The sequence below is a fragment of the Enterocloster sp. OA13 genome, from assembly GCF_022440595.1.
In the GTDB taxonomy this organism is placed as follows: domain Bacteria; phylum Bacillota; class Clostridia; order Lachnospirales; family Lachnospiraceae; genus Enterocloster; species Enterocloster hominis.
Map to the genome: position 1 here is coordinate 1,730,146 of NZ_JAKNTF010000001.1, position 461,373 is coordinate 2,191,518.

The following is a 461,373-nucleotide window of genomic DNA, read 5'->3' on the forward strand; positions in this document are numbered from 1 at the left end:
ACAGCAATATCAAGGTTACGGATGATATGCTGGCACAGCTGGAGGAACTGAAACAGAAAGTAATTGCAGGGGAGATAGAGATACCATCTGAACTGAACTAGGAGACAGGAGGCAGGTATGGACGCAATCAAAATGGTTGGCATTGTAAAATGTTTCGGGCCGGTACGCGCCAACGACGGCATTGACTTTACTGTTAAACACCAGGAGATCCACTGTCTTCTGGGAGAGAACGGAACCGGTAAAAGCACCCTGATGAATATCCTTTTCGGGCTGTATCATCCGGACGCAGGAGAGATCCATATTAATGGAAAAAAGGCATCCATTGCCAATCCCAATGATGCCTATGGACTGGGAATCGGCATGGTGCACCAGCATTTCATGCTGGTAAACCAGCTGACGGTCCTGGAGAACATTATCCTGGGCAAGGAATCCGGAGGTTTCTTACTGGACAGGAAAGAGAGCCGCAGACGGGTGGAGGAACTGGTGGAGCGGTTCGGCTTCCGGATTGATCTGGATGAGAAAGTGGTGAATCTCTCCGTGGGCATGAAGCAGAGGGTGGAGATACTGAAAACCCTGTACAGGGGAGCGGATATCATTATCCTGGACGAACCCACCGCCGTGCTGACACCCCAGGAGGTAGATGAATTATTTAAAATCCTGCGTCAGCTCAAGGAGAACGGCAAGACCATCGTATTCATCACCCACAAGCTTAACGAGACCATGTCCCTGTCCGACCGGATAACCGTTATCCGCAAAGGTAAAGTGGTATTCTGCTGTGACACCGCAGACACCAACGAGAAGGAACTGGCCACACAGATGGTGGGCAGGCAGGTGGAATCCGTGGTGGCGGGAAGAGGAAAGGCCGGCCCCGTGGTCCTGGAAATCAGGGATGTCCGTCTTCATGAACGGGCCGGGAATACAGTGAGCCTGACCGTGCATGCAGGGGAGATACTTGGCATTGCGGGCGTGGACGGCAACGGACAGCAGGAACTGGAGGAAATGATAGTGGGTAACCGCAAGGTGACAGAGGGAAGCATCCTTTTGAACGGGACCCCCATCCATACCATGCCTGTAAAGGACAGGAAGGCCATGGGCCTTGGCTATATACCGTCCGACCGACACAAGAATGCCATGATTTCCAGCTTTTCCATCACTGAGAATTTCCTTCTGGGTTACCAGAAAAATCCTCAGTACTGCAAAAAGGGCTTTATTGACTATGATAAGCTGAAACAGGACGCCGGGAAGCAGGTGGAGGCATTTGAGATAAAAATCGCTGGTGTGGACCAGGAAATCGGCCAGCTGTCAGGGGGTAACCAGCAGAAGGTAATCCTCGGCAGGGAAATCAGCCATGACCCAGGTCTGGTACTGGTGGCCCAGCCCGTGCGGGGACTGGACATCGGAGCCATTGAAAAGGTACATAAGACCCTGCTTGAGCTAAAGGACCAGGGCAAGGCCATCCTTCTGATATCGGCGGAACTGTCGGAAATCATGAACCTCAGCGACCGCATCGCCGTGTTTTACGAAGGGGAGGCCAGCGCCCAGTTTACCAATGGGGAATATACAAAGGAAGAAATCGGCCTGTTCATGGCAGGAAAGAAGCAGGAGGTAAATGCTCATGAAGTGGATATGTAACAAGAAGACCGCAGAGATAGGCAAATCCCTGGCAGCCATTGGGCTGGCGCTTTTAATCGGAGCCCTGTTCATCCTTCTGGCAGGGGAGTCACCCATCAGGGCCTATGCCTCCCTGATACAGGGCGCGCTGGGAACGCCCCAGTCCATTGCCAACACAATCAGTAAAAGCATTCCCCTGGCATTTACCGGCCTGGCAGTGGCCATGGGCTCCCGGTGCGGCATGTTAAACATAGGAGCAGAGGGACAGCTTCACGCCGGGGCCATGGCAAGTGTCATAACAGCCCTGACCCTTAACTTCCTTCCTGCCCCCATACTGCTGGTTGTCAGCATCCTGGCAGGAATCCTTGCGGGGATGGCGGTGGGAAGCGTGCCAGGCATTTTCAAGGCCAGGTTCAGTACCAACGAGGTAATCGTGGCCATCATGCTCAACTATATCTGTACCCTGTTCACATCCTACCTGGTCAATGGTCCCTTTAAGACAGAAGGTTCCACGGCCCAGACAGAACTGATTGCAGAGGGAATCTGGTTTGGCAAGCTGCTTCCAAGGACCCAGCTGACATATGCCCTGTTCCTGTTAATCTTCATCGCTGTGGCCATGTACATTTTCCTGTGGAAGACATCGGTGGGATACCAGCTCCGCGCCGTGGGGGCCAATCCATCTGCTGCAGGGACAGCGGGCATCCGGGTGAACCTGTTCCTTATCATGTCCATGACACTCAGCGGCGGCATTGCGGCCATGGCCGGAATTACAGAAGTATTTGGAAAATATCACAGGTTCATAGAAGGCTTCTCCCCCTCCTTCGGGTTCACGGGAATCGCGGTGGCCATACTTGGCAGGAACCACCCCGCAGGAGTGCTTCTCACGGCCCTGCTCTTTGGAATCATGGACATGGGCTCCCTGCGCATGAGCAGGGAAACCATGGTCAGCACCAACATGGTAATTGTCATACAGAGCCTGGTAATCCTGTTAGTAGCGGCCCCGGAACTGATTAAATGGGGCAGAAAGAGAGGATGACATATGGAAATGATCAATAATTTTATCGGCCTGACCCTGCAGCTGTCCGTCCCCATTGTCCTGGGCGCCCTCTGCGGCACCATAGCGGAGCGCGGGGGAATCATACTGCTGGGTGTGGAAGGAATCATGCTGGTAGGCGCATTCGCAGGGGTCCTGGGTTCCTATGTCACCGGCTCGGCCCTGGCAGGCGTGGCGCTGTCCCTGATCCTTGGGGGCCTGATTGGATGGTTTTACGCCCTGTTCTGCCTGAAATGGAAAGCACACCAGTCCGTGGTTGGCGTGGGCATCAACCTGTTTGCCAGCGGCATCACGGCAGTGATGTTAAAAGCGGTCTGGCAGACAGAGGGTATGTCTGAATCCGTGGCATCCATCCCCAACCTGACCATACCGGGACTGTCCCGGATTCCCATCATAGGCGCCCTGTTTAAGGAACAGTCCCCCTACCTCTACGCCATGTTCCTGATTGTGGCAGGGGTCTGGGTGGTATTCTATAAGACAAAATTCGGCCTCAGGTACAGGGCCATGGGCGACCAGCCCTATGCGGTCCAGACAGCCGGGGTGCCGGTAAACCGCTACCGCTACACGGCCATGATACTGGCCGGCAGCATCGCTGGCCTGGCCGGTTCCTATCTGTCCATATCCCAGAACAACCTGTTCGTGGTGGACATGACGGCGGGAAGGGGCTTCATGGGCCTGGCCGCCAATATCTTCGGCGGATGGCAGCCCCTTGGCTCCATGGGCGCGGGCATGATATTTGCCATTGCCCAGGCAGCCAGGTTCTATCTCACGGATTTATCCATTCCGTCCCAGTTCGTGCAGATGCTGCCCTATGCAGTGACCCTGATTGTGCTGCTGTTTGTGGGAAAACGGGTAAAAGGTCCGGAAGCACTTGGCAAACTGGTGGATTAGTTCTATACTAGTATACAGGAAGCGCGGCATTGTTGAACAAGATATATGCTGTGCCGGACATGTATAAGAACTGACGCCAAGGCGCACGAAAGGAGCACGGGACCTGTGAAGGATACTGTTATTAATGAAAAGAATGTAAAGATACCGCTGTATGTGGCTGCATATGAGACCATCAGCCAATGGCTGAAGGATGGGAAATACAAAGCTGGGGACAAGCTGCCGGGAGAGAACATCCTGGCGGAACAGCTGCAGGTCAGCAGGGGTACGTTACGTCAGGCCATGCTGCTCCTGCAGGAAGACGGTTTAATCATCAACCACCAGGGAAAGGGCAATATCGTCCTTTCCAACCAGGATATGAGTAAAAGCGGGCTGGAGCGGATTGGGAATCCCATCGTGGATTTCTGCAGTGAGCCGGTGGACCGGGTGGTGACCACCATCGGCTTCCAGCCAGCCACACAAAAGCACCAGCAGGTCCTTAAGCTGCGGCCCTCCAGCGTGGTGGCTGTCATTGACATCACCTACTATTCCGGGGATACGCCGGCCGGGTTTTCCATGGTGTATATGCCCCATGAGGTGTTGGACAACAGCAATGTGGATCTGGAGGACACGGATACGGTTTACCGTTATTATACGGAACTGCTGGAAACAAGCGGACTGTACAGCGATACGAAAATCCGCCTGGGACAGGCCAGGGAGCGTCTGGCCAACATATTACACATCCAGGAAGGGGAACCGCTGCTTTTGTTAGAGGAGGTGCTCTACACGGAATATGACACGCCTGTGCTGTCACAGAAGCTGTTTTTCGGGCCGGACCAGCATGAACTCAGTATCCGAAGGAAGAATGACAGGAATATAATAAAGAAATCGGAGCAGTGAGATGAAGACATTCCATAATGAAGCAAGACCAGGGCAGATAGGAAGTACTGTCCTGATGCCAGGCGACCCCCTGCGCGCAAAATATATTGCAGACACATATCTCTCAGATGTGGTGTGCTATAACCGGGTAAGGGGAATGAACGGCTATACAGGTTATTATAAAGGAAAACGGGTTTCGGTCCAGGGAAGCGGGATGGGAATCCCGTCCATGGGCATCTATGCCTATGAGCTGTACCATGAATATGACGTGGATACCATCATCCGCATCGGGACAGCCGGGGCCGTGCACAGGGACGTGGGGATAGGGGAGCTGATCCTGGCCATGGGATGCTGTACCAATTCCAATTTTGCGGGCCAGTATCATTTGCCGGGAACCTTTGCCCCAATTGCGGACTTTGGCCTGTTAGAGGCGGCGGCGGCCCAGGCCAGCAGCAGCAGCATACCCTTCCGGGTGGGCAATGTATTCAGTTCGGACGTGTTTTACGAAGACCGGAAAGGGGAAAAGGGAGAGTGGGAGAAGATGGGCATCCTTGCCCAGGAAATGGAAACCCTGTCCCTTTACTGCACAGCCGCCCGCGCCGGTAAGCGGGCCCTGGCCATGCTGACCGTGGGGAGCAGCATCCACCATGACAGGGCTTTGAGCAATGAAGAGCGGGAAAAGAACCTGGATGCAATGATCCAGTGCGCGCTGGAAATTGCCGGGTGATTGCCGGAATATAGATAAGAAAAAGACGTGGGCGGACCCATGCATTCATTCATGCATTTGTCCCCACGTCTTTTTATTTGCCGGAACATTTCCCCAGCCTCTTTTTTGTATACTTCCTGGCCTTGCATTTACAATGCCCGCACCCGGCGGCCAGACGGGTGGCCTTCTTCACTTCCTTAAAGGAACCGGCGCCGTCCGCAATCGCTTTTTTGATATCTGCCTTTGTCACTTTAAAACAAGGGCATATGTACTTATCCTTTCCCATTACAGCACCAGGGAGGGAGCGGCATAGACCCTTGCGGCCAGTTCGGAATCCAGCATATAAAGCCCCTTGGGGTCGTGGCCGAACAGGTCATAGCGTTTTAGGAGCTCACTGGCATTTTTCTCCTCCTCGCCCTGTTCTTTTACGAACCAGTCCAAAAACTGCATGGTACGGAAATCCTTAACAGAATAAGCTGCATCATAAATCACATGGATAAGCCCGGTTACATACCTTTCATGTTCTAACCCGGCCTCCAGAGGGCCTCTGAAATCCTCAAATGATTTGTCCGGCTTATCAATGGCCTCCAATGTGACACCGGCATCGTTGTTCTGCAGGTATTGGATGAACAGCATGGCATGGTCCCGTTCTTCCTGGGCCTGTACCTGATACCAGTTATGAAATCCATTCAGCTCCGCATCCTTATAATAATTTGCAAAATCCAGATACAGGTAAGCGGAGTAGAATTCTTTGTTAATCTGTGTGTTTAATAACTCAGCAACTGTTTTGTCCAGCATGTCTGTTTCCTCCTTAGGTTTCTGTTTAAACGATAAATCTGACTGCCGTGCCGTAAGCAATTACCTCTGCGGCTCCCTGCATGACAGCGGAAGACGCATAACGTATATTGACGATTGCATCGGCGCCCAGTTCCTCGGCTTCCATGACCATGCGCTTGGTAGCCAGGGCCCGCGCCTCATTCATCATTTCATTGTAGGCCTTCAGCTCGCCGCCCACAATGGTCTTGAAGCTTTGGGTAATATCCTTACCGATATTCTTGGACTGGATTGTGCTTCCCTTTACAAGGCCCAGCATCTCCAGTTCCTTTCCTGTAATATAATCAGTATTTACTAAGATCATCTTCTTCACCGCTCCTTATCTCTAATATCCTGCATACCAGGTTGTAAATGGAAACGCCGATCAATCCCATGAAGATAAGACACAGTATCAGCTTAAGCAGCAGGGGAATGGGCGCTATGGTCCAGATACAGAGGTAAAATGCAAACCACAGTACCAGCAGTACCGTTATGACGACCGGGGCAATGATTTTTTTCCAATGCATGGGCTATGCACCTCCTTTCATCTGTAAGGCGTCCAGATACAACGGTTTCATATCCATCATACTTGGTTTACCGGACTTTGGCAAGAAAAACATGGCAGTCCCCAGGACTTTTTGATGTAACTTTTTCCAGATTATAGGAAAATGTATCTGATATCACATGATGTTGGTGATATTGTTTATATTATCATAAAAAACAGATTATTTAGACAATTAAAAACAAATAAACTAATAAGAATAAAAATATATTGAAAAAGTATTGACAAAACAGCCCTGATTGAGTATACTAAAACTAACAAAAGGAACGAAATAAAAACAAGGAGGTACAGTCCACCAGAAACAGATTTATCGTTTTCCATATGATTTCATATCATATGTGAAAACAGTGAATAACAAACCTGCCTGATGAAATGTTAAATAGGAAACCAGATACAATGGAAGTATTTATTTTCGAAAACCAAGTAGGTTATCAAGGAACGTGAACATTTGAATGATATGACGAGAAAGTATCATTTAAATGAACTTGATAATGAAAGGTGAAGATAAAACAACATATGTATATGGAACACCTGGAAAACAAAGTAAGGAGAGCAGAAGAAACAAAAAGACAGGTATCGAGGAAGAGAAATCTGAATCGATACCTGTTCTTTGTGCACACTCTAGTACTCCATCCAGCCATCATGCAGGGCCGGCAAAAGGGCCGGTGCCCATGCTTCAGCCAGGCGGTCCAGTGTGAATGCGGCGTTGGCCGGGCTGGTGGAAGGACACCTGACTGCGTCGCGTCCGGTCTGTTCCCGGCAGTATTTCATGTACAGTCCATGGGCGGTGCCGCCGTTGGTGATGATTTGGCGGATGCGGGCGGCTTTCAGTATCCTGTTTAAGTCCATGGGAACCACGTTGCGGATGCTCTGGTCACTGGAACCCTTGATATCGCAGGACTCTATCACATCCCAAAGCGCAATGCCCCTCAAGAGCAGGATGCCCTTCCTGGATTCATAATCAGGGGGAAAGGGTTCTTTTAGCAGGCGCTCCATCAGCTTCCAGAACCGGTTCTGGGGATGGCCGTAGTAGAAGTCCCGCTGCCTAGACCTGACAGATGGGAAGCTGCCAAGGATCAGTATCCGTGAGTTCCCGTCATAGACCGGTTCCAGGGTGTGGAAGACCCGGGTATATCCGGGAAGCAGTTCTGTTCCAGCAGGTTTTTCTTCACGTGAAGGTTGGATGTTCTTTTCCGTAGACATATGGTATGCTCCTTTTCGGTGTTTCTGGTCAGGCAGGTATCTGCATGATAGTATTGTACCACGATTCACGGAATTAGCAACTTTTGGAAACCCCTATTGACAATGGGGTGTGGATTTTACTATAATGATAGTAAGTATAAATAGGTTTGTTTAGTGCGATTGTTTTCGATGTGTTAGGTCTGCGCCCCGCGGCCAATAAGACAGTAAAGAACCCGGAACAGGACGGCGCGGTCAGCGTCTTTCTGTTCTGTTTTTATTTTCCATAAGAAAGAGAGGTAGCCATATGAACCAGGACCAGTTGAAACGTATGAGTGAAGGCAAGGGGTTTATTGCAGCATTGGACCAGAGCGGCGGGAGCACGCCGAAGGCCTTGAAGAACTATGGTATTAATGAGGACAGGTACAGCACGGATGAGGAGATGTTCAACCTGGTTCATGAGATGAGGACCAGGATCATTACCAGCCCTTCTTTTACATCACAGCATATCCTGGCGGCCATCCTGTTTGAGAATACCATGGAGCGCAGGATTGACGACAGGCTTACAGCCGATTACCTGTGGGAGGTAAAGGGAATCATCCCTATCCTGAAAGTGGATAAGGGGCTGGCAGAGGAGGAGGACGGGGTGCGTCCCATGAAGCCCATACCGGGCCTTGATGACCTTCTTGCCAGGGCAAAGGAACGCCATATTTTCGGTACAAAGATGCGTTCCGTGATTAAAAAAGCCAACCCGGAAGGAATTAAGAAGATCATCGGCCAGCAGTTTGAAATTGGCCTTAAGATTGCGCAGGCGGGCCTGGTTCCCATCCTGGAGCCGGAGATTGATATCTACAGCCCGGATAAGGCTGAGTGTGAGAGAACCATGAAAGAGGAGATGAAGAAACATCTGGCGGAGCTTCCCCAGGATACCAGAATCATGTTTAAGCTGTCCATTCCGGATAAACATGGTTTCTACAGCGATATCATGGAAGACCCTCATGTCATCCGGGTGGTGGCTTTGTCCGGCGGCTATTCAAGGCAGGAGGCCAATGAGCGGTTAAGCCGCAGCCCGGGCCTGATAGCAAGCTTTTCCAGGGCCTTGTCCGAGGGCCTTAATGTGGACCAGACAGCAGGTGAGTTTGACCGCATGCTGGCCCAGTCCATTAAGGAAATCTACGAGGCTTCCATTACCTGATGGCAGGGGATGTACCGGATAGGCAGAACCGGATAAACAGAACCAGATGGACGGATTCGGATAGGCAGAACCGGATAGGCAGAACCGGATAGGCAGAACCGGAAAAATAGAACCAGACGGACAGAACCGGCGGATAATCTGGCGGAATCAGCCGGAAGCAGCATATCCGGATCATAGATGTAAATGAGCGTGGGCCCCGCTGGAAACAGCGGGGCCTGTATTTGGTCCGGATGTATGTTCCTGTACCTACGAAACCCAGATTACCTGTTCATTGGTCAGTTCTGCCCTGTACCCATCATGGAAGCATACGTCATATGTAAAGCACCGGCCAAACCTTGGACCCATCTGGTAAATCAGATATGCCTCTGCTTTGTCCAGATGGAAGCTGATCCAAAATCCGGCTTCAGGATAATACATTCCGGATACCGGGCTTATCCGGTGCTTCACATCATTTCCGACCACAACAACAGGCAGGGGACCGCTCTCCTTGCCGGTCCGTGGGGAATCATCAGGCAGATGATCCAGTCTCCAGGTGCAGCATGGACTGTTCTTTAGGTAGCCTGCGATTTCGGTGGTCTGGTTTTGACAATATTGGATGATGGCCGATTGGGGCATTTCCCCGTAGTACGAAGCGTCCTGGCCCCTGGCATATCCTGCAAGTTCCCGGAAGATGCTGCAGCACTTATCCAGCAGGGCATATAACAGCCCGTCGGACCTTCCCATGTTAAGCGCATACATGACATCGGGCATCAGCTGGTCCTCAATACATGACAGATTCTGTTCCAATATGGGGAAGGGAGGATATCCGTAGCTGGTCAGGAGATTAAGGGCATCCTCCTTAAGGGACAGGGGATTATTGGATATGATCACGTGCTCCAGCAGTCCTGTGATTTCTTTCCCGTATGGCAGTGTGTTTTTATAGTATGGATCAAGATAATAATCCAGGCATAACAGGAGCCGTTCCTTGGCATTTACGTCATTTCCTTCCAGTACGTCCCCTATGGCGGCAACGCCGCTTTCCACAATCTTTTTTTCATCATCAGAATATGTAATGAATCCCATATACCCTCCCCTGAACGTGTTTACGTATTGTTTGAAGCAAATCCTTTTATATTCATATGTTACCACAAGAACACCTGCGTGCAAAGGCTGTCTTGTGCCATAAAATATTTCATGCTATACTGGAACATGAAAAATACAGGAAGTATCAGGATAAAATATGAAACAGGAATATTATTACCAGCATATGGATAAGGCGGAGCAGTCCGTATACCGCGCCATGCTGGATGGATTTGAGATGATATCGCCGGAATTCCCGGTGCTGCGGCTGGATGGAAGGGATTTGTCGGAGCTGTTCTTCAGGCTCCGCCTGGACCATCCGTCTGTGTTCTATGTGGAGGGGTTCCGTTACCGCTATGCGGAACATTCGGATTATGTCCAGCTCATACCCCAGTATATGTTTGAGAAGAAAAAGATTAAGGAAATGAAACAAGCCCTGGAGGCCAGGATGAACCGTCTGATCCAGCCGGCAAGGAACCTTTCACTGGAAGAAAAGGAACAGTATATCCATGATTTCATCTGCACCAATGTCACGTATGATAAGCTGAAGAAACAGTATTCCCATGAAATCATTGGCCCGCTCCAGCAGGGAGTCGGGGTCTGCGAAGGGATTGCAAAGACGGTGAAGATACTCTGTGACCGTCTGGGGCTTGAGTGCATCATCGCCATCAGCCAGGCCAATCCTGAAAAGGGTGTGCGCTACCGCCATGCCTGGAACGTGGTAAAGCTTAAGAATACATGGTACCACCTGGATGCCACCTTTGACAATTCCCTTGGAAGGTACGGACAGAAGCGGTTTGATTATTATAATCTGGATGACAGGATGATGTTCCGGGACCATGAGCCGCTGGTTTACCAGATACCACAGTGCACGGACGGGACGCATTTTTATTATAAAGAAAACCGGCTGTCCCTCACTAAGATGGAGGACGTGGCCGGACGCATGAAGGCTGTGCTGAGGAAGAAACAGCCATATTTCGTGTTTCACTGGCGGGGAGGCGCCCTTAACCGCGCTGTCCTGGAGCAGATTGCAGGGATTGCCTCTGAGGCTGCAAAGGAGAAGGGGAAATACATCCGGCTGTCCGTGAATTATCTTCAGGCAGTGATGGAAATAGCGGTACTGGAACACCAGATACAGGATAATATATGCAGGGAAGAAGCCAATGAAGGCGAACTGGACCATGGAGCGTTAACGAAAGGGGAGGGCAGTGATGGATAAAAGCTGGGGAAGCGTAATCCTGTCAGGCGGCAAGGGCCGCAGGATGGGAAATGAGGATAAAAGCGGGCTGTCATATAGAGGGGAGACATTCCTGGAAGCAATCAGCGGGCAGCTTGGCATGCTCGGGGGTACCTGTTACCTTTCCAGGGCCGCCTATAAGGCAGGGGAGGCCCATCATGGTTTTACTGTGATTGAGGACACGGTGAAGGGGAAGGATGGGGAATGGATCGGTCCCATGGGAGGAATCTGGTCCTGTTTTGAAAGGACAGGGGAAGACTGCCTGTTCTTTGTGTCCTGTGACATGCCGATGTTCCGGTCCGTGATGGCGGAGCGGCTTTTGGGATATATGAAGCCGGGGGTTGACGTGGTCCTGTGGAGGACCAGGCAGGGGCGTATCCAGCCCATGTGCGGTCTTTATTCCAGGTCCTGTGTGCCGGTCCTCAGACAGCTCATGGAACAGCAGGACTACAGGATGATGGGGTTACTGGACCATCTGGAGTGCGTGGTGGTGGAAACATCAAAGGAGCATATCCCGGACCAGTGGTTCATGAATGTGAACACGCCTGAAATATATGGAAAGCTCAAGCAGATAACGCCGTCCGTCCTGGCTGTCAGCGGAAGTAAGAATACAGGAAAGACATGGCTTCTGGAACATCTGGTGTCCATGCTTTCCCGGTCGGGTGTGCGCGTGGCTGTGATTAAGCATGACGGCCATGAGTTTGAGGCAGACGTGCCGGGCACGGACAGCCACCGGATGAAAAAAGCAGGGGCCTTTGGGACCGTGGTCTATTCCGGCAGCCAGTATGCCCTGGTCAAGAGCCAGGCGGGAATGGAGGCAGGGGATTTCTTTGGATTTTTTCCTGAAGCGGATCTGATTTTATTGGAAGGGCAGAAGTATTCTTCCTACCCCAAAATCGAAGTGCTGAGACAGGAAACCTCATGCAGCCCCGTGTGCCGGCCCCAGACCGTGCTGGCCTATGTGGCGGACTGCCAGGTGGACCAGGAGGGTGCCCGGGAACCCAGGAGGGTATTCACCTTTGACCAGATGGATGAGGTGGCGGAACTGGTCATAGGGCATATGGACGGAAGCCTGTAAATGAACCCGGACAGGAAACTGTATGCATGGCTTCCTGTCCGGTTAAGGCGGCATCTTAGTTAAGGCAGTTATTGATGTAGTTATTAATGCAGCATTTTCTTAAAATTAACCTGCTGCCGGCCCCCGCCATATCCGCAGCGATTATAGAACTCATGGGCCTGGGTCCGTGCCGCGCCTGAAACCAGCCGGACACCGTGGGCACCCGACTCCCTTGCCCATGTTTCGATTCCTTCCAGCAGGGCTTTTCCAACGCCGCGCTTCCTATATGAATCCGCGACCGCGATTCCCATGATATTTTTTATCACTGCCAAGGAGCAGCCTTAATTTATCCAGTGTCATCACGTAGTCATATTCATATCCCATCCCGTCCCGGTTCAATTCATGGATGGAAGGAGCATCATCCATCCTGGCCTCTCTTATCGTAAAATCCATCATCATAAAGTCCTTCATCATTTCCCTTTCCCCGATTCATTGTTTTGAAATATATGGGATTATATGGAATTCCGTATCATTGTACGGTTCACGATACGTATAATCTGAGTATAGCAGATAAATCCATGCCCTGGCAATACCCCTCCGGGGGAGAGGGGATTTTCCATCCTTTTTCTGCTTGACGAAACGCCCATCCCTTGCTATATTAATAATAACAGCAATTGTTATATTGCTTGTAGAACAAATATAACTTTTATGTCAGCATAAGACGAAAGATGGTGGATTTATGGTGTTAAAGATTGATTTCAACAGTGATGAAGCAATCTATATACAGCTGCGCAACCAGATTATCATGGGGATTGCCACGGATATGATACGGGAGGGGGATACACTTCCTTCTGTGCGCCAGATGGCTGATTATATCGGCATCAACATGCATACAGTTAATAAGGCCTATTCCGTGCTGAAGCAGGAGGGGTTTGTGAAGCTGGACCGCCGTAAGGGAGCCGTGGTGAGTTTGGATATTGATAAGATCCAGTCCATGGGCGAACTGCGCCGGAACCTGGATGTGGTGCTTGCCTGGGGTATCTGCAAGAATGTTACCAGGAATGAGGTTCACCAGGTGGTTGATGAGATTTACGATAAATACACCAGGGGGTGTATGGATACGGAAGAAGATGAGGCAGATGAAAATTAGGACGTTTTTACGCCCTGAATGACTAATGGAGGATTCGTATGTTATGTGAAAGATGCAAGATCCGGGAAGCCAATATCAAATACACAGAGATCATTAATGGGATTAAGACAGAACACAACCTCTGCTCCCACTGTGCAAGGGAGATGGATTTTGGTCAGTACGCCGCCATTCTGGACGGTGAATTTCCTCTGGGTAAACTCCTGTCCGGCCTTCTGGGACTGGAGGACGATGAGGAGGAGACAGATGTGCGCGGCAAGGTGGTGTGCCCTACCTGCGGCACCAGCTTTGACGATTTTGTGGAGAACAGCCGGTTCGGCTGTCCTGACTGCTATGGCGTGTTTGACCTGTTCATCAATGACAAGATGAAGCAGCTTCAGGGAAGCGAGAGCCATAAGGGTAAGCACCCCAAGTTCAGGAGCACGTTTGAAAAGGAACATCCTGATGTGTCCGCGGCAAAAGAAGAGGATGGCCAGGATGCGCCGGACGCCTCGGATGCCAGGCCGGTGGAGAATACCCGCCCTGCCGCCGTGAATAAGCAGATCCGGGAACTGGAGGGCAGGTTAAAGGAAGCGATTGAGCGGGAAGAATATGAACTGGCTGCACAGTGCCGGGACCAGATCCGGGAACTGAAGAAGGAGGCGTGAATCCATGAGCAGATGGTATGACAGCGTGGACAACAAAAGTTCCAACATTGTTTACAGCCGCATCCGCCTGGCGCGCAACTGGGATGAGTATACATTTCCTTCCAGGATGACCAGGGAACAGTGCGGGGAAATGCTGGAACGCATGAGGGATGGGCTTAAGGACATAGGCAGCCTGGACGGAATGGAATACCGTTACGGACAGCTGGACGAGATGCAGGATCTGGAGAAGCTGGCGCTTAGGGAGCGCAGGATACTGAACCTGTCCGCTGTGAATAAGAAGGAACCGGCCGGTCTGTTCCTGTCAGAGGACGAGGGCAGCAGCATCGTGCTGGGCGGAGACGACCATATCAGGATGCAGTTCCTGGCATCGGGCCTTAAGCTGGATGAACTGTGGCACAGGGCAGATGTGATGGATGACTATATGAATGAGCGCTTTTCCTATGCCTTTGACGAGAAGTACGGCTACCTTACTTCATTCCCAACCAATGTGGGAACCGGGCTAAGGGCATGTGTGGTGCTTCACCTCCCGACCCTGTCCCAGGTCAGGAAGTTCCAGAGCATCGTGGGCGACATGAGCCGTTTTGGGACTGCAATCCGCGGACTGTATGGGGAGGGCGGCGATAATTATGGCAGCCTCTATGAAATCTCCAACCAGAGGACCCTGGGACAGTCGGAGCGGGAGATTGTGGAGCTGGTGACCAAGGCGGCGGCCCAGCTTAACAACCAGGAGATGAGGGTGAGGAATGCTACCCTCAATACCCAGAGGCTGGAGCGGGAGGACGAGGTTTATAAGTCCTACGGCGTACTTAAGTATGCCAGGAAAATATCGGAAAAGGATGCGCGCATCTTCATTTCCCAGCTCATGGCAGGGGAGGAGGACGGCCTTATGAAGCTGGATAAAAAATGCTCCCTTTACAGCCTGATTATCGGAATCAAGCCTGCCAATTTAAATCTCTGGGCCAAACGGCCTTTGGATAAGGATGAGATGGATGCGGTAAGGGCAGCCTATGTGAGACAGAATTTACCTGAGATAGCAGATAAGTAATACTTGTAAGGAGGACACGGAATATATGATGGAACGATATACACCACAGGCCCAGGAAGCGCTGGGCCTTGCAGTGGAAGTGGCAGAGGGCCTGAACCATGGATATGTGGGAACCGAGCATCTGCTGATTGGACTTCTGCAGGAAGGCACCGGCGTTGCGGCAAAGGTACTGGATGACAACGGGGTGGAGGAGGACCGGGTGACCCAGCTGGTAAGCCAGCTGATTGCGCCCAACCCCACCATCCAGACCACGGGGCAGACCACCTATACCCCAAGGGCGCGCCGGGTCATAGAGAACAGTTACAGGGAAGCAGTGCGCTTTAAGGCGGCGCAGATAGGAACCGAGCACATACTGATTGCCATCCTGCGGGAAGGCGACTGTGTGGCAAGCCGGCTGCTGAATACCATCGGGGTCAGCATACAGAAGCTGTACATCGACCTGCTGGCAGCCATGGGCGAGGATGCGCCTGCGGTAAAGGACGAGATTGGCGCCAAGGGCGCAAGGAAGGGCAATGCAACCCCTACCCTGGACAGCTACAGCCGCAACCTGACCCAGCTGGCGGCAGAGGGCAGGCTGGATCCTGTCATCGGCCGTGAACAGGAGATTCAGAGGGTCATCCAGATCCTGAGCCGACGCACCAAGAATAACCCATGCCTTATCGGTGAACCAGGGGTGGGCAAAACCGCTGTTGTGGAAGGCCTGGCCCAGATGATTACGGCAGGCAATGTGCCGGATACCATTGCGGACAAGAGGGTCATGACGCTGGATTTATCCGGCATGGTGGCTGGCTCCAAGTACAGGGGCGAGTTTGAGGAGCGGATAAAGAAGGTGATTTCCGAGGTCATCGAGTCAGGGGATGTGCTTTTGTTCATCGATGAAATCCACACCATCATCGGCGCGGGCGGAGCAGAGGGCGCCCTGGATGCCTCCAATATCCTGAAGCCTTCCCTGGCCAGGGGCGAGTTGCAGCTGATCGGCGCCACCACCATCAATGAGTACCGCAAGTATATTGAGAAGGATTCCGCCCTGGAGCGGCGTTTCCAGCCGGTGACGGTGGATGAGCCCACGGAAGAGGAATCCGAGGCAATCCTTAAGGGCCTGCGCAGCCGCTATGAAGAACACCACAAGGTGGAAATCACGGACGATGCCCTGGCGGCGGCAGTGAAACTTAGCAGCCGCTATATCAATGACAGGTTCCTGCCGGATAAGGCCATTGACCTGATTGACGAGGCTTCATCCAGGGTAAGGCTGATGAATTATACAAAACCTGCCAAGATTAAGGATTATGAGGCGGAGATTGACGCCCTGGAGGAGGGCAAGGAAGAGGCCATCAAGAAAGAAGCCTACGAAAAGGCGGGGGAGATTAAGAAAAAGCAGGAAAAACTCAGGGAAAAGATTGCCCAGACCATGGAAAAGTGGCAGAAGGAAAAGGAAACCAGGAAACTGGTTGTAAGTGAGAACGAGATTGCGGATGTGGTATCAGGCTGGACCAAGATTCCGGTGAGGAAGCTGGCGGAGGAGGAGTCCGAGCGCCTGATGAACCTGGAAGGCATCCTCCACGAGCGCGTGGTGGGCCAGGAAGAAGCGGTGACCGCGATTTCCAAGGCCATCCGAAGAGGACGGGTAGGACTTAAGGACCCGGGCCGCCCCATTGGCTCCTTCCTGTTCTTAGGACCAACGGGCGTGGGCAAGACAGAGCTTTCAAAGGCATTGTCCGAGGCCATGTTCGGCACCGAGAATGCACTGATACGTGTTGATATGTCGGAATATATGGAGAAGCACAGCGTGTCCAAAATGATTGGATCACCGCCAGGATATGTGGGCTACGACGAAGGCGGACAGCTCAGCGAGAAGGTCAGGCGCAACCCCTATTCAGTGATTCTTTTTGATGAGATAGAGAAGGCCCATCCGGACGTATTCAATATCCTGCTCCAGGTGCTGGACGACGGTCATATCACGGATGCCCAGGGCCGTAAGATTGACTTTAAGAATACCATCATCATCATGACAAGCAATGCGGGAGCGGAAAACATCATATCCCCCAAGCGTCTTGGATTCGGCATGACAAGCGATGCCAAGGCAGATTACAATTTCATGAAGGACCGGGTGATGGATGAGGTGAAACGCCTCTTTAAGCCGGAGTTCCTCAACAGGATTGATGAAATCATCGTGTTCCACCAGCTGACCAAGGAGCATATCCGCGGAATTGCTGACATCATGCTGAGGACCATCGGGAAGCGCAGCAAGGAACAGCTGGGGATCCAGCTGGCTGTAACGGATGGGGCAAGGGAGTACCTGATTGACAAGGGGTACGACGACAAATATGGGGCAAGGCCCTTAAGACGTACCATCCAGAACCTGGTAGAGGATAAGATGGCAGAGGAAATGCTGGACGGCAGCATCAAGGCCGGAGACACGGTGACCGTGGATTTCGACGGTGAGAAGCTGACTTTTAAAGCCAGGTCAAAAGCAGCTCCCAGACGTAAGGCAGCGGGGAGCAAGGAGACAGGCGCCAGGACTGCGGGCAGTAAGACCGGCGTCAAGACCGGCACAAAGACTGGTACAAAGGGAGACACCGGGTCAGGCGCCAAGACCGGTGCCAGGCCAGGTCCGGCCAAGTCCGGTTCAGGCAAGGCCTCTGCGGGGAAATCAATTTAAGAATTATTTCACTGGTCATTTGGGATGGATTGATGTATAATTTTTATGAGGAAGTTACTTAAGCACAATTAGCAGGAGGATAAGAAGATGCCGGTCATTGAAGAATTAATCTGCACGGAGCAGGATGGCACCATTAGTTTTGGCAATTACAAGTTAGGGCAGAAGGCAAAGAAGTCCGATTTTGAATATCAGGGAGACATGTATAAGGTCAAGACCTACAACGAGATTACCAAGCTGGAGCGCAATGACATGTTTGTATATGAATCTGTTCCGGGAACCGCGGCAGAGCACTTCAGGGTTACGGATGAAGGCGTGGAATTCACTGTGGAAGGCAGCAAGGATGCGCAGATTACGGTGCAGCTGGAGAACGATACGGATTACGATATTTATGTGAATGACTCAGCGGTTGGAAACATGATGACCAATATGAGCGGCAAACTCAGCGTGAGTGTTGAACTGGAGGAAGGTATTTCCGTTCAGGTGAAGGCTATCAGGCGGGTGTAAGTTGGGAAAGTAAGTCAGGAATGTAAGTTAAAGGGCCGGAAGCAATTCCGGCCTTTTTCTGTGAACCGGGGTGTGTCTGGAACATGCCTCCGTGAACATGCGGACAGGAGGAAGAGATGGCAAAAGCAAAGACAACTGCATTTTTCTGTAAGGAATGCGGTTATGAATCATCAAAGTGGATGGGGCAGTGCCCGGGCTGCAGATCCTGGAATACCATGGTGGAGGAACCGCTGGCCCCATCTTCGGGCAGTTCGGGAACAAAAGGCCGGAGCAGCCTTATAAGCCAGTCAGGAAGCGGTGCAGGTCATGTAAAGCCCGCGCTGCTGTCGGAGATTAATATTGAGGAACAGGACAGGATATCCACTGGTTTTGGGGAGCTGGACCGTGTATTGGGGGACGGGATCGTATCCGGTTCCCTGGTGCTGGTGGGAGGCGACCCCGGCATCGGCAAATCCACCCTGCTGCTTCAGGTGTGCAGGCATCTGGCCGGGGCAGGCCGGAAGGTGCTGTACATATCAGGCGAGGAATCCCTGAAGCAGATTAAGATGAGGGCCAACCGGATTGGCCCGGTGACAGGGGAGCTGCGTTTTCTGTGTGAGACCAGCTTAGACCGGATTGAGCATGCCATTGAGACGGAAATGCCTCAGATTGCCGTCATAGACTCCATCCAGACCATGTACCGGGAAGAGATATCCTCTGCACCGGGAAGCGTAAGCCAGGTAAGGGAGTCCACCGCCATACTGATGCAGATAGCCAAAAGCCGGGGCATTGCCATCTTTGTGGTGGGCCATGTGACAAAAGAAGGCGTGGTTGCAGGCCCCCGGGTATTGGAACACATGGTGGACACGGTACTGTACTTTGAAGGGGACAGGAATGCCTCCTACCGCATCCTGCGCAGCGTCAAGAACCGCTTTGGGTCCACCAATGAAATCGGTGTGTTCGAGATGCAGGAGGAGGGGCTGGCGGAGGTTGAAAACCCCTCGGAATACATGCTGGACGGGCGCCCGGAGGAAGCGTCAGGCGCAGTGGTGTCCTGCTCATTGGAGGGGACAAGGCCCATCCTTTTGGAGGTCCAGGCCCTGGTTGCCGAGACCAGCTTCGGCATGGCCCGGCGTACGGCAGCCGGAACGGACTATAACCGTGTGAACCTGCTTATGGCTGTTCTTGAAAAACGCTGCCACTATGAGATGTCCCGCCTGGATGCTTATGTGAACATTGCAGGCGGCATGAAGATGAATGAACCCGCCCTGGACCTGGCCATTGTCATGGCCCTTATCTCCAGCTACAAGGACCGGCCCGTGGACCCGCGGATGATCATATTCGGCGAGGTAGGGCTTTCAGGCGAGGTCCGGGCCGTGTCCCAGGCCGACCAGCGGGTGAATGAAGCCGCCAAACTGGGCTTTACCTCCTGCATGCTGCCAAAGGTCTGCATGGATAAGATGAAGCCGGTGGAAGGCCTGAAACTCATAGGGGTTTCCAATGTCAGGGAGGCCATTAACGTTTTGTAGGAAGGAGGATGGGCCATGGAGGCGGAAAACGGCTGTGCGGCATTTACAAAGGCTGTCCTGGATAAAGGACTGCCAGATGATTCCCAGGCCCAGGAGTTTCTTTTTGCCATGGTTCCGGAGTTGAAAGCCATGGTTGGATTTGAACAGAATAACATCCATCACGTGTATGATGTGTGGCGGCATACCATGAAGGCGCTGTCCTCTGCAGGTGATGATGCAATTGTCCGCCTGGCTGTTTTATTCCATGATATCGGGAAGCCCCAGTGCTATACGGAAGATGAACGCGGTACCGGACATTTCTATGGACACGGGGCCGTATCCGCGGGAATGACAGGCAGGATAATGGACCGTCTGGGCTTTGATCACGATACAAGGGAAAAGGTGGTGGAGCTTGTAAAATATCATGACCTGGACCTGCATGGGAAGCATAAAAGCGTGAGGACCTGGCTGAACCGGCTGGGAAAAGAACAGTTTTACCGGCTTTTAGAGGTATTCCGGTGTGATGCGGCGGGACAGAATCCTGAATATCTTGAGGCGGACAATGCAAGGACAGACCGGGTTGAAGCTGTATTAGATGAAATACTTGCAACGGAAAACTGTTTCAGGATAAAAGATCTGGCAGTCACGGGTCATGACCTGATCCGGATGGGCTGCCCACAGGGAAGGCAGGTGGGGGAAATGCTGCAGCGGCTATGGGAGGCAGTATCTTCCGGCGCCGTATCCAATGAGCCGGAATTATTGCTGGACATGGCCAGGGAATGGTTGTGTGCATATTGCACAAAAACGGATGGAAAATATTGAGAAAAAAAGCCAATAGACTAAAAAACTTTTAGGGTATATAATTATTTTTGTATTCAATATTGGTGCTATTCACTATGTATATCCTGAGAATTGGCTCAGAGTTTCTACCAACTGCCGTAAAGAGTTGACTACATGGATGGGGTACGTTAGGACAATGCCCTGATGTAGTTGGCTCTTTTTTTGGTGCCAGAAAACGGTTGGCGGAAAGGAGTGGTGACAGAAAGCCTGTAAGGTCCAGCTACATGAATCACAGCCCTAGAAATCTGATGACATCATACAGATTAAAACAAAACATGGAGGACATAGCATTGGATCAGAAAAAAGGATTGATAGACCGCTATTTTGGAGTATCCCGGAATCACTCAACCATCCGGACGGAGGTACTCGCAGGAATCACCACATTCATAACCATTGCCTACATATTAATTTTAAACCCTCAGGTTTTATCTGACCCGTACATGATTATGGGCGATACCATAATGGCGGGCAAAATTGCAAACGGCGTATTTATCGGAACATGTATCGGGGCATTTGTGGGAACAGCCCTCTGCGCATTGTATGCCAAGGTTCCCTTTGCCCAGGCGCCGGGCATGGGCCTGAATGCATTTTTTGCCTACACGGTGGTGCTGGGGATGGGCTATACATATGGCCAGGCCCTGGTAGTCGTGTTCATATCAGGTATTTTCTTTATTGTCATCACTGCCATCGGACTCAGGGAGGCAATCATCCGGTCCATACCGGATGCGGTGAAGACAGCTATCACGCCGGGTATCGGATTGTTTATCACCATCATAGGACTTAAGAACGCAGGCATTGTCATTGCCAATCCGGCCACCCTTGTCAGTCTTGTGGACTTCTCACAGTGGAAGGCGGACGGCGCGGACATGGCCCTGATCAACGGGGCGCTGGTGGCACTGTTAGGCCTTGTCACCATGGGGATACTGCATGCAAGGAAAGTAAAAGGTTCCATCCTGCTGGGCATCGTGGCAGCCACCCTGATTGGGATTCCCCTGGGCATCACCCACATTTCCAATCTGGATATGAACATTGGGGTAAAATTCAGGGATTTTGCGGAAGTATCCTTTATGAAAATGGACTTTGCAGGGTTATTTGCAGGGGGGAACTTCATCGAGACCTTATTCACGGTCACCATGCTGGTAATCAGCTTCTCCCTGGTCAATATGTTTGATTCCATCGGCACCCTTCTTGGGGCCGCCAAACAGTCAGGCATGATTGACGAAAACGGGGAAGTCATCAACATGAAGCAGGCGCTGATGTCAGACGCGATATCCACGGCAGCAGGCGCAATGGTCGGAACCTCCACCGTCACGACCGTGGTGGAATCCAGCGCAGGAATCGCTGCAGGCGGAAGGACCGGGCTTACAAGCCTTGTCACGGCAGTCATGTTCCTGGCAGCTATTATCTTTGTTCCGGTGGTCAGCATCATCCCGGCGGCGGCAACAGCCCCGGCCCTGATTTTTGTAGGTATCCTGATGCTGGGTAATATCAGGGACGTGGACTTTGGCGACATGAGCAATGCGCTTCCGGCTTTCTGTACCATCGTGTTCATGCCCTTTACCTACTCCATTGCAAACGGGGTTGCATTCGGCCTGATCACATACTGCCTGATGAAGCTTACCACAGGCAGGAAGCAGGACGTCAAGGCGCTGACCTTGATGATTTCGGCTGTGTTTATCGTAAGATATGCATTTATGACATTGGGATAGATTGACCGGGATGGATTGACCAGGATGAATTGACCGGGATAGATTGACCGGGATGGATTGACCAGGATGAATTGACCGGGATAGATTGACCGGGATGGATTGACCAGGATGAATTGACCGGGATAGATTGACCAGGATGAATTGACCGAGATGGATTGACCTAGATGAATTAAACAGGATGAATTAAAGGGTATAAATGAATGGGATATAGTGGTGGATATCCGGAATATGGATATTCATCACTATATTTTTATGCATTTCTGTGTTATTATGGCATATAGAAAATTCCGTACAGATACTGGACCGTGCGCCGGATTGGCAGTAACGGTTTTAAATGCAGGGGGAGTGCAGGATGACATATATATCGACTCAGGAGCTGTTAAAGGCATTTTATACGGTTAAGAAACGTCCGGGGATGTTTCTGTATCCTTTAACCCTTTCCTCCCTTGGAAACTACATAGATGGATACCGGTTGTGCTGCACCTTAAATGCCATACATCAGGAAGAGGATGACTTCCTGGAAAATTTCCGCATCTGGCTGCTGGACTGTTATGGCATGGAGCATACGAACCGTTTTTCCTGGTGGGGGATTGTGCTGGAAAATGGATCCGGTGACGGGCCGGAGGCATTGGATGAATTCTATAGGATGCTGGGAAGGTATCTGGAAGAACTGCAGATAACGGTTCCTGATGTATAAAAGAATGCGGAAAAGGAACCGGATGATTGGAGGCGATGAAATTGTCTGGACTGGGTAACGGTGCTTTTCTTATGGTGCTGATCCTGCTGTTGGCAGGAATGGCCCTGTTCCTGCTCCATGGACAGAAAGAATCCGGGAAGAGGTTAAAGTCGAGGTGTACCGGGAAGACATCCGGCACACTGGAATATGTGGACCGCGGATGTTACTTTAACGGATTTAAACTATCCAAACACGGGTGGGGGAATTATATGTACGGCCCATCTTTTGTGATTACCAGTCATGCCGTTTATACATACAGTGTGGACGGAACCAGGTATTTAGGCATTGACGCCAGGAATCCCCTTACATTGTCCGGGGGAAGGAACCGTGGGGAAGAGGCGGAAATTTATTATAACCCCCATGATGTCACGGAATTCTATTGTCCAAGTGAAGACAGGAATATAATATATGCGGATTTAATCATGGCCGGTTTTGCGGCCGCGGTTATTGGAATCATCTATTATTTTATGTACGTTTGGAAATGATGACTGGAAATCGTATCCGGGCATTATATCCGGGAATGACGGGCAGCGGATTAATTAAGCAGCAGGAGGTATATAGATGGAAGAACATGGGACGGTTTCCGGGTTATACCAGAAAAATCTGGAGAAGTTGGAAAAAAACAAAAGGTGGAGGAATGCAGCTTCAATTGTCTGCATCCTGCTGGGAAGCTTTATCGTGGCAGTCAATATGAATACCTTTGTGGAACAGGGAAAACTGGTGCCGGGAGGTTTCTCAGGACTTGCCAAGCTGATACAGAGAGTGGGTCTGACTTATTATGATACCAGGATTTCATTTACCCTGCTCAACGTGGTGTTCAATGCAGTGCCTGCCGTGTTCGCTTACCGCCTGGTAGGAAAGAAGTTCACCATCCTTTCCTGCGTCAGCCTGTTTACGGTATCCATCCTGGTGGATGAACTGCCTGTCATCCCGATTACAGGGGACATCCTGCTGATTTCGGTTTTCGGCGGAATCATCAATGGCCTGGGGATGAGCCTTGTCCTGAACAGCAATGCCAGCGGCGGAGGAACGGACTTCATAGCCATGTCCCTTTCCGCTAAGTATAAGGTATCCACATTTAACTACATGCTTTTGTTCAGCGCTGTCATCATCCTGATTTCGGGCGCCATATTTGGAATGGATAAAGCATTGTATTCCATTATTTTCCAGTTCTGCAACACACAGGTCATCAATACGTTCTATAAGAAATATAAGAAAAAGACCCTGATGATTGTCACGGACAATCCGGCCGCTGTCTCAGCGGACCTGCTGGAACTTACCAACCACAGCAGTACCATACTGAAAGGCTTTGGCTCTTATACGGCCCATAAGAAATATCTGATATATACCGTGCTTTCGGATGGTGATGTGAGGAAAATGAAAAAACGTATCCGTGAGCAGTATCCGGATACGTTCGTGAACGTCATCAATTCCAGTGACGTGGTGGGGAATTTTTATATACAGCCATTTGAGTAAAGGGGCTGGTAAAATAAACATGTCCGGGCATGGAATACATGTTGTTGCGCAATCAGTGTGTATAGAATGGCATTGGCGATTGTGTAACTGGTGTGTATGATAAAGACGTAAGGAGGTATGATTTAATGAAGCAACGGGATTTGATGAATAAGTTTGAAGAGGGCCGATTTTGTCTTTGAGCGTCATGGAAACAATCATGATGTATATGTACGTGGAACTGAAGGAGAAGAGGTTCCAAGGCATAAAGAGATTAATGGGAAGTTAGCAAAAGCAATCGGAGAAGATACATTAAACGGTTGCTTTTATTATGCTTATAATTAGAAAATGAGGTTAAGTGCATTATACCGGCTGTCAATGAGTTTGACACAGTAAGGTAGATGTTATTGAGAGATAGATATAAGCATGACACTAAAATGTCATAAGAGAAGAAGAGGAAAAATTACAAATCTATCAGGGGAGGATATGATATGCCGAATGATATCCATACAACGTCTGCGATAAACAGGGATAGGTTATGATGTAGGCCATGGAATGAAAATCTGATGGCTTTTGAATTGTAAAAATAGTATAATAAGACAGAGTAAGGTAATTACATAGGAGGGGGATTTCTTATGAAGAGGTTAGGGTTTTATGTGGTAATGATACTGTTGACTTTTTCTCTGCAGATGCAGGTATTTGCTGCATATCGCTGTACCAAGCCGGAAGACCAGGGCAATGAACGGGAAAGCGGAGTATGGACCCAGGACGAAAAGGGTTGGAGATTCACAGGCAGTGACGGTCAGACCTATGTAAACCATTGGTTGTTAAACGATAGAGGGTTCTGGAACTATTTTGATGAAAATGGCTATGCGGTTACCGGCATGCAGACGTTGGAAGGAAAAAGGCGTTATTTTACAAACAGAGGCGATATGCGCACCAGTTATTTTGTATATGATGGACATCTTTATTGTGCATTTAAGGATGGAGAGATACGTACGAGCCGTAATGGGGGAAATAATGTCAAGACCAGCCGTAACGGTGTACCCTATAAATTTGATGCCGATGGGCATGCCTATAACGAAGAGGGAAAATGGGATCCGGTTACGGCAAAAGAACTGGGACAATCCACTCAGTCGTCAGATGGTGTAAAAGAAGGGTGGGCGCAGGAAGGAAAAATCTGGTGCTATTACTCCGGAGGGCAGAAACTTGTTAATTCCTGGCATCAGGACAGCGGTTTTTGGTATTATTTTGATGAAAATGGCAATATGCTTAAAAGCTGTGTCAGGGAAATCAATGGGGCAAAATATAAATTTGATGTGACAGGAGCCATGACTACGTCAGGCAGTGCAACAGATGAAAACGGAGTGCGTTACCTTGTACAGAAGGATGGTACGTTAACCCCAGTGGATGTGGAGGCAGAGAAGAGGAAAGAGCGGCTGGCAAACGATCCTGGTATTAATGAGCGCCAGCAGATGCTTAATGAGAAAACCAATCCTTATAACAATAACGACACCGTTCAGTGGTTTAATGCAACATACGCGATTCTGACAAAGAGCAATACGGGAAATATTCGTGCCGTAGGCGGTGCTACCAAAGTTGATGGCTACTATAATGATGGGAGCAGTACGGATCAGTGGTATTCTGATAAGATTCGCCAGGGGCAGGCCGAAAGCTGGGGGGTTACGGACAGGAGTTCCGCAGACCAGGTGCTGGAGCGGCTGATTGCGAGCGGAAACGCCACCGGTTCAGCCTGGGACTACAGCCGCGCCATGTCCAATCTGGGATTTTATTATATCGCAGGATACTATACCATTGAGGAAACCTTGGATAAATCACTTGAGACCGCTAAAATCATACAGACAAAATTCACCTCCTGGGATGATTTTGTGGAAAGTTACCTGGCAGGGTACGCGTCCTGGTCAGGAACCGATGCTTCTGAGCGCAGGAGTATCTATGAACAGTTGAAGACAAGCGCTTTCAATCCGTTCAGCCTGGACTGGAATATGACGCTGGAGAAGAACTGGTAGATGGTTGATTGGGAGAATGGGCCGGTTCATGGTATAATGTTTGTTGATCCGGGCAGTACCATGCCCATACTTCTTTAGGGAAATTGGATTCGTCTTATAAAATGATTAGAAGTGTATGTTCCTTCATCAAAGTTATTTTCTTGTATAAAAAGGCAGATAAAATATTTTTAGGTACATAATGTAAAATTATTAAAAGGCAGGTAAAACCATGGAATCAAAAGAATTTATCCGATTTCTACAAGAGAGATTTCAAATAGAGCGAAAGAAGTTTGATAGGTCAGGTGTCTATGGCTACACGCAACGGCTCCTGGCTTATAATTCAAATAAAATTGAGGGAAGCACCCTTACAGAAGAACAGACGGCTTCTTTGTTTGATAATGGTACACTGCCAAAGTCAGATGATTATTATCGGGCAAAAGATGTAGAGGAAATGAACGGACATTTCCTGATGTTCAATAAGATGTTGGATACGTTGGATGAGCCATTGACCCAGAAACTTATCAAGGCGTTTCACTATGAGCTGAAGAGCGGAGTATTCGAGGATCGGGCTAACGGATATGCAATAGGAGATTATAAACAGCGTCCTAACATGATTGGAATGTATCAGACTGCCAGACCGGATCAGGTCGAAGCGGAGATGACGAAACTGCTTGAATGGTATGGTAGCCAGAAAGTTTCTATAAGCGTTTTAGCGGAGTTTCATGCACGATATGAAAGCATTCACCCTTTTCAGGATGGAAATGGTAGGACGGGGCGTTTGGTGCTGTTTAGAGAGTGCTTGAGGAACGGAATTGTTCCGGTGGTGATTGAGGACAGTAATCGGAATGAATATCTGGAAGCATTAAAGGAATTTAGGGAGGATAATACACTGGATAAGATGGTAAGATTGTTTGAGAAAGAGCAGGAGTTTTTCTACCAGAAGGCAGGATATTTTATTTGACTGAGGTGTATGGAATGAATTTGGGATATGTATTGGTTTATGTTCATTGAATGTCAGAAAATAGAGATTTAAGAGGTTCTAAAATGAAGAAAGTAACAATCCATATTCTCCGCAAATAACTTATGGAGAACTGGCAAATCGAGTTGGATATGGTCTGACACCAAGGAATATAGACTCGTTTTTGGGGAATTTGTCAAGCATTTACAAGCATAATGATTTCCCTTATGTGTCTGCAATTGTAATCAATAAAGATAGTGGTATTCCAGGTCCGGGGTATTTTGACTATTTTTATGGAATTAATCGGTGTGACCTTGATTCACAAATAATATGTTATAAGAAGGATATAGAATCGATTTTAAAACAAGAGCGTTTTATGTAAGGAAAAATCACTAAGGGGATATGGATATGGATGGAAATCGCGCGAACTTAATTGTTGTATATAAGGATAAAGATGAACTTGCTTTAAATCTGTTACGCAAATTGATTGAAGGGAAAGATGATATCGAAGGTGAGGGTATAGTTGGGACTGAGGATGACAGTATTGCTCTTATTGCTTGGAACGAAAAGATATGGTTGGATAACAAAAAGGCAGGTAATATATGCTCTAAGATTTTGTTTATTGGAAATGTAAAAGGAGTGGAAAATTTAATACCTATCATTGATATTAAATATAATAAGTATGGAATTGTATATGGGTGGTCAGGGAGTCAGGCAGTGATTACAGTAGATTCAAAATCATTAAAGAAGAAGGAAGAGTATGATATATTCATCAATGATTTAAGAAATAAAACAAATATATCGATTGCAGCATCTGATAAAAAAGTCAGTAAAAATAAAAAAACAATATTAAAGCTTGGTGGTACCCTCACCTTGCCATTTATTTGGCCAGTTCTTGCAGGAAGACATATCAAAGGTGTTTTTGATGACAAAGCATTAGTTCGTAAACAGCAATTTTTATTAGGAATATCAGAATTGTATCTTAATCATTTAGATGCTTTTATGAAAGGATAAGAGGTTTTTCTATGTCGTCATCTTATGAGATGAAAGATGGATGGGACTTTGTAGTAAAATCCCAAAGTTCACATTGGGCAGGCCAAATGGGATTACAGTACGTAAGCAGGGTGGATTCAGCTATACAGCAGCTTGCCCAAGATATGAATTCGAAAATAGGGAATTTGCAAGATGTAGCTCAGTTAAAAGGATTTATTGCTGAGATTTGGCATGCAGATACTTTTAATATAGATGCTGCATTAAAAGGCTCCTCGAATAAAGCATTTATAGAAAACAGTAATGCTCAAGCTTCAGTTGATATTTCTACTAATTTTGATATGGCATACAGCCTGAAATATTATGCTACAGGTAAAGACAGTGTTATCAATCAATCTAAAAATGTAATTCAGGCATATAATGAATACTTAAATAAGTGTAAATCAGACAATCCATTATCTTTAGAAGAATACATAGAAAAGTATGGGTATTCAGCGGATATGTCTGAACTTTTGCAGTCTGTATATCGTGGCCAGGAAAGGATAATACCGAGTGATCAATTAGATGAAGCCATTAAATTTCTGGAACGTCAAATAGCAAAGGAGGCATCAAAGGAAGGACCAAATCGGGCGGCAGTTTTAGCTAATTATCAAGAAACATTAAAAATGTTATCAGACCGTATTAGGGATAACGATGGAGTGACTTCCACTCCGCTTACAAAAGAAGAGGCTGAAGCTATTGCAGCTTTATGTAAAATAGGTGAATTCAAACCGGAGGACTTTGGATTTTCCTTAAAAGATCTTATTACAACAGAGTATATTTTGCAACAGGCACTAAAAGCAGGCTATACTTCTGCGGTCATATCCCTAGTAATGCAAATTGGCCCCGAACTGTTTAAAGCAATAGATTACCTGATTAAAAATGGGGAAATAAATACAGAAGATTTAAAGAGGACTGGTATGAAATCCATTACTGCTAGCGCAGAAGGATTTTTAAGAGGAGCAATATCAGCGTCGATTACAATAGCATGTCATGCGGGAAAGTTAGGAGAACAGCTTATAAATATCTCTCCAGGGGCCATTGGTGCAGTTACAATGATTGTTTTGGATACGATGAAAAACAGTTGTATGGTAGCTTGTGGACGTATGAGTTCAAGGGAAATGGAGTTATATCTGACAAAAGAGTTGATTATATCATCAGTCTCCTTGGCAGGGGGAACTATCGGACAAACTTTGCTTGCGGAATTACCGGTGCTAGGATATATGATTGGAAGCTTTGTTGGAAGTATAGTTGCCTCTGTTACTATTAATGCAAGCGAAAAGACAATCCTATCATTTTGCGCAGATACTGGATTTTCTTTTTGGGGATTAGTGGATCAAGATTATCAGCTTCCAGATGGGATTAGTGAATCACTTGGTGTTGATGTGATGACTTTAAGTGTAGTAGATATAAAACAGACAGATGTTGAGCGTATTTCTATACCTACAGTCAATATCAAACGTGCAAAATATGATACTATTAAAATCAAAGTTTTACGGAGAGGCGTTGTATCTGTAAATAAAATTGGATATATTTTATAAATTATAGTCCCTTAATAAAGTGGCGATGATAAAGTAAGCAATATTTAATGGTTCTATGATAAGGGCACTTTTATGCATGGTTTTAAGTTTTACAATTTACAGATAACTATCGGCTGCCGTATTCAAAAACCTAAAAATCCAACCATTCAGCCCTCCCCGAAATAAACAAAATAAAAGCCAGAAAACCTTTAAGATAAAGGACTTCTGACCTCATTCGGGTTGGGCTATTCGTTAAAATAGTCAGCAGGGGAAGAGGGGCTCGAACCCCCATCTACGGTTTTGGAGACCGCTGCTCTACCATTGAACTATTCCCCTTTGTCGGCTGCATTTCTGAACCTCAATAAGGATACCATATGATTTGAAAAGTGTCAACCACTTTTTTTGATTTATTCCGTTTCTATTACAAATCCCTCTATTACAAGTCTCTATTACAAAAATTTCCGTTTTTTTACAACTTTTATAGTGCCGCTATTGTTTTGCTTAAGATTATGCTATGATATTAGAAATTGTTTTGATATAATATTATGAGGGCAAAATAGATAGTTCCAATCAGAATGTAACCTGAACCATCATTAGGGGGTTGATATTAATGAAAACAAAGATACAGACAGTGCTAGGCGATATAACAAAGATACAGGGGATGGATGCCATTGTCAATGCGGCTAATTCCTCCTTACTCGGAGGCGGGGGAGTGGATGGCGCCATTCACCGGGCAGCAGGCAAGGAGCTTTTGGCGGAATGCCGGCTTCTTGGGGGATGTAAGACCGGGCAGGCCAAGCTTACAAAGGGGTATGGCCTGCCCTGCACCTATATCATCCATACGGTTGGTCCGGTATGGAATGGGGGAACGCACAATGAAGCAGGGCTTCTGGCCTCCTGTTATCAGAATTCACTTGATATTGCAGTAAAGAAGGGTATTAAAAAGATAGCATTTCCTTCTATTTCAACGGGAATTTATCATTTTCCGGTGGAGCTGGCCGCAGAAAGCGCCGCGGCTGCGGTTAAGCAGTTCCTATTGGAGCATGACGGGGCTTTGGATGAGATTACATGGGTGCTATTTGACACCAGGACGAAGCTGATATATGATTCTGTAGTCAGCAGGGAGTTTGGCAGATGAAACTGGAACAATTAACCGATAGGATTTTCTATTATCCCCACCAGCCGGAGACAGACCGCCCCATGCTGGCATATATTAATGGCTCCCGCATAAGCCTTGCCATAGACGCCGGCAATTCGGCTGCCCATGTGGATGGATTCTATGGGGCGCTGGAAGCAGCGGGTTTGAAGCTGCCTGATATGACGGTCATTACCCACTGGCATTGGGACCATACGTTTGGGATGCATCATATCCACGGTTTATCAGCCGCCCATGTGAAAACCAATGAAATGCTTAAGCAGGAGCGGATAAGGCTGGCGGACAGCGCTTATGCGGACGCGCTTAAGGAAGAGGACCCGTGCCTGAAACAGGAATATGCGGACGGCAGGGAGATTGTGGCAATCCCGTCGGATATCGCGTTTACTGATAAAATGACACTTAAACTGGGTGGCCTGACAGCTGATATTTTCCATGCGGTTTCCCCGCATTCAGAGGACACGGTGCTGGTTTATGTTCCTGAAGAAAAGGTGCTGTTCCTGGGGGATTCCACCTGCGGGGATTTTTACAATGACGGCTATATGGATAAGGGAAGGCTTAAGACATTGGTACGGACCATCGAACGCATGGACTGCAGGTACTGCATATTAAGCCATGCAGGGCCACTGACCAAGAAAGAACTGCTGGATTATCTGGGCCTGGTCATGGCAGGAGATGAGGGCCATGGCCAGCAGGAGAAACCGGATGCCACCGAAACACTGCTATACAAGGTAGCGTATCTGGTGGAGGTAGAAGACAGGGAAGTTTCCACGAATCATGATAAAGAGGAATTGAGGAAGATGGTCTGGAAGGCGCTTCCAGACCAGGATATTGCCATAGATGATGTCCATACCGCGGAGTGGTATTCCACCCAGGAGCTTTTGCTGGATCCCGGAACCATGAACTGTGGACGGTGCCATAAATGTAATGCATGGACAACGGACAGGGAGAAACCGGACCCGGTCAGGGAACTGACCAACGGCGCGGTGGTGGATGGTGAGCTGCTTTGCGATGACTGCCTGCCAAAGGGGCATCCATGGGCATTCTGACCTGATATGGAATACGCCCAATCAGGCAGGGTTTAAGGAGGATAGCGGTGATTGAACTGAAAGGCAGATACAACGAGGCAAAAATCTTCACGGATGTGGTGGATGACACATCGGTTGAACAGGTCATGCTTTTACTTGATCAGGAATTTGCGGCCGGAAGCAGGATACGTCTGATGCCGGATATCCATGCAGGGGCAGGATGCACCATTGGCACCACCATGACAATCAAGGACAAGGCAGTGCCCAACCTGGTGGGGGTTGACATCGGCTGCGGCATGGAAGTGGTACGGCTGGAGGAGCGGCGTATTGACCTTCAGAAGCTGGACCGGTTTATCTATGACAGGATCCCGTCCGGTTTTAACATAAGGACACAGACACACAGATATTATGACCGGTGCAGGCTGGATGAACTGGCCTGTGCAAAAAACATTAACCTGGACCGTGCAGGAAAAAGCCTGGGGACACTGGGAGGCGGGAATCATTTTATCGAAGCTGACCAGGATGAGGAGGGACATATCTATCTGGTGGTGCATTCCGGAAGCAGGCACCTGGGACTGGAGGTTGCGGGGCATTATCAGGACGAGGGATACCGGGCCTTAAACGGCAGTTCCCGGGAGGACCAGCAGAAGCTGATCATGGAACTTAAGGCCCAGGGCAGGGAGAAGGAAATCCAGAAGGCATTGAAGGAATTAAAGACCGGGGTACGCACGGAGGTTCCCAGGCAGCTGGCCTATGTGGAGGGACCTCTGTTTGAGCAGTATATCCATGATATGAAGCTGGTGCAGGAATTTGCGGTTTATAACCGGCAGGCCATGATGGATGAACTGGTCAGTGGGATGGGGCTGCATGTGGTCAGTCAGTTTACGACCATCCATAATTATATTGATACGGAACACATGATACTCAGGAAAGGCGCTGTGTCCGCAAGGAAAGGCGAAAGGCTGATAATCCCCATTAACATGAGGGATGGAAGCCTGATCTGCATCGGAAAGGGCAATGATGACTGGAATCAGTCCGCTCCCCATGGGGCGGGGAGGCTTATGAGCCGTACCCAGGCAAAGAATTCATTTTCCGTATCTGAGTTTGAAGAGCAGATGAAGGGAATCTACACGACATCGGTCAGCATGGAGACACTGGATGAATGTCCCATGGCATACAAAGGCATGAAGGATATTGTGGACAATATCGGGGACACGGCTGATATAGAAAAAGTGATAAAACCTATTTATAATTTTAAAGCAGGGACATGAGGGGAGATTCATGGTTAAACCGGACGGGATACAGAGGATATCCAAAATCGACACATATCTGAACGTGGCTGAGACATTTGCTTACAGAAGCACCTGCATCAAACGCAAATACGGTGCAGTGATTGTCAAGGACGATGTGGTGGTCTCAACCGGATACAATGGTTCCCCCAGGGGCTATGACAATTGCTGCGACATCGGCTCCTGTCCAAGGATTAAGCTTGGACTGCACCAGGGGGAGGGCTATGGCATGTGCAGGGCCATCCATGCGGAACAGAACGCACTGTTAAACTGTTCAAGGGAGCAGACCATGGGGGCAGACCTGTATCTGGCAGGCGTAAACCCTGCCGATAACACGGTCCACAGGGCAAAGCCATGTCCGGTATGCGCCAGGATGATCATCCAGGCAGGCATACGCAATGTAATCATGCGGGTGGGGGAGAAGGCGGACGAATATGTGTCGGTGCCTTCGGACCAGCTTGTCTGGCATAATGACTAAGGGTATATTTGGAAGAATCATTGACGGGAGAGATGGAAATGGGTAAAAGTAAACAGGATAAGTTAAGCGTATTCCTGAGTCTGGTACTCCGCCACGACCCGGATGCGGCAGGGATTTCCCTGGACGGTCACGGATGGGCGTATACACAGGAACTGATTGCAGGCGTCAATGCCTCGGGACGGAGGCTTGACATGGAAATGCTGGAGGAGATTGTGCGCACGGATGAAAAGGGACGGTACAGCTTTAATGAGGATAAGACCCTGATTCGCGCAAACCAGGGGCACAGCATACCGGTGGATGTGGAACTGAAGCAGGTGGTTCCTCCGGAAAAGCTGTATCACGGGACGGCCAGCCGTTTTATGGACAGTATCAAGGGCCAGGGATTAAAGCCCATGAGCCGTCTGTACGTACATCTGTCAAAGGATTACAGCACGGCAGTTAAGGTGGGAAGCCGTCACGGACAGCCAATGGTGCTGGAGGTGGACGCCGGACGGATGGCACGGGACGGCGCGGTTTTTTATCTGTCTGAAAACGGTGTATGGCTGACCGGGTATGTTAAGCCGGAGTATTTAAGTATTGCAAAGGAAGGTTAGGAATTCATATGTCAGAGAATAAGTTTGTGATTGTGGACGGCTCATCACTGCTGTCCACCTGTTATTATGCTGTCCTGCCCAGGGAAATCATGTTTGCCAAAACAGATGAGGAAAAGCAGAAGCATTATGATAAGATACTGCACGCAGCGGATGGCACCTATACCAATGGGATATTTGGCGTGTTAAAGGCGGTGGTGTCCCTGCTCAAGAAGCAGCAGCCGGATCATGTGGCCTTCGTGTTCGACAAGACCAGGGACACGTTCCGCAGGGAACTGTACCCGGATTACAAGGGAACCAGGTCGGAAACCCCAAAACCTCTGAAGCAGCAGTTCGTGCTGCTGGAGCAGATCCTGGAGGATGCAGGGTTCAGGGTGCTTTACAGCAGCCGGTATGAGGCGGATGATTACGCAGGCAGCCTGGTGATGAAGTTCCGGGACCAGATTCCCATGGTTGTGATGACCAAGGACCATGACTATCTGCAGCTTGTAGATGATGGGCATAATGTAAGGGCCTGGATGGTGCAGTCCAGGCAGGAGAAGGCGGACGAACTGTATGATAAATATTACGCGCCTTATGGAATGGACAAAAAAAGCGTCAACCTTCCGGAAAAGACATTTGAGTTTACAGCGGAGCATGTCCTGGCGGAGGAAGGGGTATGGCCCCATCAGATAACGGATTTAAAGGGAATCCAGGGAGATACCTCTGACAATATACCGGGTGTAAAGGGCGTGGCAAGCGCTGCCCCCATCCTTTTGGGTGAATATGGCACCATTGAGGAAATCTATGCCGCCATCCACGAGGCTGAGAAGGATAAGGCCTCCTTAAAGGAGCTGCAGGACTTCTGGAAATTTGGCCTGGGAATCAGCCGTTCGCCCTATAAGGCCCTTACAAAGACAGGGGAAGAGGATGAACTTTGCGGCGAAGCAGCGGCATTGCTTTCAAAGCGGCTGGCAACCATTAAAACAGATATCGTAATCGAGGAGTCCCTGGATGATTTCCATGTTTCCGGCTATGATGAGGATAAGCTGAAGGCGTGGTGCAGGAAGCTGGATATAAAGGAAGAATCTGTTTTTGGAAAATAACAGGGAAAATAATATAGAAAGACAGAAATAGAAAAAGAAAACTGGTGGAACAGCCCGGGGGGCTATTTCACCAGTTTATTGTATTCCGGATGTTTTTCAAACCATTTTACGGCATAGGAGCATGTGGGCACAGCCTTCTTGCCCTGGGACTGGATCTGGTTCACGGCAGCTTCCATCAGTTTGCCGGCCATACCCTGGCCCCTGAGGGATTCGTCCACAAATGTATGGTTAATATCAACGGTATTCCCATCTAGGTCCGGGAATGTGATTTCAGCAATGGCCTGGCCGCTGCCGTCCAGCAGGGCAATCCGGTTTGGGTAATACGTAAAATCCATTTTATTCCTCCTGTTTTCCGGCGCATATCACGCCGTTTTGGTGTGATTATATCATTTCCAGCCTATATCCGCAAGGGGATTATCCTATTCCTGGCAGTTCCAGTCCGGATGGCCCTGGCCCCCGGTTTTCCAGCCCGGACAATCCCGGCCCAGGGTTTTACCATCCCAACAGTTCCGGTATGGGAGTGACGAAGTTCCTGGCTTCCGGCAGCCCGCAGTCAGCCAGGAAGTCCCGGACAAATTCCAGGACATGACAGTAACACAGGGACAGCTGGCCGGCAAAGGCCTCTTTATCCCCGCGAATCAGGTAATGGTAAGCAGTCATGCTTTTCCGGTCCAGGGGATTGTCTGCCTGGATTCCGGCGCTGAAGAAGGAATAATAGTAACCCCACCGCAGTGTGCCCGTAACCTCCTTCAGTATGGCCCTGAACGGGTGCAGGGGAAGGCATTCTATGACATACCGGATGAGAAGGTCAAGAGGGATTGCATAGGGGGCCTTAAGGGCAAGCTTCAGTTCCTCCAGCCGTCCGGCATCAATCTGTTCAAAGGCCAGCAGGGCAGCGGGACGGATTGCTATGGCCATGAACTGGAGTCCGCTTAAGTAGGTCAGGGTATCCCTTTTAAACACCTTGTTTTTCATGCAGCGCACGGTTGCATTATCGTTGAATAAGGTTACCTGTGTGCCCTTTACATTGTAAGTCTGGCAGAAACCGGTCTTGTTCAGCATGGCAATGGCCTTGCGGACCGTTGATACCGACACATTGTACTGCTCTGCCAGCGCTGCCTCGGGTGGCAGGAAATCGCCGTCCCCATAGACACCAAGGCCAATCTGGTCAATAAGGGACCGCGTGATCTGCATATAATAATGGTCGCGGCCCAGCTGGATATGCCATGGGAACATGTCTGTCTGCTCCTCGTCCACATTGGGATAGCGGGAGCATATATCCGCCAGATACATCTCAACCGCCTGGGTAAGTGAAGCGTACATCAAACGGAACTGCTGGTGGATTCCTGCCGGACTTCCTGCGCCGGCGGCATCCAGGATCCACATCGGGTTCCCGTATCTGCTGCAGGGAGTGGAAAAGCATACCTCCTGTCCCTGCTCCAGGAAAAATGGAACCCGGGCGCACAGTTCCAGGTTGGTAAGTACGTCCCTGAACAGCAGGTTGCCGGACGCATCCAGTAAATGATGCAGTGAAATGGATGCTGATTTCCACCTGGTCCGAAGGTCCTTCCTGCTGTCCTTGCGCAGCTGTGCAAAACACAGCCTCTGTATATCGCTGCTGCATACCGCCAATGAAAAGGAAAAGATGGAGGGAAGCAGTAACTCCATGGTCTGGTAAACCTGGAGTATGGATGTCCTTTTTTTGAGGACGGACTGTATCACATGTATGTCGGGGGAACACTGGGGCCTGCGGTATATCACATGGGAAGGTTTCCTCTCCTCAGTCTGGATCAGTCCTTCCTCCTTCAGGGCACGGATTACATCTTTTGCGGTCCGTATCCCCACATTGTATATTTCACAAAGCCCGTTTAAAGAGGGGAGCAGTTCGCCGTAGCCTAAGTATCCGGTCAGTATCTGCTCTTTTAAATTCCGGTACAGATAGTCAAATAAAGTTCTTTTTTCTTCCATCCATAAGTCCTCCGCTGTATCTGGTGGTTAACCGCATATAAGCGGTCCGGTATCATACGACATTATAACATGTTCTATGGATTCCGCCATAAAAATGTCCGGTACTATGTGCTATTGTACACAGATTCCGCCTTGATTAATCGCTGGCCGTAAACTAAAATGAAACTATATTCGAATGATGTGGAGATTATGCAATCATGCAACATAAGAGACATATCCTGCCGGAGGAATCAAGACCTCTCATCAGGAGGGTACAGGTGGGATTACTATCAGTAATCCTTATTTTTGTGTTTGGGGTTTCCATATGGAATGCATCAGAACTCCGGATGGCCATGAACCGCAGCACAAGGTCATATTTAAATGATGTCACGACGAATCTGTCAAGGGATATCCAGGAAGCAATCCATAATAAGATGAACAGCCTGATCATGGTTGCGGATTCCGTAATGCGGATGGGTATCCCTGAAAATGAAACATCCATCCGGGATTTTTTGGCCCGCAAGGCGGAAATCCTTGAATTCGACCCTCTTATCCTGTTGGACAGGAAAGGGGATTATGTCTGTTCAGAAGAAGTGTCCCGGGATATGGATCCCGAACGCTTTTTCGGGATATCCAGCGTCCGCTCCTCCTTTGATGGGGAGGTACGGGCCGGTTACATGGGAGGGGAGAGCATTTTCTACTCTGTTCCTGTATACGGTATGGATGGGACGGTAAGCGGGGTGCTGGTAGGGGTGCGCAGCAAGAAGAACATGCAGTCCATGATAGCGTCCAAAAGTTTTAATGGACAGATGCTCAGCTGCATTGTTGACAGCCGCGGGCAGGTGGTAATCTCGCCATCTGAACTGAAACCTTTCCTGCGTCTGGATGATATTTTCAGAAGTGATAAGGAGCAGAAGGTGGTGGGGGACATCAGGAAAATGCAGGATGATATGAGAATGGGGAAGGACGGCATCCTGGAGTTTTCCGCTGTAACGGGAGAGGAGCTGTTCCTGTCCTATAACAGTCTGGATTTAAATGACTGGTTCCTGCTGACCATCATTCCCGCAGGTATTATCTCAGGAGACGCAAACCGTTATATCCTGCAGACATTTTTTATCATCGGCATCCTGATTGTGATATTCTTTCTGTTCCTGAATGCCATGTACCGTTTTTACCATTCCCACAGGATGCAGCTGGAACGGCTGGCTTTTGTGGATCCGCTGACAGGCGGCGCCAACCAGGCTGCTTTTGGACTCAGGTACCGTGAACTGGCCGGAAGCATGAAGCCGGGCGGATATACCATTACGGTCATGGATGTGAGACATTTTAAAATGATTAATGAACGTTTTGGAATCCATGAAGGAAACCAGGTACTTGCATATCTTTATCATGTGATGGAGCGTCATATGAGGGCTGAAGACGGCGAATTCGTGGCAAGGAGTGAGTCAGACTGCTTCTTCCTGTGCCTGAAGGGAGGCGGACATCAGGAAATACGGGACAGGATGGATGATATGGTCCAGGATATCAATTCGTTTTGCAATCCGGATCTTCCCGGATACACCTTTTCATTCAGGCAGGGCGCCTGTGTGGTGGAGGAACCGGGTCTGAAGATTGCCATCCTCCAGGACAGGGCAAGGCTGGCCTCACAAAGCAGGAATCCGGATCTGGAGCCTGGATGTGTGTTCTATGATGACAGTCTGACCGTGGAACTGAAAATGGAGGAGGAGTTAAACGGCCTGTTCCAAGGTTCCATTGAAAACCATGATTTCCAGGTATACCTCCAGCCAAAGGTGGGTCTTGAAAGCCGCGCATTGGAAGGCGCTGAGGCCCTGGTCCGCTGGATACATCCAAAGAGGGGGGTCATATATCCCTCTGACTTCATTCCGCTGTTTGAACGGAATGGTAAAATATGTAAACTGGACATCTACGTGTTTACGGAGGTGTGCAGGATCATAAGCCGCTGGGAGAAGGAAGGGAAGGAAATAATCCCTGTTTCCGTCAATCTGTCCAGGCAGCATTTTACGGATGAGGATTTCCTGGACCGGTTTGCGGATATTGCCGGACAATATCATATTCCGGCAGGTATGATTGAGTTTGAACTGACAGAGTCCATTTTCTTTGACAGTCATCAGATCCAACGGGTCAGGGATGCCATACAAAGGATGCATGAGCTGGGCTTTGCCTGTTCCCTGGATGATTTTGGTTCCGGTTTTTCATCCCTGGGCCTTTTAAAGGAATTTGACGTGGATTCCATTAAAATGGACCGTTCCTTTTTCCTCAACATGTCAGGGCCAAAGGCAAGGGAGGTGATTGCCTGCCTGGTGGATCTGGCAAAGCGTCTGAAGGTAAAGACCGTGGCGGAAGGCATAGAGGATTGGGACACCGTGGAGTATCTTAAGTCCATCGGATGCAACATGGTGCAGGGTTATGTTTTCTCAAAACCCCTTCCAGCCGATGCATTTGAAAGGCTGCATATTTCCTGGACAGGCAGCATAGAATGTAATATCAACCCTTGAAAGGAGACAATACATATGACCATCCACCCACCCTGCCGGAGCCTGATGAAATTCGGCGTATTCCAGAATCTGATTGAAGCTTATTACCGGTTCATGATCAGGAGGCCATGCTTTGTCATGTGGCAGAATGGGAGATGGACCCTTGTGACCTTGGACTGTTAAAGGCTTGACTTATGCAAAAATATGTTCTAGTATAAAAACTGTCAATATAAGCAGCGGCCTAAGGGATTAATATGAATGACCGGACCGCGGCAAGGACGGGAGAGATACGGAATGAATAAGAAAGAAGCCAATGAAATAAAAAAGCTGTTTACACCGGCAAACTGCGCCATCACACGCATCTGCGGCTGTTATGTGGATGCGGAGAAGAACAAGAAGACGGAACTTAAGGAGGCGTTCCTATCGCTTCCGGAGGAAGAGGCGTTTAAGTATTTTACTATTTTCAGGAACGCGCTTTCAGGAACCGTTGGGAAGAACCTGATTAATATGGAATTCCCCTTACATACAGAGGCGGAGGGCGGCACCCACCACTTCCTCATGAAGCTGAGGGACAGCCAGTTAAAGGATGATGCCATCCTTGAGGAATTCTATGATAAAGTCATTGCCAATTATGACTATGGTGAGAATTATTATATCATCCTCATACACTGTGCCTATGACATTCCGGCCAAGGCCACGGACGGGACTGAGATGTTTGACGCCTCGGAATATGTGTACGAGTTCATCCAGTGTACCATCTGTCCGGTGAAGCTTGCCAAAGCAGGCCTGAGCTATAACCCGCTGACCAATTCCATTGAGAACCGCAGCCGGGACTGGCTGGTGGAAGCGCCTGAACAGGGCTTCCTGTTCCCTGCGTTTAATGACAGGAACACGGACCTTCACAGCCTTCTGTATTATGCAAAGAATCCGGAACAGATGCCGGAAACCCTGATTGATGAACTGCTAGGCTGCGTCATCCCCATGTCGGCCAAGAGCCAGAAGGAGACGTTCCAGGCCCTTGTGGAAGAAACCCTGGGGGAAAACTGTGATTTCGAGACAGTGAAGAACATCCATGAGAACCTGGCCGAACTGGTAGAGGAGACCAAGGATGAGCCGGTTCCCCTGACCCTGGACAAGTATCAGGTGAAAAAGCTTTTGGAGACAAACGGCGCGGCCCCTGAAAAGCTGGAGGAATTTGAACAGCGCTATGCGGAGGTGGAGGACGGGCCGGGAACCAGTTTTGTGGCGGCCAATGTGATCAACACCAGGAGCTTTGAAATCAAGACACCGGATGTCAGCATCAAGGTGGCCCCGGACAAGACCCATCTTGTGGAAAACCGTATGATTGAGGGCAGGCCGTGTATTGTCATAACCATCAGCGAGCATGTGGAAATCAACGGGATTTCCGTTCGGCCGGTGGCGGCCCAGGGACAGGATGAGGAGTCATGATGATTTCAGGATGTTCATAAGTAAAAATACCCATTAAAAACAGCCGGCCTGGGAATCCTGGATTCCCGGACCGGCTGTTTCCGGATTCGCCCTTGGGCGAATTTGAAAATTACTTTCCGTCAGATGCGCTCTGAATTGTCACGCATGAACTTGTACTCGGCAACCGAGCGGTCAAAGGTCTGGATATGGTAGTAGAGCCAGTCCCTTACCTTTTCCTGGACCGCGTTTACGAAGGCATCGGAAGGGCCTTCCTCCTCCACCAGCATGTCATGAAGCTCCTGCACGGTTTTCCGCAGCTCCTCATGCTTCTGCTTATGTTCCTTTATGCCGGGATAGCTGATGGATTCCTGCAGTCCTTCTTCCTCGTTAAAATGAAATTCTGTATAATCTGCCAGGTAATTCAACATCCTGGCCGCACCGCTTTGATTGGAGCGCTCCTCACAGCTTTTCAGCAGATCGTTAATCTTATCAATCAGCTCCTTATGCTGGGAATCAATTAAAGTGTTGCCTGTAACCAGGTCATCTGTAAATTCTGCATACATGGTCTGATACCTCCTGAATATTTGATATTTATAATTTATCACAATTAATTGTAAATTGCTATGACTTTTGCAACAAATATAACCACTTTTGAGAAAAGGCAGATATCGATTCCCTAAAAATATCTTCGAAAAAGCGAATACACTGTAAATAGGGGGTAATATATGGGTAAGAAGTTGTCTGGACAAAAAAGTCAATAGTTGATATAATGACCATGTGCATCAGGTAATCTAAAGATAATGGGAGGAAAAAACTAGAGATGAGTCGTACAATTAGTGCAGGTTATGTATATCGTCAATATTCTACTGAAGGTGTGTATCTGGCAGACTATAAAAGCTCCAGGGAAGCCCATGAGGCCACAGGGGTATCCATTGGCTCCATAGCCAGGGCGGCTCATGGTGAGCGCAGGAGCGGGGGCGGATTTGTGTGGAGGAAGGTTCTGGCAGAATCCCCCAAGGAAAACATTGAGATAGACCTGACCAGCAAAATAGGGAATCATGATAAACGTCCGCTGCTGCAGAAGACCCTGGACGGCGAGGTAGTTGGACAGTTCCTCTCAATTGCCCATGCCAGCCGTGCACTTAAAATCAGCCGGAGGAGCCTGTCCTGCGCCCTGAGCGGCGCCCAGAAGACAGCCGGAGGATTTGTGTGGGAAGAACAGCCGGTCCAGCCGGAAGGGCCGGAGGAAACAGCTGGTGAGCAGCAGGAATCAGCACAGGATGAGTAAGGCCTGGAATTGTATATTACATATAAGGGATATGCATCCATTATAATATAGAAGGAACAGGTATGACCGAACAGCCGCCCCAAGGGCGGCTGTAATTTTTTTGTATGGAAACCATACAGACAAAAGAGAAAAAACGCAGAAACCTGATTGAATTTGCGAGATTTCTGTGGATATTTGCGAGAATTTATAGTACAATAGATGAGAGAATACTGACCTGGATATTGCCGGAGGAGGAACAGGAAATGAAACGTGAAGATATGGTATGGAGTGACAGGAAGAGGAACTGGCTGGGACTTCCCTGGACATTTACAGTGTATGGCCTGACAGAGGACCGGCTTTTCATTAAGACAGGGATACTGAATATCCATGAAGACGAGGTGCGCTTATACAGGATACTGGATCTGTCCCTGCGTAAGACCTTCTGGCAGAGGATTGTGGGACTGGGAACCATCCATGTGGACAGCAGTGACAAGACCATGAAGGCATTTGACATACATAATATACGTGACTGTGAGAATGTAAAGGAGCAGCTTTCACAGCTGGTGGAGCAGGAGAGGGATAACAAGCGCGTATCCTCAAGGGAGTTCATAGGCGGCTATGAGGACGGGGACGATGGATTTGATGAGCCGGATGGCCATTATTAATAAAAGACACTACTAAGAAAGGGGATTTTGTATGGGTAAAAAACGCAATATAATTGTTGGACAGTCAGGGGGACCTACATCAGTTATTAACTCCAGTCTGGCAGGTGTGTATAAGACGGCGAAGGAGAGGGGATTTTACAAGGTGTACGGCATGCTCCACGGCATTGAAGGGCTGTTGGATGAAATGTATGTGGATTTATCCACCCAGATCCATTCGGATATGGATATTGAGCTTTTAAAGAGGACGCCCTCCGCATTCTTGGGCTCCTGCCGCTATAAGCTGCCGGACATCCATGAGAACCCGGATATCTATGAGAAGCTGTTCGCAATCCTGGATAAGCTGGAGATTGAGGTGTTCATCTATATCGGAGGCAATGACTCCATGGATACCATCAAGAAGCTGTCGGACTATGCCATTGTCAAGGGACACAGCCAGAAGTTCCTGGGCGTGCCTAAGACCATTGACAACGATTTGGCGCTGACCGACCACACCCCTGGTTTTGGAAGCGCAGCCAAGTACATAGCCACCTCCACCAAGGAGGTGATCCGGGATGCCATGGGGCTTTCCTATAGGCGCAAGACCATCACGATCATAGAGTGTATGGGAAGGAATGCCGGCTGGCTCACCGGGGCAACGGCCCTTGCAAAGACAGAGGACTGCTGCGGTCCCGACCTGATTTACCTGCCGGAAATCATATTTGATATTGATAAGTTCCTTAAAAAGTGCAAGGACCTTATTGTTAAGAAACCATCCAGCGTCATTGCGGTATCCGAGGGAATCAGGGTCCCGGACGGACGGTATGTATGCCAGCTGTCAGGGGGAAGCGATTATGTGGATGCATTCGGGCATAAACAGCTGGCCGGCACCGCTGATTACCTGGCCGGGTTCCTGGCCGCTGAGCTGGGCTGCAAGACCAGGTCCGTGGAGCTTTCAACCCTTCAGCGAAGCGCTTCCCATGTGGCTTCCCGGGTGGATATCAACGAAGCATTCATGGTGGGCGGCGCGGCTGTTAAGGCGGCGGATGAAGGCGACACAGGTAAGATGGTGGTCATTGACCGGGTATCCGATGACCCTTATATGAGCGCGGCAGGCATCTATGATGTCCATAAGATTGCCAACAATGAAAAGGTAGTCCCAAGGAACTGGGTAAACAAGGATGGCAGCTATGTGACGCAGGAATTTGTCAATTATGTGGAGCCGCTGATACAGGGGGATTACCAGCCGTTCATGGTAAACGGACTGCCCCAGCACCTGGTTTTGAAGCGGTAACATGCCTGTGAAGGCAGAATTTTCTATGAAAAGCTTAAATTTGCCCGGATGAAATCCCTGCAGGGCAGATAAGAATCAGGGGCGGTTTCCAGATTACTGGGGACCGCCCCTTAAAATATTATAATTCAATAAAGGAAAAACCGGAAAAATCAATCAACATGCACAATAAAAAACGGCCCCCTGGCAGGGATGGGGGGAGGAACGGAATTTGACAATTGAATATAATAGTGATATATATATGTCAACCTTTCCATTTGTCATTTATGGACACACCGGCTTTCCATGTGAAAGGCCGGGCGTCCCCAAAAAGGAGTTTTGATCATGAAAGAAAAGAAAATCATATTACCAACAATAGCTGAAGCAAGGAAGTTTGTAGAGGAAGCTACCAGGTGTGACTTTGATATTGATGTATTTTATAATAGGGTAACCATTGATGCCAAGTCCATCCTGGGAGTACTGAGCCTGGATCTGACCAGGGTGCTTACGGTCCAGTTCAACGGAACCGATGAAGTCTTTGAGGAGTATCTGGATACCCTTTCACCGGAATCAGCAATCACAGCTGCATAAAGAAGGACCTGCCGGCTAAATCAGGAGGACTGCGAACGTCTGTTTGCAATCCTCCTGTTTTTATGATATGATATCGTAAGATTATATGATGGGGCTGGCATTTTTGGCCAGCAGCAGGGAGGTAGCGGGATTTGGACGGGCAGACACAGGCACAGCCGCCAATTAAGATATCGGTACGTAATCTGGTGGAATTCGTGATGCGAAGTGGTGATTTGGACAACCGCAGGACCGCCGGGGCAAAGAAGGAGGCCATGCAGGCTGGCAGCAGGCTGCACCGGAAGATACAGAAACGGATGGGAAGCAGTTACCGCCCGGAAGTGGTTTTAAAGCACAGGGTACGGGAGGATATGTTTGAAATCCTGGTGGAGGGAAGGGCTGACGGGATCATCACGGAGCCGGCCGGTGTTGTGATTGATGAAATCAAATGCATCTACATGGATGTGGGACGGCTGGAGGAGCCGGACCCGGTGCATCTGGCCCAGGCCCTGTGCTATGGATATTTTTACAGCTGTGATAACGGACTTGACACCATTGGGATCCAGATTACCTATTGCAATATAGAGACAGAGGAAATCAGGCGCTTTAAGGAGGAGAGGGGCTTTGACGACCTGTCCGTCTGGTTTGAAGGTCTGATACATGAATATGTGAAGTGGGCCAGGTACATTCACCATCACGGCATGCGGCGCCAGGAATGCTTAAAGGAGCTTCCGTTTCCCTATCCCTACAGGGATGGGCAGAAGGAACTGGCAGTGGACGTATACCGGTCCATTGCAAGGAAGCGCAACCTCTTCATACAGGCGCCCACCGGTGTGGGCAAGACACTTTCCACCATCTATCCCAGCCTGAAGGCCATGGGGGAGGGCCATGGGGAGAAGCTGTTCTACCTGACGGCCAAGACCATTACCAGAAGCGTGGCAGAGGATGCATTTTCCATCCTCAGGAAGGAAAGCGGGCTGTACTTTAACACAGTGACCATCACTGCCAAGGAAAAGCTGTGCATCATGGAGAAGCCGGACTGCAATCCACAGGCCTGCATAAGGGCAAAGGGGCATTATGATAGGGTCAATGATGCGGTCTATGAGATTATCGGGGATGTGGATGGGATTACAAGGGAGAAGGTCCTGGAATATGCCAAGCGGTATCAGATATGCCCCTTTGAGTTCTGCCTGGATATCAGCAACTGGGTGGATGGGATTATATGTGATTACAATTATGTGTTTGATCCCAATGTAAGGCTGAAGCGGTATTTTGACCAGGGGGAGCCGGGACAGGGGTACCTGTTCCTGGTGGACGAGGCCCATAACCTGGTCCCCAGGGCCAGGGAGATGTACAGCGCCAGCCTGATAAAAGAAGACGTGCTCATGGTCAGGCGGATCCTCAAGTCCCAGACAGGCGCGGGAAAGGTGCTGACACAGCTTGACAGGTGCAACCAGAAGTTCCTGGACATCAAGCGGGCCTATGGTTCGGATAGCGGGGAGGGGGTCATCCACCGCCAGGTCCTTGGAAGCGATTATGAGCTGCTGCCGGATGTGAACCTGCTGGCCCTTCAGCTCATGACCATGTTCGGCGAACTGGAAAGCTTCATGAATGAGAATGTGGAGTTCGGGGACAGGGACCTGGTGCTGGATTTTTACTTTGCGGTCCGGGATTTCCTGTATGTCTATGACAGGCTGGACGATAACTACAGGATTTATGCCAGGCTTCTGCCGGACGGACACTTCATGGTCAGGCTTCTTTGCATGAATCCGGCTGTCAACCTGAAGGAATGCCTGGACCGGGGGAACAGCACCCTGTTCTTTTCCGCCACCCTGCTGCCAATCCAGTATTACAAGGAACTGCTCAGCGGCAGCCAGGAGGAATATGCGGTCTATGCGAAGTCACCGTTCCCTGAGGAAAACCGCCTGGTGCTGGCTGCCAGCGATGTGAGCAGCCGCTACAGCCGCAGAAGCGCCTATGAATATGAGAAGATTGCAGATTATATATGCAGGATCGTGGAGGGGAAAAGGGGGAATTACATGGTGTTCTGCCCGTCCTACCAGTATCTTTACGCCATTGAGGGGATTCTTGCCAGAAGGCAGGAGGAGGGCGGCCTGGCCTTTACGTGGCTGGCCCAGAAGAACCGCATGACTGAGGAGGAAAGGGAGGAATTCCTGAGAAGCTTTGACGGGGAGCGGGAACAGTCCATGGCGGCCCTGTGTGTGATGGGGGGAATCTTTTCCGAAGGGATTGACCTGAAGGAGGACCGCCTGATTGGCGCTGTGATAATCGGGACCGGCCTGCCCCAGGTGAATACGGAGCAGGAAATCCTCAAGGATTATTTTGATGAACACGGAGGCTGTGGGTTTGATTATGCCTACCAGTATCCGGGAATGAACAAGGTGATGCAGGCAGCCGGCCGGGTCATACGGACCATCCATGACAAGGGCGTGATTGCCCTTTTGGACGACCGGTTCCTGCGTCCGGAATGTGTGGCCCTGTTCCCAAGGGAATGGGGGTCCTACACAGTGGTCAACCGGTATAATGTGGGACAGGCAGTGGAAGGGTTCTGGAACCGTTTCTGACCATGTGCCCATAAAGGGCCATATGCTGTTTACAGGATATCCATGAACTGTCTGGCTGCCTGGGACACAGGCAGGCTTTCGTTGTAGGCAACCATCATCTGCCGGGAGGGAAGCTGTTCCTTTAAATCCAGGATGAACAGGTTCCTGTCCTTTGCAGGGATGCAGAAGTCCGGGACAAATGCAATCCCCAGCCCGATGCGGGCCAGGTCGATGAGAAGGTCGTTACTGGAAAGCTCAATCTCAGGAACCAGGTCAAGCTGGCTTTTCTGGAATATCTGATGCAGGAACTCACTGGTGGTGCTCTTGCGGTCCAGCATCATGATGGGGTAGTCCAGAAGCTCTTCCAGACCCAGCTTCCTTCCTTCCAAAGGAAACGCGGAACGGCTGGCCACGAATACGTCGTGGAACTCATTGATGACCCGGGTATTCATGTTGCCGGCCAGGGCTGAGTTGGGATAATTGGTCACAATGAAGTCGGCCTGTCCGTTTTCCAGGAAACGGGCGCACTCAATGGAAGTCTGGTTGGTGACCTTGATATGGATGTTGGGGAATTCCTTGTGGAAACGGTTCAGGTAGGGCACCAGATAATAGCGGCAGATGGTATCGCTGGCGCCGATGCGCAGCTGGCCCCCGTTTAATGTGTGGGCTTCCAGAAGCTGGTTCTCGCCCCGCTTGATCAGGTTCATGGCTGGCTCGATATGTTTTAACAGGATCTCGCCCTCGGGCGTGAGCTGTACTTTTTTTGTACTCCGTATGAAAAGAGGCTGGTTCAGCTTTTTCTCCAGGACTTTTATGGACTGGCTCACCGCTGACTGGGAGATGAACAGCTGCTTGGACGCCTCAGAAAAACTCAGTGTAATTGCAACATGGTAAAATACTTTATATAGTTCATAGTTGATATCCATTATTAAGTCCTCCTTATAAACTAAGCCTATCTTATCACGATGGACAAGTGTTTGTAAAGAGGTTTCTGTCTGATTGCTTGACTTATATAAGTGGATGGATTATCCTAATACATATCTTGAAAGGAATAAGGATTGATATGGCAGAGAATTTTTATGAAATGTACCTGGAAGAGATGGGCGGCATCGCACCTTTGACAGGCCAGGAGAAACCGGACCTTCTGAAGGAGACGGCAAAGGGGAATGCCGGGGCGCGCAACCGCTTGGTGGAAGGCAGTTTAAGGCATGTGCTTGATCTGGCGGCGGAGTATGAGGGCAGGGAACTTCCCATGTCTGATATTGTCCAGGAAGCGAACACGGCCCTGATGCTGGCAGCCATTGAATATGACGGAAGTGAGGAGTGGGACAGCCTTCTGGCGCGCAGGGTAAGGGAGGCCGTGGAGCTGGCCCTTGAGGAGCAGAAAGCAGAAGCTGAGATTGAGGAAACCATGGCCGCCAGGGTCAATGTACTCCAGACCGTATCCCAGATGCTGGCCAGGGAACTGGGCCGGGAGGCCACGCTCCAGGAACTGGCAGCCAAGATGAAGATGACGGAAGATGAAATCAAGGATATCATGAAGCTGGCCCTGGACGCCCTGACGGTCAATGGGGAAGGGCAGGCTTTTGTGGATACGGAAGATGACACGGATTCCTCCAATCCCATTAAGGATGGATGGAGCATGGAAGAACTGTAGGGGGAGCAGAGTCATGAAGTTATATATTATACGCCACGGACAGACGGACTGGAACGTGGAGGGGAAGATACAGGGAAGGCAGGATATCCCGCTGAATGAAACGGGCCGCAGGCAGGCCCTGGCATTGGCAAAAGGCATGAAGTCCCGCCCGGTGACCGCTGTCTATTCCAGCCCCCAGAAACGGGCCATGGAGACGGCAAAGGCCATAGCAGCACCCATGGGCCTGACGGTCAGGGCCGTGCCCCAGCTGATGGAGATTGGATATGGGGACTGGGAAGGCCGCAGCGCCGAGGATATCCTGACCACGGACAGGGATCTGTATGAGTCCTGGTGGCAGCATCCTGCAACGGTGGCGCCTCCGGGCGGCGAGACGCTGAACCAGGTGGACGGACGCTGCCGCCAGGCGTGGGACATGATACGCGCAGGGATGGATGGGGACACGGCGGTGGTGGCCCATGGGGGGACCCTGGCCCATTTTATCGTACATCTTCTGGAGGGACAGCCGGAAGCGAAGGAAATCGTGGTCAGCAATGCAAGCATTACCACCATGGATTATGACCCTGTATCCGGCGCCTGCCGCCTTGTGGACCTGAATGACTGCAGCCACCTGGACGGGTGCAATAAAATGGGATGAATCATAAAAAAGTACCGCGGATGTATTGTATTTCCTGGGGCTTTGTATTAGAATAGAGATAGTTTTGTAAGCGCTTACAATTAAATATGGGAGGTATTCTTATGACAGAGGTTAAAGGCAATGTAATCGTAGGACAGTCCGGAGGGCCGACCGCGGTAATCAACTCCAGCCTGGCGGGGGTCTATAAAACTGCCAAGGACAGAGGGGCAAGGAAGGTATACGGCATGCTTCACGGAATCCAGGGACTGCTGCAGGAGCGGTATGTGGACCTGTCCGACCACATCAAGACGGATCTGGACATCGAGCTTTTGATACGGACCCCTTCCGCCTATCTTGGCTCATGCCGTTTCAAGCTTCCGGAGATATGTGAGGACAGGGCTGTCTACGATAAGATATTTGAAATCCTTAACAAGCTGGAAGTGGAGTATTTCTTCTATATCGGCGGCAATGATTCCATGGATACCATCAAGAAGCTGTCCGACTACTCCTTGTTGAATGGCAGCAGGATCCGCTTCATGGGGGTGCCTAAAACCATTGACAATGACCTTGCGGCAACGGACCACACACCTGGATATGGAAGCGCGGCCAAATACATTGGCGCCATAACAAAAGAAGTGATCAGGGACGGCCTTGTCTATGACCAGCAGAACGTGACCATCCTGGAAATCATGGGACGGAATGCAGGATGGCTGACCGGGGCGGCAGCGCTTGCAAAGGGCGAGGACTGCGAGGGGCCGGACATGATTTTCCTTCCCGAGGTCACCTTTGACGTGGATTCCTTCATGAAGAAGGTGGAGGAGCTTCACCGGCGCAAGAAATCGGTGGTGGTTGCCGTGTCAGAGGGAGTGAAGCTGGCGGACGGCCGTTATGTCTGTGAACTGACAGAGGGGATTGAGTTTGTGGATGCCTTTGGGCATAAACAGCTGACAGGGACAGCCAGATACCTGGCGGAGAAAATCAACCGGGAGGTTGGCTGCAAGACAAGGGCCATTGAGTTCAACTCCCTTCAAAGATGCGCTTCCCATATTGTCTCCAGGGTGGATATCACGGAGGCGTTCCAGGTGGGAGGGGCGGCCGTGAAGGAGGCCTTTGACGGTGAGACTGGCAAGATGATCATCCTCAAGCGCGTTTCCGACGATCCCTATGTGTGCGTCACGGATATCTATGACGTACATAAGGTTGCCAATGTGGAGAAAAAGGTTCCCAGGGAGTGGATCAATAAGGATGGGGATTATGTGACGGAAGAATTTGTGAATTACATACGGCCTTTAATCCAGGCAGAGCTTACCCCAATCATGACGGACGGGCTTCCAAGACACCTGTATTACACGGATGTGGAGAAGAAGTAGCGGATGGTAAAATAAAAACAGGGCTTCGGCCACTGGCTTTCCAGTGGGGCCGGGGCCCTGTTTTAATCCATGCATCTCAATCCATATATTTTAATCCATGTATCGTAATCCATATACCTTAATGGTACAGCTTCTTATGTTCATAGACCGGTTCGGATGTAAGCTCCACGCCCAGCTTTTTAAACACCTTGATGTCCACGTCGGACAGCATGACCGAGGTGTGGACCTGGCAGCCCCGCAGTTTGGGGAGCTGTGACAGGGCCTTTTTGGCTGTGTCGTCCGTGGCCGCGCTCATGGACAGGGCAATCAGGACCTCGTCCGTGTGGAGGCGGGGGTTCTTGCTGCCCATGTACCGGGTCTTAAGGGTCTGGATAGGCTCAATCGCGGATGGGGCAATCAGGTGTACATTGTGCGGAATGCCGCCCAATACCTTGATGGCGTTCAGCAGCAGGGCGGCGGAAGCGCCTAAAAGGCTGCTGGTCTTGCCGGTTACCAGCTGTCCGTCATCCAGTTCCATGGCCGCCGCAGGAGCGCCCAGCTTCTGGGCACGTTCCAGGCAGGGGGCGATGACGCGGCGCATGGCAGTGGTGATCTTGGCCTGGTTCATGAGGAGGTTGATCTTGTAGACCTCATCCTGATCCCCTTCCTCCATGGCAAGACGGTTCAGCGCATGGTAGTGACGGCGGATGATTTCCTGGTTGGATGCCTCCCGGCAGGCGTCGTCGTCAATGATACAGAAGCCGGCCATGTTGACGCCCATGTCCGTTGGGGATTTGTAAGGGCTGGTGCCGTAAATCCCTTCGAAAATCGCATTGAGCACAGGGAAGATATCCACGTCCCTGTTATAATTGACCGTTGTCTTGCCGTAGGCTTCCAGATGGAAGGGGTCAATCATGTTCACATCGTTAAGGTCCGCCGTGGCAGCCTCATAGGCTAGGTTCACCGGATGCTTTAACGGAAGGTTCCAGATGGGAAATGTCTCAAACTTGGCATATCCGGCCTTAATCCCGCGCTTGTTCTCATGGTAGAGCTGGGAAAGGCAGGTGGCCATCTTGCCGCTGCCGGGTCCTGGAGCCGTGATGATGACCAACGGCCTGGTTGTCTCTATATAATCGTTCATGCCAAAGCCGGCATCGCTGACAATAAGGGGGATATTGCTGGGATAACCCTCAATGCAGTAGTGGCGGTATACCCGGATGCCCCTGTGCTCTAACTTGGCCTTGAACTGGTCAGCGCCGTTCTGTCCGCTGTACTGGGTAATCACCACGCTTCCCACATACAGTCCCTTGTCCCTGAATTCCTGGATCAGGCGGAGCACATCCTCGTCATAGGTAATGCCCAGGTCATGGCGCACCTTATTCTTCTCAATATCAGCCGCATTGATGACGATGACAATCTCGGACTGGTCGGCCAGCTGAAGGAGCATACGCAGCTTGCTGTCAGGGGCAAAGCCCGGAAGCACCCTGGAGGCGTGGAAATCGTCAAAGAGTTTGCCGCCGAATTCCAGATACAGCTTATCGCCAAATTCACCAATCCGCTTTTTGATGTGTTCTGACTGCATGGTCAGATATTTTTCGTTATCAAATCCGATTTTCATTTCTTCTGTATTCTCCCTGTCCTAAAATTAACCACATACCGTTTTAGTATAGCACAATTTAATTGTGTGCGCCATAATAGTTTCCACGGAATCTGAAGATGATATACGGATTCATGATATACGGATTCTCATGATATACGGATGATTGGCTGGATACATCCAGGATGCAGGGGATTGTTTATAAGAAAACACGCAATAAAAGATTAAATATATTAATTTTACTAATTTATACGGCGTGTGTTATGATAAGGACAGATAAAAAGGCGTCAGCCCTTTTTGGTTATATCAATAAAGAGGTCACGAAAAAAGCAGGAGGTTGCTAAATGAGCGTAAGGCGAATATTTGTGGAGAAGAAACCGGATTATGCAGTTAAGGCAGGTGAGCTGAGGGAAGAGCTGGAAAGCTACCTGGGCCTGGATGTGAGGAATGTGCGTGTCTTGATCCGTTACGATATTGAGAACCTGTCAGAGGAGACATATAAGAAGGCCCTGGGGACCATTTTCTCCGAGCCGCCCGTGGATGAGGTATATGAGGAGGAATTCCCGAAGAATCCTGGGGACCTTGTGTTTTCCGTGGAATACCTGCCGGGGCAGTTCGACCAGAGGGCGGATTCCGCCGAGCAGTGCGTCAAGCTCTTAAAGGAGGACGAGGAGCCTGTCATCCGGTCCGCAACCACCTATGTGATTACCGCGCCCCTGAGCGCGGACCAGGAAGCTGCCATCAAAAGCTTCTGTATCAACCCGGTGGACAGCCGTGAGGCAGGGGAAGGGAAACCGGAAACCCTGGTGACTGAGTTTGAGGTGCCGGAGGATATCAAGGACTTTGACGGCTTTACGGACTTTTCCCAGGAGGAGTTAAAGGCCCTTTATGACACGCTGAACCTGGCCATGACCTTTAAGGATTTCCTCCACATACAGGCATACTATAAAAAGGAAGAACACAGGGACCCGTCCGTCACGGAAATCCGGGTGCTGGACACATACTGGTCCGACCACTGCCGACACACCACATTTTCCACTGAACTTAAGAACGTAAGCTTCACGGACGGGGATTACAGGGAGCCCATTGAGAAGACCTATAACCAGTACCTGGCGGACAGGGAAGTGATATATAAGGGACGGGACGACAAGTATGTCTGCCTGATGGACCTGGCCCTGATGGCCATGAAGAAGCTGCGCAGTGACGGGAAGCTTACGGATATGGAGGTTTCCGATGAAATCAATGCCTGCTCCATCGTGGTGCCCGTTAAAATCGACGGGGTGACAGAGGAGTGGCTGGTCAACTTTAAGAATGAGACACACAACCATCCCACTGAGATTGAGCCTTTTGGCGGCGCGGCCACCTGTCTGGGCGGAGCCATCCGCGACCCGCTGTCAGGCCGTACCTATGTGTACCAGGCCATGCGTGTGACAGGAGCGGCAGACCCGACCCAGCCATTAAGCGGGACCCTGAAGGGCAAGCTGCCCCAGAGGAAGATTGTAAACAGCGCTGCCCAGGGATATTCCTCCTACGGCAACCAGATCGGACTTGCCACCGGATATGTAAAAGAGGTTTACCATCCCGGTTATGTGGCAAAAAGGATGGAAATCGGCGCGGTCATGGGCGCTGCCCCAAGAAAGGATGTGATCCGTGAGACTTCCGACCCAGGCGATATCATCATCCTTTTAGGCGGCCGCACGGGCCGCGACGGCATCGGCGGGGCCACCGGTTCCTCCAAGGTCCATACCACGGCTTCCATTGAAGTGTGCGGCGCGGAGGTGCAGAAGGGAAATGCCCCCACGGAGCGCAAGATACAGAGGATGTTCCGCCGTCCTGAGGTGAGCCGTCTTATCAAGAAGTGCAATGACTTTGGCGCAGGCGGTGTGTCGGTTGCCATCGGTGAACTGGCTGACGGGCTTAAGATCGATCTTGACAAGGTGCCGAAGAAATACGCAGGGTTAGATGGAACGGAAATCGCCATATCCGAGTCCCAGGAGCGGATGGCGGTTGTGGTTGACCCGGCGGATGTGGACCGTTTCCTGGCCTATGCTGCCGAGGAGAACCTGGAGGCAGTGACCGTGGCAGTGGTGACGGAAGATGCGCGTCTGGTGATGAGCTGGAGGGGGAAGACCATCGTGGATATCAGCCGCGCCTTCCTTGACACCAACGGCGCCCACCAGGAAGCAGACGTGACCCTGGAAGTGCCAAACCGTGAAGGCAATCTCTTTGAGCGCAGGGAGCCCGGGGATGTGAAGGCAAAATGGATGGAAATGCTGGCCGGACTGAATGTGTGTTCACAGAAGGGACTGGTAGAGCGTTTTGACGGTTCCATCGGGGCCGGATCCGTGTTCATGCCTTACGGTGGCAGATACCAGCTCACCGAGACACAGGCCATGGTTGCAAAGCTGCCTGTACTGAAGGGACACACGGACACGGTCACCATGATGAGCTATGGGTTTGACCCGTACCTTTCCAGCTGGAGCCCGTACCATGGAGCCGTATATGCGGTGCTGTCCTCGGTTGCCAAGATTGTGGCCGCAGGCGGTGACTACAGCAGAATCCATTTCACCTTCCAGGAGTATTTCCGCAGGATGAACTCAGACCCGGCCAGATGGAGCCAGCCTTTTGCAGCCCTTCTGGGCGCCTACGGCGCGCAGCTTGGACTGGGCCTTGCATCCATCGGCGGCAAGGACAGCATGTCCGGCACCTTTGACACGGAGGAAGGGGAAATCAACGTGCCACCCACCCTTGTGTCCTTTGCAGTGGATGTGGACAGCAGCAGGCATATCATTACGCCTGAGTTTAAGAAACCGGGCAGCAAGATCGTGGAATTCAGGATTGCGCGGGACCAGTATGACCTGCCGGATTACGCCCAGGTAATGGAGGGTTACAAAAAGCTGCGTGAGGATATACTGGCCGGCAGGATCATCTCCGCCTATGCAGTGGAAGGAAACGGCCTGGCGGAGGCAGTGAGCAAGATGGCATTCGGCAATAAGCTGGGTGTGAAGATAGAGCACAATGTGGACCCCAGGGACTTCTTCGGGGCCGGCTGGGGCAATATTGTCTGCGAGGTTGCGGACGGTAAGACAGGGGAGCTTTCCATCTCCTATACGGTTATCGGTGAGGTCACGGACAGCGGCGTGTTTGAGTACGGAGGCACGGTCATCACCATGGACGAGGCCCTCCATGCATGGACCCATACGCTGGAGGACGTATTCCCCACCGTTACGGGCAAGGCGGCCTGCGGCAGCGAAGCTGTCCTGGAAGAGAAGCTTTACCGCACGGATGCAGTATATGTGTGCGGTCATAAGCTGGGACAGCCCACCGTGTTCATCCCTGTGTTCCCGGGCACCAACTGCGAGTATGACAGCACGAAGGCATTTGAACGGGCAGGGGCAAAGGTGGTTACGAAGGTATTCAGGAACCTGGGCGCCGAGGACATCCGGCAGTCCGTGGACGAGTACAGGAAAGCCATAGCAGGTGCCCAGATCGTGATGTTCCCGGGCGGCTTCTCAGCGGGCGATGAGCCGGAAGGTTCAGCCAAGTTCTTTGCCACCGTATTCCGCAACGCAGTGATGAAGGAGGAACTGGAAAAGCTGTTAAATGAACGTGACGGGCTGATGCTTGGCATCTGTAACGGCTTCCAGGCCCTGATTAAGCTGGGCCTGGTGCCGGAGGGCAGGATTGTGGAGCAGGGACCGGATTCCCCCACCCTGGCCATGAACACCATCGGACGCCATGTCTCCAAGATGGTATACACCAAGGTGGTGACCAACAAGTCCCCATGGCTGGCTGGCGCAGAGCTTGGCGGTGTGTACTGCAACCCCGCATCCCACGGCGAGGGACGTTTCGTGGCCAATGGGTCATGGCTCCACAGGCTCATGGCCAACGGCCAGGTGGCAACCCAGTACGTGGACGACAAGGGCAATATCACCATGGACGAATACTGGAATCCCAATGGCTCCTACATGGCCATAGAGGGCATCACCAGCCCGGACGGACGTATCCTGGGCAAGATGGCCCACTCCGAGCGGCGCGGGGAGGCGGTTGCCATGAACATTTACGGGGAACAGGATATGAAGATATTCGAATCAGGAGTAAAATATTTCCAGCTGTAAATCAGCAGCTTATTCAGAGTGATTTTCAGACACGCTTCAGGACAGGATATGAAAACAGGGAATACCCGGCTGGCATGGTTCCAGCCGGGCATTCCCTGTCTGTCGTGGGGGAGTGCAGGAAAATCCTAAAGCACTTTATGGTATGCCAGCCTGGGGTCCCCTTTTTCCGTCCCTTCCTGCAGGATCAGGCTGCCGCAGAGGCGGTAACCGCTTTTCTCCAGCGCATGCTGCATGGAAAGGTTGTCCGGATGGGTGTCGATCCGCACATTGTGCAATCCCCTGGCCCTGACATGGTCTTCTGATTCTGCGAACAGCCTGGCGGCCAGCCCCTGGCCCTTTCGGCTTTCCTCCACACATACGCGGTGGAAGGCGGCGTATGGGCCATCATTGAGCCATGCGCCGTCTATGTCCTTATAGCTGGCTTCCGGCCCCCGGACCACGGTTATCATTCCGATGGCCTGTCCTTCTTCATCCAGCACATGGACGGTCTTTTGGCCAATGGCCGCAAGAAGCCCCGGCCCATCCGGGTCCCCCTTCTGCCATTGGTCGATGCCCCGTGCCCGGAAAGATTCCTTGGCCTGCTCCACCATGGAAAGAAGCCTGGGCAGGTCATTTTTGTCTGCTAAACGGTATATCATGTGCTACCTCCCTGATTCTGGGTTTGATTTAAGTTCCGGCCGGTCAGGATACCGGCGCGTATTCCATAAAGCCAGTATATAGAAAAACAGCAGCATCCGCAACCATAAGTTTGTCCGACGGACAAAGCGGGGAGCGCCAATAGCCAAAATTGAGAACGCCCGCAGCCAGGATGGAACCGCCCCAACACCGTCTTGATTTTTTGCATCAGGGTGCTATACTGGAAAGTAGCATTTTCCCGGATCCAGATTGGATTCAGAAACACGCTCCAGCAAGGACCGGGCAGGAAGGAGACTACGATATGGAAACAAAACTGACCAGAGAACAGGCACTGAAGGCCCTGAAGCAGTACAACAAGGAGCCGTTCCACATCCTTCATGCGCTGACCGTTGAGGGCGCCATGAGATGGTTTGCCCAGGACCAGGGCTTTGGGGATGAGGCGGACTTCTGGGGGCTTGTGGGGCTGCTTCATGACATTGACTTTGAGATGTATCCCCAGGAGCACTGCATCAAGGCGCCGGAACTGCTGAAGGAGGCAGGGGCAAAGGAGGACTTCATCCGTGCGGTCTGCTGCCATGGATACGGCATCATGGTGGATATTAAGCCGGAGCACCAGATGGAGAAGATCCTGTTCGCAGTGGACGAGCTTACGGGGCTGATTGGCGCGGCTGCCAGGATGCGCCCGTCCAAGAGCGTGATGGATATGGAGGTATCCAGCCTGAAGAAAAAGTTCAAGGATAAACGGTTCGCAGCCGGCTGTTCCAGGGACGTGATCCAGGATGGGGCGAAGGAACTGGGCTGGACCCTGGAGGAACTGATGGAAAAGGCCATCTTTGCCATGCGTTCCTGCGAGGCGTCCGTGAATGAGCAGATGGAACAGCTGGAAGCTTAAGGGATGGATGGACCCCATATTCCTTTGTGCAGATGAGGTTGGGACAATTTGCAAGAAAAAATAGGATACATATTGAAAAGTGTCAATGAATATCTTATAATTAGGGTGAATCGTTGGATAACTTGTTGCACATTGAGAAAGAAGGGGTGTTATGTATGCTATGTATTATGTGGCTATCGGTTCGCTGGCCGCACTGGCTTTTGCCGCCTGTATGTTTTTCAGGGTTAAGAAGGAACCCGGAGGCAGCAAAGAGATGCTGGGTATCTCCAGCGCGGTACAGAAAGGTGCTAATGCGTATCTGAGGCGTCAATACAAAGGCGTAGGAATATTTTTTGCCGTGGTATTTGTCATCCTTATGGGAATGGCAATCTGCGGCTTTTTGAGTTTTTTTACACCTTTTGCTTTCCTGACAGGAGGGTTTTTCTCCGGACTGTCCGGGTTCATCGGCATGAGGACGGCTACCATGGCCAACTGCCGTACCGCCCAGGGCGCTTCGGAAAGCCTGAACAAAGGCCTGAGGGTTGCGTTTTCAGCCGGTTCCGTCATGGGGTTTACCGTGGTCGGGCTGGGGCTCTTTGACCTGACTGTGTGGTATTTTATATTGAACATGGCCTTTGGCGCCCTGCCTGAGGGGGAACGGATTGCCCAGATAACAGCCAACATGCTTACCTTTGGGATGGGCGCGTCCAGTATGGCGCTTTTTGCAAGGGTAGGCGGAGGCATATTCACCAAGGCCGCGGACGTGGGGGCCGACCTGGTGGGCAAGGTGGAGGCGGGCATTCCTGAGGATGACCCCAGGAACCCGGCAGTGATTGCAGATAATGTGGGGGATAACGTGGGCGATGTGGCCGGAATGGGCGCTGACCTTTACGAGTCCTATGTGGGGTCCATTGTCTCCACGTCCGCCCTGGCGGTGGCCGCGGGTTACGGCGTCAAGGGGGTGGCTGTGCCCATGATGCTGGCTGCCCTGGGCGTGATTGCATCCATTGCAGGAACATTTTTTGTGAACACAAAGGAGGACGCGACCCAGAAAAACCTGCTGACAGCCCTGAGGACAGGGACCTATATCAGCGCCGTGCTGGTGGTGCTGGCAGCCTTTTTTGCCATCCGCATCCTGCTTCCGGGACATATGGGTGTGTATGCAGCCATCCTGTCCGGCCTGGCGGCAGGTGTGGCAATCGGCGCCATCACGGAATATTATACATCAGATTCCTATCCGCCAACAAGGAAGCTGGCTGCCTCCAGTGAGACAGGAGGGGCCACGGTAATCATAAGCGGACTGTCACTGGGGATGATGTCCACGGTGGCCCCTGTCATCATTGTTGGGATTTCCGTGCTGGTGAGCTATTTCTGCGCAGGCGGGAAGGGGGACTTTAACGCAGGGCTTTACGGGGTAGGCGTTTCCGCCGTGGGAATGCTGTCCACCCTGGGCATCACCCTTGCCACGGATGCCTACGGCCCGGTGGCGGACAATGCGGGCGGCATAGCTGAGATGACCCACATGCCCGGGGATGTCAGGCGCAAGACGGATGCCCTGGACTCCCTTGGCAACACCACGGCTGCCACCGGAAAGGGATTTGCCATCGGTTCCGCGGCCCTTACGGCCCTGGCCCTGATTGCATCCTACATTGACAAGGTAAGGCAGATCGCGCCGGGACTGGATCTGGACCTGTCCATCACCAATCCCCCGGTGCTGATCGGACTGTTCATCGGCGGCATGCTTCCCTTCCTGTTCGCATCCCTGACCATGGAGGCGGTGGGGGAGGCGGCCCAGTCCATTGTGGTGGAAGTGCGGCGGCAGTTCAAGGAGATTGCCGGGCTGATGGAAGGAAAGGCGGAGCCGGATTACAGCGCATGTGTGGATATGTGTACCAAATCAGCCCAAAGGCTTATGGTTGCGCCGGCCATGGTGGCTGTGGCGGTTCCCGTGGCCGTGGGGCTTTTGCTGGGGCCTCAGGGCGTGGCAGGGCTTCTGGCGGGCAACACGGTGACCGGCTTTGTCCTGGCCGTGATGATGTCCAATGCAGGCGGTGCCTGGGATAATGCCAAGAAGTACATTGAGGGCGGCGCTTACGGAGGAAAGGGAAGTCCGCAGCACAAGGCGGCGGTCATCGGCGATACGGTGGGCGACCCCTTTAAGGACACCTCCGGACCGTCCATCAACATCCTGATCAAACTGACATCCATGGTGTCCATTGTGTTTGCAGGGCTGGTGGTGGCGGTGCACCTTTTGTAGGATTGACTGGGGATGCATATAGGGCTGCGGGGTATGTCCGCGCTGGCTGTGCCTGTGGATATGCCCAAAACCGTGGCTGGATTCCTATGGCGGGCAGACATTTTTCATAAAGAAAGTCCGTCCTGTAAAAACAAATGTCCTCTGTACACAAATTTTTTCATCGAAACCTATTGACATCCTTGATAAAGTAAGGTATTATTTGCACTTGTAACGCAGTAAAGGCCAGAGCGTGTTTTATTTGTTAGGATTTGTTATGGATAGAGGCAGTGCAAAGTAAGAGCAAGGGAGACAGATACGATGAAAAAAGTGGTGAAGTTCGGCGGGAGTTCATTGGCCAGCGCAAGGCAGTTTAAGAAGGTTGCGGATATCATCAGGGCTGATAAGTCCAGGAGATATGTGGTTCCTTCCGCGCCAGGCAAGCGGAGTGATAAGGATGAGAAGGTCACGGATATGCTGTACGCCTGCTATGATGCAGTGGCAGAAGGCAGGTCCTACAAGAAAATCCTTGAGAAAATCAAAAGCAGGTACATGGATATCATTGACGGCCTGAACTTAAACCTGAACCTGGACCACGAATTTGAACGGATAGAGGAGAACTTCCTGGCAAAGGCAGGAAGGGATTATGCGGCTTCCAGAGGCGAGTACCTGAACGGTATTGTCGTTGCCAATTATCTGGGATTTGAATTCATTGATGCCGCGGAAGTGATTTTCTTTGACGATAACGGTAATTTTGAGGCCGACCTGACCAATAAGGAACTGTCCGAGCGCCTGGAGCACGTGGAGAAGGCTGTCATTCCCGGCTTCTACGGTTCCAGGCATGACGGCACGGTCAAGACATTTTCCAGGGGAGGTTCCGATGTCACCGGCTCCATCGTGGCAAAGGCCATCCATGCGGATATGTATGAGAACTGGACGGATGTGTCCGGCGTGCTGGTCACGGACCCCAGGATCGTGGATGACCCAGAGGTCATTGAGACCATTACATACAAGGAGCTGCGCGAGCTGTCCTACATGGGCGCCAGCGTGCTTCATGAGGACGCCATCTTCCCGGTGCGCAAGGAGGGCATCCCCATTAATATCAGGAACACCAACCGTCCCGAGGACAAAGGCACCCTGATCGTGGAGAGTACCTGCCGCAAGCCGCGCCATACCGTAACCGGTATTGCAGGCAAGAAGGGATTCTGCTCCATCAACATTGAAAAGGCCATGATGAATGCCGAGGTGGGATTTGGCAGGAAGGTCTTAAGCGTATTTGAACAGTACGGCATTTCCTTTGAACACATGCCTTCCGGTATTGATACCATGACCGTGTATGTGCACCAGTCCGAGTTTGAGGAATATGAGCAGTCCGTGATTGCAGGCATCCACAGGGCGGTGGAGCCGGATACGGTGGAGCTGGAGTCCGACCTGGCATTGATTGCAGTGGTTGGCCGGGGCATGAGGTCCAACCGGGGCACGGCCGGAAGGATATTCTCCGCCCTTGCCCACGCAAGGGTCAATGTGAAGATGATTGACCAGGGCTCCAGTGAGTGGAATATCATCATCGGCGTGAAGAATGATGATTTTGAGACAGCTATCCGCGCCATCTATGACATATTTGTGGTTACGGAGCTGTGATGTGAATGATACCTGCGGGAATGGGCGCAGGGTTAAAAGCCAGCTTGGCTGAGGAATGGAGTGGCACGGTGGGACACCGTGCCACTCTTTGCAGATGATCCTGCGGCATTGGCCTGTGGAACGTGCAGGCGGAGGGGATGGATCTTCAGGCAGGCCCTCTGCCCGGCGCCGGACGGGAAGATAAAAATGCAACGCCGGATTAAGAGGGGAAGGAACATGGGGATATGGACAGCAGATGTGATAAAAAAGCGGTAGTGAAATACGCGGGGGCGTTTATTGCCTGGGTGATTGGTTCCGGCTTTGCAACCGGACAGGAAATCCTCCAGTTCTTCACAAGCTACGGCTATTACAGCTATGGGGTGGTGATACTGAACCTGATTGGGTTCCTGTTTCTGGGGAACATCCTGCTGACCACGGGATATGACCATAAAAAGGACAGCGGGTTCAACCATTTCACCTACTATTGCGGAAAAAGGGCGGGGGACTTTTATTCCTGGCTGGTCCTGGCAACCTTATTGCTGCTTATCGCTGTCCTTGTCTCAGGGGCTGGGGCAACCCTGTATGAGTATTACGGACTGAACCGGTATATTGGTTCCCTGATCATGTCGGCGCTGGTTTTAGGGGCATATCTGGTCGGGTTTGAGCGTCTGATCCGGATTGTGTCTGCCATCGGCCCTGTAATCATCCTGTTTACCCTGTTGGTGGGGGTGGTTACCGTGATCCGTGATTTTGGGAATATTACCCAGGCAGGCATGTATGGGGCGGCGCTGGCAGGGCTGAGGCCGTCGCCCAGCTGGCTGGTCAGCTCCGTTTTATACCTGTCCCTTAACTTCCTCAGCGGCAGCACATATTTTACCGCCCTGGGGATGACGGCCAAAAGCAGGAAGGATGCAAAATGGGGTGCGGTCTGGGGCGCGGCCACCCTGGTCCTGTCAATTGCAATCATGAATACGGCCATCCTGCTCCATGGAGGGACAGCGGCATCCCTGTCCGTACCAACCCTTTACCTGGCAAAGGAAATCTCCTTTGTGCTGGGTGCCGTGTTCTCCATCGTACTGGTCCTGGGTATCTTTTCCTCCTGCTCCACCATGATGTGGACGGTCTGCAACCGGATTCCTTCTCCTCCCGGAGCCGGAAAACACGGGATGGCTGTTGTGATAGCTGCATTTACCTATGTCCTTGGCATGCTTCCTTTCAGTAAACTGGTGAACCTGTTCTATCCCCTGGTAGGATATCTGGGCCTTGTGTTCATTGCCTGCGTCATATACAGGGGCATAAAAGGATTATTTGTTCTCTAATGATAAAAAATATGGTATACTGGATAAAATAGTAAAGAGCCTATGGTGATGTGCTTCAAAACAAGGAGGAGCTGCATATGCTGGAAAAAATTGATTTAAATAAAACCGTGGATAAGAAATCGTACCGCAAGGTGATGGACGAGGCTTCCCAGAAGCTGGGGCTTTTGCAGCGGGAGTGTAAGGCGGCGGGGATTCCGGTCATGATTGTGTTTGAGGGCATGGGAGCGGCCGGCAAGGGGGTCCAGATCAACAGGCTGATCCAGTCCCTGGACCCAAGGGGATTTGACGTGTATGCCTGTGACAGGCCCACTGAGGACGAACAGATGCGTCCCTTCCTCTGGCGTTACTGGACCAAGACCCCGGCCAACGGCAGGATTGCCATATTTGACAGAAGCTGGTACCGCAGCGTGCAGGTGGACCGGTTTGACGGACTGACGCCGGAGGATAAGCTGGCTGACGCCTACCAGGACATCCTGTCCTTTGAAAAGCAGCTGAGCGATGACGGGATGGTCATCATCAAGTTTTTCCTGTATATCGATAAGGAAGAACAGAAAAAGCGGTTTAAAAAGCTGGACGCTTCCAAGGAGACCTCCTGGAGGGTCACAAAGGGGGACTGGGAGAGGAACAAACAGTTTGACCATTATCTCAGGATGAATGAGGAGATGCTTGAGAAGACGGACACGGATTATGCGCCCTGGGCCATCATTGAGTCGGTGGACAAGGATTACGCGGCCACCAAGATTGTGTCCGCTGTCATGGACAGGCTTCAGTACGAACTGGAAAAAAGGCAGGCTTTGGCAGATGATAAGGCAGTAAAGACAGCGCCGGCCACAACCAGGCAGCGCTTCAAGAACGGCGTGCTGTCCGGAATCGACATTTCTAAGAGCCTGACGGAAGAAGAATACAAGGAGCAGGTGAAAAAGCTTCAGAAGCGGTTATCGGAACTGCACAGTGAACTGTACCGGTTAAGGATTCCTGTAGTAATCGGGTTTGAGGGCTGGGATGCAGGCGGCAAGGGCGGCGCCATCAAACGTCTGACAAGCCAGCTGGATCCCAGGGGTTACAGGGTGAACCCCACGGCAGCGCCCAATGACATAGAGAAGGTACATCACTATCTGTGGCGTTTCTGGAATAATGTGCCGAAGGCAGGCCATATTGCCATCTTTGACCGCACCTGGTACGGCAGGGTCATGGTGGAACGGATTGAGGGCTTCTGCAGTGAGGCGGAGTGGAAACGGGCCTACCAGGAGATTAACGAGATGGAATCCCACATGGCCAACGCAGGCGCGGTGGTGCTTAAGTTCTGGCTCCATATTGACAAGGACGAACAGGAGCGCAGGTTCAAGGAGCGCCAGGCAGACCCCATGAAGCAGTGGAAGATAACGGACGAGGACTGGCGCAACCGTGAGAAGTGGGACGAGTATGAGGAAGCGGTCAACGAGATGCTGGTGCGCACTTCCACCACCTATGCGCCGTGGATCGTGGTTGAGGGCAATGATAAACGGTATGCCAGGGTGAAGGTCCTAAAGACGGTTGTGGATGCCCTGGAAAAGAAAATTAAGGAAGTAAAAGAAAAAAGATGAGTGATACAAAAGAGATAATAGTGGCAGGCGGCGGGGCGGCCGGCATGGTTGCTGCCATTGCCGCGGTAAGGGAAGGCGCACACGTGCACCTGTTTGAGAAAAATGAGAAGCTGGGCAAGAAAATCTTCATCACGGGCAAGGGGCGCTGCAACGTGACCAATGCCTGCGACATGGAGGAAATGCTGGCAGCGGTCGTGAGTAACTCCAAGTTCCTGTACAGCAGCTTTTACGGGTTTACAAACCAGGATATGATGCAGCTGCTGGAACAGGCCGGCCTCAGGCTGAAGGTGGAGCGGGGCAACCGCGTATTCCCTGAGTCGGATAAGTCATCTGATGTAATCGCAGCCCTTTCTTCTATTTTAAGGAAGGAGGGGGTGGAAATCCATCTGAACCATAAGGTGGAGGGCCTGGTGGTAAAAGACGGTATGTGCAGGGGAATCCGCGTGGGCGGCCGCGTGTGGGACGGGGACCGCGTGATCGTGACCACAGGCGGCCTGTCCTATCCGTCCACCGGATCCACGGGCGATGGCTATGGATGGGCCAGGGAAAGCGGCCATAAGATTACAGACCTGTCCCCGGCCCTGGTGGCCTTTGAGACAAAGGAAGTGGATACGGTAAAGGAACTGCAGGGACTTTCCCTTAAGAACGTGGAAGCAGCCGTATACGACGGCAGGAAAGAGCTGTACCGGGATTTTGGGGAAATGCTGTTCACCCATTTCGGGGTCAGCGGGCCCCTGCTCCTGAGCGCCAGCTCATATGCAGCCAAGGCCATCAGGAAGCAGCCCCTGCGGCTGGCCATCGACCTGAAGCCGGCGCTTTCAAGGGAACATCTGGATGACAGGATCCTGCGGGACTTTTCAGAGAGTAAGAACAGGCAGTTTAAAAATTCACTGACCCACCTGTATCCGGCCAAGCTGATTCCGGTCATCATCCGGCGCAGCGGCATTGACCCGGATAAAAAGGTCAACGAAATCACAAAGGAAGAGCGGGCCAGGCTGGTGCAGGCCACCAAGGAACTGGAGTTTACCCTCACAGGCCTCAGGGATTACAAAGAGGCAATCATTACCCAGGGCGGTATTTCGGTCCGGGATGTGAATCCCGGGACCATGGAATCCAAACATGTCCGCGGTCTGTACTTTGCAGGAGAGATACTGGACCTGGATGCGGTTACCGGCGGGTTTAACCTGCAGATTGCATGGTCCACAGGCTGGGCTGCCGGCAAAGGGGCTGCCAGGGAGGCTTAGCCGGCAGAAGCAGTTTCCGGACACGGCCCGGGAGATAAAAAGACAGGAGAGGAACTGGATACATGGGACATTTTAACATAGCAGTGGACGGTCCGGCAGGAGCCGGCAAAAGTACAATCGCCAGGATGGTGGCAAAGAAACTTGGATTCGTGTATGTGGATACAGGCGCCATGTACCGTACCATGGCATTACATTTTATCAGACTGGGAATCGGTTCAGGAGATGAGGAAGCCATTGCCCGGGCATGCCGGGATGTGGATGTGACCATCTGCTACGAGGATGGGGCGCAGCAGGTCATGCTGAATGGGGAAAATGTCTCCGGCCTTATCCGCACCGAGGAGGTGGGCAGCATGGCCTCGGCTACCTCCGTGTATGCGCCGGTGAGGAAGAAGCTGGTGGAACTTCAGCAGGAACTGGCAAAGAAGGCGGATGTAATCATGGATGGCAGGGATATCGGTACCTGCGTGCTTCCGGATGCACCTGCCAAGATATACCTGACCGCCTCGGTGGAGGTACGGGCAGGCCGCCGTTTCAAGGAGCTGACGGAAAAAGGCGTGGAGTGCAGCCTGAAGGAGATTGAGGAAGACATCAGGGAACGCGATTACCGGGATATGAACCGGGAACATTCCCCGTTAAAGCAGGCAGAGGATGCCGTTATGTTAGACAGTTCCGCGATGACCATTGACCAGGTGGTGGATGCCATTATCCGTATTGCCTGTGAGCGCGGCCTGGAGGTGGGCGCGTGAGCCGGGAAGGGACAGGGCGCCAGGTAGTGGTGGCGAAGAGCGCCGGGTTCTGTTTTGGCGTGGAACGGGCGGTGGACCGGGTATACCAGCAGATAGACGCCCTGAAGGCGGGGAAGGCCAAAGGGCCTATCTACACGTTCGGCCCCATCATACACAACGAAGAGGTGGTAAGGGACCTGGAGGAAAAGGGGGTCATGGTGCTGGAGGACGAGGCTGCCCTCCGGTCACTTCCAAAGGGACAGGGGACCGTGATCATCCGTTCCCACGGTGTCAGCCGTCACATTTATGATATCCTTGAAGAGCGGGGCGTGGAGATAGTGGACGCCACCTGTCCTTTCGTGAAGAAAATCCACCGCATTGTGTCGGAGCACTCGGAGGCAGGGGACGCGGTTGTGATCATAGGCAGCCCGGACCATCCGGAGGTGGAAGGAATCAGGGGCTGGGGAAATGAGTATACCACGGTCATAAATGATGGGGCGGGGGTGGATATCTATGTGCTTCCCCAGGGCAAAAAGCTTTGTATCGTGTCCCAAACGACATTTAATTACAACAAATTTAAAGAATTAGTTGAAAAATTTTTAAAAAAGGGTTATGATAGTAGTGTTTTAAATACGATTTGCAATGCAACACAGGAAAGACAAGTGGAGGCGGCGAAGATTGCTTCTCAGGTAGACGCCATGATTGTGATTGGCGGAAGGCATTCATCCAATACCCAGAAGCTATTTGAAATTTGCCTCAAGGAGTGTAAGAATACGTCTTACATTCAGACACTCGGCGATTTAGATCCTGATAGTGTATCTTCTGTGCGCAGCGTAGGTATTACAGCTGGGGCATCCACCCCAAAAAAGATTATTGAGGAGGTTCATACCAGAATGGCAGAGCAGAGTTTTGCAGAGTTATTAAAGGAAGAGGAAGAATCAACCAAACCAATACGTACAGGAGAGATAGTCACCGGTCAGGTCATCGAAGTCAGCAAAGATGAGATTATACTGAGTATTGCAGGGAATAAGTCGGAAGGCGTTATTACCCGTGATGAATACAGCAACGACAGTAATGTAGATTTGACCACCAAAGTACAGATTGGTGAGGAGATGGAAGCCAAAGTCATTAAGCTGAATGACGGTGTAGGCATGGTTTCATTATCCTATAAGCGTATGGCAGCAGACAGGGGCAACAAGCGCCTGGAGGAAGCATTTGAGAACCAGGAAGTCCTGACTGCAAAGGTAGCACAGGTATTGGACGGCGGCTTAAGCGTTGAGGTTGAGGGCGCAAGGGTATTCATTCCGGCCAGTCTCGTATCTGACAGCTACGAGAAGGACCTGTCCAAGTATGCAGGACAGGATATCGAGTTCGTTATTACCGAATTCAATCCTAAGAGAAGAAGGATTATTGGCGACAGGAAGCAGCTGCTGGTTGCACAGAAGGCACAGCTGAAGGAAGAACTGTTTTCCAGGATCCAGATTGGTGATGCAGTGGAAGGAACCGTTAAGAACGTAACTGACTTCGGCGCATTCATTGACCTGGGCGGCGCTGACGGACTGCTTCATATCTCTGAGATGAGCTGGGGCCGTGTTGAGAATCCTAAGAAGGTATTCAAGGCCGGCGACCAGGTAAGGGTCCTGATTAAGGACATCCAGGGCGAGAAGATTGCCCTGAGCCTGAAGTTCCCGGAGGCAAATCCATGGGTACAGGCAGCTGAGAAGTATGCGGTTGGCAACGTGGTGGTTGGCCGTGTGGCACGTATGACTGATTTCGGCGCATTTGTTGAATTAGAGCCAGGCGTGGACGCACTCCTTCATGTATCCCAGATTTCCAGGGAGCATGTGGAGAAGCCTTCTGATGTCCTGAGGATTGGCGAGGAGATTGAGGCAAGGGTCGTTGATTTCAACGAGGCAGACCACAAGATTAGCCTGAGCATCAAGGCCATGATGGCACCGGTACAGCAGGATGCGGATGTGGCTGATGTGGACATCACACAGTACACAGAAGAATAATGCAATCAGTCCGCGGTGAAAGCATCGTGGGAATGTGCAGGAGTATTAAGGGACTGGCTATGGACGCGGTAAGCGCCCATAGCCTTTTTTGAATTGTCAGGGGGAGATTGGTCAGGGGGAAATTGATGATTGTCAGGGGCGGATTGATACATGAAAAATCAGGAACAGGGTTATTTCATCAATGGATTCAGAAGCAGGGATGCCTCAAAAATCCCATTTTCATACGTGAATTTAAGGATGCCGTGATACCGCTCCACAAGATAACGCACAGAGGAGGTCCCGGTACCCAGGTCATCCCGTTTGGAGGACAGGAAACGTCCGTCCTTCAGGCGGATGGCGTGGGTATAGGTGTTGCGGATGGAAAGGGCAATCATGGATTTACCCGCCTGCCCGATATTGATGGCAATGGAGGGGATACCGGATGTCTGGCGTTCGCAGGCTTCTACTGCGTTGGAGAGAAGGTTGCCCAGGATTGTGCAGAAGTCGGTGTCGGGCATGGGGAGAGCCTCGGGCAGGGAGATGGAGGTTTCCACACCGATGCCCTGATTCCTGGCCAGGTGGATATAATAGTTTAAAATGGCGTTGGAGGAGATGTTGGAGCAATACTGGACCGTGGAAAGGGCCTCGAAGCTGCCCAGGTATTCATTGATGTATTCCAGGGCGCAATCCGGTTTCTGTTCCTCCAGAAGCCCTTTTATGGTTATCAGGTGATGGCGGTAGTCATGCCGTGTTTTTTTCAGCTGGTCCAGGTTATACTGGAGGGTAGCCATCTGGGAGGTCTGCACGCCGGCAAGGAGACGGGTGGTCCTGTACTGCTCACTGGCAGCATAGCTTTGGGCCAGCCTGGAAAGTATACGTAAAGTTACGTAGTGCACGGTGTAGATACATACCATCCAGCAGATAACGGAAAAGAAGGCGTTGGTATGGGTGGCCATGAACTGCTTTGGTGTGATATATCCCACATCAAAGTGATATACGACGAAGAACAGGACAGGGATCGAAACCAGGCGGCTCCACACCGGAAGGGGGCGTGTGTATTCCACGGCCTGGATCAGGTGTCCGTGCAGCAGATAATATGCGCTGGAAACAATAAGGGTGAGGAAGAGAAGCTGGTACGCAAAACCTGCGCTGGATATGGTGGCCGTATTTGCCGGGATATTCCATGAGATATCCAGCATGCCTGCAATGAACGTGGATATGTCCACAAAGTTCTTGAACAGGAACAGGGAATAGACGGTGACCTTCAGATCTGTTTTCACCATCCATCTGCAGACCAGGACATGTGACAGCATGATGATGCAGCTCCATGGAAGATAAATCCTTTCCCTGGAAAACTTCAATGCCGCACAGGTGAGGAGGCACACAAAAAAAAGGTATCCCAAGAGAATACCTGTAATTTTAGACGCAGAATACCTCCATTCTTTGCGGAACGTAAAGAGGAAGGGAAGGATGACATATAGTAACTCAGCCAGGATGGTGCATACCAGCAGGATATTGACAGGATACATCAGATACCTCCGTTTAACTTCTGGAACTGGTAATCAGCATAATGCTGATGGATCTGCGGCCTCAGTGTCCTTGTGATTGGCAGATGCTCTCCGGTATTCAGGACAAACTCAGCCTTTTCCAGGGATGTCACCTTGTCCATATTGATGATACAGTTCCTGTAACAGCATATGAACTGGGGATAGCAGAGCAGCAGGCTGGAAAAATCGTGAAAACGCATGTAAGTCTTCACAAGCCTGCCCGGCAGATGGATCTGGATGTAATGGTTGCTGTAATCCGTGTAGAGGATATCATCGATGGGCAGCTTGACCATGATCCGGCTTTCTTTTACTTCTATATAATGGCTGCGCTTCCTCTGGGACACGGAGCGGAAATAGTCCATGGTCTGGCAGAACTTTCCGAAGCGCAGTGGCTTTAGCATGTAATCCAGGGCACGCACCTCGTATCCCTTCAGGGCAAAGTCCGTACTGCTGGTGGTAAAGATGATGGTGCACTGGTCATCGTCACGCCGGATATGCTCGGCAATCCGGATTCCGGACGCCTCCCCCTTCAGGAAAATATCAATGAAAACAAGTTCATATACGCCGATGTGCCAGGCGTTAAGGAAGTCGGCTGCCGTATTAAAGATAGTGGTTTTCTGACTGATGTGGGCATCGGAAAAATAAGTGGACACGAATCCGGCCAGCTGTCGCGCATCATCTATGGAGTCATCAATTACTGCGATATTCACGTTGCGCTTCCTTTCTATCATTTAATCAGGGAATCCCATGACTTTTGTGAAAATTTAATCAAACAACTGTATATAATGGGACAACAGATACAAATTCAGTATAATATACAACAAGTTAAAAAGCAAGAGTAATTGGAATTAGTTGTAAGAGCCGTATAGGGTACCCCCTGCCTGGGCATAATCCTTTTGTACTTATATGAAAGGAGTTGTGGACAGCATGGGAAAAGCAAAAAAGGCAGAGCCTTTTGACCCTCATAAGTTAAGTCCCCAGGACCAACTGAAATTCGAGATTGCCCAGGAACTGGGCCTGGATTCAAAGGTGATGGAAAGCGGATGGAGAAGCCTTACGGCAAAGGAGAGCGGCCGGATCGGGGGCCTGATCACAAAGCGGAAGCGGGAAATGAAAAATGAGGCATTGCAACAGGAATAAATATCTATTATACTGAAATGTGTTCATTTCGATTCAGAGGATGCCCTGGAGGCGTGTGATTGGAAAACTCCAGGGAAGTCCTTATGGTTTGTCCGGCGGGGGATGGCTCTGGCTTGTTTGACGGGGGATGGTCCTGCCGGACTGGTACTTTTATGGTTATTGCGCGGATAAAAGAGTCCGGATAAAGGAGTACGGGATTGAAGATTGGTATAATCAGTTTTACAGCCAGGGGGACCAGGCTCTGCTGCCATCTGGCCAGCAGGTTAAGCGGCGGCGTGGACGAGTGTACTGCATTTGTGCCTGAGCGTTACAGCGATACATATGATAAGACGGGGGATATGGAAGGGGTTGTAAGATGCCAGGACATGCCCCTGGGCCAGTGGACAAAAACCATGTTCCTGGAACAGAGGGCCATGGTGTTTGTGGGGGCGGTGGGGATTGCGGTGCGGGCCATTGCACCGTTTGTGCGGGACAAGATGACAGACCCCCCGGTAGTTGTGGTGGATGAAGCGGGCCGCTTTTCAATCCCGATCCTGTCCGGCCATGTGGGCGGGGCCAATGCCCTTGCCAGCCGGATTGGGGAATGCATCGGTGCAGTACCTGTGATTACAACGGCCACAGATGTAAACGGACTGTTTGCAGTGGATGTATTTGCAGCTGAGAACGGACTGGTCCTAACGGACCGGGAGGCGGCTAAACAGGTGTCTGCCAGGATCTTGGACGGCGGGAATGTGGGATTCTTCAATGAGTTTGAGGGTGGGGAGCCGGGCGTGCCCAGGGGCTGCTGTAAAAATCCCAGTGAATATAATATATGGGTTACGGTAAAGGACAGCAGCCTGGAGTTTGAAAGGAGTGTGGGGGCTGTCGGTTCCCTCCATGTCCTAAGGCTCATTCCGCAGGCAGTTGTGGCGGGAGTGGGCTGCCGCAGGGGAGTGGAGCCCTTCATCCTGGAACGGCAGGTCCTGGAAGGCTTTAGGAAACATGGGATAGACCCAGCGTCAGTCAAGGCGCTGGCAACCATTGACATAAAGAAGGAGGAACCTGCCCTGCTTGCATTGGCGCAAAAGCGGGGCTGGACCCTGCGGTTTTACAGTGCGGCTGAGCTTGGGGATGTGGGCGGTACCTTCACGGAGTCCGCCTTTGTGGAACAGACGGTTGGAATCGGTAATGTCTGTGAGCGGGCATGTATGGCAGAAGGAGGAAGGCTGCTGTTTGGCAAGGAGGCTGGGGGAGGTGTTACGGTGGCCGCGGCCGTGGAGCCTTTCAAATTAGACATTGAGAAATACATATAGATATGTTATACTTTTAGTTTATAAGTCAGAGGATAGACAGCAGGTGATACGATGGGAGACTCATACATCTATAAGAATCAGAAAAAATTGAGATGGGGATATACCACGGGTACTTGTGCGGCAGCGGCTTCCTTGGCGGCTGCCGTTATGCTGCTTGGGAGGAACAGGACGGAGCAGGTGTCGGTTGAAACACCAAAGGGCATAAGGCTGGATTTGGAAGTGGAGGATATTTCCATGGGGCAGCGTGCTGTTTCCTGCGGCGTGAGGAAGGACGCGGGGGATGACCCGGATGTGACGGATGGCCTTGTAGTGTATTCCAGGGTCAGCTTTGGCAGGGAAGAAGATGGCCCGGATGATGTGGGGAAACATGCCGGTGGGTATTATGAACATAAAAATAATGATATTTGCCTCAAATTAACAGGTGGGGTGGGAGTGGGACGGGTTACAAAGGAAGGATTAAGCTGCGAAGTGGGAAAATCAGCCATCAATCCTGTGCCGCGCCAGATGATTTTCAGACAGGTGGAGGACATCTGTGCCAGATACCGGTACCGGGGTGTGCTGTGGATTGAAATCAGCGTACCGGGGGCATTGGAGGTGTCTGGGCGTACCTTTAACAGTAAGCTGGGAATCCTGGGAGGAATCTCTATCCTGGGAACCAGCGGCATGGTGGAACCCATGAGTGAAACAGCGCTTTTGGAAACCATCCGCCTGGAGCTGCGGCAGAACGTGCTGGCGGGACATTGCCGGCTGGTGGTGACACCCGGGAATTATGGGGAGGCATTCCTGAGGGATCATCTGAAGATTGGGCTTGAACAGGCTGTGAAATGCAGCAATTTCATCGGAAACACCATTGATATGGCTGTGGAAGAAGGGGCAGGGGGAATCCTGTTGGTGGGGCATGGAGGCAAACTTATTAAGCTGGCGGCAGGAATCATGAACACGCACTCGTCTGCGGCCGATGGGCGCATGGAGGTGCTGGCGGCTTATGGCGCGGCCTGCGGGGCTGACTCCTGTCTGGTAAACCGGATTCTGGAAGCCATTACGGTGGATGAAGGGCTGCGGCTGTTGGAAACCAGGGAAGGCCTCAGGGACCAGGTGATGGAGCGGGTGATGGAACGTATAGAGGGACATTTAAAAGGGCGTGCAGCAGGGCGGCTTGAGATTGAAGCAGTGGTATTTACCAATGAGAGAGGGATTCTCGGTGCTACCAGCGGGGCTGCCGTGATGCTGGAACGCATTGCAGATAACCTATGATCATGAAAGGCGGATATTCTATGGTACATATAGTAGGAGCAGGCCCGGGCAGCCCGGACCTGATAACGGTAAGGGGACAACGGCTTCTTGGGGAAGCTGACGTGGTTATTTATGCAGGTTCCCTGGTGAATCCTGAGCTTCTGGCCCTTGCAGGGAAAGGGGCGGCTGTGTATGACAGCGCAAGGATGACGCTGGAAGAGGTGATGGATGTTGTGGAGCAATCCCACCGGGCAGGCCTTGCTGTTGTGCGGCTGCATACAGGCGACCCATGTTTATATGGGGCCATCCGGGAGCAGATGGACTGGATGGACAGGAAAGGAATCCCATATGACATATGCCCTGGTGTAAGCTCTTTCTGCGGCGCTGCATCTGCCCTTGGGATGGAGTATACCCTTCCGGATGTGACCCAGAGCGTGGTAATCACCAGGATGGCCGGCAGGACGCCGGTGCCGGAGAAGGAATCCATACGCAGCTTTGCAGCCCATGGGGCTTCCATGGTGATATTCCTGAGCACGGGTATGCTGGAGGAATTGTCACAGGAACTGACGGCAGGCGGATACAGGGAGGATACGCCCGCTGCCATTGTTTACAAAGCCACGTGGCCCGGGGAAAAGGTGGTGCGCTGTACCGTGGGTACGCTTAAGGAGTCTGCGCAGCGGGAAGGGATAAGGAAGACGGCGCTGATTATCGTGGGGGATAGTGTGGCTCAAAGCGGATATGAACGGTCCAAGCTGTATGACCCTGTATTCACGACTGAGTTCAGGACAGGGCGGGAAGATGCTGGTATGGGCAATATCAGGCCAGGCACCATGTATGTGGTGGGAATGGGGCCGGGGAGCATGGACCAGATGACAGGCGCTGCCCTGGAAGCGTTAAAGCGCTGTCAGGTCATTGCCGGATATACGGTTTATGTGGATTTAATCCGTGAGCATTTTCCTCATAAACAGTTCCTGACAACGGCAATGACAAGGGAAGAGGAACGGTGCCGGAGGGCACTGGAATGCTGCATGGAGGGCAAGGACACGGCCATGATATGCAGCGGAGACGCGGGCATCTATGGCATGGCGGGTCTGATACTGGAGCTGGCGGGACAATATCCCGGAGTACAGGTGGAAATCGTGCCGGGGGTTACGGCTGCCAGCGCAGGCGCTGCGGTGTTGGGAGCGCCTTTGATGCATGACTTTGCGGTCATCAGCCTCAGTGACAGGCTGACTCCTTTGGATGCCATATGGAACCGGGTGGAGTCGGCTGCCCAGGCGGGCTTTGTCATCTGCATGTATAATCCGGCCAGCAAGGGAAGACCGGATTATTTCAGGCAGGCATGTGAGCGGATCCTTAAGTACCGGGGTGAGGATACGGTGTGCGGCCTTGTATCCAATATAGGCAGGGACGGACAGCACATGGAGGTGATGAGCCTGGGGGAAATGAAGGACAGGGCTGTGGATATGTTTACAACCGTCTATATAGGCAGCCCGCAGACAAGGAAAATCGGGCAGTATATGGTAACTCCCAGAGGCTACAGGTATGAGGGATGACAATGCATGGAATGATATGGCGGAAAAGGGCAGCCGGATAAGGCAGAAAAAGGCAGTCCTTTTTGCAGGAACAACGGAAGGGCGTCTGCTTGCAGCGTATCTGGCAGGCCTTGGCTGCCGGACGGTTGTGTGTGTGGCAACGAAGTATGGGCGGGATGTTCTGGAGGGGGGAAGCCCGGATAACAGCAACCCGGATAACAGCCTTCTGGATATCCGGCAGGGCCGCCTGGACCGGGAGTCCATGGAGGAACTGCTGGAAGAAGTCCGGCCGGGGATGGTGATTGACGCCACCCATCCATATGCAACGGAGGTGACGGAGAATATTAAACAGGCATGTAAGGCATTTCCTCAGATCCGGTTCATCCGTTGCCTGAGAAGGGAAAGCGGTCCCACAGGTGATGATGTCATCCATGTGCCGGATGTAAAATCCGCGGTTCAGTGGCTGGCAGGACGGGAGGGCAGCATACTGGTCACGACAGGCGTTAAGGAGCTTGCTGTTTTCTGCAGCCTTCCGGATTACCGGCAGAGGATATTCGCCAGGGTGCTGCCGTCCGTGGAATCCGTGGACATATGCAGGAAGCTGGGATATGAAGGACGGCATATCATTGCCATGCAGGGACCGTTTTCAACGGAAATGAACCTGGCCCTGTTAAGGGAGTTTCAGTGCCGGTTCCTGGTGACAAAAGACGGCGGAAGGGCCGGGGGGATGGATGGGAAGCTGGAGGCTTCCAGGGCGGCAGGGGCACAGGCCGTGCTGATTGACAGGCCGGAAAGCGCCGGGGGTATTTCCCTGGAGGATGTAAAAATACAGATAAAGGAGTGGATGGAACATGAGAGATGAGAACACATTTTCCCAGGAGCTTCGGCCGGTCGTGTATCTGGTCGGTATCGGTATGGGAGGGGAGGACCAGCTCACCGGACGTGCCATGGACTGCCTGGAAGCTGCCCAGGTCATAACCGGGGCTGACCGGATGCTTGAGAGTGTGCACCCTTACACCGAGGGAAAGCGTGTGTTTTCCGCCTACAAGCCCAGTGAGATGGTACAGTGGCTGGGAAGCTTTAAGTGGGAGGAGGCGGCGCTGGTGCTTTCCGGCGACACCGGATTCTACAGCGGTGCGGAAGCAGCAGCCAAGGCATTCATGAGGGAAGGATGGGATGTGGAATATGTTCCGGGTGTGTCCAGCCTGTCCTACTTTTGCGCCAGGCTGGGGAAGAGCTGGCAGAACGTCCATCCAATCAGCAGCCATGGGCGGGAGTGCGATGTGGTGGCCCATATAAGGAACCACAGGTCCTGCTTTATCCTGCTGGGCGGACCAGGAAGCGTGTCCTCCCTGTGCAGGCAGCTGGTGAGCAGCGATATGAGCCATGTGAATATATGGGCCGGAGAAAATCTCTCATATGAAGATGAACGTATTACCTGGGCGATGACGCCTGCTGAACTTATCATGGAGGATGAGCACCGGCCCTTTGGAAGCCTGGTATGTGTCCTGGTGGAAAATGACGAAGCGCTTGAGGGACAGCTTTATCCGGTAAAGGGGCCTGAGGACAGTGAGTTCATCCGGGGACAGGTTCCCATGACAAAGGCAGAGGTGCGCAGGCTGTCATTGGAAAAGCTCCGCATTGGGGATGGGGCTGTCTGCTATGATATCGGGGCAGGGACTGGTTCCGTGGCAGTGGAGATGGGGCTGGAAATCCGGCGCAGGGGAGGCAATGGGGAGGTTTATGCCATTGAGCGCAGCCTGGACGCCCTTCAGCTGATACAGTCCAACTGCCAGAAATTCCATGGAGGCTGGCAGGGCTTCCATATTGTGGAGGGCGAGGCGCCGGAGGCAATGGACGGACTGCCGATGCCGACCCATGCGTTTATCGGAGGAAGCGGCGGGAAGATGCCGGCAATCGTGGAGGCGCTTCTGGCAGCCAATCCACAGGTAAGGATTGTGGCAAATGCCATTACGCTGGAAACTGTTGGGGAGATTCTGGACTGCATGAGGAAGTTCGGATTCCAGGATACGGAACTGACCCAGGTACTGGCGGCAAAGGTGGAAGTGGTTGGCGCCTATCATATGCCAAAAGCACAGAATCCGGTTTATGTTGCAGTGATGCAGAACCCGTCTTTGGACAGTGAGGAGATCCAATGGCAGGAGTTATGATAGCTGCTCCTAAAAGCGGCAGCGGAAAGACCATGATTACCTGCGGCCTCCTTAAACTCCTTGACAGGAAAGGATGGAACCCGGCCCCCTTCAAATGCGGCCCTGATTATATTGACGGCCTGTTCCACAACAAGGTGCTGGGATTGGAAAGCGGGAACCTGGACAGCTTTTTTGAGGAACCGGACCATATGCGTGAGAAAATTTCTCACATATCTGCAGACCGTTTTGTGGTGGCCGAGGGAGTCATGGGTTACTTTGACGGTTTAGGAGGAATTTCCGCGAAGGGCAGTACGTGGGAAATCTCCCAGATCCTTGAACTGCCTGTCATCCTGGTGGTGGATGCCAAGGGAGCCAGCCTGTCTCTGGCGGCCCAGGTCAAGGGATTCCTGGAATATGTTCCCAGGGATGAGGAAGGAAAAGAAATCAAATGTGTCAACCGGATCGGAGGTATCCTGTTTAACCGCATATCCCCCATGATATATGGAAGGGTAAAGGCGCTCATAGAGGAACAGCTCCACGTTCCGGTCATCGGCTATGTGCCGGAGCTTGATTTCCTCCAGGTGGGAAGCAGGCACCTGGGCCTGGTCCTGCCGGATGAGATAGACGGGCTTAAGGGACAGATGGAGCGGCTGGCTGACTGCATGGAAAAGACAGTGGATCTGGATGTGCTCTCCATGATTAGCGGCGGTAAGGGAGAAGCAGCGGAATTAAATCCTGGGAGGGGGCATCGTGCCCGGCCGGGAAAAGCGGATTCAGGCAGGGAGCATCGTGCCCAGCAGGGGAATCCGGATTCTGACAGAAATCAATATCCGAATCCAGGGAAGGCGGATTCCGATGAGATGAATTGCCGTCAGATGTGGTGTGGAAAAAGTGGAACGGTACCTTTTGCCCATGGATGTGAAAAAAACTCAGACAGACAGTTTTACCTGGGCGTGGCCCTGGACGAGGCGTTCTGCTTTTACTACAGGGACAACCTGAACGCCCTGGAACATGCAGGGGCCAGGCTGGTATACTTCAGTCCCCTCCACGATGAAACGATACCGGATTATCTGGACGGCCTGCTTTTTGGAGGGGGATATCCCGAGAATTATGCAGGGGAACTGGCTGGCGGTATATCCATGCGTTCTTCGGTGGCTGATGCGGCGGGCCGGGGAATGCCCATATTGGGAGAATGCGGAGGTTATCTATACCTGCTTGAGACATTGCAGGGCATTGACGGGAAGGACTATCCGATGGCGGGCGTGCTGCCCGGCCGCGGCTTCAGGGGAGATAAAAAGGGACGTTTCGGTTACATCACCCTTAGCCCGGACGGAACCCTTCCGTACATACTGCCGGGCATGGAGATAAAGGGCCATGAGTTTCATTACTGGGACTGTGAATGCGGGGATGAGGAATACAGGATGACAGCCAGGAAACCGGTGGGCGGCAGGTCATGGCGCTGCATGCGGACCAGGGGGGATGTGCTGGCTGGCTTCCCCCATCTTTATTATCCCTCCTGTCCTGGATTTGCAGAGCGGTTTGCAGACAGATGCATCATATTTGGAAGGAAAATGGGACATGAATCTTGATGAAGTGATAAAGTCAGTAAAACAGGCTGATGAGGCAGCCGTGAAACAGGCCCTCAGGCGCTGGGACCAGGTGGCAAAACCCCTTAACAGCCTGGGTGTCCTGGAGGAGGACATTGTGCGGATTGCAGGGGCATCCGGCACAGCCGCAATCGACATCAGTAAGAAGGCCATTGTGGTGATGTGCGCTGACAATGGAATCGTGGAGGAGGGGGTGACCCAGACCGGACAGGAGGTCACTGCCATTGTGGCAGGAAACATGGCAAAGGGCTGTTCCTGTGTCTGCATCATGGCAGGGAAAGCCGGTGCGGATGTCATCCCCATTGATGTGGGGATAGCTGGTCATGACCCCATTCCAGGCGTGCTTCCAAGAAAGATTAAAGAGGGCACGCAGAATTTCCTGAAGGCCCCGTCCATGAGCCGCGGCCAGGCCCTAAGGGCCATGGAGGTGGGAATCAGGCTTGCGTATGAACTGAAGGAAAAGGGATATGGGCTGGCCGGCTCCGGGGAGATGGGGATTGGCAATACAACCACCAGCAGCGCAGTGCTGTCCGTGCTTCTTGACCAGGAGCCGGAGGCGGTAACCGGGCGCGGCGCAGGGCTTACCACGGATGGATACAGCCGGAAAATCCAGGTCATAAAAGATGGGATTGCCCTTCACCGGCCGGACCGGTCAGATCCGGTGGACGTGCTTGCCAAGGTGGGGGGATTTGATCTGGCGGCCCTGGCTGGTTTTTACATAGGATGCGGGATGGTACGTCTTCCTGTGGTGCTGGATGGCCTGATTACCGGTGCGGCAGCCCTGGCAGCAGTTGGAATCTGTCCCAGGGTCAGGGATTTTTTGCTGGCCTCCCATGTTTCGGCAGAGCCTGCAGGGGAAATGGTGCTGGACGCCCTGGGCCTTCGGCCTGCCATCCGGGCCGGGATGTGTCTGGGGGAAGGGACTGGGGCGGCTGCACTTTTTCCGCTTCTTGACATGGCGGCAGCCGTATACACGCAGATGAGCAGTTTTGAGGAAATCCAGGTGGGCCAGTATGAACACCTGGTCTGATACATATCTGACATCAACGGTACCGGAACAGTATTCCATGAAATCCGAAGGGAGGAGTGGCCTGTGATTTATCTCGTGACAGGCGGCAGCGGCAGCGGCAAATCAGAATACGCGGAGAACCTTGTGATGGCCTCAGGCTGCCCTGTGCGTTATTATGTGGCAACCATGACCGTGTATGGGGAAGAGGGAAAGGCGAAGGTCCTCCGCCACCAGGAACTGCGCAGGGGAAAGGGATTCATCACAGTGGAATGCCAGGCAGATGTGGGTACGGCCCTGTGCGGTATCAGGAACAGCAATCAGGAGAAGGCCATCCTGCTTCTGGAGTGCGTGTCCAACCTGGCTGCCAACGAGATGTTTGCAGATGGGGGGGAGGGACAGGGAAATGTCTCCATTGACAAGCTGGCAGACAAATTGCTCAAAGACATCCTCTGCCTGGCATCCCAGGTAAAGGATATGGTCATTGTGACCAATGAGGTGGCGTCCGACGGTATCATATATGATTCAGGGACGGCAGGGTACATACGCCTTATGGGACTTGTCAACAGTCGCCTTGGGGCATGTTCCCACCGGGTTGTGGAAGTGGTATATGGAATCCCTGTTGTATGGAAAGGGTAAGGTTAAAAATCCTGTTATACGCAAAAGGATAAAGGAGAGGAGCTGAGTAATGGTATGAATGGAATTTATTCCTGCATAATAGCTGTTTCCATGTATTCCAAGATCCCCATGCCTGCGGTGGAATGGACAGAGGAACGGATGCGCCATGTCATGTGCTTTTTTCCATTTGTGGGACTGGCCCAGGGGGGAGTACTGGGACTGTGGTTTTATCTGGGGCTGGATGTGTTTGCACTGAATCCCCTGACGGCTGCGCTGATAACGGCAGCCATTCCTCTTCTGGTTACAGGCGGAATCCACATGGACGGCTTCATGGATACCATGGATGCCATCCACTCCTATGGTGAACGGGAGAAAAAACTGGAAATCCTGAAAGACCCCCATCTGGGGGCATTTGCCGTCATATCACTGGCAGTCTATCTTCTCCTGTATCTGGGGGTGGTGAATGAGTACGTGCAGTATCTGTCCGGCTGCGAAGGGGATTTTAGGTTCCTGCTTTACGTGATGCCTGGAGTGGTATTTGTGATGGAGCGGGCATTCAGCGGACTCTCGGTGGTCACATTCCCATCTGCCAAAAAGGACGGGCTGGCTGCTGGGTTTGCACGGACCGCACAAAAGCGTACGGACAGGATTGTGCTGGCCGTCTGGCTGGTCATATGCCTGGCCGTTGCAGCTGCCCTGGGATGGAGGGCAGGCGGATTGGCCGGGGCGGCTGTTTTAAGCCTTGGCCTGGGATTGGGCCAGCTCCTTGTGTTCTGGTGGTATTACAGGATGTCATTAAAAGAATTTGGCGGAATCACAGGGGATCTGGCAGGCTGTTTCCTTCAGGTGTGTGAACTGGCCGGACTGGCTGTGCTGGCGGCGCTGTTAAAGACAGGGATACTGGGAGGTCATGTCATATGATTTTGGTTATCGGAGGAAGAAGCCAGGGCAAGAGGGAATTTGTCCAACAAAACCTTATACCGGAGGCGGATGCAGGGACGGTCCGGTGGGCGTCCGGCGGGGACGGGGGATGGGAATCCTATATGAACAGCAGGTACTGCTGTGATTTCCATCTGTTTATCAGACGTCTCATGAGCCATGAGCTTGGGGTTGGAGCCAACGGGGATCCCTGGAAGCCCGGGGATGAAAAACAGATGGAAGAAATCCTGAAAGCCTTGCTGGAAGATGCCCCGGACCGGATTCTGGTGACGGATGAGATTGGCTATGGGATTGTTCCGGCAGATGCCATGGAACGGCAGTACCGGGAGGAAACAGGACGTCTGTGCTGCCTGGCGGCAAAGGAGGCCGATGAGGTCTGGCGGGTCTTATGCGGGCTGGGACAGAGAATAAAGTGACTATGCTGGGACAGGGAGTAAAGTGACTATACTGGGACAGGGAATAAAGTGACCATATGGAGGACGGAATAGGAACATGGCTGGATGGTTTGGATTATGGAAATTACATGGGATGGCGCTGCTTGCAGGATGTGTCCTGGACTGGATCCTCGGCGATCCGTATCATTTCCCGCACCCGGTCCGCATGATGGGGCGGATGATTACATGGCTGGAAGGATACTTTAGGAAATGGATGGGCGGCAGGGAACTGGCAGCCGGTTTTTTCCTCACAGCCGCCATGTGCGTGGTGTGGTGCCTGGTTCCGTGGGGCGTACTGTATGCATTGCGGCAGATTTCATTTCCCTCCCTCTGGATCCTCCCCTTTTGCGTTGAGACAATCATCTGTTACCAGATGCTTGCAGCCAGAAGCCTGTGCACGGAGAGCATGAAGGTATGCCGCAGCCTGGAGGCCGGGGATGTGGAAGGGGCCAGGACCCACGTGTCCATGATTGTGGGAAGGGATACGGCGGTGCTGGACCAGTACGGTATTGCCAGGGCTGCCATTGAGACCGTGGCGGAGAATGCGTCCGACGGGGTAGTTGCCCCCTTTCTTTTCATGGCCCTGTTTGGACCGGTGGGAGGAATGTTTTATAAAGCAGTTAACACCATGGACTCCATGATAGGGTATAAGAATGAGAAATATATCCTCTTTGGAAGGGCGGCGGCAAAACTGGATGATATCTTAAATTTCATTCCGTCCCGCCTGACCGGAGGCCTTATGGTGCTGGCCGCCTTTCTCCTTCCGGGAATGGACGGAATCCATGGATGGCGCATCCTGATGCGGGACAGGCATAAACATGCAAGTCCTAATTCAGCCCAGGCCGAGGCTGCATGTGCAGGCGCCCTGCATCTGAGGCTGGCAGGGGATGCCTGGTATTTCGGGACACTGCACAGAAAGCCCTTTATCGGGGATGATGACCGCCCGGTGTGTCCGATGGATATTAAGAAGGCCAACCAGCTCATGTTTACAGTGGAGATGATCCTGATGGCCGCGCTGACAGCCATCCTGGTCCTGACATGACCTGTACACGATATAAAAGGTGATTATACGGAAAAAGTATTAGTGGAAATAGGATTTTACGGAAAACAGTGTTTGTGAAGATTCATGGAAAATAAAATGGACAAAAAGCAGTGTTTGTAAAGGTTTGTAAAGAATGGCTTGAGAGGAGAACCGATTCATGCAGTATCAGCACGGCGGGGATATTTACACCCGGGAAATCGATATGGACTATTCCGCCAATTTGAATCCCCTGGGGCTTCCGGACGGGGTAAGGAAGGTACTGGAATCCTGTATACATACGGATGTGTGCAGCGTATACCCGGACAGCCGCTGCGGGAAGCTGCGGGAGGCGCTGGGCCGGTTTCATGAAGTGCCGGAAGAATGGATTATCTGTGGAAATGGAGCGGCGGACCTGGTGTTCGGACTGGTCCATGCCTGTATGCCAAGGAGAGGACTGGTGACAGCCCCGGCTTTTTCCGAATATGAACAGGCAATGGTGACATGCGGATGCAGGGTGGACCACCTGTTCCTGGAGGAAAAGGAAGGATTTTCGCTGGATACGGAGGTCCTTCTCCAGCGGATTACAGGGGCGGCAGGGGAAGGCAGGCCATATGACATGGTATTCCTGTGCAATCCCAATAATCCAACAGGCATACCTGTACCGGCAGGGGAAATCAGACGGGCGGCACAGGTATGCCGTGGTTATGGCACGCGCCTTATCATGGATGAATGCTTCTGTGATTTCCTGGATGGACCGGAGGCATGCTCCGTGATTCCGTTCCTGGAGGAATACCCCAATCTTTTTGTGCTCAAGGCATTTACCAAGCTGTATTCCATGGCAGGACTGCGGCTGGGATACGGTCTTTGCAGTGATGGACACCTCCTTGAACGCCTGGGTGAGGTGAGGCAGCCTTGGTCCGTGTCGGGCCTTGCCCAAAAGGCAGGCGAGGCAGCCCTTAAAGAGCAGGATTTCGTCAGACGTACGAGGGAAGTGGTTGGGACGGAACGGGAATGGATGCGGGTAGAACTGGAAAAACTTGGGTTTACCGTATATGACTCCCAGGCCAACTATCTGTTTTTTAAGGTATTTCAAGGAAAAGGGGATGCCGGGCCGGACAGATGGGATACTGGGCCGGACAGAGGGGATACCGGGCCGGACAATGGAGATGCCGGACAAGGCGGCCCCGCAGGGCGGGACATGGAAATGCCCGCAAAAGGCTGGCTGTACCACCGGTTGTTGAAGCACAAGGTGCTCATACGGAGCTGCAGCAATTATCCAGGACTCAATTCCTCCTTTTACCGGGTCTGTGTAAAGACAAGGGAAGAGAACCAACGGCTGATGGAGTACATGACGAAAGCAGTAAAAGAAGAAACAGGGCAAGGCGGGATGGCTTAAAGTGAACAGCACAGCCCCCAAATGAACGAACAGAGGAGAACGATAATGGCGAGACCAATCATGATTCAGGGAACCATGTCCAATGCGGGAAAAAGCATCCTGGCAGCCGGACTTTGCCGTATATTCATGCAGGACGGATACAGGACCGCGCCCTTTAAATCCCAGAACATGGCATTGAATTCCTATATTACATCGGAGGGCCTGGAGATGGGACGGGCACAGGTGGTCCAGGCAGAGGCGGCAGGCATACGCCCCCACGTGGATATGAACCCAATCCTGCTGAAACCCACCACGGATGTGGGATCCCAGGTGATTGTCCATGGCATTTCCAGGGGCAACATGAAGGCCAGGGATTACTTTGCCATGAAACGCAGCCTGATTCCGGAAATCATGGCATCCTATGAACGGCTGTCCAATGCCTATGACATCCTTGTCATTGAGGGCGCGGGAAGCCCGGCGGAAATCAATCTCAAATCAGACGATATCGTGAACATGGGCCTTGCGAAGCTGGTGGACGCCCCGGTGCTGCTGGCAGGTGATATTGACAGGGGCGGTGTGTTTGCCCAGCTTTACGGCACCGTGGCCCTTCTGGAGCAGGAGGAACGGAAGCGGGTTAAAGGGCTTATCATCAACAAATTCCGGGGGGACAGGTCCATACTGGACCCCGGGACCGCGATGCTGGAACAGCTGTGCGGCATACCGGTCATGGGGGTGGTGCCCTACATGGATGTGGATATTGAGGATGAGGACAGTTTAAGCGCCCGTCTGGACAATGGTCAGGCCCCCGGTCTGGTGGACCTGGCGGTCATCCGTCTGCCCAGGATATCCAATTTCACGGATTTTAATGTGTTTTCCAGGATACCCGGGGTATCCTTGCGCTATGTTTCCAGGGTTTCAGAACTGGGGACGCCGGATCTGGTATTCCTTCCGGGTACGAAGAATACCATGGATGACCTGCTGTGGATGCGCCAGAACGGCCTGGAGGCCGCAGTGCTTAAGCTGGCCCATAAACAGGTACCCATATGGGGAATCTGCGGCGGATACCAGATGCTGGGAGAAGTGCTCAGGGATGTTTCCGGTGTAGAGTCCGCAGGCGGCAGGGAGGTTGCAGGTATGGGGCTGCTGCCGCTGAGGACTGAGTTCCAGGAGGAAAAGGTAAGGACCCAGGTGGAAGGTTCCCTGGGAGAACTGGACGGTGTCCTGGCGCCCTTATCAGGCAAATGCATCAGCGGCTATGAAATCCATATGGGCCGCACGTCCATTGACCGGGAACATGGGGCCATGGATACCGCAATGCTGGTGTCCTGGCGCCGGGAACCCGTCATCTGCCGCCCGGCCTCCTATGTGATGGAGGTACAGGATACGGATCAGCAGGGCTGTGAGAGGAAACGGGTGAAGGAGGACGGATGGAACCGGGGGAATATCTACGGGGCCTACATCCATGGTATGTTCGACCATCCGGGGATAGCGGAGACGATTGTATCCTCACTGGCGGCACGGAAAGGGATATCCATGGATGAGGTCAGGGAAGGGGATTATGAAGCCTACCGGCAGCAGCAGTATGATAAGCTGGCAGATGTACTGCGGTCCAGCCTGGATATGGATGCCATTTATAAGATGATGGGGTTATAGGGCGCGGAAAGACCGCTTTTTAAGGTAATGGCGGCAATGGACCCGTAACAGACCAATAGCAGACCGGCCATGGGATGTCAGACGAAATAGTAACAGACCGGCAGCAGGGGCTTTGGGATACCATGCTCCAGACTGCCATATAAGGAGACAAGACAGAATGTTAAATATACAATTGGAACAGGTGCTTCCCTCGGAGATAGAGCGCCGCAGTTTTGAACTGATTGACCAGGAGCTGCAATCCATGGGAATCCGCCTGGAGCCGGAACAGGAGCCGGTCATCAAGCGGGCCATCCATACAACGGCTGATTTTGAGTATGCCGGGAACCTGGTGTTCTCTGAACACGCGGTGCAAAAGGGGATTGACGCCCTCAGACAGGGGGCTGTGATCATCACGGACACCAATATGGGATGGTCCGGGGTGAATAAGAAGAAACTGTCTTCCCTGGGAGGGGAAGCGCTCTGCTTCATGGCAGATGAGGACGTGGCCAGGGAGGCGGCTGAAAAGGGGACCACCAGGGCAGTGGCCAGCATGGAGAAGGCGGCCCGGTTATTTGGAAGGAACCGTCCCTGTATCTTTGCCATCGGCAATGCCCCCACTGCCCTGATCCGTCTTTATGAACTGGTGAAGGAGGGGAGCATTACCCCGGCCCTGGTCATAGGGGCGCCGGTCGGTTTCGTGAACGTGGTCCAGTCCAAGGAACTGATCCTCACGCTTGGGGATACGCCCTACATCGTGGCAAAAGGAAGAAAGGGGGGCAGCAACGTGGCGGCCGCCATCTGCAATGCCCTCCTTTATCAGATTGGATGATTGGGTAAATGATTTATTTTTTTCCGTTCCAGCAGTAGGTGCAGAGCTTACATGGGGAAATGCCGATGGATTCCACCAGGTCGTCCAGCCTGTGGTAGCGGAGTGTGGTAAAGTTAAGGCGTTTCCTGATTTCCTCCATCATTTCCTTGTAATTACCACTGTCCGGGTTGGCATAGTCTGCCAGCAGTTCATCTGATACGCAGTCACCTTCCCGGTCCTTGATGATACGTCTGGTAATCAGGTCCAGCTCCGAGGAGGAGCGGGAGAAATTAAGATAGGGGCAGCCAAACATCAGGGGCGGGCAGGCGGGCCGGATATGGACTTCCTTTGCGCCGCTCTGGTATAGGAATTCAGAGGTTTCGCCCAACTGGGTCCCCCTGACAATGGAATCGTCAATCAGCAGCAGTTTTTTGCCTCGGATCAGCGCGTCCACGGGAATCAGCTTCATTTTCGCAATCAGGTTGCGCTGGCCCTGGTTCTGGGGCATGAAGGAACGGGGCCAGGTAGGTGTGTATTTGATGAAGGGGCGTGCAAAGGGGATGCCGGATTCATTGGCATAGCCGATGGCATGGGCGATTCCCGAATCAGGTACGCCGGCCACCACGTCAGGCCTTGCCTCGTCCCGTTTGGCCAGAAGCTTTCCGCATTCATAGCGCATGCTCTCCACGTTCACCCCCTCGTAGGTGGAGGTGGGATAGCCGTAGTAGACCCAGAGGAAGGAACAGATTTTCATCTCCTGTCTTGGGGGACTCATGGTTTCCACTGATTCCGGGGTCATGAAGACGATTTCCCCGGGGCCAAGCTCCTTGTAGTCGGAGTAGCCCAGGTTGATAAAGGCAAAACTCTCAAATGAGGCGCAGAAAGCGTCCTCCTTTTTTCCGATTACAACAGGTGTCCTGCCGTATCTGTCCCTGGAAGCGTAGATGCCTTTTGGGGTCAGCAGCAGTATGGTCATGGAGCCCTCAATCCGCTCCTGGGCATACAACAGCCCTTCCACCAGGGAAGACTTCTGGTTGATCAGGGCAGCCACCAGCTCCGTGGAATTGATGCGCCCGTGACTCATTTCCATAAAATGTATATGTCCGTTCCTGTATGCTTCCTGTATCAGCTCGTCCTGGTTGTTGATCTTGCCCACCGTGGTGATGGCAAAACTTCCCAGGTGTGACTGGATTAATAAGGGCTGGGGTTCGTTATCGGAAATACATCCAATCCCAAAATATCCCTCCAGCTCGTTTAAATCGCCGTCAAATTTTGTACGGAACGGGCTGTTTTCTATATTATGGATGGAGCGGGCAAAGCCCTGTTCCCCATACACGGCCATGCCGCCGCGCTTTGTACCAAGATGGGAGTGGTAATCGACTCCGAAAAAAAGATCCAATGTACAGCTGTTCTTAGATACAACACCAAATATTCCGCCCATGTATATTCCCTCTTTGATAGTAGTGGTCTGTCATTCTGCCTGTTACAGGACTTATCATAACATATATTAGCATTAAAGGACAATATGAATGATATATTATTTATACTTATAATGCCTCATAAGCAGTGCAGGACATCCGGGGAATTGCAAAATAATAGGACTCATTGTATAATTAATGGATATATTAACAGCCAGGATTTCAGAAAGATATTTTATCATAGAGGAGAAAAGGGGCATTCATATGGACTTATACAGGATTATTCTGGTGGATGACGAGGAAGAGGTCAGACAGAGCATCATCAGGAAGATTAACTGGACAGAAGCAGGGTTTCAGGTTGTGGGGGACGCGGAGAACGGGGAGGACGCCATGGAGAAGGTGGAGGCACTGGAGCCGGACCTGATCCTTACGGATATCCGTATGCCGTACATGGACGGGCTGACCCTGGCGGAGAAGGTGCGCCAGAAATATCCCTCCATCAAAATCGTCATATTTTCCGGATACGATGACTTTGAATACGCCAAGCAGGCCATCAAGCTGAATGTGACGGAGTATATATTAAAGCCCGTGAACGTGGAGGAGCTGACCGCCATCTTAAAGCGCATCAAATCCAACCTGGACGAGGAAATCGAACAGAAGCGGAATGTAAGCCTGCTGCGGGAGAACTATATCAAAAGCCTTCCCATCCTGCGCGAACAGTTCATCAACGAGCTGATCAGTTATCCAGTGCCGGAAGAAACCGTGGCCGACCGTCTGCAGGAATATGACATACCCCTTGCCGGGGCCAAGAAGTGGGTGGCTGCCGCCATCGATATCGAGCCGGAGGAAATCCGGGGCAGTGCCATGCTCCCCCTGCACAAGGAGAAGGACCTGATTCCCATCTCCGTGATGCAGATCGTGGAGGAGAAGTTAAGGAATTACTGCCGCTGCGCCCTGGCCACCTCGGCCAGGACGGCGGCGGCGGAGATTGCGGTCATTGCGGCCATTGACGGGGAGAACAGCCAGACCGGGCTGATTGATGTATTGGGTGATATCTGCAAGGAGACAAAGAAAATCCTGGAGGTCCCCATCACGGTGGGAATCGGCCACGGGTGCCAGGCATTGTCTGAAATCAGCAGTTCCTACAAGGCTGCGGTGGACGCCCTTGGATATAAGGCCATCGTGGGAAGCGGGAGCACCATCTACATCAATGACGTGGAGCCGGTCAGCGGCGGTAAGCTGCAGTTTGACGGCAAGGACGAGGCGGAGCTGATTGCGGCCATCAAGTTCGGCCCCAGGGAAAAGATAGAGGAAGCCGTGCGCAGCGTCATGGATAAGATGAGCGATGCAAAGGTGCATTTCCGCCAGTGCCAGGCTTATATGCTGAGCGTGTCCAGCAGCATCATACAGAGGATCCAGCAGCATGACCTGGATATGGCCCAGATCCTGGAGGAGGGGGAGGAGCACGAGGATACCTTTGCCCTGATTCCCAAGATGCAGAAAAAAGAGGATTTCAGCCAGTGGCTTCTGTCCGTGGCCCTGCGGATGAACCAGGTGATGAACCAGGAACGTGACAACACCATGAAGCAGGTAATCCAGGAGGCCAAGGAATATATCATGGACAATTACCAGGATCCGGACCTTTCCGTGGAGAAAATCTGCCGCCACCTGCATATGAGCCCGGCCTATTTCTCCACCATGTTCAAGAAGGAGACGGGACAGGCTTACATCGCCTACCTGACCGAGGTCCGGCTCAACAAGGCGGTGGAGCTGCTCAATAAGACCGATGACAAGACCTATGTGATTGCATCCAAGGTGGGGTATCAGGAACAGAACTATTTCAGCTATGTGTTCAAGAAACGCTTCGGGATTTCCCCCACTAAGTTCAGGGGAGCGAAAAGGTAAGGAGACGGACATGCTTTTTGAAAAGCAGAGGCAGGGGGTGCAGAAGGCCAGCATCCGCTACATCATATTCATTTATTTTACGCTGACCGCCCTGGCTGCCAGCGTATTCATCGGAATTTCCCTCTATACAAGGCTGTCGGGACAGATGGCGGACACCATACAGGAAGAGAACCAGATACTGATTAACCAGATTAACCGTTCCATGGATTCCTACCTGCAGACAGTGATGAAGCTGTCCGATTCCCTTTATTACGGCGTAATCAAGAACGCAGACCTTTCAGACGGTTCCATTGGCAGCGAGATTACCCTTCTCTATGACAATAACAAGGATAATATTGAAAATATCGCCCTGCTGTCCAAGACCGGGCAGATGCTGGAATCCGTGCCCGCGGCCAGGCTCAAATCCAATATAGACGTAATCGACGAGAACTGGTTCCAGAACACCCTTTTAAAGACGGAGAACCTTCATTTCTCCACACCCCATGTACAGACAATCTTCGATGGAAGCGAAAGCCAGTACCGCTGGGTCATTTCCATGTCAAGGGCAGTGGAAATCACCAACGGTCCCTATACGGACCAGGGCGTGCTGCTCATTGATATCCGCTACAACAGCCTGGAACGGCTGTTTGACGGCGTGAACCTGGGCAACGGCGGATATGCGTACCTGATTAGCAGCGATGGGGAAATCATCTACCACCCAAAGGCCCAGCTTATCGACTCCGGCATTGTCAGGGAGAACAACCTGGAGGCGGCCGGCCTTAAGGACGGCAATTACGAGGAGGTATTCGGCGGGGAAAAGCGGATTGTGTCCGTGAAGACCGTGGGATATACGGGATGGAAGATTGTGGGCGTGACGCCTCTTGACGGCATGTCCCTCAACAACATCAAGACAAAGCTTCTGATGGTGTTCATCATCGCCTTCGTGCTGTTCATCCTCTCCATCATCAACTCCTACATTTCCACCAGGATCACGGATCCCATCAAGGAGCTGGAGAAGGCGGTCAATGAGATTGAGGAAGGAAACCTGGAGGTGGAGGTGAAAAGCGCCGGTTCCTATGAGATACAGCATCTGGGCACTTCCATCCAGAGCATGGCCAGACGGATCCGGAAGCTGATGAACGATATTGTGGCGGAGCATGAATCCAAGCGGAGAAGTGAATTTGACACCCTCCAGTCCCAGATCAACCCCCATTTCCTCTACAATACCCTGGATATCATTGTGTGGATGATTGAAAATGAAAAGCAGTCCGAGGCCGTGAAGGTGGTGACGGCCCTTGCAAGATTCTTCCGCATCAGCTTAAGCAAGGGAAAGAGCATCATCCCGGTAAGGGACGAGCTGGAGCACGTGCGCAATTACCTGATGATCCAGCATATGCGCTATAAGAATAAATTCACCTATGCCATTGAGGCGGATGAGGATGTCCTGGAACTGGCAAGCTTAAAGCTCATGCTCCAGCCCCTGGTGGAAAATGCCATCTACCACGGCATGGAGTTCATGGACGGGGACGGGGAAATCCTGGTCAGGGCATGGCGCCGGGAGGATGACCTTTATATGAGCGTGTCCGACAATGGCTTAGGCATGACCCGGGAGCAGGTGGACCGCCTGTTCTCAGCCGCGGACCATATGCCCTCAGGCAGGGGGTCGGGTATCGGCGTGAAGAATGTGAATGAGCGGATCAAGCTCTATTTTGGAACTGGTTACGGCCTTGAAATCCAGTCGGAACCAGATGAGGGAACCACGGTGACGGCGCATCTGCCGGCCATTTCCTATCAGGAAGCAAAGAAAGAGGAAGCCTATGTCAAATAAAGGGAAGATTCTCTGGTGCATATGGGCCGGTATCCTGGTCCTGCTGTTTTTGATGTCCTCCACGGACCTTATCATCAAGGAAAAGGAAATCGAGGTATACCCGGTTTCCGTCATCATCGACGGGGACAATGATGACTACTATGTTAATTTAAAAAAGGGCATGGAACAGGCGGCGGTGGAGTTCCACGGGGACGTCAGCTTCATCACCCTTTACGCCGACCATGACCAGGCACAGCAGACGGAGCTGGTGAAACGGGAAATCAGGGATGGGGCGCGGGCTGTCATCCTGGCTCCGGTGAAGCCGGAGGAGGCGGTCAAGGAGCTGGAGACCATGAATCCGGGCTGCCCGGTCCTCTTTCTTGGCCGTCCCCAGTCCAGCGGCAGGGTGGCGGATACCATCGGTGTGGACAGCCAGGAGATTGGAAGGATGCTGGGGGAGGCCGCTGTATCCCAGGCCCCGAAGGACGTCCCGGTCTATCTCTTTTGCAAGGGGTTAGACTATGGGGACGGCGCCCTGGTCTATGAGGGGGTCAGTGGCGTGCTGGAGGAACATGGGTATGATTACCGGCTCATTGAGAAGAAGAACCAGGACACATATAGGCAGGCTGTCCAGGAAACGGATTCCCCCGGCAGCGGCAAGATCACCATCATAGCCCTGGATGTACAGTCCCTGGACCAGGCAGCCCAGATACTGGAGGAGGACACCATATACCAGGGCAGGGTGTCAGGGCTTTACGGAGTGGGGAGCACCACATCCTTACTCAGGGCGCTGGAAAAGGGGATTGTCACGGGGATGACGGCCTATAACCAGTTTGACGAGGGATATTTAAGCGTGAAGCAGGCGGTGGAAGCCATCCAGGGCACGCACCAGAAGCAGGAGACGCGGCTTACGGCCATCTACGTGGATAAGGACAGGCTGAGGGATAAGACATATGAGAAAATGTTCTATCCCATTGAGTAGCGGAAATCGGGAAAATGAAAGGGGTATGGGCCATGAAGCGGAATTGGATTTATTTACTGGCGGTTTGTTTAGGAATCGGCATCCTCATAGGGTTCTGGCAGTACAGGGAAAATGAAGGACAGCGGCAGACAAAGAAGAATTCCATCCGCATCGGGGTCCTTCTCTACCGCGGGGATGATACCTTCATCGGAACCCTGCGCGCAGGCCTGGAGGATAAGGCAAAGGAATATGAACAGAAAACAGGAATTAAGGTGAAGCTGGATATCCTGGACTCCAAGGGAAGCCAGAATACCCAGAACAGCCAGGTGGAGCGCCTGATTTCCCTGGGCTGTGACGCTTTGTGCATCAATAGCGTGGACCGTTCATCGGCTTCCATCATCATTGACAAAGCCATGGATGCGGGGACCCCTGTGGTGTTCTTTAACCGGGAACCGGTGGAGGAGGACATGAACCGCTGGGAAAAGCTGTACTATGTGGGCGCGGATGCAAAGGAATCGGCGGTGCTCCAGGGAGATGCCCTGGTGGATGCATACAGGAAGGATTCCCGCACCCTGGACGCCAACGGGAACGGTCTGGTGAGTTATGTGCTCCTGGAGGGGGAGACCAGCCACCAGGACTCCCTGATCCGCACGGAGTGGTCCATCCAGACATTAAAGGACGGAGGGGTTCCCCTGGAGAAGATTACAGGGGGGATTGCCAACTGGGACAGGAGCCAGGCTTCCGCCCTGATGGAACAGTGGCTGAAGGAATACCCGGGACAGATAGAACTGGTGGTCAGCAACAATGATGACATGGCCCTGGGCGCTATCGACGCCATGAACCGGGCCGGGATCGGGGCCAATTCCATCAAGGTGGTGGGCATTGACGGCACCCCGGTGGGCATAAAGGCCCTGGAGGAGGGAACCCTCTTCGCCACCGTGGAATCGGACAAGGAACGTTACGCCCAGGCCATATTCGACATTGCCTGGAGCCTGTCCCTGGACCAGGACCCTAAGTCCGTGGTACCGCTGGTCAATGGGAAATATTACTGGTGTCCCCAGCGGGTCCTGACCCAGGAGGAGGCAAAACTGCTTAAAAATAAGTAAGCTCCCATAAAAACCTGATAAAAAAATACAGAATCAAAGAAATTTTATAATCATTCTTTAAAAATCCTATGGAAAAATGCACAACCAGGCCGTATAATGGCCTTGTTGTTAAGCAAAAACAACCAAAGACAATCATAATATTTATAAGGGAGGAATTCAAAATGAAAAAAGCATTAAGTGTTGCCCTTGCGTGTTCCATGGCATTATCACTCGTTGCCTGCGGCGGCGGAAGCAAGCCAACGGAAGCACCAACAACAGCAGCCGCTGGTGGTGATACCACAACTGAGGCAGCAGCTGACACGACGACCGAGGCAGCAGCAGCTGACAGCGGCGCAGAAATGGCCAACAAGGACAAACCATTGGTATGGTTTAACCGCCAGCCATCCAGCAGTGCTACAGGACAGCTGGATATGACAGCCCTGAATTTCAATAAGGATACATACTATGTAGGTTTCGACGCCAACCAGGGCGCTGAGCTTCAGGGTACCATGGTTAAGGATTACATCGAGAAGAACATTGACACAATCGACCGCAACGGCGACGGAATCATCGGTTATGTCCTGGCAATCGGGGATATCGGACATAATGACTCCATTGCACGTACAAGAGGCGTCCGTAAGGCTCTTGGAACAGGCGTTGATAAAGACGGCAACATCAACAGCGATCCGGTTGGTACAAACGCAGATGGCACAGCCACTGTTGTACAGGACGGCTCCATTGAAGTGGGCGGCAAGACATACGTGGTCCGCGAGCTGGCTTCCCAGGAGATGAAGAACTCCGCAGGAGCTACATGGGATGCAGCTACCGCTGGTAACGGAATCGGCACATGGTCTTCCTCTTTCGGCGACCAGATTGATATCGTTGTATCCAATAACGACGGCATGGGCATGTCCATGTTTAACGCATGGTCCAAGGATAACAACGTTCCTACATTCGGCTATGATGCAAACAGCGACGCAGTTGCTGCCATCGCAGAAGGCTACGGCGGCACAATCAGCCAGCATGCAGACGTACAGGCATATCTGACACTTCGTGTGCTTCGTAATGCACTGGACGGAGTTGACATTAACACCGGTATTGCAACACCAGATCCAGCAGGTAATGTCCTGAGTGACGATGTATATGTATACAGGGCAGATGAGCGTTCCTACTACGCCCTGAACGTTGCTGTTACTTCTGACAACTACCAGGATTTCATGGATTCCACCATGGTTTATGCACCTGTATCCAACCAGCTGGATGCCAGCACAAGCCCTGAAAAGGCTGTATGGCTGAACATCTACAACTCAGCTGATAACTTCCTGGGTTCCACCTATCAGCCGCTGCTTCAGAAGTATGATAAGCTTCTCAACCTGAAGGTTGACTACATCGGCGGTGACGGACAGACTGAGTCCAACATCACAAACCGTCTTGGAAATCCAAGCCAGTATGACGCATTTGCCATTAACATGGTTAAGACAGATAACGCAGCTTCATACACATCTCTGCTTGAGCAGTAATAATCATTGAAATAAAAATGTACTGTTGACTGTTATTAGGGAGAAGAAATTCTCCCTAATAATCGATTTAGACTTAATACTGAAACCAATCAATCTATGTATACAGGAGTAAAATAATGGCAGATAAGAAAGATGATATCGTCTTATCAATACGCGGTATGAGCAAGTCCTTCGGCCGTAACAGGGTTCTGGACCATATCAACCTGGATGTGAAGCGTGGAACCGTTATGGGGCTTATGGGTGAGAATGGCGCCGGCAAGTCAACCATGATGAAGTGCCTTTTCGGCACTTACCAGAAAGACGAGGGAAATATCTTCCTGAATGGCAAGGAAGTAAGCTTTTCTGGACCAAAGGATGCTCTTGAAAACGGCATTGCAATGGTCCACCAGGAACTCAACCAGTGTCTGGAGCGGAATGTGATTGATAATCTGTTCCTTGGACGCTATCCGGTCAATTCCATGGGTGTAATTGATGAAGGCAGAATGAAAAAGGAAGCCGCTGAGCTTTTTAGGAAATTGGGCATGACCGTTAACCTTACCCAGCCCATGGGTCGCATGTCCGTATCACAGAGGCAGATGTGTGAAATCGCTAAGGCCATTTCCTATAATTCCAGAGTGATTGTTCTGGATGAGCCTACTTCCTCCCTGACCGTACAGGAGGTTGATAAGCTCTTCGAGATGATGAGGATGTTAAAAGAGCAGGGAATCGCCCTGATTTATATTTCCCACAAGATGGATGAGATTTTTGAAATCTGCGATGAGATATCAGTGCTTCGGGATGGCAACCTGGTCATGACAAAGAGCACCAAGGATGCAAACATGAATGAGCTGATTGCGGCAATGGTGGGCCGTTCCCTTGATAACCGGTTCCCTCCGGTTGACAATACCCCTGGGGATGTGATCCTGTCCATACAGAATTTATCCACGAAGTTTGAACCTCATCTGCAGGATGTCTCGTTTGACGTAAAAGAAGGCGAGATATTCGGGCTTTACGGCCTGGTGGGGGCAGGGCGGACAGAACTTTTGGAAACAATCTTTGGTGTCCGCACCAGAGCGGCAGGGCGGGTTTATTTCAATAACCGTCTTATGAATTTCAGCAGCGCAAAGGAAGCCATGGAGCATGGCTTTGCCATGATTACTGAGGAGCGGAAGGCAAACGGCCTGTTTTTAAAGGGTGACCTTACCTTTAATACCACCATTGCCAACCTGCAGCAGTACATGTCAGGAATGGCGCTTTCCGATGCAAAGATGGTAAAGGCCACGGCAAAGGAAATAAAAATCATGCATACCAAGTGTATGGGTCCTGATGACATGATTTCCAGCCTTTCCGGCGGCAACCAGCAGAAGGTCATCTTTGGAAAATGGCTGGAACGCAGTCCGCAGGTGTTTATGATGGACGAACCCACAAGAGGTATCGATGTGGGTGCAAAGTATGAAATATATGAGCTGATCATCAATATGGCGAAACAGGGGAAGACAATCATCGTTGTTTCTTCTGAGATGCCGGAGATACTGGGTATCACAAACCGTATTGGTGTTATGTCAAATGGACGTCTTTCAGGAATTGTCAATACAAAAGAGACGGATCAGGAAGAACTTTTGAGGCTCAGTGCAAAATACCTATAAGGGGGATTCATGGATATGGCGAAAGGAAACAATGAGACTCTTACGGCTGAACAGGAGATGCAGCTGCGTCAGCCAATTGAGGATTATGTTGGTGAAATTCAGAAAAAGATTGACAGCCTCAGGACCGATGGTACGAACAGGGTAGTAGCCCTGCAGAACAGTATCGATGCGGCAAAGAGGGACCGTTCCCTTACAAAAGAAGAAAGAGCGAACAGGATTGCTGCCAACAGCGCGGAGATGGAAAAGGCAAAGGCTGTTGAGGCAAAGAATAAAGATGAAATCGCAAAATTGATTTCCGATGCGGAGGGTTACCTCAAGGCGCATTTTGATAAGGACTATTATCAGCCCTTAAAGGCAAGCTGCGAACAGGAAAAGGCGCTGGCAAAGGAAAAATATGACACCAGGGTTGCTGAGCTTAACAAGGAGCATGAAAAGACACTGTCAAAGCTTACCGACCATCAGGAGATTAAGGATGAGAAGTACGTCCATAAGAACCGTCTGTTTGACGCGAAGATGGACTTAGACAAGGAACTTCAGCGCATTAAGGACAGAAGGCATGCTGCTTTTGCATGGCAGTACCACCTGATTGATATGCTCCGTCTGTCCAAATTCACCTTCATGGAGACCAGGGCGCAGAAATGGGAAAATTATAAATATACATTCAACCGCAGGACATTCTTACTGCAGAACGGTCTGTATATTGCCATCATCCTGATTTTCATCGGACTGTGTATCGCTGCTCCGGTGGTGAAGAATGTAAAACTGCTTACCTATAACAATATTTTGAATATCCTGCAGCAGGCTTCCCCAAGGATGTTCCTTGCGCTGGGCGTGGCAGGGCTTATCCTCCTTACTGGTACGGACCTTTCCATCGGACGTATGGTCGGTATGGGTATGACCACTGCAACCATCATCATGCACCAGGGTATTAATACAGGCGCTGTGTTCGGACACGTGTTTGACTTCACAGGGATGCCCATTGGCTTAAGGGTTGTATTTGCACTGTTTATGTGTATTGTCCTCTGTACGTGCTTTACGGCAATTGGAGGTTTCTTTACAGCCAAATTCAAGATGCATCCGTTCATATCAACCATGGCCAACATGCTGGTTATCTTTGGTCTTGTCACTTATGCCACAAAGGGCGTGTCCTTTGGTGCCATTGAACCGGCAATCCCGAAGATGATCATTCCAAAGGTAAACGGATTCCCAACCATCATCCTTTGGGCAGTGGCGGCAATTGTAATCGTATGGTTCATCTGGAATAAAACCACCTTCGGCAAGAACTTATACGCAGTGGGCGGCAACCCGGAAGCGGCTGCTGTTTCAGGTATCTCCGTATTCGGGGTAACCATGGGGGCATTCATCCTGGCAGGTATCCTTTATGGATTCGGATCATGGCTGGAATGCGCAAGAATGGTAGGTTCCGGCTCCGCTGCTTATGGCCAGGGCTGGGAGATGGATGCAATCGCAGCCTGCGTGGTGGGCGGCGTGTCCTTTACCGGTGGTATCGGTAAGATTTCCGGCGTGGTAGTCGGTGTGCTGATCTTCACCGTACTTATCTACTCCCTTACCATCCTTGGTATTGATACAAACCTTCAGTTCGTATTCGAAGGTATCATCATCATCACGGCAGTAACGCTTGACTGTCTGAAATATGTCCAGAAGAAGTAAGATTTAGTAAGATTTGTTTGATGCGGTGCCGGCAGCCTTGAGATGCCGGGGGCCGTCTGAAGACCGGCTGGAAACAGAAGGCTGGCTGCAAACCCGCAGCCAGCCTTTTTCTGCGCCCAATGGCTGCCAGGCCCGGACAAAGGCAGCCATTGGGTGAACGGTTACCGGCTTAAATCGCAGGCCAGCCTGCTGTTCTGGTATTCGCCGGAAAACGTTACATCTTTGCCGAACCATTGGGGCGGGATGAAGGTGAGCGCTTCCTCCTCAGTGGGGAATTCTACCTCGGCCAGTATAAGGCCTTTGTAGGTTCCTTCGAATACATCCAATTCTATGGTCAGATGACCGGAACCTTCCAGTGGGATCAGATAGCGCGTCTTGGTCAGGATGATGCCGTCCGCCTTTTTAAGCAGATGGGTGTAAGCCTGTTCATTGAGGGGAAGGTTATATTCTTCCCTGGCCATCAGGCCTTTTCCTTTGTAGGTGAGATAATAGCTGTCATCCTCCTTGCGGATGCGCACCACGGGGCTGGTGCACAGGTAAGCCTGCTCAATGGCATGGCAGGGGAATTCCATGTAGTCTGCGGGGACTTGATTCACCAGATATTTCCTTTCAATTTCCATCTTTCATACCTCCAAATACTGTATACATAATGCAATTAGTGGATTTTACTAAGGAATGTTATTTTTTCCATTTTACTATCATATCATTTATCACTTTTCAGAAAAAGACTAAAATGATAAAATAAAAATATTGTGCGTTGTTATGTTGTATTGTGTCAGTATGGCAGGAAAGGGAGAAAATCATGGCAAAGGTTTATGCATTTCTGGCGGAAGGGCTGGAAGAGGTTGAATGTCTTGCGGTAGTGGACGTGCTTCGCCGTTCCGGAGTTGAGGTGACAATGGTTTCCGTGTCCGGAAAGAAAGAGGTCACAGGATCCCATGGAATCCGGTTAATGGCGGATGCGCTGTTTGAGGAGGCGGATCCTGATCAGGCTGATGTGCTGTTTTTGCCGGGTGGGATGCCTGGTACCAATAACCTGAGGGAACACCGGGGGCTTAGGGAAGCCATTGAACGTGCGAATAAGCAGGGCCGGAGGGTGGCTGCCATCTGCGCGGCACCCAGTGTCCTTGGAGCCATGGGGCTGTTAAAGGGCAGGACAGCCACCTGTTATCCTGGATTTGAGGAGCAGCTTACCGGGGTATCCTACACAAGCCAGGGCGTTGTCACTGACGGCAATATCACCACTGGCAGGGGCCTGGGATATGCGCTGGATCTTGGCCTTGAACTGATACGTCTTCTTCAGGGACCCCAGCAGGCCCAGAAGATTGCGGCAGCCATCCAGTACAGCCGCGGTTGACTGCAGGAGTGATGGAACCTGCAGGAATAATGAAACTGCAGGAGTGATGGAATCCGCAGGAATAATGGAATTCCCCCGCTTGTGCCGCATCGATGGAAGATGCGGCACAAGCGGGGGAGTTTTTTTGATGTGATGCAAAGTATATCGTTTTAAACGTAAGGCATGACGGATTGCGCATGGGAACCTCAGGACCTGTCTGGCGGCTGCGTCCTGTTTCCTGTGCATCCTTCCTTGCGCACCCGCTTTTTCTCTGCATGGCCTACAATGGTAGTGCCTGCCAGGTCATCCAGACAGTTAATCATGGTCATTCCCCATGTCGTTGAAGGCGTGGACACCGGCTGCCAGGCCCACAATCTCCAGCGGGAATCCAAGTGACTCCGGGAGGATAGCCAGGATGACGTGCTCATGATCCGCAGTGGTCTTATTCGCGCAGCTTACGGCTATTTGAAAATCCGCGCCATGAGCAGGGTGTCGTAATACCGCCCATCGCTTAGCAGCTTGTCATCGCGCAAAATGCCCTCCTGTACAAACCCCTGACTTTCATACAGCTTGATGGCAGAAGTATTTGTCGCCATCACCCGCAGGGTTAGCTTGTGCAAGCGGGACCCCGTCTCGGCCCAGGTAATGCACCGCCGCAGCATCTCCCCTCCGATTCCCTGCCCCCAGTATTCTTTCAAGACGCATACACCAAACTCGGCCTGATGTCGCAGGCGGACCAGGCGGGAGCCGGCACAGCGGCAATAGGCCACCAGCCGTCCGCCATCCTCCGCCACCAAAAACAGGTGGTTATTTTCCGCCTTATCCCCGGCGATTATAGCGCGCCAGGCGGCTTCATCCAGGTGGGCTTCCCCCGGTTCGCGGTCCATGTTTTCTGTCTCTGCATCCAATATAGGCCGCAGCGCGGCCAGTTGTGCGGCGTCGTCTTCGATCGCCTGTCGAATGGTATACAAGTGCTTTTCCTCCTTACTATATAGAGTGGAGTATAAAGTATAGCACGGCGCCAAGGGAATGAAAAGCCCGAATCAGTCTCTTATATGACGAGTAACCCTGCCGTATATGTCATTGTAAACCGCGTAGCCAATCCGTTTGATGAAGCATGGGGCATGGGCGTTCCCGCGTGGCTGCGCCGCGCCTGTAATGGTGGTCTGCATCGTCTTGGCTCCCTTCAATATTAATAGGCATGGACTATCCGACCGAAAACTGTGTTTCTGACTGGGGCTGGATATACAGGGAAATATGTACAGGAAATTTATGAAAAAATGCTGGTATTTTCATTTTGAGCATGCTATAATGGTACATTGAAGTGTAGCGCCCTCATGGTTCATGGGCGAATCACATATATTTTAAGGAGGAACCCGTAAAAATGAGTGTACAAGTAGAAAAATTAGAAAAAAACATGGCCAAACTGACAATAGAAGTAGATGCAGCGCAGTTTGAGGATGCAATGAAGAAAGCCTTTAATAAGAATAAGAATAAATTCAATATTCCAGGCTTCCGTAAGGGCAAAGCACCGCGTGCCATGATTGAAAAGATGTATGGCGAAGGCATTTTTTATGAGGATGCTGCTGATGAAGCCATCAATGCAACCTGCATGCAGGCCATGGACGAGAGCGGACTGGAGATCGTGTCCAGACCGGAAGTTGCCGTGGAGCAGATAGGCAAGGACAAGCCATTCATTTATACCGCACTTGTAGCTGTAAGGCCAGAGGTAACCCTGGGCGAATACAAGGGCATTGAAGTTGAGAAGGCAGACGCGGCTGTGACAGCTGAGGATGTGGAAGCAGAACTTAAGAAGGTACAGGAGCAGAATGCAAGGCTTCTGAGCGTTGAGGACAGACCGGTTGCTGACGGTGACAAGACTGTCATTGACTTTGAAGGATTTGTTGACGGCAAGCCATTTGACGGCGGCAAGGCAACGGATTATGAGCTGACCATCGGCAGCCACTCTTTCATCGATACATTCGAGGAGCAGCTGGTTGGTAAGAATATCGGCGAAGAGTGCGAAGTAAACGTAACCTTCCCCGAAGAGTACCATGCGCCTGAACTGGCTGGGAAGCCGGCTACCTTCAAGGTAACCGTAAAGGAAATCAAAGTAAAGGAACTGCCTGCCCTGGATGATGAATTCGCAGGGGAAGTTTCCGAATTTGAGACCATGGATGAATACAAGAAGGATATTGAGGCAAAGATTCTTGAGAGGAAGCAGAAAGAAGCTGCCACTGAGAATGAGAACAGGGTGGTTGACCGGGTTGCTGCCAACGCAAGCCTGGAGATTCCTGATAAGATGGTGGAAAGCCAGATTGACAACATGGTCCAGGATACTGCCCGCCGTATGCAGGGACAGGGCCTGTCCATGGATATGTATATGAAGTATACAGGCATGACCATGGATACCATGAGGGACCAGATGAGGCCGCAGGCACTTAAGAGGATTCAGACCAGACTGGTGCTGGAGGAAGTGGTTAAGGCTGAGGACATTCAGGTTTCTGACGAGAGGCTGGATGAGGAGCTTGCCAAGATGGCTGCAGCTTACCAGATGGAAGTCGATAAGTTAAAAGAATACATGTCAGACCGCGACAAAGAGCAGATGAAGGAAGACCTTGCTGTTCAGGAAGCAGTCGATTTCCTGGTTGCTGAGGCAAAACTGGTATAATTCACACTGGAAAGTCCACGATGGAAAGAATCGTGGAAAGTTATGATACGGGGGGTTTACAGTGTGGGGGCCATACTGTGAATCTCCTGGGTTTTTGTAAGTGAGTATATAATATGACTGTGTGACAGGAGGATGATCATATGAGTTTAGTACCCTATGTCATTGAACAGACCAGCCGTGGGGAGCGTTCCTACGACATCTATTCAAGATTATTAAAAGAGAGGATCATATTCCTGGGAGAGGAAGTAAATGATGTATCCGCAAGCCTTGTGGTTGCACAGCTCCTGTTCCTGGAATCGGAAGACCCGGGCAAGGATATCCATCTGTATATCAACAGCCCAGGCGGTTCTGTTTCTGCAGGCTTTGCAATCTATGATACCATGAACTACATCAAGTGTGATGTGTCCACCATATGTATCGGCATGGCAGCCAGCATGGGTGCATTCCTTCTTGCAGGCGGTGCAAAGGGTAAGCGTTTCGCGCTTCCTAATTCCGAAATCATGATCCACCAGCCATCAGGCGGTGCAAAGGGCCAGGCCACTGAGATTAAGATTGTGGCCGAGAACATTTTAAAGACCAGGAAAAAGTTAAATGATATCCTGGCTGCCAACACCGGAAGGCCCATAGAAGTGATTGAACGCGACACGGAGCGCGACAATTACATGTCTGCCGAAGAGGCAAAGGAATACGGTCTTATTGATGAAATCATCGCTCATCATTAATTGGAAGGCCGGACAGAAGTAAGGATGATTCCCGGTTGGATAAATTGGGTAAAAGCATGAAAGGTTAGGTAACGTATGCCAATTAGACCAGATGACACGATCCGCTGTTCCTTCTGCGGAAGGACTCAGGATCAGGTACGGAAGATGATTGCCGGAGCAGGCAACAACAATGTGTATATCTGCGACGAGTGTATTGAGCTGTGCTCAGAAATCCTGGAGGAAGAGCTGGAGGGGCAGGAAGATTCAGCATCCCCGGCCCTGGCAGATATCCGCCTTCTGAAGCCGAAGGAAATCAAGACATTCCTGGATGAATATGTCATTGGGCAGGATGAGGCAAAGAAAGTGCTGTCCGTGGCTGTTTACAACCATTATAAACGTGTCACATCCTGCCAGAACATGGATGTGGATGTACAGAAGAGTAATATCCTCATGGTTGGTCCTACTGGTTCCGGTAAGACTTACCTGGCCCAGACCCTGGCAAAGATTTTGAATGTTCCATTTGCCATTGCGGATGCCACGGCTCTTACAGAGGCAGGGTATGTGGGCGAGGATGTGGAGAATATACTGTTAAAGCTGATCCAGTCGGCTGATTATGACATTTCCCGTGCTGAGTACGGTATCATATACATTGATGAGATTGATAAGATTACCAAGAAGTCTGAAAATGTTTCCATCACCAGGGATGTATCAGGTGAAGGCGTCCAGCAGGCCCTCTTAAAGATACTGGAGGGAACGGTTGCCAGTGTTCCTCCCCAGGGAGGCAGGAAGCACCCGCATCAGGAACTGCTTCAGATTGACACCACCAACATCCTGTTCATCTGCGGAGGCGCTTTTGACGGGCTGGAGAAGATTGTGGAACAGCGCATCAGCGCCGGCTCCATTGGATTTAACGCAGAGGTGGTTAATAAGAATGATAATGACATTGATGACCTGTTAAGGAAGGTGGAACCAAAGGATCTTACCAAGTTCGGGCTGATTCCTGAGTTCATTGGCCGTGTGCCGGTGATGGTGTCCCTCCAGTCCCTGACCAAGGACGCCATGGTACGCATCCTGTCCGAGCCGAAGAACGCCCTGACAAGGCAGTATCAGAAGCTGTTCGAATTGGACAATGTAAAGCTGGAGTTCACCAGGGAAGCCCTGGATGAGATTGCACAGCTGGCCGTGGACCGTAAAATCGGCGCCAGGGGACTGCGCTCCATCCTTGAGACGGTTATGATGGATCTGATGTATGAGATTCCATCAGATGATACAATCGGAATCTGCACCATTACCAAAGGGGTAGTGGATAAGACAGGACAGCCGGAACTGGTATACCGCGATATGCCTCCTGCGTCTGCCCGTAAGCCGCTGTCCGACAGGATGCGGGGAGAGGGAAAGACAGGCGAGATTGCGTAGGAGGATGATTCCTGATTAATGAAACCGGGAAAGATGCGGTTCGTTTCTGTGACAATTTAGACAAAGGGAAAGGGCCGCTGCAAACCAGATATGACCCGGATGAAAGCCGTCAAGGCTCTGTCCGGCACCTGTATTGCAGCGGCCCTTTGGATGTTTGACATACAAGAGGTGAAGTTTAAGAATGGCAGAACAAGTGATAATAATGCCCGTAGTGGCACTGAGAGGACTAACCATACTTCCGGGAATGGTGCTGCATTTTGATGTGAACAGGCCCAAGTCCGTAGCCGCTGTGGAAAAGGCCATGGTAGGGGACCAGAGGCTTTTCCTTGTGGCCCAGAGACATCCTGAGATTGTGGACCCTGAACTTGGAGAACTGTACCAGGTGGGCACGGTAGCTGTTGTGAAACAGCTGGTCAAGCTTCCTGGCAAGGTTGTCAGGGTGCTGGTGGAAGGCCTTGAGAGGGGTGAACTGCTGTGTCTGGACTCAGAGGAACCGGCCCTTATAGGGGAAATCGGCTCCATTGAGACGGACGGGGAAGAGCTGGATTATCTGACCCAGGAAGCAATGCTGCGCATTGTGAAGGACAAGCTGGAAGAATATGGAAGGGTAAACCCGAAGATTACGAAGGAAATCCTTCCAAACCTGCTGTCTGTCAGCGGATTGGATGAGATGCTGGACCAGATTGCAATCCAGCTTCCCTGGGATTACACAATCCGGCAGACCGTATTGGAGAACAGTTCCCTGTCAGCCAGGTATGAAGTAGTGATGCATACCCTTATGACAGAGATGGAAATATACAGGATCAAGAAGGAGTTCCAGGAGAAGGTAAAGTCTGATATTGACCAGAACCAGAAGGAATATATCCTCAGGGAGCAGATGAAGGTAATCCGTCAGGAGCTGGGGGAGGACAACCCCCTGTCAGATGCGGATGAATACCAGAAGAAACTGGACAGCATGAAGGCTGACAAGGAAGTAAAGGAAAAACTCCACAAGGAGATAGAGCGGTTCCGTACAATGCCTGCCGGAAGCCAGGAAGGCAATGTGCTCCGCACGTATATTGAGACGCTGCTGGAACTTCCCTGGAAAAAGGTGTCAAAGGATAATGACGATATCCGGCATGCGGAAAAAATCCTCAATGAAGACCACTATGGTCTGGAGCAGGTGAAGGAAAGGATACTGGAATATCTGGCCGTGCGCACACTGACGAAGAAGGGGACCAGCCCCATCATCTGTCTGGTTGGCCCGCCCGGAACAGGAAAGACATCCATTGCCCGCTCGGTGGCAAGGGCCCTGGGCAAGAAGTATGTCCGCATCAGCCTGGGCGGGGTCAGGGATGAGGCGGAGATCCGCGGCCACAGGAAGACATACGTGGGGGCCATGCCGGGCCGGATCGTGGAGGGCATGAGACAGGCCGGGTACAGCAATCCCCTGATGCTGCTGGATGAGATTGACAAGGTCAGCAGCGATTACAAGGGAGATACCTCCTCCGCCCTGCTGGAGGTGCTGGACGGGGAACAGAACGTAAAGTTCAGGGACCATTATGTGGAGGTGCCCATCGACCTTTCCCAGGTCCTGTTCATCGCAACCGCCAATACCACCCAGACCATACCGGGACCGTTATTAGACCGCATGGAACTGATTGAGGTCAACAGCTATACGGAAAATGAAAAATTCCATATTGCCAGGGATTATCTGGTGGCCAAACAGATGGGACGCAACGGGTTAAAGGACAGCCAGATCACATTTTCCGATAAAAGCCTGGAAAAAATCATACACAACTATACCCGGGAGGCAGGCGTCCGCAACCTGGAGCGCCGCATTGGGGATGTGTGCAGGAAGGCTGCAAGGCAGTTCCTGGAAAATAATAAGAAATCCATCAAGATAACTGAGTCCAACCTGGAGAAATACCTGGGCAAGGAAAAGGTCACGTTTGAGGATGCCAATGAGGAGGACCAGGTGGGAATCGTACGCGGCCTGGCCTGGACCAGCGTGGGCGGGGATACGCTTCAGATTGAGGTCAATGTGATGCCTGGAAAAGGGAATCTCCTTATGACAGGGCAATTGGGCGATGTGATGAAGGAATCAGCCCAGACAGCCCTGACCTATGTGCGCTCCGTGTGTCCGGATCATGGGATTGCGGATGATTATTTTGAGAAGCATGACCTGCATATCCATATTCCGGAAGGCGCAGTGCCAAAGGATGGTCCTTCGGCCGGCATCACCATGGCTACCGCCATGCTCTCGGCTGTTACTGAAAAGCCGGTGCTTGCCAAGGTTGCAATGACAGGGGAAATCACGCTGCGGGGAAGGGTGCTTCCCATCGGCGGCCTGAAGGAGAAAATCCTGGCAGCAAAGATGGCCCATATAACCAAGGTGCTGGTGCCTGACAAGAACCGGCCGGATATGGGAGAGTTGTCCAAGGAGATAACCAAGGGACTGGAAATCGTGTATGTGAAGTCCATGGTTGATGTGGCAAGGGAAGCATTCGTACCAGCTGTTACAGAGTAGGGAAATAAGGAGATATTTATGATTATAAGAGATGTGAATCTGGAGACCGTTTGCGGCGTTACCAGCAAGATGCCGGAAAATATCCTGCCGGAATTTGCCTTTTCAGGCAAGTCCAACGTGGGGAAATCCTCCCTGATTAATGCGCTGATGAACAGGAAGTCATATGCCAGGACCTCTTCCCAGCCAGGTAAGACCCAGACCATTAATTTTTATAATATTAATGGCGCGCTTTATTACGTGGACCTTCCGGGGTACGGCTATGCAAAGGTGGCCCTGGAGGCAAAAGAAAAATGGGGGAAGATGATTGAGCGTTACCTGAGGAATTCCGCCATGCTTAAGATGGTGTTCCTGCTCATTGACATCCGCCATGAACCTTCGGCCAATGACAGGATGATGTACGAGTGGATCATATATAATGGATACCATCCCGTTGTCATCGCCACCAAGCTGGATAAGATTAACCGCAGCCAGGTACAGAAGCATGTGAAGATGATCCGCGAGGGCCTGGGCATGGAAAAGGATGGAATCATCATCCCGTTTTCTGCCGAGACAAAACAGGGGCGGGATGAGATATGGGATCTGATTGAAGGTAATATGTAGGATGGGTGCCTGGGGATGTGAAACAGCGGTGAAGGATGCGCCCGCAGCACACCCCGGACCGGAGCCGGGGAGGGTTCCCCGGATTGGCGGCGGCAAGGAGGCCAGGCTATAAAAGAGCAGCCTCTAAAGCCATGATAACAGAAAAGACGGGGCGGTCATCACTGATTGGATGTGACCCCGTCTTTTTAGTACCTTGTTCCTATGCCATCCTGCAGGGGGACTTCTTATAAGTTGCCAGACTTACAATCACTAATAACAGGCCGCATACAACAGCGCCTGGAACGGTTTCTCCAAGGCCGAAGGGATTGCCCGCAAGCTTCCATCCCACACATACCGCAAAGCCGCCTATCATGGCGGACAGGATGCCCTGGTTGGTGGCTTTTTTCCAGTATAAGGCTGCAAGGGCCGGGAGGCCGGCTGCGGCTGCATAGAAGGACCAGGCAAACATGAGCACATTGTAGGCATTTTTTATGTACAGGGCAATGATGAGGGCGCCCATGGCCAGGACCACGGACATGATGCGGGACATGAGGATTTCATGTTTTTCTGTCATTTCAGGCATGAAGTTCTTGCCCAGGTCATGGACAAAGGTCTGGACGGATACAAGCAGGTAGCTGTCTGCCGTGGACATCATGACGGACAGGATTCCGGCCAGGGCCAGGCCTGTAAGCCCGGGTGGAAGGATGCTGATTGCAAGCGCGGGCACCACTGCATCGGAACTGCCGTATTGTGCCACCACGTTGGGCAGGATCTGCTGTGCAACCAGGCCCATGAAGAATACCAGGGCAATGGTCACCATGTAGATGGAAGTGCCCCAGAACATGCCCTGGGTTGCTGACTTTTTGTTTTTGGCTGCAAATGCCCGCTGCCACATCTCGGCGCCGGCCAGGGTGAATACCAGGTAGGTGACGATATCGCCCAGGATACTGCCGTTGATGTGGGGAACCAGATAGGATTTGTCCAGGTTCTGCCAGAACACGGAGAAATTGCCCAGGTAACGGACACTGGATACGGGGATAAGGATGTATACAAAGATGATCAGCATGAAAAACTGAAGTACATCCGTGTACACCACGCCGAATAATCCAGAGGCCGCCGTATAGATGATGAAGATGACGGTGGCCACCAGTGCGCCGGCCTCATAGCTGATCCCGAATTCACTGCCCAGCATCTTGATGATGGTTGCGGTGGCGGTTACCTGTGCAGCCACGGTGCCCATCATGGTGAAGACAATCATGAGGGCCAGGACACAGCGGGCGTTCCTGCTGAAACGGTAGTGGAAGAGTTCGGGAATGGAATTGATGTTGCGGGCCGCGCCCACCTCCTGGATCCTTCCTGCGATGGCGGAGAAGATGAACATGCCGATGAGATAGGGGATTGCTGTCATGATGGCCTTGAAGCCGGTGGTGTATGCGATGCCTGCCCGGCCCATCATGGCGCTTCCGCCGATGATGGACGCGCACACGGTGGCTGTCAGCACGAAGGGACCCAGGGTCCTTCCTGCCACGTAGAAATCGCCTGTATTCCTAATCCGTTTCACAAACCATACTCCTACCAGCAGCATACCAATCATATAAAGGACGATGATAGTCAGATCCAATACGGTTAGTTCATGCATAAAACAGGTCTCCTTTCTGAATGGCGCCGCTTGTGGGAGAAGGATTCAATTTTTAAGTTGGTAAGGAAAAAAGAATGGACTTTAATTAAGAAATCCGCCTGCAATGAATGCAGGCGGAAAAGTATGCGGCAATATAGCAATGCTGGACATATGGAATCATATATAATCCATATGAAACTACAATATACCAGAATGTCCGTGTCCCTCTTCCGCCTATGAGATTAGCTGCCGGGTTAGGGAAAAGAAGGTTCCCTGATGTCAGGATATCCCAAGGACATGCCTGGACAAATACACCCCAAAAAATTGGTTCTCCCACTGTTGCTGTGAGCAACATTAAGCGACTTTGTTATGTGTTAACGCTATCTTAACATTAAATATACCATAGATGGGGGATGGTGTAAAGAAGATTCAACTCGACATATCCTGCATTTAGCGTATAATATATACTGGAATACGGTATGGAAACAAAAGAAACTGATTATTATCTGGAGGTATGAGTAATGGAAGGGGGACCTATACGGGCAGCGGTCATGGCAGATACCCATGGCGTGCTGCGGCCTGAGGTTGAGAGGATTCTTGAAACCTGCGACGTGATTATCCATGCTGGCGATTTTGACAGCCAGATGCTGTATCATAAATTGGATGTGGACCAGCCCTTGTATGCGGTCAGGGGGAATAATGACAGGGGATGGTCCGGGGGGCTTGCCACGGTTAAGCGGTTTGAGATTGGCGGGGTTAAATTCATCATGGCCCATGAAAGGGTGGATATCCCCAGTTCGCTGAAGGATGTCCAGGTGGTCATATTCGGACATTCACACATGTATTACCAGCAGGAAATCAATGGAAGGCTTTGGCTGAATCCGGGAAGCTGCGGTTATAAACGGTTTACCCTGCCCCTGTCCCTGGCTGTGATGACCATTGAGGACGGTAACTATGAGGTGGAGACCATATGGCTGGAAAAAGGCTATGGAACCCCTGGAGCGGCCAAGGCACAGATGGAAACGTCCAAGATGGGCAAGTATGAAAAGCAGCAGCGGCGCTATAAGCAGAAGGCTGGAAAAGCGGCGGGCGGAAAGCAGGCAGCGGATAAGGAACAGCGTGATTCCCGGAGGAAAGAGGCGGAACGGGACAGCCTGTTCATGATAGCTAAAATCCAGCGGCTGAAAAAGGCAGGGGAAACAAGGGACTGGGTCATCCGGAATCTGGGAGATGAGTATAAGCTTGCCGGGACCGTGTATGATATCTGCGAAAAAAAGCCAGGCCTCAATGCCCGGCAGATATTGGAACTGATAAAGGAACAGATCATGTCTGTATGAAACAACAAGGATGGAACCGGGGCAATTGCCAGCCGTACCGACAGGCTCCGGGGCCAGCTTCAGGACAGGAGGGTGCGCATCACATGCGCATATATCTCCTGGCTTTTTGTTTTCCAGGCATTGCACATGGATTCGGCCTGCTCCTTATCTGGTACGGATAAATCCAGGCGGATCAAGGTGGTCTTGTTTTCACGGACCTCGCAGTGGACGATATAGTCCTGATTGGTCCCGCGGTAAAAGTCAGCGGTGGTGCCTACCTCTTCCCGGAGGCGGAACTTGTTCTCCTTAAGATACTGGTCCATGTCCTCAATGATGGCCGAGGATATGTTCTTCCCAAAGAAGTTCAGGGTTTCCTCGCCTTCCTTGGTGATATCATAGCGGGTACTGTTATGGCTGGCCTCCTTGTGGACCAGACCAGCGTCTTCCAGTTCATTTAAAGCCTGCTGGAGGGTGAAATATGTGGTGTACTCATGCTCTGTAAAGAAGTTGGTCAACTGGGCATTGGTGAGGGGGAAGTTCACCTGCTTTAACATATAGAGATTCATCAGTTTATACAAGGTCATAGGTTCAGTCAGCATATCATACACTCTCCATCAGGTTATTACATATTGTCAGATATAATCCTTTACAGCCCTGCTTACCACATCAGCCACCCTGGGGTCAAAGGCTTCCGGAAGTATATTATCTTCGTTCAGGTCCTTTTCATCCACAAGCCCTGCGATGGCATTGGCGGCAGCCAGCTTCATCTCTTCCGTAATGGCGGTGGCACGTCCTTCCAGGGCGCCCTTAAAGATTCCGGGAAATACAACCACGTTGTTGACCTGGTTGGGGAAATCGGAACGTCCGGTCCCGACCACCTTTGCACCGGCTGCTTTTGCCAGGTCCGGCATGATTTCGGGAACCGGGTTGGCCATGGCAAATATGATTGCGTCCTGATTCATGGATGCAACCATATCCTTTGTCACGATACCGGGGGCGGAAACCCCAATGAAGATATCGGCGCCCTTCATGGCATCCGACAGGGAACCGGTCCTGTGTTCCAGGTTGGTTAAGTCCATCATTTTTTCCTGCATCCAGTTAAGGCCTTCTGCGCCTTTACAGAGGATTCCTGATTTATCACACATGATGATATGGGGGAACCCATAGGTGAGGAGAAGCCTTGTGATGGCCACGCCTGCGGAACCCGCGCCGTTGACAACCACCTGGCAGTCCTCTTTCCTGCGGCCGGTTACCTTTAAGGCGTTGATGACGCCGGCCAGGACAACGATGGCGGTTCCGTGCTGGTCATCATGGAATACCGGTATGTTAAGGCGTTTCTTTAATGCTTCTTCTATCTCAAAACAGCGGGGGGCGGCAATGTCTTCCAGATTAATGCCTCCAAAAGCAGGTGCGATGCGGACCACTGTCTCGATGATTTCCTGTGTGTCCTGTGTGTCCAGGCAGATGGGGAACGCGTTGACCCCGCCGAATTCCTTAAACAGCACGGCCTTGCCTTCCATGACCGGCATGGCGGCCAGAGGCCCGATATTGCCCAGTCCCAGGACCGCGCTTCCGTCGGATACAACGGCAATGGTGTTGGACTTGATGGTATAAAGGTAAGCGGCCTCAGGGTCCTTTGCGATTACCTTACACGGTTCAGCCACGCCGGGCGTGTAGGCCAGGGCCAGGTCCTCCCTGGATGCCACGGTTGCTTTTGATACTGTTTCAAGTTTCCCTTTCCATTCTTCGTGGAGCATCAATGCTTTTTCATTGGTTGTCATGATGGATTCCGTCCTTTTCCTATGATATATAGAATTAAAAATGCATTTTCCTATATCATAACAATTTTAACAATCATAATCAAGTTCCTTTTCAGATTATGTTTTTCATGAGCTTTAAAGAATTATTCAATTAAAACTTTTAAATCAAAATAAAATGTGGTATCATGTTACATAAGTGTGAACAATATACACATAAGGATAAAGATACAGGTGGTACTATGAGGGAACGGATTAACCGTCTGGCCAGGGGAATTATTGACAGCGGGATTCCGGAACTGGTGCTGGCTCCGGATAAGGTAGAGGCAGTGGTTCCGGCGGGTGAGGTCATCCGTGGTGAGATTGTGGTGAGCAGCGGAAACAATCTGCATATCAAAGGGCTGGTGTATTCCAGCCATGCAAGGGTGCAGGTTGTGGACAACGCCTTTGGCGGCCTGCGCAACCGAATAATATACGAAGTCAACAGCCGGTATACTGAGCATGGGGACGTCATTAAGGGATCTTTTTATCTTGTCACCAATGGAGGTGAGAGGGAGATTCCTTATTCTTTGCGCGTTCAGGCCGGAAACGGGGGGGAAGTATTCGGCTCCCTTGCCACGCCAAGGGATTTTGCGGCCCTGGCAAAGAGGGATTTGGAGACAGCCCTGAGGGTGTTTGAATATCAGGATTTTACAGAAGCGCCCTTCATGCAGGATGCGCGCGTCCGTACCATCTATGAAGGATTAAAGGGCAGGGCGGGCAGACGGAACCTGCTTGAGGAATTCCTGGTGGCGCTCCATGTAAAGGAGCCTGTCAGGCTGTCCATGGACACAGGGAAAAGGACATACGGGAATCCGCAGGAACCGGTGGGGGATTCCATTGACATTGCAGCCGGCAGCTGGGGGTATGTGTCTGCGGATATTGAAACAGACGCCCCCTTTATTGAACTGGTGAAGACAAAGATAACGGATCAGGATTTCATCAACAGCAGGTGCCGCATCCACTACAGGATTGTGCCTGCGCGGCTTCACAGGGGACGGAATTTCGGACGGATCAGGGTACGGTCCCTGAGGGAAGAATTCATATTGGAGATTGAGGCCATGGGGGATGACGCGTCGGACATCACCGGACGCGGCCCCAAGAAGGATGGCAGGATGGACAGGGAAAGCCTGCTGCGTTATCTGTCCCTCAGGCTGAATTACGAGACAGGGATATATGAGCCGGCCCTTCTGCTGAACCAGATGACAAAGGAAGCAGAGCGCCTGCGGGCGGATTACCCGGATGACATGCGCACCAGGCTCCTTCAGGCGGAGCTTATGATCCTTAACGGCAAACAGGATAATGCATTCATGGTCCTGGAGGAAACAAGGGACAGCGTGCTGAGGAACAGGGAGAAGCAGGTGGAGATATACTGCTTTTACCAGTATCTGCGCCTGCAGGTAAAGCCTTCCACGGATCAGAAGGAATCCCTGATCCGCTATATCAGGAAGCTTCTGTGGGAGGACGGCATGGTCCGCCCTTATCTGTTCCTGCTCCTTGTAAGGCTGGATGGGACCATGGCGCAGAATCCGCTGAAGCTTTATGAGACAATGGCATCCTTGTTTGAAAACGGAAGCAACAGCCCATTCTTATACACGGCGGCCTGCAGGCTTATGGAGGAACATCCTGACCTGCTGGTCCGTCTGGGCGATTTTGAGATACAGGTCCTGTATCTGGGCATACAGAAGAATATGGTGAGTTCACGGCTGGCGCTTAAGGCGGCCGGGCTGGCCCTGGGAATCAAGCATTACAGAAAGCTGCTGGAACGTCTGGTGGTGAAGCTTTATGAGGCGTATCCGGATGTGGGCCTGCTGGAGGCATTGTGCAGCATCCTCATTAAGGGGGAGCGCAAGAACAGGGACGCATTTGAGTGGTATGAGAAGGCGCTGGAGCAGGGGGTTAACCTGACCAGGCTGTATGAGTATTTCCTGTATTCCCTGCCCGGGGATTACAGCCATCTGCTGCCGAGGGAGGTGCTGCTGTATTTTTCCTATGACAAGGACCTGGACAATCACAGCCGTTCCGTGCTCTACCGGAACATACTGCTTTATATGAATCCGTCATCCGAGCTGTATCAGGCATACACCCGGCATATGGAACAGTTTGCCATGGAACAGCTGTTCCGTTCCAAGATTAACAGCCGCATGGCCGTGATTTACGAGCACATGATATACAAGGACATGATTGACATGCGGGTTGCCCGGGTATTGCCGGGTATCTTAAGGTCCTGCCGGGTCCGCTGTGAGGATCCCAGGATGAAGTATGTGATTGTCCGTTACGAGGAACTGGAAGAGGAGGAGGCATACCTGCTGGAGGACCAGGCAGCCTATGTCCCGATTTTCTCTGACCGCAATGTGTTGCTGTTCCAGGATGCCTATGGCAACCGGTATCTGGACGTGAAACACTGGAAGGTGCCGGTGATGGACAGGCAGGAGCTTCTGGACCAGTGTTACCAGGTATATCCTGACCATCCCATGCTGCGCCTGCGTGAGTGCAGGGCCATACTGGAACAGGGCGTGGGGACGGACAGCCAGGTGGAGCTTCTGGAAGAGACCATGGTGGAAATGCACCTGTCCCCTGTGTTTGAAGCCTCTGTCCTGCAGGCAGTGACCGGATATTACTGTAAAAAGGCCTCAGAAGAAAAAGCCGGGACAGGAGGATTTAACTGCTCCTATCTGATCCAGCTGGATAAAAAGCGTCTTGGGGTAAAGCAGAGACAGCAGATCTGCGAGACCCTGATCAGCCAGAATTATATGCGGGAAGCATATGACATGATAAGGGAGTACGGAAGCCAGTACATCAATCCGCACAGACTGATGAAGCTTTGCGCCCGGACCATACTGATGCGGCTGTTTGACCAGGATGACCTGCTGCTTAATATGGCGTACAGGGTGTTCCAGGCCGGAGCCTATGACAGTGTCATCATGGATTATCTCTGCGAACATTTTAACGGGACCGGATCCCAGATGTATGAGGTTCTGATTCAGGGGGTGCGGGAGCATGTGGAGACATATGACCTGGAAGAACGCCTGCTGTGCCAGATGCTGTTTACGGGCTGCTGTGAGCAGATGGACTCTGTGTTCGAGCTTTATATGAAGCGGAAGCCTACCAGGGAAATCATTGTAAAGGCATACTTTACCCAGAAGTGCGTACAGTATTTCCTGGAAAACCAGGAGATGGACGAGAGGGTATTCGAATATCTGAAACAGGCAGTGGCGGGGAGCCTTGAAAAGGACAGGATGCCCACCATTTACCTGCTGGCCCTGACCAGGTACTGTTCCACCCTTGATAAACTTGACGCGGAAGATGTGGAACTGCTCAAGGGCGTGACTGCAGTGCTTCTGGAGGAAGGTCTGGTATTCCCCTACACAAGGGAGCTGTCCAGGCATATCCCGGTGCCGGAGGATATCATGGACAAGGCCATGGTGGAGTACAGGGGCAGCAGGGACGGGCATCCGGAGCTTCAGGTCAGGATACTTCCTGAGGAGGAAGACTGGCATAGTGAGGATTTCCGCAGGGTCTATCAGGGAATCTATGTAAAACAGAAGGTACTCTTTGAGGGTGAAACCATGGAGTACAGGATATATGACCATAAGGCAGCCGGGCTTTGCAATCCATCAGGGAAAGGCCCGGAGGTAAGCCGCGTGCTGGCGGCAGAAGGCCGGGTGGAGTGCGACCACAAGCTGGAGGGCAAGGAAAACAGCCGTTTTGCCTGCTTGAATGAGATGGGGACCGCACTGAACCATAAAGACAGCGAGGCACTGTTGAAGGCAATGGAAGATTACCTGAAAAAGTCCGCTGCCCTTGGCCGCCTGTTCCCCATTGAATAGGGCTGCCTGTGAAATTGTTGAGGTAAGTCCCCGGATAGATGAGCCGGGGAAACGTATGGAAGTTCCCAGGAAAAATGAACTGGGAAAGTATGGAAGTTCCCCGGATAGATGGGCTGGGGAACGTATGGAGGAGCTGTCTATGGACGGACTTGTGATCGGTCTGGATCTGAATGATGATTATACCCAGATCTGTTGTTATGATAAAGAAAAGTCCTGGACCATTCCTACGGTCATCTGCCGCAGGAAGGAAGAGGAAACCTGGCTTTCAGGGGAGGAGGCATATGCGGCTACCCTTCTGGGGGAAGGGATAATAGTAGATAAGCTTCTGAAACTGGCTGCAAAGGACGGGACGTCCACAATCGGAGGCATATGTTACAGCGGCAGCACGCTTTTAAAGCTGTTCATCCAGAAAATGCTGGAGTATCCGAAAAAGGAATTTGGAAAGGACACAATCCAGCAGCTGGTCATTACGCTTCAGAGCGTGGATGCCAGGCTGCTGGATACATTGATGTACTGTGCTGATTTCCTGGAAATCCCAAGGGAGCGCGTCCATGTCATCAGCCACACGGAAAGTTTCATCTATTATGTGCTGAGCCAGAAAAAGGAACTGTGGACCAACCAGGTGGGACTGTTTGAACTGTCCTCTGAGCGCCTGTGCTATTATGAGATGAAGGTCATAAGGGGCATGAGGCGGAACATGGTCCAGGCAGAAGCCCAGAACCAGGAGGAGGCATTTAACCTGGATATCCTGGATTCGCCTTCCGGAAGCAAGCTGGCGGACAAGATTCTCTGCTCCTGCGGGGAGAAGCTGCTTGGCAGGAAGCTGTTTTCCACCGTGTTCCTTACGGGAAAGGGATTTGAACGCCAGAACTGGGCAGGCGGTTTCATGCGGTTTGCATGCAACCGGAGAAAGGTTTTTGTAGAAGAATATCTATTTGCCAGGGGAGCTGCCTATAAAGGGGCGGATTATACCCATGATGCCACGTCCTACCCTTATATTTTTGTATGTGAGGGGCGGCTCCGGGCTGAGGTGGCCCTGCGCGTCATGAGACGGGGCAGGGAGAGCAGCCTGGTGGTGGCGTCCTATGGCGACAACTGGTATGAATCAAAAAGTTCACTGGACCTGATTGTGGATGGGCAGAACGAGATTGAATTTACCATCACACCCCTGGATTCCAAGAAACGCAAGCTGGTGCGCGTACCCTTAAGCGGTTTCCCGGAACGTCCCCCAAGAACCACCCGGGTGGGGCTGAAAGTGGGATTTACCAACGAGGAGACCATGATGATGGTAATTGAGGACAAGGGATTCGGGGAACTGTTTCCTGCCTCAGGCGCAGTGGTGAGACAAGAGGTAAGCTTATGAGTTTGATACTATGCAGGCATGAGCCGGTGAAACATCCTTATTATATCGATGTGCTGGGAATCCACATCCATTCTTCCCAGGAACTGTGCTATGTGATTTACAACCATCCCATCCTGGTGATGGATGATTTCATAGATGAGCTGCTGATTGAGTTCATACGCAGGGACCTGGATATGGACTATCTGGCAGGCCGTATGGAAAAGCTTCTGGAAACAGGCAGCCGGCATGAGGACGTATTGTTCCTGTTCCTGTCCGAGTGTGACTATTACAATGATAAGGAAATACAGAAATATAAGACCACGGTGGCGGCCCTGCGCGCCCTCCACCCCGCTGAATATGAAAAGGAGCGCGCGGACTATATGTTCCGGGCGCGCCAATATGGTAAAGCGGCGCAGAGATACGGCAGGGTGCTTGAATATCCCGCCGATAAACAGGTCAATGATGCGTTCCTTGCAAAGGTATACAATAATCTGGGCGCGTCCTACGCCATGATGTTCCAGTTCAGGAAGGCCCTTGGGGCCTACGATAAGGCGTACGGGCTGGGTAAGGACATGGATGTGCTGAAGCGGATTTATTTCCTTACGGTCTTTGCGCCGGAACTGGATGTGAAGGACCGCTACCAGGCCCTGTTCACAGAGGAACTGAAAAGCAAGTGGAAGATTGAGATTGACGGGGCCAGCTTGGATGCTGGCCAGGATGAGGATGTGCGCTCCCTGAGGGCCTTGTTTAAAAAAGACCCCATCAAACGCATGAACGGCGCCTCTGCCATGGTGCAGCGGTGGAAACAGGAATACAGGATGATGGTATGATGAAACGGAGGTAACTGACATGGCTTTTGACATTGCAAAGGAACATCTTGAGAAACTGGGATTGGGTGACAGGATCCATACCTTTGAGGTATCCAGCGCAACCGTGGAACTGGCTGCCCAGGCAGTCGGCTGTGAACCGGCCCGCATTGCCAAGACACTGTCTTTCATGGTTCAGGGCAGCCCGATACTGGTAGTGGCTGCAGGAGATGCCAAGGTGGACAATCATAAGTATAAGGACCAGTTTGGGGTTAAGGCCAAGATGCTCTCCCCGGACGAGGTGGCAGGTCTGGTGGGCCATGGCGTGGGCGGCGTGTGTCCCTTTGGGATAAAGGACGGGGTGAAGGTTTATCTGGATGAGTCCCTGAAGCGTTTCCACGAGGTATTCCCGGCCTGCGGCAGCGCCAGCAGCGCGGTGCGCCTGACCATCCCGGAACTGGAGCTGGCTTCGGGAAGCCCGGTATGGGTGGATGTGTGCAAGGCATGGCAGGAGGAAGGAAAACAGGGGACGGAACCGTCCGGCATGGCAGGCATGACAAAAACCGCTTGACAAACAGGATAATAATCTTTATCATAAATAATTATATAAAATTAATAAAAGGTGATGAGGAAGAGGAGTACACTGCTTCAGACCAGCAGAGATGGCTGCTCCGGGTGTGGGATGGATATCCAGACACAATCCGGGCTGGAAGGCGGCCTTGGCAGAGGAGGGTGGAAGGTAGCTTCTGAACCTGGATGGTGAAGGGACAGGGAAGATGCCTGTTCTGCGTAGCCGTCACACGGGCGGCTCCGTTACTGGCCAGAGAGATTGCCGGGCATTGGTCTGTTCCGGCAGAAGTAAAGGTGGTACCGCGGAATATCCGCCCTTTGCCCGGCCGGACGGCCATATGGGCAAGGGGCCTTTTTATTTTTCAGGACAAAACGTCTACTATAAAAGAAGTGTGGAAAGGTAAAGGAGAAAAAAGTTATGAAGGAACTGGAGAAAACCTATAATCCGGCGGACATAGAGGACCGTCTGTACGAGAAGTGGCTGAAGGGGAAGTATTTCCACGCTGAGGTGAACCGCAGTAAAAAGCCGTTCACAATCGTGATGCCCCCGCCTAATATCACAGGACAGCTCCATATGGGACACGCCCTGGACAACACCATGCAGGACATCCTGATCCGCTATAAGAGGATGCAGGGATATGAGGCCCTGTGGCAGCCAGGTACGGACCATGCGGCCATTGCCACCGAGGTCAAGGTAATTGACAAGCTGAAAAAGGAAGGCATTGACAAGGCTGACCTTGGACGCGACGGCTTTCTTAAGGAGTGCTGGAAGTGGAGGGATGAGTACGGTACCAGGATCGTGAAGCAGCTTCACAAGCTGGGATCCTCCGCTGACTGGGACAGGGAGCGCTTCACCATGGACGAGGGCTGCTCTGACGCCGTACTGGAAGTATTTGTAAAACTCTATGAAAAAGGCTATATTTATAAAGGCTCCAGGATTATTAACTGGTGTCCTGTGTGCCAGACCTCCATTTCGGATGCGGAAGTTGAGCATGTGGAGCAGGACGGATTCTTCTGGCATATTAATTATCCGGTGGCGGGCGAGCCGGGCCGGTTTGTGGAGATTGCCACGACCAGGCCTGAAACCATGCTGGGCGATACCGCGGTAGCCGTGAATCCGGAGGATGAGCGCTATCAGGACATCGTGGGCAAGATGCTTGAGCTTCCCCTTACGGACCGCCAGATTCCGGTGATTGCGGACGCGTATGTGGATAAGGAATTCGGCACCGGCTGCGTGAAGATCACACCGGCCCATGACCCCAATGACTTCGAGGTTGGAAAGCGCCATGACCTGGAGGAGATTGTTATCTTAAATGATGACGCCACGGTCAGCGCAGAGGGACCGTATAAAGGCATGGACCGTTATGAAGCCAGGAAGGCCATTGTGGCCGACCTTGAGAAGCAGGGACTGCTGGTGAAGGTGGTTCCACATTCCCACAATGTGGGCACCCATGACCGCTGCAAGACCACGGTTGAACCCATGGTAAAACAGCAGTGGTTCGTGCGGATGGAGGAGATGGCAAAGCCTGCCATTGAAGCCCTGAAGAACGGCACCCTGCGTTTTGTGCCTGAGAGCTTTGGCAAGACATACCTGCACTGGCTGGAGGGAATCCGTGACTGGTGCATCTCGCGCCAGCTGTGGTGGGGCCACAGGATTCCTGCCTATTACTGCCAGGACTGTGGTAAGATCGTGGTTTCCAGGGAAGAACCCCACACCTGCCCCCAGTGCGGCGGCGCCAGCTTTAAGCAGGATGAAGATACCCTGGACACATGGTTCTCCTCAGCCCTTTGGCCGTTCTCAACCCTGGGCTGGCCGGAACACACCGAGGATTTGGATTATTTCTATCCAACGGATGTGTTGGTGACCGGATATGATATCATCTTTTTCTGGGTCATCCGCATGGTATTCTCAGGCATTGAGCAGACCGGAAAAACACCCTTCCATACAGTGCTGATCCACGGACTGGTAAGGGACTCCCAGGGCCGCAAGATGAGTAAGTCCCTGGGCAACGGAATCGACCCCCTGGAGGTCATTGACAAGTACGGGGCAGATGCCCTCCGCATGACTCTGATTACGGGCAATGCGCCTGGCAATGATATGCGTTTTTACTGGGAACGTGTGGAGAACAGCCGTAATTTTGCCAACAAGGTATGGAACGCTTCCCGTTTCATCATGATGAATATCGGGAAGGCGCCGGATGTAACAACGGTTTCCCTGGACAGCCTTACCATGGCCGACCGCTGGATCCTGTCCAAGGTGAACACCCTGACAAAGGATGTAACGGAAAACCTGGACAAATATGAGCTGGGAATCGCCCTTCAGAAGGTTTATGACTTTATTTGGGAAGAATTTTGCGATTGGTATATTGAAATGGTGAAGCCAAGGCTGTACAATGAAGATGATACCACCAAGGCGGCCGCCATCTGGACCTTAAGGACCGTCCTGATCCAGGCGTTAAAGCTTCTCCACCCGTTCATGCCTTTCCTGACCGAGGAGATATTCTGCAACCTTCAGGAGGAAGAGGAGACAATCATGGTTTCCCAGTGGCCCCGGTACAGGGATGAGTGGGATTACAGCGTGGAGGAGACATCCACCGAGACCATCAAGGAAGCGGTACGGGCCATCCGCGGCGTGCGCACGTCCATGAATGTCCCGCCCAGCAAGAAGGCCACTGTATATGTCGTATCAGAGGACCAGGGCCTGTTAGGTATATTTGAACACAGCATCAGCTTCTTTGCCACGCTGGGATACGCGGGGGAGGTCGTGCTTCAGAAGGATAAGACAGGGATTGCAGGGGACGCGGTTTCAGCGGTCATCCCGGGCGCTGTCATCTATATGCCATTTGCGGACCTGGTGGATATTGAAAAGGAAATAGAGAGACTTCAGGGTGAAGAGAAGCGTCTGGCAGGGGAACTGGCCCGGTCCAACGGCATGCTGAACAATGAGAAGTTTGTCAGCCGTGCGCCTGAAGCCAAGATTGCAGAGGAGAAAGCCAAGCTTCAGAAGTATACCCAGATGATGGAACAGGTCAAGACACGTCTGGCACAGCTTCAGAAGTAAGCAGTTCCGGGAGTTCAGGGCGTCTTTGGAACGCCCTGCCGGGATGGGAAGTAATTCAGGATAGAGAGGGAGAGCAAAGCATGATTGATACATCAGGAAGCAAGCCGGTCATCCAGGTGAAGATGTTTGGCGGATTTACCATTACAATGGATGATAAGTCCATGAGCGACAGCGATAACCGTTCCAGGAAAGCATGGAACCTGCTCAGTTATCTGATCATCAACCGGCGTAAGGACGTCAGCATCAATGAGCTGTTTAATGCCATATGGCAGGAAGGGATGCAGGACAACCCTTACGGGGCGCTGAAGACCCTTGTTTTCCGTGTCAGGAAGATGATGGAGGCAGCAGGCTTTCCCTCCCAGGACCTGATACTCAACCAGAAGGGGGCCTATATGTGGAACCCTTCCTGGGAGCTGTCCATTGACACGGACCGTTTCGAGTTCCTTTGCAGACGCATACTGGCATCCCAGGATGACATAAAGGATATGGAAAATGAATGGCAGGAAGCCTTTGATCTGTATCAGGGCATGTTCCTCCCAAAGTCAGCGGATGACAGCTGGGTGGTGCCGCTGAACACATATTATCATTCCCTGTACCAGAAACTGGTGAAGGCTGCCTGCGAATACCTTCTGGAAAGGGAGGAATATGCACAGGTGGAGGATATCTGTTCCAGGGCGGCAGGGATTGACCGGTTTGCAGAGGATTTCTATTACTATATGATTTATGCTGTTTATAAGCAGGGGAACCAGAAAAAGGCACTGGAACAATATAAGTCCACCACGGAACTGTTTTACCGGGAACGTCTGATAACGCCTTCGGACCGTTTCAAGGAATTATATGAAACCATCAGTGACCGCCAGCAGGAAATCATCACGGACTTGGATGTCATCCAGGCATCCCTTGGCTGCCCGGGAACCATTGAGGAGGAAAGGGAGCATGGGGCTTACCAGTGCGAGTATGCTGTATTTAAGCGCCTTGTGCAGCTGGAACGCCGCGGTGTGGAGCGCAGCGGCGACTCCGTATACCTGTGCCTGCTTACGGTGGGGGACAGGAGAGGCCGCACCCTGAAACCTGAGATCCAGGCCAGGGCCATGGAACGGTTAAAGAGCGTGATCAACCTTTCCCTCCGCTCCAGTGATGCATTTTCCCGTTACAGTGTAAGCCAGTACATAATCCTTCTCCCATCAGCTACCTACGAGAATGGGGAGCAGGTCATGCGCCGTATCATGTCGGCGTTCAACAAGGCATATGTGCGCAAGGATGTTGCGGTCACCTACAGCCTGAATGTAGTACTTCCAAAGGAAGACACCATAGAAGCATGAATATTACAGCGAGGATAATACTACCATGAAGATAAAGAATGCAGTTCTGCTGCTTTTGACAGCCGCCATCTGGGGCGTTGCTTTTGTGGCCCAAAGCGTTGGGATGGACTATGTGGGTCCGCTGACCTTTAATTGTGTCAGAAGCCTGATTGGGGGAGTGGTCCTGCTGCCCTGTATCTGGTATTTTGATAAAAAGAGGAAACGGGAACGCCAGGTGCCTGTCATCCCCGGGGCCAGGAAGACACTTGTGGCCGGCGGCGTGTGCTGCGGCGTGGCCCTGTGCCTTGCCAGCAATTTCCAGCAGTTCGGCATCCAGTACACTACTGTGGGAAAGGCGGGCTTCATCACTGCCTGCTATATCATCATTGTCCCTATCCTGGGACTTTTCTTTAAGAAGAAGTGCAGCCCTGTGATTGTGGGAGCGGTTGCCCTGTCCGTGGTTGGCCTGTACCTGCTGTGCATGACCGGCGGGGACCTGGCTGTGAATAAGGGAGACCTGCTGATGCTGGTGTGCGCCCTGCTTTTTTCCGTCCATATCATGGTCATTGACTTTTTCTCACCGGTGGTGGATGGGGTCAAGATGTCATGCATCCAGTTTTTTGTGTGCGGGGCAATTTCGGGAATCGGCATGCTCCTATATGAGACGCCGGATATGGGACAGATCCTGGCGGCCTGGGCCCCGGTGCTCTATGCGGGCGTCATGTCCTGCGGTGTTGCATACACCCTTCAGATCATAGGACAGAAGGGCGTGAACCCGACCGTGGCGTCCCTGATACTGAGCCTGGAATCCAGTATATCCGTCCTGGCCGGCTGGGCCATCCTGGGACAGAAGCTCTCCGCCAAGGAACTGGCAGGCTGCGCCCTGATGTTTGGGGCCATCATACTGGCCCAGCTGCCTGTGGGAAGGAAAAGTCCTGCTGTGGCAGAGGAAGGATGATATCCGGCAGGTCCGGCAGGCGGCAGTATTTAGCCGTGCCTCCTGTGCAGGAGCGCAATTTGTCGTATCCGGGCGAAGCCTGGCGAGAATATCCGGTTGATAATTACAGGAAATTAGGTTAAGATTATAAAAGCCTGTCCAGAGGACAGGCTTTTAAGAAAGAATGGTACTGATATGGGCAGGGCAGAGGAATATTTAAATCAGATTCCTATGTGGACCAGGAAAAAGAATTCCCTGGAGGATGTCAGGGACGTATTGGACTCCATGGGGGCGCCGGACCAGGACATACCGGCCATCCATGTGGCGGGAACCAATGGAAAGGGATCTGTGTGTGCTTTCCTTACATCCATGCTTAAGGAAGCCGGGTATAAGACAGGAACCTTCATATCCCCCCATCTGATTGAGGTGAGGGAACGGTTCCTGATAAACGGTGTCATGGTGGATGAGGCAGATTTCGAGGATGGGTTTGAAACCGTGCTGGAGGCCGGCAGGAAGATGATGGAAAAGGGATATTGCCATCCCACCTTTTTTGAGTTCCTGTTTTATATGGCCATGGTCATATTTAAAAGACAGGATGTGGACGTAATGATCCTGGAGACAGGAATGGGAGGCAGGCTGGACACAACCAATGTCCTGAAGCACCCCTGCGCCTGCGTCATCACCTCCATCAGCCTGGACCACACCAAGTATCTGGGCGATACCCTGGAGGAGATAGCCGGTGAAAAAGCCGGAATCATCAAACCGGGGGTTCCGCTTATATTTGACAATAATGAGCCCCGGGTGTCCACCATACTGGAGGGATGTGCGTTCCGCAGGGGAGCTGCCCGCTATCCGGTGGGAATGGATGATTTCAGGGTGGTGCATGTTGGCGGCGATGGACTGGAAATCAGTGCCAGGATGAAGGATGAGGCAAGACTGAAGCTTCAGATTCCCTTTGAGGCGCTTTACCAGGCTGAGAATGCCATGCTTGCAGTCCGCACCCTGGATGTGCTCAGGCACGGCGGGGAATGCAGCAGGAAAGGCAGCCGGGTCCCGGGCCATGGGCCGGTGGGCGCGGCAAGGTGCATTACCTGGAACATTGGGGATGGGCAGATTGCCAGGGGTATCTTAAAGACGGTATGGCCGGGACGGATGGAACAGGTGGTTCCTGGCATCTATCTGGACGGAGCCCATAATCCCGGGGGAATCAAGGCCTTCATACAGACGGCAAGGGAGATTTCCGCACGTCTGGAAAAACAGCCCTTCCTCTTGTTCGCAGCTGTGTCAGATAAGGATTACAGGGATATGGAGGCCCGGCTTTCCGCAGGAATCCCGTGGAAATGCATCGGTGTGGTCCATATTAATAGTGACAGGGGGCTTTCATCCGAAACCCTGGCAAGGGAGTTTGAAGAAACAGCCGGCTGTCCCGTGGTTCCTTTTGAGGATACCAGGACGGCTGTAATGGATATGAGGAAGCGGAGCAGGGACGGTGTGCTGTTCTGCGTGGGATCCCTGTATCTGATTGGGGAGATTAAGGCAGTTTTAAACGAGATAGGAGTTGAGCATACATGATTGATTTTGAAGAGGAGATTGAGCGTTTTAAACCCAGCCTTGATGTGGAGCAGGTGGAGGACGCCATTGTAAAAAGCGATTTGACGGATATGACAGACATCATGATGGAACTGATAAAAGAAAGAGGCGAAAAATAGGCGGTGGATATGGACTATGCAAGAAGAAACCAGCAGATTGCCAACAGCTTCTATAACCTTGGCCTGGAGAAGTCCAGGATCAGGGATCTGTCCGGAGCAGCCCAGTGTCTGAAGAAAAGCCTTCATTTTAACAAATATCAGACAGACGCCCGCAACCTGCTGGGGCTTATATACTACGAGAACGGCGAGGTTGCCGATGCCCTGGTACAGTGGGTCATCAGCCTGAACCTGCAGCCGGAAGACAACCTGGCTGACCATTATCTGGACGAGATCCAGAGAAAGCCCGGCCAGCTGGAACGGGAAAGCCAGAATGTAAAGACCTTTAACCAGGCCCTGTGGCATGCCCAGGGCGGAAGCGATGACCTGGCCATCCTGCAGCTTGCCAGGGTGGTGGAATCCAACCCGCATTTTGTGAAGGCCCACCTTCTCCTGGCCCTGCTTTATATGGGACGGGAGGATTATAATAAGGCCGGGCGTTCCCTGTATAAGATTTTACAGATAGACAAGAGCAACCAGAAGGCCCTGTATTATATGTCCATTGTAAAGCAGAACACGGGCCGGGCGGACGCTGAGAAGCGCAAGATGGTAAAAGCATTTTCCCACAGGAAAATGGAGGATGACGATGTCATCATCCCCAATACTTATAAGGAGAGCACAGGGCTTTCCACCATACTGCACATCATCATCGGACTGGTTCTTGGCATAGCTGCATTTTACTTCCTCATCCTTCCTGCCAGGACCAAGGCGCTGAACAATGAGAGGAACCAGGAAGTCATTGCCTATAGCCAGAAGCTGAACAATGCAAACCAGCAGTATGATATCCTTAAAACGGATTATGACAGGCTGGATGCCCAGGCAAAAGAAGTACAGGCCAGGCTGGACGAGCTGACAACCGGCAATACCAGTATCATGGCCCAGTACCAGGGGCTTATCTGGATCCTGCAGAACTACAGGACAGGAGACCTGGTGGCTGCCGCCAAGGCATTTGCAGAAGCCAGCTTTGATCTGATTGAGGATGAGAATATAAAGGCTATCGTGGAAAGCATACGCCAGGATATGACGGCCAATATATACCAGAACCTGGTTGACCGGGGACTGACCCTGTGGAACGCAGGCAATAAGACAGAGGCCATGGATTATTTCCAGGCCAGCCTGACCATAAAGCCGGATAATCCCGAGGCCCTGTTCTATGTGGGGCGTCTGTACCAGGATGCGGGCGACATGGACAATGCCAATACCATGTTTGATAAGGTGGTCAATGAGTTTCCGGATTCCCCTTATGTGGAAAGGGCCAGGAACGCAAGAGGATATTAAACCAGACATTTAAAAATCAAGATACTACGGAAGATAAGCATGACGCGTCTTTTGTAGTATCTTTTTTTATACAAAAATCCAGACACAGCGCAGAAGAAAGGAGTATGAGGACATGGATCATACAATGTTTACCTATGAAGCCAGGGAGCAGACTCTTGTGATACACCTTCCTAAGGAACTGGACCATCACAACTGCAGGAACCTGAAAAGCGATACGGACCTGCTTCTGGAAGAAAATTATATTAACAGGATTGTATTTGATTTTACGCACACATCCTTTATGGATTCCTCTGGAATCGGCGTGCTGTTAAGCCGTTATAAGCAGATGGCGGCCAGCAGGGGGCATGTATCCTATTATGGGGCGGGCGCCCAGGTTAAGCGGATACTGGAAATGGGCGGGATCAACCGCCTGATAAAAGGATATGAGGACAGGGAATCAGCCCTTAAAGGATAAGAGGGGAGAAGAAAAAATGGAGGATAAGAAAATGGAGTCAATGATGGAAAGTCCCCGGTTTGACAAAGCGGGGAATGGTAAGGAACACTTAAGGCTTATGATGGACAGCCTTTCACAGAACGAGGAGTTTGCCAGGGTGGTGACAGCCGTGTTCATGAGCAGGTTGAATCCCACCCTGGAAGAAATTGATGATGTTAAGACGGCCGTGTCCGAGGCCGTGACCAATGCGGTCATCCATGGTTATGGGAACCAGGGAGGGGTTATCTGTATGGACATAACGGCAGATACAGCTGAGGGAATACTGACCGTATGCATAGAAGACCAGGGTGTGGGAATACCGGATGTGAAGACAGCAATGGAACCCATGTTTACCACGGATGAGTCAGGCGAGCGTTCCGGCATGGGCTTTTCTTTCATGGAGGCGTTTATGGATGAGGTAGAGGTACAGTCGGAGCCGGGCAAGGGAACCCTGGTATCAATGAAGAAATTCATCGGCAGGTGACGGCGATGGATGAGACCATGAAATTAATCAATATGGCTCACGAAGGGGATAAAGCGGCAAGGGACCAGCTGGTAATGGACAATGTAGGTCTTATATGGAGCATTGTGAGACGGTTTTCCGGCCGCGGATATGAGATGGAGGACCTGTTCCAGATAGGGAGCATCGGGCTTATCAAGGCAATCGATAAATTTGACACGGGATTCGAGGTGAAGTTCTCTACCTATGCAGTGCCCATGATTACAGGGGAAATCAAACGTTTCCTCAGGGATGACGGCATGATTAAGGTAAGCCGCTCCATCAAGGAACTGGGGTTTAAGGTAAGGGCTGCAAGGGAGGAGATGACATACAGCCTGGGACGGGAACCCACCATCGAGGAAATCGCGGCCAGGCTGGATACAAGCCGTGAGGAAGTGGCGGCATCCATGGAAGCGGGCGCCGAGGTGGAATCCCTGTACCGGCCCACAGGCAATGGGGATGATAATACCATGTTCCTCATGGACCGTCTGGAGGAAGAGAATAATGACCATGAGGAACTGCTTAACAGGATGGTTTTAAAAGAACTGATGGAGGACCTGGGCGAGGAGCAGAGGGAAATCATTGTCAGGCGGTATTTTTACAACCAGACCCAGACCCAGATTGCCAAGGAACTGGGCATCTCGCAGGTCCAGGTATCGCGTCTTGAAAAGCGGATTTTAAAAGAAATGCGAATGCGCTATGAAAAATAAAAAAGTATAAAATTAATTTTTCCATCCATACTAACACCAGAACCAATCAAACCAGTTTACGAAAAGGATGTGATTATATGGGTTTTGCTAAACGTGTATGTGAAATTCTGGCTGTAATCGGGGCAATTGTCCTGATTGGAATCCTGGTATGGTATCTCTCCTCCGGTATGAGGGACAGGGGATATGAAAAGGAAGGCACCCTGGTATGGGAAGAACAGAATCAGCTGGCTGGGGATAGCCCGAGGTTAGAAGAAGCGTGGAACGTTGAGGAGGCGGCATATCCTGCTTTTGTGACAGACCCTTCATCCATGATTTATGGGGAGCAGGAGATACAAAGGAGCGGTAAAGGACTATGAAGAACACCGTCTATGTGAAACTCAACCAGATTACGGAGCTGACCCACAAGGATGTGGTTTTAAAGGATGTGGCCCAGGTTTACTGTGATGACCAGAATATAATGAATAAGTGCAATGCCATGAAGGTCAAGACCATTAAACTGGATGAAAAGCGGCGTTACATCATGAGCGCCCTGGATGTCACACGGAAGCTGATTGAGATGGATTCCACCCTGGATGTGAACCATGTGGGGGAAGTGGATTTTATCATTGCGTATAAACCACCCTCTCCCCCGGCTTACATCTGGCAGTGGACTAAAACGGTTTTTGTCTGTGCTGTCTGTTTTTTTGGGGCGGCATTTGCCATCATGACCTTTAATAACGATGTCAGCGTGACGGATGTGTTCAGCGAGGTATACCGCCTTGTGATGGGGTATGAATCAGGAGGATTCACTGTGTTGGAAGTCAGCTATAGTGTGGGGCTGGCAGTGGGGATCATTGGGTTCTTTAACCATTTTGCCTCGGTCAAGCTGAACACGGACCCCACTCCCCTGGAAGTGGAAATGCGTCTTTATGAGGACAATATCAGTAAGACCCTGATTGCCGAGGACGGCAGGAAGGAGTCAAAAATTGATATTACTTAAAAAGGCATTGCTGGCATTCTTTGGTCTGTGCGCCGGCGGCGTCATCGCGGCCGGCGTATATGCTTTCCTGGCCATCATCGGCGTGTTCGTACGCCTGATGGGAAAGACAGGCACCAGAAAGCATATCATGCTGTATGAGACAGTCATCATACTGGGGGGAGTCCTGGGCAATATCCTGGATATCTATGAGTTCCCCATCTATATGGGCGCGCTGATAGGCCCTGTTTTCCTGATTGCGGCCGGGTTGTCCGTTGGAATCTTCGTGGGCTGCCTTGTCATGTCCCTGGCTGAAACCTTAAAGGCCCTGCCTGTCATCAGCAGGAGGATCCACCTGTCCGTGGGGCTGCAGTACCTGATACTTGGCCTGGCGGCCGGCAAGCTTACCGGTTCCCTGGTTTATTTCTGGTACCATATGGCGTCGCTGGGATAGGACAGTGATGCCATGGGCGCTGGTACTGATTGAAAAGGAGAAAAGTAATGGAAGTTGACAAGAAAAAATATGAAGAATATGTCAAGGAGATAACCCCGGTCCACAGCCTGCCCAAAAGCATGGCCTGCGCCTTCCTGGTAGGGGGCGTCATCTGCGTCATCGGACAGCTTATCACTAATTATCTGATGAACGGGATGGGGATGGAACAGGAGACAGCGGCGGCCTGGAACCTTCTGGCCCTGATCCTTATCAGTATTGTCCTGACCGGCCTTAACATTTACCCTAAGATTGTAAAATTCGGCGGCGCAGGCGCATTGGTGCCGATTACAGGATTCGCCAACTCCGTGGTGGCGCCAGCCATTGAGTTCCACGCAGAGGGCGAGGTGTTTGGCGTGGGATGTAAGATATTTACCATTGCTGGTCCGGTTATCCTGTACGGGGTCCTGACCAGCTGGGTCCTGGGACTGCTTTATTGGGTTGGGGGACTGATGGGTATATTCCAGATTTAAAACGGAATACGTGCCGGTTTTTGGCAGGTGATTGGGATGGGAAGACATTCCAATCACCTGCCTTTTGGCATTTTATTTTACTTCATTGAGCTGGTGTTCCGCTTCTTTTCCTATGTCCGGTAATCCGGGCAATTCACCCATGGTTCCGTCCTTTCCGTTGCTTTTTTCATTCTGTCTTTTTTATTATAGCAAAGTAAAAGGCAGCCGTACAGATCATGACGGCAACCCCGCCGCCTATAAGAAGGGTTTGGATCCTTATCACATCGGCCAGGGGGCCGAATACCATCATCCCCAGGGGAAGGGCACAGGAGGTGGAAATCTGCATGAAGCTGAATACCCGGCCCTGCATGGAAGCGGGGACCTGTTCCTGGATGGATACCGTGATGGGGGAATTGTAGCAGGGGGATGTGATTCCAATCATCATATTGCATGCCAGGTAAAACAGGAATACCGGGGCCATGCCAAGGCCCGCCATCAGCACGCCGTACAGCCATCCGGCCAGGACAGTTGTTTTTAACCGCTTCTTAAATCCGCCCCAGGATGTGATCAGGATGCCGCCCAGGACAGAGCCGATGCTGTAAGTCATTTCCGAGGCAGTGAGGCGCCATACCTGCGGTCCGAAGGTACGGCTGACCATCAGGGGCGTCAGGAAGGCGGAGGGGCTGATAAGGAACAGCACCGCTATCTGGAATAACAGGAGATGCCGTACAAAGGAATCTGTCTTCAGATAGAGGAAGCCCTGTTTCAGGCTGCTGATTCCGGATGATGTCCCGGCATGATCCTCCATCCTGTCCTTCCTGTATCCGGGTATGGCCAGGACAGAGGTAATCCCCACGCCTATGAGGGCGGTAAATACATCGATGAACAGTGTTGTTTCCAAGGTGGATACCGACAGTATGGCGCCGCTGACTGCCGGAGAGAGGAACATGATAAGGGCGGTTATGGTGCTTTGGATGCCATTTACGCGCATCAGATGCTCCTGCGGGACAATCTGGGGAATGACTGCATTGACTGCCGGTGTCTGGATTCCCGTCCCGGCAGAACGGATCATGAGCACGGCAAACAGCAGCCAGATATTCCTGTGCCCGGATAAAAAGGCAATGGCCAGTATCAGGGTGGAGAGTGCAATGACCGTGTCGGAGAGCATGATCAGCATCTTCCTGTCATAGCGGTCAATCCATACGCCTGCAAACAGGGATATGGCAATCTGCGGTGCAAATCCGCATACGGTGGATATGGTCAGCATACGTCCTGAGGAAGTGGAGAGCGTCACATACCAGACAATGGCATACTGCACCAGGGAGGAGCCAAAGAGCGATATGGTCTGGGCCGTCAGGAATCGTGCGGCTGTATTTTTCCAGGATTGGTTCATGATTTGTGTAACCTCATCTTTCTATGATTATTTTGGGATTTTGGCATAATAAAAGGGCCGTGGACAGACACTGTCCACAGCCCAATCCATAAGGACGTCCGCTGCTCCGGGAAAATGGTACAGAAACAAGGCGTATGCAATCGTTCAGACCATACGCGCAGGGCCGGCCATGTTTCCCGATGAATAAAAGCAGTTAAACGCCCAGTTTAAGCTCCGTACAATGCTTCACCGGATACAATTGTACAGAGCTGATTCGCCTTCTCATCCTGTCCGTAACATAGAACCATACCATAAGACAGGCCTCCTTCATATGTTTCATGTGAATTTACTCTAACAGAAATATTTTATCCTGTCAATTGCCTATTATGACTAATTTTCGGGAAATGAGAGATACTGATAATGAATATATCCTGTCAGAGGAAGGAGAATGCATAAGATGGGACAGATGAAAGGAAAGGCAAGTATAGAGTTTGAACACCCGCCAGTCATTATAAGCGCCGGGGCGGTGGTTGGTAAAAAAGAAGGGGACGGGCCTCTTGGACAGCTCTTTGACCAGGTGGAGCAGGATGACATGTTCGGCAAGGATAACTGGGAACAGGCGGAGAGCGCCATGCAGAAAAGAACCGCGGACCTTGTGATTGAAAAGGGCGGGATCAGGAAAAGCGACCTGCGCTACCTCTTCGCAGGGGACCTGCTGGGACAGCTGATTGCCACGTCCTTTGGGACCGTGGATCTGGAGATACCTCTCTTTGGCCTTTATGGGGCCTGTTCAACCATGGGGGAGGCCCTGAGCCTTGGCGCCATGGCTGTGAACGGGGGATATGCCAGCCAGGTCATGTCCATGGCATCCAGCCATTTTGCAACGGCTGAGAAACAGTTCCGTTTTCCGCTGGCCTATGGCAACCAAAGGCCCATGTCAGCCACCTGGACCGTAACCGGCTGCGGCGCTGTTGTCATTGCAGGGGACAGGAAGAGCGGCCTTGCAAGGATTGCAGGCATCACCACGGGCCGTATGGTGGATATGGGAGCCAAGGATTCCATGAACATGGGAGCTGCCATGGCGCCTGCCGCGTTCCATACCATAGAACAGAACCTGGAGGATTTCCAGGTCAATGAAACATGGTATGACAAGATCATCACCGGGGACCTGGGAGAAGTGGGCAGGACCATCCTTTTGGAGTTCATGAAGAACAAAGGAAGGGACCTGAGCCAGATCCACATGGACTGCGGAATTGAGATATATGATAAGGAACAGCAGGACACACATGCAGGCGGGAGCGGCTGCGGCTGCAGCGCGGTTACACTGTGCTCCTATATCCTGCCTAAAGTACAGGACGGTACATGGAAAAGGGTGCTGTTTGTCCCCACTGGCGCCCTTCTGTCTACGGTTAGCTTCAATGAAGGCCAGAGCATTCCCGGAATCGCCCACGCAGTCATCATTGAGCACATTGACGATTAAGGAGGTATCGACATCATGGACTATGTGAAAGCATTTTTAATTGGAGGACTTATCTGCGCTCTGGTGCAGATCCTGATGGAAAAAACAAAAATGATGCCTGGCCGGATCATGGTAACGCTGGTAGTAACCGGATGTATCCTTGGAGCCATCGGCATATATGAGCCGTTTGCAAAATGGGCCGGAGCAGGAGCAGGGGTACCCCTTCTGGGATTTGGCAATACCCTCTGGAAGGGGGTTAAGGAGGCCATCGGGAAAGACGGGGTGCTGGGGATTTTTAAAGGAGGCCTGACAGCCAGCTCGGCCGGTATATGCGGGGCGCTGGTATTCGGATATCTGGCATCTCTGGTGTTTAAGCCTAAGATGAAATAAGAGGCTGTCTGCCTGGAAATCCATGCAGGTAAAACTTTGTACTTTGCCAAGGCTTCTTTTTTATCATATTATGGGCCGCTCACGATTTCCTTACTATCAGATAGGGGAGGAAGCAGGATTAAAAAGCAGTGGAGGCAGAACAAAAATAAGCCCAGGAATGCCCCGGGCTTATTTTTGTTGTTCTTCATTATTGTTCTTAATTACTTATCCGCACATAAGCAATGGGCCTAATATGGTATATTCCCCGGTCCATAACCCTCTGTGGGCGGAGCTGACGTGGAAGGCTGGTAGCCAGGCCCGATAGGTGAAACAATGGGGCTGTCGCCTCCGGTTTCGTCCGGGTTTGGATTGATGATGGTGGAAACATCCGTGTGGATGTTGCAGTAGCCTGGGATGGAGAATGCTGAATCATCCGTGGCGCCTGTCTCTCCATCCGGAAGCACCATGCAGACCCTGGTGGTCTTGTTGGGGCAGTAGGGCGTTGGACGCATGCCTGAGTCAGCACATACAGTCACCGCCACATGCTTATCGCACACTTCCGTGGGAGCTGTTCCCTTTGCAAAATATTCCGTATAAACCGCGTTGCCTCTTGGGTCGGCCGTACATACGCCTGCAACGGCGCGCTTGCCGGACTTACGGCAGATTTCCGCGGTCTCTATGCTGTCCGGTATGGCAAAGCCGGGGTCGGACTTGCCTTCATGGATACGGTTCATGATGTTGCGCCATATATCCTTGTGGAAGGAGGTTCCGCCGTTATTGACATTACCGTGTTTCAGCTTCTGGTTGTTGTCACATCCACCCCAGATGCCTGCTGTGTAGTAAGGCGTATACCCCACGAACCAGATATCATTGTTAGCGGTAGTGGTACCGCTCTTGCCGGCAGCGGACATTCCGGTCAGCGCCGACCTGGTACTGGTGGAGTTGATGGATATCCCGGATCTTGCAAACAGGCGGTTGCTCTTCATGGATTCAGCCATGGCGTCCGTGAGGAGGAATGCAGTGGAATCCTTCAGGACCTGCTTGGTTTCCGGTTCATTGTCTATAAGCACCTTGCCGTTGTGGTCCAGTATCTTTGTGAAGAAACGCGGTTTGGTATACACGCCGCCATTGGCAATGGAAGCATAGGCAGCAGTCATCTCCAGGTTGGAAACTCCTTTTGTGATGCCGCCCAGGGCAGTGGCCGCGCCCAGGTCGTCCTTGACCAGGGAGGTGATGCCCATGTTCTCCGCATATTCAACGCCCAACTGTGGAGTGACTGTCTCCATCATGCAGCGGACCGCAATCACATTCATGGAATAGATGATACCGTCACGGATATTGTGATAGCCCACAAATCCATAACCGGAGTTCCACCAGTTCCTGAAGGTTTTGGTACCGATGGTATAAGTGGAATCGTAATAAACCGTTCCCAGGGTAGCGCCGCAGGCATCCAGCGCAGGTGCAAAGGAAGTGATGACCTTAAATGCGGAACCAGGCTGACGGTAGACATTGCTGGCACGGTTTAAGGTAAGGCTGGCCTTCTTCTCACCGCGGCCGCCGCAGAGCGCCTTGATTTCACCTGTGTGCTGGTCCATCAGCACAAAGGAAGCCTGTGGCTGGAGGATTGGATTCTGGCGTTCGCCTATGATTTCGTCCCCATCCTTTAACAGCCACTCCTTGTAGGAGTCGATATCGGACTGGATTGCGTCCTCACTTGCGTAAAGGCCCTCAAAGGAGGTGTCCCGCAGGATTGTCTTGCGGTAGCTCTTGAGGTTCTCCTCGGAATAATGCTCCGTGGTGCCGTCCGCATGGGTGACACTGAGCCTGTATTCCACGGAATACTTGGCAACGGAATAGTTGTCCGGATTGTTGATTTCCTCATCCACGATGGCCTGAAGTTCCGGGTCCTGGGTGGTGTAAATCTGAAGTCCGCCGGAATACAGAAGGTTGCTGGCCTGGCTTTCCGTGTAATCCAGCTTTTCCATCAGCGCTGTTATGACCTGCTCAATCAGCTCGTCCGTAAAATAACTGTAGTGGTTATTGGTCTCCTTGGTAGCGGTATCCACATTCTGGATCCTGTCATAGACATCATCTGCAAGCGCTTCCTCCTGCTCCTCCTTGGAAATGAAACCCTGGTCATACATGTACTGCAGTACGATCTGGCGCCGCTCCGCATTCTTCTCCCGTCCGGATATGGGGTTCAGTTTGGACGGATTCTTGGTAATGGAAGCCAGCACCGCGCATTCGGACAAGGTCAGGTCGGACAGGTTCTTGTTAAAATAACGTTTGGCAGCCACCTTCACACCAAGGGTGTTGTTGCCCAGGTTGATTGTGTTCAGGTAGTTGGTGATGATCAGGTTCTTGGTGTCTTCCTTGCTCATGCCGGAATTCTTCTCCAGCTGGACCGCAAGGTACTGTTCCTGCAGCTTCCGCTCAATCTTGGCGCCCCAGCCTGACTCCATGCCGCCGGAAAATACATTGTTCTTGATGAGCTGCTGGGTGATGGTGCTCCCGCCTCCTGCATAGTCATCGCTGATGACGCCCTTTACGGCACGGGCAATGGAACGGATATCAATGCCGTTGTGGCTCCTGAAACGGGAATCCTCAATGGCAATGAAGGCATTGACCAGGTTCTGAGGAAGTTCCTCATATGTGGCTGATTCACGGTTGGAACCGCTGGTGACCAGTGTGTCCGTCAGGTTGCCTGCAGCATCGTAAACCGTGGTGGCAAAGCGGTCAGGCTGGATGTTTAAGATATCTACGGAGGGGGCATTGTCAATAATACCCTTAACCATACCGAAACCGATGGACGCGCCCACTACTGCTAAGAAAAGAAACAGGACAAACAGGGCCTTAAATATATTAAGGAACAGCCGCGAGGCGTATTTGCCTGATTTGGAGTGGAGAGACTTGATCCTGCGTTCAGTCTCATACTTACCATAGTTCATATATTCTCCTTTATCGTTCCACGATTCCTTTTCGTGGACTTTCCTTAATCTTCCCACGATTCCTTTTTCGTGGGTTTTCCTTTACCTTTCCACGGTTCCCTAAACCGTGGCCTTTCCTACATAAAGATTACCTTCAAAGTCTATCCTGTAGATTATACACCAGTTTTGTAAAATTGAAAAGGTTTAAATATGCCCTTGCCATCGCCGTATTTCTATATTATGATAAAAAATAGGCAAAAACAGGTCGGAATGTGGGGAATGATACCCTTAAATTGGAACAAAGGAGTATGGAAAGTGGTAGAGCGTTACAAAATAGTATATCAGGGCGGAACCGGGGAGCTGATTGAGAAGAAGTCCAGGTTCATTGCGGATATAAAACCGGTGGCCAGTGAGGAAGAGGCGCTGGCCTTTGTGGAGGAGATGCGAAGGAAATACTGGGATGCAAGGCATCACTGCTTTGCCTATATCATAGGCGACAGGGGGCAGACGGCCAGGTGCAGCGATGACGGGGAACCCTCCCAGACAGCGGGCAAGCCCATGATGGACGTGCTGGCCGGAGAGGGGCTTCACGATGTGTGCGCCGTGGTGACCCGGTATTTTGGGGGAACCCTGCTCGGCACAGGAGGCCTGGTCAGGGCCTACTCCGGCGCGCTGAAGGAAGGTCTTAAGGCCTGCGTGGTGGTGGAGAAAAAGCTGGCCTCCTGCCTGGAGGTCAGGACGGATTACAACGGCGTTGGGAAAATCCAGTACATTGCAGCCCAGTCAGGCATTGATACCCTGGACAGCCAGTACACGGACCAGGTTCTGTTTACCTTCCTGGTGCCTGCTGCTGAGGAAGGCCGTTTTAAGGCCCAGCTGACGGAAGGGACCAATGGGCGGGCTTCCATTAAGAACGTGGATGAGGTCTATTATGGCGTTGTTGACGGAAAAGTCATTGTTTTTTAGAAGAAAATTCCGTAATCAGCGGCATTTTCCCGTAAAATCCCTTGCATTATGTAAATAGCAATGCTATACTATAAAACCGTGGCTGTAGACGTATATAATTAAGGAAGAGTAATCACTATGAAGATGAAAAGAGAAGATGTAAGAAATATTGCTATTATTGCCCATGTAGACCATGGCAAGACCACATTAGTAGACCAGCTGTTAAGGCAGAGCGGCGTATTCCGTGTGGGCCAGGAGGTCCAGGAACGCGTCATGGACTCCAATGACATTGAGCGCGAGCGCGGTATCACCATCCTGTCCAAGAATACGGCTGTATTTTATAAAGATACTAAAATCAACATTATCGACACTCCCGGACATGCCGACTTTGGCGGGGAAGTGGAGCGTGTGCTTAAGATGGTGAACGGAGTCGTGCTGGTGGTGGATGCCTATGAAGGCCCCATGCCGCAGACCAAGTTCGTGCTTCAGAAGGCGCTGGAACTGGATTTATCCGTGATTGTGTGCATCAATAAGGTTGACCGCCCGGAAGCGCGTCCTTCAGAGGTGATTGACGAGACGCTTGAGCTAATGATGGACCTTGACGCATCGGATGAGCAGCTTGACTGCCCGTTTATCTTTGCGTCCGCAAGGGGCGGATTTGCAAGGTATCACATGGAAGATGACAACATGGACATGGGTCCCCTGTTTGAGACCATCATCAGCCATACGCCCGCCCCGGAAGGTGACCCGGACGCGGACACCCAGGTGTTGATCAGCACCATTGATTACAATGAATTCGTGGGCCGTATCGGAATCGGAAAGGTTGACAACGGCGGCCTTAAGGTCAATCAGGAATGTGTCCTGGTCAACCATCATGACCCGGATAAATTCAAAAAGATTAAGATAGGAAAACTCTATGAGTTTGACGGTCTTAAGAGGGTGGAGGTTCAGCAGGCATCCGTTGGTTCCATCGTGGCGATTTCCGGTATTGCGGACATCCATATCGGCGATACCATCTGTTCACCGGACCATCCTGAGGCAATCCCGTTCCAGAAGATATCCGAGCCGACCATTGCCATGTACTTCATGGTAAATGACAGCCCCCTGGCTGGCCAGGAAGGAAAGTTCATCACCTCCCGCCACCTGCGTGACAGGCTGTTCAGGGAGCTGAACACCGACGTAAGCCTGCGTGTGGAGGAGACGGATTCCGCTGACTGCTTCAAGGTTTCGGGCCGCGGCGAGCTGCATCTGTCCGTACTCATCGAGAACATGCGCCGCGAAGGCTTTGAGTTCGCGGTGAGCAAGGCGGAAGTACTGTACAGGTATGATGAGAGGAACCGCAAGCTGGAGCCGATGGAACTGGCTTATGTGGATGTGCCGGAGGAATACACCGGCGTGGTCATCCAGAAGCTTACAAGCCGCAAGGGCGCGCTCCAGGGCATGAGCCAGGCAGCGGGAGGATATTCCAGGCTGGAATTCTCCATCCCTTCCAGGGGACTTATCGGATACCGCGGTGATTTCATGACAGATACAAAGGGAAATGGTATCCTCAATACTATTTTTGATGAATATGCAGAGTACAAGGGCGACCTGTTCTACCGCCAGACCGGCTCCCTGATTGCATTTGAGGCAGGAGAGGCCATTACCTACGGCCTGTTCAATGCCCAGGAAAGGGGAACCCTGTTCATCGGACCGGGAACCAGGGTATATTCAGGTATGGTCGTAGGCCAAAGCCCCAAGGCGGAGGACATTGAAATCAATGTCTGCAAGACCAAGAAGCTGACCAACACGCGTTCCTCCAGCGCGGACGAGGCGCTGAAGCTGACGCCGCCGAAGATCATGAGCCTGGAACAGGCCCTGGACTTCATTGACACGGATGAGCTTCTGGAGGTAACGCCGGAAAGCCTGAGGATCCGCAAGAAGATCCTGGACCCCACCATGCGTAAAAGGGCGTCCTTTAAGAAGTAAAAACGACATAATCAAACACAAAAAGGCGGATCCTGTCGAAATGTTCTGGCAGGATCCGCTTATTTTTTGGTCTATTATGGTAAATTTCCTCATAAACTATCAATGTGCCGTACGAAAGCAAGCTGAACAGAAAGAAAAAAATAAAAACGGCCAAGTGAGAATTTATTTAGAAGCGAAGAGGAGATGTACTATGTCAGAAAAAATGATTGAAAACAACAAGGTAAGTGTTATCGGTGAGATTGTATCGGGATTTACCTTTAGCCACGAGGTATTTGGAGAAGGCTTTTATATGGTGGATGTTGCTGTGAACCGGCTCAGCGAGCAGGCGGATATCATCCCGCTTATGGTGTCTGAGCGGCTGTTGGACGTACACCAGGACTATTCAGGAAGCACCATTGAGGCGCTGGGCCAGTTCCGTTCCTATAACCGCCACGAAGGGGTGAAGAACAGGCTGATGCTTTCCATCTTTGTCCGGGAGGTCCATTTCATGGAAGAATTTACGGACTATACAAAAACAAACCAGATATTCCTGGACGGCTATATCTGCAAGCCGCCGATTTACCGCAAAACTCCTCTGGGCCGTGAAATTGCAGATATCCTTCTGGCAGTCAACCGTCCATACGGCAAGTCTGATTACATACCATGCATCAGCTGGGGACGGAATGCCCGCTATGCATCCAGCTTTGAGGTGGGCGCCAGGGTGCGCATATGGGGCCGCGTGCAGAGCAGGGAGTACACCAAAAAACTCAGCGAGACCGAGTGTGAGAAGCGGATTGCCTATGAGGTTTCCATCAGCAAACTGGAATGTGACGAGGAATAATCTTTTAAGACTCTTTGGAATTTCTTTCGGAAAAAGTAAGAAATATTTGCAAAGTTGGTCAAACTATGCTATTATGAGCAAAGTCTATGAATGAAACATCATTCTTAAGAAAAAGCAAGTAAAGCATGAGGTGCATGATGATGAAAGAAAGCATGATACAGGTTATCTGCGGGCCGGGCAAGGGTAAATCAACAAGTGCAATGGGCAGGGGAATCAGTGCGCTGGCCAAGGGCAGCAATGTAATCATGGTACAATTTTTAAAAGGTTCCCTGGACATGGATAACATGGAAATCCTGAAACGCCTGGAACCGGAATTTAAAATTTTCAGATTTGAGAAGACTCCTGTTTTTTTTGACCAGCTGTCAGAGGAAGAAAAGGATGAGGCAAGGATCTGCATCCGCAACGGGCTGAATTTTGCTAAGAAGGTCCTGGTGACAGGTGAATGCGATATCCTTATCCTGGATGAGATACTTGGGATCCTGGATGAAGGCGTCATTACCCAGGATGAGCTGTGCGCCCTTATCGGCCAGGCAAGGCAGGCTGAAATCAGGCTCATACTCACCGGCAATGTGTATCCGGATTCACTGGATGCATATGTGGATGAGGTTACGAAGCTCCAGACCAGATATGAATGAGATTTCCTGTTGACATCCATATCATAGGATGATAATATAATACCAACAATCATAGAGTAGAGGTTGCGTCAATCAAGAGTAACCAGGCCCGATGTGGCAGGCACAGAGGACGGCTTGGGGAAAGGGAAAGACGCCGAAGGGGGAAGCATACCTGGAACATGTTTCTTTCTGGGCATATGGTGAACATCCATATGACTGTCATCCGGGTGGATGGAGAGCTACCGAAGAACGTGGATTCGTGAATGACGATATGATACGTACGTGAAGGGCTGACATTTACCTCAGCCCTTTTTTGCTATCCTGTGATTGAACCAAGAGAAAAGGAGAGAATAAATTATGGCTATTTTTGAAGGAGCAGGCGTTGCGCTGGTAACACCATTTAAGGAAAATGGGGAAGTTAACTATGAAAAGCTGGAAGAAATCGTGGAGGAGCAGATTGCCGGGGGTACGGACTCCATCATTGTCTGCGGAACCACAGGAGAAGCTTCCACCATGAGCCATGAGGAACACCTGGATGTGGTGGGATATGTGTGCAAGGTGACCGGAAAACGCATCCCCGTCATTGCGGGAACCGGATCCAACTGCACGGAGACAGCCGTTTATCTTTCCGTGGAGGCTGAGCGCCGCGGGGCCGACGGCCTTTTACTGGTATCCCCTTACTACAATAAGGCCACACAGAACGGGCTGAAGGCGCATTTTAAGGCGGTTGCCGATGCCGTAAAGATTCCAATCCTCCTTTATAACATTCCTGGAAGGACCGGTGTCACGATCCTTCCCCAGACCATAGCCGACCTTTGTAAGAATGTGGATAACATCGTGGGCGTAAAAGAAGCAAGCGGTAATTTCTCAGCCATTGCAACCTTGATGAGCCTGGCTGACGGCAAGGTGGACCTGTATTCCGGCAATGACGACCAGATCGTACCCCTGCTTTCCCTGGGGGGTAAGGGCGTGATTTCCGTGCTTTCCAACGTGGCTCCCAGACAGACCCATGACATCTGCGCCGCTTATTTTGCAGGGGATACGGCGAAAAGCGCCAAGCTGCAGCTGGATGCCATTCCGCTGATTACAGAGCTGTTTGCGGAAGTGAACCCCATTCCGGTAAAGGCGGCCATGAACCTGATGGGCAAGAATGTGGGACCGATGCGCCTTCCGCTGACCGAGATGGAACCACAGAACCAGGAGAAGTTGAAAGCAGCCATGACTGCATACGGCATCCTGTAAACTAAGGCTGGAAAGGATAAGACACAGATGGTAAAAATGATAATGCACGGCTGCGGCGGGGCCATGGGACAGGTAATCACAGGGCTGGCCGCAGAGGATGAGTCTATTGAGATTGTGGCGGGAATTGACTTACATCCCGCAAAGGACAGCGGTTATCCCGTATTTGAAAGCCTGGATCAATGTAACGTGAAGGCAGACGTGATTGTGGATTTCTCTTCGGCAAAAGCCGTGGACGGACTTTTAAAATACTGCTCCGAAACAGGTATGCCGGTGGTGCTGTGTACCACCGGGCTGTCGGAAGCACAGCTGGAGACACTCAAACGCGCCAGCGCCAGCGCTGCTGTGCTGCGCTCGGCCAATATGTCCCTGGGCGTCAACCTGCTCCTTAAGCTGGTGAAGGATGCGGCAAAGGTACTTGCCGGTTCCGGCTTTGACATCGAAATCGTGGAAAAACACCACAACCAGAAGATGGATGCGCCCAGCGGCACGGCCATTGCACTGGCGGATTCCATTAACCAGGCCATGGATGAGCCTTACGGGTATATCTATGACAGAAGCACCCGCCGTGAAAAAAGACACGCGTCGGAAATCGGCATAAGCGCTGTCAGGGGCGGGTCCATTGTTGGGGAACACGATGTGATTTTCGCCGGCAGGGATGAGGTGGTCACGTTCAGCCATACCGCTTATTCCAAAGCCATTTTCGCAAAAGGCGCCCTGGAGGCGGCAAAGTTCCTGGCAGGAAAAGGCCCGGGACTCTATACCATGGCTGACGTGGTTAAATTGTAGGAAATATTTTCCTGAGATAGCAGGATATACCACCATAATATATTCTCCAAACGCACATAATAAGGGTAGAAATAGAAAGGAGAATGTTATTATGAAAAAAATCAGACCTGCTATCTTAGCTATGTTACTATTCGTTATGGTTCTATCTGTGACGGCCTGCGGAAGCAATAATTCAGGTACCCAGTCCACCACAGGTTCCAGCCAGTCTTCTTCATCGGCAGCAACATCCACAACCGCTGCAGGGAGTAATGAGAGCAGCAGCAATACATCCGGTTCCGAAACCACCGGAGGCGTGCTTGACAATCTTGTAGATGACGTGGAAGACGGCGTGGATGATGTGGGCAACGGCATCAAGGACATGACCGGCGAATCAGGTAATACCAGTGAGACCAGCAACACTGCCACAACAGAGGCAACACACTAATCATTATTCTATGGTATTTATTGCAGGGCGGACCCTTTCTTGGCCGGTGAGGCAGGGAAAGGGTTCCTTTTGCATTGCTGGCGGGACAGGGAGTGGGGACTTTTAGCTTATCTGCTGGAGCTGGGGAAGAATCCCCTTTGCGTATCTGGCGGGGCAGGAAAAGAACGTTTTTAACTTGGTTCAGGGTCCTGAGGAATGGGTGTTCTGGTCTTGATATGGAACCGGGGATGAACTATAATGACCATATGCGGCCGGATTGGAGAGGATGCGGGAAAGGAGCCAGGAATGGGATTCCTGAACCGGAGGATATGTGGCTGGAATCATAAGAGGATATGTGGCTGGAATCATAGGATGGTATGGTGGAAGTCATATTGGCGCAGAAGATGGCTTCGCCTGTACAGAAGCCATATGATTAAGATGTGGAAGGGCAGGGGGAATGAGGGACACAGGCGGATTTATAGGCAAAAAACAAGGAAGAGAAAAAAACTCATAAGCAGGACGGTGAAGAGGAAAAAACACATTACGAGAAAAATCTTTATAATTGCCATAGGGATGGTTGTATATTGGAATGCATCCATTCGTGGAGGATTTTTCGCATCGTTAAAAGACATGGTCCGGATCCGTTATATGGAAGAACAGGATGCGGTACGGGATCATATGACCAGCAATGGGCGGGTGGAACCTGCACCGGATGGGGAAAGGATGGAAAAGGATGGCCGTCATGGGGGGAAGATTCAGAAGGAAGGCGTGACTATCATTCTGGACAAAGGGTCTGTGAGTATTTTCCGGTTGGAGGAACACATGGAACCAGGGAGTGATTAGAAGGGGATGGAAAATTCATTAGGAATTTTAATGATTGCACTTCTTGTATTCAACTGGATATTGTATTATAATTTCTTCTGAAATGGTATTCTTTTATAGCGCCAGCTTATAAATCTATATCTTATATCTATGTTACCATATGAATAAAAGAAAAGGACAGGTGGATACCCATGGAAAAGAAAGAGATGCTCTATGAAGGAAAGGCTAAGAAAGTCTATACAACTGAGGACCCGGATGTTTTAATCGTATCCTATAAGGATGATGCCACTGCATTTAACGGATTAAAGAAGGGGACCATTGTGGGCAAGGGGGCCATCAACAACCGTATGACCAACTTCATCTTTAAGAAGCTGGAAGAAAAGGGTGTGCCCACCCACCTGGTGGAAGAATTAAATGACAGGGAGACCGCTGTCAGGAAAGTGGAGATTGTGCCCCTTGAGGTAATCGTGCGCAACTATTCCGCTGGCAGCTTTGCCAAGAAAATGGGAATGGAGGAAGGCATCAGGTTCAAATGCCCGACCCTGGAATTCAGCTACAAGAATGATGACCTGGGCGATCCGTTCATCAACAGCTACTATGCGCTGGCACTTGGCCTTGCCACCCAGGAAGAGATTGATGACATTACCAAATATACTTTCAAGGTAAACGAAGTGCTTCAGGAGTATTTTGACGGCCTGAACATCGATTTGATTGACTTTAAGATTGAGTTTGGCCGTTACCACGGGAAGATAATCCTTGCTGACGAGATTTCCCCCGATACCTGCCGCCTGTGGGACAAGGACACCCATGAGAAGCTGGACAAAGACAGGTTCAGAAGGGATCTTGGCAATGTAGAGGATGCATATGAGGAAGTGTTCCGCAGACTGGGAATCCAGTAATGAACTTACATACAACGCCTGGGCATTGATTACCCAGGCGTTGCCTGATTCAATGCTTTTCCCCGATTAAATCAATCGGGGACTTTCCACATGACTTATAGAGAAAGGGACTTGACTGAATGGAGCAGAACCAGTTGGACTTTGACATTGGGGCAGATAAACTGCGCGAGGAGTGCGGGGTTTTTGGGATTTATGATTTTGATGGGAATGATGTGGCATCTACCATTTATTACGGGCTTTTTGCCCTGCAGCACAGGGGGCAGGAAAGCTGCGGTATTGCGGTCAGCGACACGGAGGGACCGAAGGGGAAGGTAAGCACCCACAAGGGCATGGGCCTTTGCAACGAGGTGTTTTCAACGGAACATCTGGAGCAGATGCACGGCAACATCGGGGTCGGGCATGTGCGTTACTCCACGGCCGGAAGCAGTACCAGGGAAAATGCACAGCCCCTGGTGCTCAACTATGTAAAAGGCACCCTTGCATTGGCACACAACGGCAACCTGGTCAATGCGCCGCAGCTGCGCCACGAACTGGAATACTCGGGAGCCATTTTCCAGACAACCATTGATTCCGAGGTGATTGCCTACCATATTGCAAGGGCCAGGGTGTCCGTGCCCAATGTTGAGAGTGCGGTGGCAAAAGCCATGGGCAAGCTGAAGGGCGCCTATTCCCTTGTCATCATGAGCCCGCGCAAGCTGATTGGGGCCAGGGACCCCTTTGGATTCAAGCCCCTGTGCATTGGAAAGAGGGATAATGCCTATATCCTTGCATCAGAGACCTGCGCCCTTGAGACAATCGGAGCGGAGTTTGTGAGGGACGTAAAGCCAGGGGAGATTGTCACTATTACCAGGGAAGGGATTGCGTCCAATACTGAAATGTGTTTCAGGGATACGGAAAAAGAGGCCAGGTGCATTTTCGAGTATATTTATTTTGCCAGGCCGGACAGTGTGTTTGACGGGGTAAGCGTGTATCACTCCAGAATCCAGGCAGGCCGTTTCCTGGCCCTGGATTCGCCGGTGGAGGCAGACCTGGTGGTGGGCGTGCCCGAATCCGGGAACGGGGCAGCCCTTGGTTATTCCATGGAATCCGGGATTCCCTATGGAACCGCATTCGTGAAGAATTCCTATGTGGGACGGACCTTCATAAAGCCCAAGCAGAGCAGCAGGGAGTCGGCGGTCCGGATTAAGCTGAACGTCCTGAAGGAAGCGGTTGCAGGCAAGCGCATCATCATGATTGACGATTCCATTGTGCGCGGCACCACCAGCGCCCTGATTGTGAACATGCTTCGGGACGCAGGGGCCAGGGAAGTCCATGTGCGGATCAGTGCGCCTCCATTCCTCCATCCCTGCTACTTTGGCACGGATATCCCGTCAGAGGACCAGCTGATTGCCCACGGGCATACGGTGGAGGAGATACGGGAGATGATTGGCGCGGATTCCCTTTCTTACCTGAAAATGGAACGGCTACAGGAGATGGCATGCAGCCGCTCCATATGCACGGCCTGCTTCAGCGGGAATTACCCCATAGATCCGCCGGCTGAGGATATAAGGGGAAGCTACGATAAATAAACAGCGGTTGAAGACATGCACCTGTTGTGGTAAGATAAAAACCATGAATTGAGGAAAAACCATGATGGACAATCAATGGTGGAAAAGTATGGAGGAAATGACATGAGTAACACAGACAGATATGTAAGCCCTCTTTCCGAGCGCTATGCCAGCAGTGAGATGCAGTATATCTTTTCGCCGGATATGAAATTTAAGACCTGGAGACGCCTGTGGATTGCCCTGGCCGAGACTGAGAAGGAACTGGGTCTTGGCATTACGGACGAACAGATTGAGGAACTGAAGGCCCATGCAGATGATATTAATTATGATGTGGCAAAGGCCCGTGAGAAGGAAGTGCGCCATGACGTGATGAGCCATGTGTATGCTTACGGGGTCCAGTGCCCTAAGGCAAAGGGAATCATCCATCTGGGAGCCACATCCTGCTATGTGGGGGACAATACGGATATCATCATCATGACAGAAGCCCTTAAGCTGGTAAGGAAGAAACTGCTCAACGTTTTGGCTGAACTGGCTAAGTTTGCCGACACCTATAAGGAACTTCCAACCCTTGCATTCACCCATTTCCAGCCCGCCCAGCCCACAACGGTTGGAAAGCGCGCCACCCTCTGGATGATGGAGCTGAAGCTGGATCTGGATGACCTGGATTATCTCATCGGATCCATGCGCCTTCTCGGCTCCAAGGGTACCACAGGCACCCAGGCCAGCTTCCTGGAACTGTTTGACGGCGACCATGACAGATGCCGCCGCCTGGATGAGCGGATAGCCGGGAAAATGGGATTCGAGGGCTGTTATCCTGTTTCAGGCCAGACCTATTCCAGGAAGATTGACAGCCGTGTGATCAGCGTCCTGGCAGGAATTGCCCAGAGCGCCCACAAATTCTCCAACGACATCCGCCTGCTTCAGCACCTGAAGGAGGTGGAGGAGCCATTTGAGAAAAAGCAGATTGGTTCATCCGCCATGGCTTATAAGCGCAACCCCATGCGGAGCGAGCGGATTGCCAGCCTTGCCAATTATGTGATGAGCGATATGATGAACCCCATGCTGGTGGCCTCCACCCAGTGGTTTGAGAGGACCCTGGACGACTCGGCCAACAAGAGGCTTTCCGTACCCGAGGGCTTCCTGGCCGTGGACGGTATCCTGGATTTATATCTGAACGTGGTGGACGGCCTTGTGGTGTATCCAAAGGTAATCGAAAAGCACCTGATGGCGGAACTGCCCTTCATGGCAACCGAGAACATCATGATGGATGCGGTGAAGGCCGGAGGCGACCGCCAGGAACTCCATGAGCGCATCCGGGAACTGTCCATGGAAGCAGGAAAGAACGTGAAAGAAAAAGGTCTGGATAACAATCTCCTTGAACTGATTGCAGCAGACCCTGCATTCAATCTTTCCCTGGATGACCTGAAGGCGGCCATGGACCCATCCCGCTATGTGGGACGGGCGCCCAGGCAGGTAGAAGAGTTCCTGGAAGAGGTAATCCGCCCGGTGCTTGCAGACAATGCAGGGGAACTGGGGATGACTGCGGAAATAAATGTGTAGGTTGGATTTGGTAATGTGAGGGGGTTGCGGATGCTACGTCCGCGAAGCGGGCCAGGACGGGCTTTGCCCTAAGGGGAACCGGCCGGGGCCGGGGGGATTCCTTAGGACGTCTGCGGGACGGACGCCAAGCTCCGGAGGGGCAGCTTCTAAGGCCCTGACAAGCGGAAAGACGGGGACCGGTGCTATTCGCTGAGAAATCCTGAAGGACTTTCTCAGCTCAGAGCACCTTGGATTCTTGCTTTGATGCAGGAATCCACCCCGTCTTTCCGCTTGCCAGAACCTAAGAAGCTGCTCCCTCCTCCACAATGCGCCCGCCCCTCAGCCGCCCTAAGGAATCCCCCCGTCCCCGCCCGCTCCCCCTCAGCCCAAAACCCGTCCTGGCCCGCTTCGCGGACTGTGTATTCCAGCCATGACATGCGCCAAACGCAGGAGTGGAAATAAAATCTCCGGCGCCAGCTGTTTCCAGAAGATATGGGATGGACTGGCGGGGGGATTTTTTTATTTTTCTAGTTGGATTCATGAGATGCAGGGATGGAGGAACGTGGCGGGTGAGCGGAAGGGGGATGGGGGTGTGGATGCATCTACAGGGACGTGTGGGTCTTAGGCTGAGGGAAGCGGTGCTAAGAGGCTGGCGCCTTTGTCTGAGCCCGATGACTGAATGGGTGGTAACACCTGAAGCGCGAGTTTGGCAGCCAGCCTCTTGTCCAGCGCCGTTTTCCTCAGCCTTAGAGCCACTAGTCCCGCAGCCGTATCCGCACCCCCATCCCCCTTCCGCTCACGGACGGATGCACCTCACCCCACACCTCATAAATCCACGTTCCCATATTGCGAACCTCGGCAAGGAATGGTATAGTTTTAATATAAGCAAGTATAAGGACAAGTCAACAAGAACAAAGGAAAGGGAGGTCATGAATGAATGTAAATCTGGAATATTACAGGGTGTTTTACTATGTGTGCGTTCATGGGAGCCTGACTGCGGCTGCCAGGGAGCTGTGTATCTCCCAGCCGGCAGTCAGCCAGGCCGTGCGCCAGCTGGAAAAGGAAGCGGGAATCAAGCTGTTCCTGCGGACATCCAAGGGCGTACAGCTTACCAAGGAGGGGGAACTGCTGTACCGCTATGTTAAAGTGGGGGTGGAGAGCCTTTTGGAAGGCGAGAAGATGGTGGAACGGGTCCTGGGCATGGATATGGGGGAGGTGCGGATTGGGGCCAGCGATATGACCCTTCAGTTTTTCCTGCTTCCTTACCTGGAACAGTTCCACAAGGAGTTTCCTAAAATTAAGGTTAATGTATCAAATGCGCCTACGCCGGAAACCATAAAGAGCCTGGAAGAGGGCAGGATTGATTTTGGCGTTGTCACCACTCCCTTTGAATGCAGGGGGACCATGAACCGGATTCCGGTCAAGGTCATACGTAATGTGTTCATTGCCGGCAACAGCTTTGAAAAGCTGAGGGACAGGGAGCTGGATTATTCGGAGCTTTCAGGCCTGCCCTGCATTTTCCTGGAAAAGAATACCAGCACCAGGACATTCATGGATGATTTCCTGTTAAAACAGGGGATTGAACTGAAGCCGGAGTTTGAACTGGCTATCAGCGACATGATCGTACAGTTTGCCAAGCGCAATATGGGGGTGGGCTGCGTGATGGAGGGATTTGCCCAGGACGCGGTGGAAGCAGGGGATGTATTTGAACTGAAATTTAAAATGGAGATGCCTGCCCGGCATATTTGCGTGGTTACCGGGGAATCTAACCTTATATCCATGCCTGGACGCAAGCTTCTGGAAATGATTACCGGCCAGAGGATTGATACGGATATGATATAAGTGCTCATTATGGGAAGCATAATAAAGAACGTCTTTACTTATGAAGGGTGTTGTAGTAAAGTAAGAACTGTCTTTTTTGAGTTTGTATCAGACTCAGAATAGGGCTTAAGGAAGATAATGAGCATGGACGGGAAGATACCCGAAGGAGGATTTATTGTATGGTCAGAGCAATTGTAGGTGCTAACTGGGGCGATGAAGGCAAGGGCAAGATTACGGATATGCTTGCCAAGGAGTCTGACATTATTGTACGCTTTCAGGGCGGAAGTAATGCGGGACATACCATTATTAACGATTATGGCAAATTTGCCCTTCATCTCCTTCCATCCGGCGTGTTTTATCAGCATACAACCAGCGTGATTGGCAATGGGGTGGCGCTTAATATCCCATATCTGATGGATGAGATACAGTCACTGGTGGACAGAGGGGTTCCAAAGCCCAGGGTCCTTGTTTCGGATAGGGCGCAGATCCTGATGCCTTATCATGTGCTGTTTGACACCTACGAGGAAGCGCGTCTGGCAGGCAAATCCTTTGGTTCCACCAAATCGGGTATTGCCCCGTTTTATTCTGATAAATATGCCAAAATCGGTTTCCAGGTCAGTGAGCTGTTCGACGAGGAGCTTCTGAAGGAGAAGGCATACAGGGTGTGTGAGCAGAAAAATGTGCTGCTTGAGCATCTGTACCATAAACCGCTGTTAGATCCGGAGGAGCTGCTCAGTGAGCTGCACGGTTACCGTGACATGATTGAGCCATATGTATGTGATACATCCGCGTATCTCTATGAGGCCATTAAGGAGGGCAGGAAAATCCTTCTGGAAGGCCAGCTTGGTTCCCTTAAGGACCCGGATCATGGAATCTATCCCATGGTGACTTCCTCATCCACCCTGGCTGCATACGGCGCAATCGGCGCAGGGATACCGCCATATGAGATTAAGGACATTACCACGGTTGTAAAGGCTTACTCCAGCGCTGTGGGCGCAGGCGCCTTTGTCAGCGAGATATTCGGGGATGAGGCGGAAGAGTTAAGGAACCGCGGAGGCGATGGGGGCGAATATGGCGCAACCACCGGACGCCCCAGACGTGTGGGCTGGTTCGACGCGGTAGCGACCAGATATGGCTGCCGTATCCAGGGAACCACGGAGGTGGCATTTACCGTGCTTGATGTCCTGGGGTATCTGGATGAGATTCCTGTGTGCGTGGGTTATGAGATTGACGGTCAGGTAACAAAGGAATTCCCCACCACTGCACGGCTTGAGAAGGCTAAACCTGTGCTTACCAGGCTCCCGGGATGGAAATGCGACATCCGCGGGATTAAGGATTATGAGGAACTGCCTGAGAACTGCCGCAAATATATAGAGTTCGTGGAAAAGGAGATTGAGGCTCCCATTGCAATGGTCTCCAATGGACCGGGACGGGATGACATCATCATGCGCAGCCGTTAAAAGGCGGTGATATAAAAGATTTTGTATTTAGGATACAAACTGTCGGGAAACCTGTAGGCTTTCTGGCAGTTGTGGGGCTGTCTGAGGTCAGATGGAAGGGGTGGAGAAAGGGAACCAAAGAAAGAGGGGGTTACGTTGAAAAAAGAGGAGAGACAAGGGGCAGGGAGACCGAATGTCTGTGATAGATGTCCATTTTGTGGGACAAAGTGACGGGGTTACCTGGCACAACAAATTAAAAATGCTTCATCCTGTTTTATATCGGAAACCTTGACTTTTCTAGGAAAAAATGGGTATGCAAGGTCAATTGGGAATCATCGTAACTTAGCATAAAAATATCATATGAAATTGCCGGGATTTGGGACCTTTTTGAGACTAAATTGGGATTGAAAATGGTCTTGACTGCTTAAGGGGATTTTGCCTGATGTTTAAATGTTAGCAAGAGTCAGCAAATAGGTATACGTAATAAGAATGCTGATGGCACACTATTGAGGAATTGGTAGTGTGCCGTTTTTGCGTTTTAGGGAAGGAATTACTAAAAAATGTAAATCTACCAAGCAAGTAAAATGTAAAGATACATATAATATTGAATGAGACTTTGCTTGTTCTAATTTATGAAGGCGATTATTTTTAGGATGATAGAGGGATTTAGGAATAAGATGTTTTATGAACAAACAGGAAACCATGGCAGTTTATTGCTAACTTTGGTTGGCATAATTTTATAAGGGAGAAAAAAGATATTGAAGAGTCAGTGTTACGAGGTTGTGGGAGTATGTCCGTTGATTGACAAAGTCACAAAACCAAGTATAATAATATTAATGACATTGTTGCAATTGTCAGGAGGACAAGCATGTAGGATGTCAATGAACTGTTGGAATTAGTATTTAAGGAAACTGTAAATCTTAATGACGACGAAGTTTTTCTTGTGAAAGAATTGTTCAGAAGTATGAATGGAATAGGATACCGTGTAAGGACAGATTATTACTTGGCACACTTTTTCTAAGCTTTATTAACAAGGATACTAACTCAATACGAGTGATTGAAAAAACGCTTTTGGACAGTAAAAATATAGGTATATCATGATGAATGACAATCATTTACAGTCTGATGTACAAAAGAGAAAAGTTACTATGTAACGGAGAGGATATTCAGCATGAAAAGTATATCGCTACCACCCTATGCTCCAACTCTTATAGAATCTACTCGTGCTATCGGTTATACATTAGAATCAGCAATTGCAGATATAGTTGACAATAGTGTATCAGCTTTTGCTTCTTCTGTAGATATTTTTTTCTATCCAATTGGTGATTCATATATTGCGATTTTAGATGATGGCAATGGAATGACTGCTGACGAACTTGAGACAGCTATGCGATATGGAAGCCAAAGTCCGAATGAAAAACGTGAGGTCAGTGATTTGGGGCGTTTTGGACTTGGATTAAAAACAGCTTCTCTTTCTCAATGTCGAATGCTGACTGTTGTTAGTAAACAAGGGGGGAATATTGTTGGGTGTCGTTGGGATATTGATCATGTAGCTGATACAAAAGACTGGTCATTATTGGTTCTTGATTCAGATGCAGAAATAGATGGTGTTCCGCGTATTGAAGAGCTGAAACAATTGAATTCGGGAACTCTTGTTATATGGCAGAACCTTGATAGGCTTAAGATTGGTGAACTTGATTTTGACCGTTCAATGGGCAAAAAGATGAACGATGTCCGGTTACATCTTTCATTGGTATTTCATCGCTATATTAGTGGTGAACAAGGGTTAAAGAAAATGCAGATTAGAATGAATAATAGTCCGATTGAGCCAGCAGATCCATTTCTGACACGGCGTAATACACAGGTAATGTCAGATGAAGTCATGAATATTGAAGGATCAGCAGTTGTTATTCGCCCGTACATACTTCCGCATATATCTAATCTGTCTTCGAGTGAAATATCTGCACTTGGCGGGAAGGAAGGACTTCGCAAAAGTCAAGGTTTTTATATATATAGAAATAAACGTCTATTGATATGGGGTACATGGTTTCGCATGATGCGCCAAGGCGAACTTTCTAAATTAGCGAGGGTTCAAGTGGACATCCCAAATGAATTAGATAATCTTTGGACATTAGACATAAAAAAATCGACTGCAATGCCGCCGGAAGCAGTGAGGAATAATCTTACAGCAGTGATAGAGCGGCTGGCAGAGAATAGTAAGCGGACATGGGTATACCGTGGAAAAAAAGAAACCCTGGATTCTGTTGTTCATGTTTGGAATCGATTTAAAGGCAAGCAAGGCGGTTTCTATTATAGCATAAACCGTGACCATCCTTTGGTTGAAATATTTTCAAATTCAAGCCCTCAAGTTAAGCGAAATGTTGAGAATTTGCTAAAAGCTATCGAAAACAGCATACCGTTAAATCAATTATATATCGACTTGACTTCTGAAAAACAGGTTGAAAATGAAACGCTGACTACCATGCAGGAAGTTGAAAGTTTTTTATTGGGATTGCTTGAACAAATCTCAACAGAAGCTGGTAAGGCGGAACTATTAGAAAGTCTTGCTGTTTCAGAACCGTTTATTCATTATCCTCAAATTATAAATAAGTATCGAACAGGAGGTACCTCACATGGCAGCAAGTAATATTGCACAATTAGAAGGTTTAATTTCTTCTAGTGTGAATAAAGAATATCCTGACTACCCGCCAACTGAAGCACAATTTGAAGAGATGGCGACGAAGATTCGTGATTTAATGCACCCTATGTATCCAGTTGACGACATAGAATTTGCGGAAATTAGGCGCAGACTTAGGGCTAAGGTTGCAGTTCGGATGGATTTAGGCATTGCTATCATTGATAACAAATGTTTGCATCAGTCTTGGCTTCCTGCACGCCGCGCTGATTTGGACTTTTTCTTCTGGAAAAGATACAAGATATATCTTGAGGAAGTAAAAGGCTGGAATGCACGTGTCTCTGGCAGCCTTGATCGTGTATCTGATGAAATTGTTGATTTGCTTGGAGATCCTAAAAGTGATGAACCATTCCAACGGCGCGGATTGGTGCTTGGTGATGTACAGTCTGGAAAAACGGCCAACTATACAGCTATTTGTAACAAAGCTGCAGATACTGGTTATAACGTTATCATTGTTCTTGCAGGCATGATGGAGAATCTGCGTCAGCAGACACAGGAACGTCTGGATGCGGAGTTTTCCGGAAGAAAGAGCGAATACCTTCTTGACCCTAAGCGTGACATCGAAAACATACCTGTTGGTGTAGGTAAGTATGGGCAGGAAAAAAGAATTGAGTCTTTTACGTCAGTTGTTAAAGATTTTGACAAGAATATTCTTCGTCAGCTAAGCCTTTCGCTGCAGAGTGTGAATACAACCGTAGTATTTGTTATTAAAAAGAATAAGAGTATACTGAATAATCTTATCCGCTGGCTTAAAAGTAACAATGCTGATACTAGAGGTGTAATCAGTAAGTCTCTTTTACTTATTGATGATGAAGCCGATAATGCATCTGTAAATACAAATGATTCGGAAAAAGATCCAACAGCTATCAATAAAGCAATTCGGGAATTGCTTAAGTTATTCCGTCAGGCATCTTATCTTGGAATTACTGCTACTCCATATGCGAATATATTCATAAATCCGGATAATGAGGATGAAATGAGGGGAGATGATCTTTTTCCGAGGGATTTTATTTATGCATTATCACCGCCAACCAATTATATTGGTGCGGAAGATATTTTTGGCGGCGATGAAGATAATCCTGCTAAATATAAGGATGTTCTCGAACCAATTTATCCAATAGAAATGGATGCTTTTTTCCCATTTAATCACCGCAAGGGGCATTCTGTGTCCGAACTTCCGCCGAGTATGAAAGAAGCTATGGCATATTTTTTACTTGTCAATGGCATTCGTGATATTAGAGGAGATGTAAATACACATCGATCTATGCTTATCCATGTCAGTCGTTTTACAGATGTTCAGAATGAAATTCGTGATTTAGTAACTGCTTGGGTAATACAGGTACGTTCAGATTTACAGAATTATGCCAGCCTATCTGAACAAGAGAGCGATGGTATTTCTAGTATTGCATACCTTAAAGCGGTTTGGGAAAAACATAAACTTGCTGAAAAGGCGGGTAAGTCTGGATTCCCAATGTTATGGCATGATTTTTTGTCAGGCTATCTTTTTAAGGCAGTATCTCCAATTGATGTTAGAGCTGTAAATCAGCAAAGCGGTGCAACAAGTCTTGATTATTTCAAACATAGAGAAGATGGGATGCGTGTCATTGCTGTTGGGGGAAATAGTCTTTCCAGAGGGTTGACATTAGAGGGATTATGTGTCAGTTACTTTTATCGCCGCTCCCTTATGTATGATACATTGCTGCAGATGGGGCGTTGGTTTGGATACCGCCCTGATTATGAAGACTTATTTAAAATTTGGATAAGCGTAGAGGCAATAGATTGGTATGGATACATAACAGGGGCTTCAGAAGAACTGAAACTTGAAATCGCACGGATGAAGAACGCTAACCTTACACCAATGGATTTTGGCCTCAAGGTTCGGCAAGATCCAGCCTCATTAATAGTTACAGCTAGAAATAAGATGAGATTGGCAACCTTTGTGAAACGACCCATAACTGTTTCAGGACGGTTGCTTGAAACGCCGCGTTTAAGAGCTGATAGAGAGTCTCTTAATACGAATGAGGAAGTTTTTAAGGAGTTTGTCGAGCGACTGCCAGAGATAGGTTTACGTGTCGAACGTGATGACACTCGTTTTTTCTGGAATGGTGTCAGCAAAGATGAAATTGAGCAGCTGCTGCGTGATTTTAAAACTCATCCTTGGCAGCTTAATTTCCAAGGTGCGGCATTGGCAGATTTTATTAAAAGTGATGTAGATATGGGAGATTGGGATGTATTTATTGCAGAGGGAAGCGATGAAGATACCTATGAGTTGAAGTGCGGAAATGAACTTTTGCAAATTAACCCTGAAAAACGTGCGGTCAAAGCAACAAACAGACAAATCAGTATTAGCGGTACAAAAGTTCGTGTTGGTGCTGGCGGTGCAGCAAAAATCGGTTTAACTGAAAATGAAAAGAAAATAGCAGAGGATAATTTCAGAATTGTAAAACCAAATGCAAGCAGTATCCCTGATAAAGCCTATTTAAATATACAGCGTAAACCAATTCTGGTGTTACATGTTGTTAGTGTTGATAAGGTTAAAACAGATGACAAAGGAAAGCTCCGCAGCCAAATTGATGAAGGGGTAGAGGTACCTGATTATTTATTTGCCCTGGGCATTGGAATTCCGGCAATTGGGGAGGAAAAAACAGCAAACTATATGGTTAATTTAGTTGAATTCCGCAATTACTATAACATCGATGAAGAGGAGGATGAATGAAATTAACACCTGAAAACCTTCAAAAGCAGTGGGATAGCATAAAATATAAGGATGGCGGTTTTTTACAGATTGATACAATGCATCCGCTGGAGTGGTATATCGGTTATCAGTCTGTAAGCCAAAAAACATTGTTACTCGTAAGTGATACAGAGATAGATATAATTGAATCTTCAAAATCTATGGCGGTAAACAGACGCAGACGTGAGGTTGATAATCGCTGGACTCTTTCATTCGAGTTGCTTCGAGACGAGCAGCAAGATGTGTTTGCTATACTTTGCTGTGACGTTATTGAGTATTCCAGAGTAGCCATAAGTGAAAAAGAGGCATTGACATTAGCAATAAGCCGTTACAGACAATGGGGGAAATTACTTGAGCAGCAGCGCGGCGGATTAATGAACGAGAATCTGCAAAAAGGATTGCTTGGTGAATTATTATTTTTAGAAGAGCGTATCAATTTACAGGATTTTGCATTGGATGCTATACAAGGATGGGTGGGGGCTGATGGTGCGGATCAAGATTTCGTGTATTCTGATGGGTGGTTTGAGGTTAAGTGTATTGGTGCATCAGCTATTGGCGTGACTATCTCTTCATTGGAGCAGCTTGATTGTTCGGATGCGGGAGAGTTAGTAATTAAGAGAGTTGACAAGACAGCTCCTCAACGGCCAGGTGCTGTATCTCTTAATGATATAGTTCACCGTATTAGCGGCCGGATTGATGGTGAAGCCTTAGATTTATTTTATGCCAAGTTATATTCATATGGATACATAGATTTGCAGGAATACTCCGAACAGAAGTATTATTGCTCTGCTACACAACGGTACAGAGTAGACGATTCTTTTCCGAGGATTACACGTAAGATGGCAGCAAAGCAAATAGCATCATTACGTTATGAGTTAAATTTGCCTTCGTTGGCAAAGTGGCTAAAGGAGTGAGATAAATGGATGCACAGGAGTTTAAGAAAGACTTCCTTGAAGATATAAAGGCGGATGCGGCCGCAACTGGCGAGGGCTCCTGTGCCTCTTTTGTGACTGCTTTTGCACGGTATTTGCAAGAAGCTGATTACCTGTTAGATTTTACGTCTTCCTACTTTGAAGGAATTGGAAAGCAAAATCGAAAACTGCGCGTTGACGGATATGTTTATGATGAGTTTGATAAGACTATGAGTCTTATTGTTGCTGATTATGATGTTTTGGATAATGAACGTGTTCTTGCAAAAACCCAGGCTAGACAATTGCAGAATAGGCTTATCTATTTTGTTGATAATGCCCTTAATACGCAGTTGCACAGAAATGTTGAAATGAGCCGGTCCTGCTCGGATTTGGTGGATTTACTTCGGGAGAAAAGGAGTGAGATACGCAAATATCAGCTGCTGATTTTTACAACAGCTGATATTAGTTCTACCATTAAAATTCTTGAATCGCCGGAAATAAATAATGTTCCGTCAGAATGCCAAATATGGAATGTGGAGCGTCTTTTTCAGCTGTGCGGATCAGATATAGGGCGGCAAGTTATTGAAATTGATTTCAAAGAGTACACAGAAAATGGGATACCTTGTTTGGAAGCGAGCGATACGGTAACAGAAGATTTTAAAAGTTATCTTTGTATTATATCAGGAACAGTGCTTGCTGATTTGTATGATAAATATGGAAGTTCCCTTCTGGAAGGAAATGTCCGCTCTTTTCTTTCAACTAAAGTAGCCGTAAATAAGAAAATCCGAACTACTATTCTGCAGCAGCCAGAGCGATTTTTTGCATATAATAATGGTATATCAGCAACAACCATGGGCGTGAAATTTGAATCTACATCACAAGGATTGTTCCTTGTTTCTGCAAGGGATTTTCAGATTATTAATGGCGGTCAGACTACGGCATCTTTGTCAAATGCCCGCTATAGGGACAAAGCAGACCTTAATACAATTTTTGTTCAAATGAAACTAACTGATATTGCGGGAACGCTTGAGAATGAGGATGCAACGACGCTGGTGCAAAATATATCACGTTCGTCTAATAGTCAAAATAAAGTCAGTGATGCAGACTTTTTCTCCACGCATCCATTTCATGTTCAAATGGAACGTTGTTCACAGCGGCTTGGAGCAAGAGGAACGGGAGGGCTGCAATTCGAGACGAAATGGTTTTATGAGAGAGCACGGGGGCAGTTTCTTCAAAAACAAATGCGCATGACGCCAAGCCAAAAGAAGAAATTCTTGCTTCAAAATCCGAAGAACCAGCTTATTACCAAAACTGATCTTGCCAAAGTCAGAAACACATGGGATGGATTACCGCATATAGTCAGCAAAGGTGCACAGACAAATTTTAATGATTTTGCGAAGAAAATCAATGATGCTTGGGAGAAGGATGACGGTTTGCTTTTTGGAGATAAATACTTTCAGGAAACCGTTGCTATGTGCTTGATTTTTAGGTATACTGAATCGATGATACCGCATCAATTGTGGTATCAGCAGGGATATAGAGCTAATATTGTAACGTATACTATTGCACTTATGCACAGACTTATTCAGATTAAGTATCCTAAACAAGATTTAGATTTGCTTGGCATTTGGACAAGACAAATGGTTCCGGTGATTGTACAAAATATTCTTAAAGAATTATCAGAACTCGTCTATAGCAAATTAACAGACCCGACACGAGAGGTTGAAAATGTTACGCAGTGGTGTAAACGAGAGGGATGCTGGAACAGTGTTCAAAGTATCGATTATAATTTACCGATTGACATCGAGAGTTGTTTAATTGGAAAAGATGAGTTGCGGAACGCTGTCAGGGATGCAAAGGCAGACATGCGTATTGAAAAAGATACTGATGTTATGACGAGAATTGTGGAAATACAAGCAGAACAATGGCAAAATGTGATGAGTTATGCAACGAGTAAACGTATGGTATCCCCAGAGGAATTGACAGCATTGAAAATTGCTTGTCAGCTTCCCCTGAAAGTACCTAACCCAGTACAGTGCAAGAAACTTATTGCTGTGCTGGATAGATTATATGAGGAGGGATTCAAGCTATGAGAAGCACGCCAAAATCTAAATATAGTGTTGTTGATTTATTTGCAGGTGCAGGCGGGCTTAGTTATGGGTTTCTTCAAACTGGACGATTTGATGTCAAGGCCGCGTTTGAAAATAATCGTAATGCACAAAAAACATATCAGCGCAATCATGGTACTGCTGAGGTTTATAATGATGTTGCAGATGCTCTTACTGTTGAAATAAAAGAAAAGATTGGACAGGTGGATATTGTTATTGGAGGTCCCCCATGCCAAGGTTTTTCAAATGCTAACCGACAAAAAAACCATGCAATAAGTCAGAATAATTCATTGGTGAAGAAATTTGTGCAGGCAGTATTACATCTAAATCCGACTGCTTTTGTAATGGAAAATGTAAGCATGCTGAAGTCAGAGGTTCACCGTTTTTATGTAGATGAGAATGATAGGGAAGTTATAAAAAAGTATAATATTAAAACGACCCCTGCAGAAATAGTATTGCTTGATGAGGCATTTATGTTTGATGGAGTAGCAGATATTGTCGCTGATGTTGATGTGCTAAATAATTATCTTTGGGATGAGAAGGATTATCTTGTACTGAATGTAATTTATAAAATGCGTAAAAATAAGGGGAAACTAAAAGAATCTTTAATAAAGCATAAAAAGAAACTGCAGACTTTATCTGAACGCATCTTGCTAGAAGAAGATATTGACGATTATATTTTAAGGCAAGCTAATAATGCAGGCCAAGCTATTCAGCAATACTTTTCAGCAACACACACTGATGAAGGAGCTGATGGTTTGTGTGAATCTATAGAGATAATAATAATGATTCAAAGAATGCTGTCCAAGGCAAAGGAAATTTATAATAATAAAATTGTAGTGTCCGAGTATGCGCATGAACGTAATCTTGTTGCAAAGGTTAGTTCAATGTCAGTGGTTGACTATATAGAGTCAATCCTTGGTGCACCAAGTAGTGGATATATTATGGACAAAGGTGTTCTGTCTGCAGCCGCTTTTGGAGCACCCCAAAAGCGTATGCGTTTTGTTGTTATAGGAATAAAAAAGGAAAAAGCTGATAAGATTGATTTGCCAAAAGGAATGTTAGGCGAGGAAGATTTTCAGACAGTGAAAGATGCTATTAAAGATTTAGAAGATATTGCAACTACATCAGATATAGCAACGGGAAATAAAGGCATACAGCTTTCAGAGGAACCAAAGGACATAAGTGACTTAGGGCGGCAGTTACGTGATTCAAAGGTATTATATAATCATGTTACGACCGCAACAACAAATAAAGCACTTGAGCGGTTCAGGGCCATCAAGCAAGGTGATAATTTTCATAGCCTTGAGGCAGAGTTGAAAACGAGCTATTCTGATCCGACACGAACTCAAAATACAATTTATTTAAGATTGAATTACAACGAGCCTTCGGGGACAGTGGTCAACGTGAGGAAGTCTATGTGGATTCATCCTGTTAATGATCGAGCTTTAAGTATTCGAGAAGCAGCACGATTACAAACTTTCCCTGATAGTTTTGTTTTTTGCGGTACAAAGGATTCGCAGTACCAACAAGTGGGTAATGCTGTGCCGCCGATTTTAGCAAAAGCTATTGCAGAGCATTTGTGCAAATATTTGGATGGAGAAAATTAACTATTCGATGATAATAAATTCTGTAAAAGTGTTTTTTCCAAGCAGATAAAATCCGCTTTTGATTATAAGGGGATTGGTGAAAGTATATGGCAGATAATCATTCAAAAGAAATTAGAAGCTATAATATGTCTCAAATTCGCAGTAAGAACACTAAACCGGAAGAAATTGTACGAAAATATTTGTTTTCAAAAGGATTTAGGTATAGAAAAAATGATAAAAGATATCCTGGACGACCAGATATCATATTGCCTAAATATAAAACAGCTATATTTGTAAATGGGTGTTTTTGGCATATGCATGATGGATGTCCCAAATTTATAATGCCCAAATCAAACATCGAATATTGGAAACCTAAATTGGAACGTAATAAACGCCATGATATAGAAAATAAAATTACTTTAGAAAAACAAGAGTGGAAGGTTATAGTTGTTTGGGAGTGCGAATTGAAAAAAGATAATAAAGAAGATAGATTGAGGCGTCTTGTTGAGGAAATTGTCCAAAATATACCTAACACGTAAACTTGATTTTTTATTGAATGGTAATATCTATTTTATATAAAAAGTGTTTTCCAAACCTGTTATTTTTCATAAAGAAAAATGGCTCTTTGTTAATAGTTGGGGTGGGATTTGGTAAAATCCTGCCCCAGCCCTATGATATTGGCACTTTTTAGAGACTATCCCAAAGATTGTGTAACTCTCCAAACTGATGTAAGATACAACTACACAGCTTGGAGGGTTTATTATGGTAAGGAAAAATGACACACCACAGAAAGCCGCTATGCGGGAGCTGATGAAGGGCTACTTGAAACAGAATGATGTGAAAATCAAAGGCGGTACCGATGTGAATGCAATCATGAGGGATACGATGCCGGCTATTCTGGAAGGTGTCCTGGATGAGGAGCTGAACGAGGAGCTGGACTATTCTAAATACGTTTACCGCAACAAGGAGACTGAAAACAGCAGGAACGGCCATTCTCAAAAGACCATGCATACAAGCTATGACGATATGGAACTTGATATCCCCAGAGACCGGACCGAGGATTTTGAACCACAAGTCATCAGGAAATATCAAAACATGGTCACCCAGGATATGGAGGAAAAAATCATCCCCATGTATGCAAAAGGGATGACTACCAATGACATCGAGAGTCATATGAGGGAACCCTACGGGATTGACATCCCTGACAGCACCACAAGCCGCATCACCGACAGGATACTACCTATCGTAAAAGAGTGGCAGGAACGCCCCCCCTGGATGGTATCTATGCCGTTGTGTTTTTGGATGCGGTCCATTACCGTGTCCGCAGCGAGGGACGCATGGTAAGGCAGGCTGTCTATATCGCCATAGGGATTGCATGAATGACAGGAAAGACGTCCTTGCCATGTACGTGGGACAGAATAAAAGTGCAAGGTTCTGTCTGTCCATCCTGAGCGGATTGAAAAACCGTGGTGTAAAGGATATCCTGATAGTATGCGTGGACGGCCTGACAGGATTTCCTCAGGCTATTGAAGCGGTATACCCTCAAACAGAGATTCAGCAGAGCATCATCCATCAGATTCGGAACACTACGTAATTTGTATCCTACAAAGAAATCAAGCCACTGATGTCTGATTTAAAGCGGGTATATGCTGCACCAACAGAGGACGCCGCATTGGGTGCGCTGAAAGACTTCGGGGAAAATAGGATAGAAGATATCCCAGGATATCAAAGTCCTGTAAGGAGGACTGGGCTAACCTGTCAACGTACTTCAAATATCCAGAAATGGTAAGACTCCTGATTTACACGACCAAAATAGAGGGGTTCAATTGCTAGCTGCGGAAAGTAACAAAGTCAAAGACGGTATTTCCCTCAAATAACAGCCTGATAAAAATGCTATATCTGGTGATGATGGATATCACGAAGAAATAGACCGGCCACTGTCAGTACTGGGGGCAGATTCATTGGCAACTGGAGATATATTTTGAGGAGAGTTTATCCTGATTATAAGCTGAAAGGGGCTACCGAGGCAGTTTTCCTGACATGACCTAAACCAGCCTTATGATACAAACAAAGGGCAGGATTTAAAAAACGGCATTGCTCTTTGGAAACGATTGACATATCTTATATCAGTTTCTTGAGTTTACACAAAACTTGAAACGGTCTCACTTTTATGTATAATTCCAAGTTTTACTGATTTTGGGTATATTAAATAAGCCTTCGCATGACCGACCATTTTATCCTATGATGTACAGGGAGTATCCGGATTCGAAAACGCTTGAAGTTCCTGATACCGTTGCTACTCCGTTATTCATACCTTTGTCTTGCTGCTAAATCCTTCTGTGGGACTATTTGTTAGCCCGTATTTAAAGGAATCCAGTATAGAACCAGAAAAATCCCCCATTGCCCCCTGTTTCCGGCATCCATCGGGGCCATGGCATCAGTCTATATGCTGTTAAAAAATTAAGGAGAAGAGCGAAAAAGGCCGATAACCCGCGAAAATGACATAGCTTTCCCTGCATTTACAATTCTTAAGGTCATTCTATTTCTCAAAATCATCCCAATCAGCCTATGGCCTGGATGTTTTATCACAGCCTTTGGTCTTTCCAACCCCTTTATCCTCCGCTTTGTCATGGGCTGTCCGTCCGCCGGCCTGTGTACCGGCCATACCGGCTTTTTCCGCCTCCGCCTTCAGCGCTTCCATATCCACTGGTTCGGAAGGCTTTAAGACACGTGTCATCAGTCCCATGGCAAACATGATGATGGGTATGAACACCATGGAGAAAATCACGGCCATCAGGTAATTCTTTGGGGCGCCTGTCACGGCCAGGATAATGGCCAGTACAAACAGCGCCACAAGAAGCAAGGCTCCGGCCAGGGCCAGGATCCGTTTTAATTTCATACATTGACTCCTTTCATCCGCTTATTGTTTTTTATCCGTTCTGACCATCGGTTCTGGTTATCCGTTCTGGCCACCGGTCCTGGCCATCAGGCCCAAACCATCCGTTCCAACCATCCGCTCAGAAACCATCAATCCTCAGCCAGTTCTTCCCATCGCTCATACAGTTCTTCCAGCTGCCGGGCAATTTCTTCCTTTTCCCTGTTCAGTTCCATCAGCCTGTCCACATCGGTGTAGACCTCTTCCAGGGAAAGCAGCCCGTCAATCTCACTGTCCCTGGTTTCCAGGGCATGGATGGAATCCTCTGTTTTCTTCAGTTCGTTCTGTCGCTTGCGTATGCGCGCCTGTTCTTCCTTCCGGGCCTTCCAGTCCAGCTTTATATCGCTGGCAGAAGAGGAGGCCAGATCCCTGTCCGGCGTTCCAGCAGGCGCCTGGCCCGCAGCATTCCTTGCTGCGAATGCTGCTTCCACGTCATCCTTCTTCTCAAGGTAATAATCGTAGTTGCCGATATAATTAATCAGGGACTGGCTGGTCAGGTCCAGTATCCTGGTGGCGGTGCGGTTGATGAAATAACGGTCATGGGACACATAAAGCACGGTGCCCGTATAGCGGCAGAGGGCGCTTTCCAGTATCTCCTTGGACGTGATGTCCAGATGGTTGGTAGGCTCGTCCAGTAAAAGGAAGTTGGCGTCGGAGAGCATGAGCTTGGCCAGGGACACGCGTCCGCGTTCCCCGCCGCTTAAGTCCCGGATCAGCTTGAACACATCATCGCCCGTGAACAGGAAGGAGGCCAGGGTATTGCGGATCTGGGTATTATTCATGTCAGGATAGGTATCCTGTATCTCCTCAAACAATGTCTTGTCCATGTGCAGGACCTGGTGTTCCTGGTCGTAATAACCGATGTGCACCTTGGAACCCAGGCGGATTTCGCCGCTGTCAGCCTCCAGGAGGCCGTTGATGATTTTTAACAGGGTGGTCTTGCCGGTTCCGTTGTTGCCTATGATAGCCACCCGTTCCCCGCGTTTGATATCAAAATCCACGTGGGAAAAAAGGGTCTGGGCGTCAAAGGATTTGCTTAATTCCCTGACCGTCAGCACATCATTGCCGCTGATTACATCCGGCTCCAGCCGTATATCCATGGAATCGTCAATTTCCACCGGTTTATCCAGCCGCTCAATCTTATCCAGCATCTTTTCACGGCTCTCGGCACGCCGGATGGACTTTTCACGGTTAAAGGATTTAAGCTTGGTGATGACTGCTTCCTGGTGTTTGATTTCCTGCTGCTGGTTTAGATATGCCCTGATTTTGGCATCCCGGAGCATGGCTTTCTTGTCGCTGTAGGCGGAATAATTGCCTGAGAACATGGTCCCGATGCCGTTATCCAGCTCCACAATCTTGGAAACCACACGGTCCAGGAAATAACGGTCATGGGCAACGATGATCACGCTGCCTGAATAACCCTTCAAATAGGTTTCCAGCCAGGCAATGGACTCCATGTCCAGGTGGTTGGTCGGCTCGTCAAGCAGCAGTACGTCCGGCTTGGTGAGCAGGAGCTTGCCCAGGGAGACACGGGTTTTCTGGCCGCCGGAAAGGGTGTTGATGGGCTTGGTAAATTCGTCCTCGCTGAATCCAAGGCCTTTTAATACGCCCGTGACCTCGCTTTTATAAGCATAGCCATTGGCCAGTTCAAAGGCATGGTTTAAGCGGCTGTATTCCGCCAGCATGGCTTCCAGGGCATCGCCTGAGGCGGAATGCATCTTAAGCTCCAGGCTGCGGATCCGCTCCTCCATCTGTATGACCGGGCGCTTTACCTCCAGAAGGGCTTCGTAAATCGTGCTTTCGCTGTCCAGGTCCTGGTGCTGCGCCAGATAACCTATGGTGGAGCCCTTGCTGAGGGCCACAACGCCCTCGTCTGCAGCCAGCTCGCCGATGATGATTTTCAGAAGGGTGGTCTTGCCTGCACCGTTAATGCCCACGATGGCCGCCTTTTCGTGGTCTTCCAGGTGGAAGGAAACCTGCTTTAAGATATGTTTGTCACCGAAGGACTTGGTTATATTGCTGCATGATAAAATCATGGTTAAACTCCTTTGCATTGTACACCGGCGCCCCATCCGGGCGGGGAACCGGGGCGCTGTCTTTACGCGCTTATATGGGAAGGAAACCCGCATATACCGCCTGTTTTTCAAGGCTCCAGACCGCCGGGATTTCCATATTATACTTTCACCAGTATAATATAATAGGAAAATTTTTTCAAGAACATACTGAAACGTGTTTGACATTTTTTTGACACTTGTTTATAATAGAACCATTAGGTATTTATAGAAACGCGTAAGGGGAAGGTGGAACACAATGGAACGCAAAGAGATATCAAAGGCGGTAATTTCAAGATTGCCCCGCTATTACCGCTACCTGGGTGAACTGATTGAGGAGGGTGTGGAACGCATCTCTTCCAATGAGCTTAGCGCCAGGATGAAAGTAACGGCATCACAGATCCGTCAGGACCTTAATAATTTTGGAGGATTCGGCCAGCAGGGATACGGTTATAACGTCAAGTACCTGTATGCCGAGATAGCAAAGATTTTAGGAATTGACCAGCAGCACAACCTGATCATCATCGGGGCTGGCAATCTGGGGCAGGCCATTGCAAACTATACGAATTTCGAAAGGCGTGGATTTGTCATCAAGGGCATGTTTGACATTAACCCCAAGCTGATTGGCCTGGTAATCCGCGGGATTGAGATCCGCTCCGTGGATGATCTGGAGCACTACATCAAGGAGAATGAGATTCAGATAGCGGCCCTGACCATTCCAAAGACAAAGGCGCCTGAGATTGCAGACCGTCTTGTCCAGGCCGGTATCAAGGCAATCTGGAACTTTGCCCATACCGATCTGGTGGTTCCGGATGATGTGGTAGTGGAGAATGTCCATCTGTCTGAAAGTCTGATGCGCCTATCATACAGGGTATGCAGCATGTACGACCAGAAGACGGAAGAGGGAAAAGCATCAAAGTAAGAATCAGCCGGCAAGCAAAGGAGCCATTCTTTATGCTTGCCGGCCTTTGCTTTTTACAGGAGGTAAATGCGGATGAGAACACTGGTAACGGCAAAACAGATGAAGGCGGTGGACGCCCATACCATCCATACCATAGGCATACCGTCCATGGTCCTGATGGAACGGGCGGCCCTTTGGGTGGCAGAAGAGGCAGAGGCCCTGGCCGGACAGAGGGATGCTGTCTGGGCGGTGTGCGGCACCGGTAACAACGGGGCGGACGGCGTGGCGGCGGCCAGGATGCTTTATCTGAAAGGATATCAGGCTTGTATTTACGTGGTGGGGAACCTGGAAAAGGGGACAGAGGAGTTTAAGGCCCAGGTATCCATTGCGCGCAGGCTGGGCATGGAGGTCAGGCCCTGGACCGGGGCAGCGGATGGGGAGTGCAGCCTTCTCATTGACGCGGTATTCGGCGTGGGCTTAAGCCGTCCCATCGAGGGGGAGTACAGACAGTGCATGGAAATGCTGTCTGGAAAGAGGATTCCCCATACCATCGCGGTGGATGTTCCCTCGGGAATCCATGGGGACACGGGGGCTGTCATGGGCATTGCGCTGAAGGCGGATGTCACTGTCACCTTTGGCTGGGAGAAGACCGGAACAGCCCTTTATCCGGGCAGGGAATACGCGGGCAGGGTAAAGGTATGCGATATCGGATTCCCGGAAACAGCCCTTGGGGCCGTGGCGGAGGCAGAGGAAGGGTGTGGATACGCCTTCACCTACGGGCCGGAGGATCTGGCTCTTATTCCAGGCCGGCCCGCCTATTCCAATAAGGGAACCTTTGGGAAGGTGCTGATTGCAGCAGGGTCGCGGAACATGTGCGGCGCCGCATACCTCAGCGCCCTGGCTGCCTACCGCACCGGCGCCGGGCTGGTTAAGCTCCTGACCGTGGAGGAAAACCGCCAGATCCTTCAGGAGCGCCTGCCGGAAGCCATCATCGTCACCTACACGGCGGACCAGCTGGTTTCGGGCAGGGAAGAGTTTAAGCGCATGATTGAGGAGCAGATGAACTGGGCGGATGTGGTGGTGCTGGGGCCGGGACTTGGCAGCGAACCATATGTGGAATACCTGGTGGAGGATATACTGACCAGCGCCTTTGTGCCTGTGATCATTGATGCGGACGGCCTCAATGCCATAGCCGGGCATCCGTATCTGACCACCTACTACACGGAAAACATCATAATCACCCCCCATCTTGGGGAGATGGCCAGGCTGACAGGGGAGGGCATTGATGCCATCAAGGAGAATCTGGCCGGGGCAGCGCTGGAATATGCGGGGCGGTACGGCATTACCTGCGTGCTTAAGGATGCTGCCACGGTGGCGGCAGGCAAGGACGGGACGCTCTACATTAATTCCAGCGGCAACAGCGCCATGGCCAAGGCCGGTTCCGGCGATGTCCTTACGGGTATCATCGCAGGCCTCGCGGCCATTGGCATGGAGGAAGAACAGGCCGCCCTGATGGGGGTCTACCTTCACGGCAGGGCAGGAGATGCGGCAGCCAGGCAGACAGGGCAGCACAGCCTTCTGGCATCGGATCTGGCACATGCAATCGGGAGGGCTATGGAGCCCGCGATGGAATGAGACAAAACAGGAGGCAGATAAAATGAAACCATACAGCAGGGTATATGCGGCCATCCATCTGGATGCGGTGGCTGCCAATATGGAGGCCATGAAGGCAAACCTCCCGGCTTCCACGTCCATGATCGGCGTGGTCAAGACAGACGGTTACGGACATGGCGCAGTGCCGGTTGCCAGGACCATTGACCCGTATGTGGACGGATATGCCGTGGCATCCGTGGACGAAGGCATGATCCTGCGCCGCCACGGCATACGCAAGATGATCCTTGTCCTGGGCGTGACCCATGAAAGCCGGTTTGAGGACCTGGTTCAGTACGATATCCGTCCGGCCATGTTCCGGTACGGGGAGGCCCAAAAGCTGTCGGCTGTTGCAGCCGCCATGGGGAAGAAGGCCAATATCCATCTGGCAGTGGACACGGGCATGAACCGCATCGGCATGAAACCGGACCAGGAATCCGCTGACATGGTATACAGGATCAACATGCTGGAGGGAATCCGCATTGAGGGCATGTTCACACATTTTGCAAGGGCAGACGAGGCGGATAAGACCACCTATGGACTGCAGTTTGGGAAATATAATGATTTTGTGGAAATGCTCGGCAGCAGAGGGATAACCATCCCAATCAGGCATTGCTCCAACAGCGCCGGTATCGTGGAGTCGCTGGGGGCCAACGGCCTTGACATGGTGCGGGCGGGCATTTCCATCTATGGCCTGTATCCGTCGGATGAGGTGGGAAAGGATGCGGTGAAGCTGACGCCGGCCATGGAGCTTAAGAGCTTCATCACCTACATAAAGACCATTGAACCCGGGGATGCGGTGAGCTACGGAGGCACCTTTGTGGCTGACAGGCAGATGCGCGTGGCCACCATCCCGGTGGGATACGGGGACGGCTATCCGCGCTCCCTTTCCGGCCTCGGTTCTGTCCTGATCCGCGGCCAGAGGGCCAGGATACTGGGCCGGATCTGCATGGACCAGTTCATGGTGGATGTGACCGGGATTGCGGGTGCGGCGGAAGACGACGAGGTGACACTGATCGGAAGGGACGGGGATGGATTCATTTCCGTGGAGGAACTGGCCGGGGCCGGAGGCGGTTTCCACTATGAAATCATCTGCGGCATCGGGAAACGGGTGCCCAGGGTATATATACGGCACGGCAGGGTGATTGGGAAAAAAGATTATTTTAATGATATTTACGAAGGCTTCGGATATATGTAAAAGCCTACCATGCTCCAAATAAGCGTCTGAAACATATGATACTATTAGGTTACAGGGCAATGTATACACAGGTCAGATATTGCCAATACTAAGGTTGAATAAATTGACGGAGTGTGGACGATGTGATTATCAGACGTGGAGACATTTATTATGCGGATTTACGGCCTGTGGTGGGCTCCGAGCAGGGAGGGGTCCGTCCTGTGCTGATCATCCAGAATGACGTGGGCAACAAACACAGCCCCACGGTCATATGCGCAGCCATTACATCAAGGATGAACAAAGCAAAGCTGCCGACCCATGTGGAACTGAATACAAGGCGGTGTGCCATGATCAAGGACTCCGTCATCCTTTTGGAGCAGCTGCGCACCATTGACAAGCAGCGGCTGAAGGAAAAGATATGCCATATAGACGAGGAGCTTCAGCAGAAGGTGGATGAAGCGCTGATGGTAAGCCTGGAACTGCATACATAGGCACAGGCACCATTGACGAAATATAAGAAAAATGTTATGATAAGCAGAGTTATGCCGTGATTTAAGGGGCGTTGCTCTGCTTTTTACATGACAAAAAGCAGGGCGGCATGAGTACGAAAGGAGTCTTTATAGTATTATGGACGATGGTTATTCGCCTGTCAGTATACTTGTATTGATTGGTTTTATCCTTCTGGAGGCTGTGTTTTATGGATTCGGTTCGGCGATTCAGAACGTGAATGAAGGGAAGCTGGAAGATGAGGCACGCCAGGGGAACAGGAAGGCTGCCAGGCTTCTTGAGATTGTCAACCGGCCGGGGCGGTTCGTGCACACCATTCAGATCACAACCCATCTGATTGGTATGATTACAGGCGCGGTCATACTTCCTGTGCTGGTCAACGGGCTGATGAGGCGCATCCATATCTTTAAGCCCATGGCTGGATGGTATGACGGGGCATCCAGGGTCCCATGGTACCTGGATTCCATGTGGTGGGAGCAGATCCTGTTCATGGTGGCCGTGGCCATCGTGCTGCTGCTTATCATCATCAGCTTCGGAATCATCATCCCCAAACGTCTGGCTGCCAAGGAACCGGAGAAGTGGGGATACCATATGCTGCCCGTGGTCCTGTTTGCCGCAGGTGTGTTCCTGCCCCTGACCAGGCTGATCACACTGGTGTCAGCCCTTGTACTCCGGCTTTTCGGGGTGGATATAGCGGACGATGACGACAATGTGACGGAAGAAGACATCATGTCCATGGTAAATGAAGGCCATGAGCAGGGAGTCCTGGAAGCAGACGAGACAGAGATGATAACCAATATTTTTGAACTGGGGGACAAGGAAGCTTCCGATATCATGACCCACCGTACCAACATGACGGCCCTGGACGGCTCCATGCTGCTGGGGGATGCGGTGCATTTTATCTTAAATGAAGGCATCAACACCCGTTACCCTGTGTACCGGGAGGATATAGACGACATTGTGGGGATCCTGCATATGAGGGACGCCATGGTGTATGTGGAAATGGAAGAATATAAGGACAGGCCTTTGCTTGAGGTCCCGGGACTTCTCAGGGAAGCCAACTTCATACCTGAGACGCGGAGCATCGACACCCTGTTTAAGGAGATGCAGTCCGGCAAGATCCACATGGAAATCGTGGTGGATGAATACGGACAGACGGCAGGACTCCTGACCATGGAGGACATACTGGAGGAAATCGTAGGAAACATCATGGATGAGTATGATGAGGAAGAGGATTTCATTTCCGTCAGGGAGGACGGCTCCTTTATCATGAGCGGCCTTACGCCCCTGGATGATGTGATGGATGTACTGGATATCGAGTTCCCGGAGGAGGACAGCGATACATATGATACCCTGAACGGATATCTGATATCGCGTCTGGACCGCATACCCCAGGAGGGGGAGAATCCCCGGGTGGGGTTCGGCGGCTATACCTTTGAGGTAATCAAGGCCGGCAATAAGATGATAGAGAGCATCCACGTGTTTAAGGACCAGGAGGAGGAAGGGGACAGCGGGAAGGACAGGGAAGGCCTGCGGACAGAACAGGGGAAGGACAGCGGCAATCCCCAATCAGATAAATCCAAAAAAGGCTTGGTGGAAGGAAAAGATGACAGGAATCATAGAGAGCACGAAGGAAATGTTCCGTGACAGCAGGTTTTTAAGAAAGGCCCTTATGATTGCCTGCCCGGTAGCGCTTCAGGGCATGTTGAACACAGTGGTGAACCTTGTGGACACATTGATGATTGGCACCCTGGGGGCAACGGCCATTGCGGCCGTGGGGCTGGCGAATAAGGTCTTTTTTGTGTTTTCCCTGCTGGTATTCGGGATTGTCAGCGGCGCAGGGATCCTGGCCGCCCAATTCTGGGGAAGCGGGGATGTAAAGAATATCAGGAAGGTCCTGGGGCTGTCCATCCTGCTTGCACTGGGAGGCGCCCTGTTTTTTGCGGTACCCGCAATCCTATGTCCACAGGCGGTGATGCGTATCTTCACCACCAGCCAGGACAGCATAGAGCTTGGGGCAAAGTATCTGAAGATAGCGGCCCTCACCTATCCCTTCATTGCGTTGACCAATGTGTATGTGGCCATGCTGAGGGCGGTAAACCGGGTGGTGTTCCCGGTCATTGGCAGCTGTATCGCCATTGCGATTAATATCTGCCTTAACTATGTGCTGATTTTCGGCAAGTTCGGCGCCCCGGCCCTGGGTGTGGCGGGCGCGGCCCTGGCAACCCTCATCGCGCGTGTGATTGAGGTATGTCTCATGCTTACCTATGTTTACACCAGGAAAATGCCCATTGCCTGCGGCTTTTCAGGGCTTTTCGGATGGCCGTCCGCATTTGTGAAGGCATTTGCGCTCACATCCGTCCCTGTCATTGCCAACGAGTTCATGTGGGGCCTTGGCACCACCATGTATTCCCTGGCTTACGGCCGGATGGGGGACGAGGCGGTGGCGGCCATAACCATTGCCACCACCATACAGGATATTGTGGTGGTGCTGTTCCAGGGACTCAGCGCAGCCACCGCGGTCATCCTGGGCAATGAGCTGGGGGCGGGCAAGATAAAGCGGGCCGAGAAATACGCCACCCAGTTCTTCATCCTGCAGTTCATTGTCACCATTGCATCGGCCTTTGTGGTAATCGGGATCAGAGGCCCGCTTATCGGGCTTTATAACATCACGGAAGCAGTTGGCCATGATGTGAACATGTGCATCCTGATATTTGCCTGCTATATGCCGGCCAAGATGTTCAACTATGTGAATGTGGTGGGTGTGTTAAGAAGCGGGGGCGACACGAAGATGTGCCTGTTCCTGGATACCAGCGGGGTCTGGTTCATCGGTGTGCCCCTGGCGTTCTTAGGCGCCCTTGTGTGGCATCTGCCCATCTATATGGTCTATGGCCTGGTCATGCTGGAGGAAGTCTATAAGGCCGTGCTGGGTTATATCCGTTACAGGCAGAAGAAGTGGCTGAGGAACCTGACCACGCAGGTGCAGCAGGGATAGGCGGACCGGTAAGGCGTGCAGGATTTTTTACTTGCCATATAAAAAAAATCGTGCTAAGATAGAAAAGATGTGTATAAAATACAGCATAAGCTGTATGAAGTATAGAAAAACAGATTAAGCAGAATAAAGGAAAGGGTGTTTTATCGATGTCAGGACATTCAAAGTTTGCCAATATTAAACATAAGAAGGAGCGCAATGACGCGGCAAAGGGCAAGGTTTTCACTGTAATCGGACGTGAGATTGCGGTGGCTGTAAAGGAAGGCGGCGCGGATCCGGCCAACAACAGCAAGCTGCGCGACGTAATTGCCAAGGCAAAAGCCAATAACATGCCGAATGATACCATTGACCGCGGCATTAAGAAAGCAGCAGGCGATGCTGCATCCGTGAACTACGAGATCCTTACATATGAAGGATACGGGCCAAGCGGGGTAGCCATTATCGTCGACACGCTGACGGATAACAAGAACCGCACGGCTGCTAATGTGAGAAGTGCATTTACCAAGGGCGGCGGCAACGTAGGGACCCCTGGAAGCGTGTCTTACATGTTCGACAAGAAGGGCCAGATCATCATTGACAAGGAAGAATGTGAGATGGATCCGGATGAGCTGATGATGATTGCCCTGGATGCAGGCGCAGAGGACTTTGCCGAGGAAGAGGACAGCTACGAGGTCATCACTGCCCCGGAGGATTTCAGCGCTGTGCGTGAGGCCCTGGAGGCCCAGGATATTCCCATGATGGAAGCGGATGTGACCATGATTCCCCAGACCTGGGTGGAGCTGACCGATGAGGAGGATATCAAGAAGCTGAACAAGACCCTGGACCTGCTGGATGAGGATGATGACGTCCAGGCCGTGTACCATAACTGGGATGAGTAATGCATTACCATTAGGAACATATATTGAAGAAATGACAGAAGGACCGGTCATGTGGCTGAATCATCAGCCGCATCCGGTCCTTTTTATGTTTTAGTTGGAGACCACCATGGTGCGCAGCCCGTCGGTTGCATTGGGGGCATTGAAAATATACAGGGTGTAGGAATTGTTGGCGCTCATATTGGCGGCGGCAGTTGCCAGATAGGTGGATGGGAATGCGCCGGTCCTGGCAATATAGAGCTGATACCATCCCGGATAAAAGCTGGTATACGGCGTCACTTCCCGGTAGCGTACATTGGTAAAGGCCACGTAGGAATTGTTCTGGTTCCCAATGGACACGTCGAAAGGCCCAAGGTTCTGTGACAGGTTGCAGGTGCGCAGGCAGCTGGTGCCGGAAGGCGCGTTGCAGGAAATGTCGGAGATTTCCATGATGTCCAGGCCGCTTGCCGTGTTGATGATGGCAATGGTCATGGAGGAGGAAGCCCTTACCTGGACCGGTTTCTGGATGTAGACATATCCGTTGGCGCCGGACACGGTAATGGTCTGCGTACCTGAGGCTGCCTGCACATAGCTTGTGATGTCCCCGTTTGCAAGCCCGCTTGCCACCATCCAGTTGCCGATGTACACATAGAATGGCTGGTAACCCGTGGACGCATTGAGGATGCGCACCCTGCCAAAGCTGGTGGCGGTGCAGTTGTAGCATGGGAAGGTGATGCCGGGAATGACGGTGACGGAACCGCCTGTGCCGCCTGGGAATACGGGACGGAAAATAGGCGGGAAGTTTGGACGTCCGCTGTCCACAGGACCGCCCTCGCCTGGGTTGGGAAGGGGGATGACAGGGACGCCGGCGCCATTGTCCATGTTGTTCCCGCTGTCCACAGGACCGCCTTCGCCTGGATTGGGAAGAGGGGTAATGGGCATATCCGCCTCACTGACCTCGGCGGCGCTGACCAACGTGTCCGGATACCCATTTGCTCTGTCCATATGATAGGATTGGTTATTCATAACGACCTCACTGATTGATTGATTCAGTATAGTCTATTCAGGTGCAGGGCCAAATGTGAGTGATTTTTCAAAAAAACATCTATGTCACGGAAATACCCGGGATGGTTGAAATGGAACTGCATTTTCCACCCATTTATGCATATAATAAAAAGAACCAGTGTATCAGGAGCGTGGATCGTATGTCATGGGAACCAAAGAAAACAGCTGTGTCTGCACTGGGTCTGCCCCGGGACGTGATCCTGGGCGATGTGCTTGTAAGCTTTGTGGGCCGCGGACAGGTGAATGTGGAAAATTACAGGAGCATCCTTATATATACAGATACCCTGGTAAAACTTCAGGCGAAAAACTGTAAGGTACTCATCCACGGAAACCGTTTGAGAATTGATTATTATACATCTGAGGAGATGAAGATAACCGGTCAGATTGGTTCGCTGGAATTCGAAACATAAGTGGGCGGCTGCCCGTAAGCGTCTGAGGGACGGACGCTAAATGCTCATAGCGAGGAGGGGCCTGTTTGATTGTTTGGCTGTTACATAACTGGAAAGGATATGTAAGACTCCGTCTTCACGGTTATTCGCCGGAACGTTTCCTCAACCTGTGCAATGCCAGGGGGCTGGAAGTCTGGGGGCTTATATGCAACCGGGACGGGGACTATGAATTTTATATGACAGTGGAAGGGTACCGCCGTGTAAAGCCCCTGGTACGCAAAGCCCAGGTAAGGCTGCATATCATCGGGCGTTTTGGTATTCCCTTTTTTATTTACAGATACAGAAAACGCTGGTATTTCGGGGCTGGCCTGGCTGCATTTTTCCTGGTGCTGTATGTGATGTCCCTGTTCATATGGGATATCCAGTTTGACGGCAATTACCGGTATACCTACGACACCCTCATACGTTACCTGGATTCCCAGGACATTGATTATGGGATGCTTAAATCCAGGATTAACTGTGAGGACCTGGAAGCGTCCATCCGCACCAGCTTTCCGGAGATTACCTGGGTGTCGGCCAGGGTATCGGGCACCAGGCTCCTGATCCATATCAAGGAAAATGAAGTGCTGTCCATTGTCCCTGAGAAGGACGAGACACCCTGTGACATTGTGGCTGACCGGGCGGGTACCATCACATCCATGGTGGTGCGCCAGGGGATTGCCCAGGTTTCCGTTGGGGATGAGGTGGAGGAAGGACAGGTACTGGTCAGCGGCCGCGTGCCCATTATCGGTGACAGCGAGGAGGAAATCAATGCCTATCTGGTCCATGCGGACGCGGATGTGGTGGCCAGGACATCCAGGGAGTATGAAAAGACATTTCCCATGCTCCACAGGGAACGGGCAGGGACAGGGCGCAGGCGCAGGGGATGGTATGTGAAGGCGGGCAGATGGTCCTTCACCTGCCTGCTTCCGGTCAGGGGACAGGGGGAATGGGATTATGCCATGGAAGAGCAGCAGCTGAGGCTGTTTTCCAATTTTTACCTGCCTGTCTACATAGGGGATATAAGGGGAAAGGAAATGGTTTCCTATGAAAGCAATTATACAAAGGAGGAACTGGAACACATATCAAAAGCCATAAATTACCAATTTGTCAAAAATTTAGAGGAAAAGGGGGTACAAATTCTTGAAAATAATGATAGAATAGAAACAAGTGTATCTGAATGCAGGCTGAAGGGGGAGTTAGTGACCCAGGAATCCATCGTAAGGACCCAGCCCATGTCAGAACCCATGACGGAACCGGATACACAGCCAACTACAGAGCCAGAGGAGACGAGATAAGCTTAGATGAGTGTGATTGAGACCATGATTGACATCCCCGCTGAACATGAGAAGAATGTCTGCGGGCAGTTTGACACATACCTTAAGAAGATAGAGCGCACCCTGCATGTGACCATGATTGCCAGGGACGGCGAGATTAAGATCATAGGGCCGGAACAGACCATAGGCCAGGCCAGGAGCGTGTTCAACAACCTGATTGAACTGTCCAAAAGGGGCAATACCATTACGGAGCAGAACGTGGACTATGCCCTGTCCCTTTCCTTTACGGAGAAGGACGGCCAAATCCTGGAGATTGACAAGGACATTATCTGCAGGACCATTACCGGCAAGCCGGTAAAGCCCAAGACCCTGGGACAGAAGAATTATGTGGATGCCATCCGCAAGAAGATGATTGTGTTCGGCATCGGACCGGCCGGTACCGGTAAGACCTACCTGGCCATGGCCATGGCCATCCAGGCCTTTAAGAACGGGGAAGTGGGGCGTATCATCCTGACGCGTCCTGCCATAGAGGCAGGGGAGAAGCTGGGATTCCTGCCAGGGGACCTTCAGAGCAAGATTGACCCGTATCTAAGGCCTTTATATGATGCCTTGTATCAGATTATGGGTGCTGAGTCGTACCTGCATAACTCTGAGAAGGGGCTGATTGAGGTGGCGCCCCTGGCGTACATGAGGGGACGTACACTGGACAATGCCTACATCATACTGGATGAGGCCCAGAACACCACGCCTGCCCAGATGAAGATGTTCCTTACAAGGATCGGTTTTGGTTCTAAGGTCATCATTACCGGCGACCAGACCCAGAAGGACCTTCCCTCGGGAGCCGTATCCGGCCTGGACACGGCCCTTAAGGTGCTGAGGAAGATAGACGATATCGGATTCTGTTACCTGACCAGTTCTGACGTGGTGCGTCATCCGCTGGTACAGAAAATCGTACAGGCATATGAATCCTATGAACAGAAGAATACGCCGCCTGTAAAGCGTGAGCGCCGCAGGGAGAGGTAGGCAGGAAAAGCCGGAGAGAGGTTACCCATGACAATATCCATTGAATACGAAGCAGAAAAAAAACTGGACCTGCCCTACGGGGATATCATCCGTGATATCGTCCTGGCGGCCCTGGATTATGAGGAATGCCCTTATGAGGCAGAGGTGAATGTAATCCTTACGGATAATGAGGCCATCCGGGAAATCAACCGGGAGTACCGGGAGATTGACTCACCCACGGACGTGCTCTCATTCCCCATGGTGGATTACGTTGCGCCCTCGGATTTTGACCATGTGGAGGAGGCTGTGGAGGATTATTTTAATCCTGAGACCGGGGAACTGATGCTGGGCGATATTGTGGTTTCCGTGGACAAGGTGGAGGAACAGGCGGAAAAGTATGGCCATTCTGAGACACGTGAGCTGGCATTTCTGGTGGCGCACAGCATGCTGCATCTGTTTGGCTACGACCATATGGAGGAAGGGGAGCGGGAACAGATGGAGGACAGGCAGAGGAAGATTCTGGAAACCAGGGGGTACACAAGATGAAGAAAAGGCTCAGATGGATGGCAGTGATGACGGCGGCAGCCTGCTTTATGGCCGGATGTGCCAGGGAGGCAGGCGTGGACGTTGCAAGTACGCCTGGGGTGGAGACGCCTGCCGTGACCACTGAGCCTGAAATCATCATACATTCTGAACGTGAAACAGACGGCGTGGAGCCGGATGGGGCGGGGGATTACTATCTCCCGGAGGAACGGGAAGAAAAGGACGGCATGATACGCAGCTACCTGACCGGGAAAATGGTTCCTGTGTCTCAGGGAAACCGGCGGCCCGCAGCCGTCATGATGAGCAACGACAAGGAGGCCCGTCCCCAGTATGGCATCAACCGGGCCGGGGTGGTCTATGAGGCCCCAGTGGAGGGCGGGATGAACCGCTATATGTCGCTGATTGAGGATTATGATGACCTGGAGCGGATTGGTTCCGTGCGCAGCTGCCGGACTTACTATACGTATTTTGCCAGGGAATTTGATGCTGTCTATGTACATTTCGGGCAGAGCACATTTGCCAAACCTTATCTGAACAATGTGGACAATATCAACGGCCTGGAAGGGATAGGGACCACTGCATTCTACCGCACAAAGGATAAAAAGTCCCCACACAACGCATATACCAGCGGCCAGCGTATCACGGAGTCCATTCAGAAGTTAGGCTATGCTCCTGATTATGATGCCTCCTATAAGGGCCATTACCTCTTTGCCAGGGATGGGAAGGAAGCGTCATTGGAAGGCCGTCCCGGGGTCATGGACGCGGGCACGGTAAAGCCGGGGTATGCCATGAATCAGGCGTATTTTGTATACGATTCCTCGGATGGGCTGTATCACCGGTATCAGTACGGCGGTGTGCACCAGGGGGATGAAGGCCCCGTCACGGCTAGGAACGTGATATTCCAGTATTGCCAGTCCGGCTTTTATGCCACCACGGATTATCTGAATATTAATGTACATACCTCTGACTGCGGGTATTTTATGACAGGCGGCAAGGCGATTCCCATCAGCTGGGAAAAGGATGGGGAGTTTGGCGTTACCCGGTATTATGACCAGGAACACAACGAAGTGGTGCTGAACCAGGGACAGACATGGATCTGCATCATTTCCACCAAGGATTTTGCCAAGTCAGAAATAATTGGGAAATGAGGACTCACAATAAAGAGATATGAATGTAAGCACATCTAAGAAAAGAACCAGAAAACAAAAGGCTGCCAACTTCGTCATACAGGGCAGCATCCTGGCAATGGCCGGTATCCTGGTACGCATCATCGGCATGCTGTACCGGATGCCCCTTAACGACATCATAGGAAAACAGGGCAATGGATATTATACATCGGCCTTCAATGTGTATAATATCCTGTTAATATTATCCTCCTACAGCATGCCGGTGGCGGTATCCAAGATGATATCCGCCAGGATTGCCAGGGGGGAGTACAGAAACTGCAGCCGCATCCTGAAGGCGGCTCTTATTTATGCCACCGTGATTGGGGGCGTGGCAGCTGTTGTGCTGTGGTTTGGGGCGGATGCATTTGCGGATTTAATTAAGATGCCCTCCAGCCGTTATGCGCTTAAGACTTTGGTACCTACTATTTGGATTATGGCTTATTTGGGGGTGCTCAGGGGATACTTCCAGGGAACGGGAACCATGGTGCCTACAGCAATATCCCAGATCCTGGAGCAGATTGTCAATGCTGTGGTAAGTGTGGTTGCAGCCGGGCTTCTGTTTAATGTTGGGGCCTCTATGAATGCGGCACAAGGGGCTAAGGATTACTCCTATGCCTTGGGGGCGGCAGGCGGTACGATAGGTACTGGGGCGGGAGCGCTGACAGCTCTTGTCTATTTTATTATCCTTACACTTTCAAAGGGAAGGGATATGAGGACGCGGACCAGGGAAGATGTGTCGGGCAGAGTTGAAAGTTACCGGCATTTGGTTAGGATACTGACCATTACGGTTCTGCCCATCGTAATCAGCAGCGGAATCTATAATTGTTCTAACGTGGTGGATAACTATCTCTTTGGGCAGGGGATGTCTAAATTGGGATATATGGAGGATGCAATTGCCACCAGCCTGGGTGCTTTGGGCCAATACCAGATTCTGTTTAATATTCCAGTAGCGGTGTCTAATGCCCTGTCAACCTCCCTGATACCTTCTCTTACCAGGGCGGTGGAGTGCAGAAAGAGAAAGGAAAAGCTGGAGCGCATTGCGGCATCAATCCGTTTCTCACTTCTCGTTGCCATTCCCGCCGCAGTGGGGATTACGGTGCTGGCCAAACCGGTATGTAACCTACTGTTTGCCAGCGAGGATAATACCATGCTGATTCGTCTTTCCATGGTGGGATCCCTGGCCGTGGTATTTTATTCCCTGTCCACGGTGACCAATGCCATCCTACAGGGACTGAACCGTTTGGATGTGCCTATCCGCCATGCGATGGTAGCGCTAGTTATCCATGTGGCGGTGCTGGAGGTATTCCTGATGGTGTTCAAGATAGGAATCTACAGCGTCGTCTTTGCCAATATTGTCTTTGCCCTTGTGATGTGCCTGCTGAACGGACATGCCATTGCACGATTTGTGAGATACCGGCAGGAGTACAAAAAGACGGTGTTCCTACCCACATTGTGTTCGATTATCATGGGCGCAGCGGCCTATGGGGTGTACCGCGGCGTATATGCCCTGCTTCCGTCCTCCATGTTGCGCGGAAGGCTTGGCATGGCAATTGTTGTGATGCCATCCGTAGCCGTGGCCGTTATCGTATATGCGTTGCTTCTAGTAAAACTGAAGGCGGTGGGCGAAGAGGAACTGAAGGGGATGCCGGGGGGCCGCCGGCTTGTAATGCTGTTAGGCCGTCTGCATCTTATATAGGGACTGTCTGAAAATGGTTTCCCGTGATTTGTGCGTCTGGGTACTGAATCCCTCATTGTCCGGCTAAATAACAGGAAAAATTTGTGAAAACATGATTAAAACAGCATAGAAAGCAGATACTAACCTCAGAGCGTGTTCCAGAGCATGTCTGAGAAATGCTCCAGCATGTTAGGAGGTTAGCCTGATGAAAAAAGTATTATACTGTGTCCTGCTGTTTATTGCCACATCGATTGTATGCCTTATCGTGGGTTATGGGGTTACCAGATATAATGTGAGACAGGAGCAGGCGGTTCCCAATACGGTGATTGAGACTGAGACTGTCAATGATATGGATGACAAGGCAGCCATGAACCAGGAACAGATAAAGCCCATCCTGGAGAGCCAGTCCCCGGCAGAGGAGTACTACCTGGTGGCTGAGTCCGGTTTCCTGCTGGTATTCTGCAGCGACAGAAGTACAATCTGCCTTTACACCCATATTCCGGTGACGGATTTTCCGGAGAAGGAGAGGTCCAGGCTCATGGAGGGAATCTGGTTCCCTTCCATGATGGATGTGTATCACTACCTGGAGTCGTTCACCAGCTGAACGGGGATGGGTTTCTGCTTTGATGCAGGAATCCACCCCGTCTTTTATGTTACATGGATACATAAGGCGCTGACCGGGAATCCGGATAAAATCCCCGGCTTTCCATCCATTCCTTTTCTAATGGATTATTTAGTAGTTGAAATATGACAGAAAAGCGGATAAAATGAGTTGTAAACTTTTATCGGACAGTAAGGAGCCTGACATAGATATGGAAAAAAGGGTTGTGATTATAGGCGGCGGCGCATCCGGGCTGGTGGCGGCCATTGAGGCGGCCAGACGGGGCGCCCGTGTGACGGTTGTGGAACATATGGACCGGGTGGGGAAGAAGATACTCTCCACGGGCAATGGAAGATGTAACATGACAAACCTTTACATGGAGCCGGAATGCTACCGCAGCGGCGACGGGAGCTTTCCCATGAAGGTCATAAGCGGTTTTTCGGTGGAGGATACCCTGCGCTTTTTCAGGGGGCTGGGGATTGAAACCAGGGACAGGAACGGATATATCTATCCCAATTCCGACCAGGCATCCGCTGTGCTGGATGTCCTGCGCCAGGAATTGGGGCACCTTGGCGTACAGGTGCTTCTCTCCTGTGAGGCGGACCGGATAGAGCAGCTTCATGACGGCACATATAGGATTTCGTCCAGCCAGGGGATGCTGGAGGCGGATGCCCTGATTCTGGCTGCTGGGTCTAAGGCCGCGCCCTCCACCGGCTCTGACGGCAGCGGGTATGAACTGGCCAAACGCCTGGGACACCGTGTGATAAAGCCGCTTCCGGCCCTGGTGCAGCTCAGATGCCAGGGGAACATGTATAAGCAGATGGCAGGTATCCGCACCGAAGCAAGGGTGGGCCTGTACATGGAAAGTCCCCGATTCAGTAAATCGGGGAAAGGTGCAGAAAGTCCCCGATTAGATAAATCGGGGAAAGGAGTGGAAAATCCCCAGTCCAATAAATCGGGGAAAGGTGCAGGCAGGATCCTTCTGGCAGAGGATAAAGGAGAGCTGCAGCTGACGGATTACGGTCTGTCAGGGATTCCCGTGTTCCAGGTCAGCCGTTTTGCGGCCAGGGCATTGGATGAGGGCAGGAGGGTGGTTGTGAAGGTGGATTTCATGCCGTCCTGGAAGGAAGAGGAGGCATTGGGCCTTTTGAGGAAACGCGCGGCCCGCATGGATTATAAGACAGTGGAGGAAATGTTCACCGGTCTTCTGAATAAGAAACTGGCCCTGGTCCTGATTCGGCTGGCAGGGGTGGACCCTTCCATGAAATCGGGGGAATTATCCGCCAGGCAGGCAGGCCGCCTTCTGGAACAGATTAAATCCTATGAGGCCATTGTCATGTCCGTGAACCCCTTTGCCAATGCGCAGGTCTGCTGCGGAGGCGTGGATGTGCATGAGGTGGACGGGACAACCATGGAATCCAAGGTCAAAAAGGGCCTATACCTGGCAGGGGAACTGCTGGACGTGGACGGTATCTGCGGCGGCTATAACCTGCAGTTTGCATGGTCCAGCGGGGCCATAGCTGGGAGAAGTGCCGCAGGGGAAAGAAAAAACATGGCAGGGAAGAAGCCTGCGGGAAGGAGCCGCTGATGATCCGCATAAACCAGATTAAGCTTCCGCTGGGACATGACAGGCAGGACATGCTTGCAAAGGTTTCCTCGGTCCTGGGGGTGCCGGCAGGGGAAATCCATACATTGGACATCATGAAGCAGTCCGTGGACGCAAGGAAGAAGCCGGATATTTCCTACAGCTATTCGGTGGATGTGACGGTGAGGGGCATTGCCGGGAAAAAGGAAGAAAAGCTGGTGAACCGGCTGAGGAACCGGAATGTGCTGGTACAGGACGGCGGGGGATACTGCCTGCCCAGGCCGGGTACAGCAGGCCTTTCCCATCCGCCCGTCATCATCGGTACAGGTCCCGCAGGGCTGTTCTGCGGGCTTTTGCTGGCAAGGCAGGGCTACCGCCCAATCCTCCTGGAACGGGGCGAGGACGTGGATACCAGGACAAAGCGGGTGGCTGGGTTCTGGGAAACCGGAAAGCTGTGCCCTGATTCCAATGTGCAGTTCGGGGAAGGCGGGGCAGGGACATTTTCAGATGGAAAGCTGAATACCCTGGTAAAGGATGCGTCGGGAAGGAACAGGGAAGTGCTCCGGCTTCTTGTGGAGTTTGGGGCCGACCCATCCATCCTGTATGTGAATAAGCCGCACATCGGCACGGATGTGCTGAGCCGGATCGTAAAGGCCATGGGCAGGGAGATAGCGGACCTGGGAGGACAGGTGCGGTTCTCAAGCCGGGTCACTGATTTCATCGTGGAACAGGGACGCCTTAAGGCGGTGATGGTCAATGGAAGCGAACGGATTGACACGGAGGCCCTGGTGCCTGCGATCGGGCACAGCGCCAGGGATACCTTTGAGGTCCTTCTGGACCGGGGGATTCCCATGGAGGCCAAGGCGTTTGCAGTGGGACTGCGGGTACAGCACCCGCAGAAGCTCATCAACCAGAGCCAGTACGGCATGGAAGAGTGCAGGGAGCTGGGGCCTGCAAGTTATAAGGTGACAAGGCAGACCGCAGAAGGCAGGGGCGTGTATTCCTTCTGCATGTGTCCGGGCGGATATGTTGTCAATGCATCCTCGGAACCGGGACGTCTTGCAGTCAACGGCATGAGCTACCATGACAGGGCCGGGGACAATGCCAACAGCGCCCTTATCGTAACGGTCACCCCGGAGGATTTCCCCGTGGCGGAGGCGGGAAGGGAGGCCCTTGCAGGGGTTGCGTTCCAGCGGAAACTGGAGGAGGACGCCTTTGGCCTGGGAGGCGGGATGATTCCTGTCCAGCTCTACGGGGATTTTAAGGAAAACAGGATATCCGCTTCGTTTGGGGAAGTGAAGCCAGCCTTTAAGGGGCAGTACTGTTTTGCTAATTTAAGGGAAATGCTCCCGGAATCCATTACCAAGGCCCTGTTGGAGGGAATGGAGGGCTTCGGGCATATGATAAAAGGCTTTGACCGCCCGGACGCCATATTTGCGGGAATTGAGAGCAGGACCTCGTCCCCGGTGCGCATTCCCAGGGATGGAAACCTGGAAAGCGGAGTCAGGGGAATCTTTCCCTGCGGCGAGGGCGCGGGTTATGCGGGAGGCATTACCTCGGCGGCCATGGACGGTATCCGGATTGCGGAGGAAATCATCCGCAGGTACAGGCCGTTTACAGATTCTTAACAATGTGTGAAGACCGCGATAAAATCAATGGTGGAAAGGAATAGAAATTGACGTGACCTGTAAATTGGTGTAAGATAAACAGGAATCAATATAAGAATCATAAGGAGCATACCATGGAAATCCAGGAACGCCAAAGCCTTAAGGAAAAGCAGAGGATTGTGATTAAGATCGGTTCCTCCTCCCTGACCCATCCGCAGACAGGGGAGATGAACCTTATGAAGATAGAGAAGCTGATACGGGTCATCAGTGACCTGCGTGGGGAGGGACGGGACGTGGTCCTGGTGTCCTCAGGAGCCATCGCGGCAGGGCGCCAGGCCCTGGGACACCACAGGCGTCCGGATACCCTGGCTGAGAAGCAGGCATTTGCAGCAGTGGGGCAGGCCCGCCTCATGATGGTCTACCAGAAGCTGTTTGCGGAGTATAACCAGACAGCGGCCCAGATCCTTCTCACAAAAGATACCATGATCAATGATTCATCCAGGTACAATGCCCAGAACACCTTTGATGAGCTTTTGAATCTGGGAGCCATTCCCATTGTCAATGAAAATGATACCGTGTCCACCTCGGAGATTCCCTATGTGGACAGCTTTGGGGATAATGACAGACTGTCAGCCATCGTGGCGGCGCTGATTGGGGCAGACCTTTTAATCCTGCTTTCCGATATCGACGGCCTGTATTCCGATGATCCCAGAAGTAATCCTGAGGCGCGGTTTGTAAGCCTGGTGCCGGAGATTACCCCGGAATTCCTGAACATGGGCAAGTCCACCTCCAGCAGCGATGTGGGCACGGGCGGCATGTCGGCCAAGCTGGCGGCGGCCAGGATTGCCACGGACAGCGGGGCGGACATGGTGATTGCCAACGGCGACCAGGTGGAGGTCATCCTGGATATCATGGCGGGTCAGGAAAAGGGCACCTTGTTCTTAGCCCATCCCAACCTGGATTTTGATTTGATGCATTATCTGAACAATGAATATTAAAAGAGGTGATTGACATGGACGCATCCAGAATTGACCGCATCAACGAATTGTACCATAAGTCCCAGTCCGTGGGGCTTACGGATGAGGAAAAGGAAGAGCAGGCAAGGCTGCGGCGGGAATACATTGCCGCCATACGCGGGAGCCTGAGAAGCAACCTGAATAACATTTCCATACAGGAACAGGATGGTTCCGTCACGGATCTGGGTAAGAAGTACGGCGGGATTAAGGAAGTTTAGAGGGTTTTCCGCCATGTGCAGAAGGGAGAGGAGAGCAGGATGACATTAACTGAGATGGGCAGACGTGCCAAGGATGTATCAAGGGTACTTAACACCCTGGGTTCCAGGGAGAAGAATATGGGTCTTGAGGAAGCTGCCAGGGCTCTTTTGGACAGCGAGGAGGAAATCCTCGCAGGCAACAGGGAAGATTATGAACGGGCCGAGGCAGGCGGCATGGGCCAGGGGCTTTTGGACCGTCTGAAACTGACGCCCGCAAGAATCCAGTCCATGGCCGACGGCCTGCTTAAGGTGGCTGCCCTGGATGACCCGGTGGGCGAGGTCCTTTCCATGAAGCTGCGCCCCAACGGGCTGCAGATCGGGCAAAAGCGGGTGCCCATAGGAGTGATTGGAATGATATACGAAGCGCGCCCCAATGTGACCGCAGATGCCTTCGGCCTTTGTTTCAAGTCGGGCAACGCAGTCATATTAAAGGGCGGAAGCGACGCCCTCCAGTCCAATAAGGCCATCGCACAGGCCCTGAGGACCGGGCTTTCAAGGGCAGGGCTTCCGGAGGATTCCCTGCAGCTTATAGAGGATACCAGCCGGGAGACCACCAGGAAACTGATGCGCCTGAACCGTTATATTGACGTATTGATCCCCAGGGGCGGGGCGGGGCTTATAAAGACAGTGGTGGAGAACAGCACCATTCCTGTGATTGAGACAGGAACCGGCAACTGCCATGTGTATGTGGATGCGTCTGCCGACCTTATGATGGCCCTGGATATTGTCTTTAATTCCAAGACACAGAGGATTGGCGTGTGCAATGCATGCGAGTCCCTTCTGGTGCACAGGAAGATTGCAGAGGAATTCCTTCCCATGTTAAAGAAACGCCTGGATGAAAAAAATGTGGAGATTCGGGCCGATGAGGACGCATGCGGTATTGTTCCGGAATTTGTCCCTGCCACGGAGGAGGACTGGGGAAAGGAATACCTGGATTATATCCTGTCCCTTAAGATCGTGGATTCCGTGGATGAGGCAATTTCCCATATCAATACTTATAATACAGGCCATTCGGAGTCCATCGTGACATCGGATTATTTCAATGCGCAGAAATTCCTGAACGAGGTGGACGCTGCGGCTGTGTATGTCAATGCCTCCACCCGTTTTACGGACGGCGACGAGTTTGGGTTTGGCGCTGAAATCGGCATCAGCACCCAGAAGCTCCACGCCAGGGGCCCCATGGGCTTAAAGGAACTGACCACCACCAAATACATTATTTACGGGGACGGCCAGATCCGGTAAAACCATAGAAAAGAGGTAACAACATGTCCATAGAGGAAATGGAAGAGACAGAAGACCAAAAGGAACGGGGAAGGAGCCGCAGGCAGAAGGAGGAGGAACCCTTCAGCTGGAAAAAGGAAATCATCAGCTGGATCCAGATCATCATAGCAGCCGTGGTGATTGCCCTGGTCCTTAACAACTTCATCATTGCCAACAGCCGTGTGCCAACCGGCTCCATGGAGAACACGATTATGTCCAAAAGCAGGGTGATTGGCTCCAGGCTGTCCTATATAAACAGTGACCCTGAGCGTGGAGACGTGATTATTTTCAAGTTCCCGGACAACAGGGAGCTTTATTATGTGAAAAGGGTAATCGGGCTTCCGGGCGAGACCGTGAACATCATTGACGGAAAGGTCTATATCAATGATTCCGACACGCCCCTGGATGAACCTTATCTGCCAGAACCCATGGAAGGCTCCTACGGTCCCTACACGGTGCCGGAGGGCTGCTATTTCATGATGGGCGACAACCGGAACAATTCACTGGACGCCAGGTTCTGGAAGAACCAGTTCGTACCAAAGAAGGATATCATGGCAAAAGTACTGTTCTGCTATTATCCAAGAATCGGGAAAGTGGAGTAGATGACAGGATGAACATAATCATATCACCTGCCAAGAAGATGAATGTCAGGGAAGATGAGCTGGATCCGGTCAATCTTCCCTGTTTCCTTTCAAAGGCAGAAACATTAAAAGAATACATAAGAAGCCTGAGCCTGGAACAGGCAAGGACCCTCTGGGCGTGCAATGAAGCGATTGCCGGGCTTAACTATGAGCGTTTTCAGACCATGGACCTGACCGGACGGCTGTCACCGGCCCTTCTGTCCTATGAGGGAATCCAGTACCAGTACATGGCGCCGGGGGTGTTTGAGACAAGGCACTGGGACTATGTACAGAAGCATTTAAGGATATTGTCGGGATTTTACGGGATTTTGCGGCCGCTGGACGGAATCGTGCCGTACCGCCTGGAAATGCAGGCAAAGGTAAAGCTGCCGCCGGAACGCGCAGGGCAGGAGGAAATCACAAGCCTGTATGGATACTGGGGGGATCTTCTGTACCGGGAACTGGTAAGGGAGGACAAGGTGGTGGTTAACCTTGCTTCGAAGGAATACAGCAAGGCCATAGAACCTTTCCTGACGCCGGACATCACATACCTGACCTGTGTGTTCGGTGTACTGGAGACGGATAAGGAGGGCCGGCCCAAAGTAAAGGTAAAGGCCACGGAGGCTAAAATGGCCCGTGGCGAGATGGTGCGTTTCATGGCGGAACACCAGGTGGAAAGCCCGGAGGAGCTGAAAGGCTTTGACGGGCTGGGGTATTGCTATCACGGGGAACTGTCCGGTGAAACGGAGTATGTGTTCCTGAAAGGGAAACTTTGAAAATGAATGGGCCGGATAAGGCGCGGACGGGAAATGTCTGCATCTTATCCGGTTTTTTACATGAAACAATGCTACTGCTGTCCAAGAATCTGCCTGATATCCTCCTCGGGCGTTGAAACCGGATGGATGTCAAACTGTTCCACCAGGTAGTTTAACACGCCCGGGGATACAAAGGCCGGCAGCGTAGGCCCGAGATAGATGTTCCGGATTCCCAGGTGCAGGAGGCTTAAGAGGATACACACAGCCTTCTGCTCATACCAGGAGAGCACCAGGGTCAGAGGGAGGTCATTGACACTGCAGTCAAAGGCCTTGGCCAATGCCACAGCCACCTTTACGGCGCCGTAAGCGTCATTGCACTGTCCCATGTCCAAAAGCCTTGGCAGTCCTGCCACGGTTCCCAGGTCCAGGTCGTTGAAGCGGTATTTGCCGCAGGCCAGGGTCAGGATGATGGAATCCTTTGGCGCCTGTTTTACGAATTCAGTGTAGTAGTTCCTGCCCGGACGGGCGCCGTCACATCCTCCTACAAGGAAGAACCGGCTGATATCCCCGTTTTTAACGCCCTCAATCACGGTCCCGGCAGCGGCAAGGATGGCTTCGTGGCCAAAGCCCGTGGTAAGGCTGGTCCCGCCGTTGATGCCGGTCATGGCCACATCCCTGTCATAGCCGCCTAATTCCAGGGCCTTTTCAATGACAGGGGTGAAGTCCTTCCCATCCCCGATATGGACCATCCCGGGGTAGGCCACGACCGAGGTGGTGAAGACGCGGTCCTGGTAGGACGGTTTTACCGGCATCAGGCAGTTGGTGGTAAAGAGCACAGGGGCCGGGATATGGTCAAATTCCTTTTGCTGGTTCTGCCATGCGGTCCCAAAGTTCCCTTTCAGATGAGGATACTTCCTGAGGTTCGGATATGCATGGGCGGGAAGCATTTCCCCGTGGGTGTATATGTTGATCCCGGTTCCCTGGGTCTGCTTTAAGAGCTGTTCCAGGTCATGGAGGTCGTGGCCGGAGATGACAATGAACGGTCCCTTTTCAATGGCCATGGAAACCCGGGCCGGAGCCGGGATGCCATAAGTCTCCCTGTTGGCCCTGTCAAGCAGCTCCATGCACTCCAGGTTCACCTTGCCGGACTCCATCACAAGAGGAAGCAGGTCTTCCATGGCATAGCCGTCATAGCCCACTGCAAAAAGCCCTTTGTAGAAAAAGGAAGTGACGGACGGATCCTCATAGCCAAGGACGCGGGCGTGGAAGGCATAGGCGGCCATGCCCCTCATGCCAAAGAGGAGAAGGGATTTAAGGGAACGGATATCCTCGTTTTCCGTCCACAGGGAATCCAGGTCATAGCCGTCATTTTTTGCACACTGGGAAGTGCATCCATGGCAGAGCGGTGAAAGGCTGTTTTTCACCTCCCGGACTTGTTGTGTCAGCTGTCTCAGGGAAGCATCATCAAAGTTTACATTGGTCAGGGTTGCAAAAAGCCCTTCCAGGATCAGCTGGTCCGCTTCTTTGGGCGGGGCGGTGTTATCAGCCGCCCTGGCAAGACCGATTAAGGCTCCGGTCAGTTCATCCTGCAGTTTTGCGGTGTTTGCGGTTTTTCCGCAGACACCGGCCTTTCCTGTACATCCGCTGCATCCGGCGGTCTGTTCGCATTGAAAACAAAACATTTCATGGCTCATATATGGTTTCCTCCTTGTTATGGGTGATGATCCGGATATGTCCGGCTTGACTGTTATGGGTGGAGTATACTATAATCTTGACAACATGTATGTTGTTCTGACAACGGAAAGGAGAAAATATGAATATCCGTATTTTATCGGGTACCCCGCTGTTCCAGGGAATCAAGGAGCAGGAGATAGAGGCCATGCTGCAGTGCCTCTCTGCGGAGGAAAAGGAGTTTGAAAAGGATGCCTATATATACAGGACAGGGGATATCACGGGCCGTCTGGGAATCGTGATGGAAGGTTCCGTCAATATCATAAAGGATGATGTGTGGGGGAACCGGAAAATCATTGAGAATATCGGGCAGGGCCAGATTTTTGCGGAGACGTACGCGTGCCTTAAGGGGGAGGCCATGATGGTGGACGTGCAGGCTTTAGGACCCGCCAGGGTGCTGTTCGTGGACGTTAAGCGCATCCTGACCACATGTCCTTCTGCCTGTGATTTCCATGCCAGGCTGATACGCAGCCTGATGTATGTGCTGGCCCATAAGAACCTGGTCCTCACAAAGAAGATGGATGTGATCACACCCAAGTCCCTCAGGGAGCGGGTCCTGGTATACCTGTCCCAGGAATCGGTGAAGCAGGGGAACCGGATGGTCACGGTTCCCTTTAACAGGCAGCAGATGGCGGATTATCTTTCCGTGGACAGAAGCGCGCTGTCCGGGGAGCTTTCTAGAATGCAGAAGGAAGGCGTGATTGCCTATGAGAAGAACCGCTTTCAGATTTTGTGACGGTTCCGTAATTAGCTTGTCATCAGCCTGTCATCAGGCATTGGCAGTAATTACCACTTGAAAACGAACATATGTTCCTGTATAGTGAAAACAGGAGGTGAGGGTAATGGCTGCTTTGAACATACCCATACAGCTGGTTGGGGCGTGCAGCACGCTGGGCGACATGACGCCGTTGTGGTTCCGGTATGAGAATGAAGAGCACGCCGTTGTTACGGTTAAAGTGGAGGAAGTTGTTTCGTCAAAGGAAGAAAGATACTGCGGGATGGATTATATCAGCTTTGTGTGCTGGGCTGCGGCAGAAGGGCAGAGGCGGCTCATTGAACTGCGCTACCGGGTGTCCACCCACAAGTGGTCATTGTTCAGGACCTTATCATAGGAGGACGGACAGGAAGGGAAGATGGAAGAGTTGTGGTATCACGTGGATGTCAACAGCGCGTTCCTCAGCTGGAGCGCTGCCCATGAGATCTGGATTAAAGGCGGGGACCTGGACCTGCGCACCGTGCCGTCCGTGATAGGCGGAAGTGAGAAGGACCGCCACGGCATTGTGCTGGCCAAGTCAGGACCGGCGGCGCGGTTTGGCATCAGGACAGGGGAGACACTGGTGGAGGCCAGGAACCGGTGTCCGGGGCTTATCATAGCGCCGCCTGATTATGACCTGTATGTACAATGTTCCAAGGCCCTCATGGAATTGCTGGGCCGGTATTCCCACCATATCCACCAGTACAGCATCGATGAAGCCTTCTGCGCCATGGACGGCACGAAGAACCTGTGGGGGAATCCGGTGGCCTTTGCACAGCAGATAGGGGCGGAAATCCGCCGTACCCTTGGATTTACGGTTAATATCGGGGTCTCGGATAACAAACTGCTGGCCAAGATGGCATCGGGATTCCAGAAGCCCGACAAGGTCCACACCCTGTTTAAGGGCGAAATCCCAAAGAAAATGTGGCCCCTGCCGGTGGAGGACCTGTTCTGGGTGGGGCGCGCCGCCAGCCGGAAGCTGAGAACCCTTGGAATCCGCACCATCGGGGATTTGGCGGCAGCGGACCGTGGACTGATGAAACAGCATTTGAAAAAACACGGGGAATTTATCTGGGACCACGCCAACGGCAGGGATACCTCCCCCTTTTTGCAGGAACTGCCGGAGAATAAGGGATATGGGAATTCCATGACGGTTCCCATGGATGTGACGGATGCAGATACAGCCCGCCAGGTCATCCTTTCCCTTACGGAGACAGTGTGCGCCAGGCTGCGGGCGGATGGGATGAAGGCGGGCTGTGTGGGCATATCCATTACGGACCGGGATTTCAGGCATGCCTCGCGCCAGAGGACCCTGGTCTCGGCCACCCATACAACCCTTGAGATGTACCGGGCGGCCTGTCTCATATTTGAAGAACTGTGGGACCTGGCCCCCATCCGCCAGATGGGGGTCCATACCAGCCGGGTTACCCATGATACGGCCTATCAGTACAATCTGTTCGATATGGACCGTTATGAGAAATACGCCAGGCTGGACGAGGCCATTGACGGGATACGCAGCCGGCACGGCGAGGATTCTGTCATGCGGGCCGTATTTCTTGGCGGGAACCTGCCCCATATGGGCGGCGGGATTGACAAGGCCAAACGGACCGGGATGACCAAGCCCCTGCCTTACTGTCCTTGGGAATAAACCCCATGTCCAACCCATCCCCGTCCCTTATTCTTCAATGTCTCCGTTTTTCCAGCGCTGGCGGTATTCCCTGGGCGTCATTCCCGTTTTTTTCTTAAAGACCTTGGTAAAATAATTGGCATCGGAAAACCCGGTTTCCTGCGCTATGTCTGAAATGAATCCGGAGGTGGTGCGGATCAGGAAGCAGGCCGCGGATACACGGCGTTCCTGGATATAATCCGTGATATTCCGTCCGGTGACATTTTTGTATGTGGTGCTTAAGTAGGCGGAACTCATAAACACATGCTGGGCAATGTCTTTCAGGGGAAGGGGGCCGGAGATATTCTGGTTGATATAGTTTTCCACCTTTTTTATGACTTCATGGTACTCCAGGGAAAAGACCTTTTCATCCAGGAGACGGCTGTTGATCATCCCGGCGATTAGCTTTATCCCTTCCACTGCCTCTGTACCGATCATTGGCTGGGAGTGGTATTTTTTATATAATGCATCCGGCTCTGTTTCGCATAGCAGGGCCAGCTTCCTGGCATATTCCTTGTCCAGTCCGGCATCCCTGGTGCGGAACTGCCCGATGATTAGGAAACCGATATAGATATTGTCAATATATACAGGATATGCAACCTCAATCAGGCCGGCATGGCAATGATAGGCATAGGCGTGCTTCTGCCGGGCGCACTGCTGGTCCGCCTGCTGGTCACAATGCGCACAGAAGGCGTTGGTGGCAGGACAGCGCTCCATGGCATAGCAGAAGGGGAGGTTCCGCTTCGACGCCCCAAACCACTGCTTGGATTCCGTTGCATAAAAAAGCACTGGAGTTTTTAAAAGTTTTGATATGGGATTTAAAATGGAAACCATTTTTGCCGTATTGATATGGACCCTGTATGTCTGCACGAAAACCACCCCTCCCTGAATGCCGTTATCAGTTCTATTATTGTATCACGGTTAAAAGGGAAAAAGTAGTAAAATTTTACGTTTCTAATAAATGGTAAAATTAATCTCAGGATATGGGAAACCTGTTAAGGATGATACTTTTTCCGTATTTGTAATAGTAATTTATTTTTAGGATTTTACACGCCCATTGATATGGGGAGACAGAATACATGATTTTATTTCCATCATAGGACGGGAACAGGCCCTCCTGACAGAAAAATATTACTATTTTTACGCCATTGCCCCCAGTCCGGATCCGCGATTTGCAGGCGCCCTTTTATCTTGCTATAATACCCTTGTACACTGAGGGTAAGTGTGTATAATTATACCAATTCACAACAAAGGAGAATGGGAGATTATGTTAAAAAAATCAATGGCAGCCCTTTTGGCGGCAGCGATGGTAATGTCCGCGCTGACCGGGTGCTCCGGTTCCAAAGACAGCGCGGATCCGGGAAAAGAACCTCAGGCATCCCAGGAAGCATCAAAAGATGCAGGGGATGGATCGGATGAAGTAGTGTTAACCATGTGGTATTGGAAGAACAGCATACGGGAGGACCTGATTGCACAGGTATCGGAACAGTTCCCGGGAGTCACCATCCGGGCAGAGCTGTTTTCCGCCGACGATATAGAAGAGAAGATCAACACCACCATTGCAAGCGGCGGGGAACTGCCGGACCTGCTTCCCATGGATGACTGGATTGCCAACCTTCTCCAGTATCCGGATATGTTTGTGGACCTCTATGAGGCTCCCTGCAATGCAAAGGAGATAGAAGACCAGTATGTGGAGTGGAAGTGGAAACGTGGGGAGACCGTTGACGGCAGGCTGATTGCCCTTCCCATGGACATCGGACCCACCTGCATGTTCTATAACGCCAGCCTGTTTGAGGCGGCGGGGCTTCCCACGGAGCCGGCGGATGTGGCGGCAGCCATGTCCACCTGGGAGGATGCATATGCGGCGGCCAGGAAGCTGCAGGAAGCAACCCCGGATGTAAAGATGTTTGATTTCATGGGCCACCTGTTTGTGGCGGCATTGGGACAGCAGCCCCAGCACATGATTGATGAAGAGGGTAACTTCATTGCGGACCAGGATCATATCAGGCAGGCATTCATGACCGCAGTGGAAGGAAAGCCCTATGTGTACGGCGGTGACACCGAATGGTCCTCGGAGTGGGCTGCATCGCTGAACAACGGGGACGTGGCTGCCTTTGTGGGCGCTGTGTGGATGAAGCCGGAGCTTCAGGACGCTGCGCCGGATACGGCCGGACAGTGGAGGGTGACCACCGCACCGGGCGGGGCCGGCAATGTGGGCGGTTCTTCCATCGGCATCACTAAGAACTGTAAAAATGTAGAGACGGCATACAAGGTGCTGACCTGGATGACCAACACGGAAAACCAGGTGGAATCCCTGGAACAGCTGGGCCTGTTCCCGTCCCTGATTTCCGCCCTGGATGACCCTGCGCTGATGTACGAGGAGGAATTTTTCGGCAATCAGGTTGCCAATGAGTATTTTGTGAAGGCTGCAAAGGAAATCAAGGATTATTACTATCCTCCCAACTACAGTTCCTACCAGTCTGCGTTTGAGCAGCAGCTCCTGCTGGTCCAGGACCAGGATAAGGATCCTGAGGAGGCATTGGCGGATGCGGTAAAAGAGGCAAAACAGATTTATGATTTGGAATACATGAAATAAACTTGATGGTATGGGCCGCTGCCAAGTGGCCCATCATTTGATTCTGACCTGGATGATCGTATGATTTTCATGAAAGGGCAGGCCGTGGAGGGAAACAGTCAATGAAGCAAAGGATGAAACCACAGGAAAAAAATGGGAAAAGGCTCCGGGGATTACTCCATGACATCTATAAGAACAGGATGATATACCTGCTGATCAGCCCGTTCTTTTTCATATACGGGATATTCTGGATATTTCCCATTTTCTATTCTTTTTTTCTCTCATTCCATAAATGGGGAGGCGTGGGGGAGAAGAAGTTTGTAGGACTTTTTTATTTCCAGCATCTCTTACAGGACAGCACGTTCCTGCTGTCAATCAAGAACACGCTGATCATATGGGTGCTGTCGACCATTCCCATGGTCATTATCGCAGTCATACTGGCATTCCTGCTGAACGGCGCATTTTTAAAGGGAAAGAACTTTTTCCGCACCGTGTACTATCTGCCAAATATCACCTCGACCGTGGCCGTTGCCATTGTGTTTGCCAATATATTCGGCAACAAATATGGAATACTCAACTTCCTGATCAGCCGTCTGGGGTTTGACCCGGTTCAGTGGATGTCCCTTACCTGGGGCGTGCATGTGGCCATTGCGGCCATTGTCATATGGAGGTGGACCGGTTATAACGCCATCATCCTGTTAGCCGGGCTGCAGAAGATATCCAGCTCGCTTTATGAGGCGGCCAGCCTGGACGGGGCATCCACGTTCCAGATATTCCGTTACATCACGGTGCCCCTGCTGAATCCGGTCATCCAGTTTGTGGTAATCACCTCCACCATCGGAGGATGGCAGCTGTTTGCGGAAGCCCAGATGCTGGTGGGGACAGCAGGCGGGATTGGCAAGAGCGGCATGACGGTGGTGCTGTATCTTTATAACCAGGCCTTCGGCAACCGGCAGTTCGGCTACGGTTCAGCCATCTCCTGGGCGCTGGTGGTGATCATCGGCTTCTGTTCCCTGGTTAACTGGCTTCTTACCAAACGGGAGGTGGACTGATATGACGGTGAATAAAGCGGTATCCAAAATCCTTTTGTACGGATTCATTATCCTGGGGGCGCTTATATCCCTGTTCCCCTTTTACTGGCTGGCTGTCATGGCTACCAACAGTTCAGCGGCATTCATGCGGTTCCCGCCGGTCATGGTGTTCGGCGGACAGTTCATGACCAACATGACCAATCTTTTGAACTCCATCCAGTTTGGAAGGGCTATGTTCAACACCTTTGTGGTGGCTGTATGCAAGACAGTGGGCGGTGTGTTTTTCTGTTCCCTGGCATCCTTTTACTTTGCAAAGTTTAAATTCCCCGGCAGGAGGTTTTTATTTGCACTGTGCCTGGTGACCATGATGATCCCGCCCCAGCTCAACCTGATACCACAGCTGATCATCATGAATAAGTTTGGCTGGCTCTCCACCTTCAAGGCGCTAATCCTTCCCGGACTGATTCCGGCCTTTGGCATCTACTGGATGAACCAGTACTGTATTGGGTCCATACACGACGACCTGATCCATTCTGCCAGGATTGACGGCTGCGGCACCTTCGGCCTGTTCCTCCATGTGGGACTGCCCATCATGGTTCCGGGCTGTGCCTTCTTATGTATTTATATATTCATGGACAGCTGGAATGATTATCTGTGGCCGTTGATTGTGACCAACGATTCCAGTAGGAATACCCTTCAGGTGGCCCTGGCCCAGCTCCAGGGGGCATACAACAGTACGGATTACGGCATGGTCATGTGCGGCGTCCTTCTGGCTACCTTGCCGCTGTTCATTATATTCCTGCTGTTCAGCCGCCAGTTCACGGCAGATATCACGGCAGGCGCAATCAAATCATAAAATGGGAAAGATGAGGGAAAGATGGAATGCAGAAATACTGCAATTTAAACCTGGGATGGAGATTTAAAGAGGGATTTAAGGAAGAATACATAACAGGCGGCAATGATGAGGAGGGCAGGCTGGTTAATGTGCCCCATACGGTGAAGGAGATTCCCTATGACTGCTTTGACCAGACCATGACCTGCATGGTATCCACCTATATACGCAGCTTCCGGCTCCCGGACATGGAGGGGAAACGTGCGCTGGTTTCATTTGAAGGGGTTTCCGCCTGCTATGATTTATATATAAATGGCCATAAGGCAGGCAGCCACAAAGGGGCTTACTCCATGGCACTGTTTGATATTACGGAGTATGTCACCGCGGGTGGGAACCGGATGGTCCTTTGCGTGGACTCCCATGAGAGAAGCGATATACCGCCCAACGGTTCAACCGTGGACTTCCTGATTTATGGAGGGATATACAGGGATGTGACCCTGTATATCCAGGAAGGGACATATGTGAAGCAGGCCCTGTTCCGCTACAGCCTGGACCATGAAACGGCGGTCATGGAGCCGGAACTCCTGATAGGAAGCCATGGGCCAAAACGGGAACTGTGGGCAGTGACATTCCTGCAGAAGGATGGGGTCCCTGTCTGGGAAAACAGGCAGAAGATACAGGTTTCACCGGGCACCGGAAGCATTTCCCTGGAACCCGGGCATGTGGGACAGGTAGCGCTGTGGCAGCCGGAGGATCCCCAGCTGTACCAGGCCAGCGTTGAACTGCAGGATGAAGATGGCCGGTGCGTGGATCGGTATCAGACCAGGATTGGGTTCAGGACAATACGGGTGGAGCCGGACGGATTCTATCTGAATGGGAAACGGACAAAACTGATCGGGCTGAACCGCCACCAGTCTTATCCGTATGTGGGATATGCCATGGGAAGGCGGGCACAGGAAAAGGATGCCCTGCTGCTGAAGGAATTCATGGGGCTTAACATGGTGCGCTGCTCCCATTATATGCAGTCACGGTACTTCCTGGATAAGTGCGATGAGCTGGGGCTTATGGTCTTTGAGGAAATCCCGGGCTGGGGATATATCGGGGATGAGGAATTTAAAAAGATTGTATTCCAGGATTTGGAAAATATGGTACTGGGACATTTTAACCATCCGGGTATTGTGATATGGGGAACGCGTCTGAATGAGACAACGGACCATGACGGGCTTTACCAGGAAACCAACCGGCGCTGCAAGGCCATGGATCCTTCCAGGCCCACCACGGGCGTGCGCTGGGAGACCGGCAGCCACCTGATTGAGGACATATACAGCTATAATGATTACAGTGAGGACGATAAGGGGGAGCATATGCTGCTGACCGCCCATCAGGCCACGGGCAGCACGAAACGGATGCCGTATCTGGTGAGTGAGCATACCGGGGCTGTCCTTCCCACGAAGCCGGTGGACTCAGAGGAACGGCAGGAAGAGTTCGCGATCCGCCATGCAAGGGCCATGAGTAAGATCATGACATCCGACCAGTATCTGGGGGGCCTTGGGTGGTGCATGTTTGACTACAACACCCACAATGACCACAATTCCGTTAACAAGGTATGTTACCATGGGGTGCTGGATATGTTCCGCGTGCCCAAGTGGGCAGCATATCTGTATGCAAGCCAGAAATCCCCGGATAAAGGGGCTGTCCTGGTTCCCTGTTCCATGGTAGGAAGGGGGGAACGCTGTGAGCCGGTTCCCTTTTATGTGCTGACAAACTGTGACTATATTGAGGTCACCCTGTCAAATGACATAACAAGGACCTATTATCCCAGCGTTAAATTTCCGGGGCTTGCCCATCCTCCGGTGCTTGTGACTGAGAACGGCGAGTTCTGGCAGCACAGATGGACCGGGGCCAGGATTGTGGGATATGTTGGGGGCCAGGCAGTGGCGGAGAAGCGGTATTCAGATAATCCGAGACTGTCGCAGCTGCTGGTCCAGCCGGATGACACGGTCCTTTATAACGACCAGGTGGATGAGACACGGGTGGTCTGTACCTTTATGGATGAGTTCGGCAACCGTCTGTACCATCACATGGAAGCGGTCAGCGTGTCTGTAAGCGGGGATATCGAACTGATCGGGCCGTCCCTGATCCCGTCCATGGGAGGCTGCGCGGCCTTCTGGGTACGGACGTGCGCAAGCGGTACAAGGGGGACAGCCGGCATACATATCCACACCTCCAGGCCGGAGATTGACGGCCAGACAGTCACCATACGTCTGGAACTGTCCGGCCAGGAAGGCTGACGGGATTCCTTTTGAAACAATGCAGGGGAAACGTTTTTTGAAAAACCTGGATTGACTTCTGGGATATTTTAATATAAAATTCATACTGTTAATGATTATAATTGGCTGGACCATGCGGTCCAGCCAGCTTGCGTGTTACAGCATGCCCGAAACCGCCGGTTTCCGGCTGCATAAAGGAAGAAACAGTAAGGAGCAGATGAATGGAAGGATCCAGGACTACAATAGAAGAAAGAGACATGACACCGCCGGCCATGGAGCCGGAACGCCAGCAGTACTTCATGGAACGGGCCAGATTACAGGTAAAGGAGCTCTCAGACCGTCTGGGACGGCCCCTGACCTGCTGTATCAACACCTTCGGGTGCCAGATGAACGCCAGGGATTCGGAGAAGCTTCTGGGCATTCTGGAAACCATCGGCTACAGGGCCGTGGAATCTGAGGAGGCTGACTTTGTCCTTTACAATACCTGCACGGTGCGTGAAAATGCCAACCTGCGCGTATACGGGCGCCTGGGCCAGCTGGGCGCCTATAAGAAGAAGCATCCACAGATGATGATTGCGCTCTGCGGGTGCATGATGCAGGAAAAGGAAGTGGTGGACAAGATTAAGAAGAGTTACCGCTATGTGGATTTAATATTCGGGACCCACAACATCTTCAAGCTGGCGGAACTGGTATCCCTTTGCCTGGACAGCCGCAAAAAGGAGGATGAAAGCAGGAAGGCAGCCGAAGGGACCCCTGTCAAGGGCCATAAGCATAAGATGGTCATAGACGTGTGGGAGGACACGGACCAGATTGTGGAGGACCTGCCTGTGGAGCGCAAGTACCCCTTTAAGTCCGGGGTCAACATCATGTTCGGGTGCAATAATTTCTGCAGCTACTGCATTGTGCCCTATGTGCGCGGGCGGGAGAGAAGCAGGAAGCCGGAGGAAATCATAAAGGAAATCCGCAGGCTGGCGTCCGACGGCGTGGTGGAAGTCATGCTGTTAGGCCAGAATGTGAATTCCTACGGTAAGAACCTGGAAACGCCCATGACCTTTGCCGGGCTTTTAAGGGAGGTGGAGAAGGTGGAGGGAATCCGCCGCATCCGCTTCATGACATCCCATCCAAAGGATCTGTCCGATGAACTGATTGAGGTGATGGCCGGGTCCGGAAAAATCTGCCGCCACCTGCACCTTCCCCTCCAGTCGGGAAGCAGCCGCATCCTAAAAGAGATGAACCGCCATTACACCAAGGAACAGTTCCTCGACCTGGCGGCGCGGATAAAGGCAGCGGTTCCGGGCATTTCCCTGACAACCGATATCATAGTCGGATTCCCGGGGGAGACAGAGGAAGATTTCCTTGAGACACTGGACGTGGTGCGCAGGGTGGGATTTGACAGCGCGTTTACCTTCATCTATTCCAAGCGCACGGGAACGCCTGCGGCCGCCATGGAGGACCAGGTACCGGAGGACGTGGTGAAGGAGCGGTTTGACCGCCTGTTAAAAGAGGTACAGGATATCTCCGCAGAGGTCTGCTGCCGTGATGAACATACCGTACAGGAGGTGCTGGTGGAGGAGGTCAATGACCATTCCCCTGAGCTTATGACAGGACGCCTGTCCAATAATACCGTGGTGCATTTCCCGGGCGATGCCTCCCTGATTGGGAAGCTGGTTCCTGTTTACCTGGAGGAGAGCAGGGGATTCTACTACATGGGAAAACAGGTGGACGGGGCGCTATAAGGTTCCGGTATGGAAAGACAGCAAAGATAAAAGCAGTCCGTGCGCCGGGCTTTGGTGCGGGGACTGATAGAGAAGAGAGGTCAGCATTTTGATACAGGCACAATTATCACCCATGATGCAGCATTACATGGAGACAAAAAAGGAATACCCGGACTGCATCCTGTTTTACAGGCTGGGGGATTTTTACGAGATGTTTTTTGACGACGCCCTTACGGTTTCCAAGGAGCTGGAGATAACCCTTACGGGAAAGGACTGCGGCCTTGCGGAGCGCGCCCCCATGTGCGGCGTCCCCTATCATGCCTTGGACGCCTACCTGTACCGCCTGGTGCAGAAGGGATATAAGGTTGCCATCGCAGAGCAGGTGGAGGACCCGAAGCTGGCAAAGGGACTTGTGAAGCGGGAGGTCATCCGGGTGGTGACGCCGGGAACCATTACAAGCGTCCAGGCCCTGGATGAGACAAAGAACAACTACCTGATGGGCATTGTCTATGAGGTGGGCCAGCGGACGAACCAGACGGGCAAAGGCAGGGATGGGATATACGGCATCGCCACCGCGGACATCACCACAGGGGATTTCATGGTCACGGAGGTGGATTCGGACCGGGAATTGTTTGATGAAATCAACAAGTTTTCCCCGTCGGAAATCATCTGCAACAATGCCTTTTATATGTCAGGGGTGGACATTGACGGGTTAAAGAACCGCTATAATGTAATCATATCAGCCCTGGACAGCCATTTCTTCGGGGAAGAGTCCTGCCGGAAGGTGCTGCGGGAGCATTTCCGAGTTGGCTCCTTAAGCGGGCTGGGCCTTACGGATTACGGGACCGGGATCATTTCCGCGGGCGCCGTGATGCAGTACATGTATGAAACACAGAAAAGCACCCTGGAGCATATCACCACCATCACCCCCTATTCCACCGGACAGTTCATGGTCATTGACACGTCCACCAGAAGGAACCTGGAGCTGGTGGAGACTATGCGGGAAAAACAGAAGAGGGGGACCCTTCTGTGGGTGCTTGACAAGACCAAGACAGCCATGGGCGCCCGTCTGCTGCGCACGTACATCGAACAGCCCCTGATCCATAAGGAAGAGATCGTAAAGCGCCAGACAGCCGTGGAAGAGCTGAACATGAATTATATTTCCAGGGAGGAAATCTGCGAATACCTGAATCCCATCTATGACCTGGAACGTCTGATTGGGCGCATCAGCTATAAGACAGCCAATCCAAGGGACCTGATTGCATTTAAGAACTCCCTGGAAATGCTTCCGCATATTAAGCAGATCCTGGGGGAGTTTTCCGGGGAGCTGTTAAGAGGACTGGCGCAGGAAATGGACCCGCTCCAGGATATCTATGGACTGATTGACCAGGCCATCCTGGAGGACCCGCCCGTGACCGTGCGGGAGGGAGGCATCATCAAGGACGGATACCATGAGGAGGCGGACCGGCTGCGCCAGGCCAAGACAGAAGGCAAGGACTGGCTGGCGGAGTTGGAGGCAAGGGAAAAAGAAAAAACAGGCATCAAGACGCTGAAAATCAAGTTCAACAAGGTGTTCGGATACTATTTTGAAGTGACCAATTCCTTTAAGGACCAGGTGCCGGATTACTTTGTGCGCAAGCAGACCCTGACCAATGCGGAGCGTTTTACCACGGATGAGTTAAAGCATCTGGAGGATATCATCATGGGGGCTGAGGAGAAGCTGGTTTCCCTGGAATACGACCTGTTCTGCCAGGTCAGGGACAGCATTGCGGCCCAGGTGGTCCGCATCCAGAAAACAGCCAAGGCCATTGCGGGCGTGGATGTGTTCTGTTCCCTGTCAGTGGTGGCGACCCGGAGGAACTATGTGAAGCCCATGATGAATGAAAAGGGTGTGATCCAGATTAAGAACGGCCGCCATCCCGTGGTGGAGCAGATGATGCGGGACGACCTGTTTGTGGCCAACGATACGTTCCTCGACAACGGGAAGAACCGCCTGTCCGTCATCACAGGACCCAACATGGCGGGTAAATCCACCTACATGCGCCAGGTGGCCCTGATTGTGCTCATGGCCCAGTTAGGAAGCTTTGTCCCGGCCCAGGAAGCGGATATCGGGATCTGCGACCGCATCTTCACCAGGGTGGGGGCTTCCGACGACCTGGCCAGCGGTCAGAGCACCTTCATGGTGGAAATGACCGAGGTGGCCAACATCCTGCGCAATGCCACCAGGAACAGCCTTCTGGTCCTGGACGAGATTGGAAGGGGAACCAGTACCTTTGACGGCCTGTCCATTGCGTGGGCCGTGATTGAACATATCAGCAGCACGAAGCTTCTGGGGGCGAAGACCCTTTTTGCCACCCACTACCATGAACTGACCGAGTTGGAGGGCACCATCGCAGGGGTGAAAAACTACTGCATTGCGGTAAAGGAGCAGGGGGACGACATCGTGTTCCTGCGCAAGATCGTGCGGGGCGGGGCGGATAAGAGCTACGGCATCCAGGTTGCCAAGCTGGCAGGGGTGCCGGATTCCGTCATTGCCAGGGCCAAGGAGATTGCAGAGGAACTGAGCGATGCGGACATCACGGCCAGGGCCAAGGAGATAGCGGAGATCAGCTCCAACATTACACAGCACAAGGCGGTCCCCAAGCCGGATGAAGTGGACATGCAGCAGCTCACCTTCTTTGATACGGTGAAGGATGATGATATTGTAAGGGAGCTTGACGGGCTGGAGCTGTCAACCATGACGCCCATCGACGCCCTCAACACCCTGTACCGGCTCCAGACAAAGCTTAAGAACCGGTGGAAGGAGACACAATGAAGTTCCATATACTGACACTTTTCCCTGAAATGGTCATGAACGGGCTGGGCACCAGTATTACGGGCCGGGCCATGGCAAGCGGCGCCATCTCGGTGGATGCCATTGATATCAGGGATTATTCAAAGGATAAACACAGGCATGTGGATGATGCGCCTTACGGCGGCGGCGCCGGAATGGTGATGCAGCCCGGGCCTGTGTGCGATGCATATGAGGACTTGTGTAACAGGACGGGGAAAAAGCCCAGGGTCATCTACATGACGCCCCAGGGCAGGGTGTTCAACCAGTCCATTGCAGAGGAACTGGCACAGGAGGAGGAACTTGTATTCCTGTGCGGCCACTATGAGGGGATAGATGAAAGGGCGTTGGAGCTGATTGTGACGGATTACCTGTCGGTGGGGGATTTTGTCCTGACCGGAGGGGAGCTTCCGGCCATGGTCATGATTGACTGTATCTCCAGGCTGGTGCCCGGGGTCCTGAACAATGAGGTGTCCGCAGAGGTGGAATCCTTCCATGACAATCTGCTGGAATACCCCCAGTACACCAGGCCGGAGGTGTTCCGCGGAAAGGAAGTGCCCGAGGTGCTTTTAAGCGGACACCATAAGAACATTGAGGAATGGCGCAGGAAGGAGTCCATCAAACGGACCCTGGAGCGCAGGCCCGACCTTCTGCCCGGCGCCAGCCTGACCCTTAAGGAGCACCGGTACCTGGATTCGCTTAAAGGGGGAGAGGACGGCCTTGTGGAGCTGGAGGAAATCCTGGACGGCTATGCGGCTGAGGCGGAGCGGTTGTTCTGTAAGAGGGACGGGATCCGCGGTCAGGAGGACCGGGCTGCCGTTCAAGAGGACCGGGCTGCCGTTCAAGAGGACCGGGCGGCCGTACAGGAAGACCGGCAGTCCGCCCGGGAGGACAGGAAAGTTACCGGCCTGACCGGCCCGCTTCCCGGACTGGGGGAACCCGCGCCGAGAATCAAGCGCAGGGCCATGTCCGAGGTGAAGAAACTGCTGGCTTTGGGCGGCTGTACCCTGAACGATGTAAAAAGTTATTATAAAGTATGTAAAGTACAGTTTACAAGGGACTACACAGGGTAACGGTCTGACGGGAGGATTACCGCCCGTCAGATTTTCCATGTAATGTTCAAGCTGTCGCTTGTGGCGGCAACGGTGGTAATCATCAAATCCACCACCCGCCGCTTGTCGTCAAAGGATACATCGTCCCATGTGTCGAGGTAGCCGGAAATCTGGTTGACCTGTCCCGGGCTGATGGTTTCCACCGTCAGCTCGGCTATCTGCTTCACAAGTTCCTGCTTGCGCCCGTCCAGTTCCGCTATCTTCACATTCACATAGGAGAGCAGGACATTGTTCGCGCCCGTCAGACTGTCCACCAGCTTTTCAATCTCGCTGTCCACATGGAGAAGCTCTACTTGCAGGGCGGCGATTTTGGGATTGGCCTTTGCCGCTTTCTTCCTGCCCGTCAGCGTCTTGTGCTTTTCCAGCTTCTTCACCATCTGCTGGTAAACCACCGCTTCCAGTTCGGAAGTGATGATTTTCCCACAGCCCGGACAGCTTTTATTGTCCAGCCGTTTCGTACAGCGGAGATATTGCCTGCCGGACGGATTGAAGATACTCATAAGCGCATATCCGCAGTTCCCGCACTTGATTTTCCCCGCCAGCCATGTGTGGGTGGCTTTTCGGGCGGACTGGATTTTCATGTTGTTCATCAGCTTCTTGCGGCAAGCCAGCCATATATCCGCCGGAACAATGCCCTCATGGGGAGCCAGCACCAGCATTTGGTCTTTCAAGTCGTTTTTCTTGCTGGGCTTCACATCCCGCCCCTGATACAGATAACAGCCGTTTGTCCCCGTAAAGTCGGCGGCGTCATTGACGATAACCGTACCCTGGCTTTTGAAAAATTCGTACACATCCAAGTCCGCCTGCACATAGACGGGATTGCGTAACATCTGCGCCAGTGTGGGGCGTATCAGTTCCTTGCCGTAGAACAAAATCCCCTGTTCGGCAAAGTACCGGGTAATGTCCCCGTAAGAGGTTGTGGGCTGGGCGTACATCTCAAATATCAGCCGGATATTGGCCGCTTCGTCCGGGTTTACCACCAGCTTCTTTGTGTTGATACCGTCCATTTTGATAGGCTCGGTGTGGAAGCCGTAAGGGGCTTTCCCGCCCATCTTGAAGCCCCGCTGACTGCGGGAGTAGTAAGCGTCTGTCACCCGCTTCTGTATCGTTTCCCGTTCAAGCTGGGCGAACACGATACAGATATTCAGCATAGCCCGCCCCATCGGGGTGGAGGTATCAAACTTCTCCGTAGAGGACACAAACTCCACATCGTACTGCTGGAACAGTTCCATCATGTTGGCAAAGTCCAGAATGGAACGGCTGATACGGTCAAGTTTGTAAACAATGACCTTTGCAATCAAGCCCCGCTTAATATCCCGCACCAGTTCCTGAAACTTCGGGCGGTCTGTGTTCTTGCCGCTGTACCCTTTGTCTGTGTATTCCTTACAGTTCCCGCCTTTCAATTCGTATTTGCAAAACTCAATCTGGCTTTCAATGGAAATGCTGTCCTTTTTGTCTACCGATTGCCTTGCATAGATCGCGTCTATCCTGTTATTCATTTTGTCGCTCCTTTTCTTAAAAAGAAACGGAGCTGCTGACAGTTCTATTATACCGCCAGCAGCCCCGCAAATCAACGATGGCTTCGGGATTTATGCCCCGGCTTCCTCTTTCTGCCGCTTATCGGCATATTTGCGGAACACCTCATAAAGCTGCTGCTCCAGTTCCCGGCGTTTGGTCGCTTCCTGCTCCGGCGTGAACACCGGGGAGAGGTTTTCCAGCGTGATTTCCTTTCCCTGAAAAGTCACGACTTCTGTTTCCTTTTTGTATCTGATATTGTTACTTATAAAATCACCTTTCCTTTCCATACTGCCGCTGCTGCCGTTTCAGTTCCGCCAGTATATCCGGCGGGATACGGTCAACCAGCCTTTGCATATCGTGCAGTTCGCTTTCCAGCTTTGCCCGCTCCATGCGGTCTTTGATTTTGCCGCTCTCGCTGGCTCTGGCTCGTGCTTCCAGCTTCTCATTTTCTGCCAGCAGGTCATTGATTGTGACCTTGTACTTTTTCAACTGCCCGGAGAAATTCTCCATCTGCGGGAACCACTTTTTCAGCATGGAGAGGGCTTCCTCTTTTTTCTTTCCGGCGTTCAGCGGGTTAATGCCGTCCAGTGTGGCTTCAATGGCTCTTGCCTGCCGGGAGAGGGAAACCGCCTGTTTGAAAAGCCGGGTGGGGATATGCTTCCGGCCTGTCTTGCTGGCGCTTTCCCCACGCTCCAAGTCGGGATATTTCTCCACCATGTAGGCGTGAAAATCATCCTGCCACTTCGTCAGGTTTGCCCGGTTGCCGATAATCTCCTTAGCGCACAGGCGGTTGTCCTTTGTCAGCGGAACAAAGGTCAAATGCAGGTGGGGCGTTTTCTCGTCCATGTGTACCACCGCCGACACGATATTTTCCCGCCCTACCCGGTGGGTGAGGAAATCCGCCGCCCTCTGGAAAAACGCCTGTATCTCCTTTGGGGATTTCCCCTTGAAAAACTCCGGGCTGGCGGTTATCAGCGTATCGACAAACCGTGTGCTGTCCTTGCGGGTTCGGCACCCGGCCTGCTCAATCCGGCTCTGAATGAAGTGGTAATAGCGTCCCTCCGGCTTGACGATATGGAAGTTGTATTTGCTCCGGCTGGTGTCAATATCAGGGTTGCTGGCGTATTGGTCTTTCTGCCGTTCGTGATGGGCTTCCAGCGGCCTTGCCGGGTTGCCCTTGTGCTTCTCAAAACGCAAAATTGCGTGCTGTGCCATTCTGCTCCTTTCCCCATTCCTTTCCTATCCGGGGTTTTCCACAGGGAAAATCCCGCAGAAAATAGCTCGGATAGGATTGGAATGGATAGAATATAAATCAATCTTTTTAATCTTTGTATTTCTATATACCGTCCGGTTTTCGTACTTCTCAGGAGTGATTTCCGTACTTCATGGGTACGGTTTTCAGCCCTCCGGCGTACCAGAACGGGATTTCTTGAAGTCGGTGTTCGGAACCGCTTCATAGGATTTTGGGAAAATGCGGTTGGGTTTTCCACAGCCCTGCTTCTGGATCTCCACCAGTCCGGCATATTGCAGTTCCCGCATGGTATTTACCGCTTTCTGCCGCCCACAGCGGAGCAGGTCAACTACCTCGCAGATGGGATAGTACAGGTAAATCCGCCCGTACTCGTCCGCCCACCCATTCTTGCGGGATAACTCTGTCCGGCGCAGGATAAAGGCGTACAACACCTTTGCCTCGTTGGACAGGGGCTTGAATGTAGGGGCTTCAAAGAGAAAATTCGGGAGCCGGGTGAAGCTGAACGCCTGTTCCGGCTGGTGAATGTAAATCGTGTTTGTCATATCGTGTTTTGTGGACGGTTAGAAGCCCGTTTTCCGGGGCGGGCGATACTTTATACCACCTGCCCCGGTTTGGGGCCTGCGAAGCCTTATAAATCAAGGCTTTTCCGCTCCTAACTGTCCACAGCAGACCTCCTTTTCCGTTCACTTTCTGTTTTCTGCCGCCTGTGAACTCTGGCGGCGCAGTCCGGGCAGTATTTAGCCCGGTTGGATTTGGGGACGAACACGCCGCCGCAAACCGCACAGCGTTTCATGTCCTTATCCCGGAAAATCTCCGCTTTCAGCGTCCCGTCCAGCGGCAAGACCGCCCAGCGGAACCACTTACAGCAGACCGAGAAAGAAACCGTCTGCGGGCAGGTGCAGGCGTCCCCATCGTCAAGGACAATGCAGTTGCCGTCCTCACAGCAACAGCACTCCCGGCGTATCAGGCTGGCCGCCTGTTTCTTCTGCGCCGGTGTCATGCGGTAAAGGGAACCGTCCGGCCTGCGTTCCAGCGGCGGCAAGTCTTTATAGGGGTTATCTCTCATGCGTTCCCTCCATTTTGCTTTCCATTGCCGTTCTCCCCGAAAAGGTTTCCTGCCTCGTCGTCGCAAGCTGCGTATCGCTCGTTTCGCCGCAAGCGGCAAAACTCACTCGCTCCGCTGCTCCTCCTCTCCCCACAAAGCCATGCGGCTTTGCGGGGGCCCCGACAATAGCGGCGTATTCCGGCGTTGGCACGCTCCCCGCAGCTTCGGGACGTTTTGTCCCGAAGTGACCTCTGGACAAAGTGTCCAAAAGTCCGGCTCCTGGCGGTGCTTCCCCAGCCGTGGTATTCTCTTTTCGGACGGTCATTCTGTTTTCAAGGTGCTGTCCATCGATGAACTACCCTAAGTCTACACGAAAAAAATGCAAATCCCGGCTTTTTGCGAGAATTGCATTTTGATGAAGTTTACACTTTGGAAATTGCATTTTTGCAATTATCTTGTATAATGGAAGTATGCGGAGGAGGTGCGTGTCTATGGCTTTACCCGGAACACCCGGACAGCGGATTTCCGATTTATGCAACGGGAACCACATCACACAAAAGGAACTTGCGGAGAAGATAGGCGTTTCCGCTTCCCAATTGAGCCGCATTGTCAGCGGCGAAACAAGAACGGTAAGCAGTGATATTCTCATAGGTGTGGCAAAGGAATTTAAGGTATCGACAGACTACATACTGGGCTTGTCTACCGTGAGCGTCCGTAAAAGTTACGATATTTCTGAATTAGGCTTGTCAGAGGGGGCCGTGAGGGGGCTTGTGACGGGTGCTGTTGATGTGCAAATCCTCAACCGTCTGTTGGAACACAGGAATTTTCCCAAGCTGATAGATTTGATACGGATTTATTTTCAGGATACGGCGGCAAAGGGCATAACAGCAAGAAACCAGCTTATCGAGATGGCAACGGCTTCCCTGTCCGACCTGATGAAAGAACACCCGGAACACCGGGCAGAAGCGAAGCAGGATTTACAGCTTTTGAACGCCCAAAAGATGGGGGAACATGAAGCGGAGATTGAAAAAATCAAAAATGTGTTCCTGGCTATCCTGCGGGACATTAAGAAAGACATAGACAACGGGGAACAGCCGGGAGAAGCTGTGACCGCCGCTATGTTCCAAGCCATGCGGGACGCACTGGCGGAACAGAAACAAAAACCGCTTTCCATTGACGATGTAACGGCGATGATAGCCGGACAGATTGGACAGCTTGCGCCGATGGACGAGGAAACCGCCGACCTGTTTCAGCGGTTAGTAAAGAAAATGATTGAACAGGCAGAGAAATAAATGTAGGAGAATATTAGAAAATGGGAAAAAGCAACTCGTACTATATGCAGCTTCATGTAGAAGCACTGTTTACAATGAATGAAAAGAACGAACTTATGACTATAAGGGAACCATGGGACTCCACTTCACAGCCGGCTCCCCGCTTCTATTTGACAAGACCACTTTACGAAAAACCACATACTTATTTTCGTGCTGACGTACCGAAAGAATTATGATATAATGAGTTATCAACAAATCAAAATTTGTGGAGGTAAAATATAGATGAATCAAGGAAGAATTATTGTGATTACAGGCTCACCGGGGACAGGAAAAACAACAACTGCGTCAATTGTCGCAAAGGAATCAGATATGGATAAATCAGTGCATATGCACACCGATGACTTTTTTCATTACTTAAGCAAAGGCGCAATACCACCACATTTGCCAGAATCCAACGAGCAAAATCTGGTTGTCATTGAAGCCTTTTTAGAAGCTGCAAAGCGATATGCTCGTGGCGGATATGATGTAATTGTAGATGGGATTGTCGGGCCATGGTTTTTGGAGCCATGGAAAGCTCTTGTTCGGGAACATTATGAGGTGCATTATATTATTTTAAGGGCAAGTAAGGAAGAAACCTTAAAGCGGGCTGTTGAACGCTCAAAGTTAGACCGAAAAACAAATATCGAATTGGTAGAAACAATGTGGGAGCAATTTTGCAATCTGGGAATATATGAATCGAATGTTGTAGATACGACCAATTATTCCATTCAAGAAACTGTTTCCGCAGTACAAGAAAAAATCGCAAGTAGGGCAGCATTGTTGTCTTAGATTGTTTTGGTGCAATTCCCATTTATCGAGCAGATGAAGTTGGGGAGCCGCCTGGAGGCGGCGGTGCCGAAGGATAAAATAGGAGATGTTAAGGTTATGAATAATGAATACGATAATGAGAAGTTTTTTGAAGAATATGCAAAGATGTCCCGCAGTAAAGAGGGGTTAAAAGCTGCTGGTGAATGGCATCAATTAAAACCTTTGTTTCCTTCGTTAGAAGGAAAATCTGTTCTTGACTTGGGGTGCGGATATGGCTGGCACTGCAAGTTCGCAGAAGAACAAGGAGCTACAAAAATATTAGGGATCGATTTAAGTAAGAAAATGATTGAGGAAGCCCAAAAGCGCAATTCAGGAAATCAAATTGAATATCGTATTAGCGGATTAGAGGAATATGACTATCCAGAAAATGAATGGGATTGTGTTATATCTAATTTAGCTCTGCACTATATAGAGGACATAGTGGAAATATTTCAAAAAGTGTATAGGACATTAAAACCAGGTGGAATTTTTCTTTTTAATATCGAACACCCTGTTTTTACCGCAGGAGTTGGGCAGGATTGGATTTATACAGATGATGGGAAACCGCAATATTGGGCGATTGATAATTACTTTATAACAGGAGAACGAAATACACATTTTTTAGGATGTGATGTAGTAAAACAACATCACACACTTACACAGATTATAATGGGATTGCTGAACAATGGGTTTGAGCTTAAAGTTGTAGAGGAAGCAGAACCGCCTAAAGAGATGATGGATATTCCGGGTATGGAAGATGAACTTCGCCGCCCGATGATGTTACTTGTAAAGGCGATAGCGAAAAAATAATATCTCTATTAGGAAAACTGATATACCCCAATTTAGAGAATGGCATAGTAATTCCTAGTGATAAAGAGAAAATGATTGCACTGGCAAATAAATACATTGAAAAAGAAAATGTAGATGCACTCATTCTCGCCTGTACGGAGCTGCCACTTGCCATAAAGCCCGAAGATGTTAATGTGCCAATCGTGAATACAACCCAAGTACATATCAATGCAATTTACCAATATGCAATTCGATAAAAATAGCAAAGCCAGCCGAGCCAGTCAACGGTCAAGATGAACGGCGCATTTCATGCGCCGCCGTTGACAGCCCCGCCCGTCTTTGCTAAAGGGTAATCAAGGCGGGAAAGCCCTAAAATGGCTTCACACCTATTTCAATAATTGGAGGAGATAAAAATGAGATCAGAAAAGGAAGTTTATGATATTGTTTTGAATTTTGCAAAAACAGACAAACGCATTCGCATGGTTACTTTGGAAGGATCTAGAACAAATACAAATATTCCGCCTGATGATTTTCAGGATTTTGATATTACTTTTTTTGTTACGGATATGGACAGCTTCACAAGTGATGATAAATGGCTAGATATATTTGGTGAAAGGTTGATTCTGCAAAAGCCGGAAGATATGGAATTATTTCCAGCTGTAGAAAAGGGATTTTCATATTTAATGCTGTTTACTGATGATGTTAAGATAGATTTAACTTTGCTGCCGCTGGAACTGATAGACGAGTATTTTACATGGGATAAACTGGTAAAGTTACTGTTGGATAAAGACAACCGTATCGTAAAGCCGCCAATACCAACGGATATAGACTACCACTTGCAGAAGCCTACTCAAAGAATGTTTGACGATTGCTGTAATGAATTTTGGAATACTACAACATATGTAGTAAAGGGCTTATGCCGCAAAGAAATTCTTTTTGCTATTGACCATATGAATGATATAGTACGAAAAGAATTGCTTCGCATGATTTCCTGGCTGATTGGTATCAAACAGGGATTTCATTTCAGTTTGGGAAAAAACTATAAATTTATGAAGCAATATGTCCCAGAGGAATTGTGGGAACGACTTATGTCCACTTATAATATGGATTCCTATCCCCATATGTGGGAATCCTTTGAACAATGTATGGCATTGTTCCGGGAGGTTTCGTCAGAAGTGGCATGCCAGTTGGATTACCAGTATCCACTATATGATGAAAAAATCAGTAATTATGTGATTCGGCAAAAGAAAAAATATGGCATTGAAGATGATAACAAATAAAATTTTTTCAATCGAAAAAATTTATTTTGATTATTCAATTTTGAAAAACTGAATACCTCAAAATCAGAAAGAGCGCGGACAAGCACTTTGAGGGATTGGCCGCCTTGTCCACCCATCCAGCGGGGCGGCGGGCGGCGGTCAAGGCCGGGTGTAACCCCGTTCATTTCAGCCTTGACGGTTGCCCGCTGTCCTGCTACTTTTCCGGGAGTGTGGCCACAACTTCGGGACACTTTGTCCACAAGTCGGAGCGTAGGACGAGGGACGGGGGCTTTCATATACCTGCCGCCGTTCTCTGAAAACAGGCCGATTTTTTGCTCATTCCCATTCGCAAAAATTCAGCCTGTTTTCCTGCCGGAGCAAACGGGGCGCAAGAAGCACCGCACCCCGTTTCCCCCGTCAGCCACGCCAGCAGGTATAACACACTACACTTTGCAAGCAAAGTCGTGTGCCAAAGGGGGCACCCCTTTGGAAACCCCGGACAACAAAACAGGCGGTATGCTGCCCTCTCCGGGAGCATACCGCCGTTTGTTGTCAGCAGCCCGTTTCACGGTCTGCGTGTAGTTCCTTGTAAACTGACCTAAAGCGCGGTTAAAGTTAATCCAAAAGGATTATTAAAGGATTATTAAATCCCGTACAATGGCTGCGCGGCGTTGACAGAAGCGGCATAATATTGTACAATCTCATGAAAATACGCAAAAATAGGAGTTGATGATTTTGGAACCATCTGGTGACTCGATCGCCATACGTTTAGTTGTTATCATTATTTTACTGGGGCTTTCCGCCTTTTTTTCATCATCGGAGACAGCCCTTACCACTGTAAACAAAATCCGCATCAGGACCCTGGCCGAGGCAGGCAATAAATCTGCCGTATGGGTCATGAAGCTGGGCGAGGACCAGGGCAGGATGCTCAGCGCCATACTCATTGGCAACAATGTGGTCAACCTGTCCGCCTCCTCCATGCTTACGGTCCTTGCCACTGAGGTGTTCGGCAGCAGGGCGGCAGGCGCGGCTACCGGTATCCTTACCCTTCTGATATTGATTTTCGGTGAAATCACCCCCAAGACCATTGCCACCCTGGAAGCGGAGAAGAACGCCCTCAGGTTCGGGCATATCATATATGTGCTGATGGTCATCCTGACCCCTGTCATCGTGGCAGTGAACTGGATGTCCTCCGGTGTCCTCAAGGCCCTGAATGTGGACCCCAATAAGCGGGGGGACGACATGACGGAGGATGAACTGCGGACCATCGTGGAAGTGGGACATGAAAAGGGTGTGATTGAGTCAGAAGAAAAGGAAATGATCAACAACGTATTCGATTTGGGCGATTCTGTGGCCACGGATATCATGGTACCCAGGATTGACATGACTTTCATCAATATCAATGCAGGTTTTGATGAACTGCTCCAGGTGTTTCGGGAGGAACGCTATACCAGGCTCCCGGTGTATGAGGAAACCACTGACAATGTGGTCGGCATCATCAACATAAAGGACATGCTGCTCATTGAGGACAGGGAGCATTTTTCCATTGCGGACCACCTGCGCCAGCCCCTTTATACCTTTGAATCCAAAAAGCTGTCGGAGCTCATGGTGGAAATGCGCCAGACCTCCAACAACATCGTCATTGTGCTGGATGAATACGGGGCCACGGCCGGACTGATTACCCTGGAGGATATCCTGGAGGAAATCGTGGGGGACATCCGGGACGAGTACGATGAGGACGAGGAGGATGAACTCATACAGCTGTCGGAAGGTGAGTACCTGGTGGAAGGCGCCATGAAACTGGATGATTTAAACCACAAGCTGGACCTGGACCTGGCCTCGGAGGATTATGATTCCGTTGGCGGATGGGTCATTGACCGGTTGGAACACCTTCCGGCAGAGGGGGAGGAAGTGGAGTGGGAAGGGGTACGCCTGGTAGTGGAACAGGTGGAAAAAAACCGCATCGACAAAATCCATATCTACCTGCCTGAAAATGAGTAACAGTTCACATCGGATGTCTGAACAGTTACGGAAATGAAGAAAAAGGAATGAGGAAAAAGGAATGAGGAAAAAGGCAGGGATTAAATCATAAAATGCTTGCATTTTGGAAGAATATATGATAGAATCAGTCGTTGTGACAAGAAATAGATGGTCCTCTGTTACTGAAACGCAGTGAATTTGATTTACCGCAGATGGTATTAAGAACATCCAATAGATGAAGGAGGTTCACACCGATGAACGACATTATTAAGAACATTGAAGCAGCCCAGTTAAAAGAAACCGTACCCACATTCCATGTTGGCGATACCGTTAAGGTATACAACAAGATTAAAGAGGGTAACCGCGAGAGAATCCAGATTTTCGAGGGAACTGTCATTAAGAGACAGAACGGCGGAGCAAGGGAGACATTTACCGTAAGGAAGAATTCCAATGGTATCGGCGTTGAGAAGACCTGGCCATTACATTCCCCAAGCGTTGACAACGTAGAAGTCGTACGTAAAGGTAAAGTAAGACGTGCTAAGCTGAACTACTTAAGAGACAGGGTCGGTAAAGCTGCCAAGGTTAAAGAATCAGTTAAATAATCGGTTATATAATCAGGTAGTGGAAACAGGAACAAGGGACAATGCAAATTGTCCCTTTCTTAAATTCCATATGGAATAATACAGAGAAATGGGTGTGGTGCATGGAGTTTTATGTGAATGAGGATACGGCCTGGCTGCGCCGGATTGTGCGTTGGGCCGTGAACGTGGTGGTTGTGCTGGCCCTTGCCTGGTTCCTGGTATATGCGTTCTGTGCCCAGGTCCCTGTGTCCGGCAATTCCATGCAGCCGGTCTTGAGCGCCGATGACGTGGTGCTGGTGAACCGTCTGGTTTATGATGTGGGTGGACCGGAGCGGTTTGACATCGTGGTGTTTGAGCGCGAGGACCACAAAAAGAACGTGAAACGTGTCATCGGCCTTCCGGGGGAAACCGTACAGATAAAAGGCGGTTTCGTATTCATCAATGGTGAGGTCCTGGGTGTGGATAACGGTCTGGAGCAGGTGTCCCTGGCCGGCCGGGCAGACACCCCCATCCAGCTGGAGGAGGATGAATATTTCCTTCTGGGGGATAACCGGGACAGCAGTGAGGACAGCCGTTTCTCCAACATAGGCAATGTAAAGAGAGAGCAGATATATGGAAAAGTCTGGTTCAGGATCCTTCCGCTCCTGAAGCTGGATTTCATCCATTCCAAATAGAATAGGAGTAATGATATGAATATACAATGGTATCCCGGTCATATGACCAAGGCGAAACGGGCCATGAAGGAAGATATCAAGCTGATTGACCTGGTAATCGAACTGGTGGATGCCAGGGTGCCCCTGTCCAGCCGGAATCCGGATATTGATGATTTGGCCAAGGGAAAAGCCAGGATGGTGCTGCTGAATAAGTCGGACCTGGCGGATGAGCGGGTTAATGCGCAGTGGGCCGCATGGTTTGAGGCAAAAAACATCCACGCCGTGAAGGTGGATTCAAGAAACAAGGGGACCTTAAAGCAGGTGCAGTCCGTTGTACAGGAGGCATGCAAGGAAAAGATTGAGCGGGACAGGAAACGTGGGATCATGAACCGTCCCATCCGCACCATGGTGGTTGGGATTCCCAACGTGGGCAAATCCACCTTCATCAATTCCTTTGCCGGAAAGGCATGTGCAAAGACCGGCAACAAGCCTGGCGTGACAAAGGGAAACCAGTGGATCCGCCTCAATAAGACGCTGGAGCTTTTAGATACCCCGGGAATCCTTTGGCCCAGGTTTGAGGACCAGAGCGTGGGGCTTAAGCTGGCTTTGATCGGCTCCATCAACGACCAGATCCTCAACAAGGACGACCTGGCCTGCCAGTGCATCCGCATCCTGAAGGAGCGGTATCCCGGCATGGTATCCCAACGGTTCGGCCTTGAGACAGAGGATAAGGAACCGGCAGCCATCCTGGAGGATGTGGCTAGGCAGCGTTCCTGCCTGATGAAGGGCGGGGAGCTGGATATTGCCAGGGCGGCCGCCATGGTGCTGGATGATTTCAGGGCAGGAAAACTGGGACGCGTCACCCTGGAGCGGCCCGAAGACTATAAGGATAAAGAGTGACCGGATAGGACGGGACACGGAAAGGCAGACAGTGGCGGCAAGAGTATTAAAGGGTGAAAGACTGGAAAAGGAACTGGCCCGTCTGGAGGCCATGACTGAATATGAAAAAGAGTATGGAAGCAGCGCCTTCATATGCGGTATTGACGAGGCGGGAAGAGGTCCCCTGGCAGGCCCTGTGGCGGCAGGCGCGGTGATCCTTCCAAAGGACTGCCGGATCCTCTATCTCAACGATTCCAAGAAGCTTTCAGAAAAGCGCAGGGAGGAACTGTTTGAGGAGATTAAGGAAAAGGCGGTGGCATGGTCCGTGGGCATTGCGACCCCTGCCAGGATTGACGAAATCAACATCCTCCAGGCCACCTACGAGGCCATGAGGGAGGCGGTGGGCCAGCTTACCGTGAAACCGGATGTGCTGCTCAACGATGCCGTCACCATACCGGACCTTGATATCTTACAGGTACCCATCATTAAGGGCGATGCAAAAAGCCTGTCCATTGCGGCGGCCAGCATCCTGGCCAAGGTCACAAGGGACCACATGATGGCGGGGTACGAGGAAATGTTCCCCGGCTACGGGTTTGCAAAGCACAAGGGCTACGGGACGGCAGCCCATATTGCGGCCATCAGGGAACTGGGACCATGCCCCATCCACAGGAGGACGTTCATCCGGAATTTTGTGGGGCAGACATATGAATAAACGGGAGACAGGCAGCTGCTATGAAGAACTGGCAGCTGTTTGTTTACAGAAAAAAGGTTACCGCATCATTGAAAGGAATTACCGCTGCAGGCAGGGGGAAGTGGACCTGGTCTGCCGTCACGGAAGGTACCTGGTGTTCGTGGAAGTCAAGTACCGTTCCAGCGGACGCATGGGCGGGCCGCTGGAGGCGGTGAACCGGGTCAAACAGGAACGCATCCGTGCCGCAGCGGTTTACTATATGTTCAGCCACAACATCCCGGAGGACTGTCCCTGCCGTTTTGATGTGGTGGGAATCCTGGGGAATCAGGTGGAACTGATCCAGGATGCGTTTTAGCAAAGCCTGTCCGGCGGGCAGGGATATAAGGAATCAGGAGGGAATGCCATGTCAATTAACTGGATATATAAGGACGACAGGAAGGTTTTCAGCAACGTGGAGCGCGGCGGTGTGCCATACCTTTCTTTTAAGGCGCTGGAGGACACGGGGATGGTGGTAAACGGCTTCTCCACCCGTCTGGGCGGGGCCAGTAAAGGCCGGTTCGCCACCATGAACTTTTCCTACAGCAGGAAGGATGACCCGGCGGATGTGCTGGAGAATTTCACGCGGATGGCGGATGCGCTGGGGGTGGAGCGTGACCGCATGGTGGTTTCCTACCAGACCCATACCACCAATGTGCGCAGGGTCACCCGGGAAGATGAGGGGAAAGGCGTCATCCGTGAGCGGGATTATAAGGATGTGGACGGCCTGATTACCGATGTGCCAGGGATTACCCTGGTAACCTTTTACGCGGACTGCGTGCCCCTGTACCTGGTGGATCAGGCCCATCGTGCAATCGGACTCAGCCATTCCGGCTGGAGGGGGACTGTTAAGCGCATGGGCCAGGTGACCATGGACGCCATGAAGGAGGCCTTTGGGACACGGCCTGAGGATCTGACGGTCTGCATCGGCCCCAGCATCTGCAGGGACTGCTTTGAGGTAGGGGAAGAGGTGGCAGAGGCGTTTGCAGAAGCCTTTGACGCCAGATACAGGGATGAATTATACAGCGCCAATGGAAAACCGGGCAAATACCAGCTGGATCTGTGGAAGGCCAATGAAATCATATTCCGTGAGGCCGGCGTGCCAAAAGAGCAGATACATACCACGAATATCTGCACCATGTGCAACAGTGATTACCTGTTTTCCCACCGCAGGGTGGGGGAGGAGCGGGGGAACCTGGCAGCCTTTTTAAGTATCAGGTAACTGCCGTGAGTCCATTGTGGGGAAGGATGGGAATCTGTAGTCCTCTCTTCCCTGGAAGGAAATCAGCTGGCTGGGTCATGGACATACCATTCCCTGCGGCGCGGTGCCGGGATATGAGGCGGTCCTGCTGTTGGATCCGGCCCAGTGCCGGGTCCGCCCAGGCCCTGCTTTTAGCGGCTTTATGGGAGAACCGGTCAACCTGCTGTGGATGATGCTGCTTACGGGGGACGAATATAGAATGGCAAAGGAAGGCGGCGGGGAAAGCCTCCTGGAGAGAAAGGGGGATGACCCGGCTTCATGGAACCTGGTGTAGCCTGGCTTTTGTAAAGTATGAAATACATAAAAAGATGCACGGCCCATTCCATGACAGGTTGGGCCGTGCATCCTTTTATCCCTGCAGCCAGGGCTGCTATCTGTTTGTAATGATACCAGGATCTGTTTGAAAATTCATTCCCGGTCCAGTCACACCGGTCTATGATTATACCAGTTTCTGGAAATACTCATATCCGCCATTCTGGTATTTCTGTACCAGCTTCTGAATCTTTTCTGTGGGGGAGAGGGAGGCGCTGATGGAACGGTCATGGTTCAGTGCATTGATGATGGCCGCAATGTACTTGCTCATATCTGCTTCCAGATACCAGTCCCTCTTTAACAGGTCGGGCGTGCGGTAATTCAGGTTGGTGGTGATGACATAATCCAGATAACCCTGGGTATGGAATTCATCGAACTTCTCAAGGCCGTTGGTGAAGAGTCCGAAGGTGCAGCATACGATGACCTTCTCCGCCTTGCGCTCCTTTAACTCCTTACAGGTATCCAGCATGCTCTCGCCGGAAGATATCATGTCGTCAATGATCAGCACGGTTTTTCCTTCCACGGAAGAACCAAGGAATTCGTGGGCAACAATGGGGTTGCGTCCTCCGATTACCTGGGAGTAGTCCCTGCGTTTGTAGAACATGCCCATGTCAACGCCCAGGTTGTTGGCCAGGTAGACCGCCCGGTTCATGGCGCCCTCGTCCGGGCTGATGATCATCAGGTGTTCCTTGTCAATCTGGATGCTGGAGTCATGGGTGAAGAGGCTTTTGACAAACTGGTAGGTTGGCATGAAGTTGTCAAAGCCGATTAACGGGATTGCATTCTGTACGCGCGGGTCATGGGCATCGAAGGTAATGATGTTCTCCACGCCCATGGCCGCCACTTCCTCAAGACCCATGGCACAGTCCAGGGATTCGCGTTTGCTGCGCTTGTGCTGGCGGCTTTCATATAAGAAAGGCATGATTACATTCACCCTGTGGGCGTTTGTGCAGGCGCCGATGATGCGCTTTAAATCCTGGAAATGGTCATCTGGCGACATGTGGTTGGTATAGCCGCTTACGGTATAGGGGATGCTGTAGTTCATTACATCCACCATGACGAAGACATCTGCGCCCCGGACGGATTCTCCGATAACAGCCTTGCCTTCCCCGGTACCGAATCTGGGGCAGCTGCATTTTAACAGGTAAGAATCCACGTCATAACCGCGGTAGTGAAGGTCCTCCTTGCGGCGCATAAGCTCTTCCATGTCATTGCGTCTGAACTGTACCACGTGGTCGTTTACCTTGGATGCCAGGTCCTGGCAGCTTTCCAGGGCAGCGATTTTCAGGGGCGCAACCGGAAGGGAATCTTTAAATACGAAATTGTTAGCCATGATAGCTGTACTCCTTTGTCAAATAAGTAAATAATTACCAATTTTCATATGTCTGCATATTATCACATATGATTTATACCATTTTTTATTTGACCGGGTCAAGGGGTTGCAGATATTTCCTCAAAAAAAACAAAACATTTTCCTAAAAAGAACTTGTCATTTACAAAAAAGGGCAATATTGTTATTATATAAGTTAAAAGACTTTACAAGTAAGGACACGTATAGTAAAATCAAGCGGATGCAATTTTATCTGAAGGGTATGGTACGCAATGGAATCAGGCAGGAAGCCGGGCAGGACCAGCTGCGAGTGCTGCGGCAATTATGTATATGATGAGGATAATGATTACTATATCTGCGAAGTGAATCTGGACGAGGACGAGATGGGCCGTTTTTTAAGTGACACCATGTATGCCTGTCCTTATTACCAGTCTGATGATGAGTACAGGATTGTAAGGAAACAGATATAGGATGCTTTGAAAGAGAGGAAATGACATGAGTAAACCAGTGGTAGCGATTGTGGGCAGGCCCAATGTGGGAAAGTCCACGCTGTTCAATGTGATAGCAGGAGATACCATTTCGATTGTAAAGGATACGCCGGGGGTGACCAGGGACAGGATTTATGCGGACTGTACCTGGCTGGATATGAATTTCACACTGATTGACACGGGCGGGATTGAGCCGGATACAAAGGATATCATCCTTTCCCAGATGCGGGAACAGGCCGAGATTGCCATCTCCACTGCAGATGTAATCATCTTCATCGTGGATGTGCGCCAGGGCCTGGTGGATTCGGACGCCAAGGTGGCCGACATGCTGCGCAAATCCCGCAAGCCGGTGGTGCTGGCGGTAAACAAGGTGGACAGCATAGCCAAGTTCGGCAATGACGTATATGAGTTCTACAACCTGGGTATCGGCGAACCGGTTCCCGTATCAGCTGCGTCCAGGCTGGGAATCGGCGACCTTCTGGATGAGGTGGTGAAGCATTTTGACGGGGAGAAGATAGAGGAGGAAGAGGACGACCGCCCAAGGATTGCGGTTGTGGGCAAGCCCAATGTGGGAAAATCCTCCATCATCAATAAGCTGCTTGGGGAGAACCGGGTCATTGTAAGCGACATCGCGGGCACCACAAGGGACGCGGTGGACACGGAGATTGTGTACAACGGCACGCCGTATGTGTTCATCGACACGGCTGGCCTGCGCCGCAAGAGCAGGATTAAGGAAGAACTGGAACGCTACAGCATCATCCGCACCGTGACGGCGGTGGAGCGTGCGGACATCGTGGTGGTTGTCATTGACGCCGTCGAGGGCGTGACGGAACAGGATGCCAAGATTGCAGGTATTGCCCATGAGCGCGGCAAGGGTGTCATTGTGGCCGTGAACAAGTGGGATGCCATTGAGAAGACGGATAAGACTATTTATGAGTATACCAATAAGATAAAAGAAACCCTTTCCTTCATGTCCTACGCAGAGTATATCTTTATTTCCGCGGCAACGGGACAGCGTCTTCCAAAACTGTTCGAAATGATTGACGCGGTGCGGCAGAACCAGAACCTGCGCGTTGCCACGGGCGTGCTGAATGAAATCATGACAGAGGCAGTGGCCATGCAGCAGCCGCCGTCTGACAAGGGAAAGAGGCTTAAGATTTACTATATGACCCAGGTTGCAGTGAAACCGCCCACATTTGTAGTCTTTGTAAATGATAAGGAACTGATGCATTTCTCTTATACCAGGTATCTGGAAAACCAGATCCGCAATTCGTTCGGGTTTAAGGGCACGTCCTTAAAATTCCTTATCCGCGAGCGTAAGTCAAAGGATCAATAAGCACAGCAAGGGGGATAATGGAATGGAACGGATCATATGTTTAGTCATGGGATATGTGTTTGGGCTTTTTCAGACGGGTTATATATATGGCAAGGTCAAGGGGATTGATATCCGCCAGCATGGAAGCGGCAATTCGGGAAGTACCAATGCCCTGAGGGTCATGGGGGTAAGGGCTGGCGCCCTTGTGTTTCTGGGGGATTTCCTGAAAACCGTGATTCCCTGTTTCCTGGTGCGCATCCTGTTCGCATCCCGGCCGGAATATGTCTATGTCCTGATCCTCTATGCCGGATTCGGTGTAATCCTGGGGCATAATTTTCCGTTTTATCTGAATTTCAAGGGTGGAAAGGGCATTGCCGCAACAGCGGGAATCATGTTTTCCCTGGATTGGAGGCTGACGGCGCTGTGTCTGGCTGCATTCATCCTGATTGTGGCTGTCACCAGATATGTGTCGTTGGGATCCCTTGTGGTTTCCACCATTTTCCTTATCTGGAATATCATGATGGGACAGATGGGCGCCTATGGTCTGTCCCAGACATCAAGACTAGAATTTTACGGGGTTTCTGCGGTGATATCCATCATGGCCTTCTGGAGGCACAGGGCCAATATTGTAAGGCTGGTGCAGGGCAGGGAGAATAAGATAGGCGCGAAAAAGCAATAAAATATCAAAATGGACGGTGAAGTTATGGCATCAATCGGTGTAATTGGATCAGGTACATGGGGGACGGCGCTGGCAGTGCTGCTTCATGGCAATGGACATCAGGTGGTAATCTGGTCGGCAATACCAGAGGAAATAAAGGAACTGAAGGCAACCCATGCCCACAGGAACCTGCCGGAGGTGGAGATTCCGGAGGCAATCGGTTTTACGGATGATCTTGAGGAAGCCATGGAGGATAAGGACCTGCTGGTCCTGGCAGTGCCTTCTGTATTTGTCAGGAGCACGGCCAAAAGGATGAAGGCATATCTCCGGCCGGGCCAGGTCATTGCCAATGTGGCCAAGGGAATCGAGGAGCACACCCTTATGACCCTGTCACAGATCATAGAACAGGAACTGCCCGAGGCAGAGGTGGCGGTCCTGTCCGGCCCAAGCCATGCGGAGGAGGTAAGCCGGGGACTGCCCACCACCTGTGTGGCGGGCGCGCATAAGAAGCATGTGGCGGAATTGGTACAGGGGATTTTCATGAGCCAGGTGTTCCGGGTGTACACGAGTCCGGATATCCTGGGGATTGAGCTGGGCAGCGCCTTAAAGAACGTGATTGCCCTGGCAGCCGGTATGGCTGACGGGCTGGGATACGGTGATAATACAAAGGCGGCCCTGATTACCAGGGGGATTGCGGAGATATCCAGGCTGGGAATCGATATGGGAGGCCGGCTGGAAACCTTTGCAGGGCTTACGGGAATCGGTGATCTGATTGTCACCTGTGCCAGCATGCACAGCCGCAACCGACGGGCAGGCATACTGATTGGCAGGGGATACACCATGGAGGAAGCCATGGCGGAGGTGAAGATGGTGGTGGAAGGCGTCTACTCAGCCAAGGCAGCCCTTGCCCTGGCTGAGAAGTATAACGTATCCATGCCCATTGTCGAACAGGTCAATGCCATACTCTTCGGCGGCATGCCGGCCAGGGAAGCCGTGTCGGAGCTGATGCTCAGGGACAAACGGATTGAGAATTCCGGCCTGGAATGGGAAGCGGAATGACAAATGCCATGAAAATTAAGGGAGGGAACGTCTGGATTGGCGCCCCTCCCTTAAAAAATGGGGGCTTTTGCGGTAATAAGATGAATTTGGGCACAAATTTTCGGTCATTCACGAAAAATAACCTATAATTTTTATGAAAAGGTTGACAATCCTTCTGCAACTACCTATAATATAGAAAGCTTTATAAAGAAAGTCCGCGGTTATTCAGACGCGGAAGGGTAAGGAAAAGCAAGAGGAGGAAAAATTATGAAAAAGAGATTATTTAGTCTTGGTCTGGCAGTAGCCATGGCTGCTTCTTTAACGGCATGCGGCGGTTCCAACACAGCAGAGACAACCAAGGCAGCAGAGACTGCCGCGGCATCTAAGGATGCGGCTGGTGAAAGCAGTGAGACAGAAGCAGCGTCAGGCGGCGTGATTAAGATTGGCGGTATCGGACCCACCACCGGCGGCGCAGCTGTATATGGTCTGGCCGTACAGCACGGGGCACAGCTGGCGGTTGATGAGATTAACGCGGCAGGCGGTATCAATGGCTGCACGGTTGAATTTAATTTCCAGGATGACGAGCATGACCCGGAGAAGTCCGTAAGTGCTTATAATACATTAAAGGACTGGGGAATGCAGGCGCTGATGGGCACCGTGACTTCCGGCCCATGTATCGCGGTTGCCGATAAGACGGCTGCTGACAACATGTTCCAGATTACCCCATCCGGTTCCGCCGTGGAGTGTGCGGCGAATCCTAACGTGTTCCGTATCTGCTTCTCCGATCCGGACCAGGGCGCTGCTTCCGCTAAGTACATAGGCGAGAACAAGCTGGCATCCAAGATTGCCGTTATCTATGACAGCTCCGATATCTATTCCAGCGGCATTTATGAGAAGTTTGCAGAAGAGGCTGCTGCCCAGGGTCTTGAGATTGTTGCGGCTGAGGCGTTCACGGCTGACAGCAACAAGGATTTCTCCACCCAGCTGCAGAAGGCTAAGGATGCAGGCGCAGAGCTGGTATTCCTGCCAATCTATTACACAGAGGCGTCCCTGATCTTACAGCAGGCTGACAAGGCCGGTTTTGAGACACAGTTCTTCGGATGTGACGGTATGGATGGTATCCTTCAGGTTGAGAATTTTGACACCAGCCTGGCAGAGGGCCTGATGCTGCTCACACCATTTGCAGCAGATGCAACAGATGACCTGACGGTTAACTTTGTAAAGAGCTACAAGGATGCATACAACGAAGTTCCTGTACAGTTCGCAGCAGATGCATACGATGCAATCTATGCCCTGAAGGCAGCCATGGAAGATGCCAATGTGACCGCTGACATGGATGCAAGCGCTATCTGTGACGCCCTGAAGGCTTCCATGCTGAACATCAAGTTAGACGGACTGACCGGCGAAGGCATGACATGGACCGAGGACGGTGAGCCGCACAAGGCGCCAAAGGCCGTTAAGGTAGTGGACGGAGCATACGCAGCCATGTAAGCATTTCCCATCCACGGGAAAGTGGACGGGCTATCACAACACAAAACCCAACAGAGGGTTGTCACTATGACAACCCTCTTGTTTATAGTAAGGTTTCATGATATCATAAGTTACAGGATTACGCTGCTTCACAGCGGTAAATCAAAAAAGACTTCAGACAAAGAGGTGCAGGTATGGGCTTTATTAACTATTTAATCAACGGCATAAGCCTGGGCAGTGTATATGCCATCATAGCTCTTGGATATACAATGGTTTACGGCATTGCCAAAATGCTGAACTTCGCTCACGGCGATGTTATTATGATTGGCAGCTACGTGGTATTTGTCACGGTCAGCACCATGGGGTTCCCGCCATTGGTGGGTATTCTTGTGGCGGTCCTGGCATGCACGCTGCTGGGTATGACCATTGAGCGGATTGCGTATAAGCCTTTGCGCGGCGCTTCACCTCTTGCCGTACTGATTACGGCCATCGGTGTCAGCTATCTGCTGCAGAATGTGGCCCTGCTCATATTCGGCGCGGATACGAAGTCATTTACGTCCGTTGTCACCATTCCTGCCATCAAGCTGGCAGACGGACAGATGACCATTACAGGTGAGACCATTGTGACCATCCTTACCTGTATCATCATCATGCTCGGCTTAACCACATTCATCAATAAGTCCAAAGCAGGCCAGGCCATGCTTGCTGTTTCTGAGGACAGGGGCGCGGCAACCCTGATGGGGATTAATGTAAACGGCACCATTGCCCTTACCTTTGCGATTGGCTCAGCACTGGCCGCCATTGCAGGTGTGCTCCTGTGCTCTGCTTACCCCTCCCTTACCCCGTATACAGGCTCCATGCCGGGTATCAAAGCCTTTGTTGCGGCCGTGTTCGGCGGCATCGGCTCCATCCCGGGAGCGTTTATCGGCGGAATCCTTTTGGGCGTGATTGAAATCCTTTCAAAAGCATACATATCCTCACAGATGTCCGATGCCATCGTATTCTCTGTGCTGATCATCGTACTGCTTGTCAAGCCCACCGGTATTCTGGGCAAGAAGATTAATGAGAAAGTGTAGGTGCCGGTATGAAGAGTAATGCAAAACGTAAGACATTCATCAATAATATGATTACATATGGGATTGTAATTGCAGCCTATATCATCATGCAGGTCCTGGTTGGCACCGGCCATGTATCCAGTCTGTTAAAGGGGCTTTTGGTTCCTTTCTGTATCTATGTGATCATGGCGGTTTCCCTGAACCTGACCGTGGGGATCCTGGGTGAACTGAGCCTGGGACATGCAGGCTTCATGTGCGTGGGCGCATTTGCAGGCGCCCTGTTCTCTAAATGCATGAAGGGTTCCATCAATCCCACCCTGAGCCTGGTGATTGCCATTGTAATCGGCGCAGCGGCGGCGGCTGTGTTCGGTATGCTGATTGGAATCCCGGTCCTCCGCCTGAGGGGGGATTATCTTGCAATCGTGACCCTGGCCTTTGGCGAGATCATTAAGAATCTGGTCAATGCCATTTACCTGGGGCGGGATGCCTCCGGTTTCCACATATCCTTTAAGGATTCCATGTCCCTGAAGCTGGAAGAGGGCGGGGAAATCCTCATTAAGGGTGCCCAGGGAATCACGGGCACGCCCCAGGCAGCCACCTTTACCATAGGCGTCATCCTGGTGCTCATTACCCTGTTCATTGTGATGAACCTGGTTAATTCACGTACAGGACGCGCCATCATGGCTATCCGTGACAACCGTATCGCAGCAGAGTCCATTGGCATCAATATCACGAAGTACAAGCTGCTGGCATTTTCCATCTCAGCAGGACTTGCGGGTGTTGCAGGCGTGCTGTATGCCCATAACCTGACCACCCTTACCGCGCAGCCCAAGAACTTTGGATACAACATGTCCATCATGATCCTTGTGTATGTGGTCCTGGGGGGCATCGGAAGCATCCGTGGTTCAGTCATAGCAACGGTCATCCTGTACCTCCTTCCGGAAATGCTCCGGGGACTCAGCAATTACCGTATGCTTATGTACGCAATCGTACTGATCCTGGCCATGCTTTTCAACTCCGCACCGCAGTTCGTGACGATGCGTGAACGCATCATGGACAGGTTTGGCAGGAAAGATAAGAAACCGGCAAAGGAGGCAGCGTAAGATGGCATTACTTGAAGTTAAGAATTTAAGCATTTCCTTTGGCGGCCTCAAGGCGGTTGATAATTTCCAGATAAGCATAGATAAGGGACAGCTCTATGGGTTGATTGGACCCAATGGCGCCGGGAAGACAACGGTATTCAACCTGTTGACCGGTGTTTATAAACCGGATGCCGGCAGCATCGAGTTAAACGGCATCAATGTAACGGGAAGGAAGACAACGGAGATTAACCAGTCCGGCATTGCCAGGACATTCCAGAACATCCGCCTGTTTAAGGACCTGTCCGTGCTGGACAATGTAAAGGCAGGACTGCACAATCAGTACAGATATTCCACGGCAGCAGGTATTTTCCGGCTTCCGCAGTACTATAAGACGGAGAAGCAGATGGATGAGAAGGCCATGGAGCTTTTAAAAGTATTCGGTCTGGATGAAGAGTGCGATTACAAGGCATCCAACCTTCCCTACGGCAAGCAGAGAAAGCTGGAGATTGCCAGGGCCCTTGCCACAAAACCAAAGCTTCTGCTTTTAGATGAACCGGCAGCGGGCATGAATCCCAATGAGACAGCGGAGCTTATGGACACCATCCGCTTTGTACGCGATAATTTTGATATGACAATCCTTCTTATTGAACATGACATGAAGCTGGTAAGCGGCATCTGTGAGGAACTGACCGTGCTGAACTTCGGCCAGGTACTGTGCCAGGGACCTACCAGCACCGTGCTTCACAATCCGGAAGTTGTCAAAGCATATCTTGGTGAATAGGAGGAGAGGATAGTATGGCTATGCTTGAAGTCAGGGACCTGGAAGTCTATTACGGCGTGATCCAGGCCATAAAAGGAATCTCCTTTGATGTGGACCAGGGAGAAATCGTGGCGCTGATCGGGGCCAACGGGGCAGGTAAGACAACAACCCTGCATACCATTACCGGGCTGATTAATGCAAAATCCGGTAAGATTGTTTATGAAGGTACGGATATAACCAAGGTTCCCGGATATAAGCTGGTGGGCATGGGAATCGCCCATGTGCCAGAGGGAAGACGTGTGTTCGCAACCCTCACCGTGCTTCAGAACCTGAAGATGGGAGCTTACACCAGGAAGGATAAGGAAGAGATGGAAGCAACCCTTAAGATGGTGTACAGCCGCTTCCCGCGCCTGGAGGAGCGTAAGAACCAGCCCGCAGGAACCCTGTCCGGCGGCGAGCAGCAGATGCTTGCCATGGGAAGGGCGCTTATGAGCCATCCCAGGATGATTGTCATGGATGAGCCTTCCATGGGCCTTTCCCCTATCTATGTGAATGAGATATTTGATATCATCCAGAAGATTAACGGGGACGGCACCACCGTGCTCCTGGTGGAGCAGAATGCCAAGAAGGCCCTGTCCATTGCGGATAAGGCGTATGTGCTTGAGACAGGGAACATTGCGCTCAGCGGCGATGCAAAAGAACTGATGAATAACGACCAGGTGAAGAAGGCATACCTGAGCGAATAAAGGATATAAAAAATGAATGAAAGGGAGCGGGATTGATACAGGATCCTGCTCCTTTCCATATTCTGAAATCCACTCTTGAAATCCCTGCATGATTGTGCTATATATAATTTACGGCCGGAATAAATATTTGAAAGGAGTGAGGCGATGCTTGACAGACAGGACTTGGAAATGATCCGTCTTGTTATGAAGGAAGAGATAACTGCATCAGAGATGCGCATGGAGGACCGGATGGATGCGCGGTTCGAGGAGCAGGAGAAGCGGATAGACGCGCGGTTTGCAGAACAGGAGAAGCGGATAGACGCCCGTTTTGAAGAACAGGAGAAACGGAACGATGCCCGTTTCGAAGAACAGGATGAGTGCTTTGGAAAACGGATGGAGATGCGGTTTGCCGAAGAACGTGAATGGCTGGAGAAGCATTTGGACAAGCGTTTTGCTGCGTCCGAGAACCTGATACTGGGCGAACTGGACCGTATCCATATTAAGCTTCAGGATCAGCTGGATGACATGAAGCAGAGACTGGACGAGATGACCGAGTATTACAGGATTAAGAAACTGGATGATATTAACGGGGCTCTTTTACTTCAGATGATACAGGAAGTGGAGCGCAGAGTGGAGGCCCTGGAAAAGAAATCAGCATAGCCAGCCCGGGAGTCAAACTTTGGCTGGCTTATATACCTATCTGTTTATCGGATTGATTCAATGGATTTGATGCCGTCTGCGGCAATTCTGGATTATATATCCCATATTCTCACTGGTAATTCAATAAAAAAACATCCGCAATTCTTTATCATACCCATAATTCCCTGTGCATATATTATAAAAGCATAGCAAGGGGGTATATTTATGGACAATTTTAATGTATACAAGGATATTCAAGCGAGAACAGGCGGAGAGATATACATAGGCGTGGTAGGTCCGGTGCGCACAGGTAAATCAACGTTCATCAAGCGGTTCATGGAGCTTTTGGTGCTTCCTGCAATGGAGGATGATAACCTGCGCAATTTAAGCCGTGATGAACTGCCCCAGAGTGCTGCCGGAAAGACCATAATGACAACAGAACCCAAGTTCATCCCCAAGGAAGCAGCCAAGATTAATCTGGCCGATGGGATTGAAGCCAAGGTAAGGCTGATTGACTGTGTGGGCTTCATGGTGGACGGGGCCGCAGGCCATGTGGAAAACGGCGAGGAACGCCTGGTGAAGACACCCTGGTTTGATTACGACATCCCTTTTACCCAGGCCGCGGAACTGGGAACCAGGAAGGTCATCAATGACCACTCCACCATAGGAATCGTGGTGACCACGGATGGCAGCATAGGGGAAATAAAACGTCCCGGATACATAGCGGCTGAGAAACAGACGGTTGATGAACTGAAAAAGCTTGGGAAACCATTCGTGGTCCTGCTCAATTCCATGAAGCCCTACTCCGATGAGACAGCCAAGCTGGCCAAGGAAATGTCGGAAGGATACGGTGTATCCGTGCTTCCGGTCAACTGCGAACAGCTGAAAAAGGATGATGTTTTCCATATCCTGGAGCGGGTATTGAAGGAATTCCCGGTCACGGAGATGGACTTCCATATTCCTAAGTGGCTGGAAATCCTTCCTGCCACCCACTGGCTGAAGGCACAGGTCATCCAGGCTGCCAGGGGGGTCATCCAGAAGGTCAGCCATATGAAGGATGTGGCCGGTGAACTGTCTGGACAGAACACGGACACCATACGCTCCATGAATGTAAAGAACATGCAGATGGCGGACGGACGGGTGGCCGTGCAGGTGGATATGGATGACAGCTATTATTACCAGATCCTCAGTGACTATGTGGGACTTCCCATTGAGGGGGAATACCAGCTGATGCAGACCTTAAGCAGCCTGGCCAATATGCAGAAGGAATACGAAAAGGTCCAGAACGCCCTGACCCAGGTACGTCTTAAGGGTTATGGGGTAGTGACGCCGGAACGCTCTGAGATTGTCCTGGATGAACCCCAGGTCATCAAGCATGGCAACAAGTATGGTGTGAAGATGAAGGCGGAAGCCCCCTCCATCAACCTGATTAAGGCCCATATAGAGACAGAGATTGCGCCAATCGTGGGCAGTGAACAGCAGGCCCAGGACCTGATTGCCTACATTAAGGAAAATGCCAGGGACAGCGATGACGGAATCTGGAACACCAACATTTTCGGTAAATCCATTGAGCAGATTGTGGAGGATGGGATTCAGGCAAAGGTCTCACAGATGACGGAAGACTGCCAGCTTAAGCTTCAGGATACCCTGCAGAAAATCATCAATGACAGCAACGGCGGGATGATATGCATCATTATCTGAAATCAACAGTTACCCGTCGGTGTGTTGAAAGCATGACAGGTTTCAGGAAATTGTGTAAATATAGCGATACTATTTGCATTCATACCGAGAACATGGTATACTGTAACCAGAATTGACAGAATATTTATGCGGCGGGACTATATTATACGCAGAGGGGAGAATGCAGATGAGACTAACATTTATCGGGGCGGATCATGAGGTGACTGGAAGCTGTCATTTTCTGGAAGTAGGGGAAACAAAGGTATTAATCGACTGTGGCATGGAACAGGGAAACAATGTCTATCAGAACGCGGAACTTCCTGTAAGCTACCGTGAAATCGACTATGTATTCCTGACCCATGCCCATATCGACCATGCGGGCATGCTGCCCTGGATTTATGCAAGGGGGTTCCGGGGCCGGGTGATAGCCACCTATGCAACCGTTGACCTGTGCAATATCATGCTGAAGGACAGCGCCCACATACAGGAGATGGAGGCCGAGTGGAAGAACCGAAAGGCGCGCCGCGCAGGCCGCACCGAGGTGGAGGCCCTTTATACCATGGAGGATGCCGAAGATGTGCTGAAGCATTTTGAAGGGGTGGCTTACGGGCAGGAATTCAAACTTAATGATAACCTGACCCTGCGTTTTACGGATGTGGGGCATCTGCTGGGATCTGCATCCATAGAGATATGGGCTTGCGAGGGAAGCCATACTAAAAAGATTGTATTCTCCGGGGACATCGGCAATAAGAATAAGCCCCTCATAAGGGATCCGCAGTATATTGACGAGGCGGATTATGTGGTGATGGAATCCACCTATGGCAACCGCTACCACAAAAAAGGCGTGAACCATGTGGAGAGCCTGGCCCGCATCATCCAGGAGACCCTGGACCGCAGCGGCAATGTGGTAATCCCTGCCTTTGCAGTGGGACGTACCCAGGAACTGCTGTATCTGATACGGCATATCAAGGATGAAAAGCTGGTCAAGGGACATGACGGCTTTGACGTCTATGTGGACAGCCCGCTGGCAGTGGAAGCCACCCATGTGTTTAAGGAAAACATGCTGGAATGTTATGACGATGAGACAAAGACGCTGGTGGAAAAGGGGATTAACCCCATTGACTTCCCTGGGCTTAAGCTTTCCATTACCAGTGAGGAATCGAAAAACATCAACTTCGATATGACGCCCAAGGTAATCATATCCGCGGCCGGTATGTGCGATGCGGGCCGTATCAGGCATCATCTGAAGCATAATCTCTGGAGGCCGGAATGCTCCATTGTCTTTGCCGGATACCAGGCAGAGGGGACCTTGGGGCGCCTGATTCAGGACGGTGCACAGACCGTGAAGATCTTTGGCGAGGAGATTGATGTAAGGGCCCATATTGAGAATATTGAAGGAATCAGCGGGCATGCTGACAGGGATGGCCTGCTTACATGGATATCCTCCTTTGAGAAACGGCCGGATTATGTGTTTGTGGTCCATGGCGATGAGGAGTCCTGCACCGCATTTGCGGATATGCTGGATACCCAGCTGAAACTGAAAGCCAGGGCGCCTTTTTCCGGTTCACAGTTTGACTTAATCAGGGGATGCTGGATTAAGGAAGCTGAGCCTGTACTGATTGAGAAAGAGACGGAAGCCAGACGCAGGGCAACGGGTGTCTATACACGTCTTGTGGATGCGGGGAAGCTTCTTATGGATGTGATTAACCGTAACCAGGGAGGGGCCAATAAGGATTTAACACATTTTACAGAACAGATACTGGCCCTCTGCGATAAATGGGCCAGATAAGGACAGTGAGGACAGGAGACAGTAATACATGAGTAAAGTACAGATTTATACGGATGGTTCAGCCAGAGGGAACCCTGACGGCCCGGGAGGCTATGGGGTAGTGCTGCGTTTCACGGACAATAAGGGACAGCTGCATGAGAAGACCCTGTCTGGCGGATACGTGCGCACGACCAACAACAGGATGGAGCTGATGGCTGCCATCATGGGACTGGAGACGCTGAACCGGCCGTGCCAGGTAGAGTTGTATTCCGATTCCAAGTACCTGACAGATGCATTTAACCAGAGATGGATTGACAGCTGGATTGCAAAGGGATGGAACCGCGGAAAAAGCGGTCCTGTCAAGAATATTGACCTGTGGAAACGGCTTCTGAAAGCCAAGGAGCCTCATCAGGTCACCTTTATCTGGGTAAAAGGACATGCAGGCCATCCGCAGAACGAGCGCTGCGACCAGCTGGCAACTTCGGCGGCTGACGGTGATGACCTGATGGTTGATGAGGGACTGGAAAGCTGATTTCTTACGTATCTCTTACAATCTATTACTCCTTTCATCTGCATATTCCCTTTCCTGTTTTTTTGTGATAATGTAGTGACAAGAACACAGCAGGGAAGTGTGACGATGAAGGATAAACGAATATGGATTGTAATTATCTGCATCCTGGTGATAGGGACCGGGGTCACCCATTATACCAAGTACTACGTAAAAAGCCAGGCAACAGCCATGGATACAGCAGCAACAACGGCTGGCGAGATGCCTGCAGGAGCACCTTCCCCTGCATCTGCATCTGAAGTGAAGGAAGAGGAACAGAAGGCAGGGAAAGCCGCAGAGGTTTCCGCCCCCATGGACAGGAGCCTCAGTGCTTCCCCGGCAGCAGGAGCCGGGCCAGGCGCCGCATATGCTTCCTCCCCTATGGAAGACAGGGCAGAAGCCCAAGCCGCGGCAGAGGAGACTGATGCATCGGATGAGGACGGTGTCCAGGCGGTCCAGATATATTCGGAAGATGAAGTGCCTGTGGAACAGATGCCCATATCACCGCTGACAGGTGCAAAAGAGACTGAATCAAAGATGCTCCTCACCATAGATTACAGGCAGCGCCTGATGGACCTGGATTCGCAGATACAGAAGATGCGCGAGCAGGAGACGGATTCCAATGTCTATTCCATCAAAACCTCAGCTGAAACCGAACTTAAGATGTGGGAAGGGGAACTGAATTCCATTTATAATGCACTCCTTGAGCTTCTGCCCCAGGAAGATGCGGCCAGGCTGGCTGCAGAACAGCAGGAGTGGCTGAAGACCAGGGAGACAAAGGCTGCAGAGAACACAGGTAAAAGCGGCGGTTCGGTGGAACGGATTGGATATGCGGCAACCCTGGCAAGCCTTACCAGGGACAGGGCGTATGAGCTGGCTGGCAGATATGAGCAGGCCAACGGCCTTCCTGCCCCGGTGGAAGAGGAAACCACGGATGCCGTATCCGGGCAGTAGGCGCTCACCCCGGTTATCTGATATGCCTGGCAGGGAAAGGGAATGCATAAAGTAATGGATAAGCGGGAAAACCAATGGAAAATCCTTGGTTTTCCCGCTTATTTTGTGAAGTGAGTCTTGATAAATATATACCAATATGGTAAAATGACGGTTATGTAATTTATGATGTGATGATATGGAGGAAGATAAAGTGAAAGAACCACAGTACCGCGGCGTGAATGAACTCCGCCGGATGTTCCTTGAATTTTTCGAGAGCAAGGGCCATCTTGCCATGAAGAGTTTTTCCCTTGTTCCGCATAATGATAACAGCCTGCTTTTAATCAATTCCGGTATGGCCCCTTTGAAGCCGTACTTCACCGGACAGGAGATTCCGCCGAGAAAACGCGTGACCACCTGCCAGAAGTGCATCCGTACCGGTGATATTGAGAATATCGGCAAGACTGCCAGACATGGTACTTTTTTTGAGATGCTGGGCAATTTCTCCTTTGGCGATTATTTTAAACATGAGGCAATTGCCTGGACCTGGGAGTTCCTGACGGAAGTGGTCGGCCTGGATGCTGACAGGCTGTATCCCAGCGTATACCTGGAGGATGACGAGGCGTTTGATATCTGGAACAAGGAGATTGGAATCCCGGCTGAACGCATTTTTAAGTTCGGCAAAGAGGACAACTTCTGGGAGCACGGATCCGGTCCATGCGGCCCCTGTTCCGAGGTATACTATGACAGAGGGGAACAGTATGGCTGCGGCAGCCCGGACTGTACGGTGGGCTGTGAGTGTGACCGCTATATAGAAGTGTGGAACAATGTATTTACTCAGTTTGATAATGACGGACATGGCCATTACACGGAGCTGGAGCATAAGAACATTGATACAGGCATGGGGCTGGAGCGTCTGGCCGTGGTGGTCCAGGGCGTGGATTCCCTGTTTACCGTGGACACCAACAAGGCCCTTCTTGACAGGGTTTGTGAACTGTCCCACACCGAATACCAGAAAGACCATGAGACAGATGTCTCCCTGCGTATTGTGGCAGACCATGTCAAGTCCTGTACCTTCATGATATCGGATGGAATCATGCCTTCCAATGAAGGCAGGGGGTATGTGCTCCGCCGTCTGCTGCGCAGGGCTGCCCGTCATGGAAGGAAGCTTGGGATTGAAGGCAGGTTCCTGGCAGAGCTTTCAAGGACAGTGATTGAACTCTGCAAGGATGGATATCCTGAACTGGAAGAAAAGCAGGTCATGATATTCAAGGTCCTGTCTGAGGAAGAGGATAAGTTTAACAAGACCATTGACCAGGGCCTTATGATTTTGGGCGAGATGGAAGAGGAGATGCAGAAGGAGGGCAGCAGGACACTGTCCGGGACCAATGCATTTAAACTGTACGATACCTATGGATTCCCGCTGGACCTGACCAAGGAAATCCTGGAGGAAAAGGGATACGGGGTGGATGAGGACGGCTTTGACGCTGCCATGAAGGAGCAGAAGGAAAAAGCCAGGAAGGCGCGCAAGACAACCAATTACATGGGCGCGGACGTGACCGTTTACCAGTCCATTGACCCTTCCATCACAACGGAATTCGTGGGTTATGATAAGCTCAGCGCGGTTTCAAGGATTACGGTGCTGACCACGGAGGATGAACTGGTCCAGGCTCTTACGGACGGACAGAAGGGAACCGTGATTGTAGGACAGACCCCATTCTATGGCACCATGGGCGGCCAGCAGGGCGATGTGGGTGTGATTGTCAATGAAAACGGTGAATTTAAAGTAGAAGATACCATACATCTCCAGGGCGGCAAGGTGGGCCATGTGGGTATAATGACAAAGGGTATGCTCAAGGTGGATGACAGCGTGACGCTTTCTGTCTGCGGGAAGAACCGCGCCCTTATCTGTAAGAACCACAGCGCCACCCACCTGTTGCAGAAGGCGCTCCGCCTGGTGCTGGGGGACCATGTGGAACAGGCCGGTTCCTATGTGGACGCGGGCAGGCTCCGTTTTGACTTCACCCACTTCTCAGCCATGACGCCTGAGGAAATTAAAAAGGTAGAGGCACTGGTCAACAAGGAGATTCAGGCATCCCTTCCGGTGGTGACTGAAATCATGACCCTGGAGGAGGCCAAGAAGACAGGTGCAATGGCCCTGTTCGGTGAGAAATACGGCGACTCCGTGCGCGTGGTTGAGATGGGGGATTTCTCCACAGAACTCTGCGGCGGCACCCATGTGGCGAATACCAACAATATCGCTTCCTTCAAGATCCTGTCAGAGGCAGGCATTGCCGCCGGTGTAAGGCGTATTGAAGCCCTTACCTCAGAAGGACTTATGAAGTATTATGAGGAAATGGAGGCAGGACTCCATGAGGCAGCCAAGGCAGCCAAGACAACGCCGGCAGCCCTTACCTCAAAGATCCACGCACTGTTAGATGAGATTAAGTCCCTGAATTCTGAGAATGAGAAATTAAAGAGCAGGCTGGCCAATGATTCCCTTGGGGACGTGATGAGCCAGGTGAAGGAAGTAAACGGCGTCAAGGTCCTGGCGTCCAGGGTATCAGGCGTGGATATGAACGGCCTGCGCAGCCTGGGGGACCAGTTAAAGGATAAATTGGGAGACGGCGTTGTGGTCCTTGTCTCCGAACAGGACGGCAAGGTAAACCTGATGGCTACTGCAACGGATGCCGTACAGAAGAAGGGAGCCCATGCAGGCAACCTGATTAAGGCAATCGCCGGTCTTGTGGGCGGCGGCGGAGGCGGCCGTCCGGGCATGGCCCAGGCAGGCGGAAAGAACCCGGCAGGCATTGAGGATGCCCTTAAGAAAGCAGTTGAAGTGGTGGAAGAACAGACGAAATAAGTCTTATCTTTAAAAAAATGCAAAATAACTGCAAGAAATATCATTTTTTTCTTGACGTACGGTATTTTTATGCTATAATCATAGCAGTGCTAAAAATACCCAAACAGTTGTATTATGCACAATTACACAACTGGAGGGAGGTTAGGTGTGAGCGATGTCAAACGTAATTGTTAAAGATAACGAGACCTTAGACAGTGCTTTGCGCAGATTCAAAAGAAACTGTGCGAAGGCTGGCATTCAGCAGGAAATTCGTAAGAGAGAGCATTACGAGAAGCCAAGCGTAAGACGTAAGAAAAAGTCTGAAGCTGCCCGTAAGCGTAAATTCAACTAATTCACAGCATGCACTGCGTGAGTCTGGTTGTCAGAGGTAAGTAAAATCAGCTGGCTGTTATGGAAACATAACAGCCAGCTGTTTTTGCCGTGCGCCCTGCGGCGCACGTTTTTTTAGTTTTTAAGTTCCTGCTTTTCCGGTCCGGGAATCCTTTATCTGCTCCTGTTCACCCAGGCCATATCAGTCCGCTTCCTTAAGGCTGCAGGAAGGCGTTGCCACCAGTGAATAGTTGGTGTGGTAGATAACAAAGCCGGGGGCTGAACCAGCCACCTTTTTAATATTCTTCTTCTGTATATAGTCAATCTCCACCTTATCATTATCCCGTCCCTTGGAATAATAGGCGGCCAGGGCGCCTGCTTCCTCAAACACCCGGTCCGGAAGGTCTGTTTTCCCCTCAGACTTAACAATCACATGGGAACCGGGGATTCCCTTGGCGTGGAACCACCAGTCATTGCCCGTGGCAACCTTGAAGGTCAGTTCCTCATTCTGGTAATTATTCTTGCCCACGTACATATGATATCCATCGGAAGAGATATAATGGAAGGGCCTGCTGGTAATCCTGGGCTTCTTGTCACCGGACCTGCGTTTCTTGATATAACCGTATTCCATCAGTTCCTCTTTAATCTGGACCAGGTCATCCTCCTTAAGGGCGATATCCAGGGCTGAACTAATGGATTCCAGGTGGTCAATCTCAGCCTTTGTCTCCTTTGTCAGGTCGGTTAAGGCTTCATAGGTACGTTTCAGCTTGTTATATTTGTCAAAATGCTTCTTGGCATTATCCTTGGCAGAAAGCTGGGAATCCAGGGGGACCGTGATTTCCTCATTGGTATAGTAATTCAGGCACCGGAGGGACTTCTCGCCGCCTTGAAGTTCATACCCATAAGTATTAAGGAGTTCCCCGTAGATACGGTATTTCTCGCGCTTCTCCGTGTCACCCAGCTGCTTTAGCTGCAGATCGTACTTTTTATAGTTGCGCTCCAGGGCTGTCTGGACAATCCTGCGAAGGTCCGAGGATTTCTGCCTGATCCTGGTCACCGTGTCCCGTGACGCATAATAATTTTCAAGAAGCGCGCTGATGGAGGCCACATGTTCCAAATGGTAATCAGCCCCTTCATAGCAGGTAAGGGGAAATGCGGCATATTCCACAGGTCCATCCACGTCATGGACAATGGCCGGTGAAAAGTTACCGTCCCGCACATCCTCCATCACCAGGCTGAAGGTATGGTACAGATGCACCAGCTCTGCCTCTGAAAGCTGATTGGCCGACTGGTCGGAATCAATGGAGGCCAGGTGGCAGATTTCCTCCGCCATAATGGGGCTGATTCCGGTAAGGCGGTTATACAGCGCCTTCTGCACGGTCATGGGGGCATTCCCCATCAGGCCTGCAAATTCCTCCTGGGAAACCGTAAGGGGATTCTCCTTAGCCACGGTCTGCGGTATGAAATACTCCCTGCCCGGCAGCACCTCGCGGACCGAGCTGACCTGGGCCGATACATGTTTGATGCTGTCGATGATGGTCTTATCCTCTTTACAGAAAATAATATTACTGTGCTTACCCATAATCTCCACAATCAGCTTCTTCCGGCACAGATCCCCCATCTCATCCAGATGTTCCAATTCAAACTCAATAATCCGTTCCAGCCCGGGCTGGCTGATACCCACAATCCGTGCGCTCCCGATATGCTTGCGCAGCAGCATGCAGAAATTCGGGGCAGTCATAGGGCTGGGCTTATTCTTATCCGTAAGATAAATCAGCGGCAGGCTTGCGCTGGCTGATATCTGAAGCCTGTAATTTTCCTTGTTATTCTTGATGGCGATAAGCAACTCATCCTTTTCCGGCTGGGCAATCTTAGAAATACGCCCTCCCTCCAGGGTATCCTTAAACTCATGCACCAGACTGGCAATGGTAATTCCGTCAAATGCCATAAAATCTCACTCCTGTCAGGCCCGATTTGGCATAAAGCAAAAAACAAAACCAAAATCACCCTTATGCCACGGCCATTGACTATAAGAATAACATAAAAAATCCAATAAGAAAAGGCCAACCTACGCCAGCTCCCCGAGCTTCCCCAAGCTATTTCCCCCATGCATGAAGATACAGCAATCAGAAACACCCAGTGGGTGAGGAAGGGAGCCGGAGGAGGGGGATGCATCCACAGGAGTGTTAGAATCCCTTAGGCTGTGGGAACCGGCGTTAAGAGGCAGGCGCCCTTTGTCTGAGCCCAATACCAAAATCCATGCGATAGCCAAAGCGCGAGTTTGGGCAGCCGGCCTCTTGTCCTTAGCCGGTTTCCAGAGCCTTAGGGATTCCCGCTCCGCAGCCGTATCCCCCTCCTCCGGCTCCCTTCCTCACGGACGGATGCACCTCCACCCGTCATCCCATACATCCCCACCCAATCATTTCCTTGACTTGAATCCCCAGATGAATTATAATACTATCTAACTATGGATAAAAGCGAAAGAGAGGCATTCGTTATGTTAAAAAGCATGACTGGTTTCGGCAGGTGCGAGAATATAACCGATGAATATAGGATTTCTGTCGAAATGAAAGCCGTGAATCACAGATATCTGGACTTGAGTATTAAGATGCCGAAGAAGTTTAATTATTTTGAAGCTTCCATCAGGACCCTTCTTAAGAAATACATCCAGAGGGGAAAGGTTGACCTGTTCATCAACTATGAGGACTATACAGAAGGCAACATGTGCCTTAAGTACAACCGGGCGCTGGCAGCTGAATATATGGATTATTTCAACAAGATGGCAGAAGAATTCAGCATACAGAACGATGTGAAGGTTTCCACACTGGCCAAGTTCCCTGAGGTATTTTCCATGGAGCAGGCGCCGGACGATGAGGAACATCTGTGGGGGATTCTGTCAGCGGCGCTTGAGGAGGCTGCGGTGAAGTTCGTGCAGTCCAGGGAGGTGGAAGGAGAACATTTAAAGAATGACCTTCTGGGCAAACTGGATTATATGACCGGCCTGGTGGATTACATTGAAGAGCGTTCACCACAGATACTGACAGAGTACAGGGCCAAGCTGGAGGCCAAGGTCCAGGAGCTGTTAAACGGCACAGCCATAGATGAGGGCCGGATTGCGGCGGAAGTTACCATTTATGCGGATAAAATCTGCGTGGATGAGGAGACGGTACGTCTGAGAAGCCATATTGAGAACACGAGGAAGGACCTGTTAAGCGGCGGGAGCGTTGGACGTAAGCTGGATTTCATTGCCCAGGAGATGAACCGGGAAGCCAACACCATCCTTTCCAAGTCCAGCGACCTGTCGATTTCGGACAAGGCCATTGCCCTTAAGACCGAGATAGAAAAGGTCAGGGAGCAGATACAGAATATCGAATAAAATGCAGCACGAAAGTCAGGAGAGTACACCATGAGCCATCAGGGAATATTAGTGGTTGTGTCCGGTTTTTCCGGTGCAGGCAAGGGAACACTTATGAAGGAGCTGCTGAAGCAATACGATAACTATGCGCTGTCCGTATCAGCCACCACAAGGCAGCCCAGGGAAGGCGAAAAGGACGGGGAGGATTATTTCTTTGTCACAAAGGAGCATTTCCAGCAGATGATTGAGGAGAACAGACTGGTGGAATATGCCCAGTATGTCAATCATTATTACGGAACCCCAAGGGATTATGTTGAGAAGAAGATGGCAGAAGGCAAGGATGTGATCCTGGAGATTGAAATCCAGGGCGCCCTGAAAGTCAAAAAGCGTTTTCCGGACGCGCTGCTTCTCTTTGTGACGCCTCCCAGTGCAGAGGAACTGCGCCGCCGTCTGGTTGGACGCGGCACGGAGACCATTGAGGTCATTAACGCAAGGCTGCGCCGCGCGGCAGAGGAGGCGGCAGGTATGGAGGCATATGATTATCTGCTGATTAACGATGAAATCCAGTCCTGTGTGGAGCAGATGCATCAGCTGATCCAGCTCCAGCACAATAAGACCTCCTATCACCTGGATTTCTTGAGCAGGATGCGGGAAGATTTATATCACTTGGATGACAGAAAATAAAATATAAAGATTGAAAGGGGAATGTAATATGTTACATCCATCATACACCGATTTAATTGACGTAGTTAACAGCGATATCGAGCCAGGAGAGCAGCCTGTGGTACAGAGCCGCTATTCCATTGTCATTGCAGCTTCCAGACGTGCCAGACAGATCATCGGGGGAGAAGACCCCATGGTAAGCGGCGCCGCAGGCAAGAAGCCGCTGTCCATAGCCATTGACGAACTGTACCACCAGAAGGTGAAAATCCTTCCGGAAGAGGAAAACCCATCTGAGGAAGATGAGAACCAGAACGCATAAAATCATAAGCCGTCTCCTGTACACCGCAGCAGGCAGGGTCATTCCCGGCACTGCGGGCACAGCAGAGATGGCTTAAATGTTCATTAGGAGTAAATTTGACATATGGAAAACATGAAATTATTTTGCGTGTCCCTGGGATGCGATAAGAACCTTGTGGATACGGAGAAAATGCTGGGACTGCTGGGCGGGACCGGTTTTACATTTACAGATGATGAGATGGAAGCGGATGTAATCCTGGTCAACACATGCTGCTTTATCGGCGACGCCAAGGAGGAAAGTGTGAATACCATCCTGGAAGTGGCGCGTTTAAAGGAAGAAGGGGCCTGCAGGGCCTTGATCGTGACAGGCTGCCTGGCCCAGCGATATAAGCAGGAAATCCTGGATGAGATTCCTGAGGTGGATGCCATCCTGGGCACCACGTCCTATGAGGATGTGGCTGGGATTGTGAAACAGGTGCTGGAGGGCAAGGGAATCACCCATCTGACCAGCTTCCATGACCTGGGGGAACTTCCTGACACCCAGGCGGGACGGGTAGTGACCACGGGCGGATATTATGCGTTCTTAAAAATAGCGGAAGGATGTGATAAGCGCTGTACCTACTGCATCATCCCCTATCTGAGGGGGCCTTACCGCAGTGTGCCCATGGAGCAGCTTCTGGAGGAAGCCAGGCAGCTGGCCAGCGGCGGGGTAAAGGAACTGATCCTGGTAGCCCAGGAGACCACCCTTTACGGCAAGGATATCTATGGTGGGAAGTCCCTTCCAAAGCTGCTGCATGAGCTGGCGCAGATTCCGGGCATCCAGTGGATACGGATCCAGTACTGTTATCCGGAAGAGATTACGGACGAGCTGATTGAAGCCATACGCTCAGAAGAAAAGGTCTGTCATTATCTGGACATCCCAATCCAGCACGCCAGCAACCGGATCCTTAAGCGCATGGGGCGAAGGACCAACCGTGAGGAACTGACGGAACGCATTGCGAAGCTGCGAAAGGAGATACCGGATATAGCGCTGCGCACCACCATGATTTCCGGGTTCCCGGGGGAGACCCAGGCAGACCATGAGGAGCTGATGGACTTTGTCAATGAGATGGAATTTGAACGGCTGGGGGTATTTGCCTATTCCGCGGAGGAGGACACCCCTGCATATTCTTATCCGGACCAGGTGCCCCAGGAGGTGAAGGAGGAACGCAGGGATGAAATCATGGAACTGCAGCAGGACATTGCCTTTGGACACTGTGAGGATATGGTGGGACGTATCCTGACCGTGCTGATTGAAGGGAAGGTGGTGGATGAGCCTGTCTATGTGGGAAGGACTTATATGGACGCACCGGGTGTGGACGGACTTATATTTGTGAATGCTGAGATGGAACTGATGTCTGGCGACTTTGTAAGGGTAAAGGTGACCGGAGCCGCTGAATATGATCTGATAGGAGAGGTGTACGATGAATCTGCCCAATAAACTGACGATTGTAAGAGTGTGTTTGATTCCTTTTTTTGTAGCTGCACTGCTGTTTGACCATGGCAATAACTATACCATGCGTATTGTTGCCAATGTCCTGTTCATCATTGCCAGCCTTACGGACCTGTTTGACGGCAAGATTGCCCGCAAATACAACATGGTCACTAACTTTGGCAAGTTCATGGACCCCCTTGCGGATAAGCTTCTGGTGTGTTCCGCCCTTATCTGCCTGATTGAACTGGGACAGCTCCCTGCCTGGGTCGTGATTGTGATCATCAGCCGCGAGTTCATCATCAGCGGCTTCCGTCTGGTCGCGGCTGACAACGGCGTGGTGATTGCCGCCAGCTACTGGGGCAAGTTCAAGACCACCTTCCAGATGATTGCGGTCATCCTGCTGATATTTGATATCCCGGCCCTGCGCCTGGTTGCCAATATAACCGTGGTGATTGCAGTGGCCCTGACCATCATCTCACTGGTGGACTATGTGGCCAAGAATTACAGGATTCTCACTGAGGGAGGCATGTAGGATGACGGCGGAACTGATTTCAGTGGGCACCGAACTGCTGATGGGGAACATTGTGAACAGCAACACCCAGTTCCTGGCGGAGAAGTGTGCCCTTCTTGGATTTGATATGTATTACCAGGTGACAGTGGGGGATAATTACGGACGGATGAAGGCTGTGATTGAGACAGCCCTCAAACGGTCGGACCTTATCATACTGACCGGGGGCCTCGGCCCCACGGAAGATGACCTGACAAAGGAAGTATGCGCTGAGGCCATGGGCATGGAGCTGGTGGAAGACCCGCATACAAGGAAGCATCTGGAAGCATTTTTTGTCAACAATATATACAAGGAGATACCTGATAACAATTGGAAGATGGCTGCCGTCCCAAAGGGGGCGCTGGTCCTTGATAACCATAACGGCATGGCACCGGGACTGATCCTGGAACGGGACAACAAGACCGCCATCCTGCTGCCGGGGCCTCCGGGAGAACTGTACCCCATGTTCAATGACCAGGTGTTCCCGTGGCTTCAGAAGCGCCAGCAGTCCGTCCTTGTATCCAGGATGGTAAAAATCTGCGGATGCGGCGAGAGCCAGGTGGAGGATATGATCCTGGACCTGATTGACAGCCAGACCAACCCTACCATTGCAACGTATGCCAAGACCGCTGAAGTGCATCTGCGCATCACGGCCAGGGCTGGGGACAGGGAACAGGCCGAGGCGCTGATTGAACCGGTGCTGGAGGAAATCAGCAGGCGGTTCAAGGAGAAAATCTATACCACGGATGAGAAGGTCAGCCTGGAGATGGCTGTGGTTGAGCTGTTAAAGAAGCATAAGCTTACCATGTCAACGGCTGAATCCTGTACAGGAGGCATGGTTGCAGCTAAGCTGGTCAATGTTTCCGGCGTGTCCCAGGTGTTCATGCAGGGCATGGTCACCTATTCCAATGAAGCCAAGATGCGTCTTCTGGGAGTGAAGGAAGAGACACTTAGGGCTTACGGGGCAGTCAGCGCGCAGACAGCCGCTGAGATGGCGGCAGGAGGCGCTGCCATGAGCCGGACCGATGTCTGCGTGGCCATCACAGGCCTTGCCGGGCCGGACGGCGGCACGGATAAGAAACAGGTGGGACTTGTATATATGGCATGCTGTCTTAAGGGAAAGGTAACGGTGCAGGAATATCATTTTAAGGGAAACAGGGATAAGATACGGGAACAATCCATGATGAAGGCCCTTGATCTGGTGCGTCTGTGTATATTAGAACAGGGAGATTGTTGACATTGCAGACAAAAAGAATGAAACGACAGCTTTCAGCGGCCTGCCATTATTCCTATACACGGCTGGCCCTGAATTATTATATGTATTATGAGACTTCGCTGGAGGACTCATTACTGGACAACAGGCTGGAGCCGCTTAACGCGGCTTTTCACGGCCTGCTGCGGGGATTCCTGGATGGAACCTGCCCAGAGGACGCCCTGGAGGAACTGAGGAACCAGGTGGCGGCGGAGATGGAGACAGCCACTGCCTATACCGATGCATTCCAGGCATACGAATATGTGCTGAACCGGCTGGAGGGGAGGTTTGCGCCTCAGCCAGTGGGAAATATGGCGGGGGAAGACCACGATGAAGCCATGACGGAACGCATCATGGGCTATATCACGGATTCGCAGGATGCCATGACGGTGAATGAACGGATCCGTTCTGTCCTTGGGCAGCTTCCGGTCCGTCTGACCAGGAATAAATTCTTTTCACTGGTGGAGGAAGGGCTTTCGGTATACCGCGGCAGTACCAGGGAAAGCCTGGATGATATGTTCTATATCCTGCGCTCCGAGGCCCTGCTGTATGTTCCTGCCGATATGGTGACCGGTTACGAGGAGCTGCATTCCATCCTGGAGGAGTTAAGGACAGCGGACTACCGGTCCATGACACCGGAATCCTACCGGCACCTTACGGATGAGATGAAGCGGGCCGGCCATATGCTGATGGACGACACGGCAGAGCTGATGCTTCTGATGGAGCTGGTGAATGACCTGTATGTGCTTTTTATCTCCAGGGACAGCGCCATGATGGAGGTTTCCGAAGAACAGTGCCTGAACCGGATCCTTTCAGGAATCCTGTCTTTATTTGAGGCGGGAACGGATGCACCTATCCCGGATGGGATTACAGGGCTTTTGGACAGGCTGGAAGGACGCCAGGAAGCTTATTTTGAACAGTGGATGGAGGACGGGCTTTCGTCCGGTGAACTGAGGGATATAAAAGGCCAGGAGGGCGAAGCCTCAAAGCTATATAAGGTGGAGATGCTCCTGTCAGGAAGTTCCTTCATGTCCCTTGTGTCTGCCGGACAGGAGTCAGGGGAGCTTGTGGACCAGGCAATGCTTTCAGCAGCAGCCAGCCGGTTCTTTGAAGAGTTTTCCTCTGCCTTTGAGGGGCAGCCAAGAGTGCTGGTGCGTGCCGTCATGGCCAAGGTCCTTTCCAGCCTTCCGGTATTCTTCCAGTCGCTGGATGAGGTACGGGAATATATCAGGAACAGTCTGGAAAGCTGTACGGATTACATGGAAAAGGCAATTACCATGAAGCTGATCACAGACATGATGGAGCAGGATGACCTGGATCCGGATGATATATTTTAGGCGCATTGATTAAATGTGACAGGAGAGATGAAGGCATGCGCTGGTGGAAGCATTTATACATGGGTGACAGGGCTTTAAAGAACAGGGCCAAAGTCCTTATGGGAATCCGTGAGGGAAAGACAACCCCGGACATATATGTGATTACTCTTCCTGAGAGTGGGAATCATATACTTGACATACGTCCTGTCCTGCTGCTGACGGAAAAGGAACGGGAAGATGACAGTTTCCTTATTCTGGGGGTGGCAAAAGGGTATGGGGAAGCCGGTGAGGTGGTCAGGTCCATGGTAGACGACATGTACCGCGCCACAGGGGCATTTGACTGGAATGCATACATGGGATATCTGGACGCCGCAGACAGACGGGATGATATTTAAGGAGGGAAAATGATCCATATTCTGCTTATGATATTAAAAATAATCGGAATCATCCTTCTGGTCATCCTGGGAATCCTGCTGGTGCTCATACTTGCCGTACTGTTCGTTCCGGTCCGGTATAAGGCTGATTTTTCCTGGCACGGGGAGCCGGATCTGTCCCTGAAGGCCAGCTGGTTTTTGCATCTGCTTTCCTTCCGCGCGATTTATACGAAGGAGGGCCTGAAGTTCGTGGTCAGGGTCCTGGGCATCAACCTGTTAAGGAAGCATGACAGGGATGCCTTAAAGGACGCGGCGGATGCGGTGAAAGACGGGACGGAGGATGTACTGGGCAAGGAGGAACAGACCCTGTATGATGAACTGGAGGAGGACGAGGCCAATTTCAGGAAATCAGCGCAGGAGCGGAAGGCTTCGGGCGGATACGTGGAAGCGGATGAAGGAAATACATCCGGGGGAACACAATCCGAAGGAACCAAGGTCCCGGATAATCCGGAGACGGACGGGGAGAAGGCGTTCGAGAAGGATGCTGCACCTGCTTTTGGAAAACTTCTGTCCCTTCCCGGGCGGATTAAGTCCCGGGTAAAGGCCCTGTGGGAGAAACTTAGGTTTTCTTTTACCCGCATCCGTGATAAGCTAAAAGGGATGCAGGCGTTTGCGCTGGACAAGAAGGCATGGCTGGAGGATGAGAAGAACCAGGCCAGCCTTAAGCTGCTTTACAGGCAGGTGAAACGGCTGATTGCCCATATCTGGCCGCGAAAGGGTAAGGGAAGCGTCACATTCGGCTTTGACGACCCCTATACCACGGGACAGGTGCTTCAGGCCGTAAGCCTGATTTATCCGTTCTTTCATAAACAGCTTGCCGTATACCCTGTGTTTGATGACAAGGTATTGGATGCAGAGGGTAGTTTTAAGGGCAGGGTACGTCTGGCCTATCCTTTGTGGCTGGTATTTCAGGTGTTCATGGATAAACATACCCGCAGGATGATCCGCGGTTTTATAAAATAAAAGAGAAGAGGACATACTATGGCAGAGAATCAGTTCACATCTACAATAGAAACATTATTCAAGGGCATGGACCAGTTTGTCACCACCAAGACCGTGGTGGGAGAGCCTGTGCAGGTTGGAGAGACCATCATTGTCCCCCTCATTGACGTAACCTGCGGAATGGCGGCCGGAGCATTTGCAGAGGGCGCAAGACAGAAGCAGAAGGGCGGAGGAGGAATGAGCGCCAAGATGAGCCCCAGCGCTGTCCTTGTAATCCAGAACGGGGTCACCAAGTTAGTCAATGTGAAGAACCAGGATGCCATCACAAAGGTGATTGACATGGCTCCGGACTTCATCAATAAGTTCATGGGCGGCAAGCCGGCGGTGTCGGATGAGACCGTGCAGGCTGCAAAGGACACTGCATCTGCCTATGATACGGGTAAAACCGAACACATGGATATAAAGTGACTGAAGGAAATGGATCCGGCAGGTAAAGGCAGGTAAAATAAGCGGCAAAGGTAATGAATCCCGGATTTCTGCATATGATGAAGTATAGCTTGTTGCAGAATGGGGGATATGATTAAGATATGAGAAGAATATGCGGTCTTATGCTGTTCTGCTTCGGATTTGGGATGGCAGTGCTGCTCTTTATTCCGGAGACAATCTTTACTTTCCTGTTCGTTATCGGCTGTCTTGTATTGGGATATAATCTCTTTTGCTGTTGATGGAGCGGTTCGAAGAGGAAGTAAGATAGGTATACAGGGCCATCCTGCAGTATCTAGTACTGCAGGGTGGCTTTTTGGCGCGGAAGCCCTTTTTATAAACAAATTCTTTTATAAACAATTAAAGAAGGCATTGTAAAAGCTATTAAGCTTCACAATGCCCTCAGACGCTACCCGGATTCTGTTTCATTAAGCCCTCTCTACAAGGCCTGAACGCAAGCAGGAAGTACATACGTACATTCTCTGGGTTCCACCGTTAACCTTGACTTTAACGGACTTAACATTAGCTTTCCACATCTTGTTGGATCTTCTATGGGAATGGCTCACTTTGTTACCGAAATGAGCTGCCTTTTCACAGATTACACACTTAGCCATACTATTGCACCTCCTTAGCACGTTACTTGAATTCTTCCATTAAGAAAAATCCACAACAAATGTATGATACCAGAAAGTGATAAAATTTGCAAGTGAAAAAACAAAAATTTATTTCTTTTTTTCAGAAAATAGTGTATACTGTCTCTAGTAAATGAATGGAGGCATGTGTATGAAGGGAAGAATCAGCAATAAGATGGGCGAAATACAGATTAACCCGGACGTGATTGCTTTATATGCAGGAACCATAGCGGTAGAGTGTTTTGGCATTGTCGGGATGGCGGCAGTCAGTATGAAGGACGGGCTGGTCAAACTGCTTAAAAGAGAGAGCCTGACCCATGGAATTAATGTGGTTATTAATGATAACAGGATATCCTTTGATTTTCATGTAATCGTATCCTATGGGGTCAGCATATCCGCAGTATCTGACAACTTAATCGAAAGCGTGAAATATAGAGTAGAGGAATTCACCGGCATGGAGGTTGAGAAAATCAACATCTTTGTGGAAGGTGTGAGAGTGATTGATTAGGAGGAAGTAACTTGTGGGTATAAGTACAATTGATGCCGGGAAATTAAAGAACGCCTTCCTGGCAGGAGCAAAAGGCCTGGAGGCCAAGAAAGACTGGATTAACGAACTGAATGTGTTCCCTGTACCTGACGGGGACACGGGGACGAATATGACGCTTACGATCATGGCGGCCGCAAGGGAAGTGGCAGAACTGGAGAATCCGACCATGGACCAGCTGGCAAAGGCCATTTCCTCAGGTTCCCTAAGAGGGGCCAGGGGTAATTCGGGGGTTATCCTTTCACAGCTATTAAGAGGCTTTACAAAGGAAATAAAATCCGTAACAGAGATTGATACCACAACCCTGGCCAACGCCATGGTGAGGGGGACTGAAACAGCATACAAGGCTGTCATGAAGCCCAAGGAAGGAACCATACTGACGGTTGCAAAGGGTATGTCGGATAAGGCCCTTGAGATGGCATCCAAGACAGATGATATAGAGGAATTTGCAAGGGAAGTCATTGCTTACGGCGACTATGTACTGGACCAGACGCCGGAGATGCTTCCCGTATTAAAGCAGGCAGGCGTGGTGGATTCCGGCGGCCAGGGCCTGATGCAGGTGGTGAAAGGCGCATTTGACGGACTCACAGGCAGGATGGCCGATGTTTCGCTGGATGCGGTTCCTGAGCAGAAGGGACCGGCGGCGCAGAAGCCCCAGGCAGCCTCCCTGACGGATATTGACACGGCGGATATCAAGTTTGGATACTGCACGGAATTCATCATCAATCTGGAAAAGGATTATTCAGACCAGGATGAAAACCAGTTAAAGTCCTATCTGGAATCCATCGGTGACTCACTTGTGGTTGTGTCGGATGACGAGATTGTGAAGGTACACGTGCACACCAACCATCCGGGGCTTGCATTTGAGAAAGCCCTGACCTACGGTTCCCTGTCCCGCATGAAGGTTGACAACATGAGGGAGGAGCATCAGGAGCGTATCATCAAGGACTCCGAACGGCTGGCAAGGGAACAGGCGGCCGGGAATGACGGGGATGTGGGGCAGCCTTCAAACGAGCGCAAGACATACGGATTCATAGCAGTGTCAAGCGGCGACGGCCTCAGTGAGATATTTAAGGGAATCGGTGCGGATTACCTGATTGAAGGGGGGCAGACCATGAACCCCAGCACGGAAGATATGCTCAACGCCATCGATAAGGTGAACGCAGACAATATTTTCATACTCCCCAATAACAAGAACATCATCATGGCGGCCCAGCAGGCAAGGGACCTGACTGAAGATAAGAACATTATCGTCATTCCATCCAAAACAGTGCCCCAGGGAATCACCGCCCTTGTAAACTTCATGCCTGACCTGTCAGCCGAGGATAACCTGGCTGCCATGACAGAGGAGATGGACAATGTAAAGACGGCCCAGATAACCTATGCGGTACGCACCACCAATATCGACGGAATGGAGATAGAGGAAGGGGATATCATGGCTATCGGGGACCATGGGATGCTGGCAGCCGGCAAGTCCGTGGAACGGGTGGCAATGGATGCCTTAAAGTGCATGCTGGATGATGACTGCGAACTGGTCACCGTGTATTATGGAAGCGATGTGGTTGAGAATGCGGCAAAAGCCCTGGTGAGCCAGGCTGAGCAGATGTATCCGGATAAGGAGATTGAACTTCAGTACGGAGGGCAGCCCATTTATTATTATATGATTTCCGCGGAATAAAGACAGCGGAGTAAAGACAAAGGAATGATAAGAGGACAGAATATATGGCAAGGTGGACGAGAGATGAAAGGCTGGACCAGCCCCAGGACTTTGTCCGGTTCATGATGGAGGATTATCTGAATAAAGGCGGGTTTAAAAAGAAAATCCATAAAGGTGAGGAAGTGTGGCAGGAGGGTGAGGGATTCCTGGCCTCCGCACGGTTCATCCGGTACGAATATTCCGATGGCCTGTTCCATCTGGAGGCATGGATTGGCAAGCGCAGGGAGAATGCCCTGAAGGGATTTGTGGGCGCGCTGCCCAAGAAGATGTTCAGGGAAAGCCTGGAGGAGCTTATCCGGCTCCTGCACCAGCCGTTACCGGAGGCCCGGGAAGGGGAAGCCGGAAGGGTGGTCACCATACAGGTGCCTGACCATGCAAAGTATGCGGTACCGGCCATGGTTGTTTCCATCGTGGGGATTATAGTGGGGCTCATGCTGTCGCCTTTAGGAGGAATCCTTCTTGGGAGCGTGGGGATTTCACTTGGGCAGAATGCCAGGAATTCCAGTAAGGGCAATATTGCCAGGGCCTCCGTCATCCTGGGGACAGTGGCCGTGATAGCCGCCCTTGTGGGCTATATACTTAATATGATATTTTTGTTTTCATTTTTTAAATAAAGAGAGGAGAGATGATATATGAATGAAGAGATGATGAACCGGTCCTATGAAGTACAGGTAGAGAGGGAGTCCCTTGGACGCTACACGGCCAAGACCTTTGGCTGGATGTTTGCCGGCCTTCTGATTACCTTTGCGGTTGCGGTGGGCGGATTGTTTACAGGCGCCATAGCATATGTGTACTCCATTCCTTACTGGTACTATATCCTGTTTGCAGCTGAAATCGGCGTGGTCCTGTTCCTTTCAGCCAGGATTGAGAAGATGTCCGTGGGATTGGCAAGGACCATGTTTTTCCTGTATGCCGTATTGAACGGACTTGTGTTCTGCGCATACCTGATTATTTTTGACCTGACCATCCTGTGGATGGTATTCGGGATCACTTCCGTGTTCTTTGGAATCATGGCCCTTATTGGCTGGTTTGGGAATATCAACTTTGCAAAGCTCCGTCCATTCATGGTCGGCGGATTGATTTTCCTGGTGTTCTACTGGCTGCTGGCCATGTTTATCGATTTGAGTGCATTTGAAACAGGGGTATCCATGTTCGGCATTTTCCTGTTCCTGATTTTCACTGCCTATGATACGAAGAAAATCCAGGCATATTATGAGTACTATGGCCAGGTTCCGGAGATGGCTGCCAAGGCTTCCATTTTCTCTGCGCTTCAGCTTTACCTGGATTTCATCAACCTGTTCATCTATCTGCTGCGCGTGCTGGGCCGCAGGAAATAAACAATCACTAAAATCTATTGCCGGTTTCTTTAAGGCCCTGACAGTGTATTCTGTCAGGGCCTGATGCAATTTAATCTAGAACGTGTTTGAAAATTCATTCCCGCCATCTGCACGCCCCACTTTGCGGCATATTTGGTCCCGATTCAGTCAACGTAGCCCGCTACGCCTCCCTCATCGGGACCAAATCTCCCACAAAGTGTGACGCACAGCTGACGGAAAGCAATTTTCAAACACGCTCTAGCCAAAATCAGGAAATGATTGTATAATTCAATCATTGAATCACCACAATGAAAGGGGAACACATATGTTAATCGGAGCATTGGAAGCAGGCGGAACCAAGATGGTGTGTGCCATTGGAAAAGAGGACGGAACGATTCTGGAGCAGATATCAATCCCAACCACCACACCCGAGGAGACCATACCGAAGCTGATTGGGTATTTTCAGGATAAGGAGATTGAGGCGTTGGGAATCGGGGCCTTTGGGCCGGTGGATGTGAATACGGAGTCCGGGACCTTTGGATATATCCTGGATTCACCAAAGCTGGCATGGAGACACAAGGACCTGGTGGGAGGCCTGAAAAAGGCCCTTGGCATACCGGTGGGTCTTGACACGGATGTGAACGGTTCCTGTCTGGGTGAAGTGACTTACGGCTGCGCCAAGGGCCTTGACAGTGTCATCTATATCACCATTGGAACCGGAGTGGGAGTGGGCGTCTGGGTGAACGGCGGCCTGCTTCACGGCATGCTGCATCCGGAAGGAGGGCATATTTTCCTGCCGCGCCACCTGGAGGACCCGGACGGAGGCATCTGCCCTTATCACAGGAACTGCCTGGAAGGCTTTGCCAGCGGGCCTGCCATTGAGGCCAGATGGGGCAAAAAGGCAGTGGAACTGGTGGACATGCCTGAGGTCTGGGAACTTGAAAGCTACTACATCGCCCAGGCCCTGGTGGATTATATCCTGGTGCTGTCCCCACAGAAGATCATCCTGGGCGGAGGCGTCATGCATCAGGAGCAGCTGTTCCCCATGATCCGGGCCAAGGTGCTTGAGATGTTAAACGGATATATTAATACGGAGGAGCTGGGGGATATGGACAATTACATTGTTCCGGCCAGCCTTAAGGATAATCAGGGCATCATGGGATGCATCAAGCTTGGACTCAATGCCCTTGAGGCATCACGATAGTTTTTCCAGGAGGTATATTGCTGCATGTTAAACGGACAGCCGGTCCACTCATTAAAGGGGATTGGTGAGAAGACAGGTAAATTATTTGAAAAGCTTGGCGTTTTCAGCATTGACGACCTGCTTTCCTATTATCCAAGGGCTTACGATACGTATGAGGCCCCGGTGAGCATCGGCCAGCTGAAGGACCAGACAGTGATGGCCGTGGAGTCGGTGCTTCTAAAGGGCGCTAACCTGGTCCGTTTGAACCATATCCAGATTGTGTCTGTACAGTTAAAGGATATCACAGGATCCCTGCAGGTGTCCTGGTATAACATGCCTTATATGCGCGCCAACCTGAAATCAGGGGAGACTTATGTATTCCGGGGCCGGGTGGTGAGAAAGCGTGGAAGGCTGGTCATGGAACAACCCGAGGTATTTACGCCCGAGGCGTATGAGGCGGTGGCCCATTCCATGCAGCCGGTCTATGGACAGACCAGAGGACTCAGCAATAAGACGATTGTAAAGGCACAGCAGCAGGCCCTTGAGGTGCGCAGGCTGGAACGGGAATATATGCCTGCCGGACTCAGAAGGAAGTATGAACTGGCGGAAATCAATTATGCCATTGAACACATCCATTTCCCGGCAGACCGCACGGAACTGCTGTTTGCCAGGAAACGCCTTGTGTTTGACGAGTTCTTCATGTTCCTGGTGGGCGTAAGGCGGATGAAGGAACACAGGGAGGATAAGCATTCCCCCTATGTGGTCAAACGGGTGCAGGAGGCCAAGGCCCTTAAATCCTCCCTGCCCTACGCCCTCACAGGAGCCCAGGAACGTGCCCTGGAGGAAGTGTACAGGGACATGGAGGGCGGGCTGGTGATGAACCGCCTGATTCAGGGCGATGTGGGTTCCGGTAAGACCATCATTGCGATTCTGGCCCTGGTCCAGGCCGCATATAATGGATATCAGGGCGCCCTCATGGTGCCCACGGAGGTACTGGCAAGGCAGCATTATGAATCCATGATTTCCCTTTTTGAGGCCCATGGCATCACGAAGGTTCCGGTGCTTGTGACCGGATCCATGACTGCTAAGGAAAAGCGCCTGGCCTATGGTAAAATAGCTGGCCACGAAGCAGATATCATAATCGGGACCCATGCCCTTATCCAGGAAAAGGTGGTTTATGACAATCTGGCCCTGGTCATTACGGATGAGCAGCACCGGTTCGGGGTGGGACAGAGGGAACTTCTCAGCACAAAGGGACAGGAGCCCCATGTGCTTGTCATGAGCGCGACGCCCATCCCAAGGACCCTGGCCATCATCATTTATGGGGATTTGGACATCTCCGTCATTGATGAACTTCCCCAGGGCCGCCAGGCCATCAGGAACTGTGTGGTGGACCCGGGATACCGTCCAAAGGCATATTCCTTTATCCAGAAACAGGTGGAGATGGGGCACCAGGCCTACATCATCTGCCCCATGGTGGAGGCCAGCGAGATGATTGAGGCCGAGAATGTGCTGGATTACACAAAGTCCCTGCGGACAGAGCTTCCCTCCCAAATCGCGGTGGAATACCTTCACGGGAAGATGAAGGCTAAGGAAAAAAATGCAATCATGGAACGGTTTGCAGCAGGAGGGATACAGGTACTGGTATCCACCACGGTCATTGAGGTGGGCGTCAACGTACCCAATGCCACGGTGATGATGATAGAAAATGCAGAACGCTTCGGCCTTGCCCAGCTCCACCAGCTCAGGGGACGTGTGGGACGTGGGAAAGCCCAGTCCTACTGCATCATGGTCAACTGCTCCCATGACAAGGATACGGGGGAACGCCTGGACATCCTGAACCGTTCCAATGATGGTTTTTATATTGCGTCAGAGGACCTTAAGCTGAGAGGGCCGGGGGATATCTTTGGCCTCAGGCAGAGCGGGGACATGGAATTTAAGCTGGCTGATATTTTTACAGATGCCAATATCCTTAAACGGGTATCAGAGGAGGTGGACCTGCTTCTGGATAAGGATCCTCAGCTGGAGCTGGAGGAACACAGGGAGCTGAAGCGGAAAATTGAGGATTATCTGGGTACGAATTACGAAAAGCTGAATCTATAAAGGATGCTTAAGAAGAGCCAAGGTATGCCGGCACATAGGAATGAAAGGAGAAATGCAGGATGAACGAAACAATGAACGCCATACTTACCAGAAGAAGCACAAGGAAATTCCTGAACAAACCCATACCGGAGCAGGAGCTGCAGCAGATCATACAGGCCGCGCTTCACGCGCCCAGCGGCATGGGCAGGCAGACATGGCAGTTTACAGCGGTAAAAAACAGGGAGAAAATCCAGGAACTGGCTGCTGTGATCAGAAAAGTCCTTAAGAGGGACGGTTACGATATGTACCAGCCGGAGGTCATCATCATTCCAAGCAATGACCGTGAAAGCCCCTTTGGACGGGAGGATGACGCCTGCGCCATGGAAAATATATTCCTGGCAGCCCATTCCATGGGTATCGGCTCTGTTTGGATCAACCAGCTTCAGGGAATCTGCGACGAGCCATCCGTGCGTCAGGTACTCACATCCTTTGGAATACCTGAAAACCATGTGGTTTATGGATTGGCCGCATTGGGATATGCGGATGACGCCAAGGCTGAAAAGGAACGGATTGGCAAGGTTGTGATTGTGGATTAGGATATAAGCAATGAAATAAAATGAAAGTCCCCAGACCGTGTATTCACATAGCCTGGGGACTTTCTGCTGTTTCCAGCAAGGTTCAGATCTTACTTCTTAAAACCTTCAGGACCGGAGGATTTATTTACCTGCCAGCTGACGCTCGTAAGACTCAATCATCTTCTTAACCATATAACCGCCTACGGAACCATTCTGTGCAGAAGTCAGGTTACCGTTGTATCCGTTGGTTAACGGAACACCGATTTCGTTGGCAACCTCCATCTTGAATCTGTCCATTGCTTCCTTTGCTTCTGGTACGTTTGTTCTGTTAGAATTGTTAGACATAATAAAACGCCTCCTTAAAATTTATTTGCCGCTTTTGTTTGAGTTGTGTGCGGCTTGTTTTGTGCTACAATCCTATTATGTGATGATTCAAAAATAATAAACTAGAAGGTTTTTCGTTTTTTGGCTAATTTTGGGAGAACGGTTTTACATGGACCATGGATACGAATGAACAATGTTCATTGACAGCTTCATTTTAAAGTGCTATGCTGATAGTATCTTCCGATATCCGTTATATTAATATAGGACTGGATTTGAGGATGAGGATGATTGTTAACAGGAAGGAAGTGAAAGGGATGGAGCGCAGGACGGCCAGGATATCCAAGGAACCGGAAGTACGCAGGCAGGAGATATTGGATACGGCCATGAAGGTCTTTATGGAAAAAGGATATGAGGCGGCCACCATGAGGGATATTGCGGCAGCCATGCATGTGGTGCCGGGATTGTGCTACCGTTACTTCGAATCTAAGCAGGCTTTATATGACGCGGTTGTGCAACAGTATGTGAGGGACATCACAGCGCCCATGATTCAGGTGCTGGAAGAGGAGGATGACACACTGGATGGATTCCTGGACAGGATGCAGGGACTTTTCTGCGAAATGGACGGAAGGGAAAAATATCACCTGTTCTTTCATAAGAAGGAAAACCACAGCCTCCACCAGCTTTTGTCCGCTGATTTGTGTGAGGCGCTGAAACCATATATGGAAAAAAAGCTTTACAAAATGAAGGAAAAAGGACTGACGGACGCGGCGTGCATACCCATGGCGGCATCCTTCCTGCTGTACGGGGCATCGCCTGTGATTCTGGATGACGGGTATTCAACGGAGGACAAGGCGGATGGCATACGCAGTTTCATGGAATGGGTACTGAAATCGCGGTAGACATCGGAAGGTTTTTGAAAGGGATGAAAGGAAATTCCCGCATTTAATCCATGCATTTGCGGGGATTTTTTATAGAGAACGAATGAACAATGTTCATTGGAACGGCGGGATGATGTATGGTAATGAGTGTATAACAGCAGCCGATACATATGGGGGTAAAACAGCAGTCGGTACATATGAGGGAAAAATAGCGGCCGATATAAGGAGGAACAGGATATGATACAGGACAGGACCATATCAGATAAGACAAAAGCATATGCGGTCATTACAGGCGCAACCAGCGGCCTGGGGCTGGCATATGCAAAGTGGTTTGCCGGAAAAGGGTTTGATTTAATCATTACAGGCAGAAGACGGGATATCATCGAAACAAGGGCAGGGGAAATCCGGGAAACATACGGATGCAGGGTGGACATTGTACTGACGGACCTGGCAGAGGAAGCGGGAGTTCAGGAACTGATTGCCCGGATGGATGGAAAACCTGTGGACGTGCTGGTGAACAATGCAGGCTTTGGCCTTGGACTGGAGTTTGCGGATTTGGATGTCAAAGACATAAGACGTCTGATTTTCCTTCAGACCTCTGCGGTTGCAGAACTTACCTATTCCGTCCTGCAGGGCATGAAGAGGGGACATCACGGAACCATCATTAACATATCATCGGACGGCGCCTTTGCCCCTCTTCCAAGGAACGTTACATATGCCGCGGCCAAGCGTTTTCTCGTAACCTTTACCGAAGGACTTCACATGGAACTGGCCGGGACCGGCGTACAGGTGCAGGCGGTGTGTCCCGGATTTATTGATTCGGATTTCCATGAGAGTGCAGGGATGCACGTGGATAAGGGGAGAAAAGGAATGTTTGCATTTAAGAAGCCGGAAGCAGTGGTGGAAGAGGCCATGAAGGATTTTGAAAAGGGAAATGTGGTCTCCGTGCCGGACCTGCCGGGAAAGTTCATAAAAATCCTGGCGGATTTCCTTCCTAAAAAGGCATATTACAGGTTAGCAGGCGGATTTATGAAGAAAATCCTATAAAATCTTCCGGGATATAGTATGCCTTGGCAGGTTGCAACCCTGTCCAAGGTGTGATACAATAAAAAATCATAAAACAGCAGCGGAATGATAGCATTTCCGGAATCCTGAACGGATCCGGCCGGGCAGCGAGTCGCTGTCAGGAACATCATGATAGTATGGCCGAAAGACCGTAATCTGCTCCAATGTACAACTGCACATTCCATGTGCACACGCCTGCGGCTTGTACATCTGCGCATCTTACGGAATCCCTTTTTGTATCATCCGCTGCTGTTTTGTGCTGTTTATAATGGACATTCATATGAGGAAAATAAAATGGGTGAACCGGATTTATGGAAATACTGTACGGCTGGACACTGCAGGGAAATGATCCTGTCCCTCCGCCTCCTGGAAGGGGAGGAATGGACGGATGGGAGGATCCTTTCCTGTCTTTACGCAATCAGCAATCATGCGGAGAAACATTACAGGAAACACAAGCTTGTGAAAAAGGACGGGGGCGTGCGGCATATCATGGCGCCTGACCCTGTTCTTAAGACTGTCCAGAGGAACATCCTGCACCATGTGCTGGAAGGTCTGGAGATTTCCCCCTGCGCCACGGCTTATCACAAAGGCGCATCGGTCCGGTTGAATGCCGCCTCCCATATGGATAAGCCAGTGGTGTTGAAGCTGGATATAAAGGATTTCTTTGGAAGCATTACCTTTCCCATGGTGCATCAGGGCGCCTTCAACAGCCGGTACTTCCCTGTTCCCGTGGGAACGCTCCTTACCTCCCTGTGCTGCTGCCAGGACCGCCTCCCCCAGGGTTCCCCTGCGTCCGCAGCCATATCCAACCTGGTGATGAGGCCTTTTGATACGTATATGGACGGCTGGTGCAGGGACAGGGGGATTGTTTATACCAGGTACTGTGACGATATGACATTTTCAGGGGATTTCAGTGCTTCCATGGTGTGGGGCAAGGCCAATGGATTTTTAGGGTCCATAGGCTTTGAACTTAATAAATCCAAAACAAAAATCCTTACCCGTCATGTGCGCCAGACCGTGACAGGAATGGTGGTCAATGATAAGGTCCAGGTTCCCCTTCCCTACAGGAGGGCGCTCAGGCAGGAGGTCCACTACTGCCTGAAATACGGGGTAAGGGAACATTTAAGGCATAGGGGCGAAAACGGATATCTGGCCATGGGGGAAGAGGGGGAATTAAGGTACCTGCAGTCCCTGTGCGGCAGGATAGGTTTCGTGCTGTCGGCAGACCCGGAGGATGAATGGTTCAGGGATGCGGCAGATGCAGTGACCGGAAATATTAAGACTTACTTAAAGTAATCCGCCATAACCTGTGTTATACTGAAAAACAGCATGATATAGGAGGAAAAACAGGATGGATTACAGGATACTTGGAGAGACACTGCCGGTTGTTGAGGTCAGGCTCAATGCCGGGGAGGCCATGTACACACAGTCCGGCGGCATGGCGTGGATGAGCGAGGGCCTGACCCTGGATTCAAATATAAAAGGCGGGCTGATGAAGGGGATAGGAAGGATGTTTACAGGGGAATCCCTGTTCATGGCCACCTATACGGCTGTCAGGCCGGATTGTATCATTGCGTTTGCATCCACGGTTCCGGGCAGGATACTGCCGGTGGATATGTCAAGGACCAGCCTTATATGCCAGAAGGGGGCATTCCTCTGCGCCCAGCCCACGGTTGAGGTGAGCACGGTGTTTACAAAAAAGCTTTCCGCCGGTTTCTTTGGAGGGGAAGGCTTCATACTCCAGCAGCTGAAGGGCAGCGGTATGGCATTCCTGGAAGTGGACGGCGATGTGGTTGAGAAGACCCTGGCGCCGGGCGAGGTGATGAAAGTGGATACGGGTAATGTTTTTGCCTTTGAACCCACGGTGTCTTACGAGATTGAGACAATCAAGGGAGTGAAGAACATGCTGTTCGGCGGGGAAGGCCTGTTTCTTACCAGACTTACAGGACCTGGCAAGATATATATGCAGACCATGAACATTGCCGAATTCACGGGCAGGATTGCCCAGGGCCTGCCAACCTCAAACTAAGATGGGAACCACCCTTAAGGTATTGAAAAAAATGCTAAAAAATCCTTAAAACCCCTTGTATATCTGGAATTTTCATATTATACTTGTTTGGAATGAAATTTGCTGCGGATTAGCAGTATGGATAAACAGGAGCATTGAATGAGAGTAATCGCAGGCAGCGCCAGAAGGCTGCTTTTAAAGACAGTGGACGGGATGGATACCAGACCCACCACGGATAGAATAAAAGAAACATTGTTTAATATGCTGCAGCCCCAGATACCGGGCTGTCAGTTTTTAGACCTCTTTTCCGGCAGCGGTGCAATCGGAATAGAGGCTTTAAGCCGTGGCGCGGACCTGGCAGTGATGATAGAGAACAATCCCCAGGCCGTAGCCTGTATCCGGGAGAACCTGGGAACCACCAGGCTGGAGGAACGGGCCGTGGTCATGGCATGTGACGTGCTGACAGGCCTTAAGCGGCTGGAGGGACATAACTACAGGTTTGACCTGGTGTTCATGGACCCGCCCTATCATCATGGATATGAGGAGCAGGTGCTTGGATATCTGGCCCATTCACCGATGGTATCGGATGAAACCGTCTTTGTCATAGAGGCGTCCAGGGAAACGGATTTCGGATGGCTTGAGGAAAAAGGATACCACATGATAAAAAGCAAGGAGTACAAGACCAACAAGCATGTGTTTGCTGGCAGGGGAGAATAGATGAAGATAGCTGTTTATCCGGGCAGTTTTGACCCGGTTACATTAGGGCATTACGATATTATTGAGCGCACCTCCAAGATATTTGACAAGGTCATACTGGGAGTATTGAATAACAGGGCAAAATCCCCGTTGTTTTCTGCGGGAGAACGTGTTAATATGTTAAAGGAAGTGACTGCTTCCCTTCCCAATGTGGAGGTGCAGTCCTTTGAGGGTTTATTGATTGATTTTGTACGCCAGAATGGCGCGGCCATCATTGTAAGGGGCCTGCGGGCCATCACGGATTTTGAATACGAACTTCAGCTGGCCCAGACCAACCGGGTGATTGCGCCTGAAGTTGATACCATATTTTTGACCACGAACCTTAAGTATTCTTACTTGAGTTCCAGCATTGTAAAAGAGATTGCGGAATACGACGGGGATATCAGCGAATTCCTTCATCCGGCCATTGCCGCCCGCGTGAGGGAGAAACTGAAGGAGAGACGCTAGTACTGTGCTTATACGGCCCGGTATGCGGCATTTGTCTGAGGATGGTTCTTTATCAGGATAAGGAGAAGAAGTAATATGATGAGTAGAATTGAGCAGTTAATCAGCGAGATTGAAGAATATATTGACAGTTGTAAATTCCAGGCATTATCCAACAGTAAGATTGTTGTTAATAAAGAAGAATTGGAAGAGCTGCTGGTAGAGCTCCGTCTCCGGATCCCGGATGAGATTAAGAAGTACCAGAAGATCATCAGCCAGCAGGATACGATTCTGGGAGAAGCCCAGGCCCAGGCAGATGCCATGCTGGAGGACGCCAAGAAGCAGGCGGATTCCATGATGGCCCAGGTCAGTGAACAGACCTCGGAGATGATTAATGAACATGAGATCATGCAGCAGGCTTACGCCCATGCGGACCAGGTGGTGGAACAGGCCAGCATCCAGGCCCAGGCCATTGTGGATGCTGCCGTGAATGATGCCAACAATATCAGACAGAGTTCCATCCAGTATACGGATGACATGCTGCGCAGCCTTCAGACCATCATCAACCACACCATGGAAGGGGCCAAGGGCCGTTTTGATGCGTTCATGACCTCCATGCAGTCCAGCTATGACATCGTATCCTCCAACCGCAACGAGCTGTCAGGGGGAATTGTCCGTCAGGAAGAGCAGGAGATGCAGCAGGAACCGGACCAGGAACAGATGTAGTACAGGCATCCGACCATCTTCCCTTATCAGCGCATGGCCAGTACATAAAACAGGATAATGGATAATGCGCTGTGGATCAGCTTCCATAGCATATAGTGCCGGATGGAGAGTCCGGCATTTTTTAATACGCTCTTTGTCTGGAAGATGCCGGACAGGCCGCCAAAGGCAGCAGAGCCGATGATAAGCATTGCGCCGGACATTCCGGGCACACTGTGGGCAATGGCCTGTATGCCGGTGGTGATTTCCACGGCTCCCAAAAGGGCAGGGCGCAAAAGGGGAGGCATGGCAAAAGGAAATACGGTGAGGTACAGGGCAAGTATGGAAAAGAGCATGATGTATCCGCCGATTTTCACCATGGTCTCAAAGCAGCCCATCATATGGTCATCAAAGGAAAAGGGATGATTAGCTGATTCGGTATTATCCGGTATGGGATAAGGATTCTTTTTGTAGTGATAGCATTTCCTTGCTAATATGGATATGGGAAGGACGGGAAGGTACAGGGCCGCAGCAACCGCCCATATGGGACAGGAGGCCGCAATACCCGGAATCACCCGGATCTGCGCCAGCACGTAGCCAAGGACAAACATGGGGCTGGGATGGTTGCTGATGGCCAGTAGGTATTGCCCCTCCTCATCCGGAATCCGCCCGCTGTCCATGAACTCGCTGGTGGTCTTGGCGCCCATGGGATATCCGCATAAAAGGCCGCTCATCAGGCAGAAGCTTCCCTGGTCCGAAAGCTGTAATACCTTTGAAAGGACTGGTTTAAAGGGGCCTGTGAGTATGTGGATGGCGTTAAGGGCAACAATCACGCCGGAGCATATCATGAATGGGAGAAGGGTGGGTAGGACCACATTGCCCCAGAGAAGGATGCCCTGTCTCGCGCCCTCCAGTGCAAGTCCCGGATTGAACAGAAGCATGAGCAGGCATAGGACGGACAGATAGCCTAAGATGGATTTTTTCATAAGCACCTGAATACAATGATTTATACAATATATTGTAAAGGGTGGCGGGCTATGCCTTTGATTCTCATATTACTGCTGGCAGTGTTCCAGTGTTCCATTACCAATTACCTGATCATGAATCCTGATTATTACCAGCTTGGCCCCTATACCTGGGAAAGCGGGGAATTCAGGTCAATGAAGCTGGGAACCATGCTGGCGGAGAAGAAGGCCATTGATTATGACATGCTTACCACACTTATGATAGAGCACGATTATGACCTGACCGGGGTGGAGGACAGCTCCTACAGCAATACGCTCCTTATGGCTGCCAGGCCCGCTGATTACAGGAAGCTGCGGCAGGCATATGAGACCGTGATGGGGGACCTTAAGTATTTTCCGGTGCCGTTAAGCTCTGATAAGGGAACGCCGGACGTGGTCTATGAAAATGGATGGCTGGAGGGGCGCAGTTACCGGACGGACGGCGAAAGCCAGGGCCAGCGCCACCATGAGGGCTGCGATATCATGGGTTCCAAAATGCCCAGGGGATATTATCCGGTTGTCAGTATGAGCGACGGGATTGTGGAGCGGATTGGATGGCTGGAGATGGGGGGATGGCGCATCGGGATCCGAAGCCCGGGCGGGGCATATCTTTACTATGCCCATCTGTACGGTTATGCCAGGGATTTTAAGGAAGGGGACCAGGTGAAGGCCGGGGAACTGCTGGGCTATATGGGGGACACTGGATACGGGAAGACGGAAGGCACTACCGGGAATTTTGATGTGCACCTCCATCTTGGCATCTATATCAAGACGGACCATCTGGAGGAAATGAGCGTGAATCCGTACTGGATTCTCCGGTATCTGGAAAAACGGCGGCTGACATTTACATATTAGAGTGGCCTGGCCAGGTGAATTGTGATATGATAAGTAGGATTATAGGATGGATGAGGTAAAAGGATGACGGATGTAAAACAGCTCCCAAAGGAATTCCTGGCAGAAATGAAGCTGCTTCTGGGGGATGAATACGACAGGTATCTTAAGAGCTTTGAGGAAGGCTTTCAGCCGGGACTCAGGGTTAATACATTAAAGACGGAGCCTTCACGGCTGAGGGCAATGGTCCCCTGGAATCTGGAGCCGGTGCCGTGGACGGAGAACGGGTTCTACTACGGCAGTGAAGCAGGGGCAGATGGAGGCCCGCGGCCGTCCAAGCATCCGGCTTATTACTGCGGTCTCTATTATCTCCAGGAACCCAGCGCCATGACCCCGGCCGCCATGCTTCCGGTAAAGCCGGGGGACCGGGTCCTGGACCTTTGTGCGGCGCCGGGCGGCAAGAGCACGGAACTGGGAGCCAGGCTGAAGGGCCGGGGGATGCTGGTGTCCAACGATATCAGCTATTCCAGGGCAAGGGCGCTTCTTAAGAACCTGGAACTGGCCGGGGTCCCTAATATCTGCGTCACAAGCGAAAGCCCGGAAAAGCTGGCAGAAGTGTGGCCGGAATTTTTTGACAAAATCCTGGTGGATGCGCCCTGTTCCGGGGAAGGGATGTTCCGCCGGGATGAGGACATGGTGAAGGACTGGGCCTCCAGTGGACCCTCATACTACGCGCCCATCCAGCGCCAGATCCTGGGCCAGGCGGTCCGGATGTTAAAGCCGGGCGGAATGCTGCTTTATTCCACCTGCACCTTTTCACGGACCGAGGATGAGGGGAACATTGAGTATGTACTGGAACATTATCCGCAGATGGAGCTGTGCATGCTTGATCTGTCAGCCGTACCCGGCGCAGTGGATGGAATCGGGCTTAAGGGCTGTTTGCGGCTCTTTCCCCACAGGCTGAAGGGAGAGGGACATTTCCTTGCCCTGCTGAGAAAGAAGAAAACGGATGTGGACATGCCCGCGGAATGCAGGCGGAAAAACACGAAAGCCTTAAAGTCCCTGAAACGCCAGGACGATCTGGTCCGTTTCATGGAATCCCTGTCCCTCAAGCTGGATGAGGAACGGATTGTGCTTCATCAGGACCATGTGTATTATCTGCCGGAGGGGCTGGAGTGGAACCTGCCCCTGCGGTTCCTGCGCACAGGACTGTTGCTTGGGGAACTGAAAAAGGGCAGGTTCGAGCCGTCCCAGGCCCTGGCCATGGCCCTTAAGGCGGACCAGTTTGATACGGTTGTCCGTCTGGGACATGAGGATGAACGGGTGGTGCGTTACCTGAAAGGGGAGACAGTGGAGTTATCAGAGGAAGAAGGCCCTGTAAAGGGCTGGTGCCTGGTGGCCATGGAAGACTATCCCATGGGCTGGGCCAAGGGCACTGGAATGAGCCTTAAGAATAAATACTATCCCGGCTGGCGGTGGCAGTAGGATGCCGGATGGCTCCTGCAGCGGCACCAGGATTGGCCGGGCGGTTCCGTCTGGGTCGGGATGTGGGTTTTGGGAAGAATGGTGATATGAGTGGCAGATAAGAAAAAACAGAAGACAGGCCCGATGAGGCTGGATAAATTCCTGGGAGAGATGGGATACGGCACCCGCACCCAGATAAAAGAGATGGTGAGGAAAGGACGTGTCCAGGTCAATGGACAGGTGATAAAGGCCCCCGAGTCCAAACTGGCGCCGGAGACAGACCAGGTCATGGTGGACCAGTCGGTGGTGGGATATGCCAGGATGGAATATTATATGCTTAATAAGCCAAAGGACGTGGTGAGCGCCACAACGGACAGCCGTTATCCGACCGTGGTGGGGCTGATTGGTGATGCGCTGCGAAAGGACCTTTTTCCGGTGGGCCGCCTGGATGTGGATACGGAAGGGCTTCTCATCATCACCAATGACGGGGAAATGGCCCACAATCTGCTTTCCCCGAAAAAACATGTGGATAAGGTGTACATGGCCCGGCTTTCCGGCCAGCTTCCCGCGAATGCGAAAGAGCGGTTTTCGGAAGGGATTGTCCTGGATGACGGGGTTAAGACCCTTCCAGCCCTATTAGAATATGAGGGGCATGGAAACGGCCCGGAGGGGCTGACGGAAGTCCTCCTCACCATCCGGGAAGGCAAGTTCCACCAGGTAAAGCGCATGTTTGAGGCGTTGGGCTGCCATGTGGAGTATCTGAAGCGGATGTCCATGGGGCCGCTTGGGCTGGACCCGGAACTGGAGCCTGGACAATACCGTCCCCTTACGGAGGAAGAAATCCGCAGCCTGAAGGAAGCGGGAACAGGTAAGTGATTAACGGACAGAGGAATTGGAGAAAATGAAAATAAATCAGAAAAAGGCAGTTATATTTGATTTGGATGGGACACTGGTGGATTCCATGTGGATGTGGAAGACCATTGACATAGAGTATCTTGCCAGATATGGCCTGGAATGTCCCGATGATCTGCAGAGGGAGATTGAAGGCATGAGCTTTTCGGAGACAGCCTCTTATTTTAAAAGAAGGTTTGGCCTTGAGGATTCCCTGGATGGGATTAAGGAAGCCTGGGTCCAGATGTCCATTGAGAAATATAAGAACGAGGTTACCTTAAAACCCGGCGCCAGGGCATTCCTGGACTATATATGGGACAAAGGGATACCTGCCGGGATTGCAACCAGCAATGGCCGGGCCATGGTGGACGCGGTCCTGGATTCCCTGGACATACGCAGGTATTTCCGGGTGGTGGCAACGGCCTGCGAGGTGGCTGCCGGGAAACCGGCCCCGGACATCTACCTGAACGTGGCAGGACGCCTGCAGGTGGCGCCGTCGGACTGCGTGGTGTTTGAGGATGTCCCGGCCGGAATCCAGGCGGGAAAGAATGCCGGGATGACCGTGTTTGCGGTGGAGGATGCATTTTCCCTGGACATGAGGGAAGAGAAGATGCAGCTGGCGGATTACTATATTAAGGATTACTATGAATTATTAGATGGAGCGGCAGGATGAAAAACGATTATTTACCCATGAACCGTCATGATATGAGTATCAGGGGATGGAAACAGTGCGATTTTGTTTATGTATCAGGGGATGCCTATGTGGACCATCCTTCCTTTGGCACGGCCATCATATCCAGGATACTGGAGGCACATGGATACAAGGTGGGAATCATTGCCCAGCCGGACTGGAAGGACAAAAAAAGCATTGAAATCCTGGGACGTCCCCGCCTCGGCTTCCTGGTGTCGGCCGGAAACATGGATTCCATGGTGAATCATTATTCCGTATCCAAAAAACGCAGGAAGGAAGACTCCTATACGCCGGGAGGAGTCATGGGCAGACGTCCGGATTATGCGGTTGTGGTGTATTGCAACCTGATCCGTTCCGTGTATAAGGATGCGCCCATCATCATCGGGGGAATCGAGGCCAGCCTGCGCAGGCTGGCGCATTATGATTACTGGTCTGGAAAGCTGAAGCGTTCCGTGCTCCTGGATTCTCAGGCCGACATCATCTCCTACGGCATGGGGGAGCGCTCCATTGTTGAGATAGCGGATGCCCTGGACAGCGGGATTGACGTAAAGGATATCACATTCATCGACGGGACCGTGTATAAGGCCAAAAGCCTGGAGTCCGTCTATGATTACAGGCTGCTGCCTGATTATACGGAGCTTTTAAGGGACAAGAAGGAGTATGCAAGAAGCTTTTATGTCCAGTACAGCAACACGGACCCATTTTCCGGGAAGCGCCTGGTGGAGCCTTATGAGGGAAAGGTGTTCGTGGTCCAGAATCCGCCTGCAAAGCCTTTGGGCCAGGAGGAGATGGATGCGGTTTATGACCTTCCCTACATGAGGAATTACCATCCCTCCTATGAAGAACTGGGAGGTGTTCCGGCTATCCGCGAGATAAAGTTCAGCCTTATCAGCAACCGGGGATGCTTCGGCGCCTGCAGTTTCTGCGCCCTTACCTTCCATCAGGGCAGGATCATACAGGCCAGGAGCCATGAATCCCTGATAGGGGAAGCAAAGCTTCTGACTGAGGAGCCGGATTTTAAAGGATACATCCACGATGTGGGCGGCCCTACGGCGGATTTCCGGTTCCCGGCCTGTGACAAGCAGCTGACAAAGGGCGCATGCCCGGGCCGCCAGTGCCTGTTCCCTGAACCATGTAAGAACCTTAAGGCGGACCACAGCGATTATATTGCGCTTTTGAGGAAACTCCGTGCCCTGCCAAAGGTAAAGAAGGTATTCATCCGGTCCGGTATCCGTTTTGACTATGTGCTGGCAGACCCTAGCCGCAGATTCCTGAAGGAACTTTGTGAGTTCCATGTGAGCGGACAGCTGAAGGTTGCGCCGGAACATGTGGCGGATAAGGTGCTCCAGATGATGGGCAAACCGAAAAACAGCGTATACAGGCAGTTTGTAAAGGAATATAAGGAGATGAACGGCAGGCTTGGCAAGGAGCAGTATCTGGTCCCCTACCTGATGTCCTCCCACCCGGGCTCGTCCATGAAGGAGGCAGTGGAACTGGCTGAATACCTCCGTGACCTGGGCTATATGCCGGAACAGGTCCAGGACTTTTATCCCACGCCTTCCACCATCTCCACCTGCATGTATTATACCGGGTATGACTGCAGGACCATGGAACAGGTGTATGTTCCGGTAAATCCCCATGAAAAGGCCATGCAGAGGGCGCTGATACAGTACAGGAACCCCAAGAACCATGACCTTGTGGCGGAAGCCCTTAAGATTGCCGGAAGGACGGATTTAATCGGATTTGATAAAAAATGCCTGATAAGGCCAAGAAGCAGCTACGGCCAGGGACAGGGCGCCCAGGGAAGCAGACCGGGCCGGACAGCGGCGGGCCAGATGAACCAGCCGGGCCGGACCGCAAAAGGCCAGGGGAAGCAGCCGGGCCGGACAGCGGCGGGTCAGATGAACCAGCCGGGCCGGACCGCAAAAGGCCAGGGGAAGCAGCCGGGTCAGGCCGCAGCCGGCCGTCCAAAGAAAACAATCCGCAACGTTCATAAAAAGAAAGGATCCTGATAATGAAGATTGCCGTAGTAACCGGAGCATCCTCCGGAATGGGAAGGGAAATGATCATCCAGCTGTGGGAGCATTTTAAAGGATTTGATGAAATGTGGATCATAGCCAGAAGGGAAGGACGTCTTGACGAACTGGACCGCCAGGTGGGGGTCCCGCTGCGCAAGTTTGCCCTGGACCTTACAAAAGAAAAGGATCTGCGTGTGTTGGAGCGGGAGCTTTCAGAGAAGGATCCCCAGGTAAAATTCCTGGTCAATGCAGCCGGGTTTGGCAAGATCGGGACCGTGGAGTCCCTGGCCCTGGTTGATGAGACGGACATGGTACGCTTAAACTGTGAAGCGCTGTGCGCCGTGACACGTCTGGTGCTGCCCTATATGACATGCAACAGCCGCATCATCCAGTTTGCATCCTCAGCCGCCTTCCTTCCGCAGCCGGGATTTGCCATCTATGCGGCAACCAAGTCATTTGTACTCAGCTACAGCAGGGCGTTAAACCAGGAACTGAAAGCCAGGAACATTTATGTGACATCAGTCTGCCCCGGACCGGTCAGAACGGAATTTTTCGACATAGCGGAGACCACGGGGGAGATTCCCCTGTACAAGCGTCTGGTCATGGCCAACCCCAGACGGGTGGTGTCAAAGGCCATCAGGGACAGCGTGGCCGGAAAGGAAATTTCCGTGTACGGTCTTACCATGAAAGCCTTCCGGATACTCTGTAAGGTCCTGCCGCACCGCCTGATACTCAGGATGATGGAGTGGTGCAACCATATAATCTGAAGATAAGGAGAATCCCCATATGCAGACATTGACTGTGACCCCCAATGAGGCCGGGCAGCGCATGGATAAGCTTCTCGCCAAATACCTGGACCAGGCCGGCAAGGGGTTTCTTTATAAAATGATGAGGAAAAAGAATATTACCCTTAACGGGAAGAAATGTGACGGCTCCGAACACCTGGAGGAAGGCGATGAAATCCAGCTGTTCATGGCCGACGAGACCATTGAGAAGTTCCAGGCAGCCCCAAAGGCCCCGGCCCGGTCAACGGCCGGGTACGGATATAAAAAGCTGGATATCATCTATGAAGACAGGCACATATTGGTGGTGAACAAACCCTCAGGCATGCTGTCCCAGAAGGCCAGGGAGGGGGACATGTCCCTTAATGAATATATCCTTAATTATCTGATTGATTCCGGCGGCCTGCCCATAAGCCAGCTGCGCACCTTCAAACCCTCCATCTGCAATCGCCTGGACCGCAACACCAGCGGACTTGTGGTGGCCGGCAAATCCCTGGCAGGGCTTCAGGTCATGAACGGGGTGTTTAAGGACAGGAGCCTGCACAAGTATTACCAGTGCCTGGTGGCCGGACAGATTAAGGAGAAGAAACTGATAGCCGGTTTCCTGCGCAAGGATGAGGCTGCGAATACAGTGACAATCTACCCGCTGGAGGTGGAGGACAGCGTACCCATCATGACAGAGTATCTTCCCCTGGCAGGGAATGGAAACCACACGCTTCTCCAGGTGACCTTAATCACAGGCCGCAGCCATCAGATACGCGCCCATCTGGCATCCATCGGCCATCCCATCGTGGGGGACTATAAATACGGCAGACAGGACCTGAACGACGCCATGAAGAAGAAATACGGCGTGCGTTCCCAGCTGCTCCATTCCTGGCGGCTGGTGATGCCTGATAAACTGCCGCAGCCCCTGGATTACCTAAGTGGGAAAGAGATGGTCGCGGGGCTGCCGGACCAGTTTGCCAGGGTGCTTAAAGGGGAAGGGATGATCCTGTGATTCTTGACAGGAAGCCATCTTCAGGTTATGATAGTACAAGCGATAAAATGTGGACCGGGGCAGCATGTTCCAAACACCCTGGCGTAACATGAGAATGAGAGGATTTTTGAAATGGGAAAGATTATTTTGACGGGTGACCGTCCCACGGGACGGCTTCACGTAGGACATTATGTAGGCTCACTGAAGCGCAGGGTGGAACTTCAGAACTCAGGTGGGTTTGATGAGATTTATATTATGATAGCAGATGCCCAGGCGCTTACTGATAATGCGGACAACCCGGAAAAGGTGCGCCAGAACATCATCGAGGTGGCGCTGGATTATCTGGCATGCGGCCTGGACCCGGCAAAGTCCGTGCTGTTCATCCAGTCCCAGATCCCGGAGCTGTGTGAGATGAGTTTCTATTATATGGATCTGGTGACCGTGTCCAGGCTCCAGCGCAATCCAACGGTCAAATCCGAAATCCAGATGAGAGGGTTTGAGGCAAGCATCCCGGTTGGGTTCTTTACGTATCCCATCAGTCAGGCAGCTGACATCACTGCGTTTAAGGCCACCACGGTGCCGGTGGGGGAAGACCAGGCTCCGATGATTGAGCAGACCAGGGAGATTGTGCACAAGTTCAATTCTGTTTACGGGGAAACCCTGGTTGAACCGGATATCCTCCTGCCGGACAACAAGGCCTGCCTGAGGCTTCCGGGCATTGACGGCAAGGCCAAGATGAGCAAGTCCCTTGGCAACTGCATCTACCTGTCTGACACTGAGGCAGAAGTCAAAAAGAAAATCATGTCCATGTTTACAGACCCCAACCATCTGCGGGTGGAGGACCCGGGCCAGGTGGAAGGCAACCCGGTATTCATTTATCTGGACGCGTTCTGCAGGGATGAACATTTTGCAGAGTACCTGCCGGATTACAGGAACCTGGATGAGCTTAAGGCCCACTACATGAGGGGCGGCCTTGGGGATGTGAAGGTCAAGAAGTTCCTGAACAATGTGCTGCAGGATGAACTCCGCCCCATCCGTGAGCGCCGTAAGGAGATTGCCAAGGACATCCCGGCCGTTTACCGCATACTGGAAGAGGGCAGCCGTAAGGCCAAGGCCAAGGCGGCACAAACCCTGGCAGAGATGAAGCGGGCCATGAAGATTAATTATTTCGAGGATAAGGAACTGATTGCAGAGCAGGCAGAGCGGTTCCGTTCTGAGATGGAGTAGGCGTATCCGATAATTGCTTTCCGTCAAATGGAAGAATGAAAATCATTAAAATCATAAGAGGATTCCTGAAACCATAGGGATCCTTTTTTCTTTATGATATAATGTGTTTAAAGTATTTTTATTGGAGAGGAAGCGTATGGGACAGTCAAGGGTAATGAGATTTACGTTCACAAAGGCGGAAATCAGGGAGTTTGCAGCCAGGATGACGTTGGCTGCTTTGCAAAAGCTGTGGATTTTCTGGATTTTATTCATTTTGTACATGGCAGGGGAGCTTATCATGACAGTGGCTTTGCAGAGGTCCTGGCAGGGTTTTGTCCTAAGCCTTATAAGCGGGGGGAGTGTTTTGGCAATCCTCCTTGTTGTCATGTACCTTATCAACTATTGCCAGGCGCTTAAGGCAGGCATGCTGGAGCCGGCGGCCTACTGGATTGAGGATGGCTGTCTGTGCTGTGAAAAGAACAGGACCAGGATACCCTGCAGTGATTATGTGCGCCGCTGGGAGAGCCGGCACCTGATAGTCCTGGGATGGGAAAGCGGAAGATATAATTTGGCAGCGACCCCAATACCGAAGCGTGTGTTTGGGGATAAGGGGGAAATGGAAGCCTTCCTGTCAGCCTTTTGTCCGGCTGCCCATGCCGCCGGCCAGGAACATGCAGGCGGGGGAAGGTTTAATTATTATTTCAGGATGGATCCCGGGTCCTGGGCACATGCCTATATCCAGATGCTGCAGGCTGTCCGTGTTTTAAGGGCGCCCCGCATCAGGAGGATCCGGTGTATCCTGTTTTTTGTCTTAACCGGGTTCTATATACGGACTCTCATGACAAGCCCGCTGTATGGCATCACGCGCTTCATAATCCATGCCCTGCCGTATCTTATCATAGGCATTGTCATATATGCCATGGGAAATCCATGGCCAAGTGAAAAGGCGTACGCCAGGTTCTCTGGACATGGACGTCTGGGGAATGACGGGACCGGCATCTGGGAAATGGCTTTCATGGATGAAACAATCAGGGTCCGTAAGGGGCAGCAGCTGTTTGACTGCAGCTGGCAGGATTACGCATATCTGATGGAGTCCGATGATACGTTCCTCCTGGTCCGCCTGTGCGGCGTGCTGCAGGCCCAGTTCCTGCCGGTTCCCAAATGGGTATTCAGCGGCCCGGAGGAGATGCAGGCCTTTGCCAGGTTCTGCGGGAGCAGGGGCGTGACCATAAGGAAGGAACGGATTCAGACATCACTGAAAAGGGAAAAAGGGAAATGGATCATATGCGGGGTCCTGCTGTTGGTGCTTGTGGTTTTTTATGCCCAGCTCAGGATTGCTTATTCCATTGCCGCCGGTTCGGTCCAACAGAGGATGGAACGCCTGGTGGAGGATGGGTCATTGGAAAAAGGGATGGAAATGGAAAAAACAGGGCAGCGGGGAACCATGGAGGCCTTTGTTTTTGACCCGGCGGATTATCCGGACTATGTCCCCATTGAAATCCAGGTGGAGGTGCTTAAGTCCCTTGGGATTGACGGACTGGAGGAAGGGACTGTGGAGGAATACAAAAAGTGGATGGAGCAGGACCCGTGGAGCCGGGCCTTCATGGAGGGTTATCCATATTATTCCCTGTTATCAGGAATCGGATCAGGGGAGTATGACGAGGAGACGTATGAGAAGACAGGCTGGTCAGGAACCGTGTACTGGTTTGATTTTGAAGGCTGGGATATCAGTGAGGATTACATTGACATCATGAAAGGGGTACAGGCCATTGGAGGGGATGATTTTATCCTGTCGGATATGGAGGAGGACACGTCCGGGGTGGACTGGGAAAATGGAACAGGCACCATTGACGTGACCTTTACCCTGGACGGCAGGCCGCTAAGATTTTGTGCGGAAATGGAGAATGACTGGATAGACAGTTCGTTCCTTCAATTCCTGGGCCGCTCCCTTATGGAGGGCGGGAAGGAAAAACGCCTCTATTACATGGGAGACAATGGCCAGGGGGCAATCCTTTTTTATAATACGCCTGAGTGGGCGGCAATGTTTCAGGAGAAGACCGGTATCGAACTTCTTGAAGCCGGTGGATGACTGCAGGAATCTGATAAATGGAGAATCTGATAAAAAGTCCTTGACCCTGACCTTAGGTAAGAGATTATACTGAATCCAGATCCGGATCAGGTAAAACAGAAATTGAATGGAGGAGCAGGAGCATGCTGACCATAGGACAGATGTCAAGGGTTTGCGGTGTGAGTGTGAAGACGCTGCATCACTATGATAAAATCGGCCTTTTGAAACCACAGAAAACAGATGAAACCAATGGATACCGTTATTATGAGGATTCCCAGATCGGTACCATGCTGCTTATCGGAAGGCTGAAACGGTATGGCTTTACACTCACTGATATTCAATGCCTGTTGACCGTCAAAGATAGCAGGGAGCTGCTGCGCCAGATGCATCAGCAGAGATTCCGCCTGGAGCGGCAGATGGAGCACATTTCCATTACCATCAGGGAGATGGGCTATCATCTGGAAGAATTCGAAAGGACAGGTGATATCATGAGTTATCAGAATAATTATGAGATAGTGGTAAAGGAAGCAGGGGAGCAGGTACTGGCCACCCACAGGCAGAAGATGTCAGTGGAAGAGTTCGGCACCTATTATGGGAAGATATATGAGAAGATTGCCAGGGAACACCTGGAAGTCAACGGCATTGTGATGGCGATATACCATGACCAGGAGTTTGACCCGGCCTTCAGCGATATTGAACTGGGTGTGGGAATTACGGAGAGGGACAAGGCGGACTTTATTTTGCCGGGCCACCTCTGTGCAACCACGATTCACAAAGGCGCGTATTCCGGTCTTCCTGACGCATATGGGGCCATTGTGGCCTGGATTAACGCTAATGGGTATAAGATGGACGGAATGCCCTATGAAATCTATCTGAAGACACATTTTGACAAGCTTCCTCCGGAAGAGTGGGTGACAGAGATATTCTTTCCTGTCAGGAAGTAATCAGGGCGTATCAGGAAATTGCTTTCCGTCAGCTGTGCGTCCCGCCTGGTGGTTCCTTAGGGCATATGGCGGGAAGGGACTGTCAGGCATGATCTGGCAGGGATGGGGCCGGTCTTTTTTCGTCAGGAAGACCGGTCCTTTTTTAATACCTGGATCCTGAACGGATGGAGTACTGGTAATATTTTCGATTTTCTGAATATATCCTTAATATGCCTGTCCTTCCATTGACTGGAAACCCTGGGCACCATATACTTAGTTCATGAGGAGGTTGTGCGATGAAAAAGGTGTCGGGTTTATGAAGGAACGCCTTACCACACATCCGTATTTGTGAATAAGGAAGGAGAAAACGGCTGGACAGCCCTTGACTGGGTTAATGCCGAGACAGGGGGAGACAGATGACAGGTACAGTACCGCGCGGACAATCAGGATGCCGGGGCAGACTATTCAGCACCCGGGATATGTATGATATTGAGAGGACAGAGGGGCTTTTTGTGGCAGCGGTCCGTGAAAACTGTGCATTCCATTACAGGAACTGTCCGGAATACAGGAGGATCCTTGATTATACCGGATTCAGACCGGAATCCATAGAAGGAATGGGGGATATTGCGGGAATTCCCTTTCTTCCCACCCTGTTTTTTAAACGCCACGCAGTCTTTTCCATGCCGGAGGATAAAATCAGGACAAAAGTCCTGTCTTCCGGCACATCCGGAATGTCCAGCTGTATCGGATATGATGCGGGAGCCATGGCCTGCGGGGTATATATGGGACTGAAGGTGGCTGCCAGGAGCCGCCTTGTGTCTGCCAGACCGGCTAATTATATCATTCTTGGATACCGGCCCCATAGGGATAACCCAACAGGAGTGACAAGGACCATGTTCCTGTCTACCTTTTTTTCGCCTGCCCTTAGACGTACCTATGCCCTGGAATGGAAGGACGGGCAGTATTATCCGGATATGGATGGGATTGTCCGGGAAATGATAAGGTGCAGCAGATCCTCCTTCCCGGTACGGATACTGGGGTTTCCGTCCTATACATGGTTTGCCTTGAAACTACTGGAACAGAAGGGAATCCGCCTTTCCTTCCCCAAGGGTTCCCGGATTGTGCTGAGCGGGGGATGGAAACAGCACGGGGCAGAGGAAGTGGATAAAAAGGTGCTCTACCGCCTTGCAGGACAGGTGCTTGGAATCGGGGAGGAGGATATCGTTGAGTTCTTCAGCGCGGTGGAGCATCCGGTCCTTTATTGTACCTGTAAGAACCATCATTTCCATGTCCCGGTCTACAGCCGTGTCATCATACGCGATGTGGATACCCTGAAACCGCTAGGCTATGGAAAGCAGGGACTTGTGAACCTGGTGACGCCCATGATGAAAGCAACGCCCATACTCAGCGTGATGACAGATGATCTGGGAGTGCTTCATGAAGGGGCAGGATGCGGATGCGGCATAGCCTCCCCTTACCTGGAACTTAAGGGGCGGGCAGGAATCCGGGAAATCAGGACGTGCGCGGCGGGGGCAGAGGCGTATCTGCGCGGGCAGGAGTGGATGCTTTAGGAGAGAGGGGGAAGGAACTGGGACATGATTCTGGCAAATGGAAAATTATACGATTCCGGCAGGCAGGGAGAGGTCCTTGCCTGTATGGAGGAGCGGATTAACAGGACCATGGAAGGGAAACATCTGGAGGCGGACATGGTGATATCCGCCCTGGCCTGTCTGGGACAGAAGCTGGAACAGAGGTACGGGTATCCGCAGGCCGCAGGAATGTTTAGCCGTGAAGCCATGGAGGACAGGCTTATGCGGGAGCTGGGGTATGCCCGTCCATATGGTTCCGTGAAGCCATCGCCCAATAGCCGTATCTCCACCCGTGTCATGCCTCTTGGAACCCTGCTCCACATCGGGGCAGGCAATGCGGATTTCCTTCCGGCTTACAGTGTGGCAGAGGGCCTCCTAACCTGTAATGTGAACATACTGAAACTGCCGGGCGCGGACAGCGGGGCGTCCTTGGAAATGCTGCGCATGCTCATTGATATCCAGCCGGAACTGGCTGATTATATCTATGTTTTTGATACCTCTTCTAAGGACAGGGATGCGCTGATGCAGCTGGCAGGACTGGCAGACGGAATCGTGGTGTGGGGAGGCGATGGGGCGGTTACCCAGGTAAGGAGCCTGGCGCCTCCCGGAATCAGGCTGGTTGAATGGGGACATAAACTGGGCTTTGCGTATATTTCAGGATACACGGACAGGGAAGCGGAACTGGCTGCCCTGGCAGGGCACATGATGGCCACAAAGCAGCTTTTGTGTAGTTCGTGCCAGACCGTATTCATTGATACGGAATCTTATGAGGAAATCCTGGAGTTCGGAAGGGGATTCCTGGATTACCTGGAGCGGGCCGCAGACAGATTTCCAGGCAGCAATCCTATTGTGGCAGGCGCAATCAGTCTCAGACGTTACAATGATGAACTGGAGCGGATTGTTTATGGGGAGGGCACAGGCGGGAACAGGATATTCCAGGGAAAAGGATGCAGCGTGACCGTATGCGGCGATATGGAACTGGAACTGTCCCCTATGTTTGGGAACTGCCTGATAAAGCGTCTGCCCAGAAACAAGGCGTTTGGATGCCTGCGCCGCCATAAAGGACATCTGCAGACAGCAGGACTTATATGTGCAGGTGAATGCAGGGAGGAACTGGTGAAGCTTCTGTGTTCCTGTGGCGTGAGCCGGATTACAGACGCGGGAAGCATGTCAGCCTTATTTGCCGACGGGACGCATGACGGGGAGTATCCCCTGAGACGTTATGTCAGGTTCGTGGATGTGGAGGACCCTGGTACAGACCTTTGCAATGAACGGTGAAGACGGCGTCCGCTGTCTATGCAGGGCTGTACTGGTCCTCGATGGGAGGCGGTATTCCTGCAGGGAGTGGGCTTTATGGCCAGGACTGCCTATACACAGGAAAGGAGGATGGGATGTGAAAAAGCCTTTTCAAACAGGAATCAGGGCTGTCCTGGCAGTTATCTGCATCGGAGCAGTCCTGGCAGCAATTTACGGTTACGGTATATTACAGGGCTGGTTCCTGCTTAATAACCCTTCCAGGAAACTATATCCAATCCGCGGCGTGGATGTATCCCATTACCAGGGCGAGATTGACTGGGCTGTCTTAAGCGGACAGGATATACGGTTCGCATATATCAAGGCCACGGAGGGAAGCAGCCATACGGATGGGAGGTTCCTGGAAAACTGGGACCATGCAACGGTTACGGATTTGAAGGTGGGGGCCTATCATTTCTTCAGTTTCGACAGTCCGGCAGAGACACAGGCAGAACATTTTATTAAGACCGTCCAGGGGTTTGACGGGATGCTGCCGCCGGTTGTGGATTTTGAATTTTACGGTGATAAAAAAGCCAGTCCTCCCCCGGTGGAACCGACGGTACAGGAGCTGTGGGTCATGCTGGGGAAACTGAGGCAGCATTATGGGATGACGCCCATACTCTACGCCACGGAGGAAACCTACCATATGTATCTGGAGGGACGCTTTGATGAATATCCCCTTTGGATACGCAATGTGACGGGGCAGCCGGATACGGATACGGACTGGCTGTTCTGGCAGTACAGCAACCGCGGGCGGCTGGACGGATATACGGGGGATGAGCGGTTCATTGACCTGAACGTGTTTGCAGGAGACGAGGTGCAGTGGGCTGAATTTACAGAAACAGGGGGACAGACAGATGAAGCGGAGGGGCAGGACGGACTGGAGGATTAGGACAGGCCAGGAAAATGACTTGAGAAAAAACAGATGTTCTGGTATACTGATGGAACACGGGAAAATGACTTTGACCGGAATGTTTTTTTGAAAGGAATGTATCTGCATGGGAACCTGGAACACAAGAGGCTTAAGGGGATCCACCCTGGAGGATTTAATCAACCATACCAATGAAAGCTACCGGGACAGGCATCTGGCGCTGATCCAGAAAATCCCCACGCCCATAACGCCCATTGAGATTGATAAGGCAAGCAGGCATATAACGCTGGCGTATTTTGACCAAAAGAGTACGGTGGATTACATAGGGACCGTGCAGGGAATACCGGTATGCTTTGATGCAAAGGAATGCGCGGCTAAGACATTTCCCCTTCAGAACATCCATCCCCATCAGATCCAGTTCATGAAGGAGTTTGAGGAACAGGGCGGGATTGCGTTCATCATCCTGTATTTTACTAGCCTTAACGAGATGTATTACATGCCCTTTGAGCATATATATACCTTCTGGAAGCGGATGGAGGACGGCGGACGCAAAAGCTTTACCTATGATGAAGTGGATAAGGCGTGGAGGATACGCTCCTTTCGGGACATGCTGGTGCATTATCTGGAGGGGATACAGAAAGACCTGGACAGAAGGCCGTGACGGATGGCAGGACCTTGCTGCCAGGTCTTTTATGGATTATGGGCGGAGCAGTTTTTCATATGCAATCTTGTCGCTGTTGTCAAAGGTGACCACGCCGCAGTATCCGTATCCGTTCTTTTCCAGGAGATGCCTCATGATGGCATTGTCCTGGTCCGTATCGATTTTAATGCTGTATATGCCTTTTGAAAGGCAGAGTTCCTCGGCATGGCTGAACATGAGGGATGCAAGCCCCCTTCCTTTGCAGGTATTGTCGATGGCCAGTCTGTGGATCACGGCGTAGGGCTGATGGCTTTTCCAGGTCCCCCGGAGGGATTCGTAACATGTTTCACCATCAAAGGAAATGCAGGCATACGCAATGATACGGTCCCCGTCTGTCATCACATATCCGTTGTTGTTCCTGATATCATCTGCCACGGAATCCCGGTTGGGATATTCCTTCTGCCATTGGTCCACCCCCTGGTCCCTGAGGAACTGCCGCGCCTCTTTTATGATTTCCCAGCAACGGTCAATTTCCTTATCCGTGGAGCGTCTGAATGCGGGACGTGTTCCTGAATGTGTTTCTGATTGTGTACCTGCCATGTGTTTTTCCTCCTTTGCTATCTTGGGATTGACCTTAAATGTAAATAAAAGTATAATATAGTGGAATGTAGGAACCAATATATTGGAAGTCTACCATATTGTACTATTAATCCACTATATTGTCAATCAGGTATCTGGCTTTATTGGAGGAAATGATGGATATTAATATTAATCTGGAAGTGGGCCGCAATATCAGGCGGCTGAGGGAAGCAAAAAAACTGACCCTGGACGGGGCCGCGGCAGCAACCGGGGTATCCAGGAGCATGCTGGCCCAAATTGAGAAGGGGGATGTGAACCCCACTATTTCCGTACTCTGGAAGATTGCCAATGGCTATAAGGTATCCTTTACCTCGCTGGTTGAGACAGGCATGGAGGATGCCGCCGTCATAAGGGCAGGCGATATCACGCCTATCATGGAGGACGGGGGAAACTATATGAATTATCCCGTGTTTGCCTTTGATGACAGGAAGCTGTTTGAGACATACCGGATTGTCATAAAGCCGGGAGGATGCTTAAAGGCCCGGCCGCACCTGGCCGGAACCGAGGAGTATATAACCCTGTTTTGTGGTCAGGCCGTCATAGAGGCGGCCGGACAGGAGTGGGAGCTGGCAGAGGGGGATTCCATCCGCTTTAAGGCGGACACGGCCCACGGTTACCGCAATCCGGGGACGGGAAATGCAGAGATGAGTATGGTAATCTTTTATGGGAGACAGTAGGATTTCTGATTGACAATCCGTCTGATATCCCCTATAATAATACAATCACGTTATCGAATTAGCACTTTACTACGAAAAAGTGAAGGTGAACGATAACAAAGGCTGCAGGTATAATGATGCAGATGCAATGGCAAAAGCCAAAGAATATGATAAAAGAGGATGGGACATGATGGCAGGAAAGAACCGTTTAATCCACACCCCGGAAGGCGTGAGGGACAGTTACAATGCGGAGTGCAGAAAGAAACTGGCGGTGCAGGATAAGATATTGAACACCTTATACCTGTACGGCTATGAGCATATACAGACGCCCAGCTTTGAATATTTCGACATATTCAGCAAGGACAGGGGAAGCGTGTCGGACCGGGAGATGTTCAAGTTTTTTGACCGGGATAATAATACCCTGGTGCTCCGCCCGGATATGACCCCGGCCGTTGCAAGGTGTGTCGCCAAATATTTCATGGATGATGACATGCCGCTGCGTCTTTGCTACTTGGAGCGCACCTTTAAGAACAACAGCAGCTACCAGGGAAGGCTCAAGGAGAGGGCCGAGATGGGGGCCGAGCTTATCGGGGATGATTCTGCCGACGGGGACGCCGAGATGATTGCCATGGTCATCGACAGCCTGAAGGCGGCGGGCCTTAAGGAATTCCAGGTGGAACTGGGACAGGTGGCATTTTACCGCAGCCTTTTGGAAGAAGCGGGGTTCAGTGAGGAAGTGGAAGAGGAGCTGAACCAGCTGGTGGAGAATAAGAATGACTTTGGCGTGGCTGAACTGCTTAAGGGCCAGGATATTGATGAGGGCTTAAAGCAGGTGTTCTTGAAACTGCCGGAGCTGTTTGGTTCCCTGGAACAGATTGTCCAGGCAAGGAAGCTGACATCCTCCCCCAAGGCCCTGGCTGCCATTGAACGGCTGGAGCAGGTCCATGCCATCCTTCAAAGCTATGGACTGGCGGATTATGTGTCCTATGATCTGGGGATGCTCAGCAAGTATCATTATTATACGGGAATCATTTTCAAGGCATATACATATGGGACAGGGGATTATATTGTCACCGGAGGCCGTTATGATAAGCTTCTGGTCCAGTTTGGCAAGGATACGCCTGCCGTCGGCTTCGCCATTGTGGTGGACCAGGTCATGGCGGCCCTGTCCAGACAGCAGATAGATACGCCTGTGACCCTGGTGAACACGGTTATCCTCTATGAAGCCCCGGCCAGGGATAACGCCATACGCCTGGGCCGTTATTTTAAGGAAAAGGGCCTTGCCGTCCAGTCCATGAAGCGGCGGCAGGATAAGAGCCTGGAAGATTACAGGGACATGACGCTGGGGCGCCACATGAGGAACCTCCTGTATCTGAAGGATGACGGCCGGGTGGTCACTGCCATGGATATGGTGAACGGCAGTGCGGATGAGATTCCCATTGAGGCGTATGAGTAAGAATTGAATTATCGGAGGGCTTGAAGGCAGATGAGATATTTAACAATAGCACTGGCAAAGGGCAGGCTGGCCAAAAAGGCCATGGAACTGTTTGAGGCAATCGGTATTTCCTGTGACGAGATGAAGGATAAGGATTCCAGGAAGCTGATATTTGTAAATGAGGAGCTGGGGATCCGTTTCTTCCTGGCCAAAGCCAATGATGTGCCCACTTACGTGGAATATGGGGCGGCGGATATAGGTATCGTGGGCAAGGACACCATCCTGGAGGAGGGGCGCAAGCTCTACGAGGTCATGGACCTGGGGATGGGCAGGTGCAGGATGTGCGTGTGCGGTCCTGAATCGGCAAAGGAGAGCTTAAGGCATCATGAGCTGATACGCGTGGCCACCAAGTATCCTAATATTGCAAAGGATTATTTTTATAACCAGAAGTATCAGACCGTGGAGATCATCAAGCTGAACGGTTCCATTGAACTGGCGCCCATCGTGGGGCTGTCAGAGGTAATCGTGGATATCGTGGAGACCGGCTCCACCCTCAGGGAGAACGGCCTGGCCGTTCTGGAGGAGGTATGCAGCCTGTCCGCCCGCATGGTGGTGAACCAGGTGAGCATGAAGACGGAGAACGGGCGTATCACGAAGATAATCAAGGATTTCCAGGCACTGCTTAAGGAGGATAATTAAATGAGAATCATAACATTAGACGATGCATCCATGAAGAATATCCTGGCTGACATGCTCAGACGCGACCCGAACAACTATGACAGCTATACAAAGACCGTGGAAGCGATTGTGGAAAATGTAAAGAACCGCAGGGATGAGGCCGTGTTTGAGTATACAAGGGAATTTGACCATGCGGACCTGGATGCATCCAACATCCGGGTGACACAGGAAGAGATAGAAGAGGCCATGGCCCAGGTGGACGAAGGCCTTCTTGCAGTCATGAAAAAGTCCATGGACAATATCCGCCGTTACCACGAAAAGCAGAAGAGGAACAGCTGGTTTGACGCCCAGCCAGATGGCACCATACTGGGCCAGAAGGTGACGGCCCTTGAGAGCGTGGGCGTTTATGTGCCGGGGGGCAAGGCGGCCTATCCATCCTCTGTGCTGATGAATATCATACCGGCCGAGGTTGCAGGGGTAAAGCGGATTGTCATGGTGACCCCGCCGGGGAAGGACGGGAAGGTGAATCCTGTCACCCTCACAGCCGCCCATCTGGCAGGCGCCACCGAGGTGTATAAGGTGGGCGGGGCCCAGGCAGTGGCAGCCCTTGCCTTTGGCACCCAGTCCATACCCAGGGTCAATAAGATTGTGGGACCGGGCAATATCTTTGTTGCCCTTGCCAAGAAGGCTGTGTACGGCCATGTGAGCATTGACAGCATTGCAGGCCCCAGCGAGATTCTGGTGATTGCGGATGACAGCGCCAATCCGCGCTTTGTGGCTGCCGACCTTTTAAGCCAGGCCGAGCATGATGAGCTGGCAAGCGCCATATTGGTGACCACCAGCATGGAGCTTGCTAAGAAGGTGTCGGATGAGGTGGATGGTTTCCTGAAGGTATTATCCAGAGGCGATATCATTGCAAAGTCCCTGGATAATTACGGGTATATCCTGGTTGCGGATACCATGGAAAAGGCGGTGGAGACAGCCAACAATATTGCGCCCGAGCATCTTGAGATTGTAACGGCCAATCCCTTTGAGGTCATGACGAAAATCCAGAACGCGGGGGCCATCTTCATCGGCGAATACAGCAGCGAACCCCTGGGGGATTACTTCGCTGGACCGAACCATATCCTGCCCACCAACGGGACAGCCAAATTCTTCTCGCCTCTTGGAGTGGATGACTTCATCAAGAAATCCAGCATCATTTACTACTCCAGGGAGGCGCTTGAGAAGGCCCATAAGGATATTGAATTGTTTGCGGAGTCCGAACACCTGACCGCACATGCCAATTCCATCCGGGTACGGTTCGAACCATAGGCTTAATGCCTGTTTTTTGGAATTGGGTGTGAACGCGCTTCATGATACCGGGGCAGGGTTCCTGGTCGGGGGTCCTGGGTGGCATTCCTGGTATGGGTTCCCGGGTGGGATTCCCGGACGGCGCCAGGTATCGTCAAGCCACATGAAATTAGGAGGGATATATGATGGAAAGGACGGCCGTGGTAACACGGAATACAAAAGAAACAGAAATCCAGATAAGCCTTAACCTGGATGGGAGCGGGAACGCGGATATCCAGACAGGCATCGGATTCTTTGACCATATGCTGAACAGTTTTGCCCGTCACGGGTTCTTTGACCTGACCGTAAAGGTGAAGGGGGACCTGGAAGTGGATACCCACCACACCATTGAGGATACCGGGATTGTCCTGGGACAGGCGATTAAACAGGCTGTGGGGGATAAAAAAGGGATTGTGCGCTATGGTTCCCAGATCCTCCCCATGGATGAATCCCTGGTCCTGTGCGCCCTGGATCTGTGCGGCAGGCCGTATCTGGTCTATAATCTTGACCTGGACCGTGAAAAAGTAGGGGATTTGGAGACAGAGATGGTCCGGGAATTCTTCTATGCCATTTCCTATGCAGCAGAAATGAACCTGCACATCAGGCAGATGGCAGGCATGAACAACCACCATATCATTGAAGCTGCCTTTAAGGCATTTGCAAAGGCCCTGGACAGTGCGGTTGCAGCAGAGCCAAGACTTACAGGCGTGCTCTCCACCAAAGGAAGCCTTTAGGAAGGAGGCCGGCAGTGGGAGAAGGGACACCGGCAGGGGAAGGGATGGCAGGAGGCCATGTCCTGTCCAAAAAGATGATTGGCCTGGCATACGGGAATAGAAAGCTTATGGCGGGAATCCTGCTGCTGATATTAGGATTGTCTTCTGCCCTGGCCGGACTGATGCTGGACCAGGAGGCCAGAAGGGGATACAGGGAGGAACAGAACCTCGCGGTTCCCTTTGATTCCAGTGAACCAGGTGGATACAGCTATGTCAGGCTGCAGTATCTGACGGATAGTTTTGCGGAACACGTAAAATCAGAAGAGAATTATTATTACGGGTTTGATTTTATGTTCAGGCCCTACATCATTTCCATGAAAGGCCATATGCCTGAGAACCTGATGGCCCTCATGGACTATACATATGGGGATGGGCTTTCTGAGCCACCTCCTGCAGTGGATGTATGCGGCTATGGAAGACCCATTGTGCCGGAAATGCTTGGATACGCAAGGGAGTACTACAGCCAGCTGTGGGAGGAAACCCAGCTTCCCATTACCATGGAGGATCTGACCCAGATAGTGGGGAACTACTATCTGGACACGGTTCCCAGGACCTACCTGGAGCAATATCCCTGGTCCGTCCTGTTTTATGTGATTCCGGCGCTGATTCTGGTTCTTGGCGGGAACCGGCTGTTCCGGTACTTCAGGGGACTGAAGGCCCAACGTGCGGGCCTGTTTGGAAGGCCGGAGGAGCTTAGGGCGGCGGACCTGGAACTGCAGCACACGGATGAGGCCGTCAAAGGCAGCCGCGTTTACCTGACAGAGCATTTCATCGTGACATCCTTTTACCGGTTTGATGTGATTCCATACACCTTCGTTGACCGGATGGAGGCCAGCGGGGGATTTGTGATTGCCGTCACCAGGGATGGGTATGCACATATCGTGTCAGGCGGCAGGCATGGGGGACAGATCCTTGGGATGCTTCAAAGGAAACTGGGACAGACAGGACAATAAACAGAAAGAGGAGAAACCAATGCAGTTATATCCGGCAATAGACATGAAGGACGGACAGTGTGTCCGTTTAAGACAGGGAGAATTTAAGGACATTACCGTGTATTCGGATGCGCCCTGGAAGGTGGCGGCCTGGTGGCAGGCGCAGGGAGCCACCTTCCTGCACCTGGTGGACCTGGATGGCGCCCTGGCAGGCCATTCCGTTAACGAGGAGGCCATCAGGAAGATTGTGGACCATGTGTCCATACCCATAGAGATAGGCGGCGGAATCCGCTCAGAGGAGGCAGTGCGCGGCATGCTTGACCTGGGGGTGAAGCGGGTAATCATCGGGACCAAGGCAGTGGAGCATCCTGAATTCCTTGAAGAGATGGTCGGTAAATTCGGGGAAGACGCCATTGTGGCCGGTGTGGATGCCAGGAACGGAATGGTGGCGGTGGAGGGCTGGGAAAAGGTCAGCTCCATGACTGCCAGTGAATTATGCCTTAAGATGAAAGGCTATGGCGTAAAGCATATTGTGTACACTGACATATCCAGGGATGGGATGCTGTCCGGCCCCAATGTAAAGGCCACAAAACGTCTGACCGATGACACGGGACTTGACATCATAGCATCCGGCGGGGTATCCTGTATGCAGGACCTGAAGGAACTGCATGAGGCGGGAATCAGGGGAGCAATCATTGGAAAGGCCCTTTATGAAAACAGGATTGATCTGAAGGAAGCCGTAATGCTTTATGAAAACTAGGAGATACATACTATGACGGATTACAAAAAGCTGATATTAGGATTTGGCGTAAAGGAAGGCAGGGCATATACCTGGGACGGACGGACCGTGTACGGCAGCCCTCTGGCAGTACTTGCAAGGCAGGGGTGCGACAACGGGGCGGACGAGGTGCTGATATATGACCATTCTGAAAGCGATGAGGACCACGAGTCCGTAATCGGCATCATGAAGGAAACAGCCAGGACAATCGATGAGCCCATACTGGCAGGCGGCCGCGTAAGACGCCTGGAGGATGTGAAAAAGTATCTTTATGCAGGTGCAAGCGCGGTCTTTCTGGATGTGGGCCGGGAAGATAATGTGGACATGATGAAGGAGGCCGCGGACCGTTTTGGAAGGGAAAAGATATATGCCTATCTCCCCAACGTATCCTATATCCCCAGGATGGAGGAGTATGCGCAGCTTGGCGCATCCGTGATGATTGTCAGGACCTCTGCCCAGGTCCCATCCTTACAGGAACTGGGGGAAATCGGCGAGGGCGGACATGGGACACTGATATTCTGCGGCGGCCACGACTCCATCCAGGACATGGCCGGCGAGTTGAAAATCCATTTCGGCTGTCCCCAGGTCCAGGGCGCTGTCCTTACCCTTCAGGAAGGAAAAACAGGCTCCTGCATGGAGATGAAACAGATATTAAAAAGCGCAGGCATATCAACGGATACCTTTGAGAGCGCCGTGTCATGGAATGATTTCAAGCTGAACAGCGACGGGCTTATCCCTGTCATCGTACAGGATTACAAAAGCCTGGAGGTTCTGATGCTGGCCTATATGGACGAGGAGGCATTCCAGGCAACCCTGACCACCGGGAAGATGACCTATTACAGCAGGAGCCGCAGGAAACTATGGCTTAAGGGCGAAACCAGCGGACATTACCAGTATGTGAAGTCCCTGAAGATAGACTGCGACAATGACACCATCCTTGCCACGGTAAAACAGGTAGGGGCAGCCTGCCACACCGGAAACAGGAGCTGTTTCTACACCACCCTGGCGGAAAAGGAATACAAGGAAACCAATCCGCTGAAGGTATTTGAGGATGTCTACCATGTCATCCTGGACCGGAAGGAACATCCAAAGGAAGGTTCCTACACCAACTACCTGTTTGACAAGGGAATCGACAAAATCCTTAAAAAGCTGGGTGAGGAAGCCACGGAAATCATCATAGCGGCCAAAAACCCGGACCCGGAGGAAATCAAATATGAGATATCGGATTTCCTGTATCATATGATGGTGTTAATGGCTGATAAAGGTGTTACATGGGAAGAAATAACAGAGGAGCTTGCGAACCGGTAGGGGGATGTTGGGAGAGGCAGAGGGAGTGTGACGTAGGTTATGTAGCCTCTGCTTTTTGCGTTCTCCGGAGGAATGGGCGGGGGACAGGCAGGGGGACGGTTCCTGGTTCCGGGGGCATGGCCTGCTAACTCAAAAAGGCGGCGGAAACAGGGCACCGCGCCAACTACCGAAGAAATCTTCATGATTTTTCGTCCGTGGGCGCTCTGCACTCGGGCTTGGAAGCCCTCCCTCGGCCCTGTTTCCGCCGCCTTTTTGAGCAAGCAGACCAAGCCCCTCCACAAGGAACCGTCCCCCTGCCTGTCCCCCGCCCATTCCTCCTGCCAAGGTTCCAGAAGAGGCCGCTGAGCCTTCCGCCTTCCGCCATCTGCCATCTAAACCAAAAAAAGACAAATTTAAAAGACAACCCGATACTTTTCAATTCCCGGCCCGATTTAAGTGGTATAGAAGGGAATATAAAACGTAGCGGGTGAGCGGAATGGGGATGGGGGAGATGGATGCATCTACAGGACCGTGCTGGACTTAGGGTGTGGGAAGGGGCGCTAAGAGGCTGGCGCCATTGTCTGAGCCCGATACCAAAATACCTGGTAGAAGACCAGGCGCGAGTTTTGGCAGCCAGCCTCTTGTCCAGCGCCGGTTGCCACACCCTTAGACCAGCTAGGTCCGCAGCCCGCGTCCATCTCCCCCATCCCCATTCCGCTCACGAACGGATGCACCTCCCCCTTCTCCCCCTAAAATCCCCCTAAAATCCCCCAAAACCCATCATTGAGTTTTTGATACCACTATGTTAAAATAAAATGGATTAATTATCTATATTTCATACCATTTATATCCTAAAGAAGAGGAGTAAAGTTATGTTTTCACGAAAGAAGATTTTGGTGGTGGAAGACAATGCACTTAACCGGAGCCTGTTGTGCCAGATTCTGTCCGCTGACTATGATGTTGAGGAAGCAGAGAATGGCCAGGAGGCCCTTGGGGTGTTGAGGCAGTTTGGAGAGGGGATATCCCTTATCCTGTTGGATATCATCATGCCTGTCATGGATGGTTATACCTTCCTGTCCATTATGAAAGCAGACCCTTCTTATTCCTCTATCCCTGTCATTGTCACGACCCAGAACGATGCCGAGTCAGATGAGGTGGCGGCCCTGTCCCACGGGGCAACGGATTTTGTTGCAAAGCCTTATAAGCCTCAGGTCATCCTGCACCGGGTGGCGGGAATCATCAGGCTGCGCGAAACCGCTGCCATGATTAACATGATCCAGTATGACAGGCTTACGGGACTTTACAGCAAGCAGTATTTTTACCAGCAGGCAGGCGAGGTGCTCCTGCGCAACCCTGACCAGCAGTATGACATAATATGTTCGGATATTGAGAACTTCAAACTGATTAATGATGTATTCGGTGTCAAGGCAGGAGACAGCCTGCTGCGCGGAATCGGCAATGCTTACGCGGAGCGGTTAAAGGGTATCGGTATCTGCGGGCGTCTTAATTCCGACCAGTTCGCATGCCTGGTAGAGCATAGGGGTGACTATGCAGATGACATGTTCATTGAGGCCAGCGCCCTGGTGAACGGATTGCTTGATATACATAATATTGTGATGAAATGGGGCATCTATAATGTGGAGGACAGATCTGTGTCCATTGAACAGATCTGTGACCGCGCATTGCTGGCAGCCCGGAGCATCAAAGGCCAGTACGGCAAGTATTTTGCTATATATGATGATACGCTGCGCAACCAGCTTCTGAGGGAACAGGCCATTACGGACAGCATGGAATCCGCGCTGTCACAGAACCAGTTCCTGGTCTATCTCCAGCCCAAATACAGAATCAAGGACGAGGCCCTGGTGGGGGCTGAGGCCCTGGTGCGCTGGAACCATCCGGTCTGGGGCTTTTTATCCCCGGCTGAATTCATACCATTATTTGAGAAGAACGGATTCATCACCAGGCTGGACCGGTTTGTATGGGAGAAAGCATGCGCCGTGCTCCATGACTGGGATGAGAGGGGATATTATCCCATATCCGTGTCCGTGAATGTCTCACGGGCAGATATCTATAATGAGGATCTTGCAGACACCCTGGTTAAGATCATTGAGAAATATGACCTGGCTCCGTCACGTCTTCACCTGGAAATCACGGAAAGCGCCTACACGGAGAATCCCAAACAGATCATCGATACGGTGACAATCCTTCGGGAACTGGGGTTCGTGATTGAGATGGATGATTTCGGAAGCGGGTATTCATCCCTTAACATGCTCAATGACATGCCCATTGATATATTGAAACTGGATATGAAGTTCATACGGAGCGAGATGGCAAAGCCCAAAAGCCAGGGAATCCTCCAGTTCATCATCAACCTGGCACGCTGGATGAACCTGAGCGTTGTGGCCGAGGGAGTGGAGACAAAGGCGCAGCTCTTAAGGCTTACGGAGATTGGCTGTGATTATGTACAGGGGTATTATTTTGCAAAGCCGATGCCATGTCAGGAATTCGAAGGGCTGTTGGATGATTACAGGGGAGCGGGGATAGAAGAACCCTTAACGGACGCGGAGGCCAGGAATGAGCTTCCAATCCTGCTGGTTGCGGACGAGGATGAGGATTACCGGGACATGGTGCATAAGGCATTTGAGGGCCGGTACCGTGTGGCCGGTACCGCGGATTGCACCGATACCCTGGCATTCATTGAAGACAATCAGGATATCGCCGCGGTGGTATTGAGCCTGACCCTGCCCGGACCAGACGGTTTCAAGGTCCTTAAGGCCATACAGAAGGACAGGAGTCTGTGGAACCTTCCCGTCATAACCACGTCCGGGCCGGATCCGGAACAGGAGTACAGGGCGCTGGAACAGGGGGCTGATGATTTTATTGCAAAGCCACATTTAATGCAGAGCCTTTCAAGACGGATACAGAGAAGTGCCCTGTTTTACGCATCGGCTGGAGTGGCATTGACCCGGCAGGGAGAAACGCCCCTGGAAGCCATGAAACGCATGAATCCTGAGGTCCCGGGGGTTCAGAATACAAACAAGGATAAATACTGCCTGTGGAGAAAGGAAATAATATGATGGACCACATAGATGCAAATCAGACAGTGCGGCTGTTCTGCCAGGCATGGTTTGAACAGAGGGATGCCGGGGCAGCCCTTGAATATGTGGCGGATGATATACGGTTCGTGGGCACGGGGGACAATGAATATGCCTGCGGAAAAGATGATATGTTCCAATATCTCTTACAGGATATCAGGGAGATACCGGAACCATTCGGAGTGGATTTTTCCGTTGTCTACGAGCAGTATCCGGAGGAATCAGTTTACATCCTGTCCTCGGAATTCACATTGAGGAATACGGTTTATTCCTGGCTTTTGCGGTGCTTTTTCGTACTCCACCTCCAGGATGGAAGATGGCTGGTAAGTACCCTTAATTTCTCTGAGCCAGCCTCCAGCCAGAGGAACGGGGAGCATTATCCCAAGGCGCTGGTCATGGAGAATATAGCTAAGCAGCGTCAGGAACTGTTGAATGAGGCCTTTGCAGGCGGTATGATGGGCCACTATATGGGGGATGGCTCCCCTTTTTATTTCATCAACCAGAGAATGTTACGATATCTGGGATACCTGGATGAAAAGGAGTTTGTGGAAGAGATTGACGGATGTATCAGTAACTGCATCCACCCGGAGGACCGGGCTTTGGCGGGACAATCCATTGCAGCCCAGCTGGACAGGGGGGAAGAGTATACCGTAGAGTACAGGATGAGGAAAAAGGACGGATCCTATATCTGGATCCATGATACCGGGCATAAGACGGTAGCAGAGGATGGCCGCCCTGCCATCACATCCGTGTGCAGTGATATCACGGCCCAGAAGCTGGCCCAGTTAGAGGTAATGAACATCTACAATAATATCCCGGGAGCAGTTTTCCGCTGCCGGTTTGATTCTGATTTTTCCGTGATTGATGCCAATGACGGCCTTTTTGATTTCCTTGGCTATTCACGGGAGGAATTCGCGGCAATGGGCAACCGGATGTCAGCAGTCATCTATCCGGAAGACCTGGCAGTCATGGAGGAAAAACTGAGGGCCCAGCTTAAGCATGGCAATACCATCCAGAATGAAAACCGTCTGGTCTGCAAAAATGGGCAGGTAAAATGGATTTCCATTAAAGCGCAGCTGTTCACCGGTGAAAATGGGGAACAGTATTTTTACTGTGTATTCGTAGATGCAACGGACGAGAAAAATGTCCAGGAGCGGGTCAAGGAACTGTATGAGAAAGAACTGCTTTATTTTGCCGAACTGTCCTCTGAGGGAGGCCTGGTACAGGGAAGGCTTAATGTTACACAGAACAGGCTGGAGAGCCATGCCTCCACAGACGATGCATCCGTTGCGGAAATAGGCGATACATATGAGGAGGCAGTTGCGAAGCTGGCAGGTTCCGCGGTGGATGCGGCATACGGCAGGAAAATCCTCCATGACTTACAGCGGGAACGGGTGCTGGCCGGCTATGCCTCAGGCAAGACAACCTATCACTTTGATTTCCAGCGCAGGAGCATCCGCCGGGGATCCTTCTGGTGCAGCGCCAGCCTGCGCTTCTGTCTGAATCCTGAAAGCGGCGACATCATATGCTTTTTCTATACCTTTGATGTGACCGAGAAGATGGTTCAGGAGCAGCTGCTCTATAGGATAGCTGAACTGGATTATGACATAGTGACGGAGATTGACATACAGGAAGACACACACCGTCCGGTTTCCATCCGCTGCAATCAGAAGGAACAGGTGCCAAAGCCCGGCAGGTTCCAGGAATCCATACGGGGGATTGCGGCCCAGTGTATGGAAAAGGCGGCCAGTGAGGAGTATCTTCAGAAACTGGATTACCAATATATTAAGGATCATCTGGAAAAAGAGGACAGCTATTCCTTTATTGTGGAGATGAGGGACCGTGCAGGCGTGATGCGTGTAAAACGGTTTCAGGTCTTCTACATCAATAAGGCCCTGGGTCGTGTGGGCATGTCCCGCACTGATGTGACCGATGTTGTTCGCAAGGAGCAGAGACAGAAGGAAGACCTGGCAGCGGCGCTGGTTGCGGCAGAGCAGGCCAATGCAGCCAAGTCTGACTTCCTTTCCAGGATGAGCCATGAAATCCGCACCCCTATGAACGCCATCATTGGAATGAGCACCATTGCCGCCCAGTCCATCGGGGATGATGAACAGGTGGAAGACTGTATCTCCAAAATTGGAATCTCCTCCCGTTTCCTTCTGTCCCTGATTAATGACATCCTGGACATGAGCCGGATTGAGAGCGGGAAGATGCTGCTTAAAAATGAAAAAATACCAACAGAAGATTTCCTGAACGGGATTAATTCCATCTGCTACGCCCAGGCCGCTGCCAGGGGCGTGGATTATGAGTGTATCGTGGACCCTGTGCTGGATGACTATTACATGGGCGATGCCATGAAGCTGCAGCAGGTCCTGATCAATATCCTGAGCAATGCAATTAAGTTTACCAAGGAGGGCGGTAAGGTGACGCTCTCGGCAGCCCTGCGCAGGAAGACCAAGAATGACGCCGTCCTGAGGTTCATTGTCAATGATACGGGTATTGGGATGGGAGAGGAATTCATCCCCCATATCTTCGAACCGTTTTCCCAGGAATCCACAGGCACCACCACTCCTTATGGAGGCTCTGGCCTGGGCCTGGCCATATCCAAAAGTATTGTGGATATGATGGATGGCAAGATAAACGTCCGCTCCATTAAGGGAATCGGCACGGAATTCACCGTTGATGTGAAGCTGGGAATTACGGAGGAAGAAAAACTCCGTCACAATAAAAGGAAAGCCGTCCATAATTTTTCCCATCTGAAGACCCTGGTGGTGGACGATGATGTGGCTGTCTGCGAAAGCGCCATTGTCACGCTGGAGGAAATGGGGATTAAGGCTGAATGGGTGGACAGCGGCCGCAAGGCAGTGGAACGGGTAAGCATGCTGTGGGCCGGCGGCAGGTATTTTGACATGATATTGATTGACTGGAAGATGCCTGAAATGGATGGCATTGAGACGGCGCGCCGCATCCGGCAGATTGTGGGACCGGATGTGACCATCATCATCATGACCGCCTATGACTGGATATGCATTGAACATGAGGCAAAGCTGGCAGGGGTAAACCTGCTGATGAGCAAACCCATGTTTAAATCATCCCTGATTTCTGCGTTCACAAGGGCCTTGGGGGAAAAGGAAGAACAGGAACGCCAGCCGGAAGCATCAGACTATGATTTTTCAGGGAAGCGGGTGCTGCTTGCCGAGGACAATATCATCAATACCGAGGTGGCGGTCATGCTTCTGGAAGGAAAGGGCTTTGGGGTTGATACGGCGGAGAACGGGCTCAGGGCCATGGAGATGTACGGCAAGTCGCCGGATGGGTATTATGACGCCATCTTAATGGATATACGCATGCCCCTTATGGACGGCCTGACAGCAGCCAGGAACATACGCCATCTGAGTAATCCGGATGCCGGAACCATACCGATCATTGCCATGACGGCCAATGCCTTTGATGATGACATTGAAAAGAGCAAGGCAGCCGGCATGGATGCCCATCTGGCCAAACCCATTGAGCCGGAACGGCTGTTTCAAACCTTATATGACTTTATTTTTGGAAAGGAGGCCTGACAATGGGGGAGTTCAGGAAAATATTTGAGGCCTACGGGGCGGATTACAACTCCACAATGGCGCGGTTCATGGGAAATGAGGCCATGTATGTAAAATTTCTGGACATGCTGTTTAAGGATGACAACCTTGAGAAGCTGGGAACAGCCCTTGGGCAGCAGGACTATGAGGCTGCATTTGCTGCCGCCCATACGCTTAAGGGGGTAGTGGGGAATATGGGGCTGACCCCTCTTTTTAACGCGGTCTGCGCCATTGTGGAGCCTCTTCGCAACGGTAAGGACCCGGATGGTTATACCGCATTATATCAGATCATCCGGTCTGAATTCCTACGGGCGGATGAACTTCGGGCAACACTGAAAGAAGGGCGGTAATCATCATGACAGGCACTTCTTTTTATGAAGGACAGATGAGGATGGCTTTTGACAGCATTCCCTGCGGCCTTTGTATTTACCAGATTGAGGACGGGCAGATCCTGCCCAGGTTCTGCAACCCGGCTTTTCATGAAATCCTGGGCTGTTCCGATGCGCTCAGGTCTGATGCAGGCCAGGTCCTGGACCTGAAACGGGTCCATCCCGAGGATGCCGGGCCGCTGAAGGGAAAACTGTCCGCCCTGATTCAAGACAAAGGCAGGCTTTGCCATACCTTCCGTCTGTTTAATGACAAGGAGGATAAATACCGCTGGATCCGCCTGGAAGGATCCGTAAGGAAGCTGGAAGGCGGGGAAATGATGCTTTATGGCGTATTCAGTGACGTGAGCAGCCAGGTGCGGACGGAACAGGAACTGGCTGATGCCAATGCCAAGATGGAGGACATCATCAATGCCATTCCCGGCGGTGTGGCCATCTACAGGGTATCGGATATCTTTGAAACCGTTTATTTTTCAGACGGTGTTCCGGAACTGTCCGGCTATACGGTGGAGGAGTACAGGGAGCTGGTCAAAGGGGATGCGGCGGAGATGACCTACAAAGAGGATACTGCCATGGTGGTATCCAGGGCAATGGAGGTCATCCGTCTGAGGGGCGTGGATGGTTTTGAGTTCCGCAAGCAGCACCGGGACGGACATGTTGTATGGGTGCATGTGCAGATGAAATGGATTGGTGAGGACAGGGGCTGCCCCCTGCTGCACTGTGTGTTCCACAATATTTCCGACCTGAAAGAGACACAGCTGGAAATGAACCATCTGATTAACTCCATTCCCGGCGGAATTGCCATTTTCCAAAAAGAAGAAGGTGCCTATAAAGCCGAATTCCTTTCAGACGGTGTGATTGCCCTTGCCGGATATACGAGAAGTGGGTATGAAGCCCTGATTCAGAGGGATGTCCTTGATATTGTCCATGAGGCTGACCAGAAGCGGGTCCGCGGCGCTGTTGACAATGCAGTGAAGAGCGGCATGGTGCTGGATGTATTTTACCGGATCCGCCATAAGGACGGTCACCTGGTCTGGATACATATGAACGGAAGACGCATGGGACCCCTGACCGGACACGCAAGGCTTTATATTGTAGTTACAGGTATGTCGGCAGAGACACGCCTGTTCCAGACAATTGCCAATGAGATGTCAGATTCCATCTATGTGATTGACAAGGAGAATTATGACCTTCTCTATGTGAATGAGAATGAGGTCCTTTTTGCGGATTCAAAGAACTGTGTGGGCCAGAAATGCTATGCGGCCCTCCATGGACAGGACAGCCCCTGCGGGTTCTGCGCCTTAAAAACCCATGCGGCGGACGGACAGGAACATCAGATGCGGGTAGATGGCTCAGACCGTTTTTATGTGACCCGTTTCAAGGAGAGCGACTGGAATGGAATCCCGGCGTATATAAAGTATGTGCGGGATGTGACGGAGGAGGTAAGGACACGCAGGGAGAAGGAACGGCTGGAGGAGTATTTCCAGACCGTGATAAAGAACCTGCCGGGCGGTATTGCCGTGGTAAGGTTTGAGAAGGACGGCAGCATGGTGCCGGAATATATGTCGGACGGATTTGCGGCCCTGACAGCCATGCCCCTTAACCAGGCCTGGGAACTTTACAGCCAGGATGCCATGTCGGGTGTCCACCCCGATGATAAGGAGCGGGTGGCTGAAGAGATAACAGCGTTCATAAACCAGGGCGGAAGCAGCCTTGAAATGGTGTACCGCCTGGTGCGCGGTGACGGCAGTTATGTCTGGGTGAAGAATACCCTTTCCACACTTCTCAGTGAAGGCGGTGAGAGCCGGTTCTATGCGGTTTATCATGATGTGACAAAGGAGCGGGAGGAACAGGAGCAGCTGCGCCGGCAGTTTAAGGAACGGTTGATGCAGCATTATGGCACAACGGACCCCAATGTACTGATCATGGGGCATTGCAATATCACCCGGAACCGGATCATTGAAATCAGCGACCATACGGGTTCCCATTTGCTGGAGACCTTTGGATATGACAGGGAGGCGTTCTTTACAGGGATTGCAGGCCTGGTGGAAGATGGGGCGGAGCGCCGGACATTTTTGGATACCTATCTGAACGCGCCGTCCCTGAAAGCTTTCCGGGAGCAGGATACGGAGAAGATACTCCGGTGTTTTATTAAGCTGCCCAATGAGAAGAATGGCCGTTATGCACAGTTTAAGGTAAATCTGGTGGATGCGCCGGATACGGGTGATGTGACCGGGATCCTGACCGTGACGGATATCACGGAGCAGGTCATCAGCGACCGTATCATGCATCAGCTTTCCGTGACCAGCTATGATTTTGTCATAGACCTGAACCTGGAGCAGGACACCTACACGGTCCTGACCTGTAATGAGAATGCCAGCTGCCTTCCCAGCCGGTCAGGATGCCACTCAGAACATCTGGAACATATGCTTAAGACGATAATCGTGCCAAAAGACAGGGAACAGTTTGCAGGCTCCCTGGACCCGGCGGAAATCAGGCGGCGTCTGGAGAAGGAGGAGGCATATACATTTTCATTTTCCATCATGGATGAGAACCGGGATATCCGTACCAAGAACATGACGGTTTCGGCAATAGACCTTCGTCTGGGCCGGGTCTGTCTGGTGCGCACGGATATAACGGATTCCGTGCGGGAGCAGCAGGGATTCCTTAACATCATGGCATATACCTTTGACCTGGTAGGGATTATCAATATATACACCGGCCGCCTGACCATGCATACGCGCCAGACCGTGCTGGAGAACCTGCCGCCTTATATTGCGGACGATTATGAACAGGCGGCAGAGCGGTTTGTGGGCCATTATGCCCCAGGAGAGGAGGATGGGTCCGTCCGCCAGTTTTGCCTGGAACATATCCTCCGGACCCTGAAAGCAAAACCAGGGGGGTATGATTTTGTTTTTCCATACCATGGGGATGAAGGGATACGCTATAAGCAGATTAATGTGCTGTGGGGGGATGAGAACCACCGTACCGTGTGCCTTGTAAGGGCGGATGTGACGGATATGCTGGCAGAGGAGCGCAGGAGGAAGAAAGCCCTTGAGGAGGCGCTGGCTGTTGCCAGGGAGGCAAGCCAGGCAAAGAGTGACTTCCTTTCCACCATGAGCCACGATATCCGGACCCCTATGAACGCCATCATGGGAATGACAGTGCTGGCCAAGGCCCATCTGGATGAGCGGGAGAGGGTGGCGGACTGCCTGCAGAAGATTTCGGTTTCCTCCAGCCATCTGCTGAGCCTGATTAACGATATCCTTGACATGAACAAGATTGAGCAGTCCAAAATCAGCCTGAACCATATGAAGATATCCATGTCCGGCCTTCTGGAAAAACTGTCCGATATCATGGAGCCCCAGGCCAAGGCGTCGGGACTTAGGTTTACCATCCAAAGCAGGGGGATTGAGCATGGCTATTATTATGGCGACAGCCTGCGCATTAACCAGATACTCATAAACCTTCTGAGCAATGCGGTCAAGTTCACGCCGGAAGGCGGCAGCGTGGAGTTCCTGGCAGAGGAGATAACGCCAATCAGGCCCCAGGGCTATGCCCGCTACCGGTTTACGGTCAGGGATACGGGAATCGGTATGGGGGAGGAGTTCTTATCCCATATTTTTGAACCCTTTACCCGCAATACGGCGAGGGTGGAAGGAACCGGGCTGGGTCTCAGCATCACCAAAGGCCTGGTGGATCTCATGGGCGGATATATCGGCGTAGAAAGCAGGATCCATAAGGGTACCACATTCAGGGTGGAGCTGGAATGTGAGTACGCGGATTGCGGTGGAAGGGATACAGAGACCGCTGGCGCGGAGGATGCAGGGGGTACGGGGACCGGGCCGGACCAGGTGTTTGCAGGCCGCAGGTTCCTGATTGCGGAAGACAATGACATCAATGCGGAGATACTATGCGAACTGCTTAAGATGCGGGGGGCAGTGTCTGATGTGATGGAGAACGGCGCCCTGGCATTACAGGCCTACAGGGACGCTGCTCCCGGTACATATGACGCTGTGCTGATGGATATCCGCATGCCGGAGATGAACGGATATGAGGCGGCCAGGGCCATCCGCGGTTTGGAGCGCGGGGATGCAGGGCAGATACCGATCATCGCCATGACAGCCAATGCATTTTCCGAGGATGTACAGGAGGCACTGGATGCGGGGATGGATGCGCATATTGCCAAGCCCATTGATATGGAAGTATTAAAAACAGCCCTTATCCGGGTCCTGAAGGGGATTGTATAAATATCCGAACATTATATTAGATTTTGCCCTTTTAAATATTGACTTTTAATTAACAAAATGAGATAATAAGAAGGATTTCGATAAAATGAAAGAGAGGATAATGAAAGATGGCAAATGTTGATTTGAGTCAGTATGGTATTACCGGAACTACAGAAATTGTTTACAATCCTTCTTTTGAGATGCTGTTTGAAGAAGAGACAAAACCTGAACTGGAGGGCTATGAGAAGGGCCAGGTAAGCGAACTTGGCGCTGTTAATGTCATGACCGGTATTTACACTGGACGTTCACCTAAGGACAAATTCATTGTCATGGATGAGAACTCCAAGGACACTGTATGGTGGACATCTGATGAATATAAGAATGATAATCATCCGGCCAGCCAGGAAGCATGGGATACGGTAAAGAAGATTGCCCTGGAAGAGCTTTCCAACAAAAGGCTTTTCGTTGTAGACGCGTTCTGCGGAGCAAACAAGGACACACGTATGGCAATCCGTTTCATCGTTGAGGTTGCATGGCAGGCTCATTTCGTTAAGAATATGTTTATCCAGCCAACCGCTGAGGAACTGGAGGACTTTAAGCCAGATTTCGTTGTATATAATGCATCCAAGGCAAAGGTAGAGAACTACAAGGAGCTGGGCCTGAATTCAGAGACAGCTGCCATGTTCAATATCACCAGCCGTGAGCAGGTCATTGTCAATACATGGTACGGCGGCGAGATGAAGAAGGGCATGTTCTCCATGATGAACTACTTCCTGCCATTAAAGGGCATTGCTTCCATGCACTGTTCAGCCAACACCGACCTGAATGGCGAGAATACCGCTATTTTCTTCGGACTTTCCGGAACAGGTAAGACCACCCTTTCAACAGACCCGAAGCGTCTTCTTATCGGCGATGACGAGCATGGCTGGGATGACAACGGCGTATTCAACTTTGAAGGCGGATGCTATGCAAAGGTCATCAACCTGGACAAGGATTCCGAGCCTGACATCTACAATGCAATCAAGCGCAATGCACTTTTAGAGAACGTTACCCTGGATGCTGACGGCAAGATTGATTTTGACGATAAGAGCGTGACAGAGAATACACGTGTATCTTATCCGATTGACCATATTGAGAAGATTGTACGCCCGGTTTCCGCTGCTCCTGCTGCAAAGGATGTTATCTTCCTGTCAGCTGATGCGTTCGGCGTTCTTCCTCCAGTATCCGTCCTGACACCGGAGCAGACACAGTATTACTTCCTGTCCGGCTTTACAGCAAAGCTTGCTGGTACAGAGCGTGGAATCACAGAGCCTACACCAACATTCTCAGCTTGTTTCGGACAGGCATTCCTGGAACTGCATCCAACCAAGTATGCAGAGGAACTTGTTAAGAGAATGGAGAAGAGCGGTGCAAAGGCATATCTTGTCAACACTGGCTGGAACGGCACCGGCAAACGTATCTCCATCCGCGATACCCGCGGCATCATCGATGCAATCCTGGATGGCTCCATTGCCAATGCACCTACAAAGCAGCTTCCATACTTCAACTTTGAGATTCCGACCGAGCTGCCAGGCGTAGACCCTGCAATCCTTGATCCACGTGATACGTACAGCGATGTTTCACAGTGGGAGACAAAGGCTCAGGATCTGGCACAGCGCTTTATCAAGAACTTTGCAAAATATGAGGGCAATGCAGCAGGAAAAGCATTAGTTTCCGCAGGCCCACAGTTATAATTGTTACTGAATCAGGTCATTTGTGGACTGGATTCATCATATAAGGATTGATATCCCTGTATAGAAACAGGCAGCCTGTCTCCGGATTGATTAGAGACATGGCTGCCTGTTTCTATACAGGGCAGATATATGCTATTTCTTATAGAAACAGTTGCCGTCCACAACGGTATAGGAGGCATAACTTTCATAATCCGCATTCTTGGTGGAATTAAAGAAGAGATAGTCGCCGATGTTATTGGTTCCGCTAAGGGCTGCTTTGGTGGCTTTCAGGGCGCTGGAGGAGGGACCCTTGGTCAGGTACTTGTCCAACAGGCCGGAGGTGGCTCCGGGAAACTGTCCCTGTGCATATATGACATCGGTTACGGAACTGCCCCAGCGACCGGATTTGACGCGGTTCACAATGGTGCTGGCCACTGCCAGCTGGCCGTCGTAGGAATAGCCCCCGGCTTCCATCATGACACAGGAGGCCAGCAGATAAATTTCATCAGAGGAAACATTGATGACATATTTGGGCGCTTCTTCTGCTTTTTTCTTGGTCTGCTGTTTTTCTGTTTCTTTCAGGGCGGCCAGTTCCGCTTCAATGCTGATTGCCTTGCCAGGTGACACGCTGATTTTAGTGTAGTCAGTGGATACATAGCCGCTGGTATCTGAGGCCAGCTGGATTTTGGCCCAGCCATCCTTTTCTTCCAGCACAGGATAGTAGTCGTCCCCGGCAGCCAGGCCGATTATGGCGGATTCGGTGGTTGGCTCCTCACGCACATTCAGTGTCTGTGTGGTTACCCTGGCTGTAAACAGTCCCAGCTCTTTGGCAAGCGGTCTGATGTCCTGTCCAAATACAAGGTAGTCATTGTTCAGCCAGCCCTCCAGTTTACCGGAGCGGATTTTGGTCCAGCCGTCTTTTTTCTCAAGGATGGTGCCTCCAGCCCCTCTGTAGCACTTGCCGATGATCTTGCCTTCTAAGGATGGCTCCGCCCGCAGGTTCAGGACATCGGTAACATTGGCCACAACCTTGTTGTCATATTCGGATGCAGCAGGAGCATGGGTGACAGGCACCTGATTGGGGCTGATGGAGGCTTTGGGCGCCGCCGTGTCAGCCGGTATTGGGGAAATGGAAACTTCCTGCGAAGCCTCTGCCGTCAGTGCCTCAGGAATACCTGCCGGGTTAAGCGGTCCGGCCGGGTATATTCCCAGTGCGGTTATAACGGCTGCCAGGGCAAGGGATGTCCATTTCCAGTCAGTGTGTTTATGCATCTGTTTCTTAAAACCCCCTGTATCCATAGAGTTATTTTTGTTCCCGGTGTAAATGTTACAGAAATATTACAAAGATACTATAGCAAGGTTTTGCGGTGTTGTCAAGTTTTCACACGCTTGCGTTTCCATGGTGCATCCGATATAATAGACATATTATTTCGTGTCGCAGGCAGCAATCCGATGTGGAACCAATGGCAACAGCAGGGAAATACAAGGAGAAAAGTCCCGGAAGGAGTATCCATATGGCAGAGCTTTGTGTTGATCAGATAAGGAGTTTCAGACTGCGTAACCATCATCTGGATGCAGTATACAAAAGCACGGACATGGAAATGCTTGCCGGTGCATGTGGGATGCTTAACACCCCGCCAGGCGCATGGGAAACAGCTATGTATAACCGTGCGCCGGAGTGCGGGCTGGCGGACATGGAGCAGCATCTATATGGGGATAAGACATTGCTGCAGGCGTGGAGCCTTCGGGGGGTACCGGCCCTGTTCCCGGTCCCGCTAAGCCCGGTATTCCTGTCTGCCCTGGTGCCAGTCGGGGATGAACCATGGATTTATACCCATGGGATGGCCGGAGCCATGGACTTCCTAAAGATGGATTCCAATACATTGCTGGAGACGCTGAAACAGGTCATGACACGACTGGATGACACAACTATCGTGAGCAAGGTTACGCTGGATAAGACACTGGCTGAGTGGATGCTGCCTTTGCTGCCTGCGGACAAAAGGGATTTGTGGAACCAGCCCTCCATGTATGGCAGCCCTGACAAACAGACCGTGGGCGGGGCAGTTGTCTCCTTCCTGTTAAGGCCGTGCGCCTTCAGCGGCCTGGTGGTATTCGGGAAGCGTAGTGGAATCAGCCCCACATTTACCTCCTATAAAAACTGGACAGGGCAGATGTTAAAAGCAGATGAAAACGCATCCAAACAGCTGGTCCACAGTTACCTGCACTGTTATGGCCCGTCCAATGTGGATGGATTTGTGAACTGGCTGGGATGTTCCGGCAAACAGGGAAGACGTTTATGGAACATGGTTTCAGAGGAAATGGAGCCGGTCACGTTGGCTGGGAAAAAGTCCTTTATCCTGTCTGATGACAGGGAAATGCTTTTTTCGCCGCCATCCTTTGACAGGGAAATAATCCTTTTGGGTGGCCATGATCCATACCTGGACCAGCGGGACCGGGCAGTCCTGCAGCCGGACCCGACCCTGCAGAAACAGATATGGAGGCTGGTGGCCAACCCGGGCGCAGTGGTGTACCGGGGTGAGGTGGCTGGCATCTGGACAAGTAAGAAAAAGGGAAAGGGAATGGAAATCCAGATGAAGCTGTGGAAGGAAATCCATCGCAGGCAGGGACTCCTGGAGCTTGCGGAGGAATACGCCGGGTTCAGACAGCAGAAGCTGGCGGGCATTGACCTCCAATGAAACCGTTTCTTTAATTTAAGTCAATGCCAGGGTTAAAATAACCGAAGGACATAATTTGCTAATTGTATTGGCAGCACGGATCCGCCCCATCATTTATTCGGTATATGATGAGGCGGATTTTCATATGGGATTCTGGGGGCTATCGGTCTCGCCGGTCTGTCAGGCATCCCGATGCCGGCAGCAGCCACACTTACAAGGCAGACAACAGGCAGGCTTTTGACAACAGCAAGGTGTCTTTTGACAGCAGCAAGGTGTCTTTTGGCAACAGCAAGGTGCCTTTTGACAGCAGGGCGGTTTCGGAGTGCAGGGCGGTTTCGGAGGGCAAGGCGGTTCTGGCGGACAGGACGGCTTTGGCGGGCAAGGCGGTTTCGGGGGGCAGGGAGGCCCTGGCGGACAGGGCGGTTCTGGCGGACAGGGTGGCTCTGGCGGACAAGGCGGTTTCGGAGGGTATGGCGGCTTTGGAGGGCAGGGTGGCTCTGGCGGACAGGGCGGTTTCGGAGGGCAGGGCGGCTCTGGAGGGTATGGTGGTGTTGGTGGATACGGAGGGTACGGCGGATACGGTGGTTTTGGTGGATACGGAGGGTATGGCGGATACGGTGGTTTTGGCGGATACGGAGGGTATGGCGGTGTTGGTGGATACGGAGGGTACGGCGGTGTTGGCGGATATGGAGGGTATGGCGGTGTTGGCGGATACGGAGGGTATGGCGGTGTTGGCGGATACGGCGGGTACGGTGGCTGCGGCGGGTAGGGCGGTATAGGCGGATACGGCGATTGTGGAGGGTATGGCCAGCAAACCGGCATACATGGCACTGGAAAGCCGCAGGAAGGGCCTGCATTGCTGCTGTTATTGCTGTTATTATTATTATTGTTGTTATTATTATTATTGACATTAACTCCGAACTGGCTGGATTTAGACGAGGTACCGTTCTTTTTGCCATGTTTCTTAGAGTTAACACAGAGACAGAGTTCTGCCGTGAGCGTCACCGGTTCATCATCGAATGAGGTTCCGATGGGCTGGTAATTCAGCGCAGTACTCTGAGCCTCCATCGAAATCACCCGTGTGATTGTTCCGGTATAGGATGCTGTGACGGTAAGGCATATCTGTTTTTGGCAGGCGCGCACTGCGATATAGAATTCCTGTCCAATCGCTGGATCCGCAATGGGATTGCCGCAGAAATCCATGAATGTGACGGAGTAGTCATCGCCACAGCTGCAGAACGGGGTGACGGTAATCTGGGGTTGTCCGGTAAAGTTTGACAGTATTTTAAAAGGTCCGATGAGCATCCGTCCGCAGACGGTCCGTACTTCATCCGGGCATCCCTGGAATATGAAGTAAGGAGCGCCGGGATCCGGGGGCATGGTGCTCTTATTACAGCAGTTAATCCCGGCATTGGCGCATCTGCCTGTGCCTGAGGATGGTGACGGGCGGGAGGTATCTGTGGCACCGTCAGCGTATTCCCCGGCGAGCCGGAGCAGGTTCAGCACAGCTGTCCTCAGGCGGTCTGATTTGGGATGCGGTTCTCCGGTGCCGCAGTCCAGGAAGTACACTTCATCCAGTGAAATCTGCCCCAGAAGTACCCACAGGGCCACCTGGACGGCGGCGTAGGCGTCATTGTCATCCAGGGCAGGATCCGCGGCAGGATCCACACCGGCCAGGGCAAATGTGGCATCGGCGCTGACCGCCGGATAGGTATTGGCCATAATCCATCCGAACATGTTCTTTTGGCGATTCGTGGTAGCAGGGAAGATTGTCTCAAAGGGCCTGCTCTCATAGGGGACATCGTTGTATGGACCGTCGGCAAATTTATCTAAACAGTATACCGGTTTGTTGGTAGAAGTTAAAATATTCCCAAAAAATTGGAAAATATTATTATGGTCATCCCGATTGAGATGGTAACGGGATCCGGAGGTGGTATCTAAATCACAGTAATTTTCCCTGTTGGGATTGCCGCCAGCGGTTCCGCTGATATCTGAATCAGGGTAGATTATAAATGGTCTGGATTGCAGTCTTGCATTATTGGTTTTAATCACAGCAGATCCTCCTCTAATTCTTCATTTAAAAGTTCCTTACAATATTAAGATATGCACAAGCCCAGGATATGTCCACAAAGGTATGCCGGGGAAGAGGGGGGGCATGAATCCCATGATAAAAGGCCTTCTATGTGCGATAGAAGACCTTATAAAACCTTTCAATTATCTGTTTTTTCGGACTGCCTGTTCGGAATGGATGGGGCTGTCCGGCAGATGTTTCCCAACCATAAGCCTTACACGGCATCCGGCACCGGGGGCAGAGCGTATGGTCACCCCATATTCCGGCCCATAGTAAAGTTTGAGGCGTTCATCCACATTCTTAAGTCCCACGCTGCCTAAACGCGGGGAGCCATCAGCCGTTACTGCGGCCGGATCATAGCCCACGCCATTATCCGTAACCGTGAAAATCAGGCGTTCCCCTTCTTCCTGTACGGTTATCGTAACCTGGCCTGGCCCGTTAAGGGGTTTGATTCCATGGTAGATACTGTTTTCCACAATGGGCTGGAGGATGATTTTGGGTACCGTGTAATCCAATAAGTTCCCGGGGGCATCGATGACATAATTCAGTTTTTCCTCATACCGTTCCTTCTGTATATAAAGATACTGCCGCACATGTTCCAGTTCATCTTCCACGGTAATCAGTTTCCTGCCGCCGCTGAGTGACAGACGGAAAAATGCTGCCAGGGACTTGGTGAGGGCAATGACACGGCTGCTGTCGTTGAATTCAGCCATCCAGACAATGGTATCCAGGGTATTATAGAGAAAATGTGGGTTAATCTGGCTGACCAAGGCATTAAGCTCGGCATGGCGCAGCGTTTTTTCCTTTTCGGATATCTCATCCATCAGGCCGCGGATCCGGTGGATCATCCGGTTATAATTGCCGGCCAGCAGTTCCACTTCATAGAAACTGTTTTTGCGTACATGGACTTCAGCCAGCTTCTCAATCTCGCTCATGCCATGTTCCAAGTCCGCAATTGGGTTAGATAGACGGCGGGCAAATAGGGTACCGAACAGCAGGACCATGAAAAATAGCAGTCCGCCCGTCAGAAGCACTGCCTCAAACAGCTGCTGTTCCAGCATCCTTAAGGTGTCTAATGATACCACGCCAATCATGGTCCATCCGGCATTCCCTATCCGGGTCTGGTATGTGAGCCGGTTGCCAGCCTTATCGTAGCCATCCCCGGATGACTGGATTTCCAACAGCTGCCTCTTTTTGTCAGGATTGGAGAAATAACTGGTGTCCTTATGATAGACTGGCTCGCCTTTGTCGTTTAAGAGGAAGACATAGCCCTCCCTGCCCAGATCCAGGCTGCGCAGGTGATCCTCGATGACGCTATATTCCATATCTATTAAAAGGACGCCTAAGTTGTCGCCGGAATCCCCTGTGATTTCAGTGCTTACGGAGATTACCCAGTTGTCTTTGTCGGAAGAAAAACTCTGCATCCTGGCTCCGGTGAGGACCGGCATCGTATTGTGGATGGACTCGATATACCAGTCTTCCTTCATCATATCACTGGATACCGACATATCTAAATTTTCCTCATTGGAGAGGATCCGTCCGTCCTTGGACACTATGACAATGGATTTGATATAGGAATCATTTTCCAGCAGCGTATGGATCTGGGACATCAGCCCGGCGCGCAGGCTTTCATCGTCTTTGGACAGATATTGACGGAGCATGGGATTAGCTGCAAAGACATTGGATTCCCCTTTTACACGGGCAATGTATGTACCGATGTTGGCGCCGCTCATCTCCAGTAAATCATGGGTTTTGGAGACTGTCTCGTTCATCAGCAGATTGGACGCAAAAAAGTAAACAGCCCCGCTGAGAAGCAGGATGACAGCCAGGCCAGCGCCGAGGAAAAAGAGGGAGAGCTGAATACCGAAACGCCGGATCCATTCCCGGAGCTTAAATCTCTTTTCCATGTCCTGCCTCCGTCCTGAATTCCTTTGGCGTTTTTTTGTATTTGCGCCGGAAACATACGCTGAAGTAATTGGGGTCATCAATACCGACCGCAGCAGCAATCTCATAGTTTTTCATCTGTGTGGACAGCAGAAGGATTTTTGCGTGTTCTAAACGGAGATTGAACAGATAATCCCTGAAATTCTCTCCGAAGCACCGTTTGAAAAGCGTACTTAAATAACTGATGTTATATCCCAGTTCTGCCGCCATAACGCTGAGTGAAAAACCGGAATCAGACAGATGCTCCTCCAATATGCCGGCCATCTGGGCGCGGACATCGAAATCCTCCTCCACGCCTGTATTCCCAGCTAATCTGTCCACGGCCTGCCGGACCACCGCCAGATCATCCGCCTCCTTTTTCTTTTCAACGAGATGGAAGAGCAGCTTCTGGATGTCATCCCGGGACAGGGGCTTTAAGGCATAGTCATCCACCCCGATTTTAATTGCGCGTATGGCGTAGTCCAGGTAATCGTAACCAGTGAGTATGGCTATCTTGATGGACGGATCCCATTCCTTTGCAAGCAGACAGAAATCAAGGCCGTTCATCTTCGGCATATTGATGTCTGCCAGGATTAGGTCAATATGATGTCTGCGGATGGTATCCAGGGCTTCCTCACCGTTTTCCGCCTCAAAGAATCCGCCAATCCCAAGGCCGTCAAAATCAATAAAGGCACGGATGCCGCGGCGGATAAGGCTTTCATCCTCAACTATTAGCAGATTATACATAGCGTGTCCTCCCTCATCATTCCTGTGCTTTTTAATAAGTATATAGCGCCGGAGCATGGAAGGCAAGTCTTCTGGCTCCGGCGCTATGTTTATATTTTTGCAGCTGATATCCTGTATCACTAATTACATATCAAACATGGGCTTGAGGAAGCCGTAACCTTCAGTATCCAGATCTTCATAGGCAATGAAGCGGATGGAAGCGCTGTTTATGCAGTATCGGAGTCCTCCAAGTTCTTTGGGACCATCGTCAAAGACGTGTCCTAAATGGGTGTTCCCTGCCCGGCTGCGTACCTCGGTGCGCACCATGTTAAAGCTGGTATCGGAATCTTCTGTTACCACTTCCGGGATGATTGGTTTGGAAAAGCTGGGCCAGCCGCAGCCGGATTCAAATTTGTCTTCAGAACTGAACAATGGTTCTCCAGTGACCACGTCCACGTAGATCCCTTTCTCAAATGTGCTGGCATACTCGTTGGTATAGGGGCGTTCGGTATCATTTTTCTGGGTTACCTGATATTGTATGTCGGTAAGCTTTTCCCTAAGGACTTCATCGCTTGGGACGGGATAGTCCTCGGGCCTGATTAAACTGGAGAGATTGGACATACCCAGTCCTTCCTCCTCTATGAATGCATCTGCATCGTTTAAGTCAATATGGCAGTATCCGCCTGGATTCTTATCCAGATAATCCTGATGATAGTCTTCAGCCAGATAGAAGTTATCAAGGGGCAGGATTTCTGTGACAATAGGGGAAGTATATTTTTCCTGCTGTCTGTCTGCCACGGCCTTTGCTATGGCCTTGTCAGCCTCATCCGTATAGTAAATGCCGGAACGGTACTGGCTTCCCCGGTCATTTCCCTGCCGGTTGGTACTGGTCGGGTCCACAACCTTGAAGAAACCATCCAACAGCTGTTCCGTGGAAATGCTCATGGGGTCATAGACGACCCTGACCGTTTCTGCATGTCCGGTATTGTTGTAGCATACCTGTTCGTAGGTTGGGTTTTCAGTGTTTCCATTGGCATATCCTACGTCAGTATCATAAACGCCTGGCAGTTTTTTCATGTAGGCCTCAATTCCCCAGAAGCAGCCTCCTGCCAGATAAATTGTGTGCAGATTATTGTTATCCATCTTATCTTCCTCCTGTTCCATAGACATAGTATCGGCGGTTTTTACTGTTTTACCCGCAATCATGGCTTCTGTATCCTGTTGGGCCGCAAAACAGCCGGTTAACAGGAACATGGCGGCAGTCACGATGCTTATACCCATTGATAGTGTCCGATGATTTTTCATAATCCATTCTCCTTTCCATGACGGTTATTTTATGGATTCAAAGGTGACCCTGATGGTATCATTATCTGCATGGCCCGGAACCAACTGAACCATTACACCGTCGGAACCAATGTATTCCGAAGTGGGATAGCCGCGCACACCGGTCTGTGTCCCATAGGTTCCGTCCATATCAAACAGTACTGTGATGTCGGCGGTATTCTCAACACCGGAAAACCATGTCTTAAAATCCGCGGTGTTCTTTTCACCTTTCTGTCCGGGGGCAACAATGGTTAAGACCTTAAAGCCGTTATCTTCAGCGGAGAGGGTATTGATATCCTCCAGACCGCCTAAACAGATGGGACACCAGGAAGCCCAATATTTTAAATAAACTCTTTCTCCTTTGAAATCAGAAAGTTTAACCGTATTGCCATTTAAATCCATCATCTCGAAGTCTGGGGCCGGTTTTCCCGTATTCATTTTTTCATTTCCGCTCATCGTATCAGGACCCTCCATCATCCCGGTTTCCTGTGTTTCCATGGTTTGACTGGCGGCAGCCTTGACGTCTGCGGTATTTCCGGCGCCGCAGGCAGTTAAGGAGATTAGTAAAAATATAGAAGCTGCACCTGCTATTAAATTCTTCCTCATAGTATTCCTTCCTTTCTCAAGTGTTAACCAAAGATAGCCAGTATGCTGCCCAGATAATCCGTCATCAGTAAAATTCCCATCAGGATTATGATGATGCCTCCGGCAATCTTAATTTTCCCAAGATACGGATTAAGCATTTTTACCTTTGTCAGCAGTGTATCGGAGAAGAGGGACAGCGCCAGGAACGGGATCAGGAATCCTAATGAGTAAACAGCCATCAGGAAAGCGCCATACAGCGGCTGGCTGCTGGTGGCGGACAGACCCAGGATTGCTCCCAGGACCGGACCGATACAGGGGGTCCAGCCAAAGCTGAATGTAAGACCCAATAAAAATGCCCCGATGTAGTCACCCCTGCGGGTGCGTTCCCAATCCACTTTTTTCTCATGGTACAGCCACTTGATATGGATCAGTCCTGTCTGGTGAAGCCCAAGGATGATTACAATAAGGCCCATCACGGTCAGGAAGGATTTACTGCTGATGACTGATCCCAATGCCCCTGCGCCGAACCCCAGAAGGATGAAGCATACGGATATGCCTGCAACGAAAAGGACACTTTTAAGGAATACCCGGAATTTCCTCCTGGAGGTACCGTCATCCCCGGCGGTTTTGCCGGAAGAAAACAGGGATATGTATACGGGCAGGAGAGGTATGATGCAAGGGGAGAAGAAGGAAAAAAGTCCTGCGGCAAGCACTGTACCTAAGTAAAGTATGTGGGGATTCATGTTGTCACCTCTTTCTTAATTTGATGACTTTATTTTACTTTTTTTAAACTGTGATTGGAATGGAATGGCTTTGGCTTTTTCTTTGATTTGTTTGGGTGGGGTATGGACGCTGGATCCACGGCGGGGAAGGATGGCTGGCAGGTGAGCGAAGCCTTAAGAAGTGATATGTCAATATGGTCCGCGGTGAAGACCGGATAAGAGACTTTAAAAGAAGCAGTTAAAAGGATAAAAATCAGAAATGAAAAAGAAACTTTTGTTTCCGATAAGAGATATTATCATTAGATTAATAGTGAAAGAAACACACACACGACCTAGGAAAAACTGTATTCCATGCAGGCTGATAAAGTACTGCATGCAGTTTAGGATTATCAACCATGTTATCAGACATGGTTTTAGCGAAATGAATATTTCACACTTATATAATCGTATGTTTTTTATATATACATGATAAATTGTATTATAAAACTGCAAAATATGTCGATAAAATAAGTGGAATATATCATAACCCAACTCGTGATAATATCTCTTACAAGCAGCATTACGTAAAAATTTGTAGATAGAGGATGGACAGATATCCATATCTCCAAAGGGCAGGTGGAAGGAGGGCATGAATTCGTCATAGGAATTATCAGTCATGAGTAGGGAAATATCAATGGGGAACGGCCTATCCTCCATAAAGACCCGGCTAAGGAAAGCAGAAGGTACGGGGGTGGCTGGCAAAAATATTTAAACTATTAGATAAAGTGGAGGCTTGATATGAAAAATTTAAAAATAGGGAAGAAATTGATAATATCGTATGCAGTCATATTAATTCTTCTTATAACCGGTACCATTGTAAGCATAATCAATCTCAATAGCTTTGGTACCCAAATAGAGACTTTTTATAACGGACCATTTACGGTCAAAGGAAGCGCAAACATCATCAACACCAACTTTGAAAGAATGCAGAAGGCCGTTTATCGGTCCATGGCCAATACAGATATGGGGATAACAAATGAGGCATTGGAAGATGTCAAGGAGGCTGCGGCTGCAATACAGGAACAGTTGCCTATCGTAAAGGAGCATTTCATGGGGGACCCACAGCTTGTAACCCGGCTGCAGGAATCCCTGACGAAGCTTGCTCCAATGCGTGAGGAAGTGCTCAAACTGTCTTCAGAAAATAAAAACGATGAGGCGGCTGCTTATATGGAAGCCAATAACATTGTGGTCATCAAGGAAGCGCAGAAAGAATTGGATACCCTTATAGCGAGCGGAAACGAAAAAGGGGAGGAACTGATTGCAAACCTGGAGGCTAGCCAGATAAGGGCAATCATCATATTGTCCGTACTGGGGTGCTTGAGCGTTACTATCAGTATTTCATTTGCTCTTTACATTACCCGTGGGATTATCCGTCCTGTTAATGAGCTTGAACATGCGGCCCAGAACCTGGCAAGAGGAAATCTCTCCTCCACGTCAATCGATTATACCTCACAGGATGAACTGGGAAGTCTTGCGGATAACATGCGGGAAGTAGTGGCGTCCCTCACCAATGTCATACAGGATGAGGCGTATCTGTTAAATGAGATGGCAAGAGGCAATTTTGACATACAAAGCCGTGCCGAGGAAAACTATGTGGGGGATTTTCAGCAGGTATATGCGTCCATGCGGCAGATTGTGGAAAGTTTAAGCCAAACCCTTCTTCAGATAAGCCAGTCCTCTGATCAGGTGGCATCCGGTTCCGACCAGGTATCATCCGGTGCTCAGGCACTGTCCCAAGGAGCCACGGAACAGGCATCCTCAGTGGAAGAACTGGCGGCTACAATTAACGAGATATCCAGCCAGGTGGACCAGAACGCGAAGAATGCACAGGAAGCCAATGAGAAGGCAAGAATAGTAGGGGATAAGGTAGAAGAGAGCAGCAGGAGCATGCAGGACATGCTGTCCGCCATGGCAGATATAAGCAGCAGCTCCAGTGAAATTGGGAAAATCATCAAGACCATTGAGGACATAGCGTTCCAGACCAATATACTGGCATTGAACGCGGCGGTGGAGGCGGCCCGTGCAGGCGAGGCAGGAAAAGGCTTTGCAGTGGTGGCGGATGAGGTCCGCAATCTTGCCAGTAAGTCCGCAGAGGCATCCAAGAATACCGCTGCCCTGATAGAGAATTCCCTTCATTCAGTTGAGCGTGGGAAATCCATAGCGGATGAGACGGCGCTTTCGCTGGCGGATGTGGTAAACGGGGTCGGGGAAGTGAGCACGACAATTAGCCAGATTAGTGAAGCGTCTGTCCAGCAGGCTTCCTCAATCCGGCAGGTGACCCAGGGAATTGACCAGATTTCCAGTGTTGTACAGACGAATTCAGCCACAGCAGAGGAAAGTGCGGCGGCCAGTGAGGAATTATCCGGCCAGTCCCAATTGCTAAAGAATCTGGTGGGCCAGTTTAAGCTGAAGATGGTGGATGAAAGAAAAAATATACATAATATCCATGATACACAGCCACAGGAGGCCAGGATACCGGAAACCGGCGTCGGAAAATATTGATACAACATTATTCCTGCAGCTGGAGGTATCCCTGCTTTAGCCTTCCGGGTCCCTATGGAAAGCAGTATAAGGCCAAAAAAAGAAGCATTCCCCTGCTTCTCCCTAAATATAGACAACCGGCTCCCTAAAAGGAGGCGGTTGTCCCTTTTCCCTTTATCCTGTCTTTCTATTTATATATTATATATAGTGTTCCTCAAATTTTTCCAGCGGGACAGGGGGGCTGAACAGATAGCCCTGTATCCCGTCGCATCGGATCTGTTGCAGGAGCTTCAGCTGTTCTTCGGTTTCAACTCCTTCCACAATCATTTGAATCCCCATCTTACGGCATAGATTGGATATGGAGTATAAAACAGCCTGTGCTTTTTCATTATGGGCAAGGTTATGGACCAGACATTTGTCAATTTTTAATATATCAAAATCCATGGAAGTAAACAGGGACAGGTTGGCATTTTTAATGCCGAAATCATCGATGGATATGGAAAAACCCTCCTGTTTGATTTTTTTCATTAATTCGATGAAATCAAATCTGTCATCTTCCTCAACTGTTTCAGTCACTTCAATTTCAAGGAACTGTTTCGGTACCTGGTATTCGCTCCATATTTCCTTTATTCTATTAAGAAAGTTATGCTCTGATAAGGTATAACGTGAAAAATTAACTGAGACAGGAATAATCCTCCTTCCTTCGCACATCCATTTCTTAATCTGTGCATTTACCATGCGGAATATATGGAAGTCCAGCACGCTGATCAGCCGTGACTCCTCTAAAATCGGTATGAAATTGTTGGGTTGAATTATATTACCGGGAGAAATCTCACATCTCACTAAAGCCTCAGCACCGATAAAAACATAGGTGTTTGGCGAAACCTTAGGTTGATAATAGACAGGAAATTTATTGTCCTCAATCATTTTCGTTAAAACACCGGGTTTTGTCAGGTTCAGGACATCATCCAGACCGTGGCGGTAACGTCCTGACAGTGCACGGCCACGGTAAAATTCTTTCTTATCCTGGTACATCAGTTCATCTGCACGGAACAGGACGCTGCGGATATCTTTATTATCCTCGGACCAGTACTTACCGATGGATACAGAGTATTCTTTCTCAGACATGAACGACTGCCTGAGCTCCCGGACTTTTGTCTCAAATGATTCCTCACAGATACCCTGGCATATTACCACAAATTCATCCCCGCCAATCCGGTATAAATAATCGTCTGGAAATAAAAGCCCGATTACATTTCCGGTATGAATAAGGGCGATGTCGCCGTGATTATGGCCATACTCATCATTCATCCGTTTCATCCCATTGATATCCAGATAGATAATTCCCACTGGCTGGCTACCCTGTTCCGGAATCCGACTGATATCCAGGTTGAATTTATTGCGGTTTCCCAAATCAGTCAGAGAATCGTAATAGCTTAACTGTTCCAGCATATGAAGGGACTTCATGATTTCAAACTTCGCACCTACGAAATATCCGATGGAACCAAGAATGGCTTGTGCATTGGCAAGCTTCTGAGTGGTATAGTTATCTACACCTATATACCCGGACAGCGTGTTATTTGAATATATTGGGACTGCAATCATGGAACGGATTCCCTGCCGTTTAAGCTCTTCATATTCATCCGCGTTTTCCGTTCCGACCTGTTCCACATCTTCAATCAACACACACTCTTGCCGTTTGAAGGCATCCTGCCACCGTTTTATAAGTGTAACCGGCATATCCTGGAGCTGCTCTATCTGAGGCTCAATGCCTTTAGCGCACCACTCATATGTATTACTCATGGTATTTCCATTTATTTCAAAGATATAGGCCCTGTCGGATTCAAGAAAGGAACCTGCGATGGAAAGCACATCGTCAACATGATCTTTTTCATAGGAATCGGCAAATAGGATCTGTGCACATTTGGTTACCAGGTTTTCTGCTGCAAGGGTATTTCTTAGATTGATTTTTTCAATTTCCCCATCCGTGGTATCAAACGCAATCTCTACACGCGCTTTTTTCCCTTCCCAGTCAATCAGCTTGTCTTTAAGCAGATAATGCCGATGTACAAGGGGGTTGGTATATTCCCAGGTGATGAACTGTTCTGGCTTCAAGAGGGAATTCGTGCAAAATTCGCATGGGTATTTTTTTCCTTGAAGCGCACGATAACATTTCATACCGGATATATCATCCAGACTGAATATTTCCTTTCCGGATTGGTTTACGAACAGCAGATCATATGTATCAATATCGACCACATAAATCAGCTCGGACATTTCATTTATTAAATCAATCATTTGGGAATCCTGCCTTTCATTGGTACATTATTCTGCTGCGCCAGGAATGGGGCAGCCGCGATTCTGGACTTTCAGGTAATTTTCATATGCAGTCCGTATGAACTGTTCATCGCCTGTTTTTTCCGGCGGTATATATGGTTTCCCCTCTTCACGCTTTCGCAGGTTGAACCGCTTCATTTCCTGACGGATGATGTCTGCATGGGAGGTCATTTCCCTTGTGGCGGCTGCCGTCTGCTGGCTGGTAGCGGCGTTAGAGGAGACAGATGAGGAGATGGTCTGTATCTCCCTGTAAATCTGGCTGATATACGCCTGCTGCTGTCCGGAAGCCTCATGGATGCCGTCAATCATTTTATATACCTGGTCAGACTGGTCCACTATGGAGTCAAAGGTTTCTGATGCTTCATGGGATATCCGGCTGCCTTCATTTGCCTTTTTAATAGTATCCTCAATGTAGACCCGGCTCTGTTTTGCGGCCTCCGAGCTTTTTAATGCCAGATTCCGTACCTCTTCTGCAACCACTGCAAATCCTTTTCCGGAAGCACCGGCCCGGGCTGCCTCCACGGCGGCATTGAGTGCCAGTATATTAGTCTGAAATGCGATATTATCAATGGTTTTCAAAACAGTATTGATTTTTCCGGAGGCAGTCTGGATTTCCTGCACGGCACTTAAAAGTTCATTCATTTTATCTTGCCCGACCACTACCTGGGCATGCATTGTATCAATTACATCCTTGGCAAAGTCTGCATTACCTGAATTGTCCTCTGCCAACTGGTTGGCCTGGTTCATGGTGCCGGACAGCTTTTCCACGGCAGCAGCCTGGTTGGTTGAGCTGACGGCCAGTTCCTGGCTGGCATCTGAGATATATCCTGCACTTTGGGCCACGGAATCCGCAATCCTCAGCAAATTGGCAAACATGAAATCATTGCTCTGGACCAGATGGTAGAGATTCTTGCCCAAACTGTCTCCCTGGGAACGTATATCCACATAGGCGGTCAGATCCCCTTCGGCCACCTTCTGGATTACACGCACATTGTCACGGATGCTGTCAGCCAGGGATTTAAAGGAATTGACCATGCGGATAATTTCTACGGTATTGTATTGTTGGGTCATATCTGCTTCGTCCAGGTTCAGATTGTCAACCCCGGTTGAAAATGCCTCGGACCAGTTGGCAACTGTGAGGATGGGGATGGATATGCGCTTTGCGACCCTGCGGCCGACTATCAGGGAACTTATGACAGAGGATATGCCAATCAGGAACAACATGGTTACACACAGGCTGGAGGTCGCCTCTGTCTGCTTTTGAATCTGTACCACCTGCTTCTGGTATGCTTCACTGATGGCCGTAAGCCCCTGGCCTATCTTTTCCACTTTCGGTTTGAAGTTTTCACTGTATTCCTGATAGGCGGCATCCCTGTCATGTCTGCTTGTCTCGATTAACTGTGAGGCCTCCAGATGGATTTCGCGGTGGGGCTGTACAATCTTATCGGATTCAGCTTTGATTGACGGATATTTTAATAAATCTTCCCGGGAACGGTTCATCCATTGGCCGAGTGCGCATCCGTCCGGGTCCAGGCTGCCCTGGAATTCGGTTCCTGTTGTAATGGAATCACTTAACTGTTCCAGCCATTTGTAATGGGCTGAAATCACCTGTTGGGAGGAGGATTGCTGGTTTTGAAAGGCCATGATATGACCATAGCTCCTGTTCGTAATGCTAAGAAAGATGGCTGACAGAAGGACCAGCAGGACCAGAAGCCCTGAAAGAAGGATATAACCTTTTGTAATTTGCCTTTGAATGGTATTATTGCGCTTCATAAGTTAATTAACCTCCTGAAAAATATTTTTTAAGGAAATTGTGAAAAACTGCAGACACTGTGCCGCTGCAGTATATATAGGATTTTGAAACGCTATTCAAAACTTTAGAATTCTCATTTGCAGGGTCCTCCATTTCTTGTTAAAGTGGGTAGTGTGAAGGGGGAATGAATCTTCCCATAATGCGTATTATCGTCATAAATATCATCCAAATTTAAAAATATATTTGATTTTAGTGGCCTCTTCATTCCTCGCCACATACGCTTGAAAATAATTATTTATTTTAGGACGAAAAGTTTATACATTGGAGAATATTGTCGATATATTATGGAGTGTGGTGTACAGGTTATCCATATAAAAATGATTTATTTTATCTGATAATACGCATTATGGGAAGAAAAAATCACACACGACAAATTATTGAAGCTAAAAAATCATATTTAAGGCGCTACCCATTCATATGGAATGGAGTCATGCATCAGACTGTAGGCAACTTATCTCTTAAAAAGGGGCAGTTGTCTTTTTTCTATCATCTTATTTCCCATATAGCACAATCATTGCGATATGAAAGGCTGTTTATCTTATGTATGACAGGAATAAAAGAACTGGAAAAATCAATGATAGCCGGATGAACAGTGGAAGAAAGTACCGATATATAGAGTATTTTGGTGGAATGTGGTATACTTATCATATTCAGTATTCTTCCCTCTGAAGGATTCAGGATATGGTTGTGAATTCCACAGTCTTTTCAGGGGTATGTTCTGCCGAATAGTGTTGCTTAATACCGTGAAATGAATTATAATTATGCATTGTGGCAGATTGTTTCGTCCCGTGTCATGTAGCTGGGATTAAAAATCTTTGTATTAAAAAAGCCTGATTTTTAGAAAAAGGGGTGAAAAAAGGAGCAAAGAAGAGCAGTTCAGGACACAGGTCCGGCTTCTTTTCAATTCATACCGGCCTTTACTATAAATCAAAAATACTGTGTAAAAGCACAATAAATAAGGAAAAATCATGAGAAAACTAGCATTAAATGATGAAGTGTTACTGAGCATTCAGCAGCCTGCCCGCTATATCGGCGGTGAGGTGAACATGGTGAATAAGGACCCCAAAAAAGTGGATATCCGCTTTGCCATGTGTTTCCCCGATGTTTACGAAATCGGCATGTCCCACCTGGGCATCCAGATCCTATACTCCATGTTCAACCAGCGGGATGACATATACTGCGAGCGTGTGTATTCCCCATGGATGGATTTAGACCCCATACTCAGGGAGAAGAAGATTCCGCTGTTTACCCTGGAGACCCAGGACCCGGTGAAGGATTTTGATTTCCTGGGAATTACCCTGCAGTATGAGATGTGTTATACCAATGTGCTCCAGATACTGGATCTGTCCCAGATTCCCCTTCACGCATGTGACAGGACGGAGGAGCATCCCATCGTAATAGGCGGAGGGCCATGCGCCTACAATCCGGAGCCGTTAGCAGGATTTTTTGATATATTCTATATTGGGGAAGGTGAAACCGTATATTTTGAGCTTATGGACCGTTACAAGGAAAATAAGAAAAAAGGCGGGACCAGACGCGGTTTCCTGGAGCTGGCAGCAGGGATACCCGGTATCTATGTGCCGGCATTTTATGATGTCATTTATAAGGAAGACGGGACCATTGAGAGCTTCCTGCCCAATAACAGCCATGCCACGCCGGTGGTGACAAAACAGGTCGTAAGCAATATGGATGACGTGGGCTATATAGAAAAGCCGCTGGTGCCTTTTATTAAGGTGACACAGGACAGGGTGGTGCTGGAGATACAGCGCGGCTGTATCCGGGGCTGCAGGTTCTGCCAGGCCGGGGATGTGTACAGGCCCCTGAGGGAGCACAGCCTGGAATACCTGAAGCGCTATGCCTATGATATGTTGAAGAACACCGGACATGAGGAGATATCCCTGAGTTCCTTAAGCTCCAGTGACTACAGCCAGTTAGAAGGACTGGTGAATTTCCTGATTGACGAATTTAAGGGGAAGGGAGTCAATATCTCCCTGCCGTCCCTGAGGATTGACGCATTTTCACTGGATGTCATGAGTAAGGTGCAGGATATTAAGAAGAGCAGCCTGACCTTTGCGCCTGAGGCTGGTTCCCAGCGTTTAAGGGATGTCATCAACAAAGGCCTGACCGAGGAGGTAATCCTCAAGGGGGCCAGGGATGCCTTTGAGTCTGGCTGGAACCGGGTGAAGCTGTATTTCATGCTGGGCCTTCCCACGGAAACCGTGGAGGACATGGAGGGGATTGCCCTGCTGTCCGAGAAAATAGCAGAAGAGTATTATGAGATACCGAAGGACCAGAGAAATGGCAAGGTGCAGATTGTGGCCAGTTCCTCATTCTTTGTTCCCAAGCCCTTTACCCCCTTCCAGTGGGCCAGGATGTGCACCAAGGAGGAGTTTATTGAGCGCGCCAACATAGTCCGCGGCAAGTTCCGGGAGATGAGGAACTATAAGAGCCTTAAATACAACTGGCATGAAGCGGAGCTGACTGTCCTTGAGGGCGTGCTGGCCAGGGGCGACAGGCGTGTGGGCGCCGTGATTGAAGAGGCATACCGCACAGGAGCCATCTATGATTCCTGGTCGGAATATTTTAACAATGATATATGGATGAAGGCATTTGAGACCTGCGGTGTGGACATCGGCTTCTATACCACCAGACAGCGCAGCCTGGACGAAGTATTCCCATGGGATTTCATTGATGCGGGAGTGACCAAGGAGTTCCTGATACGTGAGTGGAATGCCGCGGTCAATGAACAGGTAACGCCCAACTGCAGGCAGCGGTGTTCCGGCTGTGGGGCAAAATCATTTGGCAGCGGTGTCTGTTATGAAACGGTAAAGGGATAATATATGAAAATTCGGATTAAATTTAAAAAACACGGTACAATGAAATTTATCGGCCATCTGGATGTGATGCGGTATTTCCAGAAGGCCATCCGCCGTTCAGGGGTGGATATCTGTTACAGCGGCGGGTTCAGCCCCCATCAGGTCATGTCATTTGCAGCGCCCCTGGGCGTGGGGATTACCAGCAACGGGGAGTATGTGGACATAGAAGTACAGGGCACGGAGGATTCTGAATCCATGGTTTGCCGCCTGAACCAGGTCATGTCGGAAGGGTTTGAGATTGTCAGTTACCGGGAATTGCCGGATACGGCGGGCAACGCCATGTCCATTGTGGCGGCCGCTGACTACAGGGTTGCCTTCCGTCCCGGCTATGAGCCGGAGGGAATGACGGCAGAGGACTGGTTCAGGGGTCTGGTGGATTTCTATGGACAGCCTCAGGTGATTGTCACCAAGAAGACCAAAAAGGGACAGGCTGAGCTGGATATAAAACCCCTGGTCTATGAGCTTTACCTTGACCGATGGGAGGAAGGGGACCAGGAGGAAGGAACATCCCCGCATGAAAAGGACCGGCCGGCCCTTTTCATGAAAATCTCCACCGGAAGTTCCTCCAATATAAAGCCTGATCTGGTGCTGGATGCATATTATACCCATCTGGGCCTGGAACGGCCGGATTTCGCTTATCTGGTGCAGCGGGAAGAGGTATATGCCGATATGGCAATGGATGCGCAGAAAGAAAAGGGAAGCCATGAGTTTGTATCACTGGAACAGTTGGGGCAGGAAATATTGTAATGGACAGGCTGATTGTAACACAATTGAATGACAGGGTATGTACGGCTGCTGTATCCGGCAGCCGTATTACCCAGCTTATGATGGAGCCGGAGGATTCCTCCTCCCTGTTAAATAACATATATATCGGCAAGGTCCAGAAGGTGGTCGGCAATATCAATGCGGCCTTCGTGGACATAGGCGGTGGCAGGACAGGCTATTACAGCCTGGATGAAAACAAGGAGCATCTGTTTGTCTCACCCTCCACAGGGAAGCTGAAAGCCGGGGATGAAATCGTGGTCCAGGTAAGCCGGGACGCGGTAAAGACAAAGGCGCCGGTCCTGACCGGAAAGCTTGCATTTACCGGCAGGTACTGTGTACTTACCGCTGGGAAGACGGGAGTCGGTTTTTCCAATAAGATAGGGGACAATAAATATAAGGCAAGGGTCAGGAGCATGTTGAATGAGGCCCTGGCAGAAGACGGGGACCGGTTTGGCATTATTGTGCGCACCAACGGGGCCGGTGCAGCGGATGAGGTGCTTTTGCAGGAATACAGGCAGCTGAAGGATATGTATCTGAAACTGTCAAAAGAAGCGTCCTGCCGTACCTGTTACAGCTGCATCTACAGGGCATTGCCGGGATATATCGCGGCGATCAGGGACTCCTACAGCGGCACACTGGATGGAATCGTGACGGACATACCTGCCTATTATGAAGAACTAAAGGATTATCTGGAGGAATACCAGGCAGAGGACGCGGATAAGCTGACCCTGTATGAGGATAAACTGCTTCCCCTGTCCAAGCTTTACAGCCTGGATTCAGCCCTTGAACACGCCCTTAACAAGCATGTGTGGCTGAAATCCGGTGGATACCTTGTGATTGAGCCTACGGAAGCCATGGTTGTCATTGATGTGAATACAGGCAAATACTCAGGCAAAAAAAAGATGCAGGACACCATATGCAGGATTAATATGGAGGCCGCAGATGAAATCGGACGCCAGCTCAGGCTCCGGAACCTCTCGGGAATCATACTCATTGATTTTATCGATATGGAGCGGGAAGAGGACAGGGAAATGCTGATGCGCCATCTGGGGGACGTTGTTTCAAAGGACCCGGTCAAGACCACGGTGGTGGATATGACCAGGCTGAACCTGGTTGAGGTGACCAGGAAAAAAGTGAGGAAGCCGCTTTATGAGCAGGTCTGAACATAAAATATCACACAAAGGAGCAAAAGGGGAAGGAAAATGAAAATTATAATTGTTGGATGCGGCAAGGTGGGAACCACCCTGGCTGAACAGCTGAACAGGGAGCAGCATGATATCACGCTGATTGATTCGGATGCTGAAGCGCTGCAGGCAGTGGCTGACAGCATCGATGTCATGTGTGTCACGGGAAATGGCGCCGTGTATCAGGTACAGATGGAGGCTGGTATTAAAGAGGCAGACCTTCTGATTGCAACCACCAACTCGGATGAGCTGAACATGCTGTGCTGCCTGATTGCCAAGAAGGCAGGAAACTGCCACACCATTGCCCGTATCCGCAACCCTGAATATTCAGCCGAGATCAATTATATACGTGAGGAGTTAAACCTGTCCCTGGCCATTAACCCGGAACTGGCTGCTGCCAGGGAAATTGCCAGGCTGCTGCGTTTTCCAAGTGCAATCAAGATTGAGCCCTTTGCAAAAGGCAGGATTGAACTGCTGAAATTCCAGATTCCCCAGGGTTCCATCCTGGACAGGATGAAGGTGATGGAGGTGGTCAGCCGGTTAAAAAGCAATGTGCTGATCTGTGCTGTGGAGCGGGGCAATGAGGTGGTGATACCGGATGGAAACTTTGTCATGCTGGGCGGGGATAAAATCTCATTCATTGCGCCCCACTCTGATTCGGCTGAGTTCTTCCACAAGGCGGGGATTGAGAATAATACGGTTAACACCGCCATGTTCGTGGGCGGAGGAAGGCTGACCGTCTACCTTGCAAAGGCGCTGACCGGGGCCAAGATAAAGATTAAGATCATTGAGCAGGATGAGGAGCGGTGCCGGCTTCTCAGTGAACTGCTTCCGGAGGCCATGATCATCCACGGCGATGGCTCTGACCAGCAGCTTCTTCTGGAGGAAGGCATCCGCCAGACCGAGGCATTTGCATCCCTGACCGGTTTTGATGAGGAGAACATCATGCTTTCCCTGTATGCGGCCAGCCAGTCAAAAGCCAAGCTGATTACGAAAGTAAACAAGATTGCCTTTGAGAATGTCATCAATTCCCTGAACCTGGGAAGTGTGATTTACCCCAAGATGCTGACTGCGGACATCATACTTCAGTATGTGCGCGCCATGCAGAATTCCATGGGAAGCAACATTGAGACTTTATACAAAATCGTTGCGGACAAGGCCGAGGCGCTGGAGTTCAGGGTGAGGGAGGCATCGCCGGTTGTGGGAATTCCGCTGGAGGACCTGAGGACTAAGAGTAATCTTCTGGTTGCATGCATCAACCGGAACGGTAAATTCATCACTCCCCGAGGCAAGGATACAATCCAGGTAGGGGATACGGTCATCATCGTGACCACACACACAGGGCTTAACGACTTAAAGGATATCCTGAAGTAAAGGCGGGCTGGAAATGAATCGGAATATAATTATGTATATGCTGGGCTGGATAATGAACATTGAGGCCCTGTTTATGATGCTGCCTGTTCTGACAGCTGCTGTTTATAAGGAAAACATCGGTTTTATCTATCTGGGGGTGGCGGTTGTATGCGGACTGTTAGGCATTGCCTGTACCAGGAAAAAACCGAAGACGAAAATGTTCTTTGCAAGGGAAGGGTTTGTGACCGTATCCCTTGGTTGGATAGTATTGAGTTTTTTCGGCTGTATGCCCTTTGTCATCAGCGGGGAAATACCGCATATCATTGATGCCATGTTTGAGATCGTCTCCGGTTTTACCACCACCGGATCCAGTATCATCCCAAAGGTTGAGGATTTATCCAAGGCATCCCTGATGTGGAGAAGCTTTTCCCACTGGATTGGCGGCATGGGGATCCTGGTATTCATCCTTGCCATCCTTCCCATGGCAGGGGATTATAATATGCATATCATGCGTGCGGAGAGCCCGGGGCCTTCTGTGGGAAAGCTGGTGCCAAAGATAAGGATTACGGCCAAGCTTCTGTACACTATTTATTTCTGCATGACGATTGTGATGATGATTTTGCTCCTGATAGGGAAAATGCCCCTGTTTGACAGTATCTGCATGAGCTTTGGCGCGGCCGGTACAGGAGGCTTTGCCTGCCGTAATTCAGGACAGGCTGATTATACCGTGTACCAGCAGGGGGTCATTACCGTGTTCATGCTGCTGTTTGGCGTGAACTTTAACGTGTACTATCTGATGCTGATACGTAAGCCAAAGGATGCGTTCCGGTGTGAGGAGCTGAGGGGATATCTGGCCATTGTCGTGATTGCCATCCTCCTTATCACCATTAACATACGCTCCCTTTTCCCGAGTCTGTTCATGGCATTCCACCAGGCGGCCTTCCAGGTTTCATCCATCATCACAACCACGGGATATTCCACCATTGATTATAATGTATGGCCGGAATTTTCCAAGAGCATACTCCTGCTTATCATGTTCATCGGCGCCTGTGCCGGAAGTACGGGCGGGGGTATGAAGGTATCCCGTATCATGATTGCATTTAAAGAAATCAAAAAAGAAATGGCATCCGTCATCCATCCGCGCAGTGTCAAGGTACTGAAGTATGAAGGAAAGCCCCTGGAACACAACACCCTGCGTTCCCTCAATGCCTATATCATTGTGTATTTCATGATATTTGCAATATCTACGCTGATCATCAGCCTGGACAATTTTGATTTCATGACGTCCTTTTCAGCGGTGGCTGCCAATTTAAACAACATCGGGCCGGGGATGTCCGTGGTTGGTCCTGCTTCCAACTATTCCATGATGTCCTATCTGAGCAAGACCGTGCTCATATTCGACATGCTTGCAGGAAGGCTGGAACTGTTCCCCATGCTGGTGCTCCTGTCACCGGGAACCTGGAAACGCAGCTGATGCAGTAGGGATTGGCGGTATCACAGGATTGCATGTAATTGTGAAATGTAAGTGAAAAATCAGCGGCCTTCCTTGACTGATCCTGACGGGTATTGTATGCTTTTTTTATCCATGGATTAAGGAGGGATGCAGTTGACAGGAAAAACTGGAATACGGATCCGAAAAGGGATTCACAAATTAATATACGCCGTAAGCGCGTTCCTGCTGTCAGCGGTGATTGCCAGCGGGACAGCGGCAGCGCAGACTAAGGGAAATGGGCAGGATGCTGCCGGTGAAGGCCTGGCGGCGTCAGGATGGGAACAAGAGGGATTACCGGATGGACAGGCTGCGGCAGATCCGGGTGCGGACGGACAGATTCAGGCAGATCTTGACACGGACGGACAGATCCAGGCAGAATCGGGGACGGCAGGACAGGCCGCGGCAGAAGCAGTGGCCGGACAGGAGGACATACCTGAGATATATGGGCGCGGGAGCTATGTCATCGGACGGGACATGCCCCCTGGCGAGTATGCCGTGTTTACGGAAGATACTTCGGGGAACCGTGCATTTTCCTCCAGCACCCTTACTTTATATAAGAATGATTCAGATGAAAAGAAGATTGGAACCTTCCGTTTCCAGCACCACGGCCTGATTACCCTTTATAATGGCCAGCATCTGATCATGTCAAAGGGGTACGCAGTACTGGCGGACCAGGCAGGCATTACCCCCGGACCCACAGGAATGTATAAGGCAGGACGTGATATGGAGCCTGGGACCTACCGTCTGACGCCCCTTACATCCGACGGCGCCCACTATGCCTTGTATAACGACGTGCGCTATTACTATGATTACATGGACGATTACCAGACCTTCTTCCAGCCGGTGGAGGTAACGGTGGCAGAAGGACAGTATATAGAACTGATGGATGTCAGCGCAATAGAAAAAGTAAATTAGCTGAAAAATAGTGGAAATTCCTGTTGACATCAGCAGATGGAAATGCTATTATAATCAAGTATGCCGCACAGCGAGGTTCTAAGATTCTGCCCATTTGTCTGAGGACAGGGAAGCAGGGACACCGAAGCTGGCGAGTAATGATTATAGGAGGTGCCTTTCATGTACGCGATTATAGCAACAGGCGGAAAGCAGTACAAGGTAGCAGAAGGCGATGTCATTAAGGTAGAGAGACTGGGCGCAGGCGCAGGCGAGACCGTAACATTTGACCAGGTGCTGGTTGTTAACAACGGCGAGCTGCAGATTGGATGCCCAACCGTATCCGGAGCAACTGTTACAGCAACAGTTGAGAAGGAAGGTAAGGCTAAGAAAGTTATCGTTTACAAGTATAAGAGGAAAACTGGCTATCATAAGAAGAACGGCCACAGACAGCTTTATACCCAGGTTAAGATTGACAAAATCAATGCTTAATCGTAAATGATATGATTAAAGCAACCGTATTAAAAGATTCCACAGATTCAGGCAATGTCATCTACAGGGGAATCGTGATGGAGGGACATGCTGGTTATGCAGAGGAAGGTGAGGATATCATCTGTGCTGCTGTATCTGCATTAGCCCTGAACTTTTTTAACTCGGTGGAGGCATTTACGGAAGATGAATTTGAAGGCGGGGCAGGCCAGGAGGACGTACAGTTCGAATTTTGCTTCACTTCAGATATAAGTCCTGAGTCACAGCTCCTTATGAATTCTCTTGTTCTGGGATTACGGAATATTGAGAAGGATTACGGGAAATCATATATTAATGTCAAGTATAAGGAAAGTCCACGATAAAATACATCGTGGAAAAGCAAGGAGGTGTAACACATGTTAAAGATGAACCTTCAATTATTCGCTCATAAGAAAGGTGTTGGTTCTACCAAGAACGGTAGAGACTCTGAGTCCCAGAGACTTGGCGCCAAGAGGGCTGACGGACAGTTCGTACTGGCAGGCAACATCCTGTACAGACAGCGCGGAACCCATATCCATCCTGGCAACAACGTAGGCAGAGGTAATGATGATACCTTATTTGCTTTAGTAGACGGAGTTGTTAAGTTTGAGAGGAAGGGCAGAGACAGGAAGCAGGTTTCTGTATATCCAAGGGCAATCAACGAATAATTTCGAAGGGCTCCATACTTGGCGTATGGAGCTCTTTTTTCTTCAACGGGAATATCCTGTTGGGGACAACACCACAGGAGGTGCTATGTATGTTTGCCGATAGTGCAAAAATATTTATTAAATCCGGCAAGGGCGGAGACGGTCATGTGTCATTCAGGCGCGAGCTTTACGTCCCCAACGGCGGTCCTGACGGAGGCGATGGAGGACGGGGCGGAGACGTCATTTTCCAGGTGGACAAAGGTAAGAACACACTGGTGGATTTCCGCCATGTCCGCAAATACATTGCCAGGGACGGGGAACAGGGCGGCAAGAAGCGCTGCCATGGAGCGGATGCAGAAGACCTGATAGTAAAGGTGCCTGAAGGTACCGTGATTAAGGATTTTGAATCCGGCAAGGTCATTGCCGATATGTCAGGGGATAACCAGCGGGAGGTAATCCTCCGGGGCGGCAAGGGCGGCCTTGGAAACATGCATTTTGCAACATCAACCATGCAGGTACCCAAATACGCCCAGCCGGGGCAGCCGGGAGCCGAACTGTTTGTACAGTTAGAGCTTAAGGTGATTGCGGACGTGGGACTGGTAGGATTTCCCAATGTTGGAAAGTCCACACTGCTGTCCGTTGTGAGCAATGCAAAGCCTGAAATTGCGAATTACCATTTTACAACCCTCAATCCCCATCTTGGCGTGGTAGACCTGGGGGATGGCGCCGGTTTTGTCATGGCTGATATTCCGGGCCTTATCGAGGGGGCATCCGAAGGCGTGGGCCTGGGACATGCCTTCCTTAAACACATTGAGCGCACTAAAGTGCTGGTCCATGTGGTGGACGGCGCTTCCGTGGAGGGCCGTGACCCGCTGGAGGATATACGTACCATTAACAAAGAATTGGAGGCATATAACCCGGAACTGTTAAAGCGTCCCCAGGTCATTGCCGCCAACAAGATGGATGCCGTGTATTCAGAGGATGATTCCAATGAGATACTGGATGCGCTGAGGGCTGAATTTGAGCCAAAGGGCATCAAGGTATTTGCCATATCAGCTGTCAGCAGACAGGGGGTAAAGGAACTGCTTTACCATATCAATGACCTGTTAAAGACAGTGGACGATGCACCGGTTGTGTTTGAAAAAGAATTCGAGATTGAGTACCAGGGTGACCGGAACCTTCCATATACTGTTTCCAAGGAAGAGGAAGGACTTTATGTGGTGGAAGGGCCAAGAATCGAGAAGATGCTGGGATACACCAATCTGGACTCTGAGAAAGGCTTTGATTTCTTCCAGAAATTCCTCAAGAATACAGGAATCCTTAAGGAACTGGAAGAGGCAGGCATCAAAGAAGGGGATACGGTCCGTATATATGGACTGGAGTTTGATTATTATAAGTAAAAGGAGTTAATATGACGAGTAAGCAGAGAGCCTATCTCAAAGGCCTGGCCATGAATATTGTTCCTGTGTTCCAGATTGGCAAATCCAGCCTTACGCCTGAAATCACACAGGCAGTGGATGAAGCCCTGGAAGCCAGGGAACTGATTAAAATCACGGTCCTTAAGAACTGTCTGGACGATGGCAGGTCCATTGCTGAGGTATTGGCAGAGCGCACCCATTCACAGGTTGTGCAGGTAATCGGCAGGAAGATTGTACTTTACCGTCCGGCAAAGGAAAAGTCGAAACGTAAAATCGTGCTGCCTGAAAAATAAGGGAGAGGGATTTCTATGGCAAGGATAGGAATTCTGGGCGGGACATTTGACCCCATACACAACGGTCATCTGGAACTAGGGAAAAAGGCATACGAGGAATTCGGACTGGAACATGTCTGGTTCATGCCTTCCGGGATACCGCCCCACAAAAAGGATCATAGGATTACAGAGGGGAAGATGCGCCGGGACATGGTCCTGCTGGCAATCGCGGATATCCCCTGTTTTCTGTATTCGGATTTTGAAATGGAGCGGAAGGGCAATACTTATACGGCCCAGACCCTTACACTCCTGAAAAAGGAGCGCGGTGAGGATGAGTTCTATTTTATAATAGGCGCGGATTCACTGTACGAAATCGAACACTGGTATCATCCGGAGCTGGTGATGGGACAGGCCGTGCTTCTGGTGGCCGGGAGGGCATACAAGACCAGGCACAGGATCATGGAGGAGCAGATTGCCTATCTTTCCCATAAGTACGGCGCTGTTATTTACCCAATCCACTGTCCGCAGATGGATGTGTCATCTGAGAAAATCAGGTCCGCGGTGGCGGAGGGGCTGTCAATCAGCGGTCTGGTGCCGGAGCCTGTGGAGGAATACATCCGGTCCCATGGATTGTATACCGATAACGTGCTGCAATGCCAGTATGAGGATGTGTAAGGAGGATTATATGGAGACACAATGCAGCCAGATCATGATGATGAGGAAAAAACTCAAGTCAAGACTGGACCCCATGCGCTATGAACATTCACTGAGTGTGTCATTTACCTGTATGAACCTGGCCATGCGCTATGGTTATGATATGGATAAGGCGGAACTGGCCGGTTTGATGCATGACTGTGGGAAACGTTATTCCGATGACGTAATATTGAGGAAATGCCTGAAACACGGGATTGAAGTGACGGAGGATGAGCTGAAGGCCTTGCCGGTCCTTCACGCAAAGTACGGCGCCTGGCTGGCAGAACATAAATATCAGATAATGGACCGGGAAATCCTGGACGCCATTGCCTGCCATACAACCGGTAAAACTGATATGACCACCCTGGATAAAATCCTCTATATTGCGGATTACATCGAGCCAAGGCGTTATAAGGCGGAGAATCTTCCAATCATACGGAAGATGGCATTCGAGGATTTGGATGACACCATGTATGCCATCCTGTCCGGAACCCTGGAATATCTGGATAAGAAGGGCGGGAACATCGACCCTATGACCGTAGAAGCATATGAATATTTTAAGAGGCTGAAAGGAGACAGCAATGAACTCAAAGGAAATGGTTAAACTGGCATACAAGGCCCTGAGCGATAAAAAGGGGGAGGATATTAAAATCATCGATATCCAGTCCGTATCGGTCCTGGCTGACTACTTCATCATTGCCGATGGAAGCAACCCCAACCAGGTTCAGGCCATGGCGGATAACGTGGAAGAAATCCTGGGAAAAGAGGGCTGTGAGTGCAAACAGATTGAGGGCTATCAGAATGCAAACTGGATCCTCATGGATTATAAGGATGTGATTGTCCATATCTTCTGTAAGGAAGACAGGCTGTTCTATGATCTGGAACGGATCTGGAGGGATGGGAAGACGTTTGTGGACGTTGAGGAACTGTAGTCTTGAGAGGGACGCAAGGGAAGAGGGAGGCCGAGGGAGGGCGCAGACCGTCCTGCCCTGGTTCCTGGTTTCCGCGGTGGGCCGGACTAAGGGGCCGGGATGCAAAAACAGAAGGTTCGCTGCCAATTACGGCGCAGGCTTGATGCCTGCCCCTCCATGGGCAGCCGGATTTGGGCGTGGAGCGCTCCAAATCCGCCTTCTGTTTTTGCATCCCGCCCCCTAAGTCCGGCCGAACCGCTCCAAATGTCACCAGGACAGGACGGTCTGCGCCCTCCCTCGGCCTCCCTCTTCCCTTGCTGTGTATTGGCGGCAGCTGGGATTGGGGGTTTGTATCCTGTTTCCATATGGTTCATGGATGATTTGGCTTGAGTGAAGGCGGATGGCTGTGGGGATGCAGGATTCTGCTTTTTTGTTATGTGTTGTTTTGAAGGATGGTCGCGATAGGGTTGAAAAAGAGGAAAGAGGGTTGCAGGAATGCAGCCCTCTTTTAAATAATCTGAATTATTACATCTAAATCATGAAATACAAATCATTAACCTAATTAATTACATCATACGTATAAGGCCGATTACCTTGCCCAGAATCTCCACATGGTCCGTGATGATGGGGTCCATGGCTTCGTTTTCCGGCTGCAGGCGGTAGTGGCCTTTTTCCTTGTAAAAGCGCTTGACGGTAGCGGAGTCATCTACCAGTGCCACTACAATCTCACCGTTCAATGCAGTGGGGCACTGTTCTATGATCAGCTGGTCGCCAGGCAGGATGCCGGCTCCGATCATGCTTTCACCCTTTACCTTTAACATGAAGGTCTCTGCGTTGGGAAGGGCCTCGGCCGGGAATGGGAAGTAATCCTCAATCCGTTCCTCTGCAAGGATGGGTTCCCCGGCAGCCACCGTGCCGATGAGCGGGATGTTGACCATCTCCCGGCGGTTGAAGTTGAAGGTGTCATCCAGGATCTCGATGGTCCTTGGCTTGGTTGGGTCGCGCCGTATGAATCCTTTTTCCTCCAGCGCTGAGAGGTGGGAGTGCACGGAAGATGTGGACTTTAAATGAACTGCTTCGCAGATCTCACGTACAGCGGGCGGATACCCCTTCTTAAGTATTGTTTCTTTTATGTATTCTAATATCTCCTGCTGTTTAGAAGTAATTTTATCCTGAGCCATATTCAACCTCCTGCATTTTCTATTCTTATAGTAACATATGTTCGGGTAAAATGCAAACCTTTGTTCGCTTTTTTGCCGGAAATCCATTGACAAACATGTGTTCTGGTGCTATATTATATACATACGAAAGAACACATGTTCTGTAGCGCGCGCATAACGGAACCGCCTTAGGGAGGTTGCATATGAGAAAGTTAATGGTTAAGTTAGTGGCTGCCTGTTTTGCTGTACTTTTATTTGTCACCATTTTCATGGGGCGTACTATGTTTACCTCCATGGCAAAGGAGGAGAGCGGGGCCACGCCGTATTATAAGAGTGTCCAGATACAGGAAGGGGACAGTCTGTGGGGGCTTGCCAGCCAGTATAAGGATGGAAGCTCCATGAGTACCCATGAGTATGTGGACCAGCTCAGGCAGATGAACAGCCTTAAGAAGGATACCATCCATGCGGGACAGTATCTGACCGTTGTTTATTATAAGTAGGAAGGCCTGTTGTTTATCATAGGATTACAGGGGATTGGTTGTTCCCTGCAGACAGAAGTGCATGGAAGCGCATATTTGTCTGCAGGGGCTTTTTATTTTCATGATTCCATAAGGAATAACAGGTCTGAATGAACGGCATGGTTCATAGAGTGGTATAATGCGGGTCAGGTATGACGTGAGGCACCGGTTACATCTGCATATAATTTTCTGGAGTTTTTAGTGTGATTATAACAATTTTTTTAAGAAGCGTTAAAATTGTATAAAGAAAGAAATAAGATGCAGATAAAAATAACACAAATATTATAGCGGAATCTTATTATTTATTGTTCAAATTTAATTTTGATAACTTTAATATTATTAATTTATAAATAATATGTATTTGAAATTATAAAATACAGTGACTATAATAGGGCAATGCATAAGAGATGAGAAAGGGGGTTGGAAGATATGAGTGATTTAGTGGGATCATTGATGGAGGAGCTTAACTGCAACGTGGTGTTTACCATACCGCTGTTTGGCGGTATTCCCATACTTGAATCGGTTGTGGTGACCTGGATCATCATGGCGGTCCTCATGGCGGCGTCCCTGCTTCTGGTCCATGGCCTGAAGGTCAGGCAGATCAACAATAAGCAGGCGGCCCTGGAGAGCGGTATTTCCTTTATCTATGACTTCTTCGAAGGATTGCTGGGCAAGGACGGCAGGGATTACATACCATACCTGATTACAGTGGTGCTTTACATCGGGATAGCCAATATGATCGGGCTGTTTGGATTTAAGTCACCGACCAAGGATCTGAATGTAACCGCATCCCTGGCTGTCATGAGCATTGTGCTTGTGGAGACAGCGGGAATCCGCAAGAAGGGCGTCAAGGGCTGGATCAAGAGCTTTGCGGAGCCGATACCCATCATAGCCCCCATCAATGTGCTGGAGCTTTTCATCAGGCCGCTTTCGTTGTGTATGCGGTTGTTCGGCAATGTATTGGGAGCCATTGTGGTCATGGCGCTTATCAAGCATCTGGTGCCTTTGGTGGTGCCTCTGCCGTTTAGTTTTTACTTTGATATATTTGACGGGGTGATACAGGCTTATGTATTCGTATTCCTCACGTCACTATATATAAAAGAGGCAATTGAAGACTGAGGTAAAGGCTGATGGCTTCAAACGGAATGAAAATTTTTATAAAAAAACTTACTAAATTTCTGATTATCTTTTCATAAGTTGGTAAATGCCGATATATCCCGTATTTTAGGGCTTTATCGGTATTTTCTTTTTGGAAGATACCTTGCATAAGCTGGCATTTACCAGCATGAAAATGCAACCAAAAGTAGTAAATGAGTAGTAAATATAAGCTCCGATATTAACAAGCCAGTCTTTCCAGTTCCGCTTTTGCAGATTGAAATGTACCGTGTGCGTAATAGCCAAGTGTCATGGTTATGTTAGCGTGTCCCATGAGATATTGCAGGGTGTTTGGGTTCATTCCTCTATTTGCCATATTCGTACAATAAGTATGCCTGAATGAATGTGGTGTGATGTTCGGTAACTTATCCGTGTGATACTTGTTATATTTCTTAATCAATCCTCGCACCATACCCTCATAGTTTCCTGCAACTTTAGGCAAGCCCTCACGGTTTAAGAATAGGAAATTGCTGTAACCACCTACAATCAGCGGTTGTGCTTTTCCTCTGCTCTTTAGTATTCTTTGGATTGCTTGATAAGCCCGTTCTGTCAATGGAAGTTCCCGTTTTCCGTTTTTGGTCTTTGGTGTTTCAATATAGTAGCCTATTTCGCTATCTTTCAATAGCTGGTGGTCTATATTGAGTATTCTGTTCTGCATATCAATATGCGTCGTCAGTCCGCAAAATTCAGAAATACGAAGTCCCGTTTCCAGCAGAAGCACAACCTCATCATAATACTTGCTGTAAATCTTGTCCTTTTCCATAAAGGCAAGCAGGCGTTCTTCCTGCTCTGGTGTAAGGATAACTTTCTGCTCCGTATCATCTTCCAGAACATCACTTAGCTTAAATTCAAACGGGTTCTTTCTGATACAGTCGTCTTGTATCGCCATGTAAAATGACGCTTTCAAGGAACGCTTATAGTTATCAATCGTTTTATAGGCATATCCTTTTTCACTCATTCTGATAGCCCATTCTTTAGCGTCCGATTGCTTCACAGTATCAATCGCCCTCATACCCAACGGGTCGTTTTTCAGAGCGTTCATAAGATACTGTCGTCCTTTTTCAGTAGCCCTTTTGATGTTCTTTCTTTGGCTGTTCTTCTTGTCGTAGAGCTGGCAGACTGTCATTTTACCGCCGACTGTGTCGATACCGTCGTTAAGGTCTTTTTTTATCTGTGCTTCTTTTTCCCTCAACGATATATCATCACGCTTTCCAGCAGGTGTCTTGTCTGTCGGTACAAGTTTCCAAGAATAGACAAATTGTGGCTTTCCGTATATATCGGTATATTTATAAACGTATCTTCCGTCTTTTCGCTGGCTCTCTCCATTACGCAAATTGCGATTTTTACCGTCTTTTCGTTTTACATTAGACATAGTGTAAAGCTCCTTTCCGTCATGGAATGAGCCGTGATACGCTATATTTATTATACCATATCTACGGCTCAATGACATTAGATTTCGTCCAATGTATCTATGATTTTTTCAAATTGTTTTCGCTTAATCTGAATACGGTTACCGTTCACGATAACCCAGCCAGCGTCAATATTTTCTTCGGCTAATTTACGCAATTTCTTTTCGCCAATGCGGAAGTATTTGGACGCTTCTTCAATCGTCAGCGTATATTTTTCCCAGATAGGCACATCAGTATTGTTCATAATCTATGCACCCCCTTTACTGTGTGTCATTTTTTACAAGCAGGCAGACGGCTTTGGAAAGCTCCGTTAGTATCTCAACTATTCCCATTCTTGTGGGCAGAACCGCACCATGCGGACGTATCATTATTCTGTGAGGATAGGTCGTGGCAAAACGACTTTTCCAACAGTCGCTCTCGGATCACTGCGTGGGTCGCTCGCTTTCTTTTGAAAAGGTCGTGGCGTACAGTCCCCGTGGCTCGCTATCTCACAAACGTATCTGTCTGCTTTATTCAGTTGTCAAAGAGCTGTGGCGAAAGCGTGTTGCTTTCATGTAAAAGCAGGGGCAGAGCAGGAAAGAGGGGATTGAACAAATCATGCTCTGCGGTTACTGCTTGTTATTCTTCGGTTTCTAAAGGAATATCAAAGTCCAAAATCATTTTGATAAGTGCTTCTCTGATACGTCCTTTTAATTCCATGTCTACGACTATGCAGACATTACCATATTTGTCGTAGAACGGACGCAAACAACATTTTGATATGTACGGGTCATACAACGCCAGTATCTTTTCAATCGCATTTACGTTGCCGTCCACAGCCGACGAAATAAGGTAAAATGACGGGCGTGTGTTATTCATCATTCATGTTCTCCTTTAATTTTTTCTTGATTTCTTCAAGTGAGTTCTTCCTACTGCGGAACGACGTTGAACGGTTAATCTTTAATCTGTCGCCGATTTCTGTATCGCTCATGCCTAAGAAGAAATACATCAACAAGATTTCTCTGTCTTTTTCAGACAGATACTTAATCGCTTCTGCTAAATCATCATCAAGGACACGAACCTCAATACCACATACATCAAAGGCGGTATAATCGCTTTCGTATTCGTCCCAGACTGCCAGCTTTTCTACGACGATTTCTGGAAGTTCACAATAGGAAATTTCCTTATTTCTTCGTCGCTTTAATTCTTTGCGATAATTACGGACAATGCCTTTCACTACACGTTTGAGCTTGCAGTCAAATTGACATTGTATTGTCTTTTGGAAGTCCGACGGTTTCATATCATCACACCCCCTTTCCGTTATGACGTGAAAAGTGTTTATCCCTCTTTCCGCACCATATCTGTACAGCAAGGTGTGATTTGTTGCATGATTTTGAAAAAAAATGAAAAAATTTTTTCGGGTACAAAAAAAGCCCGCACAAAACATATAGTCTGTACGAGCTATTAAAGCTGTGAGATATTCAGTTGTTAATAAAATGCTGTTAGGTAGTGTATGACCGTATAAGATTATGCTTAAAACTTTCCATGACACAAGCCCCCTTACAGCACTTGATTTCTATTAAACTTTTGTCTTTTTTGTAATCTTGTAAATATATTCTTCTGGAGTAGGGCGTTTATTTCCAAAATACTTTCTGAAATTCTCCTGCACTTCTGGGTCGGTGCTGTTCATAGCTTCATCAATCGTCGCTTCAATATCAGCTCGAACATCAGCTAATGACACACCGCCAGCTTTTGCACCAGCTTTCAATGCTTTTTTAATATCTCGTTTTTTAAGTCCTATCATAGTATTACCTCGTCACAATTTACTGAATGTTTTAGAAATGTTTTTCAAAATGCTTATATAGAATAATCCCTAAAAATGTTTGCAGTAGGAATAAACCAAATATAATGCCTATAATCCATGCTTCAATATGAAGTAACGCAAGTACAAAAGCAACAAACAAGTACACGAAAGTCATTAACTGATATACTAAAGAACCAGCTTTCATTCTTAAAAATATTTTTCTTTCATCAACATTATTGATGTGATTTTCTCTATTTATATTTTGTAATTTTTCTTTATTTTTTGGCATTTCATAATAACAAATTTTCAATAATTGAACACCAGAAGCAAAAGCTAAACCGAACCCCATTGCGTAAAAAAGTGTAGCGTAATAATCAGTATCAATAACGAAATATCCAAAACATATAAAGATTATACCTATAATAATCTCAATGATAAATGATAATTTTTTCTTCATTGTTAATTCCACCTTTCAAAAGACTACATTTTCTGTATTAAAAAAATCGTTTTATGGTTGTTCAAATTATCCTGAATGTAAGTTTACTTTAGCTGAACATTTTAGAAAGAAAAAACTAACCAAAACGAATGTAAAAGAATTACTGGAGGGAAAAGAAACCCTGGTAAAAGGAATCAAAAACAAAGAGAAAAAGCCCTACAATGCCGTTGTAAAAATTGGGGAAAAGGGATATATTGATTTTATATCTTTCTCAAAATAAACATAAAAGCCCTTTAAAGAGGGCTTTTATATATTAATCACAAATCACTTATCACAAATCACTTATCACAAATCACAAGTGATTTGTGATTGTTGATGATAAAATAAGAATAAGAAGAAATAGAAAGAAGTGAGTGATTGTGGGAAATTTAGGCGCACAAAAAGAAAAACGAAATGATACACCAATCAGTGCAAAAAAAGATATAATGGGAGATAAGACGGTTCGTGTTCGTGCTGACTTGCACCATATCATAAAAATCGAAACAGCAAAGAATGGCGGAAACGTAAAAGAAGTTATGGAAATAAGACTTAGAAGCAAACTTAAGAGTGTGTTGATATTGCAGTATCTTAAAATTTTGTGTATAATAGGAATTGAAGTTAAATTAGATGCTAAAAATTTGTAATTAAGAAGGAGGGATTCGTCATGTTGGTATTCCAAATGCGTAATGTAGATAAAACATCTACTGTTTTGAAACAGACTAAAAACAGTGATTACACAGATAAATAAATACGTTAGATTAATTCCTACCAGTGACTAATCTTATGACTTTTTAAACAGATAACTAAAATTACAAACAAATCGTTTAACTTCTGTATTTATTTACAGATGTAATCACTTCAGGAGTGATTACATGAACAAAAATATAAAATATTCTCAAAACTTTTTAACGAGCGAAAAAGTACTCAACCAAATAATAAAACAATTGAATTTAAAAGAAACCGATACCGTTTACGAAATTGGAACAGGTAAAGGGCATTTAACGACGAAACTGGCTAAAATAAGTAAACAGGTAACGTCTATTGAATTAGACAGTCATCTATTCAACTTATCGTCAGAAAAATTAAAACTGAACATTCGTGTCACTTTAATTCACCAAGATATTCTACAGTTTCAATTCCCTAACAAACAGAGGTATAAAATTGTTGGGAGTATTCCTTACCATTTAAGCACACAAATTATTAAAAAAGTGGTTTTTGAAAGCCATGCGTCTGACATCTATCTGATTGTTGAAGAAGGATTCTACAAGCGTACCTTGGATATTCACCGAACACTAGGGTTGCTCTTGCACACTCAAGTCTCGATTCAGCAATTGCTTAAGCTGCCAGCGGAATGCTTTCATCCTAAACCAAAAGTAAACAGTGTCTTAATAAAACTTACCCGCCATACCACAGATGTTCCAGATAAATATTGGAAGCTATATACGTACTTTGTTTCAAAATGGGTCAATCGAGAATATCGTCAACTGTTTACTAAAAATCAGTTTCATCAAGCAATGAAACACGCCAAAGTAAACAATTTAAGTACCGTTACTTATGAGCAAGTATTGTCTATTTTTAATAGTTATCTATTATTTAACGGGAGGAAATAATTCTATGAGTCGCTTTTTTAAATTTGGAAAGTTACACGTTACTAAAGGGAATGGAGATAAATTATTAGATATACTACTGACAGCTTCCAAGAAGCTAAAGAGGTCCCTAGCGCCTACGGGGAATTTGTATCGATAAGGGGTACAAATTCCCACTAAGCGCTCGGGACCCCTTGTAGGAAAATGTCCTAAGTGTGGCAACAATATTGTATTAAAAAAATCGTTTTATGGTTGTTCAAATTATCCTGAATGTAAGTTTACTTTAGCTGAACATTTTAGAAAGAAAAAACTAACCAAAACGAATGTAAAAGAATTACTGGAGGGAAAAGAAACCCTGGTAAAAGGAATCAAAAACAAAGAGAAAAAGCCCTACAATGCCGTTGTAAAAATTGGGGAAAAGGGATATATTGATTTTATCTCTTTTTCAAAATAAACATAAAAGCCCTTTAAAGAGGGCTTTTATATATTAATCACAAATCACTTATCACAAATCACTTGTGATTTGTGATTCTTAATGATACAATATTACTATACAAAAAAAGAATGGGGCGTAGTTATGGAGAAGGAAAAACTAAAAATACTTGAAGAATTAAGACGTATTTTTATCTAAATAACGAGCTGTTATAACCCATGTAATTTGTCCGATAGCAATAACTCCTGCTATCGAAAAAAACACAACTTTACTCATATATCCCATAAAGACAAGAGCAAATAATACAAGAACCAATAATGTAAGTGTTACTTTATAAGCATTCGCAAGAGAAGCATTAGTAATTGCGATATTTCTTTCATCATTTTCTAATATTTGCATTTCTTTTGTTGGCTTACTGAATATATCACAACCCATAAAAATCAATATTATTCCAATAAGCGTTGTACCATAGACAACCAAATCTGGACGAGGTACGGGCAATAGTTGGTGTACGCCTAAACCATAAGTTAGTAAACCACCTAAAAAGATTATTACACCGATAAATAATTCAACTTTTTGTATCTTATGTTTCATTTGCTTTCCTCCTCATAAATAAATATTTCTTCAATACTCATTTGAAAGTACCTTGCAATTTTAAAAGCTAAGATAATAGAGGGATTGTAGCGTCCATTTTCTAAAGAGCCTATTGTTTGACGAGATACTTCAAGAGCAGTCGCTAAATCTTCTTGTTTAATACCTCTTTGTTTTCGTAATTCTTCTAAACGATTTTTCACAACATACCCCTTTCTTGAACAAATGGAAAGTTTGCTTTCCTTTTCTAATCTTATGATACTCCTGCAAGTAAAGAATGTCAAGCAAACTTTCCATATTTTATTATCCTACAATCTTCCAGTTGCTATCCTTATGTAGCACAAGTTCATACTGCGATATTTGTGTAGCCTTTGTCTGATTATCAAGGAATTTCACAGCAACTTTGACTTTCACATTGTCCCCGTCCTTTGTAAAGATAGGGTTTACCAGTTCAGCATAAATGTAGTCCCTGCCGATAGGCTCAAGCACATTTCCCGATACATAGTAGGCAAGCTCTTTTTCTGTGGCTGTCGGGTACAGCTTAAAGAATGTTTCAAGAAATGCAGTAGCGTCATTGACGGTATCAGCGTCTACACTTGCATTTGCTTCTGGTGTCTTAGGCTCATAATCTGATTTCTCGATTGCTGGTGCAAGGGTAGGGTTCTGAACGATTACCATATCCCCGTCAGCGTCTACATGGACTTTTACGGTATAGGTTGCTTTCACATTGCTTGTCTGTTCTCCCTCTTTTATCTGCTGATCCACTTCGTAGGTAGCAGAAAAAGTGTCCGTTCCCGACTGTTCAATACTCCATACAATCACATCTGTAACTGTGGAGCTGGTCGGTATATCGGTTCTAATGGTATCCACATTCAAGTCCTGCAATTCCTTTGTCAGATAACCGCTGATTGCCTGCGTCCTTGCTTCAATCGCTTCTTTGCTGTTACTCCATGTGTAGTAGGGCTTTGCAAAGTTCTTCACAAAATTTTCTATCCCGTTGGTGTCCTGCAAGCGAAGCTCTATGATTTCTTTTTCATGGGTCGTGTGCTGGTCGATAGCCGTAAAATTCTTATACGCCCCAAAGCTCACGCTTGCGATAAGCACCACCCACAATGCAATCACGGATTTTTTATGTGTGCCTACCTTGAAAGTACGCACCTTTTTTTCTTTGGGTTCTTTGATAGTTTCTGTCTGTTTCTTATTCTTTCTAAACATGATGAAATCCTCACTTTCTATTGTTTTACTCGTCCTGCACCGATTAAGTGCTGTTGCCAGTAACTACTACTTAGGTCTGCATATCCTATCGGGTCGCCTGCGTGGTACATCTGTGTCGGCGAAACAAGAATACCGACGTGTGTTACATAACTTCCAGCGTTATAGGTAGAATGGAAAAATACCAAGTCCCCAGCCTTTGCCTGCGAAAGTGGAAGATGTTGGGTTGCGTCATACTGTGCTTGTGCGGTTCTCGGTAAGGAGATACCAGCTTTTCCATAGCACCATTGCGTCAGTCCCGAACAGTCAAAAGAAGTGTTGGGATTGCTACCGCCATACACATATTTCCAGCCTTGATATTTTAACGCTTCATTCATGACCTTTTGTGCCAGCTCTCCCGATACCTGCGGAACAGTTAAATACTGATTGACTAATTCGACGTAAAATTGATTGCCATACTGATACCGCCAACCCCCGTTCTTCGCAACGGCTATCGGGTTGGTGTAGGTTACTTTCTTTCCACCCGATTTCTCACGGGCGAAGCTCTCTGCAAGGTTAAAGGTGTGTTTCTTTCCTTTTCCTGCCACATATCCCACATAACCACCGCCATAGTTATAGGACTGTATCGCTACATTCAAATCGTCGATACCTTGATTTTTACAGGAAGAAAGCAGGGACGCAAAATACTTACACCCCTGCTTGATTGAGCTTTCCGTATCTAAAGAGTTGGGCGGTAAACCAAGACTTTCTGAACTCTGCATAACATCTTCTGCCGTACCGCCACTTTCTACTTGAATGATAGCCAGTAGCACGTTGACATACTCGGAGATACCGTTTTCTCTGGCGTATTTTTCCACCATAGGCTGATGTTTCAAGACTTCTGCGGATAAATTCATACCCGTAATGCCAGAAGAAAAGTTGCTGTTCTCGTCGTCGCTGTCCGCACTAATGAGGACACCAAAGAAAAGGACTATGGAAAAGAGGATAGGAAACAGACTGCCAATAAGAGCGATATGTTTCAGTTTCATTTTTTCTTCTGTCCTTTCTTCGTTACAAGGTTACGGTTCTTTTCGGTATGTTCCGTTGTACGCTTTGATTGTTCAAAGGTCTGTTTCTTTGTAGTACGCTCTGCTTTGTAATTCTGGCGTGTTTCCTGCGATACTACTTTTTCTACATTCTGCCTATGTACTGGCTGTGCAGGCTGGGTCGCTTTCTTATCAGAAGCACCAGAAGATAACGGACGCTCTTTCACAACATTTGTCTTGACTGGTTCACTTGCTTTTGAAGTGGTCGCTGTGGCAGGACGTTTCACTTCCTGCATTTTTTCCGCACTCGGCTTTGGAATGGTTGAAGCTGTGGCTGGTCGCTCATGGGGACGGGTAGCTCCCGTTGTCGCTGATCCGTCCGTCTTTCTTTGTCTTGCTTCTTGTGCCTTTTGAAGCTCCATACGTTTGTCAGCGATATTCTGTCTATGCTGTTCCTGCTTTTCCAAGCGTCCCGTCTGTCTGGACTGCTGTTCCTGCACCATGCCACGCTTGAAGTCTGATACGCTGGACTTTGCCTTTTCCTTTGCGGAATACACCGCATAAGCGGTCTGTGTCGGCATATCCTTGATATTCTCTTTGACAGCGTTAGCCTTGTCTTTCACTTTATTTTTCGTATCTAAGACAGCACCCACCTTTGAGCCTGCACGCTGTCCCATGCTGGAAGTGGTATTGCCCCGATTTTCTTTAGAAGCCGTATTTTTTCTTTCGGCTCTCTTGCCAGCAACGGCACTTCCAGCTACCGCACCAGCCACACCACCCGAAATACCGCCAGCACTTACCGCCCTTGCAATACGGTGTTCCATACGCCTAGCCCTATGTCGCATAAACAGATACGGTCTGCGGAAAATTCTTCGTCCCATGTTTTGACTGTCGCCAGCATTAAGTGAGAACATACTCATTAAGTCGCCCAGTTTCATATAGATACCAGCAAAACACACTATCTGCAAGAACGCCACCATAAAGAACGGGTAGTCTGTGGAGATGTTATAAAACATACTGGAAATGCTGAACGCCACCGTTACAATGAGCGTTATTCCTGCCCGTGTCATTATGGTATTAAATACCCTCACGATTGCCTGCTTTGCCATGCTTTCATAGCTCGGTATCATGGAAAGTAGAAAGCTGATAGGTAAAAACATTGCAAAGATAATAAAGAGTATCTGGCTGAACAACATCATACCCGTAAGCAAGAATACAAATATCGTGATACCTAAGTTAAAGAATAGCAGGAAGAACACCATACCTAAACGGTTTACGACCTGCGGTATCGTCAGATTGTTGTTGTCATTGTCCTCGATTTCTGTTTTCACGACTTCCTCTCTGGTCTTGCCGTCCTCGTCCTCTGGACTTACTGATACCAGAGCTTCTACACGGTCTGTCCCGATTTCCTCTGCGTTGCTGTTACCAAATTGAAGCAAGAGCCACGGCTGTTCCACTTGAATGGAAAACAAGCTGTCCCGTATCAAGTCCACGCTGTCCTTGCCCTCGCTGTCAGAGTTGGGGAGCATGATTTTTGTTCCCAAGTCCAAAGAAGCGGTACTGATGTCTGATGAAAATTCATTTATCTTCTTGATGTAATCGGGAGCGTAGGCAATAAAGGAAGCGGACAACACGAACACCACCACAAAGTTAATAACAGCGTGAAGTGCCTTGCTGGTTTCGCGTTTGATAAGTCCCGTATAGGCAACATAAAGTCCCACTATTAAGATAATGAGAAGCAGGAAACCGACATAGAAGCCCGTAGAAGAAAAGCCGTTCTCGGTAACGCCTGCAAGGGTCTGTATGCTTTGTCCGATACTGTCTGCCATATCGTTAATAAAATCAAGTTTGTATGCTTCCTGCACCACATAGCCCGTAGCATTGCTTAAATAAAGGCTTATCGTCCAGACAAAATTGGTAATGCAGTAAAGTCCGTACTGCACCGATTTTCCGATACCGTCCAGCCAGTTCCATGGCAACCACGACCAGCTATTATCCACATAAAAATCAAGCTGGTAATTCGACAGCGGATATTTTGAGTAAAGATTTTCTGCGTTTATGGTATCGTCCACAAGCCCCGTCGCATGAGCCACCGTCCCCAGAAGTGAGAGCAGGATAAGGGAGAGTGCCACGACAAACAGAGCCATTTTGAGAAAGTGAAGTATCTTCCTTTTTGTGAACGCACCTTTTATCCTTTCTTTCATCACTCCACCTCATTTCTCTGTACGGGCGGTCTGGTATCAAAGGCGTGTAGCAGTTCTTCAAAGACTGGGTGTATCTGCACCACACCGACACGCCCGTATAAGTCCTGCAATAAGCATTGTCCGTTCTCCAAATCACGCAAGCGTTTCTGGTTGTTCTCGTCGTCCTTGTCGATACCGAAAAATTCTAAGGTCTGCTTTATCTCGTTGATGTCAGTAGAACGAAAGGCAAACTTCAAGCCGATATTGTTTTTCAGACTTTCCTTTGACACGTCGCCAGAAGATTGTGTAACAAAATAGACGCCTGCCTGCATAGCTCGTCCAGCACGCACCAGCTTATTTGATAAAGTTTCGCCTTGTGCCACATTTAAGAACGCCCACGCTTCGTCAAGGTCTACAATCTTAAAAATGCTTCTGTCTGAATGGATAAAATCAAGGGCAAAGGTACTAATCACAATCAGCATAGACACCGACAATAATTCAATGGTCGTGTATTCCTCAAATGTTGTATCCTTATCTGGTAATACTAAGTCCGCTACTTGAATGATATTGAGTTGGTTATCCAGACTGATTGCATTTTCCACCGTACCGTCTGAAAACAGCAGGTGTGCAAAGTCGTAGTCCGTGAAGCTGTCGATATGTTCTGCGATATTTCTTGATATGGGTGTATCTTCACGGCGTAGCTCGTCTATCACATGGAGCAAGCCCCGACTGTCGCTCTGGGTAACGGAGCGTACCGCCTTACGAAGTACAGGGAATTTTTCGCCGTCCCTAGAGGAAATACCCGTAAGGAATGTTAAGATGTCGATTGCCAGACTTTCAGCGTCTTTTACATTCTTCATAATCACGAACGGGTCAAGAAGTCCTGCATTGTCCTTGTCGCTGGTAAGGTTTACGATATTGATTTCATGGGCGATTTCTGGGAGCGTTTCTTTCCAGTTGCCCCTCTCAGCTTTGGGGTCTAAAATGACTGCTTGACCGCCAAACAGCACCGCATAATATACCAGAAGATTGTTGCAGAATGACTTTCCACCGCCAAGCGAACCGACAAAAGCAGAAGCAAGAGCGTTTGTTACTGTACCTTTTACACCCTGCGAAGCTAACGACGGTTGCAGGTACACATTTCTTCCCGTATCAACGGAATAGCCCATATAGATACCCGTAGTTTCCCCTAACTGCTGGGTCGCACCAAAACCAAGACCTGCCAAGAAATCTGATTTTACATACTGCACGTAGTCATTGATATATCGCTTGCTGGCAGGAAGAAATTCAGAATGAAGCCCCAGCATATCCCCAGCAGGACGCACCAGCTTTACATTGAGGTCGTCGTAAAAATCTTTGACTTCATCACAACGGCGTTTTAATTCGTCCAAATCATCAGCCGATACACGCACTACATAAGAGAGCTTATACATACTTTCTTTTGTCTGGTCTAAGTCCGTTTCCAGCTCATCCACGCTGTCTAATGCGTCCACCACATTTGAGCTTGTTTCACTTCCTGCTTGATAAGCGTGATTGTCAAGGTCTTTCAATTCCTTTTTCTTGTTGCGGACGGTTGTTAATGCTTTACGGTTCTCCACGATTTCTACATTCATAGAAGTATCAACGGGGAATGTGAATTGCTGTTGCTGGAAATAGAAGATTTCAGACGACGGAAAATCAAGCTCGCCAACAATCGCATTGACGGTAAAGTAGGACACATAGCTTTCCCTGTCCTCATGTTCCAATCGCAAATACCGCTGGCTTTCCTCAATCACACACCTTGTCGGACGGATAAGGTCGTAGTATTTTATCAGCGTTTCTTTCTGTAATTTCTTCTTTGGTAGCTGGTACTCATAATCTTCATAGGCGATACCGTCCCTGCCGTAAAGATGTTCCATGAGATACCCAAAATCATGGATTTCCAAGCGACGCACCTTAAAGCGACGGGAGATTTTATTTTCCAGCAACTTTTCCATTTTCATATAACGGTTGATTTCATCATTCGGCATGGAAACAAAGTCATTCATCAGCGTGTGGTTCACTTCATGGAGAAATTCCTTGAATGTCAGCCACGCCGATTTTTTGATGTTCTTCAGATTGAGCTGTTCTTCCGTAACCATGAGCTTAAAGCCAAGAAAAAAGCGGTAGTCCACTTGATTGTCCCCAATCATTGATACTAACGCTTCGGTCTGTTCGTCTATCTTCTGGCAGGCAACTTCCTTTAATTTCCCCGTAACCAGCTTCTTTGACTGCTCCTGCATACTTCGTATTGAGCTTTCCGTTGCAATCTGCAACGCATGAATTTTTCCCTCACGGGACTGTGCGATAAGCTGTCGGAAACTGTCATGCACGATAAATTTCTGCTCTGCGGATAGGAAAGAATAGTTGTATGGTATCAGCTCATAATAAGCAAACACCTCATTGTCCTTATTCCAGACAAGGTTATTGTCAATATATTTTATCGGGAACATAGTTCACACTCCTTACTGCCGTGATTGTTTCATTGAGTATCTGCTTATGCAGTTTTACGGCTTTTCCTGCATAAGTGATTTTCGGTCGCAGGGCATAGGTTATCTGTGATTTCAAAAAGCTGTACGGCTTCTTTCCGTCAAAGGTTTTCTGCGACATAAACCATGTGAGAGCAACGGGAATACCAAAGTATTTGAGAAATGCTCCCTCAATCATGGAAAGTGGGGGAATATCCCCAAACAGAATAATGAGAAATTCCGTAATCACAAACCATGTAATCTGTGTAAAGGTAACGGGAAAGGGTAAGTTAAAGTCATTGATTGCATACAAGACTTTTTCCACGTTCCAGATACCCGTATAAGATTTAATCTTTTTCAAGTTCTTTCAGCTCCTTTCGTAAGTTTCTAAATAGAAAAGGACAGCCATTTTCAGACTGTCCCTTAAAGAGAAATACGCTGTCAGTAACAACAATGCTTGTCGCTGATCTTCCAGCGTTAATATGGTATCTCGCACATACCTCGGCTTGTTTCAATAAAGCAACCGCCCATATCCAAATCTCGCCCGTAGGCTTCATAGTCAATGTAATTCTGTAAGCTGGGTGGAATGTCCCCAAGTGCCTGCAATTCGTCTATGTAGTAATAGGCAACGTCTGTCATAGTTTCACAGTCGGGATAATAATAAATATCGTCCTTGTGTTCCACGACTTCTTCCAGCGTCCCGTAGTGGCTGATAAATTCGTCCAGACACTCTACAATATAGTCGGGAAGTTCCTCTATCATTTCATACATCTCATTGAGTTCTTCAATGGAAACATACTCGCCAATCGCAATGGGGAAGTTGTCGGTATCATGGATAGCGTATTCCTCATACTGTTCATTCAAGCCGATTTTTTCTTTCACATCTTCCTCGTCAATGGGGAACGTGAACCAAGCACCGACTAAATAGCCCTCATTGTATTTGCCAAGATTAGCAATGTAAACCGCCATATCATCAATCATAAGCACCACCTCATTTCCTACTCTGGCAGTTCAAAGATACCGTGTTCTGTTACTAAAAATTTCCCGTGTTCCTGCAAGTGAGAAGCGTAGGCTTCAAAGTCAAAGTAATATTCTTGACAGTCCTCGGATAAATGCTTAAATGTCGGGTCGTTCATCAGCTTTTGCCTTGCAACATCTATCATGCTTTTGCAGTCGGGATAAACCGTAATCACGTTCCTGCAAATATAAAGTGCTTCTAAATTTTCATACACGGTAAGAAGTGATACATATTCTTCCTGCATATCGCTTGAAAGCTGGCGGTACATAAAATCTAATTCGTTGAGCTGGTACACGCTTGTATGTTCGTGGACTTCATCAGCAAAGGGCAGTACCTTTTCGATAATGCGGTAATCCCCACTTTCTGCACCGACACCTAACTTTTCTTCAAACTCTGCAACATCTATCGGCAGGTCAAACCAGTATGATGTTGTTTCTTCGCCAGTTGTTCCTTTCGTTTCCACCAGCACCCTTGTTTCCTGCATTGTTCCTCACGTCCTTTCTGTTGTTTCATCACATCTTGTAAGGTCTGGTACGACATACCAAACACATATTTAGAAAAATCTTCTAACTGTCTTTCTTCATAATCGGCAGGGTTCAGTCGTTTCATTTCCTGCCACACCTTACGCTTGTAAGAGGGCAGGTCGGAAATATAATCACAGCCGACTTTCGTCTGCATATCCTTAAAAATATCGCTCATTTCATCACTCCAATCTAAAATTTAGGTAAGAAAAAAGCAGTCAATCCTAAGACTAACTGCTTTGTGTGTATGGATATGAAATTGTCAAACTGGGATTTATCAATATAAACTACCATGGAAAAATATAATAAAATACCAAAGTACTTAATACAATTCCGACAATATACATTTTTCTATAGTTTACTTTTTTGAAAAATATTATGGTAAACACAACAGCTCCTATAATATCCATTAACAACTGAAATAGGAATGTTTGATGTTCCAAAAAATAAATAAAAACTGCTATTGTTTCAGCAAATAATGCTCCTACTGGTAAAGAATATAATACTGAACTAAAAATATGTTCCCTATTCCAATAGTACAGAATAAATGCTGCTATTGCACAAGCGATTGACCAAACAGTAAACAATATGAATAGCCCAAAGCGGAATCCGCCGGAAAACATAGGTATAAACATTCCTAATATTGCTTGTAAAGCATAAAAACTTAATGTCATTCCAAACATATACAAGAACGAACTAATTCCTGCACAAATATTTGAGGTGCTTAACATAACGATGATAGTATTGGTAATAATCCAAAAACCAAACAATGTTTGAGGTGATGAAAAACTCCATAGTGTATCTGCGGGAAAATAATCTAACAGTCTACATATACACCCTACTAATATACCAATTACAAATATCGCTGTATAAGACTTATATGTATTTCTTAGTTTTATATTTGACACAATAGTTTTCCTCCTAAGTTCAAATTCATATTTGTCGTTTTCTTCATATCCATATTATATCACTCACATATTAGCACTACAATAAAATTTTATGCACCGATAATCTTGTTGAACAGCTCTAACAGTACATCTTTCACACCGCCGGCATTGAATACCAAGCCGACAGCAATCAAGGCAACTACCAAGAAGCCAATGAGCTTTGAAAACTCACGCTTGAACCCTAAGTAGATACCGATAACCACAATCGCCATAAGCACTAAGCTCTGTGCGTTTGATAAAAACCATTGATATAAATTTTGTCCGAAATTCATTTAATTGTCCTCGCTTTCTTTTAATTGTTCCATTTCATAGTCAGCTTCTTTGCCGACATTCAAAATACACATCAAGACTACGCCGATACCCATTCCCATAGATACCAGCAGGAAGTCTTTTAATAATACCCACATTTTTTATCACTCCTAACTTTCTACTAAATCTTTTGCAGGGGTCGTCTGCTGTTTGATTATCATTTCATGCTTTTCTGTGAGCTTTGCCTGCTGTTCGATTGTTTCCATGTAGTCTGTACCGTTTCCCTTATCAATCTTTTTCAGCATTTTTAAGGTCGGTGCTACCTGCCGTTGTACCCACCGCAATGTGCGGTCTAAGGTGTAAGGCTCTGGTTTTGTCGTCAGCTTCAAGCTCTGTCTGTTATCGCCGATAAACCAAGCCCAGCGGTCATTGAGCTTCCAGTCATTTTTTCGCTTGTCGGGTTCTTCATCAACAAACCGCACATACTGATTGATGATAGAAAAAGCGGTCTGTTCTGCGTCATAATAGGTCAGTAAATCTCGTACCGCATAATAGGCTCGTTCATTGCGAAGCCGTATTTCAAAACGGTTGATAATGTCGGCTTCTTCCAGAGGTGTCCCTAACTTGACGTACTGCTCATAGTCCTTTTCATAGATACAGAAATACACATCTGATTTCAGCGACCCAAGATAAAGGGTACGCCCCATATATTCTCTGTCGTCCTCTCTGTGCTTGATAAGCTCGCCCGACTGGTAAAACTTATAGCTTCTGGACTTTCCGATATATTCCCGTTTCCTGCATTTTTCCGCAAGCTCTGGAATATCCAAAATGCCCGTATGGTCGTTGATAGCAAGGTCGATACGCTTCATCACGCCACCGTCTATAAGTGCGTCCATAAGAAAGTCATACCAGCTTCTTTGCTGTGCCAGCAGGTAACTTTCAAACTGCCTGCAACCACGCCCCTTTAACTCTAAAAGGACACCTTTTTCTTCGTCAGCCGACGTATAGATAAAGATGTCCCCTAAAGAGTAATGCTCCGTATAACTGTAACGCCCGTAATTTTCATGGAGCATATAGTTGATATTCAGTTTTAATATATCTTTGATGATGTGCTGTATATCCAGCGTGGGAAAACGAATTTTCACATAATCAAACAGCATGGTAAGCGGTGCTTCTGGATTGAACTTTGCCAGTTCTTTATGCAGAGTATTCAGAAGTTCCTTTGACGGCTTCATTTTTCCGCTTTCTATCTTGTTGAGATATTCTCTTGTGATACCAGACGCCACCGCCAGCCTGCCTTGTGAGATACCGTAAGCAATCCGTTTTTCCCGTAATTCTTTTATCCATTGTTCTTCATTCAGAACCATACCCCCAATCTGTCAAGTGTGAAGTTTTTTAAGGCGACTTCACAGCCGATTTTTGCTAGGAAACCATGCGATAAGCCTTATGTTTCCTGTGTTTTTCGTCTATTGTCTATTTGCAAACGTACCCCTCTGTTAGATACTGAGGGGTTTTATCAGCGGACGGGACAAGCCCCGTCCGCCAAGAACGGAACTTGCGGTTGAGAACCGCAAAACCCGTCCTTGTCGTCCGTGTCTGTGTCCTGCTGTGAACCTTGTATGCCCTCATAGATAACCGCAAAATCTATTCTTTCATCTGAAAGTGCTTCTTTCATTTCTTCAGACAGTCCTTTAAGAAATACATTACATTGCAGACAAGCCTTATCTAAAACTCGAAATCGAAAATAGATTATCCTGCTTTCAACGCAATGTCTACTTTCCAATCTCATTCTAAACTTATGAGGAATGTTGATTTTTTCACGAATAACATCATCAATGATTTTATCTATCCTTGAATGAAATCGCAGATTTGGATTGACAGAATAATCTAAAAAACAATCTAACATATATTTCCTGCAATCCGTTGTAAAAATATCTGTATTCAAGCACAAACAGAGGTAGTTTTTCACTGTGGGTGCGTGATAAACATTTAATGTGTCCTTATTCAATCACATCTTCCTTTCCTTGTTGTTCTGGCATGACTTGTCTTTCTTGTGCAAGCCTGCCGATTGTTTGTAAAAAATCATGTCCTTTCGGGACTAAAGGCGTGTAAAATTCACTTATCACGCTTGTTCCCACATCACAATAGCCACGCCCTTTGATACGCTTCTGGAAAAACTGCTTTTTCACATCTGAACCGAACAGCATACCGTAACCTAATTCGCTGATACGCCCAAGTCCCACACGGAAATTGAAGTTATCTCTGATACCGTCCGAGAAATACTTTGCGTCTGGACGCTGGCAGGCAACGATAAGGAAATAACCTGCTTGTCGCCCTAACATAACGATTTTCTTTAACTGGCTAAGTAAGCTCACGCTTTCTTTCGTCCCCAGCATTTCAAAAAACGCCACATATTCATCAAAGATAAGAAAGCAGGGTGGCAGTCCCAGATAGGCGTAGTTTTCGCCCGTCTTATAGTTCGGGTGTCGTTTCATTTCCTCACTTCGCTGTACCATGCCCTCATAAAAGGCATTGACGCAATCAATCATTTCTTCTTTGGTGTGATACACATTTCCCATAACTGTCCCTAAGTCCGCAAGGTCAGCGTTCTTCGGGTCTAAGATGTAAAGGACAGCGTCGGTATGCAGTAAGGCTTCAATGAGCGTCAGCAGAAAATAGGTTTTACCGCCACCCGTTCCACCAGCGATAAGGGCGTGAGGGAGTGCGTCATATTCCCAGACAAGATTTTTCATCAGTCTAAGACAGCCGTTTTCTGCCCGTACTTCATCAATGGTAATGCGGTTCGCTATCATATCATAAAGCAGGGTATATTCGATATAGCCGTCATGCAGGGTCTTGTCGGTCAGCTCACAATACAAGCCACTTTCCAATTTATCCTCTAACCGTAAAAGCTGGTCTTGATATTTCCCCAGCGTAATTTCACAGCGGATATGAAGCAGTCCCTTTTCCATTTGATAATAAATCTTTGGAAACCAGACGATTTTTTCCCTTGATCTGCTTTGCAGGTCAGTAAAAAAACCACTGTCTTGTACGGTATCGGCTTCATACCACTTATTCTCCAGTATCATTCTTGCCAGCTTTTGACGGTGCAGGAGCTTCTTGAAATTGTCATAACAGAAGCGGTAATACAGAAAAGCGACCAATGCACAAACACCAGTCGCTATCAGTATGGTTATGAAGTTGTAAGGGGAGAGGGTCAAGCCGTTTTCTAACAAGCTGAAATGCTCCCAATCGGTACGCATGAGCTGTTTCATATTCAGTAGCAGGAGAACCGCCACGAATACAAACAGAAGCGTTCCTATGGAAAAGTGGTAAACAAGGTGCTTGTCGCTGGCTCTGATACGGTGTCCTTTGTTAAAAATCTTTTGCATAAATCAATCACTCCTTTCTGGGTATGAAAAAAAGCAGTCAATCCTAAGACTAACTGCTTTGTGTATATGGATATGAAGTTTTCAAACTCGAATTTACTATTCCAGCAACTCAATTCGTATCTTTTGGCTCTGGAATAATAATCTCTTTTCCCTCTTTTTCCATCCGTTTTATAAAGTTATCAAAATGGTCTGTCATACCATCAACAAAAAATGCTTTTTTCTTTCTTCCATTGACATACACATTCATACCACCGCGTTTCATTTTACAATAAGATATGTCTGATATTTTCCAATATCTTCTAAAAATAAACATTTTAATAACCGTGATATTATCTTCTTCAACTTTTATCTCCCACACTCCCTTTAAAGGAGCAATCATACCAAAAAGAGTAACTCCAAACCAAATAATAGAAAATGGGATAATGAACATCAAATATCTTTTAGAACAAAAATTTTCAGGTTCACTCCAAAATCCCCAAATAAAGACAACAAGTACAAACAAAGCACCTATTGCACATATAAATGATACATCTGATATTGTTCGAATAGAAAATTTATTTAAAGATTTTGTTGTTTTATGATTTCTTTTTTGCATTATATCTAAAATAAATAAAACGATATATGCAACTAAAATTGTGCCTAAATATTTCATGTCTTACCTCCAAAACTTCATATTTGTCCGTTTCTTCATATCCATATTATAACAGTTCCATATATCCACTACAATGAAAATCTATTTAGCAAGCCTATTTTTTCGGCTGTCCCTGCGATGTATGGTTCTGTGGACTGCCTGCGTTCTGGTTGCCTTTATTCTTCAATACAATATCCTCTGCCTTTACATACCAGTCCACATCTGCACCCGTATAGGTTTTTCGTGATACCGTATCGGCTACTGGATTGACAAGTTCCACAACTGCATTGTACGGAAATTCCTTTAACTGTACTTCTGGCGGTACAGATACGGGGATAATTCCACCATGCAGACTGCACTTTAAATCATATATACGCTTTTTAAGCTGGGTACTCGGTGTCCCGTCCTCATTCTGCAAGAACACATCACGCACCGCTGTAAATTTTAATTCTCCAAATGTTTTTTCTTTGTCAATAACAAACCCGTTTGATAATCTCATAAATTCTTCACTCCTTTACTTTTCTTCAACTGCTACAATATCATCAGCAACTAATACATAATCGGTATGTCCCATATTCCCGATTGCGTAACCTCTGCCGTACAACTTCGGATTGACAAGTTTTACTTTCTGTTCATACTTGAACTTCTTTTCGCCAGCCTGCACGGGAATTTCTACCACAACATTTTCGCCTTTCTGTACGTCGGAATAAAGGTTATAGCTTCGTCTGGCTAAGACCCTGCGGTTATTTTTATCTCTTTCAAAGATAGGCTCGCTTTCGCCTGCAAATTCAAGAGTTCCAAAAGACTGTGCCATATCTGGCACGACATATTTCATTTCCATATTGTTTTACCTCGTTTCTTTCTATTTTTGATAAGTTAATTGATTGTGATTTCTTATTCTGGCGGTTTGGGAAGTACCAGCAATCCCCCAGATAGTAAAGGGTAAAATCAATGCTTACGCACCCTTGACTATCCGTGTTCTTGCAGGTTGTTGGCAGACAAGCCAGAATAAGCAAAAGTCTGCCGTTTGACCGCTTCGGCGGAGAGCGTGATTTTTCTTTCCTCATACCGTTACCGCCTTATGATTTTTTCATTTTACGGCGTTTGTAGAAGAAGATACCTGCCAGTCCAGCACCAGAGGTCAAAAGAAGTGCAAGCAGTCCGTAAAGGTTTGTGTTATCGCCCGTTTTGGGACTGTCGCTCGGTCTGTTTGGCTTTTCTGGTGTCGGTGGTGTTTCGGGTTTCTCTGGTTCGTCTGGAACTTCTGGCTTTTCCTTAAAGGTAATCGTCTGTCCCTTATCCTCAATGTCCTTATGTTCAGTAACTTTCTTCGGTTCGTCTGGATTGCTCAAGTCGTACAATTCCTCAAAAGTTACAAGCTGTTTGCCGTCAAGAGAAGTAGCGTCAAAGGTAAAGGCAACTTCCACTTTCATAGTTTCGCTGTCAGCAGTAAAAGTGTAATCACTTTCCACACGTTTTCCATTGATAAGAAGCTCTGCATTTTCTTCTTTCAACATCTGCCAGCCCACAAGTTTGTACTGTGTGCCGACTTCCAAGCCCTTTAAGGTTACGGTATCAATGATTGTAACGTCTTTTCCAGCTTCAAGCTCTTTGTTGCCGTCCTTGTCGGTAGCAGTCGTATGAATTTTGATGATACGCTCTGTGATTAAAACGGTCTGCCCGTCGTCCTCAATGTCCTTATGTTCCGCAACTTTTACGGGTTCGTCTGGATTGCTCAAGTCGTATAATTCCTCGAATGTTACCAGATTTTTACCGCCAAGCTCGGACGCATTGAATGTATAGGAAATTTCTACTTTCATTTCTTCATCATCAGCGACAAAAGTATAATCGTTTTCTACACTTTTCCCGTCAATGATAAGCTCTGTATTTTCTTCTTTTAACATCTGCCAGCCTTTGAGCTGATACTTTGTGCCTTTTGTAAGTCCGTCTAATTTGACAGTATCAACGATTGTTACCTCTTTTCCTGCAAGGATAGTCTTTTCGCCGTCTTTGCTAGTCGCTGTGGTATGGATAGAGATTTCTTTTTCGTATTCATCAGTCAGCGTTCCTAAATCGACCACAAGGTTATTTCTTGATACCACGATTTCAAAAGGTGGGATAAGTTCAAAACCTTTGTTACTGTCGCAACGCATTTCTTCAATGATGTAGGTATCATAAGGCAACGCACCCTTGCTGTCGTCTGGTTCAGAAGTTCCAAACCACACACCGTCCTCGCTGGTCTTTCCTGCGTTTGTATTGTGCTTATGTGAAGCCCAGTCAGCAGAAGTGGAGAATTGCCCGTTATCATCAGTTACCACTACATGATTTTCGCCCGTCGTCTTGCTTGTGATCCTAAAGGGAACATCAGCAAGACGCTTGTGTGTGCCTGCACCGATTTTTACACCCTCAATATCGCCACGCTTAATCTGATTGTAGATAGAATGGGCTTCGTCGGTTAAGTCCACGATTTTTCCATTTTCTGTGATTGCAAAATCAATCGGCTTCGCACCGTCTGTCAAATATCCGTCTGGTGCTTCGCTCTCAACGATACGGAAGTTTCCATAAGGTAAAAGGTCAGCAGAAGTAGAAGCGATACCCTCAATATCGGTACGAATTGTCTTTACCACTTCATTTTTCTTATAGAGCTTGCCCTCAACCAATACTGCATTATCATTTAAGGAAATGATGTCAAAGGCAGTATCTTTTAAAGTTGCACTTCCTTGTGGTTTGGTATCGCCCGTTTCTAAATCTCGTTTCTGAATTTTCACACCGCCACGGATAACCTTATCAGATACGGAAAACTGATTACTTCCAGTTAATACGGCAAGGTCGCCGTCCTCGGTAATCTGTGTTACATATAAGCCCTTAATTTGTTCGGACTTATCGCCAGCCTGCATATATGCACCCTCTAACAAGTAGCCGTTTGGAGCTTTTGTTTCTTCTACGGTTAGTGTTCCTAAAGGAAGAACGGCTTTCCCGTCCTGCATATAGAAGTTGTCGCCAGATACCTTGTATGCGTCTGCTAATTTTGTGATGTAGTGGGTTGACCCGTCGCTGTCTGTTTCAGCGATTGTCTTTATAACCCATGTACGAGTAGCTTCGGCAGGGAGAGTGTCTTTGTTATAGAATCCTGCATAATACTTCCATGTAAATTCCGCACCTGCTAGAGAAGCGTTACCCTGCGGATTTTCTTTCTGTGTTTCCATATCTATCTTGAAAAGCTCAATCAAAGTGTCTGTTACTTTCGGTGTATCTGATACTTTCAAAGTCGCTGTTTTTCCAGCTTCAACCTTTAAGGAATATACAGTTTTATCTACTTTATATCCTGCTGGTGCGGATAATTCCTTGATATAAACTGTACCAGCCTTTACCTCTACAACATCTGTATTTCCGTTTTCATCAGTCGTAAGGGTGGCAAGCTGTTTCGTGCAGTCCTTATCAGAAAAGACACCGTATGTTGCACCAGCGATTGAGTAATTCCCGTTGCCGTCTGTAATGCTGGTATTACTGGAAGTCTTTTGCAGTTTCGCATTTCCGACATTCAGTTTCGCCCAGAATTGCCCCAATTCCTGCCCCTCGCCAGAGTAGATATAACCGCCACATTCATAGCGTCCTTTATTTTCTTTGGCAAAGGCTCTTGCACCAGAGAAAACTTCGTCCTGCGTTGCCTTTGGAATTTCATCATAAGAAGCTCGCACGTTATCGCATTGCCAGCCAAGATGTACGCTTAATCTCTGCCAGACAACAAGCTGTCTTAAAAGGTAGGCATGATTGTTGCTTATTCCGCTGTGGCTGTCTGTGTACTGTTTCACATATTCGATAGATAAGGCAACGTCGCTTATCTGGTCGGCACTCATACGGGTGCTTGCGTCAGCTCTGGTCTTGTAGCCGTTCCTAAAATCTGTGTTAATGTCGATACAGTAAGCGTCCTCGCCCTCAACGGTCAAATGTCCCTCGTTAAAGGTAGAACCAATCGAACCGTCATTCATTACTTTTTCAACGATACCGACACGCTCTTTTGACTCCGTCCAGTATTGCTTGCTTTCTGCATGAACGGGTGTCGTCGGTAAAGCAGTAACGACAGTTGCAAGAGCTAAGAAGCCCGTACACAATCGTTTTAACATCTTTTTCATAAATCTAATGCTCCTTTCATTTTGGGTAATAAAATAGCCGTCCAATAAGAACGGCTGGAAATAGAAAAGGAACGTCATGTTAGGCGTTCCATAGTCTATAAGTTATTCAATTTTTTCTTGTTTCAATACTGATGTGTTGTACCATATCTTTGCATATCTAGGAAAACTTGCGTATCAAGGCTCATTCGTTAGTAGTAAATAAGTAGTAAATTGATGTGTTTGTTTCCTTGAAAATGCTGATAGATACTGTGTTTTAGCGGATAATCAGATTTTTATTGTGTTTTTATGAGAAAAAGGAGAATTTTATTATGACAAGTTTAATCGCTATAGGTGCAGGTGTTGCAGTTCTTACAGGTATTGGTGCAGGTATCGGTATTGGTATGGCCACTTCCAAGGCAGTGGATGCCATAGCAAGACAGCCCGAGGCAGACGGCAAGATCACAAAGGCCCTGCTGTTAGGATGTGCCCTTGCCGAGGCAACCGCCATTTACGGCTTTGTAATCGGCCTTTTAATCATTCTGTTCTTAAAATAATCGATAGCAGGAAGGCGCTTTATTATGTTAAATCTAAACATTTGGAATATTGCCTGTACGGTCATTAACCTTCTGGTGCTCTACCTGTTCATGAAGCACTTCCTTGTTGCGCCGGTGCGGAAGATACTGGATGAGAGGAAGCAGATGATTGAACGTGACCTGGATGACGCGAAGGATACCAGGACACAGGCAGAACAGATGAAGACAGAGTATGAAGCTTCCATGAGCAACGCGGACCAGGAAGCCTCAAGGATCATAGAGGATGCCAGGGCAAGGGCGGGAGAGGAATATAACAGGATCCTGGACCAGGCAAAGAAGGATGCCGCAAAGAAGATGGAAGAGGCAGACAGGACCATTGCGCTGGAGCGGGAGAAAGCCATGAACGACCTTCAGGCCGGTGTTGCAGGGCTGGCCATGACGGCTGCCGCCAAACTCCTCAGTGAGCAGGCCGGACCGGACAGGGACAGGAACCTATATAACTCATTTTTAGCAGGATCAGGTGAGAGCAATGACTGAGAAGGCCAGGACATATGCCATTGTATTATATGAATTGGGAATCCCCGGACAGATGGTTGAGGATGCGGCCGGTATATTCAGAGAAAGCCAGCAGCTTATCAAGACCTTAACAAGCCCGGTGGTTCCGGCCAGGAGCAAGCACGCCATCATAGGAAAGATATTCAGGGAACCGGAATTCTCCGGACTCATGGTGAACTTCTTAAAAAAGGCTTGCGATGCGGGGTGCATCGGGCAGATGGAGGATATCGCTGATGCATGGCGGTCATATTCCCTTGAAAAAGAGGGCGTTATGGAGGCAGAACTTCATTATGTGACCATGCCGGGTGCGGCCCAGATTGCAGGAATGAAGCAGTTCCTATGCAGGATATACCATAAAAAGGATATCAGCCTTAAACTGGTGATGCAGCCTGACCTTATAGGCGGATTCGTCTTAAAGGCAGGGGATATAGAATATGATTACAGCCTGAAGGGGCAGCTGTCAAAGCTGCGCCAGGCTGTGGTAAGATAGGAGTCTTGATATGAGCACAATCAGTTCCCAGGAAATCATCTCCATCATAAAAAGCGAGATTGAGGATTTCGATACCAAGGCAGCCACACAGCAGGAGACAGGTTCTGTCATCTGGGTTGGCGACGGTATCGCCATTGTATACGGCATGGAGCATGCCATGTATGGAGAGATTGTAATATTTGAAAACGGTGTCCGGGGAATGGTCCAGGACATCCGCAAAGATGAAATAGGCGTCATCCTTTTTGGAAAGGATACTGAGATAAGCCAGGGCACCAAGGTGGTACGCACGAAAAAACGTGCCGGCGTGCCGGTCGGCAGTGGATTTTTAGGCAGGGTGGTCAATGCCCTGGGAGACCCCATTGACGGTCTTGGCCCGGTAAAAGAGGAAGATTACCGGCCGGTGGAGGAAGAAGCCCCCGGCATCGTGGACAGGAAATCAGTGGGCGTTCCCATGGAGACAGGTATACTTGCCATTGATTCCATGTTCCCCATTGGACGGGGACAGAGGGAGTTGATTATCGGTGACCGCCAGACCGGCAAGACCTCCATTGCCATTGATACCATATTGAACCAGAAGGGCAAGGACGTGGTCTGCATCTATGTGGCAATCGGACAGAAGGCTTCCACGGTTGCAAAACTGGTATCCACCCTTAAGAAGAGCGGCGCCATGGATTACACCATCGTGATGTCCTCCACTGCCAGCGAGGCAGCCCCGCTGCAGTACATAGCGCCCTATTCAGGGACTGCCATGGCTGAGTTTTTCATGCATCAGGGAAAGGATGTACTGATTGTCTATGATGACCTTTCCAAGCATGCGGTGGCTTACAGGGCACTGTCCCTTTTGCTGGAGCGCTCACCTGGACGTGAGGCGTATCCCGGAGATGTATTCTATCTCCATTCAAGGCTTTTGGAGCGGTCCAGCAGGCTGAGTGATGCAAAGGGAGGCGGCTCTATTACGGCGCTGCCCATCATTGAGACCCAGGCAGGGGATGTATCCGCATATATCCCAACCAATGTGATTTCCATTACGGATGGCCAGATTTTCCTTGAAAGCGATCTGTTCTTTTCCGGAATGAGGCCCGCTGTCAATGTAGGTCTTTCCGTATCGCGTGTGGGCGGCGCTGCCCAGACCAAGGCCATGAAGAAGGCTTCGGGCAGTATCCGTATTGACCTGGCGCAGTACCGGGAGATGGAGGTATTCACCCAGTTCAGTTCGGACCTGGATGAGTCGACCAAGGAACAGCTGGCTTACGGCAAGCGTCTGATGGAACTGTTAAAGCAGCCTCTTGGAAGGCCTTTAAGCCTTCACGAGCAGGTCATCACGCTCTGCGCGGCAACCCACAAGGTAATGCTTGACGTGGATGTGGATAAGATTAAGGAATTCCAGATGGATATGCTGGGCTGGTTTGACGTGAAGCATCCTGAGATTGGCCGGGAGATTGAAGGGAATAAGACCCTGACAGATGATTTGGTACAGAGAATCGTGGACGCTGCCAACCAGTACAAGACGTCCATATAACCGGGAAGAGGGAGAGAATATGGCAAATGCAAGAGAAATCCTGAGCCGTATGAAAAGCGTCCAGGATACCAGGAAGATTACCAATGCCATGTACCTGATTTCCTCCACCAAGCTAAAGAAAAGCAAGAAGCTGCTGGAGGAGACAGAGCCTTACTTCTATACGCTGCAGGATTTAATCCGCCGTATCCTGCGCCATATGCCGGATGTGGAGCATTTTTACTTTAATCCCAGAAGCGAGATCAAGGGAGCGGACAGGACGAAGGGCCTTATTGTCATAACGGGCGATAAAGGGCTTGCAGGTGCTTATAACCACAATGTGTTAAAAATGGCCCAGGAGTGGATGGAACAGGGCGACAACCACCGCCTTTATGTGGTGGGGGAGCTAGGACGCCATTATTTTGCTTCCAAGCACATACCGGTGGAGGAACAGTTCCACTATACGGTACAGAATCCCACCATGCACAGGGCCAGGCTGATTTCCTCCACCGTGCTGGAGGATTATGAGCAAGGCCAGCTGGATGAAGTATGGATTCTTTATACCCAGATGATTAACAGCATGAAGATGGAGGCTGAGATTGTCCAGCTGCTTCCTTTGAAGCGGGAGGATTTCAGCAACATCGTGATTCCGGCTGACATCATCCAGGAAGAGATACAGATGGTCCCATCCCCCAGCGCGGTCATGGATAACGTGGTACCAAACTATGTGACAGGATTTATATTCGGCGCGCTGGTGGAGTCCTTCTGCAGCGAGCAGAATGCCAGGATGATGGCAATGCAGTCGGCCAGCGACAATGCCAATGCCATCTTAAGCGACCTGTCCATTGAATATAACCGTGTACGGCAGGCGGCCATTACCCAGGAGATAACGGAAGTAATCAGCGGTGCCAAGGCACAGAAAAAGAAACATAATTCGTAGATGTAGAAGGAGGCAGCCATGAGCAAGGGAAAAATCATACAGGTCATGGGACCTGTTGTTGACGTGGCGTTTGAAGATGAACACCTTCCCCATATAAAAGACGCCCTGATTGTTGACAACCAGGGAAAGAAGTGCGTCATGGAGGTTGCACAGCATGTTGGCGGCAATGTGGTCCGCTGCATCATGCTGGCATCCAGTGACGGACTGTGTAAGGATATGGAGGTGGAGCCAACCGGGGCAGGCATCAAGGTGCCGGTGGGCAAGAAGACCCTGGGCAGGCTTTTTAATGTCCTTGGCGATACCATTGACGGGGGACAGAGCCTGGAGGATGAGGAGAAGTGGGTGATTCACAGGGACCCGCCTTCTTTTGAGGACCAGAGTCCTGTCGTGGAGATGCTGGAGACAGGAATCAAGGTCATTGACCTGCTGGCCCCATATGCCAAGGGCGGCAAGATCGGCCTGTTCGGCGGCGCCGGTGTCGGCAAGACCGTCCTGATTCAGGAACTGATTACCAACATTGCAACGGAACACGGCGGCTATTCCATCTTTACCGGAGTGGGTGAGCGTTCCCGTGAGGGTAACGACCTTTGGACCGAGATGGGGGAATCCGGCGTACTGGAGAAAACAGCCCTGGTATTCGGGCAGATGAATGAACCGCCGGGCGCACGTATGCGCGTGGCTGAGACCGGACTTACCATGGCAGAGTATTTCAGGGATGTGGAGCATCAGAATGTGCTTCTGTTCATTGATAATATCTTCCGTTTCGTGCAGGCCGGTTCCGAGGTATCCGCCCTTCTTGGACGTATGCCTTCAGCGGTTGGCTACCAGCCCACCCTGGCCACCGAGGTAGGTGAGCTTCAGGAGAGGATTGCATCCACCAAGAACGGTTCCGTTACCTCGGTACAGGCCGTATATGTGCCTGCGGATGACCTGACGGACCCGGCCCCTGCAACTACCTTTGCCCACCTGGATGCAACCACGGTGCTTTCCAGGAAGATTGTGGAACAGGGTATCTATCCGGCCGTTGACCCGCTGGAATCCACCTCACGTATCCTGGAAGAGGATGTGGTAGGCAAGGAGCATTATGAGGTGGCTAACAAAGTACAGCAGATGCTCCAGAAGTACAAGGAACTTCAGGATATCATTGCAATCCTTGGAATGGAGGAGCTGTCGGAGGATGATAAGCTGACGGTAAACCGTGCCAGGAAGATCCAGCGTTTCCTGTCCCAGCCGTTCCATGTGGCTGAGAACTTTACAGGCGTGCCCGGCAAATATGTACCTGTAAAGGAAACCATCCGCGGTTTTAAGGCCATTATCGAGGGTGAGATGGATTCTTACCCGGAAGCCGCATTCTTCAATGTGGGAACCATTGACGAGGTGGTGGAAAAGGCCGGGACCATGGAACACAGTGAGTCCTGAGGTTTGGCTGATGCATAGAAAGGAGCCCGGATATGTCTACATTTTGGCTGAAAATAGTTGCCAGCGACCATATTTTCTATAATGGAAACTGTGAGACGCTGGTGGTCCCTGCCCATGATGGTGAGATGGGTATCCTTCCCCACCATGAGGCCATGATCCTGGCCGTCCAGGAAGGCGGACTGCGCTTTAGGGTGCCTCAGGAAACACAGTGGAGGGAAGCCATTGTGGGACGTGGGATCGTACAGGTGGCCAACAACCGTGTGACCATGCTTGTGGATACGGCGGAGAGGCCGGAAGATATTGACGCGGTAAGGGCCAGGGAAGCCCTTGAGCGGGCCGAGGAACAGATGCGGCAGAAGCAGAGCCTGCGGGAATTCAGGATGACCCAGGCATCCATGGCAAGGGCGCTGTCAAGGCTTAAGGGAAGCCATCTCAAGGAATTGGGATAAAACGGTTGAGTTAAAACCATTGAGATATAACCATTGGAAAATGGATTCATATGGATAAGATAATGGCTGCAGGTAAAAACCTACAGCCATTTTGAGTTCTGGATTAAAAAGTTGCAGAAATCCATGACAATGGGATTTTCCTTGCCATGGGCGGAGCACATAAGGATGATCTGGCGCCGGCAGGTCTGGTCCTTGATGGGAAGGAGCTTGACCGGGGAATGGGGGGATAGCGGACCCCATTCAGCGGACAGGGGACCCCATGAATACTGGGGCCAGAAGCCGATTCCCAGTCCGGCGGCAATGAGGTTGCGCACCGATTCCGTGGTATCGCTCTCAAAGATTACTTTTGGCACGAAATCAGCTTCTGAAAAGTAGCTGTTGCATATCTGCCGGATGGGACGTGAACCTGCCAGGCAGATATATCCCGCATTCTTTGTGTCAGCCAGACGGATGGAATCCTTATCCCCATAAGGGGAATGGGTCGGAACGGCCAGGTACAGATCCTCCTCCAGCATGACCATATAGTCGGAATATTCGTCATTTTTAAGGTCTGAGCGTATGGCGGACACACACAGGTCAAAGTCCGCATTGGTATCGGATTGGTACAGCTGGAAGTTCACATCCGGCCGCAGGGTCCTGTATGCTATGATACGGTTGGTAATCAGGGTGGAAGCTGCCAAAAGCTTCAGATGGATGGTATGGCTTGACTGGTACTGGCCGGCCATAAGTTCCCCGGGAATCCGGTCAAGGGCGCTTATGATTGGAATCAGGCGCTTTTGCAGCAGCCGTCCTGCATCGTTTAATTCAATACTCCGGTTTTTCCTCTCAAACAGCGGGATCCCCAGTTCACTTTCCAGCCTGTGTATGGCCTGGGACAGAGCGGGCTGGGCAATCTGAAGGTGCTCGGCAGCCTTTGTCATGTGCTGGTATTCTGCGGTTGTAAGAAAATAGCGTAACTGTAATAATTCCATTTTTTACCTCTGCTTATTCATTTGTTCATCAATCATTATATAACACATTGCTTTTTTTTGCATGGAAAATTTGTTCCGGGCCTATTTGAGAAATATTCCCATCTATATACCTTGAAAATCCCTGGATTTACTGTTAAAATAACCATCATAGGTTAGCCTGAACTAACCGAATGAAAATGATAACATCAAGGAGGCACCCGATATGAGCAAAGAGACCTTGAATTTACTGCTCAGGATGAACCATGACAGATTAGAAACACAGATTGCCCTTCAGTGCGCGCCGCTTCTGACCGGGATGAAGATATCCAATCTTCTCACTGTCAGAAGCAGCAGGACTCAGGAGGTCATGGGGCTGTTTGAAAGAACTGCAATATCCTGTTACCTGCTGTATGGCTCCGGGGATAAGACAACATTCCTGCTGTATTCAAGGTCCGCGCTCATGGAATACCTTGCAGAAGAGGATATAGAAAGGCTGATGGGCGGCTTAGGGTATCATGTCTTGGGGCTGGAACAAATCCTGGAATGTGTTTCGGAAAAGTATACGGCACACATGAATGGAAATGGAGGCTTCCCACATGAAATAGGACTGCTTCTGGGGTACCCGCCTGCAGATGTGCTGGGATTCATCCGGAACAATGGCAGGAATTATCTGTGCACAGGTTATTGGAAGGTTTATTCCAACCAGTCAGAGTGCAGGCGCATATTCAGGAGATACAATCAGGCGCGGGAGAGGCTCATACATATGGTTTCCCGTGGACTGGGGATAGGGGATATTCTTGAGATCCATGGATTACATCAATATAAATCAATGACAATTTAGGAGGACAGGAACATGAGTAAGATAATGGTGGTATACTGGTCGCAGACAGGCAACACACAAGCCATGGCCAATGAGGTGGCCGAAGGAGTGAAGGAAGCGGGGAAAGAAGGGGCAGCGGTGGAGGTTTCATCCATAACCCCGGATGTTTTGAAGGATGCGCCTGTGTTTGCACTGGGATGCCCGGCCATGGGAGCGGAAGTCCTTGAGGAGGATGAAATGGAGCCGTTCATGGCTGAAGTGGAATCCTTTGCCGGAGGAAAGCAGATTGGCCTGTTTGGCTCTTATGGATGGGGGGACGGACAGTGGATGCGCGACTGGGAGGAACGTGTGGCCGGTGCAGGCGCGGTTGTCGTGGGCGGCCAGGGTGTGATTGCCCAGGAAACCCCGGATGAGGACGCGCTTTCACAGTGCAGGGAGTTAGGACGTAAATTAGCTGGTCTTATGCCGTGATACCGGCATCAGGATTTGATACAAAGAGTTGACAGGTTTTTGGGGTCCTCCGGCAGGCAGCATGAAATGCGGTCTTCCGGAGGACTTTCCCATGAGGTTTTGTATGTGGGAGGGGAAGAATGATTGCATTTTCAGGGATAAAATGATATGGTATAGATAGAAAATTTGTGAATGAAGCGGCCGTTCCGGGGAATACAGAGGGCGGGAATGAATTTCCGGACACTCCCTGCCGGGGAAGGGCCGCTTTTATCCGCAGCGGCCCGGGAACCCTTGGACTGCTGGAAAAAGGGGAATGAAACGTGTTGGAAGATATAAATCCATACCCTGTAAAAGACAGGGAATTGAGGGGCAGGGATACCATCCTGATTGTAGACGATATAGAGGTAAACCGTATTATACTGCAAAGTATTTTTGAAAAGGATTATAATCTGCTGGAGGCGGAAAACGGGGATCAGGCCATGGTACTGCTTAAACAGTACCACAGGAATATTGCTGCCGTACTTTTAGACCTTGTGATGCCGCAGAAGGACGGCTACCAAGTCCTGGCGGAGATGAATGATATGCATCTTTTGCCGGAATGTCCCGTTATCATCATCACATCCGAGGATTCGCCGGACAACACGGTGAAGGCATTTGATTTGGGCGCATCGGATATTGTGATGAAGCCTTTTGATCCGGTCATTGTGAAGCGCAGGGTGGAGAACAGCATTGCCCTCAGCCGGAACCAGCAGAACCTTCAGGAGCGGATTGATGAACAGGCCGCCCGGTTAATGGAATCCAATGCGGTGATGATTGACGCATTATCCGCCATCATCGAGTACAGGAGCGTGGAAACAGGGCAGCATATACAGCGTATCCGTATGTTTACCAGGATACTGCTGGAGGAGATATCGGGAAACTTCCCGGAGCTGGGCCTGGACCGGCGTCAGATTGACATTATTTCCAGTGCCTCTTCCATGCACGATATCGGCAAGATTGCCATACCGGATACAATCCTCAATAAGCCTGGGCGGCTGACAGAGGAAGAATTTGAGATCATGAAAGGCCACACCACAAAGGGCTGTGAGATGCTGGTGAATCTTGACCGCATGGGGGACAGGGAATATCTGCAATATGCCTACAATATATGCCGCTATCACCATGAACGATGGGATGGCAGGGGATATCCTGACGGGCTTCGCGGGGACAATATCCCGGTCTGCGCCCAGGTGGTGGGTATCGCTGATTGTTATGACGCCCTGACCTCCGACCGTGTCTATAAGAAGGCCATACCGCCTGCGCAGGCCATCAACATGATATTGAACGGGGAGTGCGGTACGTTTTCACCCTGGCTTTTGGAATGTTTTAAGAATGTAAAGGTAATATTTTCCAAGCTGTCCGACGAGTACAGGGATGGGCAGATACAGAAACAGCCTGCCATCAACAGCGATATACGGCTTTGCATGGATGGGGATAGGGACAGCAGGCAGATGGGCCAGCAGAAGTATCTGACACTGCTTAAATATGTGGATTCCACTGTTGTGGAGGTGGATTTTAACACAGGCGTTTATCATGTGGTTTATCTCTCAAACCATGACTTTGACGGCCTGAAATCCGGCGGCAGCTTCAAGGATGCCTTTTATCATTTTGTGGAGACATCCGTCCATCCTGAGGACAGGGAGATGGCAAGGGCCCTTATGGGTGCTTACATGAAGGATTTCATGAAGGAAGGATTTAATAAGAGAAGCCGTAACTATCGCATATATAACCAGGTGGAGCAGGTTTACCGCTGGTGCCGGGCCACCATGCTCCGCATCAATACAGGAAACCCTTATCAGAAAAGGGCACTGATTATCTGGGAAGAACTGGAGGCAGAGGAGGATGCGGTTCCGGCCGGCAGCACCATGCAGATGAGGATGTTTAATGATGCTGTCTTAAGCCATATGGTGGGATGTGTCCAGGCCTGCCTGAACGATAAGGAGTTTACCATCGTAGAGACCAATGGCGGTATGAGGAAAATGCTGGGCTACAGCGACGGTGAGATCAAGACCCGGTTTGACAACCGGTACCTGAATATGATTTACCCGGCTGACCGGAGCCGGATCATGGAAGAGACGGGGAGACAGCTGGAGTCTGGTAATTCCGTTGAACTGGAATACAGGCTTACTGCCAAGGATGGAAGGATTATCTGGGTTTTGGAGCGATGCCAGTCCATTACCGGAAAAAACAACATGGAATATCTGGTATTTGCCCTTATGGACATCACTGCTTCTAAAAAAGACCAGGAAGAGCTCCGTCTTTCCCTGGAGCGCCATAAAATCATCATGGAGCAGGCAGAGGATGCCCTGTTTGAGTGGGATATTGAAAAAGATACAGTCACCCACTCTGCCAATTTTGAGAAAAAGTTTGGATATACCCCCATTTCAAACAATTTCAGCAAACGTATCCGGTTCGTATCCCATATCCATCCGGCTGACGTGCCTGATTTTACGGAAATGCTGGATTCGCTGATGAAGGGGACGATTTACAGGGAGATTGAATTCAGGCTGTCCGATGCAGCGGGACGGTACCGCTGGTGCAGGCTCCGTGCCTCTTCCCAGTTTGATGCGGCAGGCAGGGTCAGCAGGGTAATTGGGATGCTGGCTGATGTGGATGAACAGAAGCGGGCGGAGGAGGCCCTCCAGTATCAGGCGGAGCGGGATGAGCTGACACAGCTCTATAACCGCAGGACGGCAAGACGGCTTATTGAAGCCATATTGGAGGAGCCCTGTGTCCAGGGATACAGGGCCCTGATGGTCCTGGACGTTGATGACTTTAAGAAAATCAATGACAGCAACGGCCATATGTTCGGGGACAGTGTGCTTAAGGCAGTGGCTGACATACTGACCCGGCAGTTCCGCAGCGAGGATGTCCTTGCAAGGATAGGAGGGGATGAGTTCCTTCTTTTCATGTCCCATGTCCCGGATGTAAAAACCGTTGAAACACGCATGGCCATGGTCCTGGATTCCATTCAGGACATGTGCCTGAAGCAGGGTATGGTAATCCACCCCAGCTGCAGTATAGGGGCTGCTTTCCAGCCCATTGACGGCAATGACTTTAACACACTGTTCCAGCGTGCGGATGCTGCCATGTATGGGGCAAAGGGTAAGGGGAAAAGCTGTTTCCAGATGTACGATGCCTCCATCCGCATGCCGTCGGACCTGGGTATCGAAGCCTGAAATTTTATGTGAAATATGCCCATATGTCCTTTTTTATGAACTGTCCTTTTCCTATAATGGTTATATAAAATCTTATGGGAAAGAGGGCGGTTTATTTATGTTTACATGTGATATCCTGATTAAGAATGCAAGGGTACTGATGCCGGATATGTCGGTTGCGGAAAACCGGACAATCGCGATTAAGGATTCCAGGATTATAGGGATTGCAGAAGGTGATGGGGATTATGAGGCCGGGACCGTGATTGATGATTCCGGCCTTCTGTGGATGCCGGGGCTTACGGACGGGCACCTGCATACCAGCCAGCAGTTTTTAAAGGGGAGCCTGCTGGATGAGAAGCCGGTTATCTGGAAACGTATCAATGTGCCGTTTGAGGCATCCCTGACAGAGGAAACCATGGCGCTGAGCGCAAGGCTGGCAGCAGCGGAGATGATTAAAAATGGAACCACCTCCTTTGTGGACGCCGGCGGCCCTCACATAGAGGCGGCTGCCGAGGAATACATAAAGGCAGGCATCCGGGGGGCCCTCACCTGGCAGACCACGGACGGCGTGAAGGTGCCGGATACCCTGCGTGTTGAAACAAAGGACGCAGTACCAAGGCTGGAACGGTTCCACCGGGAATACGACGGGAAAGGAGGCCTTATCAGCGTTTATTATTCAATCACATCCCTGATGGCCTGTACCGAGGAGCTGTTCCGTACGGTTTTCCTTTCCGCGAAGGAGAGGCAGATACCGGCCGAATGCCACATGAATGAGTATGCCAGCGAGGTCCTGGACTTTATGGAACGGTATAAGGAGCGGCCTTTTGAATACCTTGAACACATAGGCGCCCTGTCGGACTCCTTTGTTGCGGCCCACTGTATCATGCTATCAGAATCAGAGATTGAGATTGTGCGCAGCCATAAAATCCGTGCAGTACACTGTCCGTTCAGCAACTGCGGAAAGGGTGTTCCACAGACACCAAGGCTTCTTGCAGCAGGAATCCCGGTGGCCTTTGGCTCCGACGGGGCCGGTCATGGGGGCCTTGACCTGTTCCGGGAAATGCGGGCGTTCCGCTGTGTCATGAATGTGACCCATGGGCTTTCCACTGGAAATCCCCAGATCATGCCTGCAAAGACCCTGCTTGCCATGGCAACCGCAGGAGGCGCCGGCGCCCTTATGCGTGAGGACCTTGGAACCATCCGGGAAGGCAATCTTGCCGACCTGATTGCAGTGAATCTGGACCAGCCCCATCTGATGGCAACGGGCAGCATTATCAATTCCCTTGTGGAGAGCGCGGCCGGAGCCGACGTAAAGCATTCCATCATTCATGGTAAGCTTGTGATGAAGGACCGGCAGCTGTTGACCATTGACGAGGAGAAGGTGCTGGCTGAGGCAAAGGCCGTCATGGGAGGCCATGGGTTCTTTACAAAGCAGGGCGCCTACTGCGGCTGATTTACCGCGTCCAGCGCTGCTTGGGCTGTCCTGGCAGCTTCATCCAGGGCATCCCTGGCAGGAATGTTCTCTATCTCCACCTTATCGGCGGCAATGGCCAGGGCATCAAAGATTTTGCCGCCCGTGGGGTCTACCGGGTCAGGGGAAGCGTGCATGGCCTGGGATATGGGGACCAGGGCATGGGGATTGTGTTCAGTGTAGGATTGATACTCAGGGATTCCCAGGGTGCTCTTTCGGACCGGGATGTAGCCGGTGGCCATGGACCACTTCGCCTGCTGGGATGCGTCTGCGAAATACCGGATGAACTGGTAAGCGCCGTCCACTGTCTTATCCTTGCCCGTATCAATCATCACCAGCTGCAGTACCCTGGCCACAGGCGCTGATCCATGCTTGCCGAAGCCGGGCTGTTCCATGGCGCCTACCTTATGGAAATCCAGGTCAGCCTGGTCGCCGGAGGAACCGGTATAGCCGCCCGCCTTATCCTGAAGCACATCGCCCATTGTATCATACCAGTATTCCCAGCCCTGTCCGCCGTAGTGGACAGTCATGGTCTTATCTTCGTGGATCCATCCGCGGACAGCTTCCCAGGAATCAATCCAGGCATCCGTGTTGATGAGCACCTTTTTTCCATCTTCATCTATCATGGAACCGCCGTTACTTAAGGCCATGTCAATCAGGTTATCTTCACCCCACATGGGTTCCCATCCATAGGCTGTTCCGCCCGTAATCTCCTTAATGACCCTGGCTGCGTCGGCCAGACTTTCCCAGGTGTCCAGTTTATCCGGCTGGATCCCGGCTTTTTCAAAAAGGTCCCGGTTATAGTACATGACCTGGGTGGTGCCGTAAGCGGGCATGGCATACAGGCCCCCGTCACTGTCCAGGCACTGGCTGTAAAAAACAGGGATGAAGTCATCCTGGTGAAAGGATGTATCCTGCTGCGTATATCTGTCCATGGGAACCAGCAGGTCCTTCTGCATGAGGTTGCGTGATTTGTCAGAATCCAGCAGGGCAATGTCAGCGGCATTTTTCCCGGCAATCCCGGCCTGCAGCTTGGTGTAGGTCTCGTCATAATCCGCCTGCTGGATTCCCGTCACCTCGTATTCGTCCTGGGACTGGTTAAAGGCCTGGATGATGTCCCCCATCACGCCGGCGGCTGTCTTGCCGCCGGAATACCAGAATGTGATCTGTACCTTTCCGTCAACCGCCGCATCCCTTGCCCGACCCGGGGCATTGCAGCCCGTCATCATGGCACAGCCAGTTGCCAGGAATACCGTGGTAAGGATTTTCTTCTTAAATCTGTTACTGAATCTGAATGTTCTGATCATTTTATGTTCCTCCTGTTATGTCTATATGAAATTGGCTGTACTGGTTACTATGCAAAGCTGTGGTTACTGTGCAAAGCTGTGGTTTCTGTGCAAAGCTGTATCAGGCTCATCCCTTGCACCCAAAATCCGTGATTCCCCGGACAATCAGACGCCAGGCAGATATGAAAACCGCCAGCAGGGGGAGTACGGCAACGGTCCCTGCCGCCATCACAAGGGACCACTGGGTTCCGTATGCGCCTCCCTCATAGAGAAATCGCCTTAATCCCTGGGATATGAGGCTTAAATCCGGGGAATCCGTGATAAGGGACGGCCACATGTAGCTGTTATAGGTGTTGATGAATGACAAAAGGATGAAGGTCATAAAGGATGGCCGCGTCATGGGGACTATGATCCTTGTGAGGATGGAGAGATGTCCGGCCCCGTCCATCCTGGCCGCCTCAATGGTTTCCATGGGGACTGCCTCAAATGCCTGATGAAGCAGGAAAATGCCGAACACGCTGACTCCATTGGATAATATAAGGCCCTGATAGCTGTCTAAAAGCCCCATCCTGGATAAAATGATATAGCATGGAATGTAGGTGACGGCAGTGGGCACCATATAGGTAAACAGGACCAGCCGGAAAAGCATGTTCCTGCCTTTTACTTTCATGAAGGCTACTGCGTAGGTGAAAAGGGCGCAGCACACAAGCTGTATGGCAATCACTGCAAGGGATACAAAAAAGCTGTTTGCAAGGTATCGTGGAACCGGTGAATCAGCCAGGATGGAAAGGTAGTTCCCAAACTGGGGGACAGAAGGCAGGAAGGAAGCCGTGTCCATCACCTCCTCCCTGGTCTTGAGTGAACTGACAGCCATCCAGAGGAAGGGGAATGCCGTGACACAGCAGGTGAATCCCAATACAACATGGACAGCGGCGCGCCGGATGATCCGTGCCCATGGAATGACAGGCCTGGTCATGATTTTTCCTCCTTTTTCATCTTAAGCTGGATCAGGGCAAGGCTGATGCCGATAACCATGAGGATGACCACGGCCGCCGCCCCGCGGCCCATGTCAAACTGTTCAAATCCCAGCTGGTAATACAGATAGAGCAGCGTCCTGGTACTTCCTGCAGGTCCTCCCTGGGTCAGGATCTGAATCTGGTCATAGGCGCGCAGGGAATCCGCGGTCATGATCATCCCTATCATAAGGATGGCAGGACGCAGGATTGGAAGCGTGATATGTACAAAGCGGTTCAGGCTTCCTGCGCCGTCAACCGCGGCAGCTTCGTAAAGTTCCGTGGGAATCCTTGATAAGGCCCCGGCGAAAAGAAGCATCACATAACCAAGGTTTTTCCACACGGTTACAAGGGCAATACTTGCCAATGCCGTTGAAGAACTGTGAAGCCAGGGAAGTCCGGCCATCCCCAATTGACGCAGCAGGGTATTGGCCAATCCGCTATCCGGTTCAAAAATCCAGGTCCATACAATGGACACGGCAACCGCTGGTGTAATCCAGGGAGAGAAGAGGATCAGGGAGTAGATGGTATGCCTCCCGGCGGAATAAACAAGCATCGCCAGCAGCAATCCAAGGCATGTGACAGGGATTACGGTTTCCAGGGCAAACAAAAGCGTATGGATGAGCGCATCCTGGAAGGATTTGTCCTTAAACAGCGAGCTGTAATTGCCAAATCCTGTCATGTGGAAGTCCGAAGTCATGTAATCCCAGTCAGTGAAGCTGATTCCTATGGATGCAATGATGGGAATCACCCAGAACAGAACAAGGAATATGAGGGCCGGAGCCGTAAACACGGTAAATATAAGCCTTGGCTTTAATTGTTTCTGGAGATAGGATGGGTGCATATATGATTCCTCCTGAATTTTGTGTTCAAAAATATATAAAATAATAAAATATTGAACATGTGAAATGATAGCACTTAATCCATATATTGTCAATATATTGTTCATTTTATTTAAAAATAGTTAAAAAATGAAAGAGATAGATGCAAATAACCATCCCATGACAGGATGGTTGCATTACAAAAGATAAATTAAAAGCTGTTCATATCCTGTTCAGGTGGATAGGACGTAGAAGGGGTTCTGTATTTATACCCGTGTATTTGCTATAATAGGGAAGAAAGGGACATTGCGCACCATTTGACAGATAGGAGGACACAATGATATACTTCACTTCAGACCTGCATTTTTATCATGATAATATCATAAAGCACACCAACCGCCCATACCGGGGTTTTGAGGAAATGGACCATATGAAGAGAATAAGGGTATTATATATAAAAGCGTTGTCCGCGGTTTTACCGGCGGCCGTGTTTTTTCTTACAGGATGTCTTCAAAAACCTCAGTACAGGGAAGAGACATATGTCCTTGAGCAGGAACATGCCGTCACTTTCACGGACGGTGGCACAGCAGATCTGTGGCGGGCAGTGCACAGCCCATATTCCTGTTACAGGCTTACAGATGGGACTGTCCTTCTCACGGTCCACGACGTTGCCGGACCGGACCATGTTTATGTGGGCGGGATTGACGGCTTTGATGACTTGAACCGGACCGCGCAGGATTCTATAAGGGCATACTATGAAGAACAGGGACTGCTGTATGATATCCATAGAGAACTGGAGGATGCTTACAGTGAATACAGGATGTGCAGGGATAATGGAACAGGCTATGAGGTGCGGTACATAAGCCAGGACATCTCACCCACGGCCTCCAATGACACCATCATATGTTTCCTCACAACGGTATCCCTTCCCATGACCGGAGCAGCCATGCAGGAAATCCGGCTGGGCGCTGTATTTGACAGGGAGACAGGAAGGGCGCTGAGCAACTGGGAATTATTTAATCTGCCGGAGGCAGAGGCCAGACAATGGCTGTTAAAGGCCGCTGATATCAATGACCCCGGACTTCTTTCTGAAATGGAAGCAGCCATGAAGCCTGAGCATATCATTGTGTTTCCGGATAATCTGGAGGTGGGTTTTCCGCAGGGGACATTGGAGGGTGAGGAATACAGTTATCTGATTGGTCTTGATTATGATAAGGAGCTGAAAGCCGTCCTCCAGCCCTGGGCTGTCCCTGATTCCAGGTAAGATGGCAAAATAATAGGAAATTCTGGGATAATGACTGTTTCTGAACTGTATTTCCGGACATGTTTTTGATATAATAGAAGAAAATGTTTTTGAGGATGTATTACTTCTAAATATTAACAAGGGAGGGACACTGCCATGTTTTTAGTTGTTAAGCGGGACGGAGAGACCGTGGAGTTCCAGCTGGAGAAGATATCTTCAGCCATAAAGAAGGCATTTAAGGCAACAGGGAAGTCCTATACGGATGACATCATTGACCTGCTGTCCATAAGGGTAACCTCTGATTTCCAGAGGAAGATGCGGGATGGCCGGATATCGGTAGAAGACATCCAGGACAGTGTGGAGAAGGTATTGGAGGAATCAGGGTACACGGATGTGGCCAAGGCATATATCCTGTACAGGAAACAGCGCGAGAAAATCAGGAACCTTGAAAAGACCACCCTGGATTACAAGGACGTGGTGGATAATTATGTAAAGGTAGAGGACTGGCGGGTAAAGGAAAATTCCACCATCACATATTCCGTGGGCGGGCTGATACTTAATAATTCCGGCGCAGTGACAGCCAATTACTGGCTGACAGAGATATATGACAAAGAGATTGCGGATGCGCATCTGAACGGGGATATCCATATCCACGATCTGTCCATGCTGACCAGCTACAGCTGCGGCTGGTCCTTAAAAAAGCTTCTGATGGACGGTTTAGGCGGCATCACAGGGAAGATTACGGCCTCCCCGGCAAAGCATCTGGCAACCCTCTGCAACCAGATGGTCAATTTCCTTGGAATCATGCAGAATGAATGGGCGGCCTCCCAGTCATTTTCCTCCTTTGATACATATCTGGCTCCTTTTGTGAAGGCGGACAGCCTGTCATATGATAAGGTTAAAAAGTGCATGGAGGCATTTGTGTTCGGTGTGAATACCCCCAGCAGATGGGGGACCCAGGCGCCGTTTTCACACATTTCCATGGATTTTAAGGTGCCAAAGGACATGGCCGGGGAAAAGGCCATTGTTGGTGGAAAGATGATGGAATTTACATATGGGGAGTGCCAGAAGGAGATGGACATGGTGAACCGTGCCTTCCTGGAAACCATGCTGGAAGGCGATGCCAATGGACAGGGGTTCCAGTATCCAATCCCATCTTACGGGATGGCTGAGGGTTTTGACTGGTCGGACACGGAACAGAACCGCCTTTTATTCTCGCTGGCATCCCGTCATGGAACCCCGTATTTTATCAACTATGTAAGGGGAGGGGCTGTACAGGGGGAAGACCGGGTTACCTATGGGGATGACCGCCAGGATTTACATGTGCTGCACAGAAAGGCCGGCGGCTTCTTTGGATATGGCGAGCACACAGGCGCCATCGGCGTTGTGACAATCAACCTTCCAAGGATTGCGTACCAGTCAAAGGATGAGACGGAATTTTATAAGAACCTGGATTATATGATGGATCTGTCCGCGCGTTCCCTGGATATTAAACGGAGGGTAATCAGCAACCTGTTAAAGGGAGGGCTTTACCCCTATACCGCCTGCTATCTGGATGATTTTTCCCACCATTTTTCATCCATCGGTGTCATCGGCATGAATGAGGCCGGATTAAATGCCTCATGGCTGAAGGCAGGCATGGAAGCGGAACAGACAAGGCAATTTGCGGTGGCTGTCCTGAACCACATGCGTGAAAAACTGGTGGAATACCAGCTGGAGTATGGTACCCTTTATGGATTGGAGGCAACACCGGCGGAATCAGCCACTTTCCGTTTTGCAAGGCTTGACAGGGAACGGTTCCCTGAACTTAAGACAGCCGGCAGGGAAGGGGATGCGCCGTACTATACGAACAGTACCAAGCTTCCTGCGGATTACAGCATATCCCTTGATGATGCGCTGGGTAACCAGGACGCGGTGCAGCCTCTTTATACTACAGGGACTGTTTTCCATGTGTATGTGGAACAGGAACTGGAGGAGTGGAGAAGGGCAAGGGATGTGCTCCACAAGATCATCACGGAACATGATATCCCCTGCTGTACCTTATCCCCGGTCTATTCCATCTGTCCTTCCTGCGGCTATCTGCGCGGAAGCCAGGAGGTGTGTCCGAAGTGTGGGGCTGCCGCGGATATCTACAGCCGGATTGCCGGATATTACAGACCGGTGCATGACTGGAATGACGGCAAGGCCCAGGAATTTAAAAACAGGATTATGTTCCATATCTGAACATGCCCGGACAGAAGGGGGTAACATATATGATACAGTCAGGGGAGGCTGCAAGAACCGTGAAACGGTTTTTTGATGCGTATCTGAACCAGAGGGATATTGGGAATACGCTTGAGTGCCTGACCGAGGGGATACACTGGGTGGGAACCGGGAAGTCGGAGATGGTGTATGGCCGCAGCCAGGCAGAAGAGGCGCTTCAGGCGGAATTTTCCCAAGCTCCGGAATCCTGCAGGATTGAATATGAGAGCGTTGAGGAGGCATATGGGACGGATGATTGCTCCCTGGTACTTCTCACTGCCACGGTATATCCGGGGACGCCATCCGGCACGGCCATGTGGTTCAGGGTGTCTGCTGCCTGTGTCGAGGATAGGGATGGTATATGCCGCATTGCATCCATCCACGCATCCACCCCTGACAGCCGGCAGGAGGAAGGCAGTTTCTTTCCGTCATCCGGTCTGAGCCGGTCCGAGATGGAGGCCCGTCTGGGAGCCAAAGCCCTGGATATCCTGGGAAAGAATATTCCGGGCGGAATGATGGGAGGATATCTGGAACCGGATTTTCCTTTATATTATGTCAATGATTTCATGCTTTCCTATCTGGGATATACATATGAGGAATTCGTGAAGGCAATTGAAGGGAAAGTGATTAACTGCATGCATCCGGATGACCGGAAACAGGTGGATGACCTGGTGACAGGGGCCTTTGAGAAAGGCACTGACTACGAGGTGCAGTACAGGATGAGGAAAAAGGACGGCAGTTATATTTGGGTCAATGATGTGGGGAAAAAGGGATGGTCTGAGGATGGACAGGAGGTCTGTATCAGTGTTATCAGGGATATTTCCGAGGAAGTGGAATCCAGGATACGCCTGGAAAAGCAGGCCAGGGAACAGGAACAGCTGGCAGACCAGTACAATCACCTGCTGCAGTCCGTGCTCTGCGGCATCGTGCAGTATCATCCAACCAGCCAGGGTGTGGTGTTCAGGAATGCCAACAGGGAAGCAATCCGTATCTTCGGATATACTGAGGAAGAGTTCTGGGCCAGGAAGTACTGGCGGATGGATAACCTGGTTGCAGAAGAGGACCGGGATTATATTGGGGATGTGTTTGCAAAGCTTAGTAAACCGGGAGATAAGGCCAGCTATGAATACCGGTTGCGCCGGCAGGACGGCAGTCCATGCTGGATCATCGGCAGCGCCGAGGTACTGTCAGACAGCAGCAACCAGGCATACATCCAAAGTGTGTATCTGGACATTAATGAGAGCAAAAAGGCAGAGCAGCGCAATCAGCGTCTCACAGACCAGCTGGAGGCCAGCGATAAGGTGCTTCATATGGCATTGGAGCATACTACAACCAGTGAATTTTATTACTATCCGGATACCAGGGAATGTATGGTGCCGGCCAGGACCAGTGAACTGTATTGCTGCCAGGAACATTACGACAACCTGCCCTACAGCTTTGCCATGGAACGGGTGGATGAACCGTTCCGGCCTGCTTTTTATGAGATGTATGAGCGCATCCATCATGGTGAGCGCACCGCAAGCTGTGAATTCAGGGGGCGCAACCAGGCGTTCTGGTGCAGGCAGACCTTGTCTGTCATCCTGCGCAATGATGATGGCTCCCCCAGGCTTGTCATTGGCATCGTGGAAAACATCACACGGCAGAAAACAGCGGAGGAGGCGCTTGTAAAGGCAAGGACACGGGACAGCCTTACGGGCCTTTATAACAGGGAAAGCGGTATCCGTCTGGTGCAGGAATGCATGGCGGACAGGGGACCGGGGGAACATGGGGTCCTGATGCTTCTGGACATGGATGGATTTGAGGACGTGAACCAGAAGGAGGGCAGGATTTTTGGGGATGTGGTACTCCAGGAAGTCGCTGATATCCTCCGGACGGAAGCTGGCAAGGACAGTATCCCGGTCCGGCTTGGCGGGGACGAATTCATGCTTTATGTGAAAAACAGCAACAAGGCACAGGCAACGGTCATAGGTCCCAGGATTGCAGGCCAGGTACAGAATGTTTTTGTGAATATGGAAAAGGATATACATGTCTCAGTCAGCATCGGGATGTGCAGCACCGAGGTGACAGAGGAATATAATGCCCTTTACCGCTGTGCGGAGAGCACGCTCAAATACGTTAAGGAGAATGGAAAAGGCCGGGCGGCCTGTTATCTGGACACTTCCAATGAACTGGGAGTGTTCCTGACACAGCTCTATACGGAAGAGCATCCTCTCAATGCAATCGAGATGGAGACATCACATCTGGATGACGACCTGGTATCCTTTGCGCTGGACCTTCTCGGCAAGTCCAAAAACCTGGATGACGCTGTGTTCCTGCTGCTTTCCAGAATCGGCAAGAAGTACTGCCTGGACCGGGTATCCATTATTGAAGCCAGCCAGGCCTATCTGTCCTACCGCTTTTCCTATCAGTGGGCGCGCAACCGGGCGGACCTTCAGCTGGGACAGGATTTCTATGCCTCCAAGGAGGATTTTGATATCTGCTCCAATATGTATGATGAGGATGGCCTGGCTGACCATAATGTCCGGGACGGAATCTCACGGATTGCATCATGCCTCCATGCAGGTATCTGGAACTATGGGGAGTATGTGGGTTCCATGAGCTTTGAGGTGGATGAGCCGGATTATCAGTGGTCACAGGAACAGCGCAAACTCTTAAAGGAACTGGTCAGGATTGTCCCATCCTTTGTCATGAAATCCAAAGCAGATGCGGTCAGCAAGGCCAAGACGGATTTCCTTTCCCGTATGAGCCACGAGATAAGGACACCCATGAACGCCATCAGCGGCATGACCACCATTGCCAAAAATGTCCTGGATGACAGGGAGAAAACACTGGACTGCCTGGAGAAGATTGAATCAGCCAACACCTATCTGCTGAATCTGATTAATGACATACTGGATATGTCCCGCATTGAGAGCGGTAAAATGGAACTGAGCACCAGCCCCATGGACCTTAGGCAGCAGATAGACGGGCTGGAAGCCCTGTTCCGTACACAGGCAGAGGAAAAGCACCTGGATATGAGGTTTGAGAACAGATACAGCAGTACCAGGCTGCTCATTGCAGATGGACTGCGGCTGAACCAGGTGCTGATCAACATTATTGGGAATGCGGTTAAATTCACGGAGCAGGGCGGCATCACGGTAAAAGTGGAGCAGCTGGAGGAGTCGCCCAGGGCAGTCCTTAGGTTTTCCGTTGCCGATACTGGAATCGGAATAGAACCGTCAGCCCTGGACCGTATCTTTAACGCCTTCGAACAGGCGGAGGCAGGAACAGCGGCCAGCTATGGGGGAACCGGCCTTGGACTGTCCATTGCCAGCCGCCTGGTGCAGATGATGGGCGGTACCCTGGAAGTGAGCAGCCAGATAGGAAAAGGCTCTGAATTTTTCTTTACACTGGGCTTTGATTATGCCCAGGAAGCCATATCCGATATACCGCAGGACGAAGCCGTCCCCCTGCCTGATTTCCATGGACGCCGTATCCTGCTGGCAGAGGACAACGAAATCAACCGGGAGATTGCACAGAGCATCCTTGAAATGAACGGATTTTCCGTAACCTGCGCCGTTGACGGACGCGAGGCCCTAGATTGCTTCTGCGGCAGTGGGCCAGGGGAATTTGATGCCATACTGATGGATATCCGCATGCCTGTCATGGATGGCCTGGAGGCTGCCAGACAGATACGTACTTCGGGAAAGCCGGATTCCAGGACCATTCCCATAATAGCCCTTACTGCCAATGCATTTGATGAGGATACGAAGAAATCCATTGAAAGCGGTATGGACGGGCACCTGTCAAAGCCAATCCAGGTAGGACTTATGATGGAACTTTTGGGGAAATGCATTGCGAATCATACGGAAAAGAAAAAACATTAAGATGCATAGGGTTAAAGGATACGGATACGATTAAGGAAATGATTGGAAATATGGAATAAAGCGGGAAAGGAAAATATGGCTTGGACTTGAAATCATGCATACTTTCTGACAGGATACAAAAACTATCACCAGACAGGAGGTATCATTATGGCAAAAGCAGGTATGAGACGGCCAAGTCCCTATGACCCGGATAACCATGGGACAGAAAACCATCACAAGATGAATCATCCGAAAAATGAACAGGCACAGGTGCCGGAGATTCAGGGCGCGGCAAAAAACGGGAATGCCAAGGCAGGCCCCATCAATGCCCCCAACTGGGCAAGGGATGATTATAAGACAGGCGATAAGTATAATTAAGGTTTTCATTCTATGCAATGAAAAAAACAGACAGCCCCATGACACTGGTATTGATTCTGATAACGGGTTATGGGGTGATTCTTATAATATGACCATAGGTGGGGAAAACCTTCCAGCTGGAATATTTGAAGAGGGTCCATGCGATTATATGGGCAGACGTGATGGACCGGAGCGGCCGGAATAGGGGCGGTAAACATAAATTATTGTTTAAATTCCGGCTGTCGAATTGCAAAAGTCAGGTAATTATGGTAATATATAGTTAAAATTCAGAAGAAGGAAGGTACTGGTTATGGATAAGGAAGTATTAAGTTTTGTTGTAGAAAAGACTAACGAGTTAATAAACGCAGCATCCTGCAACAGCGAGACAAAGGCAGCCGCAGAGTCATGGCTGGCAGCGGTGGGAACTGACGGCGAGGCGGAAGCAACCAAAACATATGTGAAGGAACTGGAAGCAGACATCATGCCGATTGATGGTTTAATCGGATTTGCGGAGTCGGATGCCGGAGCACAGGTATTTGGAGCGGACCACGCCAGGGTTGTGGCTGCCCATGCCAAGGAAATCAAGGCTGCAGGGGCGAAATATTGTGATTGCCCGGCCTGCGCGGCAGTAGAGGCAATCCTTAATAAAAAGGAAAGCATCCTCGGATAGAAGCAGCTGAATAACAGGAACATTACATAGGGCATCAGTCATATTAATGATTGGTGCCTTTTCTTTACCGCATAATCCGGTAGGTGGGTTAAAGACATGGGCGCAGGAATAGGATTCATAATATTGATATTTCAGCCATGTTTTGCTATACTAAGTGCTATATATGCATATGAACAAGGACGTACATGGGCGACAGCCGGTTTGAAGCACAAGTATATACAAAGCATCATTTCTTTGCGAAAGAGTTGGAATAAGATGAATAAGACACATATATTTGAGATTATGAATGGGAATTTTATAGCAGGGGCTAATCCGAGATTAGAGCGCCATGTGCGAAATGAATTTACTGAGAGTTCTGACTGCCTGGAGGCGTATAACAAAATATACGAAGCGCGGGTACGTATGGGGAAACGGCTGGGGACCGGAGAGGAAGACCCGGATATAATGGATATTGTTGATGGTGCTGAATCAAAGATACAGTATATCTGTTTAAAGATGTATGATTACGGTGCCGGACTCCTGGCCATGACCGGTGGCGGTCAAGAGTTACAACTGATACAGATAATTGAGAAAGAGTGGATGGACGCGGACCTTCATGCAGGAAAAAACATTGGACATGCCATGGCCCGGCTTGAGGAGCGGATGGGTACAGACAGCACGGATCCGGATATACGGATCCTGGTTGAAGGCTATGAATACATAGCCCGCCGCATGGGAGTGAAGATGTATGGATATGGCGCATATTTTACAGGCCGTGTCAATACAGCCCCGGATGTCCCGGACTATTATGAAAATGCAGAAATTGTTGATAAAGACAGATTTAATTGACGATTAATTTCCGAAGATATGGTAAAATCAACATAGCAGGACACAATTGCTTTAAAAAACGATTTGGAGGGGAAGGACATGTCAAAAAGTTCAGGGATTTTACGTATCTGCGAAGAAAAGGGAATCAAGATGATTGATTTCAAGATGACGGATTTAAGCGGCCGCTGGAGGCACATCACCATTCCGGTTGAAAGGTTTGATGATGGGATTTTTACACAGGGCATTGGTTTTGACGGCTCCAATTATGGGTATGCCCCAGTGGAAAAAAGTGATATGGTATTCATACCCAATCCGGAAACTGCTGTGGTGGATCCGTTTACAGAGATTCCCACACTGACCATGTGCGGGGATGTCTGTGTCATTGGAAAGGAAAACAAGCCCTTTGACCAGTATCCCAGGAATGTAAGCTTAAGAGCCATTGAATACATGAAGGAACAGGGGATTGCGGACCAGATGCTCATTGGGCCGGAATTTGAATTCCATCTGTTTGACAATGTGAGCTTTATGGTGGAACCGCAGCGCATGGCATTCTCAGTGGATACCAGGCAGGCTGCCTGGAACAGCGGACGTGAGAGCGCTGACAACAAAGGTTTCCAGGTCCCTGGCGGAGGGGGATACCACATTGCCGCCCCTCAGGATGTGGCGTATAATTTAAGAAGCAGGATGTGCATGATGCTTCAGGACTGGGGTGTGGATGTGAAGTACCATCACCACGAAGTGGGCGGTTCGGGTCAGATGGAGATAGAGGTGGAACTGGGCGACATGGTGGACATGGCTGATAAGACCATGATTGTCAAATACGTTGTCCATAATGCTGCGGTCCAGGATGGAAGGACATGTACCTTCATGCCCAAGCCCATTTACAAAGAGGCCGGCAATGGAATGCATGTCCATATGCTTCTGATGAAGGATGGGGAGCCGGTTTTCTATGACGAGGATGGTTATTCCGGACTGAGTAAAACAGCCCACTATTTTATAGGCGGCCTGTTAAAGCACGTGGCGTCCCTGTGTGCATTTACCAACCCGTCCACCAATTCCTTCAAGCGCCTTGTGCCTGGATATGAAGCGCCGGTAACCATCGGATATGCCACATCCAACCGGAGCGCCGTCATCCGGATTCCGGCCTATGCAAAGACGCCGAAGGCAAAACGCTTCGAACTGAGGAACCCTGATGCAACAGCCAATCCATACTATGCTTATGCGGCAATCCTCATGGCCGGCCTTGACGGGATTAAGAACAGGATTGACCCTGCAGAACATGGGTGGGGACCTTTTGACTGTAATCTCTATGAACTTCCGGATGAGGAGAAGGCAAAGATCCAGTCCCTGCCAAAAAGCCTGGATGAGGCCCTGGATGCCCTGGAGGCAGACCATGGTTATCTGACCGCGGGCGGGGTGTTCCCGGAACGGCTGATTGAAGTATGGCTTAAAAAGAAACGGGAAGAGAGCCGCGAGATGTCACAGATTCCCCATCCGGCAGAGTTCCAGCGTTATTATGACCTGTGATGATTTACATCAGATAGGATTCACACCGGATGGTGCTTCGTGCCTCACAACGTATATGCGCTGTGGGGCACAAGCTGTCTTGTAACCCTGCGTTTGCCAAGTGGGCGGATTCTTTTCTTATAACCCTGCGTTTGCCAAGTGGGCGGATTCTTTTCTTGATTCAGCGGAGAGGACAAAATGATTGAAGTTTATCACATTGAAGATGATAAGGCGATTGCACATGCGGTCAAAGAATATCTTGAGCAGCACAATTGCCGGGTTTCGGTTTTTACAACAATGGAAGAGGCCAGGCAGGCCATGGTACGCCAGGTTCCTGCAATGGTGCTGGTGGACTGGAACATGCCGGATGGACAGGGGGACATGCTGTGCAGATGGATCCGATTAAGGTGGAGGGAGCTTCCTGTTATTTTCCTCACTGTACGCGGTGAATCCCATGATATGGTATCGGGTTTCAGGAACGGGGCTGATGATTATGTGGTGAAACCATTTGAACTGGAGGTCCTGTATTCACGTATCTGCGCATTGCTGCGCAGGGCAGGATATGTATCTGGGCAGTATCTTACCTGTGACGGTATCACACTGGACACGAGCGGAATGAGGGTATTCTGCGGGAATGAGGAAGTCACCTTAAGCCAGCCGGAATATCAGGTGCTGCTGGTTTTATTGCAGAATAAAGGCAGGACCGTTCCCAGGGAAATGCTTTTAGAACAGGTATGGGACAGCAACGGGAATTATGTGAATAACAATACGCTTACGGTTACCATCAAGCGCCTGCGCGGGAAGCTGCACCAGCCCTCCTGCCTTAAGACTATCCGCAGCTTTGGCTACCGTATGGAGGACTCCGTATGATTGGACAGAAGAATATGGGAATACTGCTGGGGGTTATGCTGGCAGCCTGCCTGCTGGCATCGTCCGTTACAGCCGCAGTCATGACAGGGCTGAATAACCGGACACAGTTCCAGCTGCTGGGCAGTGTGTGTCAGGGAATCCTTAAAGAAAATCCAGATTTAGAACAGACCCTGTTTCCTGTTTTAAAAAGAATTAAAAACCAGCCGGCATTGGGTGAGGAAGACAATGTGCTTCTGGCATATGGCTACCGGGAGTCTGACTTTCTGAAACACACATCCGGATACGGCATCCTTCCTGCAACGGCGGGCTTTGGCATTGGGGCGCTGCTGCTTTTTACCGTTTTCTGGTACTGGCGCAGAAAGGAGGCCATGCGCATAAAAGAGCTGACAGAATACCTTGAAAAAGTGGACACAGGAAGCCCGGGCCTTCTCCTGACAACAAAAGAAGACGGTTTCTCACAGCTGCAGGATGGGATATACAAGACCGTTACCATGCTGTATCAGACGAGGGAGGCTGCCGTAACAGCAAAAAAAGGGTTTGCGGAAAACCTGTCCAACATTGCCCACCAGATTAAAACACCCATAACGGCCATTTCCCTGTGCGCACAGATGATGGAAATACATCCATCCCAGGATTACCTGGCACAGGTGCATAAGCAGCTGGGACGGCTGACCCATCTGGAGGAGGCATTGCTTCTCCTGTCACGTCTTGACGCAGGAACCCTTCCCTTGAAAACAGAAGCAGTGGATGTCTATACTGTGGTGAGCCTAGCCGCTGACAATTTACAGGAAGTGTTCGATGCCGCCGGACTGTCTGTTGATATCCCTGAAATGGGGGAAATGGAGATAATGGCTGACCTGGACTGGACCATGGAAGCATTGATGAATCTTTTCAAAAACTGTGCGGAATATACGCCGCCAGGGGGAACGGTCCATTGTGCCTGTTCCCAAAACCCGCTTTTCACGGAAATCATCCTATGGGATGAAGGTAAAGGATTTGAAAAGGAAGATATCCCCCATCTGTTTGAACGGTTTTACAGAGGGAAGAATGCGGCGGACAATGGAACTGGCATCGGCCTCTCCCTTTCCAGGGAAATCATTGAACGCCAGAATGGCACAATCCGGGCCGTCAATCAACCAGGCAGAGGCGGAACCTTTGAAATCCGGTTTTACAGTCACTAAGCAGTCACTTTGGCCTGTTATAATGAAAGCAAAGTTAATATAACAGGGAAAGGAGCAGAAAGCTTGGAAATTTTAAAATGTGAGGATTTAAGTAAGGTATATGGTGCCAGGGATAACAAGGTCATTGCCCTGGATAAGATTAATCTTTCGGTCCAAAAGGGGGAATTTACTGCCATTGTGGGAGCGTCAGGTTCAGGAAAATCCACACTGCTGCATGTGATTGGAAGTGTGGACAAGCCCACTGAGGGGAGGGTCCTCATAGAGGGCAGGGATATTGCTGCCCTGAATCCCACCCAGTCAGCCATCTTCCGGCGCAGGAAGGTGGGACTGGTCTACCAGTTCTATAATCTGATTCCGACCCTGACGGTCCGGCAGAATATCCTGATGCCGCTTCTGCTGGATAAAAAGAAGCCAAACCAGGAATATTTTGACCATATTGTAAAATCATTGGGCATTTCTGATAAACTGGAAGCCCTGCCGGGCCAGTTATCAGGAGGGCAGCAGCAGAGGTCCGCCATTGCCCGGTCCCTGATTTACCGTCCGGCCCTGCTTCTGGCCGATGAGCCAACAGGCAACCTGGACCGGAAGAATTCCAGGGAAATCATTGATATGCTGAAATTATCCAACCAAAGCTTAAACCAGACCATTCTGCTCATAACCCATGATGAGGCCATTGCTCTGGAAGCCAGCCGTGTCATAACCATAGAGGACGGACGTATCATAAGCGACCGGAAGCGGGGGTAAGGATATGTGGAGGGATTATTCAATCAGTTATATTAAGAAAAACCGGGCTTCCAGCATATCCATCATTGTGGCAGCCTTTATATCGGCCTTATTCCTTTCTTTTCTGTGCAGTCTGTTTTATGGTTTCTGGGTGTATGAGGTAGAAGGGATTGTTTTGGAGGAAGGGGACTGGCAGGGGCGTATTACGGGTATCATGGATGCGGACGATTTGACGATGATACAGAGCTTTGGTAATGTGAAAAAAGCCGTGGTCAATAAGGACTTGTCCAATGGACAGGAAACCGTTATTGATATTTATTTTGAGGACGCCAGAAGCATTTTCCAGGACATGCCCCTGATTGCAGACAGGCTGGAGGTTGAGGAGGATGCGGTATCCTACAATCTGCTGCTTTTATCCAGATACCTGATTCATGACCCAAAGGATGAATCACCGCCGCTTCTAATGACATTTTACCTGGTCATCCTGTTGATTGTTTCCTTTTCCCTGATTCTGATCATCCGCAATTCATTTGCAATGTCCATGAATGCGCGGATACACCAGCTTGGTATATTTTCCAGTGTGGGGGCCTCGCCAGGACAGATACGGACCTGCCTGATACAGGAGGCGGTGGTGCTCAGCCTGGCCCCCATTCTTTTTGGCAGCATTTTGGGAATCGCCCTCAGCTTTGGCGTGACCCAGGCAATTGAACTGATAGCGGCAGATATTCCAGGCAGGCATGAAGCTGGTTTCAGGTACCATCCCATGGTTTTCGGGGTCACAATCCTGTCCTCCTTTCTTACCGTACTGTGTTCTGCATGGCTTCCGGCAGGAAAACTGAGCAGAATGACACCATTGGAAGCCATCCGCAATACTGGTGAGTGGAAACTAAAAAAGAAAAAACATTCCCATATCCTGCAGTTCCTGTTTGGGATTGAAGGCGAACTGGCCGGGAATTCAATAAAGGCCAGGAGGAAGGTAATGTATACCTCTACGCTGTCCCTGACCCTTTCATTGCTGGGTTTTACGCTGACCTTGTGCTTTTTTACCCTTTCAGGCATCAGCACAGGATATACTTATTTTGAAAAGTATCAGTCAGTGTGGGATGTCATGGCCACTGTGGAAGATACGGACATAGAAGATTTCAGGATGACGCAGGAATGGAAGGAGCTGCAGGGGCTGGACCGTGTAAGGAACCTGGCCGTGTACCAGAGGCTGGAGGCTGCGGCCCGCATCCCTGAAACAGGGCAAAGCCGGGAACTGGCCGCCCTTGGGGGAATCGGCATGGTTGCGGGTCCTTTGGCTGTGAAAGCGGATGATGCATGGCTGGTGCAGGCGCCTGTAGTTGTGCTGGATGATGACAGCTTCATGGAATACTGCAGGCGGATTGGAGCATCACCACGGCTTGACGGAGCCATTGTCCTGAACCGTATATGGGACAGCCTGAACAGCAATTTCCGATATCCCAGATATATTCCGTATGTGGATGAACGCCTTGGGACGGTTGTTCTGCAGGAAGCCGGGGAGACAGGGGATGGAACAGGAAGGACACGGGAAGGAAACGGGAAAAATACAACCGTGGAAATCCCGGTCATTGCCTATACGCAGGAAGTTCCTGTTTTAAGGGAGGAGTATGACGGTCATGCATTTGTGCAGTTTGTCCCATTGTCTTTGTGGGGGGAGATATCCGGGAAAATAGGGGAAGTGAGGCAGGATACCAGTATACGGATACTGGCTGCAAAGGGGGCATCCCTGGCTGATATGGATGCGCTGGAGGGCGATGTATTGGAACTGCTTGGCAATAAGTATGGGATTGGGATTGAAAACCGTATCCAGGAGAAAATCACCAATGATTATATGATTTTCGGATATCAGCTGATTCTTGGCGGCCTTTGTTCCATCCTTGCGCTGATTGGAATCGCCAATGTGTTTTCCAATACCTTGGGCTTCCTGCGCCAGAGAAGACGGGAATTCGCCCGGTATATGTCCATAGGCATGACGCCGTCAGGAATACGCAGGCTGTTCTGCATCGAAGCATTGGTGATTGCAGGACGCCCGGTACTCATTACCCTGCCGATTGCTGTGGCAGTGATGGGATACATGATAAAGGCCAGCTATTTAGACCCAATGGAATTCATGGCTGAAGCACCAATCATACCAATCCTTGTTTTCTGTCTGTCCATCTTTGGTTTTGTTGCACTGGCCTATTATCTTGGTGGGAGAAAGGTGCTGCGGTGCAATCTGTCCGATGCCCTGCGGGATGATACGCTGGAGTGATTTCCGGTTTCATGTTTTGGAATTTTATGGTATAGTGACAGGGGGCAATGGACCTGTCCTCCTTTACCCATATGCCCATGAATAACAGAGAAATATAGAGAAATGACAGAGAGGTAATGACTGGCAATGATAAACAGAGAAGATATGCTGGAACTGACAAGACGGATGACGCTTTCACGGACCTCCTTTACAAGGATAGCAGGATGCTATGTGGACAGGGATGGTGATTTTGACGGGAGCTTCAATACGAATTTCCTAAAGCTGTCGGCAGCAGAGCGGACAAAGAAACTGAAGCTTGCAAAGGAAATCCCTTTTTCACCAACGAATGTAAACCTGAAGAAATATGAATTTACCCAGAGTATGCGCAAACCAGGCAGCATGTGGCAGCTGCTGATGGCAATGAACGAATGCGGTCTGAAAAACGATGCCTTGATGGACACTTTCTATGATGTTGTTATGGAAAAATACCGTACATCTTCAGATTATACCATCCTTGTTTTCCATGACCGGTATGATATCCCGGCAAAAGCTTCTGATAATGAAAGACTCTGGGAATCAGAAGAAGTGTTTGAATACATGATTTGCGCCATCTGCCCATTGACAGGGGAGTATGAGCCGGGGAAGCCGGAGTGCGGATTTTTATTCCCGGCCTTTACGGACAGGAGCGGGGATTTGAACCACATTGCGGTATTCCAGGCAGATACCGGACGGCCGCATGATGAAATATTAGAGGTGCTGGGGTTGATGGGTTGATGTCCGGGGTTAATGGAAGATGGTTGGAGGGCAGAGGAGAAGAGGGATGCTGGCAAATAAGGGGAAGAAAGCAATTAAGAAAAAGACAAAAGATAAATATCTGTGTGCATTTTTCCTGGTTTATATGGTTGTATTGTTCCGCATTACTGTTTTCCGTTCAAACTTCAGCCTGTTTCATGTCATGAAGAACGGAACAATCAACCTGTCCTTGTTTCAGGACTATATTCCTTTCATCAGGCAGGGAAGATGGTTTCTGTTCCTGTACCTGTTTGTGGGCAATATTATCTGGTTTGTTCCATTTGGGAGCATGCTTCTGTTATCCGGTAAGGTGAAGGGAATCTGGAGTGCGGCATTATGCGGGTTATTACTATCCTTTATCATTGAAACACTGCAGTATATATTTGGGACGGGCGTGTCAGAACTGGATGATTTGGTATTAAATACAATGGGGGCTGGATTAGGGGCGGCAGTGGTACGGCTGTATCGGCATTACCAATGCCGTCTGGGACGGAAACGGGAAGTACCGCAAGCGTCAGCGGATCAGAATGGGGGTTAGGATGAAATACTTTGGTAATGGATTAAGTGAACTGCACAAAGAGTTGAATACAATTATCCGCAAAGCGGATAAATTTGAGGAGGCAAAGACACTGTTTTTTGAACTGCATTCCAAGCTGCATGTATCATCAATGACAGGGGCAGAACAGAATGAAACCGATAGTCTGCTTGGTGACCTTATGCCCAGCGAATACCGTATCATGCCAACCTCGAAAGATGAAACAATTGCATGGGTATTATGGCATATTGCAAGAATTGAAGATCTGACCATGGGAATTCTTGTTGACGGGGGAGGGCAGGTGTTTGACAGCAGATGGAAAAGACAGCTGAACGTCCACATTTCAGACACAGGTAATGCTTTGTCAGATGATGAAATCATGGAATTAAGTGCCGGGCTGGACATGAAAGAACTCATTGCATACCGGAATGCGGTTGGACAAAGGACACAGGATATTGTAAAGTCGCTTTCTGCAGACGATATGAAGCGCAGGGTTTCTGCCCAAGGACTTGAGGCTGTTAAACAGTCCGGCGGTGTGACGGACCAGGAAGAGTCATTGTGGCTTCTTGACTTTTGGGAAAAGCAAGTGGAAACAGCATATCCGCGACAATAAGAAGTGCTTTCGCTGTGCGTAGCGCCAGATTTCATAAATGATATGGTAAAAACCATGTGTATCGGAAAATGGTTTAAGGTGCTTGGGCATAAATAGGGTATGTCTTTAACTATTCGCGAAACAACACTTTAACGAATAGTTAGTGGAAAATCTATGTTATCTATCAGATATCTGTATTGAATCCATTATGAAAAAAATTGAATAAAGGTGGTGTCTGTATGTCCGTTGCGTCCTCTTCTGACGCTGGTTAGATGTTACTGCGCTACAGGAACTTCTGGATGATTACGAATGGCAACTGATACAATCCTCTGATATTGTACAGAATCTTATGTTTTAGATGGTATCCTATAATACTTGTAATTTGTAGATTGAAAACTATTCGTTAAACCGACTCATAGTCATTCCTGGGCCGTCAATTATTTGCAATATGGAACTTTAACGAATAGTTAACGTAATAGTTAACGCGAAAAAGGTGTATGGAAACAATTTCTTGTATGTTCATTTCCCTGTATTTCTTACTCCTTTATTCAGTTCCGCTCATTTTCGTTCCATTCACTCCATTCCGTTCCGTCCTCTACCGCTTTCGGATAAACGTAATCACCCAGTCATCCTCGCGCAGTTCATAGCGAGTCCTGCAGAAAGGGCAGAACCGCTCTTTGGTGGCATCGAAGCTGGCGCCGCAGTTCCTACAGCTCACCTTTTTGACAGAAAAACCGTAGTCCTGGGGGCGGCTGATATTCCGGCATAACCCCACCTGAAAGCAATCGGATGTCCGCTTTAATCCGCCGCCCTGGCAGTACACGTCTGTCATATACACATTCAGGTCCAGATGGCAGTATTCCCCTTCGATACGGCTGCCGTTCAGGCTGACGGCGCCGTCAAACTGGGCATCCACAATATTATCAAGCCCGCTGCCGTCAAATTCCGGGCCGTCATACACGGCGAGCCTGCTCCTGTCATCGGTAAAAATGAGAATTTTCAGCAATCCCTGTACCTTACCGAAGAAATATTCAAATGTAAATCCCGGATCAAACTGCTTCATAAAATCCGTCAGACGTTTCTTGGCCGATATCTGGCCTGCAGCTCTGGGCGCCATCTTAAAAGCTCCGCCGAACACCCGCACCAGAAGGCGGATGGACAGCGCGAAATATCCGAACACCGCGCCGACTCCCACGGTGAAGGCCAGGGTTATAAGCAGAAGAAACAGATTTTCCCCATGAATCATGTCCAAGACCAACCCCGGCAGACGGAGCAAAAAGCTGATTGCCCCTCCTGCCGCCATCCATTTACCGACACGGTTCCTGGCTTCCTGCTCTCCCATCCCGTAATCCGGAAGAAAATAATAGTTTGTGACCTTCGGAAACAGGTCTGACATAAAAAAACGGGTGTGGCAGTAAGGACATCCCTCCAGCAGGACACCTACGGCGCTGATTGCTCCGCAGTTGGGGCAGACATAAGATGTCTGGATATCTTCCTGATTGTTGAGCCAGGTTATGACGGTATAGAGCTGTTCATCATCCCCGACGGTCAGACATTTTTTTCCATCCCTATAATAATCCGTTTCTCTGTGAAACGCATTCCAGACCAGCTTGTTGGTATAGCGCGTATCGGAAAAAACAGCTGTGGCAGCCGTTCCTTGCCGGACCTGCCGTTTCGTCAGCCGGAACTCCATTTTGGTGTGATGCTTTTGCAGGCGTTTTTTCTGAAGCTCCAGGCCGTAACTGATATCCTGGTTTCCCGTCACAGGCGCGGTCCCATTTTCTCCCCACTGGCAGAGCTGGGAAGCAAACTCCTCGTAAATCTGCTGATCCGTCTTTTCCATACCCCAATTCCCCTTTAATCTTTCCTGAATAATAGTCAATGTCCTAATTATAGCATAGGGTTCATAAAATTAACAGGTTTTCATTAAGGTGTTCCTGCCCGATTCCTTTTGAGCCTACTCATTGGTGTCATACCCCAACTCATCACACATAATCATATAATTGTAATCCCGGCCATTGAGGGAGTCGTATTCCCCACCGAAATAATCGTTACCGATTTCCACCAATGGAATACTGTTCATGCGGTATGTATCTACCTGGTTCAGGAACAGATGCATCCGTTCCCACAACGGTTTCTGCTGCTCCTCATCAACATCAACCGTTCCATAGTTTTCCTCCCCGCACCGATATGTACGCTCTTCCCCTGTGTCTGACAGGGAAAATATCTTATATATATAGCTGCCCCTGCCCTGCCACATTATTGGTGAAAACTGCATCAGGTAGTCCCTGCCATTCTCATGGTACAGATAAAGCCAGTTCCAGCCTGGATGGGGATAGGCGGCCCAGGATTCATATAGACATTCAATTGTATCTGTTTCCTCACGCCTGGTATAAACGTTGATTTCAATCATAAAATTGAAACCGGTATATCCAATACTGGGGTAGGAGGAAACAGACGGGTGCTCAGTCACTGTATTACGAATTTCAAACCTTGTCTGCCCCAAGTCTTCATCATGTTTTCTCGCCTCCTTTGCTATCTCCGAATCTTCGTCCAGTGGCTTACCATCTCCATCCATGACCTGACTGCTGACCACGATAAGTTCGTCTCGGCCGTCCCCGGTTAGGTCAGCCAGCAATGTACTGTTGATGCCATTCATATGGTATTTAGCCATAAAATCCCGATAGGCCTGTAAATCCTCATCCTGTCCTGCTGACTCCTGAGGTTCCCTTGTCCTCCAATCCTCTTTAGCTGCCACTGTCTGTGTATTGCCCATCTCCATACCCGCCAATTTAGATTCATCATAATTGCGTTCTACCGCAGTTCCTGTTGCCGCAGTTTCTGTTACCACAGTTCCTGTCATCTCCCCGGTATCTGCGGCTGCCCCATCTGTCCCTTCCGCGCATGCCGACAACCCCATGACCATAAAAAATGCCGTCAGGTATAAGCAGATTCTTTCTTTCATATCGTTCCTCCCTCATTTCATGTATCTTCGCCACTTCATCTGTAGCTTGTCATGTTATACCCATTATACATACCCTCTGTCAATAGTGTTTTACTATTTTTTTACAATATAATGAATTATACCAACACTGATTTCTCTCACATATCTGCTTTGCGGCAGAATGTTTTGGGTTCTTATTGACTTTATCTCCCAATTTGTTATGATTATAAGAATGGATTATTAGCTATATTTTAATCTGGAGGTACACATGCAAAAGAAAATATTTCCAATCATATTGACCGCGGCCCTTCTTGTTTCAAGCCTGGTCTCACTCTTCTTCATCCATAACCTGCAGGGGAATGCCAAGGTCATAAACTATGCCGGTGTGGTCCGTGGAGCCACACAGCGTCTGATAAAACAGGAATTAAACCATTCGCCCAATGATGCGCTGATTGGGCAGATAGAAGGTATCCTGGAGGAACTGCAGACCGGGCATGGGGAGCACGGACTTACGCGTCTGGACAGTGATGAGTTCCAGGAGCTGATTGTCAGGATGCGCGATGACTGGGAACAGCTGAAAGAGGAAATTTACCTTGTACGTGCAGGCGGGGATACGGATACCCTTTTCGAGGACAGTGAAGCGTTTTTCGGATTGGCGGACCAGACCGTGGTTACAGCGGAAATGTTTTCTGAAAAAAGTGTACGTTCTGCAGAAAAGAGCATGTTCATCCTGAACTGTGCCTTTGTCCTGCTCATGATTTTGTTATACATATATAGCGCGAATCAGGCCAAACGCCAGAAGGGACTTCAGGAAGCGGAAGAAGAAAACAGGAAAAGGAAGGAACACCTGTCCCGTATGGCAGAAGGCCTGCGGGGACCTATGAATGATATCTCGGAACTCATCTATATTTCAGATGTTGAGAACTATGATCTGTTGTTCCTTAATAAGACAGGCATGGAAACCTTCCGCGTGGATTCACTGGAGGGAAAGAAATGCTACCGGGTGCTTCAGGGAAAGGATGCGCCCTGTGAATTCTGCACCACCCATCTTCTGAGGGAAGGCGAGAATTATACATGGGAATTTACCAATCCTTTGACCAGACGTCATTACATCCTGAAGGACCGCCTGATTGAATGGGAAAACCGGCCGGCCAGAATGGAAATCGCATTTGATACCACTGAGTCTGAAAAGGAAAAGCAGCAGCTGAAGTTCACATTGGATGCTGAAAAAATGGTAACCAACTGTATCAGCGCTTTATACCAGCAGAATGATATCGTGGAAACCACAACACAGGTACTGCGTCTGTTCGGAAGCTTCCTTTCAGCGGACCGTACCTATATCATATACATCAGGGATGGCCTGATGTACAATGATTATGAGTGGTGTGCGGATGGGATATCACCTCAGAAAGATTATCTGCAGGAGCTGCCGCTTTCACTGATTGAGAGGTGGATTACCTATTTCAACCGGAAGGAATGTATCATCATAAAGGATTTGGAGCAGATTAAGGAGTCAGAACCAGATGAATATGAGGTACTGCACGGCCAGTCCATATCCAGTCTTGTGGCAGCCCCTTTGGAGGAGGATGGAAAACTGCTTGGATATCTGGGTGTTGACAATCCTCCTCCGGACCGGATCATGAATATCGCCCCGCTGCTTCAGACACTGTGTTATTTCCTTCTTCTGGCCCGCCGCCATGCGGAAAGCCAGAGGCAGCTGTCACACATGAGTTATTTTGATACGCTTACCTCCTTTTATAACAGGAACCGTTACATAGAAGACACAAACGCTCTGGCCCATACAGGCAAACCGGTAGGTATTGCCTATCTGGATGTAAACGGCCTAAAGGATATCAATGACCAGTACGGACATGAATATGGCGATAAGGTTCTGGTGGAATGTGCCAGACGTATGAAGTCAGTATTCACGGGCGCTGATTTTTACCGGATAGGCGGCGATGAGTTTGTCATTATCTGTCCCTGTATGAAAAAGGATGTTTTTCACAGCAAGCTTCGGGAACTGAAGGCCCAATTCCAGAATGACCCCCATTATCAGGCGGCCATCGGTTCCCAGTGGACGGAAGAGGTTGAGAATCTAAGCCAGATCATTGCCAATGCCGATGCTCAGATGTATGAAGATAAAAAGGAATTTTACCGCACACATCCTGTCTCCCACCGGTACCGCCATCACAGCGACGAAATCCTGCACCTGGCAGACCCGTCCGTGCTACAGAAGGAAATTGACCAGAATCATTTTGTGGTTTATCTGCAGCCTAAGATTTCCTCCTCTGACCGTTCGGCAGTGGGCGCCGAGGCCCTTATCCGTTATCGCTCCAAGTCAGACACACTGGTCCTTCCGGGGAATTTTCTTCCGCTTCTGGAGGAAGCCGAGTCCATCAGTCTCATTGACTTTTATGTATTCCGGTTTGTCTGTGCAAAGCTGAAGGGATGGATTGATGAGGGCAGGCAGGCGTTTCCTGTTTCCGTGAACTTCTCCACTGCGTCCCTGATGCAGCCCTCCTTTGTTGAGCAGCTTACTGCTATCTGCAGTTCCTACCATATCTCTCCCGGATATATGCAGATTGAAGTTACGGAAAGGGTACATGACATGGAGGATTTGGATATTAAGCATCTGATTTCAAAGCTGCGCCAGGCGGGATTTACGGTTGCTATTGATGATTTCGGTACCGAGTACGCGAATCTGGCCCTTCTGTCAGAGGTGGAATTTGATGTCCTGAAACTGGATAAGAGCATGATTGATAATATCTCCGTCAATCCCAAGACAAAGGCGATTGTGGAATCCATTTCGGAAATCTGTACCAAACTGGGAATTGACATGGTGGCTGAAGGAATTGAAACAGAGGAACAGTTTTCAACCCTGCGCTCCTGCGGCGTGGGTCTGGCACAGGGATTCCTGTTCAGCAGGCCTATTTCCACGGATGAGTATGAAGAACGGTATCTGAACACAACAACTGACAAGTGAGGCATTGCTTTTAATGAGTAATTTATCATACCATGAACAGATAGACAGGGAAAATATATTAAAGCTGCGGGGATTGGTCAAGGATCTGCCGCCCTTTTGCGGTGATTTTTTCCGCGGCATCGAGCCCAGGACTTCATCCAGGACCCGGATTGCATACGCCTATGACCTTCACGTATTCTTTGATTTCCTGCACCGGGAGAATCCCGTGCTGTCCAAGCTGGAGATAAGGGACATTACCCTGGAACATCTGGACCAGCTGTCGGTCACGGATTTTGAGGAATATATGGAATACCTTAAGTACCGCTTCAATGACAAAAAGCAGGAAGTGATGAATAAAGAACGGGGAATCATGAGAAAGATTTCCTCCCTGAAAAGTTTTTATAATTATTTTTACCGCAATGAGCGCATTAAAAATAACCCTGCTGCCCTCGTGCAGCTTCCCAAACTCCATGAAAAGGAAATCATCCGCCTGGATATTGATGAGGTAGCCCTTCTTTTAGATGAAGTGGAACAGGGGGAAAAATTAACGGATAAGCAGAAAAGCTACCACCAGAAGACAAAGGTCCGTGACCTGGCGCTGCTTACCCTTCTGCTTGGCACGGGAATCCGTGTCTCTGAATGTGTGGGGCTTAATATTGCCGACATAGACTTTAAGAATGGGGGAATCCGCATTTACCGCAAAGGCGGAAAAGAAGTGACTGTATATTTTGGGACCGAGGTGGAGGATGCACTTTTGGACTATCTGGAAGAACGGGACCGCATCATCCCGGAAAAGGGCCATAAAGATGCCCTCTTCCTCTCCCTTCAGCGCAGACGCATGGCGGTGCGCAGTGTGGAGAACCTGGTGAAAAAGTATGCCAGGATTGTCTCACCCCTGAAACCCATTACCCCCCATAAACTCCGGAGTACGTATGGCACCAACCTGTACCGTGAGACCGGGGATATCTACCTGGTGGCGGATGTCCTCGGCCACTCAGATGTGAATACCACAAAGCGCCATTATGCGGCCCTGGAGGATGAACGCAGGCGCAGTGCACGGAATAAGGTGAGGCTGAGGGAGAAGTAGGATCCATCAGCCTATCTGAATAATCATGCCATCCTGGACAGTAATCACCCGGGAGCTGCTTTTTGCTGCTTCCTGGGAATGCGTTACCATGATGATTGTCTGGCCAATGTCCTGATTGATTTTTTGCAGCAGGGCCATGATTTCAGCCCCGGTCCTGCTGTCCAGGTTTCCCGTGGGCTCGTCTGCAAATAAAATTTCCGGATTACCAATCAAAGCGCGGGCAATTGCCACACGTTGCTGCTGGCCGCCGGATAACTCACGGGGCGTATGACTGCGTCGGTCAGACAGGCCGGTAACCCTCAAAATCTGTTCCAGCCTGCCTTTACAGCTGCCCATCTTTTTGCCGTCCAATAGCAATGGCAGCATGATGTTTTCCTCGACACTCAGGTTGGGAATGAGATTGTAAAATTGAAAGACGAAACCAATCTTCTGCCGCCTGATGCGGCTCATTTTTTCATCCCCCAAAAAGGAAATGTCAGTGCCGTCCAAGAGGACGCGGCCGCTGGTCGGGGTATCCAGTCCCCCAAGAATATAAAGCAGCGTGCTTTTTCCGGAGCCGGATGGCCCCATGATTGACACAAATTCCCCCTGCATAACCTGTAACGAAACGTCTTTGAGCACTTTTATTGTTGTGGTGCCAAGACGAAAATCCTTTACGATATGTTTTCCTTCCACGGCAATATTGCGGATGCTCTGTTTCATTGAATAGACCTCCTGTCTTCCTGTTCATTCAAATTTGATTTCCTCCACCAGTTTCATGCTGCGGCTCTTAAGGATAGGGACAACGGAACCAATCAGGGTAATGATGATTCCCATGCCGCCAGCGGTCAAAAAAGTGGAGGCGTCCAGTTTCGGCGTCATCGCAATTTTGGGACCCGCTACAAGGAAGATTGTCTGAATTTCCATATAGGAAACAAAAATAGCAATGACCGAACCAATCAGCCCAGCGGAGAAACCTTCAATCAGGGTCAGTTTGACATTTTGGCAATTGGAAAGTCCCACCGACTTATACATGGCAATGCTACGCCGTTTTTGCATGTAGTTGATAAGCAGATTATTGATTACTCCCACGGCTGCCAACAGCAGGATGAAATAAATCATATTGTGCATGGGCTGTAAAAAGGCGCTTACGGTTGACAGCGCGTCCGCATTAAATTCCTCCACTGTCCGGCTCCAATTTGCGGTTTTACCAAATAGGCCTCGGATCTGTACCATTATGGCGTCCGGGTCGGCGGCAGTGTAGGCGAGGAAGTCATAGCTGGATGGGTTAAAATCGGAAACCGCGTTAGTGGAAGAAATCACCGCTTCCACGTCCGTGGCCCTTGATTTGAAACTCCCCACAATCCGGTAATCATTTTGTCCGGCAGCGCCAGTCAGGGTGATGGCATCCCCTACGGAACGTCCGGTACGTTCCAAGCATGCCTCGCTGAACAAAATAACCCGTTCATCGGAAAACGCTGAAAGAGCCTGTTCCTCCATGTCCTTTTCCGTATAATGAAGCCCCATCATGGAGCCGTACCTGACCAGGTTGTCGGTTGCCTCCAAGCGGCTCAACATCGTGCCGTCTGCCTTCATTTGGTTTTTGTAAACATAGAGCGGCAGCACTTTTTCAATTCCCTCCATTTCCTTAACCTGCTCCACAAATTCCGGTCCCATCGTTCCATCCGCAAAGCCCTGCAGCTCTGCGTCCCGGAATACGTCGCCCACATAGGTTGTTACAAAGTTACCAACATTCGTAATGGCAATCACGGCGGAAATACTGATAAACAGCAATGTTATATTCTGGGCAGTATTTTTGTTATCCCGCATATTACGGGCGGCAAGCCTGCCCACGTTTCCCAAAACAGCGCAATAGATTACTTCCAGGCCTCTGGAAATCAGGTCCGTCATCAGCGGAACGGTTAGGATTGCGGCGGCAATCAGCCCCAGCAGGGAGATCCCGCCAGCTAGGTAAAGTGCCTTTCCAGATATCAGCTTTGGAAGGATGATTGAGGCTGCAAAAAGTACGGTTCCGGCGCCTATGATAAAACGCCTGGGGATATGGTTTTCTTCCACATGGCCCAACACTACATCCTTAATCGGTAATCTGCTGGCCCGGCGCACAGGAAGCCATGCGGAAAGCAATGAGACAATGACTGCGGCGGCAAAGGAAAACAGGATACTGTATGCCGGGATTATGACAGGAATCTGGATTCCCTGGGAAAGAGATTGGTCCATCCCCTGTAAAAGCAGTTTCAGGGCCAATGCGCCAACGGGAATCCCAATCAGGCCGCCTGTCACACCATACAGCATACTTTCTAATAGAAGAATGCGGGTTACGGCTTTTTGCGTTGCGCCAATGCTTCGGAAGGTGCCGATTACCGGTAAGCGGTCTAAGGTAATAACCTTATAGCTGCCATAAATGATAAAAATACTCATTGTCATGGAAAAGAAGCTGATCAGGAAAAACGGCATGGATTTTTGCCGTGCATCTGCGGAAACCTGCGCCTCGTTGACCACTTCGGAAACCCGGTATTCCCCGTCAGGCAGCATTGCTGCCAATTCATTTTTTAAATCAGCAGTGGAAGTTCCCTCTGCAGGCTCTATTAAAATTTTTGTATAACCTTCAGTACTGCCTAATAATCCGGACAATGTGGCCAAAGGCACAAGGGCAGTGGCTCCTCTCGTATGGCGGAGAAAAATTGTATCATAAGCGGCAATTTCCGCAACTTCCAGAGACACCGTTTTCCCTTCCATCTGAAGCGTAATGGCATCGCCCGTTTCAATTTTATATTTTGAGGTAAAACGGTCTGGAAGGATGACCTGATTCCCGATAAAATCCGTGATTCCGCCACCGTTTGCAAGACGGGGAGGATTGATCTTACTTAGCTGGTTTAAGTCGGCAGCAATCAGGTCAACGGTTTCATAATAGCCGTTTTCATGATAGAGGGCCGAGCCTTCCATCACTCCTGCAACCGTCCGGATGCCAGGCAATTCTGGAATGATGCCGATGTCTATCCCCCCATTTACTGCGGTTACAGAAACCGTTGCACTGCCGGCTGCCCCCCGCGCCAATTTCCGCTGTGCACTTTCATATGACGCGCCTATGGAAAATGATACAAACAACAGGGTAGTGGAAAGCAAAATGGATAACAGCATCACAAGGGTCCGCGTTTTTCTTTCTCTAACATTCATAAGAATGTATTTATAAATGACTTTCATGTGAACACCTACTTTCTAATGGACGGCCTTTTTGCACCCTCCCATCATCCTGCCCTCCCCTTCAATCAAAAAGGTTGGCAGCTATCACTAACATCATGATAGTCTGCCAACCTTAATCTGATTTTCAGGCAACCTTAATTAACCTTAATCAGTCAAAAAGACGATTTGGAATTTTGTCCCGGTATCGGGGATGCTGGCAACGGATATCATGCCGCCGTGCAGCCCGATAATATCCCTGGCGATTGCCAATCCCAAACCGCTCCCCTCTGGTTTTTGTCCGGTATTGGTTCCACGGTAATATCGGTCAAAAAGGTGCCCGGTCATCTCCTCTCCCATCCCCTTTCCATTATCAGATACATCAATTTTTAATTCAGTATCAGAGGCTGATACACATAAGGCGATTTCAGTAGTTTCATCGCCATGCACAAAGGCATTGATGATTAAATTGCGAAAGGCTCTTGTAAAAAGTTTCTGGTCAAATGAAAAGATTATGGAATCTGCCGTGCCTTCAAAATGTATGGTGCGTTTTTCATATTTCGGGGTATTCAGAATGTCAATCGCCAGTTCTTTCAGAAAACGGACAATATCCTGCTTTTCCCTGTTTAGGGGGAGCATTCCATTTTCCAACTGATAGGTCAGCTTTAAATCATCAATCAGCGTTTCTATGTAAGAAACGTTTTTTAGTATGATTCCAGCATATCGTCTGTACTGTTCTTCACTTTGGCCGCCAGTGTCCCCGAGTATTTCCGCATAACCCTTAATGGGGGAAAGCGGCGTTTTCAAATCATGGGTAATGTTGGAAATCCATTCCTCGCGCATTTTTTCTGTTTGGACCTGCAATCGGTCACCGGCCCTGATTTCCTCGTTTAATGTGTTCAGGCTATGATACAAATCACGGAACACGCCTGAATCTTTAACAGGGAGATAGCAGCGCCCTGAAATTTCCTGGACGGCAGTGGTCAGCCGTTTCATCGCCCTTGTTGTAAAAAGCCCATAGAGAACGCCTGAAATCAGAACAAGCAGGAAAAGAGCTGACAAAATCGGTAAGATTATCATCCTGCCGCCTGTAAACCGCTCTCCGTTCAGATACATCGTAACCTTTGAGATATTAACAGGAAAATATAAAATATAAGTGTACCCGCTTTCAGCATTGGAAACCGTACCCATACAAGCAGTTAATCCACTGTCTTTTATCCGGCCGGTCTGACAGAGCTGTAACAAATCCATACTGGAATAGGCCGTATCTGCCTGTTCCGGTTTCTGATAGCTGAATACTTCACGGCCAGAAACATCTAAAAGCTGAAGGCCGATTCCATTGTCCTGCAGGGCAGTAATCCCGGATTGCTTAATCCGGGGGACCATATCAATAAAAATAATCTGCTCCTTAAATTCGTCTGTAAATAGCTGGGGCCAGTCGCTTCTTGCCATCTGGCCATCTGCCTTTTGAATGGTAATCGTTAAAAAGAAAAGGCTTCCCGCTAACAGGAAAGTGCCAAGCAGCGATAAAAAGAAAATCATGTATATGTGGAATACTGTACGATAGCCAGACCGTTTCATTTAATCAATCCTTTTTTTGAGCTTATAACCCAACCCCTTCACGGTGATAAGCTGCTGCGGCTGAGAAGGGATATCCTCAATCTTTTCCCGTAAATGCCGTATATGCACCATAATCGTGTTGTCACAAATAGAACTGTATTCTCCCCACACCTGCTCGTAGAGCCGTTCCTTGCTGATGATTTTATCTGCATTTTCCATGAGGTAGGTAAGCAGGAGATATTCACGGCCTGTTAAGCCAATCTCCTGCCCACCTTTATAGGCCCTGCAGCTTTCTTTATCAATCCTAAGGGGACCGACAGTTAAACTGGTTCCTTCCTGCAATGGGGAAGCAGTCTGATACTGCTGGCGGCGAAGCTGGGCCTTAATGCGGAATACCACTTCGCGCGGACTGAACGGCTTCGTAACGTAATCATCCCCACCCCAGGAAAGGCCGAGGATTTTATCGACATCGTCATTTTTTGAGGATAGGAACAAAATGGAGCAATAAGAAAATTGCCGGATCTGTCTGCAGACTTCCAATCCGTCAATATCAGGAAGCATGATATCCAGCACAATTACATCGGGCTGGAAGTCCCGGCAGATTTTCAACGCGTCCGTCCCGTTATAGGCTTTCTGGATAACACGAAAACCTTCTTTTCTCAGCACTTCTTCTACTAAATCAACAATGTCCTTTTCATCGTCAACCAGCAAAATTTTATTTTCCATTGTTCACCATCCGCCCTCTTTCTTCTGCTGCCCACAGCCTCTTCTGCCTGCGTCCCTTGATATCATGTATTCCATACAGCCACTTCCATGGATACATTATAATTCTGCTGTATGAATAATACAAGTAAAGATAATGGATATTCATTTTTCCATCCAGTCTATTTATAAGTATAAAATAAATTCACTCCCCTGTCCCGCCTGGCTGTTTACCCGGATGCGCCCTCCGTGTTTCTCCACGATATCTTTCACAAGGGCCAGACCCAGTCCCGCCCCTCCCACAGACCGTGACCGTGACTGGTCAACCCGGTAGAATGGTTCAAAGATACGCTCACACTCTTCTTCGGGGATTCCTATGCCTGTATCTGATATCTTTATGATTATGTTCTCCTCCTGTCTGCTGGCTGAAATGGATATGGAGCCATTTTCACGGTTGTATTTTGCTGCATTTTCAATCAGGTTACTCATTGCCCTGTAAAGCATGACGCGGTTTCCAATCAGTTTTATTCCCGACAGGCCGCTGAGGGACACACTCAGGTGCTTTGCATCCAGCTGAGGGGACAGCTCCTCCAGGATTTCCGCAAACATTTCTTCCGGCAGCACTTCCTCACACATTTCACTCTTTTTTTCTGCTGTCAGCTGGAACAGGCTGTCCACCAGACGGATCATCCGCTCGGTGTTGGTCCTGACAATGGACAGCACTCTTTTAATCTGGTCAGCCGAAGCCTTTTCCTCCATGTCCAGTACATCCAGATTCACCAGTATGGTTGCAAGCGGGGTCTTGAGTTCATGGGCGGCGCTGGCTGAAAAACGCTGCTGGCGTCCAAAGGAAGCGCTGACTTTGTCCATCATATGATTAAAGGAGCTGGCTAGCTGTCCAATCTCATCCTGCCTGTCCTGATGCTCAACCCTGCGGGACAGGTTATTGCCTCCTATCTCTTCAATGGTGCCGGTCAGTTCCCCCAGCGGCTTCAGCGCCTTCCCCGCCATGAGCCAGGTTGCTCCGGTTCCCAGGAAAAGCATGAGGATCAGCCCTGCAACTCCCCATATATTAAACTGGTTGCCGGCCTGTTTTATGGTAAATGTAATTTCACCTGCATCTGATTTATCCAGCTCCGTCCTGGATAATACAATATCGTACTCAGCTGACTGGGCAACAAAGCGCTGCTGCAGGTTGCGGACAAAAATACGGTCAGCGCCAACCAGGAACATCCCGGTCAGCATGACCGCAACACATGCCATCACCATTGCTGACAGAAGAGTCAGGCGTGCACGAAGTGATATTTTTTTTAACATTTCTTCTCCTCCCCGCCAATGAGATAACCGGCGCCCCTGATATTCCTTATGATTTCATCCTTGGTAACAGCAAGAAGCTTACGGCGGATGACACTGATATAAACCTTGACCTGATTGGAAAACGGGTCTGCCTCACTGTCCCACACATGTTCCATCAGTTCCTCGGCGCTCACCGGTCTGCCCATATGCATCATCAGATATTCGAGTATGGCAAATTCACGCATGGTCAGCTCCAGCGGGATTCCGTTGCAGCTTGCAGTCCTTGCATTTGTATCCAGGCAAAGGCCGCCCCACATCAGGGCGGCATCTGCCTGGGTGAAAGAACGCCGGAGCAGCATACGGATACGCGCCTCCAGTTCCTGGAAATGAAACGGCTTGGTAAGATAATCGCTTGCCCCGCCGTCCAGCCCGGCTATCTTATCCGTAAGTTCCGAGCGGGCGGAAAGTATCAGTACCTTTGTGGGATTTTCCTGGGACTGTATGTGCCTGAGGACTTCCATACCATCCATGCCTGGGAGGTTCAAATCGAGTACCACCAGGTCGTAGTGGTTGATATAACATAGCTGGGCGGCTTCTGCACCGTCACCCGAGGAGTCCACGGCATATCCGAGTTTCCTCAGCCCGTAGCACAACGCCTCCCGCATATCTTCCTCATCCTCAATAATTAAAAGCCTCATAGCACACCATATCCTTCCATTAGCTTATATGATTTTGGAATCAATACATCCCGCAATCCGGTTAATTGACGGAAACTCCCTTAGACTTAGTAACATAGACCCTGCTGCCATCTGCCATCTCGATATAGCGGTTGCCGTTTTCATCGGTTTTCTGAGGCGTCAGCTTCTCCCTCACAGCCTTACCGTCTGCCTGTACAATGGAAACCGTGACACCATCTTCCGTATCAAAAAACTGGACTCCGTTTTCACTGCCTTTTAAGTCAGGTATGGTCCTGTCTGTCCTGCTGCCAGCGGCATCTCTTACTGTGACGGTATAACAATCCTCCTGTTTCGTTTCCGCTGCAAATGCAGGAATCCCAAGGGTTGCGGCTGCAATGGCTGCAATAGCCAGGCTGGTCATCATTCTGTGTTTCATCATAATCTGTTACCTCCGGTTATATTGTATTTTTATTAGTACTGAGATGTGATCACGCATTCATTATATACAATATAAGGTTAAAACACGGTTAGAAATCCCTGCCCGGCTAAAAATCCTATCTTGCAGGAAAAGTGACGGTAAAAACAGTTCCTTTCCCCAACGTGCTTTCTACCCGGACGGAACCACCCATGGCCTCGGCCGTTGTCTTCACGATATACAGGCCCAGGCCGCTGGAACCGTCCTTTTCCCCGCGCTCCGGCGATACTTTATAGAACCGTTCAAAAATATGGGGCAGATGGGCGGCGGCAATCCCTTCACCGGTGTCTGACACACGGAGGGCGGCCCTGTTGTCCACGTCCCTGGATATGCACAATGAAATACTGCCTCCTTCCGGAGTATGGCGCAGCGCATTGTAAACTAAATTATCCAGAACGCTCCAGATTTTATTTTTGTCGAGTTGAAGCTCCAGCATACCCTCTGCCCGGGCCAGGAAGGTAATCCCCTTATCCCGCACAAGGTCGCCGTACTTCCTGTCCGCCTCCACCATGAGCTTACCGGCAGATACCCACTCCGGATGATAGACAGCGGTCCCTCCCTCCATGCGGGTAACCTCAAACAGGTTGTGGATGAGCCGCTGAAGGTCCAGGTTCTTGTGATAGGCTATCCCAAGGTATTCTGTCCTCTCCTGTTCACTGGAGGCAATCATCTCATCCCCCAGCAGTTCCAGATAGTTATTAAGCACGGTCAGGGGCGTCTTAAGGTCATGGGAAATGTTGCTTATCATTTCCTGAAGGGCTGCCTGGGAGGCTTCCAGCTGTTCATTGGCATGGTTGAGCTGGGCCGTGCGCTGCTTAACCAGCTCCTCCAGGTTGGCATTGAGCCGCTCTGCCTCCTCATGGGCCTGGGCGTAGCTGCGCGACAGCATGACGCACTGGCTGAGGATCAGGAACATGTTAGGCACGATTCCAGGGACAAACATATCCCCTTCAAATACTGTTTTTGTCAACGGCCCATAAAACAGATAGGTTACCATACTGCATAAGTACAGGAGACGGTAGGGATCCCTGCCGATATTTCCGGTCCGGACAGCCAGGAAGATGGAGATGACATAGGGAATCATGACTATGAACATGCCGTTCACTGCTGCTGCATAGGGCAGCACACAGATTCCCGCCATGGGCAGGATAAAACAGACCAGGTAAAGGACACGCAGGAAACGCCCCAGCCTTATGGAGAATGCCTGCACCATAAAAAGACAGATGCACAGGCTGTGCAGGGTAAACAGCAATAAAAACACCCGGCTGAGCACAAAGCCAATCCCACCCGGAAGAAAATACTGGACCAGGGCATTGCTCTCCATTCCCAGACGCAGCACCGTGGTCAGGCAGATCAGGCTGAAGGTCAGGTACAGACGTTCCCGCCTGCGGAAAAAATAGAGGAACAGGTGGTATACCCCAATCAGCAGGATCCCGCCTAGGGCAGCTGCCACCACGGTGCGCTGCCAGAACACATGGTGGATGAGGACCGTATCCCGGCCCATCAGGATTGGATAGAAAATGCCGCTGCCGTTCATACGGTAATTGGCTGCCTGGATGACCAGCTCCAGGGTGCCGTTGGGGGAAGCTGCCGCCAAAAGTTCATTGCGTACCCCGGTAACCGTATCAGCGTCCGATCCACCTACCGTTCCGGCGCCGTAGAATTCTTCTCCGTTAATCCAGATAAGGGAAGATGACATGATTTCGGGGATATGGAGAAGATATACCTGCCCGGGAGGCGTCAGGATTTTGAGCCGGTAGGTTGCATAGCTAAGTTTGGGATACCCCATCCTGGTCCAGGGACCGGGCAGGTCAATGTACTCCCCGCCTTTAGCAGTTCCCTGCCGGAAGTCCTCTGGGGTGTAGAGCTGGCCGTGATAGAATTCCCACTGCCCGGACAGTGCATATACCTGGGAAGTAAAATCCGTCCCGCGGACGTCAAGGACACCTTCCACTGCCTCCGGCCCTTTTAAGACAAAGGGCTTGGAGGCAGTAAAAAACAGCGCCAGACACAGGGAGAAAATAAGCAGGAATATAGCAAGGAACCGTTTCATAGTCTTATCCCCGTTTCTGATTTTGGTAAGAACCTGTATCCTTCCCCGCGCACGGTTTCAATCCGGCCGATGACGGATTCTGATTCTTCCAGCTTGTGCCTGAGGCGGGTGATATGGACTGCCACGGTATTGGCCGGGTCAGGCTTCCCGGTACGCCATATCTCATGGTAAAGTTCCGCCGCCGAGAGGATCCGGCCGGAATTGCCAAGAAGGAACAGGAAAAGCTCAAATTCCTTCTGCGCCAGGGGGATGATCCGGTTGTCAATCCGCAGAAGCTGGTTCTGGTGGTCAATGACAAACCCTTTCATGGAACTTCGGCGCACCTGCGCATACACACGCGCCGCCAGTTCCTTCAGGCTGTATGGTTTGGTGATATAGTCATCCCCTCCGGCCATCAGCCCCTTTATCTTGTCCGCCTCATCGTCCATACAGCTAAGAAACAGGATTGGGGCGCTGGTAAGGGAACGGACAGCTTCACAGAGTTCAAATCCGTTCATGTCCGGAAGCAGTACATCCAGCAGGATACAGTCATAACCCTGCCTTCCCAACAGTTCCAGTGCATCGGCGGCACAGACCGCAGTATCCACCTGATACCCCCGTGCCTCCAGGTATTTGCGGTTTGTCCGCAGTATATCCGGTTCGTCATCGACTGCCAGCAGCCGGTAGGAATGCTCCATATATAATCCTCCAATTTAAAAAGTGAATGGGCCTGTTGATATTGAATGAATTAACGGTTCATATGAGTCTGTTGATATTGAATGAATCACACGGTTCATGTTTCATGAATTATATTCGAACGCAGGCGGTTTGTCAATCATAGAAGATCCTGCTTTTTCGGTGCGGTCTGCTGCAATGGATAAAAACTGAAGAAAAGTTTGATATCCTTGCGGTCCGAAATGGATTCCTGGAATTTCTTCTGAATCCGCCTGATGATCTGTTCCATGTTCTCACAGGCCGCCCCCGGCGTCATGATAAGGAACTGGCAGCTGCTGTACCTGGTATAGAGGTCGCCGAAACGCAGGGATGAACAGATGCTGTCCTTCAGCCTGCCTGTCAGGAATTCACGATCCTCCAGTGCGACGAAGGAACCGAACTGGTCTGTGACAGAGATGAGGATAATCTGTACATTAAGACCTGTCCTGCCCAGGTTCCTTTCTAAAAAACGGAAAATGGCTAGGAATGTCCGGTAGTCCTGGCTGCCTGCTTCATGGGCAAACTCAGGCTCCTTTAGCTGCCTGCATATGTATCTCATATCATGTGGCGCTGCCGGCAGTTCGTTCCTTGCTGCCGAATCCGGGTGGCAGTCCTCCATGGAGGACTCATAGAGATACAGGGCCTTTTTCCGTTGCTGTTTGCCAATCCTCAGGGCCAGGTCAGCCCGCCTGTACAGTGTCCGGAACGTGTCGTTTTTGCGGACCAGGTCAGCGCCTATGGTCAGTTTCAGGCTGTTTCCGATTCCCATATCCTTACCGGCCTGGACCGCCCTTGAATGAAGCCGTTCCACCTTGGAATCCACCAGTTCATTCCTGTATTCACCTGGTATGAAGATGGCAAATTCATCCCCGCCCATGCGTCCGATGATATCCTTTTTGAAAAAAAGAAATCCCATGATACGGGCCAGCTCCTGAAGGACCAGGTCCCCGGTCAGATGTCCGTAAACGTCATTAATATCCTTGAAATGGTCAACATCAAGCATAAGGAAGATGCCGCCCTTTTTATTTTTGAGTAAGTCTCCCACCTCCTCTTCCATTGCTCCGCGGTTCAAAAGCCCTGTCAGTGAATCATGTCTGGCAAGTATCCTCAGCCGGTCATTTTCCACCTGCAGTTCATCCATTTTTTTCATTTTCTCACCCCTGATATGTAGTAGTTGCCGTAAGACAGTGCCGGGCTGGATGAACAGATTTGTTCATCTTCCCATAAACGACGAAATGCGAACACGTTTTTCACGTATCCGCATTTCAAATCTCTTATTGATAGCTTTATTATAACAGAATATATGGCATGATTCAACCGTGAAATTTCCACTCGGCTGCCAACTTATAGAAATTTCCACTCAGCCGCCAATCCATAAAACCTGCAACCGGCAGCCAGGCATCCCGTCCCTTACTGCGGTGCAACCGGCAGCCAGGCGTCCAACACCGCCTTATCCTTCCTGACTACCAGGCCGCTGCCGCCTGCATGCTTCACATCCTCCACCATACTCACAAGAAGAAGTGGCGCGGGCTGTCCCGGGTCCGCTGTATAGACGGCAAACCATCCCAGCTCCGTTCCGCTGGTATCGGTCTTGGATGCCTTGATTTCCGCTGTCCCTGTCTTGCCTGCCAGCGTAAGGTCCTCCCTGTACGCGGCCCGTCCCGTGCCTTCTGGTGAAGACACCACCTGCTTCATGGCATTTTCAATCCTGTCTGTGATTTCAGGTGTAAATACACCAGGAAGCCACACCTCCGGTTCCATGTCTTTGTCATGGACCAGCCGGGGTTTCATCACATTTCCCTTATTGGGGAACATGGTATAGAGGGAGGCCAGATGGATTGGATTGACCAGTACCTGGCCCTGCCCGTAACCGCTGTCCGCCAGCTGGATTTCCGTCTCAATGCGCTCCGTATTGGAATACTGGGATTGGGCCACGGCGATTTCAAAGGGAAGGTCCTGGTTAAAGCCCAGGCGGTCAAGTCCGGAGGCAAAGGCATCATATCCGGTTTCCAGTGCGGCCTTTGCAAAGTAAATGTTGTCGGACAGCACCATGGCGTGTTCCAGTGTGGCCGGGTTGGTGTTGTGGAGGGTGGTGACATGATAATTCCCCCAGCTTTCGTCCTTTTGCCAGCTCAGCCCCTCTTCCCCATAATCACGGTCCGGGTCCAGGGTTCCTGCATCCAGGCCGATGGCGCCCGTTATGGGCTTAAAGGAGGAACCGGGAGCAAACCTCTGCCTGAAACGGTTCAGCAGCGGATTGCGCCCATCCCCGTTCAGCGCGTCCCACTTTTCCTGGGACATACCCAGTATGAAATCATTGTTGTCATAGGACGGCGTGCTCACAAGGGCCAGTACCTCGCCCGTATAAGGATTCATGGCGACAGAACAGCTTTTATCCTCCTTAAATGCCTGATATATGGCGCTTTGAAGACCGCTGTCTATGGTAAGGGTAATGTTCCTGCCGTCCTGCTTGGGGATGGCTGCCAGCACCCGGTTCATGGAACCGTCTTCCCGGATGATGGCAACCGTGCATCCGTTGGTGCCCCGCAGTTCATTTTCAAACAGGGCCTCCATGCCGCTCCGCCCGATGACACTGTCAGTCAGATATCCTTCCCCGGCATGTTTTTCCAGGTCCTCTGCCGTCACGTTCTGTACATATCCAATCAGATGGGAGGCCTGCTCCCCAAGGGGATAGGAACGGACCGGCGTATCCGTGATCATGATGCCGGGTATTGTCAGAAGCTCATCCTGAAGGGCGCGGTCCTGCAGGTTCTCCTCACTTGGCGCCCCGGACTTAAGATTCAGCTCATCTACCTTTTTAAGCGTCTTTAAGGGTACCAGGGAATCGCCTTTCACCCATTTCGCGCCAAGTTTTTTTTCAATGCCCTCCGTGGAAATTCCCAGGAGGGATGAAAGGTGCTCCATGTCTTGGCCAGGCTCGGCGCTCATCTTTCCAGGAACAAGGCCAACCAGGGATGCGGCGCCCCTGCCTGCCAGAAGCGTTCCGTTCCTGTCATAGATTTCCCCGCGTTCCGCCTTTTCCGTATACACCCGGACCTTATCTGTTTTGCTGAACTCAGGAAATATGACCCGGTCATTCCAGGACATATGGTAATATCCCTCCTCATCCCTTACAAAGGTCACCTGATTGGGGAATGAGACTGCACCTGCCACTGTATCCAGGCTCATCTGGTAATTCACCACGGCAATATTTTCCTGCGGCTCCTCCACGCTTTTGATGTCAGCCTGGATATGGGAGGCCTCAATGCCTTCATATATGTTCTGATTGCGCGCAACAAAATCCTCCAGGCTTATCTCCCGGCGGCTCTGGTCATCCAGCATACCGTACATTTCCCCATAACTGCCCTGGGACAGGAAGGAGACATACCGGACAAACAGTTCATCCGGCTTTGGGATGGCTGCCTGATTCCTTGCCTGTATATAATAATAAGATGCGCCGCCCATGCCGGCACCTGCCAGTACAATCAGCACAAGGGCCAGTATGAGTCCCTTCCCGCCTCTTCTTCCTCTCCGGCGGGTCCGTCTTTTCATGCTTCCTGTCATTTAATGCCTCCCATGGTTTTTATCGTCATAGAGGAGGTAGCGGACCAATATAAGGCCCAGTCCTCCGACAATCCCTATTAATACATACAGAAGTCCCATTTCTGCCGTGCCTTTTCCGCCGCCCCATCCCTGGCTTATGGAAGGATCCTTAAATTGGCGGGTGATATCATTTCCATCCTTGTCCAGCAACTGGATTTCCTTTGCAGAAAGGCGGATCTGTGCATTATCCTTAAGGCCCAGTTCTTCCCGCACTTCCTTAAGGTCCTTGAGCCATAGGAAATCCGGTTCTTCTATCTGATAAATCTGCTCATAGGACGTTTCCGCCCCAGTACCTTCCTCTGATGTTATATAGGTAATCCGGAACGCGTCCATATCCTGGCAGTCATCGCCTGCCAGCGCCAGCAGTTCCATATCGCCTCCCTTAACCCGCAGCTGTTCCGCATGGATTCCAGCGGTGTATGGAAACGGACTGAGACTTGCATCCACCGGACGGTATCTGCCGTTGATTCCCCGTATCAGATGGACGAGGCCATGAATGTTATCCTGGTCCCCGGCACCGTAGAAAATGAAAAGATGTTTATTTACTTTCCGTGACGCAATCACACGCAGCGGGTCACCGGGCTGGACCGAATGGCGGCTGTTGTTCCCAGCGGTATCTGTTATATAATCAGCAACCGCCTCCTTCTGTCCCTTGGCAGTATCGGCATAATGAAATTCCGAATCATACAGCGCCCATATGATGATAAGGGTGACCACCGCGGTAATTGCGGCAAGAAGACGCCGGAACCTGTTATCCGGTTGTCTGTTAGTGGATTCAGTCATGATACGTTCCCTCCCTGCGGTTGTTTTTCCTGAAATGTACAGGTATAGTATACTATATCCGCGGATGGGAGTTATTAAATATTTATTGTGATTTATCAGCTATTTTTCTGTACTGGTACGGGGAATGTCCGGGGATGTCTGTTGTCCGGCGGGTTTAGCCCAGCATGCGATGGCATACCCGTTCCATACAGGCGCGGGAAATCCCGCATCCTTCCAGAAAACCTTTTATCCCATGGGGGTAGGATGCAATATGATTATAAGCTTTGTCAATATCCTCTGCATCTGACCTGACCAGGTAGTGGTATCCGTTCTGGCTCAGATAGGCAAACTGAGGGTTCCTGGTCAGATTCGTGAATGACTGCATGTAATTTGTCTCGCAGTCCTGTCTGTCAACACCTGCCAGCATCAGCAGCATTAAAGCCAGGACCCCGGTCCTGTCCTTCCCTGCCGTACAGTGAAAGAGGATACAGCCATCCGGGGCCTCATCCATCTGCCGGAACAGCTGTCGGATCACATCCTTGCGTTCCAGCAGGGAGAGATAAAGGCTGCCTAAATCCTGCAGGCTGTCTAATGCCCCTGCCTGCCCTTCCGGCGAAATGTCCGCCTCCATGAACGGGATATGGCAGTACAGGATGCTATCCAGCAGTTCCTGGCTGTCAGGCCGTTTTTTAGTCTCCCCTGGGCTTCGCAGGTCAATTACCGTTGAAAGGCCGTAAGCCAGCAGCATTTCCCTGTCCTCTGCAGTCAGGCCGGACAGCTGGTCCGACCTTAAAAACGCGTGCCACGCAGTCTGATGCCCGTCCATTGCAGGCAGTCCTCCTAATTCCCGTACATTCTGTGCCCCTTTTAATGGGAGCCTGATCCAATTCCGTTTCATATTCCTCTCTTATCCTCCATGTAATCCGTAACAATGATATCATCTAACATGCAAACGCTGTCCTTCCATTCCTGTCATATCACGCTGCTGCCAGCAGTCCTTACCTTGCGAACCTTCCCCTTGATGGTCTTTGTCTGAAGCTGCTCCAGCACCATGGGGCCTTTCCTGTTGAGTATCTCCACATAAGTAAGGCTTTCCCTGATATCGATGATCCCGATATCCTCTGCCTCCACCCCGTCAATGCTGCATATGGTTCCAACGATATCCCCTGTCCGCATCTTGGATTTCCTGCCGCCCCCAATGGACAGGCGCAGGATGGAATGGTTCAGGGCTGCGTCCTTACCTGCTTTGGGCGCTGCTTTTTTCCGTTGGAGTGCCCAGAATTCCTTTTCCTCTGCCTGGTCCGGTTCGGGGAGGGGGTTGACCGGCAGGGTGGTTTCCATATACTCTTCTACTTTTTTAAGCATCCTCAGTTCATCCTCAGTCACAAGGCTGACTGCCCGTCCGGACTGCCCGTTCCTGCCGGTGCGGCCAATCCGGTGCACATAGGTCTCGCGCCCTGTCGGGAAATCATAGTTCACCACCAGGGAAATGCCTTCAAAGTCAACGCCCCTGGCAGCCACATCCGTGGCAATCAGGTAGCGGAACCCGCCACGGCGGAACGCGTCCATATGCTTAAGCCTCTCCGCCTGCTCCATTTCCCCGTGGATCATACCGCAGAAAATACGGTCCCTGCGCAGCTTCTGGAACAGCACATTGACCATTTCCCTGGTTCCGCAGAATATCATGCAGCTGTCCGGGTTTTCCTTTATGAGTATGTTCTTAAACGCGTTGTATTTATTTTCCTGCAAAACCTGATACACGGACTGTTGGGTTGCAGGCGGCGCCTTAACCTCATCTTCCATGGAAATGAACACTGCTTCTGACACAGCCTCACCCATCAGTTCCCGCACCTGTCTGTCCAGGGTGGCTGAAAACAGGAAGGTGCTCCTGTCTTTTGGAAGCAGGGAGAGGATTTGCCGCACCTCATCCAGAAATCCCATGTCCAGCATCAGGTCCGCCTCGTCAATCACCAGGAAACGGACCTTTGAAAGGCAAAGGCTGCCCCTGCGCAGATGGTCCATGACCCGCCCCGGGGTACCTGTCACGATATGGGATTTCTGTCTCAGGGTCTGAATCTGCTTATCAATAGGGAATCCTCCGAACACAGCCGGGACCTTCAGCCGCTTCTTCCTTCCCACGAGGAAGATCTCGCGGCTTACCTGTACGGCCAGCTCCCTGGTCGGTTCCAGTACAAGGGCCTGGGGAAGGTTTTCTTCCCAGACGGCCTGCTCACAGATAGGGACTGCAAAGGCCAGTGTCTTGCCTGTCCCGGTCTGGGAACGGGCGGCGATATCCTGTCCGTTAAGAGCCTTGGGGATTACGGCCTCCTGGATGGGCGTGGGCGTCATGTAGCCCAGAAGTGTCAGCGCGTCAAGGATTGGCTGTGATAAATTATATGCTTCAAAGTTATTTGTCATATGGTCTGTTTGTCCTCTTTCTATAGTCCTCTGTTGTCCACTATCAACATGTTTAATTTCTGCCATTTCTGCAATTCCTTCCTGGTGATGAGGAGCTGCTGCTTAAAGCTTTCCGTGTGCTCCTGGGGTGTCAGGGTCACAAGGCATTTGAATGCACAGGGCATTAAGTCGGCGCTGGATATCCCGCACAGCAGCCCATCCGTGGAATCCCGGATTTCCAGGGGATTGAAGATATAGAGCAGATCCTCCTCCAGGGCGTTGCACTGGTTCACAAAGGAAAAGCGTATGAGCATATCACTGTAGACCACCTTTCCAGTATAATATATCTCACTGCTTCTTCCCGTGGGCGTCACGGCGCTGATGGACAGGGTTGCCTCAAAGTTTCCCGGCGAGTTTTCCCTTTCATAAATATCGATGATTCCGTCCTTCAGCCGTTTGTAACGGCCGTCATAAAAATAAAAATACAGCCGTTTGGCCTGGTAAAAGGGACTTTTGGCAGAATGGTTCAGGAGCTGCTTCGGGGTCTTTGGAACCGGCGGGCTAAAATCCATCAGCTGTCCCGGACTGACCATCAGCACATCCGCTATCTCAGACAGGGTCTCCACGTCCAGCGTAATCTCGCCATTTTCATATTTGCTCACACTGGCCCTGCTTTTGTGAATCAGGTCCGCCAGCTGCTGCAGGGTCAGTTCCCTGGCCTTCCTGTACATGCGGATGCGCCCGCCAATGTGTTCATTGATTTTGCTCATGATTCCTCCTGACCTATCCGGAAAGTTTCTTTAAAATATATTCTTGTCCGCATCTGATGCGTCCAGTTCCCTATCATACACTATCTTCCCGGATAATTCTACTCTTAATAAACTTTTATGCGAAAAAGTTTATTTTAATGAAACACGGACACATTTGATTTATAAAGCAAATCTGATAAACTATTTGAGGTTTTCCTTTTAGATAAGGAATCATAAAAACATAAGAATAAACGGGGGATTTTATGGATACCAAAAAGAAAAGCAGCTTCAGCGGCTCCATCGGATTTGTTTTATCCGCGGCCGGAAGTGCGGTTGGTGTGGGAAATATATGGCGCTTTCCCTATCTTGCAGCCAAGGACGGGGGCGGCCTGTTCTTAATCATCTATCTGGTCCTGGTGCTTACCTTTGGGTTTACGCTTCTGACCACGGACGTTGCCATTGGAAGGAAGACAAAGCAGAATGCGCTCAAGGCATTTGGGGCCATCAACAAAAAATGGAATTTCCTGGGATATCTCACATTCCTGGTTCCTGCCCTGATCATGACCTACTATTCCGTAATCGGGGGCTGGGTCACGAAATACATTGTCACTTACATGACTGCCAGGGGCGCGGAGGCGGCCCAGGACGGATACTTTACATCCTTCATCACCTCCAAGGCCTCTCCCGTCTTTTTCATGCTGGTATTCCTGGCTGCAACCGCCTTTATCGTGTACCGGGGCGTGGAAAAAGGGATTGAGCAGTTTTCCAGGATCATCATGCCCGGATTGATTTTCATGATTGTGGGTATTGCGCTTTTCTCACTTACCCTCAGGTACACGGATGGGAACGGGGTCACACGTACGGGACTTCAGGGACTGGGGGTATATATCATTCCCAGCCTGGATGGAATCACCTTAAAGCGCTTCCTGGAAATCCTTCTGGACGCCATGAGCCAGCTGTTCTTTTCCTTAAGTGTTTCCATGGGCATCATGATCACATACGGTTCCTATGTGAAAAAAGAGGTAAACCTGAACCGCTCCTTAAGCCAGATTGAATTTTTTGACACGGGTGTTGCGTTCCTGGCCGGGCTTATGATCATTCCTGCCGTGTTCGTGTTCTCAGGAACCGAAGGCATGGCTTCCGGCCCAAGCCTGATGTTTGTGTCCCTGCCAAAGGTATTTAACGCCATGGGCCGGGCCGGCGCACTGATTGGCCTTGTCTTCTTCATCATGGTGGCATTTGCGGCCCTGACCTCCTGTATCTCCATCATGGAGACGCTGGTTGCCAACTGCATGGAGCTGTTCCACAGGTCCCGCCGCCAGATGAGCCTGATTATTGCCGTTCTGTTCGCTGCCGCTGCCGCAGTCATCTGCATGGGATACAATATTTTTTACTTTGAAATGCCCCTGCCAAACGGACAGACCGCCCAGCTGCTGGATTTGATGGATTATATCAGCAACAGCTTCCTGATGCCGTTCATCTCATTGCTGACCTGTATCTTTGTGGGATGGATCATCAAACCGTCCTGGATTGACGAAGAGATGGAAGTAAATGGAAATGTATTCAGACGTAAGAAGATGTACGCATTTATGATACGCTATGTGACGCCTGTCATGATGGCGGTCCTGTTTTTACAGTCAGCAGGTATCTTTACCATGCTCCGCGGTTTATTTACATGATAAGGCGCAGCAGATATCCCGGACAGGGCAGTTAAAAGTTGATATGTATTAAAATCATTGAGAAAATCCAGGATTCCTGTGCCAAGGCAGGATTCCTGGATTTTCTTTCGTGTCATCGGTTCAGGGCCATGTGCGGCCATGGATATTTACATGAAAAATGAGATGACCGGGAACGCAATGGCTGCGATGATACAGGCAATGGCCTGACCATACTTTTCTTTATGGCAGCATATCTTAGCGCCAATCAGTGGTACTAATGAGAATAAAAGACTATTCACCCAATGATACTTTTCCGGATCAATAAGCCTTATGGTCATTGCGTGGTTTGCAAGCCCGTATACAATCAGGATTATGGCACACGCAGGTAGGAGCAGCGGATCAATCATTCTTTTCATGACTACATCCCCTTTCACGGCAGGAGTTGTGCAGGCATAAGCCTGTCAGTTATCGTGGTTTCACTGAATCTTCCCCATGTTGGGAAAATACCGGAACAGGACCTTGGCCTTTATCTCATCCTTTGTCACATAGGGGTCCTCCCACCCACGTGCGTCAATGGAATGATTCCTGTTATCGCCAAGCATCAGGTAACAGTCCTCAGGCACTTCAAAGTGGTAGTCCTTTGAATCCATGGCCTCCGGCAGATAGGACTCCTGAAGCGGTATGTCTGAGCCGTTGATATAGACCTTGTCTTCCCGGATATCAACTGTCTCGCCAGGCAGGCCGATGACCCGCTTTACCAGCCGTGTCTTATCCTTTCCCGGCTCTGCCTTGTGGGTAAAGATGACAATGTCCCCCCGCTCAGGTGTGTTCCCGAAATGGTAGGAAAGCCTGGAACCAAGGATCCGGTCGCCTGTCATGATGGTATTTTCCATGGAAGCCGAGGGAACCCGGCTGTTTGCCACCACAAAGGTATTCAGGCAGAATGCGATTACTGCCGCCACGATGATGATCTGAAGCCATTCCAGGATTTCCTTCTTCATGCCCTTTGGCTCCTGTTTGTCTGTATCTGTCTGTTTTTTCATGGTAATCCTCACATTATTTTTTAATCTTTGATACGGTGTGACTATCCCTGCCTATGCTGCCGCCTGCCCCTCCTGACATCCATGACGATACAACCGGCCAGGGCGGCTGCCGAAACAACCGTCACAACCAATATGGCCCTGCCGTCAGGATTGGCCAGCCACCGTTCCCCGGCAAGCCGGTACCTGATATGGCAGCAGGCAAGGCCGTTAATGAAACACAGAAATGCAATCAATCCCCACAGACGCCATTTATTTGCCCTCATAAGCCTCTCCTTTCGTGTGAATCCTGTGTTTTATGAAACAGAATGGATAACTACTTTTATTCTAAGTTAGAAAGGAAAATATGGATAGTATATATTCTATTAAGATTTTATGACAAATCACACAGGATCATTTTTTCCTGATGAATTGCATGCCTTCGTAAATCCTCACCGGATTCCCGCGTTCCAGGCGGGTGTGTTCCAGCCATGCCAGTTCCTTTTCCTTCTGTCTGTTCTCCAGTTCCATATCTGCAAGGATATCGCACAGGCGGTTCATGGCCAGCTTTTTATTCATGTGCTGGCTGCGGGCCTCGGTGGACACAACCGATATCCCGGTGGGGACATGGATGATGCGCACCCCTGTCTCCACCTTATTCACATGCTGACCGCCCTTGCCTCCGCTGCAAAAGGTTTCAAAACGCAGCTTCATATCCTCCCTGGCATCAGGCAGCTGTTCCAGGATACTCACGTCAATGAACCAGTTCTTCCGCCTGTGCTCCGGGCGGAACGGGCTTTTGCATATCCAGAGCACGCTGCCCTCCAGTTCCCGCATATCTTCTTCTGTCTCAAACATGATGGAGGAATACCCTCTGCCTGTTTTTCCGTGGACACTCTGGACCAGGCGCATATCCCTCCTCTCCTTTTGGAGCTGTCTGTAAAATAATCCCACTGCCAGTTCGCATTCCGCCGGGCCCTGCCCGGAGCTGATCTGTACCCTCATATCCTCACCTACCCTTTAAATGTGATGAGCGGGCGCAGGGTTGCGACCACATCAACCAGTCCATATTCCAGCAGTGACTCCATAACCTGTTCCACGTTCTTGTATGCCTCGGGCGCTTCTGCGAACAGCAGGTTGGTGTCGTGGCACACCACCTGGCTTTTATACCTGGTGCTGCGTATGGAATTGCGGTCGTATTTGCGGTCAATCCGGCTTTTACAGATGCTGCGCGCCCATTTGCGGCCTGCTCCATGGGAAATGGAATCCAGGGATATGTGTGTATCCCTGCCTGGAACACACACATAAGTCAGGCTTCCCCTGGAACCGGGAATGACCAGGGCATGGTGTCCGGCCGACACGCTTCCTTTCCTGTGCAGCCATCCTTCCCTGGTCTGCTCCACATAATTATGGCAGCTGTCCGTCAGCCGTTGCGTCCGGCTGTCAACATTCAGGTAATCCAGAAGCTTGACAGCGGCAGCCAGCCGGTTGCGCCCGGCCCACAAAAGCGCATTGTCGTGTTCCGCCAGGTAAGCATCCGCCTTGGGGGTACCCTCCTTAAGTCCATCCGGCGAATAAAAACGGGAAAGGATTTCCTGCCCATAGCCCCTGGAGCCGGAATGGATTAAGAGAAAGATCTTTCCGTCCATAAGCCCCAGCTTTTCCGCCCTATCCACATCATACACCTGGTCCAGGCACTGAAATTCAGCAAAGTGGTTGCCTGCACCGATGGTCCCGAAATCCCGGATGGGACACGCCTCCGCATAGGGAATGTCACATGGGATGTCTTCCAGTCCGCGTATGGAATTTAAACGGGTTACCCATTTATCCATCTTAAATTTCTTCTGTTTTACCTCTGTCTTAAAAAGACTCATTCCGCAGCCGATATCATTTCCAATCAAATGGGGATAAAACCTTCCCTGGCTGAGAACCGCCATTCCGACCGGCGTCTTGCCCGGATGCAGGTCCGGCAGCCCCACGGCCCTTATGACCCCGGGCAGCCTGCCCACGCCGCAGAGCTGGTCCTTGGCAGCCTGCTCCACCCAATTCTTCTGATTACTGATCAATATGCAATTTTCCTGATTCAAATCTTAAATCTCCTTCATAAGCTGACAGGTAAAAAAGGGTACAAAAAAACACGACAACAAGCCGTGCGCAAAAAAACATATCATACGCCAGTCCCTGTCTGATTTACACTGTTATCTTGTTTTCACCTGATCCATCTGATTTGCCAACATAACAACCACTCCTTTGCTTATGAAGGACCGCCGTCCCACTTATTCTAGAACTTACTATAATGGGAAAGCCGGAAAATGTCAACCACTAAACAGAAAACTTTTATTTGCGGTTGATGAAATACTTAACCAGCTCAATCACAATTACAACGGTAAGTACGGTAACGGCCGTATTGACCGGATTTTCAAACAGCTTTGTGAATAACTCTCCTGCGCTCATGATCCTGTCTCCATTCGTTTAATAACCCTTATTATAATATAAAAATATGCGTATGGCAAGGCGTAAGGCTGACAGGGATGAAGATTCAAACACAACCTTGGACATGAAGGAAATGAAATCAATATCTTGGACAATATGTACAAAAAGCAGGGGGAAGGTTTGTGTAAATCAGAAAAAATAGTGATAAGAGAAGACATTTTCAAAATTAGCATTGACATTGGACATAAATGAATATATTCTAAAAGTGAACATATTCACTTTTGGCGGGAGTATTTATACATAAAAGACCGCCGGGTTAAGATCTGGTCCGGCGGTCTTCCTCTATCCAATGGTCTATGAGGGATAATATATCGTTTTTAACGGTATCGTCATGGAAGAAGTATCCAACCTTCTTCCTGGTCACTTCGGAATGGGCATACTGGATGGAATCCAGCACACTGGCATGGGATAACAGAATCTCCTTCCCCGTATGCGGGCAGAACTCTCCCAGCAGTCCGGCTATCCGCTCCAGGTAAAGCTGCGATGCCTCCCTTACCCCCTCGTAGTTCTTTCCAACGGTCACCTGGTCCTCCTGGGCTGCTTTGGCAAGCCGGACGGTCTTTTCATCCCGGTCAAAGGCATTGGAGTTGTCAATCAGGTAATCGGCCAGCTCCCGCGGGGTGCGCAGGTTCCCGATTTCCTCTGTGGAATGCCGGATGAATGTTATGGCATGTTCATTCCAGATATCAGCCAGCACATCCCGCTTTGTCTTATAATGATTGTAAAATGAACCAATGGAATAACCGGATTCCTTCACGATGTCATGTACGCTGGTATTCCTGTATCCCCGTTCCTGGAAAAGTTTAAGGGCCGCGGCCTTAATCTCCTGATGGGTCATTTCCGATTTTTCTTTTTGGCGAAGGCTCATATTGATTACCTGCTTTCCCGTGTTTTATCTGTTCCGGGTTTTATTATAGCAGGAATGCTGCTTTTTGTGAAGATAATCCAATCAACCAAACATTCAAGGAGGTATTATTATGGGCAGTTATCCACATATTTTCACACCGGGAAGAATCGGGCATGTTACCGTGCGCAACCGTACGGTCATGCCGTCCATGGGAACCAACATGTCGGACCATGGATTCGTCAACGATGCCATTGTCAACCATTATGTTGAGCGGGCCAAAGGCGGCGTTGGCCTGATTATGGTGGAGGTGACCTGCGTGGACACCCCGCTGGGCCTGAACACGCTGAACATGCTTGTGGCCGATGACGATAAATACATACCGGGGCTTACACGCCTGGCTTCTGCCATCCATGAACACGGCGCAAAATGTTTTCTCCAGCTGAGCCACACCGGACGCGGCGCGCGCAGGAAGAATATCCACGCCCAGCCAGTGGGACCATCTGCCGTGCCGATGCCATTTTCCTTCATGATGGGTTTTGGCAATGAGGAACCAAAGGCCCTCACCACCAGCGAGATCCGGGAGATTGAGGACAGGTATGCAGCGGCTGCAATCCGGGCTAAGAAGGCCGGGTTTGACGGTGTGGAACTCCACGCCTGCGGTTACTATATGGGACAGCAGTTCCTCTCTTCCACTGCCAACATAAGGACGGATGAATACGGCGGCAGCCCGGAGAACCGGAGCCGTTTCTATTCCAATATCATAGGAAAAATCAGACGCGGCTGCGGCAGGGAGTTCGGGCTTGTGGTGAAGCAGGCTGTCATGGAGGCCGGGGAACAGGGCGGGATTACCATGGAGGAAGGAATGTACTACGCCAACCGTTTCCTCACCGCAGGGGCTGACGGGATTGAGGTCATGGGAGGTTCCTGGAAACCGCAGCCGGATCTGGACGATATCCCCAGTACGGCGGATAAACCAGGACGCATGCTGGGACTTTGTTCCATTGTCAAGAAGACCGTGCTCTCCATGCCGGGTGAAAAGGGACAGCCCGTATTCATCGGCGGCGGACGCACATACCTGCCGGAGCTGGCGGAACAGGCCCTGGCTGACGGACAATGCGATTTCATTTTCATGGGACACGGGCTTCTGGCGGAGCCTCATCTGGTGAACTATCTGGAACATGACTGCTATGACCAGGCCAGGCCCTGTATCGGATGCAACCTGTGCGCCGATGACCAGCTCTCCCATGGACGCCACATCCGCTGTTCCTGTAATGCAGTGCTCGGCAATGGGGATAATGACTATTCCATCCGGCCTGCCGTTGTCAAAAAAAATGTCCTGGTTGTAGGAGGCGGCATCGCCGGGATGGAAGCTGCCAGGGTGTCTGCCATGAGGGGACACCAGGTCACCCTGGTGGAAATGAATGACCACCTTGGCGGCCAGCTGGACTACGCGGTGGCGCCTCCCTACAAGGATAACCTGAAACAGTTATACCCTTACTATGAAAAGCAGCTGAAGCTGAACGGCGTACAGGTCCTTCTGAACACCAGGGCGGATGTACCGTGGATCCTGTCCCGGAAACCGGACGCAGTCATCTGGGCCTGCGGAGTCCGTCCGGCCGCACTCCCCATACCCGGTTTTGAAAAACCCATTGTCTCCACTGCCAAGGAGGCGCTTCTCGGAAAGGAAACAGGCAGCCATGTAGTAATCATCGGCGGCGGCGTGGTTGGCTGTGAGACAGCTGAACTTTTGCTTTTGCAGGGCAAAAAAGTGACTGTGGTGGAAATGCTGGACACCCTGGCAGGGAAGATGGCCGCTACTACCCGCTCCATCCTTATGGGGCATTTAAAGGGACATGGCCTGACTGCATATATGGAGTGTACCTGCAGGGAAATCACGGATTCCGGAGTCATTATCGAGGACAAGGAAGGAAAGAAAACGGAAATTGTCTGTGATGACGTGTTAATCAGTATCGGGGATAAACCCAACAATGAACTGTGTGACCAGCTGGCATCCATGGTTCCGGAATTTTACAATATCGGTGACAGCCAAATGCCGGACAGCTTCGCAGCCTCCTCATCCGCCGGGTATTATACGGCGCTGGGGATATAGGGCTAATACGGTGCTGGGAATATACGGCTTACGGTGCTGGGAATTCAGGGCTTATGGCGCTGGGAATATAGGACTATATGGGAACTGCGCGGCGCAGTTCCCACTGACAGATAAGGAGGGTGGAAAATGGACAGGATTAAGGACAAGGTTGCAATCGTAACCGCATGTACAAGAGGAATCGGACGGGCCATTTCGGACCGTTTTGCAGAGGAAGGGGCCATTGTTTATATGGCTGTGCGAAGGGTGGACGCGGGACAGGAAATCGCAGACGCCCATAACGCGCTGGGGCGCAGGGTGCACGTGGTTTATTTTGATGGGGATATCCTTGATACCATCAGGCCCATGGTGGAATCTGTTTATGAGGCAGAGGGACGTATCGACATCCTGGTAAATAATCTGGGCGGCGGGGTCAGGCCCGGGAACAAGGATATCGTGGGAAGCGATATGGAAGCCATACATAAGGCATTTGAATTCAATACCATCGTCACATCCCTGTGTGCCCAGTATGCGGTTCCCCATATGATAGAGGGAGGCGGCGGAAGCATTGTTAACATATCTTCCGAGACAGCCGTGGTCCCCCAGCTGACCAGAAGCTGGTACGGCATTGCCAAGACAGCGGTCAATGCGCTGACCGAACATATTGCCGTCCAGTACGGTCCCCAGAATATCCGGTGCAACGCTGTGATGCCTCCCTTTACAAAAACAGACGCAGTCAAGGTGCTTCCCCCGGAGTTCATGGAACAATACGCCAGGGCGGTCCCTTTAAGGCGTGTGGCAGAGCCTGAGGACATGGCCAATGCCGTGCTGTTCCTGGCCAGCGACGAGGCGTCTTTCATCACCGGACAGTGCCTGCTGGTTAATGGGGGCTATACCCTTCCGGGGGCCGATTATGCGGACTCCATAGCGCCAAGGACAGCTGGATGCTGAGGATGACGGGATACGGATGATTGGGGAAGAGGTACGGTATTGCATGGATTGGATTCAATCGGGCAATACCGTACCTCTTCATATTAGTTCCGGGTCAGCTTGATTTTTTATATACTTTTTCAGGAAAATCAAACTAAAGATAAGAATCAGAAATCCAATGGCGATAGAAGAAACCATAACATGATATGGAATAAAATCGGATTTCATAAAATAATTCAAGATAAGGGAATAGGTATTATTGGCTATATGTATAAGCATACCTAGCCTTAAATCATTTGTAATTGAAATCACATAGCCGATAATCAGACCCATATAAACCGCACTAATGAACTGGACCAAATTCATATGGCTTATACCAAACAATATGGCGGAAAAAATAACGGCATAAATATTTCTGTGATAACGTTTTATACTATTATACAGAATACCACGGAAAAATAATTCTTCTAAAACAGGCAGGATAAGGCACGTATAAATAATAATGACTGGATTTCTCGAACTATCCTGTATGGCATGGAATGTTTCACTTCCAATCTGATTAAACAAGCCTGTCCCAATCTGTGGAATAAGCATGAAAATCAGTTTATGGGACATACATATACCAATGCCGGTTAATAGGCATAAAAGATATGGTCTCCATTCGGATGATATAAAACATTTTTTAAGATTGGAACCAGATAAATATTTTTTAAAAAATATAATGAACACCATGTAGGATATGCCTTGGGTTGTATAGAGCATAATAGACCTAGCTATGTAATCTAATGATGAGAAGATAGAAAAACAGAGTCCATTTATTATAGATGTAATCATTTGAAAAAATATCCATATTAGAAATGCCATGGTTTTCCCTCCTATCGTACATTTCTTTGGTTTTTCCATAAAGATACATTATTTTTTCCATAATGGCTGGTTTTAAAATGTCCTTTCCCAAGCGACCAGAAAACGTGCAATCCGACCAGTGTAAAAAATAAGAAATAGAGTAAGCCCCCTATGGGATATATGTGAGGGGCTTTGTATATAACCTGCCGTTCTCCGTCTGGGGATATTCTTACAAATTGGGATGGATAAGCAGAACGTTCATATGTATACCCATCAATCGTCCGGCTGGGCTTATCTAAATATTGTATTAGCCTGCTTTCGGCATCCGTGTCCACCTTTCCTTTATTCCATACCTTACATACTTCCCCATCCCGCGTTACCTCATATACCATATTGGACCGTATTGAAGATATGAGTATATGATTGCCATGGAATTGGAGATAATAATGTGCTTTGGTATCGATTACAAGCCCAAAAATAAATTCCCCATTCTGGTTATATGCATTCATATACCCATCCCTGAATCCTACAATCATATCCCCGTCATCAGAAACATCAAATACTTTAAGTACGGCGTCAGTCATATGTTCGCTGTCTGACTTTCTTATATCTTCTGTATATTTGCTTATATCTTTTATTTCATTTTCGTCTGATAGAATAAAAGTTTGTGCGATTGATTCAGCAGGTTCCGCAGCATGTGCATATCCGCAGCAAAATAGAATCCATATGATTGTCATGATAGGACTGACTGCCCTGATACGCCGGAAGAAGGTTTTCATTGATTGGGGCCTCCTGACTATTACAAGGCTGGTTGGCTTATGACATTCAGCCTCTGTTCCCATATTTTCCGCATATGTCATCGTATGCGATAGGCGCATTTTTTGACCATGCTTGAAAGATATCATCTGTAGGAACTATCGTTGCTTTTCTTTCGCCTACATGAATGATTTCCAAAATACCATTATTGTTTTTCCACTCCCCGCCAAAATTCCTTATGATCCAGTCTCCGTAGACCGCCGCGATATCTATCAGGGCATCAACCGCATCACAAAACAGATTATCACTCAGGCGGCTGATTTTTAGTTCCAACCCTGCTAATTCCAAACGGGGATTATTCCTTTTACCGGTAGTTAAAAAATCTCGTACCGCCCGTTCTCTATGACGTTCAAGTTGTTTAAAATATTCCATATTTCTGATGGGCGTTTCATCTGTGACAGACTTACATAATTCCTCCAGTTTTCTAATACCATAATTACAGATGATATCTTTAAATCCTACCACAATCCCTTCAAAGTCATCCTGCGTTTTATAGTCATAACCAAAAGTCCAACGGGAATCGTACAAATGCAGCTCTTTCGTAGACAGGTTTTTTGCGCTGACTACTCTTCTGATTGGGTAGTCAACCATGAAACGCATATCAACGTATGTAAATTTATCATAAATATCAATTTTTTGACTTCCCCTCACATACTGCCAACCGTTTCCGTCACCGTCCGCTTCCCAAGTTTCATAACGGAATCCCTGGGGCATCAATATGGGGGTTATTTCATTTTCAATATACGCTGACTTTGTTTTATAATCCACGTATCCTCCTTTCCCCGGCCGTATCCGCCCATATGATGCAGATATCCCGGCAGGCTTTTCCTTGTTTGAATCCCCAGTCTCCCTTCGGATGTTTCATATACTGATCCAGTCCATGTACGCATCCCGTACCTGGGTCAGATAAGGCTTGCTGATGGTAAGCCAGATGGAATTGCCCATCAGCAATTCCCGGCCTTTTATTTGTTTTACATGCATGATGTTGACTGACGTTGTCCTGTGGCAGCGGATAAACTGTTTAGGAAGCTGTTCCATCATCTGATAAAATGGTATTTTGTGTGTGATGGTCCCGGACACGGTTACCAGCGCTGTATAATGCAAAGCAGCCTGACAGTACAGTATGTCACGGTATGGGATGGAAAGGATGGTATCTTTGCTGTTATAAATGTATTTGGCATTTGAAACACGCTCCAATGCGGTATCCATACATGCATGAATCCGTTCATACATTACCGGTTTCAGGATAAAGGCAACGGCATTGGTCCCATAACCGTCATACACATATATATCATGCATGGTCAGAAACGCCAGCGGGGTGTGGGAGCCGTTCTTATTAAGAGCTTGTGCCGTGTCAATGCCATTGAGCTTTCCATCAAGTTCGATGTCCATGAATATAAAATGGAAATCGTTGAAGTCCTCTTTTAAAAAGTCCTCACCCGTCGTGAAATGCCGGATAATCAGTTCACATTTCCGGTTCATGGCCGCCCAGGCATGCAGCTTCTCTTCCAGCTTTTCCCTGTCCGATTCATTATTTTCAACGATTGCAATCTGCATACAAAGCATTCCTAACCATGCCTCCTTTGTGATGGTATAACTATTATGATTTCAAAGGATGTCTCTTGGGGATTTAATCGATAGAATCCATCGGCACGTTCAACAATCTGTCTGATTTGGGACAGACCGATTCCATGTCCTGGTTCTGTTTTGCGGCTCTCCAATGCCTCACCGTCAAAATTGTAAATACCGTCACAGCTATTCTTGATGACAATCCGGAACATATTATCCACCTGCGTTACTGTTAGTTCAATATAACGGCTATTTATATTGGATAAATGCAGGACAGCTTCAATGGCATTGTCCAACAGGTTCCCAAACAGGGATGAGATATCCGCATCACTCATGGGGAAATCCCTGCAGTCATTTATGGCATAAATAATATGGATTCCATGCCGTTTTGCCTTCATGAATCCGGCGGACAACACATTATCCAAGGCCGGGTTGCCGCTGTTGGTCAGCAGACCTGCATATTCTGTAAAGCCGGAATTGTCCCGTATGTAACTAAGCGCCCGTTCTACATGACCGGATTCGAGGAACCCGGTGACCATCTGTATATGGCCCTTCATATCATGGCGCCAGGTGCGCAGGGCTGTGACTGCGTCCTGGGCGGCTTCCAGTTCCTTTATCCTGTTTTCATCCCGCTGCTGTTTCATCAGAAGGCGGTTCCTTTCCTGACAGACCTTTGCAAACCAGATCATGATACTCAATGTTGTAATGGTAAGGATGATAATGAACAGGTAGGCAATATCTGTCATGATGGCAATATCCTCATAAACCTCCAGGGAGCTGACGGTTATGGAGATATTGGCAAACTGGTCCAGTAAGGCCAGGGTAGACAGCGTCATGGCAAGAAGCAGTATCTGTACCTTTCGCGGCAGGACGGATTGATTTTTCAACAGCTGGATAAGGCCTGTGGCAACAATGAAGCTTATGATCAGATATAATGCAACCATATAATAGCGTTCAGCAGACGGCTTCAATAGCTGTTTTATGCTGATCTGCAATAAAAGATCCGTTATGCGGAATACAATATGCTCGGATATCAGGGCAACCAGCATATAGGAACAGCCGCATATAAGCTTTCCTACCCTGCGCCCCGGGAAACAGGTATAGGAATACAGGATTTGCAGTGCGGTGACACAGGCTAACCGTAAAACAGGGTGGAAATACAGTGAATCAATCCACGTAATTACAAATGCCAGGAAGATCCCACCCATCAGCTGACGGTAACGGTAACGGCCAGTCCCACCTAAAATCCGATAAAATAGATACCAGCAGATGCCCGTCTCCACAAAATTAATGGCTACTTCTATCATTTTCTCATGTTCCTCCACCAAATACAACTATAACCGGGTATCAACTCATGCAAAAAAAAGATAATTCGTGCAAAAACCCAAGTTAATTCTTTCAAATCACCAATCAGGATCAGCCACCGTACTTTTAAGTATCCGCCGCACCTACCAATATAATAAAAGAAAAATATAGGTACATCAATACAAATCCGACAATTAGATTCCCAATGCCCTTCCTCCTTGTCCGGTAAAACAATCAAGGCTGGATAAATTAATATCCAGCCTTGATTCCTCAAACACGCCCTAATAAGAGGAATATCAACCACTATCCATAGAAAAATGTTTTGTTCTCAGAAGATTGAATATAGAAAATATAAAACAACGGCACACAATAATGCAGTTAGAATGAATAAATATGGAATGATCTTTATATTTTTATCCTCTCTGGGGCAATAAAAGTCTGTTATATCATTCGGGTTATAGTAAATATCCACCTCGTCCCCAGGCTTTCCAACTGAAAGAAATGCATAAGGAACCCTTGAATCCATACCATTACACTCCTGATTCCCAATGCTGAACTTATATATTGTGAAACGATGTGGTATGGATGGCGCTGTAATATACCTGTTATGAGTGCGTTTAAGATACTCAACATAGACACCCGTAGATAGATAATCAATCTGTCCTATGGTTTTCTTAATACATCTGCGTATTACATCCATATTCTTTTCCTTAATTGTGCTATATGCATTGAAAAGTATTATGATAATAGATATATAGATTGCAGTAAGCATGATTAACAATCCAATGGAACAATCCGTCATGATATCTCCGTTCATATGTTGAGGATAAGTGATTAAACATAGTTTATTTTCCTTAAAAAACTTAGTACGGTCTTTTTGTGTTCATATGGAACTTTTGCAAAAACATAAGTATTATCAATCTGGATTACCAGTTCATAAGTATCATCCTTATTTCTTCTTGAATATTTATAATACCGGCCCACACTTAATGTATAGTTTTTCCCTCCTGCCTGTTCCCTTATTTTTTCTTCCATGTTTTCCCTTAACATACGGGCATGTTCCGTTGAGTCTGTTTCAGCGTATTCTATCTTTATGCCATCATCTATATATACCTCTCCGGAATGAAAGATGAAATTGTCCTTCGCCTCACTTGTATCAATCCATTCATATCCATTCATTTCCGCTATTCTTTTTAATTCTGCAAACTCCATAGGCGATTGTGGAGTTATGTTTTTCAGAATAACATAACCAATTGACAAGATTATTAATATGATTAAAAAAAATGGAATAACGAATCTTTTCCGTCCATAAATTAGATACACGTTTACCATTCCCCCCTTTTTAATACTTACAATATAATAAATTCCGTGTATTTTCAATGGATTTGCATGAAAAGCCTGTTTTCTGCATGAATAGACGTGATGGCATGCTTAAACTTCTGAAAGGATTTTTTGAATCCTTCTTCAATTTATTCCGCGGGCAATCGTTCCTGCCTCTCCCGCGCCAAATACCTCCTCAAACGCCCGCAGGCACTCCCCTTTCCTGGAGCGGTCCATGACAGCAAACACCACGGTATCGAAGGTATCTGCAAAGTATCCTGTCAGCAGTTCCTTCCACCAGCTGGCTATCCTGTACGGGTCATTGCGGAATACGCCGCATCCGTAAGCCCCGAGGATGAGATGACGGTGATTCATCTGCACGAACAGGGACAGGGCCACCTTCATGCGTTCATACATGGCTGTTTCCGCCTTATGTATATCCTCCCCCTTCTGCATCACCTGCCCCATGTTGACAGCAGGCAGGGTAAGTACGGAAGCTGTCACAGGTTCCTCTAAAAGTTCAAACCGGCCATCACGGAAAAATACAACTTCAGGGGAATAGATGGCATGGTTGGTATATATCATGGACGGGCAGTTCCGGTTGTTCTGATAGTATTCCGGGTGTCTGGTCAGGGTCTGGTAGAGTCCGCTGGAAGCAGCTATGCTCTCCTCCTGTGCCATGGCACCGTTTAAGAACCCTCCTCCGGGATTCTTGGCGCTGGCAAAGTTCAGTACCCCGGGATCCGCCACCCCATCCCCTGACAGCCTAAGGATGGCATCCACGGTAGAACAGTTCATGGTCTTCATTACAGGTAACATACCGGAAGGTTCCCCTTTGACGTATGTTGCGGCCAGTGTCTCTGCCTGTTCCGGTGTAAATAAAAGGCTGTTGTCCACAGATGCCCTGTGCTGTTTCCTTATATCAATTATCCTGCCATGGATTTCGTAGGTTCCACGTCTCATGATTTCCAGTGTTTCTCTGGCAGTTGCTTTTCTATCCATACTTAAAACTCCTTCCATTTTTTACGGTACAGCCTGGATGGACGATGGCCCTCATTCCCTGTGTAGGAATCTGTCTCCTCCACAAGGGATGCAGCTTTCCTGCGGAAAGCTGCCTTTAAAAGGCGTTTCCCCAGAATCACCTCATATACCTGCTGCAGCTGTGTCAATGTAAATTCAGAAGGCATAAGGTGAAGGGCCAGTCCGCTGTACTCAACCTTGCCCCGGAGCCGTTCCAGGGCATAGGTGATGATCCTGGCATGGTCAAAAGCCAGGCCATTGTTTTCCGTTATCTCATATTCTGTAAATGTGCCGTTTTCTGTTTTGGTCATGGATTTCTCAATGACAGAGGAAAGGCAGATGTTGTCCGAGGTTAATTCAAGCTTATAATGCTGGATACGGACAACCTTTGGTTCCTCTCCGTCCGTGGGAACAGGATAATCCGTGTGTTCATCCATCAGGTAGAAGGAAATGTGGAACCAGCGGGCGTTATCCGCGTCATCCCCTGCTTTTATCCGGACTTTGGAACTGTCAATAAGCGCCATATAAGAACAACTCATGACCCAGGTGCGTGGGTCGCGGCCCGGGTCGCTGAAGGTATACAGCTGTTCCATGTATACATAGTTAAGCCCGGTTTCTTCCATGAGTTCCCTTCTGGCTGTCTGTTCCGTGGTTTCGTCCGGCCGTACAAAGCCGCCGGGCAGGGCCCAGGAACCCAGATAGGGATGAACCCCTCTTTGGATTAACAGTATGCCCAGTTCCTTTTCAGGCAGCTTCCTGTAATTATCTTCTGTTTCCTCCAAAACCGTGAAAATAGCCATGTCGGCAGCCATCGAGGGCCGCTCATAGTGGCCTGGATCATAGGATTGTAAATACTCGGCTTCAGTCAGGCCATTCCGGTCAAGTATCCTGGTGTCCCTGTCCATCCCTGTCATGCCTCCTTTTCCTGTTCCATAAGGATATCCCTGGCCTCGGTCAGGGCAAATCCCAAAAGATTCGTGCCTTTCCACTTTACCGGGCATTGCACATCCGGATTACTCTTTCCCATACCAATTCCCCAGATGCGGTCCCTTGGGCTTGCCTCCACCAATATCCTGTTCTTAGTGGAACGCAGGAATTCCCACAATTCCGGATTCTGGGAAAACTTTGCCATGCTGGCTTGTTTGACAATGCCATAGCATGCATTGTCCCATGTCTCTTTATCAAAATTACGGACACTCCGGCCGTATGCCTTCATGGCCTTTGGCTGCTTTGCCTCCAAAATCAGTGAAAGCATCTCCTGGTCATGGAACATCCTTGCCTTTTCCGCCATCATGAACTGCTCCGCGCAGGAATATGTAATCCCATCTACTTCAAAGCGGGCCATCCACCACTGGCTCAGGCAGGTCTCGGTAATACGCCCGCTGGAATCTGGTGTGTGGCCCCAAAAGAACAGGAATTTATAATGTTGTCCTTTGTTATATGCCTTTTTCAAATCTTCCAATGAATAAACCATGCCACTCTCCTCCTTATGGTATCATGCTGGATATTTGCATCAATCGTATTGCAATGATAGTAATATATTGATAATAACAACTTGATACTATCATGATATATGATTGTGGATTGATTGTCAAGGGGATTTGGTATATATGACAGGATTAAAAAATGAATTTAAAAATAATGAGGTTTAAGAGAAATAGTAAATGTAAGTGAATATAGTTAAAAAATGTCACAAGATTAAGAATGTAATAGAATTTAAGAGTGTTGTAGGACAGGGATGGAAATAAAATATAATTACCCTAAATAAGCCTAAAAAGCAGAAATGAACGCAAAAAAACCATTTAAGTTTACATAAAAATATTATGTTAACATATTGCCATGGCAAAGCTGATTTTACAGAGATTTTTCACACATTCCATTATGCAGACCACTCTCCCATCCTATGTATCCGGAATCATAAAAACCGGCAGACAACTGCAATCCACAGCTGCCTGCCGGTATAAACCCATCCTATCTACAGATGAAGCCTCTTTAATGAATCAATATCCCCTGCCTGTATGAACGGTATGGCAGATGAAATCTTCTCCACCGGCCAGTCCCACCACTTCATCTCCTGTAATGTTTTGACATCTTCATCAGAAAAACGTTTCCGTATCATCCTGGCCGGGACGCCTCCTACGATTGTATAAGGCGGCACATCCTTGGTGACAACGGCCCTGGTTCCGATGATGGCCCCGTCGCCAATGGTGACCCCTGCTAAAATAACAGCCTCATATCCAATCCATACATCGTTGCCAATGACAATATCACCCTTATTATCCCACGCCATGTCCGGCCTCATGCCATGTCCCCACTCTTCATAAAACAAGGGGAATGTATAGGTGGCAAGGGAACCCATGGTGTGGTTCGCACTGTTGAACAGGAATCTGGCGCCGCATGCAATGGAACAGAATTTCCCGATGATAAGCCTGTCCTTATTGATTGGATAATGGTAAAGGACATTATTTTTTTGAAAATCCCTCGGGTCGTGGACAAAATCGTTATAAATGGTAAATTCCCCTATTTCAATATTGGGATTCCCAATTACATTCTTCAAATATACAATCTGCGTATCTCCCGTTCTGGGATAAATCCTGCTGCTGTCTGGAATAGTCATTATAATCCTCCTGATTCATCAATTATTGTTTTGGGACTATTCCAGTTAATGCAATGCAGAGTTTCATACAACCCGCCTCCTTTTCTGTCTTATATCAAATATATTACAGGAACAAAAGAAGGAATGGAATACCAAATAAAAAAATATCCAGACATCCAGGCAACCTCATTCAATGGGCGCCTGATAAAACCCGCCATAAAAATTCTCCGTCTTAATCATGTTCACAATCACATGCGGATCCTGTTCCCGCATCAAATGGACGATATCATTCACCTCATAGGAGGAAACCACTGTGTGCAGCAGGTACATTTTCCTGTGGCTGTAGCCACCCATGGCGTCCACGCAGGATATCCCATGCCTGTACGCTTTCACGTAAGCCTTAATCACGTCCTCTGCATTGGTGGTGGTAATCTGCAGCGTGACCCGCTCATACCTGTGGTGGAAGGCAGATATGGCCTTGGTGGAAACAAACTGGAATAAGATGGAGTACCCAGCATAAAGCCATCCGAACATATATCCGAAAATACAAAGGATGACACAGTTGCCTGCAAACACATATTCCCATATGGATTTCCCGGTCTTATTGGACACATACAGCGCAATGAAGTCAGTGCCGCCTGTGGAGGCATTTCCGCGCAGCGCGATGGCGATGGCAATGCCGTACAGGAAGCCGCCGAACACCACATCCAGAAGCACATCATTGAACAGCGGCTGGAAATGGAACACCTTCAGGAAAAAGCTGGCAAGGAATACCTGCAGCATGGAATAAAAGGTAAAACGCATGCTGATGCTTTTACTGCACAGGATGGCCACCGGTATGTTGAGGACCAGCATTCCCAGGGACGTGGAGATATTATGTCCATATAAAGAGGCAATCCTGTCAATCAGGATTGCCACGCCCGTGAAACCGCTGGATAATAGGTTGGCTGGCCGGATGAATGCCTGGATCACATAGGTCTGGAGCAGTGCGGAGGCGATGACCGCTGCAATGGTTATGAGCCTGCGCACCATGATATTCTTCTTGTATTTGGCAATCATAGCCCTGTCTCCCCTGCTTCCCCAATACTTATGAGAAGTTTGCGCACCTGCTCCTCTGAGACCACATCATAAGCACGTTCATTGGGAGCAGCCCCAAAGGCATAGGAAACGCTGTTTACAATGGTGGTTGGGTCCTCCACCCAGTCCTTGCAGGAACTGTGCACCTGGGTAAGGCCGGTGTCATCCATCAGCTTCCTGGCATTACCGGCGTTAATGCCGCTTCCTGCCAGAATCTCAATCCTGTCCCCATACATGGCCTGAAGTTCCTTTAAAAGAGCCGTGCCTTCTACTGCCTTGGCCTTCAGTCCGCTGGTCAGCACCCGGTCAACCCCCATGTCAATCAGGATTTCCATGGACCTGTAAGGATTGTCCGTGCAGTCAAATGCCCGGTGGAATACGGCTTCCTTCCCATATTCATGGATGATGGAAACCAGCCTTTCATTCTGCTCACGGTTAATGGTGGCATCCGGGTTCAGGCAGCCAAAGGCAATTCCGTCCGCGCCATGGCTGACCAGGATCCTGGTATCCATCTCCATCACCTCAAAATCCTCCTTGCAGTAACAGAAGCCGCCGCCCCTGGGACGGACCATTGCCACTGTCCTGATACCGCAGTGTTCCTTCACAAGCTCAAGGGTGCCCAGGGAAGGGGTAAGCCCGCCCAGATGCAGCCCGCTGTTTAACTCTATCCTTTTGGCGCCCCCGGACGCGGCCTGGACCGCATCATAGTAGCTGCCGCAGCATATTTCCAACATAGTTCCATTCCTCCATATCTGATTCACAGGCCTGGCCGCCAGCCGTTCCCCGCTGTCTGCTACAGCTGCCCCAGCCGGTACAAAGCCAAAGCATATATCCGTGCGTTTGTCATCAGGTCCTCCACTGTCATCCATTCATTGGGATTATGTCCAATCCCCTTCTGTCCCGGAAAACTTGGCCCAAAGGGCACGATTCCCGGCATCCCCTTGGCATAGGTCCCTCCTGTGGTGGTAACCGGCGTCCCGTCCTGTCCCGTTACAATCTCATAGCTTTCCTGAAGCGCCTTTACCATGGGGCTGTCCTTTTCAAATATGACCGGGTCATAATTCATGACCAGCTCTGCACGAAGCCCTGATTCCAAAGCCTTCCCCTGAACCTTATCCATAATCTGCTGGATGGAGAATCCGCCCGGATAGCTTAGGGTCACGTCAAAACTGACCATTCCGTCCACGCATCCCAGTTTATATCCCCGCATCTCCATGGTCCCGTATTCCTCATGGAAAAAGTCAATCCCCAGACGGTCGCCTGTATTCCTGGCCCCGATAAAATACTGGTTCACAAATTCAAAAAATGGTTCCAGCTTTTCTTTATCCCCAAGGATCCGCACAACGGTCCGTCCTCTCTCACTGTACACCACCGGATACTTACAATCCGGTGTAAACCCATATACAGGGGGCTTCTCCTTTGTGAGATAATAGTTCAGATCCTCAAAGCCTGTTTCTTCGTCACAGCCAAAGATGATTCTGACTGGGCGCCTTAACCTAAGGCCCAGCTTCTTAAGGGCCGCCAGCCCGTAAAGACAGGCCAGCACAGGCCCTTTATTGTCCAATACTCCCCTGCTGTAAATGACCCCGTTCTCCATATATCCGCTAAAGGGCGGCTGTTTCCATCCCTCCCCCACCGGCACCACATCCACATGCCCGATGGCGCAGACGTATCCGTCTTCTCCCCTGCCATACTGGGCATAGCCGATGTAGTTGTCAAGATTCACCGTGTCAAAACCAAGGCGTCCGCTGATATCCAGCGCGCTTAAAAGAGCCTGCTTCACGCCCGGGCCGAACGGGGCGTCCTCTGACCCGGCCCCCTCCACGCTGTCAATCCGCACCAGCTCAAGGATGCTGTCAATCATCTCATCCTTTAAACTGTCCACGGCCTCTATGATACGCTGATCTAAACCCATATCTAAACCTATATCCGAACCCATATCAAAGTCCCTATTTAAGCCCATGAATCATTCCTCGATAGGCGCCATACGCGTCTTCATGTAGTTTTCCATCCACTCCTCTGAAGCAACCTCAAAGGTACAGTGTCCGTCCTCTCCCCGGGTTACCAGATAAACCGTGGGTTCCTGGTTTTCCGTGACAACTGCGAAGGAAAACCCTTCAATGTTGGTGGCAACGCCCCATTCACCCTTTGGGTTCATGGCTATCAGGGAAAGGTCCCCGGCCTGGCCCCTTCTCTCCTTCAGCTCCGCGTCCAGCTTATTCACGGCTGTCTCACATGCCTCCTGGGGATGCATGCCCTCCCCCATGAGTCTTACGATTTCATAGGAAATGCACCCTTTCATCAAATCCTCACCCAGCCCGGTGGCGCTGGCGGCGCCGCGCTTGCTGTCCGCATAAAAACCGGAACCTGAGATAGGCGAATCACCCACCCGTCCCTTTTTCTTCATGAAAAGCCCGCTGGTGGATGTGGCGGCAGTCATTTTACCTGTCATGTCCAGGCATGCCATGCCAACCGTGTCATGACCGGAGTAAGGTTTGATTTCCTGGGCAGCCACTTCCTTCACCCGCTTGCGGTAATGTGCCTTGGCCCGGTCCGTCAGCATGTTCTTGCGCTCAAATCCTTCCTTATGTGCAAACTTCTCAGCGCCCTCGGCCACCAGCAGGCTGTTGACCTTTTCATGGCTCAAGCGCCTTGCAATGGAAACCGGGTTGGCAAAATCCTTAATGGCCGCAACAGCCCCGATATCCAGCGTATCCCCGTCCATGAACGCGGCGTCCATCTCCACTTCCATCTCTTCATTTGGAAGTCCGCCGTATCCCACGGATTTGTAGTATGGAAAATCCTCCACCTCACGGATGGCTGTCTCAATGGCATCCCCCGCGTCCTTTCCTGCCTTTAAAAGCTCAGAACCCTTTGTAATCCCTTCCACGGCCATACGCCAGGTTGCAATCATTCCCCACATGGCAGATTCCTCCTCATCCAATGAATTATTTAAAACAGAATGTATTCTTAAGTCCGGTTATGTCTTCTCCGTCAGCCAGTGCCTTGGCCATGGTGCACATGTTCTTAAGGGCGTCGTTCAATCCCATTCCGCCCTTCTTCGGGGTTTCCACAATGGCTACCTTATCCTTGTAGGCCGCGATTGTCTCCGCATTTTCCACGGACATGGCTGCAAATGCCTTTGCATCGGTGGTTGCGTTGATATCACAGGCAACCTTTGCGCACATGGCTGCATAGTCCGCATAGTTAAAGGCCGGTCCGCACATGACCACATCCGGCTGAAGCTTCTTAACCATGGCGCAGAGCTTGCGGCTTACTTCCTCCGGGTCTGCGAGATAGGTCCCGTTGCCGCAGCACAGGCATGCTGCCACGTGCCCATCCACCTGTTTTAAGAAGGGTTCCATCATGACCGCGGGACCGATAGGCTCCTTTTTTCCTGTAAGGGGAACCATGGTATCGTCCTTTGTGCCAAGTCCTGACTGAATCTGGTCATATATCATAATTATCTTCATATCATACACCTCTTGTTTTTATAACGGGCCTGCACAAAAGGTACAGGCCCGGCATGTTAATGGAGTCACAGGTTTACTTGTTACATTCATTTATCATTCATGAAGGACTGCGTCCTACAGGTCATCAAAGGAAAGGTCATCGAAGTCGATGTCGTCGTCGTCCTTGCTGTCAGCGGCCTTGGCTTCGTCCGCCAGATACTGCTTATCCATCATCTTGATGAATGGCATGTAGATGAACACGCCCAGGATCAGGAGCAGCAGCTGGAGCACGGCGCCCTGCCACCCTGTTGCCAGGAAACCGGAAAGCACGACCGGCATGGTCCATGGAATCGCAACGCCGGAACACAGGGGAACCAGGCCGATGCTCATGCATACATAGGAAATAACAATGTTGATGGTGGGCACCAGCATGAATGGAATCAGGATCATCGGGTTCAGCACGATGGGAAGGCCGAATACGATAGGTTCATTGATACCGAACACGCCTGGAATCAATGCCAGCTTGCCAAGTTCCTTAATACGTTTGGAATGGCAGAATAACAGCATGGCAATTAACAGTGACAAGGTGGAACCGCAGCCGCCGAAGGTGGCAAACAGGTCCTGGAACTGCTGTGAGATGATGTTTGGCAGCGCCTGGCCGGCCTGGAATGCAGCCAGGTTGTCGGCGGACAGTGTCTGCAGGATTGGGTTGAACACCGCGCCCACGACGGAACCGCCATTTACCCCGAAGAACCAGAAGAAGTGCAGGAATATATAAGCGATTACCATGGCCGGAAGCGTGTTGCCCAGCTTTAACAGCGGTGTCTGAAGGATGGTGAAGATAAAGGTAAATGCATCCCTATATGGAGTCATGGCAAATACGATGTTGATCACAAAGAACACCAGCACTGCCACGCCTGCGGGAATCAGGGCTGAGAAGGATTTGGATACGGTGGGCGGCACGCCGTCAGGCATCTTGATGACCCATCCCTTTTTATTCACCCATGCATAGATATGCACGGACAGGAACGCCACGATGATACCGACGAAGATTCCCTTGGAACCAACCCATCCCAGGGGGATGCCGGTTACGGTTGTGTCGCCGGATATGATCTCATACGGCATGATCAGGAACCAGCATACCATGGCGATTGCGGCGCCGAACAGTTTATCCACGTCCATCTGCTCTGCAAAGGAATAACCGATGCCGATAACGGCCAGGATTGCCATGATGGTGAAGGTGGCGTCTGTTGGCTTGGAGAAGTAGGAGGTCCAGTTCTCACCAAAGAACCTTGCCCAGAAATTGCTCCATCCCGGAATCGGGAAGTTGGCAATCAGCAGGAAGAAGGAACCTACAATCAACAGTGGCATGGATAAAAGGAAACCGTCACGGACAGCTATCAGATACTTATTCTTACCGATTTTCTCTGCCAGCGGCATGAGTACGGACTCTAACTTACTTAACATTTTCTATTCCCCCATATCAGATATTTTTATTGTGCGCCTTGGCGCCGGATGGTACTTTATTTCGCTGACTTCATCAGCTTGATGGCTGATTTGAGGACTTTTTCGCCGTTCATCATACCATAGTCGGTCTGGTCAATTACCTGAATCGGGATACCTGTGCTGCCGTACTTTTCAACAATCTCAGCATAGCGGTATTTAACCTGGGGCCCTAACAGGATGACATCCGGGTGCTTCTCATCGATGATCTGACCAATCTTGCCGTCCGGAAATGCCTCTACTTCGATGGGAAGGTCATGGGAGTTGGCAACACCCTGCATCTTGCTTGCCAGCATACTGGTTGACATACCTGCGCTACAGAATAAATATACACGTTTCATTATAAAATCCTCCTTATGTCCTCATTCTTTATTATGGTTGTTTTTTTATTTTTAATGATTATTTATTTTCCAGCTTCTTTTCCAGTTCAATGATACGCTCATAGCTGGCAATCATTTCCTCGGCAATGATCTTAAAACTTTCCGCGCTCATCAGCTGGTCTTCCGCGTGTACCAGGATAAGGGAGCCGCCTACCTCAACGCCCTGTGCTTCCTTTTGAATCAGCTCAAAGTGTGCCTCATGCCCGACTAAGAACAGCTTCTGTCCTTCCTCGATGCATTTTCTTGCCCCGTCAAAATCCCCTGTCTTTGCTTTCTGGATTCCTTCAATGTAGCTGGAACGCGCAGCGCCTACATTGGAAATGATCTGAAAGCATGTCATCTCTAATCCCTCTACCATAATGCTACCTCCTGTTTGCTGTTTTGCTTAAAATCGTAAATGAGAAAATGCAACAAAACCGTCTGTTTGCTGCATCTCTTATTAAGTTGCCTTTATTATAAGGCCTTTATTCAGTTTTTTTCATTAATCGGATTTCCTAGCTGTTAGGAAATTCAACCCATTATCCTGTCAATAAATTCCTCATAGGTGCAGGACGACACTAATTTTGCCAGCTCCTCAGGCCGGTTCACCACATTGCTGACCCAGTCAAAGAAAATCTTAATCATCCGCTCATCCCCTTCGTTGATGGCAAAGAGCATGACCAGGCCCACATCGAAGTTCCCCCAGCGGACCGGGCTTTTCAGCTGGGCCACCGCAATGGTGGAATGGCTGGCAAAGGCCCCGAAGGCATGGGGAATCGCAAATGCATTCACAAAGGAGGTGGGCGACATCTGCTCCCTTTTAAGTACGATATCCTTGAAGTCCGGCTCCACGATGCCTTCCTTTTCAAGGCCGCGGCACAGCAGGCGTATGATTTCCTCCGGCGTCCCAAGGGTCACGTTTTCATGGAAATGCTCCTTGCGTATCAGGCTGCCGATATGGGAGGTGAATTCCAGCTGGAACTGTTTCTTGTCCAGCTTATTGACCGCCTGGAGGATGCCTGACTCTGTCTCTGAATCCACAAACAGGTTGATTGGGACCGTCGGCACATCCAGCTTGTGTTCCAGGGGAAATGTGGTCAGTATCAGATCCGGGTCCAGGGAGGAAACCGTCTCCTCCTCGAAATAGCGGAAAATCCCAACCACCTCCACCCTCTCACGGAACATTTCCGATATCTTCTTCACACACATATCGGAAAATGTCTGGTTATGGGGGATGATCATGATGGTCCTGTACTTCCTGACACTGTTGATGCGCTCGCTGGCAGCGCCCAGATGGAGGGCAATGTAACAGGATTCCACCTCGGATATGGAAGCCTCCAGTTTTTCCTCCAGAAGCTCCACCACATAGATGCCCATATCGAACACCAGAGGGTATTTGCGCTTGATTTCCTCCACGAATACATCCTGCATATGGGCTTTGGCCTTGACGCGGTCTATGAGGCCGTGGATGTGCATCTTAAGCCCGGCAATCAGGTCCCCGTCCTCCCGGAAATCCAGTCCGAACAGGGAATAGATCCCATCCAGGGCTTCGGCAACCAGCTTTTTCGTGTTCAGCCATTTCCCTTCAAAATTCACAAAATCACTTGTATAGTTGGAGGCCCGCTTGCCCATGATGACCAGGGCGAACATCCCCACCTCGCCGTCATGGACCTCGATGTGGAGGCGTTTTGAGATACGGTCGAAAAAGGTCATGGAGATCTGGTATTCAATGGTATCCTCAAGGCCCTGGGAGCCGTTATCCATATTCACATAATTGGCGCAGTTCATCCGCTCAATGCTTGTGCCTGCGTGAAGGATGACCATGGGGAACATGGACTCGTGGATGGAGTAATCATATTCCTCCAGCACATCCACAAAGATATCCTTGACCGCAATCAGGTCAAAGCTTTTATAAAGGCCCGCAAGCAGGTTCATGTTGAGGAAATTCTCCTGTACCTCAGCCACAAGCAGGTCCCTGTAAAAACGCCGTTTGCTGGCCTCATCCCCTTTTAGGGAAATACATTCCCTGTTGCGTACCAGTTTCAGGTTGGTGTAAGGCTCCAGCATCCTGCGTATGCGCTTGAGATCATTGTCAATGGAATAACCGCTGACAAAAATCTGATCCTGAAGAGAGACCAGGTTCAGCTCCCTGGTCTCAAACAAAAGCTTCTGTATAATGTATATACACCGGCCCCCCGGGGTCTGGGGGACCTCCGGCCCAAGGTTCTTTTTCTCCGGCGCAGGAATACTTGTCCTGGCGTCCTCCATAACACGATAACCCTGGCGCACATTGGATTCAATGGGCGCCGGGGTTATCCGTTTGTTGATAGCCTCCACATCAGAGCGGATGGTCCTGTCTGATACTCCAAGGAGGCCGGCCAGCTGCCTGCTGGTCATCCAGTCCCCTCTTTCTGAAAGTATGGCAAGAAGCTGTTCCTGTCTCACGTTCTGCATGGTTAGACTCCTTATCTCTTTTGCTTATGCTTTGCAGAAGGCGAATACCTTCCACGGTTCTACATAATTTAACAGCACATGCTCGTACTCCGGCAGATGTCCGATGACGTTCTTGCGTCCGTCATTGGGCATATCCTTAAGGACAATGTGCAGTTCACCTTTGTACTTCAGGTACCCGTCATTTAAGATTACCACGTCCCCGCGCTTTAAGTCACGTGTGTTGGCAGCGGGAACCGGTTCATCTGCAAAGGTAACCCTTGGCCATGTGGACCGGATCATGTACTCGCTCATATCGCCCCGTACCACGTGCCTTGGTCCATAATCCAGGATTTTCTGCTCTGTTTCAGTCAGTTCCTTCTCAAGGACCAGCCCAAAGGTCAGTATGCTTGGGTTCACGGCCGCACAGGCCTCCAGCTCCTCGTCGGAAGCATAGGCATTGGCCACCAGCACATCATCCACCATTCCTGTGGCAAAAAGGTGGCGCGCCTGGAAGTCCATGGGCAGGCCACGATGCATCTCAAGGGTGCAGAGGCCTTCGTTAACCGGCCATGGGCCGTAGGTTCCCTGGTTGTTGCTGGATATGAATGCAGCCACCGGCAGGTGCATGGACTTCATCTTCACGTTGCATTTGTTAAAATGCTCCAGGCTCAGGCCCGTATACTGCTGCGGATAAAAGTTATGGCAGGTAACAAGTTTGGACCGGTCCGGGTGATGGTCCATGATATTCTCCACATAGACTAACTGTGTGCTGGCATTCAGTTCTATCTTAAGCCCCTGTGGATTATAGGTCATCAGGCTTTCCTTCATGCCGTCAAAGCCCTCGTCCAGACGGATGCCGTCCACGTGCATCTCTTTAAAAATGGACAGATCCTCATAGGAAATCCCCATCCTGGAAAATACGGCCGGGCTTACATCCGGGATGATTTCCATGCCGCACCCATGGGCCGTGTCTGCCAGCTGGCAAAACTCTCCTACCACTTCTTCCCTGCTCTTATCCCCCACGCTCAGCAGGCAGGTAAAGACACGCTTGTATCCAAGGCTTCCTGCCTTCCTTATATATTCCTGGTCGCGCTGGGCAGTAGAATGCTCCGGATAAACGGAAATACCTAATCTTGCCATAATAAATACCCCTCTTTCTTAATAAGACTGTTTCCCAGTCCTGTTCTATCTGGTATGCTATATATAATATAACCAATTACCAGAAAAAAGAGAGGTAAATATATTTCCTAACAGCTAGGAAATCATAAAATTGTGCGAAGCAGGCCCTGTAGGAATCCGGCTGCCTGTCCCTCGTCCGGTCCTTCCACCTGCAGTTCCAGGCTCTCGCCCTGGCGTGCGCCCAGGCTCATGAGGGACAGCACATTCTTACAGTCAGCTGTCTTTGTTCCGCTTTTCAGGTAAATGCTGCTTTCATAACCGGAAGCCGCGCGGCACAGGCTCATGGCATTGGTTGCATGGAGGCCCTGTCTGTCTGAAATAACATATTTGTAAGTAATCATCTTATCATCATCCTTTGTTTTTCCTCCCCTCATTTTAACATAGTTGGGGAAAGTGCACAAGGGTTTATGGGATGGGGTGGAATCACCCTACAATGATTGGAATAGGATTTCTTGACAAGATGACGGGTATGTATGTAGAATAGAGGGGTTAGTATATGCGGAATTACGGAATTGTCTGGAAAGAAAACAGTTGGAAGGAAAAATGACAGGATGAAACTTCAGAGACTATTAAGCCTGACGAGACAGGCGCTAGATAAGTATGATTTGATTGAGGACGGGGACAGGATTGCAGTGGGGGTGTCCGGGGGGAAGGACAGCCTGGCGCTGCTGTATGCGCTGCATCATCTGCAGCGGTTTTATCCCAGGAAGTATGAACTGTGTGCGGTTACGGTGGATCTGGGATTAGGGAACATGGACCTGGAACCGGTCAGGGAGCTGTGCGGGGAGTTTGGCGTGCCCTATACGGTAATCCCCACTGAGATTGGCAAGGTTTTATTTGATATCCGCAAAGAATCCAATCCCTGCTCCCTCTGCGCCAAGATGCGTAAGGGCGCGCTGAATGAAAAGGTAAAGGAACTGGGATGTAATAAGATAGCCTATGCCCATCACAGGGATGATGTGATTGAAACCATGCTGATGTCCCTGTTTTATGAGGGAAGGTTCTATTCGTTCTCACCTTATACCTATCTGGACCGCATGGACCTGACGGTCATACGCCCCTTCCTGTTTGTGACAGAGGCGGATATCGTTGGATTCAAGAATAAATATCAGCTGCCCGTGTGCAAGAATCCATGTCCAATGGACGGATATACCAAGAGACAGTACATTAAGGATCTGATTAAAGAGCTTCAGAAGGATAATCCCCATCTGAAGGACTGTATGTTCCATGCAATCCTGGATGGGAATATAAAGGGATGGCCCCAGGCGGTTAAGTAACGCCTGAGGCCATTTTTATAATCATTCATCCCTGGATCATATCGGGATATACGGTTTTATCATACTCCTGGTCCGGCTTCGCCTGGTCCGCCGGAATTGTTTTCTGAGCCTCCAGGACCTCCAGGACCCGTGGTTCCTGCTTCCGGCGGCTGTGTGGATGTCTCTTTTGACGGCGGCTGGGTTGGCTTCACAGCAGGCTTTGTATCGTCCTGTGCGCCTGGGCCGCCTTCTTCCGGAGCAGTGGTTCCTTCTTCCGGCTTATCCGGTTCCTTGGAAGGCTTTGTCACACCCGGGCCTACCTCTTCTGTTTCCTCTGGCTCCGTTGTCTCTGCCTCTGTCGTTTCAGGCGCTTTTGTTGTTTCTTCCTGGGTGCTCTCTTCCACGGTTGTTTCCGGCACTGTTTCAGGAGGGGCGGTCTGGACCGGCGCCTGGCCTCCGCCGGACGCACCGCCGGATGATCCGCCGGAGGAACCTCCCCCGGAAGGAGCTGCCTTGCCCTCCTCATATAAGCCTGTTTCTTCTGAGATATGGGCACTGATCTTCTTTACGGCTGAGGATGGACGGTAGCTTGTATCCTCCCCATACAGGAACTGGTGAAGCATCACCACATTGCTCTCCAGGGTGGTGGGGATGACGCAGTCCATTCTTCCCACCCTCATGGTCTGTCTGGAGAATGGGAACCCGGCCGTGTCGCCGATGTGGTATTTCTTAATATCTTTTACCAGCGGGATTACATCATTTACCCCAACGCTGGTGGAAATCTGCGGGATCATATAGGTGACCAGTGAGGTCAGTGTGGCTGCATCCGCCTGTTTTGCTTTCTCAAGCGCCAGCATGACAACCTTTCTCTGACGTTCCGTTCTCTGGAAGTCCGTATCCATGAGCCGGAGACGGCTGTAGGCCACTGCCTGTACCCCGTCCAGGTGGTTGGGGCCTGCCTGGGCCAGCTGGACGGAACCGATTCCCGTGGAGTTGACGGTTTCCGTAATAAATGCATTGATGTATTTAAATTCAGCCGGGGTAATATCAATATCGATACCGCCCAGGATATTGATTGCCTCAGCAACGGATTTCCAGTTGAAGGTGGCATAGTCGTCAATTTTTATATCCAGGTTCTCTTCCAGGGCGGCAACCCCCTGTTTCTGTCCGCCTTTAAAGTATGCCTCGTTAATCTTGTGGTAGGTTCCCTCTGAATTGATTTTCAGATAGGTGTCCCTGTATACGCTGACCAGCTTGATTTCACCGGTTGAACGGTCTATGCTGCATATCATCTGTACGTCAGCCAGTGCATTCTTCGTATTGCCGTCCCTGCTATCCACGCCAAACACAGCTATGTTCCATATCCCGGTAGGCCTGTGGATGAACAGCCATGCCCCATATGCGATGAAGGCCGCCAGCAATATCAATAAAATGCTTTTTAACCCTCTCTTCTTCCTTTTTTTTGCCATCTGTCCCTGTCCCCGCCTTCCTGAGGCGTTGCGGCTCCTTCCATTGCTGTCTGCATGAATGTCGTCATATTGCCTGCGCTGCCCTGTTTCTGCCGTGTACGCTGTCTGGCGTGCAGAACCTTTACCCTTGTAAGCGCTGCTGCCTGAAGCGGTCCTGGCAGTCTTACCGGTGCGGGAAGTATGGGCGGATGACGGGATGCGTCCGTTGGGCTGTCTGTATTCCTGTTCATCCTCCAGGATGATGCCCCCGGACCCATCCCCGTAACCATACTCATCCCTATAACCTTCCCCATCCCCGTAATCATACTCGTCCCCATAACCTTCCCTGTTCCGGTAACCATAATCGTTCCCGTAATCATAACCGGCCTGGTCATGGCGGTTCTGGCGGCGTTCTCCGTGGCTGTAAGCATCGCGCCCGTATTCCTCCTGCCCGAACTCCTCATCATAATAGTATTCCTCATCGTAATGGCTGCGGCTGCCGTACCCCTGTTTCCCATTCCTGGGAGGAGGTACCTGCCTGCCCGCTGCCGGGCTGGAAGCTGAAGGGCCGCGTCTTGTCCCTCTTCTGTTCCTGGCACGCATACGTTCCAGCTCATCATCATCATTGTAATTCATGACACACACCTCATCTATCTTTCTCGTTATGTTTATCCGGCCTACTCAAGGATGCGCCGGTAGCTTTGCCAATCCGATGCAGCAATCCCAACTTCCACGTTGTTCACATTGCCGCTGGTTTCCTGGATACACAGCATCTGTCCATCTGCCGCCCATCCAAGGAAGATGACCACATGGGCGGAGGGGCCTGTGCGGATACAGATATCGCCCGGAACCAGCTGATCCTTTGTAATGGCCCTGCCGCTGGAAACCAGGGTACCTGTGCTTGCAGCCCCCAGTCCCCTGCCTGTAACGGACCAGTATACCCAGTTAATCCACCCGGAACAATCCAGGCCTTTCAGGAAACGTCCGTCCTCATCCTGCGCTGTGACGGAACCGAAGTCATTGCCCGTGTACCCTGGTGAACTGGGCTTACCTCCCCAGTAGTAAGGAATTTTCCCGACAGAGGAAAGGGCGTAGCGGATAAAATCCTTCTTCTGCTGGCTGGTATTTTCAGGAACCATGGTCATGTAAATGTCTATTTCGGCAGATGTCAGTGGATTGCGCACAAACAGGTCCGTGGTATTGATACCGTATGTCTGGTACCAGTCCTGTCCACTCAGATAGCGGACCTGTTCCATCGCGGGTTCATCCCAGCCCTTCCAGTTCCCCTGTCCTGCTGCGCTGCCAGCCTGTTGGTCATATTGGAAGAGTCCGTTGGCTTCTGTAATCCCTTTTACCGTGATGTTGATGGAAAAGTCTATATGACCGGGGCATGGATTCACCGGGATTCCTGTTCCATCCGTGGTGTCCGGCACGGCTTCTGCCTCCGCGCTGATTGTTTCACCCGGCCCTTTGCTGTTGTGGTTGGAATCTGATGCCGAAGTTGCCGCATGATCGGTCATCTCTCCTGTTTTGTCAGCTGCTCCGGCATCACTGGCCGCCTGTTCTGCCCCGACGTCCTCCTCTGCTTCCGATGATGATGGGGACGATTCATCAGCTGACTGTTCATGGTCCGCTGCCTCCCCGCTTTCTGAAGCAGCCGGAACCATGGAGGTGTCGGATTCCGCCGCTACATCAGTGGATATTTCCTCATGTTCCAGACAGCTTCCGTCACAGTAATAGATTTCCCCCATATGTACCGAATAGCCGTGGGAGGCTTCCCACATATCTGAGACATATGCTTTCAGCTGCCCTGCATCATTGAGGATACCATGATAATAAAGGATGTTTGCCATGGAAACAATGCTTTTGGCATTGGAAGTACTGCCGCAGGCCTGTCCGTCCCCGTTCAGGAACTGCAGGTTCACATTTTTAAATTCAGGAATCACCCCGGAAGGGGTTGTCACTGTCTCAACCGGAAGTCCTAACAGCGCTGCCAGACGTTCCGGTGTATAGTGATATAAATCATATATTCCGGAGGACCACTTGGCATCCAGTCCGGCCAGCTGGTCATAAAGCCGGCCAGCATAACTGTAGGAGGGCTGGGAAGTATCAGCCCCATCCTCATAAAGATAAGCCAGGTTTAAAATGTCCGGGCTCATCAGGACGGCATTGGAAGGGGTGGCATCTGAATAGGATGCGGATGGCGGAAATTCAAAATGTGGGGTACCATTCAGTGTCTCCGCTGTGGAAGGTGTGCCTATGGCCGAAGGCTTTGGGGCAGGCGGCAGACTAAGCTGCCCAAAACGCCTGCCCATTGTAAATGACAGGAAGCAGCCTGCCAGGAACACAAGGGCCAGGGCACATGTTTTATATATGCTTTGTTTATATGTATGAAATAGTTTCAGGAAATTCTGTATTATATCTCGCATTGTTTTATAATCCTTACCGTCACAGGTATCATATGCAATTACACCGTTCCCCATTATATCATACGGACAAAAGAAAAAATAGAACAAAACTCTTAAAGAATCATTAATTAAAGTACCTTAATAAGACAACCATTTAATGATATCCGCTGCATCTCACCTCAATCCTTCATCCGCATATAGATTACATAGCATATAACACGCTTCGTACGCTTCCCTGTTCTCCTCTTTTGGATTTTCAATGCATTTTCCTAAAGCCAGCATATACTCTTCCATGGCCCACAGGGAACGCCTGATCCTGTCCTGGTTATCTATCCGGTTTACCTTTATCAATGCCACTGCTGATATGACTGCCGCCAGGACTGTGGCCGCACTCTTTAAAAGTTCAACATGATCCATAACATCCCCCTCCTTATATTGTTTCTATCATACACCGTATTTCGACAAAATAAAAGCCGTATTTCCTCAGGAGGAGGTCCAAAAGGAGCACAGATTGGAATAACCATCTTTACCCTGGTCCCGCATAACACCCAAAATATGGTTGACGCATAAAATAGAGTGAGATATAATAATCCCAATCTATTTAGGAGGAATAGGGACCCATAGCAAAGCTAAGCGCCATGCACCTTTTACCGGGACCGTGAACAGCAGGACAAATGCTGCCGGTAAGAAGGTTAACGAGGTGGAGAGATTATCGAGATATTCGGCGGGTACTCTCCCATGCCGTCCGGGCGTGTGATATGCTGTTAAATATGCGGGTAACCGCAAAACAGAGGCAGCATAACCGGAAAAATTTTTCAAAAACAGAATTACGGATATGAAAGAACTGTCCTGCGGTGACAGCTTATTTTTGTGCGGCCTTTTTTGTGCCGCGCCATGTATCATTCACGTCTATGTGACATTTACTTGTAAACTAATTGAGAAAAGAAAGGCGGAATCATATTATGTGTGGAATCATTGGATATACAGGACCATTAGAGGCCAGGGACCTGCTTTTAAACGGTCTGGCAGGGCTGGAATACAGAGGCTATGACAGCGCCGGGATTGCTTATTTTAATACGGCATCCCAGGTCAGGATCATTAAGAACGTGGGCAAGGTGGCTGCCCTCAGGGAATGTGTCAAAAAGACCGCGGAGGTGTCACATTGCGGCATCGGCCACACGCGCTGGGCAACCCACGGCGGTGTGACGGATAAGAATGCCCATCCCCACAGGGCTGGCCAGGTAACCCTGATCCATAACGGTATCATAGAGAATTACCACCAGCTTACAGAAGAATATGGACTTGGGGATAAACTGGTATCCCAGACCGACAGCGAGGTGGCTGCCTGGGTTCTGGACGCGGTGTACAGGGACTGCCGCCACGACCCGTTAGCTGCCATCGGGGCATTTGTAAAGAAACTGGCTGGTTCTTACGGCTTCTGCATCCTTTTTGATGACCGGCCAGGGGAAATATATGCAGTCCGCAATGTAAGCCCGCTGGTGGCCGCCTACACCCGTTCCGGGGCCATCATTGCCTCCGACCTGACAGCGCTTATCTCCTACACAAAGGAATATTTTGTAGTGCCCGAGGGACATATTGTCCGTCTGACCCCTTATAAGGTAAGGGTATATGACATGGATTACAACCGGATTGAGCCGGAAATGCTGGAGGTCAGCTGGAACATGGACGCGGCCATGAAGAACGGCTTCCCCCATTTCATGCTGAAGGAAATCCATGAACAGCCGGAGGCCCTGAGGAACACCATCCTTCCACGCTTGGCAGGGAACCTGCCGGACTTTACCGCGGACGGCATTCCGGATGAGCTGTTCCTGGATTGTAACCAGATACGCATCATTGCGTGCGGAACAGCCATGCACGCCGGGATTGTGGCTAAGGCGCTGATGGAACCCCTTCTGAGGATTCCGGTCACGGTGTCCATTGCATCGGAATTCCGGTATGAGGACCCTCTGGTGGACGGGAAAACCTTGGCAATCGTCATTTCCCAGTCCGGCGAAACCATTGATACGCTGGCTGCCATGCGGCTGGCACAGTCCCTTGGGGCGCCTGTACTGTCAATTGTCAATGTGAAAGGCTCCACCATTGCCAGGGAAAGTGATCATGTATTTTATACCCACGCCGGTCCGGAGATAGCGGTTGCCAGCACAAAAGCCTACTCTGTCCAGCTGGCCGCCCTCTACATGCTCTGCTGCCGCATGGCCCTTACCAGGGGACGCTGCACCAAAGCTCAGGCCGGGCAGTTCATGGAGGACCTTCTGGCGGTGATTCCGGCCATGGAGGCAATGATTGGCCAGTCGGACCATATCAGATCCTTTGTACGCCACCTGATCCGTGAAAGGGACACCTTCTTCATCGGAAGGGGCCTGGATTATGCCTTTTCCCTGGAAGGCGCACTGAAGCTGAAGGAAATATCCTATATCCATGCCGAGGCTTATGCTGCCGGTGAATTAAAACACGGGACCATTGCCCTGATTTATGACAATGTGCCTGTCATCGCAATCGCCACCCAGGACCACGTGTTTGCCAAGACCATTTCCAATGTCAGGGAAGTGAAGGCAAGGGGGGCTTACGTAATCCTTCTCGCAAAGGAGCAGGCCCAGCTGGAGGACGGCGTTGCGGATATGGAGCTGCGGATACCGGATCTGGAGGACCGGTTCACCGTATTCCCCATTGCCGTGGCCCTTCAGCTCATTGCCTACTATGCATCCATCGGCAAGAACCTGGATGTGGACCAGCCAAGGAACCTGGCCAAATCAGTTACCGTGGAATGATTCCATTGGGGCGCTATCCCGCCCCAATCCTCTCTTTTTCAGATCCATGCTGCCTTTAGATGTGGCTTAGAGAATCATCTGCTATAGTTACAATCACAGGAAATGATTCAACTATTAATAAAGGAGAGTTAAACATGAAAAAGAGAATCGCTTTATTTTTACTTACAGGTGCCTGCCTGATGAATACGGTGCCCTGCTTTGCATCCCAGTCCGTCAAGGTCAGTTATGTGGGTTCCCAGGGAACAGAATACTCAACGCTGCCGGACAGCGGGACCCTGCAAAGAGACGCGGGATTCAAGCCAAAGGCTCCGGCCGCACTGGCGGGAGGCTATCAGTTTGACAGCGGAAGGATTACGGAATCATTTGATATGGACGCAGACGGCGCTCAGGTCAACAGGCAGAAAGGCATCAACTTCCAATATGTGAAACAATCCGGCAGCACTGCCAAAACGGTCACCCTGTCCGCGGAACCGGCATCCGGCCAGTCCTTTTCAAAAGATTCCACCCTTGTGGAATATGGGGAAATGAATCTGTATTACACTACGGACCAGGCCAACTCCATATCCTGGATGGACGGGGATGTTTACTATATGCTTATGGACATCAAAAAGTCTGTCTCAAAAGATGAGCTGACGGCAATGGCAAAACAAATGATTGACATGGACACAACTTCTGCCCAATAAGGGTACATCATCCTGCCATCAAAAAGATGCTGCCGCACCAAACTGGATTGGTACGGCAGCATCCGCTGTTTTCATATCTGATATTACTTCTGTTTGTTCCACGCCTGTTTCACTTTTGCAAAATTCATGATTACGTCCACTGCGCCGTCTGCCCCCACCTTGCTGCTGTTAATGCATAAATCATAGCTGCGCGGGTCGCTCCACTTTTTGTTGGAATAATAATTATAGTAGTTGGAGCGCTGCTTGTCGGTTTTAATCATGATATCCTTTGCCTTGGATTCGTCCACCTTGTAAAGCTCCTGAAGACGTTTCAGCTTATCCTTGTCATCTCCTGTGATGAATACGCTTACCACATTGGGATAATCCTCCAGTGCGTAATCCGCGCAGCGTCCGACGATAACGCAGGAAGCCTCGTCTGCCAGTTTCTTGATGGTATCAAACTGTGCCAGGAATATCTTGTGGTTAATGGGCATATCGGAATATCCGGATGCGGTATATCCCATGGAATAGGAATCCATTACCAGGGAATACAGGAAGCTGCTGGTGGGTCGTTCATCGTGTTTCTCAAACAATTCCTCGCAGAGGCCGCTGTGCTTGGCTGCCATGGCTAACAATTCCTTGTCATAGCACTTGACCCCCATCTTCTCAGCCAGCATCTCGCCTATTAATTTTCCTCCGCTTCCACACTGTCTGCCAATTGTGATAATAAGATTATTTGTCATTCCACATTCCCCTTTCTGCACTCTATGTCATGTTATGAATGAGTCATATTTTATCTATTAAGTATTATAACTCAAAAATTCAGAAAAGTATATAGAAATGCGCAATAAAATATAAAATAACCCAAAGCTTTTCGACAAAAGTGACAACTTGTCTGCTACTGTCTCTCTTAATGAGCATTTTATCTCAAAAAGTATTTTATCTCAAATTCCTTAAAAGCCTTTCAAAATACTCGGGCAAAGGCGCGGTGAACTCCATATATTCCCCTGTCCTGGGATGGACGATCCCAAGGACGCCTGCGTGAAGGGTCTGTCCCGTAAGGCCTGGCACCGGGCACTTGGCAGGGCCGTACACCTTGTCTCCTAAAAGGGGATGATGGAGGCTGGCCATGTGCACGCGGATCTGGTGGGTCCTGCCGGTTTCCAGGCGGCATTCCACGTAGGTATATTGTTCAAACCGCCTTAACACCTGGTAGTGGGTGACGGCGTTCCTGCCGTTGTTATAATTGATGCACATTTTCTTGCGCTCTGTCTGATGGCGTCCGATGGGCGCGTCCACTGTCCCCTCATCTTCTTTTATGACCCCGTGGACAATGGCCTGGTATCGCCGGGTGATGGAATGCTCCTTTAACTGGGCGGCAATGGAGTTGTGTGCCATATCATTCTTGCACACAATGAGCACGCCTGTTGTGTCCATATCAATCCTGTGTACGATGCCTGGACGCATGACCCCGTTGATGCCGGACAGCTGGTCCTTGCAGTGATACATCAGGCCGTTGACCAGGGTATGGCTGTAATGCCCTGCCGCAGGATGGACAACCATCCCCTTTGGCTTATTGACCAGTATGATGTCCTGGTCCTCATAAAGGATGTCCAGATCCATGGGTTCCGCCTCAATCTCAGGCTCCACTGCCTCCGGCACATCCACCTCAATATGGTCATCCGCGGTAACCACATAGCTGGCCTTTATAAGCCTGCCGTTAACCAGAACCTGCCCTGATTTAAGGAGCTTCTGGATATAGGAGCGGCTTAATTCGGGGCAGGTTTCGGCAAGGTATCTGTCAATACGCACATCGGACTCCAGGTCCGTGGGATAAAATTCTTGTTTCAAGGGTATTACTCCTTCTTTTTTAATGCAAAGCAGGCCATATCCTCATCCTTGTAATAAAACATGATGAGAAGCACAAGACATGCGGCAGCAATGGTCACATAACAGTCCGCAACATTGAATATGGGAAAATTAATCAGCTTAAAATACAGGAAATCCACCACATATCCCTGGGTCACCCGGTCAATCATATTGCCGACAGCGCCTGCACTGACCATCATCAGGCATACGGACAGGGGACGGTACCTCCTGTCTGTGGGCATCCTGAGCATAAGGTAAGCCACAGCCCCCAGCACTGCCAGTGCAATCAGGAAAAAGAACAGCTGCTTTTCCTGCATCATGCCAAAGGCAGCGCCGCGGTTCTCGGAATAAAAGAATTCAAATACACCATCCCAGATAACATACGGTTTACTGCCTTTCAGATGGGCTACTACCAGCCCCTTGGTCCACTGGTCCAGCCCCACCAGGATGATGAATCCGATGACAAAGCTGGCGAGCATGGATTTTTTCTGTTTCGTCATTCCCTGTGTCCTCCTATTATGTCAAATCCAGCCTTCATCTCATTGCCGGTAACGCTTTTGTCCACGAAAGCCTCTCCTATGGCCTTAAGAAGGATGAACTTAATGACACCGGCATCCATTTTCTTATCACTTTTTGCTGTCAGGCTTACGTCTTCCCAGTTAAGGCCGTCCACATGGACAGGAAGGCCGAATCCGGCAAACACATCCCTTAACGCAAGGAACTCTTCCTCTGTAATCATTCCCCTTATATGGGAAATATATCCCGCCGCAATACAGCCAAGCCCCACGCAATGACCGTGAAGCATGGTGAAATCCTTCAGTTTTTCAACTGCATGGCCCAGGGTATGGCCAAAGTTTAAAAGGGCCCGCTCCCCCTGCTCCGTGGGATCCTTTTCAACCACATCCTTTTTAATCCGGTTACTTCCATATACCATGGCCTGGCACAGGTCAAGGTCGCGTTTTAATATCCCTTCACGGTTATCCACCAGCCACTGGTAGTAATCCTTATCCTTAATAAGCCCATGCTTGATGACCTCCCCCATTCCGGAAGAGAACTGCTCCTTGGGCAGCGAAAGCAGGGTACTTAAGTTGGTGTATACAAAAAGCGGCATGTGGAATGCGCCTACCATGTTCTTATAGGCGTCAAAATCCACACCGGTCTTGCCTCCGATGCTGGAATCCACCTGGGATAAAAGGGTGGTGGGAATCTGGAAAAAACCAATGCCCCTAAGATAAGTAGCTGCTGCAAAGCCGCACAGATCGCCTACAACGCCGCCGCCAAGGGCTGCCAGTACGTCCTTCCGGTCAAAATGTTCCAGGATCAGGTGTTCATACAGTTTCTTTACCGTATCCAGGTTCTTGTTCTCTTCTCCTGCCGGGAATGTGAAAACAGAAACCTGCCTGCAGCAGCCGGACAGGATGGTTTTCACTTCCTCCAGATAAAGAGGCGCCACATTGGAATCTGTCACAATGCATATTTTATGTCCTTCTAATGAAAGACGGTCAGCCTCTTCCTTTAAGCCGGAAAAGGAGGTATCCATCACAATGTCATAAATCGGTTTTCCATCCCTGCACACGTTCATTCTGTCCGCCATATCAGTTTCCTCCTAAAAGCCTGTCTGCGCCGCCCTCTGGCAGCGTGCAGGACAACATAAAATCGGCAGACTCCCATGGTCTGCCGCGTTCACGTCCATATCGTCTTCTTATCCTATCTTATAAACGGATATTAAGTCCTGACACGTCCATACCCATGGCGCCGCCGGCAGCCAGGATATCCTGGAAATCTCCGGATAACTCAACGGAATCAGGGGTTGCAATAAAGATATAATTGGATATCTTCTGCAGGTTGCCGTTCATGGAATAGGTTGCCCCGGAAGTGAAATCAATTATCCTCTGAGCTACCTCTGTATGTATACCCTCCATATTAAGTACCACTGCCTTGCCGGCCAGGAGATAATCACATATATCCCTGGAGTCTTCCATTGAGGTCGGCTTAATCATTGTGACCTCCATGCTGCGTCTCATAGGCACTACTTTGGGATTGGATCTTCCTAAAAATCGTGGCTTGTCCGGTTCCTCTTCGTCATCATATTCCGTACTCTTCTTTGTAAACAGCCCCTTGCGAGGAGCTTCCTCTTCAAAGTCATCGTCCAGGTAGTAATCATCCTCTTCCTCTTCAGGACTTAATCTCATGGTATCCATTAACTTACCTAACAGACTCATTTTACACTCTCCAATCTCTATATGAAGTGTCTACAGGACATATGGCTGGTTTGCGTATCAAAACAGCATGTCCTGGCCAAACACCTTATCGTACACCAAAAATCCCGGTGCCGACCCTAACCATGGTGGCGCCTTCCTCAACAGCGACTTCATAATCCCCAGTCATTCCCATTGAGAGCACATCCATAGTAACATTATCAATGTTTTTCTTATCTATGTCAACAGCAAATTCAAATAATTTTTTAAAAATTCCGCGATTTTCTTCTGGATTCTCTACAAATGGCGCAATTGTCATAAGGCCCTTGATATGAACATGGGGAAAATCCTTAATTGTCATAATTGCATCTTCTACTTCTTCCAGCATGAAGCCATATTTGCTTTCTTCCCTTGCAACATTGACTTCCAGAAGGATATCCACGTCCAGACCTGCTTTGGCTGCATCGGTTTCAATCTGCTGTGCCAGCCGCAGGGAATCCACGGAGTGAATCAGCACTGCCTTCCCAAGGACCTGGCTCACCTTGTTGCGCTGCAGATGGCCGATCATATGCCAGCGTATATCCTCAGGAAGTTCCGGCTTCTTGGCCACGATTTCCTGTACTTTGTTTTCACCGAAATCCCTGGCTCCTGCGGCATATGCTTCCTCCAGCATGGGCACGGGCTTGGTCTTGCTGACAGCAATCAGCGTGACCGCCTTTGGGTCCCTGCCTGACCGGATGCAGGCCTGTTCAATCCGTCTGTTTACTTCGATTAAA

418 protein-coding genes, 1 tRNA gene, 7 pseudogenes and 3 riboswitches (2 of these 429 cut by a window edge) are annotated in these 461,373 nt (G+C 50.1%); of the genes and pseudogenes, 289 read left to right on the forward strand and 137 right to left on the reverse strand.

What is annotated here, in order from left to right:
* The 6 genes from MCJ35_RS07580 to deoD form a co-directional block, all read left to right on the forward strand.
* Positions 1–101, forward strand: the 3' end of a protein-coding gene (locus tag MCJ35_RS07580) for a BMP family lipoprotein (protein ID WP_240299432.1). It extends 997 nt beyond the left edge of the window; the window shows 101 of its 1,098 coding nt (coding positions 998–1,098); its start codon lies off the left edge, out of view; it ends in the stop codon at positions 99–101.
* A 16-nt stretch (positions 102–117) separates the two neighbouring features.
* The gene (locus tag MCJ35_RS07585; RefSeq protein ID WP_025482185.1) at positions 118–1,632 is read left to right on the forward strand and encodes an ABC transporter ATP-binding protein; all 1,515 of its coding nucleotides are present in this window, start codon (positions 118–120) and stop codon (positions 1,630–1,632) included.
* Positions 1,616–2,647, forward strand: coding sequence for an ABC transporter permease (locus tag MCJ35_RS07590; protein ID WP_040382357.1), 1,032 nt, complete (start codon positions 1,616–1,618; stop codon positions 2,645–2,647). Before MCJ35_RS07585 ends, MCJ35_RS07590 begins: the two co-directional genes overlap by 17 nt.
* A 3-nt stretch (positions 2,648–2,650) precedes the next feature.
* Positions 2,651–3,556: an ABC transporter permease gene (locus MCJ35_RS07595; protein ID WP_025482184.1), complete on the forward strand. Its 906-nt coding sequence runs from the start codon at positions 2,651–2,653 to the stop codon at positions 3,554–3,556.
* Between the two features lie 105 nt (positions 3,557–3,661).
* Entirely contained in the window at positions 3,662–4,432 is a 771-nt protein-coding gene (locus tag MCJ35_RS07600) for a GntR family transcriptional regulator (RefSeq protein WP_008725027.1), read from the forward strand.
* A 1-nt stretch (position 4,433) separates the two neighbouring features.
* Positions 4,434–5,138 (forward strand): purine-nucleoside phosphorylase, encoded by a 705-nt coding sequence (gene deoD, locus MCJ35_RS07605; protein ID WP_025482183.1) that lies wholly within the window; start codon positions 4,434–4,436, stop codon positions 5,136–5,138.
* Positions 5,139–5,211: 73 nt separating this feature from the next.
* Here deoD and MCJ35_RS07610 read toward each other — a convergent pair whose 3' ends face one another.
* The 5 genes from MCJ35_RS07610 to MCJ35_RS07630 form a co-directional block, all read right to left on the reverse strand.
* On the reverse strand, positions 5,212–5,403 hold the full coding sequence (locus MCJ35_RS07610; protein WP_008725032.1) for a (2Fe-2S)-binding protein: 192 nt from the start codon (positions 5,401–5,403) through the stop codon (positions 5,212–5,214).
* Positions 5,403–5,915, reverse strand: a complete 513-nt coding sequence (locus MCJ35_RS07615; protein ID WP_008725034.1) for a ferritin — start codon at positions 5,913–5,915, stop codon at positions 5,403–5,405. The genes MCJ35_RS07610 and MCJ35_RS07615 overlap by 1 nt, the downstream gene beginning before the upstream one ends.
* 25 nt (positions 5,916–5,940) lie before the next feature.
* Positions 5,941–6,255: a YbjQ family protein gene (locus MCJ35_RS07620; RefSeq protein ID WP_008725036.1), complete on the reverse strand. Its 315-nt coding sequence runs from the start codon at positions 6,253–6,255 to the stop codon at positions 5,941–5,943.
* Positions 6,236–6,457 carry a hypothetical protein gene (locus MCJ35_RS07625; protein WP_008725037.1) on the reverse strand — a complete coding sequence of 74 codons (222 nt, stop codon included), beginning with the start codon at positions 6,455–6,457 and terminating at the stop codon, positions 6,236–6,238. Before MCJ35_RS07625 ends, MCJ35_RS07620 begins: the two co-directional genes overlap by 20 nt.
* 656 nt (positions 6,458–7,113) lie before the next feature.
* Complete coding sequence (locus tag MCJ35_RS07630) at positions 7,114–7,695, reverse strand: DNA-deoxyinosine glycosylase (RefSeq protein WP_081738997.1); 582 nt, start codon at positions 7,693–7,695, stop codon at positions 7,114–7,116.
* Between the two features lie 283 nt (positions 7,696–7,978).
* Here MCJ35_RS07630 and MCJ35_RS07635 point away from each other — a divergent pair, with 283 nt between their 5' ends.
* Positions 7,979–8,866, forward strand: coding sequence for a fructose bisphosphate aldolase (locus MCJ35_RS07635; protein ID WP_025482182.1), 888 nt, complete (start codon positions 7,979–7,981; stop codon positions 8,864–8,866).
* 246 nt (positions 8,867–9,112) lie between these two features.
* Here the strand turns inward: MCJ35_RS07635 and MCJ35_RS07640 are convergent, their stop codons facing one another.
* A complete protein-coding gene (locus tag MCJ35_RS07640) occupies positions 9,113–9,928 on the reverse strand; it encodes a hypothetical protein (protein WP_025482180.1) in 816 nt (271 codons plus the stop codon).
* Positions 9,929–10,085: 157 nt separating this feature from the next.
* On the opposite strand from MCJ35_RS07640, the gene MCJ35_RS07645 reads away from it, so the two are divergent.
* Together MCJ35_RS07645 and mobB are read left to right on the forward strand one after the other, a co-directional pair.
* On the forward strand, positions 10,086–11,144 hold the full coding sequence (locus MCJ35_RS07645; RefSeq protein WP_240299433.1) for a transglutaminase domain-containing protein: 1,059 nt from the start codon (positions 10,086–10,088) through the stop codon (positions 11,142–11,144).
* Entirely contained in the window at positions 11,137–12,240 is a 1,104-nt protein-coding gene (mobB, locus tag MCJ35_RS07650) for a molybdopterin-guanine dinucleotide biosynthesis protein B (protein ID WP_025482179.1), read from the forward strand. Before MCJ35_RS07645 ends, mobB begins: the two co-directional genes overlap by 8 nt.
* 83 nt (positions 12,241–12,323) lie before the next feature.
* On the opposite strand, the gene MCJ35_RS07655 is transcribed toward mobB, so the two are convergent.
* The gene (locus MCJ35_RS07655) at positions 12,324–12,545 is read right to left on the reverse strand and encodes a GNAT family N-acetyltransferase (RefSeq protein ID WP_025482178.1); all 222 of its coding nucleotides are present in this window, start codon (positions 12,543–12,545) and stop codon (positions 12,324–12,326) included.
* Positions 12,502–12,693 carry a hypothetical protein gene (locus MCJ35_RS07660; protein ID WP_025482176.1) on the reverse strand — a complete coding sequence of 64 codons (192 nt, stop codon included), beginning with the start codon at positions 12,691–12,693 and terminating at the stop codon, positions 12,502–12,504. The genes MCJ35_RS07655 and MCJ35_RS07660 overlap by 44 nt, the downstream gene beginning before the upstream one ends.
* A gap of 265 nt (positions 12,694–12,958) precedes the next feature.
* Here MCJ35_RS07660 and MCJ35_RS07665 point away from each other — a divergent pair, with 265 nt between their 5' ends.
* From MCJ35_RS07665 to MCJ35_RS07740, 15 genes are all read left to right on the forward strand, one after another.
* On the forward strand, positions 12,959–13,369 hold the full coding sequence (locus tag MCJ35_RS07665) for a GntR family transcriptional regulator (RefSeq protein WP_008725053.1): 411 nt from the start codon (positions 12,959–12,961) through the stop codon (positions 13,367–13,369).
* Between the two features lie 38 nt (positions 13,370–13,407).
* Positions 13,408–14,013 (forward strand): UvrB/UvrC motif-containing protein, encoded by a 606-nt coding sequence (locus MCJ35_RS07670; protein WP_034575912.1) that lies wholly within the window; start codon positions 13,408–13,410, stop codon positions 14,011–14,013.
* Positions 14,014–14,017: 4 nt separating this feature from the next.
* Positions 14,018–15,058, forward strand: coding sequence for an ATP--guanido phosphotransferase (locus MCJ35_RS07675; protein WP_120058204.1), 1,041 nt, complete (start codon positions 14,018–14,020; stop codon positions 15,056–15,058).
* Between the two features lie 25 nt (positions 15,059–15,083).
* A complete protein-coding gene (locus MCJ35_RS07680) occupies positions 15,084–17,717 on the forward strand; it encodes an ATP-dependent Clp protease ATP-binding subunit (protein WP_025482175.1) in 2,634 nt (877 codons plus the stop codon).
* Positions 17,718–17,804: 87 nt separating this feature from the next.
* Positions 17,805–18,221 (forward strand): hypothetical protein, encoded by a 417-nt coding sequence (locus tag MCJ35_RS07685; RefSeq protein WP_008725060.1) that lies wholly within the window; start codon positions 17,805–17,807, stop codon positions 18,219–18,221.
* A 116-nt stretch (positions 18,222–18,337) separates the two neighbouring features.
* Entirely contained in the window at positions 18,338–19,729 is a 1,392-nt protein-coding gene (gene radA, locus MCJ35_RS07690) for a DNA repair protein RadA (protein ID WP_008725062.1), read from the forward strand.
* A 15-nt stretch (positions 19,730–19,744) separates the two neighbouring features.
* On the forward strand, positions 19,745–20,530 hold the full coding sequence (locus MCJ35_RS07695; RefSeq protein WP_025482174.1) for an HD domain-containing protein: 786 nt from the start codon (positions 19,745–19,747) through the stop codon (positions 20,528–20,530).
* A gap of 54 nt (positions 20,531–20,584) precedes the next feature.
* Positions 20,585–20,681: riboswitch (purine riboswitch) on the forward strand.
* Positions 20,682–20,823: 142 nt separating this feature from the next.
* Positions 20,824–22,257: an NCS2 family permease gene (locus MCJ35_RS07700; RefSeq protein WP_420315211.1), complete on the forward strand. Its 1,434-nt coding sequence runs from the start codon at positions 20,824–20,826 to the stop codon at positions 22,255–22,257.
* A gap of 352 nt (positions 22,258–22,609) precedes the next feature.
* Complete coding sequence (locus tag MCJ35_RS07705) at positions 22,610–22,954, forward strand: hypothetical protein (protein WP_025482172.1); 345 nt, start codon at positions 22,610–22,612, stop codon at positions 22,952–22,954.
* Between the two features lie 41 nt (positions 22,955–22,995).
* Positions 22,996–23,478 (forward strand): DUF3592 domain-containing protein, encoded by a 483-nt coding sequence (locus MCJ35_RS07710; RefSeq protein ID WP_025482171.1) that lies wholly within the window; start codon positions 22,996–22,998, stop codon positions 23,476–23,478.
* Between the two features lie 76 nt (positions 23,479–23,554).
* Positions 23,555–24,469, forward strand: coding sequence for a YitT family protein (locus MCJ35_RS07715; RefSeq protein WP_025482169.1), 915 nt, complete (start codon positions 23,555–23,557; stop codon positions 24,467–24,469).
* 611 nt (positions 24,470–25,080) lie between these two features.
* Entirely contained in the window at positions 25,081–26,475 is a 1,395-nt protein-coding gene (locus MCJ35_RS07725; RefSeq protein ID WP_025482168.1) for a DUF1266 domain-containing protein, read from the forward strand.
* Positions 26,476–26,683: 208 nt separating this feature from the next.
* Positions 26,684–27,415 carry a Fic family protein gene (locus tag MCJ35_RS07730; protein WP_025482167.1) on the forward strand — a complete coding sequence of 244 codons (732 nt, stop codon included), beginning with the start codon at positions 26,684–26,686 and terminating at the stop codon, positions 27,413–27,415.
* A 405-nt stretch (positions 27,416–27,820) separates the two neighbouring features.
* On the forward strand, positions 27,821–28,426 hold the full coding sequence (locus MCJ35_RS07735; RefSeq protein ID WP_025482166.1) for a hypothetical protein: 606 nt from the start codon (positions 27,821–27,823) through the stop codon (positions 28,424–28,426).
* An 11-nt stretch (positions 28,427–28,437) separates the two neighbouring features.
* Entirely contained in the window at positions 28,438–29,982 is a 1,545-nt protein-coding gene (locus tag MCJ35_RS07740) for a hypothetical protein (RefSeq protein ID WP_025482165.1), read from the forward strand.
* Between the two features lie 244 nt (positions 29,983–30,226).
* Here MCJ35_RS07740 and MCJ35_RS07745 read toward each other — a convergent pair.
* Positions 30,227–30,297, reverse strand: a tRNA-Trp gene (locus tag MCJ35_RS07745).
* 274 nt (positions 30,298–30,571) lie between these two features.
* On the opposite strand from MCJ35_RS07745, the gene MCJ35_RS07750 reads away from it, so the two are divergent.
* The 6 genes from MCJ35_RS07750 to MCJ35_RS07775 are packed head-to-tail and all read left to right on the forward strand — an operon-like array spanning position 30,572 to position 35,584.
* On the forward strand, positions 30,572–31,099 hold the full coding sequence (locus MCJ35_RS07750) for an O-acetyl-ADP-ribose deacetylase (protein ID WP_008725113.1): 528 nt from the start codon (positions 30,572–30,574) through the stop codon (positions 31,097–31,099).
* Entirely contained in the window at positions 31,096–32,163 is a 1,068-nt protein-coding gene (locus MCJ35_RS07755; RefSeq protein ID WP_025482164.1) for an MBL fold metallo-hydrolase, read from the forward strand. Before MCJ35_RS07750 ends, MCJ35_RS07755 begins: the two co-directional genes overlap by 4 nt.
* 41 nt (positions 32,164–32,204) lie before the next feature.
* Complete coding sequence (locus tag MCJ35_RS07760; RefSeq protein WP_488473314.1) at positions 32,205–33,413, forward strand: RtcB family protein; 1,209 nt, start codon at positions 32,205–32,207, stop codon at positions 33,411–33,413.
* 10 nt (positions 33,414–33,423) lie between these two features.
* Entirely contained in the window at positions 33,424–33,909 is a 486-nt protein-coding gene (locus MCJ35_RS07765) for a deoxycytidylate deaminase (RefSeq protein ID WP_120058218.1), read from the forward strand.
* Positions 33,910–33,941: 32 nt separating this feature from the next.
* Positions 33,942–34,502, forward strand: a complete 561-nt coding sequence (locus MCJ35_RS07770; protein ID WP_034575909.1) for an RNA 2'-phosphotransferase — start codon at positions 33,942–33,944, stop codon at positions 34,500–34,502.
* An 8-nt stretch (positions 34,503–34,510) separates the two neighbouring features.
* Entirely contained in the window at positions 34,511–35,584 is a 1,074-nt protein-coding gene (locus MCJ35_RS07775; protein ID WP_025482161.1) for a 5'-3' exonuclease, read from the forward strand.
* A 62-nt stretch (positions 35,585–35,646) separates the two neighbouring features.
* On the opposite strand, the gene MCJ35_RS07780 is transcribed toward MCJ35_RS07775, so the two are convergent.
* Complete coding sequence (locus MCJ35_RS07780; RefSeq protein WP_025482160.1) at positions 35,647–35,919, reverse strand: GNAT family N-acetyltransferase; 273 nt, start codon at positions 35,917–35,919, stop codon at positions 35,647–35,649.
* Positions 35,920–36,076: 157 nt separating this feature from the next.
* Positions 36,077–37,552, reverse strand: coding sequence for a GntR family transcriptional regulator (locus MCJ35_RS07785; protein WP_025482159.1), 1,476 nt, complete (start codon positions 37,550–37,552; stop codon positions 36,077–36,079).
* Positions 37,553–37,809: 257 nt separating this feature from the next.
* Here MCJ35_RS07785 and MCJ35_RS07790 point away from each other — a divergent pair, with 257 nt between their 5' ends.
* The 3 genes from MCJ35_RS07790 to MCJ35_RS07800 all read left to right on the forward strand — a co-directional run bounded on the left by MCJ35_RS07790 (position 37,810) and on the right by MCJ35_RS07800 (position 41,475).
* The gene (locus MCJ35_RS07790; RefSeq protein ID WP_353656064.1) at positions 37,810–40,047 is read left to right on the forward strand and encodes a bifunctional diguanylate cyclase/phosphodiesterase; all 2,238 of its coding nucleotides are present in this window, start codon (positions 37,810–37,812) and stop codon (positions 40,045–40,047) included.
* A 15-nt stretch (positions 40,048–40,062) separates the two neighbouring features.
* Positions 40,063–40,209 carry a hypothetical protein gene (locus MCJ35_RS07795; RefSeq protein ID WP_168164739.1) on the forward strand — a complete coding sequence of 49 codons (147 nt, stop codon included), beginning with the start codon at positions 40,063–40,065 and terminating at the stop codon, positions 40,207–40,209.
* Positions 40,210–40,320: 111 nt separating this feature from the next.
* Positions 40,321–41,475 carry a DUF4317 domain-containing protein gene (locus MCJ35_RS07800; RefSeq protein WP_025482157.1) on the forward strand — a complete coding sequence of 385 codons (1,155 nt, stop codon included), beginning with the start codon at positions 40,321–40,323 and terminating at the stop codon, positions 41,473–41,475.
* 119 nt (positions 41,476–41,594) lie between these two features.
* Here the strand turns inward: MCJ35_RS07800 and MCJ35_RS07805 are convergent, their stop codons facing one another.
* The gene (locus MCJ35_RS07805) at positions 41,595–42,017 is read right to left on the reverse strand and encodes a bacteriohemerythrin (protein ID WP_008725134.1); all 423 of its coding nucleotides are present in this window, start codon (positions 42,015–42,017) and stop codon (positions 41,595–41,597) included.
* Positions 42,018–42,274: 257 nt separating this feature from the next.
* Between MCJ35_RS07805 and MCJ35_RS07810 the strand changes: the two genes are divergently transcribed.
* The 5 genes from MCJ35_RS07810 to MCJ35_RS07830 all read left to right on the forward strand — a co-directional run bounded on the left by MCJ35_RS07810 (position 42,275) and on the right by MCJ35_RS07830 (position 47,784).
* The gene (locus MCJ35_RS07810; protein WP_008725135.1) at positions 42,275–42,742 is read left to right on the forward strand and encodes an NUMOD1 domain-containing DNA-binding protein; all 468 of its coding nucleotides are present in this window, start codon (positions 42,275–42,277) and stop codon (positions 42,740–42,742) included.
* A gap of 242 nt (positions 42,743–42,984) precedes the next feature.
* Positions 42,985–43,386, forward strand: coding sequence for a PH domain-containing protein (locus MCJ35_RS07815; protein ID WP_008725136.1), 402 nt, complete (start codon positions 42,985–42,987; stop codon positions 43,384–43,386).
* A gap of 31 nt (positions 43,387–43,417) precedes the next feature.
* On the forward strand, positions 43,418–44,656 hold the full coding sequence (locus tag MCJ35_RS07820) for a 6-phosphofructokinase (protein ID WP_008725137.1): 1,239 nt from the start codon (positions 43,418–43,420) through the stop codon (positions 44,654–44,656).
* Positions 44,657–44,977: 321 nt separating this feature from the next.
* The gene (locus MCJ35_RS07825; RefSeq protein ID WP_008725138.1) at positions 44,978–45,223 is read left to right on the forward strand and encodes an HPr family phosphocarrier protein; all 246 of its coding nucleotides are present in this window, start codon (positions 44,978–44,980) and stop codon (positions 45,221–45,223) included.
* A 197-nt stretch (positions 45,224–45,420) separates the two neighbouring features.
* A complete protein-coding gene (locus tag MCJ35_RS07830; RefSeq protein WP_050927386.1) occupies positions 45,421–47,784 on the forward strand; it encodes an ATP-dependent DNA helicase in 2,364 nt (787 codons plus the stop codon).
* A 29-nt stretch (positions 47,785–47,813) separates the two neighbouring features.
* Here MCJ35_RS07830 and MCJ35_RS07835 read toward each other — a convergent pair whose 3' ends face one another.
* The gene (locus tag MCJ35_RS07835) at positions 47,814–48,689 is read right to left on the reverse strand and encodes a LysR family transcriptional regulator (RefSeq protein WP_008725140.1); all 876 of its coding nucleotides are present in this window, start codon (positions 48,687–48,689) and stop codon (positions 47,814–47,816) included.
* Positions 48,690–48,826: 137 nt separating this feature from the next.
* Here MCJ35_RS07835 and MCJ35_RS07840 point away from each other — a divergent pair, with 137 nt between their 5' ends.
* From MCJ35_RS07840 to MCJ35_RS07850, 3 genes are all read left to right on the forward strand, one after another.
* Complete coding sequence (locus MCJ35_RS07840) at positions 48,827–49,420, forward strand: sigma-70 domain-containing protein (protein WP_025482156.1); 594 nt, start codon at positions 48,827–48,829, stop codon at positions 49,418–49,420.
* Positions 49,421–49,433: 13 nt separating this feature from the next.
* Complete coding sequence (locus MCJ35_RS07845) at positions 49,434–50,054, forward strand: histidine phosphatase family protein (protein ID WP_240299434.1); 621 nt, start codon at positions 49,434–49,436, stop codon at positions 50,052–50,054.
* A 101-nt stretch (positions 50,055–50,155) separates the two neighbouring features.
* The gene (locus tag MCJ35_RS07850; RefSeq protein WP_025482153.1) at positions 50,156–51,403 is read left to right on the forward strand and encodes a 6-phosphofructokinase; all 1,248 of its coding nucleotides are present in this window, start codon (positions 50,156–50,158) and stop codon (positions 51,401–51,403) included.
* Between the two features lie 118 nt (positions 51,404–51,521).
* On the opposite strand, the gene MCJ35_RS07855 is transcribed toward MCJ35_RS07850, so the two are convergent.
* Complete coding sequence (locus tag MCJ35_RS07855) at positions 51,522–53,000, reverse strand: DUF1846 domain-containing protein (RefSeq protein ID WP_008725146.1); 1,479 nt, start codon at positions 52,998–53,000, stop codon at positions 51,522–51,524.
* 323 nt (positions 53,001–53,323) lie between these two features.
* On the opposite strand from MCJ35_RS07855, the gene MCJ35_RS07860 reads away from it, so the two are divergent.
* Positions 53,324–57,097, forward strand: coding sequence for a phosphoribosylformylglycinamidine synthase (locus MCJ35_RS07860; RefSeq protein ID WP_240299435.1), 3,774 nt, complete (start codon positions 53,324–53,326; stop codon positions 57,095–57,097).
* Between the two features lie 125 nt (positions 57,098–57,222).
* Here the strand turns inward: MCJ35_RS07860 and MCJ35_RS07865 are convergent, their stop codons facing one another.
* Entirely contained in the window at positions 57,223–57,735 is a 513-nt protein-coding gene (locus MCJ35_RS07865) for a GNAT family N-acetyltransferase (RefSeq protein WP_227808813.1), read from the reverse strand.
* Between the two features lie 299 nt (positions 57,736–58,034).
* Between MCJ35_RS07865 and MCJ35_RS07870 the strand changes: the two genes are divergently transcribed.
* From MCJ35_RS07870 to MCJ35_RS07905, 8 genes are all read left to right on the forward strand, one after another.
* A complete protein-coding gene (locus MCJ35_RS07870) occupies positions 58,035–58,625 on the forward strand; it encodes a hydrolase (protein WP_025482152.1) in 591 nt (196 codons plus the stop codon).
* A gap of 151 nt (positions 58,626–58,776) precedes the next feature.
* On the forward strand, positions 58,777–60,861 hold the full coding sequence (locus MCJ35_RS07875; protein WP_008725168.1) for a sodium-translocating pyrophosphatase: 2,085 nt from the start codon (positions 58,777–58,779) through the stop codon (positions 60,859–60,861).
* Positions 60,862–61,158: 297 nt separating this feature from the next.
* Complete coding sequence (locus MCJ35_RS07880) at positions 61,159–62,478, forward strand: aspartate kinase (protein WP_008725171.1); 1,320 nt, start codon at positions 61,159–61,161, stop codon at positions 62,476–62,478.
* A gap of 224 nt (positions 62,479–62,702) precedes the next feature.
* The gene (locus MCJ35_RS07885) at positions 62,703–63,776 is read left to right on the forward strand and encodes a YkvI family membrane protein (protein WP_025482149.1); all 1,074 of its coding nucleotides are present in this window, start codon (positions 62,703–62,705) and stop codon (positions 63,774–63,776) included.
* A gap of 77 nt (positions 63,777–63,853) precedes the next feature.
* Positions 63,854–65,359, forward strand: coding sequence for a polyphosphate:AMP phosphotransferase (pap, locus tag MCJ35_RS07890; RefSeq protein ID WP_025482148.1), 1,506 nt, complete (start codon positions 63,854–63,856; stop codon positions 65,357–65,359).
* A complete protein-coding gene (locus MCJ35_RS07895) occupies positions 65,356–66,603 on the forward strand; it encodes a BaiN/RdsA family NAD(P)/FAD-dependent oxidoreductase (protein WP_025482147.1) in 1,248 nt (415 codons plus the stop codon). Before pap ends, MCJ35_RS07895 begins: the two co-directional genes overlap by 4 nt.
* Before the next feature lie 62 nt (positions 66,604–66,665).
* Entirely contained in the window at positions 66,666–67,349 is a 684-nt protein-coding gene (gene cmk / locus MCJ35_RS07900) for a (d)CMP kinase (RefSeq protein WP_025482146.1), read from the forward strand.
* Positions 67,346–69,343, forward strand: a complete 1,998-nt coding sequence (locus MCJ35_RS07905) for a bifunctional 4-hydroxy-3-methylbut-2-enyl diphosphate reductase/30S ribosomal protein S1 (RefSeq protein ID WP_025482145.1) — start codon at positions 67,346–67,348, stop codon at positions 69,341–69,343. Before cmk ends, MCJ35_RS07905 begins: the two co-directional genes overlap by 4 nt.
* A 170-nt stretch (positions 69,344–69,513) precedes the next feature.
* On the opposite strand, the gene MCJ35_RS07910 is transcribed toward MCJ35_RS07905, so the two are convergent.
* Together MCJ35_RS07910 and MCJ35_RS07915 are read right to left on the reverse strand one after the other, a co-directional pair.
* Positions 69,514–70,851 (reverse strand): sensor histidine kinase, encoded by a 1,338-nt coding sequence (locus MCJ35_RS07910; RefSeq protein WP_025482144.1) that lies wholly within the window; start codon positions 70,849–70,851, stop codon positions 69,514–69,516.
* Positions 70,851–71,579, reverse strand: a complete 729-nt coding sequence (locus MCJ35_RS07915; RefSeq protein ID WP_025482143.1) for a LytR/AlgR family response regulator transcription factor — start codon at positions 71,577–71,579, stop codon at positions 70,851–70,853. Before MCJ35_RS07915 ends, MCJ35_RS07910 begins: the two co-directional genes overlap by 1 nt.
* A gap of 217 nt (positions 71,580–71,796) precedes the next feature.
* Here MCJ35_RS07915 and MCJ35_RS07920 point away from each other — a divergent pair, with 217 nt between their 5' ends.
* The 15 genes from MCJ35_RS07920 (at position 71,797) to MCJ35_RS07990 (ending at position 87,680) form a co-directional block, all read left to right on the forward strand.
* Positions 71,797–72,009, forward strand: a complete 213-nt coding sequence (locus MCJ35_RS07920; protein WP_025482142.1) for an alpha/beta-type small acid-soluble spore protein — start codon at positions 71,797–71,799, stop codon at positions 72,007–72,009.
* 197 nt (positions 72,010–72,206) lie between these two features.
* Positions 72,207–73,301, forward strand: coding sequence for a cobalt-precorrin 5A hydrolase (locus tag MCJ35_RS07925; protein ID WP_025482141.1), 1,095 nt, complete (start codon positions 72,207–72,209; stop codon positions 73,299–73,301).
* Between the two features lie 51 nt (positions 73,302–73,352).
* Positions 73,353–74,555 carry a cobalt-precorrin-5B (C(1))-methyltransferase CbiD gene (cbiD, locus tag MCJ35_RS07930; protein ID WP_008725201.1) on the forward strand — a complete coding sequence of 401 codons (1,203 nt, stop codon included), beginning with the start codon at positions 73,353–73,355 and terminating at the stop codon, positions 74,553–74,555.
* 20 nt (positions 74,556–74,575) lie between these two features.
* Entirely contained in the window at positions 74,576–76,090 is a 1,515-nt protein-coding gene (gene cobM / locus MCJ35_RS07935; RefSeq protein ID WP_025482139.1) for a precorrin-4 C(11)-methyltransferase, read from the forward strand.
* A complete protein-coding gene (gene cobK / locus MCJ35_RS07940) occupies positions 76,080–76,931 on the forward strand; it encodes a precorrin-6A reductase (protein ID WP_240299436.1) in 852 nt (283 codons plus the stop codon). The genes cobM and cobK overlap by 11 nt, the downstream gene beginning before the upstream one ends.
* Positions 76,921–78,240: a bifunctional cobalt-precorrin-7 (C(5))-methyltransferase/cobalt-precorrin-6B (C(15))-methyltransferase gene (locus MCJ35_RS07945; protein WP_025482138.1), complete on the forward strand. Its 1,320-nt coding sequence runs from the start codon at positions 76,921–76,923 to the stop codon at positions 78,238–78,240. The genes cobK and MCJ35_RS07945 overlap by 11 nt, the downstream gene beginning before the upstream one ends.
* On the forward strand, positions 78,225–79,808 hold the full coding sequence (locus MCJ35_RS07950) for a cobyrinic acid a,c-diamide synthase CobB (RefSeq protein WP_025482137.1): 1,584 nt from the start codon (positions 78,225–78,227) through the stop codon (positions 79,806–79,808). Before MCJ35_RS07945 ends, MCJ35_RS07950 begins: the two co-directional genes overlap by 16 nt.
* The gene (gene cobT, locus MCJ35_RS07955) at positions 79,798–80,856 is read left to right on the forward strand and encodes a nicotinate-nucleotide--dimethylbenzimidazole phosphoribosyltransferase (protein WP_025482136.1); all 1,059 of its coding nucleotides are present in this window, start codon (positions 79,798–79,800) and stop codon (positions 80,854–80,856) included. Before MCJ35_RS07950 ends, cobT begins: the two co-directional genes overlap by 11 nt.
* A gap of 63 nt (positions 80,857–80,919) precedes the next feature.
* Positions 80,920–81,471, forward strand: a complete 552-nt coding sequence (locus MCJ35_RS07960) for a bifunctional adenosylcobinamide kinase/adenosylcobinamide-phosphate guanylyltransferase (RefSeq protein ID WP_025482135.1) — start codon at positions 80,920–80,922, stop codon at positions 81,469–81,471.
* A gap of 54 nt (positions 81,472–81,525) precedes the next feature.
* A complete protein-coding gene (locus tag MCJ35_RS07965) occupies positions 81,526–82,371 on the forward strand; it encodes an adenosylcobinamide-GDP ribazoletransferase (RefSeq protein WP_025482134.1) in 846 nt (281 codons plus the stop codon).
* Positions 82,368–82,805, forward strand: coding sequence for a bifunctional adenosylcobinamide kinase/adenosylcobinamide-phosphate guanylyltransferase (locus MCJ35_RS07970; RefSeq protein ID WP_025482133.1), 438 nt, complete (start codon positions 82,368–82,370; stop codon positions 82,803–82,805). The genes MCJ35_RS07965 and MCJ35_RS07970 overlap by 4 nt, the downstream gene beginning before the upstream one ends.
* Before the next feature lie 76 nt (positions 82,806–82,881).
* Entirely contained in the window at positions 82,882–83,865 is a 984-nt protein-coding gene (gene cbiB / locus MCJ35_RS07975) for an adenosylcobinamide-phosphate synthase CbiB (RefSeq protein WP_025482132.1), read from the forward strand.
* 157 nt (positions 83,866–84,022) lie between these two features.
* Entirely contained in the window at positions 84,023–85,240 is a 1,218-nt protein-coding gene (locus MCJ35_RS07980) for a pyridoxal phosphate-dependent aminotransferase (protein WP_025482131.1), read from the forward strand.
* A 45-nt stretch (positions 85,241–85,285) separates the two neighbouring features.
* Positions 85,286–86,872 (forward strand): cobyric acid synthase, encoded by a 1,587-nt coding sequence (locus tag MCJ35_RS07985; protein ID WP_155858371.1) that lies wholly within the window; start codon positions 85,286–85,288, stop codon positions 86,870–86,872.
* Between the two features lie 157 nt (positions 86,873–87,029).
* The gene (locus MCJ35_RS07990) at positions 87,030–87,680 is read left to right on the forward strand and encodes a precorrin-8X methylmutase (protein ID WP_120058246.1); all 651 of its coding nucleotides are present in this window, start codon (positions 87,030–87,032) and stop codon (positions 87,678–87,680) included.
* A gap of 13 nt (positions 87,681–87,693) precedes the next feature.
* Here MCJ35_RS07990 and MCJ35_RS07995 read toward each other — a convergent pair whose 3' ends face one another.
* Positions 87,694–89,100, reverse strand: coding sequence for an amidophosphoribosyltransferase (locus tag MCJ35_RS07995; RefSeq protein ID WP_008725232.1), 1,407 nt, complete (start codon positions 89,098–89,100; stop codon positions 87,694–87,696).
* Positions 89,101–89,341: 241 nt separating this feature from the next.
* Between MCJ35_RS07995 and MCJ35_RS08000 the strand changes: the two genes are divergently transcribed.
* From MCJ35_RS08000 to MCJ35_RS08030, 7 genes are all read left to right on the forward strand, one after another.
* Entirely contained in the window at positions 89,342–90,982 is a 1,641-nt protein-coding gene (locus MCJ35_RS08000) for a response regulator (RefSeq protein ID WP_008725233.1), read from the forward strand.
* A gap of 10 nt (positions 90,983–90,992) precedes the next feature.
* Positions 90,993–92,789 carry a sensor histidine kinase gene (locus tag MCJ35_RS08005; RefSeq protein ID WP_025482129.1) on the forward strand — a complete coding sequence of 599 codons (1,797 nt, stop codon included), beginning with the start codon at positions 90,993–90,995 and terminating at the stop codon, positions 92,787–92,789.
* On the forward strand, positions 92,779–93,750 hold the full coding sequence (locus MCJ35_RS08010; protein WP_025482126.1) for a substrate-binding domain-containing protein: 972 nt from the start codon (positions 92,779–92,781) through the stop codon (positions 93,748–93,750). The genes MCJ35_RS08005 and MCJ35_RS08010 overlap by 11 nt, the downstream gene beginning before the upstream one ends.
* A 32-nt stretch (positions 93,751–93,782) precedes the next feature.
* Complete coding sequence (locus tag MCJ35_RS08015) at positions 93,783–94,835, forward strand: galactose ABC transporter substrate-binding protein (RefSeq protein ID WP_008725236.1); 1,053 nt, start codon at positions 93,783–93,785, stop codon at positions 94,833–94,835.
* 161 nt (positions 94,836–94,996) lie between these two features.
* Positions 94,997–96,334, forward strand: a complete 1,338-nt coding sequence (locus MCJ35_RS08020; protein ID WP_025482124.1) for a substrate-binding domain-containing protein — start codon at positions 94,997–94,999, stop codon at positions 96,332–96,334.
* Positions 96,335–96,450: 116 nt separating this feature from the next.
* Positions 96,451–97,959, forward strand: coding sequence for a sugar ABC transporter ATP-binding protein (locus MCJ35_RS08025; RefSeq protein WP_008725240.1), 1,509 nt, complete (start codon positions 96,451–96,453; stop codon positions 97,957–97,959).
* Positions 97,960–97,974: 15 nt separating this feature from the next.
* Positions 97,975–99,630: an ABC transporter permease subunit gene (locus MCJ35_RS08030; RefSeq protein ID WP_025482121.1), complete on the forward strand. Its 1,656-nt coding sequence runs from the start codon at positions 97,975–97,977 to the stop codon at positions 99,628–99,630.
* Between the two features lie 161 nt (positions 99,631–99,791).
* On the opposite strand, the gene MCJ35_RS08035 is transcribed toward MCJ35_RS08030, so the two are convergent.
* Positions 99,792–100,250, reverse strand: a complete 459-nt coding sequence (locus MCJ35_RS08035; RefSeq protein ID WP_008725243.1) for a CYTH domain-containing protein — start codon at positions 100,248–100,250, stop codon at positions 99,792–99,794.
* Positions 100,251–100,432: 182 nt separating this feature from the next.
* Here MCJ35_RS08035 and MCJ35_RS08040 point away from each other — a divergent pair, with 182 nt between their 5' ends.
* On the forward strand, positions 100,433–100,987 hold the full coding sequence (locus tag MCJ35_RS08040; protein WP_025482120.1) for a DJ-1 family glyoxalase III: 555 nt from the start codon (positions 100,433–100,435) through the stop codon (positions 100,985–100,987).
* Between the two features lie 440 nt (positions 100,988–101,427).
* Here the strand turns inward: MCJ35_RS08040 and MCJ35_RS08045 are convergent, their stop codons facing one another.
* Entirely contained in the window at positions 101,428–101,937 is a 510-nt protein-coding gene (locus MCJ35_RS08045; RefSeq protein WP_025482119.1) for a GNAT family N-acetyltransferase, read from the reverse strand.
* Between the two features lie 72 nt (positions 101,938–102,009).
* The gene (locus MCJ35_RS31610; protein ID WP_275891631.1) at positions 102,010–102,138 is read right to left on the reverse strand and encodes a hypothetical protein; all 129 of its coding nucleotides are present in this window, start codon (positions 102,136–102,138) and stop codon (positions 102,010–102,012) included.
* A 212-nt stretch (positions 102,139–102,350) separates the two neighbouring features.
* Here MCJ35_RS31610 and tig point away from each other — a divergent pair, with 212 nt between their 5' ends.
* From tig to yihA, 5 genes are all read left to right on the forward strand, one after another.
* Positions 102,351–103,637 carry a trigger factor gene (gene tig, locus MCJ35_RS08050; protein WP_008725251.1) on the forward strand — a complete coding sequence of 429 codons (1,287 nt, stop codon included), beginning with the start codon at positions 102,351–102,353 and terminating at the stop codon, positions 103,635–103,637.
* Positions 103,638–103,777: 140 nt separating this feature from the next.
* Complete coding sequence (clpP, locus tag MCJ35_RS08055; protein ID WP_008725253.1) at positions 103,778–104,359, forward strand: ATP-dependent Clp endopeptidase proteolytic subunit ClpP; 582 nt, start codon at positions 103,778–103,780, stop codon at positions 104,357–104,359.
* A gap of 75 nt (positions 104,360–104,434) precedes the next feature.
* Positions 104,435–105,754, forward strand: coding sequence for an ATP-dependent Clp protease ATP-binding subunit ClpX (gene clpX, locus MCJ35_RS08060; RefSeq protein ID WP_008725255.1), 1,320 nt, complete (start codon positions 104,435–104,437; stop codon positions 105,752–105,754).
* Between the two features lie 181 nt (positions 105,755–105,935).
* Positions 105,936–108,263 (forward strand): endopeptidase La, encoded by a 2,328-nt coding sequence (gene lon / locus MCJ35_RS08065; RefSeq protein ID WP_008725260.1) that lies wholly within the window; start codon positions 105,936–105,938, stop codon positions 108,261–108,263.
* Positions 108,264–108,281: 18 nt separating this feature from the next.
* On the forward strand, positions 108,282–108,863 hold the full coding sequence (gene yihA, locus MCJ35_RS08070) for a ribosome biogenesis GTP-binding protein YihA/YsxC (RefSeq protein WP_008725261.1): 582 nt from the start codon (positions 108,282–108,284) through the stop codon (positions 108,861–108,863).
* 199 nt (positions 108,864–109,062) lie between these two features.
* Here the strand turns inward: yihA and MCJ35_RS08075 are convergent, their stop codons facing one another.
* Positions 109,063–110,481, reverse strand: coding sequence for a sodium:solute symporter family protein (locus tag MCJ35_RS08075; RefSeq protein ID WP_025482117.1), 1,419 nt, complete (start codon positions 110,479–110,481; stop codon positions 109,063–109,065).
* Positions 110,482–110,676: 195 nt separating this feature from the next.
* Positions 110,677–110,831, reverse strand: a riboswitch (cyclic di-AMP (ydaO/yuaA leader).
* A 150-nt stretch (positions 110,832–110,981) separates the two neighbouring features.
* Between MCJ35_RS08075 and MCJ35_RS08080 the strand changes: the two genes are divergently transcribed.
* Positions 110,982–111,797 (forward strand): metallophosphoesterase family protein, encoded by an 816-nt coding sequence (locus MCJ35_RS08080; RefSeq protein ID WP_008725268.1) that lies wholly within the window; start codon positions 110,982–110,984, stop codon positions 111,795–111,797.
* Positions 111,798–111,856: 59 nt separating this feature from the next.
* Here the strand turns inward: MCJ35_RS08080 and MCJ35_RS08085 are convergent, their stop codons facing one another.
* Together MCJ35_RS08085 and MCJ35_RS08090 are read right to left on the reverse strand one after the other, a co-directional pair.
* The gene (locus tag MCJ35_RS08085; RefSeq protein ID WP_008725275.1) at positions 111,857–112,375 is read right to left on the reverse strand and encodes a DUF4364 family protein; all 519 of its coding nucleotides are present in this window, start codon (positions 112,373–112,375) and stop codon (positions 111,857–111,859) included.
* A gap of 33 nt (positions 112,376–112,408) precedes the next feature.
* Positions 112,409–113,557, reverse strand: a complete 1,149-nt coding sequence (locus MCJ35_RS08090; protein ID WP_025482116.1) for an NAD(P)-dependent malic enzyme — start codon at positions 113,555–113,557, stop codon at positions 112,409–112,411.
* A gap of 218 nt (positions 113,558–113,775) precedes the next feature.
* Between MCJ35_RS08090 and MCJ35_RS08095 the strand changes: the two genes are divergently transcribed.
* The 17 genes from MCJ35_RS08095 to MCJ35_RS08175 all read left to right on the forward strand — a co-directional run bounded on the left by MCJ35_RS08095 (position 113,776) and on the right by MCJ35_RS08175 (position 132,041).
* Positions 113,776–117,402: a DUF5717 family protein gene (locus MCJ35_RS08095; protein WP_240299437.1), complete on the forward strand. Its 3,627-nt coding sequence runs from the start codon at positions 113,776–113,778 to the stop codon at positions 117,400–117,402.
* A gap of 139 nt (positions 117,403–117,541) precedes the next feature.
* Positions 117,542–118,765 (forward strand): DUF5716 family protein, encoded by a 1,224-nt coding sequence (locus MCJ35_RS08100; RefSeq protein ID WP_025482115.1) that lies wholly within the window; start codon positions 117,542–117,544, stop codon positions 118,763–118,765.
* A complete protein-coding gene (locus MCJ35_RS08105; protein ID WP_025482114.1) occupies positions 118,762–119,574 on the forward strand; it encodes a hypothetical protein in 813 nt (270 codons plus the stop codon). Before MCJ35_RS08100 ends, MCJ35_RS08105 begins: the two co-directional genes overlap by 4 nt.
* 19 nt (positions 119,575–119,593) lie before the next feature.
* Positions 119,594–120,121, forward strand: a complete 528-nt coding sequence (locus MCJ35_RS08110; RefSeq protein WP_025482113.1) for a YbaK/EbsC family protein — start codon at positions 119,594–119,596, stop codon at positions 120,119–120,121.
* Between the two features lie 417 nt (positions 120,122–120,538).
* Positions 120,539–123,181 carry a valine--tRNA ligase gene (locus MCJ35_RS08115; RefSeq protein WP_008725283.1) on the forward strand — a complete coding sequence of 881 codons (2,643 nt, stop codon included), beginning with the start codon at positions 120,539–120,541 and terminating at the stop codon, positions 123,179–123,181.
* 80 nt (positions 123,182–123,261) lie between these two features.
* A complete protein-coding gene (locus tag MCJ35_RS08120) occupies positions 123,262–124,503 on the forward strand; it encodes an AfsR/SARP family transcriptional regulator (protein ID WP_008725284.1) in 1,242 nt (413 codons plus the stop codon).
* Between the two features lie 25 nt (positions 124,504–124,528).
* The gene (locus tag MCJ35_RS08125) at positions 124,529–125,440 is read left to right on the forward strand and encodes a DMT family transporter (RefSeq protein WP_008725285.1); all 912 of its coding nucleotides are present in this window, start codon (positions 124,529–124,531) and stop codon (positions 125,438–125,440) included.
* Between the two features lie 174 nt (positions 125,441–125,614).
* Positions 125,615–126,991 (forward strand): bifunctional folylpolyglutamate synthase/dihydrofolate synthase, encoded by a 1,377-nt coding sequence (locus MCJ35_RS08130; protein WP_008725287.1) that lies wholly within the window; start codon positions 125,615–125,617, stop codon positions 126,989–126,991.
* On the forward strand, positions 126,988–127,128 hold the full coding sequence (locus MCJ35_RS08135; RefSeq protein ID WP_008725289.1) for a hypothetical protein: 141 nt from the start codon (positions 126,988–126,990) through the stop codon (positions 127,126–127,128). The genes MCJ35_RS08130 and MCJ35_RS08135 overlap by 4 nt, the downstream gene beginning before the upstream one ends.
* A 3-nt stretch (positions 127,129–127,131) precedes the next feature.
* Positions 127,132–128,442, forward strand: coding sequence for a tetratricopeptide repeat protein (locus MCJ35_RS08140; RefSeq protein ID WP_008725291.1), 1,311 nt, complete (start codon positions 127,132–127,134; stop codon positions 128,440–128,442).
* A gap of 112 nt (positions 128,443–128,554) precedes the next feature.
* Positions 128,555–128,896, forward strand: coding sequence for an STAS domain-containing protein (locus MCJ35_RS08145; protein ID WP_025482111.1), 342 nt, complete (start codon positions 128,555–128,557; stop codon positions 128,894–128,896).
* Positions 128,897–128,927: 31 nt separating this feature from the next.
* Positions 128,928–129,398 carry an anti-sigma F factor gene (spoIIAB, locus tag MCJ35_RS08150; protein ID WP_334301431.1) on the forward strand — a complete coding sequence of 157 codons (471 nt, stop codon included), beginning with the start codon at positions 128,928–128,930 and terminating at the stop codon, positions 129,396–129,398.
* Positions 129,399–129,403: 5 nt separating this feature from the next.
* The gene (locus MCJ35_RS08155) at positions 129,404–130,123 is read left to right on the forward strand and encodes a SigF/SigG family RNA polymerase sporulation sigma factor (protein ID WP_008725298.1); all 720 of its coding nucleotides are present in this window, start codon (positions 129,404–129,406) and stop codon (positions 130,121–130,123) included.
* 77 nt (positions 130,124–130,200) lie between these two features.
* Positions 130,201–130,479: a hypothetical protein gene (locus MCJ35_RS08160; RefSeq protein ID WP_008725300.1), complete on the forward strand. Its 279-nt coding sequence runs from the start codon at positions 130,201–130,203 to the stop codon at positions 130,477–130,479.
* On the forward strand, positions 130,476–131,102 hold the full coding sequence (locus MCJ35_RS08165; RefSeq protein ID WP_008725303.1) for a stage V sporulation protein AA: 627 nt from the start codon (positions 130,476–130,478) through the stop codon (positions 131,100–131,102). The genes MCJ35_RS08160 and MCJ35_RS08165 overlap by 4 nt, the downstream gene beginning before the upstream one ends.
* Positions 131,089–131,532: a stage V sporulation protein AB gene (locus tag MCJ35_RS08170; protein WP_025482109.1), complete on the forward strand. Its 444-nt coding sequence runs from the start codon at positions 131,089–131,091 to the stop codon at positions 131,530–131,532. The genes MCJ35_RS08165 and MCJ35_RS08170 overlap by 14 nt, the downstream gene beginning before the upstream one ends.
* 47 nt (positions 131,533–131,579) lie before the next feature.
* On the forward strand, positions 131,580–132,041 hold the full coding sequence (locus MCJ35_RS08175; protein WP_025482108.1) for a SpoVA/SpoVAEb family sporulation membrane protein: 462 nt from the start codon (positions 131,580–131,582) through the stop codon (positions 132,039–132,041).
* A gap of 166 nt (positions 132,042–132,207) precedes the next feature.
* On the opposite strand, the gene MCJ35_RS08180 is transcribed toward MCJ35_RS08175, so the two are convergent.
* Positions 132,208–133,413: an MFS transporter gene (locus tag MCJ35_RS08180; protein WP_034575884.1), complete on the reverse strand. Its 1,206-nt coding sequence runs from the start codon at positions 133,411–133,413 to the stop codon at positions 132,208–132,210.
* A gap of 436 nt (positions 133,414–133,849) precedes the next feature.
* On the opposite strand from MCJ35_RS08180, the gene spoVAD reads away from it, so the two are divergent.
* Both spoVAD and MCJ35_RS08190 read left to right on the forward strand, forming a co-directional pair.
* Positions 133,850–134,872, forward strand: coding sequence for a stage V sporulation protein AD (gene spoVAD, locus MCJ35_RS08185; protein WP_025482106.1), 1,023 nt, complete (start codon positions 133,850–133,852; stop codon positions 134,870–134,872).
* A 15-nt stretch (positions 134,873–134,887) separates the two neighbouring features.
* Positions 134,888–135,241, forward strand: a complete 354-nt coding sequence (locus tag MCJ35_RS08190; RefSeq protein WP_008725314.1) for a SpoVA/SpoVAEb family sporulation membrane protein — start codon at positions 134,888–134,890, stop codon at positions 135,239–135,241.
* A gap of 227 nt (positions 135,242–135,468) precedes the next feature.
* Here the strand turns inward: MCJ35_RS08190 and MCJ35_RS08195 are convergent, their stop codons facing one another.
* Positions 135,469–138,168, reverse strand: coding sequence for a transglycosylase domain-containing protein (locus MCJ35_RS08195; protein WP_025482105.1), 2,700 nt, complete (start codon positions 138,166–138,168; stop codon positions 135,469–135,471).
* Between the two features lie 294 nt (positions 138,169–138,462).
* On the opposite strand from MCJ35_RS08195, the gene MCJ35_RS08200 reads away from it, so the two are divergent.
* From MCJ35_RS08200 to MCJ35_RS08300, 21 genes and pseudogenes are all read left to right on the forward strand, one after another.
* Complete coding sequence (locus MCJ35_RS08200; RefSeq protein ID WP_025482104.1) at positions 138,463–139,113, forward strand: YigZ family protein; 651 nt, start codon at positions 138,463–138,465, stop codon at positions 139,111–139,113.
* A 117-nt stretch (positions 139,114–139,230) separates the two neighbouring features.
* On the forward strand, positions 139,231–141,060 hold the full coding sequence (gene typA, locus MCJ35_RS08205) for a translational GTPase TypA (RefSeq protein WP_008725328.1): 1,830 nt from the start codon (positions 139,231–139,233) through the stop codon (positions 141,058–141,060).
* A 190-nt stretch (positions 141,061–141,250) separates the two neighbouring features.
* Positions 141,251–141,880: a single-stranded DNA-binding protein gene (locus MCJ35_RS08210; protein ID WP_008725330.1), complete on the forward strand. Its 630-nt coding sequence runs from the start codon at positions 141,251–141,253 to the stop codon at positions 141,878–141,880.
* 137 nt (positions 141,881–142,017) lie between these two features.
* Positions 142,018–142,515: a cob(I)yrinic acid a,c-diamide adenosyltransferase gene (locus tag MCJ35_RS08215; protein ID WP_025482103.1), complete on the forward strand. Its 498-nt coding sequence runs from the start codon at positions 142,018–142,020 to the stop codon at positions 142,513–142,515.
* Positions 142,516–142,564: 49 nt separating this feature from the next.
* Positions 142,565–142,744, forward strand: a riboswitch (Lysine riboswitch).
* Positions 142,745–142,851: 107 nt separating this feature from the next.
* Positions 142,852–143,736 (forward strand): 4-hydroxy-tetrahydrodipicolinate synthase, encoded by an 885-nt coding sequence (gene dapA / locus MCJ35_RS08220; protein ID WP_008725333.1) that lies wholly within the window; start codon positions 142,852–142,854, stop codon positions 143,734–143,736.
* A 27-nt stretch (positions 143,737–143,763) separates the two neighbouring features.
* Complete coding sequence (gene dapB / locus MCJ35_RS08225) at positions 143,764–144,522, forward strand: 4-hydroxy-tetrahydrodipicolinate reductase (protein ID WP_025482102.1); 759 nt, start codon at positions 143,764–143,766, stop codon at positions 144,520–144,522.
* Positions 144,523–144,613: 91 nt separating this feature from the next.
* Positions 144,614–144,946: a hypothetical protein gene (locus MCJ35_RS08230; protein WP_008725336.1), complete on the forward strand. Its 333-nt coding sequence runs from the start codon at positions 144,614–144,616 to the stop codon at positions 144,944–144,946.
* Between the two features lie 627 nt (positions 144,947–145,573).
* On the forward strand, positions 145,574–145,768 hold the full coding sequence (locus MCJ35_RS08235; protein WP_155858369.1) for a hypothetical protein: 195 nt from the start codon (positions 145,574–145,576) through the stop codon (positions 145,766–145,768).
* A gap of 170 nt (positions 145,769–145,938) precedes the next feature.
* The gene (gene purC, locus MCJ35_RS08240) at positions 145,939–146,646 is read left to right on the forward strand and encodes a phosphoribosylaminoimidazolesuccinocarboxamide synthase (protein WP_008725338.1); all 708 of its coding nucleotides are present in this window, start codon (positions 145,939–145,941) and stop codon (positions 146,644–146,646) included.
* Between the two features lie 119 nt (positions 146,647–146,765).
* Positions 146,766–148,214: an amidophosphoribosyltransferase gene (purF, locus tag MCJ35_RS08245; RefSeq protein ID WP_025482099.1), complete on the forward strand. Its 1,449-nt coding sequence runs from the start codon at positions 146,766–146,768 to the stop codon at positions 148,212–148,214.
* 102 nt (positions 148,215–148,316) lie between these two features.
* The gene (purB, locus tag MCJ35_RS08250) at positions 148,317–149,753 is read left to right on the forward strand and encodes an adenylosuccinate lyase (RefSeq protein WP_025482097.1); all 1,437 of its coding nucleotides are present in this window, start codon (positions 148,317–148,319) and stop codon (positions 149,751–149,753) included.
* A gap of 912 nt (positions 149,754–150,665) precedes the next feature.
* On the forward strand, positions 150,666–151,574 hold the full coding sequence (locus tag MCJ35_RS08255) for a LysR family transcriptional regulator (RefSeq protein WP_025482094.1): 909 nt from the start codon (positions 150,666–150,668) through the stop codon (positions 151,572–151,574).
* Positions 151,575–151,732: 158 nt separating this feature from the next.
* The gene (locus tag MCJ35_RS08260; protein ID WP_025482093.1) at positions 151,733–153,013 is read left to right on the forward strand and encodes an adenylosuccinate synthase; all 1,281 of its coding nucleotides are present in this window, start codon (positions 151,733–151,735) and stop codon (positions 153,011–153,013) included.
* 957 nt (positions 153,014–153,970) lie between these two features.
* Complete coding sequence (locus MCJ35_RS32540; RefSeq protein WP_488473315.1) at positions 153,971–154,093, forward strand: hypothetical protein; 123 nt, start codon at positions 153,971–153,973, stop codon at positions 154,091–154,093.
* Positions 154,094–154,163: 70 nt separating this feature from the next.
* On the forward strand, positions 154,164–155,639 hold the full coding sequence (locus MCJ35_RS08270) for an ATP-binding protein (protein WP_025482091.1): 1,476 nt from the start codon (positions 154,164–154,166) through the stop codon (positions 155,637–155,639).
* Positions 155,626–158,403, forward strand: a complete 2,778-nt coding sequence (locus MCJ35_RS08275; protein WP_025482090.1) for a Z1 domain-containing protein — start codon at positions 155,626–155,628, stop codon at positions 158,401–158,403. The genes MCJ35_RS08270 and MCJ35_RS08275 overlap by 14 nt, the downstream gene beginning before the upstream one ends.
* Positions 158,400–159,335, forward strand: coding sequence for a PD-(D/E)XK motif protein (locus tag MCJ35_RS08280; RefSeq protein ID WP_025482089.1), 936 nt, complete (start codon positions 158,400–158,402; stop codon positions 159,333–159,335). The genes MCJ35_RS08275 and MCJ35_RS08280 overlap by 4 nt, the downstream gene beginning before the upstream one ends.
* A gap of 5 nt (positions 159,336–159,340) precedes the next feature.
* Complete coding sequence (locus MCJ35_RS08285; protein ID WP_025482087.1) at positions 159,341–161,425, forward strand: AIPR family protein; 2,085 nt, start codon at positions 159,341–159,343, stop codon at positions 161,423–161,425.
* Complete coding sequence (locus tag MCJ35_RS08290) at positions 161,422–163,050, forward strand: DNA cytosine methyltransferase (RefSeq protein ID WP_025482085.1); 1,629 nt, start codon at positions 161,422–161,424, stop codon at positions 163,048–163,050. Before MCJ35_RS08285 ends, MCJ35_RS08290 begins: the two co-directional genes overlap by 4 nt.
* An 86-nt stretch (positions 163,051–163,136) precedes the next feature.
* Positions 163,137–163,568 carry a very short patch repair endonuclease gene (locus MCJ35_RS08295; RefSeq protein WP_025482084.1) on the forward strand — a complete coding sequence of 144 codons (432 nt, stop codon included), beginning with the start codon at positions 163,137–163,139 and terminating at the stop codon, positions 163,566–163,568.
* Positions 163,569–163,791: 223 nt separating this feature from the next.
* Positions 163,792–165,030 (forward strand): annotated as a pseudogene (locus MCJ35_RS08300) (IS256 family transposase).
* A gap of 565 nt (positions 165,031–165,595) precedes the next feature.
* Here MCJ35_RS08300 and MCJ35_RS08305 read toward each other — a convergent pair.
* Entirely contained in the window at positions 165,596–165,928 is a 333-nt protein-coding gene (locus MCJ35_RS08305; protein WP_025482083.1) for a hypothetical protein, read from the reverse strand.
* 128 nt (positions 165,929–166,056) lie between these two features.
* Complete coding sequence (gene abc-f, locus MCJ35_RS08310; RefSeq protein ID WP_025482082.1) at positions 166,057–168,000, reverse strand: ribosomal protection-like ABC-F family protein; 1,944 nt, start codon at positions 167,998–168,000, stop codon at positions 166,057–166,059.
* A 274-nt stretch (positions 168,001–168,274) separates the two neighbouring features.
* Here abc-f and MCJ35_RS08315 point away from each other — a divergent pair, with 274 nt between their 5' ends.
* The 7 genes from MCJ35_RS08315 to MCJ35_RS08345 all read left to right on the forward strand — a co-directional run bounded on the left by MCJ35_RS08315 (position 168,275) and on the right by MCJ35_RS08345 (position 176,120).
* Positions 168,275–168,937 carry a redox-sensing transcriptional repressor Rex gene (locus MCJ35_RS08315; protein ID WP_008725346.1) on the forward strand — a complete coding sequence of 221 codons (663 nt, stop codon included), beginning with the start codon at positions 168,275–168,277 and terminating at the stop codon, positions 168,935–168,937.
* A gap of 72 nt (positions 168,938–169,009) precedes the next feature.
* Positions 169,010–170,551: a bifunctional ADP-dependent NAD(P)H-hydrate dehydratase/NAD(P)H-hydrate epimerase gene (locus MCJ35_RS08320; RefSeq protein ID WP_025482081.1), complete on the forward strand. Its 1,542-nt coding sequence runs from the start codon at positions 169,010–169,012 to the stop codon at positions 170,549–170,551.
* A gap of 22 nt (positions 170,552–170,573) precedes the next feature.
* On the forward strand, positions 170,574–171,764 hold the full coding sequence (alr, locus tag MCJ35_RS08325) for an alanine racemase (protein WP_025482080.1): 1,191 nt from the start codon (positions 170,574–170,576) through the stop codon (positions 171,762–171,764).
* Between the two features lie 122 nt (positions 171,765–171,886).
* Complete coding sequence (locus MCJ35_RS08330) at positions 171,887–172,234, forward strand: type II toxin-antitoxin system PemK/MazF family toxin (protein ID WP_025482079.1); 348 nt, start codon at positions 171,887–171,889, stop codon at positions 172,232–172,234.
* Between the two features lie 136 nt (positions 172,235–172,370).
* Positions 172,371–173,897 carry a hemolysin family protein gene (locus tag MCJ35_RS08335; RefSeq protein WP_025482078.1) on the forward strand — a complete coding sequence of 509 codons (1,527 nt, stop codon included), beginning with the start codon at positions 172,371–172,373 and terminating at the stop codon, positions 173,895–173,897.
* Positions 173,857–175,245, forward strand: a complete 1,389-nt coding sequence (locus MCJ35_RS08340; protein WP_025482077.1) for an MATE family efflux transporter — start codon at positions 173,857–173,859, stop codon at positions 175,243–175,245. The genes MCJ35_RS08335 and MCJ35_RS08340 overlap by 41 nt, the downstream gene beginning before the upstream one ends.
* 146 nt (positions 175,246–175,391) lie before the next feature.
* Entirely contained in the window at positions 175,392–176,120 is a 729-nt protein-coding gene (locus MCJ35_RS08345; protein WP_008725355.1) for a YebC/PmpR family DNA-binding transcriptional regulator, read from the forward strand.
* A 90-nt stretch (positions 176,121–176,210) separates the two neighbouring features.
* On the opposite strand, the gene MCJ35_RS08350 is transcribed toward MCJ35_RS08345, so the two are convergent.
* On the reverse strand, positions 176,211–177,122 hold the full coding sequence (locus MCJ35_RS08350) for a DUF4397 domain-containing protein (protein ID WP_008725357.1): 912 nt from the start codon (positions 177,120–177,122) through the stop codon (positions 176,211–176,213).
* Positions 177,123–177,301: 179 nt separating this feature from the next.
* Here MCJ35_RS08350 and MCJ35_RS08355 point away from each other — a divergent pair, with 179 nt between their 5' ends.
* The 14 genes from MCJ35_RS08355 to yaaA all read left to right on the forward strand — a co-directional run bounded on the left by MCJ35_RS08355 (position 177,302) and on the right by yaaA (position 190,974).
* Positions 177,302–177,571: a YabP/YqfC family sporulation protein gene (locus MCJ35_RS08355; RefSeq protein ID WP_025482076.1), complete on the forward strand. Its 270-nt coding sequence runs from the start codon at positions 177,302–177,304 to the stop codon at positions 177,569–177,571.
* Between the two features lie 65 nt (positions 177,572–177,636).
* On the forward strand, positions 177,637–178,887 hold the full coding sequence (locus MCJ35_RS08360; protein ID WP_040382412.1) for a sporulation protein YqfD: 1,251 nt from the start codon (positions 177,637–177,639) through the stop codon (positions 178,885–178,887).
* Positions 178,888–178,893: 6 nt separating this feature from the next.
* Positions 178,894–179,889 carry a PhoH family protein gene (locus MCJ35_RS08365; RefSeq protein ID WP_008725373.1) on the forward strand — a complete coding sequence of 332 codons (996 nt, stop codon included), beginning with the start codon at positions 178,894–178,896 and terminating at the stop codon, positions 179,887–179,889.
* Positions 179,890–179,916: 27 nt separating this feature from the next.
* Positions 179,917–180,414, forward strand: a complete 498-nt coding sequence (gene ybeY / locus MCJ35_RS08370; RefSeq protein WP_025482074.1) for an rRNA maturation RNase YbeY — start codon at positions 179,917–179,919, stop codon at positions 180,412–180,414.
* Positions 180,411–181,559, forward strand: a complete 1,149-nt coding sequence (locus MCJ35_RS08375; RefSeq protein ID WP_025482073.1) for a DUF3048 domain-containing protein — start codon at positions 180,411–180,413, stop codon at positions 181,557–181,559. The genes ybeY and MCJ35_RS08375 overlap by 4 nt, the downstream gene beginning before the upstream one ends.
* Before the next feature lie 19 nt (positions 181,560–181,578).
* Positions 181,579–183,273, forward strand: a complete 1,695-nt coding sequence (locus MCJ35_RS08380; RefSeq protein ID WP_025482072.1) for a putative polysaccharide biosynthesis protein — start codon at positions 181,579–181,581, stop codon at positions 183,271–183,273.
* Between the two features lie 184 nt (positions 183,274–183,457).
* Complete coding sequence (locus MCJ35_RS08385; RefSeq protein ID WP_008725377.1) at positions 183,458–183,856, forward strand: hypothetical protein; 399 nt, start codon at positions 183,458–183,460, stop codon at positions 183,854–183,856.
* Positions 183,857–184,064: 208 nt separating this feature from the next.
* On the forward strand, positions 184,065–185,441 hold the full coding sequence (locus MCJ35_RS08390; protein WP_025482071.1) for a BaiN/RdsA family NAD(P)/FAD-dependent oxidoreductase: 1,377 nt from the start codon (positions 184,065–184,067) through the stop codon (positions 185,439–185,441).
* A complete protein-coding gene (locus MCJ35_RS08395) occupies positions 185,441–187,066 on the forward strand; it encodes an NAD(P)/FAD-dependent oxidoreductase (RefSeq protein WP_025482070.1) in 1,626 nt (541 codons plus the stop codon). The genes MCJ35_RS08390 and MCJ35_RS08395 overlap by 1 nt, the downstream gene beginning before the upstream one ends.
* A gap of 113 nt (positions 187,067–187,179) precedes the next feature.
* Positions 187,180–188,043, forward strand: coding sequence for a glutamate 5-kinase (proB, locus tag MCJ35_RS08400; protein ID WP_008725384.1), 864 nt, complete (start codon positions 187,180–187,182; stop codon positions 188,041–188,043).
* A 14-nt stretch (positions 188,044–188,057) separates the two neighbouring features.
* Positions 188,058–188,279: a DUF896 domain-containing protein gene (locus tag MCJ35_RS08405; RefSeq protein ID WP_008725386.1), complete on the forward strand. Its 222-nt coding sequence runs from the start codon at positions 188,058–188,060 to the stop codon at positions 188,277–188,279.
* A gap of 39 nt (positions 188,280–188,318) precedes the next feature.
* A complete protein-coding gene (locus MCJ35_RS08410; protein WP_025482069.1) occupies positions 188,319–189,560 on the forward strand; it encodes a glutamate-5-semialdehyde dehydrogenase in 1,242 nt (413 codons plus the stop codon).
* Between the two features lie 23 nt (positions 189,561–189,583).
* Positions 189,584–190,180, forward strand: a complete 597-nt coding sequence (lepB, locus tag MCJ35_RS08415) for a signal peptidase I (protein ID WP_081738993.1) — start codon at positions 189,584–189,586, stop codon at positions 190,178–190,180.
* A gap of 8 nt (positions 190,181–190,188) precedes the next feature.
* On the forward strand, positions 190,189–190,974 hold the full coding sequence (gene yaaA / locus MCJ35_RS08420; protein WP_240299438.1) for a peroxide stress protein YaaA: 786 nt from the start codon (positions 190,189–190,191) through the stop codon (positions 190,972–190,974).
* A gap of 71 nt (positions 190,975–191,045) precedes the next feature.
* On the opposite strand, the gene hcp is transcribed toward yaaA, so the two are convergent.
* Complete coding sequence (hcp, locus tag MCJ35_RS08425) at positions 191,046–192,647, reverse strand: hydroxylamine reductase (RefSeq protein WP_025482068.1); 1,602 nt, start codon at positions 192,645–192,647, stop codon at positions 191,046–191,048.
* Positions 192,648–192,766: 119 nt separating this feature from the next.
* On the opposite strand from hcp, the gene MCJ35_RS08430 reads away from it, so the two are divergent.
* From MCJ35_RS08430 to MCJ35_RS08440, 3 genes are all read left to right on the forward strand, one after another.
* On the forward strand, positions 192,767–193,420 hold the full coding sequence (locus tag MCJ35_RS08430; protein WP_025482067.1) for a Crp/Fnr family transcriptional regulator: 654 nt from the start codon (positions 192,767–192,769) through the stop codon (positions 193,418–193,420).
* Between the two features lie 106 nt (positions 193,421–193,526).
* The gene (locus MCJ35_RS08435; protein WP_040382419.1) at positions 193,527–193,796 is read left to right on the forward strand and encodes a hypothetical protein; all 270 of its coding nucleotides are present in this window, start codon (positions 193,527–193,529) and stop codon (positions 193,794–193,796) included.
* Between the two features lie 21 nt (positions 193,797–193,817).
* Positions 193,818–195,086, forward strand: a complete 1,269-nt coding sequence (locus tag MCJ35_RS08440; RefSeq protein WP_025482066.1) for a DNA polymerase Y family protein — start codon at positions 193,818–193,820, stop codon at positions 195,084–195,086.
* Between the two features lie 27 nt (positions 195,087–195,113).
* Here the strand turns inward: MCJ35_RS08440 and MCJ35_RS31980 are convergent, their stop codons facing one another.
* Positions 195,114–195,974 (reverse strand): PocR ligand-binding domain-containing protein, encoded by an 861-nt coding sequence (locus MCJ35_RS31980; RefSeq protein ID WP_025482064.1) that lies wholly within the window; start codon positions 195,972–195,974, stop codon positions 195,114–195,116.
* Positions 195,975–196,371: 397 nt separating this feature from the next.
* Here MCJ35_RS31980 and MCJ35_RS08450 point away from each other — a divergent pair, with 397 nt between their 5' ends.
* The 7 genes and pseudogenes from MCJ35_RS08450 to trmD all read left to right on the forward strand — a co-directional run.
* Complete coding sequence (locus tag MCJ35_RS08450; RefSeq protein ID WP_051400517.1) at positions 196,372–197,700, forward strand: ABC transporter substrate-binding protein; 1,329 nt, start codon at positions 196,372–196,374, stop codon at positions 197,698–197,700.
* A gap of 101 nt (positions 197,701–197,801) precedes the next feature.
* Positions 197,802–198,731, forward strand: a complete 930-nt coding sequence (locus tag MCJ35_RS08455) for a carbohydrate ABC transporter permease (protein ID WP_025482062.1) — start codon at positions 197,802–197,804, stop codon at positions 198,729–198,731.
* A gap of 1 nt (position 198,732) precedes the next feature.
* Entirely contained in the window at positions 198,733–199,566 is an 834-nt protein-coding gene (locus tag MCJ35_RS08460; RefSeq protein WP_008725418.1) for a carbohydrate ABC transporter permease, read from the forward strand.
* Between the two features lie 26 nt (positions 199,567–199,592).
* The gene (locus tag MCJ35_RS08465; RefSeq protein ID WP_240299439.1) at positions 199,593–201,833 is read left to right on the forward strand and encodes a glycoside hydrolase family 2 protein; all 2,241 of its coding nucleotides are present in this window, start codon (positions 199,593–199,595) and stop codon (positions 201,831–201,833) included.
* Positions 201,834–202,033: 200 nt separating this feature from the next.
* Positions 202,034–203,548: a tRNA (N6-isopentenyl adenosine(37)-C2)-methylthiotransferase MiaB gene (gene miaB, locus MCJ35_RS08470; protein ID WP_025482061.1), complete on the forward strand. Its 1,515-nt coding sequence runs from the start codon at positions 202,034–202,036 to the stop codon at positions 203,546–203,548.
* 112 nt (positions 203,549–203,660) lie between these two features.
* Positions 203,661–206,342 (forward strand): DNA mismatch repair protein MutS, encoded by a 2,682-nt coding sequence (gene mutS, locus MCJ35_RS08475; RefSeq protein WP_034575870.1) that lies wholly within the window; start codon positions 203,661–203,663, stop codon positions 206,340–206,342.
* Positions 206,339–207,109: pseudogene (trmD, locus tag MCJ35_RS08480) on the forward strand (tRNA (guanosine(37)-N1)-methyltransferase TrmD); the annotation flags it as partial. The gene mutS and the pseudogene trmD, both read left to right, overlap by 4 nt.
* 347 nt (positions 207,110–207,456) lie before the next feature.
* Here trmD and MCJ35_RS08485 read toward each other — a convergent pair.
* From MCJ35_RS08485 to MCJ35_RS08505, 5 genes are all read right to left on the reverse strand, one after another.
* Positions 207,457–208,968 (reverse strand): recombinase family protein, encoded by a 1,512-nt coding sequence (locus MCJ35_RS08485; protein ID WP_007215987.1) that lies wholly within the window; start codon positions 208,966–208,968, stop codon positions 207,457–207,459.
* A 90-nt stretch (positions 208,969–209,058) separates the two neighbouring features.
* Positions 209,059–209,214 (reverse strand): hypothetical protein, encoded by a 156-nt coding sequence (locus MCJ35_RS08490; RefSeq protein WP_436798084.1) that lies wholly within the window; start codon positions 209,212–209,214, stop codon positions 209,059–209,061.
* Between the two features lie 43 nt (positions 209,215–209,257).
* On the reverse strand, positions 209,258–210,202 hold the full coding sequence (mobV, locus tag MCJ35_RS08495) for a MobV family relaxase (RefSeq protein ID WP_007215985.1): 945 nt from the start codon (positions 210,200–210,202) through the stop codon (positions 209,258–209,260).
* Positions 210,203–210,385: 183 nt separating this feature from the next.
* Positions 210,386–210,781: a replication initiator protein A gene (locus tag MCJ35_RS08500; protein WP_007215984.1), complete on the reverse strand. Its 396-nt coding sequence runs from the start codon at positions 210,779–210,781 to the stop codon at positions 210,386–210,388.
* Positions 210,782–210,891: 110 nt separating this feature from the next.
* A complete protein-coding gene (locus MCJ35_RS08505; protein ID WP_007215983.1) occupies positions 210,892–211,305 on the reverse strand; it encodes a cysteine-rich VLP domain-containing protein in 414 nt (137 codons plus the stop codon).
* A gap of 470 nt (positions 211,306–211,775) precedes the next feature.
* Here MCJ35_RS08505 and MCJ35_RS08510 point away from each other — a divergent pair, with 470 nt between their 5' ends.
* The 13 genes and pseudogenes from MCJ35_RS08510 to MCJ35_RS08570 all read left to right on the forward strand — a co-directional run.
* Positions 211,776–212,576, forward strand: coding sequence for a helix-turn-helix domain-containing protein (locus MCJ35_RS08510; RefSeq protein WP_007834095.1), 801 nt, complete (start codon positions 211,776–211,778; stop codon positions 212,574–212,576).
* Positions 212,577–212,837: 261 nt separating this feature from the next.
* Positions 212,838–213,383 carry a P-loop nucleotide/nucleoside kinase family protein gene (locus MCJ35_RS08515; RefSeq protein ID WP_007215980.1) on the forward strand — a complete coding sequence of 182 codons (546 nt, stop codon included), beginning with the start codon at positions 212,838–212,840 and terminating at the stop codon, positions 213,381–213,383.
* A 96-nt stretch (positions 213,384–213,479) separates the two neighbouring features.
* A complete protein-coding gene (locus MCJ35_RS08520; protein WP_022582627.1) occupies positions 213,480–214,211 on the forward strand; it encodes a class I SAM-dependent methyltransferase in 732 nt (243 codons plus the stop codon).
* A 44-nt stretch (positions 214,212–214,255) separates the two neighbouring features.
* On the forward strand, positions 214,256–214,447 hold the full coding sequence (locus MCJ35_RS08525) for an aspartate/glutamate racemase family protein (protein WP_370751961.1): 192 nt from the start codon (positions 214,256–214,258) through the stop codon (positions 214,445–214,447).
* Positions 214,448–214,603: 156 nt separating this feature from the next.
* Positions 214,604–215,470, forward strand: coding sequence for an aminoglycoside 6-adenylyltransferase AadE (locus tag MCJ35_RS08530; protein ID WP_001255868.1), 867 nt, complete (start codon positions 214,604–214,606; stop codon positions 215,468–215,470).
* Between the two features lie 714 nt (positions 215,471–216,184).
* Entirely contained in the window at positions 216,185–217,450 is a 1,266-nt protein-coding gene (locus MCJ35_RS08535) for an HlyC/CorC family transporter (RefSeq protein WP_034575838.1), read from the forward strand.
* A 233-nt stretch (positions 217,451–217,683) separates the two neighbouring features.
* Positions 217,684–218,031, forward strand: a complete 348-nt coding sequence (gene rplS, locus MCJ35_RS08540) for a 50S ribosomal protein L19 (protein ID WP_008725424.1) — start codon at positions 217,684–217,686, stop codon at positions 218,029–218,031.
* A gap of 101 nt (positions 218,032–218,132) precedes the next feature.
* Positions 218,133–218,684 (forward strand): signal peptidase I, encoded by a 552-nt coding sequence (gene lepB / locus MCJ35_RS08545; RefSeq protein ID WP_008725425.1) that lies wholly within the window; start codon positions 218,133–218,135, stop codon positions 218,682–218,684.
* Between the two features lie 15 nt (positions 218,685–218,699).
* Positions 218,700–219,563, forward strand: coding sequence for a ribosome biogenesis GTPase YlqF (gene ylqF / locus MCJ35_RS08550; protein WP_008725426.1), 864 nt, complete (start codon positions 218,700–218,702; stop codon positions 219,561–219,563).
* 31 nt (positions 219,564–219,594) lie between these two features.
* Positions 219,595–220,254 carry a ribonuclease HII gene (gene rnhB / locus MCJ35_RS08555; protein WP_008725427.1) on the forward strand — a complete coding sequence of 220 codons (660 nt, stop codon included), beginning with the start codon at positions 219,595–219,597 and terminating at the stop codon, positions 220,252–220,254.
* Entirely contained in the window at positions 220,247–220,588 is a 342-nt protein-coding gene (locus MCJ35_RS08560; protein ID WP_025482052.1) for a YraN family protein, read from the forward strand. The genes rnhB and MCJ35_RS08560 overlap by 8 nt, the downstream gene beginning before the upstream one ends.
* Positions 220,589–220,636: 48 nt before the next feature.
* Positions 220,637–221,491 (forward strand): peptidoglycan editing factor PgeF, encoded by an 855-nt coding sequence (gene pgeF, locus MCJ35_RS08565; RefSeq protein ID WP_025482051.1) that lies wholly within the window; start codon positions 220,637–220,639, stop codon positions 221,489–221,491.
* A 58-nt stretch (positions 221,492–221,549) separates the two neighbouring features.
* Positions 221,550–221,804 (forward strand): annotated as a pseudogene (locus MCJ35_RS08570) (suppressor of fused domain protein); the annotation flags it as partial.
* Positions 221,805–221,969: 165 nt separating this feature from the next.
* On the opposite strand, the gene MCJ35_RS08575 reads toward MCJ35_RS08570, so the two are convergent.
* Entirely contained in the window at positions 221,970–223,175 is a 1,206-nt protein-coding gene (locus tag MCJ35_RS08575; protein WP_008725437.1) for a ribose-phosphate pyrophosphokinase, read from the reverse strand.
* Positions 223,176–223,444: 269 nt separating this feature from the next.
* Here MCJ35_RS08575 and MCJ35_RS08580 point away from each other — a divergent pair, with 269 nt between their 5' ends.
* The 16 genes from MCJ35_RS08580 to rpsU all read left to right on the forward strand — a co-directional run bounded on the left by MCJ35_RS08580 (position 223,445) and on the right by rpsU (position 240,521).
* Entirely contained in the window at positions 223,445–223,642 is a 198-nt protein-coding gene (locus MCJ35_RS08580; RefSeq protein ID WP_008725450.1) for a DUF6472 family protein, read from the forward strand.
* Between the two features lie 25 nt (positions 223,643–223,667).
* Positions 223,668–224,996, forward strand: coding sequence for a ribosome biogenesis GTPase Der (gene der, locus MCJ35_RS08585; RefSeq protein WP_025482049.1), 1,329 nt, complete (start codon positions 223,668–223,670; stop codon positions 224,994–224,996).
* Positions 224,997–225,018: 22 nt separating this feature from the next.
* Positions 225,019–225,654: a glycerol-3-phosphate 1-O-acyltransferase PlsY gene (plsY, locus tag MCJ35_RS08590; protein ID WP_008725454.1), complete on the forward strand. Its 636-nt coding sequence runs from the start codon at positions 225,019–225,021 to the stop codon at positions 225,652–225,654.
* Positions 225,655–225,678: 24 nt separating this feature from the next.
* Positions 225,679–226,692, forward strand: coding sequence for an NAD(P)H-dependent glycerol-3-phosphate dehydrogenase (locus tag MCJ35_RS08595; RefSeq protein ID WP_025482047.1), 1,014 nt, complete (start codon positions 225,679–225,681; stop codon positions 226,690–226,692).
* 246 nt (positions 226,693–226,938) lie between these two features.
* Positions 226,939–228,162, forward strand: coding sequence for an ABC transporter substrate-binding protein (locus MCJ35_RS08600; protein WP_025482046.1), 1,224 nt, complete (start codon positions 226,939–226,941; stop codon positions 228,160–228,162).
* 173 nt (positions 228,163–228,335) lie between these two features.
* Positions 228,336–229,217 carry a branched-chain amino acid ABC transporter permease gene (locus MCJ35_RS08605; protein ID WP_008725457.1) on the forward strand — a complete coding sequence of 294 codons (882 nt, stop codon included), beginning with the start codon at positions 228,336–228,338 and terminating at the stop codon, positions 229,215–229,217.
* An 8-nt stretch (positions 229,218–229,225) separates the two neighbouring features.
* Positions 229,226–230,299 carry a branched-chain amino acid ABC transporter permease gene (locus MCJ35_RS08610; RefSeq protein WP_008725458.1) on the forward strand — a complete coding sequence of 358 codons (1,074 nt, stop codon included), beginning with the start codon at positions 229,226–229,228 and terminating at the stop codon, positions 230,297–230,299.
* 1 nt (position 230,300) lies between these two features.
* Positions 230,301–231,059, forward strand: a complete 759-nt coding sequence (locus tag MCJ35_RS08615) for an ABC transporter ATP-binding protein (RefSeq protein WP_025482045.1) — start codon at positions 230,301–230,303, stop codon at positions 231,057–231,059.
* A 14-nt stretch (positions 231,060–231,073) separates the two neighbouring features.
* The gene (locus MCJ35_RS08620; RefSeq protein WP_025482044.1) at positions 231,074–231,784 is read left to right on the forward strand and encodes an ABC transporter ATP-binding protein; all 711 of its coding nucleotides are present in this window, start codon (positions 231,074–231,076) and stop codon (positions 231,782–231,784) included.
* A 144-nt stretch (positions 231,785–231,928) separates the two neighbouring features.
* Positions 231,929–232,423, forward strand: a complete 495-nt coding sequence (locus MCJ35_RS08625; RefSeq protein ID WP_008725460.1) for a hypothetical protein — start codon at positions 231,929–231,931, stop codon at positions 232,421–232,423.
* Positions 232,424–232,627: 204 nt separating this feature from the next.
* A complete protein-coding gene (spoIVA, locus tag MCJ35_RS08630; protein WP_008725461.1) occupies positions 232,628–234,103 on the forward strand; it encodes a stage IV sporulation protein A in 1,476 nt (491 codons plus the stop codon).
* Between the two features lie 160 nt (positions 234,104–234,263).
* Positions 234,264–235,871 carry an MBL fold metallo-hydrolase RNA specificity domain-containing protein gene (locus MCJ35_RS08635; RefSeq protein WP_025482042.1) on the forward strand — a complete coding sequence of 536 codons (1,608 nt, stop codon included), beginning with the start codon at positions 234,264–234,266 and terminating at the stop codon, positions 235,869–235,871.
* A 28-nt stretch (positions 235,872–235,899) separates the two neighbouring features.
* The gene (gene rnhA, locus MCJ35_RS08640) at positions 235,900–236,382 is read left to right on the forward strand and encodes a ribonuclease HI (protein WP_025482040.1); all 483 of its coding nucleotides are present in this window, start codon (positions 235,900–235,902) and stop codon (positions 236,380–236,382) included.
* 105 nt (positions 236,383–236,487) lie between these two features.
* The gene (locus tag MCJ35_RS08645; RefSeq protein WP_025482039.1) at positions 236,488–237,351 is read left to right on the forward strand and encodes a lysozyme inhibitor LprI family protein; all 864 of its coding nucleotides are present in this window, start codon (positions 236,488–236,490) and stop codon (positions 237,349–237,351) included.
* A gap of 190 nt (positions 237,352–237,541) precedes the next feature.
* Positions 237,542–240,190: an alanine--tRNA ligase gene (alaS, locus tag MCJ35_RS08650; RefSeq protein ID WP_025482038.1), complete on the forward strand. Its 2,649-nt coding sequence runs from the start codon at positions 237,542–237,544 to the stop codon at positions 240,188–240,190.
* 154 nt (positions 240,191–240,344) lie between these two features.
* Complete coding sequence (rpsU, locus tag MCJ35_RS08655) at positions 240,345–240,521, forward strand: 30S ribosomal protein S21 (RefSeq protein ID WP_004613829.1); 177 nt, start codon at positions 240,345–240,347, stop codon at positions 240,519–240,521.
* A gap of 180 nt (positions 240,522–240,701) precedes the next feature.
* Here rpsU and MCJ35_RS08660 read toward each other — a convergent pair whose 3' ends face one another.
* Positions 240,702–242,447, reverse strand: coding sequence for an Rqc2 family fibronectin-binding protein (locus tag MCJ35_RS08660; protein ID WP_227794931.1), 1,746 nt, complete (start codon positions 242,445–242,447; stop codon positions 240,702–240,704).
* A 549-nt stretch (positions 242,448–242,996) separates the two neighbouring features.
* Between MCJ35_RS08660 and MCJ35_RS08665 the strand changes: the two genes are divergently transcribed.
* From MCJ35_RS08665 to MCJ35_RS08710, 10 genes are all read left to right on the forward strand, one after another.
* Positions 242,997–243,875 carry a YicC/YloC family endoribonuclease gene (locus MCJ35_RS08665; RefSeq protein WP_008725474.1) on the forward strand — a complete coding sequence of 293 codons (879 nt, stop codon included), beginning with the start codon at positions 242,997–242,999 and terminating at the stop codon, positions 243,873–243,875.
* A 30-nt stretch (positions 243,876–243,905) separates the two neighbouring features.
* A complete protein-coding gene (gene gmk, locus MCJ35_RS08670; protein WP_008725477.1) occupies positions 243,906–244,538 on the forward strand; it encodes a guanylate kinase in 633 nt (210 codons plus the stop codon).
* Positions 244,539–244,566: 28 nt separating this feature from the next.
* Positions 244,567–244,836 carry a DNA-directed RNA polymerase subunit omega gene (rpoZ, locus tag MCJ35_RS08675; protein ID WP_008725479.1) on the forward strand — a complete coding sequence of 90 codons (270 nt, stop codon included), beginning with the start codon at positions 244,567–244,569 and terminating at the stop codon, positions 244,834–244,836.
* Between the two features lie 102 nt (positions 244,837–244,938).
* A complete protein-coding gene (rimO, locus tag MCJ35_RS08680) occupies positions 244,939–246,294 on the forward strand; it encodes a 30S ribosomal protein S12 methylthiotransferase RimO (protein WP_025482036.1) in 1,356 nt (451 codons plus the stop codon).
* Positions 246,278–246,820, forward strand: coding sequence for a CDP-diacylglycerol--glycerol-3-phosphate 3-phosphatidyltransferase (gene pgsA / locus MCJ35_RS08685; RefSeq protein ID WP_008725482.1), 543 nt, complete (start codon positions 246,278–246,280; stop codon positions 246,818–246,820). The genes rimO and pgsA overlap by 17 nt, the downstream gene beginning before the upstream one ends.
* 1 nt (position 246,821) lies before the next feature.
* Positions 246,822–248,072 carry a competence/damage-inducible protein A gene (locus tag MCJ35_RS08690; RefSeq protein ID WP_025482035.1) on the forward strand — a complete coding sequence of 417 codons (1,251 nt, stop codon included), beginning with the start codon at positions 246,822–246,824 and terminating at the stop codon, positions 248,070–248,072.
* A gap of 2 nt (positions 248,073–248,074) precedes the next feature.
* The gene (locus tag MCJ35_RS08695; RefSeq protein ID WP_025482034.1) at positions 248,075–249,424 is read left to right on the forward strand and encodes a hypothetical protein; all 1,350 of its coding nucleotides are present in this window, start codon (positions 248,075–248,077) and stop codon (positions 249,422–249,424) included.
* A 59-nt stretch (positions 249,425–249,483) separates the two neighbouring features.
* Positions 249,484–249,798, forward strand: a complete 315-nt coding sequence (locus MCJ35_RS08700) for a hypothetical protein (RefSeq protein ID WP_025482033.1) — start codon at positions 249,484–249,486, stop codon at positions 249,796–249,798.
* Positions 249,799–249,807: 9 nt separating this feature from the next.
* Positions 249,808–250,800 (forward strand): DUF2953 domain-containing protein, encoded by a 993-nt coding sequence (locus tag MCJ35_RS08705; protein WP_025482032.1) that lies wholly within the window; start codon positions 249,808–249,810, stop codon positions 250,798–250,800.
* 18 nt (positions 250,801–250,818) lie between these two features.
* Positions 250,819–251,247 (forward strand): GerW family sporulation protein, encoded by a 429-nt coding sequence (locus tag MCJ35_RS08710; protein ID WP_240299440.1) that lies wholly within the window; start codon positions 250,819–250,821, stop codon positions 251,245–251,247.
* 443 nt (positions 251,248–251,690) lie between these two features.
* On the opposite strand, the gene rpmB is transcribed toward MCJ35_RS08710, so the two are convergent.
* Entirely contained in the window at positions 251,691–251,876 is a 186-nt protein-coding gene (gene rpmB, locus MCJ35_RS08715; RefSeq protein WP_007864321.1) for a 50S ribosomal protein L28, read from the reverse strand.
* A gap of 169 nt (positions 251,877–252,045) precedes the next feature.
* Here rpmB and MCJ35_RS08720 point away from each other — a divergent pair, with 169 nt between their 5' ends.
* Genes MCJ35_RS08720 through MCJ35_RS08735 form a run of 4 tightly spaced genes read left to right on the forward strand, consistent with a single transcriptional unit; the run spans position 252,046 to position 255,492 of the window.
* A complete protein-coding gene (locus tag MCJ35_RS08720; protein WP_007864323.1) occupies positions 252,046–252,402 on the forward strand; it encodes an Asp23/Gls24 family envelope stress response protein in 357 nt (118 codons plus the stop codon).
* A 13-nt stretch (positions 252,403–252,415) separates the two neighbouring features.
* On the forward strand, positions 252,416–254,116 hold the full coding sequence (locus MCJ35_RS08725; protein ID WP_008725501.1) for a DAK2 domain-containing protein: 1,701 nt from the start codon (positions 252,416–252,418) through the stop codon (positions 254,114–254,116).
* Between the two features lie 44 nt (positions 254,117–254,160).
* Entirely contained in the window at positions 254,161–254,769 is a 609-nt protein-coding gene (locus MCJ35_RS08730; RefSeq protein ID WP_008725503.1) for a hypothetical protein, read from the forward strand.
* Positions 254,770–254,787: 18 nt separating this feature from the next.
* Entirely contained in the window at positions 254,788–255,492 is a 705-nt protein-coding gene (locus MCJ35_RS08735) for a Bax inhibitor-1/YccA family protein (protein ID WP_008725505.1), read from the forward strand.
* A 53-nt stretch (positions 255,493–255,545) separates the two neighbouring features.
* On the opposite strand, the pseudogene MCJ35_RS31985 reads toward MCJ35_RS08735, so the two are convergent.
* Positions 255,546–255,662, reverse strand: a pseudogene (locus MCJ35_RS31985) (DUF6783 domain-containing protein); the annotation flags it as partial.
* Here MCJ35_RS31985 and MCJ35_RS31990 point away from each other — a divergent pair.
* From MCJ35_RS31990 to MCJ35_RS08750, 4 genes and pseudogenes are all read left to right on the forward strand, one after another.
* A pseudogene (locus MCJ35_RS31990) lies at positions 255,639–255,758 on the forward strand (DUF6783 domain-containing protein); the annotation flags it as partial. The pseudogenes MCJ35_RS31985 and MCJ35_RS31990 sit on opposite strands and share 24 nt — an antisense overlap.
* Before the next feature lie 38 nt (positions 255,759–255,796).
* Positions 255,797–256,675, forward strand: a complete 879-nt coding sequence (locus MCJ35_RS08740) for an ROK family protein (protein ID WP_008725507.1) — start codon at positions 255,797–255,799, stop codon at positions 256,673–256,675.
* Positions 256,676–256,699: 24 nt separating this feature from the next.
* On the forward strand, positions 256,700–258,757 hold the full coding sequence (recG, locus tag MCJ35_RS08745) for an ATP-dependent DNA helicase RecG (protein WP_008725508.1): 2,058 nt from the start codon (positions 256,700–256,702) through the stop codon (positions 258,755–258,757).
* A gap of 59 nt (positions 258,758–258,816) precedes the next feature.
* A complete protein-coding gene (locus MCJ35_RS08750) occupies positions 258,817–259,332 on the forward strand; it encodes a nitroreductase family protein (RefSeq protein ID WP_008725510.1) in 516 nt (171 codons plus the stop codon).
* Positions 259,333–259,452: 120 nt separating this feature from the next.
* On the opposite strand, the gene MCJ35_RS08755 is transcribed toward MCJ35_RS08750, so the two are convergent.
* Positions 259,453–259,656 (reverse strand): alpha/beta-type small acid-soluble spore protein, encoded by a 204-nt coding sequence (locus MCJ35_RS08755; RefSeq protein ID WP_008725513.1) that lies wholly within the window; start codon positions 259,654–259,656, stop codon positions 259,453–259,455.
* 263 nt (positions 259,657–259,919) lie between these two features.
* Between MCJ35_RS08755 and MCJ35_RS08760 the strand changes: the two genes are divergently transcribed.
* The 7 genes from MCJ35_RS08760 to MCJ35_RS08790 all read left to right on the forward strand — a co-directional run bounded on the left by MCJ35_RS08760 (position 259,920) and on the right by MCJ35_RS08790 (position 265,491).
* A complete protein-coding gene (locus MCJ35_RS08760; protein WP_240299441.1) occupies positions 259,920–260,534 on the forward strand; it encodes a TetR/AcrR family transcriptional regulator in 615 nt (204 codons plus the stop codon).
* A 216-nt stretch (positions 260,535–260,750) separates the two neighbouring features.
* A complete protein-coding gene (locus tag MCJ35_RS08765; protein ID WP_025482026.1) occupies positions 260,751–261,560 on the forward strand; it encodes an SDR family NAD(P)-dependent oxidoreductase in 810 nt (269 codons plus the stop codon).
* A 312-nt stretch (positions 261,561–261,872) separates the two neighbouring features.
* Positions 261,873–262,874, forward strand: coding sequence for a reverse transcriptase family protein (locus MCJ35_RS08770; protein ID WP_025482025.1), 1,002 nt, complete (start codon positions 261,873–261,875; stop codon positions 262,872–262,874).
* A gap of 55 nt (positions 262,875–262,929) precedes the next feature.
* Positions 262,930–263,607: a TIGR00266 family protein gene (locus tag MCJ35_RS08775; protein WP_008725519.1), complete on the forward strand. Its 678-nt coding sequence runs from the start codon at positions 262,930–262,932 to the stop codon at positions 263,605–263,607.
* 138 nt (positions 263,608–263,745) lie between these two features.
* Positions 263,746–264,303 carry a 16S rRNA (guanine(966)-N(2))-methyltransferase RsmD gene (gene rsmD, locus MCJ35_RS08780; RefSeq protein ID WP_008725521.1) on the forward strand — a complete coding sequence of 186 codons (558 nt, stop codon included), beginning with the start codon at positions 263,746–263,748 and terminating at the stop codon, positions 264,301–264,303.
* The gene (gene coaD, locus MCJ35_RS08785; protein WP_025482023.1) at positions 264,304–264,789 is read left to right on the forward strand and encodes a pantetheine-phosphate adenylyltransferase; all 486 of its coding nucleotides are present in this window, start codon (positions 264,304–264,306) and stop codon (positions 264,787–264,789) included. It abuts the gene before it with no gap.
* Between the two features lie 75 nt (positions 264,790–264,864).
* A complete protein-coding gene (locus MCJ35_RS08790) occupies positions 264,865–265,491 on the forward strand; it encodes an ATP synthase subunit B family protein (RefSeq protein ID WP_025482022.1) in 627 nt (208 codons plus the stop codon).
* Positions 265,492–265,517: 26 nt separating this feature from the next.
* On the opposite strand, the gene MCJ35_RS08795 is transcribed toward MCJ35_RS08790, so the two are convergent.
* Positions 265,518–266,453, reverse strand: a complete 936-nt coding sequence (locus MCJ35_RS08795; RefSeq protein WP_025482021.1) for a nucleoside recognition protein — start codon at positions 266,451–266,453, stop codon at positions 265,518–265,520.
* A 51-nt stretch (positions 266,454–266,504) separates the two neighbouring features.
* Here MCJ35_RS08795 and MCJ35_RS08800 point away from each other — a divergent pair, with 51 nt between their 5' ends.
* From MCJ35_RS08800 to MCJ35_RS08865, 14 genes are all read left to right on the forward strand, one after another.
* On the forward strand, positions 266,505–267,326 hold the full coding sequence (locus MCJ35_RS08800) for a M23 family metallopeptidase (RefSeq protein WP_008725527.1): 822 nt from the start codon (positions 266,505–266,507) through the stop codon (positions 267,324–267,326).
* A 63-nt stretch (positions 267,327–267,389) separates the two neighbouring features.
* The gene (locus MCJ35_RS08805; protein WP_025482019.1) at positions 267,390–268,787 is read left to right on the forward strand and encodes an RsmF rRNA methyltransferase first C-terminal domain-containing protein; all 1,398 of its coding nucleotides are present in this window, start codon (positions 267,390–267,392) and stop codon (positions 268,785–268,787) included.
* 90 nt (positions 268,788–268,877) lie between these two features.
* A complete protein-coding gene (locus tag MCJ35_RS08810; protein ID WP_025482017.1) occupies positions 268,878–269,642 on the forward strand; it encodes a pseudouridine synthase in 765 nt (254 codons plus the stop codon).
* A 25-nt stretch (positions 269,643–269,667) separates the two neighbouring features.
* Positions 269,668–270,330, forward strand: coding sequence for an HAD family hydrolase (locus MCJ35_RS08815; RefSeq protein WP_025482016.1), 663 nt, complete (start codon positions 269,668–269,670; stop codon positions 270,328–270,330).
* Positions 270,327–272,360, forward strand: a complete 2,034-nt coding sequence (locus tag MCJ35_RS08820; RefSeq protein WP_240299442.1) for a YgiQ family radical SAM protein — start codon at positions 270,327–270,329, stop codon at positions 272,358–272,360. The genes MCJ35_RS08815 and MCJ35_RS08820 overlap by 4 nt, the downstream gene beginning before the upstream one ends.
* Positions 272,361–272,362: 2 nt before the next feature.
* On the forward strand, positions 272,363–273,133 hold the full coding sequence (locus MCJ35_RS08825; protein ID WP_025482015.1) for an SDR family NAD(P)-dependent oxidoreductase: 771 nt from the start codon (positions 272,363–272,365) through the stop codon (positions 273,131–273,133).
* A 19-nt stretch (positions 273,134–273,152) separates the two neighbouring features.
* Entirely contained in the window at positions 273,153–274,145 is a 993-nt protein-coding gene (locus tag MCJ35_RS08830; RefSeq protein WP_025482013.1) for an RluA family pseudouridine synthase, read from the forward strand.
* A gap of 111 nt (positions 274,146–274,256) precedes the next feature.
* Positions 274,257–275,351: a tryptophan--tRNA ligase gene (gene trpS, locus MCJ35_RS08835; RefSeq protein WP_008725539.1), complete on the forward strand. Its 1,095-nt coding sequence runs from the start codon at positions 274,257–274,259 to the stop codon at positions 275,349–275,351.
* A 136-nt stretch (positions 275,352–275,487) separates the two neighbouring features.
* Positions 275,488–277,419, forward strand: coding sequence for a YcxB family protein (locus MCJ35_RS08840; RefSeq protein WP_025482012.1), 1,932 nt, complete (start codon positions 275,488–275,490; stop codon positions 277,417–277,419).
* 122 nt (positions 277,420–277,541) lie between these two features.
* Positions 277,542–278,342: a MerR family transcriptional regulator gene (locus MCJ35_RS08845; RefSeq protein ID WP_008725542.1), complete on the forward strand. Its 801-nt coding sequence runs from the start codon at positions 277,542–277,544 to the stop codon at positions 278,340–278,342.
* A 395-nt stretch (positions 278,343–278,737) separates the two neighbouring features.
* On the forward strand, positions 278,738–279,892 hold the full coding sequence (locus tag MCJ35_RS08850) for a LuxE/PaaK family acyltransferase (RefSeq protein WP_025482011.1): 1,155 nt from the start codon (positions 278,738–278,740) through the stop codon (positions 279,890–279,892).
* Between the two features lie 24 nt (positions 279,893–279,916).
* Positions 279,917–281,188: an acyl-CoA reductase gene (locus tag MCJ35_RS08855; RefSeq protein WP_025482010.1), complete on the forward strand. Its 1,272-nt coding sequence runs from the start codon at positions 279,917–279,919 to the stop codon at positions 281,186–281,188.
* A 115-nt stretch (positions 281,189–281,303) separates the two neighbouring features.
* Positions 281,304–282,095 carry a glycoside hydrolase family 25 protein gene (locus MCJ35_RS08860; protein WP_025482009.1) on the forward strand — a complete coding sequence of 264 codons (792 nt, stop codon included), beginning with the start codon at positions 281,304–281,306 and terminating at the stop codon, positions 282,093–282,095.
* Positions 282,096–282,201: 106 nt separating this feature from the next.
* Positions 282,202–282,735 (forward strand): Holliday junction resolvase RecU, encoded by a 534-nt coding sequence (locus MCJ35_RS08865; RefSeq protein WP_008725553.1) that lies wholly within the window; start codon positions 282,202–282,204, stop codon positions 282,733–282,735.
* Between the two features lie 36 nt (positions 282,736–282,771).
* On the opposite strand, the gene MCJ35_RS08870 is transcribed toward MCJ35_RS08865, so the two are convergent.
* On the reverse strand, positions 282,772–283,314 hold the full coding sequence (locus MCJ35_RS08870; RefSeq protein ID WP_008725554.1) for a GNAT family N-acetyltransferase: 543 nt from the start codon (positions 283,312–283,314) through the stop codon (positions 282,772–282,774).
* A gap of 152 nt (positions 283,315–283,466) precedes the next feature.
* Here MCJ35_RS08870 and MCJ35_RS08875 point away from each other — a divergent pair, with 152 nt between their 5' ends.
* The 13 genes from MCJ35_RS08875 to pckA all read left to right on the forward strand — a co-directional run bounded on the left by MCJ35_RS08875 (position 283,467) and on the right by pckA (position 304,251).
* Complete coding sequence (locus tag MCJ35_RS08875; protein WP_227794910.1) at positions 283,467–284,030, forward strand: helix-turn-helix domain-containing protein; 564 nt, start codon at positions 283,467–283,469, stop codon at positions 284,028–284,030.
* Between the two features lie 169 nt (positions 284,031–284,199).
* Entirely contained in the window at positions 284,200–285,465 is a 1,266-nt protein-coding gene (gene hisZ / locus MCJ35_RS08880; protein ID WP_008725557.1) for an ATP phosphoribosyltransferase regulatory subunit, read from the forward strand.
* Between the two features lie 30 nt (positions 285,466–285,495).
* The gene (gene hisG, locus MCJ35_RS08885; protein ID WP_008725559.1) at positions 285,496–286,143 is read left to right on the forward strand and encodes an ATP phosphoribosyltransferase; all 648 of its coding nucleotides are present in this window, start codon (positions 285,496–285,498) and stop codon (positions 286,141–286,143) included.
* A complete protein-coding gene (hisD, locus tag MCJ35_RS08890; RefSeq protein ID WP_025482007.1) occupies positions 286,144–287,436 on the forward strand; it encodes a histidinol dehydrogenase in 1,293 nt (430 codons plus the stop codon).
* A gap of 164 nt (positions 287,437–287,600) precedes the next feature.
* Complete coding sequence (gene hisB / locus MCJ35_RS08895; RefSeq protein ID WP_025482006.1) at positions 287,601–288,188, forward strand: imidazoleglycerol-phosphate dehydratase HisB; 588 nt, start codon at positions 287,601–287,603, stop codon at positions 288,186–288,188.
* Between the two features lie 14 nt (positions 288,189–288,202).
* Positions 288,203–289,180: a hypothetical protein gene (locus tag MCJ35_RS08900; protein ID WP_081738991.1), complete on the forward strand. Its 978-nt coding sequence runs from the start codon at positions 288,203–288,205 to the stop codon at positions 289,178–289,180.
* A gap of 19 nt (positions 289,181–289,199) precedes the next feature.
* Positions 289,200–289,919, forward strand: a complete 720-nt coding sequence (gene hisA, locus MCJ35_RS08905) for a 1-(5-phosphoribosyl)-5-[(5-phosphoribosylamino)methylideneamino]imidazole-4-carboxamide isomerase (RefSeq protein ID WP_008725567.1) — start codon at positions 289,200–289,202, stop codon at positions 289,917–289,919.
* Between the two features lie 12 nt (positions 289,920–289,931).
* On the forward strand, positions 289,932–291,245 hold the full coding sequence (gene hisIE, locus MCJ35_RS08910) for a bifunctional phosphoribosyl-AMP cyclohydrolase/phosphoribosyl-ATP diphosphatase HisIE (protein ID WP_025482004.1): 1,314 nt from the start codon (positions 289,932–289,934) through the stop codon (positions 291,243–291,245).
* A gap of 851 nt (positions 291,246–292,096) precedes the next feature.
* A complete protein-coding gene (locus MCJ35_RS08915) occupies positions 292,097–294,301 on the forward strand; it encodes an EAL domain-containing protein (RefSeq protein ID WP_008725571.1) in 2,205 nt (734 codons plus the stop codon).
* A complete protein-coding gene (locus tag MCJ35_RS08920; RefSeq protein ID WP_120057379.1) occupies positions 294,301–297,885 on the forward strand; it encodes a response regulator in 3,585 nt (1,194 codons plus the stop codon). The genes MCJ35_RS08915 and MCJ35_RS08920 overlap by 1 nt, the downstream gene beginning before the upstream one ends.
* 2 nt (positions 297,886–297,887) lie before the next feature.
* Positions 297,888–298,253, forward strand: coding sequence for an Hpt domain-containing protein (locus MCJ35_RS08925; protein ID WP_008725575.1), 366 nt, complete (start codon positions 297,888–297,890; stop codon positions 298,251–298,253).
* 5 nt (positions 298,254–298,258) lie between these two features.
* Complete coding sequence (locus MCJ35_RS08930; protein WP_240299445.1) at positions 298,259–302,539, forward strand: PAS domain-containing protein; 4,281 nt, start codon at positions 298,259–298,261, stop codon at positions 302,537–302,539.
* A gap of 107 nt (positions 302,540–302,646) precedes the next feature.
* Positions 302,647–304,251 (forward strand): phosphoenolpyruvate carboxykinase (ATP), encoded by a 1,605-nt coding sequence (gene pckA, locus MCJ35_RS08935; RefSeq protein ID WP_025482001.1) that lies wholly within the window; start codon positions 302,647–302,649, stop codon positions 304,249–304,251.
* A 132-nt stretch (positions 304,252–304,383) separates the two neighbouring features.
* Here the strand turns inward: pckA and MCJ35_RS08940 are convergent, their stop codons facing one another.
* Positions 304,384–305,502: a cell wall hydrolase gene (locus MCJ35_RS08940; RefSeq protein WP_150846393.1), complete on the reverse strand. Its 1,119-nt coding sequence runs from the start codon at positions 305,500–305,502 to the stop codon at positions 304,384–304,386.
* A gap of 242 nt (positions 305,503–305,744) precedes the next feature.
* On the opposite strand from MCJ35_RS08940, the gene MCJ35_RS08945 reads away from it, so the two are divergent.
* The 3 genes from MCJ35_RS08945 (at position 305,745) to MCJ35_RS32000 (ending at position 308,532) form a co-directional block, all read left to right on the forward strand.
* Entirely contained in the window at positions 305,745–306,926 is a 1,182-nt protein-coding gene (locus MCJ35_RS08945; RefSeq protein ID WP_240299446.1) for a winged helix DNA-binding domain-containing protein, read from the forward strand.
* Positions 306,927–307,156: 230 nt separating this feature from the next.
* The gene (locus tag MCJ35_RS31995) at positions 307,157–307,684 is read left to right on the forward strand and encodes a hypothetical protein (protein ID WP_240299823.1); all 528 of its coding nucleotides are present in this window, start codon (positions 307,157–307,159) and stop codon (positions 307,682–307,684) included.
* Positions 307,685–308,364: 680 nt separating this feature from the next.
* Positions 308,365–308,532, forward strand: a complete 168-nt coding sequence (locus tag MCJ35_RS32000; RefSeq protein WP_155858367.1) for a hypothetical protein — start codon at positions 308,365–308,367, stop codon at positions 308,530–308,532.
* A gap of 11 nt (positions 308,533–308,543) precedes the next feature.
* Here MCJ35_RS32000 and MCJ35_RS32005 read toward each other — a convergent pair.
* From MCJ35_RS32005 to MCJ35_RS08985, 6 genes and pseudogenes are all read right to left on the reverse strand, one after another.
* Positions 308,544–308,957 (reverse strand): annotated as a pseudogene (locus tag MCJ35_RS32005) (thioester domain-containing protein); the annotation flags it as partial.
* 162 nt (positions 308,958–309,119) lie between these two features.
* Positions 309,120–310,883 carry a cache domain-containing sensor histidine kinase gene (locus tag MCJ35_RS08965; RefSeq protein ID WP_025481996.1) on the reverse strand — a complete coding sequence of 588 codons (1,764 nt, stop codon included), beginning with the start codon at positions 310,881–310,883 and terminating at the stop codon, positions 309,120–309,122.
* Complete coding sequence (locus MCJ35_RS08970; RefSeq protein WP_240299447.1) at positions 310,867–311,646, reverse strand: response regulator transcription factor; 780 nt, start codon at positions 311,644–311,646, stop codon at positions 310,867–310,869. The genes MCJ35_RS08965 and MCJ35_RS08970 overlap by 17 nt, the downstream gene beginning before the upstream one ends.
* A 123-nt stretch (positions 311,647–311,769) precedes the next feature.
* Complete coding sequence (msrA, locus tag MCJ35_RS08975; RefSeq protein ID WP_488473316.1) at positions 311,770–312,795, reverse strand: peptide-methionine (S)-S-oxide reductase MsrA; 1,026 nt, start codon at positions 312,793–312,795, stop codon at positions 311,770–311,772.
* Between the two features lie 159 nt (positions 312,796–312,954).
* Positions 312,955–313,554, reverse strand: coding sequence for a redoxin family protein (locus MCJ35_RS08980; protein ID WP_025487366.1), 600 nt, complete (start codon positions 313,552–313,554; stop codon positions 312,955–312,957).
* Positions 313,555–313,577: 23 nt separating this feature from the next.
* A complete protein-coding gene (locus tag MCJ35_RS08985) occupies positions 313,578–314,276 on the reverse strand; it encodes a cytochrome c biogenesis CcdA family protein (protein ID WP_025487365.1) in 699 nt (232 codons plus the stop codon).
* A 756-nt stretch (positions 314,277–315,032) separates the two neighbouring features.
* Between MCJ35_RS08985 and MCJ35_RS08990 the strand changes: the two genes are divergently transcribed.
* A complete protein-coding gene (locus MCJ35_RS08990) occupies positions 315,033–316,796 on the forward strand; it encodes a methyl-accepting chemotaxis protein (RefSeq protein ID WP_240299448.1) in 1,764 nt (587 codons plus the stop codon).
* Between the two features lie 177 nt (positions 316,797–316,973).
* Here the strand turns inward: MCJ35_RS08990 and MCJ35_RS08995 are convergent, their stop codons facing one another.
* Together MCJ35_RS08995 and MCJ35_RS09000 are read right to left on the reverse strand one after the other, a co-directional pair.
* A complete protein-coding gene (locus tag MCJ35_RS08995) occupies positions 316,974–319,073 on the reverse strand; it encodes a sensor domain-containing diguanylate cyclase (protein ID WP_240299449.1) in 2,100 nt (699 codons plus the stop codon).
* A gap of 27 nt (positions 319,074–319,100) precedes the next feature.
* Positions 319,101–320,885, reverse strand: a complete 1,785-nt coding sequence (locus MCJ35_RS09000) for a methyl-accepting chemotaxis protein (protein ID WP_240299450.1) — start codon at positions 320,883–320,885, stop codon at positions 319,101–319,103.
* A gap of 1,008 nt (positions 320,886–321,893) precedes the next feature.
* Here MCJ35_RS09000 and MCJ35_RS09005 point away from each other — a divergent pair.
* The 14 genes from MCJ35_RS09005 (at position 321,894) to rsfS (ending at position 333,955) form a co-directional block, all read left to right on the forward strand.
* A complete protein-coding gene (locus tag MCJ35_RS09005) occupies positions 321,894–323,762 on the forward strand; it encodes a TIGR03960 family B12-binding radical SAM protein (protein WP_025487362.1) in 1,869 nt (622 codons plus the stop codon).
* A gap of 3 nt (positions 323,763–323,765) precedes the next feature.
* Entirely contained in the window at positions 323,766–324,548 is a 783-nt protein-coding gene (locus MCJ35_RS09010; RefSeq protein WP_025487361.1) for a TIGR03936 family radical SAM-associated protein, read from the forward strand.
* A complete protein-coding gene (locus MCJ35_RS09015) occupies positions 324,548–325,729 on the forward strand; it encodes a ribonuclease E/G (protein ID WP_240299451.1) in 1,182 nt (393 codons plus the stop codon). Before MCJ35_RS09010 ends, MCJ35_RS09015 begins: the two co-directional genes overlap by 1 nt.
* A 39-nt stretch (positions 325,730–325,768) precedes the next feature.
* Positions 325,769–327,124, forward strand: coding sequence for a Trk system potassium transporter TrkA (gene trkA, locus MCJ35_RS09020; RefSeq protein WP_008725611.1), 1,356 nt, complete (start codon positions 325,769–325,771; stop codon positions 327,122–327,124).
* A gap of 13 nt (positions 327,125–327,137) precedes the next feature.
* Complete coding sequence (locus MCJ35_RS09025) at positions 327,138–328,577, forward strand: TrkH family potassium uptake protein (protein WP_025487360.1); 1,440 nt, start codon at positions 327,138–327,140, stop codon at positions 328,575–328,577.
* Between the two features lie 132 nt (positions 328,578–328,709).
* Positions 328,710–329,510, forward strand: coding sequence for a hypothetical protein (locus MCJ35_RS09030; protein ID WP_025487359.1), 801 nt, complete (start codon positions 328,710–328,712; stop codon positions 329,508–329,510).
* A gap of 159 nt (positions 329,511–329,669) precedes the next feature.
* Complete coding sequence (gene rplU / locus MCJ35_RS09035; protein WP_007864499.1) at positions 329,670–329,978, forward strand: 50S ribosomal protein L21; 309 nt, start codon at positions 329,670–329,672, stop codon at positions 329,976–329,978.
* Positions 329,979–329,989: 11 nt separating this feature from the next.
* Positions 329,990–330,337 (forward strand): ribosomal-processing cysteine protease Prp, encoded by a 348-nt coding sequence (locus MCJ35_RS09040; RefSeq protein ID WP_008725619.1) that lies wholly within the window; start codon positions 329,990–329,992, stop codon positions 330,335–330,337.
* A 33-nt stretch (positions 330,338–330,370) separates the two neighbouring features.
* On the forward strand, positions 330,371–330,661 hold the full coding sequence (gene rpmA, locus MCJ35_RS09045; protein WP_008725620.1) for a 50S ribosomal protein L27: 291 nt from the start codon (positions 330,371–330,373) through the stop codon (positions 330,659–330,661).
* Between the two features lie 89 nt (positions 330,662–330,750).
* Positions 330,751–332,040 (forward strand): GTPase ObgE, encoded by a 1,290-nt coding sequence (gene obgE / locus MCJ35_RS09050; RefSeq protein WP_025487358.1) that lies wholly within the window; start codon positions 330,751–330,753, stop codon positions 332,038–332,040.
* 11 nt (positions 332,041–332,051) lie between these two features.
* The gene (gene yhbY, locus MCJ35_RS09055) at positions 332,052–332,351 is read left to right on the forward strand and encodes a ribosome assembly RNA-binding protein YhbY (protein WP_025487357.1); all 300 of its coding nucleotides are present in this window, start codon (positions 332,052–332,054) and stop codon (positions 332,349–332,351) included.
* Positions 332,352–332,366: 15 nt separating this feature from the next.
* Positions 332,367–333,005 (forward strand): nicotinate-nucleotide adenylyltransferase, encoded by a 639-nt coding sequence (nadD, locus tag MCJ35_RS09060; protein ID WP_025487356.1) that lies wholly within the window; start codon positions 332,367–332,369, stop codon positions 333,003–333,005.
* A 10-nt stretch (positions 333,006–333,015) separates the two neighbouring features.
* The gene (gene yqeK, locus MCJ35_RS09065) at positions 333,016–333,627 is read left to right on the forward strand and encodes a bis(5'-nucleosyl)-tetraphosphatase (symmetrical) YqeK (RefSeq protein ID WP_025487355.1); all 612 of its coding nucleotides are present in this window, start codon (positions 333,016–333,018) and stop codon (positions 333,625–333,627) included.
* On the forward strand, positions 333,605–333,955 hold the full coding sequence (rsfS, locus tag MCJ35_RS09070) for a ribosome silencing factor (RefSeq protein WP_008725630.1): 351 nt from the start codon (positions 333,605–333,607) through the stop codon (positions 333,953–333,955). Before yqeK ends, rsfS begins: the two co-directional genes overlap by 23 nt.
* Before the next feature lie 545 nt (positions 333,956–334,500).
* On the opposite strand, the gene lexA is transcribed toward rsfS, so the two are convergent.
* Entirely contained in the window at positions 334,501–335,115 is a 615-nt protein-coding gene (gene lexA / locus MCJ35_RS09075) for a transcriptional repressor LexA (protein ID WP_008725634.1), read from the reverse strand.
* Between the two features lie 182 nt (positions 335,116–335,297).
* Between lexA and yneA the strand changes: the two genes are divergently transcribed.
* Entirely contained in the window at positions 335,298–335,594 is a 297-nt protein-coding gene (yneA, locus tag MCJ35_RS09080; protein ID WP_025487354.1) for a cell division suppressor protein YneA, read from the forward strand.
* A 447-nt stretch (positions 335,595–336,041) separates the two neighbouring features.
* A complete protein-coding gene (locus tag MCJ35_RS09085) occupies positions 336,042–336,731 on the forward strand; it encodes a F0F1 ATP synthase subunit A (protein ID WP_025487353.1) in 690 nt (229 codons plus the stop codon).
* Positions 336,732–336,948: 217 nt separating this feature from the next.
* On the opposite strand, the gene MCJ35_RS09090 is transcribed toward MCJ35_RS09085, so the two are convergent.
* The 6 genes from MCJ35_RS09090 to MCJ35_RS09115 form a co-directional block, all read right to left on the reverse strand.
* Positions 336,949–338,139: a site-specific integrase gene (locus MCJ35_RS09090; protein ID WP_009271880.1), complete on the reverse strand. Its 1,191-nt coding sequence runs from the start codon at positions 338,137–338,139 to the stop codon at positions 336,949–336,951.
* Between the two features lie 77 nt (positions 338,140–338,216).
* On the reverse strand, positions 338,217–338,420 hold the full coding sequence (locus MCJ35_RS09095) for an excisionase (RefSeq protein WP_004613735.1): 204 nt from the start codon (positions 338,418–338,420) through the stop codon (positions 338,217–338,219).
* A gap of 374 nt (positions 338,421–338,794) precedes the next feature.
* A complete protein-coding gene (locus MCJ35_RS09100) occupies positions 338,795–339,034 on the reverse strand; it encodes a helix-turn-helix domain-containing protein (RefSeq protein ID WP_025487352.1) in 240 nt (79 codons plus the stop codon).
* The gene (locus tag MCJ35_RS09105) at positions 339,027–339,455 is read right to left on the reverse strand and encodes an RNA polymerase sigma factor (RefSeq protein ID WP_008787630.1); all 429 of its coding nucleotides are present in this window, start codon (positions 339,453–339,455) and stop codon (positions 339,027–339,029) included. Before MCJ35_RS09105 ends, MCJ35_RS09100 begins: the two co-directional genes overlap by 8 nt.
* Before the next feature lie 279 nt (positions 339,456–339,734).
* Positions 339,735–339,959 (reverse strand): hypothetical protein, encoded by a 225-nt coding sequence (locus tag MCJ35_RS09110; RefSeq protein ID WP_008787629.1) that lies wholly within the window; start codon positions 339,957–339,959, stop codon positions 339,735–339,737.
* Between the two features lie 31 nt (positions 339,960–339,990).
* A complete protein-coding gene (locus MCJ35_RS09115; protein WP_008787628.1) occupies positions 339,991–340,416 on the reverse strand; it encodes a hypothetical protein in 426 nt (141 codons plus the stop codon).
* On the opposite strand from MCJ35_RS09115, the gene MCJ35_RS09120 reads away from it, so the two are divergent.
* The 5 genes and pseudogenes from MCJ35_RS09120 to MCJ35_RS09140 all read left to right on the forward strand — a co-directional run bounded on the left by MCJ35_RS09120 (position 340,391) and on the right by MCJ35_RS09140 (position 342,474).
* Complete coding sequence (locus MCJ35_RS09120) at positions 340,391–340,675, forward strand: topoisomerase C-terminal repeat-containing protein (RefSeq protein ID WP_008787627.1); 285 nt, start codon at positions 340,391–340,393, stop codon at positions 340,673–340,675. The two genes, MCJ35_RS09115 and MCJ35_RS09120, sit on opposite strands and share 26 nt — an antisense overlap.
* Before the next feature lie 205 nt (positions 340,676–340,880).
* A pseudogene (locus MCJ35_RS31630) lies at positions 340,881–341,050 on the forward strand (MLS leader peptide).
* Positions 341,051–341,098: 48 nt separating this feature from the next.
* Entirely contained in the window at positions 341,099–341,182 is an 84-nt protein-coding gene (locus MCJ35_RS09130; protein ID WP_001865637.1) for a 23S rRNA methyltransferase attenuation leader peptide, read from the forward strand.
* Positions 341,183–341,306: 124 nt separating this feature from the next.
* Positions 341,307–342,044: a 23S rRNA (adenine(2058)-N(6))-methyltransferase Erm(B) gene (gene erm(B) / locus MCJ35_RS09135; RefSeq protein WP_001038792.1), complete on the forward strand. Its 738-nt coding sequence runs from the start codon at positions 341,307–341,309 to the stop codon at positions 342,042–342,044.
* A 145-nt stretch (positions 342,045–342,189) separates the two neighbouring features.
* On the forward strand, positions 342,190–342,474 hold the full coding sequence (locus MCJ35_RS09140) for a topoisomerase C-terminal repeat-containing protein (RefSeq protein WP_002326770.1): 285 nt from the start codon (positions 342,190–342,192) through the stop codon (positions 342,472–342,474).
* A gap of 156 nt (positions 342,475–342,630) precedes the next feature.
* Here the strand turns inward: MCJ35_RS09140 and MCJ35_RS09145 are convergent, their stop codons facing one another.
* The 20 genes from MCJ35_RS09145 to MCJ35_RS09240 form a co-directional block, all read right to left on the reverse strand.
* Positions 342,631–343,047, reverse strand: a complete 417-nt coding sequence (locus tag MCJ35_RS09145; RefSeq protein WP_008787625.1) for a hypothetical protein — start codon at positions 343,045–343,047, stop codon at positions 342,631–342,633.
* Positions 343,044–343,247: a helix-turn-helix transcriptional regulator gene (locus tag MCJ35_RS09150; protein ID WP_008787624.1), complete on the reverse strand. Its 204-nt coding sequence runs from the start codon at positions 343,245–343,247 to the stop codon at positions 343,044–343,046. Before MCJ35_RS09150 ends, MCJ35_RS09145 begins: the two co-directional genes overlap by 4 nt.
* Before the next feature lie 100 nt (positions 343,248–343,347).
* Positions 343,348–344,259, reverse strand: a complete 912-nt coding sequence (locus tag MCJ35_RS09155) for a conjugal transfer protein (RefSeq protein ID WP_008787623.1) — start codon at positions 344,257–344,259, stop codon at positions 343,348–343,350.
* 17 nt (positions 344,260–344,276) lie between these two features.
* Positions 344,277–345,284: a bifunctional lytic transglycosylase/C40 family peptidase gene (locus MCJ35_RS09160; protein WP_008787622.1), complete on the reverse strand. Its 1,008-nt coding sequence runs from the start codon at positions 345,282–345,284 to the stop codon at positions 344,277–344,279.
* A complete protein-coding gene (locus MCJ35_RS09165; RefSeq protein ID WP_008787621.1) occupies positions 345,281–347,485 on the reverse strand; it encodes a CD3337/EF1877 family mobilome membrane protein in 2,205 nt (734 codons plus the stop codon). The genes MCJ35_RS09160 and MCJ35_RS09165 overlap by 4 nt, the downstream gene beginning before the upstream one ends.
* Complete coding sequence (gene tcpF, locus MCJ35_RS09170) at positions 347,485–349,935, reverse strand: conjugal transfer ATPase TcpF (protein ID WP_008787620.1); 2,451 nt, start codon at positions 349,933–349,935, stop codon at positions 347,485–347,487. The genes MCJ35_RS09165 and tcpF overlap by 1 nt, the downstream gene beginning before the upstream one ends.
* Positions 349,913–350,311 (reverse strand): conjugal transfer protein, encoded by a 399-nt coding sequence (locus tag MCJ35_RS09175; RefSeq protein ID WP_009243016.1) that lies wholly within the window; start codon positions 350,309–350,311, stop codon positions 349,913–349,915. Before MCJ35_RS09175 ends, tcpF begins: the two co-directional genes overlap by 23 nt.
* Before the next feature lie 116 nt (positions 350,312–350,427).
* Positions 350,428–350,931, reverse strand: a complete 504-nt coding sequence (locus MCJ35_RS09180) for an antirestriction protein ArdA (RefSeq protein ID WP_002323345.1) — start codon at positions 350,929–350,931, stop codon at positions 350,428–350,430.
* Positions 350,932–350,948: 17 nt separating this feature from the next.
* Complete coding sequence (locus MCJ35_RS09185) at positions 350,949–351,452, reverse strand: antirestriction protein ArdA (protein WP_008787619.1); 504 nt, start codon at positions 351,450–351,452, stop codon at positions 350,949–350,951.
* Positions 351,371–351,667, reverse strand: coding sequence for a hypothetical protein (locus tag MCJ35_RS09190; RefSeq protein WP_008787618.1), 297 nt, complete (start codon positions 351,665–351,667; stop codon positions 351,371–351,373). The genes MCJ35_RS09185 and MCJ35_RS09190 overlap by 82 nt, the downstream gene beginning before the upstream one ends.
* Before the next feature lie 109 nt (positions 351,668–351,776).
* The gene (locus MCJ35_RS09195; protein ID WP_008787617.1) at positions 351,777–352,397 is read right to left on the reverse strand and encodes a hypothetical protein; all 621 of its coding nucleotides are present in this window, start codon (positions 352,395–352,397) and stop codon (positions 351,777–351,779) included.
* An 89-nt stretch (positions 352,398–352,486) separates the two neighbouring features.
* Complete coding sequence (locus MCJ35_RS09200) at positions 352,487–352,708, reverse strand: hypothetical protein (protein WP_002323342.1); 222 nt, start codon at positions 352,706–352,708, stop codon at positions 352,487–352,489.
* Positions 352,709–352,843 carry a DUF3789 domain-containing protein gene (locus tag MCJ35_RS09205; RefSeq protein ID WP_017143882.1) on the reverse strand — a complete coding sequence of 45 codons (135 nt, stop codon included), beginning with the start codon at positions 352,841–352,843 and terminating at the stop codon, positions 352,709–352,711.
* Positions 352,844–352,855: 12 nt separating this feature from the next.
* Positions 352,856–354,052, reverse strand: a complete 1,197-nt coding sequence (gene mobT, locus MCJ35_RS09210; RefSeq protein ID WP_008787615.1) for a MobT family relaxase — start codon at positions 354,050–354,052, stop codon at positions 352,856–352,858.
* A 149-nt stretch (positions 354,053–354,201) separates the two neighbouring features.
* Positions 354,202–354,693 (reverse strand): hypothetical protein, encoded by a 492-nt coding sequence (locus tag MCJ35_RS09215; protein WP_025487350.1) that lies wholly within the window; start codon positions 354,691–354,693, stop codon positions 354,202–354,204.
* Entirely contained in the window at positions 354,686–356,077 is a 1,392-nt protein-coding gene (locus tag MCJ35_RS09220) for an FtsK/SpoIIIE domain-containing protein (protein WP_025487349.1), read from the reverse strand. Before MCJ35_RS09220 ends, MCJ35_RS09215 begins: the two co-directional genes overlap by 8 nt.
* A 109-nt stretch (positions 356,078–356,186) precedes the next feature.
* Entirely contained in the window at positions 356,187–356,729 is a 543-nt protein-coding gene (locus MCJ35_RS09225; RefSeq protein WP_003432337.1) for a DUF6560 family protein, read from the reverse strand.
* 94 nt (positions 356,730–356,823) lie between these two features.
* A complete protein-coding gene (locus MCJ35_RS09230) occupies positions 356,824–357,207 on the reverse strand; it encodes a YdcP family protein (RefSeq protein ID WP_025487348.1) in 384 nt (127 codons plus the stop codon).
* Positions 357,208–357,222: 15 nt separating this feature from the next.
* Entirely contained in the window at positions 357,223–357,549 is a 327-nt protein-coding gene (locus tag MCJ35_RS09235) for a YdcP family protein (RefSeq protein ID WP_025487347.1), read from the reverse strand.
* A 238-nt stretch (positions 357,550–357,787) separates the two neighbouring features.
* Positions 357,788–360,841 carry an SrtB-anchored collagen-binding adhesin gene (locus MCJ35_RS09240; RefSeq protein ID WP_025487346.1) on the reverse strand — a complete coding sequence of 1,018 codons (3,054 nt, stop codon included), beginning with the start codon at positions 360,839–360,841 and terminating at the stop codon, positions 357,788–357,790.
* Positions 360,842–361,149: 308 nt separating this feature from the next.
* Between MCJ35_RS09240 and atpE the strand changes: the two genes are divergently transcribed.
* The 7 genes from atpE to atpC are packed head-to-tail and all read left to right on the forward strand — an operon-like array spanning position 361,150 to position 366,701.
* Positions 361,150–361,374 carry an ATP synthase F0 subunit C gene (atpE, locus tag MCJ35_RS09245; RefSeq protein WP_008725639.1) on the forward strand — a complete coding sequence of 75 codons (225 nt, stop codon included), beginning with the start codon at positions 361,150–361,152 and terminating at the stop codon, positions 361,372–361,374.
* Between the two features lie 24 nt (positions 361,375–361,398).
* The gene (atpF, locus tag MCJ35_RS09250) at positions 361,399–361,890 is read left to right on the forward strand and encodes a F0F1 ATP synthase subunit B (protein ID WP_008725640.1); all 492 of its coding nucleotides are present in this window, start codon (positions 361,399–361,401) and stop codon (positions 361,888–361,890) included.
* Positions 361,883–362,398, forward strand: a complete 516-nt coding sequence (gene atpH / locus MCJ35_RS09255) for an ATP synthase F1 subunit delta (RefSeq protein WP_025487345.1) — start codon at positions 361,883–361,885, stop codon at positions 362,396–362,398. Before atpF ends, atpH begins: the two co-directional genes overlap by 8 nt.
* A gap of 10 nt (positions 362,399–362,408) precedes the next feature.
* The gene (gene atpA, locus MCJ35_RS09260; RefSeq protein ID WP_008725643.1) at positions 362,409–363,917 is read left to right on the forward strand and encodes a F0F1 ATP synthase subunit alpha; all 1,509 of its coding nucleotides are present in this window, start codon (positions 362,409–362,411) and stop codon (positions 363,915–363,917) included.
* Positions 363,918–363,936: 19 nt separating this feature from the next.
* Entirely contained in the window at positions 363,937–364,833 is an 897-nt protein-coding gene (atpG, locus tag MCJ35_RS09265) for an ATP synthase F1 subunit gamma (protein WP_025487344.1), read from the forward strand.
* Positions 364,834–364,851: 18 nt separating this feature from the next.
* Entirely contained in the window at positions 364,852–366,252 is a 1,401-nt protein-coding gene (gene atpD / locus MCJ35_RS09270) for a F0F1 ATP synthase subunit beta (RefSeq protein WP_008725648.1), read from the forward strand.
* Between the two features lie 32 nt (positions 366,253–366,284).
* Positions 366,285–366,701: an ATP synthase F1 subunit epsilon gene (gene atpC, locus MCJ35_RS09275; protein ID WP_008725649.1), complete on the forward strand. Its 417-nt coding sequence runs from the start codon at positions 366,285–366,287 to the stop codon at positions 366,699–366,701.
* 80 nt (positions 366,702–366,781) lie between these two features.
* Here the strand turns inward: atpC and MCJ35_RS09280 are convergent, their stop codons facing one another.
* A complete protein-coding gene (locus MCJ35_RS09280) occupies positions 366,782–367,672 on the reverse strand; it encodes a LysR family transcriptional regulator (protein WP_008725651.1) in 891 nt (296 codons plus the stop codon).
* 202 nt (positions 367,673–367,874) lie between these two features.
* Here MCJ35_RS09280 and MCJ35_RS09285 point away from each other — a divergent pair, with 202 nt between their 5' ends.
* From MCJ35_RS09285 to MCJ35_RS09300, 4 genes are all read left to right on the forward strand, one after another.
* On the forward strand, positions 367,875–368,492 hold the full coding sequence (locus MCJ35_RS09285) for a DUF3793 family protein (RefSeq protein WP_025487343.1): 618 nt from the start codon (positions 367,875–367,877) through the stop codon (positions 368,490–368,492).
* A gap of 12 nt (positions 368,493–368,504) precedes the next feature.
* Entirely contained in the window at positions 368,505–368,942 is a 438-nt protein-coding gene (locus MCJ35_RS09290) for a flavodoxin (RefSeq protein ID WP_008725654.1), read from the forward strand.
* Positions 368,943–369,241: 299 nt separating this feature from the next.
* Positions 369,242–372,139 carry a diguanylate cyclase domain-containing protein gene (locus MCJ35_RS09295; RefSeq protein WP_008725656.1) on the forward strand — a complete coding sequence of 966 codons (2,898 nt, stop codon included), beginning with the start codon at positions 369,242–369,244 and terminating at the stop codon, positions 372,137–372,139.
* Positions 372,140–372,236: 97 nt separating this feature from the next.
* Positions 372,237–373,571: an amidohydrolase family protein gene (locus tag MCJ35_RS09300; protein WP_025487341.1), complete on the forward strand. Its 1,335-nt coding sequence runs from the start codon at positions 372,237–372,239 to the stop codon at positions 373,569–373,571.
* Here MCJ35_RS09300 and MCJ35_RS09305 read toward each other — a convergent pair.
* From MCJ35_RS09305 to MCJ35_RS09315, 3 genes are all read right to left on the reverse strand, one after another.
* Positions 373,559–374,896, reverse strand: a complete 1,338-nt coding sequence (locus MCJ35_RS09305) for an ABC transporter substrate-binding protein (protein ID WP_488473295.1) — start codon at positions 374,894–374,896, stop codon at positions 373,559–373,561. The two genes, MCJ35_RS09300 and MCJ35_RS09305, sit on opposite strands and share 13 nt — an antisense overlap.
* Before the next feature lie 106 nt (positions 374,897–375,002).
* Entirely contained in the window at positions 375,003–375,851 is an 849-nt protein-coding gene (locus MCJ35_RS09310) for a carbohydrate ABC transporter permease (RefSeq protein ID WP_025487340.1), read from the reverse strand.
* A complete protein-coding gene (locus MCJ35_RS09315) occupies positions 375,848–376,732 on the reverse strand; it encodes a carbohydrate ABC transporter permease (RefSeq protein ID WP_025487339.1) in 885 nt (294 codons plus the stop codon). Before MCJ35_RS09315 ends, MCJ35_RS09310 begins: the two co-directional genes overlap by 4 nt.
* A gap of 314 nt (positions 376,733–377,046) precedes the next feature.
* Between MCJ35_RS09315 and MCJ35_RS09320 the strand changes: the two genes are divergently transcribed.
* The 14 genes from MCJ35_RS09320 to MCJ35_RS09385 all read left to right on the forward strand — a co-directional run bounded on the left by MCJ35_RS09320 (position 377,047) and on the right by MCJ35_RS09385 (position 394,346).
* Entirely contained in the window at positions 377,047–377,973 is a 927-nt protein-coding gene (locus tag MCJ35_RS09320) for a hypothetical protein (protein ID WP_353656065.1), read from the forward strand.
* 135 nt (positions 377,974–378,108) lie between these two features.
* Positions 378,109–380,175: a ribonucleoside triphosphate reductase gene (locus tag MCJ35_RS09325; protein ID WP_240299452.1), complete on the forward strand. Its 2,067-nt coding sequence runs from the start codon at positions 378,109–378,111 to the stop codon at positions 380,173–380,175.
* Positions 380,176–380,204: 29 nt separating this feature from the next.
* Positions 380,205–384,059 (forward strand): PAS domain-containing protein, encoded by a 3,855-nt coding sequence (locus tag MCJ35_RS09330; RefSeq protein WP_034578609.1) that lies wholly within the window; start codon positions 380,205–380,207, stop codon positions 384,057–384,059.
* 147 nt (positions 384,060–384,206) lie between these two features.
* Positions 384,207–384,416 carry a hypothetical protein gene (locus MCJ35_RS09335; protein WP_008725688.1) on the forward strand — a complete coding sequence of 70 codons (210 nt, stop codon included), beginning with the start codon at positions 384,207–384,209 and terminating at the stop codon, positions 384,414–384,416.
* A gap of 289 nt (positions 384,417–384,705) precedes the next feature.
* Positions 384,706–385,065 (forward strand): molecular chaperone Hsp90, encoded by a 360-nt coding sequence (locus tag MCJ35_RS09340; RefSeq protein WP_025487336.1) that lies wholly within the window; start codon positions 384,706–384,708, stop codon positions 385,063–385,065.
* A 255-nt stretch (positions 385,066–385,320) separates the two neighbouring features.
* Complete coding sequence (locus tag MCJ35_RS09345) at positions 385,321–385,893, forward strand: hypothetical protein (RefSeq protein WP_025487335.1); 573 nt, start codon at positions 385,321–385,323, stop codon at positions 385,891–385,893.
* Positions 385,894–385,971: 78 nt separating this feature from the next.
* Complete coding sequence (gene glnA, locus MCJ35_RS09350; RefSeq protein ID WP_025487334.1) at positions 385,972–387,399, forward strand: type I glutamate--ammonia ligase; 1,428 nt, start codon at positions 385,972–385,974, stop codon at positions 387,397–387,399.
* Between the two features lie 177 nt (positions 387,400–387,576).
* Positions 387,577–388,248 carry a response regulator transcription factor gene (locus MCJ35_RS09355; RefSeq protein WP_025487333.1) on the forward strand — a complete coding sequence of 224 codons (672 nt, stop codon included), beginning with the start codon at positions 387,577–387,579 and terminating at the stop codon, positions 388,246–388,248.
* Complete coding sequence (locus MCJ35_RS09360) at positions 388,245–389,429, forward strand: sensor histidine kinase (protein ID WP_240299453.1); 1,185 nt, start codon at positions 388,245–388,247, stop codon at positions 389,427–389,429. Before MCJ35_RS09355 ends, MCJ35_RS09360 begins: the two co-directional genes overlap by 4 nt.
* Positions 389,430–389,492: 63 nt before the next feature.
* On the forward strand, positions 389,493–390,173 hold the full coding sequence (locus MCJ35_RS09365) for an ABC transporter ATP-binding protein (protein WP_025487332.1): 681 nt from the start codon (positions 389,493–389,495) through the stop codon (positions 390,171–390,173).
* A gap of 4 nt (positions 390,174–390,177) precedes the next feature.
* Positions 390,178–392,427, forward strand: coding sequence for an FtsX-like permease family protein (locus tag MCJ35_RS09370; RefSeq protein ID WP_025487331.1), 2,250 nt, complete (start codon positions 390,178–390,180; stop codon positions 392,425–392,427).
* A 126-nt stretch (positions 392,428–392,553) separates the two neighbouring features.
* On the forward strand, positions 392,554–393,180 hold the full coding sequence (locus tag MCJ35_RS09375; protein ID WP_025487330.1) for a DUF4317 family protein: 627 nt from the start codon (positions 392,554–392,556) through the stop codon (positions 393,178–393,180).
* A gap of 46 nt (positions 393,181–393,226) precedes the next feature.
* Complete coding sequence (locus MCJ35_RS09380) at positions 393,227–393,736, forward strand: VanZ family protein (RefSeq protein ID WP_025487329.1); 510 nt, start codon at positions 393,227–393,229, stop codon at positions 393,734–393,736.
* A gap of 1 nt (position 393,737) precedes the next feature.
* Positions 393,738–394,346: a DinB family protein gene (locus MCJ35_RS09385; RefSeq protein ID WP_025487328.1), complete on the forward strand. Its 609-nt coding sequence runs from the start codon at positions 393,738–393,740 to the stop codon at positions 394,344–394,346.
* A gap of 574 nt (positions 394,347–394,920) precedes the next feature.
* Here the strand turns inward: MCJ35_RS09385 and MCJ35_RS09390 are convergent.
* Positions 394,921–396,168, reverse strand: coding sequence for a hypothetical protein (locus MCJ35_RS09390; RefSeq protein ID WP_025487327.1), 1,248 nt, complete (start codon positions 396,166–396,168; stop codon positions 394,921–394,923).
* A gap of 114 nt (positions 396,169–396,282) precedes the next feature.
* Positions 396,283–397,290, reverse strand: a complete 1,008-nt coding sequence (locus MCJ35_RS09395; protein ID WP_025487326.1) for a hypothetical protein — start codon at positions 397,288–397,290, stop codon at positions 396,283–396,285.
* Positions 397,291–397,537: 247 nt separating this feature from the next.
* On the opposite strand from MCJ35_RS09395, the gene MCJ35_RS09400 reads away from it, so the two are divergent.
* Both MCJ35_RS09400 and MCJ35_RS09405 read left to right on the forward strand, forming a co-directional pair.
* Entirely contained in the window at positions 397,538–400,252 is a 2,715-nt protein-coding gene (locus MCJ35_RS09400) for a sensor domain-containing phosphodiesterase (RefSeq protein WP_240299454.1), read from the forward strand.
* Between the two features lie 13 nt (positions 400,253–400,265).
* The gene (locus tag MCJ35_RS09405; protein WP_025487325.1) at positions 400,266–401,318 is read left to right on the forward strand and encodes a tyrosine-type recombinase/integrase; all 1,053 of its coding nucleotides are present in this window, start codon (positions 400,266–400,268) and stop codon (positions 401,316–401,318) included.
* A 6-nt stretch (positions 401,319–401,324) separates the two neighbouring features.
* On the opposite strand, the gene MCJ35_RS09410 is transcribed toward MCJ35_RS09405, so the two are convergent.
* From MCJ35_RS09410 to MCJ35_RS09480, 15 genes are all read right to left on the reverse strand, one after another.
* Complete coding sequence (locus MCJ35_RS09410) at positions 401,325–402,020, reverse strand: ABC transporter ATP-binding protein (protein WP_025487324.1); 696 nt, start codon at positions 402,018–402,020, stop codon at positions 401,325–401,327.
* Between the two features lie 24 nt (positions 402,021–402,044).
* On the reverse strand, positions 402,045–404,519 hold the full coding sequence (locus MCJ35_RS09415) for an ABC transporter permease (RefSeq protein ID WP_240299455.1): 2,475 nt from the start codon (positions 404,517–404,519) through the stop codon (positions 402,045–402,047).
* A gap of 144 nt (positions 404,520–404,663) precedes the next feature.
* The gene (locus MCJ35_RS09420; RefSeq protein ID WP_353656066.1) at positions 404,664–405,746 is read right to left on the reverse strand and encodes a sensor histidine kinase; all 1,083 of its coding nucleotides are present in this window, start codon (positions 405,744–405,746) and stop codon (positions 404,664–404,666) included.
* A 330-nt stretch (positions 405,747–406,076) separates the two neighbouring features.
* A complete protein-coding gene (locus MCJ35_RS09425; protein WP_025487322.1) occupies positions 406,077–406,781 on the reverse strand; it encodes a response regulator transcription factor in 705 nt (234 codons plus the stop codon).
* Positions 406,782–406,943: 162 nt separating this feature from the next.
* A complete protein-coding gene (locus MCJ35_RS09430) occupies positions 406,944–408,074 on the reverse strand; it encodes a sensor histidine kinase (RefSeq protein ID WP_008725754.1) in 1,131 nt (376 codons plus the stop codon).
* Positions 408,068–408,751, reverse strand: coding sequence for a response regulator transcription factor (locus tag MCJ35_RS09435; RefSeq protein WP_008725756.1), 684 nt, complete (start codon positions 408,749–408,751; stop codon positions 408,068–408,070). Before MCJ35_RS09435 ends, MCJ35_RS09430 begins: the two co-directional genes overlap by 7 nt.
* Before the next feature lie 61 nt (positions 408,752–408,812).
* Positions 408,813–409,169, reverse strand: coding sequence for a hypothetical protein (locus tag MCJ35_RS09440; protein ID WP_025487321.1), 357 nt, complete (start codon positions 409,167–409,169; stop codon positions 408,813–408,815).
* A gap of 115 nt (positions 409,170–409,284) precedes the next feature.
* Positions 409,285–411,258 (reverse strand): sensor histidine kinase, encoded by a 1,974-nt coding sequence (locus tag MCJ35_RS09445; RefSeq protein ID WP_025487320.1) that lies wholly within the window; start codon positions 411,256–411,258, stop codon positions 409,285–409,287.
* Entirely contained in the window at positions 411,255–411,935 is a 681-nt protein-coding gene (locus MCJ35_RS09450; RefSeq protein ID WP_008725762.1) for a response regulator transcription factor, read from the reverse strand. The genes MCJ35_RS09445 and MCJ35_RS09450 overlap by 4 nt, the downstream gene beginning before the upstream one ends.
* Positions 411,936–412,072: 137 nt before the next feature.
* Complete coding sequence (locus MCJ35_RS09455) at positions 412,073–413,101, reverse strand: GGDEF domain-containing protein (RefSeq protein ID WP_025487319.1); 1,029 nt, start codon at positions 413,099–413,101, stop codon at positions 412,073–412,075.
* A 260-nt stretch (positions 413,102–413,361) separates the two neighbouring features.
* On the reverse strand, positions 413,362–415,515 hold the full coding sequence (locus MCJ35_RS09460; RefSeq protein WP_353656067.1) for a penicillin-binding transpeptidase domain-containing protein: 2,154 nt from the start codon (positions 415,513–415,515) through the stop codon (positions 413,362–413,364).
* Complete coding sequence (locus MCJ35_RS09465; protein ID WP_025487317.1) at positions 415,516–416,337, reverse strand: hypothetical protein; 822 nt, start codon at positions 416,335–416,337, stop codon at positions 415,516–415,518.
* Between the two features lie 154 nt (positions 416,338–416,491).
* A complete protein-coding gene (locus MCJ35_RS09470; RefSeq protein WP_025487316.1) occupies positions 416,492–417,214 on the reverse strand; it encodes a tyrosine-protein phosphatase in 723 nt (240 codons plus the stop codon).
* 74 nt (positions 417,215–417,288) lie between these two features.
* Positions 417,289–418,734 carry a DEAD/DEAH box helicase gene (locus MCJ35_RS09475; RefSeq protein ID WP_025487315.1) on the reverse strand — a complete coding sequence of 482 codons (1,446 nt, stop codon included), beginning with the start codon at positions 418,732–418,734 and terminating at the stop codon, positions 417,289–417,291.
* Between the two features lie 20 nt (positions 418,735–418,754).
* Complete coding sequence (locus MCJ35_RS09480) at positions 418,755–419,483, reverse strand: helix-turn-helix domain-containing protein (protein WP_025487314.1); 729 nt, start codon at positions 419,481–419,483, stop codon at positions 418,755–418,757.
* A gap of 242 nt (positions 419,484–419,725) precedes the next feature.
* Here MCJ35_RS09480 and MCJ35_RS09485 point away from each other — a divergent pair, with 242 nt between their 5' ends.
* Entirely contained in the window at positions 419,726–421,141 is a 1,416-nt protein-coding gene (locus MCJ35_RS09485; RefSeq protein ID WP_025487313.1) for a sodium-dependent transporter, read from the forward strand.
* Positions 421,142–421,287: 146 nt separating this feature from the next.
* On the opposite strand, the gene MCJ35_RS09490 is transcribed toward MCJ35_RS09485, so the two are convergent.
* From MCJ35_RS09490 to MCJ35_RS09515, 6 genes are all read right to left on the reverse strand, one after another.
* The gene (locus MCJ35_RS09490; protein WP_025487312.1) at positions 421,288–421,536 is read right to left on the reverse strand and encodes a hypothetical protein; all 249 of its coding nucleotides are present in this window, start codon (positions 421,534–421,536) and stop codon (positions 421,288–421,290) included.
* 60 nt (positions 421,537–421,596) lie between these two features.
* Entirely contained in the window at positions 421,597–422,163 is a 567-nt protein-coding gene (lepB, locus tag MCJ35_RS09495) for a signal peptidase I (protein WP_025487311.1), read from the reverse strand.
* A 41-nt stretch (positions 422,164–422,204) separates the two neighbouring features.
* A complete protein-coding gene (locus tag MCJ35_RS09500) occupies positions 422,205–422,426 on the reverse strand; it encodes a hypothetical protein (RefSeq protein ID WP_008725781.1) in 222 nt (73 codons plus the stop codon).
* Between the two features lie 127 nt (positions 422,427–422,553).
* Positions 422,554–423,144 (reverse strand): peptide chain release factor H, encoded by a 591-nt coding sequence (prfH, locus tag MCJ35_RS09505; RefSeq protein WP_025487310.1) that lies wholly within the window; start codon positions 423,142–423,144, stop codon positions 422,554–422,556.
* 8 nt (positions 423,145–423,152) lie between these two features.
* A complete protein-coding gene (locus MCJ35_RS09510; protein ID WP_025487309.1) occupies positions 423,153–424,226 on the reverse strand; it encodes an RNA ligase RtcB family protein in 1,074 nt (357 codons plus the stop codon).
* Positions 424,227–424,888: 662 nt separating this feature from the next.
* Positions 424,889–425,500: a TetR/AcrR family transcriptional regulator gene (locus MCJ35_RS09515; protein ID WP_025487308.1), complete on the reverse strand. Its 612-nt coding sequence runs from the start codon at positions 425,498–425,500 to the stop codon at positions 424,889–424,891.
* A gap of 109 nt (positions 425,501–425,609) precedes the next feature.
* On the opposite strand from MCJ35_RS09515, the gene MCJ35_RS09520 reads away from it, so the two are divergent.
* The gene (locus tag MCJ35_RS09520) at positions 425,610–427,589 is read left to right on the forward strand and encodes an oxidoreductase (RefSeq protein ID WP_240299456.1); all 1,980 of its coding nucleotides are present in this window, start codon (positions 425,610–425,612) and stop codon (positions 427,587–427,589) included.
* A gap of 126 nt (positions 427,590–427,715) precedes the next feature.
* Positions 427,716–428,516 (forward strand): SDR family NAD(P)-dependent oxidoreductase, encoded by an 801-nt coding sequence (locus MCJ35_RS09525; RefSeq protein WP_025487307.1) that lies wholly within the window; start codon positions 427,716–427,718, stop codon positions 428,514–428,516.
* Positions 428,517–428,594: 78 nt separating this feature from the next.
* Here the strand turns inward: MCJ35_RS09525 and MCJ35_RS09530 are convergent, their stop codons facing one another.
* From MCJ35_RS09530 to MCJ35_RS09635, 22 genes are all read right to left on the reverse strand, one after another.
* Positions 428,595–429,359 (reverse strand): CPBP family intramembrane glutamic endopeptidase, encoded by a 765-nt coding sequence (locus tag MCJ35_RS09530; protein ID WP_240299457.1) that lies wholly within the window; start codon positions 429,357–429,359, stop codon positions 428,595–428,597.
* 11 nt (positions 429,360–429,370) lie between these two features.
* Positions 429,371–430,117, reverse strand: coding sequence for a hypothetical protein (locus tag MCJ35_RS09535; protein ID WP_025487304.1), 747 nt, complete (start codon positions 430,115–430,117; stop codon positions 429,371–429,373).
* Positions 430,118–430,163: 46 nt separating this feature from the next.
* Positions 430,164–430,922, reverse strand: a complete 759-nt coding sequence (locus tag MCJ35_RS09540) for a hypothetical protein (RefSeq protein ID WP_025487303.1) — start codon at positions 430,920–430,922, stop codon at positions 430,164–430,166.
* Positions 430,923–431,015: 93 nt separating this feature from the next.
* On the reverse strand, positions 431,016–431,720 hold the full coding sequence (locus MCJ35_RS09545; protein ID WP_008725805.1) for a LytR/AlgR family response regulator transcription factor: 705 nt from the start codon (positions 431,718–431,720) through the stop codon (positions 431,016–431,018).
* 2 nt (positions 431,721–431,722) lie between these two features.
* A complete protein-coding gene (locus MCJ35_RS09550; RefSeq protein WP_240299458.1) occupies positions 431,723–433,030 on the reverse strand; it encodes a sensor histidine kinase in 1,308 nt (435 codons plus the stop codon).
* A gap of 326 nt (positions 433,031–433,356) precedes the next feature.
* Positions 433,357–433,554, reverse strand: coding sequence for a hypothetical protein (locus tag MCJ35_RS09555; RefSeq protein ID WP_150825035.1), 198 nt, complete (start codon positions 433,552–433,554; stop codon positions 433,357–433,359).
* Positions 433,555–433,862: 308 nt separating this feature from the next.
* Entirely contained in the window at positions 433,863–434,360 is a 498-nt protein-coding gene (locus tag MCJ35_RS09560) for a hypothetical protein (protein ID WP_155858530.1), read from the reverse strand.
* A 132-nt stretch (positions 434,361–434,492) separates the two neighbouring features.
* Positions 434,493–435,350, reverse strand: a complete 858-nt coding sequence (locus MCJ35_RS09565) for a TIGR02452 family protein (protein ID WP_025487299.1) — start codon at positions 435,348–435,350, stop codon at positions 434,493–434,495.
* Positions 435,351–435,352: 2 nt separating this feature from the next.
* Positions 435,353–436,273, reverse strand: a complete 921-nt coding sequence (locus MCJ35_RS09570) for an NUDIX hydrolase (protein WP_155858529.1) — start codon at positions 436,271–436,273, stop codon at positions 435,353–435,355.
* Positions 436,274–436,278: 5 nt separating this feature from the next.
* Entirely contained in the window at positions 436,279–436,842 is a 564-nt protein-coding gene (ybiA, locus tag MCJ35_RS09575) for a riboflavin biosynthesis intermediates N-glycosidase (protein WP_025487297.1), read from the reverse strand.
* 501 nt (positions 436,843–437,343) lie between these two features.
* Positions 437,344–437,979 carry a CatB-related O-acetyltransferase gene (locus tag MCJ35_RS09580; RefSeq protein WP_353656115.1) on the reverse strand — a complete coding sequence of 212 codons (636 nt, stop codon included), beginning with the start codon at positions 437,977–437,979 and terminating at the stop codon, positions 437,344–437,346.
* 171 nt (positions 437,980–438,150) lie between these two features.
* Positions 438,151–439,023 carry a YitT family protein gene (locus MCJ35_RS09585; RefSeq protein ID WP_025487295.1) on the reverse strand — a complete coding sequence of 291 codons (873 nt, stop codon included), beginning with the start codon at positions 439,021–439,023 and terminating at the stop codon, positions 438,151–438,153.
* Complete coding sequence (locus MCJ35_RS09590; protein ID WP_025487294.1) at positions 439,020–439,775, reverse strand: copper homeostasis protein CutC; 756 nt, start codon at positions 439,773–439,775, stop codon at positions 439,020–439,022. The genes MCJ35_RS09585 and MCJ35_RS09590 overlap by 4 nt, the downstream gene beginning before the upstream one ends.
* A gap of 59 nt (positions 439,776–439,834) precedes the next feature.
* Positions 439,835–440,905, reverse strand: a complete 1,071-nt coding sequence (locus tag MCJ35_RS09595) for a Sapep family Mn(2+)-dependent dipeptidase (RefSeq protein ID WP_488473317.1) — start codon at positions 440,903–440,905, stop codon at positions 439,835–439,837.
* A gap of 102 nt (positions 440,906–441,007) precedes the next feature.
* Positions 441,008–441,964: a glycosylasparaginase gene (locus tag MCJ35_RS09600; protein WP_227794836.1), complete on the reverse strand. Its 957-nt coding sequence runs from the start codon at positions 441,962–441,964 to the stop codon at positions 441,008–441,010.
* Positions 441,965–441,989: 25 nt separating this feature from the next.
* The gene (locus MCJ35_RS09605) at positions 441,990–442,514 is read right to left on the reverse strand and encodes a GrdB-related putative oxidoreductase (protein WP_025487292.1); all 525 of its coding nucleotides are present in this window, start codon (positions 442,512–442,514) and stop codon (positions 441,990–441,992) included.
* A 114-nt stretch (positions 442,515–442,628) separates the two neighbouring features.
* Positions 442,629–443,960 carry a PTS cellobiose transporter subunit IIC gene (celB, locus tag MCJ35_RS09610; RefSeq protein ID WP_008725833.1) on the reverse strand — a complete coding sequence of 444 codons (1,332 nt, stop codon included), beginning with the start codon at positions 443,958–443,960 and terminating at the stop codon, positions 442,629–442,631.
* 56 nt (positions 443,961–444,016) lie between these two features.
* Positions 444,017–444,337, reverse strand: coding sequence for a PTS sugar transporter subunit IIB (locus MCJ35_RS09615; RefSeq protein WP_007864812.1), 321 nt, complete (start codon positions 444,335–444,337; stop codon positions 444,017–444,019).
* Positions 444,338–444,395: 58 nt separating this feature from the next.
* Positions 444,396–444,734 carry a PTS sugar transporter subunit IIA gene (locus MCJ35_RS09620; protein WP_025487291.1) on the reverse strand — a complete coding sequence of 113 codons (339 nt, stop codon included), beginning with the start codon at positions 444,732–444,734 and terminating at the stop codon, positions 444,396–444,398.
* A gap of 152 nt (positions 444,735–444,886) precedes the next feature.
* Entirely contained in the window at positions 444,887–446,809 is a 1,923-nt protein-coding gene (locus MCJ35_RS09625; protein WP_008725840.1) for a BglG family transcription antiterminator, read from the reverse strand.
* Between the two features lie 24 nt (positions 446,810–446,833).
* On the reverse strand, positions 446,834–447,928 hold the full coding sequence (locus tag MCJ35_RS09630) for a DUF871 domain-containing protein (RefSeq protein WP_025487290.1): 1,095 nt from the start codon (positions 447,926–447,928) through the stop codon (positions 446,834–446,836).
* A gap of 122 nt (positions 447,929–448,050) precedes the next feature.
* Positions 448,051–448,308, reverse strand: a complete 258-nt coding sequence (locus MCJ35_RS09635) for an HPr family phosphocarrier protein (RefSeq protein ID WP_008725843.1) — start codon at positions 448,306–448,308, stop codon at positions 448,051–448,053.
* A gap of 210 nt (positions 448,309–448,518) precedes the next feature.
* On the opposite strand from MCJ35_RS09635, the gene MCJ35_RS09640 reads away from it, so the two are divergent.
* The gene (locus tag MCJ35_RS09640) at positions 448,519–449,244 is read left to right on the forward strand and encodes a tRNA lysidine(34) synthetase (RefSeq protein ID WP_008725844.1); all 726 of its coding nucleotides are present in this window, start codon (positions 448,519–448,521) and stop codon (positions 449,242–449,244) included.
* 59 nt (positions 449,245–449,303) lie between these two features.
* On the opposite strand, the gene MCJ35_RS09645 is transcribed toward MCJ35_RS09640, so the two are convergent.
* From MCJ35_RS09645 to MCJ35_RS09655, 3 genes are all read right to left on the reverse strand, one after another.
* Positions 449,304–451,307, reverse strand: coding sequence for an LCP family protein (locus tag MCJ35_RS09645; protein ID WP_240299459.1), 2,004 nt, complete (start codon positions 451,305–451,307; stop codon positions 449,304–449,306).
* Positions 451,308–451,348: 41 nt separating this feature from the next.
* The gene (locus tag MCJ35_RS09650; RefSeq protein WP_025487287.1) at positions 451,349–453,100 is read right to left on the reverse strand and encodes an NlpC/P60 family protein; all 1,752 of its coding nucleotides are present in this window, start codon (positions 453,098–453,100) and stop codon (positions 451,349–451,351) included.
* A 153-nt stretch (positions 453,101–453,253) separates the two neighbouring features.
* Positions 453,254–453,496: a hypothetical protein gene (locus MCJ35_RS09655; protein WP_025487286.1), complete on the reverse strand. Its 243-nt coding sequence runs from the start codon at positions 453,494–453,496 to the stop codon at positions 453,254–453,256.
* Positions 453,497–454,041: 545 nt separating this feature from the next.
* On the opposite strand from MCJ35_RS09655, the gene glmS reads away from it, so the two are divergent.
* Together glmS and MCJ35_RS09665 are read left to right on the forward strand one after the other, a co-directional pair.
* Positions 454,042–455,868, forward strand: a complete 1,827-nt coding sequence (gene glmS / locus MCJ35_RS09660; RefSeq protein ID WP_008725852.1) for a glutamine--fructose-6-phosphate transaminase (isomerizing) — start codon at positions 454,042–454,044, stop codon at positions 455,866–455,868.
* A 134-nt stretch (positions 455,869–456,002) separates the two neighbouring features.
* Entirely contained in the window at positions 456,003–456,551 is a 549-nt protein-coding gene (locus MCJ35_RS09665; RefSeq protein WP_025487285.1) for a hypothetical protein, read from the forward strand.
* 83 nt (positions 456,552–456,634) lie between these two features.
* Here the strand turns inward: MCJ35_RS09665 and MCJ35_RS09670 are convergent, their stop codons facing one another.
* The 6 genes from MCJ35_RS09670 to MCJ35_RS09695 form a co-directional block, all read right to left on the reverse strand.
* On the reverse strand, positions 456,635–457,273 hold the full coding sequence (locus MCJ35_RS09670; protein ID WP_034578563.1) for a cytidylate kinase-like family protein: 639 nt from the start codon (positions 457,271–457,273) through the stop codon (positions 456,635–456,637).
* A 196-nt stretch (positions 457,274–457,469) separates the two neighbouring features.
* Complete coding sequence (locus tag MCJ35_RS09675) at positions 457,470–458,381, reverse strand: RluA family pseudouridine synthase (RefSeq protein ID WP_025487283.1); 912 nt, start codon at positions 458,379–458,381, stop codon at positions 457,470–457,472.
* A gap of 5 nt (positions 458,382–458,386) precedes the next feature.
* Positions 458,387–458,899, reverse strand: a complete 513-nt coding sequence (gene lspA, locus MCJ35_RS09680; RefSeq protein ID WP_008725860.1) for a signal peptidase II — start codon at positions 458,897–458,899, stop codon at positions 458,387–458,389.
* Positions 458,896–459,993, reverse strand: a complete 1,098-nt coding sequence (aroB, locus tag MCJ35_RS09685; RefSeq protein ID WP_008725863.1) for a 3-dehydroquinate synthase — start codon at positions 459,991–459,993, stop codon at positions 458,896–458,898. The genes lspA and aroB overlap by 4 nt, the downstream gene beginning before the upstream one ends.
* 118 nt (positions 459,994–460,111) lie before the next feature.
* On the reverse strand, positions 460,112–460,621 hold the full coding sequence (locus tag MCJ35_RS09690) for a cell division protein SepF (protein ID WP_008725865.1): 510 nt from the start codon (positions 460,619–460,621) through the stop codon (positions 460,112–460,114).
* 85 nt (positions 460,622–460,706) lie between these two features.
* A protein-coding gene (locus MCJ35_RS09695; RefSeq protein ID WP_008725867.1) for a YggS family pyridoxal phosphate-dependent enzyme crosses the window boundary here: on the reverse strand, positions 460,707–461,373 show its 3' portion. 14 nt of this gene lie beyond the right edge of the window; the window shows 667 of its 681 coding nt (coding positions 15–681); its start codon lies off the right edge, out of view; it ends in the stop codon at positions 460,707–460,709.

Coding starts and splice junctions, on each gene's coding strand:
- MCJ35_RS07585 (WP_025482185.1), top strand. CDS start 118: ATGGACGCAATCAAAATGGTTGGCATTGTAAAATGTTTCGGGCCGGTA.
- MCJ35_RS07590 (WP_040382357.1), top strand. CDS start 1,616: ATGAAGTGGATATGTAACAAGAAGACCGCAGAGATAGGCAAATCCCTG.
- MCJ35_RS07595 (WP_025482184.1), top strand. CDS start 2,651: ATGGAAATGATCAATAATTTTATCGGCCTGACCCTGCAGCTGTCCGTC.
- deoD (WP_025482183.1), top strand. CDS start 4,434: ATGAAGACATTCCATAATGAAGCAAGACCAGGGCAGATAGGAAGTACT.
- MCJ35_RS07610 (WP_008725032.1), bottom strand. CDS start 5,403: ATGGGAAAGGATAAGTACATATGCCCTTGTTTTAAAGTGACAAAGGCA.
- MCJ35_RS07615 (WP_008725034.1), bottom strand. CDS start 5,915: ATGCTGGACAAAACAGTTGCTGAGTTATTAAACACACAGATTAACAAA.
- MCJ35_RS07620 (WP_008725036.1), bottom strand. CDS start 6,255: ATGATCTTAGTAAATACTGATTATATTACAGGAAAGGAACTGGAGATG.
- MCJ35_RS07625 (WP_008725037.1), bottom strand. CDS start 6,457: ATGCATTGGAAAAAAATCATTGCCCCGGTCGTCATAACGGTACTGCTG.
- MCJ35_RS07630 (WP_081738997.1), bottom strand. CDS start 7,695: ATGTCTACGGAAAAGAACATCCAACCTTCACGTGAAGAAAAACCTGCT.
- MCJ35_RS07635 (WP_025482182.1), top strand. CDS start 7,979: ATGAACCAGGACCAGTTGAAACGTATGAGTGAAGGCAAGGGGTTTATT.
- MCJ35_RS07640 (WP_025482180.1), bottom strand. CDS start 9,928: ATGGGATTCATTACATATTCTGATGATGAAAAAAAGATTGTGGAAAGC.
- MCJ35_RS07645 (WP_240299433.1), top strand. CDS start 10,086: ATGAAACAGGAATATTATTACCAGCATATGGATAAGGCGGAGCAGTCC.
- mobB (WP_025482179.1), top strand. CDS start 11,137: ATGGATAAAAGCTGGGGAAGCGTAATCCTGTCAGGCGGCAAGGGCCGC.
- MCJ35_RS07660 (WP_025482176.1), bottom strand. CDS start 12,693: ATGATGAAGGACTTTATGATGATGGATTTTACGATAAGAGAGGCCAGG.
- MCJ35_RS07665 (WP_008725053.1), top strand. CDS start 12,959: ATGGTGTTAAAGATTGATTTCAACAGTGATGAAGCAATCTATATACAG.
- MCJ35_RS07670 (WP_034575912.1), top strand. CDS start 13,408: ATGTTATGTGAAAGATGCAAGATCCGGGAAGCCAATATCAAATACACA.
- MCJ35_RS07675 (WP_120058204.1), top strand. CDS start 14,018: ATGAGCAGATGGTATGACAGCGTGGACAACAAAAGTTCCAACATTGTT.
- MCJ35_RS07680 (WP_025482175.1), top strand. CDS start 15,084: ATGATGGAACGATATACACCACAGGCCCAGGAAGCGCTGGGCCTTGCA.
- MCJ35_RS07685 (WP_008725060.1), top strand. CDS start 17,805: ATGCCGGTCATTGAAGAATTAATCTGCACGGAGCAGGATGGCACCATT.
- radA (WP_008725062.1), top strand. CDS start 18,338: ATGGCAAAAGCAAAGACAACTGCATTTTTCTGTAAGGAATGCGGTTAT.
- MCJ35_RS07695 (WP_025482174.1), top strand. CDS start 19,745: ATGGAGGCGGAAAACGGCTGTGCGGCATTTACAAAGGCTGTCCTGGAT.
- MCJ35_RS07700 (WP_420315211.1), top strand. CDS start 20,824: ATGGAGGACATAGCATTGGATCAGAAAAAAGGATTGATAGACCGCTAT.
- MCJ35_RS07705 (WP_025482172.1), top strand. CDS start 22,610: ATGACATATATATCGACTCAGGAGCTGTTAAAGGCATTTTATACGGTT.
- MCJ35_RS07715 (WP_025482169.1), top strand. CDS start 23,555: ATGGAAGAACATGGGACGGTTTCCGGGTTATACCAGAAAAATCTGGAG.
- MCJ35_RS07725 (WP_025482168.1), top strand. CDS start 25,081: ATGAAGAGGTTAGGGTTTTATGTGGTAATGATACTGTTGACTTTTTCT.
- MCJ35_RS07730 (WP_025482167.1), top strand. CDS start 26,684: ATGGAATCAAAAGAATTTATCCGATTTCTACAAGAGAGATTTCAAATA.
- MCJ35_RS07735 (WP_025482166.1), top strand. CDS start 27,821: ATGGATGGAAATCGCGCGAACTTAATTGTTGTATATAAGGATAAAGAT.
- MCJ35_RS07740 (WP_025482165.1), top strand. CDS start 28,438: ATGTCGTCATCTTATGAGATGAAAGATGGATGGGACTTTGTAGTAAAA.
- MCJ35_RS07750 (WP_008725113.1), top strand. CDS start 30,572: ATGAAAACAAAGATACAGACAGTGCTAGGCGATATAACAAAGATACAG.
- MCJ35_RS07755 (WP_025482164.1), top strand. CDS start 31,096: ATGAAACTGGAACAATTAACCGATAGGATTTTCTATTATCCCCACCAG.
- MCJ35_RS07765 (WP_120058218.1), top strand. CDS start 33,424: ATGGTTAAACCGGACGGGATACAGAGGATATCCAAAATCGACACATAT.
- MCJ35_RS07770 (WP_034575909.1), top strand. CDS start 33,942: ATGGAAATGGGTAAAAGTAAACAGGATAAGTTAAGCGTATTCCTGAGT.
- MCJ35_RS07775 (WP_025482161.1), top strand. CDS start 34,511: ATGTCAGAGAATAAGTTTGTGATTGTGGACGGCTCATCACTGCTGTCC.
- MCJ35_RS07780 (WP_025482160.1), bottom strand. CDS start 35,919: ATGGATTTTACGTATTACCCAAACCGGATTGCCCTGCTGGACGGCAGC.
- MCJ35_RS07785 (WP_025482159.1), bottom strand. CDS start 37,552: ATGGAAGAAAAAAGAACTTTATTTGACTATCTGTACCGGAATTTAAAA.
- MCJ35_RS07795 (WP_168164739.1), top strand. CDS start 40,063: ATGACCATCCACCCACCCTGCCGGAGCCTGATGAAATTCGGCGTATTC.
- MCJ35_RS07800 (WP_025482157.1), top strand. CDS start 40,321: ATGAATAAGAAAGAAGCCAATGAAATAAAAAAGCTGTTTACACCGGCA.
- MCJ35_RS07805 (WP_008725134.1), bottom strand. CDS start 42,017: ATGTATGCAGAATTTACAGATGACCTGGTTACAGGCAACACTTTAATT.
- MCJ35_RS07810 (WP_008725135.1), top strand. CDS start 42,275: ATGAGTCGTACAATTAGTGCAGGTTATGTATATCGTCAATATTCTACT.
- MCJ35_RS07815 (WP_008725136.1), top strand. CDS start 42,985: ATGAAACGTGAAGATATGGTATGGAGTGACAGGAAGAGGAACTGGCTG.
- MCJ35_RS07820 (WP_008725137.1), top strand. CDS start 43,418: ATGGGTAAAAAACGCAATATAATTGTTGGACAGTCAGGGGGACCTACA.
- MCJ35_RS07825 (WP_008725138.1), top strand. CDS start 44,978: ATGAAAGAAAAGAAAATCATATTACCAACAATAGCTGAAGCAAGGAAG.
- MCJ35_RS07830 (WP_050927386.1), top strand. CDS start 45,421: ATGCGAAGTGGTGATTTGGACAACCGCAGGACCGCCGGGGCAAAGAAG.
- MCJ35_RS07835 (WP_008725140.1), bottom strand. CDS start 48,689: ATGGATATCAACTATGAACTATATAAAGTATTTTACCATGTTGCAATT.
- MCJ35_RS07840 (WP_025482156.1), top strand. CDS start 48,827: ATGGCAGAGAATTTTTATGAAATGTACCTGGAAGAGATGGGCGGCATC.
- MCJ35_RS07845 (WP_240299434.1), top strand. CDS start 49,434: ATGAAGTTATATATTATACGCCACGGACAGACGGACTGGAACGTGGAG.
- MCJ35_RS07850 (WP_025482153.1), top strand. CDS start 50,156: ATGACAGAGGTTAAAGGCAATGTAATCGTAGGACAGTCCGGAGGGCCG.
- MCJ35_RS07855 (WP_008725146.1), bottom strand. CDS start 53,000: ATGAAAATCGGATTTGATAACGAAAAATATCTGACCATGCAGTCAGAA.
- MCJ35_RS07860 (WP_240299435.1), top strand. CDS start 53,324: ATGAGCGTAAGGCGAATATTTGTGGAGAAGAAACCGGATTATGCAGTT.
- MCJ35_RS07865 (WP_227808813.1), bottom strand. CDS start 57,735: ATGATATACCGTTTAGCAGACAAAAATGACCTGCCCAGGCTTCTTTCC.
- MCJ35_RS07870 (WP_025482152.1), top strand. CDS start 58,035: ATGGAAACAAAACTGACCAGAGAACAGGCACTGAAGGCCCTGAAGCAG.
- MCJ35_RS07875 (WP_008725168.1), top strand. CDS start 58,777: ATGTATGCTATGTATTATGTGGCTATCGGTTCGCTGGCCGCACTGGCT.
- MCJ35_RS07880 (WP_008725171.1), top strand. CDS start 61,159: ATGAAAAAAGTGGTGAAGTTCGGCGGGAGTTCATTGGCCAGCGCAAGG.
- MCJ35_RS07885 (WP_025482149.1), top strand. CDS start 62,703: ATGGACAGCAGATGTGATAAAAAAGCGGTAGTGAAATACGCGGGGGCG.
- pap (WP_025482148.1), top strand. CDS start 63,854: ATGCTGGAAAAAATTGATTTAAATAAAACCGTGGATAAGAAATCGTAC.
- MCJ35_RS07895 (WP_025482147.1), top strand. CDS start 65,356: ATGAGTGATACAAAAGAGATAATAGTGGCAGGCGGCGGGGCGGCCGGC.
- cmk (WP_025482146.1), top strand. CDS start 66,666: ATGGGACATTTTAACATAGCAGTGGACGGTCCGGCAGGAGCCGGCAAA.
- MCJ35_RS07910 (WP_025482144.1), bottom strand. CDS start 70,851: ATGTATCCTGTCAATATCCTGCTGGTATGCACCATCCTGGCTGAGTTA.
- MCJ35_RS07920 (WP_025482142.1), top strand. CDS start 71,797: ATGGGAAAAGCAAAAAAGGCAGAGCCTTTTGACCCTCATAAGTTAAGT.
- cbiD (WP_008725201.1), top strand. CDS start 73,353: ATGGGAGACTCATACATCTATAAGAATCAGAAAAAATTGAGATGGGGA.
- cobM (WP_025482139.1), top strand. CDS start 74,576: ATGGTACATATAGTAGGAGCAGGCCCGGGCAGCCCGGACCTGATAACG.
- cobK (WP_240299436.1), top strand. CDS start 76,080: ATGAGGGATGACAATGCATGGAATGATATGGCGGAAAAGGGCAGCCGG.
- MCJ35_RS07945 (WP_025482138.1), top strand. CDS start 76,921: ATGAGAGATGAGAACACATTTTCCCAGGAGCTTCGGCCGGTCGTGTAT.
- MCJ35_RS07950 (WP_025482137.1), top strand. CDS start 78,225: ATGGCAGGAGTTATGATAGCTGCTCCTAAAAGCGGCAGCGGAAAGACC.
- cobT (WP_025482136.1), top strand. CDS start 79,798: ATGAATCTTGATGAAGTGATAAAGTCAGTAAAACAGGCTGATGAGGCA.
- MCJ35_RS07965 (WP_025482134.1), top strand. CDS start 81,526: ATGAATGGAATTTATTCCTGCATAATAGCTGTTTCCATGTATTCCAAG.
- MCJ35_RS07970 (WP_025482133.1), top strand. CDS start 82,368: ATGATTTTGGTTATCGGAGGAAGAAGCCAGGGCAAGAGGGAATTTGTC.
- cbiB (WP_025482132.1), top strand. CDS start 82,882: ATGGCTGGATGGTTTGGATTATGGAAATTACATGGGATGGCGCTGCTT.
- MCJ35_RS07980 (WP_025482131.1), top strand. CDS start 84,023: ATGCAGTATCAGCACGGCGGGGATATTTACACCCGGGAAATCGATATG.
- MCJ35_RS07985 (WP_155858371.1), top strand. CDS start 85,286: ATGGCGAGACCAATCATGATTCAGGGAACCATGTCCAATGCGGGAAAA.
- MCJ35_RS07990 (WP_120058246.1), top strand. CDS start 87,030: ATGTTAAATATACAATTGGAACAGGTGCTTCCCTCGGAGATAGAGCGC.
- MCJ35_RS07995 (WP_008725232.1), bottom strand. CDS start 89,100: ATGGGCGGAATATTTGGTGTTGTATCTAAGAACAGCTGTACATTGGAT.
- MCJ35_RS08000 (WP_008725233.1), top strand. CDS start 89,342: ATGGACTTATACAGGATTATTCTGGTGGATGACGAGGAAGAGGTCAGA.
- MCJ35_RS08005 (WP_025482129.1), top strand. CDS start 90,993: ATGCTTTTTGAAAAGCAGAGGCAGGGGGTGCAGAAGGCCAGCATCCGC.
- MCJ35_RS08010 (WP_025482126.1), top strand. CDS start 92,779: ATGTCAAATAAAGGGAAGATTCTCTGGTGCATATGGGCCGGTATCCTG.
- MCJ35_RS08015 (WP_008725236.1), top strand. CDS start 93,783: ATGAAGCGGAATTGGATTTATTTACTGGCGGTTTGTTTAGGAATCGGC.
- MCJ35_RS08020 (WP_025482124.1), top strand. CDS start 94,997: ATGAAAAAAGCATTAAGTGTTGCCCTTGCGTGTTCCATGGCATTATCA.
- MCJ35_RS08025 (WP_008725240.1), top strand. CDS start 96,451: ATGGCAGATAAGAAAGATGATATCGTCTTATCAATACGCGGTATGAGC.
- MCJ35_RS08030 (WP_025482121.1), top strand. CDS start 97,975: ATGGCGAAAGGAAACAATGAGACTCTTACGGCTGAACAGGAGATGCAG.
- MCJ35_RS08035 (WP_008725243.1), bottom strand. CDS start 100,250: ATGGAAATTGAAAGGAAATATCTGGTGAATCAAGTCCCCGCAGACTAC.
- MCJ35_RS08040 (WP_025482120.1), top strand. CDS start 100,433: ATGGCAAAGGTTTATGCATTTCTGGCGGAAGGGCTGGAAGAGGTTGAA.
- MCJ35_RS31610 (WP_275891631.1), bottom strand. CDS start 102,138: ATGCAGACCACCATTACAGGCGCGGCGCAGCCACGCGGGAACGCCCAT.
- tig (WP_008725251.1), top strand. CDS start 102,351: ATGAGTGTACAAGTAGAAAAATTAGAAAAAAACATGGCCAAACTGACA.
- clpP (WP_008725253.1), top strand. CDS start 103,778: ATGAGTTTAGTACCCTATGTCATTGAACAGACCAGCCGTGGGGAGCGT.
- clpX (WP_008725255.1), top strand. CDS start 104,435: ATGCCAATTAGACCAGATGACACGATCCGCTGTTCCTTCTGCGGAAGG.
- lon (WP_008725260.1), top strand. CDS start 105,936: ATGGCAGAACAAGTGATAATAATGCCCGTAGTGGCACTGAGAGGACTA.
- yihA (WP_008725261.1), top strand. CDS start 108,282: ATGATTATAAGAGATGTGAATCTGGAGACCGTTTGCGGCGTTACCAGC.
- MCJ35_RS08075 (WP_025482117.1), bottom strand. CDS start 110,481: ATGCATGAACTAACCGTATTGGATCTGACTATCATCGTCCTTTATATG.
- MCJ35_RS08080 (WP_008725268.1), top strand. CDS start 110,982: ATGGAAGGGGGACCTATACGGGCAGCGGTCATGGCAGATACCCATGGC.
- MCJ35_RS08085 (WP_008725275.1), bottom strand. CDS start 112,375: ATGCTGACTGAACCTATGACCTTGTATAAACTGATGAATCTCTATATG.
- MCJ35_RS08090 (WP_025482116.1), bottom strand. CDS start 113,557: ATGACAACCAATGAAAAAGCATTGATGCTCCACGAAGAATGGAAAGGG.
- MCJ35_RS08095 (WP_240299437.1), top strand. CDS start 113,776: ATGAGGGAACGGATTAACCGTCTGGCCAGGGGAATTATTGACAGCGGG.
- MCJ35_RS08100 (WP_025482115.1), top strand. CDS start 117,542: ATGGACGGACTTGTGATCGGTCTGGATCTGAATGATGATTATACCCAG.
- MCJ35_RS08105 (WP_025482114.1), top strand. CDS start 118,762: ATGAGTTTGATACTATGCAGGCATGAGCCGGTGAAACATCCTTATTAT.
- MCJ35_RS08110 (WP_025482113.1), top strand. CDS start 119,594: ATGGCTTTTGACATTGCAAAGGAACATCTTGAGAAACTGGGATTGGGT.
- MCJ35_RS08115 (WP_008725283.1), top strand. CDS start 120,539: ATGAAGGAACTGGAGAAAACCTATAATCCGGCGGACATAGAGGACCGT.
- MCJ35_RS08120 (WP_008725284.1), top strand. CDS start 123,262: ATGATTGATACATCAGGAAGCAAGCCGGTCATCCAGGTGAAGATGTTT.
- MCJ35_RS08125 (WP_008725285.1), top strand. CDS start 124,529: ATGAAGATAAAGAATGCAGTTCTGCTGCTTTTGACAGCCGCCATCTGG.
- MCJ35_RS08130 (WP_008725287.1), top strand. CDS start 125,615: ATGGGCAGGGCAGAGGAATATTTAAATCAGATTCCTATGTGGACCAGG.
- MCJ35_RS08135 (WP_008725289.1), top strand. CDS start 126,988: ATGATTGATTTTGAAGAGGAGATTGAGCGTTTTAAACCCAGCCTTGAT.
- MCJ35_RS08145 (WP_025482111.1), top strand. CDS start 128,555: ATGGATCATACAATGTTTACCTATGAAGCCAGGGAGCAGACTCTTGTG.
- spoIIAB (WP_334301431.1), top strand. CDS start 128,928: ATGGAGTCAATGATGGAAAGTCCCCGGTTTGACAAAGCGGGGAATGGT.
- MCJ35_RS08155 (WP_008725298.1), top strand. CDS start 129,404: ATGGATGAGACCATGAAATTAATCAATATGGCTCACGAAGGGGATAAA.
- MCJ35_RS08160 (WP_008725300.1), top strand. CDS start 130,201: ATGGGTTTTGCTAAACGTGTATGTGAAATTCTGGCTGTAATCGGGGCA.
- MCJ35_RS08165 (WP_008725303.1), top strand. CDS start 130,476: ATGAAGAACACCGTCTATGTGAAACTCAACCAGATTACGGAGCTGACC.
- MCJ35_RS08175 (WP_025482108.1), top strand. CDS start 131,580: ATGGAAGTTGACAAGAAAAAATATGAAGAATATGTCAAGGAGATAACC.
- MCJ35_RS08180 (WP_034575884.1), bottom strand. CDS start 133,413: ATGAACCAATCCTGGAAAAATACAGCCGCACGATTCCTGACGGCCCAG.
- spoVAD (WP_025482106.1), top strand. CDS start 133,850: ATGGGACAGATGAAAGGAAAGGCAAGTATAGAGTTTGAACACCCGCCA.
- MCJ35_RS08190 (WP_008725314.1), top strand. CDS start 134,888: ATGGACTATGTGAAAGCATTTTTAATTGGAGGACTTATCTGCGCTCTG.
- MCJ35_RS08195 (WP_025482105.1), bottom strand. CDS start 138,168: ATGAACTATGGTAAGTATGAGACTGAACGCAGGATCAAGTCTCTCCAC.
- typA (WP_008725328.1), top strand. CDS start 139,231: ATGAAGATGAAAAGAGAAGATGTAAGAAATATTGCTATTATTGCCCAT.
- MCJ35_RS08210 (WP_008725330.1), top strand. CDS start 141,251: ATGTCAGAAAAAATGATTGAAAACAACAAGGTAAGTGTTATCGGTGAG.
- MCJ35_RS08215 (WP_025482103.1), top strand. CDS start 142,018: ATGATGAAAGAAAGCATGATACAGGTTATCTGCGGGCCGGGCAAGGGT.
- dapA (WP_008725333.1), top strand. CDS start 142,852: ATGGCTATTTTTGAAGGAGCAGGCGTTGCGCTGGTAACACCATTTAAG.
- dapB (WP_025482102.1), top strand. CDS start 143,764: ATGGTAAAAATGATAATGCACGGCTGCGGCGGGGCCATGGGACAGGTA.
- MCJ35_RS08230 (WP_008725336.1), top strand. CDS start 144,614: ATGAAAAAAATCAGACCTGCTATCTTAGCTATGTTACTATTCGTTATG.
- MCJ35_RS08235 (WP_155858369.1), top strand. CDS start 145,574: ATGGAAGAACAGGATGCGGTACGGGATCATATGACCAGCAATGGGCGG.
- purC (WP_008725338.1), top strand. CDS start 145,939: ATGGAAAAGAAAGAGATGCTCTATGAAGGAAAGGCTAAGAAAGTCTAT.
- purF (WP_025482099.1), top strand. CDS start 146,766: ATGGAGCAGAACCAGTTGGACTTTGACATTGGGGCAGATAAACTGCGC.
- purB (WP_025482097.1), top strand. CDS start 148,317: ATGAGTAACACAGACAGATATGTAAGCCCTCTTTCCGAGCGCTATGCC.
- MCJ35_RS08255 (WP_025482094.1), top strand. CDS start 150,666: ATGAATGTAAATCTGGAATATTACAGGGTGTTTTACTATGTGTGCGTT.
- MCJ35_RS08260 (WP_025482093.1), top strand. CDS start 151,733: ATGGTCAGAGCAATTGTAGGTGCTAACTGGGGCGATGAAGGCAAGGGC.
- MCJ35_RS08270 (WP_025482091.1), top strand. CDS start 154,164: ATGAAAAGTATATCGCTACCACCCTATGCTCCAACTCTTATAGAATCT.
- MCJ35_RS08275 (WP_025482090.1), top strand. CDS start 155,626: ATGGCAGCAAGTAATATTGCACAATTAGAAGGTTTAATTTCTTCTAGT.
- MCJ35_RS08280 (WP_025482089.1), top strand. CDS start 158,400: ATGAAATTAACACCTGAAAACCTTCAAAAGCAGTGGGATAGCATAAAA.
- MCJ35_RS08285 (WP_025482087.1), top strand. CDS start 159,341: ATGGATGCACAGGAGTTTAAGAAAGACTTCCTTGAAGATATAAAGGCG.
- MCJ35_RS08290 (WP_025482085.1), top strand. CDS start 161,422: ATGAGAAGCACGCCAAAATCTAAATATAGTGTTGTTGATTTATTTGCA.
- MCJ35_RS08295 (WP_025482084.1), top strand. CDS start 163,137: ATGGCAGATAATCATTCAAAAGAAATTAGAAGCTATAATATGTCTCAA.
- MCJ35_RS08305 (WP_025482083.1), bottom strand. CDS start 165,928: ATGAAATTAAAACGGATCCTGGCCCTGGCCGGAGCCTTGCTTCTTGTG.
- abc-f (WP_025482082.1), bottom strand. CDS start 168,000: ATGATTTTATCATGCAGCAATATAACCAAGTCCTTCGGTGACAAACAT.
- MCJ35_RS08315 (WP_008725346.1), top strand. CDS start 168,275: ATGGAACGCAAAGAGATATCAAAGGCGGTAATTTCAAGATTGCCCCGC.
- MCJ35_RS08320 (WP_025482081.1), top strand. CDS start 169,010: ATGAGAACACTGGTAACGGCAAAACAGATGAAGGCGGTGGACGCCCAT.
- alr (WP_025482080.1), top strand. CDS start 170,574: ATGAAACCATACAGCAGGGTATATGCGGCCATCCATCTGGATGCGGTG.
- MCJ35_RS08335 (WP_025482078.1), top strand. CDS start 172,371: ATGGACGATGGTTATTCGCCTGTCAGTATACTTGTATTGATTGGTTTT.
- MCJ35_RS08340 (WP_025482077.1), top strand. CDS start 173,857: ATGACAGGAATCATAGAGAGCACGAAGGAAATGTTCCGTGACAGCAGG.
- MCJ35_RS08345 (WP_008725355.1), top strand. CDS start 175,392: ATGTCAGGACATTCAAAGTTTGCCAATATTAAACATAAGAAGGAGCGC.
- MCJ35_RS08350 (WP_008725357.1), bottom strand. CDS start 177,122: ATGAATAACCAATCCTATCATATGGACAGAGCAAATGGGTATCCGGAC.
- MCJ35_RS08355 (WP_025482076.1), top strand. CDS start 177,302: ATGTCATGGGAACCAAAGAAAACAGCTGTGTCTGCACTGGGTCTGCCC.
- MCJ35_RS08365 (WP_008725373.1), top strand. CDS start 178,894: ATGAGTGTGATTGAGACCATGATTGACATCCCCGCTGAACATGAGAAG.
- ybeY (WP_025482074.1), top strand. CDS start 179,917: ATGACAATATCCATTGAATACGAAGCAGAAAAAAAACTGGACCTGCCC.
- MCJ35_RS08375 (WP_025482073.1), top strand. CDS start 180,411: ATGAAGAAAAGGCTCAGATGGATGGCAGTGATGACGGCGGCAGCCTGC.
- MCJ35_RS08380 (WP_025482072.1), top strand. CDS start 181,579: ATGAATGTAAGCACATCTAAGAAAAGAACCAGAAAACAAAAGGCTGCC.
- MCJ35_RS08385 (WP_008725377.1), top strand. CDS start 183,458: ATGAAAAAAGTATTATACTGTGTCCTGCTGTTTATTGCCACATCGATT.
- MCJ35_RS08390 (WP_025482071.1), top strand. CDS start 184,065: ATGGAAAAAAGGGTTGTGATTATAGGCGGCGGCGCATCCGGGCTGGTG.
- MCJ35_RS08395 (WP_025482070.1), top strand. CDS start 185,441: ATGATCCGCATAAACCAGATTAAGCTTCCGCTGGGACATGACAGGCAG.
- proB (WP_008725384.1), top strand. CDS start 187,180: ATGGAAATCCAGGAACGCCAAAGCCTTAAGGAAAAGCAGAGGATTGTG.
- MCJ35_RS08405 (WP_008725386.1), top strand. CDS start 188,058: ATGGACGCATCCAGAATTGACCGCATCAACGAATTGTACCATAAGTCC.
- MCJ35_RS08410 (WP_025482069.1), top strand. CDS start 188,319: ATGACATTAACTGAGATGGGCAGACGTGCCAAGGATGTATCAAGGGTA.
- lepB (WP_081738993.1), top strand. CDS start 189,584: ATGTCCATAGAGGAAATGGAAGAGACAGAAGACCAAAAGGAACGGGGA.
- yaaA (WP_240299438.1), top strand. CDS start 190,189: ATGAACATAATCATATCACCTGCCAAGAAGATGAATGTCAGGGAAGAT.
- hcp (WP_025482068.1), bottom strand. CDS start 192,647: ATGAGCCATGAAATGTTTTGTTTTCAATGCGAACAGACCGCCGGATGC.
- MCJ35_RS08430 (WP_025482067.1), top strand. CDS start 192,767: ATGAATATCCGTATTTTATCGGGTACCCCGCTGTTCCAGGGAATCAAG.
- MCJ35_RS08435 (WP_040382419.1), top strand. CDS start 193,527: ATGGCTGCTTTGAACATACCCATACAGCTGGTTGGGGCGTGCAGCACG.
- MCJ35_RS08440 (WP_025482066.1), top strand. CDS start 193,818: ATGGAAGAGTTGTGGTATCACGTGGATGTCAACAGCGCGTTCCTCAGC.
- MCJ35_RS08450 (WP_051400517.1), top strand. CDS start 196,372: ATGTTAAAAAAATCAATGGCAGCCCTTTTGGCGGCAGCGATGGTAATG.
- MCJ35_RS08455 (WP_025482062.1), top strand. CDS start 197,802: ATGAAGCAAAGGATGAAACCACAGGAAAAAAATGGGAAAAGGCTCCGG.
- MCJ35_RS08460 (WP_008725418.1), top strand. CDS start 198,733: ATGACGGTGAATAAAGCGGTATCCAAAATCCTTTTGTACGGATTCATT.
- MCJ35_RS08465 (WP_240299439.1), top strand. CDS start 199,593: ATGCAGAAATACTGCAATTTAAACCTGGGATGGAGATTTAAAGAGGGA.
- miaB (WP_025482061.1), top strand. CDS start 202,034: ATGGAAGGATCCAGGACTACAATAGAAGAAAGAGACATGACACCGCCG.
- mutS (WP_034575870.1), top strand. CDS start 203,661: ATGATGCAGCATTACATGGAGACAAAAAAGGAATACCCGGACTGCATC.
- MCJ35_RS08485 (WP_007215987.1), bottom strand. CDS start 208,968: ATGAATAACAGGATAGACGCGATCTATGCAAGGCAATCGGTAGACAAA.
- mobV (WP_007215985.1), bottom strand. CDS start 210,202: ATGGCACAGCACGCAATTTTGCGTTTTGAGAAGCACAAGGGCAACCCG.
- MCJ35_RS08500 (WP_007215984.1), bottom strand. CDS start 210,781: ATGACAAACACGATTTACATTCACCAGCCGGAACAGGCGTTCAGCTTC.
- MCJ35_RS08505 (WP_007215983.1), bottom strand. CDS start 211,305: ATGAGAGATAACCCCTATAAAGACTTGCCGCCGCTGGAACGCAGGCCG.
- MCJ35_RS08510 (WP_007834095.1), top strand. CDS start 211,776: ATGGCTTTACCCGGAACACCCGGACAGCGGATTTCCGATTTATGCAAC.
- MCJ35_RS08515 (WP_007215980.1), top strand. CDS start 212,838: ATGAATCAAGGAAGAATTATTGTGATTACAGGCTCACCGGGGACAGGA.
- MCJ35_RS08520 (WP_022582627.1), top strand. CDS start 213,480: ATGAATAATGAATACGATAATGAGAAGTTTTTTGAAGAATATGCAAAG.
- MCJ35_RS08530 (WP_001255868.1), top strand. CDS start 214,604: ATGAGATCAGAAAAGGAAGTTTATGATATTGTTTTGAATTTTGCAAAA.
- rplS (WP_008725424.1), top strand. CDS start 217,684: ATGAACGACATTATTAAGAACATTGAAGCAGCCCAGTTAAAAGAAACC.
- lepB (WP_008725425.1), top strand. CDS start 218,133: ATGGAGTTTTATGTGAATGAGGATACGGCCTGGCTGCGCCGGATTGTG.
- ylqF (WP_008725426.1), top strand. CDS start 218,700: ATGAATATACAATGGTATCCCGGTCATATGACCAAGGCGAAACGGGCC.
- MCJ35_RS08560 (WP_025482052.1), top strand. CDS start 220,247: ATGAATAAACGGGAGACAGGCAGCTGCTATGAAGAACTGGCAGCTGTT.
- pgeF (WP_025482051.1), top strand. CDS start 220,637: ATGTCAATTAACTGGATATATAAGGACGACAGGAAGGTTTTCAGCAAC.
- MCJ35_RS08575 (WP_008725437.1), bottom strand. CDS start 223,175: ATGGCTAACAATTTCGTATTTAAAGATTCCCTTCCGGTTGCGCCCCTG.
- MCJ35_RS08580 (WP_008725450.1), top strand. CDS start 223,445: ATGGAATCAGGCAGGAAGCCGGGCAGGACCAGCTGCGAGTGCTGCGGC.
- der (WP_025482049.1), top strand. CDS start 223,668: ATGAGTAAACCAGTGGTAGCGATTGTGGGCAGGCCCAATGTGGGAAAG.
- plsY (WP_008725454.1), top strand. CDS start 225,019: ATGGAACGGATCATATGTTTAGTCATGGGATATGTGTTTGGGCTTTTT.
- MCJ35_RS08595 (WP_025482047.1), top strand. CDS start 225,679: ATGGCATCAATCGGTGTAATTGGATCAGGTACATGGGGGACGGCGCTG.
- MCJ35_RS08600 (WP_025482046.1), top strand. CDS start 226,939: ATGAAAAAGAGATTATTTAGTCTTGGTCTGGCAGTAGCCATGGCTGCT.
- MCJ35_RS08605 (WP_008725457.1), top strand. CDS start 228,336: ATGGGCTTTATTAACTATTTAATCAACGGCATAAGCCTGGGCAGTGTA.
- MCJ35_RS08610 (WP_008725458.1), top strand. CDS start 229,226: ATGAAGAGTAATGCAAAACGTAAGACATTCATCAATAATATGATTACA.
- MCJ35_RS08615 (WP_025482045.1), top strand. CDS start 230,301: ATGGCATTACTTGAAGTTAAGAATTTAAGCATTTCCTTTGGCGGCCTC.
- MCJ35_RS08620 (WP_025482044.1), top strand. CDS start 231,074: ATGGCTATGCTTGAAGTCAGGGACCTGGAAGTCTATTACGGCGTGATC.
- MCJ35_RS08625 (WP_008725460.1), top strand. CDS start 231,929: ATGCTTGACAGACAGGACTTGGAAATGATCCGTCTTGTTATGAAGGAA.
- spoIVA (WP_008725461.1), top strand. CDS start 232,628: ATGGACAATTTTAATGTATACAAGGATATTCAAGCGAGAACAGGCGGA.
- MCJ35_RS08635 (WP_025482042.1), top strand. CDS start 234,264: ATGCAGATGAGACTAACATTTATCGGGGCGGATCATGAGGTGACTGGA.
- rnhA (WP_025482040.1), top strand. CDS start 235,900: ATGAGTAAAGTACAGATTTATACGGATGGTTCAGCCAGAGGGAACCCT.
- MCJ35_RS08645 (WP_025482039.1), top strand. CDS start 236,488: ATGAAGGATAAACGAATATGGATTGTAATTATCTGCATCCTGGTGATA.
- rpsU (WP_004613829.1), top strand. CDS start 240,345: ATGTCAAACGTAATTGTTAAAGATAACGAGACCTTAGACAGTGCTTTG.
- MCJ35_RS08660 (WP_227794931.1), bottom strand. CDS start 242,447: ATGGCATTTGACGGAATTACCATTGCCAGTCTGGTGCATGAGTTTAAG.
- MCJ35_RS08665 (WP_008725474.1), top strand. CDS start 242,997: ATGTTAAAAAGCATGACTGGTTTCGGCAGGTGCGAGAATATAACCGAT.
- gmk (WP_008725477.1), top strand. CDS start 243,906: ATGAGCCATCAGGGAATATTAGTGGTTGTGTCCGGTTTTTCCGGTGCA.
- rpoZ (WP_008725479.1), top strand. CDS start 244,567: ATGTTACATCCATCATACACCGATTTAATTGACGTAGTTAACAGCGAT.
- rimO (WP_025482036.1), top strand. CDS start 244,939: ATGGAAAACATGAAATTATTTTGCGTGTCCCTGGGATGCGATAAGAAC.
- pgsA (WP_008725482.1), top strand. CDS start 246,278: ATGAATCTGCCCAATAAACTGACGATTGTAAGAGTGTGTTTGATTCCT.
- MCJ35_RS08690 (WP_025482035.1), top strand. CDS start 246,822: ATGACGGCGGAACTGATTTCAGTGGGCACCGAACTGCTGATGGGGAAC.
- MCJ35_RS08700 (WP_025482033.1), top strand. CDS start 249,484: ATGGGTGACAGGGCTTTAAAGAACAGGGCCAAAGTCCTTATGGGAATC.
- MCJ35_RS08705 (WP_025482032.1), top strand. CDS start 249,808: ATGATCCATATTCTGCTTATGATATTAAAAATAATCGGAATCATCCTT.
- MCJ35_RS08710 (WP_240299440.1), top strand. CDS start 250,819: ATGGCAGAGAATCAGTTCACATCTACAATAGAAACATTATTCAAGGGC.
- rpmB (WP_007864321.1), bottom strand. CDS start 251,876: ATGGCTAAGTGTGTAATCTGTGAAAAGGCAGCTCATTTCGGTAACAAA.
- MCJ35_RS08720 (WP_007864323.1), top strand. CDS start 252,046: ATGAAGGGAAGAATCAGCAATAAGATGGGCGAAATACAGATTAACCCG.
- MCJ35_RS08730 (WP_008725503.1), top strand. CDS start 254,161: ATGGCAAGGTGGACGAGAGATGAAAGGCTGGACCAGCCCCAGGACTTT.
- MCJ35_RS08735 (WP_008725505.1), top strand. CDS start 254,788: ATGAATGAAGAGATGATGAACCGGTCCTATGAAGTACAGGTAGAGAGG.
- MCJ35_RS08740 (WP_008725507.1), top strand. CDS start 255,797: ATGTTAATCGGAGCATTGGAAGCAGGCGGAACCAAGATGGTGTGTGCC.
- recG (WP_008725508.1), top strand. CDS start 256,700: ATGTTAAACGGACAGCCGGTCCACTCATTAAAGGGGATTGGTGAGAAG.
- MCJ35_RS08750 (WP_008725510.1), top strand. CDS start 258,817: ATGAACGAAACAATGAACGCCATACTTACCAGAAGAAGCACAAGGAAA.
- MCJ35_RS08755 (WP_008725513.1), bottom strand. CDS start 259,656: ATGTCTAACAATTCTAACAGAACAAACGTACCAGAAGCAAAGGAAGCA.
- MCJ35_RS08760 (WP_240299441.1), top strand. CDS start 259,920: ATGATTGTTAACAGGAAGGAAGTGAAAGGGATGGAGCGCAGGACGGCC.
- MCJ35_RS08765 (WP_025482026.1), top strand. CDS start 260,751: ATGATACAGGACAGGACCATATCAGATAAGACAAAAGCATATGCGGTC.
- MCJ35_RS08770 (WP_025482025.1), top strand. CDS start 261,873: ATGGGTGAACCGGATTTATGGAAATACTGTACGGCTGGACACTGCAGG.
- MCJ35_RS08775 (WP_008725519.1), top strand. CDS start 262,930: ATGGATTACAGGATACTTGGAGAGACACTGCCGGTTGTTGAGGTCAGG.
- rsmD (WP_008725521.1), top strand. CDS start 263,746: ATGAGAGTAATCGCAGGCAGCGCCAGAAGGCTGCTTTTAAAGACAGTG.
- coaD (WP_025482023.1), top strand. CDS start 264,304: ATGAAGATAGCTGTTTATCCGGGCAGTTTTGACCCGGTTACATTAGGG.
- MCJ35_RS08790 (WP_025482022.1), top strand. CDS start 264,865: ATGATGAGTAGAATTGAGCAGTTAATCAGCGAGATTGAAGAATATATT.
- MCJ35_RS08795 (WP_025482021.1), bottom strand. CDS start 266,453: ATGAAAAAATCCATCTTAGGCTATCTGTCCGTCCTATGCCTGCTCATG.
- MCJ35_RS08800 (WP_008725527.1), top strand. CDS start 266,505: ATGCCTTTGATTCTCATATTACTGCTGGCAGTGTTCCAGTGTTCCATT.
- MCJ35_RS08805 (WP_025482019.1), top strand. CDS start 267,390: ATGACGGATGTAAAACAGCTCCCAAAGGAATTCCTGGCAGAAATGAAG.
- MCJ35_RS08815 (WP_025482016.1), top strand. CDS start 269,668: ATGAAAATAAATCAGAAAAAGGCAGTTATATTTGATTTGGATGGGACA.
- MCJ35_RS08820 (WP_240299442.1), top strand. CDS start 270,327: ATGAAAAACGATTATTTACCCATGAACCGTCATGATATGAGTATCAGG.
- MCJ35_RS08825 (WP_025482015.1), top strand. CDS start 272,363: ATGAAGATTGCCGTAGTAACCGGAGCATCCTCCGGAATGGGAAGGGAA.
- MCJ35_RS08830 (WP_025482013.1), top strand. CDS start 273,153: ATGCAGACATTGACTGTGACCCCCAATGAGGCCGGGCAGCGCATGGAT.
- trpS (WP_008725539.1), top strand. CDS start 274,257: ATGGGAAAGATTATTTTGACGGGTGACCGTCCCACGGGACGGCTTCAC.
- MCJ35_RS08840 (WP_025482012.1), top strand. CDS start 275,488: ATGGGACAGTCAAGGGTAATGAGATTTACGTTCACAAAGGCGGAAATC.
- MCJ35_RS08845 (WP_008725542.1), top strand. CDS start 277,542: ATGCTGACCATAGGACAGATGTCAAGGGTTTGCGGTGTGAGTGTGAAG.
- MCJ35_RS08850 (WP_025482011.1), top strand. CDS start 278,738: ATGACAGGTACAGTACCGCGCGGACAATCAGGATGCCGGGGCAGACTA.
- MCJ35_RS08855 (WP_025482010.1), top strand. CDS start 279,917: ATGATTCTGGCAAATGGAAAATTATACGATTCCGGCAGGCAGGGAGAG.
- MCJ35_RS08865 (WP_008725553.1), top strand. CDS start 282,202: ATGGGAACCTGGAACACAAGAGGCTTAAGGGGATCCACCCTGGAGGAT.
- MCJ35_RS08870 (WP_008725554.1), bottom strand. CDS start 283,314: ATGGCAGGTACACAATCAGAAACACATTCAGGAACACGTCCCGCATTC.
- MCJ35_RS08875 (WP_227794910.1), top strand. CDS start 283,467: ATGATGGATATTAATATTAATCTGGAAGTGGGCCGCAATATCAGGCGG.
- hisZ (WP_008725557.1), top strand. CDS start 284,200: ATGGCAGGAAAGAACCGTTTAATCCACACCCCGGAAGGCGTGAGGGAC.
- hisG (WP_008725559.1), top strand. CDS start 285,496: ATGAGATATTTAACAATAGCACTGGCAAAGGGCAGGCTGGCCAAAAAG.
- hisD (WP_025482007.1), top strand. CDS start 286,144: ATGAGAATCATAACATTAGACGATGCATCCATGAAGAATATCCTGGCT.
- hisB (WP_025482006.1), top strand. CDS start 287,601: ATGGAAAGGACGGCCGTGGTAACACGGAATACAAAAGAAACAGAAATC.
- hisA (WP_008725567.1), top strand. CDS start 289,200: ATGCAGTTATATCCGGCAATAGACATGAAGGACGGACAGTGTGTCCGT.
- hisIE (WP_025482004.1), top strand. CDS start 289,932: ATGACGGATTACAAAAAGCTGATATTAGGATTTGGCGTAAAGGAAGGC.
- MCJ35_RS08915 (WP_008725571.1), top strand. CDS start 292,097: ATGTTTTCACGAAAGAAGATTTTGGTGGTGGAAGACAATGCACTTAAC.
- MCJ35_RS08920 (WP_120057379.1), top strand. CDS start 294,301: ATGGACCACATAGATGCAAATCAGACAGTGCGGCTGTTCTGCCAGGCA.
- MCJ35_RS08925 (WP_008725575.1), top strand. CDS start 297,888: ATGGGGGAGTTCAGGAAAATATTTGAGGCCTACGGGGCGGATTACAAC.
- MCJ35_RS08930 (WP_240299445.1), top strand. CDS start 298,259: ATGACAGGCACTTCTTTTTATGAAGGACAGATGAGGATGGCTTTTGAC.
- pckA (WP_025482001.1), top strand. CDS start 302,647: ATGGCAAATGTTGATTTGAGTCAGTATGGTATTACCGGAACTACAGAA.
- MCJ35_RS08940 (WP_150846393.1), bottom strand. CDS start 305,502: ATGCATAAACACACTGACTGGAAATGGACATCCCTTGCCCTGGCAGCC.
- MCJ35_RS08945 (WP_240299446.1), top strand. CDS start 305,745: ATGGCAGAGCTTTGTGTTGATCAGATAAGGAGTTTCAGACTGCGTAAC.
- MCJ35_RS08965 (WP_025481996.1), bottom strand. CDS start 310,883: ATGGAAAAGAGATTTAAGCTCCGGGAATGGATCCGGCGTTTCGGTATT.
- MCJ35_RS08970 (WP_240299447.1), bottom strand. CDS start 311,646: ATGTATAATCTGCTAATAGTTGAGGATGAAAGCCTTATCCGCCGCGGC.
- msrA (WP_488473316.1), bottom strand. CDS start 312,795: ATGTCTATGGAACAGGAGGAAGATAAGATGGATAACAATAATCTGCAC.
- MCJ35_RS08980 (WP_025487366.1), bottom strand. CDS start 313,554: ATGAGGAAGAATTTAATAGCAGGTGCAGCTTCTATATTTTTACTAATC.
- MCJ35_RS08985 (WP_025487365.1), bottom strand. CDS start 314,276: ATGAATCCCCACATACTTTACTTAGGTACAGTGCTTGCCGCAGGACTT.
- MCJ35_RS08990 (WP_240299448.1), top strand. CDS start 315,033: ATGAAAAATTTAAAAATAGGGAAGAAATTGATAATATCGTATGCAGTC.
- MCJ35_RS08995 (WP_240299449.1), bottom strand. CDS start 319,073: ATGATTGATTTAATAAATGAAATGTCCGAGCTGATTTATGTGGTCGAT.
- MCJ35_RS09000 (WP_240299450.1), bottom strand. CDS start 320,885: ATGAAGCGCAATAATACCATTCAAAGGCAAATTACAAAAGGTTATATC.
- MCJ35_RS09005 (WP_025487362.1), top strand. CDS start 321,894: ATGAGAAAACTAGCATTAAATGATGAAGTGTTACTGAGCATTCAGCAG.
- MCJ35_RS09010 (WP_025487361.1), top strand. CDS start 323,766: ATGAAAATTCGGATTAAATTTAAAAAACACGGTACAATGAAATTTATC.
- MCJ35_RS09015 (WP_240299451.1), top strand. CDS start 324,548: ATGGACAGGCTGATTGTAACACAATTGAATGACAGGGTATGTACGGCT.
- trkA (WP_008725611.1), top strand. CDS start 325,769: ATGAAAATTATAATTGTTGGATGCGGCAAGGTGGGAACCACCCTGGCT.
- MCJ35_RS09025 (WP_025487360.1), top strand. CDS start 327,138: ATGAATCGGAATATAATTATGTATATGCTGGGCTGGATAATGAACATT.
- rplU (WP_007864499.1), top strand. CDS start 329,670: ATGTACGCGATTATAGCAACAGGCGGAAAGCAGTACAAGGTAGCAGAA.
- MCJ35_RS09040 (WP_008725619.1), top strand. CDS start 329,990: ATGATTAAAGCAACCGTATTAAAAGATTCCACAGATTCAGGCAATGTC.
- rpmA (WP_008725620.1), top strand. CDS start 330,371: ATGTTAAAGATGAACCTTCAATTATTCGCTCATAAGAAAGGTGTTGGT.
- obgE (WP_025487358.1), top strand. CDS start 330,751: ATGTTTGCCGATAGTGCAAAAATATTTATTAAATCCGGCAAGGGCGGA.
- yhbY (WP_025487357.1), top strand. CDS start 332,052: ATGACGAGTAAGCAGAGAGCCTATCTCAAAGGCCTGGCCATGAATATT.
- nadD (WP_025487356.1), top strand. CDS start 332,367: ATGGCAAGGATAGGAATTCTGGGCGGGACATTTGACCCCATACACAAC.
- yqeK (WP_025487355.1), top strand. CDS start 333,016: ATGGAGACACAATGCAGCCAGATCATGATGATGAGGAAAAAACTCAAG.
- rsfS (WP_008725630.1), top strand. CDS start 333,605: ATGAACTCAAAGGAAATGGTTAAACTGGCATACAAGGCCCTGAGCGAT.
- lexA (WP_008725634.1), bottom strand. CDS start 335,115: ATGGCTCAGGATAAAATTACTTCTAAACAGCAGGAGATATTAGAATAC.
- yneA (WP_025487354.1), top strand. CDS start 335,298: ATGAGAAAGTTAATGGTTAAGTTAGTGGCTGCCTGTTTTGCTGTACTT.
- MCJ35_RS09085 (WP_025487353.1), top strand. CDS start 336,042: ATGAGTGATTTAGTGGGATCATTGATGGAGGAGCTTAACTGCAACGTG.
- MCJ35_RS09090 (WP_009271880.1), bottom strand. CDS start 338,139: ATGTCTAATGTAAAACGAAAAGACGGTAAAAATCGCAATTTGCGTAAT.
- MCJ35_RS09095 (WP_004613735.1), bottom strand. CDS start 338,420: ATGAACAATACTGATGTGCCTATCTGGGAAAAATATACGCTGACGATT.
- MCJ35_RS09100 (WP_025487352.1), bottom strand. CDS start 339,034: ATGAATAACACACGCCCGTCATTTTACCTTATTTCGTCGGCTGTGGAC.
- MCJ35_RS09105 (WP_008787630.1), bottom strand. CDS start 339,455: ATGAAACCGTCGGACTTCCAAAAGACAATACAATGTCAATTTGACTGC.
- MCJ35_RS09110 (WP_008787629.1), bottom strand. CDS start 339,959: ATGATAGGACTTAAAAAACGAGATATTAAAAAAGCATTGAAAGCTGGT.
- MCJ35_RS09120 (WP_008787627.1), top strand. CDS start 340,391: ATGATAAATGATAATTTTTTCTTCATTGTTAATTCCACCTTTCAAAAG.
- MCJ35_RS09115 (WP_008787628.1), bottom strand. CDS start 340,416: ATGAAGAAAAAATTATCATTTATCATTGAGATTATTATAGGTATAATC.
- MCJ35_RS09130 (WP_001865637.1), top strand. CDS start 341,099: ATGTTGGTATTCCAAATGCGTAATGTAGATAAAACATCTACTGTTTTG.
- MCJ35_RS09145 (WP_008787625.1), bottom strand. CDS start 343,047: ATGAAACATAAGATACAAAAAGTTGAATTATTTATCGGTGTAATAATC.
- MCJ35_RS09155 (WP_008787623.1), bottom strand. CDS start 344,259: ATGTTTAGAAAGAATAAGAAACAGACAGAAACTATCAAAGAACCCAAA.
- MCJ35_RS09160 (WP_008787622.1), bottom strand. CDS start 345,284: ATGAAACTGAAACATATCGCTCTTATTGGCAGTCTGTTTCCTATCCTC.
- MCJ35_RS09165 (WP_008787621.1), bottom strand. CDS start 347,485: ATGAAAGAAAGGATAAAAGGTGCGTTCACAAAAAGGAAGATACTTCAC.
- tcpF (WP_008787620.1), bottom strand. CDS start 349,935: ATGTTCCCGATAAAATATATTGACAATAACCTTGTCTGGAATAAGGAC.
- MCJ35_RS09180 (WP_002323345.1), bottom strand. CDS start 350,931: ATGATTGATGATATGGCGGTTTACATTGCTAATCTTGGCAAATACAAT.
- MCJ35_RS09185 (WP_008787619.1), bottom strand. CDS start 351,452: ATGCAGGAAACAAGGGTGCTGGTGGAAACGAAAGGAACAACTGGCGAA.
- MCJ35_RS09190 (WP_008787618.1), bottom strand. CDS start 351,667: ATGAGCGATATTTTTAAGGATATGCAGACGAAAGTCGGCTGTGATTAT.
- MCJ35_RS09200 (WP_002323342.1), bottom strand. CDS start 352,708: ATGAATTTCGGACAAAATTTATATCAATGGTTTTTATCAAACGCACAG.
- MCJ35_RS09205 (WP_017143882.1), bottom strand. CDS start 352,843: ATGTGGGTATTATTAAAAGACTTCCTGCTGGTATCTATGGGAATGGGT.
- mobT (WP_008787615.1), bottom strand. CDS start 354,052: ATGGTTCTGAATGAAGAACAATGGATAAAAGAATTACGGGAAAAACGG.
- MCJ35_RS09220 (WP_025487349.1), bottom strand. CDS start 356,077: ATGCAAAAGATTTTTAACAAAGGACACCGTATCAGAGCCAGCGACAAG.
- MCJ35_RS09225 (WP_003432337.1), bottom strand. CDS start 356,729: ATGAAATATTTAGGCACAATTTTAGTTGCATATATCGTTTTATTTATT.
- MCJ35_RS09230 (WP_025487348.1), bottom strand. CDS start 357,207: ATGAGATTATCAAACGGGTTTGTTATTGACAAAGAAAAAACATTTGGA.
- MCJ35_RS09235 (WP_025487347.1), bottom strand. CDS start 357,549: ATGGAAATGAAATATGTCGTGCCAGATATGGCACAGTCTTTTGGAACT.
- MCJ35_RS09240 (WP_025487346.1), bottom strand. CDS start 360,841: ATGAAAAAGATGTTAAAACGATTGTGTACGGGCTTCTTAGCTCTTGCA.
- atpE (WP_008725639.1), top strand. CDS start 361,150: ATGACAAGTTTAATCGCTATAGGTGCAGGTGTTGCAGTTCTTACAGGT.
- atpF (WP_008725640.1), top strand. CDS start 361,399: ATGTTAAATCTAAACATTTGGAATATTGCCTGTACGGTCATTAACCTT.
- atpH (WP_025487345.1), top strand. CDS start 361,883: ATGACTGAGAAGGCCAGGACATATGCCATTGTATTATATGAATTGGGA.
- atpA (WP_008725643.1), top strand. CDS start 362,409: ATGAGCACAATCAGTTCCCAGGAAATCATCTCCATCATAAAAAGCGAG.
- atpG (WP_025487344.1), top strand. CDS start 363,937: ATGGCAAATGCAAGAGAAATCCTGAGCCGTATGAAAAGCGTCCAGGAT.
- atpD (WP_008725648.1), top strand. CDS start 364,852: ATGAGCAAGGGAAAAATCATACAGGTCATGGGACCTGTTGTTGACGTG.
- atpC (WP_008725649.1), top strand. CDS start 366,285: ATGTCTACATTTTGGCTGAAAATAGTTGCCAGCGACCATATTTTCTAT.
- MCJ35_RS09280 (WP_008725651.1), bottom strand. CDS start 367,672: ATGGAATTATTACAGTTACGCTATTTTCTTACAACCGCAGAATACCAG.
- MCJ35_RS09285 (WP_025487343.1), top strand. CDS start 367,875: ATGAGCAAAGAGACCTTGAATTTACTGCTCAGGATGAACCATGACAGA.
- MCJ35_RS09290 (WP_008725654.1), top strand. CDS start 368,505: ATGAGTAAGATAATGGTGGTATACTGGTCGCAGACAGGCAACACACAA.
- MCJ35_RS09300 (WP_025487341.1), top strand. CDS start 372,237: ATGTTTACATGTGATATCCTGATTAAGAATGCAAGGGTACTGATGCCG.
- MCJ35_RS09305 (WP_488473295.1), bottom strand. CDS start 374,896: ATGATCAGAACATTCAGATTCAGTAACAGATTTAAGAAGAAAATCCTT.
- MCJ35_RS09310 (WP_025487340.1), bottom strand. CDS start 375,851: ATGACCAGGCCTGTCATTCCATGGGCACGGATCATCCGGCGCGCCGCT.
- MCJ35_RS09315 (WP_025487339.1), bottom strand. CDS start 376,732: ATGCACCCATCCTATCTCCAGAAACAATTAAAGCCAAGGCTTATATTT.
- MCJ35_RS09320 (WP_353656065.1), top strand. CDS start 377,047: ATGATATACTTCACTTCAGACCTGCATTTTTATCATGATAATATCATA.
- MCJ35_RS09325 (WP_240299452.1), top strand. CDS start 378,109: ATGTTTTTAGTTGTTAAGCGGGACGGAGAGACCGTGGAGTTCCAGCTG.
- MCJ35_RS09330 (WP_034578609.1), top strand. CDS start 380,205: ATGATACAGTCAGGGGAGGCTGCAAGAACCGTGAAACGGTTTTTTGAT.
- MCJ35_RS09335 (WP_008725688.1), top strand. CDS start 384,207: ATGGCAAAAGCAGGTATGAGACGGCCAAGTCCCTATGACCCGGATAAC.
- MCJ35_RS09340 (WP_025487336.1), top strand. CDS start 384,706: ATGGATAAGGAAGTATTAAGTTTTGTTGTAGAAAAGACTAACGAGTTA.
- MCJ35_RS09345 (WP_025487335.1), top strand. CDS start 385,321: ATGAATAAGACACATATATTTGAGATTATGAATGGGAATTTTATAGCA.
- glnA (WP_025487334.1), top strand. CDS start 385,972: ATGTCAAAAAGTTCAGGGATTTTACGTATCTGCGAAGAAAAGGGAATC.
- MCJ35_RS09355 (WP_025487333.1), top strand. CDS start 387,577: ATGATTGAAGTTTATCACATTGAAGATGATAAGGCGATTGCACATGCG.
- MCJ35_RS09360 (WP_240299453.1), top strand. CDS start 388,245: ATGATTGGACAGAAGAATATGGGAATACTGCTGGGGGTTATGCTGGCA.
- MCJ35_RS09370 (WP_025487331.1), top strand. CDS start 390,178: ATGTGGAGGGATTATTCAATCAGTTATATTAAGAAAAACCGGGCTTCC.
- MCJ35_RS09375 (WP_025487330.1), top strand. CDS start 392,554: ATGATAAACAGAGAAGATATGCTGGAACTGACAAGACGGATGACGCTT.
- MCJ35_RS09380 (WP_025487329.1), top strand. CDS start 393,227: ATGCTGGCAAATAAGGGGAAGAAAGCAATTAAGAAAAAGACAAAAGAT.
- MCJ35_RS09385 (WP_025487328.1), top strand. CDS start 393,738: ATGAAATACTTTGGTAATGGATTAAGTGAACTGCACAAAGAGTTGAAT.
- MCJ35_RS09390 (WP_025487327.1), bottom strand. CDS start 396,168: ATGGAAAAGACGGATCAGCAGATTTACGAGGAGTTTGCTTCCCAGCTC.
- MCJ35_RS09395 (WP_025487326.1), bottom strand. CDS start 397,290: ATGAAAGAAAGAATCTGCTTATACCTGACGGCATTTTTTATGGTCATG.
- MCJ35_RS09400 (WP_240299454.1), top strand. CDS start 397,538: ATGCAAAAGAAAATATTTCCAATCATATTGACCGCGGCCCTTCTTGTT.
- MCJ35_RS09405 (WP_025487325.1), top strand. CDS start 400,266: ATGAGTAATTTATCATACCATGAACAGATAGACAGGGAAAATATATTA.
- MCJ35_RS09410 (WP_025487324.1), bottom strand. CDS start 402,020: ATGAAACAGAGCATCCGCAATATTGCCGTGGAAGGAAAACATATCGTA.
- MCJ35_RS09415 (WP_240299455.1), bottom strand. CDS start 404,519: ATGAAAGTCATTTATAAATACATTCTTATGAATGTTAGAGAAAGAAAA.
- MCJ35_RS09420 (WP_353656066.1), bottom strand. CDS start 405,746: ATGGATTTGTTACAGCTCTGTCAGACCGGCCGGATAAAAGACAGTGGA.
- MCJ35_RS09425 (WP_025487322.1), bottom strand. CDS start 406,781: ATGGAAAATAAAATTTTGCTGGTTGACGATGAAAAGGACATTGTTGAT.
- MCJ35_RS09430 (WP_008725754.1), bottom strand. CDS start 408,074: ATGTTAAAAAAAATATCACTTCGTGCACGCCTGACTCTTCTGTCAGCA.
- MCJ35_RS09435 (WP_008725756.1), bottom strand. CDS start 408,751: ATGAGGCTTTTAATTATTGAGGATGAGGAAGATATGCGGGAGGCGTTG.
- MCJ35_RS09440 (WP_025487321.1), bottom strand. CDS start 409,169: ATGATGAAACACAGAATGATGACCAGCCTGGCTATTGCAGCCATTGCA.
- MCJ35_RS09445 (WP_025487320.1), bottom strand. CDS start 411,258: ATGAAACGGTTCCTTGCTATATTCCTGCTTATTTTCTCCCTGTGTCTG.
- MCJ35_RS09450 (WP_008725762.1), bottom strand. CDS start 411,935: ATGGAGCATTCCTACCGGCTGCTGGCAGTCGATGACGAACCGGATATA.
- MCJ35_RS09455 (WP_025487319.1), bottom strand. CDS start 413,101: ATGAAAAAAATGGATGAACTGCAGGTGGAAAATGACCGGCTGAGGATA.
- MCJ35_RS09460 (WP_353656067.1), bottom strand. CDS start 415,515: ATGACAGGAAGCATGAAAAGACGGACCCGCCGGAGAGGAAGAAGAGGC.
- MCJ35_RS09465 (WP_025487317.1), bottom strand. CDS start 416,337: ATGACTGAATCCACTAACAGACAACCGGATAACAGGTTCCGGCGTCTT.
- MCJ35_RS09470 (WP_025487316.1), bottom strand. CDS start 417,214: ATGAAACGGAATTGGATCAGGCTCCCATTAAAAGGGGCACAGAATGTA.
- MCJ35_RS09475 (WP_025487315.1), bottom strand. CDS start 418,734: ATGACAAATAACTTTGAAGCATATAATTTATCACAGCCAATCCTTGAC.
- MCJ35_RS09480 (WP_025487314.1), bottom strand. CDS start 419,483: ATGAGCAAAATCAATGAACACATTGGCGGGCGCATCCGCATGTACAGG.
- MCJ35_RS09485 (WP_025487313.1), top strand. CDS start 419,726: ATGGATACCAAAAAGAAAAGCAGCTTCAGCGGCTCCATCGGATTTGTT.
- MCJ35_RS09490 (WP_025487312.1), bottom strand. CDS start 421,536: ATGAAAAGAATGATTGATCCGCTGCTCCTACCTGCGTGTGCCATAATC.
- lepB (WP_025487311.1), bottom strand. CDS start 422,163: ATGAAAAAACAGACAGATACAGACAAACAGGAGCCAAAGGGCATGAAG.
- MCJ35_RS09500 (WP_008725781.1), bottom strand. CDS start 422,426: ATGAGGGCAAATAAATGGCGTCTGTGGGGATTGATTGCATTTCTGTGT.
- prfH (WP_025487310.1), bottom strand. CDS start 423,144: ATGAGGGTACAGATCAGCTCCGGGCAGGGCCCGGCGGAATGCGAACTG.
- MCJ35_RS09515 (WP_025487308.1), bottom strand. CDS start 425,500: ATGAGCCTTCGCCAAAAAGAAAAATCGGAAATGACCCATCAGGAGATT.
- MCJ35_RS09520 (WP_240299456.1), top strand. CDS start 425,610: ATGGGCAGTTATCCACATATTTTCACACCGGGAAGAATCGGGCATGTT.
- MCJ35_RS09525 (WP_025487307.1), top strand. CDS start 427,716: ATGGACAGGATTAAGGACAAGGTTGCAATCGTAACCGCATGTACAAGA.
- MCJ35_RS09530 (WP_240299457.1), bottom strand. CDS start 429,359: ATGGCATTTCTAATATGGATATTTTTTCAAATGATTACATCTATAATA.
- MCJ35_RS09535 (WP_025487304.1), bottom strand. CDS start 430,117: ATGAAAACCTTCTTCCGGCGTATCAGGGCAGTCAGTCCTATCATGACA.
- MCJ35_RS09545 (WP_008725805.1), bottom strand. CDS start 431,720: ATGCTTTGTATGCAGATTGCAATCGTTGAAAATAATGAATCGGACAGG.
- MCJ35_RS09550 (WP_240299458.1), bottom strand. CDS start 433,030: ATGATAGAAGTAGCCATTAATTTTGTGGAGACGGGCATCTGCTGGTAT.
- MCJ35_RS09555 (WP_150825035.1), bottom strand. CDS start 433,554: ATGGATTCAAGGGTTCCTTATGCATTTCTTTCAGTTGGAAAGCCTGGG.
- MCJ35_RS09560 (WP_155858530.1), bottom strand. CDS start 434,360: ATGGTAAACGTGTATCTAATTTATGGACGGAAAAGATTCGTTATTCCA.
- MCJ35_RS09565 (WP_025487299.1), bottom strand. CDS start 435,350: ATGGATAGAAAAGCAACTGCCAGAGAAACACTGGAAATCATGAGACGT.
- MCJ35_RS09570 (WP_155858529.1), bottom strand. CDS start 436,273: ATGGACAGGGACACCAGGATACTTGACCGGAATGGCCTGACTGAAGCC.
- ybiA (WP_025487297.1), bottom strand. CDS start 436,842: ATGGTTTATTCATTGGAAGATTTGAAAAAGGCATATAACAAAGGACAA.
- MCJ35_RS09585 (WP_025487295.1), bottom strand. CDS start 439,023: ATGATTGCCAAATACAAGAAGAATATCATGGTGCGCAGGCTCATAACC.
- MCJ35_RS09590 (WP_025487294.1), bottom strand. CDS start 439,775: ATGTTGGAAATATGCTGCGGCAGCTACTATGATGCGGTCCAGGCCGCG.
- MCJ35_RS09595 (WP_488473317.1), bottom strand. CDS start 440,905: ATGATTGACAGCATCCTTGAGCTGGTGCGGATTGACAGCGTGGAGGGG.
- MCJ35_RS09600 (WP_227794836.1), bottom strand. CDS start 441,964: ATGTGGGGAATGATTGCAACCTGGCGTATGGCCGTGGAAGGGATTACA.
- MCJ35_RS09605 (WP_025487292.1), bottom strand. CDS start 442,514: ATGAAGATAATTATGATATATGACCAGATTCAGTCAGGACTTGGCACA.
- celB (WP_008725833.1), bottom strand. CDS start 443,960: ATGTTAAGTAAGTTAGAGTCCGTACTCATGCCGCTGGCAGAGAAAATC.
- MCJ35_RS09615 (WP_007864812.1), bottom strand. CDS start 444,337: ATGAAACGTGTATATTTATTCTGTAGCGCAGGTATGTCAACCAGTATG.
- MCJ35_RS09620 (WP_025487291.1), bottom strand. CDS start 444,734: ATGGTAGAGGGATTAGAGATGACATGCTTTCAGATCATTTCCAATGTA.
- MCJ35_RS09625 (WP_008725840.1), bottom strand. CDS start 446,809: ATGCAGAACGTGAGACAGGAACAGCTTCTTGCCATACTTTCAGAAAGA.
- MCJ35_RS09630 (WP_025487290.1), bottom strand. CDS start 447,928: ATGGCAAGATTAGGTATTTCCGTTTATCCGGAGCATTCTACTGCCCAG.
- MCJ35_RS09635 (WP_008725843.1), bottom strand. CDS start 448,308: ATGATTACTTACAAATATGTTATTTCAGACAGACAGGGCCTCCATGCA.
- MCJ35_RS09640 (WP_008725844.1), top strand. CDS start 448,519: ATGAAACTTCAGAGACTATTAAGCCTGACGAGACAGGCGCTAGATAAG.
- MCJ35_RS09645 (WP_240299459.1), bottom strand. CDS start 451,307: ATGAATTACAATGATGATGATGAGCTGGAACGTATGCGTGCCAGGAAC.
- MCJ35_RS09650 (WP_025487287.1), bottom strand. CDS start 453,100: ATGCGAGATATAATACAGAATTTCCTGAAACTATTTCATACATATAAA.
- MCJ35_RS09655 (WP_025487286.1), bottom strand. CDS start 453,496: ATGGATCATGTTGAACTTTTAAAGAGTGCGGCCACAGTCCTGGCGGCA.
- glmS (WP_008725852.1), top strand. CDS start 454,042: ATGTGTGGAATCATTGGATATACAGGACCATTAGAGGCCAGGGACCTG.
- MCJ35_RS09665 (WP_025487285.1), top strand. CDS start 456,003: ATGAAAAAGAGAATCGCTTTATTTTTACTTACAGGTGCCTGCCTGATG.
- MCJ35_RS09670 (WP_034578563.1), bottom strand. CDS start 457,273: ATGACAAATAATCTTATTATCACAATTGGCAGACAGTGTGGAAGCGGA.
- lspA (WP_008725860.1), bottom strand. CDS start 458,899: ATGACGAAACAGAAAAAATCCATGCTCGCCAGCTTTGTCATCGGATTC.
- aroB (WP_008725863.1), bottom strand. CDS start 459,993: ATGGCGGACAGAATGAACGTGTGCAGGGATGGAAAACCGATTTATGAC.
- MCJ35_RS09690 (WP_008725865.1), bottom strand. CDS start 460,621: ATGAGTCTGTTAGGTAAGTTAATGGATACCATGAGATTAAGTCCTGAA.